Source organism: Janthinobacterium sp. CG3 (assembly GCF_000344615.1).
Lineage (GTDB): Bacteria > Pseudomonadota > Gammaproteobacteria > Burkholderiales > Burkholderiaceae_D > Janthinobacterium.
This window is the reverse complement of record NZ_KB467824.1, coordinates 1,528,201-1,852,582: the sequence shown is the minus strand read 5'-3', so window position 1 is coordinate 1,852,582 and position 324,382 is coordinate 1,528,201. Positions and strand designations below refer to the sequence as shown.

General features: G+C 67.1%; 268 protein-coding genes, 2 tRNA genes and 5 pseudogenes (1 of these 275 cut by a window edge). 156 read left to right on the top strand and 119 right to left on the bottom strand.

Translation table 11 applies throughout. The features are described from left to right. The first annotated feature begins 773 nt into the window (after window positions 1-773). Both JANGC3_RS0107905 and JANGC3_RS0107900 read left to right on the top strand, forming a co-directional pair. Window positions 774-1,064 (top strand): nucleotidyltransferase family protein, encoded by a 291-nt coding sequence (locus tag JANGC3_RS0107905; RefSeq protein ID WP_026132703.1) that lies wholly within the window; start codon window positions 774-776, stop codon window positions 1,062-1,064. Further along, the gene (locus tag JANGC3_RS0107900; protein WP_017875945.1) at window positions 1,061-1,426 is read left to right on the top strand and encodes a HepT-like ribonuclease domain-containing protein; all 366 of its coding nucleotides are present in this window, start codon (window positions 1,061-1,063) and stop codon (window positions 1,424-1,426) included. Before JANGC3_RS0107905 ends, JANGC3_RS0107900 begins: the two co-directional genes overlap by 4 nt. Window positions 1,427-1,607: 181 nt before the next feature. Here the strand turns inward: JANGC3_RS0107900 and JANGC3_RS28755 are convergent. The 3 genes and pseudogenes from JANGC3_RS28755 to JANGC3_RS34070 all read right to left on the bottom strand — a co-directional run. After that, window positions 1,608-1,967, bottom strand: a pseudogene (locus tag JANGC3_RS28755) (LysR substrate-binding domain-containing protein); the annotation flags it as partial. Window positions 1,968-1,975: 8 nt separating this feature from the next. Next, window positions 1,976-2,302: pseudogene (locus JANGC3_RS31330) on the bottom strand (IS3 family transposase); the annotation flags it as partial. Continuing rightward, window positions 2,299-2,601 (bottom strand): transposase, encoded by a 303-nt coding sequence (locus JANGC3_RS34070; RefSeq protein WP_269746237.1) that lies wholly within the window; start codon window positions 2,599-2,601, stop codon window positions 2,299-2,301. The pseudogene JANGC3_RS31330 and the gene JANGC3_RS34070, both read right to left, overlap by 4 nt. A gap of 273 nt (window positions 2,602-2,874) precedes the next feature. On the opposite strand from JANGC3_RS34070, the pseudogene JANGC3_RS34295 reads away from it, so the two are divergent. The 3 genes and pseudogenes from JANGC3_RS34295 to JANGC3_RS0107865 form a co-directional block, all read left to right on the top strand. Then, window positions 2,875-3,049, top strand: a pseudogene (locus JANGC3_RS34295) (transposase domain-containing protein); the annotation flags it as partial. 255 nt (window positions 3,050-3,304) lie between these two features. Then, on the top strand, window positions 3,305-4,720 hold the full coding sequence (locus JANGC3_RS28740) for an MFS transporter (RefSeq protein ID WP_017875940.1): 1,416 nt from the start codon (window positions 3,305-3,307) through the stop codon (window positions 4,718-4,720). 140 nt (window positions 4,721-4,860) lie between these two features. Next, the gene (locus JANGC3_RS0107865) at window positions 4,861-5,697 is read left to right on the top strand and encodes a helix-turn-helix transcriptional regulator (protein WP_017875939.1); all 837 of its coding nucleotides are present in this window, start codon (window positions 4,861-4,863) and stop codon (window positions 5,695-5,697) included. Between the two features lie 8 nt (window positions 5,698-5,705). Here the strand turns inward: JANGC3_RS0107865 and JANGC3_RS32455 are convergent, their stop codons facing one another. After that, complete coding sequence (locus JANGC3_RS32455; protein ID WP_157406517.1) at window positions 5,706-5,858, bottom strand: hypothetical protein; 153 nt, start codon at window positions 5,856-5,858, stop codon at window positions 5,706-5,708. Between the two features lie 28 nt (window positions 5,859-5,886). Beyond that, complete coding sequence (locus JANGC3_RS0107860; protein WP_026132702.1) at window positions 5,887-8,118, bottom strand: NADP-dependent isocitrate dehydrogenase; 2,232 nt, start codon at window positions 8,116-8,118, stop codon at window positions 5,887-5,889. Between the two features lie 407 nt (window positions 8,119-8,525). Here JANGC3_RS0107860 and JANGC3_RS0107855 point away from each other — a divergent pair, with 407 nt between their 5' ends. Further along, window positions 8,526-11,111, top strand: a complete 2,586-nt coding sequence (locus JANGC3_RS0107855; RefSeq protein ID WP_017875937.1) for a bifunctional aconitate hydratase 2/2-methylisocitrate dehydratase — start codon at window positions 8,526-8,528, stop codon at window positions 11,109-11,111. A gap of 200 nt (window positions 11,112-11,311) precedes the next feature. Here the strand turns inward: JANGC3_RS0107855 and JANGC3_RS0107850 are convergent, their stop codons facing one another. Further along, window positions 11,312-15,676, bottom strand: coding sequence for a DEAD/DEAH box helicase (locus tag JANGC3_RS0107850; RefSeq protein ID WP_017875936.1), 4,365 nt, complete (start codon window positions 15,674-15,676; stop codon window positions 11,312-11,314). A 261-nt stretch (window positions 15,677-15,937) separates the two neighbouring features. Here JANGC3_RS0107850 and JANGC3_RS32450 point away from each other — a divergent pair, with 261 nt between their 5' ends. From JANGC3_RS32450 to JANGC3_RS0107815, 6 genes and pseudogenes are all read left to right on the top strand, one after another. After that, entirely contained in the window at window positions 15,938-16,237 is a 300-nt protein-coding gene (locus tag JANGC3_RS32450; protein ID WP_157406515.1) for a hypothetical protein, read from the top strand. Window positions 16,238-16,356: 119 nt separating this feature from the next. Beyond that, window positions 16,357-16,860: an SRPBCC family protein gene (locus tag JANGC3_RS0107840; protein WP_017875934.1), complete on the top strand. Its 504-nt coding sequence runs from the start codon at window positions 16,357-16,359 to the stop codon at window positions 16,858-16,860. Window positions 16,861-17,145: 285 nt separating this feature from the next. Further along, entirely contained in the window at window positions 17,146-18,309 is a 1,164-nt protein-coding gene (gene ltrA, locus JANGC3_RS28735; RefSeq protein ID WP_017875933.1) for a group II intron reverse transcriptase/maturase, read from the top strand. 206 nt (window positions 18,310-18,515) lie between these two features. Further along, window positions 18,516-19,851: pseudogene (locus JANGC3_RS32440) on the top strand (IS3 family transposase); the annotation flags it as partial. Window positions 19,852-20,070: 219 nt separating this feature from the next. Then, on the top strand, window positions 20,071-20,835 hold the full coding sequence (locus JANGC3_RS0107820; RefSeq protein ID WP_017875930.1) for a histidine phosphatase family protein: 765 nt from the start codon (window positions 20,071-20,073) through the stop codon (window positions 20,833-20,835). Between the two features lie 7 nt (window positions 20,836-20,842). Beyond that, window positions 20,843-21,787 carry an NAD(P)H-hydrate dehydratase gene (locus tag JANGC3_RS0107815; protein WP_017875929.1) on the top strand — a complete coding sequence of 315 codons (945 nt, stop codon included), beginning with the start codon at window positions 20,843-20,845 and terminating at the stop codon, window positions 21,785-21,787. A gap of 105 nt (window positions 21,788-21,892) precedes the next feature. Here JANGC3_RS0107815 and JANGC3_RS0107810 read toward each other — a convergent pair whose 3' ends face one another. The 5 genes from JANGC3_RS0107810 to JANGC3_RS32435 all read right to left on the bottom strand — a co-directional run bounded on the left by JANGC3_RS0107810 (window position 21,893) and on the right by JANGC3_RS32435 (window position 32,552). After that, window positions 21,893-24,160 carry an InlB B-repeat-containing protein gene (locus JANGC3_RS0107810; RefSeq protein ID WP_157406511.1) on the bottom strand — a complete coding sequence of 756 codons (2,268 nt, stop codon included), beginning with the start codon at window positions 24,158-24,160 and terminating at the stop codon, window positions 21,893-21,895. A gap of 679 nt (window positions 24,161-24,839) precedes the next feature. Then, window positions 24,840-25,772 carry an alpha/beta fold hydrolase gene (locus tag JANGC3_RS30695; protein WP_017875927.1) on the bottom strand — a complete coding sequence of 311 codons (933 nt, stop codon included), beginning with the start codon at window positions 25,770-25,772 and terminating at the stop codon, window positions 24,840-24,842. Continuing rightward, window positions 25,769-26,581: a serine aminopeptidase domain-containing protein gene (locus tag JANGC3_RS28725; RefSeq protein ID WP_017875926.1), complete on the bottom strand. Its 813-nt coding sequence runs from the start codon at window positions 26,579-26,581 to the stop codon at window positions 25,769-25,771. Before JANGC3_RS28725 ends, JANGC3_RS30695 begins: the two co-directional genes overlap by 4 nt. 37 nt (window positions 26,582-26,618) lie before the next feature. Beyond that, the gene (locus tag JANGC3_RS28720) at window positions 26,619-30,653 is read right to left on the bottom strand and encodes a non-ribosomal peptide synthetase (RefSeq protein ID WP_017875925.1); all 4,035 of its coding nucleotides are present in this window, start codon (window positions 30,651-30,653) and stop codon (window positions 26,619-26,621) included. Between the two features lie 150 nt (window positions 30,654-30,803). Next, window positions 30,804-32,552 (bottom strand): right-handed parallel beta-helix repeat-containing protein, encoded by a 1,749-nt coding sequence (locus JANGC3_RS32435; RefSeq protein ID WP_017875924.1) that lies wholly within the window; start codon window positions 32,550-32,552, stop codon window positions 30,804-30,806. A 216-nt stretch (window positions 32,553-32,768) separates the two neighbouring features. Between JANGC3_RS32435 and JANGC3_RS32430 the strand changes: the two genes are divergently transcribed. From JANGC3_RS32430 to JANGC3_RS0107740, 10 genes are all read left to right on the top strand, one after another. Next, a complete protein-coding gene (locus tag JANGC3_RS32430) occupies window positions 32,769-34,250 on the top strand; it encodes a lipopolysaccharide biosynthesis protein (protein ID WP_157406507.1) in 1,482 nt (493 codons plus the stop codon). Between the two features lie 6 nt (window positions 34,251-34,256). Further along, the gene (locus tag JANGC3_RS0107780; RefSeq protein ID WP_017875922.1) at window positions 34,257-35,399 is read left to right on the top strand and encodes a glycosyltransferase; all 1,143 of its coding nucleotides are present in this window, start codon (window positions 34,257-34,259) and stop codon (window positions 35,397-35,399) included. Then, window positions 35,383-36,372, top strand: a complete 990-nt coding sequence (locus tag JANGC3_RS0107775; RefSeq protein ID WP_017875921.1) for a polysaccharide deacetylase family protein — start codon at window positions 35,383-35,385, stop codon at window positions 36,370-36,372. Before JANGC3_RS0107780 ends, JANGC3_RS0107775 begins: the two co-directional genes overlap by 17 nt. A gap of 28 nt (window positions 36,373-36,400) precedes the next feature. Beyond that, window positions 36,401-37,609 (top strand): O-antigen ligase family protein, encoded by a 1,209-nt coding sequence (locus JANGC3_RS0107770; protein ID WP_017875920.1) that lies wholly within the window; start codon window positions 36,401-36,403, stop codon window positions 37,607-37,609. Window positions 37,610-37,619: 10 nt separating this feature from the next. Then, window positions 37,620-38,354 (top strand): class I SAM-dependent methyltransferase, encoded by a 735-nt coding sequence (locus tag JANGC3_RS30690; protein ID WP_017875919.1) that lies wholly within the window; start codon window positions 37,620-37,622, stop codon window positions 38,352-38,354. A 14-nt stretch (window positions 38,355-38,368) separates the two neighbouring features. Next, a complete protein-coding gene (locus JANGC3_RS28705; protein ID WP_017875918.1) occupies window positions 38,369-39,568 on the top strand; it encodes a glycosyltransferase in 1,200 nt (399 codons plus the stop codon). After that, window positions 39,552-40,211 carry a polysaccharide deacetylase family protein gene (locus tag JANGC3_RS28700; RefSeq protein WP_017875917.1) on the top strand — a complete coding sequence of 220 codons (660 nt, stop codon included), beginning with the start codon at window positions 39,552-39,554 and terminating at the stop codon, window positions 40,209-40,211. The genes JANGC3_RS28705 and JANGC3_RS28700 overlap by 17 nt, the downstream gene beginning before the upstream one ends. 137 nt (window positions 40,212-40,348) lie before the next feature. After that, window positions 40,349-41,926: an XrtA system polysaccharide chain length determinant gene (locus JANGC3_RS0107750; protein ID WP_035787560.1), complete on the top strand. Its 1,578-nt coding sequence runs from the start codon at window positions 40,349-40,351 to the stop codon at window positions 41,924-41,926. A 10-nt stretch (window positions 41,927-41,936) separates the two neighbouring features. Next, entirely contained in the window at window positions 41,937-42,812 is an 876-nt protein-coding gene (locus JANGC3_RS0107745; RefSeq protein ID WP_017875915.1) for an XrtA-associated tyrosine autokinase, read from the top strand. 111 nt (window positions 42,813-42,923) lie between these two features. Next, window positions 42,924-43,961, top strand: coding sequence for an XrtA/PEP-CTERM system-associated ATPase (locus JANGC3_RS0107740; protein WP_017875914.1), 1,038 nt, complete (start codon window positions 42,924-42,926; stop codon window positions 43,959-43,961). A gap of 6 nt (window positions 43,962-43,967) precedes the next feature. Here JANGC3_RS0107740 and JANGC3_RS0107735 read toward each other — a convergent pair whose 3' ends face one another. From JANGC3_RS0107735 to JANGC3_RS30685, 5 genes are all read right to left on the bottom strand, one after another. Beyond that, window positions 43,968-45,107, bottom strand: a complete 1,140-nt coding sequence (locus JANGC3_RS0107735; RefSeq protein WP_017875913.1) for a glycosyltransferase family 2 protein — start codon at window positions 45,105-45,107, stop codon at window positions 43,968-43,970. 390 nt (window positions 45,108-45,497) lie between these two features. After that, the gene (locus JANGC3_RS28695) at window positions 45,498-46,910 is read right to left on the bottom strand and encodes a hypothetical protein (RefSeq protein ID WP_017875912.1); all 1,413 of its coding nucleotides are present in this window, start codon (window positions 46,908-46,910) and stop codon (window positions 45,498-45,500) included. Further along, entirely contained in the window at window positions 46,904-48,091 is a 1,188-nt protein-coding gene (locus tag JANGC3_RS28690; RefSeq protein WP_017875911.1) for a glycosyltransferase family 4 protein, read from the bottom strand. The genes JANGC3_RS28695 and JANGC3_RS28690 overlap by 7 nt, the downstream gene beginning before the upstream one ends. A 62-nt stretch (window positions 48,092-48,153) precedes the next feature. Further along, window positions 48,154-49,302: an acyltransferase family protein gene (locus tag JANGC3_RS0107720; protein ID WP_017875910.1), complete on the bottom strand. Its 1,149-nt coding sequence runs from the start codon at window positions 49,300-49,302 to the stop codon at window positions 48,154-48,156. Then, window positions 49,299-50,426, bottom strand: a complete 1,128-nt coding sequence (locus tag JANGC3_RS30685; RefSeq protein WP_051068245.1) for a glycosyltransferase family 4 protein — start codon at window positions 50,424-50,426, stop codon at window positions 49,299-49,301. Before JANGC3_RS30685 ends, JANGC3_RS0107720 begins: the two co-directional genes overlap by 4 nt. A 307-nt stretch (window positions 50,427-50,733) precedes the next feature. On the opposite strand from JANGC3_RS30685, the gene JANGC3_RS0107710 reads away from it, so the two are divergent. Further along, window positions 50,734-51,678, top strand: coding sequence for an MBL fold metallo-hydrolase (locus JANGC3_RS0107710; RefSeq protein ID WP_017875909.1), 945 nt, complete (start codon window positions 50,734-50,736; stop codon window positions 51,676-51,678). 203 nt (window positions 51,679-51,881) lie between these two features. Here the strand turns inward: JANGC3_RS0107710 and JANGC3_RS0107705 are convergent, their stop codons facing one another. Continuing rightward, window positions 51,882-53,309 carry a pyridoxal phosphate-dependent decarboxylase family protein gene (locus JANGC3_RS0107705; protein ID WP_026132698.1) on the bottom strand — a complete coding sequence of 476 codons (1,428 nt, stop codon included), beginning with the start codon at window positions 53,307-53,309 and terminating at the stop codon, window positions 51,882-51,884. A gap of 140 nt (window positions 53,310-53,449) precedes the next feature. Here JANGC3_RS0107705 and gcvA point away from each other — a divergent pair, with 140 nt between their 5' ends. Continuing rightward, window positions 53,450-54,322, top strand: a complete 873-nt coding sequence (gene gcvA, locus JANGC3_RS0107700; RefSeq protein ID WP_035787559.1) for a transcriptional regulator GcvA — start codon at window positions 53,450-53,452, stop codon at window positions 54,320-54,322. Window positions 54,323-54,399: 77 nt separating this feature from the next. On the opposite strand, the gene JANGC3_RS0107695 is transcribed toward gcvA, so the two are convergent. The 3 genes from JANGC3_RS0107695 to JANGC3_RS0107685 form a co-directional block, all read right to left on the bottom strand. After that, window positions 54,400-54,753: a hypothetical protein gene (locus JANGC3_RS0107695; protein WP_017875906.1), complete on the bottom strand. Its 354-nt coding sequence runs from the start codon at window positions 54,751-54,753 to the stop codon at window positions 54,400-54,402. Window positions 54,754-54,904: 151 nt separating this feature from the next. Then, window positions 54,905-55,321 carry a hypothetical protein gene (locus JANGC3_RS0107690; RefSeq protein WP_017875905.1) on the bottom strand — a complete coding sequence of 139 codons (417 nt, stop codon included), beginning with the start codon at window positions 55,319-55,321 and terminating at the stop codon, window positions 54,905-54,907. Window positions 55,322-55,472: 151 nt separating this feature from the next. Beyond that, a complete protein-coding gene (locus JANGC3_RS0107685; RefSeq protein ID WP_017875904.1) occupies window positions 55,473-55,835 on the bottom strand; it encodes a hypothetical protein in 363 nt (120 codons plus the stop codon). Between the two features lie 267 nt (window positions 55,836-56,102). On the opposite strand from JANGC3_RS0107685, the gene ligD reads away from it, so the two are divergent. Next, window positions 56,103-58,622: a DNA ligase D gene (ligD, locus tag JANGC3_RS0107680; protein WP_017875903.1), complete on the top strand. Its 2,520-nt coding sequence runs from the start codon at window positions 56,103-56,105 to the stop codon at window positions 58,620-58,622. A gap of 133 nt (window positions 58,623-58,755) precedes the next feature. Here ligD and JANGC3_RS0107675 read toward each other — a convergent pair whose 3' ends face one another. From JANGC3_RS0107675 to JANGC3_RS0107665, 3 genes are all read right to left on the bottom strand, one after another. Continuing rightward, window positions 58,756-58,950 (bottom strand): YqaE/Pmp3 family membrane protein, encoded by a 195-nt coding sequence (locus tag JANGC3_RS0107675; protein WP_017875902.1) that lies wholly within the window; start codon window positions 58,948-58,950, stop codon window positions 58,756-58,758. A gap of 283 nt (window positions 58,951-59,233) precedes the next feature. After that, a complete protein-coding gene (gene ku, locus JANGC3_RS0107670) occupies window positions 59,234-60,058 on the bottom strand; it encodes a non-homologous end joining protein Ku (protein WP_017875901.1) in 825 nt (274 codons plus the stop codon). A 3-nt stretch (window positions 60,059-60,061) separates the two neighbouring features. Beyond that, entirely contained in the window at window positions 60,062-61,066 is a 1,005-nt protein-coding gene (locus JANGC3_RS0107665) for an SDR family oxidoreductase (RefSeq protein WP_017875900.1), read from the bottom strand. Between the two features lie 159 nt (window positions 61,067-61,225). Here JANGC3_RS0107665 and JANGC3_RS0107660 point away from each other — a divergent pair, with 159 nt between their 5' ends. From JANGC3_RS0107660 to JANGC3_RS0107540, 26 genes are all read left to right on the top strand, one after another. Further along, window positions 61,226-62,704 carry a GGDEF domain-containing protein gene (locus tag JANGC3_RS0107660; protein WP_026132695.1) on the top strand — a complete coding sequence of 493 codons (1,479 nt, stop codon included), beginning with the start codon at window positions 61,226-61,228 and terminating at the stop codon, window positions 62,702-62,704. Between the two features lie 183 nt (window positions 62,705-62,887). Further along, window positions 62,888-63,541 carry a MarR family winged helix-turn-helix transcriptional regulator gene (locus JANGC3_RS0107655; RefSeq protein WP_017875899.1) on the top strand — a complete coding sequence of 218 codons (654 nt, stop codon included), beginning with the start codon at window positions 62,888-62,890 and terminating at the stop codon, window positions 63,539-63,541. Window positions 63,542-63,635: 94 nt separating this feature from the next. After that, window positions 63,636-63,929, top strand: a complete 294-nt coding sequence (locus JANGC3_RS0107650; protein WP_017875898.1) for a hypothetical protein — start codon at window positions 63,636-63,638, stop codon at window positions 63,927-63,929. Then, complete coding sequence (locus JANGC3_RS0107645) at window positions 63,926-64,441, top strand: peroxiredoxin family protein (protein WP_017875897.1); 516 nt, start codon at window positions 63,926-63,928, stop codon at window positions 64,439-64,441. Before JANGC3_RS0107650 ends, JANGC3_RS0107645 begins: the two co-directional genes overlap by 4 nt. Before the next feature lie 30 nt (window positions 64,442-64,471). Then, window positions 64,472-65,215, top strand: a complete 744-nt coding sequence (locus JANGC3_RS0107640; protein ID WP_017875896.1) for a hypothetical protein — start codon at window positions 64,472-64,474, stop codon at window positions 65,213-65,215. Between the two features lie 91 nt (window positions 65,216-65,306). After that, window positions 65,307-66,947, top strand: coding sequence for a SulP family inorganic anion transporter (locus JANGC3_RS0107635; protein WP_017875895.1), 1,641 nt, complete (start codon window positions 65,307-65,309; stop codon window positions 66,945-66,947). A 247-nt stretch (window positions 66,948-67,194) separates the two neighbouring features. Further along, entirely contained in the window at window positions 67,195-69,762 is a 2,568-nt protein-coding gene (locus JANGC3_RS0107630) for a response regulator (protein WP_017875894.1), read from the top strand. Between the two features lie 145 nt (window positions 69,763-69,907). Beyond that, window positions 69,908-70,312, top strand: a complete 405-nt coding sequence (locus tag JANGC3_RS33590; protein ID WP_017875893.1) for a response regulator — start codon at window positions 69,908-69,910, stop codon at window positions 70,310-70,312. A gap of 45 nt (window positions 70,313-70,357) precedes the next feature. Then, window positions 70,358-72,112 carry a putative bifunctional diguanylate cyclase/phosphodiesterase gene (locus JANGC3_RS28680; RefSeq protein WP_017875892.1) on the top strand — a complete coding sequence of 585 codons (1,755 nt, stop codon included), beginning with the start codon at window positions 70,358-70,360 and terminating at the stop codon, window positions 72,110-72,112. A 137-nt stretch (window positions 72,113-72,249) separates the two neighbouring features. Beyond that, entirely contained in the window at window positions 72,250-72,699 is a 450-nt protein-coding gene (locus JANGC3_RS0107620; RefSeq protein WP_017875891.1) for a Crp/Fnr family transcriptional regulator, read from the top strand. A gap of 322 nt (window positions 72,700-73,021) precedes the next feature. After that, window positions 73,022-76,150 (top strand): alpha-1,6-glucosidase domain-containing protein, encoded by a 3,129-nt coding sequence (locus tag JANGC3_RS0107615; RefSeq protein ID WP_017875890.1) that lies wholly within the window; start codon window positions 73,022-73,024, stop codon window positions 76,148-76,150. Window positions 76,151-76,410: 260 nt separating this feature from the next. After that, complete coding sequence (locus JANGC3_RS0107610; RefSeq protein ID WP_017875889.1) at window positions 76,411-77,271, top strand: urease accessory protein UreD; 861 nt, start codon at window positions 76,411-76,413, stop codon at window positions 77,269-77,271. A 25-nt stretch (window positions 77,272-77,296) separates the two neighbouring features. Next, a complete protein-coding gene (locus tag JANGC3_RS0107605) occupies window positions 77,297-77,599 on the top strand; it encodes an urease subunit gamma (RefSeq protein WP_017875888.1) in 303 nt (100 codons plus the stop codon). A gap of 10 nt (window positions 77,600-77,609) precedes the next feature. After that, window positions 77,610-77,987, top strand: a complete 378-nt coding sequence (locus JANGC3_RS28675) for an urease subunit beta (RefSeq protein ID WP_017875887.1) — start codon at window positions 77,610-77,612, stop codon at window positions 77,985-77,987. 1 nt (window position 77,988) lies between these two features. Continuing rightward, window positions 77,989-79,689, top strand: a complete 1,701-nt coding sequence (gene ureC / locus JANGC3_RS0107595; RefSeq protein WP_017875886.1) for an urease subunit alpha — start codon at window positions 77,989-77,991, stop codon at window positions 79,687-79,689. Window positions 79,690-79,701: 12 nt separating this feature from the next. Beyond that, a complete protein-coding gene (gene ureE, locus JANGC3_RS0107590) occupies window positions 79,702-80,220 on the top strand; it encodes an urease accessory protein UreE (RefSeq protein WP_017875885.1) in 519 nt (172 codons plus the stop codon). 2 nt (window positions 80,221-80,222) lie between these two features. After that, entirely contained in the window at window positions 80,223-80,903 is a 681-nt protein-coding gene (locus tag JANGC3_RS0107585; protein WP_026132693.1) for an urease accessory protein UreF, read from the top strand. 18 nt (window positions 80,904-80,921) lie between these two features. Beyond that, window positions 80,922-81,572, top strand: a complete 651-nt coding sequence (gene ureG / locus JANGC3_RS0107580) for an urease accessory protein UreG (protein ID WP_017875883.1) — start codon at window positions 80,922-80,924, stop codon at window positions 81,570-81,572. Between the two features lie 316 nt (window positions 81,573-81,888). Further along, the gene (locus JANGC3_RS0107575; protein ID WP_017875882.1) at window positions 81,889-83,217 is read left to right on the top strand and encodes a sigma-54 dependent transcriptional regulator; all 1,329 of its coding nucleotides are present in this window, start codon (window positions 81,889-81,891) and stop codon (window positions 83,215-83,217) included. Window positions 83,218-83,608: 391 nt separating this feature from the next. Next, window positions 83,609-85,096 (top strand): hypothetical protein, encoded by a 1,488-nt coding sequence (locus JANGC3_RS0107570; protein ID WP_026132692.1) that lies wholly within the window; start codon window positions 83,609-83,611, stop codon window positions 85,094-85,096. Window positions 85,097-85,229: 133 nt separating this feature from the next. Then, window positions 85,230-85,745, top strand: a complete 516-nt coding sequence (locus tag JANGC3_RS28670) for a hypothetical protein (protein ID WP_232429674.1) — start codon at window positions 85,230-85,232, stop codon at window positions 85,743-85,745. 2 nt (window positions 85,746-85,747) lie between these two features. Further along, window positions 85,748-86,440 (top strand): cysteine peptidase family C39 domain-containing protein, encoded by a 693-nt coding sequence (locus tag JANGC3_RS0107560; protein WP_017875879.1) that lies wholly within the window; start codon window positions 85,748-85,750, stop codon window positions 86,438-86,440. 18 nt (window positions 86,441-86,458) lie between these two features. After that, a complete protein-coding gene (locus JANGC3_RS0107555) occupies window positions 86,459-86,956 on the top strand; it encodes a hypothetical protein (protein WP_157406505.1) in 498 nt (165 codons plus the stop codon). Between the two features lie 80 nt (window positions 86,957-87,036). Next, a complete protein-coding gene (locus JANGC3_RS0107550) occupies window positions 87,037-88,392 on the top strand; it encodes an acetate kinase (RefSeq protein WP_026132691.1) in 1,356 nt (451 codons plus the stop codon). 27 nt (window positions 88,393-88,419) lie between these two features. Further along, complete coding sequence (locus JANGC3_RS0107545; RefSeq protein WP_017875876.1) at window positions 88,420-88,650, top strand: hypothetical protein; 231 nt, start codon at window positions 88,420-88,422, stop codon at window positions 88,648-88,650. A gap of 127 nt (window positions 88,651-88,777) precedes the next feature. Then, window positions 88,778-89,758, top strand: coding sequence for an MBL fold metallo-hydrolase (locus JANGC3_RS0107540; protein ID WP_017875875.1), 981 nt, complete (start codon window positions 88,778-88,780; stop codon window positions 89,756-89,758). Window positions 89,759-89,839: 81 nt separating this feature from the next. Here JANGC3_RS0107540 and JANGC3_RS0107535 read toward each other — a convergent pair whose 3' ends face one another. After that, window positions 89,840-90,895 carry an alkene reductase gene (locus JANGC3_RS0107535; RefSeq protein ID WP_017875874.1) on the bottom strand — a complete coding sequence of 352 codons (1,056 nt, stop codon included), beginning with the start codon at window positions 90,893-90,895 and terminating at the stop codon, window positions 89,840-89,842. Window positions 90,896-90,940: 45 nt separating this feature from the next. Then, window positions 90,941-91,237: an ArsR/SmtB family transcription factor gene (locus JANGC3_RS0107530; protein WP_017875873.1), complete on the bottom strand. Its 297-nt coding sequence runs from the start codon at window positions 91,235-91,237 to the stop codon at window positions 90,941-90,943. A 391-nt stretch (window positions 91,238-91,628) separates the two neighbouring features. Between JANGC3_RS0107530 and JANGC3_RS0107525 the strand changes: the two genes are divergently transcribed. Then, window positions 91,629-91,949 carry a DMT family transporter gene (locus JANGC3_RS0107525; protein ID WP_026132689.1) on the top strand — a complete coding sequence of 107 codons (321 nt, stop codon included), beginning with the start codon at window positions 91,629-91,631 and terminating at the stop codon, window positions 91,947-91,949. A 160-nt stretch (window positions 91,950-92,109) separates the two neighbouring features. Here JANGC3_RS0107525 and JANGC3_RS0107520 read toward each other — a convergent pair whose 3' ends face one another. After that, a complete protein-coding gene (locus tag JANGC3_RS0107520; RefSeq protein WP_157406504.1) occupies window positions 92,110-92,880 on the bottom strand; it encodes a substrate-binding periplasmic protein in 771 nt (256 codons plus the stop codon). A gap of 124 nt (window positions 92,881-93,004) precedes the next feature. On the opposite strand from JANGC3_RS0107520, the gene JANGC3_RS0107515 reads away from it, so the two are divergent. The 3 genes from JANGC3_RS0107515 to JANGC3_RS0107505 are packed head-to-tail and all read left to right on the top strand — an operon-like array spanning window position 93,005 to window position 94,607. Continuing rightward, window positions 93,005-93,595, top strand: a complete 591-nt coding sequence (locus JANGC3_RS0107515; protein WP_017875870.1) for a TetR/AcrR family transcriptional regulator — start codon at window positions 93,005-93,007, stop codon at window positions 93,593-93,595. Further along, window positions 93,592-93,945, top strand: coding sequence for a DMT family transporter (locus JANGC3_RS0107510; protein WP_017875869.1), 354 nt, complete (start codon window positions 93,592-93,594; stop codon window positions 93,943-93,945). Before JANGC3_RS0107515 ends, JANGC3_RS0107510 begins: the two co-directional genes overlap by 4 nt. A gap of 35 nt (window positions 93,946-93,980) precedes the next feature. After that, entirely contained in the window at window positions 93,981-94,607 is a 627-nt protein-coding gene (locus tag JANGC3_RS0107505) for a flavin reductase family protein (RefSeq protein WP_017875868.1), read from the top strand. Between the two features lie 34 nt (window positions 94,608-94,641). Here the strand turns inward: JANGC3_RS0107505 and JANGC3_RS0107500 are convergent, their stop codons facing one another. Next, window positions 94,642-95,601 (bottom strand): succinylglutamate desuccinylase/aspartoacylase domain-containing protein, encoded by a 960-nt coding sequence (locus tag JANGC3_RS0107500; protein WP_017875867.1) that lies wholly within the window; start codon window positions 95,599-95,601, stop codon window positions 94,642-94,644. A 160-nt stretch (window positions 95,602-95,761) separates the two neighbouring features. Between JANGC3_RS0107500 and JANGC3_RS0107495 the strand changes: the two genes are divergently transcribed. Then, window positions 95,762-96,883: an acyltransferase family protein gene (locus JANGC3_RS0107495; protein ID WP_017875866.1), complete on the top strand. Its 1,122-nt coding sequence runs from the start codon at window positions 95,762-95,764 to the stop codon at window positions 96,881-96,883. Here JANGC3_RS0107495 and JANGC3_RS0107490 read toward each other — a convergent pair. From JANGC3_RS0107490 to JANGC3_RS0107480, 3 genes are read right to left on the bottom strand one after another with little or no spacing between them, the layout of a single operon-like run. Then, on the bottom strand, window positions 96,880-97,362 hold the full coding sequence (locus tag JANGC3_RS0107490; protein WP_026132686.1) for a hypothetical protein: 483 nt from the start codon (window positions 97,360-97,362) through the stop codon (window positions 96,880-96,882). The genes JANGC3_RS0107495 and JANGC3_RS0107490 overlap by 4 nt on opposite strands. A 43-nt stretch (window positions 97,363-97,405) precedes the next feature. Further along, complete coding sequence (locus JANGC3_RS0107485) at window positions 97,406-98,281, bottom strand: pirin family protein (RefSeq protein ID WP_026132685.1); 876 nt, start codon at window positions 98,279-98,281, stop codon at window positions 97,406-97,408. A 47-nt stretch (window positions 98,282-98,328) separates the two neighbouring features. Further along, window positions 98,329-98,928: an FMN-dependent NADH-azoreductase gene (locus JANGC3_RS0107480; RefSeq protein WP_017875863.1), complete on the bottom strand. Its 600-nt coding sequence runs from the start codon at window positions 98,926-98,928 to the stop codon at window positions 98,329-98,331. 112 nt (window positions 98,929-99,040) lie between these two features. Between JANGC3_RS0107480 and JANGC3_RS0107475 the strand changes: the two genes are divergently transcribed. Further along, on the top strand, window positions 99,041-99,946 hold the full coding sequence (locus JANGC3_RS0107475; RefSeq protein WP_017875862.1) for a LysR family transcriptional regulator: 906 nt from the start codon (window positions 99,041-99,043) through the stop codon (window positions 99,944-99,946). A gap of 45 nt (window positions 99,947-99,991) precedes the next feature. Here the strand turns inward: JANGC3_RS0107475 and asd are convergent, their stop codons facing one another. Then, window positions 99,992-100,834 carry an archaetidylserine decarboxylase gene (asd, locus tag JANGC3_RS0107470; RefSeq protein ID WP_035787558.1) on the bottom strand — a complete coding sequence of 281 codons (843 nt, stop codon included), beginning with the start codon at window positions 100,832-100,834 and terminating at the stop codon, window positions 99,992-99,994. A gap of 194 nt (window positions 100,835-101,028) precedes the next feature. On the opposite strand from asd, the gene JANGC3_RS28665 reads away from it, so the two are divergent. After that, a complete protein-coding gene (locus JANGC3_RS28665; protein ID WP_017875860.1) occupies window positions 101,029-103,206 on the top strand; it encodes a TonB-dependent receptor plug domain-containing protein in 2,178 nt (725 codons plus the stop codon). 23 nt (window positions 103,207-103,229) lie between these two features. Here the strand turns inward: JANGC3_RS28665 and JANGC3_RS0107460 are convergent, their stop codons facing one another. Then, window positions 103,230-104,888, bottom strand: a complete 1,659-nt coding sequence (locus JANGC3_RS0107460; protein WP_017875859.1) for a GMC family oxidoreductase — start codon at window positions 104,886-104,888, stop codon at window positions 103,230-103,232. A 273-nt stretch (window positions 104,889-105,161) separates the two neighbouring features. Here JANGC3_RS0107460 and JANGC3_RS28660 point away from each other — a divergent pair, with 273 nt between their 5' ends. The 4 genes from JANGC3_RS28660 to JANGC3_RS0107440 all read left to right on the top strand — a co-directional run bounded on the left by JANGC3_RS28660 (window position 105,162) and on the right by JANGC3_RS0107440 (window position 109,294). Next, entirely contained in the window at window positions 105,162-106,400 is a 1,239-nt protein-coding gene (locus JANGC3_RS28660; RefSeq protein WP_017875858.1) for a DEAD/DEAH box helicase, read from the top strand. Window positions 106,401-106,513: 113 nt separating this feature from the next. Then, on the top strand, window positions 106,514-107,131 hold the full coding sequence (locus JANGC3_RS0107450; RefSeq protein WP_017875857.1) for an LON peptidase substrate-binding domain-containing protein: 618 nt from the start codon (window positions 106,514-106,516) through the stop codon (window positions 107,129-107,131). A gap of 36 nt (window positions 107,132-107,167) precedes the next feature. Beyond that, a complete protein-coding gene (locus JANGC3_RS0107445) occupies window positions 107,168-108,400 on the top strand; it encodes a DUF445 domain-containing protein (protein WP_017875856.1) in 1,233 nt (410 codons plus the stop codon). A gap of 138 nt (window positions 108,401-108,538) precedes the next feature. Then, window positions 108,539-109,294, top strand: coding sequence for a DNA-binding protein (locus JANGC3_RS0107440; RefSeq protein ID WP_017875855.1), 756 nt, complete (start codon window positions 108,539-108,541; stop codon window positions 109,292-109,294). Window positions 109,295-109,402: 108 nt separating this feature from the next. On the opposite strand, the gene JANGC3_RS28655 is transcribed toward JANGC3_RS0107440, so the two are convergent. The 7 genes from JANGC3_RS28655 to JANGC3_RS0107405 all read right to left on the bottom strand — a co-directional run bounded on the left by JANGC3_RS28655 (window position 109,403) and on the right by JANGC3_RS0107405 (window position 116,403). After that, the gene (locus JANGC3_RS28655) at window positions 109,403-109,708 is read right to left on the bottom strand and encodes a DUF1294 domain-containing protein (RefSeq protein ID WP_017875854.1); all 306 of its coding nucleotides are present in this window, start codon (window positions 109,706-109,708) and stop codon (window positions 109,403-109,405) included. A 2-nt stretch (window positions 109,709-109,710) separates the two neighbouring features. Beyond that, complete coding sequence (gene ycaO / locus JANGC3_RS0107430) at window positions 109,711-111,426, bottom strand: 30S ribosomal protein S12 methylthiotransferase accessory factor YcaO (protein WP_017875853.1); 1,716 nt, start codon at window positions 111,424-111,426, stop codon at window positions 109,711-109,713. 205 nt (window positions 111,427-111,631) lie between these two features. Further along, window positions 111,632-112,654 (bottom strand): tryptophan--tRNA ligase, encoded by a 1,023-nt coding sequence (gene trpS, locus JANGC3_RS0107425; protein ID WP_017875852.1) that lies wholly within the window; start codon window positions 112,652-112,654, stop codon window positions 111,632-111,634. 364 nt (window positions 112,655-113,018) lie between these two features. Next, complete coding sequence (locus JANGC3_RS0107420; RefSeq protein WP_017875851.1) at window positions 113,019-113,861, bottom strand: EamA family transporter; 843 nt, start codon at window positions 113,859-113,861, stop codon at window positions 113,019-113,021. Window positions 113,862-113,864: 3 nt separating this feature from the next. Next, window positions 113,865-114,296, bottom strand: coding sequence for a hypothetical protein (locus JANGC3_RS28650; RefSeq protein WP_157406502.1), 432 nt, complete (start codon window positions 114,294-114,296; stop codon window positions 113,865-113,867). A 96-nt stretch (window positions 114,297-114,392) separates the two neighbouring features. Continuing rightward, window positions 114,393-115,694, bottom strand: coding sequence for an MFS transporter (locus tag JANGC3_RS0107410; RefSeq protein WP_017875849.1), 1,302 nt, complete (start codon window positions 115,692-115,694; stop codon window positions 114,393-114,395). 49 nt (window positions 115,695-115,743) lie between these two features. After that, window positions 115,744-116,403 carry an HD domain-containing protein gene (locus JANGC3_RS0107405; RefSeq protein ID WP_017875848.1) on the bottom strand — a complete coding sequence of 220 codons (660 nt, stop codon included), beginning with the start codon at window positions 116,401-116,403 and terminating at the stop codon, window positions 115,744-115,746. A 211-nt stretch (window positions 116,404-116,614) separates the two neighbouring features. Between JANGC3_RS0107405 and JANGC3_RS0107400 the strand changes: the two genes are divergently transcribed. Both JANGC3_RS0107400 and JANGC3_RS0107395 read left to right on the top strand, forming a co-directional pair. Further along, window positions 116,615-117,124, top strand: a complete 510-nt coding sequence (locus JANGC3_RS0107400; RefSeq protein ID WP_157406500.1) for a hypothetical protein — start codon at window positions 116,615-116,617, stop codon at window positions 117,122-117,124. Between the two features lie 217 nt (window positions 117,125-117,341). Beyond that, on the top strand, window positions 117,342-117,860 hold the full coding sequence (locus JANGC3_RS0107395; RefSeq protein ID WP_035788371.1) for a chemotaxis protein CheW: 519 nt from the start codon (window positions 117,342-117,344) through the stop codon (window positions 117,858-117,860). Window positions 117,861-117,872: 12 nt separating this feature from the next. Here JANGC3_RS0107395 and JANGC3_RS0107390 read toward each other — a convergent pair whose 3' ends face one another. The 8 genes from JANGC3_RS0107390 to JANGC3_RS0107355 form a co-directional block, all read right to left on the bottom strand. Beyond that, window positions 117,873-118,565, bottom strand: coding sequence for a ribonuclease HI family protein (locus tag JANGC3_RS0107390; RefSeq protein WP_035788369.1), 693 nt, complete (start codon window positions 118,563-118,565; stop codon window positions 117,873-117,875). 8 nt (window positions 118,566-118,573) lie between these two features. Further along, the gene (locus tag JANGC3_RS0107385; RefSeq protein WP_017875844.1) at window positions 118,574-119,317 is read right to left on the bottom strand and encodes a hypothetical protein; all 744 of its coding nucleotides are present in this window, start codon (window positions 119,315-119,317) and stop codon (window positions 118,574-118,576) included. 211 nt (window positions 119,318-119,528) lie between these two features. Continuing rightward, entirely contained in the window at window positions 119,529-120,215 is a 687-nt protein-coding gene (locus JANGC3_RS0107380; RefSeq protein ID WP_026132682.1) for a type 1 glutamine amidotransferase domain-containing protein, read from the bottom strand. Between the two features lie 120 nt (window positions 120,216-120,335). After that, window positions 120,336-121,493, bottom strand: coding sequence for an iron-containing alcohol dehydrogenase (locus JANGC3_RS0107375; RefSeq protein ID WP_017875842.1), 1,158 nt, complete (start codon window positions 121,491-121,493; stop codon window positions 120,336-120,338). Between the two features lie 163 nt (window positions 121,494-121,656). Beyond that, window positions 121,657-122,265, bottom strand: a complete 609-nt coding sequence (locus JANGC3_RS0107370; RefSeq protein ID WP_017875841.1) for a TetR/AcrR family transcriptional regulator — start codon at window positions 122,263-122,265, stop codon at window positions 121,657-121,659. 81 nt (window positions 122,266-122,346) lie between these two features. Continuing rightward, entirely contained in the window at window positions 122,347-123,372 is a 1,026-nt protein-coding gene (locus tag JANGC3_RS0107365) for a CorA family divalent cation transporter (protein ID WP_017875840.1), read from the bottom strand. A gap of 125 nt (window positions 123,373-123,497) precedes the next feature. After that, window positions 123,498-124,286, bottom strand: a complete 789-nt coding sequence (locus JANGC3_RS34215; RefSeq protein ID WP_081611789.1) for a YXWGXW repeat-containing protein — start codon at window positions 124,284-124,286, stop codon at window positions 123,498-123,500. Between the two features lie 192 nt (window positions 124,287-124,478). Next, window positions 124,479-124,748, bottom strand: a complete 270-nt coding sequence (locus tag JANGC3_RS0107355) for a hypothetical protein (RefSeq protein ID WP_081611788.1) — start codon at window positions 124,746-124,748, stop codon at window positions 124,479-124,481. Window positions 124,749-125,015: 267 nt separating this feature from the next. Here JANGC3_RS0107355 and JANGC3_RS0107350 point away from each other — a divergent pair, with 267 nt between their 5' ends. After that, window positions 125,016-128,294: a penicillin-binding transpeptidase domain-containing protein gene (locus tag JANGC3_RS0107350; protein WP_017875838.1), complete on the top strand. Its 3,279-nt coding sequence runs from the start codon at window positions 125,016-125,018 to the stop codon at window positions 128,292-128,294. A 131-nt stretch (window positions 128,295-128,425) separates the two neighbouring features. On the opposite strand, the gene JANGC3_RS0107345 is transcribed toward JANGC3_RS0107350, so the two are convergent. Further along, window positions 128,426-128,980, bottom strand: coding sequence for a GNAT family N-acetyltransferase (locus JANGC3_RS0107345; protein WP_026132680.1), 555 nt, complete (start codon window positions 128,978-128,980; stop codon window positions 128,426-128,428). 193 nt (window positions 128,981-129,173) lie between these two features. Here JANGC3_RS0107345 and JANGC3_RS0107340 point away from each other — a divergent pair, with 193 nt between their 5' ends. The 6 genes from JANGC3_RS0107340 (at window position 129,174) to JANGC3_RS0107315 (ending at window position 137,896) form a co-directional block, all read left to right on the top strand. Then, window positions 129,174-130,484, top strand: coding sequence for a hypothetical protein (locus JANGC3_RS0107340; RefSeq protein ID WP_017875836.1), 1,311 nt, complete (start codon window positions 129,174-129,176; stop codon window positions 130,482-130,484). Continuing rightward, window positions 130,481-131,071, top strand: a complete 591-nt coding sequence (locus tag JANGC3_RS0107335; RefSeq protein ID WP_017875835.1) for a hypothetical protein — start codon at window positions 130,481-130,483, stop codon at window positions 131,069-131,071. Before JANGC3_RS0107340 ends, JANGC3_RS0107335 begins: the two co-directional genes overlap by 4 nt. Window position 131,072: 1 nt before the next feature. Beyond that, window positions 131,073-132,146, top strand: coding sequence for a hypothetical protein (locus JANGC3_RS0107330; protein ID WP_017875834.1), 1,074 nt, complete (start codon window positions 131,073-131,075; stop codon window positions 132,144-132,146). Further along, on the top strand, window positions 132,143-133,210 hold the full coding sequence (locus tag JANGC3_RS0107325) for a hypothetical protein (protein WP_017875833.1): 1,068 nt from the start codon (window positions 132,143-132,145) through the stop codon (window positions 133,208-133,210). Before JANGC3_RS0107330 ends, JANGC3_RS0107325 begins: the two co-directional genes overlap by 4 nt. Window positions 133,211-133,316: 106 nt before the next feature. Beyond that, complete coding sequence (locus JANGC3_RS0107320) at window positions 133,317-135,614, top strand: SPFH domain-containing protein (RefSeq protein WP_020480968.1); 2,298 nt, start codon at window positions 133,317-133,319, stop codon at window positions 135,612-135,614. Between the two features lie 26 nt (window positions 135,615-135,640). Beyond that, window positions 135,641-137,896, top strand: a complete 2,256-nt coding sequence (locus JANGC3_RS0107315) for a bifunctional serine/threonine-protein kinase/formylglycine-generating enzyme family protein (RefSeq protein ID WP_035788359.1) — start codon at window positions 135,641-135,643, stop codon at window positions 137,894-137,896. A 63-nt stretch (window positions 137,897-137,959) separates the two neighbouring features. On the opposite strand, the gene JANGC3_RS0107310 is transcribed toward JANGC3_RS0107315, so the two are convergent. Continuing rightward, window positions 137,960-138,907 (bottom strand): 5'-nucleotidase, encoded by a 948-nt coding sequence (locus JANGC3_RS0107310; protein WP_017875831.1) that lies wholly within the window; start codon window positions 138,905-138,907, stop codon window positions 137,960-137,962. Between the two features lie 258 nt (window positions 138,908-139,165). Here JANGC3_RS0107310 and JANGC3_RS0107305 point away from each other — a divergent pair, with 258 nt between their 5' ends. After that, on the top strand, window positions 139,166-140,899 hold the full coding sequence (locus JANGC3_RS0107305; protein ID WP_035788356.1) for a methyl-accepting chemotaxis protein: 1,734 nt from the start codon (window positions 139,166-139,168) through the stop codon (window positions 140,897-140,899). A gap of 98 nt (window positions 140,900-140,997) precedes the next feature. On the opposite strand, the gene JANGC3_RS0107300 is transcribed toward JANGC3_RS0107305, so the two are convergent. Then, window positions 140,998-141,939: a lipase secretion chaperone gene (locus JANGC3_RS0107300; RefSeq protein WP_017875829.1), complete on the bottom strand. Its 942-nt coding sequence runs from the start codon at window positions 141,937-141,939 to the stop codon at window positions 140,998-141,000. A 10-nt stretch (window positions 141,940-141,949) separates the two neighbouring features. After that, window positions 141,950-142,864 (bottom strand): lipase family alpha/beta hydrolase, encoded by a 915-nt coding sequence (locus JANGC3_RS0107295; RefSeq protein ID WP_017875828.1) that lies wholly within the window; start codon window positions 142,862-142,864, stop codon window positions 141,950-141,952. A gap of 284 nt (window positions 142,865-143,148) precedes the next feature. On the opposite strand from JANGC3_RS0107295, the gene JANGC3_RS0107290 reads away from it, so the two are divergent. Continuing rightward, complete coding sequence (locus tag JANGC3_RS0107290; protein WP_017875827.1) at window positions 143,149-143,853, top strand: TetR/AcrR family transcriptional regulator; 705 nt, start codon at window positions 143,149-143,151, stop codon at window positions 143,851-143,853. A gap of 105 nt (window positions 143,854-143,958) precedes the next feature. Here JANGC3_RS0107290 and JANGC3_RS0107285 read toward each other — a convergent pair whose 3' ends face one another. Further along, on the bottom strand, window positions 143,959-146,280 hold the full coding sequence (locus JANGC3_RS0107285; RefSeq protein ID WP_017875826.1) for a penicillin-binding protein 1A: 2,322 nt from the start codon (window positions 146,278-146,280) through the stop codon (window positions 143,959-143,961). A 201-nt stretch (window positions 146,281-146,481) separates the two neighbouring features. Between JANGC3_RS0107285 and JANGC3_RS0107280 the strand changes: the two genes are divergently transcribed. Continuing rightward, complete coding sequence (locus JANGC3_RS0107280; RefSeq protein ID WP_026132679.1) at window positions 146,482-148,737, top strand: OPT family oligopeptide transporter; 2,256 nt, start codon at window positions 146,482-146,484, stop codon at window positions 148,735-148,737. Window positions 148,738-149,027: 290 nt separating this feature from the next. Here JANGC3_RS0107280 and JANGC3_RS0107275 read toward each other — a convergent pair whose 3' ends face one another. After that, a complete protein-coding gene (locus JANGC3_RS0107275) occupies window positions 149,028-150,533 on the bottom strand; it encodes a peptide MFS transporter (protein ID WP_026132678.1) in 1,506 nt (501 codons plus the stop codon). 339 nt (window positions 150,534-150,872) lie between these two features. Between JANGC3_RS0107275 and ppnN the strand changes: the two genes are divergently transcribed. Further along, window positions 150,873-152,243: a nucleotide 5'-monophosphate nucleosidase PpnN gene (gene ppnN / locus JANGC3_RS0107270; protein WP_017875823.1), complete on the top strand. Its 1,371-nt coding sequence runs from the start codon at window positions 150,873-150,875 to the stop codon at window positions 152,241-152,243. 122 nt (window positions 152,244-152,365) lie between these two features. Here the strand turns inward: ppnN and lysS are convergent, their stop codons facing one another. The 6 genes from lysS to JANGC3_RS0107235 all read right to left on the bottom strand — a co-directional run bounded on the left by lysS (window position 152,366) and on the right by JANGC3_RS0107235 (window position 157,370). Then, window positions 152,366-153,895, bottom strand: a complete 1,530-nt coding sequence (lysS, locus tag JANGC3_RS0107265) for a lysine--tRNA ligase (RefSeq protein ID WP_017875822.1) — start codon at window positions 153,893-153,895, stop codon at window positions 152,366-152,368. Between the two features lie 23 nt (window positions 153,896-153,918). Then, entirely contained in the window at window positions 153,919-154,605 is a 687-nt protein-coding gene (locus JANGC3_RS0107260; RefSeq protein WP_017875821.1) for an HAD family hydrolase, read from the bottom strand. A gap of 3 nt (window positions 154,606-154,608) precedes the next feature. Further along, window positions 154,609-155,713 (bottom strand): peptide chain release factor 2 gene (gene prfB, locus JANGC3_RS0107255; protein WP_157406499.1). Its coding sequence is split into 2 segments (ribosomal slippage): window positions 154,609-155,631 and window positions 155,633-155,713, totalling 1,104 coding nucleotides; the frame shifts between segments, so codons are not numbered across the junction. Window positions 155,714-155,880: 167 nt separating this feature from the next. Continuing rightward, complete coding sequence (locus tag JANGC3_RS0107245) at window positions 155,881-156,201, bottom strand: DUF2288 domain-containing protein (RefSeq protein ID WP_017875819.1); 321 nt, start codon at window positions 156,199-156,201, stop codon at window positions 155,881-155,883. A gap of 39 nt (window positions 156,202-156,240) precedes the next feature. Next, a complete protein-coding gene (locus tag JANGC3_RS0107240) occupies window positions 156,241-156,936 on the bottom strand; it encodes an RES family NAD+ phosphorylase (RefSeq protein WP_442789073.1) in 696 nt (231 codons plus the stop codon). Beyond that, window positions 156,933-157,370: an antitoxin Xre-like helix-turn-helix domain-containing protein gene (locus tag JANGC3_RS0107235; protein WP_017875817.1), complete on the bottom strand. Its 438-nt coding sequence runs from the start codon at window positions 157,368-157,370 to the stop codon at window positions 156,933-156,935. Before JANGC3_RS0107235 ends, JANGC3_RS0107240 begins: the two co-directional genes overlap by 4 nt. Window positions 157,371-157,481: 111 nt before the next feature. On the opposite strand from JANGC3_RS0107235, the gene JANGC3_RS0107230 reads away from it, so the two are divergent. Together JANGC3_RS0107230 and JANGC3_RS0107225 are read left to right on the top strand one after the other, a co-directional pair. Further along, the gene (locus JANGC3_RS0107230) at window positions 157,482-158,840 is read left to right on the top strand and encodes a type VI secretion system baseplate subunit TssF (RefSeq protein WP_081611786.1); all 1,359 of its coding nucleotides are present in this window, start codon (window positions 157,482-157,484) and stop codon (window positions 158,838-158,840) included. 203 nt (window positions 158,841-159,043) lie between these two features. After that, complete coding sequence (locus JANGC3_RS0107225) at window positions 159,044-161,074, top strand: hypothetical protein (protein WP_157406498.1); 2,031 nt, start codon at window positions 159,044-159,046, stop codon at window positions 161,072-161,074. A 40-nt stretch (window positions 161,075-161,114) separates the two neighbouring features. Here the strand turns inward: JANGC3_RS0107225 and recJ are convergent, their stop codons facing one another. Both recJ and JANGC3_RS0107215 read right to left on the bottom strand, forming a co-directional pair. Further along, window positions 161,115-162,815, bottom strand: a complete 1,701-nt coding sequence (gene recJ, locus JANGC3_RS0107220; RefSeq protein ID WP_017875814.1) for a single-stranded-DNA-specific exonuclease RecJ — start codon at window positions 162,813-162,815, stop codon at window positions 161,115-161,117. Continuing rightward, window positions 162,812-163,858 carry a hypothetical protein gene (locus JANGC3_RS0107215; protein WP_026132674.1) on the bottom strand — a complete coding sequence of 349 codons (1,047 nt, stop codon included), beginning with the start codon at window positions 163,856-163,858 and terminating at the stop codon, window positions 162,812-162,814. Before JANGC3_RS0107215 ends, recJ begins: the two co-directional genes overlap by 4 nt. 341 nt (window positions 163,859-164,199) lie before the next feature. Here JANGC3_RS0107215 and JANGC3_RS28630 point away from each other — a divergent pair, with 341 nt between their 5' ends. From JANGC3_RS28630 to JANGC3_RS28625, 11 genes are all read left to right on the top strand, one after another. Then, the gene (locus JANGC3_RS28630) at window positions 164,200-169,083 is read left to right on the top strand and encodes an SdrD B-like domain-containing protein (protein ID WP_051068243.1); all 4,884 of its coding nucleotides are present in this window, start codon (window positions 164,200-164,202) and stop codon (window positions 169,081-169,083) included. Between the two features lie 103 nt (window positions 169,084-169,186). Further along, window positions 169,187-169,846 (top strand): PEP-CTERM sorting domain-containing protein, encoded by a 660-nt coding sequence (locus JANGC3_RS33170; RefSeq protein ID WP_198292003.1) that lies wholly within the window; start codon window positions 169,187-169,189, stop codon window positions 169,844-169,846. Between the two features lie 232 nt (window positions 169,847-170,078). Beyond that, entirely contained in the window at window positions 170,079-172,232 is a 2,154-nt protein-coding gene (locus JANGC3_RS0107200; RefSeq protein WP_017875811.1) for a type I secretion system permease/ATPase, read from the top strand. Further along, window positions 172,229-173,545 carry an HlyD family type I secretion periplasmic adaptor subunit gene (locus JANGC3_RS0107195; protein ID WP_017875810.1) on the top strand — a complete coding sequence of 439 codons (1,317 nt, stop codon included), beginning with the start codon at window positions 172,229-172,231 and terminating at the stop codon, window positions 173,543-173,545. Before JANGC3_RS0107200 ends, JANGC3_RS0107195 begins: the two co-directional genes overlap by 4 nt. Then, window positions 173,545-174,873 (top strand): TolC family protein, encoded by a 1,329-nt coding sequence (locus JANGC3_RS0107190; RefSeq protein ID WP_017875809.1) that lies wholly within the window; start codon window positions 173,545-173,547, stop codon window positions 174,871-174,873. Before JANGC3_RS0107195 ends, JANGC3_RS0107190 begins: the two co-directional genes overlap by 1 nt. Before the next feature lie 75 nt (window positions 174,874-174,948). Further along, on the top strand, window positions 174,949-175,878 hold the full coding sequence (locus JANGC3_RS0107185) for a DUF4351 domain-containing protein (RefSeq protein ID WP_017875808.1): 930 nt from the start codon (window positions 174,949-174,951) through the stop codon (window positions 175,876-175,878). 128 nt (window positions 175,879-176,006) lie between these two features. Beyond that, on the top strand, window positions 176,007-177,272 hold the full coding sequence (locus JANGC3_RS0107180) for a lipoprotein-releasing ABC transporter permease subunit (protein ID WP_017875807.1): 1,266 nt from the start codon (window positions 176,007-176,009) through the stop codon (window positions 177,270-177,272). Between the two features lie 114 nt (window positions 177,273-177,386). Continuing rightward, window positions 177,387-178,652 (top strand): lipoprotein-releasing ABC transporter permease subunit, encoded by a 1,266-nt coding sequence (locus tag JANGC3_RS0107175; RefSeq protein WP_017875806.1) that lies wholly within the window; start codon window positions 177,387-177,389, stop codon window positions 178,650-178,652. Continuing rightward, window positions 178,645-179,355, top strand: coding sequence for a lipoprotein-releasing ABC transporter ATP-binding protein LolD (lolD, locus tag JANGC3_RS0107170; protein ID WP_017875805.1), 711 nt, complete (start codon window positions 178,645-178,647; stop codon window positions 179,353-179,355). Before JANGC3_RS0107175 ends, lolD begins: the two co-directional genes overlap by 8 nt. A gap of 2 nt (window positions 179,356-179,357) precedes the next feature. Then, window positions 179,358-180,164 (top strand): TatD family hydrolase, encoded by an 807-nt coding sequence (locus tag JANGC3_RS0107165; protein ID WP_017875804.1) that lies wholly within the window; start codon window positions 179,358-179,360, stop codon window positions 180,162-180,164. Next, entirely contained in the window at window positions 180,161-180,901 is a 741-nt protein-coding gene (locus JANGC3_RS28625) for a PQQ-dependent sugar dehydrogenase (RefSeq protein WP_017875803.1), read from the top strand. Before JANGC3_RS0107165 ends, JANGC3_RS28625 begins: the two co-directional genes overlap by 4 nt. Before the next feature lie 102 nt (window positions 180,902-181,003). Here JANGC3_RS28625 and JANGC3_RS28620 read toward each other — a convergent pair whose 3' ends face one another. After that, window positions 181,004-183,019, bottom strand: a complete 2,016-nt coding sequence (locus JANGC3_RS28620) for a helicase-related protein (RefSeq protein ID WP_051068241.1) — start codon at window positions 183,017-183,019, stop codon at window positions 181,004-181,006. A 547-nt stretch (window positions 183,020-183,566) separates the two neighbouring features. Here JANGC3_RS28620 and JANGC3_RS0107150 point away from each other — a divergent pair. Beyond that, window positions 183,567-185,981 carry a DNA internalization-related competence protein ComEC/Rec2 gene (locus JANGC3_RS0107150; protein WP_017875801.1) on the top strand — a complete coding sequence of 805 codons (2,415 nt, stop codon included), beginning with the start codon at window positions 183,567-183,569 and terminating at the stop codon, window positions 185,979-185,981. A gap of 66 nt (window positions 185,982-186,047) precedes the next feature. Here JANGC3_RS0107150 and JANGC3_RS0107145 read toward each other — a convergent pair whose 3' ends face one another. The 4 genes from JANGC3_RS0107145 to JANGC3_RS0107130 form a co-directional block, all read right to left on the bottom strand. After that, window positions 186,048-186,740, bottom strand: a complete 693-nt coding sequence (locus JANGC3_RS0107145; RefSeq protein WP_017875800.1) for a nitroreductase family protein — start codon at window positions 186,738-186,740, stop codon at window positions 186,048-186,050. A 75-nt stretch (window positions 186,741-186,815) separates the two neighbouring features. Beyond that, entirely contained in the window at window positions 186,816-187,475 is a 660-nt protein-coding gene (locus JANGC3_RS0107140; RefSeq protein WP_157406497.1) for an HAD family hydrolase, read from the bottom strand. 209 nt (window positions 187,476-187,684) lie between these two features. Further along, entirely contained in the window at window positions 187,685-189,037 is a 1,353-nt protein-coding gene (locus JANGC3_RS0107135) for an esterase/lipase family protein (protein ID WP_017875798.1), read from the bottom strand. A 207-nt stretch (window positions 189,038-189,244) separates the two neighbouring features. Further along, on the bottom strand, window positions 189,245-190,168 hold the full coding sequence (locus JANGC3_RS0107130; protein WP_017875797.1) for a LysR family transcriptional regulator: 924 nt from the start codon (window positions 190,166-190,168) through the stop codon (window positions 189,245-189,247). Between the two features lie 141 nt (window positions 190,169-190,309). Here JANGC3_RS0107130 and JANGC3_RS0107125 point away from each other — a divergent pair, with 141 nt between their 5' ends. The 4 genes from JANGC3_RS0107125 (at window position 190,310) to dcd (ending at window position 193,405) form a co-directional block, all read left to right on the top strand. Next, window positions 190,310-191,074, top strand: coding sequence for a sulfite exporter TauE/SafE family protein (locus tag JANGC3_RS0107125; protein WP_017875796.1), 765 nt, complete (start codon window positions 190,310-190,312; stop codon window positions 191,072-191,074). 17 nt (window positions 191,075-191,091) lie between these two features. Further along, window positions 191,092-191,748, top strand: coding sequence for an HAD family hydrolase (locus JANGC3_RS0107120; RefSeq protein WP_017875795.1), 657 nt, complete (start codon window positions 191,092-191,094; stop codon window positions 191,746-191,748). A 119-nt stretch (window positions 191,749-191,867) separates the two neighbouring features. Then, on the top strand, window positions 191,868-192,671 hold the full coding sequence (locus JANGC3_RS0107115) for an alpha/beta fold hydrolase (protein WP_017875794.1): 804 nt from the start codon (window positions 191,868-191,870) through the stop codon (window positions 192,669-192,671). A 167-nt stretch (window positions 192,672-192,838) separates the two neighbouring features. Continuing rightward, a complete protein-coding gene (gene dcd / locus JANGC3_RS0107110; RefSeq protein WP_026132672.1) occupies window positions 192,839-193,405 on the top strand; it encodes a dCTP deaminase in 567 nt (188 codons plus the stop codon). 500 nt (window positions 193,406-193,905) lie between these two features. On the opposite strand, the gene JANGC3_RS0107100 is transcribed toward dcd, so the two are convergent. After that, window positions 193,906-194,415 (bottom strand): hypothetical protein, encoded by a 510-nt coding sequence (locus JANGC3_RS0107100; protein WP_017875791.1) that lies wholly within the window; start codon window positions 194,413-194,415, stop codon window positions 193,906-193,908. Between the two features lie 573 nt (window positions 194,416-194,988). Here JANGC3_RS0107100 and JANGC3_RS30680 point away from each other — a divergent pair. From JANGC3_RS30680 to JANGC3_RS30675, 7 genes are read left to right on the top strand one after another with little or no spacing between them, the layout of a single operon-like run. Then, window positions 194,989-195,615 (top strand): hypothetical protein, encoded by a 627-nt coding sequence (locus JANGC3_RS30680; RefSeq protein ID WP_157406496.1) that lies wholly within the window; start codon window positions 194,989-194,991, stop codon window positions 195,613-195,615. A gap of 56 nt (window positions 195,616-195,671) precedes the next feature. Continuing rightward, complete coding sequence (locus JANGC3_RS28610) at window positions 195,672-196,457, top strand: hypothetical protein (protein ID WP_017875789.1); 786 nt, start codon at window positions 195,672-195,674, stop codon at window positions 196,455-196,457. A 5-nt stretch (window positions 196,458-196,462) separates the two neighbouring features. Further along, complete coding sequence (locus JANGC3_RS0107085; protein WP_035788348.1) at window positions 196,463-197,770, top strand: hypothetical protein; 1,308 nt, start codon at window positions 196,463-196,465, stop codon at window positions 197,768-197,770. 37 nt (window positions 197,771-197,807) lie between these two features. Continuing rightward, on the top strand, window positions 197,808-199,955 hold the full coding sequence (locus JANGC3_RS28605; protein WP_017875787.1) for a carboxypeptidase-like regulatory domain-containing protein: 2,148 nt from the start codon (window positions 197,808-197,810) through the stop codon (window positions 199,953-199,955). 11 nt (window positions 199,956-199,966) lie between these two features. Next, a complete protein-coding gene (locus tag JANGC3_RS0107075; RefSeq protein ID WP_017875786.1) occupies window positions 199,967-200,986 on the top strand; it encodes a hypothetical protein in 1,020 nt (339 codons plus the stop codon). Next, complete coding sequence (locus tag JANGC3_RS32100) at window positions 200,983-201,795, top strand: GIY-YIG nuclease family protein (protein WP_026132671.1); 813 nt, start codon at window positions 200,983-200,985, stop codon at window positions 201,793-201,795. The genes JANGC3_RS0107075 and JANGC3_RS32100 overlap by 4 nt, the downstream gene beginning before the upstream one ends. 60 nt (window positions 201,796-201,855) lie before the next feature. Then, window positions 201,856-202,527 carry a hypothetical protein gene (locus JANGC3_RS30675; RefSeq protein ID WP_017875785.1) on the top strand — a complete coding sequence of 224 codons (672 nt, stop codon included), beginning with the start codon at window positions 201,856-201,858 and terminating at the stop codon, window positions 202,525-202,527. Window positions 202,528-202,538: 11 nt separating this feature from the next. Here JANGC3_RS30675 and JANGC3_RS0107060 read toward each other — a convergent pair whose 3' ends face one another. From JANGC3_RS0107060 to JANGC3_RS0107050, 3 genes are all read right to left on the bottom strand, one after another. Beyond that, the gene (locus JANGC3_RS0107060; RefSeq protein ID WP_157406495.1) at window positions 202,539-203,888 is read right to left on the bottom strand and encodes a sigma-54-dependent transcriptional regulator; all 1,350 of its coding nucleotides are present in this window, start codon (window positions 203,886-203,888) and stop codon (window positions 202,539-202,541) included. A 231-nt stretch (window positions 203,889-204,119) separates the two neighbouring features. Continuing rightward, on the bottom strand, window positions 204,120-206,372 hold the full coding sequence (locus tag JANGC3_RS0107055) for an arginine/lysine/ornithine decarboxylase (protein WP_017875783.1): 2,253 nt from the start codon (window positions 206,370-206,372) through the stop codon (window positions 204,120-204,122). Between the two features lie 147 nt (window positions 206,373-206,519). Continuing rightward, window positions 206,520-207,020 (bottom strand): dihydrofolate reductase, encoded by a 501-nt coding sequence (locus tag JANGC3_RS0107050; protein ID WP_017875782.1) that lies wholly within the window; start codon window positions 207,018-207,020, stop codon window positions 206,520-206,522. Window positions 207,021-207,284: 264 nt separating this feature from the next. Between JANGC3_RS0107050 and JANGC3_RS0107045 the strand changes: the two genes are divergently transcribed. Continuing rightward, window positions 207,285-208,628, top strand: a complete 1,344-nt coding sequence (locus tag JANGC3_RS0107045; RefSeq protein WP_017875781.1) for a VWA domain-containing protein — start codon at window positions 207,285-207,287, stop codon at window positions 208,626-208,628. A 172-nt stretch (window positions 208,629-208,800) separates the two neighbouring features. Here the strand turns inward: JANGC3_RS0107045 and JANGC3_RS28595 are convergent, their stop codons facing one another. Then, window positions 208,801-209,310: a hypothetical protein gene (locus tag JANGC3_RS28595; protein ID WP_157406494.1), complete on the bottom strand. Its 510-nt coding sequence runs from the start codon at window positions 209,308-209,310 to the stop codon at window positions 208,801-208,803. Between the two features lie 339 nt (window positions 209,311-209,649). Here JANGC3_RS28595 and JANGC3_RS0107035 point away from each other — a divergent pair, with 339 nt between their 5' ends. Further along, window positions 209,650-210,726, top strand: a complete 1,077-nt coding sequence (locus tag JANGC3_RS0107035; RefSeq protein WP_035787555.1) for a M35 family metallo-endopeptidase — start codon at window positions 209,650-209,652, stop codon at window positions 210,724-210,726. 186 nt (window positions 210,727-210,912) lie between these two features. On the opposite strand, the gene JANGC3_RS0107030 is transcribed toward JANGC3_RS0107035, so the two are convergent. After that, window positions 210,913-211,887, bottom strand: coding sequence for a thymidylate synthase (locus JANGC3_RS0107030; protein WP_017875778.1), 975 nt, complete (start codon window positions 211,885-211,887; stop codon window positions 210,913-210,915). Between the two features lie 161 nt (window positions 211,888-212,048). Between JANGC3_RS0107030 and JANGC3_RS0107025 the strand changes: the two genes are divergently transcribed. The 3 genes from JANGC3_RS0107025 (at window position 212,049) to JANGC3_RS0107015 (ending at window position 218,023) form a co-directional block, all read left to right on the top strand. Beyond that, window positions 212,049-213,374 (top strand): IS1182 family transposase, encoded by a 1,326-nt coding sequence (locus tag JANGC3_RS0107025; RefSeq protein ID WP_017875777.1) that lies wholly within the window; start codon window positions 212,049-212,051, stop codon window positions 213,372-213,374. Between the two features lie 332 nt (window positions 213,375-213,706). Continuing rightward, a complete protein-coding gene (locus JANGC3_RS0107020) occupies window positions 213,707-216,403 on the top strand; it encodes a bifunctional diguanylate cyclase/phosphodiesterase (RefSeq protein WP_017875776.1) in 2,697 nt (898 codons plus the stop codon). A gap of 162 nt (window positions 216,404-216,565) precedes the next feature. Further along, on the top strand, window positions 216,566-218,023 hold the full coding sequence (locus JANGC3_RS0107015) for an OmpP1/FadL family transporter (RefSeq protein WP_017875775.1): 1,458 nt from the start codon (window positions 216,566-216,568) through the stop codon (window positions 218,021-218,023). Between the two features lie 163 nt (window positions 218,024-218,186). Here JANGC3_RS0107015 and JANGC3_RS0107010 read toward each other — a convergent pair whose 3' ends face one another. The 3 genes from JANGC3_RS0107010 to JANGC3_RS33580 form a co-directional block, all read right to left on the bottom strand. Next, a complete protein-coding gene (locus tag JANGC3_RS0107010) occupies window positions 218,187-219,266 on the bottom strand; it encodes a threonine aldolase family protein (RefSeq protein ID WP_017875774.1) in 1,080 nt (359 codons plus the stop codon). Between the two features lie 19 nt (window positions 219,267-219,285). After that, complete coding sequence (gene leuE / locus JANGC3_RS0107005; RefSeq protein WP_017875773.1) at window positions 219,286-219,951, bottom strand: leucine efflux protein LeuE; 666 nt, start codon at window positions 219,949-219,951, stop codon at window positions 219,286-219,288. A gap of 95 nt (window positions 219,952-220,046) precedes the next feature. Further along, window positions 220,047-220,637: a PEP-CTERM sorting domain-containing protein gene (locus JANGC3_RS33580; protein ID WP_017875772.1), complete on the bottom strand. Its 591-nt coding sequence runs from the start codon at window positions 220,635-220,637 to the stop codon at window positions 220,047-220,049. Window positions 220,638-220,741: 104 nt separating this feature from the next. Between JANGC3_RS33580 and JANGC3_RS0106995 the strand changes: the two genes are divergently transcribed. Beyond that, complete coding sequence (locus JANGC3_RS0106995) at window positions 220,742-221,032, top strand: hypothetical protein (RefSeq protein WP_198292002.1); 291 nt, start codon at window positions 220,742-220,744, stop codon at window positions 221,030-221,032. Window positions 221,033-221,045: 13 nt separating this feature from the next. Here JANGC3_RS0106995 and JANGC3_RS0106990 read toward each other — a convergent pair whose 3' ends face one another. Together JANGC3_RS0106990 and JANGC3_RS0106985 are read right to left on the bottom strand one after the other, a co-directional pair. Continuing rightward, on the bottom strand, window positions 221,046-221,813 hold the full coding sequence (locus JANGC3_RS0106990; protein WP_017875770.1) for a ParA family protein: 768 nt from the start codon (window positions 221,811-221,813) through the stop codon (window positions 221,046-221,048). Window positions 221,814-221,920: 107 nt separating this feature from the next. Further along, window positions 221,921-222,766 (bottom strand): class I SAM-dependent methyltransferase, encoded by an 846-nt coding sequence (locus JANGC3_RS0106985; protein ID WP_017875769.1) that lies wholly within the window; start codon window positions 222,764-222,766, stop codon window positions 221,921-221,923. A 276-nt stretch (window positions 222,767-223,042) separates the two neighbouring features. Here JANGC3_RS0106985 and JANGC3_RS34065 point away from each other — a divergent pair, with 276 nt between their 5' ends. Further along, on the top strand, window positions 223,043-224,605 hold the full coding sequence (locus JANGC3_RS34065; RefSeq protein WP_035788337.1) for a methyl-accepting chemotaxis protein: 1,563 nt from the start codon (window positions 223,043-223,045) through the stop codon (window positions 224,603-224,605). 101 nt (window positions 224,606-224,706) lie between these two features. On the opposite strand, the gene JANGC3_RS0106975 is transcribed toward JANGC3_RS34065, so the two are convergent. The 7 genes from JANGC3_RS0106975 to wrbA are packed head-to-tail and all read right to left on the bottom strand — an operon-like array spanning window position 224,707 to window position 233,091. Further along, on the bottom strand, window positions 224,707-226,569 hold the full coding sequence (locus tag JANGC3_RS0106975; RefSeq protein ID WP_026132670.1) for an ABC transporter transmembrane domain-containing protein: 1,863 nt from the start codon (window positions 226,567-226,569) through the stop codon (window positions 224,707-224,709). Between the two features lie 29 nt (window positions 226,570-226,598). Further along, window positions 226,599-227,678, bottom strand: coding sequence for a lipocalin-like domain-containing protein (locus JANGC3_RS0106970; RefSeq protein WP_017875766.1), 1,080 nt, complete (start codon window positions 227,676-227,678; stop codon window positions 226,599-226,601). Continuing rightward, window positions 227,675-230,236 (bottom strand): FtsX-like permease family protein, encoded by a 2,562-nt coding sequence (locus tag JANGC3_RS0106965; protein ID WP_017875765.1) that lies wholly within the window; start codon window positions 230,234-230,236, stop codon window positions 227,675-227,677. Before JANGC3_RS0106965 ends, JANGC3_RS0106970 begins: the two co-directional genes overlap by 4 nt. After that, entirely contained in the window at window positions 230,233-230,670 is a 438-nt protein-coding gene (locus JANGC3_RS32090; RefSeq protein WP_017875764.1) for a DUF4124 domain-containing protein, read from the bottom strand. Before JANGC3_RS32090 ends, JANGC3_RS0106965 begins: the two co-directional genes overlap by 4 nt. Then, on the bottom strand, window positions 230,667-232,085 hold the full coding sequence (locus JANGC3_RS0106955) for an FAD-binding oxidoreductase (RefSeq protein WP_017875763.1): 1,419 nt from the start codon (window positions 232,083-232,085) through the stop codon (window positions 230,667-230,669). Before JANGC3_RS0106955 ends, JANGC3_RS32090 begins: the two co-directional genes overlap by 4 nt. Beyond that, complete coding sequence (locus tag JANGC3_RS0106950; RefSeq protein WP_017875762.1) at window positions 232,082-232,483, bottom strand: DUF2069 domain-containing protein; 402 nt, start codon at window positions 232,481-232,483, stop codon at window positions 232,082-232,084. The genes JANGC3_RS0106955 and JANGC3_RS0106950 overlap by 4 nt, the downstream gene beginning before the upstream one ends. Next, window positions 232,483-233,091 carry an NAD(P)H:quinone oxidoreductase gene (gene wrbA, locus JANGC3_RS0106945; RefSeq protein WP_026132668.1) on the bottom strand — a complete coding sequence of 203 codons (609 nt, stop codon included), beginning with the start codon at window positions 233,089-233,091 and terminating at the stop codon, window positions 232,483-232,485. Before wrbA ends, JANGC3_RS0106950 begins: the two co-directional genes overlap by 1 nt. Window positions 233,092-233,159: 68 nt before the next feature. Here wrbA and JANGC3_RS0106940 point away from each other — a divergent pair, with 68 nt between their 5' ends. Next, complete coding sequence (locus JANGC3_RS0106940; RefSeq protein WP_017875760.1) at window positions 233,160-234,530, top strand: YihY family inner membrane protein; 1,371 nt, start codon at window positions 233,160-233,162, stop codon at window positions 234,528-234,530. Between the two features lie 108 nt (window positions 234,531-234,638). On the opposite strand, the gene JANGC3_RS0106935 is transcribed toward JANGC3_RS0106940, so the two are convergent. Both JANGC3_RS0106935 and JANGC3_RS0106930 read right to left on the bottom strand, forming a co-directional pair. Then, on the bottom strand, window positions 234,639-235,454 hold the full coding sequence (locus JANGC3_RS0106935; protein WP_017875759.1) for an alpha/beta fold hydrolase: 816 nt from the start codon (window positions 235,452-235,454) through the stop codon (window positions 234,639-234,641). Between the two features lies 1 nt (window position 235,455). Continuing rightward, window positions 235,456-236,766 (bottom strand): O-acetylhomoserine aminocarboxypropyltransferase, encoded by a 1,311-nt coding sequence (locus tag JANGC3_RS0106930; protein WP_017875758.1) that lies wholly within the window; start codon window positions 236,764-236,766, stop codon window positions 235,456-235,458. Window positions 236,767-236,950: 184 nt separating this feature from the next. Here JANGC3_RS0106930 and JANGC3_RS0106925 point away from each other — a divergent pair, with 184 nt between their 5' ends. Then, on the top strand, window positions 236,951-237,397 hold the full coding sequence (locus JANGC3_RS0106925) for a CBS domain-containing protein (RefSeq protein WP_026132667.1): 447 nt from the start codon (window positions 236,951-236,953) through the stop codon (window positions 237,395-237,397). Between the two features lie 151 nt (window positions 237,398-237,548). Here JANGC3_RS0106925 and JANGC3_RS0106920 read toward each other — a convergent pair whose 3' ends face one another. Genes JANGC3_RS0106920 through JANGC3_RS28590 form a run of 3 tightly spaced genes read right to left on the bottom strand, consistent with a single transcriptional unit; the run spans window position 237,549 to window position 238,869 of the window. Next, entirely contained in the window at window positions 237,549-238,139 is a 591-nt protein-coding gene (locus tag JANGC3_RS0106920; protein ID WP_017875756.1) for a DUF4865 family protein, read from the bottom strand. Next, entirely contained in the window at window positions 238,136-238,537 is a 402-nt protein-coding gene (locus JANGC3_RS0106915) for a tautomerase family protein (RefSeq protein ID WP_026132666.1), read from the bottom strand. The genes JANGC3_RS0106920 and JANGC3_RS0106915 overlap by 4 nt, the downstream gene beginning before the upstream one ends. Then, window positions 238,528-238,869, bottom strand: a complete 342-nt coding sequence (locus tag JANGC3_RS28590; protein ID WP_017875754.1) for a carboxymuconolactone decarboxylase family protein — start codon at window positions 238,867-238,869, stop codon at window positions 238,528-238,530. Before JANGC3_RS28590 ends, JANGC3_RS0106915 begins: the two co-directional genes overlap by 10 nt. 133 nt (window positions 238,870-239,002) lie before the next feature. Between JANGC3_RS28590 and JANGC3_RS0106905 the strand changes: the two genes are divergently transcribed. Then, on the top strand, window positions 239,003-239,866 hold the full coding sequence (locus tag JANGC3_RS0106905) for a LysR substrate-binding domain-containing protein (protein ID WP_017875753.1): 864 nt from the start codon (window positions 239,003-239,005) through the stop codon (window positions 239,864-239,866). Between the two features lie 44 nt (window positions 239,867-239,910). Here JANGC3_RS0106905 and JANGC3_RS0106900 read toward each other — a convergent pair whose 3' ends face one another. Further along, window positions 239,911-242,172 (bottom strand): putative bifunctional diguanylate cyclase/phosphodiesterase, encoded by a 2,262-nt coding sequence (locus JANGC3_RS0106900; RefSeq protein WP_017875752.1) that lies wholly within the window; start codon window positions 242,170-242,172, stop codon window positions 239,911-239,913. A gap of 304 nt (window positions 242,173-242,476) precedes the next feature. Here JANGC3_RS0106900 and aroC point away from each other — a divergent pair, with 304 nt between their 5' ends. Further along, on the top strand, window positions 242,477-243,571 hold the full coding sequence (gene aroC / locus JANGC3_RS0106895) for a chorismate synthase (protein ID WP_017875751.1): 1,095 nt from the start codon (window positions 242,477-242,479) through the stop codon (window positions 243,569-243,571). A 74-nt stretch (window positions 243,572-243,645) separates the two neighbouring features. Here aroC and JANGC3_RS0106890 read toward each other — a convergent pair whose 3' ends face one another. The 4 genes and pseudogenes from JANGC3_RS0106890 to JANGC3_RS33565 all read right to left on the bottom strand — a co-directional run. Beyond that, window positions 243,646-245,139 carry an HDOD domain-containing protein gene (locus tag JANGC3_RS0106890; RefSeq protein WP_017875750.1) on the bottom strand — a complete coding sequence of 498 codons (1,494 nt, stop codon included), beginning with the start codon at window positions 245,137-245,139 and terminating at the stop codon, window positions 243,646-243,648. Beyond that, a complete protein-coding gene (locus JANGC3_RS0106885) occupies window positions 245,136-246,860 on the bottom strand; it encodes a putative bifunctional diguanylate cyclase/phosphodiesterase (protein WP_017875749.1) in 1,725 nt (574 codons plus the stop codon). The genes JANGC3_RS0106890 and JANGC3_RS0106885 overlap by 4 nt, the downstream gene beginning before the upstream one ends. 173 nt (window positions 246,861-247,033) lie before the next feature. After that, window positions 247,034-248,155, bottom strand: a complete 1,122-nt coding sequence (locus JANGC3_RS0106880) for an ISAs1 family transposase (protein ID WP_017875748.1) — start codon at window positions 248,153-248,155, stop codon at window positions 247,034-247,036. Window positions 248,156-248,530: 375 nt separating this feature from the next. Beyond that, window positions 248,531-248,626 (bottom strand): annotated as a pseudogene (locus tag JANGC3_RS33565) (hypothetical protein); the annotation flags it as partial. 351 nt (window positions 248,627-248,977) lie between these two features. Between JANGC3_RS33565 and JANGC3_RS0106870 the strand changes: the two are divergent. From JANGC3_RS0106870 to JANGC3_RS0106850, 5 genes are all read left to right on the top strand, one after another. Then, window positions 248,978-250,654, top strand: a complete 1,677-nt coding sequence (locus tag JANGC3_RS0106870; protein ID WP_026132664.1) for an isovaleryl-CoA dehydrogenase — start codon at window positions 248,978-248,980, stop codon at window positions 250,652-250,654. Beyond that, window positions 250,655-251,269 (top strand): TetR/AcrR family transcriptional regulator, encoded by a 615-nt coding sequence (locus JANGC3_RS0106865; protein WP_017875745.1) that lies wholly within the window; start codon window positions 250,655-250,657, stop codon window positions 251,267-251,269. 127 nt (window positions 251,270-251,396) lie between these two features. Then, window positions 251,397-252,047 carry a uracil phosphoribosyltransferase gene (gene upp, locus JANGC3_RS0106860; RefSeq protein WP_017875744.1) on the top strand — a complete coding sequence of 217 codons (651 nt, stop codon included), beginning with the start codon at window positions 251,397-251,399 and terminating at the stop codon, window positions 252,045-252,047. A 16-nt stretch (window positions 252,048-252,063) separates the two neighbouring features. Further along, entirely contained in the window at window positions 252,064-252,423 is a 360-nt protein-coding gene (locus tag JANGC3_RS0106855; RefSeq protein ID WP_017875743.1) for an Hpt domain-containing protein, read from the top strand. A gap of 285 nt (window positions 252,424-252,708) precedes the next feature. Next, window positions 252,709-252,912 carry a cold-shock protein gene (locus JANGC3_RS0106850; RefSeq protein ID WP_010398811.1) on the top strand — a complete coding sequence of 68 codons (204 nt, stop codon included), beginning with the start codon at window positions 252,709-252,711 and terminating at the stop codon, window positions 252,910-252,912. Between the two features lie 156 nt (window positions 252,913-253,068). Here the strand turns inward: JANGC3_RS0106850 and JANGC3_RS0106845 are convergent, their stop codons facing one another. Beyond that, a complete protein-coding gene (locus JANGC3_RS0106845; RefSeq protein WP_017875742.1) occupies window positions 253,069-253,980 on the bottom strand; it encodes a LysR family transcriptional regulator in 912 nt (303 codons plus the stop codon). A 215-nt stretch (window positions 253,981-254,195) separates the two neighbouring features. Between JANGC3_RS0106845 and aceB the strand changes: the two genes are divergently transcribed. Beyond that, on the top strand, window positions 254,196-255,794 hold the full coding sequence (aceB, locus tag JANGC3_RS0106840) for a malate synthase A (RefSeq protein ID WP_026132663.1): 1,599 nt from the start codon (window positions 254,196-254,198) through the stop codon (window positions 255,792-255,794). Between the two features lie 85 nt (window positions 255,795-255,879). On the opposite strand, the gene gloB is transcribed toward aceB, so the two are convergent. Further along, on the bottom strand, window positions 255,880-256,683 hold the full coding sequence (gene gloB / locus JANGC3_RS0106835) for a hydroxyacylglutathione hydrolase (protein WP_017875740.1): 804 nt from the start codon (window positions 256,681-256,683) through the stop codon (window positions 255,880-255,882). A 19-nt stretch (window positions 256,684-256,702) separates the two neighbouring features. Between gloB and JANGC3_RS0106830 the strand changes: the two genes are divergently transcribed. Both JANGC3_RS0106830 and rnhA read left to right on the top strand, forming a co-directional pair. Beyond that, window positions 256,703-257,485, top strand: a complete 783-nt coding sequence (locus JANGC3_RS0106830; protein ID WP_026132662.1) for a class I SAM-dependent methyltransferase — start codon at window positions 256,703-256,705, stop codon at window positions 257,483-257,485. Beyond that, entirely contained in the window at window positions 257,478-257,921 is a 444-nt protein-coding gene (gene rnhA / locus JANGC3_RS0106825; RefSeq protein WP_017875738.1) for a ribonuclease HI, read from the top strand. Before JANGC3_RS0106830 ends, rnhA begins: the two co-directional genes overlap by 8 nt. A gap of 66 nt (window positions 257,922-257,987) precedes the next feature. Here the strand turns inward: rnhA and JANGC3_RS0106820 are convergent, their stop codons facing one another. Beyond that, window positions 257,988-259,127 carry an IS4 family transposase gene (locus tag JANGC3_RS0106820; protein WP_017875737.1) on the bottom strand — a complete coding sequence of 380 codons (1,140 nt, stop codon included), beginning with the start codon at window positions 259,125-259,127 and terminating at the stop codon, window positions 257,988-257,990. On the opposite strand from JANGC3_RS0106820, the gene JANGC3_RS33560 reads away from it, so the two are divergent. Together JANGC3_RS33560 and dnaQ are read left to right on the top strand one after the other, a co-directional pair. After that, a complete protein-coding gene (locus JANGC3_RS33560) occupies window positions 259,077-259,256 on the top strand; it encodes a hypothetical protein (protein WP_232429812.1) in 180 nt (59 codons plus the stop codon). The two genes, JANGC3_RS0106820 and JANGC3_RS33560, sit on opposite strands and share 51 nt — an antisense overlap. Window positions 259,257-259,476: 220 nt before the next feature. Then, window positions 259,477-260,184 carry a DNA polymerase III subunit epsilon gene (dnaQ, locus tag JANGC3_RS0106810; protein ID WP_026132660.1) on the top strand — a complete coding sequence of 236 codons (708 nt, stop codon included), beginning with the start codon at window positions 259,477-259,479 and terminating at the stop codon, window positions 260,182-260,184. Between the two features lie 10 nt (window positions 260,185-260,194). On the opposite strand, the gene JANGC3_RS0106805 is transcribed toward dnaQ, so the two are convergent. Beyond that, window positions 260,195-260,953 carry a substrate-binding periplasmic protein gene (locus tag JANGC3_RS0106805; protein WP_017875735.1) on the bottom strand — a complete coding sequence of 253 codons (759 nt, stop codon included), beginning with the start codon at window positions 260,951-260,953 and terminating at the stop codon, window positions 260,195-260,197. A gap of 152 nt (window positions 260,954-261,105) precedes the next feature. Here JANGC3_RS0106805 and JANGC3_RS0106800 point away from each other — a divergent pair. Next, window positions 261,106-261,180 (top strand) — tRNA-Val (locus JANGC3_RS0106800). A 221-nt stretch (window positions 261,181-261,401) separates the two neighbouring features. Next, window positions 261,402-262,502: a catalase family protein gene (locus JANGC3_RS0106795; RefSeq protein ID WP_026132658.1), complete on the top strand. Its 1,101-nt coding sequence runs from the start codon at window positions 261,402-261,404 to the stop codon at window positions 262,500-262,502. On the opposite strand, the gene JANGC3_RS32415 is transcribed toward JANGC3_RS0106795, so the two are convergent. The 4 genes from JANGC3_RS32415 to JANGC3_RS0106775 all read right to left on the bottom strand — a co-directional run bounded on the left by JANGC3_RS32415 (window position 262,474) and on the right by JANGC3_RS0106775 (window position 264,706). After that, entirely contained in the window at window positions 262,474-262,644 is a 171-nt protein-coding gene (locus JANGC3_RS32415; protein WP_157406492.1) for a hypothetical protein, read from the bottom strand. The genes JANGC3_RS0106795 and JANGC3_RS32415 overlap by 29 nt on opposite strands. 98 nt (window positions 262,645-262,742) lie before the next feature. Beyond that, the gene (locus JANGC3_RS0106785; protein ID WP_017875733.1) at window positions 262,743-263,270 is read right to left on the bottom strand and encodes a hypothetical protein; all 528 of its coding nucleotides are present in this window, start codon (window positions 263,268-263,270) and stop codon (window positions 262,743-262,745) included. Window positions 263,271-263,285: 15 nt separating this feature from the next. Continuing rightward, on the bottom strand, window positions 263,286-263,612 hold the full coding sequence (locus JANGC3_RS0106780) for a BON domain-containing protein (RefSeq protein ID WP_017875732.1): 327 nt from the start codon (window positions 263,610-263,612) through the stop codon (window positions 263,286-263,288). A 182-nt stretch (window positions 263,613-263,794) separates the two neighbouring features. Beyond that, window positions 263,795-264,706, bottom strand: coding sequence for a LysR family transcriptional regulator (locus JANGC3_RS0106775; RefSeq protein ID WP_017875731.1), 912 nt, complete (start codon window positions 264,704-264,706; stop codon window positions 263,795-263,797). Between the two features lie 424 nt (window positions 264,707-265,130). Here JANGC3_RS0106775 and JANGC3_RS28585 point away from each other — a divergent pair, with 424 nt between their 5' ends. The 13 genes from JANGC3_RS28585 to JANGC3_RS0106705 all read left to right on the top strand — a co-directional run bounded on the left by JANGC3_RS28585 (window position 265,131) and on the right by JANGC3_RS0106705 (window position 279,790). Continuing rightward, window positions 265,131-266,516, top strand: a complete 1,386-nt coding sequence (locus tag JANGC3_RS28585; RefSeq protein ID WP_051068237.1) for a nucleobase:cation symporter-2 family protein — start codon at window positions 265,131-265,133, stop codon at window positions 266,514-266,516. 28 nt (window positions 266,517-266,544) lie between these two features. Beyond that, window positions 266,545-267,564 (top strand): XdhC family protein, encoded by a 1,020-nt coding sequence (locus JANGC3_RS0106760; protein WP_017875728.1) that lies wholly within the window; start codon window positions 266,545-266,547, stop codon window positions 267,562-267,564. Next, complete coding sequence (locus tag JANGC3_RS0106755) at window positions 267,561-268,202, top strand: UbiX family flavin prenyltransferase (protein ID WP_017875727.1); 642 nt, start codon at window positions 267,561-267,563, stop codon at window positions 268,200-268,202. The genes JANGC3_RS0106760 and JANGC3_RS0106755 overlap by 4 nt, the downstream gene beginning before the upstream one ends. A gap of 167 nt (window positions 268,203-268,369) precedes the next feature. After that, the gene (locus tag JANGC3_RS32410; protein WP_157406491.1) at window positions 268,370-268,576 is read left to right on the top strand and encodes a hypothetical protein; all 207 of its coding nucleotides are present in this window, start codon (window positions 268,370-268,372) and stop codon (window positions 268,574-268,576) included. Further along, complete coding sequence (locus JANGC3_RS0106745) at window positions 268,573-269,790, top strand: CobW family GTP-binding protein (RefSeq protein WP_017875725.1); 1,218 nt, start codon at window positions 268,573-268,575, stop codon at window positions 269,788-269,790. Before JANGC3_RS32410 ends, JANGC3_RS0106745 begins: the two co-directional genes overlap by 4 nt. Further along, window positions 269,787-271,361 (top strand): ABC transporter ATP-binding protein, encoded by a 1,575-nt coding sequence (locus JANGC3_RS0106740; protein ID WP_017875724.1) that lies wholly within the window; start codon window positions 269,787-269,789, stop codon window positions 271,359-271,361. Before JANGC3_RS0106745 ends, JANGC3_RS0106740 begins: the two co-directional genes overlap by 4 nt. After that, window positions 271,351-272,445, top strand: a complete 1,095-nt coding sequence (locus tag JANGC3_RS0106735) for an ABC transporter permease (RefSeq protein WP_198292001.1) — start codon at window positions 271,351-271,353, stop codon at window positions 272,443-272,445. The genes JANGC3_RS0106740 and JANGC3_RS0106735 overlap by 11 nt, the downstream gene beginning before the upstream one ends. After that, a complete protein-coding gene (locus JANGC3_RS0106730) occupies window positions 272,430-273,362 on the top strand; it encodes an ABC transporter permease (protein WP_017875722.1) in 933 nt (310 codons plus the stop codon). The genes JANGC3_RS0106735 and JANGC3_RS0106730 overlap by 16 nt, the downstream gene beginning before the upstream one ends. A gap of 91 nt (window positions 273,363-273,453) precedes the next feature. After that, entirely contained in the window at window positions 273,454-274,563 is a 1,110-nt protein-coding gene (locus tag JANGC3_RS0106725; RefSeq protein WP_026132656.1) for a BMP family ABC transporter substrate-binding protein, read from the top strand. A gap of 89 nt (window positions 274,564-274,652) precedes the next feature. Beyond that, entirely contained in the window at window positions 274,653-276,071 is a 1,419-nt protein-coding gene (locus JANGC3_RS0106720; protein WP_017875720.1) for an amidohydrolase family protein, read from the top strand. Window positions 276,072-276,437: 366 nt separating this feature from the next. Beyond that, window positions 276,438-277,352, top strand: coding sequence for an amidohydrolase family protein (locus JANGC3_RS0106715; protein WP_017875719.1), 915 nt, complete (start codon window positions 276,438-276,440; stop codon window positions 277,350-277,352). A 46-nt stretch (window positions 277,353-277,398) separates the two neighbouring features. Beyond that, window positions 277,399-278,313 carry an amidohydrolase family protein gene (locus tag JANGC3_RS0106710; RefSeq protein WP_017875718.1) on the top strand — a complete coding sequence of 305 codons (915 nt, stop codon included), beginning with the start codon at window positions 277,399-277,401 and terminating at the stop codon, window positions 278,311-278,313. 94 nt (window positions 278,314-278,407) lie between these two features. Continuing rightward, complete coding sequence (locus JANGC3_RS0106705; RefSeq protein WP_017875717.1) at window positions 278,408-279,790, top strand: UbiD family decarboxylase; 1,383 nt, start codon at window positions 278,408-278,410, stop codon at window positions 279,788-279,790. A 248-nt stretch (window positions 279,791-280,038) separates the two neighbouring features. Here the strand turns inward: JANGC3_RS0106705 and JANGC3_RS0106700 are convergent, their stop codons facing one another. From JANGC3_RS0106700 to JANGC3_RS0106690, 3 genes are read right to left on the bottom strand one after another with little or no spacing between them, the layout of a single operon-like run. Then, window positions 280,039-282,321 (bottom strand): xanthine dehydrogenase family protein molybdopterin-binding subunit, encoded by a 2,283-nt coding sequence (locus JANGC3_RS0106700; protein WP_017875716.1) that lies wholly within the window; start codon window positions 282,319-282,321, stop codon window positions 280,039-280,041. Beyond that, on the bottom strand, window positions 282,318-282,797 hold the full coding sequence (locus JANGC3_RS0106695; protein ID WP_017875715.1) for a 2Fe-2S iron-sulfur cluster-binding protein: 480 nt from the start codon (window positions 282,795-282,797) through the stop codon (window positions 282,318-282,320). Before JANGC3_RS0106695 ends, JANGC3_RS0106700 begins: the two co-directional genes overlap by 4 nt. Window positions 282,798-282,802: 5 nt before the next feature. Then, window positions 282,803-283,678: an FAD binding domain-containing protein gene (locus JANGC3_RS0106690; protein ID WP_017875714.1), complete on the bottom strand. Its 876-nt coding sequence runs from the start codon at window positions 283,676-283,678 to the stop codon at window positions 282,803-282,805. Window positions 283,679-283,834: 156 nt separating this feature from the next. Here JANGC3_RS0106690 and JANGC3_RS0106685 point away from each other — a divergent pair, with 156 nt between their 5' ends. Further along, entirely contained in the window at window positions 283,835-284,731 is an 897-nt protein-coding gene (locus tag JANGC3_RS0106685; protein WP_017875713.1) for a LysR family transcriptional regulator, read from the top strand. 222 nt (window positions 284,732-284,953) lie between these two features. Next, window positions 284,954-285,028, top strand: a tRNA-Val gene (locus JANGC3_RS0106680). 83 nt (window positions 285,029-285,111) lie between these two features. On the opposite strand, the gene JANGC3_RS28580 is transcribed toward JANGC3_RS0106680, so the two are convergent. The 5 genes from JANGC3_RS28580 to JANGC3_RS0106655 form a co-directional block, all read right to left on the bottom strand. Beyond that, window positions 285,112-287,238 carry a peptidase domain-containing ABC transporter gene (locus tag JANGC3_RS28580; RefSeq protein WP_017875712.1) on the bottom strand — a complete coding sequence of 709 codons (2,127 nt, stop codon included), beginning with the start codon at window positions 287,236-287,238 and terminating at the stop codon, window positions 285,112-285,114. Then, window positions 287,235-287,750, bottom strand: coding sequence for a hypothetical protein (locus JANGC3_RS0106670; RefSeq protein WP_157406489.1), 516 nt, complete (start codon window positions 287,748-287,750; stop codon window positions 287,235-287,237). The genes JANGC3_RS28580 and JANGC3_RS0106670 overlap by 4 nt, the downstream gene beginning before the upstream one ends. 410 nt (window positions 287,751-288,160) lie before the next feature. Beyond that, window positions 288,161-289,387: a lanthionine synthetase LanC family protein gene (locus JANGC3_RS0106665; protein ID WP_157406488.1), complete on the bottom strand. Its 1,227-nt coding sequence runs from the start codon at window positions 289,385-289,387 to the stop codon at window positions 288,161-288,163. Beyond that, the gene (locus tag JANGC3_RS34290; protein WP_017875709.1) at window positions 289,384-289,518 is read right to left on the bottom strand and encodes a hypothetical protein; all 135 of its coding nucleotides are present in this window, start codon (window positions 289,516-289,518) and stop codon (window positions 289,384-289,386) included. Before JANGC3_RS34290 ends, JANGC3_RS0106665 begins: the two co-directional genes overlap by 4 nt. 74 nt (window positions 289,519-289,592) lie before the next feature. After that, window positions 289,593-292,565, bottom strand: coding sequence for a lantibiotic dehydratase (locus JANGC3_RS0106655; RefSeq protein WP_198292000.1), 2,973 nt, complete (start codon window positions 292,563-292,565; stop codon window positions 289,593-289,595). 495 nt (window positions 292,566-293,060) lie between these two features. On the opposite strand from JANGC3_RS0106655, the gene JANGC3_RS0106650 reads away from it, so the two are divergent. Beyond that, window positions 293,061-293,993 (top strand): SDR family oxidoreductase, encoded by a 933-nt coding sequence (locus JANGC3_RS0106650; protein WP_017875707.1) that lies wholly within the window; start codon window positions 293,061-293,063, stop codon window positions 293,991-293,993. 28 nt (window positions 293,994-294,021) lie between these two features. Here JANGC3_RS0106650 and JANGC3_RS0106645 read toward each other — a convergent pair whose 3' ends face one another. Continuing rightward, on the bottom strand, window positions 294,022-294,522 hold the full coding sequence (locus JANGC3_RS0106645; protein ID WP_017875706.1) for an MgtC/SapB family protein: 501 nt from the start codon (window positions 294,520-294,522) through the stop codon (window positions 294,022-294,024). Window positions 294,523-294,916: 394 nt separating this feature from the next. On the opposite strand from JANGC3_RS0106645, the gene JANGC3_RS0106640 reads away from it, so the two are divergent. Together JANGC3_RS0106640 and JANGC3_RS0106635 are read left to right on the top strand one after the other, a co-directional pair. Beyond that, complete coding sequence (locus JANGC3_RS0106640; RefSeq protein WP_232429670.1) at window positions 294,917-295,726, top strand: TorF family putative porin; 810 nt, start codon at window positions 294,917-294,919, stop codon at window positions 295,724-295,726. Between the two features lie 87 nt (window positions 295,727-295,813). Beyond that, complete coding sequence (locus tag JANGC3_RS0106635) at window positions 295,814-297,778, top strand: methyl-accepting chemotaxis protein (RefSeq protein WP_157406487.1); 1,965 nt, start codon at window positions 295,814-295,816, stop codon at window positions 297,776-297,778. Window positions 297,779-297,879: 101 nt separating this feature from the next. Here the strand turns inward: JANGC3_RS0106635 and JANGC3_RS0106630 are convergent, their stop codons facing one another. From JANGC3_RS0106630 to ligA, 3 genes are read right to left on the bottom strand one after another with little or no spacing between them, the layout of a single operon-like run. Beyond that, the gene (locus tag JANGC3_RS0106630) at window positions 297,880-298,701 is read right to left on the bottom strand and encodes a TlpA family protein disulfide reductase (protein WP_017875703.1); all 822 of its coding nucleotides are present in this window, start codon (window positions 298,699-298,701) and stop codon (window positions 297,880-297,882) included. A gap of 52 nt (window positions 298,702-298,753) precedes the next feature. Continuing rightward, the gene (locus tag JANGC3_RS0106625; RefSeq protein WP_232429669.1) at window positions 298,754-299,296 is read right to left on the bottom strand and encodes a GNAT family N-acetyltransferase; all 543 of its coding nucleotides are present in this window, start codon (window positions 299,294-299,296) and stop codon (window positions 298,754-298,756) included. A 24-nt stretch (window positions 299,297-299,320) separates the two neighbouring features. Next, entirely contained in the window at window positions 299,321-300,310 is a 990-nt protein-coding gene (gene ligA / locus JANGC3_RS28575) for an NAD-dependent DNA ligase LigA (RefSeq protein WP_017875701.1), read from the bottom strand. Window positions 300,311-300,342: 32 nt separating this feature from the next. On the opposite strand from ligA, the gene JANGC3_RS34210 reads away from it, so the two are divergent. Continuing rightward, window positions 300,343-301,020, top strand: coding sequence for a YidB family protein (locus tag JANGC3_RS34210; RefSeq protein WP_332307808.1), 678 nt, complete (start codon window positions 300,343-300,345; stop codon window positions 301,018-301,020). A 69-nt stretch (window positions 301,021-301,089) separates the two neighbouring features. On the opposite strand, the gene JANGC3_RS28570 is transcribed toward JANGC3_RS34210, so the two are convergent. Beyond that, window positions 301,090-303,123 (bottom strand): Ig-like domain-containing protein, encoded by a 2,034-nt coding sequence (locus JANGC3_RS28570; protein WP_157406486.1) that lies wholly within the window; start codon window positions 303,121-303,123, stop codon window positions 301,090-301,092. 198 nt (window positions 303,124-303,321) lie between these two features. On the opposite strand from JANGC3_RS28570, the gene JANGC3_RS0106605 reads away from it, so the two are divergent. The 7 genes from JANGC3_RS0106605 (at window position 303,322) to JANGC3_RS34055 (ending at window position 310,615) form a co-directional block, all read left to right on the top strand. Next, window positions 303,322-304,572: an Hsp70 family protein gene (locus JANGC3_RS0106605; protein ID WP_026132651.1), complete on the top strand. Its 1,251-nt coding sequence runs from the start codon at window positions 303,322-303,324 to the stop codon at window positions 304,570-304,572. A 70-nt stretch (window positions 304,573-304,642) separates the two neighbouring features. Further along, window positions 304,643-305,278 carry a 3'-5' exonuclease gene (locus JANGC3_RS0106600; protein WP_017875697.1) on the top strand — a complete coding sequence of 212 codons (636 nt, stop codon included), beginning with the start codon at window positions 304,643-304,645 and terminating at the stop codon, window positions 305,276-305,278. Between the two features lie 223 nt (window positions 305,279-305,501). Next, window positions 305,502-305,813, top strand: coding sequence for a hypothetical protein (locus JANGC3_RS0106595; RefSeq protein ID WP_017875696.1), 312 nt, complete (start codon window positions 305,502-305,504; stop codon window positions 305,811-305,813). Window positions 305,814-305,893: 80 nt separating this feature from the next. Beyond that, window positions 305,894-307,243: a hypothetical protein gene (locus tag JANGC3_RS0106590; RefSeq protein ID WP_017875695.1), complete on the top strand. Its 1,350-nt coding sequence runs from the start codon at window positions 305,894-305,896 to the stop codon at window positions 307,241-307,243. A gap of 10 nt (window positions 307,244-307,253) precedes the next feature. Next, window positions 307,254-308,171, top strand: coding sequence for a metal ABC transporter substrate-binding protein (locus tag JANGC3_RS0106585; RefSeq protein ID WP_017875694.1), 918 nt, complete (start codon window positions 307,254-307,256; stop codon window positions 308,169-308,171). Continuing rightward, window positions 308,171-308,935: a metal ABC transporter permease gene (locus JANGC3_RS0106580; protein WP_232429668.1), complete on the top strand. Its 765-nt coding sequence runs from the start codon at window positions 308,171-308,173 to the stop codon at window positions 308,933-308,935. Before JANGC3_RS0106585 ends, JANGC3_RS0106580 begins: the two co-directional genes overlap by 1 nt. Before the next feature lie 309 nt (window positions 308,936-309,244). Further along, on the top strand, window positions 309,245-310,615 hold the full coding sequence (locus JANGC3_RS34055) for a tetratricopeptide repeat protein (protein ID WP_017875692.1): 1,371 nt from the start codon (window positions 309,245-309,247) through the stop codon (window positions 310,613-310,615). 25 nt (window positions 310,616-310,640) lie between these two features. Here JANGC3_RS34055 and JANGC3_RS0106570 read toward each other — a convergent pair whose 3' ends face one another. Continuing rightward, entirely contained in the window at window positions 310,641-312,422 is a 1,782-nt protein-coding gene (locus JANGC3_RS0106570) for a GGDEF domain-containing protein (RefSeq protein ID WP_035788306.1), read from the bottom strand. A gap of 365 nt (window positions 312,423-312,787) precedes the next feature. Between JANGC3_RS0106570 and JANGC3_RS0106565 the strand changes: the two genes are divergently transcribed. The 3 genes from JANGC3_RS0106565 to JANGC3_RS0106555 all read left to right on the top strand — a co-directional run bounded on the left by JANGC3_RS0106565 (window position 312,788) and on the right by JANGC3_RS0106555 (window position 318,336). Further along, window positions 312,788-313,435 (top strand): methylamine utilization protein, encoded by a 648-nt coding sequence (locus tag JANGC3_RS0106565; RefSeq protein WP_051068235.1) that lies wholly within the window; start codon window positions 312,788-312,790, stop codon window positions 313,433-313,435. Between the two features lie 8 nt (window positions 313,436-313,443). Next, window positions 313,444-315,876, top strand: coding sequence for a putative bifunctional diguanylate cyclase/phosphodiesterase (locus JANGC3_RS0106560; RefSeq protein WP_017875689.1), 2,433 nt, complete (start codon window positions 313,444-313,446; stop codon window positions 315,874-315,876). 276 nt (window positions 315,877-316,152) lie between these two features. After that, entirely contained in the window at window positions 316,153-318,336 is a 2,184-nt protein-coding gene (locus JANGC3_RS0106555) for a prolyl oligopeptidase family serine peptidase (protein WP_026132648.1), read from the top strand. Here the strand turns inward: JANGC3_RS0106555 and JANGC3_RS34050 are convergent. Together JANGC3_RS34050 and JANGC3_RS30670 are read right to left on the bottom strand one after the other, a co-directional pair. Next, window positions 318,278-318,508 (bottom strand): amidase family protein, encoded by a 231-nt coding sequence (locus tag JANGC3_RS34050; RefSeq protein ID WP_442789072.1) that lies wholly within the window; start codon window positions 318,506-318,508, stop codon window positions 318,278-318,280. The genes JANGC3_RS0106555 and JANGC3_RS34050 overlap by 59 nt on opposite strands. A gap of 154 nt (window positions 318,509-318,662) precedes the next feature. Next, entirely contained in the window at window positions 318,663-318,953 is a 291-nt protein-coding gene (locus tag JANGC3_RS30670; protein WP_081611782.1) for an antibiotic biosynthesis monooxygenase family protein, read from the bottom strand. A 197-nt stretch (window positions 318,954-319,150) separates the two neighbouring features. Here JANGC3_RS30670 and JANGC3_RS28560 point away from each other — a divergent pair, with 197 nt between their 5' ends. Together JANGC3_RS28560 and JANGC3_RS0106540 are read left to right on the top strand one after the other, a co-directional pair. Beyond that, window positions 319,151-319,714 (top strand): TetR/AcrR family transcriptional regulator, encoded by a 564-nt coding sequence (locus tag JANGC3_RS28560; protein WP_017875686.1) that lies wholly within the window; start codon window positions 319,151-319,153, stop codon window positions 319,712-319,714. Window positions 319,715-319,821: 107 nt separating this feature from the next. Continuing rightward, complete coding sequence (locus tag JANGC3_RS0106540) at window positions 319,822-321,711, top strand: SAM-dependent methyltransferase (RefSeq protein WP_026132647.1); 1,890 nt, start codon at window positions 319,822-319,824, stop codon at window positions 321,709-321,711. A gap of 56 nt (window positions 321,712-321,767) precedes the next feature. Here JANGC3_RS0106540 and JANGC3_RS0106535 read toward each other — a convergent pair whose 3' ends face one another. Then, window positions 321,768-322,343 carry a helix-turn-helix domain-containing protein gene (locus tag JANGC3_RS0106535; RefSeq protein ID WP_017875684.1) on the bottom strand — a complete coding sequence of 192 codons (576 nt, stop codon included), beginning with the start codon at window positions 322,341-322,343 and terminating at the stop codon, window positions 321,768-321,770. Between the two features lie 194 nt (window positions 322,344-322,537). Between JANGC3_RS0106535 and kbl the strand changes: the two genes are divergently transcribed. Together kbl and JANGC3_RS0106520 are read left to right on the top strand one after the other, a co-directional pair. After that, on the top strand, window positions 322,538-323,752 hold the full coding sequence (gene kbl, locus JANGC3_RS0106525; protein WP_017875682.1) for a glycine C-acetyltransferase: 1,215 nt from the start codon (window positions 322,538-322,540) through the stop codon (window positions 323,750-323,752). Window positions 323,753-323,774: 22 nt separating this feature from the next. Then, window positions 323,775-324,382, top strand: partial view of an NAD-dependent epimerase/dehydratase family protein gene (locus JANGC3_RS0106520; protein WP_017875681.1) — the 5' portion only. The gene runs 367 nt beyond the window's last position; only the first 608 of its 975 coding nucleotides appear in the window; it begins with the start codon at window positions 323,775-323,777; the stop codon falls past the right edge of the window.

The window sequence follows — 324,382 nt, the reverse complement described above, 5'->3', positions numbered from 1 at the left end:
GCGCAGATCGCGGCCAGCAGCAATTCGTCCAGTTGATATGCGCACTCGCGCGCGCGCGGATCGCGTAATTCATCGAATGCTTCCAGCAGCGACATCGGTCCGATTGTCATTTTTCTCGCCCAAATATCGAGAGTAAACGCCTTTTTCAAAGAGTTTACAAGCGATACCTACAAGCTGTGCTCATCGCCTCGGCTCCGCCTTCATGCAATCGCCCTGCGAATTCGTCTGGAAGACCATCCAGGCGGACCTTCCCATGCTGCATGTCCAGGTGTGAAATGTCGTTGCTGACCTGGCGTGAGTATGAACCCGAGCTGTTTGTGTATATGCCGGGCGCGTATTTTTTGTTGATGGCATTTTTGCTGGTGCCATCGATCGCAGGTCGGAAAATACGTAATAAAATCAGAGCCTTGGATCGCTCCTTGGTAATCGAATGGGAGTGATTTTCCCGAAGGAAACTTATTCCCTCCGATGTGAAATCGGATGAGTCGAGGCTAGCCGATGAATGTATCGGCTGCCTTGATCGAGCGTAAATGGCGGTTTTTTTCGGCAAGGACAAGGGGGGCTTTGGCCAAGCGTCCTTGCGCTGCTGCATAACTTGTTGAGCGCACGGCGGCGGTGCGTGATTGTCCCAGCAACGGGCAGGGGGGGGGGCTCTGAAAGTCAATTGGAACTGAATAAGCCGGCAGGTGGGTCGGGTCTGCGAATATACATATGACCTGATGGTACAATCGCCCTTGTCCCACATGGTTTGGAATGACTCCTCCTCGCTCGCTATGAAACCATCCACCGCACTGCAAGCACATCGGGAAGCGATTCGTCGCATAGTAGAGGGACATCGCGGGCTGAATCCCCGCGTCTTCGGTTCGGTCGCGCATGGCAGTGACACGGAGGATAGCGACCTGGATATTCTGATTGATCCAACGCCGGAGACGACGCTGTTCGACATCGGCGCCATCCGTCATGAGTTGCTGCAACTATTAGGCGTGCCGGTCGACGTCCTGACCCCGAAGGGATTGCCGGAGAAATTCCGGGCTAGCGTGTTGGCTGAAGCCGTCGCGATATGAGCAAAGACCAGCGGCGCCTGGCTGACTACCTGGCGCATATACTGCAGGCGATAGAGCGGATCGGTCGTTACACCGAGGAATTGGATGAAGTCGGTTTTCTGCAAAACGAGCTGGTGCAGGATGCCGTAATCCGCAACCTCGAGATCCTTGGCGAAGCCAGCAATAACATCCAAAAACACTACCCGGAGTTCGCCGCGAAGCATCCGCAATTGCCGCTGGCATTCGCTTATCAGATGCGCAATGCGGTGGCCCATGGCTACTTCAAAGTCGATTACGAAATCGTCTGGAAGACCATCCAGGCGGACCTTCCCATGCTGCATGTTCAGGTGCGGAATGTCGTTGTTGGCTTGGCGCGAGTATGAACCCGAACTGTTTCTGATATGCGAGCACAAATATCGAAGCCCCGTTTTCAGAGGGCTCAGACTGCTGAAAAACCGCACAAGCCCTTGCCATTGGTGAGGGCTTTTGCGTATTGGAATGGCTTGCTCCGGCTGCGATGCGGGTGCTTTGAGCGTAGCGCGTACATCACGTCAGTTCGCCGCGTCACCGCGCCGGCTGGAGACCCTGGACCTGGCCTGCGATCAGTTGCAGCAGCATGCGCGCGGGGCCGCTCCGGCTGGCCAGCGACCGGTGCACCAGCCCGATGTCCCGATGAAAAGTGCGTTGTCCCAGGTCGACTGCGCGTACCGCAGCCGGCCGGCGCCGCTGCGCCGCCGTTTGCGGTACCGATGCCACGCCCACCCGGTTGGCCACCAGCTTGACGATGGCGTCCAGTTCGTCGATTTCGCATATTTCCCGTAGCGGGAGATGCATTTTCCGCAGGAAGCGGTCAACCTCGCGCCCGCCGAACGAAGCGCGGTCGTAGCGCACGAACGGCTGTTGCGACAGCGACGCGACCCAGTCTGCGGTGGTCAAGTAATTTCGGACACAACAATAGGGGCGTTTTTTGCCATTTCCCGCTCGTAGGCGGCGGGCGGCAGATTGCCCAGTACTGAATTCAATCGCTTGCAGTTGTAGAACCCGACGATGTCGTCCGTGATGTCGGCCTTGGCCTCGGCATGGTTGGCATATTGGCGCTGCCAGACGCGCTCCATCTTGAGATTCAAGAAGAAGCGTTCGGCGACGGCGTTGTCTCAGCAATTGCTTTTATGGCTCATGACCTTGCGTGCGAACAGGTCAAGCACGGTGGCCAGATACAGCCAGCCGGCGCCTGTGCGGATGTACGTGATGTCGGTCACCTACGCCATGGTAAGCGTTCAGCACTACCATCTTCCAACGTTAACTCAGGCCGGTTTGACGCGCCCTGCACATCGATCCGGGCCTCCAGTTCGGCCAGATCCGACTCCCACGTTTCCTGGGTCAGGTCGCGCTGCTCGACCGAGAGCGCCTCGGCCTTGGCGCCGAAACGCATGCGCCGATGATGCGCCAGCTCCAATGTCAACGCCTGGACCTTGATATAAGCCGTGTGCAGTTCGGCGTTCAAGCGGGCCGTATTTGCGCCTCCCTGACCAGGCGATCGGCCAACTCCAAGATCCACTTCGGCAGTGTTGAATCAGTGCTCAATCGGGCCAGGTCGCCGCTTAATTCCATTCTTCAATCCAAGTCCGCGCCGGCTGCGGGGGACCGTCTCGACGCTGACGGGAATGTTCGTCAGGGGCTTGGCGGGCGCGCTCCGATGGCGCCTGAGCCGGTACAGGAACAAGTTCACCTTCAAGCCGTGCTGGCGACAATATTGAGCTCGCGCGAGCTTGCTGTCAAACGCGACGAGATTTGCTTCATGCATTCGCCAGGCCGCGCCGGCCAGCATGTGCGCCTGCACGATGTCGATCCATACGAGCCACCTGGTCGACGTGTTGCAGCGCGTGGGCCAACACCCCGCGTCGTTGGTCGAACAACTCACGCCGCGCGTGTGGAAGACGATGTTCGCCAAGAATCCACTGCGCTCCGACCTTTACCAACGCAACGAACGCCAGTCAAGTCAATAACGCCGTCGGCTTACCGCTTACGACAGTGGGGCATGAAGTTTCGGGCCACGGGTATGAGATTGCTCAATTTGATTGCCGGTCCCGTGCGCCTTGGCACCGATATACAAGCCTGCGGCGGCCGTCGCTGGAATACTCATCCCAATTCGCGCGGACAGACTTTTGGCTGCCCCACGCCGCATGGCGCGGGGTCGCGTCGCGCTCTCTTTGACAGAGCGTCCGCCCGTTTCACCGCATCAACCACCAGGGAGAAAATTCATGTCGTCAAGTAAGCAGTCCACCACCCTCTCCGAGGCCTCCAGTCCCCCCAACACCCGGGTCGCGTTCGCCATCCTCGCGGTTCTGTTCCTGGCCGCCACCGATACGACCATTATCGGCACCCTGTTGCCCGTGATCGCCGAGTCGATCGGCGGACACGATTTGTTTCCATGGCTGATGTCGGGCTTCATGGTGACCATGGCCCTGTTCGGGCCGCTGACCGGCGCGCTCGCCGACCGCTATGGCGTGCAATCGATCCTCACCTGGGCGATCTTGGTCTTCCTGGCCGGGTCCGGCGCGGCCGCGCTGGCGCCGAACATGCTCATGCTGGTCGGCGCGCGTCTGGTGCAGGGCGCCGGCGCCGGCATGATCATCGTCCTTTCGTACGCGTCGCTGGCGATACTCTTCGGAGCGGAAAAGCGCGGCAAGGTACAAAGCATGGTCAGCATCGTCTGGGGCGTGGCCGCCATCGTCGGCCCGCTGGCCGGCTTGTTGTTCACGCATGCGTTCGGCTGGCGGGCGGCCTTCCTGATCAATATGCCGGTCGGCCTGGTGTGCCTGCTGGTGTTGCGTTCCAAAGCGCTCAGCGTGCATGTGCGCCGCGGCGTGCCGGTCGATTACGTCGCTCAATTCTACTTCGCCGTCGTCGTGCTCGGCGTCATGGTGGCCCTGTCGGCGGCGCAGGTCGACCTGCGCCGCGCCACGTTCTGGTCCATGCTGGCGCTGTCCCTGCTCGGGATGCTGGCGCTGGCGCTGCGGATCCGCTCGCGGCCCGCGTCCAGTCCGATTCCGCCGGATTTCTTCCGCGACCGCGCCCTGAGCGCGGCGATGGTCATCGTCGTGTGCGGCAGTATCGCCCTGTATGCGTCGATCACGCTGGTGCCGATTGCGCTGCATGCCAGCCACGCCATCAGCGGCGCGCAAACCGGTGTCATCGTGCTGCTGGCCGCGCTCGGCTTCGTGGTCAGCTCGGCCGTGTGCGGCATGCGGATCCAAAGCGTCGGCTATCGCGCCCTGGTATTCGCCGGCGCCATCGGGCTGGGCATAGGCGCGTTCACCTTGTCCCTGGGCAGCACGGTGTTGCCGTGGCAGGCGATCGCCGTGGCCGAACTGTTCATCGGTCTTGGCATGGGCTGCGTCGCGGTCGGCGCCGTGGTGCTGGCGCAAAACAAGGCTCCGGCCGAGGCCGTGGCCAGCTATACCTCGACCATCCAACTGCTGCGCAACGTCGGCGCGGCGCTGGGGATCAACGCGCTGGCCGCCGTGCAGTTCGCGCTGGAAACGGAGAGCAAGGCCCACGATACGCTGCGCAACGTCTTTTCCGTCCTGGGGCCGGTGTTCATCGTCTGCGCCATCCTAACCCTGTTCTTGCCCAGCGACTACTCGATCGCCGCGGTCCCGGCCAAGGCCCGTTGAGCCGCACCCGACGTCACCGAGGCCGGCCCGATCAGCGCTGCGGTAGAATTGGCGCTGCGCGACTTCGATCGCATTGGACTGGCTGGGGCCGGCCCGTGTCGAGGTAATCGGCTTGAAATGAACGGATATTCAGGAGAATCATGCTTAGCTATCACCTGCTGACGCAAGCGCTGAAGCCTGTCGACGCGTCGCCGGGGCGCTTATTTTCGTATGCGGTGATGAGCGCCGTCAACGGTTTCGTCCATCATGATGAGTACGTGCGCAGGGCGGTCGACGCGGAACAGTCGCCGCCCGGGGACCGCGAATTGTCGGAGCACGTCAAGTCGCTGTTGGCGTGTGACGTCAATCCCTTGTCGGAATTGATCCAGACATCGAAGGGCGCCGATCAATTCGCCACGCGCTGGAACGGTATCAATCGGCGGGTGTCGCTGGGCGTCAAGACCATGATAGCCGCACCCGGAATCGATACCAAGCGGTATGCCCAACAAGGTGCCGACAGTCAGTTGCGGCAACGCGTGATGCTCACCTTCATCGAGCATTTGCGCAAGGCCGCCGGCGCCGCCGCACGGCCCGCCGGCGAACGACGATTGCTCGTGATCGCCTGCCGCATCGGTCTGGAGGGAAGCTCGCTGGCCGACGTGACCGAGGCCCTGTACCAAGCGCCGGAAGCGGATCTGACCGAATGCGCCGAGCGCCTCGGCTGCTCGCGGCGTACACTGCAACGGCAACTCCACAGCGATGGCATCACTTTCGGCCGGATTAAGCAGGCGGTGCGTGTTTGTTTGTCAGCCGACATGCTCAGGAACACCCACACTTCGCTGATCGAGGTGGCGCTGGCCGCCGGGTTCTACGATTCCGCGCATTTCAGCCACGCGATGAAAGTCGCGTCGAGCCTGAGCCCGAGCGACTATCGGAGCTTGTCCGCTCAGTCGGAGCCGTGCCCGACGCAAATTCTATCTTTCAATGTTATCAAATGATGACATTATTATCGAGTAGACAACATATCGTTGGCAATGTATAAAAAAGCCTCGAATTTATCGAGGCTTTTTTTGGGGCCGGGCACCGCATGAGCGATAAACGCCCACAGCCGCGCGGCAATGGCGGCGGCGCGGCGCTGGCGGGCATCCTTGCCCGCCATGCCGGCCGCGCCGTTTATCGCGTCGTCTTTACACGGTCGCCAACACCGCGTTGAAGCTGGCGCTAGGACGCATCACCGCCTCGGTTTTGGCCGCGTCGAGCAGGTAGTAGCCGCCGATGTCCATCGGCTTGCCCTGCACGTCCTTCAACTCGTCGACGATCTTCGTCTCGTTTTCCGCCAGCGCTTGCGCCAACGGCGTGAAATGCGCCTTCAGTTCCGCGTCGTCGGTCTGCGCGGCCAATGCCTGCGCCCAGTACAGCGACAGGTAGAAATGGCTGCCGCGGTTGTCGAGTTCGCCGGTGCGTGGCGACGGCGACTTGTTGTTGTCGAGCAGCTTGCCGGTGGCTTGATCCAGCGTCTTGGCGAGGATTATGGCCTTGGCGTTGCCGGTCTTGATGCCCAGGTCTTCCAGCGACACCGCCAGGGCCAGGAACTCGCCCAGCGAATCCCAGCGCAGGTGATTCTCTTCCACCAGTTGCTTGACATGCTTCGGCGCCGAGCCGCCGGCGCCGGTTTCGTACATGCCGCCACCGGCCATCAGCGGCACGATGGAGAGCATCTTGGCGCTGGTGCCCAGTTCCATGATCGGGAACAGGTCGGTCAGATAGTCGCGCAGGATGTTGCCGGTGACCGAAATGGTGTCGAGGCCGCGCATGGCGCGCTCCAGCGTGTAGCGCATCGCCCGCACCTGCGACATGATCTGGATGTCCAGGCCCTGCGTGTCGTGGTCCTTCAGGTAGGCTTCGACCTTCTGGATCACTTCGTTTTCATGCGGGCGGTAGGAGTCGAGCCAGAACACGGCCGGCATGCCGGAGTTGCGGGCGCGGTTGACGGCCAGCTTGACCCAGTCGCGGATCGGCGCGTCCTTGACCTGGCACATGCGCCAGATGTCGCCCTCTTCGACGTTTTGCGTCAGCAGCACTTCGCCTGTGGCCAGGTCGGTGATGTTGGCAATGCCGGCTTCGGGTACTTCGAAGGTCTTGTCGTGCGAGCCGTATTCCTCGGCTTGCTGCGCCATCAGGCCGACGTTCGGCACGGTACCCATGGTGCGCGGGTCGAAGTTGCCGTTCCATTTGCAGAAATTGATCATTTCCTGGTAGATGCGGGCGAACGTGCTCTCCGGCATGACCGCCTTGACGTCCTTCGGACGGCCGTCGGCGCCCCACATCTTGCCGCCCAAACGTATCATCGCCGGCATCGACGCGTCGACGATGATGTCGTTTGGCGAGTGGAAATTGGTGATGCCCTTGGCCGAATCGACCATCGCCAATTCCGGGCGGTGCTCGAGGCAGGCGTGCAGGTCGTGCAGCACCTCTTCGCGTTGCGAGGTCGGCAGCGTGGCGACCTTGTCGAGCAGGTTGCTCATGCCGTTGTTGACGTTGACGCCCAGTTCATCGAACAGCGCGGCGTGCTTGGCGAACGCGTCCTTGTAGAAAATGCGCACGCAGTGGCCGAAGACGATGGGGTGCGACACCTTCATCATGGTGGCCTTGACGTGCAGCGAGAACATGACGCCGGTCTTGCGCGCGTCTTCCAGTTCCTTCTCGTAGAACTCGAGCAAGGCCTTCTTGCTCATGAACATGCTGTCGATGATTTCGCCGGCTTGCAGCGACACCTTCGGTTTCAGCACGACGGTCTTGCCCGAGGCCGTGATCAGTTCCATCTTGACGTCGCGCGGGCGCTCCAGCGTCAGCGATTTTTCACCGTGGTAGAAGTCGCCGTGGTGCATGTGCGAGACGTGGGTGCGCGATGCCTGGCTCCACTCGCCCATCGAATGGGGGTGCTTGCGCGCGAATTCCTTGACGGCCTTCGGCGCGCGGCGGTCGGAGTTGCCTTCACGCAGTACCGGGTTGACCGAGCTGCCGATGCATTTGCCGTAGCGGGCCTTGAGCGCCTTCTCGGCGTCGGTCTTGGCGTCTTCCGGATAGGCCGGCAGATTGTAGCCGCGCGCTTGCAGTTCGCGCACGCAGGTCATCAGTTGGCCCACCGAGGCGCTGATGTTCGGCAGCTTGATGATGTTGGTGTCGGGGTTTTGCGTCAGCGCGCCCAGTTCGGCCAGGGTGTTCGGGACTTTTTGCTCGTCGCTCAGGTATTCCGGGAATTCGGCCAGCACGCGCGCCGCCACCGAAATGTCGCTGACGACGACATCGACGCCGGCCTGCTCGGTGAACTTCTTGATGATGGGCAGCAGGGAATAGGTCGCCAGCAGCGGCGCCTCGTCAGTCAATGTATAGATGATTTTTGATTTCTGTGTTGCCATGGTTATTCCCTTGTATGCGGTCGGTGCCCGGTAATTGAATTACCCGTTTCAGGCACATGGAGGTCGTTCTTGTTCTGGGCGGCGACTGTGTTGGCGTTGAGGCCATTCCGGCCCAAGTGCTTATTTTAGACGGTTCCCACTAAAATTTGGCGTAAACCCTGCCATGACATGGCACGGCATGGTTTTTGAGATGTTGCTCGCCGTCAAGGTTTGTCGGTATACTCTTATGTCATATAGAAGAGTTGCCGGGAACAATGGTATAATTTTACAGTCGCATCGACTTCTGGTGGGCTGCCGGTCTTTTTTTGCTGAAAAATTCAGGCATCCAGCAGGGTAGGGTTGCAGCAGGCAACGGCCCTGGCAGGAGTGCGCGCCGAATCTTAAACCAACAACATGTGAGACTATCCATGCTCCAAGAATATCGCCAACACGTCGCCGAACGCGCAGCCCTCGGTATCCCCGCGCTGCCCCTGTCCGCCAAGCAAACCGAAGAACTGGTGGCCCTGCTGCAGAACCCGCCACAAGGCGAACAGCAGTTCCTGGTCGACCTGCTGACCCACCGCGTTCCCGCCGGTGTCGACGACGCCGCCAAGATCAAGGCCACGTTCCTGGACCTGGTCGCCAAGGGCAAGCTGGCTTGCGCGCTGGTCTCGCGCGCCACCGCCACCCATTTGCTGGGCACGATGTTGGGCGGCTTCAACGTCAAGCCGATGATCGATTTGCTCGGTGACGCCGAAGTCGGCGCCGTCGCCGCCGAAGGCTTGAAGAAGACGCTGCTGGTATTCGATTTCTTCCATGACGTTAAGGAACTTGCCGACAAGGGCAACGCGAACGCCCAGGGCGTGCTGCAATCGTGGGCCGACGCCGAGTGGTTCACCTCGCGTCCGGAAGTGCCGCAAAGCCAGACCTTGACCGTCTTCAAGGTCACCGGCGAAACCAACACCGACGATTTGTCGCCGGCGCCGGACGCCACCACCCGTCCGGACATTCCTTTGCACGCGCTGGCGATGCTGAAGAACCCGCGTCCGGGCATTGAAGCTGACCTGCCGGGCAAGATCGGCCCGCTCAGGCAACTCGACGCCCTCAAGGCCAAGGGCCACCTGATCGCCTACGTCGGCGACGTCGTCGGCACCGGTTCGTCGCGCAAGTCGGCCACCAACTCCGTGTTGTGGTTCACCGGCGAAGACATTCCCTTCATCCCGAACAAGCGTTTCGGCGGTTTCTGCCTGGGCACCAAGATCGCCCCGATCTTCTACAACACGATGGAAGACGCCGGCGCGCTGCCGATCGAACTCGACGTGACGCAGATGGACATGGGCGACGTCATCGAGTTGCGCCCATATGAAGGCAAGGCGCTCAAGAACGGCGCCGTCATCGCCGAATTCACCGTCAAGTCGGACGTGATCTTCGACGAAGTGCGCGCCGGCGGCCGCATTCCACTGATTATCGGCCGCGGCTTGACGGCCAAGGCGCGCGAAGCGCTCGGCCTGCCTGCCTCCACGCTGTTCCGCCTGCCGCAAAACGTGGCCGCGTCGACCAAGGGCTTTACGCTGGCGCAGAAAATGGTCGGCCGCGCCTGCGGCCTGGCGGAAGGGCAGGGCGTTCGCCCAGGTACGTACTGCGAACCAAAGATGACCACCGTCGGTTCGCAAGACACCACCGGGCCGATGACGCGCGACGAACTGAAAGACCTGGCTTGCCTGGGTTTTTCGGCCGACATGGTGATGCAGTCGTTCTGCCACACCGCGGCCTATCCGCAAAAGGTCGACGTCGTCACCCACCAGACCTTGCCGCGCTTCATCTCGACCCGTGGCGGCGTGTCGCTGCGTCCGGGCGACGGCGTGATCCACTCCTGGCTGAACCGCCTGTTGTTGCCTGACACCGTGGGCACCGGCGGCGATTCGCACACCCGTTTCCCCATCGGCATTTCCTTCCCGGCCGGGTCCGGTCTGGTCGCGTTCGCCGCGGCCACCGGCGTCATGCCGCTGGACATGCCGGAATCGATACTGGTGCGTTTCAAGGGCACCATGCAGCCCGGCGTCACGCTGCGCGACCTGGTCAACGCGATTCCGCTGTACGCGATCCGCCAGGGTTTGCTGACGGTCGAGAAGCAAGGCAAGAAAAACGTTTTCTCCGGCCGTATCCTGGAGATTGAAGGCTTGCCGCAACTCAAAGTTGAACAGGCGTTCGAGTTGTCGGACGCGTCGGCCGAGCGTTCCGCCGCCGGTTGCACCGTGCATTTGGATAAAGAGCCGATCATCGAATACATGAATTCGAACATCACCTTGATGAAGTGGATGATTGCCAACGGCTACGAAGACAAGCGCACGCTGGCGCGCCGCATCGTCGCCATGCAAGCCTGGCTGGCCAACCCGCAATTGCTGGCGCCGGACGCCGACGCCGAATACGCCACCGTCATCGAAATCGACCTGGCCGATATCCATGAGCCTATCGTCGCCTGCCCGAACGATCCGGACGACGTGAAAATGCTCTCCGATGTGGCCGGCGCCAAGATCGACGAAGTGTTTGTCGGCTCGTGCATGACCAACATCGGCCACTTCCGCGCCGCGTCGACGCTGCTCGAAGGCAAGACCGACATTCCGGTGCGCCTGTGGATCGCGCCGCCGACCAAGATGGACCAGCAGCAACTGATGGCCGAAGGCCATTACGGTACGCTGGGCCGCACCGGCGCGCGCATGGAATTGCCGGGTTGCTCGCTGTGCATGGGTAACCAGGCGCAAGTGCGCAAGGGCTCGACCGCGATGTCGACTTCGACCCGCAACTTCCCCAACCGCCTCGGTCTGGATACGCAGGTCTACCTCGGCTCGGCCGAGTTGGCCGCCGTCTGCGCGATTCTGGGCAGAATCCCGACCAAGGCGGAGTACATGGCGAACATCGGCGCGTTGGACAAGAACGCCGTGGATATCTACCGTTACATGAATTTCGACAAGATCAAGGAATTCAGCGACGTTGCCGATACCGTCGCGATGTAAATGAAGGCGCCGGCGCCGTCGCGCCGCCGCGCTCTGCCCGACTCCCCGCCGCGTTCACGACGCCGCGGGGAGTTTTTATGTGCGCTCGCGAATGTGATCATCCGGTGTCCCGCGCTATCCTTGCCAAGGAGATGGCCTGACTAGTTCCGGCTGGATAGCAAACTCTTGGTCGTCGGCGCGCGGCCGGCGGCGATGCGCCTTCAGCGCCGGCCGACCAGGCGCGCGTGCAGCCGTTCGCGCTCGCCCGCCGGGTCGCACAGGTAGCCGATTTTTCCGGCAATGATAGTCGCCACGGCGAGGCCGTCGCGAAACAGGACGCGGTTGCCGGACAGGGCCGGGACCTTCTCGCCTGCCAGCAGCGTGCCGCACAGGTTGAGCGGGTCGACGCCGGAGATGCACACCAGGTCGCCGTCGCAGGGCCGGCGTCGCACGGCGCGCAGCAGCGGGATGGCCTCGGGCAGCGCGAATTGCTCGCCCGAGAAGCCCGCCACGAAACGCCCGCCGCGGATCTCGCCGCGCGCCTCCAGGCGGTGGTACACGGGCAGCAACTCGCGCCACGGCGGCAACCACGCCGCTTCCCGCTCCAGTAGGCGCCAGAACATGACGCCGTAGCGGCGCAGCAAGGTCAGCGCCACGTGCTCCAGCGTTTCGGCGGCGAGGCGCGGCTTGCGCGGCGCTGTCCGCGCGGTGTCCGGCGCGTTGGCGGCGGCGTCGGCGCCGCCGCGGCGCACCAGCGCCCAGCGTCCGGCTTCGTCCATCGTCGGACCGGCGCCGCGGCGGCGCCGCTTGTCGTTGCCGGCGCGCTTGCCGGCCGGTTGCAGCATGGCGCGCATGCCGGCGAAGCTGTCGGCGTTGACCAGGCCGGTGGACACCAGCTCGCCGAGCGCGTTTTCCAGCTCCAGCGGCAGCATGATGCGGGCGTCGTGCTGCAATTCGTCGAAGAACATCGCGCCGTCGCGCTGCAAGGCCGCCAGCACGGCGGCGGCGCGCGGCGACATGTCGGCTTGCCCGGGCGGGCCGGGCAGTGCGTGCCACAAGGCGTTCTGGCGGCGCGGCAGCAGCACGATGGGCGTGCCGCGCACCGGGCCGCCGACCGCCGAGAGCGGCGCGCCGACGCGGCTCCAGACCACTTTGCCGGCGCGGCACAACTGGTCCAGCCACAGGCTTGAATAGTCGCGCAGCCGCAGCGCCAGCAAGTCGCTTTCCCATGCGCCCGCGGCCGCCTCGTAGCCCTCCAATTGCGCCAGCACTTGCGCCAGCGCGTCCTCACCCTGCAGTTGGGTCTGGGCCGACAGGTGCTGCCAGTCGAACAGGAAGCGCATGAAATCGCGTTGTTCGACGGGTTCGATTTCGCGCCGCAGTTGTTTGATCGTGTAGCGGTGGATGCGCGCCAGCAGATGGCGCTCGCACCATTCCTCGGCGACGCCGCCGGGGGTGAAGTGGCCGCGCATGACGTAACCCTGGCTTTCCAGACTGGCCAGCGCGATGCCGGCGGCGCCTTCGGGCAGCGCCAGCGCCGCGGCGATGGCGGCCAGCGGCTGCGGGCCGAAGCCGGACAGGCGGGCGCGCACGATCTCGACCAGGGCGCTGTCGCGCGTCCAGTCCGCGTCGCCGTCGCCGCGGTGGCTGTCGGGTATGGCGAGCGCGGGACTGGCGCGCGCGCTCGGGTAGGCGGCCTGCACGCAGGCCAGCCGTTCCAGCGCAACCCAAAAATCGGCGCCGTCGTCGTCGCGCAGGCGGGTGGCGCGGCCGCTCTCGGCCAAGGCCTCCAGCCAGGCCGGCCAGCCTTCCTGCGCTAACGCTTCGGCGCGCGTCAGGCAGGCCAGCGCGACCAGCGCTTCCTGCACCTCGTCGCCGTTGCGCGCGCGCGGCCAGGCCTCCTGCGCCACGGCGGCGATGGCGCCGGCGTCCAGCGCCCCCAAGTCGTCGCCGCAGGCGGGGTCGCTCCAGCGCCGCCGCTGCACTGCCTGCGTGCGGCGTTCCTCCAGCGGCGCGTCGTCGAGGAATGCGTAGGGACGGGCGTTGAGGATTTCCATGGCCAGCGCGGAGGGCGCCGGCAGGTCGCGCGACAGCAGGCGCACTTCGCCCGCCTCCATGCGGCGTAACAGGGCCAGCCAGCCTTCGCAGTCCATGGCCTCGTGCAGGCAGTCGTCGAGGGTCTGCTGCACCAGCGGATGGTTGGGCAGTTCGCGTTCGCCGACGAGGTTTTCCAGGCAGGCCGCCTGGTCGGGGAAGACCGCCGCCAGCAGGTCGTCGCTTTTCATGCGTTGCAACTGGGGCGCGACCTTGCGTCCGCCGCTAAAGCGCGGCAGGGCCAGCGCCGTGGTGGCGTTCCAGCGCCAACGCACATTGAACAGCGGCGCCTCGAGCAGGGCCTGCACCAGTATCTGTTCGGCGCTGCCCGAACGCAGGTAGCGCCACACTTCGTCGAGCGGGAAGCTGTGGCTGTCCGGCAGCGACAGGATGATGGCGTCCTCGGTGGCGGCCGCCTGCAATTCAACATTGAAGCTGCGGCAGAAGCGCTTGCGCAGCGCCAGCCCCCAGGCGCGGTTGACGCGGCTGCCGAACGGCGCGTGCAACACCAGCTGCGTGCCGCCGCTTTCGTCGAAGAAGCGCTCCATTACCAACGTGTCCTGGGTCGGCAGGGCGCCCAGGGCGGCGCGCGAGCGGGCCAGGTAGTCGACGATCTGCCGCGCCGCGTTGTCGTCCAGGCCGAGGCTCTCTTGCAGCCAGGCGACGGCGCTTTCCAGCGCCGCGCCGGCGCCGCCCGGCGTGGCCGCTTGGCCCAGCAGATGGTCGAGCTGCGCGCGCAGGCGCGCCACGCCGGCCGATAGCTCGTCGCTGCGGCCCGGCGCCTCGCCCAGCCAGAACGGGATGTTGGGCGCGGCGCCGCGGGCGTCCTCGACGCGTACCTTGCCCGTGTCGACTTTCAGGATGCGGTAGGAGGTGTTCCCGAGCTGGAAAACATCACCGGCGATGCTCTCGACGGCGAAGTCCTCGTTCACGGTACCGACGGATTGGCCCTGCGGTTCCAGCAGCACGGTGTAGTCGGCGTTGTCGGGGATGGTGCCGCCGGAGGTGACGGCGGTGAGCTTGCCGCCGCGCCGTCCGCGCAGCGTGCCGCTGGCGGCGTCGCGGTGCAGGTAGGCGCCGCGCACGCCGTTGCGCGTGGCGTAGCCTTCGGCGAGCATGCGCAGAACCGCGTCGAAGCGGCTGCGCTGCAGTTGCGCGTAGGGCTGCGCGCGGCGCAGCATGTCGAACAACTGGTCCTCGGCCCATTCGCGGCAGGCCACCTCGGCGACGATTTGTTGCGCCAGCACGTCCAGCGGCGCCGCCGGGATGCGCAGGGCGTCGAGTTCGCCGCGCCGCACGCAGTCCAGCAGCGCAGCGCATTCGACCAGGTCGTCGCGCGAGGTGGGGAAGAGGCGGCCTTTGGGCATGCCGCCGACCTGGTGGCCCGAGCGCCCCACGCGCTGCAGCAGCGCGGCGATATTGCGCGGCGAGCCCACCTGGCACACCAGGTCGACGGCGCCGATGTCGATGCCCAGCTCCAGCGACGCCGTGGCGACCAGTACCCGCAACTCGCCGCCCTTGAGGCGCTGTTCGGCGGCCAACCGGTATTCCTTGGCCAGGCTGCCGTGGTGCGCCGCCACGTGCTGCGCGCCGAGGCGCTCGCCAAGGTGGCGCGCCACGCGCTCGGCCATGCGCCGCGTGTTGACGAAGATGAGCGTGGTCCGGTGCAGCACCACCAGTTCGGCCATGCGGTCGTAGACGCGCTCCCACACCTCGTTCGGCATGACCGCCTCCAGCGGCACCGGCGGCAGTTCCAGCGCCAGGTCGCGCGCGCGCACATGGCCGACGTCGACCACGGCGCACTCGCCGCCGGCGCGCCCCACCAGGAAGTCGGCCACGGCGGCCAGGGGCTTTTGGGTGGCCGACAAGCCCACCCGCACCGGCCGCCGCGCGCACAGCGCGTCCAGCCGCTCCAGGCTGAGCGCCAGGTGGCTGCCGCGTTTGCCGCCCGCCACGGCGTGGATCTCGTCGACGATCACGGTGCGCACGCCGGCGAGCATGGCGCGGCCGCTGTCCGACCCGAGCAGGACGTACAGCGATTCCGGCGTGGTGACGAGGATGTGCGGCGGGCGTTTGCGCATCGCGTTGCGCTCCGGCGTGGTGGTGTCGCCGGTGCGCACGGCGCTGCGGATGCCGTGCCCGGGCAGGCCCAGCGCGTGGAGTTGCCGGTCGATGCCCTCCAGCGGCCCCTGCAGGTTGACGCGGATGTCGTTCGATAGCGCCTTCAGCGGCGACACATACAGCACCTGCGTGGCGTCCGGCAGCGGGGCGGCGCGGCCCTCGCGCACCAGCGCGTCGATGGCGGCCAGGAAGGCGGTCAGCGTCTTGCCAGAGCCGGTGGGGGCGGCCACCAGAGTCGGGCGCCCGGCCTGGATCAGCGGCCAGGCGCGCCGCTGCGCCTCGGTCGCGGCCGCAAAGGTCGAGTGGAACCACGCGGCAACCGCCGGATGGAATCCCTGCCACATGTCGTCGATGGGTACGCGCTTGTCCATGCGGTCGCAGATGGGGACGACGGCGCCGATGGCAAGCGCGGGGAGCGCGTTTGCGCCGTCAATGCCGCTGGCTGTCGCCGCAGTGGGCGCGGTGCGCTTTCCCCGGCGCGGCGGCCAAGATGCCCTATCTGCTGGATGTGAAGGGCGGCTGCCTGTTCCGCGGTCAGACTGGAAGGCATGGCAATACCTACTATGTCCAGAGCGGTCGTGCGCAAACGGTGTCCTTGTATACAGGCATGGGGTGGCTCACCGCGCCGGACTATGCCTGGTGCAAGCGCGCGGCGGACGCGATCGCCAGTTTTCCTGCGGACGGGCCTTGCGCCCCGCCCGTTTTTCGCTGCTTATACTCTAGGCATCGTCGACGACAACCAGCGCATCTGCGAGGCCATCTGCGGCTCCGTCCGCTCGCACGCTTGCCGGGTGCTGGCGTTCGATTCGGCGAAGGCCGCCATGCGCCAGCGCGCCTTCGTTAGCGGCGCCAGCTGTTTCCTGTTCAAAGCCTGCCCGGCCGGCAAACTGATCAAACGCACCGCGGTCGCGCTGGGCCTTGCCGGCCGGTAAGAAGGCGCGTCTTGACGCGTGGGCGCGCGGGAATTATATTCGCATATGGCGATAGAGCTTCGACCGGCTCGGCGTTTTCTTACAATCAACCCAATTAGCACCGATGAAAGGAAAGAAAAATGCCTGAAAATAATGGCAATGCCGCGTTCGTCATCAGCCGCCACTTCAAGCTGCCCCGCGACGTCGTATGGCAAGCCTGGAGCGACTCCGCTCAGCTGCAACAGTGGTGGGGGCCGAATGGCTGCGCAATCGAGGTCCTGCGCTTCGAGTTCCAGCCGGGGGGATTTTTTCATTACGCCATGAATTTCGACGGCGCGCTGACGTGGTGGGGGCGCTTCAACTATCGCCAGATCGTCGAGCGGGAAAGCATCGTGTGGCTAAATTCCTTTGCCAACGAAAGTGGCGGCATTGCCCGGGCGCCGTTTAGCGAAGATTGCCCGCTCGAAATCCAAAACTCCGTGACCTTCACCGAGCAGGACGGCCAGACCACCGTCACCTTGCATGCGCAGCCGTTCGGCGCGCTCGACGTCGAGCGCCAATTTTTCGAAGATTCGCGTCCGTCGCTGGAGCAGGGGTACGGCGGCACGTTCGATCAGCTTGCCGATTACTTGGCGCGTGCCTGAGCAGGGCGGGGGGGGCGGGGTGTTATTCAGCCCGGTGATACATCTCATTACAATTAAAAATTGGCAAAATATGTGGCGGCGCAGCATAATTGATCTGTCTCCTCCAACTCCTCCAAGAATTGGATTCAGCCCGCCTCATCGGCGGGTTTTTTTTGTGCGCCCAGCATGGGCGCACTCTTGCGGGTGCAAGTCCCGTCGCGAGCTGACCACAGGGAGCGAAGTGAAGCGCAACTGCGGAAGGGCGACCGACCGTGGAGAGGAAGCGTGGATCGAAACTGCGAGCCGATGTACAAGAATCGGATAGAAGGCGCTGCCGAGCAGGACGAGCGCTATTTGGTGAGCGCGTTGCCGAACATCAGGAGAGAATTGATGGCAGGCACGTACCGGCCCAGTCCGGTACGTCGCGTCGGCATTCCCAAGCCAGACGGCAGCGAACGGGAGTTGGGGATACCCACCGTAGTCGACCGGCTGATTCAACAGGCTGTTCTGCAAGTGCTGCAACCGCTGCTCGATCCTACTTTTAGTGAACACAGCCATGGCTTTCGTCCGGGGCGTCGCGCCCGCGACGCCGTGCTCGCTGCACAGCAGCATGTGCAACTAGGCTATCGGGTGGTGGTGGATGTCGACTTGGAGAAATTCTTTGATCGCGTCAACCACGATGTGCTGATGGACCGGCTGGGCAAGCGCATCGGTGACGCCGGCATGTTGCGGCTGATCCGTGCCTACCTCAACGCCGGCATCATGCATCAGGGCGTGGTGGATGAACGCGAGCGGGGCACGCCGCAAGGCGGGCCACTGTCACCGCTGCTGGCCAATGTGTTGCTGGACGAAGTGGACCGGGAACTGGAACGGCGGGGCCATCGCTTCGAACGCTACGCCGACGACTGCAACGTGTATGTGCGCAGCCGGAAAGCGGGCGAACGGGTGATGGCGTTGCTCGGGCGCCTGTACGATAAACTGCGCCTGACGATCAATGCATCGAAAAGCGCGGTGGCCAGCGCGTTTGGCCGCAAGTTTCTGGGCTACAGCCTGTGGGCGGCTCCGAAAGGCGAGGTAAAACGTGTGGTGTCGTTGAAGGCGCTGGAAACGTTCAAGCAGCGGATCAGGCAACTGACCCGGCGCTCCTGTGGGCGCAGCATGCCCGAAGTGATCGAACCGTTACGACGCTACCTGCTGGGCTGGAAAGCCTATTTCGGCTTGGCGCAAACACCAAAAGTCTGGCGTAGACTGGACGAATGGTTGCGTCATCGACTGCGAGCGATTCACCTCAAGCAATGGAAGCGCGGCACGACGATGTATCGGGAACTGCTGGCCTTGGGAGCGTCTCCGAAAGTGGCGTTGCTGGTGGCGAAGAACAGTCGCTGCTGGTGGCGCAACAGTCGCATGGCACTCAATAGTGTGCTGACGATCACCTACTTTGACCGTCTTGGTGTGCCTCGGCTCTCATAACCTCAACTACTCGAGCCCCCCCTGTGTCAAACTGTTGTGAGACAACTTCATCGCTCTAATTAAGGAAGTTGACGCACATGGATTCCCAAATGACAATAGTAGTTGAACAGCCAGATGTCGGCCCAAATGGTTTTTCTGACGGGGCCTCGCAGGGAGCCCGGAGGGCGAGCGCAGAGGCCCCGTCAGAAAAACCGGCAACCGGGTCGGAGGTTGTCGCCGTGGCGCGCCGCCGCAAGTTCACCGCCAGCTACATGCAGCGCATCGTGCGCGAGGCGGACGCCTGCACCGCGCCCGGCGCCGTCGGCGCGCTGCTGCGCCGCGAGGGGCTGTACAGCTCGCATTTGAGCAAGTGGCGTCTGCAGGTCGCGGCCAGCGACGCAGCAGCCGCGCCGAACAAGGCGCGCGGCCCCAAACCGGACGCGGCCAAGGCGGTCGACCGGCGCGTCGCCAGCCTTGAATTGGCCAACGAAAAACTGCGCAAGAAGCTCGACCGGGCCGAGCAGATCATCGACGTCCAAAAAAAACTTTGCGAACTTCTGGGCTTGCCCACGGCCGGGGAAGCGCCGTGATGAGCGCCGCCGCCGGCCTCGTGGCGCTGGGTTGCCCCGCGCCAGCTACTACCGCGCGCAGCAGCCGCGCCCGCCGCTACACACGGTGCGCCGGCCGCGCCGCTCGCCGCTGGCCCTGAGCGCGCTCGAACGCCAGGGCGTACTTGACGTGCTGCACTCGCCCGAGTACGCCGACGTGGCGCCGCGCACGGCGTACGCGATGCTGCTCGACGCCGGCACATACTTGGCGTCCGCCTCGACCTTCTACCGCATCTTGCGCGCCCACAGCGGCACGCGGGGGCGGCGCGACGAACTGGCGCATCCGGCCTATGCGCGCCCGGAGTTGCTGGCGACGCGGGCGTGCGAGGTGTGGTCGTGGGATATCACCAAGTTGAAGGGGCCGGTCAAGTCCGCGCATTTCCACCTCTACGTCATCCTCGACATTTTTAGCCGCTACGTGGTCGGCTGGATGATCGCCGACTGCGAATCGGACGCGCTCGCCGAGGCGCTCATTGGCCACACCTGCGACAAGGAGGGCATCGTGGGCGGGCAGTTGACCCTGCACGCCGACCGCGGCGCGGCCATGCGCTCCAAGCTGGTGGCGGACCTGCTGGTCGACCTGGGCGTCGTCAAGAGCCACAGCCGGCCCTACACCTCCGACGACAACCCGTACTCGGAGGCGCAGTTCAAGACGATGAAGTACCGGCCCGACTTCCCGCAGCGGTTCCAGTCGCTGGTCGACGCGCGCGTCTTCTGCCAGACGTTCTTCGCCTGGTACAACTACGAGCACCGGCACTGCGGCATCGGCTATATGACGCCTGCGGCCATGCACACCGGCGTCGCGCCCATCATCCACAAACAACGCGACCTGACCTTGCAAAACGCCTTCTCGCAGCATCCGAATCGATTCAAAAACCGCCGCCCCCAGCCGCCGGCGCTGCCGGCCGAAGCCGGAATTAATATGCCAAAACCGGGTTCTTTGGAGGATAAATAAGCCAAAATTGCTCCCTAAACTATCTGCAAAAATGGTCTCAAATAGTTTGACACGTTCCGGCCGCCCGGTGCGGACCCGCATGCCGGGTGGTATGGCAGGGGACCGGCCAGTAATTGGCCGCCCCTATGCCGATACCCGGAACATGGGCTTGCGCTGGCGGGCGCCACCGTCGCCGGTTTTGTTCTACGATTGTCCCATCGGCTTCTCGGATGAACGACGATGGAACAAAAATGGCCCCAACAGATCTGGCTGGTGCGGCACGGTCAGAGCGCCGGCAACGTCGCGCGCGACGCCGCCGAAGCAGCCTCCCACCTGCATATCGACATTGCCGACCGCGATGTCGACGTGCCGCTGTCGGAGTTGGGCCAGCGCCAGGCGCAGGCGCTGAGCGGCTGGTTCGCCGGCTTGCCGGAGCCGCAGCAGCCGACGGTGGTGCTGGCATCGCCTTATCTGCGCGCGCGCGACACGGCGCAGGCGGTGGCCGCCCGCCTGTCGCGCGAGCAGCTGCTGACGGTGATGGCCGATGAGCGGCTGCGCGAGAAGGAGTTCGGCATCCTCGACCGACTGACGCCGTTGGGCATCCTCGGCAAATTCCCCGAGCTGGCGCAGCAGCGCAAGCATGTCGGCAAATTCTATTTCCGTCCACCCGGCGGCGAAAGCTGGTGCGACGTGATCCTGCGCCTGAGAAGCGTGCTCGACACCATCACGCGCGAATACCGCGGCGAGCGGGTGCTGATCGTCGGCCACCAGGTGATTGTCAATTGCTTTCGCTATTTGTTTGAGCGCCTCGACGAAAACGCGATCCTGGCGATCGACCGCGCCGCCGACGTGCCCAACTGCGGCGTGACCTCGTATCGCTTCGATCCGGCCGCCGGCAAGCACGGCAAACTGATGCTGGAGATGGCCAACTTCGTGGCGCCGCTGAAAAGCTGCGGCACCCCCGTCACCGTCGCGCCGGACCGTCCGGCCGCGCCCAAAGCCTGAGGCGTCCATGCCGAATCGCGCCACCACCGCTACCACCGCCACCACCGCCAGTACCGACGTGAGCGCGCGCTTGTTGCGCGATTGGCCTTTGCCGATGCCCTCGTTCGACGCCGACAAGGAGGTGCGCGGGCACCTGTTGATCGTCGGCGGCGCGCGCGAGATGCCCGGCGCGGTCCTGCTGGCCGCCAACGCCGCCTTGCGCGCCGGCGCCGGCAAGCTGAGCGTTGCCACCGCCGCCAGCGTGGCGACGCCGCTGGCGCTCGCCATTCCGGAGGCGCGCGTGCTGGGCCTGGCCGAAACGGCCGGCGGCGGCCTGTTGCTGGACGGCGCCGGCGAATTGGCCAGACTGGCCGGCCAGGTCAGCGCCGTTCTGATCGGCCCGGGCATGCAGGACGAGGCGGCGAGCGCTGCGCTGGTGCGCGCGCTGTTGCCGCATTGCCGGCAGGCGCCGCTGCTGCTGGACGCCGCCGCCATGTCGGTGACGCTTGCGTGGCCGTCGCCGGACGGGTCCGGGACGGCGGCCCCGTTGCGCTTCGACAGCCCGGTGTTGCTGACGCCGCACGCCGGCGAAATGGCGCATTTGAGCGGCGCCGGCAAGCCGGCAGTTGCCGCCGAGCCGGAGCGGACGGCGCGCCAAGCGGCGTTGCGCTGGAACGCCATTGTCGTGTTGAAGGGCGCGCTGACCTGCATCGCCGCGCCGGGCGGCCAAGCCTGGCTGCACCAGGGCGGCAACACCGGCTTGGCGATTTCCGGCTCCGGCGACACGCTGGCCGGCATCATCGCCGGCTTGGCGGCGCGCGGCGCGCCGCTGGAACAGGCCGCGGCGTGGGGCGTGGCGCTGCACGCGATGGCCGGCGAGCAACTGGCGCTGCGGCACGGCCCGCTCGGCTACCTGGCCCGTGAACTCAGTGCTGAACTGCCTGCCTTGTTGCGCTCGCTGGCGGCGGACTAGGCGCGCCGGGGGCCGCGGCGCCAACCAGGCGCGCGGACAAAAAAAGGGCGGGAGCTGGCTCCCGCCCTTCGGCGATCAGTTACCTGACCCTTTCCCTCTTATCGCTTACTTGACCGTCTCATAGGCGCCGATGTCGTTGGCTACGCCTTGCGGCCGCGCCACCACGGCGCTGAGGTCGTCGCCGATGGCGAACGGCGCCGCCTGCGTGCCCTTGTCGATCGCCGGGCTGCCGGCGCCGAGGGTGAGCTTGCCGCTGCTGGCCGCGGTGAACAGCGGGTTGCCGTAGAGGCCCAGCGTGTCGCGCGCCAACGCCGACCAGCCATACCCGTTGTCCCAATACAGGTTGCGCTTGAAGTCGAGGTAATTGTCGTCGTCGCCGACGTTCTTGTAGAAGGTCGACGAGCGCACCGTGGACGGGCCGGCCGCGAACAGGTTGTCGTAGATGCGGACGGCGCCGGTCGGGTTGTAATTGCCCCATGTGTTGAGCACCTGGGCATTGCCCGAACCGCTGTCTTGGCGGTCGTTGTCGTAGAAGGTGTTATGCGCGATCGTCAGGTCCATATCCTTGGAGATGGTGTCGACGCGCAGCCCGGCGTACATGGAACGGGTGACGACGTTGTTCCAGAAGGCGCCGGAAACGATGGACGTCGCCAAATTCAGGCCGTATTTGCCCGAGCCGTCCAGCCAGTTGTGGTGCACCTTCATGCCGGTGAAACCGCGCCAGTCGCTGGGGAAGCCGCTATAGTTGTTGCCGGCCAGGCCGACGTTGTCGAAGAACTGGATCAAATTGCCGCCGGTGATGTTTTCCACCCAGTTATAGCCGATTTCCCAGTTGCTGGCGCCGGAGTCCAGATAGATGCCGTGGTTCTCCAGCGCGCCGACGCAAGCCATGCCGAAGATGTGGTTGCCGAACACCTTGACGTTGTTGCCGTGTCCGGATACGCCGGCGCCCTTGGCGTTGTTGGGCGCGGCAATCGTCGACGGCCAGGGACCGAGTACGTTGTTCACCACGCGCCACGGTCCGGCGCCGTATTGCAGGTTGATCGGCGCGGCGTCGGAGGTGGCTTGGGCGTGCACGTCCATGCGCAGGTTGGAGATCGAGACCCAGTCGCCGGTGGTGCCGAAGTAGGCCGAGTTGGGGCCGTGGATGCCGCCCTTCACGCCGGCCGGGGTCGAGTAGTGGACATCTTCGACGCCGTTGCCGTTCACCGGACCGGGGTAGGCGGTGATGTGGATCCAGCCGGTGCCGGCCGCGCCGGTGGGCGCCGAGCCTTGTTGCGCGGTATCGCGGAAGCGCAGCCAGGCGCCGTCGAAGCCGGTGTCGCTCCAGTTGCCGCCGCGGATGACGACGTGGTCGCCGGCCCGCAGGCTGGCATAGGCGCCGCCGCGCGCGCTGGTTTGCAGGTAGCGCCAGGGTTTGCCGATGTCGCCGGCGAGCGCGGTGGCGTCGTTGCCGTTTTGGGCGACGAACAGCACGCGGCCCGGGTTGGGCGTGAAGGTGCTGCCGACGTTGCTCTTGACGCCATTGACGACGACGCTGACCGGCAGCGCCACGCCTTGCGCCGCGCCGCCCAGAGATCCGACCTGGACCGTAATTTGCTGCAAGCCGAGCTTGGCGCCAACCTTGGCCGAGCCGAGGTAGCGGTAGTTGGCCACTTCGGCGCCGCCGATGTAGACCTTGGTGCTGGTACCCATGCCGCTGCTGCCGAAACGGCTGCCGAAGATGGACAGGTAGGCGCCGTTATTGCCTTCGCCGCCGCTGGTCGGGCCGGACACCGCGTCGGTGTAGCTGACGACGGGTGCGCCGGCGACCGGTTGCGGCGCTGGCGGTGGCGGCGGTGACGCCGGAGGCGGAGGCGGCGGCGCGGCGATCGCGGCGAAGCTGGCGCTCACAGTTAAATTGTTGCCGAGTGTGACGCTGCAGGTGCTGGCCCTGCCGGCGCATGCGCCGCCCCATTGGCTGAAGGTGTAGCCGGAAATGGGCTGGGCGGTCAGCGTCAGGCCCGTACGGTTGGGGAACGTGGCGCCGCAGGTCGAGCCGCAGGAAATGCCGGCCGGTTGCGACGTCACTTTGCCGCCGGCGCCGGACGTCACCGTCAGCGTGCGCCGGCTCCAAAAGCCGAGCCAGGCCGCCGTATCTGCCGGGCTGGCTGGCGACACCACGGTCTCGCTGGCGAGGACGTCGCCGCCGCCATTGCCGTCGCCGCCGCCACCGCCGCCGCCACAGCCGGTAATCAACAATGCCGAAAACAGGGTAAGGGCGGTGCGCCTGGCCCATGGCGCGCGCAGATAGGGCGTGCGAAGGGACGCGTTGGCGGGGGTGCGAGGTTGCTTGTGCGTGTGGCTGTTCATCAGCGGCTCCGTTTTAATCATCAATAGTTCCTTAGGTTTTGAGGGTCTTGCTTTGTGTTTGATGTGCATCAAATGCCTAAGTTCAATTTTTTTTAAGAAATATTTCAGTATGAAAATAACAACCGCTGTGGCTGGTAGCCGGGATCGGCCGCGGGCGCCCGCGTTGAATAGGGCATCATTCGTCCTGATGGGGGCATATCCTGCTTGTCGTTACCGCAAGCCGGTGGTCTTGGAATATTTTTTTAGGGGCGCGATATGGCGACGCATCCGACTAACCCGGCCGGTGCGCAACGCAGCAGGTCGCCGCAAGTGGCCGCCGGAATAGCGACAGGGGGACGGCTTGGTTTGAGCGGCGCCAGCGCGGCGGCAGGCAAACCGGTGGCGACGGGCCAGGCCGGCGTCTTCGATTTCCTGTCGGGGAATTGAAAAATCCAGAACAGGCAACTGAAGAGCCAGCAGTGGGATGAGTTCGACGGCGAGGCGGGCGTCGTAGGCGCTCTTGGGGGCGGCGCGAGTGTGGAAGATGGGATTCCGACGACGTCGAGGAGGGCAAACCGATGCTGCTACGCGGCGTATGGGATCAGATCAGCGCCAATTCGTCGCGCTGGTATCAGGCGCTAGCGCGCGACGCCGGCTTCACTTGGCGGTAACATCGGCTCACGCGCCGGCACAGGGCCAAGCCCCGTTGACGCCGGCGCCCTTACGCCGCCGGGTCCGCCGCCGCGCTTTTTGCCGTTGCCGGGGCGGACGCAACGGCCGTCCGCGGCGCCGGCGCCAGCCCGGCGACCATCGCCGACCAAGGCAGGACATGCTCGATCAACGCCCGCTGGGCGGCGCTGCCCGTCACCACATGGTCGATATCGGGCAGGAAGGTGGCCTTGACCCGTTCGGTGATGCCGAAACGCTTGAAGGCGTCGCGAAATTGCGCTTCGTAATTGTAGAATTCGAAGCCGTCACCGGCGTAAATCAAGCCGACGTCGACCTGGCGCTCCAGCAGGACGCGCAAGCCTTGCGCGAACGCCGCCTTGGCTGGCGAGTCGGCGGTGTAACCGACGCCCAAGGCCCGCGCCAGCGGCTCGGCGCTATCGGCGGCGGGGCGCCGGCCGGCCATGCGGCGCAGCAGCGCGGCGCCCAGGCGCGCAATGGTCGGCGCTACGCCGTGTTGGCGCAAGCGCATGGAGAGGCGGATCAGCTTGGTTTTCAAGGTGGCGTAGCGATAGGCTTCGAACAGCAGGATGCCGGCGACGCGCTCATCGCGTTGCGCCGCGTTATAGCTGTGGAAACCGCCGGAGCAAAAGCCGAACAGGCCGAAGCGCCGCAAGCCGGTGGCCTGGCCCAGGGCCGTCATGGCCGCGCGCAGGTCGGCCACCGCTTGCGCTTCGAAGCCGACGCTGCCGTCGGCGCGGCGGCTGTCGCCGAGGCCGGCCAGGTCGAAGCGGATCGAGGCGATGCCGCGGCCCGCCAGCGCGCGCGCCAGCCGCACGTTCAGGCGGTGCGGGCCGATGCGGTGCACGATGCCGGCGTTGAACAGGATGATGCCGGCCGTGGCGCCGTGCCCGGCGCCCCCGGCCGTGACCGGCAGGCAGAGGGTGCCGACCAGGCCGTCGCCGAAGCCGAGCGACACCTCGATCACGCCGCCTCCAGCAGCGCAACGACGCTTGTCACTATCTCGCCGGGGGCGATGGACGCGCCCATGGTTTCGTTGGCCAGCCAGTTGGTGTGGGTCTGGAGCGAACGCAGCGCCGGCGTGTTGCCCAGCGCGCCCAGTCGTTGTTGCAGATCGGCCAGCGCGGCCGAGCCGGGTGCGGCGAGCAGGCTGATGCGGTCGGCCCGCGTCTGCGCCAGCCCGCGCGCCGACAGGCGTTCGAGTTGCCTGCGCAGCAGGGCGGGCAGGGCGAAGCCGAGCGCTTCCGTTTGCGCTTCGCCCAGCGCCATGTCGCGCAGCCTGGCGTCGATAGCCCAGCGCGCCCCGAACGAGTCGCGGCAGGCGGCGACGTGGGCGTCGAGCAAGGCGGCCAGATAGGCCGTGCCGTCGACCACCGGGTCCCACAGCAGGATTTGCTCGACGGCGCGGGCGCCGCTTTGCGAGGCCAGCGCGGCGATACTCGCGCCCAACCTGAGGCCGACCCAGGAGACGCGTTCGCAGGCGCTGCGGCGGCGCAGTTCGGCGTCGGCCGCCAGCACGTCGCGGCACCAGCCTTCCAGTTCGCCTTCGCCGTCCTCGCCGCCGGCGTCGCCGGTGCCGAAGTAATCGAAGCGCATGACGTCGAAGCCGTGCCGCGTCAATTGCTCGGCCAACAGGCGGAACAGGCGGTGGCTGCGGATCGCTTCCTGGCCGAAGGGGTTGCACAGGAGGACGCATTGGCGCCGCCGTTCGCCCTCGGCGGGGTGGTGGACGGCGAACAGTTGCCGCGCGCCCGGGCCGAAGCGCAGCGGCGTCACGGCCGCCGCCAGCCGGGCCGGGCCGGGTTCGCCAAGCTCATCGCGCTGCCTTGCCGAGCAGGCCGGATACCAGCCGGTTCAGCATGCCCGGTTTAACGGCGTCGGGCGCCGCCTCGTCGTAGGCGCGGGCGATCTGGCGCAGGTTCTCGAAGATGAAGCGGCGCGGGTTCAGGCGCTTGCCGGTGCGCGTCTCCATCGCCAGGATGGCTTGCATGGCCAACAGCGAGTGGCCGCCGGCGTCGAAGAAATTGTCGTCGGCGCCGATGCCGGTGCTGCCCAGCAACTCGCTCCAGATCGACGCCAGCAGCTGTTCCGTCGCGCTGTGCGGCGCCGCGCCGCGCGCCGCCGGCGCCGCGGCACTTGTCGGCGGCGGCAGGGCCTTGCGGTCGATTTTTCCGTTGGGCAGCAGCGGCAAGCGTTCGAGCGCGACGAAATGCTGCGGCAGCATGTAGTTCGGCAGCAGGGCGCGCACATGCGCGCGCAGGGCGGCGTCGTCCGGCGCGTCGCCGCGCGCGGCGAAATAGGCGACCAGCCTGACGTCGCCGGGTACGTCCTCGCGCGCCAGGGCGACGCTGTGGGCCACGCCGGGGTGGGCGTCGAGCGCCGCCTCGATTTCGCCCAGTTCGATGCGAAAGCCGCGCACTTTGACCTGGAAATCGTTGCGCCCGAGGTGTTCCAGCAGGCCGTCGGCGCGCCAGCGGCCGCGGTCGCCGGTGCCGTACAGCCGACCGCCCGGCGCGCCGGCGCCGATAAACGGGTCGGTGATGAAGCGCTCGGCGCTCAGGGCGGGGCGGTGCAGGTAGCCCAGCGCGACGCCGTCGCCGCCGATCCAGATTTCGCCGGGAACGCCGAGCGGGCAGGGGCGGCGTTGCTCGTCGAGTATCCGGATTACCGTGTTGGCGATCGGCCGGCCGATGCTGATGGCCGGCGCGTCCGGCGTGACGCGCCAGCAGCTCGACCAGACCGTGGTTTCGGTGGGGCCGTACATATTCCACAGCTGCGCGCCGCCCGCCAGCAGGCGCGCCGCCAAGTCGGGCGGCAGGGCCTCGCCGCCGATCAGGGCCTTGAAGCCGGGCGCGCCGCGCCAGCCGGAGTCGAGCAGCATGCGCCAGGTGCCCGGGGTCGCCTGCAGCATGGTGGCGCCGCTGCGCGCCAGTAGTTGCGCCAGCGCGCCGGCGTCGAGCGCCTGCTCGCGGCTGGCCAGGACGATTTCGGCGCCCACGCACAGGGGCAGCAGCAGTTCCAGCACGGCGATGTCGAACGACAGCGTGGTGACGGCCAGCAGGCGGTCGCCGGCAAGCATGCCGGGCGTGTCGCGCATGCTGGTGAGGAAATTGACGACGGCGCGCTGCGGCACCTGTACCCCCTTCGGCTTGCCGGTCGAGCCGGAGGTGTAGATAACGTAGGCGACGCTGTCGGCGTCGGCCGCCAGCGCGTCGTCGGGCGGCGGGGTGTCCGGCGCGGCGGCGATGGCCTCGGCGTCGGCGTCGAGCAGCACGCTGCAGGCGCGCGGCCAGGCCAGCAAGGCGCCCAGCGCCGCTTCGCTGACCAGCGCGGCCAGGCCGGCGTCGCGGGCCATGAAGCGCAGCCGCTCGACCGGATAGGCGGGATCGAAGGGGACGTAGGCGGCGCCGCTCTTGAGCACCGCCAGTTGCGCCACCACCATGGCGGGGCCGCGCTCGACGCATAGGCCGACCCGCTGGCCGCGGCCGATGCCGCGCGCGCGCAGCAGATTGGCGAGGCGGTTGGCGCGCTGGTCCAGTTCTCGGTAGCTGAGGCTGGCGTCGCCGAAGCTGAGCGCGGTGCGCTGCGGCCCGTCGCGCACCTGCGGGGCGATCAGCGCGTCGATGGTGGCGTCGCGCGGATAGGCCGTGGCGGTGGCGTTGTAGTCGGCCAGCCGGCGCAGCTCGTGCGCGGCGAGCGGCAGTTGCGCCAGCGGCGCCTGCGGTTGCTCCAGCACGGCGCCGACCAGGTGCTCGAAGCGCCGCGCCAGCAATTCGCCGCTGGCCGCCTCGAGCAGATCGCTACTGTAGTTGAGCGCGCCGACCAGGCCGTCCGGCCGCTCGACCAGGCACAGTCCGAGGTCCTGTTCGAGGCCCGGTTGCGCGACCTCGATCGGCGTGTGCTCGAGGTTGCCCCAGCGTGGCGCGAGGGCACGCGCATCCTGGAACGAAAAGCTCGCCTGGTAGAGCGGAAAGCGGCTGGCGTCGCGCGGCGCGCCGAGTGCGCGCGCCAGTTCGTCGAAGGGCACGTCGGCATGCGCGAGCGCGTCGCCGACGGCGTCGCGCACCGTGCCCAGCAGGTGCATGAAGCTCTGTTGCGGATCGATCGACAGTCGCAGCGGCAGGACATGGGCGAACATGCCCATCAGCGTGTCGGCGGCGTCGTCGTGGCGCGCGCGCACCGGCACGCCGATGCTCACCGCGGCTTGCCCGCTCAGTTGGTGCAGACTCAGCGCATAGGTCGCCAGCATCGCCGTGGACAGGCTGGCGCCAGCCTGGCCGGCGAGCGCGCGCGCCGCCTCGACCTGGGCGGCGGCGACAGCGACGCGGCAGGCGGCGGCGCGGCCCGACAGTTCGGCCGGACGGGGCCGGTCGGTCGGGACGGCCAGCGGTTCGAGCGTGCCGTCCAGGCGCGGGCGCCAGTGCGCCAGCCGGGCCGCCAGTGCCTCGCCCTTCATGCGCGCGCGCGGCGGGGCGGGCGGCGGCTCGCGCAGCGCGCAGGGCGTGTTGCTGCGGCGCGCCTGGTATAGCGCCGCCATTTCGGCCTCGAGGATGGCGTCGCAGCAGCCGTCCCAGATGATGTGGTGCGGCGCGAAATAAAATACGTGTTCCTCGTCCCCGGTGCGCCACAGGCGCGCGCGGAACAGCGGCGCCTCGCCCAGTTCGAGTGGCTGGGCGGCGAGCGCCTCGATGCGCGCGCGCAGCGCTTCCACGCGGGCGTCGGCGTCGGCGCCGCCGCCTACGTCGCCGCGCAGGTCTTCCAGCGGCAGCGCGTCGGCTCGCGGCGCCGCTGCAATGCACTGCACCGGCGTGGCGTCGACGACCGCGACGCCGGTGCGCAGCGCGTCCTGGCGCCGTAGCATGTCGGCGAAGGCGAGCTGGAAGGCGGCCTCGTCGAGCTTGCCGCGCAGGCGGTGCGCCGACGGCATGTTGTAGGTCGGGCGGCCGGGGGCCATGTGTTCGCGGTACCACAGCCGCTCCTGCATCGGCGACAGCGGCGCGGTCGCCGCGGCGCCGCGCGTGCTGGACGGGGGCGCGCCGGCGCCGGCGGGTCCGGCCGGCGGGGCCGGCGGAGCTGGCGGTTCGGCGCCGGCGGCGTCGAACATGACGCGCAGCGGGGTGTCGGGGGCGCGCTCCAAGGCGTCAAGTAATTGTTCCAGCGCCGTCAGCATGTAGGCGACTAGCCGTTCGGCCGGCAAGGGCGCGCTCACTTGCGTCGTCAAGACAAATTCCCCGTCCCGTTCGTGCACCTCCAACAGCAGCGGGCACGGCGGCGGGGCGAACGGCGCGGCGCCCGGCGCCGCCGCGGCCGTGGTGGCGGCGTCGTCCGGCGTCGGCGACGTGCGGCGGTAGCTCAGCAGCGCGGAGAACAACGGCAGCGCCGCCGCCAGCGCGCTGCAGCGCCGCACCAGCGCCGCCGGCGCGTGCGCGTGCTGGTGCAGGCGCCGCAGTTGCGCGTCCATTTGCCGCACGCTGTCCGCCGCGCTTTGCCCGTCGCCGTCGACGCGCACCGGCAGCGTGTTGACCGGCTCGCCGACCGAATGCGCCGTGGCGGGGCCGAATAGCACCGTGCCGAACAGCACGTCGCGGCGCGCCGAGACCTGCGCCAGCACTTGCGCCCAGGCCAGGTGGACCAGGCTGGCGGCGCGTACGCCCAGCGCGCCGGCGCGCTCGCGCAGGCGGCGCGCCAATCGCGCCTCCAGCGCCAGCGTGGCGCAGTTGGGGACGGCCTCGGCTGCCCCGACCAGGCCGAACGGCGCGGTCGGTTCGGTGACGCCCGCCAGCAGATGGCGGAAAAAGGCCTCGTGGTCCTGCTCGCTGACAGTGCTTGCGGTGTGGTTCGCCGTCATGGCGCATAGTCCTTGTAAAACGAAAACGGTTGGCGGGGGCGGGAAGCGCTGGCCGGGTTCGCCGGCGCCTTGATACAGCGTAGGGGAACCAAGGGCGGGCATCTTGGCCGGTATCAATCGATGGTCGAAGAGATAATAGAAGCGGCGGCGTCAGCGCGCCAGCTCGTAGGCGCCAATGTCAAAGCCCAGCCCTTGCGGGCGCGGCGTGCTGATGTCGTAGTCGTTGGTGACCAGCCCGGCCACCGCCGCCGAGCCGGCGTCGACGGCCCAGCTGTCCGGGCGCAGGTGGAAGTCGCGGCCGGCGGCGGCGAAGCCGTGCGCGCCGGTCTGCGGATAGGCGTCCAGCCCGGTGTCGCCCTTGCCGCCGAACCAGAAATTGCGGTTGACCACGCCGGCCGAGAGGGCGAAGCCGACGCTGCCGCCGGTGTAGTCGGTGCCCGGCGACGGTACGACGAGGTTGTTTTGCAGGTCGATGGCGTGCGCCGGCAGGTGCCAATCGTTCATGATCGCGGCGTAGCCCGCCTTGCCCTCGGTGTTGGTGTGGTAGAAGGTGTTGTTGTAGATGCGCGCCTGGCGCAACTGGGTCGAATTGAAACGCAGGCCGGCGTAGCGGGTATCGGCGACGATGTTGTTGAAAATGTTGATGCGCTCCCTGCTGCCGTCGGCGAGGTTGATGCCGTGCTTGCCGACGCCGCGGATCAGATTGTGGTGGAAGTTGATGTTGCCGGTCGTGTCGGAGCCGTTGCTGCCGTTGGCATAGGTCTGGAAGCCGCTGCCGCCGGGGATGTTTTCAATGACGTTGTAGGCGATTTCGTAGTCGCCGTCGCCGTCGATATAGATGCCGTGATTTTGCAGCGGGCCGCGGTTTGCCGGCCCGCAATAGACATCGTGGATATGGTTGCCGAGCCAGACCTGGCCGAAGCCGTTGCCGACGATGCCGCCGGCCTTGGCGTCGCTGTTGCCCACGGCGGTGGCGGCGCTCAGCTCGTTGTTGACGATGCGCCAGTGGCTGCCGAGGATTTGCAGGTTGATGGCGCCGGCCGGGCCGCCGGCCTCGATGCGCAGGTTGGACACGCTGAGCCACTGGCCCAGGCCGGGGTACTCCTGGGCGTTGATCGCCGAGATGGCGCCTTTCGGCGGATTGTTGCGGGCGTCGGCCTGATACGCCTGGTAGATGTAGACGTCCTCGCCCGGGTAGCCCATCAGTCCGATCGGCCCGCTGCGCGGTGCCCCGGTCGGTGCCGTGCCGGACTTGTCGCGCACGCGCAGGAAATAGCCGTCGTGGCCGCGGTCGGTCCACGCCGTGCCGGTGCCGCGCAGGACAATGAAATCGCCGGCGCCGGCCTGGCCCCACGCGGCTTGGTCCAGGCGCGCCGTCTGGACGTGGCGGAACGGGCGCCGGATGTCGCCGGCTACGGCCGTCATGTCCTTGCCGTTGACGTTGTCGACGAACAGGATGCGGCCGGGATTGACGGTAAACGTCAGGTTGTCGTTCGACGCCACGCCGTTGAGCACCACCTTCAGCGGCAGCGCGGCGCCCGGCCTGGGTTTACCGAGCGCGCCAATTTGCACCGTCAGCTGCTGGATGTCGGGACGGCCGCGGGCGCGCCCCAGGCTGCGGTAATTGTCCACCTCGACGCCGCCGATGAACACCTTCAAGGCGCTGCCCAGGCCGACGTTGCCCCAGTTTTTGCCGAACAGCGAGAGATAGATGCCCTTGTTGTTTTCGCCGCCGTCATTCGGGCCCGAGACGATGTCGGTATACACCAGCAATGGCGGCGCTTGCCGCGCGCCCGCGTGGGCGTGGCTGGCAACGGCGCCGCCACCGCCGCACAGCGCCGCCAGCGCACAGCGCAGCAGGACGCGCCCCGGGAAATGCTGGGCCTCATTGGCTTTCATGGACAAATCCTTTCGACGGCGAACGACGGTGGCAGGCGATTATGTGCCGCGCCCATCCGGGCGTGGCAAGGCAGTGCCCAAGTCTTGAGCATAATCAAAAAAAACCGGCGCAAATTGACGCAAAATTGTCATTGTTTTAATTCGGCGTCGCGGCTGCCCATCGATCGCGTCCTTCCCCTGTTGCTGACCATTTGGGATTTTCCTGAGCCGCATATCGTGCTGACCTCACTTTCCGACCGGGCTGGCTTTCTGGTAGCCGCCAATCTCATCAAATACGCCGTCGGCTTCATCATGCCGATGGTCCTGGTGCGCCTGCTGAGTCAGAGCGAGTACGGCAGCTACCAGCAGATGATACTGATCGGCGGCGCCGCGATCGGCGTGCTGACGCTCGGCCTGCCGACCTCGGTCTACTACTTTTATCACCACGTCGAGCGGCAGCGGGTGGCCGCGCTGGTCGCGCAAACGACGCTGCTGTTGTGCGTGGCCGGCCTGCTGGCGAGCTTGCTGGTGTTTTCCGGCGCGCGCCACTTCGCGGCGTCGCTGAACAATCCCGCGCTGGCGACGCTGCTGCCGCTGTACGCGGTCGGCCTGGCGCTGACGATCGGCAGCGAGCATTGCCTGCACGTCATGATCAGCCAAGACCGCTACGGCCTGGCGGTGCTGTTCGAGATCATTGAAACCGTGGTCCGGGTGCTGACCTTGTTGCTGCCCTTGTGGCTGGGCTACGGCTTGACCGGCCTGGTGGCGGGGGTGGTGTTGTATGCGGCCTTGCGCTTCCTCGTGCGCAACGGCTATCTGTTGCGCCGCGGCGGCCTCGATTTCGCCGGCTGGCGCGGGCGCGCATTTGCGCGGCGGCAACTCGCTTACTGCCTGCCGGTGGCGCTGGTCAGCCTGTCGACGCTGGTCGGCGCCACTTTCAACCGCGCCATCCTGGCGATGTCCTTCTCACCGGCGCAATATGCGGTCTACGCGGTGGGCGCGCTGGAAATCCCGCTCGACGTCATTTTCCAGGCCTCGGTGGCGAATGTGCTGCGCGCGTCGCTGCCGCCGCTGGTGCGCGACGGCAATCTCGTGGAAGTGGTGCGCATCTTGCGCGAGGCCACGCGCAAGCTGTCGATCATTGTCCTGCCCAGCTTTGTGTTCCTGTTTTGCCATTCCGCGCAGTTCATCCAGGTGTTGTTTACCTCCAGTTACGAGGACAGCGTGCATGTCTTTCGCCTTTACCTGTGGCTGATGCCGCTGCACATGCTGGTATTGAGCACGGTTCCGCACGTGTTCGGCATGCCCAAGCTCAATCTCTACATTGCGCTGGCAACGATGACGCTGTTGCTGGTGCTGGGGTACGCGCTGCTCAAGACGGTCGGCTTTTACGGTCCGGCCATCGCCATGCTGCTGGCCGAATACGTGCAGACGGCGCTGTACCTGCTGGTCGTGACGCGCCTGACCAAGGCCAGCCTGGCGCGCTTGCTGCCGCTGCGGCACATCGCCCTGGTTGGCCTGGCGGCGCTGCTGGCGGCGCTGGTATCGACCCGGGCCGGCCACTTGACGCCGTCGGCGTTGCTGAACCTGGTGCTGGCGGGCGCCGTGTTCAGCGTCACCTTTTTCCTGGCGGCCATACCCCTGGGCGTGTTTTCGCGCGACGACGTGCGCCTGATCCGCCGCTGGGCGGCGAAGGTCTTGCCGATTGCCCCTGGTTGAAACGGCATGCAAGCGACCATCCACATCCAACATGTATTGCTCAGCCTGGAACCGGGCGGGCTGGAGAACGGCGTCGTCAACGTCGTCAACCGACTCTCGGGGGACGCTTTCCGCTCGTCGATCTGCTGCCTGCAGCGCGCCGGCGACTTCGCGCCGCGGGTGCGCGCCGGCGTACCCATCCGCGAAATGGGCTGGCGCGGCGGCAACGACCTGCGCCTGGCGTGGCGTCTGGCGCGGCTGTTTCGCGAAACCCGCCCCGACGTCGTCCACACGCGCAACGCCGAAGCGTTTTTCTACGGCTTCCTCGGCGCCAAACTGGCCGGCGTCAACTGCATCGTCCACAGCGAACACGGGCGCGCGTTCACCGACCGGGCCATCCGTTTCCATCTGCAACGCTGGTGGACGGCGCATATCCAGGCCGTGTTCGCCGTGTCGGCGCAGTTGAAGCGCGAGCTCGTCGCGCATATCGGCATGCCGGCGCAACGCATACAGGTACTGCGCAACGGCGTCGACCTGGAGCGTTTTTGCGCCGGTGCCGGGGCGGGCGGCAGGGCGGCGCTGCGCCGCCAGCTGGGCCTGGGCGACGCCGACTTGCTGGTCGGCAGCGTCGGCCGGCTGGTGGCGGTGAAGAACCACGCCTTGCTGTTGACCGCGCTCGCCGCCCTGGCGCGGCGCGACTGGGTCGCCGTGCTGGTGGGCGAGGGGCCGGCCCGCGCGGCGCTTGAAGAACTGGCCCGTTCCTTGGGCATCGCCGGGCGGGTGCGCTTCGCCGGCCAGCGCGACGACGTCGCCGCCTGGCTGGCGGCGATGGACGTCTACGTGTTGTCGTCGACCAATGAAGGCGTCTCCAACACCTTGCTCGAAGCGATGGCCAGCGGCCTCGCCTGCGTCGCCAGCGACATCGGCGGCAACCCGGAGCTGATCGCCGACGCGCGCCACGGCTGCCTGTTCGCCAGCGGCGACGCGGCGGCGCTGGCCGGCCATGTGCGGCGCCTGTGCGACGACGCCGGCCTGCGGCGCCGGCTGGGCGCGGCGGCGCGCGCGCGCGCGGTGCAGGAATTTTCCCTCCAGACCATGATCGCCCGTTACGAGCAGTTGTACCGGGCCAGCGTTTCCTCCGCGGGGCGGCATCGTGGCGCGCATCGCTAGCCTGCTCATCGACGCCGCCGCCGCCAGCGGGGCGCTGGCGCTGGCGCTGGCGCTCAAGCGCAGCGTGCCGCTGATCCTGATGTACCACGGCGTGTCGGCGCGCCGCGGCGCGCCCGACGGCCTGCGCAATTACGACGGTAAACAGCTCGCGCTGGCGTTTTTCATCAAGCATCTGCGCCTGTTGCGCCGGTCGCGCCGGGTGATCCCGCTCAGCGAACTGGTTGCCGGGCTGGAGCAGCGGCAAGACATGAGCAACGCCGTCGTCATCACCTTCGACGACGGCTATGAAAACAATGCCCTCGTCGCGGCGCCGGCGCTGGCCGATTTCAACATGCCGGCGGCGTTTTTCCTCACCACCGGCTTGGTCGGCACCGAGTCGTGCATCTGGACCGACCGGCTGGAGATCGCCTTGGACCGGACCGACGCGGTCAGCCTGGAATTGCCGGGCGGCGCGACCCTGCCGACCCGCTCGCTGGCCGACAAGCGCCGCGCCCTGATCAGCGTCAAGGCCATGCTCAAGCTCCGGGCCAGCCAACGGGTCGAGGAAATCGCCAAGGAGATCAGCCGCCGGCTTGGCGTCGCCGACATCTGCGCCGAAGGCGATTATCGCTTCATGTGCTGGGACCAGGCGCGCGCGTTGGTGCGTACCGGCTTCGAGGTGGGGGCGCACACGGTGACCCATCCGATCCTGTCGAACCTGCCCTTCGACGAGGCGGTGTTGGAAATGCTGGGCAGCAAGGACAGTATAGAACGGGAAACAGGGCAGTGCAGTTCGACGTTTTGTTTCCCCAATGGTAAACGAAGCGACTTCAGCGTCGAGTTGATCGAGGTGTGCCGGCGCCATTTCAAGGCGGCCTTGTCGAGCGAGCGCGGCGCCGCCACCGTCGAGGACCTGTTCGAATTGAAGCGGCTGTCGCCGGCCGGGCCGGGCCGCGGCGAAACGCTGGAGTGGCTGCTGTTGAGGACGCGCTAGCGGGCGCGGCGGGACCAATCGAGGAGCGATGATGAGCTTTTTGCTGCCCTTCATGAATTTTTTCCAGCCCGGCATTTTCTGGCCGGCACTGGCGCCGTACATGCCGATGCTGGTGCTGTCCCTGCTCGGCCTGGCGCTCGGCCTGAGCAGGGCGTCGGACTATTCCCGCCGCGCGGCCCTGGCCCACCCGGTGTTCGGCTGGCTGCTGGTGTTTTTGCTGGTCCAGCCGCTCTCCCAGCTCTACAGCGGGGTCGCCAGCGCCCTGGTCGGCCTGCACTTCTGGGGCATGTACCTGCTGTTCGTGCTGGTGTCGATCATCCTGATGCCGAACCCGCCGGCGTTGCTGCGCTATGTCTACGGCATGATGGCGGGAAGCATGGTCATCGTCGTCTTCGGCATTTGCGCGGTGCTGTTTTCCTGGACCGAGGCGCTGGGCGGCCGGGCCGGCGCCTACGGCATGTACGAGAACCACAACGACTACTCGTTCATCATCATCCAGATCGTGCCCTTCCTGTACCTGTTCCGCCGGCTCGCCAACGGCGCCGTCGTGCGCCTGCTGCTGGGCGCGGCGCTGCTGGCCTGCGTCGCCGGCATCGCGCTGTCGCTGTCGCGCGGCGGCATGCTGGCGCTGGTCTTGGAGGCGGGCCTGCTGGTGCTGATCGGCATGCAGGGGCGCAAGCGCCTGCTGTGGTTGCCGGTGCTGGCCATCGTCGGCGCCGCGGCGGTCGGCTACCAGTGGACCAAGCGCGCCGAAAACCAGAGCCGCTACACCGCCGCCGACGCGGAGAATTCGCGCTTCGAGCTGTGGCGCGCCGCCGCCAAGCTGGTGCGCGACAAACCGCTGCTGGGCGTGGGCAGCCTGCGCTTCGCCGAATACGCCAGCTTCTACGGCGAGATCAGTTACGACAACCGCGGCAAAAACACCCACAACACCTATCTCGAAGTGCTCACCGGCACCGGACTGCTGGGCTTTGCCAGCTTCCTGGCGTTGCTCGCCAGCCTGTTGCGCGCCTTGCACCGCGCGCCGCCGCCACACGGCCCGCCACTGCTCGACGCCGCCCGGCGCGCCACGCTGGTCGCGCTCTACGCGATCCTGTTTCGCGCCATGTTGGACGCCAAGCCGCACGACTGGAGCTTTTACGTCCTGTGTTCGATCGGCCTGAGTTGCGTCCTGTTGCAGCGCCGCGGCGCGGCCGACGCGCTGGCCGCCAGTCAACTGAAACCGGGCCTGGCCTGAAGGAGCGAATATGGACGACAAGCAATACGGCACCCGCGCCTGGATCGAATCGCGTTACGCGGCCAGCGCGGACGACCCCTGGGGCCTGGATTGGCGGCCCTCGCAACGCTACCGCTACGCGCGCATGCTGGCCGCGCTGGAGACGGCGCTGGCCGGCGCGGCGCGGCCGCTGGCCATCGTCGACGTCGGCTGCGCCACCGGCACCTTCACGGCGCTGTTGGCCGGACTCAACGGCGGCGCCGCCGGCGCCAGCCTGGTCGGGGTCGACATTGCGGCGGCGGCGGTGGCGCGCGCCGCCGCGCGCCACCCGCATCTGCGCTTCGAGCGCCTGGCGCTGGACGACTGCGCCCGCGCATACGCCGGCGCCGCCGACCTGGTCACTTGCATGGAAGTGCTGTATTACCTGCCGGCCCGGCAAAGGCTGGCGGCGCTGCGCCAGTTGAAGGGCATGCTGCGCCCCGGCGGTTGCCTGTTGGTATCGTCGATGATCGCCGCGCCGCCGTATTTTTCGGCCGAGCAACTGGGCGCCCTGGTGGGCGGCGAACTGGCGCTGGTCGACAGCGGGGTGCTGTATCTGAAACCGCTGGCGCTGTGGGAGAAACTGCAAATGAAACTGCGCCGCGGCGGCACCCCCGGCGCGGCGGGCTACGAGTATGCCGCGGTGGAGCGCTGGGGCCGCTACGCGGCGCGCCTGCTGCCCGGCTTCGCCCGTTCCCACGCCTACGTCATCGCGCGCGCCGCGTGACGGAAAGGACCGCCATGCGCGTGCTGACGATCACCACCTACTTCCCCAACGCGGCCGACCGGCAGCGCGCCGTGTTCGTGCAAAACCTGGTGCGCGCCATGCGGCTGCGTTGCCAGGTGCAGATGATCGCCCCGGTGGCCTACGTGCCGGCGCTGGCGCGCAAGCCGGAATGGCGCGCGCAACGCGCCATTCCGGCTTGCGACAGCGTCGACGGCATGGCGGTCGAGCATCCGCGCTTCCTGGTCGTGCCCAAACTCGGCTGCGTGTCCGGCTTCAGCTATTTCCTCAGCATCCTGCGCCTGCTGCGGCGCGGCGCCCGCGCCGGCGGCGACGCCGTCGTGCACGCGCACTGCGCCTATCCGGACGGCGTCGGCGTGGCCCTGGCGGCGAGCTTGCTGGGGCTGCCGTTCGTGGTCACCGCGCACGGCAGCGATATCAACGTCTACGCCGAGCGGCGCCTGTTGCGCTGGCAGATACGCTGGGCGTTGCGGCGCGCCGCCGGCGTGATCGCCGTCAGCGCCGCGCTGGAGGCGAAGATCGCCTGCCTGCTCGGCGCCGGCGCCACCGGCCTGGCGCGCATCCCCTGCGCCGCCTTCGATCCGCGCCTGTTCTTTCCGCGCCCGCGCGGTCCGGCGCGCGCCGCGCTGGACTTGCCGGCGCCGGCCCGCGTCGTCGTCTGCGTCGGCCAACTGGTGCCGGTCAAGGGACTCGGCTTCGTCGTCGAGGCCTGGGCCGAGCTGGCCAGGCGCGGCCGGCTCGGTCCGCACGACCGGCTGGTGTTGCTGGGCGACGGCCCCTGCCGCGCCGCGCTGGAGCGGCAGGCGGCGGCCGGGCCGGCCGGCGGCGTCCACTTCGCCGGCGCGGTGTGCCAGGCCGACGTGGCGCGCTGGATCGCCGCGGCCGACCTGCTATGCCTGCCGAGCTTGAACGAAGGCACGCCCAACGTCGTCGTCGAGGCGCTGGCCAGCGGCGTGCCGGTGGTCGCCAGCGGCGTCGGCGGGGTGCCCGAGCTGGTGCGCGACGGCGTCAACGGCCTGCTGGTGGCGCCGGCCGACAGCGCGGCGCTGGCCGACGCCCTGGAACGGGGCTTGGCGCGCGACTGGGACGCGGCGGCGGTGGCCGCCTCGGTGGCGGCGCTGACCTGGCAGGCCATCGCCGAGCGCAATTGCGTCTTCCTGCAAACGATACTGGACCAGCATGACGCTCGCCATTAGGGACGCCGGCAAGGCCTTGCTGCAGCGCTGCTATTCGCCGCGGCGCTTCCTGTGGCGCCTGCCGGCCGGGCACGGCGCCATGGCGCTGACCTTCGACGACGGCCCCGACCCGCTGCACACGCCGGCGCTGCTCGACCTGCTGGCGGCGCACGGCGTCAAGGCCAGCTTCTTTGTCATCGGCGACAAGGTAAGCGGGCAGGCCGCGCTGATGCGGCGCATCGCCGCCGAGGGCCACGCCATCGGCGGCCACACCTGGAGCCACCGCGACATCGTCGGGCGCTCGCGGCCCGAACTGGGCGCCGACTTGCAGCGCTGCCGGTTGGCCATCGGCGCCGCCTGCGGCGTCGATACGGCCTTGTTCCGGCCGCCCCGCGGCCGGGTCGACCTGGCGGCGATCCACCATGTCGCCATGCTCGGGTATTGCATGGTGCACTGGAGCAAAACCTACGGCGACTACCGGCGCGACGGCGCCGAGCGCCTGCTGGCGCGGGTGCGCGCGACTCCGCCCGGCGCCGGGGATATTGCCTTGTTCCACGACCACAACGAACACACGCTCGCCGTGTTGCGCGCCCTGATACCCGAATGGCTGGCCGGCGGCCTGGGCTTCGCGGCGATTCCCGGTGGCGCGGCGGCGCCGCGCTGAACGGTGGCGCGCGCAAATTTGACGCAAGCCAATACGCGCGGGGAAGTTTGCCCTATCTTGGACGGGTGCCAGGCGCATGGGTCGCCGGCAAACGAACAGCGCACCCCGGCGGCGGTCGAACTCAACGGACGGTCCTGATGGATAAGATAATCACAGGGGTCTTGTGGCACCTGCGGGCAATGTGGCGCTACCGCGGGCTCGGGCTGTTCACGGCCTGGGCCGTGGCGATGGGCAGCGCCATGCTGGTGTTTTCAATTCCCAAAAAATACGAGGCGTCGGCGCGCTTGTTCGTCAATACCGACTCGATCCTGAAGCCGCTGATGGAAGGGGTGACCGTGCCGCCGGACAACGGCCAGCGCGTCGCCATGCTCAGCCGCCTGATGATCAGCCGGCCCAACGTCACGCAATTGATTGACGAGGTCGGTTTAGACGTGCGGCACATGAGCGCCGAGCAACGCGAGCGCCTGATCGACGAGGTCGGCGACGTGCTGGCGATCGAAGCGGCCGGCGAGAAAAGCAATACCTATATCCTGCGCTACCGCGATACCCAGCCGCAGCGCGCGAAACGCATGGTGGAATTGTTGGTGACCAAGTTCATCGACTCCAGCAAGGGCGGACGCGCCACCGACAACGATGCGGCCAGGCGATTCCTCGACCAGCAGGCCAACGCCTATGAAGAAAAGTTGCAGGAAGCCGACGCGCGTCTGCGCGAGTTCAAGGCCCAGCACATGGCCGGGGCCGGCGCGGTGACGGAGGAGGGCAGCGGCTACCAGGTCCAGCTCGCGGCGGTGAAGGAGCAACTCGGCGCCGCCGAACTGCAACTGCGCGAGGCCGAGAACAGCCGCGACGCCTACCGGCGCAGCCTGGCGCTGGAGAACGGCGCCGCGGCGGCGGCGGCCGGCGGCGGCCGTGCGGGCGTGGCGGCGGCCGACCTCGACGCCCGCATCGAGGCCGGCCAGCTGGCGCTGGACGGCTTGCTGCAAAAGTACACGGAAAGGCATCCCGACGTCGGCGACGCGCGCCGCGCCCTGGCCGGTCTCAAGGAGCAACGCCGGCAACTGCCGCCGGCCGATCCCGCCAGGCCCAGGCCGCTCGCCAGGGCCCAGGCCGCGGCGGGGGACGCGCGCGCCGCCGCCGACCCGTTGCGGGTGGCGCTGGCGCAGGCCGACGCCGCGGTGGCGTCGCTGCAGACCCGGGTCGCGCAGTACGCCGCGCGCCACCAGGCGTTGCTCGAACTGGGGCGGCGCATGCCGGAATACGAGGTGCACCTGGCCCAGCTCAACCGCGACTACCAGATCAACAAGAAAAACTATGACGAACTGGCCAAACGGCGCGAGTCCGCCAGCATCGCCGGGGACATGCAATCGGTCGCCGGGGTTGGCGACTTCCGCCTGATCGACCCGCCGCGGGTGGCGCCGGCGTCGTCGACGTCGCGCCTTCTGGCGCTGGCCGCCGGCCTGGTCGGCGCGCTGCTGGCCGGGCTCGGCGCGATGTTTTTGGCCAAGGAATTGCGCGCGCGCTTCTATGACCGGTCCCAGGTGGCCGAGCTGACCGGATTACGCGTACTGGGCGTGATTTCCGTGGTGCCCAGCGCCGCCGCCACGGACGAGCAGCAGTTGCGCCTGGCGCGCTTCGCGCTGACCGGCGCCGTTTTGTTCGCCGTCTACATCGGCGTCGTCATCGCGGGTGCGCTGCTGAGCAGATCCCAGGCGTGAAGGAAATACTATGAGTCTCATCGAAAAAGCCGCCGCCTACCTCAAGCTGCCCGGCCGGGAGCGGCCCGATGGCAGGCCGGAGGCGCCGCCGCGGGGCGCCGCCCGCGGCGCCGGCGGCGATCCCGCCGGCGCCGGGCCGGCCATGGCGCCGCGGGTGGACATCGACCTGGCCGGGCTGGCCGCCGCCGGCTTCATCATGCCCGGCCAACCGAGTTCGCTGCTGGCCGAGGAGTTGCGCGTGATTAAACGCCCGCTGCTGGCCAACGCGCGCGCCGGCAGCGCCGTGCGCCACGCCAACTTGATCATGGTGACGAGCGCGCTGGCGGGGGAGGGTAAGAGTTTCACCGCGCTCAACCTGGCGCTGAGTATCGCCATGGAACTCGAGCGCACCGTGTTGCTGGTGGACGCAGACGTGGCCCGGCCCTCGCTGCCGTCCATGCTGGGCGTGCCGGCGCAAAGCGGTTTGCTTGACATGCTGCACAACAGATCCTTGCCATTGGGCGAGGTACTGTTGCGCACCAACGTAGAAAAACTCAATCTGCTGATGGCCGGCACCCGCGCCGCCCAGGCAACGGAAATGCTGGCCAGCGAGGCGATGGCGCGCCTGTTGGACGAAATGGCCAACCGCTACGCCGACCGTATCATCGTCTTCGACTCGCCGCCCCTGCTGATGACCACGGAAGCGCAGGTGCTGGCGACCCACATGGGGCAGATCGTGTTCGTGCTGCAGGCGGAGGAAAGCCTGCACAGCGCCACCCGCGACGCCTTGGCCACGATTGCCTCTTGCCCGGTCAAGTTGCTGGTGTTGAACCGGGCGCGTCCGCTTGGCCGCCTTGCCCACGGCTATCAGTACGGCCCCGCTTACGGCTACGGTTATGCGCGCTAGCGTCCCGGCTGGCGGTGCGCGTTCGCGCGCCTTCGCGCGCTTGGGCGCGCGCGCTCCGCGAGCGGGCGGTTGCCGCTATCCGACACAGCGTCCCTGGAGCCTGGACAAATCATGTACGAACAATTCTACGGCTTTACCGGCAAGCCCTTCCAGACCAATCCCGATCCCGCGTTTTATTTCGGCAGCCTGCAGCACCGGCGCGCCATGGATTACCTGGTCTACGGCATGCACCGCAACGAGGGCTTCATCGTCATCACCGGTGAGGTCGGTGCCGGCAAGACCACGCTGGTGCGCAACGTGTTCGGCAAGCTGGATCCCGAAAAATACCTGTGCGCCCACCTGGTGAGCACGCAACTGGGGGCGGACGACGCGCTACGCCTGGTCGGCACGGCCTTCGGCCTGCCGGTGGTGCGGGCCAGCAAGGCCGAATTGTTGATCGCGCTCGAGGCCTTCTTCGGCAGCGCCTACCGGGCCGGCAAGCGCTGCATGCTGGTGGTGGACGAGGCCCAGAACTTGAGCATGCAGGCGGTCGAGGAGTTGCGCATGCTATCGAATTTCCAGCTCAACACCCATGCCTTGCTGCAAAGCTTCCTGATCGGCCAACCGGAGTTCCGCCACACGCTGCAGAGCGCGCAGATGACCCAATTGCGCCAGCGCGTGATTGCCGCCTGCCACATCGGCCCGCTCGACGGCGCGGAAACCCGGCGCTACATCGAACACCGGCTGCGCCACGTCGGCTGGGACAATGCGCCGCTGTTCGCGGAACAGGCCTTCGCGGCCATCCATGCGGCCAGCGCCGGCATTCCGCGGCGCATCAACGCCCTCTGCGACCGCTTGCTGCTGATGGGCTTTCTTGCCAATAGCCGCGCCATCGGCGGCGACGACGTGCTGGAGCTGGCGTCGGAAATGGCCGCCGAGACGGCCGCGCCGGCCCGCCCCGACGCCGCTGGCCCCGCGCCGCCGGAGCGGCAGGGCGGCCCCGGACAGCAGGGCGCGGCGGCGGCGCCGGCCGAACTGGAGGCGCGGATGGCGCGCCTGGAGGCGGCCTTGGACGGCCTGTCGCGCAACAACGCCAGCGCGCTGAGCCTGCTCGGCCGCCTGGTCGCGGCGATCCAGCAAGCTGCCGGCGACGACGCGCAGCGACCCTGACGGCGCTCAACCTGCGCGCGGTTGCCAGACGGCCAGCGTGTCGCCGCGCAGAAAACGGTAGGCCGCGACGGCGAACGCGGCGTTGGAGAGCGCAAAGTAACTGGGCACGGTGGTGATTTTCCTCAGCCAGCCGGGTAAATTGTGCATCAGGCCGAGGGCCGCGAGGCAATACACGCCGAGCTGTAGCACCAGCAAGACCCGGTACAGCGCCTGCGTGGGGGCCAGCGCTATATTGCTGGCCAGGGCTGCCGGCATGAACACAAAGCCGAGATAACGCAGCACCTTGTGGGAAAACAGGCTGAACGACACCAGCGGGTAGTGCAGCGGGTTGAGCAGTTTGCGCATATAGGTGAGTCCTTGCAGCGCGCGCAAGGCGACCCGCACGCGCATCCTGAATTCGCAGGAAACGTCGGTGTTGGGCGTCTCGAACGCGTCGATCTGCGGGTCGAAGATCACGCGGTGTCCGCCGGCGATCACCGACAGCGGCAGGATGAGGTCGGTAATCAGCGCCGGCGGGGTGTCGACGTACAGCCGGCGGCGGATCGCGTCGACGCCGCCGTTGACGCCGATGATGGAGCCGGCCGCGGTTTCGATGCCGCGCACCAGGTTTTCGTAGCGCATATACGCCCGCGCGCCGGCGCCGCTGGCATTGCCGCCGTCGGTGACGAATTGCAGCGATCCGGTCAGGTAGCCGATTTCCGGGTCGGCGAAGTTGGCCGCGATCCGCTGCAAGGCGTTGGCGCCGAACAGGGTGTTGGCGTCGCTGAAGATGATGATGTCGCCGCTTGCCAGGCGCACCGCCTCGTTGAGCGCCGCGGCCTTGCCCTCGCGCCGCTCGCGCCGCAGCAGCTTCACGGCGTGCCGGCCGAAGCCTTTCACCACGTCGTCGGTGCCGTCGGCGGAACCGTCGGAGATGACGATGATTTGCAGCCTGTCAGCGGGGTAGCCTTGGTCGAGCTTGTTTTGGATCGTCGCGCCGATCATGGCCACTTCGTTGTAGGCGGGGATCAGAATCGTCATCGTCGGCAGGCAGGGGGCGCGCGCGACCTTGCGCGGGCGCATTTTCCCTATCGCTAACATGACGAGGGGATAGACCAGGTAGGGATACACGATCAAGAAAAGGGAGGTCCAAAAAACGGTTTTCATGGCAATTGGGTCCGTGGCCGTTCACACTCCGGGCGCCGGCGTGCGGATGGCAAGTAATGGGTGCGCGCCGCCTTGGACGAACGGTACGGGCGACGGCGGCCGCTTGCCCGCCGCGCGACCGGCGTGCCACCCGCCGCCGCGATGGTACACCGTGTTGCCCCCTGTGTCGTCTGACCTGTCGCCGTTCGGTATAGCCGTTTGCGGCGGCGCTCTTTTGCCGGGCTTGCACGGCGCCGGTCAACCGCGGCGTTGCGTGCAAATCGCGTGCGCTGCTGGCGTTACACAACGCGGCACGACATGGTTATGATGACGTATTGATAAGATCGCGCATTGTGGCATGTCAAAATGTCGCCGCGGCGTGGACCGGTGCGGGCGCCGTCCGGGTGTGCCTCAGCGATAACCGAGGACGCAGTAGCGCTCGACCTCCAGGTGCCGCACCGGGCCGTTCCCGAGGACGGCGCCGGCGCCCTCGACGACCTCGGCGCTGGCGTCGCCGCGCAACCAGAGTTCCACCGTGCCGTTCGCTTCGATACGCACGCGGCGCTGGCGCGCGTCGACCTCGTAGGCGCCGATCGGACCGTTCAGGCTGGCGAAGGGGCCGATGCGGCTGCGGATCTGCACCAGCCTGCCGGCTTCGAACGCGCCGATGCTGAGTCGCTCGGCGCTGCAATGCCCGAGCACGTGGCGGGCGTTGGCGGTGTAATGGGCGGTGGCCGGTTCGGCGATGTGGAAATCGAGGTAATCGGCCGGATCGCCGCTGTGGCCGTGCTCGGCCGCCTTGGCGATATTGTAGGCTTGGCGCGCCGTCACATAGTGCAGGCGGTAGCGCCGGCCGTCGTTGTAGTGCTCGTTAAGGGTGCGGTGCATGCGCATGGCCCGCTCGCCGAACAGGGCGTCGAGGTCGCGCTCGACGGCGCCGTGGGTGTGCAGTTTGACGAACAGCCACTCGGGCCGGCCGGCGACGTGCACGTTGCAGTCGATCCATTTGCGGATGCGGTCGGGCCGGCCCCAGTTTTCGCTGGTCAGGCTGGCGTTTTCAATCCGCGGATAGGACGGCGCGCCCCAGTTGATGCCCAGCGGCCCCTGGATCAACATCAGGCCCTCGGCGGCGCGCTGGCCGACGCGCGCGTCCGGCCCCCAGTTGTGCGCCTTGGCGCGGTGCGGGTCGCCCTTGCCGTAGTAGACGGAATTGATCTTGCGCGTCTGGTATTTTTCGCCCGAGGGCATGGTCAGGTCGGCCCAGCAACCGAGCTTTTGTAAAATGCTCAGCTCGTCGTTGACGCCGCAAAAGCGGCCGCCGCCGGAATTGCCCAGGGCCCAGTCGCCGTGGACGAAGCCGAATGCCGTGCGCGGCGCCGCCCCCGATTCGAGCAGCAGGCCCCAGCGGTTGTATTCGGCCAGCACGGCGCGCAGGTCGCGCTCCAGCGTGGCGTCGGTGTCGCCGTCGTGGTGGTAGTGCAATTCCACTTCGCCCAGGCCGGCGTGGGCCATCGCCGCCAAGCTGGCCAGCGCCTCCACGCCGTGGTGGGGCGGATAGAACCAGGTGTGCAGCGGCGCCGTGCCGAAGGCGCTGCGGCAGCGCTGCTGGAAACTGGCGTAGCCCGCGTGCCAGGCCTGCACCAGACGCACCGCCTGCTCGGCGCTGACGGGATGCGGCGACTCGCTGTGCTTCGGCTCGAAATGGTCGCACACCAGGAACAGGATGTGGGTGGTGCGCCCGGCCCGCGCGATGCGCTGGTAGGCCCGTTGCGGCGCCGACGCGATATACGAGGGCAGCCAGAGGTCGAGGCGTCTTTTCAGCATGGGTCCGCCGCGTTGCCGGCCCGTGGCGGCGCCAGGATGGCGGCGTAGATCGCTTCGATGCGCAGCGCGTTCTGGCGCCAGGTGTGGTGGTTGGTGACGTACTGCCGGCCGGCTTCGCCGAGGCGCAGGCGCAAGGCCGGGTCGTTGACCAGGCGGACGATCTGCTCGGCCATCTGGGCGGCGTCGCCGGCGTCGATCAGCAGCCCGGTCTGGCCATCGCGCAGCACCTCCATGACCGGGCCGACGCGCGGCGCAATGATGGCTTTGGCCATCCCCATGTATTCGAATATTTTCATCGGCGACCCGTAGGCGTTTGAATCAAGCAATACCGCGATATCCATCAAGGCCAGCAGCGGCGGGATCTCCGCGTGCGGCTTGCGCCCGGTAAACACGACGCGCCCCGCGTAGCCCTCGGCGCGGCAAAAATCCTCGATGGCACGGCGGAATTCGCCGTCGCCGACGAACAGGAAGCTGACCTCGGCGCAGCGGGCGAAGACGGCGCGCAACACGGCGGTAAACGCCGGCATGCCCTGCCAGCGGTTCATGGTGCCGACGAAGCCGACCACCGTGGCGGCCAGGCCCAACGCGGCGGCCAGTTGCGGCCGGCGCTGGCGCTGCGGGTCGAACCAGTCCGGGTCGATGGCGTTGTGGCAGACGCTGATGGCGTGGGCGGCGACGCCTTCGCGCACCAGCATGTCGCGCTGCGCCTCGGTGACGGTGATGATATGCGTGGCCGCCGACCAGGTGCGCCGCTCCAGCCAGCGCGCCAGCCGCTTCAGGCGCAGGCCGAAATACGTCGCCCAGGCCTGGGCGTAGGGCGTATTGACTTCGAGGATCAGCGGGATGCCGCGCTGCCTGGCGCGGCGTACCCCGGCGTAGTTGAACAAGGCGTAGCGTTCGTACACCAGGTCGGGCTGGAATTCCTCGATCGCCCTGGCGATGCGCCGGTCGACGACCAGGTTGTAGGCCAGTTGCAGCAGTTCAAACAGCAGGCCGGGCGCGGCGCGCTTGATTCTGCCCAGCACGGAGGGCCGCCGCGGCAGCGTCGCGTGCGGCCGCGCCGCGGCGGGGCCGACCACGCGCACCTCGTGGCCGAGCGCGCGCAAGGCCTCGACAATGGCCGCGATGTGGATCGACTCGGGCTCTTCGCCCTGGGTTCGGTGGTGGTAGAGGACGCGCATGGGGCTGGGGTCGGTTGATGGCAGGTTCGGGGCAGTGCGGCGGGTCCGGCCGCGCCGGCCGCTCATTCGCCACGCGGGGGCGCCGGCAGCGCGCGCCGGCGCGCCAGCCGCAGGGTGCCGGCGGCCGTGCTCAAGCGCATGCTCAGGCGCTCGAGCGGCATCAGCAAGGCGGCCGACAGCAGACAGGCGCAGAAGGCCAGGACCACCGTTGCGTGCGTGGCCGGCTGCACCGCTACGCCGCCGTTGAGCAGTGCCAGGTAGAGTTCGCCGGCGGCGCCAATCAGCGGCACGTGGATCAGGTAAAGCGGAAACGAGATGCGGCCCAACCAGGCCGACACCGGGCTCGCCAGGAAGCGCCGCGCCACCGGCCAGAACAGCGCCGCCATGACGATGCCAACGGCCAGCAGGGCGCCGCTGCTGTCGTGCCGTCGGCCGGCCCAGGCCGCGACCGCGGCGGCTGCCGCCGCCAGCGCCGGCGGCGCCCAGCGCAGCCATGTGCGCGCGGCGGGCGCGGCGTGCGCCAGTTCGGCCAGCACGTAACCGGCCGCGAAGCAGGCGCCGAATTGCTTTTGCATCAAAAGGAAGGCGAAGGCGAGCGCGCCCGCCAGCGCCATCCGGTGCCGCCGCGTGAGGCCGTGCGCCCGCGAAAACAGGAACAACAACGTAAAAATGAGCAGCGAGCCGAGCAGCTCGATGTGCATGGTCCACAGGCTCCAGTTAAAGGTGCTGCCTTCGTCGTAGTCGAAAAACACCGAATAGAAGGAGAACGCCAAGGCGTCCGCCAGCGTGGTGTCCTGGCCGTGCCGGGCGCCGAGGAAGATCGCCGAGTTGCCGGCGCGGGCCGCGTCGGCGCTGCCGGCCAGGCGCAACGCGATCAACAGATAGACCAGCAGCGTGGTGGCGAGGACCGGCACCATCAGCCGCACGTAGCGCGCGGCGACCAGCCCGACCAGGGAGACGCGCTGCGGCCGCCGCACAAAACGCAGGCTCAGCGCGACGCCGGAGAGCACGAAAAAGATCAGCACGGCAAGGTGGCCGTCGGAGACCAGGCGCAGCAGCGGTTGGTCGTAGAACGGCGCGAGGTGCCTGGCGAACTGGCCCCAGAGGTGCGACAGCACCACCATGACGGCGGCCCAGCCGCGCAAGCCGTCGAGGCAGACCAGGCGGGCGCCGCGCGCCGCCGCGGCGCCGTCGCCGGCCCGCGCGCTCATGCCAGCGCCTCGCGCATTTCGCGCTGGATCACCTGCCATACGCTGTGCCAGTTGTAGCGTTCCTGGAAGCGGCGCCTTCCGCGCTCGCCCAGCGCGCGGGCGAGGCGCTGGTTGGTGAGCAGCTTGAATAGCGCCGCCGCCAGCGCGTCGACGTCGTTGCAGGGGGCGATGATGCCGGCGTCGCCGAGCATGCCGGGCATGGCGCCATAGTCCGAGGCGACGCAGGGGGTCGCCGCCGCCATCGCATCAAGCAGGCTGATGGGATTGCGGTCGACCAGCGATGGCAGCGCGAACACGTGCGCCGCGCGCATCAAGGCGACCAGGCGCTCGCGCTCGCGCACGAAGCCGTGGTTGACGACCCCGGCGGCGGCCGGCAGGCGTTCCTGGCCGACGATATGCAACTGCGTCCGCGGCAACTCCCTGCGCACCTTGGCGAAGGCCTCCAGCAGCACGACGCCGCCCTTTTTCTCGAAGTCGCCCTTGCCGATGTAGAGGATGGTTTTTCCGTCGAACACCTTTTCATAGGCTTCGCCAAAGGCGTTGCCGGCGCCAAAGCCGGACGTCACCGCCTGCCCCGGCGCCACGTCATAATGCGCCAGCAAGGCGTCGCGCACGAAATCGCTGCCGACGAAAATCCGCGCCGCCGAGCGGTACACCTCGCCCTCCAGCGCCAGCCATTCGGCCTCGTCGCGGTGGTCGCGGAAATGCGAGATGTCGTCATGGGCGTTGCGCGAGGACAGCCAGCGGCACGAATCGGAGAAGACAAACAGGTGCTTGCCCGGGCAGGCGCCCGGCGAGTGCATGGCGCCGAAAAACAGCACGACGTCGTAGCGGCCTTCCAGCGCGTCGAGTTGGCGGGCGCAGTCGCGGCTCAGCCTGCGAAACGCGGCCGGCGTCTTTTCGAGGCGGTAGCGCCATTGCCGATACCAGGCTTGGCGCGGCCAGCGCGCCGACGCCAGCCGGTGCCACCAGGCGTACCAGGGCGGCAGGCGCGGGTGCAGCGCGGCGACAATGTCGAATTCGTCGCGGAAAAGCTGCATCAGCGGCGGAAAGATGCCGATGCCGTCGCCGCACACGACGGCGCGCCGCTTGCGGCCCGGCCCCGGCGTATCCGCCGGCGTCATGGGATGCCCGGTGATGGCGGCGGACGCATCGATTGCACCGCGCCGGGGACCGCTGCGACTGTTTTCAGACCGATCATTGCTGCGTCTCCTGAAGGAGGGGCCATCAAAGGGTGCCGGGCGGGTGGGGCGCTAGCGACGCGCAAGGGAGCTGCGGCCGCCGTGCCTAAGCCGCCAGTGTGTATTTTGCGGCAAGCGGCGCCGGCTTTAGTTGATACCCCTCAATTTCGCTGTAATATCAGCGCAGCATGCCCGGAGCGCATCGCCCGGGCTGGCGGTGCATCGATTGATTCACGACAGGAGGTTGCGGGTGTACGACTGGAGAGATTACGGCAACGGCATTACCGCGTTCGATTCCGGCTATGTGCGGCCGCTGCTGGCGGCCATCCACCTGCTGGTCGAGGACGGCCGCGCCGCCTTCATCGACACCGGCACCAACGCATCGCTGCCGACCGCGCTGGCTGCCCTGGCCAGGGTCGGGCTGGACGCCGCCGCGGTGGATTACGTCATCCTGACGCATATCCATCTGGACCACGCCGGCGGGGCCGGCGCCATGATGCGCGCCTTTCCCAACGCCACGCTGGTGGTGCATCCGCGCGGCGCCCGGCACATGGCCGAGCCGTCCAAGCTGGTCGCCGGCGTGTCGGCGGTGTACGGCGCCGACTATGTCCAGCGGGTCTACGGCGAAATCGTGCCGGTGCCGCCGCAGCGCATCGTCGAGGCGGCCGACGGCCACGCGCTGTCCCTGGCCGGGCGCCGGCTGAGCTGCCTCGACACGCCGGGCCACGCGCGCCACCACATCTGCATCGTCGACGAGCGCACCGGTGCCATCTTTACCGGCGACATGTTCGGCCTGTCGTATCGCCAGCTCGACGTCGACGGCCGCCAGTTCATTTTTCCGACCACCACGCCGAGCCAGTTTGAGCCGGGGCCGATGCGCGCCTCGATTTCCCGCCTGCTGAGCCTGGCGCCGCCGGCGCTGTACCTGACCCATTACGGCCAATTGACGGGCGTTGCGCAAGCCGGCGCCGACCTGCGCCGCCGCCTTGACGTCCTGGTCGCGCTGGCGCTGGCCGAGCAAGGGGCGGGCGCCGCCCGGCACGCGCGGATCAAGGCGGCCATGGCCGGCTATCTGTTGGACGAGACGCGCGCGCACGGCTGCGCGCTGGCCGACATGGCCATGCTGGCGTTCTGGGAGACCGATCTGGAGTTGAACACGCAGGGGCTGGTGCATTGGCTCGACACTGGGAAGTAAGACAAGGTGTTGCGCGGGCGCACGCTTCGCTTGCCGGTTGCCGGACCACGGGTATCGCATCGGTCGTGGTGCCAACAACATGCGCGGCGCGCCAGGGCGTCGTCCGGCCGGTTGGAGCCAAAGAGCACCTCTGTCGAGCGGCTCGACGACCTCTACGTCGCCCGCGGCGCCTACAAGGCGGCCTGGCAGGCGCCGCGGGCAGGCTAGCCCGCCTGGCGCATTGCCGCCAGAACCCGCGCCACCGCGCGCACGGTGCGTTCGACGTCGGCCGCGCCGGTGCGCCAGTTGCACACCGACACGCGCATGCAGCGCCTGCCGCGCCAGGTGGTGCCGCCGAAAAACGCCTCGCCGCCGTCGGTGATCGCCGCGACGACGGCGTCGGTGAAGCGGTCGTGGTCGTCCTCGCCGGCGCCGGCGCGACTGTCGAGAAAGCGTACCAGCCCCTGGTTGACCTGCGAACTCCACACCACCTGCGCGCCGGCGAGCGCGCCGATGCCGGCCACCAGCGCCCGGGCGTGGCGGCAGGTGCGCTCGATCAAATCGGCGACGCCGCTTTGGCCCAGCTGGCGCAGCGCCGCGTAGGTGGCGACGCCGCGCCCGCGCCGCGACCATTCCAGACTCCAGTCGATCTGGTCGCGCGCGCCCTCGACGTCGATCATATAGCTTTCGCGGTGCGAGGTGGCGCCGAAGTGCGCCGCGCTGTCGGCAACGAACACGTAACCGCAGTCGTAGGGCACGTTCAGCCACTTGTGGCCGTCGGTGACCCAGGAATCGGCTTGCTCCAGGCCCGCCGTCAGGTGCCGCAACGACGCGCTGGACGCCGCCCACAAGCCAAACGCGCCATCGATATGCACCCAGGCGCCGCGCGAACGCGCCAGCGGAATCAGCGTCGCGAAGTCGTCGAAGGCGCCGGTGTTCAGGTCGCCCGCCTGCAGCGCCACGATGGTCGCGGTGGCTGGCTCGCGCTCCAGCGCGGCCAGCAGCGCCGGCGCCGCCAGCTTGCCGTCGGCGTCCGACGCCAGCACGGTAATGGCGGCGGTGCCGAAACCCAGTAGCCGGGCGCTGCGCGCGATCGAGCCGTGGTGCTGGTCGCTGGTGATAATGCGGATGCGCGGCGCGCCGTGCAGGCCCAGCGCCTCGACGTCCCAGCCGCGGCGAGCCAACAGGGCGTGGCGCGCCGCCGCCAGCGCAGTCGTGTGGGCCATCTGCGAGCCGGTGGTCAAGGCGAAGCTGGCCTGCGCCGGCAGGCCCAACAGCTCCTTGAGCCAGGCGCCGCAAACCTCCTCGATGACCGCCTCGGCCGGACTGCAGGCGTGGATGGCGGCGTTCTGGTCCCAGGTCGACGTCAGCCAGTCGGCCGCCAGCGCCGCCGGCAGCGTGCCGCCGATGACCCAGGCGAAGAAACGTCCGCCGCCGCTGCCGACCAGGCCGTCGGCGGTGTCGCTGACCAACTGGTCGATCACCGCGGCGGGGTCGGAGGCGTGGCGCGGCAGCGGCGTGTGCAGGCGGGCGCGCAGTTGCTCCAGCGAAGCCGTCGCGGCGACCCGCGAATCGGCCAGGCCGTGCAGATAAGTCTGCGCGTGCGCCATCGTGCGGCGCAATAAATCGTCGGATTGCTGATGTTCGGACATATATTTTTCCTATACGATAAGGGACTTGGCCGCGGCATGGAGCGAAGCGCCGCGCGCCGGGATGTTCGATGGCAGTGTAACGCCGCCCCGATACCGTGGACACCGATTTATTCACTCGCCCAGGTTTAGTAAAACTCAACATGAAATTGCCACTACCTCCGTTGCACAGCCTGCGCGCCTTCGAGGCGGCGGCGCGCCACCTGAACCTGTCGGCGGCGGCCGACGAGCTGCACGTGACGAAAGGCGCCGTCAGCTTGCAGTTGAAGCGGCTGGAGGAAAGCGTCGGCGTCGCGCTGTTCGAGCGCGGCGCCCGCCGTCTGGCGTTGAGCGCGCAGGGCGAGGCCTATTTCGCCGCCGTGCAGCGGGCCTTGCATGGTATTGCGCAGGCAACGGCGCAATTGCGCGGCGGGCCGGCGGGTTTACCACTGACGATCAGCTGCACGCCCGGCTTCGCGGCGCAATGGCTGGTGCCGCGGCTGGCGCGGTTCGAGGCGATCTCGCCGCACGTCGACGTGCGCATCAAGGCGTCGAACCGGGTGTCCGACCTGGCCCGCGAGCGCATCGACTTCGCGGTGCGGCACGGGGTGGGCGAGTATCCCGAACTGCGCGTGCACAAGTTGTTTGACGACGACTTGGTGGTGGTGGCCGCGGCGGCGCAGGCGCCGCCGCGCAACGCCGAACAGATGGGGGCGTGCGTGCTGCTGCACGACGAGCACCGCGGCGACTGGCGCGTATGGCTGGCGGAGGCCGGTTTTGCGCCGGCGCTGGCGGCGCGCGGACCGGTGTTCGTCGAGTCGAACGCGGTGCTGGAGGCGGCGCGCGCCGGCGCCGGCCTGGCGCTGGCGCCGCTGGCGCTGGTAAGCGCCGATCTGGCGGCGAACAGGCTGGTCCAGGTATTCCCAGCGGCGATGAAAGGCCGGCTCGGCTACTACCTGGCCTACCCCGAGCGCTCGCTGGCGCGCCCGGAGGCGCTGCAACTGCGCGATTGGATGCTTGACGAGGCCGCTTCGTAAGCGGCGGCGCAAGCAAGCGCCCGCGCCAATGGAAAAAGACAGGCGAACCTGTCTTTTTCCATTCACCTACCGAAGAATTACTTCGCTGGCACCGCTGGCACCGCCGGCACCGCTTCCGCTTTCACTTCGTCGGTGTGCGCTTTGGCTTTGGCCTTGGTTTTGGCCGCCTTGCGATGGGCTTTGGCTTTGCTGACCTTGGTGTCGCTTTTGGCGCTGGCAACGTCCTCTTTCGCACCGGCCACGGCCGCCGCTTCTTTGGCGTCAGCCTTGACTACCGCCTTGGTTTCTTTGGCGTCGGCCTTGGCCACTTCCTTGGCTTGTTTCGCTTCGGCTTTGACGACCGGCACGGCAGGCGTCGATGCGGCCGGGGTGGTGGCGAACGCCGCGGTTGCGAACAGGGAGGCGATCAGGGTAGCGATTACTTTTTTCATGGCGTAGTCCTTTAGTGGGATAGGGTTGTGCTGTGTGTTCGATTCGGTGCTGCTCAGCCTAAAACGTTCGGCCGGCGCTGCGCGTTGACATCAATTACGTCCCGTTTGCAATTCATTTTGCCGGCCATGGCGTCGTGGCTGAAGGTGCGAGTTACTTGGCCGGGGTCGCCGCGGTTGCGTCGACTTTCGCTGCGACATGCGCGTCGGCCTTGACTTCTTTGGCGTCGGCTTTGGCGACGTCGGCGGCGGCTTTTGTTTTCGTGTCGGCTGCCTTGTGATGCGCCTTGGCCTTGCTTACCTTGGCGTCGGCTTTGGCGGCGACGACTTCTTCTTTTGCGCCGGCGACAGCTACCGCTTCTTTGGCGTCGGCCTTGACGACCGCCTTGGTTTCCTTGGCGTCGGCCTTGGCCGCTTCCTTGGCTTGTTTCGCTTCGGCTTTGAGCAGAGGAACGCCAGGCGCGGAGACGGCGGCGGAGACTGCAACAGGCGCCGCGGCAGGCGCTGGCGTGACGGCGAACGCTGCGGTTGCGAACAGGGAGGCGATCAAGGTGGCGATTACTTTATGCATGGTGTAGTCCTTTGGCGGTAAGTGAGTTGTTGTGCAATTCGGTGCTGCTGAGCTAAAAACGTTTGGCCGGCGCGGCGGGTTGACCTGTATTACATCCGCTTACAATCGTTGACTGCGCCGGCCCGTGTATCGGTGCTGCGAAAGCCCGGGCTTACTGCGCAGGCGCGGCTTCCTTGGCTTCGACTTTCGCCGCATCGGCGTGGGCTTTTGCCTTTGCTTTCGATGCCTTGCGGTGGGCCTTGGCCTTGCTGACTTTGGCGTCGGCCTTGGCGCCGGCGACGTCCGCTGTCGCGCCGGCCACGGCTACCGCTTCTTTGGCGTCTGCCTTGACGACAGCCTTGGTTTCCTTGGCGTCCGCCTTGGCCACTTCCTTGGCTTGTTTGGCGTCGGCCTTGACGACGGCAACGGCCGGGGCGGAGGCGACGGCGACAGGCGCCGCAGCCGGTGCCGGCGTCGTGGCAAACGCGGCGGTTGCGAACAGTGCGGCGATCAGGGTAGCGATTACTTTTTTCATGTTGCAGGCCTCAAGTGGTGGTGTTCATCAAGCGGGTCAATTCCCGTCTCATGAGCAAAGAACGCGGGCCGAGTCCGCCGCGTTGACGGCTATTACATCCGCTTACAATCGGCGCCGGAGAAGGTGGACGCGCGATTGTCGGCCACGCTCGCCCGAAGCCGCGCACTCCGTCGCGCGCTTAATCCGCCGCACCGCTCTGTTAGCTGGCGTACCGTGCGCCCCGGCGCCGCGCCGTAGACTGGAATCGTCGCCAACCACGGGCCAGCTATGACGGACGCACTGAAAACCTATAAAGCCAAGCGCAACTTCGACGTCACGCCCGAGCCGGCCGACGGCGGCGAGCAGGGCGCCAGCTTGTCGTTCGTGATTCAAAAGCACTGGGCCAGCCGTCTGCACTATGATTTCCGCCTGGAACTGGACGGCACCATGAAGAGCTGGGCGGTGCCCAAGGGACCGAGCTACGACACCAAGGATAAGCGGATGGCGGTACACGTCGAGGATCATCCGATTTCCTACTCCAGTTTCGAGGGCACGATCCCCGAGCATCAATATGGCGCCGGCAAGGTGGTCATCTGGGACAAGGGCACCTGGCAGCCGCTGGAGGAACCGCACCAGGCTTACGCCGCCGGCAATCTGAAGTTCGAGCTGCACGGACACAAGATGCACGGCAAATGGGTGTTGGTGCGCATGAAGGGCAAGGGCGAAAAACAGCAACCCTGGTTGCTGATCAAAGAGAAGGACGGTTTCGCCCGCCCGGCGGCCGAGTTCAGCGTGGTCGATGAAATGCCCGACAGCGTCAAGGCGCTGCCGCCGCCGACGCGCGCCCAAGCGGCCGGCCCGGCCGCGGCTCGGCAGGGCGCCGCCGCGCCGCCGGCGGAGCTGGAACCGGTGGCGTTGCCGGCCACGCTGGCGCCGCAGTTGGCGACGCTGGTGGACGCTGCGCCGACGTCGGCCGAGGACTGGCTGTTCGAACTGAAATTCGACGGCTACCGCATCCTCAGCCGCATCGACGGCGAGCGCGTGCAATTATTCACCCGCAACGGCCACGACTGGAGCCGCAAGCTCGAACCCTTGCGCGCGGCGCTGGCGCGGATGGGGCTGCCGTGCGGCTGGTACGACGGCGAAATCGTCGTCCACGACGAGCAGGGGCGGCCCGACTTCGGCTTGCTGCAGCAAGCCTTCGACGACGAGTCCACCGCCGAGATCGTGTATTTTTTGTTCGACGCGCCCTTCCTCGACGGCCGCGACCTGCGCCCGCTGCCGTTGGAGACGCGCCGCGCCTTGCTGCAGGGCGCGCTGGAACGGGCGCCGCAACAGCCGGCGGTGCGCTTCAGCGTCCAGCTCGACGCCGCGCCGCAGGACATCGTCGCCGCCGCCTGCAAGCTGGGGCTGGAGGGCGTGATCGGCAAGCGCCGCGGTTCGCCCTACGTGACGCGGCGCTCGGCGGACTGGATCAAGCTCAAATGCGGCCAGCGCCAGGAGTTCGTCATCGGCGGCTACACCGATCCGCAGGGCGGACGCACCGGCATCGGCTCTTTGCTGCTGGGCACGTACGACGAGCGCGGCCGGCTGCGCTACGCCGGCAACGTCGGCAGCGGCTTCAACGAGGCCGCGCTGCGCGACTTGAAGCGGCGCCTGGCGCGGCTCGACAGCGAGCAATGCCCGTTCGAAGCCTGTGCCGAGATCGCCAGGAAATCGCACTGGGTCAAGCCGCAATTGCTGGCCGAGGTCAGCTTTTCCGAGTGGACCCGGGGCGGCTCGCTGCGCCACGCGGTATTCCATGGCCTGCGCGCCGACAAGAAGCCGAGCGCGATCACCCGCGAAATTCCCTTGCATATGGAGGATGGCATGGACAGTGTCGACCGGCCGGGCGTCAAGGGCAGTTTGCCGCCCGGCCTGAAGGTGAGCAACCCCGAGCGCCTTATCGACGCCGACAGCGGCACCACCAAGATCGGCCTGGTGCGCTACTACGCGCTGGTCGGCCAACTGATGCTGGCGCATTTGAAGGCGCGCCCGGTGTCGCTGGTGCGGGCGCCGTCGGGCGTCGGCGGCGAGCTGTTTTTCCAGAAGCACGCCGACAGCGGCAAGCTGCCCGGCGTCACGCAGCTCGACGCGGCGCTCGACCCGGAACACGCGCAGATGCTGGAGGTGGCGACGCTGCAGGGCCTGCTCGGCGCGGCGCAGTGGAACGTGGTCGAGTTCCACACCCAGAACGCCTTCGCCGCGCGCTACGAGACGCCGAACCGCATCGTCTTCGACCTCGACCCCGGCAAGGACGTCGAGTGGAAGGCGATCCAGGAGGGCGCGCGGCTGATGCGGGCGATGCTCGACGAACTGGGCTTGCAGTCGTTCCTGAAAACCAGCGGCGGCAAGGGCTTGCACGTGGTGGTGCCGATCAAACCGTTTTACGGCTGGGACGTGGTGAAGGCGTTTTCGCAAGCGGTCGTGGCGCACATGGCGCAGACCATACCGGAGCGTTTCGTGCTGAAAAGCGGCCCGTCCAACCGGGTCGGCAAAATTTTTATCGACTATCTGCGCAACGGCCGCGGCGCGACCACGGTGTGCGCCTGGTCGGCGCGGGCCCGGCCGGGGTTGGGCATTTCGGTGCCGCTGGACTGGGACGAGCTGGCCGCCGTCAAACGGGGCGACCAGTGGACGGTGGCCACCGTGCATACCCGCCTGGACCGCGGCAACGAGCCGTGGGCCGCCTACGCCAAGAGCGCGCGCAGTCTGACGGCAGCGATGAAAAGGCTGGGTTTCGATCCGCGCCAACACAAGGGCGATTAAGCCGGTATTGAGCTGGCCGAACGGGGCCTTGGCACCCCACTGCGGCCTAGAGCGTATAGGGAATTGTGAAAAGAGCAACGTATCATTCCAAATAACGGGGTGCTGGCGTTGCGGCCGCTACGCCGCAGTGGCCTTAGCTGCGCTGTTGCAGCGCCTCGGCGATCTTCTTGTCGGTGTTGTACTGGCTCAGCGCGTAGACCGACCAGATCGCCGCTGGAATCCAGCCGATCAGGGTGATCTGCAAAATCAGGCAGATGATGCCGGCTATCGGACGGCCGATGGTGAAGAAGGTCAGCCACGGAAAAATCAGGGAAATGAGGAGGCGCATGTAGTCGTAGTCTTTATGTAATTGTCATGTGGGCGGCGCCGCGTGCGGCGCCGCATGCGCCCGATTGTAATCATAATATAGTTTCTGTTGTTGTAATTCGACGCGCGGTCCGCGCGATGGGTCTGTCGATTTCATTCGCACTGCTTGTCGTTGTTTCAATTGACGTCGCCGGCCTTACCCGGTTTTACGGCTTGCGGTGCGCGGTTTTGCCGCGGGCGTCTTGGCCGCGGCCTTCCTCGCGGCCGGCTTTTTGACTTTGACCGGCGCGGCGTCGCCATCGGCGTCACCATCGCCGCGCGCGCGCCGCGCCCGCCTTCTTGCCCAGGCTTTGCTGCAGCAGCGCGACCAGGTCGATAACGTTGCCGGAGCCGGCCTGGCGTTTCGCCGGCGCCGCCGCCGTGATCGTTTTGGTTTGTTTGGCCGCGATCTTGCGCTCCACCAGCGCCAGAATGTCTTCCCGGTAAGTGTCGCGATATTGCTCCGGCTGCCAGGCCTCGGTCATGCCGTCCACCAGCGACAGCGCCATCTGCAGCTCCTTGTCGGAAATGCCGGCCGCCTTCGACGTCGCCGCCGGCAGCTTCAGCTCGTCGGCGGCGCGGATCTCGTCATGGTAGCGCAGCGTGTTGAGGACGATCGCCTCGCCGATGCACACCAGCGCGCACAGGTGCTGTTTGGTGCGCATGACAACGTTGGCGATGCCGATCTTGCCGCCCCGGCGCAGCGTCTCGCGCAGCAGCGCATACACCTTGTCGCCGCCGCGCGACGGCGCCAGGTAGTACGGATGCTCGTAGTAAATCAGCGGCACCTCCTCGGCGTGGACGAAGGCCAGGATGTCGATGGTCTGGGTGGCCTCGATGTTGGCGCGCTTCAAATCCTCGTCCGACAGCACGACGAATTCGCCCTCGCTATACTCGTAACCTTTGACGATGTTGTCCCAGCCGACCTCCTGGCCGCTCTGCTTGTTATAGCGCTTGAAGCCGACCGGGGCGAAGTCGCGCCGGTCCAGCATCGTCAGGTCGAGTTCGTTCTCCTTGACGGCCGAGTACAGCTCGACCGGGATGTGTACCAGGCCGAAGCTGATCGCGCCCTTCCACAGCGTGCGGGCCACGCGCTACTCCCCGATGCTGCCGGTAATCGGCAGCACGATGCCGGTGATATAGCTGGAACAGGCCGCCGAGGCCAGAAAAACGTAGGCCGGCGACAGCTCCTCCGGCTGGGCCGGACGGTGCATGCTGGTGTCCTGGCCGAACTTGGCGATCTTCTCGGCGCTCTGGTCGGCCGGATTCAGCGGCGTCCACACCGGCCCCGGCGCGATGGCGTTGACGCGGATGCCCTGGTCGATCAGGTTGGCCGCCAGCGACATCGTGAACGCGTGGATCGCCCCCTTCGTCGTCGAATAGTCGAGCAGCTTCTTCGACCCCTTCAGCCCCGTCACCGAGCCGGTGTTGATGATGGCCGCGCCGCGCTTGAGGTGCGGCAGCACCGCCTTGGCCATGTGGAAGTAGCCGTAGACGTTGGTCTTCATGGTCAGGTCGAAGCGCTCCTCGCTCAGTTCCAGCAGCGACTCGGCGTGCTCCTGGAAGGCGGCGTTGTTGACCAGGATGTCGATGCGCCCGAACGTCGCGGCCGCCTGGGCGCAGGCGTTGTGGCAAAACTGCGGATCGCGCACGTCGCCGGCGAGCAACAGGCAGCTTTGGCCCTCGGCCTCCACGTAGCGCTTGGTCTCGTTGGCGTCCTCGTGCTCGTTGAGGTAGATGATGGCGACGTCGGCGCCCTCGCGCGCGTACAGTACCGCCACCGCGCGGCCGATGCCGGAGTCGCCGCCGGTGATCACCGCCACCTGGCCGGTCAGCTTGCCGCTGCCGCAGTAGTCGGGCGCCAGGAACTGCGGCCGCAGCTGCATCTGCGCCTCGATGCCGGGTTTGTCGAGGTGCTGCGCCGGCAGCGGCCCGGTCGGGTAGTCGCGCACGCCGGTTTGCACCGGCGCCCTGGCGCGCTCGCGTCCGCCCTGGCGCGTCTGCGCTTGGGCCTGGGCGTCGCGGCTGTCCTGTTCGTGCTGCACCGCGCGCTGCTTGTTGGCGGCCGCGTCGGGCGTCTTGTTCTCCGATGTGCTCATCTCGTTCTCCTTGGACTGAGGGGTCCAGTATTGGCCTAGAGCGCCGAACGGACGGTGCGCTTCCTCACAAAGCGCAAATAATGACGCGCTAGAGCCTTGTTTTTTTTGTACTTATGGCACACTACGGGCATGGCGGTAAAACATTGATAGGGAGGCATCATGGCGCAGTGGCAGCCGAAAAACGTGGCGATGTTTGTGCACCCCGACGGCGCGCGTCGCGCCGAGTTCCAGCGCGAGTGCGGCGAGCTGTTCGAACGCCTGTGCCTGTGCGACAGCGCCGGCGAGGGCGCGGCCGAGCTGGTACGGCGCCGCGTCGACCTGCTGGTGGTCGACGTCGGCCAGCTCGACCGCGCGGCCGACCTGGCCGGCGTCGGCGAGCTGGTGCGTAGTCGCGGCGGCGCGCCGACCCTGTTGCTGTGCCCGTTCGCGGGCGCCGCCTGGATCCCGGAGCTGATGGCCTACGGGCCGCTGCAATACCTGATCACGCCGGCCAACGGCAGCGAATTGCAACAGTGCGTGCGGCAGGCGCTGCAGCAAATCGAGCGCGCGCCGGGGCCGGAACTGATCCAGTTCCAGTTGCAGACCAAGGAAAAAGAGCTGCGCGAGCTGCTGGCGATCCAGCGCAGCGTGCAGCGCGTGCTGGCCGACGCGGCCGACCCGTCGCGGGTGGCCGAACAGATCTGCCTGGCGCTGTGCGCCTTCCCCGGCGTGCGCCACAGCGCGTTGTTCCAGCTGCGCGCGCGCGGCGACCTGCAACTGCTGGCGCAGGAGTCGCGCAACCACCTCGACCTGCGCCGCCTGCTGCAGCGCGGCGACCGCTTGCTGCAGTCGCCGCTGCGCGAGCTCTTCCCGCCGTTGCTGGCGGCCGCCAACGGCGCGCTGGCGCTGCTGGACGCGCCGGAAAAGTGCGGCGACCCGGAGCTGGCGGTGAGCCTGTACGACAAGGACGTGCAGATGGTGCTGGGGCTGCCGCTGGCGCCCGACGCCGGCGCCGCCGCGCAGGGCGCGCTGTGCCTGATGTTCGACCGGCGCATGCCGTTTTCGCGCGAGCAGTTCGCCTGCTTCGCCAGCCTGGCGCAGTTGATCAACTTTGGGCTGGCGATGGGCGAGCTGAAACGCCGCAACGACGAGTTGCACGGGCAATTGGAGCAAGCCAGTGGTACCGATCCGCTGACCGGCGCGGGCAACGCGCGCCAGGGCGAGTTTTGGCTGGCGCGGGAGATCGGCCGGGCGCGCCGCTACGTCGTGCCGCTGAGCCTGATCAGCTTCGAACTCGACGGCTTCGACGACATTACCGCGCGCCACGGCCGCCCGCACGCCGAGCTGGCGCTGAAGGCGCTGGCCGAAGCGACCCAGGCGACGCTGCGCGGCGCCGACGCGCTGGCCCGCGTCGGCGCGGCCACCTTCCTGGTCCTGGCGCCGCACACCGAGGCGCCCGGCGCGGCCGCCATGGCCGAAAAAATCCGCGCCGCCGCGACGGCGGCGCAGATGCCGGGCGGCGAGGGCGCTACCATTAGCGTCGGCGTGGCCGAATTGCGCGGCGAGGAGGACGGCGGGGCCTTGCTGGCGCGCCTGGCCGGGGCGCTGGAGCAGGCCAGAAACGGCGGCCGCAACCGCGTGCAACTGGCCGCGCCGTAAGCGTCGCCGGCGGCGGCATGGTACGGGCACCACAGCGCCTGCTGGTGCGCGGCCATTGGCACCGCCAACGCGACGGTGGCAGCCTGAGGCATGCCGTTCTCGCGCGAATAGGCCAGATGCCGTTGATGCGATAAAATTACGTAGGACTCTTGATTAATTGCTCGGCCGTGCTATGATGCGGCCATGGACATCAAACCTGAAACCCCTTGGGACGGCACGCCGGACATTTCGGCCCGCATCATTGCCGCGATTAGCCGCGTCTCCAGTGTGTTGCGGGCGGGAATGTGGGAATTTGCGACCGCCGAGAATCTCAATCCGGCCCAAGCCGAAATTTTGCAACTGTTGAATGGGCGCACGCAGGGCGTGCGTCTTTCCTGGCTTGCCGCCCAGTTATCCGTTTCCGCCGCTAGCGCCAGCGATTCCGTCGCCGCGTTGGAGAAGAAAGGATTGGTGAGGAAGGCCCGCGCCGAAGACGACGGTCGTGCAAGTGCGCTCTGGCTGACCGAGCAGGGGAAAGGTCTGGTCGAGAGAATGACGACGGCCGTCAGTTTTGCGGACGATGCCGCCGCCGCACTGGATGCCGAAGTGCAGGGCCAACTGCTGGTGGGGCTGTTCAAGTTGATTGCGCAGTTACAAAAGAGTGAACGCTTTCCCGCATTGCGCGCTTGCCTGTCGTGCCGTTACTTTGAGCCTAACGTCTATCCAGGCGCCCCGGCGCCGCATCACTGCGCCCTCGTCAAGGCGCCGTTGCCCATCGCGTTTTTAAGAATTGATTGCGCGGAGCATCTACCCACGGATGCGGCGGCTGAGCGCCGCAATTGGGACGTGTTCGCCTGATTTTTTTTTGCGCTATATAGTTAGGACTCCTATTTTATGGGGCGACGTGGCCGCTCTCCTCATTTTGTCTCCGGCCATTTAAAAAGGAAAAATTATGTCCCGCATTGAACTTCTGACCCAGGACGGCGCACGCGCCGAAGCGCGTCCATTGCTTGAGCAAGTCCACGCCGCGTTCGGCGCGACGCCGAACATGTTCCGGGCCGTTGCCAATTCCCCCGCGGCGCGGATCCAGGGCGCCGACGTCGAGTCGCTTCGCAACGTCGGTTTCACGGATGGCGACGTCATGGAAATGATGGGACATATCGCGCTGAACCTGTTCACCAACTATGTGAACGTCGCCTTCGCCGTTCCGCTCGACTTTCCACACGTGACGCTGCGCGCCAAATGATCCCGCTCAGCGTGAACGCCGCGCCGGAATTCGAGGTGGCGGCCTGGCTCAACGCCCACGGCCCGGTCAGCCTTGCCGCCTTGCGCGGCAAGGTCGTGGCGGTGTATGCGTTCCAGATGTTGTGCCCGGCTTGTGTGTCGCACGGTATTCCCCAGGCCAAGAAGGTACGGGAAACCTTTGCGCGGGACGACGTCGAAGTGTTGGGTCTGCATACCGTTTTCGAACATCATGCCGTGATGACCCCTGCGGCACTGGGGGTGTTCATCCACGAATACCGGATCGATTTTCCGATCGGTATAGACCGGCCGTCGGATAAGGGGCCGGTGCCGCAGACGATGGACAGGTATCAGTTGCGCGGCACGCCGACGCTGCTCCTGTTTGATCGAAGCGGCGTGCTGCGCCAGAAGATCTTCGGCATCGCCGACGACATGCGGATCGGCGCCCTCGTCGCTCAACTAGTCGCCGAGACGGCCGATGGCCCTCACTGCGACGATGGCGCTTGCCGGCTTTAATCACATCAAACCCACCGAATAGGAGAATACATGACATTTTTCACACCCGTAATCGCCGCAACGCTGTTCCTTTGCGTCTGCACCGCCCAAGCCCACCAGGGCCACGCGGGCGGCATTCAAACCGCTTCCGCCAAAGGTGTCAACGCCTCGTTCGACATCGTCCATACGCGGATCGCCAAGGAAGGAAACACGGCGGTTTTTCATATTGCGGTATCGGGCAAAGCCGGCAAGTCGCATCCCACCAAGGTTGGGAAATTGGCCGGCAGCAGCGTTTTTTCGTATGTTTGGCCAACTACCATGGATCCGTCGGTCGTCGGGTTCGACAAGGGCGCGGGTATACTTGCCTTTGCCGTGACCTCGCACCCGGATTTTGACGATACCCCACTGTACGATGAAAATGGCGACGGCGACCTGGCTAACGACGGCGATCTGTGGCACTCGCATTGGGTGGTGCTCCAAACGGATGATGCCTGCGGCAAGGGGGCTCTCAAAGTCATCGACATTCCTGAAGGGGCGAAGCCGGCGCTGCCGAAGACCTGGCCCGGGCTTCCTCTGCTTATCGATAGCCCGGGCTACAGTCCCGTATTCAAAGGCAATACGCTTGAAGTCCGGGTGCCGTTCGACGATATCGGTGTCGTTGCCGAATCCGCTTTCGATGGCGTGGCAGCGGCGCTTCGGGTCAACGCGAGCGTGCATAGCCCCTTGCTGTGCGTCGTCGACGTCTTCAAGGTCGCGTCCGGCACGCTGACGTTGCCCGGCAAGGTCGGCAAATAAGGGATAGGCGTTTGCCGCTTAGCCCCGGCCGGGGCTGTCGCCGTGGCGCGCCGCGTGGTAGGCTTGCGCCTTTCAAAAACGGAACACGACCATGCTGCTATGGCTCAGGCAATACCGGCGCGCGCTGCTTGCCGGCGACCTCACGGCCGGTGTCGTGGTGGCGATGATGATGATCCCGCAGGGCATGGCCTACGCGCTGGTGGCGGGCTTGCCGCCGGTGGCCGGGATTTACGCCAGCATCCTGCCGCCGGTGTTGTACGCGCTGTTCGGCAGCAGCATGACGCAGTCGGTCGGACCGATGGCGATCGTCTCGCTGATGACGGCCGCCGCGCTGGCGCCGATGGCCGACCCGGGCTCGGCGCTGTACCTCACGCTGGCGGCGCAACTGGCGCTGATCAGCGGCGCGCTGCTGCTGCTGTGCGGCGTGCTGCGGCTGGGCTTTCTAGCCAGCTTCCTGTCGCGCCCGGTGATCTCGGGCTTTAGCAACGGCGCCGCCATCGTCATCGTCGTCGGCCAAGTGCCGGCGCTGCTGGGCGCCAGCCTGCCGCGCTGGCACGGCCCCAGCGCGCTGCTCGGCCTGGGCAGCCTGCTGCTGCTGTGGCTGGCCAAGCGCTACGGCGCCGCGCTGCTGCGCCGCGGCGGTTGCGGCGCGGCCGCCGCCGACACCGGCGCGCGCATGGCGCCGATGCTGCTGGTGATCGGCGCCACCGCGCTGGTGGCCGCGTTCGACCTGGCCGGCGCCGGCGTGCGCACCACCGGCCACGTGCCGTCCGGCCTGCCCACGCTGGGCCTGGCGGCCTCGCCGGCGCACTGGCGCACGCTGCTGTCGCCGGCGCTGCTGATCGCCTTCATCGTCTTCCTCATGAGCATGTCGGCGGCGCAAACGCTGGCGCAAAAACGCGGCGAGAAGCTGCTGACCAACCGCGAACTGCTGGGACTGGGCGCGGCCAACCTGGCCAGCGCCGTCTCGGGCGGCTTCCCGGTCACCGGCAGCATGTCGCGCTCGGCGGTGAACTTCTCGGCCGGCGCCCACACACCGCTGGCCAGCATCGTCACGGCGGCGCTGCTGGCGCTGGCGCTGGTGGCGCCGACCGGCTGGCTGGCGCTGCTGCCGCTGCCGGTGCTGGCGGCCACCATCATCTTCGCCGTCGCCGGCATGCTCGACGCGGCCACGCTGCGCGACGCCTGGCGCTACGACCGCAGCGACGCGCTGGCGCTGCTGGCGACTAGCGCCGGCGTGCTGCTGCTGGGCGTCGAGGCCGGCGTCGTCATCGGCGTGCTGCTGTCGATGGGCGCGCTGATCTGGCGCGCCAGCCGGCCGCACATCGCGGTGCTCGGGCGCATCCCCGGCAGCGAACACTACCGTAACATCGAGCGCCACGCCGCCGTGACGCTGCCGCATATCCTGGTGCTGCGCATCGACGCCGGCCTGTTCTTCGGCAACGTCGACGCCGTCTGCGTGCGCGTCGAAGAAGAGCTGCGCGCGCGCCCGGCCAGCCGCGACCTGGTACTGGTGCTGTCGGCGGTGAACCAGATCGACAGCACCGCGCTGTTCGGCCTGGCCGAGCTGAACCGGGCGCTGGCGGCGCGCGGCGTGGCGCTGCACCTGGCCGAGGTGAAGGGGCCGGTGATGGACCGGCTCAAGCACAGCACCTTGTTGCAGGAACTGCGCGGCCCGGTCTACCTAAGCACCGCGCTGGCCTGCCAGGACCTCGACAAGGACGGCGCGTAAACCGCGCAACAAGCCCGGGGCGCCCTGGAAATGATGCCCGCAGGCATGGACGGCCAGGGCGCGCGGCGCTATCATGTTCCAGACACAGCCGCGGCCGGACCGGCCGCCGCGCGTCAAGCGGGCCGATACGAGCGAAGGCGGAGATGAGCACTGATGACAAGGCGACAGGCGCGGCGCGGGCGCGCCAGGGCGCGCGCGCGGGCCGGCGCCGGCCCGTAGAGCGCGGCTGCCATGAGGCGATCCCCCTATGCTAGAGCGCAAGCGCAAGCGCCGCCGCGAGCACGGCCGCACCGTCTCCATCGCGCTCGTCGTCAGCGTCGCGCTGGCGGCCGTCGTCACGCTGGTGCTGGTGGCCTTCGCGACCTTCTTTTACCAGTCCGAGCGCGACCAGCGCTGGGCCCAGTTGCACAAGGCGCTGGCGGTCAGCGCCGACGAGCTGGCGGTGGCCGTCGAGCTGCCGGTGTGGAATTTCGACGAGAGCCAGATCCGCGCCATCATGAAGAGCAGCTTGAACAACCACGACCTGTACGCCAGCGTCGTCGCGCCGGCCTCGGGCAAGCGCCGCTACGTGCTCAGCCGCGACGCCGGCGGCGCCTTCGACGGCACGCTGCCGAACCAGCCCGGCCTGCTGCTCGAGCAGCGCACCATCTCGGCCGCCGGCCAGGTCATCGGCAGCGTCAGCGTGTACGCCTCGCCGGCGCAGTTGCACGGCGAACTGCGCCAGCGCCTGCTGGCCATCGTCGGCGTCATCGTCGTGCTCGACCTGACGCTGGTGCTGTGCGTCTACCTGCTGCTCTGGTTCCTGATCCTCAAGCCGCTGACGGCGGTGGGCCAGTACGCCGCCGCCGTCATGGCCGGCAGCGGCGTCGACGCGGCGGCGCCGCCGCGGGTCTGGTTCGTCGGCGAGCTGCGCGCGCTGAACCGGGCCATCCGCGCCATGACGGCGCTGCTCGACAGCCGCTACCGGGCGATGCACCGCAGCGAGGAGCGGCTGCAGATGGCGACGCTGGCCGGCGGCATCGGCACCTGGGACTGGGACGTTGTCAGCAACGCCCTCAGCGGCGACGAGCAGATGCAGCGCCTGTACCACGCCGAGAACGGGCGCGACTGGCTGGCCACCTGGACCGGCGCGCTGCTCGAGGCCGACCGCCTCGCCACCCAGCGCGCGCTCGGCGCGGCGCTGCGCGGCGAGGCCGAGTTCGACGTCGAGTTCCGCATCCGCTGGCCGGACGGCACGGTGCGCCACATCAAGGCCGACGCGGTGATCTTCCGCGACGCCGGCGGCCGGCCGCTGCGCATGGTCGGCACCAACTACGACATCACCGAGCACAAGGAGGCCGAGCAGGAGCTGCTGCGCCACCGCCACCACCTGGAGGAACTGGTCGAGGAGCGCACCGGCGCGCTGTCGGTCGCGGTCGAGCAGGCCGAGGCGGCCAACCGCGCCAAGAGCGTGTTCCTGGCGAATATGAGCCACGAGCTGCGCACGCCGCTCAACTCGGTCATCGGCTTCTCGCGCCTGATGGCCGATTCGACCCACATGCTGGACGAGGAAAAGCGCAACCTGGCGATCATCCACCGCTCCGGCAACCACCTGCTGACCTTGATCAACGACATCCTCGAACTGTCCAAGATCGAGGCCGGGCGCCTGACGGCGCAGACCGAGGTGGCGGCACTGGACGGCCTGCTGCAGGAGGTGATGGACATGCTCAGCGTGCGCGCCGCGCAAAGCGGCATCGCGCTGCGCCTGGACGCGGCCGGGCTGCCGCCGACGGCGCGGCTGGACGCCACCAAGCTGCGCCAGGTGCTGCTGAACCTGATGTCGAACGCCGTCAAGTTCGGCCTGCGCGGCGCCGTCACGCTGGGCGCGCGCGCGCAGGCGCTGGGCGGCGAGCGCTGGCAGCTGAGCTTTGCCGTCAGCGACCAGGGCATCGGCATCGCGCCGGCCGACCAGCAGCGCATCTTCGAGCCCTTCATCCAGGCCGACGGCGACGGCGCCAAGGAGGGCACCGGCCTGGGCCTGACGATTTCGCGCGAGTTCGTGCGCCTGCTCGGCGGCGAACTCGCACTCGAGTCGGCGCCCGGGCGCGGCTCGGTGTTCCGCTTCGCCATTCCGGTGCAGGCGGCGCTGGCCGCGCCGGCCGCGCCGCCCAGCGAGGTGGCGGCGCTGGCGGCGGCCCAGCGCGGCAAGCGCATCCTCGTGGTCGACGACAACGCCGACGGCCGCGCGCTGCTGCACAAGCTGCTCGCGCCGCTCGGCTTCCAGGTCGAGCAGGCCGAGGACGGCGCCGCCGCGCTGGCGGCCATCGCCGCCTGGCGCCCCGAGCTGGTGTTCATGGATTGGCGCATGCCGGGCCTGGACGGGCTGGAGGTGACGCGCCGGGTGCGCGCCCAGGGCGCGCTGGCGCAGCCGCGCATCGTCATGCTGACCGCCTCGGCCTTCGAGGGGGAGCGCCTGGCGGCGCTGGCGGCCGGCGCCGACGAGTTCCTGCGCAAGCCGGTCGAGCAGGACCGCTTGTACCGCATCCTCGAACGCCAGTTGCAACTGCAGTTCGAGCGCCGCGCCGCCATCGCGCCGCCGCCGCCGCGCGCGCCGCTGGCGGGCGCCGACCTGGCGGCGCTGCCGCCGGCGCAGCGCGCCACGCTGCGCGCCGCGCTACAGGAGCTGAACCTGGCGCGCGCCGGCGCCGTGCTGGCCGAGTTGGGGCCGGAGTTCGCCGGCGTCGTCGGCGGTATCGAGGACATGCTGGCGGCCTACCAGTATCCGCAGCTGTGCGCGCTGCTCGACGCGGCCGGCGCGGCGCCGGCGTCGGCGTGAGCCTGCGCGGCGGCGGCCCGCACTTGCGCAAGCGCGACAGCGGCGCCGCGCAAGCGCTAAAGGCGCGACACCGGCGCCGAAATGCCGCATAATTTGCAGTACGGCATTAAAATGTATTCATTGACAAAGCTAAGAGAGCGGCTCCATGTATCGCGACTTGTCGGAACCCCATACCAAAGGCGAGGTGCTGATCGTCGAAGACACGCCGGCCTCGCTGAAGTTGCTGAGCGACTTGCTGACGGCGGCCGGCTACGCGGTGCGCCAGGCGCCCAACGGCGAACTGGCGCTGTGGACCGCGCAGGCCCGCCCGCCGGAGCTGATCCTGCTCGACGTGCGCATGCCCGGCATCGACGGCTTCGAGGTGTGCCGCCGCCTGAAGGAGCTGCCCGCGCTGCGCGGCGTGCCGGTGATCTTCCTGTCGGCCCAGCACGACACCGACGACAAGGTGCGCGGCTTCGCGCTGGGCGCGGTCGACTTCATCGCCAAGCCCTTCCAGGCCGAGGAGATCCTGGCGCGCACCGACGCCCACGTCCGGCTGGGGCGGGCGTAGCAGGCGCTGGCGGCCGAGCGGGCCAACCTGGAGCGGCGCGTCAACTTGCGCACCGCCGAACTCGAACAACTCGCCCGCACGCTCGAGGACGAGGTGCGGGTGCGCCGCGCCAACGAGGAATTCCTGCGCCTGTCCGGGCAGGTCTTCGAGGCCACGCTGGACGCCATCATGATCACCGACGCCGACGGCTACATCGTCACCACCAACCCGGCCTTCAGCCGCATCACCGGCTACGCGCCGCAGGAGGTGGCGGGCTGGCACGTGGTGCGCCTGGCCGCCACGCCGGCCGACCAGGCGCTGCTGACGGCGATGGCGCAGGTGCTGCGCGAGAGCGGCCACTGGTCGGGCGAGGTGCTGAGCCGGCGCAAGAGCGGCGACACCTATCCGGGCCTGCTGAGCGTGTCGACGGTGCACGGGCCGGACGGCGCGGTGATCAACTACGTCGGCGTGTTCCTCGACATCAGCGAGCGCAAGGCCGAGCAGCACCTGATCGCCTTCCTGTCGCACCACGACGCCCTGACCGGGCTGCCCAACCGGGTGCTGGCGCGCGAGCGCTTCGAGCTGGCGCGCGCGCTGGCCGGGCGCGACGGCCAGCGCGTGGTCGTCATGTGCCTCGACCTGGACCGCTTCAAGAACATCAACGACTCGTTCGGCCCGCCGGTCGGCGACAAGGCGCTGCAGGCGGTGGCGAGCTTCCTGGGCGGCTGCCTGCGCGAGGGCGACACGGCCTCGCGCCAGGGCGGCGACGAGTTCCAGATCATCCTCGGGGACGACGCCGCGCTGGGGGCGACGCTGGCGACGGTGCAAACCATCCTGCTCGGGCTGCGCGACGACCTGCGCGTGGACGGCGGCCACCTGACCTTGACCACCAGCATCGGCATCGCCGTCTACCCGAGCGACGGCGACAGCTTCGACGAACTGGTGCGCAACGCCGACACGGCGCTGTTCCGCGCCAAGGAGACCGGGCGCGACAACTACGCCTTCTTCACCGAGCGCATGGACGTCGACGTGCGCGCCCGCCTGGCGGTCCAAAACCAGCTGCGCGGCGCCATCGTCCGCGGCGAGTTCGCGGTCCACTACCAGCCGCAGATGTGCCTGCGCAGCGGCGCCATGCTGGGCGCCGAGGCGCTGCTGCGCTGGCACAACCCGACCCTGGGCACGGTCGCGCCCAGCCTGTTCATCCCGCTGGCCGAGGAATACGGCCTGATCACCGCCATCGGCGAGTGGGTGCTGGACACCGTGTGCGCGCAGATCCAACGCTGGCAGGGCGCCGGGCTGGGCGCGATCAAGGTCGCGGTCAACCTGTCGGGCAACCAGTTCGCCCAGGACCGCACCGTCGAATTCGTCGAGGCGACGCTGCGCAAGTACCGCATCAAGGCGGTCTGCCTGGGCATCGAAATCACCGAAAGCACCGTCATGGGCGACCCGGACAAGGCGGTCGCCGCGCTCAAGCGGCTCAAGGACATCGGCGTCGGCATTTCGCTCGACGACTTCGGCACCGGCTATTCCAGCCTGGGCTACCTGAAGCGCTTTCCGATCGACGTGCTGAAGATCGACAAATCCTTCGTCGACGACGTTGCCACCAGCACCAACGACGCCGCCATCGCGCTGTCGGTGATCTCGCTGGCGCACAACCTGAACATGCGCGTCATCGCCGAGGGCGTCGAGACGCGCGAGCAGGTGGCGTTCTTGCGCGAGCACGGCTGCGACGAGATGCAGGGCTACTTCTTCAGCCGGCCGATCGACGCCGAGGCGTTTACGGTCTTGCTGGGCGAGAAGAAAAACCTGAGCGCGATTTGATTGCGCACGGAAATTGCGGGGCCGCCGGCGCGCTCTGGTGTATGCTATTTAACCATGGCCTGTTTGATAATGCCTGAATTCACCAAGGCCGCCGGCGCAGCGCCGGCCGGCTGTCCACCCACGCACGGAGCCCTAGTATGAAGATTGCCGACATCCTTAACGAACTCGACCTGTTCCAGGACTTCCCCTACGCCGACCTGGAAACGATTGCGCGCTATTTGAACCTGGAGCAGGTGGCCAAGGGCGAGGTGATCTTCCGCGAGGGCGACGCCGGCGACTACATGCTGGTCCTGATCGAAGGGCGCATCGCCATCCTGAAGGGCGGCGAGCACGGCGACCAGATGCTGGCGCACGAAGGGCGCGGGCGCATCGTCGGCGAAATGGCGCTGATCGACCAGGAACCGCGTTCGGCCACCTGCGTCGCCGAAAGCGGCTGCGATTACCTGACGCTGACCAGTGAAAACCTGAAAAAGCTGTCGAACGAGCACGCGGCGGTGGCTTACAGTTTCATGCTGTGCCTGGCGCGCCTGATGTCGCGCCGGCTGCGCCGCGCCTCCGGCATCATGGCCGACCTGCTCGGCAACTAAGAAGCGCCCATCGCCGGCTAATGGCGTCAAGTTGGCGCGCCGGTAACGCTAAACATCCATCCGAGGCACGGGCCGGGGCCGGACCTTCAGGTCCGCCCCGGAGGGTTGCGCCCTTGGTTTTGATGAGTTCAACATCGCTACGCGTATTCCCCCCCCCAGCATTTCCGCCATATCTCCTCAACAATGTTTTTTCAAAAACATTTGTGTAGTAAAATTACAATCGAAGGGTATCAATCATTATCATCCTGTCGCGTGAATCCGCCAAGTGTGACACAAGAACGCGGGCGCGCAATGGGTTTACCCCATGCTCAAGGAGACAAGCATGCAATTGATTCGTAGTTTTATTTCACACCTGGGCGCGGCAACGGCCGCGGCCGGACTGGCGCTGTTGGCCGGATGCGGCGGCGGCGACGGCGCCGGCGCGGTGCCGGCGCCGCAGTACCACGCCAGCAGCGTCGCTGCGCCGCGGGCCGCCGCGCAGGCGGCCGCGACGATACGCGTCCACTACCACCGCGCCCAGGGCGATGCCGCCCGGTGGGGCGTGTACGCGTGGGAAGGCCCGCAAGTGCCCAGTTCGACCTGGATCAGCGACCGCTTCATGTTCGCCGGCGCCGACGCGTTCGGTGGTTTCGTCGACATTCCGGTCAACCTGGACCGCAGCGCGATGTCCTTCGTCGTCACCGACGGCGCCGGCAATAAGAACTGCGGCGCCGACCAGTCGGCCGCGTTCGCCGCCAACGTCGCCAGCGCGGGCCAGCAAATCTGGCTGCTCGAAGGCGACTGCAAGGTCTACGACGCGGCGCCCGCCGTCAGCGTGGGCAACCTTGGCAACGCCTCGGCGCACTGGCTGAACGCCGCGACCATCGCCTGGCCCGGCGTGCCGGCCAGCGGCAAGTACACCTTGTTTTACGCCGCCGACGGTGGACTCGGCGCGGACGGCGACGGCGTCACCGGCGCCAGCGCCAGCATCGACCTGGCCGTGGCGGGCGCGCTGCCGCCGGCGCTGAAGGCGCAGTATCCGCACCTCGCCGGCGCCACGGCGCTGGCCTTGTCGGCGCCCGACGCGGCGGCCGTCGCCGCCAAAATCAGCGGCCAGTTCGCGCTGGCGCAATACGACGCGGCGGGCAAGCTGCTGCAACTGACGTCGCTGCAATCGGCCGGCATGCTCGATTCGCTCTACGCGGCGGCGGCCGCCGATAGCAAGCTCGGCGTCACCATCGGGGCGGGCGGGGCGCCGACCTTCCGCGTCTGGGCGCCAACGGCCAAGTCGGTGGCGCTCGACCTGTATCCCGACGCCGACGGCGCCAGCAGCGTCCACGTGGCCATGACCAGGGCGGCGGCCAGCGGCGTCTGGCAGTACACCGCGCGCGACGCCGGCTGGGTCAACCGCTACTACTACACCTATACGGTGAAGGTACTGTCGCGCTGGGCCGACAACGCGCTGGTCAGCAACGTCGTCACCGACCCGTATTCGCTGAGCCTGAGCGCGAACGGGCGGCGCAGCTTCGTCGCCGATCTCGACAGCGAAGCGCTGAAGCCGCACGGCTGGGACCGCCAGTCGATTCCGCCGCTGGCGCACCCCAGCGATATCGCCTTGTACGAGCTGCACGTGCGCGACTTCAGCGCCAGCGACGCCACCGTCCCTGGCGCGCACCGCGGCAAGTTCCTGGCCTTCACCGACGCCGGCTCGAACGGCATGCGCCATCTGTCGGGCTTGCAGCGCGCGGGCCTGACGCACATCCACCTGCTGCCCAGTTTTGACATCGCCAGCGTGGCCGAAAGCGGCTGCGGCACGCCGAAGGTGCCGCGGGCGGCGCCCGATTCGAGCGCGCAGCAGGCCGCCGTCGCGGCGGGCGCGCAGGGCGACTGCTTCAACTGGGGCTACGATCCGGTCCACTACACGGCGCCGGACGGCGCCTTCGCCAGCGACGCCAACGACGGCGCGGTGCGCGTGCGCGAATTCCGCCAGATGGTCCAGGCGCTGCACGGCCAGGGCCTGCGCGTGGCGATGGACGTGGTCTACAACCATACCAGCGACGCGCGCCAGGGGCCGTTGTCGGTGCTCGACAAGATCGTGCCGACCTATTATTACCGGCTCAACGCCAGCGGCGCCATCACCACCGACTCCTGCTGCTCCGACACCGCCGCCGAAAACGCCATGATGGCCAAGCTGATGATCGACTCGGTGGCGACCTGGGCGCGCCAGTACAAGGTGGACAGCTTCCGCTTCGACCTGATGGGCTTTGCCCCGCTGGCGCTGATGACCCGCCTGCGCGACACCGTCAACCGCGCCGCCGGCCGCGAACTTTACTACTATGGCGAGGCGTGGAATTTCGGCAGCGTCGCCAACGACGCCCGCTTTGTGATCGCGCGCCAGGCGAATATGTTCGGCAGCGGCATCGGCTCGTTCAACGACCGCCTGCGCGACGCGGTGCGCGGCGGCGGTTGCTGCGACGGCGGCAACGCGCTGATCAGCCAGCAGGGCTTCATCAATGGCGCCTATTACGACCCCAACGCGCTGTCGACGCAAACCCTGGACGATCTGCTGCGGCTGGGCGACCTGGTCAAGGTCGGCTTGTCGGGCACCTTGCGCGACTACCAGTTCACCGACCGCAACGGCGTCCTGCGCAAGAACTCGCAGATCGACTACGCCGGCCAGCAGGCCGGCTTCACCGCCGATCCGGCCGAAAGCGTCAATTATGTCGAGGCGCACGACAACCAGACCCTGTTCGACCTGAACGCCTTCAAGCTGCCGGTGTCGACCAGCCCGGCCGACCGGGTGCGGGTGCACAACCTCGGCACGGCCATCACCGTGCTGTCGCAGGGCATTCCATTCATCCACGCCGGGCAGGAGTTGCTGCGCTCGAAATCGCTGGACCGCGACAGTTACAACGCCGGCGACTGGTTCAACCTGCTCGACTACAGCTATCAGAGCAACAACTTCGGCGTTGGCTTGCCGATGGCCGAGCGCAACCAGGAGAACTGGCCGCTGATGGCGCCTATCCTGCGCAATCCGCTGATCAAGCCCGATTCGACGGCGATCCGCGGCGCGCGCGACTACTTTGCCGAGATGCTGGCGATCCGCAACGACAGCTCGCTGTTCCGCCTGCGCACCGCGCAGGACGTCAGCGAGCGCCTGAGGTTCCACAACGTCGGCCCGCAGCAGGTGCCCGGCGTGATCGCCATGACCGTCGACGGCCAGCACCCGCGTCCTTATCCCGGCGCCAGGTACAAGAGCGTGGCGCTGTTGATCAACGTCGACAAGGTGGCCAAGTCGCTTACGGTCGCGGAGTTGCGCGGCAGGTCGTTCAAGCTGCAGACTTTGCATCGGGCCAACGGCGACGTGCGCGCGCGGGAAGCGCGCTTCGACGCCGCGACGGGGGCGTTCAGCATCCCGGCGCGCACGGCGGTGGTGTTTGTCGAGCCCGCGGCGCGCGCAATGGCCGACTAGCGGCAAGCGCGGGCGAGCCGCGCGGGTAGCGTAAAAAATGCCCGGCATGCACCATGCCGGGCATTTTTTTATGCGGCGGCGGGGTTGGCTTCGGCCGGTGGCTGGCGCGAGATTGAGCTGGCGTGGCGTGCCTACGCACCAAGGCGGTGCAAAATGCATAGCCTGGTGCGGATTGGACAGGCCGACGCAGTGCCTGCCTGGCCCTCGCGCTGGCACAAAATATGCTTAGTAGGCAGGTAATCTTTGGAAGAATGCCAGCCATGCCCGATAGCGCTACCACCGACCACCCGAGCACGAACGACAGCGCCTGGCACGCCCGCCTGACGCTGGGCTTTGCCGACGACGCCGGCACCACCCGGCTGGTCGAGCGCAGCCACGCCGGCCCCTTGCGCGTGCAAAAGCCGCTGTATCCGGAGGGCGGGGCGGTGTGCCACGCGATTGTCGTGCATCCGCCCGGCGGCGTGGTCGGCGGCGACCAGCTGTCGATCAGCGCGCGGGTCGGCCCGGCCGCGCACGCCTTGCTGACATCGCCCGGCGCCGCCAAGTGGTACAAGGCCAACGGCAAGGTGTCGCGCCAGCAGGTGTATTTGCAGGCGCAGGCCGGCGCCAGCGTCGAGTGGCTGCCGCAGGAGAGCATCTTCTTCGACCAGGCCCGCGTGGCGCTGGAGCAAACCGTGGTACTCGAAGCCGACGCCAGTTACATCGGCTGCGAGATCCTGTGCCTGGGCCGGCGCGCCTCGGGCGAAACCTTCAATAGCGGGAAAATCGCGCAGCGCACGCAAATCCACCGCGACGGCAAGCTGGTCTGGTGGGAGCAGGGCGCGCTGGCCGGCGGCGGCGAGATGCTGCGCAGCCCGCTCGGGCTGGACGGCCACAGCGTCTGCGCCACCTTGCTGGCGGTCGGCAAAGTGCTGCCGGCGGCGGCGCTGGCGAGCCTGCGCGAGGCCGGCCTGGACGGCGCCGGCAAGTTCGGCGTAACGCAGATGAAGGGCGTGCTGTCGGCGCGCTATCTGGGCGACGACAGCGAGCAGGCGCGCCGCGTGATGCTGGCCGTTTGGCAGCGCCTGCGCCCCTTTTTGCTTGAGCGCGCGGCCCCGGCGCTGCGCATCTGGAACACTTGAAACCTAGCCGTACAGGATAAACACGATGGATTTGACCCCCAGAGAAAAAGACAAGCTGCTCATTTTCACGGCCGGCTTGGTGGCCGAACGGCGCCTGGCGCGCGGCCTGAAACTGAACTACCCGGAAGCCGTGGCCCTGATCAGCGCCGCCATCATGGAGGGCGCGCGCGACGGCCGTTCGGTGGCCGAGCTGATGTCGGACGGCGCCAAGATCCTCAGCCGGGCCGACGTCATGGACGGCATCGCCGAGATGATCCCGGACATCCAGGTCGAAGCCACTTTCCCCGACGGCAGCAAGCTAGTTACCGTCCACAACCCGATTCCTTAAGGAGCGCGTCATGATCCCCGGTGAATACAAGCTGGAAGAGGGCGAATTGAGCCTGAACACGGGCCGCCCAACCGCCACGGTGGTGGTGGCCAACCGCGGCGACCGGCCGATCCAGGTCGGCTCGCATTTCCATTTTTTCGAGGTCAACCCGGCGCTGTCGTTCGAGCGCTGGCGCGCCTACGGCATGCGCCTGAATATCGCCGCCGGCACCGCCGTGCGCTTCGAACCGGGCCAGCAGCGCACCGTGGAACTGGTGGCGCTGGCCGGCGATCGCGTGGTGTACGGCTTCAACGGCGCCGTCATGGGCAAGCTGGCGGACGTGGCGCCGGGCGCGCCGGCCGGTGCGCCGGCGGCGGCGGACGCCGCCGCGCCGCGGGGGAAGGGATAACATGGCCACTATCGCGCGCGGCGCCTACGCCGAAATGTTCGGCCCCACCAAGGGCGACCGCATCCGCCTGGCCGACACCGAGCTGTTCATCGAGATCGAGCATGACTACGCGATCTACGGCGAGGAGGTCAAGTTCGGCGGCGGCAAGGTGATCCGCGACGGCATGGGCCAGTCGCAGCGCAACGCCGCCGACGTCATGGACACCGTCATCACCAACGCCGTCATCCTCGACCATTGGGGCGTCGTCAAGGCCGACATTGGCTTGAAAAACGGCCGCATCGCCGCCATCGGCAAGGCCGGCAACCCGGACATCCAGTCGAACGTGACGATGGCCATCGGCGGCGCCACCGAGATCATCGCCGGCGAGGGCATGATCGTCACCGCCGGCGGGGTCGACACGCACATCCATTTCATCTGCCCGCAGCAGATCGAGGAGGCGTTGATGAGCGGCGTGACGACGATGATCGGCGGCGGCACCGGGCCGGCCGTCGGCACCGCCGCCACCACCTGCACGCCGGGGCCGTGGCACCTGCATTCGATGCTGGGCGCGGCCGACGCCTTCCCGATGAACCTGGGCTTCCTCGGCAAGGGCAACGTCAGCCTGCCAAGGCCGCTGGAGGAGCAGGTGCTGGCCGGCGCCATCGGCCTCAAGCTACACGAGGACTGGGGCACGACGCCGGCGGCGATCGACAACTGCCTGTCGGTGGCCGACCGGATGGACGTGCAGGTGGCGATCCATAGCGATACCTTGAACGAGGGCGGCTTCCTGGAGCACACGCTGGCGGCGTTCAAGGACCGCACCATCCACACCTTCCACACCGAGGGCGCCGGCGGCGGCCACGCGCCCGACATCATCGCCGCGGTCGGGCAGGGCAACGTGCTGCCGTCGTCGACCAACCCGACCCGGCCCTACACCGTCAACACGCTCGACGAGCACCTCGACATGCTGATGGTGTGCCACCACCTCGACCCGGCCATCGCCGAGGACGTGGCCTTCGCCGAGTCGCGCATCCGCCGCGAGACCATCGCCGCCGAGGACATCCTGCACGACATCGGCGCCATTTCGATGATGTCGTCGGACTCGCAGGCGATGGGCCGGGTCGGCGAGGTCATCATGCGCACTTGGCAGACCGCCCACAAGATGAAGGTGCAGCGCGGCGCGCTGGCGCCCGACTGCGGCCGCAACGACAACTTCCGCGCCAAGCGCTACATCGCCAAGTACACCATCAACCCGGCCATCACGCATGGTATTTCCCACGTCGTCGGTTCGCTCGAGGAGGGCAAGATCGCCGACATCGTGCTGTGGAAGCCGGCCTTCTTCGGCGTCAAGCCGTCGATGATCCTGAAGGGCGGCATGATCGCGGCGGCGCAGATGGGCGACCCGAACGCCTCGATCCCGACGCCGCAGCCGGTGCATTACCGGATGATGTTCGGCGCCTTCGGCGGCGGCCTGAAAAAATCCTTCACCTTCGTCTCGCAGGCGGCCTACGACGCCGACATCGGCCACCAGCTCAAGCTGAACAAGTCGCTGATCGCGGTCAAGAACATGCGCCACCTGCGCAAGCGCGACATGATCCACAACGGCGCCACGCCGCGCATGGAAGTCGATCCCGAAACCTACGAAGTGCGCGCCGACGGCCAATTGCTGGTCTGCGAGGCGGCCAAGGTGCTGCCGATGGCGCAGCGCTATTTCTTATTCTAAAAGGAGTGTTCGATGCTGACCCTGCATAGCAAAATCACGGGCGCCGAGGCGGTCGAGGCGGAGCTGGTGCTGCCCTACGAGCTGCGCGAGAAATGCCGCCTGCGCGCCACCCTGTCGAGCGGCGAGGAGGTCGCCGTGTTCACCGTGCGCGGCACCGTGCTGCGCGACGGCGACCTGTTGACCGGCGAATCGGGCCGGGTGGTGCGCATCGTCGCGGCCAGGGAGCCGACCTACCTGGTGCGCTGCGCCGACGCGCACACGCTGCTGCGCTGCGCCTTCCACCTTGGCAACCGGCATACCCAGGCGCACGTCGGCGACGGCTTCCTGCGCATCCGCCGCGACCCGGTGCTCAAGGAAATGCTGGAGGGGCTGCGGGCCAGCGTCACCGAGGAAAGCGCGCCGTTCGAGCCGGAGGCGGGCGCCTACGGCGGCGGCCACGGCCACGCCGACGACGGCGGCCACGGCGGCCACAATCCGCTGGCGCCGATCCCGCTGCGGCAGAAAATCCACCGTCCGCACGACCCGGCATGACGATGCAGGCGTCCGCGCTGCTGCACCTGCTGCAGTTCGCCAGCCCGGCGCTGCCGATCGGCGCCTACAGCTATTCGCAGGGGCTGGAGGCGGCGCTCGAGCGCGGCGCGGTGCGCGACGCCGCCGGCGCGCGCGACTGGATCGTGCGGCACCTGCACGAGGTGGTGGCGCCGTGGGAGGCGGCCGTGTGCTGGCGCCTGATGCGCGCCTTCCAGGTGCGCGACGTGGCGGCGGTGCAGCGCTGGAGCGAGCGCTTCGTCGCCTCGCGCGACAGCGCCGAGTTCCGCGCCGAGACCATCCAGATGGGCTATTCGCTGACCAAGCTGCTGGCCGGGCTGGGCGTGGCCGACGGCGCGCTGATCGAGACGCTGCAGGGCCAGCCCGAGGTGGCGCTGCCGACCGCCTACGCCTGCGCGGTGGTGGCGCTGGCGATCCCGCACGACGCCGCGCTGCTGGCGATGCTGTTCGCCTGGGCCGAAAACCAGGTGCTGGTGTGCGTCAAATCGGTGCCGCTGGGGCAGGTGGCGGGGCAGCGCCTGCTGCTGTCGCTGCGCGCCGAGCTGGAGGCGGCGGCGCGCTACGCGCAAGAGGTGCCGGACGACGACATGTGCAACTGGGCGCCCGGGCTGGCGCTGCTGTCGATGCAGCACGAAGTGCAGTACAGCCGGCTCTACCGTTCTTAACATCATGAGGAGACAACTATGACAAGCCACACATCCAACCCGCTGCGCGTGGGCATCGGCGGCCCGGTCGGTTCGGGCAAGACCGCGCTGTGCGAAATGCTCTGCAAAGGCATGCGCGAACACTACGACATGGCCGTCATCACCAACGACATCTACACCAAGGAGGACATGGAAATCCTGCTGCGCGCCGGCGCCCTGCCGGCCGAGCGCCTGATGGGCGTTGAAACCGGCGGCTGCCCGCACACGGCGATCCGCGAGGACGCCTCGATCAACCTGGAGGCGATCGCGCGCATGCAGGCCGACTTCCCCAACCTCGACCTGATCCTGGTCGAATCCGGCGGCGACAACCTGGCCGCCACCTTCAGCCCGGAGCTGTCGGACCTGACCATCTACGTCATCGACGTGGCCGGCGGCGAAAAAATACCGCGCAAGGGCGGCCCCGGCATCACCCGCTCGGATCTGCTGATCATCAACAAGACCGACCTGGCGCCCTACGTCGGCGCCAACCTCGACGTCATGGCGCAGGACGCCAAGCGCATGCGCGGCGAGCGGCCGGTCGTGTTCACCAACCTGCGCAGCGGCGCCGGCGTGGAGACGGTGATCAAGTTCATCCGCGAGCAGGGCCTGCTGGACCAACACCACCATTTCACCCCGGGGGAAACGGCATGACCCACATCGCCAAGCGCGGCGGCGCCATGCTGGGCTTGCGCTAAGCTGCCGCATCGCGTGAAAAAAACCACCGGCTCAAGCGCCGGCGGTGTCGGACCCCAGCCCTTGCCCTTGGTTCGCTCCCCCCCCAACATGCCCGCGCGTATCGATTTGCAGTTTTTCGCAGCCCAAGGCATGATAGATGCGCGCTGACCGGGGCGCCGCCGGCGGCGCGGCCCCGCCGGATTCGTCCGCGCTATTTTTTTGCGCTTAATATTGTATTTTAATCATTATTACTTATATGTAAATCAATCCGATTCACCTTGGAGGCAGGGACATGCTCAAAAAGCAACTGCTGTACGTCACGCTGGACGGTCCGCCGCCGCTGTCCGAGGCGGCGCCGGCATGGGCGGATGACTGGGTCATCCACCGCGTTGCCGGCCTGCGCGAGGCGGCCCGCGTGTTGCGCGAACAGCCGTGTCTGGTCGGGTTGCTGCTCGGCACGGCGCGCGCCGACGCGCTCGACGACATCGACAGTTTCCTGCGCCAGCACTGGGGCGTCCAGTGGGTCGGGGTGTTCCATCCGAGCACGCTGCAGTTGCCGGACTGGCGCCGCCTGGTGGCCGAGCATTGCTGCGATTTCCATACCCTGCCGATCGACCCGCTGCGGCTGGGCCACACGCTGGGCCACGCGCACGGCTACGCGACGCTGCGCGAGGCGCCGGCGTTGGCATCCCAGCGCGGGACGGCGTTGAAGGGCCACGGCGGCGCCATCAGCCGCCTGCGCCGGCAAATCAGCCGGGTTGCCTCGGCCAGCGCGCCGGTATTGATCTGGGGCGAGAGCGGCAGCGGCAAGGAACTCACCGCGCAGGCCATCCACGCGCAGTCGGCGCGCGCCGGGGGGCCCTTCGTGCCGATCAATTGCGGCGCGATTCCGGCCAGCCTGATCCAGTCCGAGCTGTTCGGCCACGAGCGCGGCGCGTTCACCGGCGCGGCGCGCGAGAAGCGCGGTCTGATCGAGTCGGCCGCCGGCGGCACGGTCTTCCTCGACGAGATCGGCGACTTGCCGATGGAGTTGCAATCGAATTTGTTGCGCTTCCTGCAGGAAAAGACCATCTACCGGCTCGGCTCGACCCAGAGCATCGAACTCGACGTGCGCGTGATCGCCGCCTCCCATATGAATCTGCAAAAGGCGGTGGCGAAGGGCGCCTTCCGCGAAGACCTGTACTACCGCCTGAACGTGCTGGCGCTGGACGTGCCGCCTTTGCGCGAGCGCAAGGACGACCTGGCTTTGCTGGCAAACCATTTCTTCGCGCAGTTCGCGGCCGAACGGGCGCCGCGCGTCAAGGGGTTCAGCGGCAAGGCGCTGGAGGCGGTCAAGGCGCACGACTGGCCCGGCAATGTGCGCGAGCTGATCAACCGGGTGCGGCGCGCCATGGTGATGGCCGAAGGGCGCCTGATTTCGCCGCAGGACCTGGGGCTGGAGGCGCCGCTGCGGCGCAGCAACGGCGACGCGCTCGACGGCATCCGCCTGCGCGCCGAGCGCGACGCCATCGACGCCAGCCTGGACCGGGCCGGCAAGAACATCAGCCAGGCCGCGCGCGACCTGGGCGTCTCGCGCATGACCCTGTACCGCCTGCTGGCCAAGCACGGCATCCACTGCTGACGCGCCGGCACCGCCGCGTGCGCCTGTCGCGGCTGTCACAGCCTGGGCGGCCCCGGTCACAACCTTGATACACCTTTCGCGCGCGCAAAAGCCAATGCGCCGCCCGCTTAAGTGATTGATTTTACGCGATATTTCCTGACCCGTTCGAACGCCCGGCAGACGCCGGCCGGCCTCGCCGTCACAGCGGTGTGACAGGCGCAGCCGATTTGCCGGCCGCGCTGTCGCGCCGAGTGCGCCGGCGGCACCCGGTATTGTTATAAAAATCCTTAATATTCAAAAGCTTAGCGATATTTTGTTGGGGCTGGCACTGAGTTTGCATTGACAGTCTGTGCTTAGCGGAGTCCGCCAAGCCAGATTTATCCTCGGCTAACTTTTTCAATAAGGAACTGCAATGAAAAAAACTCTTCTAGCGGCAGCTATCGCCCTCGCCTTCAGCCTGACTGCACAGGCACAGAACGGGGCGGTGAACGCGGCCAACGACACACCGGGCAGCAACACCCAAACTGCGAGCAACACCACCACGCAGGGCGGCGCCGGTCCGTCGGCGTACGACAATTCGTACGCCACGCAAGACAACTACTCGGATCAGAACAACGACAAGAGCACCGGGCAAAACAACAGTTCCGGCGAGGCCGCCGCAATGGGCTCCGGCGCTTCCGCCGCCAACAACGGCGGCGTATCGACGGCGAACTTCACCAACTCGTTTAACACCTCGAGCGCCACCGCCGTCAGCAGCCTCTCCGGCACGGTGACGGGTAACATGGTGAGCAATATCGGCAACTACGCGACCAACCTCGGCAACGCCAACGGCGGCGCCGGCGCCGGCGGCACCGGCGGCCACGGCCTGGGCGGCTTGGCGGTCGGCGTCGGCGCCCGCGGCGGCGACGCCAGCGGCGCCGCCGGCGCCAGCGGCGCGCGCGGCGGCGACGCCGCTGGCGGCGCCGGCACCGGCGGCAGCGCGGCGGTCGGCGACAGCCTCGCCGGACGCGGCGGTGACGGCGGCGCGGCGCGCGACGCCAACACCGGCGCCGGCGGCATGGGCGGCATGGGCGGCGCCGGCAGCCGCGGTGCCAACGGCGGCGCCGCGACGGGCGGTGCCGGCGGCAACGGCGGCAGCGCCGGCGACAGCTACGGCGGTCACGGCGGCGCCGGCGACGGCGCCGGCGGCAACGGCGCCCGCGGTGGCTGGGCCGGGGGCAACCCCGGCGGCGCGGGCGGCACCAGCGGCGGCGCCACTGGCGGCGCCGGCGGCAGCGCCGGCATGCCTCCTGACGGCGGCGCTGGCGGCGCCTCTACCGACACGGCCGGCGCGGGCGGCGCCGGCGGCACCAGCACCAGCGGCGCCGGCGGCGCCGGCGCGGCCGTCACCGGCACCGGTGGCGCGGGCGCTTCCGGCACCGGCGGCGCCGGCGGCGCGGCGGGCGCGGGCGCGACGGCCACCAGTACCGGCGGCGCTGGCGCCGCGGGCGGGGCAGGCGGGGCAGGCGCCGCCAGCGGCAACGCCAGTAACACGGCCGGTAGCGGCGCAGCTGGCGGCGCCTCCACCAACGGCAGCGCCACCAGCGGCGCGGCCACCGGCGGCAGCGGCACCGCGGGCGCCGGCGGCGCCGGCGGCGCGGGCGGCACCAACACCGCGGGCGCGGGCGGCGCGGGCGGCACCAATACCGGCGGCGCCGGTAGCGGTGGCGCGGCCGCGGGCGGCACCGGCGGCGCCGGTGGTAGCAACAGCGTGAACGCGGGCAGTTTCAATATGGCGAACACCATGACGGGTACGGCGCAGTCGGCGGCCGGGCTGCTGGTCATTAGCCAGAACAGCGGCCTGTCGTCGTTGATCCAGCAAAGCGTGACGGTCCAGGCGAACTTGTCGCTGGGACGGTAATGGCCGCCGCCGCGCCCCTCCCGCCAGGGTAGGGCGCGGCGTGAATGCCGCGCCGAACGAAGCGAGCCGCCCGGCGGCGGCACCCGCGACCCGGGTGCCGCCGCCGGGTGGTGTAACAGGACAAGGAGGCAATATGGGATGGATACGATGCATGGGCGCCGGCGTGCTGGCGCTGGCGGCGGCGGTGCCGGCCCGGGGCGACGAACTCGCGTCGGCGTGGCTGGACGGCGCTGCCGAGCAGCCTGCCGCGCCAGCGGACTGGGGATGGACCCCGCCGGCGCTCGCCGACGGCAGAATGCGCAATTTAGCCGGGCCCATCGCCGAGCCGATGCCGGCGTCGGTGGCGGCGCTGATGGCGATCGCGCCGCCGCCCGTTCAAGTGCGCTTGGGCGGCGGTGCGGACGGCTTTAGCGTGGCGGTAGCGCTGGAGCAACTCGAGCAGTCGCGCGGCGGCGCCGACACCGTCAGCAACGAGGCCAGGCTGAGCGGCGTGGTCAGCGGCAACGCGGCCGTCAACGTCAGTACCGGCAACAACATCGTCAACGGCGCCGCGTTCAGCAACGCCGCCGGCATACCGGTGGTGATCCAGAATTCGGGGGCGAACGTGCTGATCCAGAACGCCACCGTCGTTAATTTGCAGCTGCGCTGACCATGGGCACGCTGTCGACAACCCTGCTGGCCGCGGCGCTGCTCGCCGACGGCGCCGCCGCCACGGCGATGGAGTTCGGTAGTCTGGGCGGGGCGCGTTTCCAGGTTCCGGTGACGAGCCTGAAGGAGGCGCGTTTCCTCACCACGCTGCGCCAGCAATACGATTTCAGCTGCGGCTCGGCGGCGGTGGCGACCCTGCTCAGCCACCACTACGCCTACCCCGTCAGCGAACAATTTGTGTTTGAGCAAATGTACTTGCTCGGCGACCAGACGAAGATCAAGAAAGAAGGCTTTTCTTTGCTCGACATCAAACGCTTTCTTGCGGCGCACGGCTTCGTCGCGGACGGCTTTCAATTACCGTTGCACAAGCTGCTTGACGCCGGTTTCCCCGCCATCGTGCTGTTGTCGGATCACGGCTACCACCATTTCGTTGTCGTCAAGGGCTTGAGCGAAAGCCGGGTGCTGGTGGGCGACCCGGCCGGGGGCACCCGGGCGATGGCCCGCGACAGCTTCGAGGCTATGTGGCGCAGTAAACTGTTGTTTGTCATACATGGCGTGCCGGCGCGCGCCGGGCCGGCGCGTTTCAACGCCGCAGCCGACTGGCGCGTGGCGCCGACGGCGCCGCTGGCCACGGCGGTCAACCGCAACGGCCTCGACACGGTGACGATCCCCAGGCACGGCCAGGGGGAATTTTAAGCGGGAGGTGGTATGCGAATGAATCAAGGGTGTATGCCGGCTTGCCTGCTGTGGCTGGCCGGCCTGGGCGCGCCGGCGCTGGCCGCCGGCGTCGCCGACGACTGGACCCCGGTGTCCGAGGCGGTGCTCGACGAGGCGCGCGGCGGTTACGACCTGGGCGGCGGCCTGGTGATGTCGCTCGGCATCGAGCGCATGGCCAGCGTCAACGGTACCGTCGTCTCCAGCAGCTCGTTCAGCATTGCCGACGTGTCCAGGCTGGGCCAGCGCGAGGCGGCGCTGGTCGGCGAGGCGGCCGCCGCGCTGAACCTGCTGCAAAACGGCGCCGGCAATACCTTTATTGCGGGGCCGATGACGCAGACGGCGGCCGGCACGGTGATACAGAACAGCCTGAACGACCAGGTGCTGCGCACCCATACCGTGATCAACACCAGCGTCAACAGCCTGGAGTTATTAAAAATGATCAATTTTGAAGACGGCCTGCGCAACGCGCTTAGCAACGCCATCGGCGCGCGCTGAGCGTCGCGGGCCGGTCCCGGTTGCGCCGGCGCTGGCCGGCGCTCGTAATTGGTTTTCGCACTCATTCTCGAGGAGAAATAATGCAACGAAAAAAAATGGTACGTTTCGGTGTCGCTGGCGTGTCGGCGCTGCTCCTGAGCGCGGCCGCGCACGGCCAGCAATTCAACGGTAGCCGCGCCGAACTGGTGGATCAGCTTGAAACGATGAAAAAACAGCTCGCCGAGCAAAAACAATTGCTCGAAACACTGCGCCATTCGGTCGGCGAGCAAAACCGCAGTATCGCCGAGCTGCGCCGCAGTGCCGGCGGCGTCGGCAGCGAGGTGTTGGCCGGCCAGCGCGGCACCGGACCGGGCGGTACCGGCGCCGACCCGGTTGCGCCCGGGCCGGCGGCGCCAAGCCAGGGGCAGGAGCCCGGGCAAGGACTGGGGCTGGCGCAAAACCCCGGCGCGGTCGGGCGCCCGCCGGTGCGCAGCGGCCGTCCGCCCGAGGTCGCGCCGCTGTTCGAGCAACCGGGCGTGCTCACGCCCAGGGGGAAATTTGTGCTGGAACCGTCGCTGCAGTTCGGTTATGCGTCGAGCAACCGGGTTGCGCTGGTCGGCTACACCGTCATCCCGGCGCTGCTGATCGGCCTGATCGACGTGCGCGAGGTCAAACGCAACACCTTCACGGCGGCGCTGACCGGGCGTGCCGGCATCAGCAACCGTGTCGAGGTGGAGGCCAAGCTGCCCTATGTGTACCGCTCCGACGCCACCGTCAGCCGGGAAATCTTTACCGGCACCGCCGTCGAACGGGTCTTCGACACCAGCGGCAAGGCCCTTGGCGACGTCGAACTGGCGGCGCGCTACCAACTCAACGACGGCGGCGCCGACAAACCGTATTACGTCGCCGGCCTGCGCTTCAAGTCGCGCACGGGGCGCGACCCGTTCGAGGTCGTCACCGACTGCCAGCAGCGCTGCATCGGCCTGAACGCCACCGGCACCGGGCTGCCGCTGGACCTGCCCACCGGCTCCGGGTTCTACTCGCTGCAGCCCAGCCTTACCTGGTTGTTCCCGTCCGACCCCGCGGTGTTTTTCGGCAGCGTCAGCTATCTGCACAACTTCAAGCGCAAGGACGTCAGCCGCAGGGTGCTGAACGGCGGCACCGAAGCGCTGGGCACGGTGGAACCGGGCGCGGTGCTGGGCTTTAACTTCGGCATCGGCCTGGCGCTGAATGAAAAAGCCTCGCTCAGCCTGGGTTACGACCACAACACGGTAGGGCGCACGCGCCAGAACGGCGCGGTCGTGCCCGGTTCGGTGCGCACGCAGCTGGGCACCCTGCTGGTCGGCTACTCCTACCGCCTGAACGCCAACAAGTCATTGAATGTCGCGCTCGGCGCCGGCTTGACCCGGGACACCCCCGACGTGTCGCTGACGGTGCGCGTGCCGATGACCTTTTAACAGAGATAAACCTATGGAGTGTCAACCATGCACAGTTACAGCGAGCCGGACCCCTTTGTCGGCAGCAACGCCAGGACCGATGCCGCCACCGCCGAACTGGTCGAGCGCGGCGTCGAATTCAACAAGACGCTGGGCAAGACCGTCGCCACCGCGTATTTCAAGGAAAACCGCGTGCCAGAGCCGGTCATTCAACGCATCCTGAGCACGTCGCGCGCACGCCGGGCCGCCAAAACCGGCGCGCCGGCGCCGCGCCATTGAGGCGCTGGCGGGCGCCGCCGCCGGCCCGGCTTCCTTGTCCCTTTCCACGCACAGCATGGCGGCGCCGCGTTGCCGCGCATTCAGCGATATAGTGTGGAATTGTCCAGTAATTTTGATAAGGAAAACAATGAACGAACCCCTGTACCGGTCGGCGCGCACCGCCGCCTTTTTTGCCGCCGCCGTGGCCACCACGGCCACCATGGCCGCGGCGCCGGCGTACGCCGCCGCGCCGATGGCCAAGACCTCGGCGCCCGGCTATTTCCGCATAATGCTGGGCGACTTCGAAGTCACCGCGCTCAGCGACGGCACCGTCGAACTGCCGGTCAACAAGTTGCTGACCCGTACCACGCCGGCGAAGGTCGACCAGGCGCTGGCGCAGGCGTTCCTGAGCAGCCCGCTGGAAACCTCGGTCAACGCCTATCTGGTCAACACCGGCAGCAAGCTGGTGCTCATCGACGGCGGCGCCGGCGGCCTGTTCGGCCCGACGCTGGGCAAGTTGCTGGCCAATTTGAAGGCGTCCGGCTACCAGCCCGAGCAAGTCGACGAAATCTACCTCACCCATATGCATCCCGACCATGTCGGCGGCTTGGCCGCCGGCGAACAACTGGCGTTTCCAAACGCCGTCGTGCGCGCCGACAAGCACGAGTCCGACTACTGGCTCAGCCCGGAGAATCTGTCCAAGGCCGGCGCCGATACCAAAAGCTACTTCGTCGGCGCGCAGGCGTCGGTCGGACCCTACGTCAAGGCCGGCAAGTACCAATCCTTCGAAGGCAATGTCGAGCTGGCTCCTGGCGTGCGCTCGTATGCCAGCAAGGGCCACACCGCCGGGCACACTAGTTACGTGGTTGAAAGCAAAGGCCGGAAGTTGCTGTTGATCGGCGACCTGATCCACGTGGGCGCGGTGCAGTTCGACCACCCCGAGGTCACCATCGCCTTCGACGGCGACGGCAAGGCCGCCGGGGCCGAGCGCAAGAAAGCCTTCGCCGACGCGGCCAAGGCGGGCTTTCTGCTGGGGGCCAGCCACCTGCCGTTCCCTGGCATGGGGCATGTGCGCGCGCAGGGCCAGGCCTACCGCTGGGTGCCGGTCAACTATACCCAGCTGCGCTGATCGGGGCGGTCAAGGCGCCGCCAGGCAGCGTAAAAAAGGCCGCATGACGCGGCCTTGTTAATACCTTACTGCGACAGGCGCTTACGCCAGCGCCGGGTAGTCGGTGTAGCCCTCGGCGCTCGCATGGTAAAACGTGGCCGGATTCGGCTGGTTCAACGGCGCGTCCGTTTCCAGCCGGCGCGGCAGGTCCGGATTGGCGATGAACAACTGGCCGAACGCCACCGCGTCCGCCTCGCCGGCCGCCAGCACCTGCTGGGCGGTGCGCTTGTCCATCTTTTCATTCGCGATGTAGACGCCGCCGAACTCCCTCTTCAGCAAGGGGCCGAGGCGGTTCTCTCCTACCGCTTCGCGCGCGCAGATGAAGGCGATGCCGCGCTTGCCCAGCTCGCGCGCCACGTAGCCGAAGGTGGCCAGCGGGTCGGAGTCGCCCATGTCGTGCGCGTCGCGCCGGGGCGCCAGGTGCATGCCCACGCGCGCGGCGCCCCACACGTCGACGCAGGCGTCGGTCACTTCGAGCATCAGGCGCGCCCGATTTTCAATCGAGCCGCCGTAGGCGTCCTCGCGCCGGTTGGTGCTGTCCTGCAGGAACTGGTCGAGCAGGTAGCCGTTGGCGCCGTGCACCTCAACGCCGTCGAAACCGGCTTTCTTGGCGTTCTCCGCGCCCTTGCGGTAGGCCGCGACAATGCCCGGCAGCTCGTCCGTCGCCAGCGCGCGCGGGGTCACGTATTCGCGCTGCGGACGCACCAGGCTGACGTGGCCGCGCGGGCCGATCGCGCTGGGCGCCACCGGCAGGGCGCCGTCGAGGAAGACCGGATCGGAGACGCGGCCGACGTGCCAGAGTTGCAGGAAAATGCGGCCGCCCTCGGCGTGCACCGCCTCGGTCACCAGTTTCCAGCCTTCGACCTGTTCATCGGACCAGATGCCCGGCGTGTCGGCGTAGCCGACGCCCTGCGGCGTGACCGAGGTCGCTTCGCTCAGGATCAGGCCGGCGGAGGCGCGCTGGCGGTAATATTGCGCCATCAGCGCGTTGGGCACGCGGGCGCCGCCGGTGGCGCGGGAACGGGTCAGTGGCGCCATAATGATGCGGTTTCTTAATTGCAGGTCGCCGACGGTGATCGGATCGAATAAGTTTGCCATTGTGCTTCCTTGTGAGATGCGCCACGGTGGACGCTGTGAGACTGCTTATAGCCCGTTGTTCATGTGTTCGAGAAAGGCCTGGATGGTCTCCTCGTTGCGTTTGAAAAAACTCCATTGCCCGACCTTGCGCGATGTCACCAAGCCGGCCTTTTGCAAGGTCGCCAGATGCGCCGACACGGTCGATTGCGACAAACCGACGCGCTTGTCGAGCAGGCCGGCACACACACCGAACTCCAGCGGATGCTCCTGCTCGGCAAAATTCAGCTCCGGCTCCTTGAGCCATTGCAGGATGTTGCGCCGCACCGGATTGGCCAGGGCTTTGTGAATTGCATCGATTTCCATCTTGTACTCCGCTGTGTGACGGTCTTACTTCGTCGTTCGACGATGTGTATATCGGGTGTTTCGAATTTCAATATCGCCATATTACGATATAAATCAAAAGCCTGCTGGCGGGTGTAAAAAACGCGGGGAGGGCGGGGCGGCCGCGCGGCCGCCCGTGGCTGGACGGGCCGTCAGTCCAGGCGGTGCAATGCCAGCGCGAGGTATCGATGCCCTGATGAAAATAAGTGCGAGCGTGCCAATGATCGCCTACGGTGGGCGTTGGCAAGAAGCCCCGGTGCCGGCGGCAATGTATTGCCAATGATATACTAGGGTTTCTTTTGCTCCTGTGGGGACGACCCCGCTTGATTCGGGAGCCGGGTAGGGACGACCTTGCCGCAACGGGGGGAATCCTATGACCTGGGGAATACTTTTTTTAGCCGGACTGTTGGAAATCGGCTGGGCCATCGGCCTGAAATACACTGTCGGTTTTACGCGACTGTGGCCGTCGGTGCTGACCGTCATCTCCATGGGGGGGAGCGTCGGCATGTTGGGGCTGGCGCTGCGCACCTTGCCTCTGGGCACGGCCTACGCGATCTGGACCGGCATCGGCACCGTCGGCACCGCCATCTTCGGCTTCATGGTGCTGGGCGAGCCGGCCGGTGCGATGCGCCTGGTGTGCATCGCCGCCATCATCGCTGGCATCGTCGGCCTGAAAATACTCTCGCCGCATTAACTGCAAGCGGGCCGATGCGCTGAAAAATTTACGAGCGGGTATGCGCTAATACCCTTCCGACACGAAACGTTTCACGGTAACTTAGCGGTATCAGCGGGCTGACCCCGGCTCTTTGCCTGCGGTTTGCCGTGAGCGTTCCCGGCCCCTTTATATAGGAAGTTCAGCGGCCGTCCGCCCAGCGCTTGTAGATCCGCGCCATCTCGCCGTTCGCATGCAACCGGTCAATCGCGCGCTCGACGATGGCCGCCGCCGCCGGATCGGCCTTCTTGCTGATCCAGAAATAGATCGGCTCTTCCTTCAGTACCCCTGGCAACATGCGCACCTTGCCGCGCACCTCGTCCGACTGCAGCAGCCAGCCCATGGTCAGCTCGTTCATGTAGAAAAAGCGGCCGTGGCCAGCGGCGACCTTCTTCAAGTTCACCATATTGTCGCCGGTGCTGTCGTCCACCGCCAGCCCCATCACGCGCAGCTGCTCGGAGTAGCTGGCGCCGCGCGGCGTGGCGATCAGCGGCTTGAGCTTGATCAGCTCGTCGAAATTGCGCGGCATGGCCGTCTCGGCGCTGGCTGCGGCCAGACGGTGCCGCACCGAATACAGCGGCTGGCCGACGATGCGCGCGATCTGCTGGCGCCGCGGCGTGTCGAGCAGCGCGCAGGCGGCACCGACGGCGCCGCTGCTGAGCGATTGCTCGATGACCGGCAGCGAGCGGTAGTCGGCGTAGCCCGAGAAACGCACGCGCGGCTCGATCTTTTCAATCGCCGCCAGGATGTCGGGACACAGGCCGTCCATGCGCCCGCCGCGTATCACCCATTTCGGCGGAATGCTTTCCTGCGCCAGCACGCGCAGCTGTATCGGTCCTTGCTCGGCGGCGGCCGGGCAGGGCTGGACCACCAGCGCCGCCGACCCCAACATTAGTTTCCCCAAGTTATTCATGTTGTCTCCTGAGAACGAATTGTAGCCCTCGCGGGCGTGTCGCGCCAGTCGCCAATGGGGGGGGCGGCAACGGTCCCCGGCAAACACCGCTTTGAAACAATCCGTCTGTATGGTATCTTTACGCATGACCGACGCCCACCGCCGCAAAAAACAACCCGACCTGTTGCGCCAGCAGTTGCTGCGGGCCGCCGCCCACCTGGCGCTTGAACACGGCGCCCAGGGCGTCAGCATGGACGGCGTCGCGGCGCTGGCCGGCGTCAGCAAAGGCGGCCTGCAACACCATTTCCGCAGTAAACAGGCCTTGCTGGACGCGCTGTTCGAGCAGTCCCAGCAACATGTGCAAGAGGTCATGGCCGCCGAGATGGCCGCCGAGGCCGACGCTGGCGCGTCGGCATACGGCCGCGTCACCCGCGCCTACCTGCGCGCCACGGCGCACATGGCGGACCACGACGGACAGTCGTCGTGGCGGGCGCTGACGATCCTCATGCTGGCCGACCCGGCGCTGCGGGCGCGTTGGAGCAGCGCCATCCAGGAAGCGCTACCGGAGGAGCGGGCCGACAGCGAGCAGGAACGCGCGACGCTGCTGCTGTGCCGGCTCGCCGCCGACGGCTTGTGGCTCAACGACGTACTGGGCTGCCACGCCATCGCCGCGGCGCGGCGCGCCGAACTCCTGCGACAACTCGAACGCATGACCCATAGAAAGGACGCGGTATGACCCCCACCTTGACCCCCACCCTGAGCTACCTCTACCTGGCCATCGCCATCGTCGGTGAAATCATCGCCACCAGCGCGCTCAAGGCAAGCGACGGCTTCAGCCGCCTGCTGCCAAGTGTGCTTACCATTGTCGGTTACGCGGTGGCGTTCTGGTGCCTCTCGTTGACGATACGCGTGTTGCCGGTCGGCATGGTGTACGCGATCTGGTCCGGCGCCGGCATCGTCCTGATCTCGGCGGTGGGCTGGATCTGGTTCAAGCAGGCGCTCGACCTGCCGACCATGCTCGGGATGGGCCTGATCATCGCCGGCGTCGTCGTCATCAACCTGTTCTCGCCATCCGCCGGGCACTGAGTCCACCGCCATTTTTCCAGCACCAGGGAGCCAGCGTGACAGACGATTCACATTTCTACGAACCGGCCAAGGGCCACGGCCTACCGCACGACCCGTTCAACGCCATCGTCGGGCCGCGGCCGATCGGCTGGATCTCCTCGCGCGCGGCGGACGGCGTGCTCAACCTGGCGCCGTACAGCTTCTTCAACGCCTTCAACTACACGCCGCCCATTGTCGGATTCTGCAGCCTGGGCCGCAAGGACAGCCTGCGCAACGTCGAACAGAGCGGCGAATTCGTCTGGAACTTGGCGACCCGGCCGCTGGCCGAGGCGATGAACCTCAGCAGCGCGCCGGCGCCGGCCGACGTCGACGAATTCGCGCTGGCCGGCCTGACCCCGGCCGCCAGCCGCATCGTCCAGGCGCCGCGGGTGGCGCACAGCCCGGTGTCGTTCGAATGCCGCTGCAGCCAGATCGTGCGCCTGAAAGACGCCGCCGGCGCCGAACTGGGCGCCTGGCTGGTGCTGGGCGAGGTGGTCGGCGTCCACATCGACCGCGCGCTGCTCAGGGACGGCGTCTACGACACCGCGAACGCCGGCCACATCCTGCGCGGCGGCGGCCCGGCCGACTATTTCGAAGTGCTGCCGGAGTCGCTGTTCAGGATGACGCGGCCGCCGTATCCCTGAGGCGGCGCGCCGCAATCGACCCGCGCCGGCGCGGCTAAAACGCCGGATTGGCGCGGGCGAAGTAAAACCACTCGGCGCCGGGCGCCGCTGCGCCGTCGGGAAACAGCATCATGCCGTCGGCCTCGGCCAGCACGGGCGCGCCGTCGGCGCGCCGGCCGATCGGCTCGCCCCGGCGCAGCCGGTCGAAGCTGCGCCAGTCGCGGCAAAACGCATCGGCGGCGTCAACCTTGTCGTACACCGCGACGATACTCAGCGCCTCCAACGCGGCGGCGCCGACCGGCTCCGGCGCGGGCGCCTCAATCAGGCCGAGGAAGGCGAGGGCGTTGACGATCGCCCGGTAAGCCACCTGCGGCGCGGCCGGATCGGCGTGCTGGCCGCACTCCAGCGTGATCGCGTAGCCGCCGCTCGACCGCATGTACTCGGTGGTGCCGACGCCGTAGCGCAGCGCCAGCGCGACGTCGACGCCGGCGCCCGAACGGCGCCGCACGCCCATGGCGTAGGTGGCCAGCCAGCCGTCGACGAAGCGGCGCACGCCGAGCCGGCGCGCCAGCGTGCGTTCGGCCGCCTGCTGCGCGAACGGCTCCAACGGCCCGCCGTTGTCGCGCGGCCCGACCAGCGCGAACGCCTCGCCGGGCGCCTGGAACGAATGCAAATCGAGCAGCACGTCATGCCGCGCCAGCAAAGGGCACAGCCAGTTGGCGACGCGGTCCTCGAAATCGGCCGGCGCGTCGTGGGGGAAGAGATGGCGGTTCAGATCGCGTTCGCCGGCGCGCTCGCCCCTGGCGTACGCCAAGGGATTGGCGACCGGTACCAGGGTCAGGCTGCCGGCGGCGACGCGCAGCGCGCCGCCGTCGAGCTGCGCCATCAGCCGGCCGATGGCCCGGGTGCCGCAAGTCTCGTTGCCGTGCACGGCGCCGAGAACGATCAGGCGCGGCCCGGCGCGCTGGCCGGTATAGTTAAACGACGTAAAATGCGCTGGGCTGCTCGCCGGCATACTGGTCTGGCTCCGAAACGATGGGGGACAAGGTCACGCCCCCATTCTAGCGGGATTGCGCCCGGCGCATGAAAAATCTGGCCAAGGCCGCGCAGTCGTGGCATCATCGGCCTGCGTCGAGCGGGCGCCCGGTCCCGCTGGCGCCAACGCCCCGTTCAACATGACACCTGCCACCGGCACCGCCCGCAACCACGGCCTCGACACGCTGCGCGCGCTGGCCATCGTCCTGGTCTTCATGAACCACTACCTGCTGTTCGTCAGCGACGGCGGCGCCTTCGGCTTCCTCGGCGAGGCCGGCTGGATCGGCGTCGACCTGTTCTTCGGCCTGAGCGGCTACCTGATCGGCAACCAGATCGTCGCCGCGCTGCGCAGCGGCCGGCCCTTCTCGCTGAAAAACTTCTACGCGCGGCGCCTGCTGCGCACCCTGCCCAACTTCTACGTCGTGCTGGCGTTGTACGCCTGCTGGCCGGCGTGGCGCGGCAACGCCGCCATGCTGCCGCTGTGGAAATACCTGAGCTTCACCCAGAACATCAACCTGACCCCCGGCACCGTGTTCTCGCACGCCTGGTCGCTCTGCGTCGAGGAACAGTTCTACCTGCTGCTGCCGGCGCTGGCGCTGCTGATCGCCGCGCGGCGCCGCTCGCTGGCGTGGGCCTGGGGCGCGCTCGCGGCCGGCATCGCCGCCGGCATGCTGCTGCGCGCCTACATCTGGGACGACTATGTCGGCCACGCGCGCGGCGGCCTGGCCTACTACAAATACATCTACTACTCGTCGCTGTGCCGCTGCGACGAACTGCTGGCCGGCGTCGCGCTGGCGCTGCTCAAAAACCACCATCCGCGGGCGTGGGCGCGCGCCACCGCGCACGGCAACCGCAGCCTGCTGGCGGGGCTGGGCTGCGCCGCGCTGAGCATCTACCTGTTCCTCGGCGACCGCTACGGTTACGCCGTCAGCGTGTTCGGCTACCCGCTGCTGGCGGCCAGCGTCGCGCTGCTGATCCTCTCCGCGCTCAGCCCGGCCTCGCTGCTGCGGCGCACCCGCGTGCCCGGCGCGGCCAGCCTGGCGCTGTGGTCGTACGCGCTCTACCTGACGCACAAACAACTGTGCATCCTGCTCAAACCGGTATGCATGGCATGGGGCATGGGGCCGGACACGGCGCCGGCCATGCTGGCGATGGCCGCGGCCAGCGTCGCCGCCGGCTGGCTGCTATACCGGCTGGTCGAAACGCCGTTCATGCGGCTGCGCCAGCGCCACGTGCCGAGCAACTTCGCCTGGCCGGCCTAGCGCGGCGCGGCAATCGCCGGCAGCGACTCGATCACGTCGAAGGGCGACTGCATCTGCGCCAGGAACGCCAGCAGGCTGCGCACCCGCTCGCCGGCCTCGTCGTGCCGCGTGCCGTGGATGGCGGCGCGCAGGCCGGGCAGCGCCTCCTGCGTATGCGCGCTGCGGAAGGCGGCGATCAGCAACAGCGCCAACTCGCCGGCGTTGCCGTTGCGGCGCATGCGCTCTTCGAGTACGCCAAACAAGGCGCGCTGCATGCGCGGGGTCGGATTGACGATATACGCGAACACCGTGGGCGTATTCGAAATGGCCGCGCACAGGCGGCGCTCCACCTCGTCGGGCTTGACGTCCGAGGCGATATCAAAATAAGCGGCGTTCCAGCGCGTGCGCGCATACGGATGACCGGGCGGAAACGAGTCGGCGGTATCGAAACCGCAGACCCGGCTCAAATACTTGAGCCATGCAATAAAAGTAGAAGCCATGCAGCGATTCTAGCCGCAAACGCCGAAGCGCACCGGCGCGCGTTCACTCGCCGAGGCGGCCGGCGCGGAAGTCGTCGATCGCTTCGGCAAGCTGGGCCTGGGTGTTCATGACGAACGGGCCGTGCTGGGCGATCGGCTCGTTCAGCGGGCGCCCGGCGATGAGGATGACGCGGCTCGCTTCGCTGGCGTGGATCCGCACGCCGTCGGCGCCGGCGCCGTTGGCCAAAATCGCCATGCGCGCGCTCGCCACCGCCTTTTCGCCGACGCTGACGGCGCCGCGGAAGGTGTAGAAAAAGGCGTTGTGGCCCTGCGGCAGCAACTGGCTGTAGTCGGCGCCGGCCGGCAGCGCGATGTCGAGGTAGAGCGGCTCGGTGACGTCGCGCTGCACCGCGCCGGCGACGCCGTGGCTGCTGCCGGCGATCACTTGCACGGTCACGCCGGCCGCCGTGGTGAAGCGCGGGATGTCCTGGCTGGCGAAATCGCGGTACCAGGGTTGGCGCATCTTGTCGGCCGCCGGCAGGTTCAGCCATAGCTGGAAGCCTTCCATCACGCCTTCTTCCTGCTCCGGCATTTCCGAGTGGATCACGCCGCGCCCCGCCGTCATCCATTGCACGCCGCCACTGCTCAGCAGGCCCTCGTGGCCGGCGCTGTCCTTATGGCGCATGCGCCCGGCGACCATGTAGGAGACGGTTTCAAAGCCGCGGTGCGGATGCTCGGGAAAGCCGGCCAGGTAGTCGTTCGGCTTGTCGCTGGCGAAGGCGTCGAGCATCAGGAAGGGGTCCAGGCGGCGCTGCAAGGTTTGCGTCAGCACCCGGTTGATTTTGACGCCGGCGCCGTCCATCACGGCCTGGCCGGCGACGACGCGCTCGATGCCGCGGCCGTGTTGCACTCGTTCCGGTGTCACTATCGCTTGTGTCATGTCATTCTCCAGTTGCTAAAATCGCGTGGCCCGTTCCCCGCCGGTATTTACACCAGCACGGCGTTGATGTCGGCGTCCGCTTGCGCCTGCGCCTTGGCCACCGCGTCGGGACCCATGCCCAGGCCTTCGGCGTAGATGAATTGCACGTCGCTCAGGCCGATTAAGTTGAGGAAGGCTTTCAGGTGCGGCACCTGGGTGTCGCTGCCGGCGTCGCGGTGCATGCCGCCGCGGGCCAGCGCGACGTAGACCTTCTTGCCCGACAGCAGGCCGACCGGTCCGGTTTCGCCGTATTTGAAGGTGACGTTGGCGCGGGCGATCGCGTCGAACCAGCTTTTCAGTTGCACGGTGATGCCGAAGTTGTACATCGGCGAGCCGATCACGATGACGTCGGCCGCCTGCACCTGGGCGATCAGGGCGTCGTCCAGCGCCACGCGGGCCGCCTGCTCGGCGTTGCGCTCGGACGGCGGCGTGAACAGCGCCTGCAGCGTCGCTTCGTCGATGACCGGGTGCGGTTGCGCGGCCAGGTCGCGCCGGCTCACGCTGGCGCCGGCGTTGGCGGCCTTGACGCGGGCGACGATGGCATCGGCCAGGCGGGTCGATTCGGAACCGCTGCTGCGGGCGCTGGAATTGATTTGCAGGATGTTCATGTGTGGTCTCCGTCGGTGGGGTTGGTGTTTCGATGGAAGAACTTTAACAGTTCCAAAACCAGTGCGGAAGCCATTAGAATGGATAACATTAAACCGATAATGGAACAATGCCATGGATTTAGACCCGAGCGACTTGCTGCTGTTCGCCCGCATCGTCGAGTGCGGCAGCTTCAGCCGCGCCGCCGAGCGCGTCGGCTTGCCGAAATCGACCGTGTCGCGCCGCATCGCGTTGCTGGAAGCCAGGCTGGGCGAGCGGCTGCTGCAACGCACCACGCGCAAGCTGGTGCTTACCGAGTTCGGCGCCAGCCTGCTGGAGCACGCCCGCAAGGTTGCCGAGGAAACCGAGGCGGCGGCCGCGCTGGTGCAGCACCGGCAATTGGCGCCCAGCGGGCGGCTGCGCATGTCGATGCCGGCCGACGTCGCCAACCTGACGATGGGGCAACTGCTGGCCGCCTTCATCAAGCGCTATCCGGACATTTCGCTGGAGCTGGACTTGTCGCCGCGGCGGGTCGATCTGCTGGCGGAGAATTTCGATTTGGCGATCCGCATGGGCGACTTGCCGGACGACGCCAGCCTGGCGGCGCGGCGCGTGGGCTTCAGCACGCTGGCCTTGTACGCGGCGCCGGCCTACACCAGCCTGCGCGGCCTGCCCGAGCAGCCGGACGACTTGTTCCAGCATGACTTGTTGAGTCTGCCGCCGACGGTCAACGGCCTGTCGCGCTGGACCCTGTTGCGCGGCAAAACGCGCTGGACCCGCGACCTGCCGACGCGCCTGCTGGCCAATTCACCCGAATTGCTGGTGCGCATGGCGTGCACCGGCATCGGCATCGCCGCCAGCACCGAGCGCTTCGCCGCGCCGTATCTGGCCAGCGGCGAACTGGTACGGGTGCTGCCGGAGTGGAGTTTCCCGACCGTGACGGGGTGGGTGGTGTTTCCGGGCCGGCGCCTGATGCCGGCCAAGACCCGCGTTTTTCTGGACATGATGGAGCAGATGTACGACGCCTCCGGCCCCACCTGAGTCGGCGGCGGCCCCCAAACCAAGGGCGCGGCGCCGGCAGGCCGACTACAGCGTCGCCATCGCCTCGCCGAGGCGCACCGGGCCGGCCGGCTGCCAGCTTGGATTGAAATGCAGCGTGTCTTTCGGGAACAGCATGACGACGGTCGAGCCCAGCAGGAAGCGGCCCATTTCCTCGCCTTTTTTCAAGCGGATGTCGCGCTCTTCGTAACTCCAGCTGCGAATCGACGGCGCCCGCGGCGGATTGACGACGCCGTGCCAGACCGTGGCCATGCTGCCGACGATGGTGGCGCCGACCAGGGTCATGACGAACGGGCCCTGGGCCGTGTCGAACACGCAGACCACGCGCTCGTTGCGGGCGAACAGGCCGGGAATGCCGCGCGCGGTGGTCGGGTTGACCGAGAACAACTCGCCCGGGACGTAGATCATGCGCGTCAGGCGCCCGTCGCACGGCATATGGATGCGGTGGTAGTCGCGCGGACTCAGGTACAGGTTGGCGAAGCTGCCGTGCTGGAACTTGGCGGCCAGTTCGCTGTCGCCGCCGACCAGCGCGGTGGTGCTGAAATTGTGTCCCTTGGCCTGGAAGATCTGGTCGTCCCGGATCGGGCCGAACTGGCTGATACGCCCGTCCACCGGGCAAATGTAGTCGGCCGCCGCCAGCGGGCGCGCGTCCGGGCGCAGCGCGCGCGTGAAGAATTCGTTGAAACTGGCGTAGTTGGCGATCTGCGGATCGAGCGCCTCGTCCATGTTGACGTCGTAGCGGCCGACGAACCAGCGGATCAGCCGGGTCGTCATCGCGCCCCCCCTGGCGCCGGCGACGCGGCCGGCGAAATTGGTCAAGGCCCCCTTGGGGAGCAGGTACTGCGGCAAAACGGCAAGACGATCGGACACGATAGGGCCTCTGACAAAGACGAAGTCGAATTATAACGGCGCGGCGCGGGGCTGGGAGCAATCCGGCGGGGCGTCCGTGCATATCTAAAGAAATATTTCCTTTAACTTAATGCAAGCGGATCAAACTGACGGACAATACCGCATTTTCTTCACCGCTATTGTTATTTATGCCCAGCCGCCACTTATCCGCCCGCTTGACGATCGCCGCCGCCGCGCTGGCCGCGTGCGGCGCCCACGCCGAGCAGGCCCCGGCCGGCGCCGAGGCGCACGCGCAGCCGCCCCAGCCCGCGACGAAGGCGGCGACGAAGCCGGCCGCCGCGCCGGCGCCGCAACGGGTCGAAATCAACGGCGCCCGCTACGACCCGCGCCGCGACGACACCGCCAGCAAGACCGTCGTTGGCAGCGAGGAAATCCTGCGCTACGGCGACACCTCGGTGCTCGACGTGCTCAAGCGCGTGCCGGGCGTCACCGTCATTGGCGGCGGCGTGCGCATGCGCGGCCTGGGCGCGGGCTATACCCAGGTCCTGCTCAACGGCGAGCGCGCGCCGGCCGGCTTCTCCATCGACGCGCTGGCGCCCGAGCTCATCGAGCGCATCGAGGTCATGCGCGCGGCCAGCGCCGAATTCAGCACCCAGGCGATCGCCGGTACGATTAACATCGTACTGCGCAAAACCATCAAGGACGCCCAGCGCGAGGCGAAAATCGCCTACGCCGGCGGCGGCACCCAACGCAGCGGGACCGGCAACCTGCAGCTGTCCGACCGCGCCGGCGCAATGTCGTATTCGCTGACCGGGGCGCTGCACCGCAACTTCTTCGACCAGCGCGGCGACACCGTGGAGAGCGGCGCCGGGGCCGACGGCACGCCGACCCTGTTGCGGCGTATCAGCGGCCAGGGCGTCGGGCGCAACGACAACCTGAACCTGGCGCCGCGCCTGAACTGGACGCTGGCCAACGGCGACACGCTGAGCTCGCAAAGTTTTGTCAACGCCAACCGCAACAGCGGCCGCGGGCGGGGCGTCCGGACCACCGAGCTGGGGCGCCCGCCGGCCTTCGAGCGCGACGAGCAGCTAGGCAGCCGGCGCGGCAATTTCGTCCGCAGCGACCTGGGCTGGACGCACACGCTGGCCGACGGCGCCAAGCTCGACCTCAAAATCGGCGCCAACGCCGGCCACAACAGCAACGCCACGCGCAGCACCGGCAGCAACGGCGGCGTGTTGGCGCGCGACAGCAGCGTGCTGGCCGTCTCGACCGAACGCGGTTTCAGCGCCACCGGCAAGTACGCCACGCCGCTGCGCGAGCGCCACGCGTTGTCGGCCGGCTGGGACGCCGGCGCCAGCCGCCGCGACGACAGCCGGCGCCAGCGCGAGCGCGACCTGCCGGGCAGCGCGCCGGTCAACAGCGACGAGGACTTCAGCGCCACGGTCGGTCGGCTGGCGCTGTACGGCCAGGACGAATGGAACGTCACGCCGCGCTGGTCGGTGTATGCCGGGCTGCGCTGGGAGGGCCAGGCCACCCGCAGCGCAAGCGCGCTCTACGACACGGTGCGCCAGCGCAACGGCGTCTGGAGTCCCTTGCTGCACACGCTGTGGAAGCTACCCAACAGCAAAGACCAGCTGCGCCTGGCGTTGACGCGCACCTACAAGGCGCCGACGACCGCCAGCTTGATCCCGCGCCGCTTCACCTCGCTCAACAACAGCCAGACCGAACCCGACCGGCGCGGCAACCCGCGGCTGCAGCCGGAACTGGCGCTGGGCCTGGACGGCTCCTACGAACACTACTGGGCCGACGGCGCGCTGCTGAGCGCGAGCGCGTCGCTGCGGCGCATCGACGGCTACACCCGCCAGGGCCTGCTGTTGGAAGGCGGCCGCTGGCTGTCGACGCCGGTCAACGACGGCCGCGCCGTCACCCGCGGCATCGAACTGGAGGCCAAACTGCCGCTGCGCGCGGTGCTCGCCGGCGCGCCGGCGATCGACCTGCGCGCCAGCGTCAGCCGCAACTGGTCGCGCGTCGACGCGGTGCCGGGGCCGGACAACCGGCTCGACCAGCAAACCCCGCTGAGCGCGGTGGCCGGCATCGACTACAAGACGGCGGGCGGGGCGTTCAGCGCCGGCGCCAGCTTCGCCTTCCGCAACGGCGGGGCGGTGCGCATCTCCGAACAGCAGCGCGCCTACGCGGCGGTGCGGCGCGACGTCGACCTGTACCTGCTGTGGAAAATCACGCCGCAACACCGGCTGCGGCTGGCGCTGGCCAACCTGCTGGGCCAGGACGACTTCAGCGCCAGCAGTTACACCGACGCCGACGGCAGCCTGGCGCGCAGCGGCACCGCCGCCAGCCCGATGGTCGCGCGCGCCACGCTGGAAATCAAGTTCTAGCGGGCCGGGCCGGGCGCCGGCGCTCAGGCGCTGTTACTCAGGCCGGCCGTCTGGCGCGGCGCCGCTTCGCCGGCCCGCGCCCGGGCGATCAGGTCGGCGGCTTTTTCGGCGATCATCACGGTCGGCGCGTTGGTGTTGCCGCCAATGAGAGTCGGCATGATCGAGGCGTCGACCACCCGCAGTCCGTCAATGCCGTGCACCCGCAGTTCGGCGTCGACCACGGCCATGGCGTCGTGGCCCATTTTGCAGGTGCCGACCGGGTGGTAGATGGTGCCGGCCTTGGCGCGGATGAAGGCGCGCAGCGCCGCGTCGCTTTGCGCCTCGGCGCCGGGGAACAGTTCCTCGCCGCGGAAGCGGTCGAAGGCCCTGGCGCCAAGTATCGCGCGGGCCGCCTTGACGCCGCGCAGCAGCGTTTCCATATCGTCCGGATGGGACAGATAGTTCGGTTCGATGCGGGCGTCGGCGTCCGGCTCGGCGCTGCTCAGGCCGATATGACCGCGGCTTTTCGGCCGCAAGTCGCACACGTGCAGCGAATAGCCGTGGCCGAACAGTGTATAGGCGGCGCGCGAGAGGTTGCGGCCGTGGTCGTCCAGGTGGGCCGGCGTGAAGTGCAATTGCAGGTCGGGGATCGGCTGCGCGGCGTCGCTTTTGATGAAACCGCCGCCCTCGGCGCCGTTGGTGGTCAGGGGGCCGTGGCGAAACAGCAGGTAGTTGAGCAGGTGCTTGCCCTGCGCCAGCACGTTGCGCAGCGAGATGCCCAGCGACACCGGTTGCACGCAGCGGTGTACCACCAGCACGTCCAGGTGGTCTTGCAGGTTCTGGCCGACGCCGGGCAACGCGTGCAGCGGCGCGATGCCATGGCGCAGCAGTTCCTGCCGCGGCCCTATGCCCGAGAGCATCAGCAATTGCGGCGAGTTGATGGCGCCGCCGCACAGGATCACTTCGCGGCGGGCGCCGATGTCGCCGCGCTGGCCGCGCTGGACGTAGGCCACGCCGCAGGCGCGCTTGCCTTCGAGCAGCACCTTGCCGGCGCGCGCGCCGGTCAGCACCGTCAGGTTGGCGCGCCCGCGCACCGGGTGCAGGTAGGCGCGCGCGACGCTCCAGCGCTCGCCGTTTTTCTGCGTCAACTGGTACAGGCCGACGCCTTCCTGGCTGGCGCCGCTAAAGTCGCCGTTGCGGACGTGGCCGGCCTCGACCGCGGCGCTCAGATAGACCGCCGACAGCAGGTTCGGCGAGCGCTGGTCGGCGACGTTGAGCGGGCCGCCGACGCCGTGGTAGTCGTTGCCGCCGCGCTCGTGGTGTTCGGCGCGCTTGAACAGCGGCAGCACGTCGGCGTAGCTCCAGCCCGGGTTGCCCAGCGCCGCCCAGTGGTCGTAGTCGTGCGCGTGGCCGCGCGTGTAGACCATGGCGTTGCTGGAACTGCTGCCGCCCAGCGTCTTGCCGCGCGGCCAGTACAGGCGCCGCTGGTTCAGCTGCGCCTGCGGCTCGGTGTAGTAGCGCCAGTTCAGCACCTTGCTGAGCATCATGAACACGATGCCGATCGGCAGGCGGATGCAGGGGTGCGTGTCGGCCGGGCCGGCCTCGAGCAGGCAGACCGACACCGCCGGGTCGGCCGACAAGCGGTTCGCCAGCACGCAGCCGGCCGAGCCGCCGCCGACAATAATATAGTCATAAGTTGCCATGCCGTTTCCTCGCTACCGTGGTTGTGCGCCGCGCCTTGTATTGGATCGTGTTGCTTTCGATAATACAAGCATTCTGCGCAGACTGCGGCCGATAGGCGCCGTTTGGCTCGCCGGGTCATGCCGGCGCGGCGCGGCGGGGCAGGCGTGCGGCCGGCAGGTCGGCGTCGAACCCGGCGGGCCGGCCATGCCCTATAATCTTGCTTTGGGCGCCGCAGCCCCCCCCTGCGCGCCAGCTCCCACACCGTAATATTTGTTTTCAAGGTTGTAAATTCAATGACGTTCCTCTCCCTCGGCCTTATCGATCCCCTGCTGCGCACACTTGACGAACTCGGCTACCAGAAGCCGACGCCGGTGCAGGCCAAGGCCATTCCGGCCGTGCTGGCCGGGCGCGACCTGATGGCCGCGGCGCAGACCGGCACCGGTAAAACCGCCGGCTTCGCGCTGCCGTTGTTGCAGCGCCTGACCATGGAAGGGCAGGTGGCGCCGCAGTCGGTGCGCACGCTGGTGCTGGTGCCGACGCGCGAACTGGCCGAGCAAGTCTACGAAAGCTTCCGCACCTACGGCGGCAACCTGCCGCTGCGCTGCTTCGTCGCCTACGGCGGCGTCGCCATCGAACCGCAGCTGAGCAAATTGCGCAAAGGGTTGGACGTGCTGGTGGCCACGCCGGGCCGCCTGCTCGACCTGTACGGCCAGAACGCCATCAAATTCGAGCAATTGCAAACGCTGGTGCTGGACGAGGCCGACCGCATGCTCGACCTGGGTTTTTCGCGCGAACTGGAGCAGATTTTCGCGGCGCTGCCGAAGCAGCGCCAGACCCTGCTGTTCTCGGCCACCTTCTCGGAGCCGATCCGCGCCATGGCCGGCAAACTGCTGCGCGACCCGCTCAGCATTGAAGTGAGTCCGCGCAACAGCACGGTCAAAAGCGTCAAGCAGTGGATGATTCCGTGCGACAAAAAGCGCAAACCCGAATTGTTTTGCCACCTGCTCAAGAAAAAGCGCTGGGGCCAGGTGTTGGTATTCGTGAAAACCCGCAAGGGCGTCGAGCAACTGGTCGGCCACCTGTTGGCGCAGGGCATCAGCGCCGACGCCATCCACGGCGACAAGACCCAGCCCAACCGGCTGCGCGCGCTGGCCCGCTTCAAGGCGGCCGACGTGCAGGTGCTGGTGGCAACCGACGTCGCCGCGCGCGGCCTCGACATCGACGATCTGCCGCATGTGGTCAACTTCGACCTGCCGACCGTGGCGGAAGACTACATCCACCGCATCGGCCGCACCGGCCGCGCCGGCGCCAGCGGCGAGGCGGTTTCGCTGGTGTGCGCCGACGAGGTCGAGCTGCTGGCGGCGGTCGAAGCGCTGACCCGGCAAACCCTGCGCCGCATCGACGAGCCGGACTTCGAGGCGGAGCACCGGGTGCCGGCGACGGCGCCCGGCGGCACCGTGGTCAAGAAAGTACTCAAGGACATGGCGCCGAAAGCGGCCGAGCGCGCCGGCAAGCGCCGCTTCTACCGCTAAACGCCCAAGCGCCGCTGACCCAGGGGTGACGCCCCTGGTTTGCGGTCGGCGCCGGCGTCGCGCTCGCCCAACAGCCGGCGCGCACGAAATGTCCATTCGTGCCATCATGGGCAATGGCATCGATTCCCTTGTTCCCGCTCAATACGGTCCTGTTTCCCGACGGCCACTTGCCCTTGCAGGTGTTCGAGGTGCGCTATCTGGACATGGTCAGTAAATGCATCGCCGCCGACCAGCCCTTCGGCGTCGTCGCCCTGCTCGCCGGGGCCGAGGTGCGCAAGCCCGACCAGTTGGAGACGCTCAGCGAGGTCGGTACGCTGGCCCGGGTGGTCGACTGGGACGCGCCGCTGGCCGGCCTGCTGCACGTGCGGTGCGTTGGCGCCGAGCGTTTCCGCCTGCGCGCCAGCGAGCGCCTGAAGAACGGCCTGTGGATGGCCGAGGTGCGGATGCTGGCGCCGGACAAGGTCGTGGCCATTCCGCCCGAGCTGCAAAACGTCGCCAACGCCCTCGGCGCGCTGATCCGTTCATTGCAGCAACGTCAGATTGCCGCGGCGAAGATGCCGCTGGCGCCGCCGTTCAAACTCGACGAGTGCGGCTGGGTTGCCAATCGCTGGTGCGACTTGCTGTCGCTCGACGTCGGCCAGAAGCAGCGCCTGCTGGTGCAGGAAAATCCGGTGTTGCGGCTGGAACTGGTCCAGGACTTGCTCTCGGAAAACGGCTTGCTGCTGGAATAGCCGGAACGAAGCGGCGCCGCCGACGGAAGGCAGATCATGCAAGAACGCCAGCAGCTGGCCCAACTGAACAGGATGCGCGGCATCGCCACCGGCTTGCTGGTGCTGATGGCGGTATTGTTCGTCGTTTCGCGCCTGCTGCGGGCGCGCCACCCGGCCTTCGTCATCGTCGGCGCTTTCGCCGAGGCGGCGATGGTGGGCGCGCTGGCCGACTGGTTCGCCGTCACGGCGCTGTTCCGCCATCCGCTCGGCTTGCCGATTCCGCACACCGCCATCATTCCACGCAACAAGGAGCGCATCGGCGAGAGCATCGCCAGTTTCCTTGAACACAATTTTCTCACGCGCGAGGTGGTCGGCGAGGAGTTGGCGCGGGTCGACTTCGCCGGCGCGGCGGCGCGCTGGCTGGCGCGCGACGGCAACGCCCGCGCCATCGCCGGCCAGGTGGCGGCGGCGCTGCCGGCACTGCTGCGCCTGGTCGAGGACGAGCAGGCGGCCCGCTTCATGCGCAGCGCGCTGTCCGGCGCGATGAAGGATGTCAAGTTTGCGCCGCTGCTGGCGCAGGTGCTGGCGGTGCTGGTGGCCGGCGGCCAGCACCACGTGCTGCTTGAACGGATCCTCGGCATCGTCGCGCGGGCGCTGGAGGAGAACCGCCCGTACATCCGCCAAAAAGTCCATGAAAACAGTCCGCGTTGGCTGCCCAAGGCGGTCGACGAAAAATTCTTCGAGCGCCTGATGGAGGGCGTGCAGGCGATCCTGGGTGAAATCCAGGGCGCGGACAGCGAGTGGCGCGCGCGCTTCCACAGCGCCACCGAGGAGTTGATCGCCAACCTGGCCACCTCGCCCGAGTACGAAGAGAAGTTGCAAGGCTTGGTCGGCCACAGCCTCGGCCATCCGCTGTTTCGCGGCTACGCCGGCCAGGTTTGGCGGGATGTCAAGCAGCGCCTGCTGGCCGACGCGACGGCGGCCGATTCGCGCCTGGCCGGCGGCGCCGAGCAGGCGCTGCGGGTGTTCAGCCGGGCGCTGAGCGACGACGCGGCGATCCGCCGCAAGCTCAACGTGTGGATTCGGGCGGTGCTGGTCGACACCGTCGTCGAGCGGCGCGACGTGATCGTGGCGGTGGTCCGGCGCGCCATCGGCAACTGGGACGCCGACACGGTGGCGCGCAAGTTCGAACTGCACGTCGGCAAGGACCTGCAGTATATCCGCATCAACGGCACCCTGGTCGGCGGCCTGGTCGGCCTGGCGCTGCACGCCGTTTCCCGCTTCCTGTAGTTTTTTCGGCCGGCGCGCCGCATGTTGCCGGCCGGCGCGCTTTCTTGTTGCGATATGGTAATAATCACCGAGAATAACTTTACGCCTTTTGACGCCGTATATAAGATAGCAAACATTAACCAACTCGATGAGCACATTATGATCGGACGCGAAGTAAAAATTACCGCCGAGCAAGTCGGCGCCGCCGCCGAGGCGCTCCAGGCCAATGGCGTCAAGGTGACTTCGCGGGCGCTGCGCGAACAGATGGGCAATATTGGATGCCTGGGAACGATCAGCAAGCTGTGGCAGCGCAAGAAATCGGCCACGCAGCGCCAAGTGGCGGCGGTGGCCGACCTGTCGCCGGTGTTGCGGCGGGCGATACTCGATTTCGTCGGCCAAGAGGTGGCCGCGAGCAGCGCCGTGCTGGAGGGGGAGATGGCCGAGCACATGCAGGAGGCGTCCGACCTGGCGACGGAGAACGAGCGCCAGTTGGAGTTGATCGACACCCAGAGCGGCGAGCTGGAGGCCTTGAAGGAAGAGCTGGAGCGCGAACGCGTGGTGGCGGGGCAGGCGCGCACCGATCTGGCGAAGGCGCAGTTGCGCCTGGAAAGCCTGCCGCGGCTGGAGGCGGCGGCCGAGCAGGCGCGCATGGACCTGGCCAAGGCGCAGTTCAAGTTGGAGGATATTCCCCGGCTGGAAGAGGCGGCCGAGCTGGCGCGCGCCGAGTTGATCGAAGCGCAACTGCGGCTGGAGGGGATGGGCCGCGTCGAAGCCGAGCTGGCCGCCACCAAAGTCTTGCTGGAAGCGGAGCGCGACGAACTGGGCGAAGTGAAGGCCGAGCTGGACGAGGAGCGCGACTTGCGCATCAAGGCGCAGCAATTCATCGTCGACCCGATTTTCAAGAAGCAAGCCTAGCCGGCCTCGACGTCGAGCCGATGAAAAGCAAGGGCGTCAGCCCGGGGGCGGACCTTCAGGTCCGACCCCGGCTCTTTGCCCTGGGTAGGTATGCCGCCAGCGGCCCGTTCAACGGGCCGGCACCGCATAGCCGACGGCCGCCAACGCGGCCACGTTCAGCGCCACCGTCCCCCAAAACTTCCAGCGAAACGAGGCCTTGCTCGACTTGTGCCGCAGCCACTGCTGCGCCAGCACGGCGCCGGGCCAGCCGCAGGCCAGGCCGAGCAGCAGCAGCGTGCGCTCCGGCGTGCGGCGGCGCTTCGCCTTGGCGGCGGACTTGTCGACGGCGTAGGCGATGAAGCACAGCGCGCTGGCGAACAGGTAGGTCGCCGCCACCCAGTAGGGCAGGCCCCAGCCCGGCGCCGCGTCGCCCACGCTTAGCGGTCGGCCGCGAACAGCTTGTCGTAGGCCGCCAGCAGCGTCTGGTGCATCGCGCTGCCTTCGAAATCCACGCCCAGGGTTTCCAGGCCGAAGAAACGCTCGCTGCGCTCCAGCAGCGCTTCGGCCTGGCGCACGGTTTCCGCGCCGTACAGCATGACCAGCGAACGGCGGTAGTTGTCCACGTCCCCGACGTTGAGGATGCTTTCGATGCAGCGGTACACCAGGCGGCGCGCCGGCGCCAGATCCTTGAAGTGGTGGATCCAGTCGCAACCTTCGAGGATCGCTTCCTTGTCGCCGACCGCCAAGGCCAGCAGCGTCTTCAGTTCGCCGATGCGCAACTGTTTCCACGGCGTGCCCAGCGGAACGGCCAGGCCCAGCACTTCCCACAGCGGCCGCTCGTCGTTCAGGTTCGACGTTTGCAAGTCGGCCAGCAATGCCTCGGCCTCGTCCTCGCTCAAGTCGTGCAGGCGCACCAGTTGCGAACGCATGCCGTTGCCGATGCTGTTGTTTTCCCATTCCAGGTCTTCGACCGGATAGATTTCGGACATGCCCGGCACCAGGATGCGGCAGCTATACGCGCCTTGCTCGCTGAAGTCGGCGACGTAGATATCCTTGCCTTCGCCGTGGATGCAGTCGACCAGCCACTGGTAGTCTTCGGCCGTGGTGTTGCTGAAGTTCCAGTCGGCGAACGGGAAGTCCGGCGTGTCGCCCATGAAGTTCCAGCTGATCACGCCGCTCGAATCGACGAAGTGGATTTCCAGGTTGGCGACGGCGTTGATCTCGTCCATGTCGAAGCCCGGCTCCGGGAAGCCTTCCAGCGAGTCGAGCGCGCGGCCCTGCAGCAATTCGGTCATGGCGCGCTCCAGCGCGATTTCAAAGCGCGGGTGCGCGCCATAGCTGGAGAACACGCCCTGGTCCTTCGGATGCACCAGCGTCACGTTCATCACCGGGTACTTGCCGCCCAGCGAGGCGTCCTTGACCAGGATGCCGAAGCCGGCCTTGCGCAAACCGGCGATGCCGGCCTGGATGCTCGGGAAGCGGGCGATGACCTCGTCCGGCACTTCCGGCAGGCACAGGCCTTCGGCGATGATGCGGTATTTGATGGCGCGCTCGAAAATTTCCGACAGCGCCTGGGTGCGCGCCTCCATCAGCGTGTTGCCGGCGGCCATGCCGTTGCTGACGTACAAGTTGCCGATGATGTTGACCGGGATCAGGGCTTGGCTGTCGTCGCGCAGGCGGGTGTACGGCAGCGCGCAGATGCCGCGCTCGACGTTGCCCGAGTTCAGGTCGACCAGCACGTCGTCGCCGATGTCGCCTTCGGGGTTGTAGAAGGCGTGCAGGTCGGCGTTGAGGATCCCGGCCGGCCACTTGCCGTCTTCGGTCGGGGCGAACCAGCGCTCTTGCGGATAATGCACGAACGGCCGCTTGGCGCGCGTTTCACCGAGGTAGAAGTGGGTCCAGAAATAGTGCGTGCCGAGGCGTTCGAAGAATTCGCCATAGGCGCTGGCGCGGGCCGCTAGCTCGGTCGCGCCCTTGCCGTTGGAGAACAGCATCGGGCAGTCGTTGTCCTTCATATGGGTCGACCAGATGCCGTCGACTTCGTGCAGCAGCGACGACTCGTTGAGTTTGAAGCCGCGCGCCGCCAGCTTCTTCTGCATGGTGTCGATGGTCGATTCGAGGGCGGCGTCTTTGCCGATAATAAAGGTTTGCATGCGGATTCTCACTGAATGGGGACGGGCGGACGAACGAGCCGGGTATTTTACCTTACTGCGGGGAATTGCCGGGGAGTTAAGCAAAACCGCTGGCGTCGATCGGAGGTCGGATTAGCGGCAGCGTAAGCCGACGCGGAGCCGCCGCCGACGCCGGAAAACCAAGCTTGCGCCGCGCCTGTTAGTGAGGCGCGCGGCGGGCGAAAAATCAGAAGTAGCTCAAACCCAGCGCGGCCTTGACTTCGTCGGCGGTCTTGGCCGCCACTTCGCGCGCCTTGTAGGTGCCCTCCTTGAGGATTTGCAGGATGTAGCCGCGGTCCTTGGCCAGCTCTTCACGGCGGGCGCGGATCGGCGCCAGCAGTTCCTGCAGGCACGCTTCCAGGCGGGCCTTGACGACGGTGTCGCCCAGGCCGCCGCGCTGGTAGTGCGCCTTCATCTCGGCCAGGCCGGCCGGGTCCAGGTCGAAGGCGTCGAGGTAGGTGAAGGCGACGTTGCCCTCGACGTGGCCGGGGTCTTGCACGCGCAGGTGCAGCGGGTCGGTGTAGACCTTCTTGACGGCGGCGCGGATCTCGTCGGCGCTGGCGCCCAGGTTGATGGTGTTGCCGAGCGACTTGCTCATCTTGGCCTTGCCGTCGATGCCGGGCAGGCGGCCGATTTCCGGCACCAGCGCCTTGCACTCGACCAGCACTTCGCGGTCGGCGACGCGGTTGAAGCGGCGCACGATTTCATTGGTCTGCTCGATCATCGGGATCTGGTCCTCGCCGACCGGCACCAGCGACGCCTTGAAGGCGGTGATGTCGGCCGCCTGGCTGGCCGGATACGTCAGGAAGCCGGCCGGGATGTCGCGCTCGAAGCCGCGCAGGCGGATCTCTTCCTTGACCGTCGGGTTGCGTTCGAGGCGGGCGACGGTGACGATGTTCAGGTAATAAAAGGTCAGCTCGGCCAGTTCCGGAATCTGCGACTGGATCAGGATGGTCGACTTGGCCGGGTCGATGCCGACGGCCAGGTAGTCCAGCGCCACCTCGACGACGTTGCGGTGCACCTTGCCGGTGTCGTCCATGTTGTCGGTCAGCGCCTGGGCGTCGGCCAGCATGATGTATTGCCGGTAGTCGTGCTGGTAGGCGACGCGGTTGCGCAGGCTGCCGACGAAGTGGCCCAGGTGGAGCGGACCGGTCGGGCGGTCGCCGGTCAGGATGACGGACGGGGAAGTAGGCTGGGTTGGCAAGCTCATCGGGGTTCCTTTCGGTCGCCCCCATCAAGCCGCGCGAAACAACAACGCCACCTGATCGAGGCGGCGTTGATAAAAAATCACATCACAATGAAGTGGCCGCGCGCTGAGAGCGGGACCACCAATTCAAGCAAGCGCGATGTGATTCAAATGATTTCATGGCGGTATGGTTGCAGTTTGCCGCCGGTCTGTCAAGCGCTTGCGCCGGATCATTGCCGATGCGGGACCGCAAACGCCGGCTGCTCCCCGTCCCGTGCAATGCCAAACTTGTGGTTCTGGTGTTCGTGCTGGAAGCAGAGCGAGGTTTAGCCGGCGCGGTGTCGCATTGCTTGCCGTACGCGACGTCGGGCGTCGCTTTCCGGCAAGCTCATGCCAGCCGCATCGCCGCCGCGCCGCAGGCGACCAGGCCGATGGCCACGTAGCGGCGCGGGCTGATTGTCTCGCGCAGGAAAACGCCAGCGATGGCGAGGGCGAACAGGATCGCCGTTTCGCGCAGCGCCGCGATGCTCGCCACCGGCGCCTGCGTCATCGCCCACAGCGCCAGGCCGTAGGAGGCCAGCGTGCCGGCGCCGCCGAGCGCACCTAGGCGCCAGTTGCCGCGCGCATAGTCCAACAGCGCGGCGCGGCGGGTCGCCAGGGTCCAGCCCAGCAGCGCGCCGCCGGTCAGCAGGAAAATCCACATCGTGTAGGCGGCCGGTGCGCCGGAGCGGCGCACGCCGACGCCGTCGATCAGCGTGTAGGCGGCGATCACGCCGGCGTTCAGCAGCGCGTACGCGCTGCCGCGGCGCGCCGCCGCGCCCTTCGCGGCGCCACCGACATACAGGCCGAGAATGCCGGCGCAGATGCAGGCGACGGCCAGCGCCTGCCGGGCCGACAGGTGCTCGCCGATCAGCGGGCCGCTGGCCAGCGCCACCAGCAACGGCGCGCTGCCGCGCATCAGGGGGTAGGCCTGGCTCATGTCGGCGCCGCGGTAGGCCGCCGCCAGCAGCGCGTAGTAGGCCAGTTGCGCCAACGCCGAGGCCGCCAGGAAGGGCCAGCTGGCCGGCGCCGGCGGCGCCAGCATCGGCAAGCCCAGCGCCGCGATCATGGCGGCCCCGGCGGCCACCAGCACGGTCGTCAGGAAGGTGTCCTTGCCGGCCTTGACGATGGCGTTCCAGCTGGCGTGTAGCAGGGCCGCGAAGAGGACGATGGCGACGACGTGGCTGGGCATTGTTCAGCGCGGCCGGATGTTGCCGAACAAAATCTCCGCACGGTAGTCCTGCACGCTGTGGATCGGCGCGCGCGCGCTGTGCACCGAGATCAGCGGCGGCCGGTTGCCGAGCAGCGGCACGAACCGGCCGTGCTGGTCGCGCCGCGGCGTGCCGCTGGCCGGAATCAGCACTTCGGCCGAGCCGATCTCGTACATCACTTCGAGGCGGGCGCGCGACGCCGCCGAGAAGACGACGTTGCAAGCGGCCTTGGCGCCGAGGCCGCGCAGCAGCTGCGGATAGATGCCGCCGATGGCGTTCGGGCTGACGACGACGCTCAGGCCGATCGGCGCGACCGGCACGATGATGTCGCGCGAGCAATCGGCCCAGCCCAGCGGGGGCGCCGCCAGGCCGAATAAGGCCAGCGCGCGGCGCAAAGGGGAGGAAGAGTGTGCCATAGCTGTGCATCCATGCGGTGACGCGGAATCGGGACTGCGCTGTGCTCTGTGTATCGTTGTCGATTTGTTGTTAAATCGCACGATCTTGGCGCGCCGTCACGGCGCCAGTTCGCGCGCCGCCCGGCGCGCGTCGAAATAGCGCCAAGCCACGACGATGGCCAGCGCCTGCATCGCCGAGCAGACGAAAAAGCTGCTGCCGATGCGCCAGTCGTTGGCCGGCAGGTGGCTCACCTCGCCCAGGATCACGCTGCCCACCAGCGGCATGACGACGACGCCGAGGCTGCTGATCGATTGCAGCGAGCCCATCAACTCGCCCTGTTCGTGCGCCTCGGCCGACTTCGAAATCAGGCCCTGCAGCGCGGGTGCGGCGGCGAACGCCAGCAGGTTACACAGGATGAATACGTACATCATCCAGCCCTCGGTCGCCAGGCCGTACAGCAGGAAGGTGATGCAGCCGGAGCTCATGCCCAGCAGCGCCAGGCGGACTTCGCCGAAGCGCTTGATCAGCGGCCCCAGCAGCGCGGCCTGCACCACCGCCGCGCACAGGCCGACGCAAAACAGGGCGATGCCGTTTTCGCGCGGACTCCAGTCGAAGCGGAAGTGGGTGTACAGCACCCAGGTCGACTGCAACATCATCTGGGCGAAGGTCATGATGCCGAAGGCCACCACCAGGCCGCGGATTTCGGTGCGCCGGCCCAGCTTGGCCAGCGCCGCGAACGGGTTGACGGCCGTCAGCTTGAACGGCGCGCGCTGCGCCGGCGCCAGCGATTCCGGCACGTACAGATAGCCGTACAACAGGTTGCCGGCCGACAGCGCGGCGGCGACGAAAAACGGCAGTTGCAGGTTGACCGAGCCGAGCAGGCCGCCCAGCATCGGCCCGCATATGAAGCCCAGGCCGAAGGCGGCGCCGACCTTGCCGAAGCTCTTGGCGCGGTTCTCGCGCGTCGAGATGTCGGAGGCGTAGGCCGAGGCGACCGACATGCTGGCCGACGAGATGCCGCCGATGACGCGGCCGATGAACAGGCAGGCCAGGTTCGGCGCCAAGCCGGTGGCCAGGAAGTTCAGGCACATGCCGGCCATCGAGTACATCAGCACCGGGCGCCGCCCGACGCGGTCGCTGATGGCGCCCAGCATCGGCATGAAGACGAATTGCAGCAAGCCGAAGACGGCCGCCAGCACGCCGAACCAGAGCGCCTGGGCGTCGCGGCCGGCGACGAACTCGCCCACCAGAATCGGCAGCACCGGCACCACCAGGCCGATGCCGAGCATGTCGATGAAGACGCAGACCAGGACGAAATTGAGGTTGCCGGCCGATGCGGGCGCGGCCGCGGCGCTGGCGTCGTCGCGCGTATGGCTGGTGCCGTTGGTGCCGCTGGTGCCGCTGGTGTCAGGTGTCATAAGGTCGAAGTAGTGGTTCGGGGGGCGGCGCGGCGCAGGCGGCCGCGCCTCAGGGCGTGGCCGGGCTGGTGGCCCACTCGTTGATGAAGTCGTCGCGGAAGGCCGTCAACAGGGCGAGCCGGGCCTGCGCCAAGCGCCGCCCTGCGCCGGTTTGCATCTTGCCCGGCAGCGTGGCCAGCTTGGTCTCAATATGGTCGAGCGAAAAGGCGCGGTCGTCGAGCTCGCGGTGCAGCGCCATCGGGTCGTCGGCGTGCGCCAGCGCGCAACCCATGCGTCCGGCCGTGTAGAACATGCGCGCCAAGCCGACGGCGCCGAGCGCGTCGATGCGGTCGGCGTCCTGGACGATCTTCGCCTCGATCGTCTCCGGCGTCAGCGCGGCGGAAAAACTGTGGGTCTCGATGGCGTGGGCGACGCCGGCCAGCTTGTCGACCGGAAAGCCGAGCGCGCTCAGGCGCGTCTGCGCCAGCCGGGCCGCCTGGCGCGACGCCAAATGGCGCTGCGGATGGTTTTTCGGTAAATTGACCAGGTCGTGCAAATAGCAGGCCGCCAGCACGATCAGGGCGTCGGCGCCGCGATGCTCCTCGAGCAAGATGGCGGCGTTGCGCCAGACCCGGTGCAGATGGTTGAGGTCGTGCGCGCCGTCCTCGCCAACGGCGCCGCCGGCCAGCGCGGTCAGGCGCGGGTGCCAATTGCTTAGCTGTGTATCCATGTTTTTTGTCTGCTCGCGTGAATGATTGTGCGGCGTAATTGTGGCATGAAACGGCGCAACTCAATGGCCGTCCGGCACGCTATTTGCGTCTTTTTTATGTGCGCGGCGACATGCGCGCCGACCACGGATACATTATAAATTTGCAAATTCCACTAATATTAAGCAAAATGTAACTATTGCTGATGTACGTTAATATCCCAAGGAAATGAACATGCGAATTTTCGCCTGTGTTGCGGCCGCGCTTGTTCTGTGTTGCCAGCATGCGAAGGGCATCGACGACACGCCCGCCCAGTTCACGCTGCGCGACGGCGAAGCCCGCACCGGGCCGTATATACGGCGCGACGCGGCGGCCGGCGGGGTGGCGCCGAAGCGCCGCTACACCGACTTGAGCGTCGAGGACAAGCGCGCCCGGCGCGCCGCCTACCACGGCATGGCGGCCGACGACGAGCCGCCGTTCCCCGCCAACGGCATGGCGCGCCTGCAAAACAGCATCCGCGCGGCCCAGCGGCGCTTGCCGGAGCGGGGGCCGCTGCGGATGGTGGTCAGGGTCGACAGCAGGGGCGACGCCAGCGCGGTCGAGATCCTGCGTTCGCCCGGCGACAAAACCAGCAAACTGGCGGCCACGGTGCTGATGGCGGAAAAATACAAGCCGGGCCTGTGCCGCGGCGTCCCCTGCGCCATGGAGTTCGCCTATTCGGCCGAATTCCCGCACCTGCGCTAAGCGCGGCGCCGGTCGGCGGCCTGGCTTGGCGCGTGTCGGGCCGGCCGCCGGCCCAGCGTGCAATTGCTGGGAGGAATTATTTCGCTAGGAAAGCCTTTCCATTTGCGGTAACATTGCCGATCGGCAATTAACCGGCCCGGTTTTGTACCGCGCACCGCCTGCCGCCGCCATTCCCGCCACCGCGTGGCGCGGCGGCGACCTATTCAAGGAATCGACAATGAGCAACACTTCCCGCGACGCCCATCAAGGCCGCGTCGCCGCCAACGCCGACGCCGCGTGCGCCAAAGCCGCCGAGTACCTGGCGTTCACGCTGGGCCAGGAAGAGTACGGCATCGACATTCAAAAAGTGAGCGAGATTCGTAGCTACGAGGCGCCGACGCGCATCGCCAACGCGCCCGCGTTCGTCAAGGGCGTGGTCAATTTGCGCGGCATCATCGTGCCGATCGTCGACATGCGCATCAAGTTCAACCTGGGCGCGCCCAGCTACGACCAGTTTACCGTCGTCATCATCCTCAACATCGGCCACCGCGTCGTCGGCATGGTGGTCGATCGCGTCTCCGACGTGACGACGCTGCTGCCCGGGCAAATCAAGGAGGCGCCGGACATGGGCCAGGCCCTCGACACCGATTATGTGATCGGCCTGGGCACGCTGGACGAGCGCATGCTGATCCTGATCGACATCGACCAATTGATGTCGAGCCCGGAAATGGGACTGGTCGAACGCCTCGCCGCGTAAGCGTTGCGGGCTTCACGGGGCCGCGTCGCCGGCCCAGTCGGCGTCGCCGCTGTCGGCCATGCCGACGCCTTGCTGCGACAAGCGGTCGGCCGCGGCGTTCCTGTGCCGCGGAATCCATTGCAGCGTCACCCGGCGCAATTGCGCGATCAAGGCGTCGGCGCGGCCGCGCTGCGGCGCCAGCGTCGCCGCGCCCGCCGTCACGCGGTTAACATCGTCGATGACGACGCGGCTGTCGCCGTACACCACCAGTTCGGCCGGTTGCGCCAGCACGGCCGCCTCCAGCAAGGCGAGCAGGGCGCTGTATTCGGCTTCGCCGCTATTGCCGTGGCCGGCGCGCCGGCTGATTTCAACGCGTTCGCCGGCCGGGCCGGCCAGCAGCGCGCCGATGCCGATGCGCCCCGGGTTCGGGTGGGCCGAGCCGTCGAACCAGGCTTGCCAGGCCGTCGCCGGCGCCGCGTTGCCGGCTTGTTTCGAGGCCAGCTTGTCGGCCTGTTGCCGGCGCTTCGCGGCGCGCCGTCCGGCGTCGGCCTCGCGCGCCTGTGCGCGCGCGGCCAGCAGCGCGGGCAAACCCGGCGCGCCGGCCACCTGTTCCAGGGTCCGCCTGAGCGCCTGCGCTTCGGGGATGGCGGCGCTCTTGGCCAGCCGGCGCGCGCGCACGCGTTCGCCGTGGTGCGCGGCGGCGCTCAGTTGCTCGAATGCTGTCATGGCGGTGGTCAACGGGACGGCGTGCCCTTGGCGCCGGGATAGGCTTGCTCGATATCATTGATGATGAGTTTGCCTAGCGCTGCGTAGGCTTGATAGCTGTCATAGCGCTGGTTCAGTTGCGCCATGCGCGCAAGCAGGCGCCGGCCCTTGGCCGCGGTGAGCAGCCTCAGGCGCGTATCGGCGCCGGCGGCGGCGGCGTCGACGCCGTCGTCCATATAGTCGAGGAAATGGCGTTCAACCGTGTTCCAGCCTCCTTCGGCGGACTGGATCTGCGGTAGCTTGTGCTGGTACAGGGCGAGGATTCTTTCCAGCAGCGCCTCGTTGTCGATATTCATCAGCTTGCCGCTTGACTTGAAGCCCTCGTAGCGGCCCAACTGGGGCGAAAACGCGATATCGCCGGCCGTCAGCGCCATGGCGGCGTCCAGCCTGGCCTTGGCGGGCGTGTCGTTGGCGTCAAGCGCGGCCAGATATTGGTAGTTGGCGTCGACGGCGCGCTTGCCGGCGATGACTTCGTTGAGCCGGACCAGATCGCCTTGCAGGTCGCTTTTCAAACCGAGCAGAAAGCTTTGCACCTGTTGTTGCTCCTGACGGTGCGCGGCGATGCTGTACAGCCAGATGCTGGCGCTGACCGCGACCACGATGATCAGTATTTCCTGGCCGATTTCGCGCGCCTTGTGCCACAAGGTGCGTTCCTTGGGGGTGAACAGGTTGTAGACGTTTTTGGTGGGTTTCGCGATTTCGTGATCTGCCATTTTTCCGGTCCCCGAGGCTGCGCCAATGTTCAAATCGGTAAGTTGTTTTTATTATAGCCAAGCAAGGGGGACGGCGGGAAGAATGCTAGCTCGCAACTTGATCTGGGGCGCGCGGGCCGGCAACGCTGAAACCAATCCAGGGCCGGAGCCGGGGTCGAGGCGAGAAGGTCGGACCTCCAGCTCCGGCCCCGGGGTGACGCCGTTGGTTTGATTATCTAGACTGGGCCAGCAGCTTGAGCAGCGCCTCGGCGGCGGCCTCGGACGAGGCCGGGTTCTGGCCGGTGATCAAGATGCCGTCGGTGAGCACGTACGAGGCCCAGTCGGCGCCTTTGGAATAGATGCCGCCGTTCTCCTTGAGCACGTCTTCGACCAGGAAGGGGACGACCTTGCTCAAGCCGACCGCGTCTTCCTCGGTGTTGGTGAAGCCGGTGACCTGTTTGCCCTTGACCAGCGGCGCGCCGTCGACGCCCTTGACGTGGCGCAGCACGCCGGGCGCGTGGCACACCGCCGCGACCGGTTTGCCGGCCGCCTGCATCGCCTCGATCAGCGCGATTGAGGCCTTGTCTTCGGCCAAGTCCCACAGCGGGCCGTGGCCGCCCGGGTAGAACACGGCGTCGTAGCCGGCCGCGGAGATTGTGCCCAGCGCTAGCGTGGCGGCCAACTCGCGCTGCGCCGCCGGGTCGTCCTTGAAGCGGCGCGTGGCGTCGGTTTGCGCGTCGGCTTCGTCGCTTTTCGGGTCCAGCGGCGGCTGGCCGCCCAGCGGCGAGGCCAGCGTGACCGTCGCGCCGGCATCCTTCAGCACATAATAGGGCGCGGCGAACTCTTCCAGCCAGAAGCCGGTTTTGCGGCCGGTGTCGCCGAGCTGGTCGTGCGAAGTCAAAACCATTAATACATTCATCTTGTTACTCCTTGGGTGGGGTTGACATGGGACATGGTAGCGAATTTTTTAAGGCGATGCGGTTCGCGAGCGCGCCTCGGCCGTGTAGCCGAGGCGGGAAGCGGACGTGGTCCGGTGGGCTTACAGCGAAGCGGTCAGGATGGCCCGGCTGGCGGCCAGGTCGATGTTCTTGTGCTCGCCGAGCGCGCTCATGCCGTGCGCCTCCAGTTGCGCGACGACGGCGTCGACCGCTTCCCGGCCCAGGCCGTAGTCGGACAGGCGCGTACCGATGCCCATGCCCTCGAAGAAGGCGCGGGTGGCGTGGATGGCGGCGTCGATGCGCTCATCCTCGCTGCCGGCGTCGATGCCCCAGACCCGTGCGCCGTATTGCAGCAGCTTGGCGCGCTTGTGTTCGCGCTGCGACTGCAACACCGACGGCAGCACGATGGCCAGCGTGCGCGCGTGGTCGATGTTGTACAGCGCCGTCAGCTCGTGGCCGATCAGGTGGGTGGCCCAGTCCTGCGGCACGCCGGCGCCGATCAGGCCGTTCAGGGCGAGCGCGGCGACCCACATCAGGTTGCCGCGCACCTCGTAGTCGTCCGGCTTGGCCAGCGCCTGCGGCGCGATCTCGACCAGCGTTTGCAGCAAGCCCTCGGCGAAGCGGTCCTGCGCCATGCCGCCGGCCGGGTAGGTCAGGTACTGCTCGACGATGTGGACGAAGGCGTCGGCCACGCCGTTTGCCACTTGCTTGGTGGGCAGGGTGAAGGTCTTGCTCGGGTCCAGCACCGAAAAGCGCGGGAACACGTGGCTGCTGTGGAAGGGCAGCTTGGTGTGCTTGGACTTGCGCGTGATGACGGCGCCGTTGTTCATTTCCGAGCCGGTCGCCGGCAGCGTCAGCACGCTGCCGAAGGGCAGGGCTGCCTTGACCACGGCGCCGCCGCTTTGCAGGATGTCCCACGGCTCGCCGCCGTAGCTGGCCGCCGCGGCGACGAACTTGGTGCCGTCGATTACCGAGCCGCCGCCCACCGCCAGCAGGAAGTCGAGCTTCTCTTCGCGCACCTGGGCCAGCGCGCGCAGCATCGTTTCGTAACTCGGGTTCGGTTCGATGCCGCCGAATTCGCGCACCACGCGCTGGCCGAGCGCGGCGCGCACCTCGGCAAGCGTGCCGGTCTTTTCGGCGCTTGCGCCGCCGTACAACATCAGTACGCGGGCGTCCTCGGGCACCAGCTTCGCGAGTGTGGCGATGGTGTTGGCGCCGAAGACGATTTTGGTCGGATTGTAAAATTCAAAATTCTGCATGCTTGCTCCTAAATTAGACTGGTCGTCTAGTCTGCGGTGAAAAAATACCGGGGCGGGCCCGGGGGGTGTCGTAGGCGGATCGCGTCATCCGACGCCGAGCCGCTGCCGACGCCAGTCGGCTTACGCCGTTCCGGCTAACCCGACCTGCGAAAATCATGCTAATTCAGTCGGCGTGGTTGCCTGGGTCCAGCTTCAACAAGCCCAGTGTGGCGACCATCGCCGTTTCCAGCGCGCTGCGGTCGCGCCTGAGTTTGGTCAGCAGCGACGCCCCCAGCCACATCTGGTACAGCGTCAGCGCGGTGCGATCGGCGTCGAACGGACCCCGCAGCGAGCCGTCGGCGACGCCGTCGACGATGCAGGCGGCCAGGCGGCGGCAAATCATCGTGGTGCCGCGCAACAGCGCCATGCGCATCGCCTCGGACATATCGGACACCTCGCCGGCCAGCTTGACGACCAGGCACTTGCCTTCGGCGCAGGCGGTGTCCTGGGTGTCGAGCCAGCCGGCCCAGTACGCCATCAAGCGTTGCGCCGCCGGGCTGCCGTCCGGGCGCAGCGCCTGGTCGAGTTGGGTCAGATAGCCGGCCACATAGCTGTCCAGCAGGGCCTCGCCGAACGCCTCCTTCGACTTAAAATAATGATAGAAGGAGCCCTTCGGCACATTCGCGCTCGACAAGATCTCGTTCAGGCCCACGGCGGCGAAGCCCTTGCCGCTGATAATGGCGATGCCGGTGTCGAGGATATGCTGGCGCACGTCTTTGTTTTCTGAACTCATGCAGACATGGTACAGCATAATTAGACCGGTCGTCTAGTTGGCGCGCGCCGGCTGTTTTTTCAGGCCTGGCCGGTCGCGCCGTCAGCGGTTTTTTTGCACCCGCAGCACCAGCAGACCGGCGGCGACGGTGAAGGTGAGGACGACCACGGCGACGATCAGGAAGCCGTGCGGATGCCCGGCCAGCGGAATGCCGCCGACGTTCATGCCCAGCATGCCAGCGAAGATGTTGATCGGCAGCGCCAGCACGGTGACGATGGTCAGCACGTACAGGCTGCGGTTGTTTTGCTCGCTGACGCGGGCGGCGATTTCCTCCTGCAGCAACTTGATGCGTTCCTGCAGCGAGGACATATCGCTGAGCACGACCGAAAACTCCTCGGTCGACTGGCGCAATTCCTGCGTGTCGAGTTCGGCCACCCAGCCGGGCGGGCGCATCAGCAGGCGGAACAACGCCGACGGCTCCGGCGCCAGCAGGCGCTGCAGCCGCACCAGCACGCGCCGCAGCGCGCCCAGGTCTTCGCGCTTGTGCAAGGCGCGCCCGTCGAGCAGTTTGTCCTCGATGTCGTCGACGCGGGCGACGGCGACGCGCACGATGTTGACGAGCACGTCGGCCTGGTCGCGCAGCAGGTGGATCAGCAGCTCGGCCGCCGAGCGGATCGACTCGCCGGCGGTGACCGCCTGGCGCAGCCGCTCGATCGAGCTGAGCGGCGCGCGCCGGGCGCTGATGACGACGCGTTCGGTGACGCTGAGCCAGAGCGTCGAAATGTCGGACGCCTCGAAGGAAAAATTATGCAGCACGTCGTTGATGACGGCGATCATGCTGTTATCGGCCAGTTCGATGCGGGTCGAGCGCGAACCCTCGTGCAGGGTTTCGTAGAACTCGTCGGCCAGCACGACGTGGTTTTTCAGCCAGTTTTCACTGGCGGCGTTGGCCAGGTTGAAGTGCAGCCAGATGAATTCGGCCGGCGCCTGTTGGGCGGGCTGGCTGAGCCACTCAAGCGCGGCGGCGGAGTCGAGCGCCCGCACCTGCGCGCCGCGGCCGAACAGGAAGCCCCACACCAGGCCGGAGGGGTCGGACCCGTAGTTCAAATCTGCAACCTCCATGTCCATCCCTGCTGAGCTATCAATCGTGCCGGGATTGTAATACAGAAGAGCTGGGCTGGACCGAAGCTGCGGACGTAAAAACGGGGTCGGACCTTGCGGTTCGACCCCGGGCGCCCGCCATGCGCCATCTATTAGTTGCGGCGCGGATTATCCGGCCGGCTGTCGTAGCGGTTCGGCACGCCGTCATTGTCGCGGTCCGGGTCGCGGTGGTTCGGCACGCCGTCGTTGTCGCGGTCGTGGTCGCGGCTGTCGGGCACGCCGTCGCGGTCGCGGTCGTGCTCGCGCTCGTATCGCACCGGTACATTATTGTTGTCGCGGTCGTAGCGGTTCGGGATGCCGTCGCGGTCGCTATCGCCGCGTCCGCCGTGCTGCGACCAGCGGCCCTGTTCCATGTACCAGCGGCCGTCGCGCTGGGCCCAGGCGGGGTTGCGGTAGACGTAGCCGCGGCGTTCGGCGATCCAGTTGCCGGCCACCCAGGCGTGGCGCCGGCCGCGCCATTCCCAATGGCCCGGCGACCAGACATAGCCGTGGCGCGCGCGCGGTGTGCGTTCATAGCGTGGCGGCGGCGGCGCCACTTGCACGTAGTCGACGGCCACCGGATGGGCTTGCAGCGCGACCCAGCCACCCTGGTTCAGGCGCCAGCCGTCGTTCTCGCGCACCCACTGGGCGGGGCGGTACTGGCTGCCCTGGCGCTCCGGCTGCCACTGGCCGGCGGCCCACACGTGGCGGCGGCCGTCCCAGTTCCAGTATCCGGGCGCCCACGCGTAGCCGCGGCGCGCTTGTGGCGCACTTTCGAATCTGGGCGGGGGCGGCGCATCGCTGATGGCAATGTTGACGTCGATTTGGGCCATCGCTTGTGTCGGCAGGAAGGCGGCCGAGCTGATGGCGAGCATTGCTGCTGCGTAGAAATTGGGTTTCATCCGTGTCTCCATTTCGTTATTACTTGAAATGGACTATAGCGGGGTGTTGGGCGCGCTGGCGCAACCGATGCAACTCTTTACATTTGACACACTATTTGCACAAGCTCATGTTCAATGGCGAACAGACGGCCGCGCGCTCGGCGCGCCTGCCTGGGGTTCCGCCCGGGCCGGCGTCCGGGCCGGGTGGGGCGATCACGCCTTGTTCTCATTTAGGGCCAGCATGGCTTCCTTGCGTTCTTCCTGCAGCGACTGGATTTTTTCTTGCGCGGTCATGCGTTTGCCGCGGATGACCACCACTTGAATCGGCGTGGCGGCATTGGCGTTGGCGGCCGGGGCGGCCAGGGCGGCGATGGCGCCGGCCGGCGCTTGCTGCCGCGGCTGGCTGACGCTGACGTACGCGGCGGCGCAGGCAAGAGCGGCGGCAACGGTGAAGACGATTTCCATGTTTTTGAGAACTTTCATGATATTTCCTTTCAGGGGGGAGTGGGTATGGGTGAACTTTAACGGCGCGCCGGGTCCGCCGCCACGGGATTGCGACAGGGGGCGCTTTTTGCGGGATAAACTGCAAATAACGGCCGCCGGATTGTGTTTGGCGGTCGGGCGCCGAATTTCATGCGGCGCAGGCCACGGCGCGCGCCGGCGCGGCCGATTTGCCCGGCCCTCCGCTATAGGCTGGTGAGACCGCCGGCGCCGCGCCGGGCGCGCTCACTTCACGCTCAAGAGGGGCCGATGGCACGCTTCATCCACACCGTATTGCAAGGGCTGGCCGAGCGTCGGCGGGCGCGCCGCCGCGCCGCCAATGTGCGCGCCGGTGCGGTCGCGCCGGCGCGCACATTGGCGGCGCGGCTGCCGGGCGCGCGCGCGGGCGCCGGCGGCCCGGCGCCGGCATTCTGGCTCGGCCTGGTCGGCGCGCTGGCGGGCGTGGCGGGCGCCGCGCTGATCGTCGGCCACGCCCGCCATCTGGGCGCGCTGGCGCCGGGCGCGGCGGACGACGCGCGCGCGCTGCAGGCCTACCAGGCGGTGCTGCCGGGCGCCGCCTTCAGCGTGCCGACCCGGGCCGCGCTGACGCTGCAGCTGAAAGCCGGCGGCGTCCTGCTGATCGCCGCCGGCGTGCGCGCCGCCGCGCCGGTGCGGGTCGACCTGTGCAGCCAGTTGCTGGACCCGGCCAAGCCGCGCCTGGCGCCGCTGCGCCTGGGTTACCGCTTCGACGACGTGCGGCGTTGGGTGGCGCGCAACGACGGCGTCGGCGCCGCCGCCGTGACCCTGCGCAACGTGCTGCTGGTGGCCGACGGCGCCGACGCGCGCGGCAACACCGGCGCCGCCATGCCCGAGGTGCAGATCAGCGGCCTGGCGCTGGCCGATTTCGCCGATGCCGATGGCCAGCCGCTGCAACTGAGCTGGCGCAGCGGGCAGGGCGTGGCGCGCTGGGTCAGCGACGCCAGCCTGGGCCAGATCGTCGAAGGCGCCAGCGCCCAGGTGGCGCTGCGCCAGCACGGCTGGTTGTTGTGGGGCGCCGACACGGCGCTGCGTCTTGAACGCCGCGCCAGCGCGGCCTGCCCGCGGGCCGGTGAATTGCTGGTGCAGTTATACCGTGCCGTGGCGGACGGCGTACCGGCGAAGGCGCTGGTGACGGCCTTCCCGGCGCGCGGCAAGCCGGTCAGCGCGCGCCTCGCGCCCGGCTCCTACCTGGTGCCGGCGGCGCCATCGACGGCGCTGGAGGACCAGGCCCTGTTCCTCGACTTGCAGGCGCGCGGCATGCTGCGCCTGTCCGCCGCCGGGCGGGTCGAGCTGGTGCCGCGCGACCTGGCGCTGTGGGCCGCGGCGGACGCCTCGGCGCGCGCCGCCGAGCTGGCCGGCTGGGGCGGCGTGCGGCTCGACGCCGCCGGCGTCAAACTGATCAAGCGGCTCTACCAGCACGCCGACGGCGCCTACCTGCGCCAGCAGGTCGACATCTTCAACGGCGAACTGCGCCTGCTGGCGTGGCGCGCCAAGGCCGGCGCCGCGCCGGACCTGTGGCAAGCGCGCGCCGGCGCCGCCGGCGTGCCGACCAGCGAACACATGCCGGCGGTGGCGGCGCGCCTGTTCGCCGAACTGCCGCGGGGCTGGGCGCCGTGGCAGCGCGCGGCGCAGTGGCCGTCGGCGGGCGGCTCGGCCGCGCCCGGCCCGACATTGACCTTGACGCTGGCGCTGGCGCGCCCGGCCAGCGGCGCCGAGGCGTTTGAACTGCTGCTGGCCGGGCGCCTGGCCGGCGTCGACGGCGCGCGCGCCCACGTCCGGCCGGCTTGCAGCGGGCGCGCCTGCCCGGCGCCCGACGCGGTCCAGCACCTGACGCTGACGCCGTTGGCCGGCGCGCGCGCGCTGCGCCTCGAGGTGCGCCCGCTCGACGTGTCCACGCTTGGCGGCCAGAAGGACCAGCAATACCGCCACCTGCGCGTGGCGGCCGGCAAACTGCTGTGGCAGCCGCTCGACGGCGGCGCCTTGGCGCCGGTGCGCGGCGCGGCGCGCGTCGCCGCGCCGGTGCTGCTGCGCGACCGCGACGGCGTCCTGTTGTGGGCCGACGGCGCGCCGACCGCGGCGGCGACGGCGGCCGGCCTGGCGCCGCTGCTGGGGCTGAATCCGCAGCACGACAACAGCGTGGCCGGCATGCTCGGGCGCCTGTCCGCGCCGGCCGAGGCGACGCTGTCGCTCGAGCTGGCGCTGCAAACGCTGAGCCAGGGCGCGCTTGACTGCGTCGGCATGCGCCGCGGCCGCTGGAACGGCAAGGTCTGCGCCGGCGGCCAGGCGCCGCCGCCGGGGCGGCGCGCCGGCCTGGTCTTCCTCGACGCCGAAAGCGGCGACGTGCTGGCGGCGGCGGGCGCCGGCGCGGCCGCCGTCGGCGCCGACAACTGGGCCGAGGTGCGCGACTTCGACCGGGTCAATCCGGCCGGCAGCCCCTTGCGCCTGCCGGCGCTGCAGCACGACGGCGGCGCCCACCAGAGTCCCGGTTCGACCTTCAAGGTAATCAGCGCGCTGGGCCTGGAAATGGCCGCCGGCAGCGACCCGGCCATCGAGGCGCTGCTGGCCGGGCCGGCGCTGCCGGCCATCAACCGGGCGGCGCGCCAGCGCGGCTTCGGCTTCCAGACCGACGCCGCCACCTATCCGCTCGACGCGCGCCGGGCGCACATCACCAACTACCGCGAGCAAAGCCTGGACCGGCGCGCCCAGGACGGCCGGCTCGGCCTGGCGCAGGCGCTGACCTACAGCCTGAACACCTGGTTCGCCTGGACCGGCGAATTGAGCGACCGCAGCCTGTTCGGCCGCCCCGACGGCGGCGCGCCCGACTTGCAGGCCTTGGAGCCGGCCGCGCTGGACGCGGTGCGGCCCATCGTCGCCGCCGCGCACCGGCTCGGCTTCGAGCAGGCGCTGCGCCTCGACGGCGGCCTGCTGCCGGCCGACTTCAACTGGTCGAGCTGGGACGCCTTGCAGGCCACGCCGTCGCACATCGACACCATCCACACCCGCCACGAGCTGCGCCAGATGGCGATCGGCCTGCGCATGCAAACGACGCCGCTGCAAATGGCGCTGGCCTCGGCCGCCATCGGCCAGGGGCGGGTGGTGGCGCCGCGCCTGCTGCTGGCGTTGGACGGCGTCGGCGCCAAGGCCGCCGCGGCGGCGCCGCTGGAGGTTCGGCTCGACCGCATCCGCGCCGGCATGAAAGGCGTGGTCGACATCGGCACCGCCGCCGGCGCGTTCGGCGCGCCGGCGCTGGCGCCGCTGCGGCGCGGCCTGTACGGCAAGACCGGCACGGCGCCCTCCAGCGTCGTGCTGCCCGATGGCACGCGGCGCGAACTGGCCACGGTCTGGTTCACCGGCTGGCTGGAACCGGGCAGCCTGCCGGGCCGGCGCCAGCGCATCGCCGTGGCGGCCTTCGTCAGCCACTCCGACGGCAGCGGCGGCGAACACGCGGCGCCGGTGGTGGCGGCGGTGCTGTCGGCGCTGCTGGCGCGCAATCCGCCCGCCGCCAAGTAAAGCCCGGGCCGCTCGACGGTCGATTTTCGCGGGTCGGCTTAGCGCGCAAAGCGCGCGTAACCCGACAACGTCGACACCGGGCCAGCCACGCTCGCCGCATCCACCTTAAGCGAACGCCGCCGGCGAGCGCCTCAGCGGTTTTCCCAGCCGCTGCGCAGCAGCCCGTAAAAAACGGTATCGCCGACTTCGCCGTTGACGATCCAGCGTTGCGGCATGTAACCCTCCTTCTGAAAGCCCATGCGTTGCAGCAGCTTCTCGGAGGCGCTGTTGCGCGGATCGACGTCGGCTTCGACGCGGTTCAGGTTCAGTTCGCCGAAGCCATGCGCCAGCATCGTCGCCACCGCCTCCCCCAAATAGCCCTTGCCCCAGTGCGCCTGGGCCAGCGCGTAGCCCAAACCGCAGCGGCGGCTCTCGTGGTGGATGGAGTACAGCGTGACAACGCCGACCATCTCGCCGGTGGTGCGCAAGACAACCCCCAGGCACAGGGTAGAGCCGTCGGCGTAGGCGTCCAGTGTCCGCTGGACTTCGGCGTGGGCCTGGGCCATGTCGGTCCAGGCGACGCTGCTCCAATAGCGCATCACCGCGGGATCGGAAAAAATGGCGAAATGGGCGTCGGCGTCGCTCTTTTCGATGGAGCGCAACGTCAGGCGCTCGGTTGTCAGGGTGACGGGGGAAAATGCGGGCATGATGTTACCTTGGTAATATCCAGAGGCTTGTGAGTATATCAGCAAGGTTGCCGTAACCGGAAGCCGGCGCCGCCCGGAGCGCCGAACAGAAGCCGAATTCGCCCTGTAACCGGGGCAATGGCCGGGTTCGGCGTATGGCATGATTTTGACGCGTCCGTCGAAGTCCTTCGGCGCGCTTTCACGACAGGGAAATATGCGTTTGCCAGGGACCAGATACCAGGAACACGGCTGGGAGCAGGTGCGCAAGCTGCTCGGCCAGTGCTCGTTGCAGGCGTTCAAACAGGCCGACGCCGGCCCGGTGCCGCTGTTGGACTGGTATACCGACGCGGTGGCGGCGGGCTTGCGCCGCGGCGCCAGGGGCGCGCGCGCCGACGCCGCCGGCAACAGCTACGGCGAGAGCGTGTTCGAGCTGGCCCTGAGCCTGGTCTATGAATTGCAGGCGCAGCCCGGCTACTGGGACGGCTTCGTCGCCGCCCTGGCGCGCGACGCCGGCGGCGCCGTCGGCGGCGACGCCATGTTGCGCAAAAAGGTCAACGATATGTACGCCGGCCTGCGCGACAAGGTCGACTCCGACGGCTACCAGGTGGCGCTGGGGCGGGCCTGCTCGCCGAACAAAATGTACACCTACCGCATGCTCGACACCGCCTACCACGAGATTGCGGCGCTGTTCGCCGGCTGGCGCCAGCACGCCGCCCAGGTCGCGGCGATCCTGGGGCGCGCGCAAGACGGCGTTCCGATCGAGACCAGGCAAATGAAGTCGATCGCCGGCTGCCAGGCCGACTGGATCATCCGCTGGAGCGAAACGCTGGAGCGCTTCGGCGCCGCCCCCGGTCCGCTGCATACCAAATCGAAGCGCTTCGCCAGCCTGAAGAACAACCCGGCGACCATCGCGGCGATGCTGGCGGAGATTGGCGACTATGAAGAGCTGTCGTCGAACAGGGATAGCGCCGAAGACTGGCACGGCGACGCCGGCGAGGCCGCGCTGTGGCTGGAGGATTACTGGCGCGTGATGGCCGAGCCGGAGCCGGCCGGCGGCGTCGACCAGATCCTCGCCGCGGCGGCCGATGAGTTCGAGGACGGCCCGCGGGAAGAGGGGGAGGACGCGGCGCCGCCGCCGGCCGCCGCGGCGTTACCGGCGCAGGCCGCGCGCGACGAGGCCGCCGCCGACGGCGTTTCCCTGCCCCCCCGCTATATTGAACAGGCCAGTGCGGCGCAGGACGGCGGCAGTTGGACGCTGCAATTGCTGAAGGGGGAATCGCTGCCGATCCGGCTGGCGGTTTACCAAAAGCTGCTGGGCAGCGCGGACGACAGCTATCCCGACGCCTGGCGCGATCCCGCCACCGGCGAATTGCCGACCTTGCAGCAATTGGCGGGATTGGACCGGATTTCAATGCCGACCCTACGCAAACGGCGCAACGAGGCGATAAGCAGATTACAAGCGGCCAGCGCGGCGGCGGCGACGGGATTGGCAAACGGGGCGATGACACCGAGGAGAACGATGTGAATGCGAAAAACCAGCCTGGCCAGCGGGCCGTGGACGGCAAACTACAAGAGCGCCTGCTATTGGCGCGCGCGGTGGACGGCGATCGCCTGATGCTGGCCGACGCCACCATGCTGGCCGCGCTCGACGGCACGCGCGCGCTGACGCTGAACGAGCGGCGCGCGCTGGCGCAGTCGCCGCTGACGCTGGGCCGCTTCCGCCATTTGACGCACGAGCGGCGCCACTGCCAGGGCGCCGCGGCGGCCAACGAGCCGGTGTGGCACGGCAGCCGCGGCATGCTGCGGGCCGCCTCCAGCGGCGCCGCGCTGGCACAACTGAGCACCGACGACGGCTGCTGGACCCTGCATTTCCTGGCGCAGGGGCCGCTCTGGCACATCATCCTGAAGCTGGCGGCCGAGGCGCCGTTCGCCGCACGCCTGATACGCGAGCAGCCGCTGTTGCGGGTAGTGGACGGCGGCGGCGCGGTGCTGTTGCGCGGACGCCTGGACGGCGACGGCGAATGCGAACGCGTCTGGCCATTCGACCGCGCGCCGGCGCCGCACTTCCAACTGCATGGCGCCACCTTCGGCGTCGAGCCGGTGCCGGCCTGACATGGCGCTGTTCCACTGGCCGGCGCGCCGCGCCGCCGTCGATGCCGCCGCGCTGGGCGCGCACGCCGGCGATATCGCCGTGCGCCTGGCCGACGGCGACAGTGTGCCGGACGGCGCCGTGGTGGTAATTTTCGACGCCGGCAACCGCGCCCGCCGCGGCGGCGCCGCGCGGGTGGCGCTGGCGCGCGGCGAAAGCGCCTGGTGCTACCATCCCGGGCCATACGGCGTCGACCTGACGCCGTACGCGCAAGCGCCGGAACTGGGCCTGCGGCTGCAATTTGCGATCGACGCGGCCGACCCGCTGGCCGCCTCGCCACGCTTCGAACTCTATCTCCTCAGCGAGGCGCCGGCGCAACCGCGCCTGGCCGTGGCGCGCTTCGGCGCGGCGCTGCAGGCGGCGCTGCAGCTAGAGCTGGCCCAGGGCAACCTGGAGCTGCCGCCCTGCACCTCGCTGGACGAGTGGCACGCCTTCCGCGCCGGCCTGAACCAGTTGTGCTACACCCGCTTCGGCGTGACCGTCGACGACTGCGTGCCGGTCGACTTGGGCGAGAGCGTCGATTTCGCCGCCATATTGCAGGCGCGCGCGCAAGCGGCGCCGTTGCCGCCGGCCGCCGCCGCCGCGCCGGCGGCCGTGTCGGCAACGCCGCAGCCCCCCGCCAGCGACGCCGGGTCGCTGCGCCGGCTGTTCCTCGAACTGCCGGCCGCCGCCAGCGCGCTGCGCCTGCTCGCGCTGCCGCCCGGGCAGGCGCTGTTCCAGGCCCACGGCCGGCTGTTGCAAAGGCTCGACCTGGCCAGCCTGAACGTGGCGACCATGCCGTCGCTGGAGTGGGCCGCGCCCGACCAGGCGCTGGCCGCCGTCCAGCAAAGCCGGCGCCGGCGCGACAGCGGCGCCGCCGCGCGCGCGCTGGACGAGGCCTGGGCGCTGCTGGCGCGCCTGCAACTGGCGGCGCCGGCGCACCTGCCGGCGCTGCTGGACGAGGCCGACCGCATACTGTCCAACCTTGAACACAGCCTGGAGCTGCGCCGCGCGCCGTTCGCGCCGCCGCCGCAGGACCAACCCCGGGAGCCCGCATGATCAATTTGCCGAGCAGCGCCGAATGCCGCAGCGTGCTGGCCGACGGCCGCGTGCTGACCATCACCGCGACGCGGCGCCCGCGCGCCAACCGGGCCGACGTCAAGTGCGCGCTGGCCGGCGCGCCGGCGCTGTGCGAGCGCGTGCAGGAAGTGGTGCGGCTGGCGCGCCATACCGAGGCGCGCCTCGACAGCCGCGACCAGGTGGTGCTGAGCATGGATCTGACGCCGCCGCCGGGCGAGCGCGACTGGGAGTTGGCGGCGGTATTGGCCGACCGCATGGTGCGCGGCGAATACCTGGCCGGGCCGGCGCCAGCGCCTGTGTCTGTGTCTGTACCTGCGCCGGTGTATGCGCTGGGCTGGTCGGACGCCTGGCACCTGGGCCAGGTGACGGGCCGGCCGCTAGCGAGCATGGCGGGCCTGCCGCAGCCGGCCACGCTGATCCTCGGCGGCGCCGGCCAACTTGACAACCATCTATACCTAACCCATCTGGGCGGCTTGAGCGGGCGCAGCGACCCGTCGGCCTGCGTCTCCAGCGCGCGCGCCTGGTTTCCCCTGCACAGCGGCGGCGTCAACGACAGCCTGTGCTGGGTCGAGGTCAGCGTGCATCCGCTGGCGCAGGCCGGCGGCGACGAGGACGACAGCATCGCCGCGCCCGGCCTGGATGTGAGCGCGCAACTGGCGGTACGCCAGGTTCTGGCCGGCGCGCGCCACTTCGACGGCCGCGCCCTGGGGCGTTGGCGCACCGTCGTGCGTTTCGGCCAGAAGCGCTTCCAGGGCGATTCCTATGAGCTGGCGCTGGTGCTGGCCGATCGCCTGGCGCGCGGGCGCGAGTTCGTGCCGCGCGGGCGGGTGATCGCCAGCGGCTGCTCGGCGGCCTGGCACGCCGGCCGGGTCGACAGCGTCGATGGGCGCGCGCCCAAGCTGGCGCTGATCCTGGAGCGGGCGCTGGCCGGCGACCGGGTGCTGCTGCCGGCGCCGTGGCGCGACGGCGGCGACGCCTTTGCCGCCGGCCTGGCGGCCAGGGGCGCCTCGCTGGCCTGGATCGAGCGCATCGGCGTCATCTGAAGCGTGCGCATTAGTGAATCGGGTGTGCCCCTGCTAAAATCGCTTTAACGCAATGTTGCTCTTAATGGACAGGCGCGGCGGCAAATGAATTGATGAGGAGTGTGACATGTTCCAAATGTTTGGTTTTGGTGGCGCCAAATGCCCGCGGTGCGAGCATAAGAACGACGACGCGTCGGGCTACTGCGCCGCCTGCGGCCTGACCTTGGGCGCGCCGCACAGCGAGCCGGTGCTGCGCGAGAACCGCTGGGTGCCGGCCGCCGACGAGCTGGCGGTGTTTTTCGGCGTGCGCGAACTGTCGGGCGTGTTCAACAAGACGCTGCGGGTGCCTGCCGCCAGCCGCGCCTATATTTTGCAGGGCAACAAGAGCACCGAAGTGCCGCAGGGCGAGTACGAGCTCGAAGGCTTTTTCACGCGCCTGAACCACCTGCTGCGCGACCAGCACGCCGAAATCCTGATCACGCGCATGGCCGCGCTGCCGGTCGAATTCGTCTTCGACGGGCTGGCCACCACCGAACACCTGCGGGTGGCGGCGCGCTTTACCGTCAGCGTCAAGGTCGACCAGGTGGCGGCGTTCGCCCAGCACTTCATGAGCGCGCCCGGCACCGTCACCACCCAGCACCTGCACGACTTGCTGGCGCCCTCGGTACGCCAGCTGGCCGGCGAATTCGTCGGCGGGCGTTCGCTGCGCGACATGGCCGGCAACGCCGACCTGCGCGCCCAGCTCGACGAGCGCCTGCAGGGCGCGCTCAAACTTCGCCTAGCGCAATACGGCCTGGCGGTGGTGCAGGTCGAGACGCTGGCGCTGCGGCACGACAAATTCGACGCCAACCGCGCCCGCGTCGGCACGCTGTGGCTGGTGGCCGACGAGCGCCACGCCCAGCTGGAGCACGTCAAGCAGCTCGACCAGCTGTACGACGAGCAGGAATGGCAGGGCATCTGGCGCCAGGAACAGAACATGCGGGTGGAGTACCGCCGCGCCGAACTACGCCAGGACGCCGGCGTCGAAAAGGCCGAGCTGACGCAGCAGGAGGCCGAGCGGGTCCAGGCGATCCGCGCGCGCCAGGTCGACCTGTACGGCCGCATCCTCGAATCGACGTCGCGCAAGCAGGCCTTCGAGCGCGGCGCCGGCACCGCGCTGGCCGAGCTGGAGCACGAGCTGGCGCAACGCAACGCCGCGCGCGCCGACGAGGCCGCCGGCTGGGAGCACCTGCGCGCGCTGGCCGGCATCAAGATGCGCACCGAGCTTGAACTGAGCCAGCAGACCGGGCGCGAGCAAATGCAGCTGGCGCAGCAGCGCTTCGCCCACCAGTTGCACCTGCAACAGATCGACAACCAGATCGGCCAGGCGCTGGCGATCGAGGACGAGGCCTACCGCCGCGCCCAGTTGATGCGGCTGCGCCAGAGCCAGGCCGAGGCGGCCCAGCGCGAGGCGCAGATGGCGCTCGAGCAGCACAAGGCGCTGTGGCAGGGCGCGGCGCTGGAAAACGCCGCGCGCAAGCGCGAGGCCGAGCGGGTGCAGGAATGGCAAGACCAGCTGCACCTGGGCCAGCAGCGCGAGCTGCTGCGCGCCGACGCCGCCAACGACGCGGCGGCGCAGGTGCACGCCGCCGAGGTGAACCAGAAGATCGAGGCGCTCAAGCGCGCCGGCGCGCAGTCCGACGCCGCCGCCCAGCATGAAAAGCTGCTGCGCACCATCGAGGCCGACAGCGCCCACGCCCGGCAAATCCAACAACACCACCACCGCGGCCAGCTCGACCAGCTCGACGTCGACGAGCAGCGGCAGATGTTGGCGCAGCAGGAGCACGAGGCGCAGTGGCAGCGCCAATTGCAGCTGCTGGCGCACGCCCGCGACCAGGACTACGCGCGCTGGAAGGGCGAGTACGAAACGCTGGTGGCGCGGCAGGCCCACGCCGCCGAGCTGGCGCGCATCGCCATCACGCGCATTGACACCATCGGCCAACTGAGCGACACCGGCAAGGTGGCGCTGGCCGACGCGCCGAACGCGGCGGCGCTGGCGCAGATCTTGAAAACCCAGGTGCAGGCCGGCATGAGCGCCGAGCAGATCCACGCGCTGGCGGCGGTGGCGGCCGCCGAGAACAGCATCGCGCCGCTGGAGGCGATGCGCATGGCGCACGAGCGCGCGCTGGAGGAGCGCGCCCACATGGAGGCGCAGGCCGACAAGGACCGGCGCCACCAGCTCGACCTGATCAACCTGCAAAACGCCGCCCACGGCCACGCCCTGTCGGCGCAGGCGCAACTGGGCGTGGGCGTGGCGCAGGCCAACGCGCCGCAACACCAGCACGTGCACCACCACGCCGCGGCGGCGCCGCGCTGCGTCAACGGCCACCCGGCCGGCGCGGCGGATAAATTCTGCGCCACCTGCGGCGCGCCGTTGCAGCCTTGATGGAAGCGAGCCGCGATCCCCACATAATGCAAAGCGCCAGAGACAAGATCCGCGCCCTGCGCGCCCTGCACGACGACGGGCTGCTCAGCCTGGAGGAATTCGACCACCGCAAGAACGCCATCCTCGACGCCGAGTACGCGCCGCCGGCGCCGGCGCAGCGCCAGGGCACCGAACTGGGCCTGATGGCCGGCCAGGAAATCGGTCCGCAAAACCGCCGCTACCGGTTGGAACGCCTGATCGCCCACGGCGGCATGGGCCAGGTCTGGCAAGCCACCGACCTGGCCACCCACGCCGAACTGGGCAACAGCGAAATGGTGGCGCTGAAAATCCTGCCGCCGCAACTGACCCAGAGCGCCACCCACGCCAAGCTGTTGATCGAAGAGGCGACCCAGGCGCGCAAACTGGCGCACGAACACATCGTCCGGGTCTACGAATGGGCGCAGGACCCGGCCACGTCGAGCTACTTCATCATCATGGAATGCCTGGAGGGGGCCGATCTCGAGCACTACCTGGGCCAGCACGGCGCGCTGCCGCTCGACACCGTGCGGCGCTTGCTGTTGCCGGTGGCCGACGCGCTGGCCTACGCCTGGGACAAGCACAAACTGGTGCACCGCGACATCAAACCCGGCAACGTGTTCCTGACGCAGAAGGGCGACATCAAGCTGCTCGACTTCGGCATCGCCTCGCGCGTGCGCAACGCCGGCAGCAGCCTGGGCCTGCAAACGCCGAACGCCGGCACCACCGGCTACCGCGCGCCGGAGGCCGGCACGCACCAGCGCCAACCGAGTCCGACACTGGACGTGTACGCCGTCGCGGTGATGGTCTACCAAATGTTGGAGGGTAAAATGCCGTTCGACGAGACGCGCGGCGCCGGCCACCTGCCGTCGCCCCCGGCCGGGCTGAATCCGGCCCAGTGGCAGGTGCTGCAAAACGGCTTCTCGATAACGCCGGAGGCGCGTCCGGCGTCGGTGCAGGCGCTGCTCGACAAGCTCGAACGCGCCGCCGGGCCGTCCGAGGAGGAGCTGGCGGCGTTGGCCGAGCAGGCCCGGTTGCGCGAGGAGCGGCGCCGGGAGGAGGTGGCGGCGCTGGCCGCGCAGGCCCGGCTGATCGAGCAAAAGCGCCAGCGGGAACTGGCGCTCAAGCGCAAGGCCGAGGCCGAGGCGGCCGCCGCCGAGAAGCTGCGGCTGGATCAGTTGCGCAAAACGCAGGACGCGCAGCGCCATATCGAAGCCGAGGCGGCCCGCAAGGCGCGCAAGGAAACCCTGCGCGAGCAGTTGCGCGTGCGCCGCGAGACCGACGCCGCCGCGGCGATGGCCGAACAGCAGGAACAACAGCGCAAGCTGCTGGCGGCGAAGGCCGAACTGGCCTACCGGGTCGAACAGGAGCGCGCCCGCAAACAACTGGCCAGCCGCGCCGCCGCCGAGCTGGCGCAGCAACTGCCGACGGCGACCAGCCCGGTGGCCGACGCCAACGGCGTGCTGCGCGACCGCTTTCTCGACGGCACCGGCGAAGGGCCGGAGCTGGTACTGATCCCGACCGGGCGCTTCCAGATGGGCTCGCCCGAGCACGAGCGCAAGATCGCCATGGCGGCCGGCTCGCAAAAAAGCTGGCTCGAACGGGAAACGCCGCAGCACTGGGTCGGCATCGACTACTCGTTCGCGTTGGGCCGGCACCCGGTCAGCGTGGGCGAGTGGCGCCAGTTCGCCCGCGTCACCGGCTGGGTGTCGCAGTCCGAGACCGACTGGGACAACCCCGGCTTCGCCCAGGGCGAGCGGCACCCGGTGGTCGGCGTCAGCTGGCACGACGCGCAACTGTATTTGCAATGGCTGATCGAGCAGACCGGCCAGTTCTACCGGCTGCCGTCGGAGGCCGAGTGGGAGTACGCCTGCCGCGCCGGCAGCAAGAGCGCGTTCAGCTTCGGCGACGAGATCAGCACCGAGCACGCCAACTACGACGGCCACTACACCTACAACGGCAGCTTCCGCGGCCAGTACCGCGGCGGCACCAGCGCCGCCGGCGACTTCGCGCCCAACCCCTGGGGCCTGTACGACATGCACGGCAACGTCTGGGAATGGGTGCAGGACGCGGTGCACGACAACTACGAGCGCGCGCCGGCCGACGGCAGCGCGTGGGAAGAGGGCGGCGACGCCAGCCGGCGCATCCTGCGCGGCGGCTCGTGGTTGTACAACCCGCGCTACCTGCGCTCGGCGCTGCGCAACGGCTTCTCGTCGGCGCTCAGCAACGACATCGTCGGCTTCCGCGTTGCCCGCAACCTGGCCTGAGCGCCGGCGAGTGCAACAAAACCAGCGGCACAGAGCCGAATAGCCTCGGCAACCCAGCGGAACTTATTCATCCACCGCCGGCGCCAGCACGTTGGCGATGCCAAACGGCACATGCACCATCGGTATGGTGCCGCCGGCCGACTTCAGGTGGCTCAGCTGGTCGTCGAAGAAAATATGCGGCTTGAAGATGGCCAGCACGCGCGACTTGTCCATGCCGCCGAGGAAAAACGTTTCGTTGGCCGACACGCCCCAGCTTTTCAACGTCGTCACGACGCGCTCGTGCGAGGGCGCGTTGCGCGCCGTGATGATGGCGATGCGCAGGATCTTCTTGTAGGCCGGGTCGCGCCGCTGCGCCCTTTCCTCCAGGCGCTGCATCACCGCCAGCTTGCGAAACAGGTCGGCAAGCGGCCCCGGCTGGTGCGGCGTGGCCATGTTCTTGGTTTCGTGGGCGTGGAACTCGTCGACGTCGTTGTTGCGCTTGAACACGGTCTCGGCCTCGTCGTCGGCCAGCACGCCGTCGAAGTCGAAGGCGATGCGCAGCTCGCTGTCGCTTTCGTCGTCCTCGGTGCGCGAGGGCAGCACCAGCCCGGCCGGATATTGCTTGGCCAGCGCGTTGCGCACGTCCTCCTCATTGGCGCTTAAAAACAGCGAGGCGTTAAACGCCGGCAAATAAGAATACGGCGACTGCCCGGTGACGAAGGCCGCGCGCGATATGTCCAGTCCGTAATGGGCGATCGAGCGCAACACGCGCAAACCGGTTTCCGGGGAATTGCGCGAGAATAAAACGACCTCGACCGGCGCCTGGCGCGCAAAATGTTTATTGATGTTCAAGAAGCGCCGGATAAACGGGAACGCGACGCCGCGACTGAGTATCACATCGATATGCTGTTCCTGGTATTTTCGATATTCCTCGGCGCCGCTGTCAAGGTAGATCTGGTGCGATTCGGTCAGGTCGAACAAGGCGCTTGAGGCGATGCCGATGACAAGTTTATGTTCGATTTGATAGGGCATCTAGGCTCGCACGGTGTGGTTTTCTTGCACGCTATCTTATCCGAAATGGCGCGCCGGGGCGCGGTCGTTTGCGGACGCCCGCAAGCCGAAATGCCGGAGTAGAAATAGGTTGACGCCCATCAACTAAAGGACGATATTCTTAAGTGCGCCAATTATCACCAATTCTCACAAAATATCACACGGCGTTTAAATGTCGACGGAGATAAGCCCGTATCGCGCTTGTCTTTATCGACGAATATTATAAGAAGGGTCTGCATGATGTTTAAAAACCTATTAATCAAGTGGAAGCTCGCGACGCTGGTGGCCATTATGATGGTCGCGCTCATCGTGGTCGGCGCCTGCGGCTACACCGGTATCGCCGCGGTCGGCGACGCCGTCAACGAAATCGGTGTGGTGCGCCTGCCGTCGATCCAGGGCCTGCTGACGATGAGCGAGGGCCAGACCGCGGTCTCCGCGGCGACGCTGACGACGGCCATTTACGAAAACAACTACCAGTCGCAGGCCAAATTCTCCGCCGCCATCGAGCAGCGCCAGAAGGCCTGGGCGAATATCGAGCGCGGCTGGAAGCTCTACGAGCCGCTGCCGCAAACGCCGGAGGAAACCGTGATGTGGAAGCAGTTCCTCGGCGAGTGGGCAGCCTGGAAGGGCGCCGACGAGAAACTGGCCGCCACCATGGCCGCGCTGGCGCAGAACCAGGACGAGCAAAAGCAGAAAGACTTGTTCGTCGAGTTCTACCGCCAGTTCGAGCAGGCCCGCCCGCTGTTCCTGATGGTCGAAGGGAGCCTGAATAAAATCAGCGAGTTAAACGAGGCGATCGCCCACACCAGCGTCAAGGACGGCGCCGCGGCGATCGTCAGCTCCGAGCGCTGGATGGTCGCCGCGGCGTTGGCCTCGGCCGCCATCGCCGCCGCCTGCGCGATGATGATCGCGCGCGCCATCACGACGCCGATCAACCAGGCGGTGAAGGTGGCGCAGACGGTGGCGGCGGGCGACCTGACTAGCCTGATCGAGGTCCACACGACCGAGGAAACCGGCCAGTTGCTGCAGGCGCTGAAGGACATGAACGACAGCCTGGTCAAGATCGTCGGCGAGGTGCGCGGCGGCACCGACACCATCGCCACCGCGTCGAGCCAGATCGCCAGCGGCAACCAGGACCTGTCCTCGCGCACCGAGGAGCAGGCCAGCTCGCTCGAGGAAACCGCCTCGTCGATGGAGGAATTGACCTCGACCGTGCGGCAAAACGCCGACAACGCCCAGCAGGCCAACCAGCTGGCGGCGTCCGCCTCGGGCATGGCGAAAAAGGGCGGCGCCGTCGTCGCCAAGGTGGTCGAGACGATGGAGTCGATCAACGAGTCGTCGAAGAAGATCGTCGACATCATCAGCGTCATCGACGGCATCGCCTTTCAAACCAATATCCTGGCGCTGAACGCGGCGGTCGAGGCGGCCCGGGCGGGCGAGCAGGGCCGCGGTTTCGCGGTGGTCGCCTCCGAGGTGCGCAACCTGGCGCAGCGTTCGGCCGCCGCCGCCAAGGAGGTCAAGGTGCTGATCGGCGATTCGGTCGCCAAGGTCGGCGTCGGCAGCAAACTGGTGAGCGAGGCCGGCAGCACCATGGGCGAGGTGGTCGCCAGCGTGCAGCGCGTCACCGATATCATGGTCGAGATCAGCCTGGCGACGCAGGAACAGAGTTCCGGTATCGACCAGATCAACATCGCCATCAGCCAGATGGACCAGGTGACGCAGCAGAATTCGGCACTGGTGGAGGAGGCCGCGGCGGCGGCGGAGTCGCTGCAGGACCAGGCCGTCAAGCTGGCCCACGCGGTCAGCGTCTTCAAGCTCGACGCCGCGTATGCGGCGCCGGCGCAGCGCCGCATCAGCCTGGCGGTGGCGCCGCCGCCAGCGCCGGCGCGCGGCAATCACGCCAAGCCGGCCTTGCGCATGGTCTCGCCGGCCAGGCAGAGCGCCGCCAAGGAAGAGGATTGGGAAGTGTTTTGATGTTGTAAAGGCGCCGCCGGCAGGGATAGAAACCCGCGGCGGCAATCCGCGGCCAGTCCCTTGGGGCCTGGCCCCGGGTTCACGCCGCCGGTTTTTTTTCACTCATAGGCGCCCAGCCTGAGCTGCTCGTCCGGTTTGAACTGGGCGTCGCGCAGCTGCCGCAGCGCCGTCGCGCGCGCGCCGGCGTCCAGCGCCGCGCCCGCCATCAACGCGCCGCGCTGCGCCAGATACGTGTCGATGCGGCTTTTCCAGGCCGCTTCGTCGCGGTCCAGGTCGGCCAGCCGCGCCGCCGCCTCCGGCGACAACTCGGTGGCGCGCATGCGGTAAATCTCGTTGTCGCCGGCGCCTTGCGCGCGCATTTTCTGCACCGCCTGCTCGACGTTGACGATGCGCGTCGGCGCCTCGCGCTCTTCGCGCAGCGCGCGCGGCATGCCTTGCTCCAGCGCCGCCAGCTTCTCGCGTTTCCGCTCGGCGCTCAAGCTCTTGTCCTGGCCAATCTCCAGGCGGGCGACGGCGTCGAGGTCGCGCGCGTCGCCGGCGCCGAACAGGCCGGCCGCCTCCGCCGCGCTGAAATAATTCAGCCGCAGTTGCTGCATCGCGTCCAGGCGCGCGCGCGCCGCCTGCGCCAGGTCGGCGCTTTTCGGCAGGCCCTGCTCGACGTCGACCAGCGCCCGTTTGTAGTTGAGGTAATTGGCCAGCAGCCGCTTGGCCGCCGCCGCCGGCAGCGGCTTCAGGCGCCGCTCCAGCTCGCGTTCGATCTCGGCGCGGATCGCCTCCAGGCTCTGTTCGCCCAGCCCGGCCAGATAATAGTCGAACAGGTGGCCCAGTTCGGCGTCCACCACCAGCCGGTCGGCGGCGTCGAGCTTGATGTCGCCGTCCGGCCTGGTGCCTTGCATCGACGGCACAAACGCAAAATGGTTCGGTTCCGGGCGCGCCGCCGGCGCCGGCGGTGCCGCCTCCGGTTTCGCCAGGGTGAAGTAGAGGATGCCGACGGCGCCGGCGAGCGCCCCGAAGCGTACCAGCTTGACGTTTGTGTTCATCGTCGCGCCCTTACAGTCCGAGGCCTTGCAGGCGGTTCGCCTGTTGGCGGAACACCGTCACCGGGCTGGTCTCGAACAGGTTGACGATGCCGATCATCTGGTTGATCTCGTCGACATGGCTCATGCCGTAGTCGTCGCGGATCACTTTGCCCAGATGGCTCGAGCAGGCGCTGACGAGGCCGTCGTTCTTGGCGCCGAAGAAGGCCAGCGAGGTTAGCGCCAGCACCGGGTCGGCCGGGTCGAAGACGTTGGTGTAGGGCTGGGTGCCGCTCCATGAAAAGTACTGCACGCCGCGGACTTGGTAGGCGCCTTCGCCGCAGGTGCTGGTCGGCACGCCGGCCGGATGGCGGCTGTTGAAGGCGGCTGTGCCGGCCGTGCTCAGCGAGGTGAACGAGGCCTGGGCGTTTTGCGGCAGGCCGGAGCCGCCCGACAGGAAGGTGATCAGGCCGGCGACGGCGTTGCCGATGGCGGCCGAGACGTTGGGCAGCGCACCGACCAGCACGTCGGCCACGGCCGAGCCCTTGTTGACGCCGCCCACGCTGCTGACCGAGGCCACCAGGTCGGGCCGCACCGAGGCGACGTAGCGCGCCGTCGGGCCGCCGTGGCTGTGGCCGATCAGGTTGACCTTGGTGGCGCCGGTGGCCGCGAGGATCTGCTTGACCTGGCTCAGCAACTGCTCGCCGCGCACTTCGGTGCTGTTGGCGGCCGACACCGTGGTGATGTGGACGCTGGCGCCGCCGCTGCGCAGCGCCGCCGGAATGCCGTAGAAGTATTCGACCGGACCCAGGTTGTCAAAGCCGAACAGGCCGTGCACCAGGACGATCGGGTGCTTGGTCTGGGTGTAGCCGAGCGCCCACGACGGCGAGGGCAGGACGGCCGAGGCGAGCAGGGCGACCGACAGGCATTTCCAAAAACGTTGTTTCATGTTGTCTCCATAAAGGTGCATGAATGCTGCTGAAAACCCGGGCTTGGCGCGGCCGCGGCCGCGCCAAGCCCGGGTGCCGGCGCCGCCTTATCCTTCCCGCTCTGATGGCGGAAATAAATAGAGCGAGCGCTCGGTTTATTTAATGTAGCACCACTTGACAGAAATAGCATGACGCACCGCAATATAAAACCACCTTATTTTCTTGATAACCTGATCAGTTGTTTTCCTGAGCTATAATCATTCCGTATAACAAGATCCTTCGTCGTTTCACCACGTTTTTGGGAATGCACTTGTCGACCCATTTCAACTTCGCGCAATTCCAGACCATGACGCCGCTCAACGGCGACAATATTTGGAGCTATATCCTGGACCGGCACGCCGAGCGCATCGGCGTCAAGCGGCGCAAGCCGGCGCTGGAGAACCTGGAGCGCATCTTCGGCGCCACCTTCCGCCTGGCCAACGACGTCGGTTTCCGCGCCATGAGCTTGCGCGACCTGTGCCGCGAAACCGGCCTGTCGATGGGCGGCTTGTACGGCTACATCAGCGGCAAGGACCAGCTGGCCGAGATGATCGAGGACGTGGTCTGCCACGCGACGCGGGAAATGCCGCCGGTGTTCGGCAACGTGGAGGTGCCGCTGGACCGGCTTGAGGCGCTGGTGCGCGCCTCGATCTACCTGTCGGAGATCTTGCAGCCGTGGTTTTACTTCGTGTATATGGATTCGCGCGTGTTGCAGGTCGAGCAACGCAGCATGGCGAAAAATTCCGAAATGTACGTGCAGAACCTGATCGCCGGCATCATCGACGAGATCGAGCCGCGTCCGGCCGGCAATTCGACCTTGCTGGCGGCGCATTGCCTGTCGCTGTTCCAGGATTGGTATGTGAAGCGCTGGAAATACCGCGCGGGGAAGGTGCATGTCGACGACTTCGCCGACAGCGTGGTGTTGGTGGTGCGCAGTTATTTGGGGCGGGGCGGGGCGGCTTCGGCCTGATATGGCGGCGCCGCGCACGCTTACGGGCGGGCGCGGGGCCAACGTTGTCGGCTTACGCCCTTGCGGGCTAAGCCGGCTTACATATGGCGCGTCGTTTGCTCGGCGTCAGTTGGTTTCCAGCGGAAACGCCGCCGGCGGCGCCGGCATGTCGTCCGGCGCGACGTCGAGCGCGCGCACCTCGCCGTTGTTGATGAACTCGTCGTACACCCAGTCGCCGTCGACCCGGCTCAAACCGGCCGGCACCGCCCGTTCCGCCTGCGGCCGCCTGGCCAGCGCCACCTTCATGTAGTCGATCCAGATCGGCAGGGCGGCGGTGGCGCCGAACTCGCGCCCGCCCAGCGACTTCGGTTCGTCAAAGCCCATCCACGCCACGCCGACGATGCCGCCGCCGTAGCCGGCGAACCAGCCGTCGAAGGCGTCGCTGGTGGTGCCGGTCTTGCCGGCGATGTCGCCGCGGCCCAGGCGCTGGGTCGCCGCCGCGCCGGTGCCCGAGCGCACCACGTCGCGCAGCATGTTGTCGACCATGTAGGCGTTGCGGGCGTCCAGCCCGCGCGCCGTTTCCAGCCCCGCCTCGGGCGCCTGGGTTGCCGAGACGACGGCGCCCTGGGCGTCGGTGACTTTGCCGATCAGGTAGGGCTGCACCTGGAAGCCGCCGTTGGCGAACAGCGCGTAGGCGCCCGCCAGCTGGCCCGGCGTCACCGCGCCGGTGCCCAGCGCCATCGTCAGGTTGTTCGGCTGCTTGGCCGGGTCGAAGCCGAACTTCTCCAGGAAGGTGTGGGCGAACGGCACCGTGACGGCGCGCAGGATGCGCACCGAGGCGACGTTCTTCGACTGCGCCAGCGCGAAGCGCATGCTGATCGGACCTTCGAACTTGCCGTCGTCGTTTTGCGGCTGCCAGTTCTGGCCGCCGGCCTCGGCGCCGCTCATTTCCAGCGGCGCGTCGCTAATCAGGGTGGCCGGGGAAAAACCCTTCTCCAGCGCCGCCGAGTAGACGAAGGGCTTGAAGGCCGAGCCGGGCTGGCGCCAGGCCTGCGTGACGTGGTTGAACTGCTGCAGCCGGTAGTCGAAGCCGCCGACCATGGCGTGGTAGGCGCCGGTGTTGGCGTCGATCGCCACGAACGCCGCCGCCACCTGCGGCACTTGCACGATGCTCCAGGCCTTCTTGCCGTCCTGGCTGATGCGCACCAGCGCGCCGGGCACCAGCCTGACGCCCGCCTTGGCGTTGGCGCCCAACGCCGCCGCGGCGAAGCGCAGGCCCTCGCCGCGGATCTCGATTTCCTCGTCGGCGCCGGCGTCGACCGTCACCTTCTTCGGCGACACCGAGGTGACGACGGCGGCGATCAGGCGGTCGCTCAGAGGACGCTTCTGCAGCGCCTCGTCGATGGCCTCTTCGCGCTCCTCCGGCGTGGCCGGCAGGTCGATGAAGCCTTCCGGGCCGCGGTAGCCGTGGCGCTGGTCGTAGGCCAGCACGTTGCGCCGCACCGCCTCGTAGGCGGCGTCCTGGTCGGCCTTGAGGATGGTCGTGTAGACCTTCAAACCCTTGGTGTAGGCCTCCTCCTTGAACTCGGCGAAGACCGCCTGGCGCGCCAGTTCGGCGACGTATTCGGCGTGGGTGTCGAACTGCTGGCCGCGCGGTTGCACCCGCAGCGGCTCCTTGAGCGCCTGCTCGTACTGCGCCGCGCTGATGTATTCAAGCTCGCGCAGGCGCTTGAGCACCAGGCGTTGGCGCTGGGCCGCGCGTTTCGGATTGACGGCCGGGTTGTGGCGCGCCGGGTTTTGCGGCAGGCCCGCCAGCATCGCCATTTCGGCCAACGACAGCTGTTGCAGCGGCTTGCCGAAATAGGTCTGGGCGGCGCTGCCGAAGCCGTAGGAGCGCTGGCCCAGGTAGATCTGGTTCATATACAGCTCCAGGATCTGGTCCTTGCTCAGCGCCGCCTCGATTTTATAGGCGAGCATGACTTCGTTGACCTTGCGCGAATATACCTTGTCGCGCGTCAGGAAGAAGTTGCGCGCCACCTGCATCGTGATGGTCGAGCCGCCCTGGCGCGTACCGCCGCCCAGGTTGGCCTTGGCGGCGCCCAGCGCGCGCACGTAGTTGATGCCGCCGTGCTCGTAGAACTCGGTGTCCTCGATCGCCAGCAAGGCCTTCTTCATCATCTCCGGCACGTCCTTGATGGCGACGAAATCGCGGTGCTCCTCGCCGAATTCGCCGATCAACACCTGGTCGGCGGTGTAGACGCGCAGCGGGATCTTGGGGCGGTAGTCGGTGATGACGTCGAGCGCCGGCAGCTTGGGCGCGATGAACAGGAACAGGTAGGCGGCCAGCAGGGCGGCGCCCAGCAGCGCGGCGGCGCCGGCGCCGATCAGCACGCGCAGCGCGAGGCGGCGGGTCAGCCAGGTGGGGAGGGCGTTACGGGAAGCGGTCAAAGTGGAATTCTCACAGAAGCGTGCGTCGCACGGTGGACCAATTATAGACCATCGAATCGGCCGTTCCGCACGGCGCCGGGAGGGCCGCAAAAACGCTTTCAATCAATTCAAGCTTGTGCGATAGTCACGGTTGCACGAAACCGTCCGTGCCGCGGGCGCTGCCGGTTTCGACCTAAAAAATATATAACAAGGATTGATTCAATGCCAAAAGACGTAACACAGCCGGCCGTGCGGCCGTATATCCCGGCCGAGGCGCAACTACCGGAGATGACATTGCGCGCCCTGGTCATGGGGGTGATTCTGGGGATGGTGTTCGGCGCCTCGTCGCTGTACCTGGTGCTCAAGGTCGGTTTGACGGTGAGCGCGTCGATCCCCGTGGCCGTCATCGCCATCACCCTGTTCGGCCTGGCCAAGAAGGTCGGCGGCAAGGATTCCTCGATTCTCGAGAACAGCATCACCCAAACCGCCGGCTCGGCCGGCGAATCGATCGCCTTCGGCCTGGGCGTGACCATGCCGGCCATCCTGATCCTCGGCTTCGACCTGGAAATCTCGCGCGTGATGCTGGTCGGCGTGCTCGGCGGCCTGCTCGGCATCCTGATGATGATCCCGATGCGCCGCACCTTGATCGTCGACCAGCACAAGGAATTAAAATTCCCCGAAGGCACGGCCTGCGCCGAGGTGCTGAAGGCGGCCGCCACCGACAGCTCGCGCATCGCCGCCGGCGAAAGCATCCAGAAGGACTCGCTGGCCGCGCTGGACGCGAAACGGCGCGCCAAGATCATCTTCGGCGGCTTCGGCGTCGGCCTGTTGTATAAAGTGTTCAACGTCTCCTTCAAAGGCTGGAAGGACACCACCGGCGTGGTCTTCGACGCGCCGCTGAAGGCCGGCTCGATCGGCGCCGAAATCTCGCCCGAGCTGCTCGGCGTCGGCTACATCATCGGCCCGCGCATCGCCGCGACGATGGCCGCCGGCGGCGTGCTGTCCTATCTGCTGTTGATCCCGATGATCAAGTTCTTCGGCGACCAGATGGGCGTAATCCTGTCGCCGGGCACCAAACTGATCAGCGCAATGGGGCCGAACGAGGTGCGCAGCGCCTACGTGCTGTACATCGGCGCCGGCGCGGTCGCCACCGGCGGCCTGATCAGCCTGGTGCGTTCGCTGCCGATGATTTGGAGCAGCCTGTCCGCCGGCCTGGCCAGCATGGGCAAGGGCAGCAAGCCGGCCTCGACGCTGCGCACCGAGCAGGACATCCCGCTGAAATGGGTCATCATCGGCTGCCTGGGCATCCTGGCCGTGATCACCGTCGCCACGCCGCTGCATATGAACCTGCTGGGCGCGCTGCTGATCCTGGTGTTCGGCTTCCTGTTCGCCACCGTGTCCTCGCGCCTGACCGGCGAAATCGGCTCCTCGTCGAACCCGATCTCCGGCATGGCCGTGGCGACGCTGCTGTTCACCTGCCTGATTTTCCTGATCATGGGTTGGACCGGCGGCCAGTACTACGTCACCGCGCTGTCGGTCGGCGCCATCGTCTGCATCGCCGCCAGCAACGCCGGCACCACCTCGCAAGACTTGAAGACCGGCTTCCTGGTCGGCGCCACGCCGCGCCTGCAGCAGTACGCGATCCTCGCCGGCGCGCTGTCGTCGGCGCTGATCCTCGGGCCTATCCTGCTGAAACTGAACGACGCCAGCACCGTCTACGTGCCGGCGGCGCAGGTGGCGCCCGGCGTCACCACCGACGCCTCGAAACTGACTGTCACCGCGGCGCTGCAGGGCCCGCAGGCAGCCGACGACGCCAAGACCTATAAAGTCTGGCAAAAGCCCGACACCGTCGGCGGCCCGGCCGGCAAATACCTGGTGCACGACGACGGCAGGCTGGCCTACCTGGTCGATCCGGGCATCAACGGCGTCTACAAGACCCGTCCGGACGGATCGGAAGTGAAGAAATACGACGCGCCGAAGGCGGTGCTGATGTCCTACATCATCAAGGGCATCCTCGACCAGAAACTGCCGTGGACCCTGGTGCTGTTCGGCGTGATGATCGCGGTGGTGCTGGAAATGGCCGGCGTGGCCTCGCTGGCGTTCTCGGTCGGCGTCTACCTGCCGCTGTCGTCGACCCTGCCGATCTTCATCGGCGGCGGCATCCGCTGGCTGGTGGACCGCCGCAACAACAAGCTGGCGCACAACGTCGGCCTAACGGCGGAAGAGAAGCAATCTGCGGGCGACCGCAGCTCGGGCGTGTTGCTGGCGTCCGGTTACATCGCCGGCGGCGCGCTGGCCGGCATCATCATCGCGATTACGGCCGGCCTGCTGACCAACTTCGACAAGGCCGTGACGAACTGGGCCGAGCACAGCAACCCGTTCTACGAAGGCATCAACGCCGACGCGCTGTCGCTGCTGCCGTACGCCGCCCTGATCGTACTGCTGTACATCGTCGCGCGCGAGAAGAAAGCCGCGTAAGCTAGCCGCTTCAGTCCGCCACAAATGCCGCTCCGCCCAGGCCGAGCGGCATTTTTTTGGCAGGCGTTCGCAGCGCCGACGCCAATGGCGTTACGTCGGCCGGTTGCGTCGGTCGGGTTGGCCGGAACGGCGCAAGCCGACAAGCTTGGCCTGGAGCGGCGCGGCTCGCTTCGGCCAACATGGTCGGATTACGCGTCCCGCTAATCCGACCTACGACACGCTAACGCTTCACCCATAAAAAACGGCGGCCCGCGGGCCGCCGTGTTCATTGACGCTTTACAGCGCGGCGTTTATTTGACGCCGTGCATCAGCTTGTTGATCAGCGGTGCGATCAGGAACAGCACCACGCCGGCGCCCAGCAGCGACCAGAAGCCGAAGGAGTAGCCGTCCAGCGCCGACGCCACCGACAGGCCGCTTTCGCCGCTGACGTGGCTGGCGAAGATGCCCGACAGGTTGTTGCCGATACCGGTGGAGAGGAACCAGCCGCCCATGCCCAGGCCGACCAGGCGCACCGGCGCCAGCTTGGTGACCATCGACAGGCCGATCGGCGACAGGCACAGTTCGCCCACCGATTGGATCACGTAGACCATGAACAGGGTCCAGAACGGGATTTTGCCGTTGCCGTCGACTAGGCTCGACAGTGCGTAGATCAGCAGGCCGAAGGCGATGGCGTTGCCGATCAGGCCCAGGCCGAATTTGCGCGGGATCGACGGATTGGCGTCGCGCCGGCCCAGCAAGATCCAGGCGAAGGCGACGATCGGCGCGAAGGCGATGATGGCGATCGAATTGACGCTCTGGAACCAGGCGGTCGGGAAGACGAAGCCGCCCAGTTGGCGGTCGACGATGTTTTCAGCGAGGAAGGTAAACGAGCTGCCGGCCTGTTCGAAGAACATCCAGAACAAAATGTTGAAGGCGAAGATGAGCAACATGGCGATGACCTTGTCGCGCGCGACCTTGCCGTTTTTGATGCCTTCGATCATCAACATGATGCTCAGGCCGACGAACAGCACCGACAACACGTATTGCAGGTTGGTGGCGCCGACGGCCAGCAGGAAGTATACCAGCGGAATCACCACCAGCGCGCCGATGGTCACGTAGACCATGCGCAGGCGGCTTTGCGCCTCCGGCTCCGGCGCGCCGATGCCTTTCAGCGACTTGCGGCCGATGGCGAACCAGACCAGGCTGACCAGCATGCCGATGCCGGCCGCGATGAAGACGATTTTGTAGGCGGGCATGGCGTCGGTGCCGAAGACTTTTTGCGCCAGTACCTGGGTGAAGATGGGGGCGAAGAAGGCGCCCATGTTGATACCCATGTAAAAGATCGTGAAGCCGCTGTCGCGGCGGGTGTCGGCGACGCTGTAGAGCTTGCCGACCATGGTCGAAATGTTCGGCTTGAACATGCCGTTGCCGACGATGATGGTGGCCAAGCCCAGTTTGAAGACGTCCGGGTTGGGGATCGAAATCATGAACAGGCCGGCGGCCATGAAGCAGGCGCCGATCAGGATCGAACGCTGGTAGCCGATGACGCGGTCGGCGACGTAGCCGCCGAACAGGGCGCCGGCGTACACCAGCGCGAGGTAGGAACCGTAGGTCAGGTTGGCAACGGCCTGGCCGGAGGCGTCGCCGCCGTGGAATTGGGCGACGATGTAGAGCACCAGGGCCCAGCGAATGCCGTAGAACGCGAAGCGTTCCCAGAATTCGGTCATAAATAACATCCACAGTGGGCTCGGGTGGCCCATGATCTGCTTAAACTCGGGAAGGGTGGCTTCCTTGTTCAACGTAGTAGCACCGCTCATGCGGTTTCTCCTGAAAAATTTTTATAATGGATAAAAAATATGGAGCCACCCGGTTCCGCTGGCGCCCGGGTAGGGCGCCGTAATGTCCGGGGAATTCCAATAGGGAGGCATTCTAATCTACAAATTGCCGCAAGCGAACAGTTCGATTTGCATAAACAAGTATGTCTTATTCATATCAACCCGAATAGCCTTGCGGCGGCGCGCAGCCGTTGGTTTTTTGCGAATTTGGCGGCCACAAACTTGTCGACTTGTCGTATATTGGCATTGCAAGCTCATCACTCGGAGGGCGGTGCCGCATGGCGCCCTCCCGGCACCGTATTTTTAAAGGATTTTCGCATCATGGAACATGACGTTGTCGATACCCTGGTTTCGCCGGAGGGCCGTTTGGACGTGCTCTCCAAAACGGAAGTCAACAAGCTGCTCGACACCAGTCAGGGCGGCCTTTACAACACCTTCCGCAATTGCGCGCTCGCAGTCCTGAACTGCGGCAGCACCATCGACGATGGCAAGGAACTGCTGGAACGTTACGAATCGTTCGACATCAGTATCATCCAGCGCGAGCGCGGCATCAAGCTGGACATCAAGGGTGCGCCGGCGATCGCCTTCGTCGACGGTAAAATGATCAAAGGCATCCACGAGCACCTGTTCGCGGTGCTGCGCGACATTATCTTCGTCAGCGACGAGGTGACCGGCAACCCGAAATTCGACCTCAACAGCACCGAGGGCGTCACCGACGCCGTGTTCCACATCCTGCGCAACGCCAACGTGTTGCAGACCCAGCTCAATCCGAACCTGGTGGTGTGCTGGGGCGGCCACTCGATCAACCGCGCCGAATACAATTACTCGAAGGAAGTGGGCTACCAGATGGGCTTGCGCGGCCTCGACATCTGCACCGGCTGCGGCCCGGGCGCGATGAAGGGTCCGATGAAGGGCGCCACCATCGGCCACGCCAAGCAGCGCCTGCACGCCGGGCGCTACCTGGGCATCACCGAGCCGGGCATCATCGCCGCCGAATCGCCGAACCCGATCGTCAACGACCTGGTGATCATGCCGGACATCGAAAAGCGCCTGGAGGCGTTCGTGCGCGCCGGCCACGGCATCGTCGTGTTCCCGGGCGGCGCCGGCACGGCCGAGGAGATCCTCTACATCCTCGGCATCCTGCTGCATCCGGACAACGCCGGCATGCCGTTCCCGCTGGTGTTTACCGGGCCGGAGGCGTCGCGCGACTACTTCGTGCAAATCAACCAGTTCATCAGCGACACGCTGGGGCCGGAGGCGCAACTGCGCTATAAAATCATCATCGACGACCCGGAACTGGTGGCGCGCGAAATGTTGGACGGCATCAAACAGGTGCGCGAATTCCGCAAGGCCCACAGCGACGCCTATTACTTCAACTGGCTGCTGAAGATCGACCGCGAATTCCAGAAGCCGTTCTCGCCGACGCACGAGAACATGCGCAACCTGAGCCTGCACAAGAACCAGGAAACGCATCTGCTGGCGGCCAACCTGCGGCGGGCGTTTTCGGGCGTGGTGGCGGGCAACGTCAAGGACGAGGGTATCCGCGCGATCGAGAAATACGGCCACTTCGAGATCCATGGCGACGCCGCCGTGATGGGACCGATGGACGCGCTGCTGGCCTCGTTCGTGGCGCAGCACCGCATGAAGCTGGCCGGCAAGTCGTACACGCCGTGCTACCGCGTGATCCAGTAGGGGACGCGTGGCGCCGGCGCGCCCTTGGTTTTAATCGACGTCGCCGGCGCCTTCGCCGCGCGCGCCAGCCATAAAAAAAGCCGCCCGGTTCGCGCCGGGCGGCTTTTTTGCTGGCGTCGCGATTAGTCTTCGCGGCGCAGGTGCGGGAACAGCAGCACGTCGCGGATGTTCGGCGAGTCGGTGATGATCATGATCAGGCGATCGATGCCGATACCGCAACCGCCGGCCGGCGGCATGCCGTATTCCAGCGCGCGGATGTAGTCGGCGTCGTAGTACATCGCCTCTTCGTCGCCGGCGTCCTTGGCCGCCACCTGCGCCAGGAAGCGGGCCGACTGGTCTTCGGCGTCGTTCAACTCGGAGAAGCCGTTGGCGATCTCGCGCCCGACCATGAACAGCTCGAAGCGCTCGGTGATGCCGGCCACCGTGTCGGAGGCGCGCGCCAGCGGCGACACTTCCACCGGATAGTCGATGATGTAGGTCGGTTCCCACAGCTGCGCCTCGGCGGTTTCCTCGAACAGCGCCAGTTGCAGCGCGCCCAGGCCGGAGTGGGCGTGCGGCTTGACGCCGAACTTCAGCAATTCGGCCTTGATGTACCCGGCGTCGTGCAACTGCTCGTTGCTGTAGTGCGGCGCGTACTTGTTGATCGCGCCGACGATGGTCAGGCGGTGGAACGGCTTGGCCAGGTCCAGCTCGCGGCCGCCGTAGGTCAGCGTGGCGGTGCCGTGGGCGTCGACGGCGGCCTGGCGGATCACCGCCTCGGTGAAGTCCATCAGCCACTTGTAGTCGGTGTAGGCGGCGTAGAACTCCATCATGGTGAACTCGGGATTGTGACGGATCGACACGCCCTCGTTGCGGAAGTTGCGGTTGATCTCGAAGACGCGGTCGAAACCGCCCACCACCAGGCGTTTCAGGTACAGCTCGGGCGCGATGCGCAGGAACATCTGCATGTCGAGCGCGTTGTGGTGGGTGGTGAACGGCTTGGCCGCGGCGCCGCCCGGGATGGTGTGCAGCATCGGCGTTTCCACCTCCATGAACTCGTTCTTCTCCATGAAGCGGCGGATCGACGAGATCGCGGCGGTGCGCGCCTTGAAGGTGCGGCGCGTGTCCTCGTTCATGATCAGGTCGACGTAGCGCTGGCGGTATTTGGTTTCCTGATCGGCCAGGCCGTGGAACTTGTCCGGCAGCGGACGCAGCGACTTGGTGATCAGGCGCAGTTCGGTGGCCTTGATGGTCAGCTCGTCGGTCTTGGTCTTGAACAGCGTGCCGGTCACGCCCAGGATATCGCCCAGGTCGTAGTGGTGCAGCGCGGCCATGGCCGCTTCGCCGGTCAGGTCGAGCGTGGCGTAGATCTGGATGCGGCCATCGGCCTTGGCGCCGGAGGCGTCCTGCAGCGTGGCGAAGGCGGCTTTCTTGCCGGCTTCGCGTTTCAACATCATGCGCCCGGCCAGTACCACGGTGACCGGCTCGGCTTCCAGCTCTTCGCGGGTCTTGGCGCCGTATTGCAGATGCAGGTCGGCGGCCTTGTGCAGGGGGCGGAAGTCGTTCGGGAAGGCGACGCCCTGGGTGCGCAGCGCGGCCAGCTTGGCGCGGCGTTCGGCGATGATCTTGTTTTCGTCCGGTGCTGCGGCTTGTTCTTGGATATCCGTCGTCATAGTGTTTTGTCTTGTCTGTCTAATTAAATGATGGGTGCGGCCGGGCTGCTGGCGAACAGCGCCTCGACCGACAGCTCGCGGAAATCGCGGGCGACGCAGATGACGTTGTCGAACTGCGCGAAAGCCTCGGCCGGCAGGGTGGTGCTCAGGACCACCGCGCGCATGCCGGCGCGGCGCGCCGCCTCCACGCCCAGCGGCGCGTCCTCGAACACGATGCAGTTCTCGGGCAGCGCGCCGGCGCGCTCGGCCGCCATCAGGAACACGTCCGGATGGGGCTTGCCGCGCTGGACGTCGGCGGCGCCGACGACGGCGTCGAAATGGCGCCGCAGGTCGAGCCCGTCGAGCGTGAAGACGATGTTCTCGTTCGGCGCGGCGGTGCCGACCACCAGCGCGACGCCGTCGCCGCGGGCGGCCTTGACCAGCGCGTCGAAACCGGCCACGGTGGCTAGGTGCGGCGCGTACAGCTCGCGGTAAACCGACTCCTTCTCAGCCATCAGCGCGACGTGCTCGGCCGGGCTGAAAACGTCGCCCAGGTAGGAGCGGATAATCTCGTGTCCCTGGCGCCCGGCCGTGCTGAGGAAAAAATCGTCGGCGTCGAGCACATGGCCGCGGCGCTGGAAAAACGTCATCCAGGACTCGGTGTGGAAGGCCATGTTGTCGACGATCGTGCCGTCCATGTCGAAGATGAACGCGCGCTGGGGAGAAGTCATCGTTTATACGCCTTGCTTGAGTGAAGCCGAAATGAACTCGTCGATATCGCCGTCCAGCACGCCCTTGGTGTTGCCGGTTTCGAAACCGGTGCGCAAATCCTTGATGCGCGACTGGTCCAGCACGTAGGAGCGGATCTGGTGGCCCCAGCCGACGTCGGTCTTCGAGTCTTCCAGCTTCTGCTGCTCGCTCATGCGCTTGCGCAGCTCATGCTCGTACAGGCGCGACTTCAGCATCTCCATCGCCTCGGCGCGGTTGCGGTGCTGGCTGCGGTCGTTCTGGCACTGCACCACGATACCGGTGGGCGCGTGCGTCATACGGACCGCGGAGTCGGTTTTGTTAATGTGCTGACCGCCGGCGCCGGACGCGCGGTAGGTGTCGACGCGGATATCGGCGGGGTTGACGTCGATCTCGATCGAATCATCGACTTCCGGATACACGAACAGGCTGGTAAACGAGGTGTGGCGGCCGTTGGCGGAATCGAAGGGCGACTTGCGCACCAGGCGATGGACCCCGGTTTCCGTGCGCAGGAAGCCATAGGCGTGGTCGCCCTCGACCTTCAGCGTGGCGGTCTTGATACCGGCGACCTCGCCGTCGGACTGCTCCAGGATCTCGACCGTGAAGCCCTTGCGTTCGCAATAGCGTAGATACTGGCGCAACAGCATCGAGGCCCAATCCTGCGCCTCGGTGCCGCCGGCGCCGGCCTGGATATCGATAAAGCAGTTGTTCGGGTCCATCGGATTGTTGAACATGCGGCGGAACTCCATGCCCTCGATGATCAACTTGATGGCGTCGACGTCGGCGATGACCGCCTCGAGCGTCTCGTCGTCCTGCTCCTCGCGCGCCATGGCGAACAGATCGTTCGTATCGCGCAGATCGGCGTCGGCCTTGGTCAGCGTAAAGACGATGGACTCCAGCGCCTTCTTCTCCTTGCCGAGGTCCTGGGCGCGCTTCGGATCGTTCCAGACGGTCGGATCCTCTAATTCTTCATTGACTTGCTCTAGCTTCTCTGACTTCGTATCGAAGTCAAAGATACCTCCGAAGTTCGGCTTCGCGGATCGTCAGATCGGCGAGCAGGGCGGAGAGGGAGTTGATGCGTTCGGCTTCCATGATGGTGTCTTCTTATAGTGAAAATCAAACCTTGGATTATACCCGAGCGCGCGGCCGAACCCCGCGCCAATCGACAACAACGCCAGGTAAACCTTGGTGTTATGCTGCCGACTCCCTTTATCCTGGATTCGACTTGCCGCCGCGCGCGCGCCGTGAATGGCGACTGCTTAATGCACGGCCGGCTTTTCCTCTTGTACCAGAATAAACGGGCTGACCACCACCGCCCACAGCGCGGCGTCGGCCTGCTGCCAGCTTTGCGCCTGCTGGTCCGACGCCTTCATCACCTTGCGCTCGGCCATCCATTGAACGATGGTGGCCTTGTCGTCGTGCGAAATGCGCACCGCCACCTCGACCAGGTCGAGATCGCTGGTGACGAACACCACGTTGCCTTGTGCGAAATGCTTCTCCAGCTCACTCCATGGCAGCCGCGCGGTTTCTCGGTTGACTTTGATGCGCAGGTCGGTATCGTTCTCGGGTTTGGTTTGCATGTTGGTACTCGTTCGATGTCATAGGGGAGTCCGGCGCGCTCAGACGATGTCGATGCGCGGCGTCGGCGTACCCTCCCATGTTAACCGATAGACGTCGCCTTTGCGAACATTGCCCACCAGCGCAGGCCGGAAGCAGGCCAGGTTGGTGCCGCCGTCGCGCCGCACGCTGGGGAAAATCAGGCCCAGCGAACCGGCGTCGAGCAGGCGCGCCGCCAGTTGTTGCGAGTCGAGGTAGCTGGCCGGGGCCAGGCAGGCGCGGAACGCCTCCAGGCCGCGCAGGTCGTGGAACTCGGCGCTGAAGTCGGCCAGCATCAACTGGTAGCTGACGCTGTCGTCGAAACGCTGAATTTCCTGGTATTCGACGCTCTTGTGGAAGGTGATTTCGGCCAGGGCCGTGGCGGCGTCGAAGGCGCAGTACCAGGCGCCGCGCTCGCTGTCGTTGAAGCGGCTGCCTTCCGGCCTGGCGTAGGTAAAGGCGGCGTTGACGATGCGGAAGTTGGGTACGCGGGACACCAGTTCGTCGACGCCGATGCCGGCCGCGCCGCCCGATTCGGCGATCAGACGGGCGTTGGTGGCGTTGTCGAGGTCGAACAGGTCGCGTAGATGGCCGGTGTCGTCGGCCAGCGGCGCCAGCACCGAGTCCTCGACGTCGGCGAAGCGCGACTGGATCAGGCGGCAGGTGTCGAACTGGCGCAGCAACGACAGCGGGGGTAGCGCGGATATGGCCAAGGTCACAGGCCTCCACGGCGGGCGTCGAGCAGTTTGCGCACCGTCTGCATCGCCAACAGGCCGCCGCGCAGCATGTGCGCCAGCGGGGTGCGCCCGGCGAAGATCTGGTTGCTGTTCGGCAGCGTCACCCATTCGTCGGCGAGCTTGTCGCCGTACAGGATGTGCAGCGCCTTGTAGATGCCCAGCAGGTAGGAAACGCGCGTGATGCGGTCCACGTCGAGCACCCGGTCGGGGTTCTTTTTCCATTCATAGTAGGCGCTGCTGGAGAGGCCGCCAAGCAGTTCGCGGGCGTCGTCGTCGCGCAGCTTCCACGCCGCGGCAAGCTTGAAGAAGCCCTTCAGCGCGGACTTGGACAGGCGTTCGCGCTCGCTCTTGGCGGTCAAATCCACCAACACGGTCGGTTCGAAGTGGCTTTTTGGGTAGGCGTAGGCTAGGCTCATGATTGGCTCCGGTAATGGATAATTTATACTCCGTTATAGGATGGATTGCAAGCCACGCGCGCCACGCACCCTTGTTGCCGCTCAAGGAAGGCGACGAAGTTTCCTGCCAGTATGAAGAGCGTGCTGAACGCGCCAGATGGGGAGGGGACGATGGAGCAGTTGCTGCCGTATGCCGAGCGGGCGCTGGACCAACTGCGCGGCGCCTGCCGCGAATTTCTCGTGCGCGCCAACACCAGCGCGGAGACCGGCATGCGGTCTGGCGCGACGGCGCCGCCCGCATGGCTGCAGCAGGGTGGTGGGCGCCCGCTTCGCGCCTGCGCGATCGCCCACATCGATGGCAACGGCGACGCGGCGCGCCGGTGCGGCGGCGCCACCACCGTCGCCCGCGGCAGCGTATTGACGCCGCTGTCCGGCTCGTTCGAGGCAAGCGGCTGGCGCACCGCCTACGACGTCACGCTGGCGCCCGTGCTGCTGTCGCAGGCCCGCTTCGCCATGTTGGCGCCGGCCGCCGCGCCGGGCCTGCCGTCCGGCGTGTCCGCGTGCATCAGCCTGGTCATTGAAAGCTGCGCCGAGGCGCCGGCGCTGGACCGGCTCGGCTTGCCGGCGCTGCGCGTCTATCTCGATGGCGAACCCGAGTTCTGCGCCGCGCTGCGCGACGCCTTGTTCGCGCACACCGTTTGCGCCTACGTCGAGATCAGCGGCAGCGGCCATTGGAGTCTGCTCGACCGCATTCCGCTGGGCCCGGTGGGCTTCGCCGCCGCCGACGCGCTGCTGCCGGCCGCATCCGGCCGCCTGCTGGCGGAATACCTTGCCTTTCCCGAAAAATTCAACTTCGTCGACATCGACGTCGCGGCGCTGCGCAAATATCTGCCCCCCGGCGGCCGCGTTCTGACCCTGCATCTGGCGTTGACGCGCGTGCCGGCCGACTCCGACATGGCGCGCCGACTGGCTCGCCTGTCGAGCAAGAATCTGCTGTTGGGTTGCACGCCGGTTTTCGCGCTGGCCGCGCCCGCCGGCGTCTGCCAGCTCCAATGTTCGACCGAGCGCGGGGCGCCGGCGTTCGCCCAGATGCTGACCTTGTATGACATGGCGCAGCCGACGCTGCGTCAATGGGTGATTTCCGCCATCGCGCGGCTGGTGCATCGGCCGGCGGAGGCATGGCTGCGCGGCCGCGACGGCGTGGCCCTGGTACGCGGCGTCGGCGTGCGCATGACGCTCGATGCCCCGGGCTTCGCCGGCCACGGGCTGCACGCCTTCGCCGAGGCGATGGCGGCGTTTCTCGGCGAGCATGTCGACCCCGCCGGCTTTATCGAATTGCGGCTGGTTTGCGAACGCAGCGGTGAGGAGGTGTTGCGCTGCGCGCCGTGCAATAGTGGCGCGAACCTGGTGCGCGCCAACGCCGACCGGCTCAATTGGCACGCCGTCACGGCGCCGCGAAAAAAACCGACCCTTGCCGGCCTCAGCCTTTAATGGGCGGCGTGGCCTTTCCAACTTCCGCTGTCGGAAAAAATGACGCCGCGTCCATGCACGCTCCCGCAGCGCCCCGGACGCTTGCCGCAAGTGCTTGATTTAACGGCTTTTCCCAACCCTTTCCAGCGCTTGGCGCGAGTCTTGCGTGCGCTTCGTCGCGCCGGCAATGACGTGTTGTTGCGGCCGGACCACTGGAGATGCGCATGTATACGATCGCCCCCTTGGCCGGAGTGCCGGCCGCCGCCGCGCTGCTTCTGACTATATTCCTCAACCCGCTGGTTGCGGTGGCAAGCGAGCCGGCGCCGCCCGCCGCCCGTGTCGCCGGCGCGGCCGCCGCCAATTTTATCGGTGGCCCGCCGCCGAGGACTGCGCCGCCACCCTCGACGCAGGCGCCCGACACCGACATGGTGTTCATCACGGCGTCGTCGGCGCTGAGCGACGCCGTTGCCGCTTCCTGCGACCGCGCTCGCCTGGCCCGTTATTTGTGCCACACCCTGGTCGGGGCCCGGGCCGCCCTTCCCGCCGTGCACGCGGTACTGGAAGCACCGAACATCCTGGCCGTCGGCGTGGTGGGCGTCGGCAACGCGTCGCCGGTCCAAGTGCACGGCGGGGCGCTGGACACGCCGTATTTCCAGCGCCTTCCCGCCGGGGCGCTCGAACACAAGGTGGTTTTCTTCACTACCCGGGTCGATGCCGCCATGCCGGCCGCCGTCATGGCGGCGGGCGCGCGCACCTTCATCCGGGCCGGCTTGCCGACGCCAAGCGCCAAGTCGCAAGCGGTGTTCAGTTGCTTCTGGGAGCGGGTCTTGCTGGACACGCAGGCCATGGCCGCCGCGCTGTCGGTCTGCGCCAGCGCCGAGGGGGTCGAGGGACACTTCGCGCTGTCGGGCGACCCCGGCCGCTTCATCGACAGCCTGGTTGGCGACCGCGACGACTTCCATCCGGGCGACGCGGCCGACGTGGTCTCCCTGTCGCCGCTGGCGCGCAGCTTCGTCGAGTATCTACAGGCGGCGCCGGGACAGGGGCCGGTACGCAATCTGGATGTGCCGGCGCACCACAATCCGGTTGCAGTCAGCCATTTCATGGCGGTGCCGCGCGGCTATCCGATCGAAGCGGCCAATGTCGACGTGCGTATCCGCATGAGCGGCGAGGTGGCCGGCAACGACTTCATCTTAAACAATTTAACCCTGCCGCCATATGGCTCGGACCGGCGTTTCCACAGTGTCATTGCGCTGGTTGACCTGCTGCGCGAGGTGCCCGTCGCGGGTAAAACCTACACCCTGAAGCTGGACGTGCAGAGTTATCCCACGCGCGACTTCAGCGCCGACAGTTATTCCGGCGTGCCGGACAATTATCGCAATATGTTGCCCCACGCGGTGAGCCGCCGGCGCCTCGACCTGGTGTTCACCGACGACACCATGGTCGACTATTCCAGCTTGGTCCTGAAGCAATTCGACGTGGACACATGGATGCGCCAGCTGATCGGCGACCAGGACAATTTCCACGCCGGCGACGCGGCCGACGCCGCGCCGAAATCGGCGCATGTGGCCGACCTGATCGCCTACTTCGCCGGCGAGGCCGGCGCGCCGGCCGTCGACATGGACGTCGTCGCGCCCCGCAACACGGTCGGCCTGACGCACGAGATTACCTGGCTGCAGGGTGCGCCGCTGATTACCTCGGCCACGCTTAAGGCCCGGGTACGCGTGACCGGGGCCGCCGCCGGCGCTCAGTTCATCCTGTATAACGAGAGCGCGCTGCCAACCGTCGCCGAGCCGTATTCCAGCAACGTGATCGCGCTGGGCGACTTGCTGGGCGCGCCGCCGCAGCCCGGCCAGACCTATAATCTCAGCGTGAACCTGGCCAAAGTGCCGCTGCGGGCGCGCTTGGCCGCCGCCTATCTCGGCCGCCCCGATGGCGTGCGCGACCTGTTGCCGATGCTGCGTGCGCAGAACCGCCTGGACCTGCTGTTCGGCGACGGCACGGCGCTCGATTATTCGGAATTGACGCTGACGTACACCGTGGCGCGGGCGCCTGCGGGCGACCTGAACGGCGACATGGCGGTCAACCGCTGGGACCTCGGCATCATCATGGCGTCGCTCAACACCGACGCGTACGGCGCCGAGGACCCGCGCGACCTCGACCACGACGGCCGCATCACCATTGCCGACGCGCGCGAACTGGTGGGCCGTTGCGACCACGCGTGGTGCGCGTATGCCGAGCAAGACCTGCCTTGAGCGGTGTAGCGGCGCGGGCGCGCGCCCGCGCCCGCGCCGCCTACGCCGCTTCGGCGTGCTCGACCAGTAATTGCACTTTGGTGACGCCGTTGTATTCGTTGGCGTCGAGGCGGAAGGCGACCCGCGCCCGCTCGCCGACCGCGTCGGTGTGGCCGAACCAGATGGCGTCGAAGCGCGCGCCGTTCTTTTCCAGCAGCAGCTTCAGGTGGCGCTCTTTGAGGATGCGCTGGCTGACCACGCGGAACTCGTCGCAGAACACCGGCGGCGCGAAGCCCTGGCCCCACACCTGGCCGTCCATCAACTCGATGAACTGGGTGGTGTAGTAGGCGTCCTCCAGCGGGCCGTCGGTTTCGATGACGCGTTCGAGCTGCTGCTTGCTCAGCCAGGCTTGGCCGACCGCCTCGAAAGCCGCCGAGAACGCGTCGAAGGCGTCGGCGCGGATGGTCAGGCCGGCCGCCATCGCGTGGCCGCCGAACTTGTCGATCAGGCTGGGCGCGCGCTTTGACACCAGGTCGAGCGCGTCGCGCAGGTGGAAGCCGGGAATCGAGCGCCCGGAGCCCTTGATCCAGCCGTCCGCGCCGGGCGCGAAGGTGATGGTCGGGCGGAAGAACTTTTCCTTCAGACGCGAGGCGACGATACCGATCACGCCCTGGTGCCAGCCGGCGTCGAACACGCTGATGGTGCTGCTGTTGGCCGGCTCGAACTCGTCGAGGTGCAGCAGCGCGGTGTCCTGCATCTCGGCCTCGATCTCGCGCCGTTTCAGGTTGATGTCGTTGAGCTGCTGGGCCAGCGCCCAGGCCCGCCCCTCGTCGTCGGTGATCAGGCATTCGATCCCCAGCGACATGTCCTGCAGGCGCCCGGCGGCGTTCAGGCGCGGCCCCAGCGCGAAGCCGAGGTCGAACGGGCTGGCGCTGCGCGCCTCGCGCCCGGCCACGCGGAACAGCGCCGCCACGCCGGCGTGCATGCGGCCGGCGCGCATGCGCTTCAGGCCCTGCGCCACCAAAATCCGGTTGTTCGAATCGAGCCGCACCACGTCGGCCACCGTGCCCAGCGCCACCAGGTCGAGCAGGTGGTCGAGCTTGGGCTGGCTCTGGGCGTCGAACACGCCGCGCCGGCGCAGCTCCGCGCGCAGCGCCAGCAGCACGTAAAACACCACGCCGACGCCGGCCAGGTGCTTGCTGGGGAAGCCGCACTCGGGCTGGTTCGGGTTGACGATCACGCGCGCCGCCGGCAGGGTGTCGCCGGGCAGATGGTGGTCGGTGACGACCACTTCGATGCCGCGGCGGTTGGCCTCGGCCACGCCGTCGACGCTGGCGATGCCGTTGTCGACGGTGATGATGATGTCGGGCGCCTTTTCGCGCGCGGTCAGCTCGACGATCTCCGGCGTCAGGCCGTAGCCGTACTCGAAGCGGTTCGGCACGATGAAGTCGACGTGCGCGCCCATCGCGCGCAGGCCGCGCAGCGCCGTGGCGCAGGCGGTGGCGCCGTCGCAGTCGTAGTCGGCGACGATGACCATGCGCTTGCCGGCGCCGATGGCGTCGGCCAGGAACACGGCGGCGGCGCCGATGTGCAGCAGGCCGGCCGGCGGCATCAAGGCGGCCAGTTCGCTCGACAGTTCGCTGGCCTGGGTCAGGCCGCGCGCCGCGTACAGGCGCGCCAGCACCGGGTGGATGCCGCCCTGGCGCAACATTTCGGATTCCCGGTAGGGGCAGGGGCGGGTGGCGATGCGGGTCAGTGTCATGTGGAGAGCTTGTTCAAGGTGATTTTGCGCCAGAATTTGCGCTGGGCCTGTTTGCTGCCGCTAAATTCGGCATAGGCGTCGCGGTTGCTCAGCATCAGCGTCAACTGGCCGAGGCTGCCGTTTTTCAGCGCCGCCAGCAGCGGCGCGAACCATTCCTGTTCCAGGCGCTGCATCTGCAGCAGCCAGTGGGACCAGTCGGCGCCCAGGCCGGCGCCGACCAGGCCGCCAAGCGCGACCAGGGTCCGCTCGTCGGCCCGTCCGAGCACGGCCGCCAGCTCGGCGGGGCGCCGCGGCGGCGCCGCCAGCGCCGCCAGCCAGGGCGGACAATCGGCGCTGAGCAAGAGCGGCGCCGGCGCCGCGGCCGGGGCCGCGTCGGCGCCGCCCCACAGCCAGAAGGAGTTCACCGGCGCCAGGCCGCGGGCTTGCCGCGCCACGTTCACCGGGTGCTCGTGCCACAGCATTTGCACTTCGTTTTGCAGTTTGCGCGAGGCGCGCGCCTGCTCGCCTTCGGGCATCCAAGCCGTCAGGTTCTGGCCGGTGGCCGCGTCCGGCGAGGCCGTGCGCAGGCCGCCCCAGTCGTCGGCGCGCACGAACCAGGTGTGCGCGTCGCCGTACAGGAGCGGCTTGCCGATCTCGTCGAAATAGGGGCGGGCGGCGTCGAACAGCGCGCGCGCGTCGGCCTCGTCCAGCGGCAGCTGGCGCTGGTCGCTCATCAGCAGGTGGTTGCGGGCGATTTGCACGTGCACCGGGTGCACCAGCAGCCAGTAGCCGGCGGCGGGCGCCTGGCCGAAGCCGCGCATGACCGCCGGCGCCAGCGGCACGCCGGCGGCCGGGCCGTCCGGCGCGCCCGCCAGGCCGAGCGCGTGCGCCAGCCAGGCTTCGTGCGGCAACACCCGGGTGCTGTTGTCGAAGGCGGTAAGCCGGTGTTCGTGGGTGCGCGACAGCAGGGCCGCCAGCGCCGGCGCCTGCATCGCCCTTTGCAAGTCGGCGGCCAGTTCGGCGGGGGGCAGGGCGAACGGTAAAGCGAGGGTAAGTTGTTTCATGCCGAGATTGTAGGGCATTGCGCCTGCCGAAGAGAAATTCGACGCCGTGGCAAAATTTCCACGCGAATAAGCCAATTATTGAAACAACATCTTGATAGTAAAAAAAATAACTACCGCAAAGAAATCTTCCGTATAATATGGATAACTTTGATGCATCGTAAGAAATGCCCATATTCTGGGATTTCTGCCTCGCGCGCCCTGTGTATCCCTTAACTCCGCGTACACAGCGTCTGCTTTACGTTCCCGTCATGGTATTCCCAAGTTTGTAGTACCCATTTCCATATTCGGCGGTTCGCGTCTGCGCGGGCCTATCCATCACTTTTTTTGTATTCGGAGTCCGCATGTCAACCATTAACCTTTCCAGTGTCATTCACGTCTGCGAAGACACCGAAAAGAACGTCGACATCCGCGATATCCTGGCCCAGGCCGGCTACACGGTCGCCGGCGCACTGAACATCAGCGCGATCACCGTGCTGCAGCCGGACGATGAAGAAGCCACCGGCAACATCCCGCTGTTCGGCCGCCTCGACAACGACACGCTGTACGTGCGTCCCGGCGCCTGGGCGGCCAACTACAACGGCAGTTTTGAAACCATCGAAGTGGTCGTCAACAACGGCGACGGCAATACCATTTCGTTGTTCCTGCAAGTGATCGTCGATCCGGTCAACGACGCCCCCGAAGGCGCCGACAAGTCGTTCGACCTGCTCAACGGCAACGCCGTGGTCTTGGGCGAAGCCGACTTCGGCTTCCACGACGTCGTCGAGAGCAACGGCTTCCAGTCGGTGCTGATCACCACCATGCCGGTCGCCGGCACCTTGCTGCTGAACGGCGCCGCCGTCGCCGCCGGCGCCGAAATCGGCATCGCCGACATCCGCGCCGGCCATTTGGTGTTTGTGCCGTCGCCGGACCGGGCCGGCAGCTTCGCGCTGGGCTTCCAGGTGCGCGACGACGGCGGCACCGTCGGCTGCAACGCCAGCGACCTGAGCGCCACCCCCAACCACCTGGTTTTCAACGTGCCGATGGCGCACCTGGGCGACTTCGTCTGGAACGACGCCAACGCCAATGGCGTGCAGGACGCCGGCGAAGCCGGTATTGCCGGCGTGGTCGTGCAATTGAAGGATGCCGGCGGTAACGTTGTCGGCAGCACCACCACCGACGCCGCCGGCGCCTACCATTTCGACGTCAATCCGGGTACCTACTCGGTGGCGATCGTGACGCCGGCCGGCTACGCCATCAGTGCCCAGGGCCAGGGCGGCGACGCCGCCACCGATAGCGACGTCGACGCCGGCGGCAACAGCGCGCAGGTGACGCTGGCGCCCGGCGAAACCAACCCGCGCCTCGACGCCGGCCTGTATCAAACCGCCGAACTGGGCGACCGCGTCTGGCTCGACCTGAACAAGAACGGCGTGCAGGACGCCGGCGAAGCCGGTGTCGCCGGCGTCAAGGTGACGCTGCTCGACGCCCACGGCGTGGCCGTTGGCAGCCCCTTGCGCACCGACGCCAACGGCAACTACCTGTTTACCAACCTGGCGCCGGGCAGTTATAGCGTGCAGTTCGACAAGGCCAGCCTGCCGGCCGGCTACGTCTTCACCGGCCGCGACGCCGGCGCCAACGACGCCGCCGACTCCGACGCCAGCGTCGTCGACGGCGGCACCGCGCAAGTGGTGTTGCTGGCCGGCGAGAGCAACCATAGCCTGGACGCCGGCATCGTCGCCACCCCCGCCACGCTGGGCGACCGGGTGTGGGAAGACAAGAACGCCAACGGCGTGCAGGACGCGGGCGAAGCCGGCATCGGCGGCGTCACCGTGCAATTGAAGGACGCCGCCGGCGCCGTGGTCGGCAGCACCGTCACCGACGCCAACGGCAACTACGGCTTCAGCGTCGATCCGGGCACCTACTCGGTGGCCGTGCTGGCGCCGGCCGGTTATGTCACCACCGCCCTGAACGCCGGCGGCAACGCCGCCGCCGACAGCGATATCGACGCCAGCGGCAACAGCGCCCAGGTAACGCTGGCCGCCGGCCAGAACCATCCCGACCTGGACGCCGGCCTGTATAAAACGGCCGAACTGGGCGACCGCGTCTGGCTCGACCTGAACAAGAACGGCGTGCAGGACGCCGGCGAAGCCGGCGTGGCCGGCGTCAAGGTGACGCTGCTCGACGCCCATGGCGTGGCCGTCGGCAGCCCGTTGACCACCGACGCCAACGGCAACTACCTGTTCACCAACCTGGCGCCGGGCAGCTATAGCGTGCAATTCGACAAGGCCAGCCTGCCGGCCGGCTACGTTATCACCGGCCGCGACGTCGGCGCCGACGACGGCGCCGACTCCGACGCCAGCGTCGTCGACGGCGGCACCGCGCAAGTGGTGTTGCTGGCCGGCGAGAGCAACCATAGCCTGGACGCCGGCATCGTCGCCACCCCCGCCACGCTGGGCGACCGGGTGTGGGAAGACAAGAACGCCAACGGCGTGCAGGACGCGGGCGAAGCCGGCATCGGCGGCGTCACCGTGCAATTGAAGGACGCCGCCGGCGCCGTGGTCGGCAGCACCGTCACCGACGCCAACGGCAACTACGGCTTCAGCGTCGATCCTGGCACCTATTCGGTGGCCGTGCTGGCGCCGGCCGGTTATGTCACCACCGCCCTGAACGCCGGCGGCAACGCCGCCGCCGACAGCGATATCGACGCCAGCGGCAACAGCGCCCAGGTAACGCTGGCCGCCGGCCAGAACCATCCCGACCTGGACGCCGGCCTGTATAAAACGGCCGAGCTGGGCGACCGCGTCTGGCTCGACCTGAACAAGAACGGCGTGCAGGACGCCGGCGAGGCCGGCGTGGCCGGCGTCAAGGTGACGCTGCTCGACGCCTATGGCGTGGCCGTCGGCAGCCCGTTGACCACCGACGCCAACGGCAACTACCTGTTTACCAACCTGGTGCCGGGCAGCTATAGCGTGCAATTCGACAAGGCCAGCCTGCCGGCCGGCTACGTCATCACCGGCCGCGACGTCGGCGCCGACGACGGCGCCGACTCCGACGCCAACCAGGCCGACGGCCGCACCGCCCAGACGGTGCTCGAATCGGGCGAAAGCGAGCGCAGCTTGGACATGGGCGTGCAGGCGCCCGACGCCCACATCGGCGACCGCGTCTGGCTCGACGCCAACGCCAACGGCGTGCAGGACGCCGGCGAGGCCGGTATTGCCGGCGTCACCGTGCAACTGAAAAACGCGCTCGGCGGCGTGGTCGGCAGCACCACCACCGACGCCACCGGCAATTACCACTTCGACGTCGCGGCGGGCACCTATTCGGTGGCCGTCAAAGCGCCGTCGGGCTACTTCACGTCGCCGCGCGACGCCGGCGCCAACGACGCCGCCGACAGCGATATCGACGGCGCCGGCAACACCGCGCAGTTCGCCGTCGCCGCCGGCGAGACCAACAACACGCTCGACGCCGGCCTGTATCAAAAAGCGCAGATCGGCGACCGGGTCTGGGGCGACTGCAACGGCAACGGCGTGCAGGACACCGGCGAGTCCGGCGTCGCTTGCGTCACCGTCAACCTGCTCAACAGCGCCGGCGCGGTCGTCGCCAGCGCCACCACCGATAGCTATGGCAAGTATCTGTTCACCAACCTGACCCCGGGCGTCTACTCGGTGGCCTTCGTGGCCCCGGCCGGCTACAAGTTCACGGCGCAGGACGTCGGCTCGGACAGCGCCGACTCGGACGCCAACGCGCTGGGCAAAACCATCCAGACCGAACTGAGCTCGGGTGAAATCGACCGTAGTTGGGACGCCGGCCTGGTCAGGCAAACCGCCAGCATCGGCGACAAGGTGTGGGAAGACAAGAACTTCAACGGCGTGCAGGACGCCGGCGAGAGCGGCATCGGCGGCGTCACCGTCAAGCTGCTCAACGCCTACAACCAGGTGCTGGGCACGACCACCACGAACGCCAGCGGCAACTACCTGTTTAGCGGCTTGAACGCGGGCGACTACAAGGTCGAAGTGGTCAAGCCGTCCGGCTACTACTACACCAGGGGCAACGTCGGTTCCGACGCCATCGACTCCGACGTCGATACCAGCAGCGGCCGCAGCGCGCTGACCAACCTCGGCTACGGCGAAAACGACATGAGCTGGGACGCCGGCCTGTACCGCAAGGCCAGCATCGGCGACAAGGTCTGGCGCGACCGCGACCATGACGGCGTGCAGGACAGCAACGAAGAGGGCATCGCCTGCATCAAGGTTATGCTGTACAACAACGCCAACCAGTTGCTGGCAACGACCTACACGAATAGCAACGGAAACTACAATTTCGGCAACCTGGACCCGGGTTCGTTCTACCTGAAATTCGACAAGTCCGGCGTCAAGTTCGCCGGCTACGACATGGAAACCTGGAAGTGGGGCGTGAAAAACGTCGGCTCCAACGACCAGATCGATTCGGACGTGAACGGCGACGGCGTCTCCAAGGCCAACGTCACCTACACCGATAGGACCTTCCTGGAGTCGGGCGAGAACGACATGAGCTGGGACGCGAGCATCACGCCGATCGTCATCGATCTGGGCGGCGACGGCATCCAAACCATCGCCCGCGCCGACTTCCACGGCAGCTTCGACCTGCTGGGCGACGGCCAGGCGATCCAGTCCGGCTGGGTCTCGGGCAACGACGGCTTCCTGGCGGTCGACGCCAACGGCAACGGCAGCATCGACGGCATCGGCGAATTGTTCGGCGGCGCCAGCAAGGGTTCGGGCTTCGCCAAGCTGGCCAGCTTCGACTCCAACAGCGACGGCGTGGTCGACGTCAACGACGACAAGTTCGCCGAACTGCGCATCTGGCGCGACGCCAACAGCAACGGCCACACCGACGCCGGCGAATTGTTGTCGCTGCACGACGCCGGCGTCAGCAGCCTGACGGTCAGCTTCACCGAATTGCCGTTCCTGGACGCCAACAACAACTTGCATCTGGAGCGCAGCAGCGCGACGCTGGCCAGCGGCAAGTCGGTCGACATGACGGACGTGTATTTCAACGTCGACGCCAAGGACGCGGCCAAGGCCGGCGTGGCCTTGCCGAACATGGCCGACCTGCTGCGCGACGACAACGCGCTCGACCAGGTGGTCGGCCAGGGCGTGGCGCCGGCGCCGGCGCCGCTGGCCGCGCCGGCCGACGCCTGTGTCCAGTGCGACGTCGCCGAGACCTTGCGCCGGGTGCTGGCACATGCCGCGGCGCCGGAAATGGCAGCGTAAAGAAGTTTGCGTTTGCAGTGCGGGTACGGCGCCGCGCCAGTGCGGCCGGCGCCGGAACCGTGGCAGTATTTTTCACTATAACTATTTAAAGAAGACAATCATCATGAAAACAGCAATGACCGCTATCCTGCGCGCCGGCGTCGCCGCCGCCGTCCTGACCCTGGCCAGCGCCGGCGCCAGCGCCGCCGGCAGCAACCTGACCGCCACCTTGCACGGCGCCGGCATGTTCACCGCCAGCGGCGGCGCCTTCGGTCCGGGCAACTCGGTCACCCCGGGCGTGTGGGAAGCCACCTACGACAGCAACACCTTCCTGGCGTTCTGCCTGCAGCCAACCGTGGCGCTGAACGCTTCGAACAACCACTACGGCTCGGCCGCGTTCGCCGCGTCCGATTCGATCAAGCGCCTGTACGAGGGTTACTACACCAGCTCGGTGGCAAACTTGGCAACCAGCTACGCGGCGGCCCAGGCGTTCCAGTTGGCGCTGTGGGAATTGAACAACGACAATGGCAACCTGCTGGGCGGCGCCTTGAAGTTCAAGAACTTGAACAACGCCATCGTGCTCAACGCCAACACCATGTTGGGCACCGCCCTCGGTTCGGGCGCGATCCACAACACCTTCAACTACACCAGCCTGAGCAGCGCCGGCGTCGGCAGCGTCTCGCAAAACCTGCTGAGCGTGTCGGCCGTGCCTGAGGCACAAACCTGGGCCATGTTGGTGGCCGGCCTGGGCCTGCTGGGCTTCATGCGTCGCCGCCAGGCTTAATCGTCGCACAGGGGCGCGGCCGGTTCCCGGCGCGCGCCCCGCCGGCCGCGGCCGCCGCGCCTTGCGCCGCGGCCGTTGCCATTTCTCCCTGGCACGTCCGTGCCGCCCGCGTCGCGCGCCGATTTTTGCCGCCGCGACCCATATTACTGTGGCACAATATTAATCCCCGTTCCTTGTCGGCCGGGGATGCGCGCCGTCGCCTTTACCGTATTCGTCTTCACCTGGAACCGCCATGATGCCATCCCCCCAGCCGGCCAGCGCCGCCGGCGCCGTCGCCGTGTGCGAAGCCGTGGTGTTCCTGTCGCGCTTTTTCGGCGCCGCCGTCCAGCACGAGCGCCTGCGCGCCAGCCTGGCGGCGTTCGACGCCGCCGGCGCCGACGGCGCGCTCGACGAGGCGCTGGCGCACGCCGGCCTGGTCGGCACCGCGCTGGCGACCGGCGCCGCGCGCCGTCCGACCGAGATGCCGGCGCTGCTGCTCAACGACGCCGGCCAGGCGCTGGTGGTGCTGGCCATCGACGCCGGCAAATACCAGTGCCACGTCCCCGGCATCGACGGCAGTTGCTGGCTCGACGCGGCGGCGCTGGCCGGCGAGGTGCCGGCCGGGCGCTGGGTGGCGGTGCGCCCGCTGATGTATTTCGACCAGCGCAGCCTGCTCTACAGTCTGCCCGTCAACGGCCGCTGGTTCTGGGACGTCTTCAACCGCAACCGCTGGGTCTTCCGCTGGGCCTTGCTGGGCACCCTGGTGCTCAACGTGATCGGCGCGCTGGTGCCGTTTTACGCGATGGCCGTGTACGACCGCGTCATCCCCAACAACGCCACGGCCAGCCTGGCGGTCCTGACGGTGGCGGCCGTCGCGCTGACCGGCTTCGAGCTGGCCATGCGCCTGCTGCGCGGCGAACTGGTGGAGACGGCCTCGCGGCGCATCGACGTGGCGCTGTCGGCGAGCATTTTCGCCCAGTGCCTGCGCCTGCGCGCGGCCAGCCGGCCGGCCTCCGGCGGGGCGCTCGCCAACACCGTGCGCGACTTCGAGTCGGTGCGCGAATTTTTCGCCTCCAGCACCCTGACCGCGCTCGGCGACGTGCCCTTCCTGCTGCTGTTCCTGGGCGTCATCGCGCTGGTCGGCGGCTGGCTGGCGCTGGTGCCGCTGGCGGCGATCCCAATTTTGCTGCTGGTGGCGCTGGCGGCCAAGCGCCCGCTGGCGCGGCACGTGGCGGCCTCGATGCAGGAGAGCGGCCAGCGCACCGCCCACCTGTTTGAAAGCATGAACGGGCTCGACACCATCAAGGCGCTCGGCGCCGAAGCCTGGAGCCGGCGCAAGTGGGAGGGCCTGACCGTGGCCATCGCCGCCAACAGCGTCGAGACGCGCGAGATCGTCAGCCGCGTCAACTACATCAACACCGCCGTGCTGGCGCTGGCCGGCACCGCCGTGGTGGCGGTCGGCGCGCTGCTGATGGGCGAGAAGCTGCTGACGCTGGGCCAGGTGATCGCCGTCAGCATGCTGACCGGGCGGGCGCTGGCGCCGGTCAGCCAGATCGCCGGCCTGATCATGCGCTGGGAGCAGACCAAGCTGTCGTACGAGGCGCTCAACAAGATCATGCAGGCGCCCACCGACGACGACGGCGCCAGCCTGCAGGCGCCGCCGCTGAGCGGGCGCATCGAATTTCGCGACGTCGGCTTCGCCTATCCGCAATCGGCGCCGCTGCTGGAGAAGTTGAATTTGACGATAGCCCCGGGCCAGCGCGTCGGCGTCATCGGCAAACTCGGTTCGGGCAAGAGCACCTTGCTGCGCCTGTTGCTGAACCAGTACGGCCCGAGCAGCGGCGGCGTGCTGTTCGACGACCTCGCCAGCACCCAGCTTGATCCGCTCAGCCTGCGCCGGCAGATCGGCTACGTGCCGCAAGACGTTACGCTGTTCCACGGCACGCTGCGCGAAAACATCGAACTGGGACGCAGCCAGGCCGACGACGCCGGCCTGCTCGAGGCGATCCGCCTGGCCTGCCTGGACGACATCGTCAGCCAGCTGCCGCAGGGCGTCGCCACCGAGGTCGGCGAGCGCGGCGAGCGTCTCTCCGGCGGCCAGCGCCAGGCCGTCGCGATGGCGCGCGCGCTGTTGGCCAAGCCGCCCATCCTGCTGCTGGACGAACCGAGCAGCATGTTCGACCCGGCCACCGAGCAGCGCCTGATCGGGCGCCTGCGCAGCCTGCGCGACACCACCATCGTGCTGGTGACGCACCGCATGGCGATGCTGGCGCTGGTCGACCGCCTGATCGTCTTCGACCGCGGCCGCATCGTCGCCGACGGCCCGCGCGACGAGATCCTGCGCGTGCTGGCGGCCCAGCCGGGCGCCGCGGCGGCGCCCGCCATCAGCCCGGAGGTATCCGCATGAGCAAGCCGAACCAGGCGCGCCCGCTGCCTGCCAGCCACCCGGACCCGGAGCGCGAACCGAAGCGCATCATCGTCAACATGATCGCGCTGGTCGCGCTCATCATCGTGCTGGCCCTGGCCTGGGCCACCTTCGCCGAACTCGACGTCGCCGTCAACGGCCGCGGCAGCATTACGCCGCCGAGCCGCCTGCAGGAGGTGCAGAGCCTGGAGGGCGGCATCGTGCGCGAGATGCTGGCGCGCCCCGGCCAATCGGTACGCCGCGGCCAGCTGCTGGTGCGCCTGGACACGGCGCAGTACGACGCCAACCTGGGCGCGAGCCGGCAGAACCGCTTGGCGGCGCTGGCCGGGCGGGCCCGCCTGGACGCGCTGCTGGCCGGCGTCGCGCCGCGGTTCGACGAGGCCTGGCGGCGCGAGGCGCCCGAGCTGATCGACAAGGAAACCCAGTTGTGGCGCGACGGCCAACGCGAACACGCGGCGGCCGGCGCGGCCGGGCGCGAGGGCGTGTTGCGCCGGCGCGGCGAACTGGCCGAGGCGCAGGGCCGCATCGCCCAGCTCGAAGCCGGCGTCAAGCTGGGCGCCGACAGCCTGTCGATCGAGGAGCGCCTGTATAAAGAGGGCGCCGGCTCGCGCGGCGACTACCTGAGCGCGCAGCAGCGGCTGCTGCAGCAGCGCACCGAACTGGAGGCGCTGCGCAACTCGCTGGCGCGCCTGAACGCCACCCTGGCCGAAGCGCAGGCCACCGCCAGCGAGGCCGACGCGCGCATGCGCGCGCAGTGGGGCGCCCAGCGCAGCGAATACGAAACCAAGGCCGGCGCGCTGGCCAGCACCGTCAAGGGCCAGCAGGACCAGGTCACGCGGCGCGATATCAGCGCGCCGGTGGACGGCGTGGTCAACCGCGTGCTGGTGCCCGGTGTCGGCGGCGTGGCGCCGCCCGGCAAGGCGATCCTGGAAATCGTGCCGGCCGACAGCGAAGTGGTCATTTCGGTGCGCGTCAAACCGGCCGATATCGGCTTCATCCACGTCGGCCAGAGCGCCTCGGCCAGCGTGCTGGCGTACGACGCGACCACCTACGGCCGCCTGAAGGCGCAGGTAACGCGGGTCGGCGCCGACGCCATTCCGGACGAGCGCAACGAGCCGTACTTCGAAGTCCAGCTGAGCACCGACCGCAGCCAGCTGACGGCGCACGGCCGGGTGCTGCCGATCACGCCCGGCATGCCGGTCGACGTCGGCATCCTGACCGGCAAGCGCTCGGTCATGCAATACGTGTTCAAACCGGTGCTGCGCGGCTTGCAATCGTCGCTGCAGGAGCGCTGATGCGGCGCGCCCTGCATACCTCAGCCGCCGTGGCGCTGGCGCTGGCCCTGGCCGGCGGCGCCTGCCTGGCCGGCGCCGACAGCGGCGCCGCCGCCTACGCCGGCCCGGCCGACACCACGCCTATGCCATCCGCGCAGCCGGCGCGCGGCTTGCCGGCCCTGCTGGCGCGCGCCTTGGGGCGCGACCCGCAGGTGCGCGCCGCCCATGCCGCGCTGGCCGGCGCGCAGGCGCGCTACCGGCAGGCCCGTTCGCGGCTGCTGCCGAACGCCGGCATCCAGGCCAGCCGCGGCCGCAGCAACGACCTCGACGGCGCGATGGACGTCGAGCGGCGTACCCAGCAAGTCGAAGCGAGCCTGCGCTGGAACGTCTACAACGGCGGCGCCGACCGCGCCGAAATGGCCGCCGCCGGGCACGAGGTGGCAGCCGCCGAGGCGGAGCTGCGGCGCGCCCGTGAAGAGGGCGCCGAACGCCTGGCCGAGGCGTATTTCGACGTGCAACGGCTGGACCGCACGCTGCTGCGTTCGGCGGCGCGGCTGGTCGAGGTGGCGCAACTGGTGGCCCAGGTTGGCCGCCAGACCGAGCTGGGCAAGGCTTCCGAGTTGGACGCGCAACTGGCGCAAAGCTCGCAGTTGGACGCCGAACTGACCCAGGACGGCTTGCTGAGCGACCGCCTGACGGCGCAGATCAAGTTGGCCGCGCTGGCGTCCGAAGCGGTCGGCGAGTTCATCGATTTCGACTTCGGCGCGCCGGCGCCGGCCGGCGACACCGCCGGCCACGCGCCGCTGCTGGCGGCGCGCGAGCGCGCCGCCGCCGCCCGCCTGCGGGTGCGCAACCTGGCCGCGACGCTGGCGCCCAAGGTCGACCTGGACTTGCGCCGGTTGGTCAACAACCACACCACGCCGCCGCCGTCGACGATCCAGCGGCGCGGCTGGTCGATCGGCGTCAGCTGGGACTTCCCGCTGGGCGGCGAGGGCCTGGCGCGGCGCGACGAGGGCGTCAGCCGGGCCGAGGCGGCCGACGCCGACCTCGCGCGCGCCGAGCAGGCCGCCGGCGCCGACCTGGCCGGGCTGGGGCCGCGCATCGCCAACGCCGAGCGTTCGCTGGCCTTGCTGGCCGAGCAGGAGAAGAAGATGGCGCTGCTGGTGCGCGGCGGGGCGATCCAGTTCGAGGCCGGGCGGCGCAACCTGCAACAGATCATCCAGACCCGCGACAGCTATTTCGTCGTGCAGCAGCGCCGCATCGACCAGTCGCACCGGCTGATCCTGGCGCGGATGCGGCAACTGGCCCTGTCCGGCCGCCTGCTGCCGGCCTTCGGCCTGGCGCCGTAACGCCACGCCGGCGCCGGCCGGCGCGACCTTTGATTCAAACGGCAATGCGTCGCCGCCGCGCCGCTACACTGGGCCATGGCCACGCCACACGACGATTACGACACGCCCTGGAAGGATGCCGTCACGCGCTATTTCTCGGCGTTTATGGCTTTCTATTTCCCGTCCGCGCACGCGCAGATCGACTGGTCGCGCGAGCCGGAATTCCTGGAGCAGGAACTGGCGCAGGTAGCGCGCGACGCCGAGCTGGGCAAGCGCCTGGCCGACAAACTGGTCAAGGTCACCTTGCACGGCGGCGCCGAGCGCTGGGTGCTGGTACATCTGGAAGTGCAGGGGCGGCGCGAGGGTCGCTTCGCCGAGCGCATGTTCGCCTGCAACTACCGCATCTACGACCACTACCGGCGGCCCGTCTCCAGCCTGGCACTGCTGGCCGACGGCAGCGCGTCTTGGAAGCCGGACACCTTCGGCTATCGCCTGTTCGGCTGCGAGATGCGGTTCAGCTTTCCGGTGGTGAAACTGATCGATTACGCCGGCCAAATCGAGCAATTGTTGCAGGACGAAAACCCGTTCGCGCTGGTGACGGCGGCGCACCTGCTGACGCGCCAGACCAAGGGCGACATGGCGCGCCGGGCGGCGGCGAAGCGCCGTCTTTTTGCGCTGCTATTCCAGCGGAATTGGGACAAACAACGTATCATCGACTTCCTCAACGTCATAGACTGGATGATGCAATTGCCCGCCGAGTTGGACAATGAATTGTGGGCCGACATCCCTGCGATGGAAAGGAGCAATGCGATGCCTTACATGAGTTATTTTGAGCGTAAGTTCCGCGGCGAAGGCATGCGCAAGGGGCAGCAGAGCCTGCTTGCGATGCAACTGGAAGAACGTTTCGGCGCGCTGCCGGACGAAGCCCGGGAAAGGCTGGCCTCGGCCAGCGACACGCAACTGCTGGCCTGGGCCAAAGCCTTGTTGCGTGCGCAAAGCGTGGACGAGGTGTTTTCTTCCCGCTGAGCGGAAAACTGAGCGCTAACGAGCAGCGGATTCGGCGCGTTGCGCGCGGCGCGCGTCGAAGGGGGCCGCATCGCCTGTTGATTCTATGGCACACTGCGCACTTGAACGTCTTTTGATCGTCCCAGCGCATGAGCATTTTCCAGAAATTACCGTTTGAATGGCAGGTCGGCCTGCGTTATACCCGCGCCGGAAAACGCAGCGGGCGCAACAGCTTCATCTCCTTTATCTCGCTGATCTCGGTTGCCGGCATCGGCCTCGGCGTGGCCGCGTTGATCGTCGTGTTGTCGGTAATGAACGGCTTCCAGAAGGAGGTCACCGACCGCTTGATGTCGGTGCTGGCGCATGTCGAGGTGTTTGACATCCGCGGCGCCATGCCGGACTGGCGCGAGCAGGCCCAGGCCGCTTTCAAAAACCCGCAGGTGCGCGCCGCCGCGCCCTTCGTCGAAACCCAGGGCATGTTGCTGCGCGACGAGGCCATGCGTCCCGTCATCGTGCGCGGCGTGCTGCCGCAAGAGGAACGCAAGGTCTCCAACGTCGCCGCCCAGGTCAAGCGAGGCGACTTCAACGACCTGCGAGCCGGTTCCTTCAAGATCGTCCTCGGCGTCGAACTGGCGCGCGCGCTGGGCGCCGAGATGGGCCAGAACGTCACGCTGATGCTCGAACGCGAGCCGGTCGGCAAGGCCGGCGTGCTGCCGCGCATGCGCGCCTTCACCGTTGCCGGCATCTTCGACGCCGGCCACAACGAACTCGACTCCGGACTGGCTTTCATCCATATCGACGACGCCCAGGGCCTGCAGAACCTGGCCGGCCCGTCCGGGCTGCGCCTGCGCCTGGCCGACATGGACCGCGCGCCGCAGGTGGTGCGCGAGCTGAAGGCGTCGATGAGCGGCGAGCTGTGGATGCGCGACTGGTCCAAGGTCAGCGCCAGCTGGTACGCGCTGGTGCAGAGCCAGAAGAACATGATGTTCATCATCCTCAGCATGATTATCGCGGTGGCCGCCTTCAACCTGGTCTCGACGCTGGTGATGACGGTGACCGACAAGCAGGCCGACATCGCCATCCTGCGTACGCTGGGCGCCTCGCCGGCGTCGATCATGAAGATCTTCATGATCCAGGGCGCGGTGGTGGGCCTGCTCGGCGCCGCCCTCGGCGTGCTCAGCGGCGCCGTGCTGGCGTTGAATATCGGCGTCATCGTGCCGGTGATCGAGCGCCTGTTCGGCATGCATTTCCTGTCCAAGGAAATCTACAAGATCAGCGCGGTGCCGTCCGACCTGCACTGGGCCGACGTTAGCACCATCGGCCTGATCGCCTTCGGGCTGGCGCTGCTGGCGACGCTGTACCCGAGCTGGTGGGCGGCGCGCGTCAAGCCTGCCGAGGCGCTGCGCTACGAATAGGCACAAGCCACGCCCGCGAGCAAGCCCGGCCGGAGCCTTGCGCGTGGTGTTTCAGCCCGACAAGCCATTTGTATGGCACACTGCGGGCTCAACAGTATTAGAACGCCGGAACTCATGAGTATTATCCAGAATTTGCCTTTCGAATGGCTGGTCGGCTTGCGCTACACGCGCGCCGGCAAGCGCAGTGGCCGCAACAGCTTCATCTCGTTTATCTCGCTCATCTCGATGGCCGGCATCGGCCTGGGCGTGGCCGCCCTGATCATCGTCCTGTCGGTGATGAACGGCTTCCAGAAGGAGGTCACCGACCGCATGCTGTCGGTGCTGGCGCACGTCGAGGTGTTCGACCCGCGCGGCGCCATGCCCGACTGGCAGGGCGCCGCGCGCGAGGCGTTCAAGAACCCGCAAGTGAAGGGCGCCGCGCCTTTCGTCGAAACCCAGGGCATGCTGCTGCGCGACGAGGCGCTGCGCCCGGCCATCATCCGCGGCGTGCTGCCGGAGGAGGAGCCGAAGGTCTCCGACGTGGCCGCGCAGGTCAAACAGGGCAGCTTCAACGCGCTCAAACCGGGCGCCTTCAACATCGTGCTCGGCGTCGAGCTGGCGCGCGCGCTGCGCGTGAACCTGGGCGAAAAAGTCACGCTGATGCTGGCCCAGGGCCAAGTCACCCCGGCCGGCGTGCTGCCGCGCATGCGCAGCTTCACCGTGACCGGCATCTTCGAGGCCGGCCACAACGAATTCGACTCCGGCCTGGCCTTCGTCCACATCGGCGACGCCGAGCGGCTGCTGCGCCTGGAAGGCCCGTCCGGCCTGCGCCTGCGCCTGGGCGACATGAACCGCGCGCCGCAGGTGGCGCTGGAGCTGAAGAAAAGCATGCCGGGCGAGCTGTGGATGCGCGACTGGTCGCAGCTCAACGCCAACTGGTTCGCCGCCGTGCAAACCGAAAAACGCATGATGTTCATCATCCTCACATTGATCATCGCGGTGGCCGCCTTCAACCTGGTCTCGACCCTGGTGATGACGGTGACCGACAAGCAGGCCGACATCGCCATCCTGCGCACGCTGGGCGCCGCGCCCGGCTCGATCATGAAGATCTTCATGATCCAGGGCGCGCTGGTGGGCATACTCGGCACCATGCTGGGCGTGGCCGGCGGCGTGCTGGTGGCCCTCAACGTCGACGTCATCGTCCCGTTTATCGAACATTTATTAGGAGTGCAGTTCTTGTCGAAGGATATCTACTTCATCAGCACCGTGCCGTCCGACCTGCGCTGGGCCGACGTCTCGAAAATCGGCGTGCTGGCCGTGGTCCTGGCCTTCCTGGCCACGATCTACCCAAGCTTGTGGGCCGCCCGCGTGAAACCTGCGGAGGCGCTGCGTTATGAATAACACCATTGACAACAACAACGGCGCGGCCGTGCTGTCGTGCCGCGGCCTGGGCAAAACCTTCGTCCAGGGCGACTACCAGGTCAAGGTTTTGGCCGGCATCGACATCGACGTCCACCGCGGCGAGCGGGTCGCCATCGTCGGCGCCTCGGGCTCGGGCAAATCGACCCTGCTGCACCTGCTGGGCGGGCTTGACACGCCGACCAGCGGCAGCGTCACCTTGCTCGGCAAGGACTTCGCCAGCCTCAACGAGAAAGCCCGCGGCGACCTGCGCAACGCCTCGCTCGGCTTCGTCTACCAGTTCCACCACCTGCTGCCGGAGTTCTCGGCGCTCGACAACGTCGCCATGCCGCTGATGATACGGCGCATGAAGCGCGTCGAGGCGCAGGGCCTGGCGCTGCAGATCCTGACCCGGGTCAACCTGGCCAAGCGCGTCATCCACACGCCGGGCGAATTGTCCGGCGGCGAACGCCAGCGCGTGGCCCTGGCGCGCGCGCTGGTGACGCAGCCGGCCTGCGTGCTGGCCGACGAGCCAACCGGCAACCTCGACCACGCCACCGCCGAGCAGATCTTCGACCTGATGCTGGAGCTGTCGCGCACCTTGGGCACCGCCTTCATCATCGTCACCCACGACATCGAGCTGGCCAAGCGCTGCGATCGCGTGCTGCGCCTGACCGACGAGGGACTGCAACCGTACTTGGACTAGCCATGTGGATCGACACGCACTGCCACCTGGACGCGCATGAATTTGGCAGCGAGTCGCAGCAGGTGGCCGCGCGCGCCGCCGCCCAGGGCGTGTCGATGATCGTGATACCGGCCGTCGAACGGGCCAACTTCGCCGTCGTGGCGCAGCTGGCCGCCGGCGTCGGCAACGCCAGCTACGCGCTCGGCATCCACCCGATCTACGTGCCGCAGGCCGACGAGGCCGACCTGCTGGCGCTGCGCGCAGCGGTCGAGGCGGCGCTGCACGAGCGCCGCTTCGTCGCCATCGGCGAGATCGGCCTGGACTTCTTTATTCCAACGCTGGCGGAGCCGGCCATGCGCGCCAAGCAAGAGCACTTCCTGCGCGAGCAGCTGAAAATCGCCCGCGACTTCGCGCTGCCGGTGCTGCTGCACGTGCGCCGCTCGCAGGACGTGGTGCTGAAACACGCGCGCCAGATCCGCCCGGCCGGTGGCATCGCCCACGCCTTCAACGGCAGCTTCCAGCAGGCGCGGGGCTACATCGACCTCGGCTTCAAGCTCGGCTTCGGCGGCGCCATGACGTTTACGCGCGCGCTGCAAATCCGCCGCATGGCCAGCGAACTGCCGCTGTCCTCCATCGTGCTGGAGACGGACGCGCCGGACATCTCGCCGAGCTGGCTGCATCCGGCCCGCAACAGCCCGGAACAACTGCCGCGCATCGGCCAGGTGTTGGCCGAGCTGCGCGGCGTCGACGTGGCCGCCATCGCCGCGGCGACCAGCGCCAACGCCCGCTCCGCGCTGCCGCGCATGGCGGCCAACGGAGCGGCGGCATGACGCGCCAGGGCCGCATCGGCGTGGCCGCCGCCTTGCTGTGCGCCGCGCCGGCGCACGCCGCGGTCCCCACAGCGGCCTCCGGCGCGCGCTGCGACGGTCTGCCGCGCCTGTCGGTGACGACGCCGGACGGCTTCTGCGTCGCCGTCCTCGCTACCGGTTTGGCCTTACCGAACGGTGACATCCTGGTGGCCGACATGGGCGGCTGGGAGCCGAACCAGGGCGGCGTCTGGCTACTCAAGCGCGGCGCGATCCAGGTCGCGATGCCGGCGCTGAAAAACGACAACGAGCTACCCCACGACGAACTGAAGTTGATCCAGCCCGGCCAATTCTACCGCTGGCCATACTGCTACGACGACAACCGGCCCAGCCCCGAATATCCGACGCTGGGCTGCAGCGCCTATCGCGCACCGGCGCGGCTGCTGCCGCCGCACGCCGCGCCGCTGGGCATGATGTTCTACACGGCCGGCGGCTTCCCGGCCTTGTACCGCAACAGCCTGATCGTCGGCTACCACGGCTACCGCCAGCACGGCCACCGGCTGGTGGCGCTGCTGCCCGACAAGGCCGGCGCGCCACTGGGCAAATCGGTCGAGTTGATCGGCGGCTGGACCCGCAAAGGCAAGCAGGGCATGGGCGCCCCGGTCGACGTCAAGCAGGGCCAGGACGGCCACGTCTACATCGCCGACGACCGCAACGGCATGGTTCTGCGGCTGCAATACGTCGGCGCCGCCGCGCGCTGATTTTCGTGGGTCGGGTTAGCGCACAGCGCGTAACCCGACTGGCGTCGGCGGCGGCCCGGCGTCGGATTACGCTGCCGCTAATCCGACCTACGATGCCTCAACTTACCGCATCGATCTACGCCCTGGTTTTTTCTTGGCGCCGCCCACCGGCCCCAGTTCCTGGCGCTTGCGCGCCGCCGAATTTTGCGCGTGCAGAATCGAGTCGACCCGGTCCGACGCCTCGCGCGCCAGCTCGCGCGCCAGCTCGACGTCGGGAAAATACTCGGGCAAGCGGTAGGCCAGCCAGGCGTAGGCCGAGTACAGCCGGCAGGTGTCTTCGACCTGCTGCAGGTTTTGCCACGACAGGTCGGCCACGTGCCGCTGCAGCCGTGTGGGGTGCTGGCGCGACAGCGCCTTAGCCCAGTGCTCCCAGGCGTTCTGCAACGACGGCACCTTGGCCGATACCGGCACCAACGACAGCGTGAACTTGTCGGCGACCGACAGCGGCAGGGTGTCGAGCCAGAGCGCGCGTTCCGACTGCTCCTCGGTGATGCGCGGATAGAAAAAGCCGTCCGGCACGTCGATATTGTGGGTGAAGCGCTTCAGCAGCTTGCCCAGCGAGGTCTCGCCGGTGGCGGCGGAGATGCGGTGCAAATGCTCCAGCGACGGCGCCACCGGAAAACCGCTGGCGTTCAGCGCCGGCAGCTTTTCCTTCAGCAGCGAACGCATCACCTCGTGCGTCTGCTCGTCGTATCCGGCCACCAGCCCCTCCTCGTGGACGCCGAAACGCCCGGCGCGCCCGGCGATCTGCCGGGCCAGCGCCGCCGAAATCTCCTCTTCCTCGACGCCGTTGAACTTGACCGTCGTCGTCATCACAATCCGCGCGATCGGCATGTTCAAGCCCATCGCCAGCGCGTCGGTGCCGACCACCACATCGGCCAGGCCGTCGCGGAAGCGCTGCGCCTGCGCCCGCCGCACCTCCGGGGACAGGTTGCCGTAGACGGTGGCGACCGACAGGCCGACCTCGGTGATCATGTCGCGCCACATCAGCACGTCGCGGCGCGAGAAGGCGATCACCGCGTCGCCGCGACGCAAACCGCGCAGCTTGCGCACGGCGCCCGGCTCCATCGACAGCGGCGCCTTGCGCTTGAGCAGATGCACCTCCAGCGGGCATTCGAGTCGGTCGGCGAGCGCCTCGATGGCGCGCCGCGCCTCCGGCGCACCGACCAGGTAGACCACGCTGGCGGGCGCGCCGCAGACGGCGGCGGTCCAGGCGGCGCCGCGGTCGCGGTCGGCCAGCATCTGGATCTCGTCGATCACCGCGACCTCGACGGCGGTGCGGGTGTCGAGCATTTCGACCGTGCTGGCGACGTGGGTGGCACCCTCGACGAGGCGGCGCTCCTCGCCGGTGACGAGGCTGACCGCCAGCGGCTTCCCATGCGGCTCGGCCGCCTGCAGGCGCTCGAAGTTTTCCAGCGCGAGCAGGCGCAGCGGCGCCAGGTAAATGCCGCTTTGCGCCTTCGCCAGCGCTTCGATGGCGCGGTGGGTCTTGCCGGAATTGGTCGGCCCGAGCAGGGCGATGAACTTGCGCGGCATGCGCCGCGCCAGCTCGAACGAGGCCGGATACTCGGCCAGGTTGATGCTCTGCTTGGTGCGCGCGGCGTGGCGCTCCTCCTGGTGGCGCTCGACCGCGTGGACCATGCGCTGGCGGATGCGGTCGAAGATCACACCTGCCGGCTCCGAGGTCTGCAGGTCCGCCAGCGTCTGCAGCAGGGGCGCGGGATCGAGGCCGCTGTCTTCGCACTGCTCGACGACGTCCCGCGCAAAGTCGGCGACGTGCTGGCGCAGCTCGTCGAGCGCGGCCTCGGTGGCGCGCTCCTGCACCAGCTGGCGCCGGGCGTCGCGCGCCATGTTGCGCCATTTGGTCGGCCGCGCCAGCACGCCCTGCGCCGGCACCAGTTGGTAGGGCACCTGCAAGCCCGCCGCATCGACCGTGCCGGCAAAGCGCAGGAACACCCGGCCCTCCATTTTGACCAGGTGAACGCCTTGGGCATGCAGATTCAGTTCACGATTCAGGAAGTCGTCGTCGCCCTCGTCGTTGTCCTGCGGCTGGGATCGGGAAGAGGGGGCAGCAGTCATTTTTTTACCTGGGCGTTAATGTGGTATCGATGCCGATTATATCCCGCCGCCCGGGAATGGACGGTTCGGCCGCCTCTCGCTGAGGCGGCTCAAAAACAAGACGTTTCAACGGGGCCGCGCCTTGTGCCGCCTTGTCCTCCTATCCGACTTTGGCGTCGGCAATTTACTTAAAGCACGCCCATTGAATGTGGTGGCGATTGCGCATTCTGCTTCGACGTCAGGAAATCGCGCAGGCATGGTCAAATGTAGGATGGAAATTGAGTGCGTCGGTCGCATCGAACTGTATCTTTAATGGCGCGTAGCGATCGTCCAGTTGCTTATATATTGCGTCCACTGAGAGTCAATATCGAACAGTTACCGTCACGAGTGGCGGGGCAGGTGAAAACAGACTTGGAGGAAGCTGATCGCTGCGCACAATTCAACGACAACGCGCCTGACAACTGCGCAGTCTCAACACAATGCGATCAAAGCATATCCGGCCCGGGAATGCTGGGTAATATCGATAACGGTTGCCCCAAAAGTGATGAACCCGATCCGAAGGTAAGCAATGCGCATGGGTATCCTCGGCTTTGTCGGCGGTGCGGCCTGCTTGCAGACGCGCGCCTCCTTGCCCGCGTATCCGGCGCTGTCGCTTGCCGCCGCTATTCTCGTTGGCGGTTTCCTCGTCTTCATCGCGCGCGGACGCCAGCCGCCGCTGCGCGCCGGCTTGGCGCTGTTGCTCGGCCTTGCCTGCGGCTTTTTCTGGGCCGCGCTGCTGGCGCAAACGGCGCTGGCGCCGCAACTGGCCAAGGCCGACGAGGGCCGCGACGTCACGCTGGTGGGCACCATCGACAGCCTGCCGTACCGTTTCGAGCAGGGCGTGCGCTTCAGTTTCGCGGTGGAGGAAGTGCGCGGCGCCGCCGTCAAGGTGCCGCCGCGCGTGGCGCTGTCGTGGTACTCGGGCTATCGCGACGAGGTGGCCGCCGTCGGCGACGTCCAGCCCGGCGAGCGCTGGCAATTGACGGTGCGCTTGCAACGCCCGCACGGCAACGCCAACCCCCACGGTTTTGATTACGAGGTGTGGCTGCTGGAGCAGGGCTTACGCGCCACCGGCTACGTGCGCCCCGACAAGGGCGCGGCGCTAAAGAACCAGCGCATCGACAGCTTCGTGTTCGGCCTGGGCAACCTGGTCGAGCGCAGCCGGGCCACCTTGCGCAAACGCATAGTGCGCGCCCTGGCGGGCAGGGAGTACGCCGGCGTGATCGTCGCGCTGGTGGTCGGCGACCAGCGCGCCATCGACCAGTCGGACTGGCAGGTGTTCAATCGCACCGGCGTCAGCCACCTCATTTCCATTTCCGGCCTGCACATTACGATGATCGCCAGCCTATTCGCGCTGGTGGCGTCGGGCCTGTGGCGCCATTCCTTCTTCACCGGCATGCAATTGCCCTTGCTGCTGCCGGCGCAGAAGGTCGCGGCCTTGACCGGCGCCGCCGTGGCGCTGCTGTATGTGCTGTTGGCCGGCTTCGGCGTGCCGGCCCAGCGCACCCTGTATATGCTGGTCGTGGTGGCGGCGGCCGTGTGGCTGGGCCGCATCACCAGCGTCTCGCATGTGCTGTGCACGGCGCTCGGCGTGGTCGTGCTGCTCGACCCGTGGGCGGTGCTGTGGCCGGGATTCTGGCTGTCGTTCGGCGCCGTCGCAGTGATCCTGTACGCCACCGTCGGGCGCACGGCGGCGCGGCGCGACCCCGAGCGCGGCCGCCGCCAGCGTCTGCGCGAAGCGCTGCAACTGGGCGCGCACACGCAGTACGTCGTCACGCTCGGCCTGGTGCCGCTGACCATGCTGCTGTTCGCGCAGGTGTCGCTGGTCAGCCCGCTGGCGAACGCGTTGGCGATTCCGCTCGTCGGCCTGGTCGTGACGCCGCTGGCGCTGGCCGGCAGCCTGCTGCCGGCGCCGCTGTCAACGCCGCTGCTGGTGGTCGCGCATGGCGTCGTGGAAGCGCTGGCCCAGGTGTTGCAATGGCTGAGCGCGCAGCCGCTCGCGGTGTGGAGCGCGCCCGCGCCGCCGCCGTGGATGTTCTGTTGGGCGATGCTGGGTACGCTGTGGATGCTGGCGCCGCGCGGTTGGCCGCACCGCTGGCTTGGCGCCGTCAGCTGGATACCGTTGCTGACCTTGCTTCCCAGCCGTCCGCCCGACGGCCAGATGTGGGTCACGGCGTTCGATGTCGGGCAGGGCATGGCGCTGTTGATCGAGACCGGCGGCCACCGCCTGCTGTACGACACCGGGCCGTTTTACGCGCCCGGTTCGAACGGCGCCAACCGCGTCATCCTGCCGTACCTGAAGGCGCGCGGCATCGACGCGCTCGACGGCGTGATCGTCACGCACAGCGACGCCGACCACTCAGGCGGGGCGCTGTCGCTGCTGGAGGGCGTGCGGGTGGGCTGGTTGTCCTCGTCGATGTGGCCGGAGCACCCCATCGTCAAGGCGGCGCCGCGGCACCGGCGTTGCGCGGCCGGGCAGGGCTGGACTTGGGACGGCGTGCGCTTCGAGATGCTGCACCCGCCGGCGGCCAGCTACGACGACGTGGCGCTGAAGCCGAACGCGCGCGGCTGCACCTTGCGCGTCAGCTCCGGCGGCAGGGCGATTCTGCTGGCGGCCGACATCGAGGCGGCGCAGGAGGCGCAGCTGGTGGCCAATTCGCCCGAGCGGCTGCGTGCCGACGTGCTGCTGGCGCCGCACCATGGCAGCGGCACCTCGTCCACGGCGGTTTTTTTGACGGCGGTGAAACCCGCGCTGGCGCTGTTTCAGCTTGGATATCGAAACCGCTACCACCACCCCAAGGCCGAGGTGTACGAGCGTTATCGGCAGATGGACATCGAACGCCTGCGCACCGACGAATCGGGCGCGCTGACCTTGCGCTTCGGGGCGCAGTTAACTGTGGAGCAGTACCGCTTGGGCCACGCGCGGTATTGGTACGGGCGCTGAGCTGCGCGAGCGTCCTGAATCACAGTTTGCCCGACGACGCCGTTTCGAAAATTTTCATGTGGATGATCAAAGGAAAGTGGCGATCTCGTTCAGCGGCTTCTTGCGGATGTTTGGCACCATGCAGTGCTGGGCCGGGTAGCCGACCACCAGCAGGATGTAGGGTTTTTCGTTGTCGGGCCGGCCGGCGAGCTGGTTCAGGAAGCCCATCGGGCTGGGCGTGTGCGTCAGCGTCGCCAGGCCGGCGTGGTGCAGGGCGGCGATCAAAAAACCGGTGGCGATCGAGACCGATTCCGGCACATAGTAATTCTTGACGACGGCGCCATCGTCCATGACGGTGTTCTTTTGCCCGAAGATGACGATCAGGTGGGGCGCGTCTTCCAGGAACGGCTTGCTGGAGTCGGTCCCCAGCGGCGCCAGCGCGTCCTTCCATTCCTGCGGCGCGCGGCGCTCGTAGAATTCGCGTTCCTCGATTTCGGCTTCGATGCGGATTTGCCGCTTCAGCGCCGGATCGGACACCACGGCGAAATGCCAGGGTTGGTGGTTGGCACCGGAGGGCGCGGTGCCGGCCGTCAGCAGGCATTGTTCGATAACCGAGCGCGGCACCGGCTCGCTGGAGAACTCGCGGATGGTTTTACGGCGCGCCATGTCCTGGTAGAACTGCAGGGCGCGCCGCTCCATCTCTTCTTGCGGATAGGCGCGGTAGCTTGTCAGGGGGATGAATTGCGGGTCGCCTTGGTTGAACGCTAGTTTGCTGGTCATGGCTTTCCTGATAGTAAATTTGGCTGCTGGTCGGATAGGGGGGGGCGGCTACGAGCCAGGCGCGGGCGGATGTGTTTAGAACAACTGTTGGCGTAGTGCGCGCCAGGAGTCCGGTTGCAACGGCGACACGCTGTAATCGGCCAGCGCGGCCAGTTCGGCGCTGTCCGACACCGCGACGACCCGCAGGCCGGCCGCCTTGGCCGCCGTGATGCCGGTGCGGCTGTCTTCGAACGCCAAGCCGGCGTCGGCGCTCATGCCGTGCAGCGCCAGCGCGCGCAGGTAGACGTCGGGCGCCGGCTTGCCCAGCGCGACCTCGTCGCCGCTGCACAGGTGGGCGAAGTGTTCGCGTATGCCGAGGTGGCGCACAGAGGCCTCGATGACGCGCGGGTGCGAATTGGACACCAGCGATTGCGCCAGCCCGCGCCCGGTGAACCAGGCGCAGCACTCCAGCGCGCCGGCGACCGGCCGGGTGCCGCCCAGATGCGCGACGACATGCTCGATCGCCGCGTCGTACCAGCGCGTGTACTGCGGCGGCAGCGCCTGCGCCGGCGCCAACCCGAACAAATGCCGGTACGTGCCCGGCGCGTCCATGCCCGGCGGCAGGCCCAATTCGGCGTCGAGCACCTTGCCGAGGCCAAGGCAGGCGCGCCGAATCGACTCCAGGTGCAGCGGCTCGCTATCGATCAGGGTGCCGTCCAGGTCCCACAGTATTAATTGCGGCGTTGTTGTCTGCATGCTCATATCTGGTCGCCCAGCCTTCGACTTAAGTTTTCAGCAACTTTACATGGCGAAAAATAGGCTGTCAATGGGTATTGAAGTGGTATTGTTCCTCATCATCGATACGTACGGCAAGTACTTGACTACATGGGGGATTGCTTGCAGGGAAGGCCAAGTGGTAGGGTACCGGCGCGGCGGCCAAGGCGGCCGCGCCGGCACCGGTCGCACTACAGGCCGTAGATGATAGTGCTGACGTCGTCGTACAGCGGATACACGGCGCTGGACGGATTGAGCCAGCCGATCACGTCAAAGTGGTCGTAGCCGCGGTAGTAGCCCAGATAGTTCCATGCGCCGCGCACCGAGCTGCCGTCGTAGTTGCGCTGCGGCTGTCCGGACGGCGCCTTCATGCTGACAGTGTTGACCACGCCGTCGTTGGGGAACCAGCTGCTGTCGATCAGCACCCGCCCGCTGCCCGACTGGGTGTACGAACCCATGCCTGGTTGCAGGATGGACGGCACCACCCATTCGCCGGCGGTGGGTTTGCTGAAGAAAATCATGTCGTTGCGCGCGTAGCGATAAGCGGCGCTCTGGAAAGGCGCGATGACCCGGTCGGTATTGTTGCAGCATGGCGCGCCCGGTTCGGTGGCGTCGCCGCCGACTGAATAGTAATAGACGTTGGGCGAGGTCTTGACCCAGCCGTTGAGTTCCTTGGCGCCGTCCGGCCCCAGTTCCCATTGCGCCGAGTTGTGGTTGGCCAGCGCCCAGAACGGCGCGCCCTTGATGCGCTCAAGGAAGTCGCGGAACGATTCGGCCGGGCCTTGCGCCAGGCCGAATTGTTCCAGTCGGAACTTGTAGATCGGATTGTTGCTGCCGCCAAGGCCGGCGACCTCGACGATTTGGCCGGCCAGCTCCGAGACCTTCGGCACGTAGTCGACAATGACATCGCGCAAGGTGGTGCCGTTGTGCGGCGTGGAAATGGTGGTGGCGCTCTTGACCCAGCCGGTCTTGCCGCCGGCGTACAGCGCGCCGTCGCCCTCGCTGCCGTTGGGCGGGCCGTTTTCCAGCAACTGGATCAGCGTGCGGACGGTCTGGCCGCCCTGGCTGTGCGCCACCAAGTGGATCGGATGGCTGGCGTCCCAGGCGGGGTAGAGCGCCAGCGGGTAATGGTTCGGATTGTTGGCCGGGTCGGCCGCCCAGCATTTGCCGGCCGGCTTTTGCAGCGCGCCGAACGCGGCCGAGCTGGCGGTGTGGCGCACGCCGTAGTCGGCGCAACCGCCCTTGACCTGGTAGAACAGCTCCACCGCGCGGTCCCAGTTGGAACTGACCGGGCCGACCGCCGCCGCGAACACCTGGTGGTTGCCGTTGAAGCTACGCATATGCGCGGCGACGTCGTTGTTGCCGCCCCAGTAGCGGAAGCCGCTGCCCTGCAATTCGTCGGGTCCGAAGCCGAGGAAGCCGTGGACCAGCACCACCGGGTAATTGTTGGCAGCCAGCGCTTGTGGCGCCGACGCCAGCGCCGATGCGCCAATTGCGATGCCTGCCAGCAGCTTTACCGTCCGTGCCAATGCGAATGTCATCATTTTTGTCTCCTCAGAAGGTTACGCGCGATCAAATTTGATCAGCGAGTAATCAGAGTTCAACATAAACGAAAAAAGTTAACTGCAATTCATCATTGCCTTGCAAGCCAACCTACGGACCGCGCGAGCCACGCCCGGGCGTTGGTCGCGCGGCGCGATGTTCGTTTGGATTCGTGTATAAAACCACAGGCGGGCGGCGCGGCAACGCCGTCATGCAACGCGCTCGTCGGGGATTTCCAGCCCCTGTTTGCGGATTTCCTCAAGGAATAGGCGTGCGCCCTTGCTCAGCCGGGGCGAGCCGTACACCGCGTGCATGCTCGGGTCTACCGCCTTCGACGAGGCCAGCCGGTACGCTGCGCACACCTTGACCAGCTTGCCCGCGGCCAGCGCCGGCTCGGCCAGCCAGCTGGCCAGCCGGGCGATGCCGGCGGCCTCCGTCGCCGCCTGGAAGGTGGCGATGCCGGAGGTGAAGCGGTGGCGCGGCTTGATGGTGTTGCTCAGGCTGCGTTCGGCGGAAACGAAATGCCAGTCGCGCAGGATGCGCGGGGCGGTGTGCATGATAACGTCGTGGCCGGCCAGTTCTTCCGGCTCGCGCGGCGTGCCCCTGCGCGCCAGGTAGTCCGGGGCGGCGTACAGATAGCGCCGGTAGTTCCACAGCGGGTAGCCGATCAGCTCGCTCGACTTGGGGAAGGCGCCGCGGATCGCGAAGTCGAGCTTTTCCTCGATCGGATCGATGCTCTTGTCGGAGAAACGGATGTCGATCTGCACGTTTGGGTAGGCCCGGGAAAAGCGCGCCACCGTTTTTGGCAAGAATCCCAGCGCCAAGATCTCCGGCGCCGAAATGCGCACCCAGCCCTGCGGGGTGCTGCCCAGCTCGGCCAACTGGTCCTGCGCCTCGGCCTGGGTCTCCAGCAGGTGCTTGGCGAAGGCGTAGTAGCAGTCGCCGGCGGCGGTCAAGGTCAGCTGCTTCTGGGTACGCAGGATCAGCTCGGCGCCAATGGCCTCTTCCAGGTGCTGGATCGCGCGCGTCACCGCGCTTGGCGAACAGCCCAGCGCGCGCGCCGCGTGGACGAAGCTGCCCTTGTCGACGACCGTGCAAAAGGTCCCGATTTCCCACATCAGTTTGATCGACATGCCGCCGCGGCTCCGCTGTTTGGTTTCAAGACGCAATTGTACAAGTTTAGACGCTTGCGTTTTCCGCAACGTGGCGTTGCATCCAGATTCAATGGCGGCGCCCTATACTCGTTTCGTTGCCCCACATCACTTCAGGAAACCATGGTCACCATTTCGCTGCTATGCCTGTTCGCGTTTTTCGCCGGCTTGATCGACGCGGCCGTCGGCGGCGGCGGCCTGATCCAGATGCCGGCGCTGTTCAACCTGATGCCGTCGATGGCGTCGGCCCCCTTGATGGGCACGAATAAATTCGCCGCCTGCTGGGGCACGATATTCGCGGCCAAGTCCTATGTCGGCCGGGTGCGGGTGCCGTGGAAGTTAGTGTTGCCGGCGGCGGCGGCGGCCTTCGCCATGTCCTTCCTGGGCGCGATGGCGGTGTCGGCGGTGCCGCAGCACGTGGTGCGCCCGGTGGTGCTGGTGTTGCTGGTGGTGATGGCGGTCTACACCTTCATCAAGAAGGACTTCGGCAGCGTCCAGGTCGAGCGCGCCTTCGGCCGGCGCGAACGCGTGCTGACGGTGCTGATCGGCGGCGTCATCGGCTTTTACGACGGCCTGTTCGGTCCCGGCACCGGCAGTTTCCTAATTTTCCTGTTCATTCGCTTTTTCGCCTTTGACTTCCTGCTGGCGTCGGCCTGCGCGAAAGTCGTCAACATCGCCACCAACGTCGCCGCGCTGGCCTTCTTCATCCCCGCCGGCAATGTCATGTACGCCGTTGCCGTGCCCATGGCCGTCTGCAATATCCTGGGCGCGCTGACCGGCACCTGGATCGCCGTGCGGCGCGGCTCCGCCTTCGTGCGCGTGCTGTTCCTGTTTTTGCTGGTCACGCTGATCGTCAAGCTCGGCTACGACGTCCTCACCGGCCATTGATTGGATTTTCCTCGACCATGAAAAAGATTAAGGGTGTGCTGTGGGACAACGACGGCGTTCTGGTCAATACCGAACAGCTGTTCTATGAAACCAACCGGGAAGTGCTGCTCGAGCACGGCATTGCGTTGACGCGGAAACAGTTTTTCGACTGGTTTTTGTGTTACAGCTACGGCGCTTGGCATTTGCTGCAGCAAAAGGGGTATAGCGAACAGCGCATCGAGGCGCTGCGGCGGGAACGCAACCGGCGTTTCGGCGAGAAGTTGGCGCAGGCGGACAATCTGATCAACTCCAGCGTCGACGCCGTCCTGTCCGACCTGTGGCGGCGCGTGCCGATGGGCGTCGTCACCGGCAGCTTCCGCGAACACTTCGAACAAAGCCACCGCGACAGCAGGCTGGCCGGCTATTTCGACTTCGTCGTCTGGCGCGAAATGTATATCAACGAAAAGCCCGAGCCGGATAGCTATTTGATGGGGCTGGAGCGCCTGGGCTTGCCGGCGCACGCATGCCTGGCGGTGGAGGATTCGCCGCGCGGACTGCGCGCGGCCAACGCGGCGGGGCTCGAATGCATCGTCTTGCGCACCGACTTGACCCGAGGCCACGCCTTCGACGGCGCCTTTTGCGTGGTCGACTCGATGGACGAGCTGCGCACGGTGCTGGCGTCCTTCGTCGCCTGAGCGGACGCGGCAATCTAGAGGGCTTCCTCTGATTTGTGGCCGCCGCCGCCCCTTACAATTGGGCCAACCTTGCCACACATCGGAGACGGCGGCCCGCGATCCGGGCGCCCACTATAAAAATGACGAAACCGCAATTGCACTTTGCCCACGCCAACAGCTACCCGGCCGGCACCTATCGCCGCTTTTTCGACCTGCTGGGTCGGGACTTCCACATCCAGGCGCTCGACATGCACGCCCACAACCCGGAGTATCCGGTCGAGACCGGCTGGGGCGCGCTGGTGCAGGAGTACATCGACGAGCTGGAGTTGCGCTACCAGCAGCCGGTGATTTTGCTGGGCCACTCGCTGGGCGGCATGCTCAGCCTGATGGTGGCGAAGGCGCGGCCCGACCTGGTGCGCTGCGTGGTGCTGCTCGACTCGCCGGTGGTGGCGGGCTGGCGCGCGATGGTGCTGCGGCTGCTGCGCAACAGCGCGCTGGGCGAGCGCTACTCGCCGGCGCGTTTTTCGGTGCGCCGGCGCAAGCTGTGGCCGGACGCTGAGGCCGCCTACCAGCACTTCGCGTCCAAGCAGATGTTCGCGGCCTGGGCGCCGCAGGTGCTGCGCGACTATATCGACAGCGGCCTGGCGCCGCATCCGCAGGGCATGCAGCTACGCTTCACGCGCGAAATCGAAACCGACGTCTACCGCAGTCTGCCGCACCACATCGGTAGCCTGGTGACGGGCAAGTACCCGGTGCCGATCGGCTTCATCGGCGGCACCGAGTCGGTCGAATGCCGCCAGGCGGGACTGGGGCCGACGCGCAAGCTGGTCGGGCGCTTCTTCCGCCAGATACCGGGCGGCCACCTGTTCCCGATGGAGTCGCCGGAGCGCGCCGCCAAGGAGACGCGCGAGATGATCGGGGCGTTGTTGGCGTCGAAGCGGTAATTGCGCAGCGAAAAGCGCCGGGGGGCAGGGCGGTACCGCGAAAAATGTGTCCAGCGGGCCATAAGCGCGGCCTTTTTCGCGTAAAATCGCGGTATTCGGGCCGGATGCCGCCATGGCGCCCGCCGCCCCCGCCTCTCCCTTGAAATTCTTAAGAAAATGCCTGTGCGATGACGATTAAAAGCGATAAATGGATACGCCGTATGGCGGCAGAAACCGGCATGATCTCGCCGTTCGAACCGAACCAGGTGCGCGCGGTCGACGGCAGAAAAGTCATCTCCTACGGCACCTCCTCGTACGGTTACGACATCCGCTGCGCCGACGAGTTCAAGATCTTCACGAACATCAACAGCACCATCGTCGATCCGAAAAACTTCGACTCGAACTCCTTCGTCGACGTCAAGAGCGACGTCTGCATCATCCCGCCGAACTCGTTCGCGCTGGCCCGCACCATTGAATTCTTCCGCATTCCGCGCAGCGTGCTGACGATCTGCCTGGGCAAATCGACCTACGCGCGCTGCGGCATCATCGTCAACGTGACGCCGTTCGAGCCGGAGTGGGAAGGCTACGTGACGCTGGAATTCTCCAACACCACGCCGCTGCCGGCCAAGATCTACGCCGGCGAAGGCTGCGCCCAGGTGCTGTTCTTTGAAAGCGACGAAGTGTGCGAAACCTCGTACAAAGACCGCGACGGCAAATACCAGGGCCAGAGCGGCGTCACGCTGCCGAAGGCGTAAGTTGCCCGAAAAACCGCCGGCATCCCCTGCCGGCGCTGCTTACCGCACATAGTCCGGTTGCCACAATACTCCTGGAGTGACGAGGCCGCTGGCTTCGTCCAAGGCGGCGTAAATCCGCACGCGTAGATCTAATGGCGCGAAATCGCCCCATACTATCGGCTCGGAGAAGTGCGCAGAACGTAAACCAAGCAGCTTCGCCTGGAAGTTTTGTTCGTTCAATGCAAGCGAAACCGATGTGGGCACGGCCAATCCCTTCAGCATTGCCGGTGTAAAAGGCAAACCGTCAAAGCAGGTGATGACCTCGTCTGATTCGAACGTGGCGGTTGCCTCGACGCGTGTGCGGATGGAGTAGGCACGGCATTACCTCACCACGGTTTGGCATCGGACCTTGAAGCGCTGTTGACGACTGCAGCCGGCGCAGCGCCGGATCAGTTGCGCCATCCACGCCAGCAGCAGCGAGACGGCGCCGGCCACGCCCAAGGGCGGGCGGCTGGCCGGCGTCAGGAGACTTCGCGCGCCAGGCTCGCCGTCGGGCGCTGTTCGGCGGCCTGCTGCTGCGCCAGCCGGTCGCGTAGCGCGCTCAGGTCGGCCTCCAAGTGCGGGATGGTTTCCAGGCGCTGGTGGGCGCGCGCCAGCGCCGCGCCCAGCAATTCGCTGGCGCGCCGCTCGCGCGCCTTGTCATGGCTGACCAGCGCCAACCGGTCTTCGAGGCGGGCGGCGGCGCCGGCCGTGGCGGCCTGCGCCGCCGCCATCGCCTGCAGGCGGCCGGCCTGGGCGCCAATGGTGTCGAGCTGGCGCAGCGTGATGCGCGCCAGTTCGGCGTTCTTGCGCTGCTGCTCGGCCAGTGCCGCCTCCAGCGCGGCGCGCGGCACGGCCGCCGCGGCGGCGTCGGCGCTGGCGCCGCGCTCGCGACGCAGCGCGTGCCACAGGGTACGCAAGCGGGCCGCAAGGCTGCTGCCGGGGAGGTTGGCGTTAACGGTGGCGCTGTTGCGTGCGGTGGTGGCGGTCATGGCATGGCTCCTTCGGTCCGTTGGCGCGCACACACTTGCGCGCGGCATTGCCCAGGGTGGTCGGCGCGGCGCCGGCCGGGTTCTGTGCATGTTGGGAACATCTGCTGCGCGGCGGATTGGGGCCGAAGGGGTAACACGGTTGCCGCGCGGGGAGGGCGGCGGAACGGGCTGGGTAACACGGGTCTCGGCAACGGGGCGGGGGGCGAGACCGACAGGCCGGCGCGGGCGCCACATTGCTTGTCATAGTCGAAGCATAGCGATGAAATTCCTTTTGCGCAACTAATTTTCGTCGCAGTGTGGCGCTGCCGCGCTATATCGATATGCAAAACCCCGTATGCCATGTCCGGCAGGGTGAAACGCGTATCGATAGCGTGCCGGGCGGGGCCGCCGAAGGCGTTTTCGGCGGCCCCGCCCGGCGCCGCGGCCAATCCGAAGCGCGCTTCGCCGGCGCTGGCCGGGCCGGGCGCGGCGCGCCCGCGGCGGCCGCTGGCACGGCGCTTGCAATACCGAGTGCTATCGGCAGCAATGCGCGGCAACGCGCCGCCTGCCCCCATTTTCCGAGCGGAGCCGCACATGGAGCGTCGTTTGCTGGACTATATTCCCGACCTTGAAATCGCCGCCGCCGCCGCGGCGCCGGCGCCGACGCGCCCGCCGAAAGGCGACGAGGACACCGAAATGGCCTTCGGCGCCGCCTTGCTGGAGGTGGCCGGCAGCGCCGAACTGGACGCCTTCCTGGGGGCGCTGGTGGCGCGGGTCGGCGGCGCCGGGCTGCTGAACACGCCGCTGGGCGGCGCGCTGGTGGCGGCGCTGCGGCCGGCGGCGCGGGTGCTGCTGCCGATTCGCAGCCCGGGCGCTGTCGGCCGCAACGGCGCGGTTGCCGGCGCGGACGGGCGCGGCGACCTGAAGGCGCGCGCCGCGCGCATCTTCGGCATGGAACTGGAGGGGCTCAGCCCGGAAGACAAGGAATTCGACGTGGCGCGGCTGTTCGTGCGCTTCGCCGCCGACGCCGCCGATGCCGTCGCCAAGGGGGCCGGGGCGGCCGGCGCCGGCAACGCCGATCCGCGGGTCCAGGTTCAGGCGGCGCTGACGCGCTCGGCCAGGCGCCACGCGCCCGGCCTGCTGCGCAGCGCCGCCGACACGCCGGCGCGCAGCGGGCGCTGGCAGCGGCAGGGCAATCGCATCATTGTCCTGAATGGTTGACCGGGGCGGGCGGTCCGCCCCGGCATTGTTTGGTTCACCTACAAGGGGAGTTCATCATGCATGACATCGATCGTACGACGCTGGAATACGGCCAGGAGATGGGCGGCTACGAGGCCGAGCAGCAGTTCGAGTTCGGCCAGGGCGAGTGGAGCGGCGAAAGCGGCCAGCAGGGCATGTTTTCGGAATCGGAGGAGATGGAGATGGCCAACGAGTTGCTGTCGGTCAGCAACGAGGCCGAGCTTGACCAATTCCTCGGCAACTTCCTGCGCAAGGCCGCCTCGTTCGCCGGCAACGTCATCAAGTCGCCGGTCGGCCAGGCCATCGGCGGCGTGCTCAAGGGCGTGGCGAAGAAGGCGCTGCCGCTGGCCGGCACCGCCGTCGGCGGCTTCTTCGGCGGTCCGCTGGGCGCCAAGATCGGTAGCGGCCTGGCCTCGGCGGCCAGCGGCGCGCTCGGGCTGGAGGCCGAGATGTCCGGCGAGGACCGCGAATACGAGGGCGCGCGCCAGTTCGTGCGGCTGGCCGCCGACACCGTCAACCGGGCCGCCTCGGCGCGTGGCGGCGACCCGCGCGCGGTGGCGCAGTCGGCCGCGGCGGCGGCGGCGCGCCAGTTCGCGCCCGGCTTGCTGGGCAAGATCGGCGGCCAGATGGTCGGCGCCCAGGCGGGCGGGCAGGGGCTGGGCGGCCAGATGGGCGGCCAGATGGCCGGGCAGATGGTCGGGCAGGGCGGCGCCATGGCCGGGCGCAGCCAGGTCGGCGCCTCCGCCTACGGCGGCGTCGGCGCGCGCGGCAATAGCGGGCGCTGGGTCCGCCAGGGCCATAAAATCGTCCTGTACGGCGCTTGACGGCCATGGCCATCGGCTCCTACGCCTCGTGGATGCTGGCGCAAGAGGCGCGCGCGCTGCGCGCCCGGCTGGCGCTGGTGCGCCCGTTCGCGCTGATCGAGCCGACCGTGGCGGCCGCCGCGCTGCAGCCGGACGCCCAGTCGGCCATCGAGCGCCATCTGGTGCTGGGGCGGCGCGAATTGCAGGCGCTGGTGACGGCCTTCCTGCTGTGGCTGGACGGGCCGCAGGCGCGCAGCGCCACGGCGGCCGAGGCGCAGCGGCGCTTCACCTTCCTGCGCCTGAAGTTCAACGCCACGCTGACCCAGTTCGACCTGTTCAACGACGTCATCACCCAGCGCAGCGAGAGCGAGAACGGGGTCTGGCTGGCCGGCCTGGACGTGGTCTCGGCCGACGCGCTGGCGCTGCCGGGCGGCTACTTCCAGGCGCCGCCGGTGATCTGCTACCTCGACCGCGGCCCCGGCGCGGCGATCCGCCGCGCCCGCACCCGCCTGCCGGGGGGCGGCGACAACCCGGTCGCCATCATCCGCGTGCCACGCGAGCGCATGATCGGCGGCGCCATCGCCTCCTCGCTGATCCACGAGGTCGGGCACCAGGGCGCGGCCCTGCTCGACCTGGTCAATTCGCTGCGCCCGGTGCTACAGGCGCTGGCGCGCGGCGGTCCCGGGCAGGCGCGCCCGTGGCGCCTGTGGGAGCGCTGGATCAGCGAAATCGTCGCCGACTTCTGGTCGCTGGCGCGGGTCGGCGTGGTCGCCACGCTGGGCCTGATCGGCGTGGTCAGCCTGCCGCGCGTGTTCGTCTTCCGCCTCAACGAGGACGACCCGCACCCGGCGCCGTGGATACGCGTGCGCCTGAGCTGCGCGATGGGGCGGGCGCTGTATCCGCACCCGCAATGGGACCGCATCGAGCGCATGTGGCTGGCGTTCTACCCGCCGCAGGGACTGGAGCCGGGGCAACTGGCGTTGCTGGCGCAATTGCAGGCGAGCATGCCGGCGCTGGTCGGGGTGCTGACCAACCACCGCCCGCCGGCGCTGCGCGGCGCCTCGCTGGTCGAGGTGATGGGGGTGCGTGCGCGCCAGCCGGCCCGGCTCGAACGCCTGTTCCACGCCTGGAACCGGGCGCCGCAACAGATGTACCGCGCCGCGCCGTCGCTGGTGTTCGCGGTGCTGGGCCAGGCCCGCGCCGGCGGCCAGCTTAACCCGGAAGACGAGGGCACGCTGCTGGCGCGCCTGCTGACCCACTGGGCGCTGCGCAGCGCGCTCGACATCTCGCTGATCTGCAGCGCCACGGCCGGGCGCCGGCGCCGCGCCTTCTAGCTTGAACACCGTATGACTTTCCATTGAGGAGATTGACATGAGCAGCAAGAACACGGGGGCAAAGAAAATCCGGCCCGGCGCGGTGCAGGTGTGCGTGCAGGAGAGCGCCAGCGGGGCGGCCATCGTCAACGCCGCCGTCAGCCTGTACGGCTGCGGGCTGCAGGACTACCGCACGTTCGACGCGGCGGCCTGGGCGCCGGCGGCGGGCGAACGGCTGGGCATCCACTGGACCGACAGCAGCGGCAACGCCGAGTTTCCCAATCTGACGCCGGGCAACTACGTGCTGGTGTACGAGAACTTCCCGCGCACCGACGCCCAGTGCGCCGAGGTGCGCGCCGGTTGCAGCGCGCTGGTGTGCTTCGAGCCGGAAATCGCGCCGAAGGTGACGCTGCGCTTCGAGACGGCCGACTGCCAGCCCAGCCACTGCCGCACCGGCCGCGTCAGCGACCGGGTCTTCGCCACCATCGGTTTCACCGGCGACCAGAGCGTCGACGGGCGCGACCTGGTCGAACTGGTCGCGGCGGCGCCGTGGAAGCCGGTGCACGGCGAGGAGCGCACCTTCGGCAGCGCCGTGCGGCGGCCCGGGCGCCACCTGTTCGCCGCCCAGCTGATGCTGGCGCGCCGGCCCGAGCTGATCGCCGGCCTGGCCGGCCTGCCAGACGGCCCGGACGGCACCGGTCCGCGCGCGCTGCTGGCGGTGGGCGCCGACTTCGAGGCCGAGGAGCGCGTGCCGCAGCCGATCTCGGGCAACGTGGGCGTCTCGCTGACGCGCACCGAGACCGAGCCGACCGAGGATTTGCCGCTGTGGACCTTGATCCGCAACAGCACCGAGGCGATGTCGTTTACCAACTACCTGCATTTCATGGACAGCCTGTTTTGCCCCGACCAGGCCGGCACCAACCTGCGCGGCTTCGAGCTGGAGCGCTTCGGCAAGAAGGTCGAGGCGTTCCAGCAGCTCAAGCAGCGGCGCGTGCTGCCGTTCACCGACTCGGACGCCTACCGCGTCTTAAAGGTGGCCACCGAGGCCTTCGTGATGGTCAACTGCGGCGTGCTGAACCAGCCGCTGGCGTTCAATCCGGCCGAGGACAACGCCTACCTCGACCGGCGCGACATCCCCCCCGGGCGCGACCTGGAAACGGTGCTGCGCAACGACTACCTCGAGAGCATCGACGGCGGCGTTAAGACCTTGCCCTACCTGGCGGTGATCCGCCGCAAGCTGCCCGACATTCCCATCAGCATCCCGCGCGGCCAGGAGGGCGAGGTCGACCTGTGCTTCGGCATCATCCAGGAAAAGCTGGCCAACCCCTGCCTGCTCGAGCTGATCTGGTCGTACTGGCACGAGGAGGGCATGCTGGTGCAAACCATGAACGCCATCACCCAGCGCTTCCAGAACCTGCGCGCGCCCGGCCCGTCGAACGACCCGCTGGCGAACACCGAGATCGACATGCTGCGCCCGCTCAACAACCTGTTGTGGGGCTACACCCAGGACGAGCAGCACCGCCTCACCGTGGTGCGCCGCAACTACGAGTACGACCACCACTACGGCGTGCGCCTGGACGGCAAGGCGGTGCGCAACTTCCGCCCGGCCGACAGCCGCTCGAAGTTCCTGGAAGCCTTCCACCACCTGCTGCGCCTGCTCACCTCGTTCTACCGGCAGGACGACGACACCACCGTCAAGGCCGACGCCTTCCCGGTGCTGAACGCCCTCAAGGAGGTGCACCTGATCCTGTCGCAGGGGGCGCACAACCAGTTCGGCGACCTGCCGTCGACGGCGCGCATCGAAATGCTGATGCAGCAGTGGCTGCTGGCGCGGCCCGAGTTCCGCGAATTCCTGCCCACCCGCGTCATGGTGGCCTACCCGGAGCCGTGGATGGACCGGGTCGACGCGATGAAAAAGCTGCAGGGCTGGACCGACACCAGCGTGATGCACTTCCGCAGCCTGGCGATGTTCGGCGAGCAGTTGCTGCTGTCCGTGCGCTATGGCAACTGGAGCGACATCTACGAGCCGACCCAGGCGTTCAACTGGGCGCGCTTCTGGCGCCCGCAGGTGCAGGGCTACATCCACGGCTACCGCGCCGCCACCGGGGTCGACCTGTCGGTCGACGCGGTCGACCCGAGCATCGAGGCGACGCTGCCGTCGGTGCTGTTGCGCCAGCGCCTGGCGCAACAGGTCCGCAGCCTGTAGGGCGGCGCCGCATGGCCGACTTCACCAGCGCGCTGTACCTGGGGCTGCGCCATCCCGGCGCCGCGCTGGGCGACTGGGACGCGCTCACGCTGGGCAAGCCGGCCGCGCTGCAAGAGCCGCCCGGCGGCGTGGCGCTGGCGGCTGGGCTGGCGGCGCTGCAGGGTTGCCAGGCGGCGAGCCTGCTGCCGTCGACGCTGCACCTGTTCTGGGATTTGTTCGGCCTGCTGGCGCAGGAGCGGCTGGCGCTGCTGGTTGACGCCGGCGCGTACCCGATTGCGCGCTGGGGCGCCGAGCGCGCCGCGGCGCTGGGCCTGCCGATGCAGCTGTTCGGGCGCGGCGACGCGCCGGCGGCCGGGCGCTTGGCGCGGCGCTGGCGCGACGCCGGCCGGCGGCCGCTGATCCTGGCCGACGGCTATTGCCCCGGCGCCGAGCGGGCGCCGCCGCTGGCGCAGTACGCCGCGATCGCCAGCGCAGGCGGCGGCTACCTGGTGCTCGACGACACCCAGGTGCTGGGCCTGCTCGGCCCGGGCGGCGGCGGCTCGGTGCCGCTGCACCGGCTGGCCGGCCCCGGCGTGGTCGTCGGCGCCTCGCTGGCGAAGGGCTTCGGCGCGCCGCTGGCGGTGCTGGCCGGCAGCGCGGCGCTGCTGCGGCGCTTCGAGGCGCACAGCGGCACGCGCGTGCACACCAGCCCGCCGTCGACGGCGGCGATCCGCGCCGGCGCGCGCGCGCTGCGGCTGAACCGGCAGTGCGGCGACGCGCTGCGCGCGTTGCTGCGCCAGCGCGTGGCGCAGTGGCGCGGCGCGCTGGCGCGGCTTGGCGTGGCCAGCCGCGGCGGCGCGTTTCCGGTGCAGAGCGTGCCGCTCGAGCGCGCCGTCGACGCCGCCGCGCTGCACGCCGGGCTGCGCCGCAGCGGCGTCGACAGCGTGCTGGGCAGCGGCGCGCTGACCTTCCTGCTGCGGGCCGACCACACGCCGGCCGACATCGACGGCGCCGTGGCGGCGCTTCAATATCATCTACTGGAGGCGACATGAACGAGCAATTCGAAACCTTGCCCTTCGCGGCTGAAAGCGGGCTGCATACGGAGTGCGAAGCGGAATGCGAAACGCAGTGGGAATGGCAAATGGACGGCGAAATGGAGAGCGAGACGCAGTTCGAACGCGCTTGGCGCGGCCCGCGCGCCATGCCGCGGTCGCGGCCGAAGTCGCGCCCGCAGCCGCTGGCGCGTTCGAAGTCGCCGCCACCGCTGCAACCGCAGCGCCATGGCTGGCCACGCCGGCCCCGGCCCGGCTTCGGCCCCTACTACGGCGCCGGCTGGCCGTACGCGGTGCCGGTGGCAGCGTATCCGCAAGCCTATCCGGAGCCGTTTCCGTATCCCGAACCGCAGCCGCAAGCGGACGACGCCGACAGCGGCGACGCTGACGCGCCCGACGAGCAGGGCGAGGCGCCGCCGAGCATCGCCCCGGCGCTGGCGCGCCTGCCGGCGCACCAGCGCCCGCCGTACCAGGCGCTGGGCGCCATCGGCGGCGCGCTTCGCAACCCCGCCGCCAGCGGACCGGGCCTGTACCTGATCGAGTTTAGCGTCGACAACCAGCCGCGCGCCTACAGCGGCCAGACCAGGGACCTGCGCCAGCGCCTGCAGCAGCACCTGCTGTGCGCGCGGATGATGGGGCTGTCGCTGGCCAAGCACAAGGTCTACGTGGCGCAAATGCCGACCCTCAGCGATCCGCAACGGCGCGCGCTGGAACGGCGCATCCACACCGACATGTTCGCTAACAACGCCAACGTGCTGACCAACCAGCGCCGCGAAATGGAGCAGGAAATCCTCGGCTACGAATGGTAGGGCCGGGCGGCCCTGGCATCTGGCTTGGTTCGAATCAACACCACAACAGGGAGTAGCACCATGCATAAGAGTGACTGCACATGCGGCGCGTGCCGCGAAACCGGCGCCTTTGAAGTGCTGGAGTTCGGCCGGCAAAGCTGGGGCTTCCTCGAAGTCGCCGACGAAAGCCCGTTCAGCGAAGCCGAGGAAATGGAACTGGCGATGGAGTTGCTGTCGGTGGCGAGCGAGGCTGAACTCGACCAATTCCTCGGAAAAATGTTCAAGGGCATCTGGAAGGGCGTCAAAAAAGTCGGCTCCTTCGTCGGCAAGGTCGCCAAGCCGCTGGGCGGCGCCCTGAAGGCCATCGCCAAGCAAGCGCTGCCCCTGGTCGGCGGCGCGCTCGGCAGCATGATCCCGATACCCGGCGTCGGCACGGCGCTGGGCAGCGCACTGGGCAGCGCCGTCAGCCAGGCCCTGGAAGTCGAACTCGAAGGCATGGACTACGAGCAGCGGGAGATGGAAATGGCGCGCCGTTTCGTGCGCATCGCCGGCAGCGCGGCGCGCCTGGCGGCCGACGGCGACGGCAGCCCGAGTGCGCTGCGGGACGCGCTGGCGCAGGCGGTGCGCCGGCACGTGCCCGACGCCGCGGCGGCGCACATGCAAACCGGGGGCGAGCAAGAGGGCGAAGACGAGACGCAGAGCGGGCGCTGGCGCCGGCGCGGCAACAACATCGTCGTCATGGGCGACTGGTGACGCCGGCGGTATCACGGCTTCGCCACAAGCGCCCTGGCCTTGCGGCGGATCTGCAAGGCGCGGTCGGTCACGCCCAGACGCAGCGCGGCGCGCTGGTTGTTGTCGCCTTCCTGCTGTAGCACCAGTTGTATCGCCATCTCGGCGGCGGTCTGGCTGATGCGCGACAGGCCGATGCCCAGGTCGATAGCGTGGCCGATCGCCGCTTCGAAATAGCGGTCCGGCCACGCCGCCGCGGCCTGCCGCTCGTCCGGCGGCAAGTCGCCGATGGTGATCGGGCCGGGGCCGCTGTGGCGCTGCCAGACCCGGGTGACGGCCTGGCGCAGGTCGCGCACATTGCCGGGATAGTCGCGGGTGAGGAAATACTCGCGCACGGCCGGATCGAGCTCGCAAGCCTGGCCCTGGGCCGACAGTTGCGCCAGGAAATGCGCGACCAGCGGCAGGATGTCGCCGGGGCGTTCGCGCAGCGGCGGCGGCCGGCAGCGCCAGCCGGCGATACGGTAATACAAGTCGGCGCGGAAACCGCCGGCCGCCACCTCCGCCTCCAGGTCGCGGTTGGTGGCGCAGACCAGGCGGAACTGGCTCGGTTGCCAGGTGTTGCTGCCGACCCGTTTGTACTTGCGTTCCTGTATCGCGCGCAGCAACTGCGCCTGCATCGCCAACGGCAATTCGCCTACCTCGTCGAGAAACAGCACGCCGCCGTCGGCCATGGCGAAGGCGCCGTCGCGCGGGTTGGCCGCGCCGGTAAAGGCGCCGCGCTCGTGGCCGAACAGTTCGCTGCCGGCCAGTTCCGGCGACAGCGTGGTGCAGTCGAGTACCGTCAGCTCGCCCTTGTAGTCGCCCAGCGCATGGATCAGCTGCGCGATCACATCCTTGCCGGTGCCGGTCTCGCCGGTGATCAGCACCGACGCCTGGGTGAAGGCCGCCGCCTCGACCACGCTGCGCACCAGCGCGCGCCACGGCGCGCTGGCGCCGACCAGGCGGCCGCGCACCTGGCTCGAATCGGCCAGCCGCTGCACCGCGTCCCAGCGGCTCAGGCGCGCCAGCACCTGCTCGGCGCAGACCGAGCCGGGCGGCCACAGCAGCAAATCGGCGGCGCCGGCGTCCAGCACGGCGCGCATATCGGACACCGGCAGCGCTTGCGCCGAGGTTGAAATGGCCAGCACTGTTGCTTGGGCGCAGCGCTGGCGCAGCGCCTCGAGCAGCGCCGCGTCGGGCTGGTCGAACAACACCACGCCGTAGCCGGAGGGGCAGGGCGGCATTGCCTGGATAATTACCTGAGCCTGCTTCAAGGCCGAGGCCAGCGTGCTGCCGTTGCCGGCCTGCGTCTGCTGCGGGGTATCCAGCCAAACCGAGAGCGCCATGAAACGTCCATCCAAGCTGAGCGAGTCTTCTGATACTGATTAATACTGCTGCGGTGGTGAGGGACTATAGAGGCGGGCCGGGCGCGCGCGTTTGATATGCGCCAATCGCGCGCAGCGAGGGGGCTAGGGGGGCGAACGAGCCGGCGCCGTCGCTCGCACCAAGGGCGTCGCCCCGGGCCCGGACCTGTGCCTTGGCTCGAGCTTGAGCGTGAGCGTTACCGGCCGGCGAAGTTACAGGCGCACGCAGTCGACAAAGTAGCCGCGCTTGCCGTCCACTTCGCGTTTGACCAGGCCGTGCACGTCGGTCTCGAAGCCGGGGAAGCGCTCGTTGAAGTCGCGCGCAAAGCGCAGGTAGTCGACGATGGTCTTGTTGAAGCGCTCGCCCGGGATCAACAGCGGAATGCCCGGCGGATACGGCGTCAGCAGGATCGAGGTGATGCGCCCTTCCAGTTCGTCGATTGGCACGCGGTCGATTTCGCGGTGCGCCATTTTGGCGAACGCGTCCGACGGCTTCATCGCCGGGATCATGTCCGACAGGTACATTTCCGTGGTCAGGCGGGCGACGTCGTAGGCCTTGTAGAAATCGTGGATCTGCTGGCACAGGTCGCGCAGGCCCATTTTTTCGTAGCGCGGGTTGGCCGCCGCGAACTCCGGCAGGATGCGCCACATCGGCTGGTTCTTGTCGTAGTCGTCCTTGAACTGTTGCAGCGCGGTCAGCAGGGTGTTCCAGCGGCCCTTGGTGATACCGATCGTAAACATGATGAAGAACGAGTACAGGCCGCACTTCTCGATGATGACGCCGTGCTCGGCCAGGTACTTGGTGACGATCGAGGCCGGAATGCCGGTGTCGCCGAACTTGCCGTCCAGCGACAGGCCCGGGTTGACGATGGTCGCCTTGATCGGGTCGAGCATGTTGAAACCCTTGGCCAGGTTGCCAAAGCCGTGCCAGTCGTCCTCGGCGCGGATCATCCAGTCGTCGCGCTCGCCGATGCCTTCCTCGGCGAAGGTGTCCGGACCCCAGACCTGGAACCACCAGTCCTTGCCCCACTCCTGGTCGATTTTCTTCATCGCGCGGCGGAAGTCGAGCGCCTCGATGATCGATTCCTCGACCAGCGCGGTGCCGCCCGGCGCCTCCATCATCGCCGCGGCGACGTCGCACGAGGCAATGATCGAGTATTGCGGCGAGGTCGAGGTGTGCATCAGGTAGGCTTCATTGAAGGCGTCCTGGTCGAGCTTGACCGACTCCGATTCGCGCACCAGGATTTGCGAGGCCTGCGACAGGCCGGCGAGCAACTTATGCGTCGACTGGGTCGAGAAGATCATCGATTCCTTGGCGCGCGGGCGGTCCTTGCCGATCGCGTGCATGTCCTTGTAGAAGTCGTGGAAGGTCGCGTGCGGCAGCCACGCCTCGTCGAAGTGCAGCGTGTCGATTTTGCCGTCCAACATTTCGCGCAAGGTCTCGACGTTGTAGATCACGCCGTCGTAGGTCGACTGGGTGATGGTCAGGATGCGCGGTTTTTTGTTGGCCGCTTCGCGGGCGAACGGGTTCGCCTCGATCTTGCGGGCGATGCTTTCCGGCGTGAACTCTTCCAGCGGGATCGGGCCGATGATGCCCAGGTGGTTGCGGGTCGGCATCAGGAACACCGGAATCGCCCCGCACATGATGATCGAGTGCAAAATCGACTTGTGGCAGTTGCGGTCGACGACGACGATGTCGCCCGGCGCCACCGTCGAGTGCCAGACCATCTTGTTCGAGGTCGAGGTGCCGTTGGTGACGAAATAGCAATGGTCGGCGTTGAAGATGCGCGCGGCGTTGCGCTCGGACGCGGCCACCGGGCCGGTGTGGTCGAGCAACTGGCCGAGTTCCTCGACGGCATTGCAGACGTCGGCGCGCAGCATGTTTTCACCGAAGAACTGGTGGAACATCTGGCCGATCGGCGACTTCAGGAAGGCCACGCCGCCGGAATGGCCGGGGCAGTGCCACGAGTAGGAGCCGTCGTTGGCATAGTGCACCAGCGCGCGGAAGAACGGCGGCGACAAGCCGTCCAGGTAGGACTTCGCTTCGCGGATGATGTGGCGGGCGACGAATTCCGGGGTGTCCTCGAACATGTGGATGAAACCGTGCAGCTCGCGCAAGATATCGTTGGGGATATGCCGCGAGGTGCGGGTTTCGCCGTACAGGTAGATCGGAATGTCGGCGTTCTTGTAGCGGATTTCCTCGACGAAGGCGCGCAGCGACTTGAGCGCGTGGTCGGTTTCCTCGATGGAACCGGCGCCGAACTCCTCGTCGTCAATCGACAGCACGAACGCCGAGGCGCGCGACTGCTGCTGGGCGAACTGCGACAGGTCGCCGTAGCTGGTCACGCCGAGCACTTCCATGCCTTCTTTTTCCATCGCGGCGGCGAGGGCGCGAATGCCCAGGCCGGACGTGTTTTCTGAACGGAAATCCTCGTCGATGATGACGATAGGGAAACGAAATTTCATGGAAGTCTCCAAAGGGAAAAGCCAGTCCAATGGCATCGGCCGGGACTGGCGGCTCGCCGCAAAAATGCGCCGAAAAAATAAAAACCGGATTCTCGCAGAAATGACGGCAATCCGGTGAAAAAATTAGCAACTACGGGTAAAACGCCGCTAAGCGGCGAGATAATTTCCAACCCGGCGCAGCGTGACGAAAGCGTAATCCAATCCCGCCTTCTCGGAATGGTGCTGGGCGCGCGCGGTTTCCTGCCACAGCGCGGCGTCGGGCTGCGGAAAAAACGCGTCGCAGTCGAAACGTTGGCCAATTTCCGTGATGACCAAGGTGTCGGCGAATTCCAGCGCCTGCGCGTAGATCTGCGCGCCGCCAATGACGAAGGCGGGCGCCTGGCCGACGAGCGCGAGCGCCTCGGGCAACGACGCGACCGCCTCGACGCCGTCCTGGCGCCACTGCGCGTTGCGCGTGATCACGATATTGCGCCGGTTCGGCAGCGCTTTGCCGATCGAATCGAAAGTCTTGCGGCCCATGATGACGGGATGGCCCGTCGTCAGCGCCTTGAAATGCGCCATATCCTCCGGCAAACGCCAGGGCATGCCGTTGTTGATGCCAATGCCGCCCTGGGTGTCGGTGGCAACAATGATAGTGATCTGTGTCATATCGATTATATATAGAGTGAAACGGAGAGCCGCGTGCGGGGGGCACGATGGCCGGCTGGTCTGCGAGCGGTATTATCGGTCATTTTGATGCGCATGCCATGTTAATCCTCCCGGACGGCGCGCAGCGGAGTTTTCGATCCGCATCAATGCGCTTGCTATGCGGTAAAGCGGATACCGCCGCGCCGATGTACCATACGCGGCAGCGTGCCGTAGCGATGGCGCGCCCATGGATACAATTAACCCAGACAAACCACCGGAGCCAACATGCAAACCCTGTCAAAAGGCCAGCGCCTGAGCATCGCCGAGGCGGCACCCAGCGGCGCATTGCACCTCGGCCTTGCCGGACACGGACTCGCGCTCGACTTCGCCTGCTTCGGGCTGGACGCCGCCGGTAAGTTGTCCGACGAGCGCTACATGACCTTCTTCAACCAGCCGCTCACGCCGTGCGGCGGGGTGCAGCTGGAAACGCTGCCGGGCGACGACGCCGGCTTCGGGTTCCAGCTGGCGCGGCTGCCGGCGGGCGTCGAACGCATCGTCGTCGCCGCCACCATCGACGGCGAAGGCAGCATGGCGCACCTCGACACCGGCTACCTGCGCCTGCTCGACGGGCGCCGCGAAACGGCCCGCTTCGCCTTCCGTGGCGCCGACTTCGCGCAGGAGCGGGCGGTCATGCTGGGCGAGCTGTACCGTAAAGACGGACAATGGCGCTTCATGGCCGTCGGCCAGGGCTTCAACGGCGGCATGGACGCCCTGGTGCGGCACTTTGGCGGCGCCGTGGCCGAGCCGAGCGCCGCCGCGGCCGTCCCGGTTGCCGCTGCGGCCGCGGCCCCGGCCGCCCGGATTTCGTTGGAGAAGCGGGTCGAACGCGAGGCGCCGCAACTGGTCAACCTGGTTAAACAGGCCGGGGTGTCGCTGCAAAAAGCCGGCCTGGGCCAGCACCGCGCCAAAGTCTGCCTGTGCCTGGACATCTCCGGCTCGATGGGCAAACTGTACCGCGACGGGCTGGTGCAACGGTTCGCCGAACGCATCCTGGCGCTGGGCTGCCAATTCGACGACGACGGCGACATCGACGTCTTCCTGTTTGGCCGCGACGTGCACCGGCCCGCGCCTATGAGCTTGAGCAACTGCACCAGCTACGTCAAACACGCCATCGAGCACCATCCGCTGGAAGGCGACACCCGCTACGGCCGCGCGATGCAAGCGATCCGCGCCCATTACTTCCCGGACGCGGCCGGGGGCGAGCGCAGCAAGCCGGTGGCCGCGGCGTTGCCGGTCTACGTCATGTTCCTGACCGACGGCGGCACCAGCGACCAGCCGCTGACCGAAAAGCAACTGCGTTGGGGGAGTAACGAGGCGATATTCTGGCAATTCATGGGAATCGGCAAAGGGCGCAAATCGAAGAGCAAAAAACTCTCGGCCTTCAGCGCCAGCGACTTCCCCTTCCTCGAAAAGCTCGACGACCTCAGCGGTCGCCTGATCGACAACGCCGACTACTTCTCCGTCAGCTCGCCGGACGAACACAGCGACGCCGAACTCTACGACCTGCTGATGACCGAATACCCGGGCTGGCTGGCGCTGGCGCGCCGCAACGGCCTGCTCCCCCAATAACGTGGGCAATGAAACCGTTGTTAATTCGGAAAAGATGTGTCTTTTTAATGAAATCGCCGTTTACTCCGGGTCATGAACCTGGGACGATGTCTTGATGCGCCGTTGTATAGGATGTTGCGGCAACAAGAGCAGGTGCGGGGTGGCCGTCTGGCTGGGCGGCGACCCCGCTTTTTTATTCGCCGCTGTGCGTGAAGGTCGCCGGGGGAACCGCAACCGGCGTCTGCGCCGCCACGCCCTGGGCTAGCTCCTTCAAGTCTTTCAGATAATACCCGTCATACCTCAGCTGGTAGGTATGCGTCCCCTGTTTGAAGGCGTAGCTGTCGGTGATGTCGATGGTATTGCGGCGCGTCGCCTTCGGCTTCAGCGTCAAATAGTCGTCTGCCGTCAGCGCGCCGCGTTTGACCATCCTGCCCTGGTAGTCGGCCGGCTCGCCGGTGACGGTGTCGCGGATCTCCAACAAGCGCCCGAGCAATTGCTTTTCGCTTGCGATGGCGCGCGGCACATACACCGTCTGTCCGCTGCGATTGTCGAGCAGGACGTTCACCAGTACCCGTCCTTGGCTCGACGTTACCGTCAGCGTTTCGGTAAATCCAGTCATGCCGTTTCCTCGTGCTAGCGCGGCCATCGGGGCGAGCAGCAAGCACACCGCGCCGACCAGCGTTGCGATTATCAATTGGTTCAAGTCATCCTCCTGTCGCGATTGGGGCATACGCTGCATTGTGCCACACGAAACGCCGCCGCCGCGCCAGGATGACGCCGCAAGAAGCCCCGCTGGAAAAGTCTAAATATGGACATTGCCGCGCATTTTGTCCATATCTTTATATTATCTTCAGTCATGTCGCCACGGCGTTGTCCGCAAGCGATAAAAGCGTTGAGAATTCGAAAAAAGTGCCACTTTTCAATTTAATCTATGTTTACTTTAAGTTAATTAATGTGTGAGGATGTATGCATGAGCCGGCCTAATGCAAGTTGCCGACGGGCTGGTTCATTTTTAGAAATCACACACTTCAGGGAGACACGGATGAATTGGAATCATGTGGTCAAGTTTGGTGGTTCGGTCGTTGCGGCGGCGGTTTGCTTTAGTGCCAGCGCAGCCTCGAACGGCGTGGTGGCAAGCATCAGCATGGACAAGCAATCGCTGGGCAATACCGACGACGTGGTGGTGCGGGTGACAATGACCAACACCTCGGCGGCGCCGCAGTACGTGCTGAAGTGGCACACGCCGTTTGCCGCCATCGAGGAATCGCTGTTCGACGTGACCCGCGACGGCGTCCAGGTGCCCTACGAGGGCAAGCACGTGAAACGTGCGGCGCCGACCTCGGCCGACTACTTCGTGCTCCAGCCAGGCAAGTCCCACACGGCGACGGTTGAATTGTCCTCTCTGTACAACATGAGCGTCACCGGCAACTATTCGATCCGCTTCGCGACCAAGTCGTACAGTCTGTTCAGCAAGGGCGAGGCGCGCGAACGCGCCGGCGACGACAAGCAGGCCGACACGCTGCAATCGGAGCCGCTGGCGGTGTGGGTCGAAGGCAACCTGCCGCGCGGCACCTCGACGCAGAAGGCGGCCCCAAGCTACGAGCTGGCCGGCAGCCTGTCGTTCAGCCAGTGCACCACGTCGCAGCAGACCACCGTCAGCTCGGCCATCGCCGCCGCCAAAACCATGGCCAGCGCCGGCGACGCCTACATGGCGGCCGGCAACACGGGCACGCGCTACACCAAGTGGTTCGGCGTGAACAATTCGACGCGCTACACAACCGTGAAATCGCACTTTGCGGCTATCAAGGACGCGCTCAACAACAAGGCGGTGACGGTCGATTGCGGCTGCAAGGAATCCTACTTCGCCTATGTGTACCCGACCCAGCCGTACAAAATCTACGTCTGCAACGCGTTCTGGGGCGCGCCGATGAGCGGCACCGATTCCAAGGGTGGCACGCTGGTGCATGAAATGAGCCATTTCAACGTCGTCGCCGCCACCGACGATTGGGCCTACGGCCAATCGGCCGCGGCCAGTCTGGCCATCAGCGACCCCGCCAAGGCTACCGACAACGCCGACTCCCACGAGTATTTCGGCGAGAACACGCCAGCGCTGCCATAAACGGGCAAGGCCCGCGGCGTGTTTGGCGCGGCGGGCCTGGCGAGAATTGCGGGGTGGCGAGCACAATGAATAAATTGAGACGGAGGACGCGCCGGACTTGGGTCTATCGAAGGTCAATAGACTCGCCTGGATGGGCGGCCACTCCGCGCGCAGTGTGCGCGCCCCTTGCCGCCCGCGCCGCCGCGGCTACACCGCCATCGGCGCCGTGATCGGCGCGTGGTGCTGGTAGCCTTCCAGCGTAAAGTCGCCCGGCTCGATCTTTTCCAGCCACTCCGGCTCGTACTTGCCGGTCTTGGCGTAGTCCGGCACCCGGTCGGAGATGACGAAGCGCGGCGCCGGGTAGGGCGTGCGCGTCATTTGCTCCTGCACCATGTCGATGTGGTTTTCGTAGATGTGGGCGTCGCCGATGAAGTAGGTGAACCAGCGCGGCGTGTAGCCGGTCAGCCGCGCCACCAAGTGCAGCAACGCGGCGCCCTCGGCCAGGTTGAACGGCGTGCCAAGGCCGATGTCGTTGCTGCGCACGTACAGGCATAGCGAGATTTCGCGCGTGCTGGCGTTGGGAATGAACTGGTACAGCAAATGGCAGGCCGGCAGGGCGACCGCGTCCAGGTCGGCCGGATTCCAACCGTGGAACAGGATGCGCCGGCTGCCCGGGTCGTTAACGATGGTGTCCAGGCATTCGCGCAACTGGTCGACCGCCTTGTACAACAGTACCTTGGTCACGCCCGCCTCTTGCACCGGGGCCACCACGCGGAAACCCTTGCTTTCGGCGTCGGCGATTTGCAGCGGCTTGGCGGCGTCGATCAGCTTGTAGGCCGGCCAGCCGCGCCATTGCACGCCGTACACCGGGCCGAGGTCGTCCTCGCCCTCGCGGTAGGGGTTGGCCAGCCATTGCGCGTTTTCGTTGGCGTTCTGGTCCCATACCTTGCAGCCCAGCGCGCGGAACTCGGCGGCGTTGCGCGAGCCGCGCAAAAACGCCACCAGTTCGCCGATGACGGACTTGAACGCCAGTTTCTTGGTCGTCACGGCGGGGAAGCCGTCGTTTTTCAGGTCGAAGCGCATCATCGCGCCCGGCACGCTGAGGGTGCGGATGCCGGTGCGGTTGTGTTGCCAACTGCCGGTGTCGAGCACCGTCTTGATCAATTCTTTGTATTGCTGCATGTATTCTCCAACGGACTGTCAGCGCGTCGTCGGTCGGCTCACGCCGTTCCGGCTAACCCGACCGACGAAAATCGGCACTACCACCAAACCGAGATTGTAACCTAGGAGTCTGCGCGGCAGAAACTGATGCAATCGGAATGGGGACGAGGTAAACTTGTCGAATGACGACGAGCTACCTCCCCTACAATCAGCATCAACAGATGCTGCTTCCCCATGCTTTGCAAGATTGGCTCCCTGAGGGGCACCTGGCCTACTTCGTTAGCGACACTGTCGACTCGCTCGACCTGTCCGCCTTTCACGCGCGGTATGCAGGGGGCGGGTCCCGCAACCAGCCATTTAATCCGGCGATGATGGTCAAAATACTTGTGTACGGGTATGCAACCGGTGTGTTCTCATCACGCAAGCTGGCCCGAAAGCTGTACGAGGACGTGGCGTTGCGTATGCTCGCCGCTGACAACTATCCGGCGCACCGAACAATTTGCGATTTCCGCGCGATCCACTTGAAGGAACTGTCGGACCTGTTCGTACAGGTAGTGAAGATGGCGAAAGAGTGCGGCTTGGTCAAGCTTGGCACGATCGGTGTCGATGGCACCAAGATCAAGGCCAACGCATCGCGCCACAAAGCGATGAGCTACGACCGGATGCAAAAGGCCGAGCGTGAGCTCAAGGATCAAATCGACGCGTTGCTGGCCAGGGCCAGAGCGGCGGATGCCGCCGAAAAAAACGAGCCGGAACTCGATATCCCGGCGGAGATCGCAAGGCGCGAGGACCGCCTTGCCGTCATCCGCGCTGCCCGTGCGCGTCTTGAAGATCGCCAACGCCAGGCCGATATCGCGCGCGGCCGTAGCGATGACGAAGATGTGCCGCCCGAGGACTCTGGCAAGCCAAAGAAGAAGTCGCGTTTTAAATACAAGTTCGGCGAACCCAAGCCCGACGCCCAAGAGAATTTTACCGANCCGGAAAGCCGTATCATGAAGNGCGCCGGCGGCGGCTTCGACTATGCGTACAACGCCCAAGCTGCAGTCGACGAGAGCGCCCACATCATCGTGGCGGCCGAACTCGTCAATAGTGCGGCTGACAGTGGGCAACTGGCGTCGGTGCTCGCAGCGGTAAAGCGCAACGTCGGTGACGATGCCGAGCTGGTGCTCGCCGATGCAGGCTATCGCTCGGAAGCCATGTTCGAGCAACTACGCGCTCACCCGTCCGAACTGATTGTGGCACTCGGACGCATCGGCAAGCAGGAAGCGGTAATTGATCCGAAAAAGCGGCCTTTGTGTGCCGCCATGGCAGACAAGTTCAGATCCGCGACGATCCAGGCGGCTTACCGAAAACGCAAGTGGATCTCGGAACCGCCCAACGCTTGGGTGAAAAGCGTACTCGGGTTCCGGCAATTTAGCATGCGAGGACTGGCGAAGGCTCAGGCCGAGTGGAAACTCGTCTGCACCGCGCTGAACCTGCGGCGCATGGCGAAAATGCTGTCCGCGTAAGACCTGAAAGGGCGAAAGTCCGTCCAATCCCCACTCTCAGGCTCCTATTTCATTCCACTTTCGAGTGCGAAAGTGAATCGCCATCGACGCAGGCAAGAAGCGCGTCACATGGTCAGCGCAAGAATTGTCTGCCGCGCAGACTCCTAGCCCGCCGGGTCTGGCGGGCGGCGTATTTTGCTGTTTTGTTGGATAATATGACAATGTTGTTACAACTGGATATCAGTTCGTGATAGTTTGCGTGTCATGGCGGCAATATAGGCAAAAATGCACTCACCTCCCGCTTCGCCGTTTCAACGTGAGCAACGTGAACGGCAGGCAAAACCATAATCGAAATGAATAAAATTACATTTGTAAGGGGCAATCTGCGCCTGATCCTGGTGTGGCCGCTGGTCGGACTGTTGTTGTTGTCGTCGCTGTGGGCCGCCACCTTGCTGCAATTGCAGGCGGAAAAAAAATTGGCGCAAAAGCACGCGCTGGCCAGCGCCGCGTCGCTGTCGAAGGCCTACGCCCACACCCTGGGCCGCACCCTCGAACAGATGGACCAGATGACGCTGGAGCTGAAATACGACTGGGAGCATGCGAAGGGCGCGCTGCGGCTGGAGGACGCGCGCAAGAACGGCCTGTACGCGGCGCCGCAGTATGTCGCCGTCGCCATCCTCGACGCCGCCGGCCGGCCGCTGACGGCCACGGTGCCGTTCGCCCGTCTGCGCGCGCTCGACAACGCCGAATACCTGCTCAAGCACCTGCGCGACAGCGGCAACGAGGTGCGCATCGGCATGGGCGGCCAGGGCGGTGTGGCGGGCGCGCCTTTGATTCATTTCACCCGCCGGCTGGAGGACGCCAACGGCGCCTTCAGCGGCGTGGTCGTGGTGGCGGTCGATCCGGGCTATCTGTCGCAGTTCTATGACAGCTTCAACTTCGGCCGGCACGGTTTGTCGGCCATGGTCAGCGGCGACGGCGCGCTGTTTAGCGCCCGCGTTGGCAACGCCGCGGTGGCGCTGAACCGCGCGCCGTTTTTCGACACCGCCTTCCTCGACAGCGACAGCGGCGCGATCCTGTCGGCAGGCCGGGTCGCCTTCGCCGACAAGCAAAGCCGCTTTCTCGGCTGGCAGGCGCTGCAGACCTATCCATTCACCGCCGTCATCGGACTGGCCGCGTCCGAGGTGCTGCGCCCGTACCTGGAAACCCGCGGTATCTATATTGGTATCGCCGGCGCCGTCAGCGGCCTGCTGCTGGTGTTTACCGCGATCGCCAGCGTGCTGTCGGTGCGCCTGGCCTGGCGCCAGCAGCAGTCCAAGGACATGCGCAACGCCTACCGCATGGCAACCGAGGGCACCAGCGACGGCTTCTACATCGTCGGCGCGATCCGCGACGCCAGCGGCGCCATCTGCGACTTCGAGTTGCTCGACTGCAACGAGCCGGGCGCGCTGTTCTTCGGCGTCAGCCGCGAGCGCTTGTTGGGCATGCGCCTGCAGGCGCGCGCGGGCGAGCCGTACTTCCGCGACCTGATCGCCGCCTACCGCGAGGCGATGGCGTCGGGTTTTTCCGACCGCGAAGTGGAGCTGCCGGAGAGCAATCCCTTCAATTTGCGCTGGATACGCCGGCGCCTGGTGCGCAGCGGCGACCGCCTGGCCGTGACCTTGCAGGACATCAGCGGCAGCAAGTCGCACGAGGCCGAACTGCAACGGCTGGCCAACGAGGACGGCCTGACCGGCCTGCCGAACCGCCACTGGCTGAGCCAGTTCCTGCCGGCTGCGCTGGCGCGCGCCGGCGCCGGCGGCAACATGTTGGCGCTGCTGTTCATCGACCTGGACGGTTTTAAATGCGTCAACGACAGCATGGGCCACGCCGAGGGCGACCAGGTGCTGCGGGCGGCGGCGCGGCGCCTGCAGTCGGTGCTGCGGCCGAGCGACCGGGTGGTGCGCCTGGGCGGCGACGAGTTCGTCGTGCTGCTCGACCCGGTCGACGACGAGGCGCGCGTGGCGCGCGTGGCCGAGCGCATCGCCGCCGCCGTCGAGGAGCCGTTCCTGGCCGGCGACGAGCGCCACAAGCTGGGCGCCTCGATCGGCATCAGCGTGTACCCGCGCGACGGCGCCGATCCCGAGACGCTGCTCAAGAACGCCGACATCGCGATGTATGCGGTGAAGCAGGCCGGCAAGGGCCACCACCGCTTTTACCAGCCGGCGCTGTACGAGGTGATCCGCAGCCGCCGCGACATTGAACAACACTTGCTGGCGGCGCTGGAGCAAGACCAATTCGTCGTGTATTACCAGCCGCGCGTGGACGCCCTCACCGGCGAGTTGTGCAGCATGGAGGCGCTGGTGCGCTGGAACCATCCGCAGCAGGGCCTGGTGGGGCCGCTGGAATTCATCGCGGTGGCCGAGAGCAGCGGCCTGATCGCGCAATTGGGCGCCTGCGTGATCGACAAGGTTTGCCTGCAGCAGGCGCGCTGGAAGACCCTGGGCCAAGAACTGGTGCCGGTGTCGATCAACGTCTCGGCGCACCAGTTCGGCCGCGGCGACGTCGACCGGGTGCTGGCGGTGGCGCTGGCGCGCTACGGCATCGAGCCGCGCCTGATCGAGGTCGAGATCACCGAATCGGCCATGATGGGCGAGCAGGGCGGGGCGCTGGCGCAACTGGCGGCGATCCGCGCCCACGGCGTGCGCCTGCTGGTCGACGATTTCGGCACCGGCTACTCGTCGCTGTCGCAGCTGCAAAAATTCGCCATGGACGGTTTGAAGATCGACCGCGCCTTCACCCTGGAGCTGGGCAAGTCGAAGCAGGGCGAGGTGTTCATCCGCGCCATCGTATCGATGGCGCACGCGCTCGGCATGGGCGTGGTGGCCGAAGGCGTGGAAACCCAGCAGCAATTGGAGATCTTGCGCGCGCTGCAATGCAACGAGGTCCAGGGCTACCTGATTTCCAGGCCGGTGGCGGCCGACGCGATGCTGGAATTAATGCAAAAACGATTCTTGATAGAATCTCTGTTGCCGCTAGGCACGTCTTATCGCGCGGTTGCAGAAGCGTAATTCTACATCTTGGTAAAAAGAACGAGCGCTCGCTCGTTTCTTGGGAATGTTGTATGCTTGAGCCTTCCAGGGTCCCAATGTGTTCCGCGTACGAATTCACTGCGGTTCTGGCCATTGAAATGACCGGCGTATTTAAGCCACTACAACAAAGAGAGACTCATTTTGAAATACAAGTACCTGCCATTGATTATTGCCAGCGCGCTGGGCGCGATGTCCGCCACCGCCCACGCCTCCGGTTACCGTTTCGGTTCGCAAAGCGTGGCCAGCCAAGGCACGGCCGACGCCAACGCCGCCGAAGCCAACGACGCCTCGACCGTGTTTTACAACCCTGCCGGTCTGAGCCGCCTGGAAGGTAGCCAGTTCTCCGGCGGCGCCACCGTCGTCGTGCCGCACTCGACCTTTACCGATACCGGTTCGAGCCGCTTCAACGTACCGGCCGTCAACTACACCGGCGCTTCCACCGGCGGCACCGCCGCCAAGGATTACACGCCCGAGGTGGTGGTGGCGCCGTCGATCTACGCCAGCAAGAAGATCAACGAGCAATGGTCGGTCGGCGCCGGCCTGTTCGTGCCTTACGGCGCCAAGCTGGACTACGGCAACACCTGGACCGGCCGCTACGCGCTGACCAGCATCAAGCTTGAATCGATCGCGCTGAACCCGTCGCTTGCCTTCAAGCTCGACCAGCACCATTCGTTCGGCTTCGGCGTGAGCGCCGAACACATGAAGGCCGAACTGGCCCAGGCCGTCGACGTGCCGGGCGGCGTGCGCTTCCTCGGCCAATTCGCGCCGGCCGGCTCGACGGCGTTCCTGCGCGGCATCGCCCAGCGCGAAGGCTTGGCCGCGGCCGGCGCCGCCGGCCTGGCGCTGCGCAACGCCGGCGACGGCCACGCCTCGATGGACGGCGACGACTGGGGCTTCGGCTACAACCTCGGCTACCTGTACCAGGCGAACCAGTCGACCCGCTTCGGCGTGGCGTACCGCTCGTCGGTCAAACACAAGCTGACCGGCAAAACCATTTGGGATTTCTCCAACGCTAGCAACAACGCCGCGGTCAACCAATTCCTGTCGGCCAATTCGGGCAAGGTCAACTCCGAAGTGCTGGTTGAATTGCGCACGCCGGAAACGCTGTCGGTCAACGTGTTCCACCAGATCGACGCGCAATGGGCCGCCATGGCGGACCTGACCTGGACCCGCAATTCGCGCCTGCAGAACCTCGACATCCAGTTTCCGCCGACCGCCCAGGGCGCCGAGCGCATCCGCCAGGAGTGGAACGACACCTACCGGCTTGCGTTGGGCGGCAACTACCGCTACAGCGACAAGCTGCTGCTGCGCGGCGGTTTCGCCTACGACCAGGCGCCGACCCGCAGCCCGGAGCTGACCCACCCAGCGCTGCCGGACAGCGACCGCTACCAATTCTCGCTGGGCGCTAACTGGAAGTTGAGCGCCAACTCCTCGATCGACGCGGCCTACAGCTTCCTGCAGTTCAAGGACGCCAACATGAACTACACCAACGCCTGCTCGCCGATCAACCCCGCTTGCACCGGCAACGGTGAAACCACCCGCGGCCAATACCAGACCCGTCTGCAATTGCTTGGCGTGGCTTACAACTACAAGTTTTAAGTCGCTGCAACGCCGGCAACGCGCCGGCGTTTGACCAGGCGGGCCGGCCGGACTGAACTCCGCCTGCCCAATGAAAAGGACACCCCTCGGGGTGTCCTTTTTACTTGTGCCGCCGCTAACCTGGTGGGCCAACAACGCTAAAAATCAAGCCCCGGCTGTTTGTCTACAACGCGTCGGAAAACCACTGCAATATCTCGCGCACGCGCACGTCCGGCATCGCCAGCAGGTTGTCGCCGACGTACCATTCAATCACGCTGTGCTCCGGCAGGGCGGCGTTGGCCGCACGGCCGAACAGCCAGACGCCATGGCGCTCGGCGATCTGGTTGCGCACCAGCGTGGCGCGTTCGCGGCTGACCGGCAGGTGCAGGTGCAACATATTCGCCTGCGGCCGCGCCGGGTTCGGCCGCAGCCGCGGGTAGTCGCGAAGCGCCTCGTACAGCCATTCGGTGCGGCGGAAATAGGCCGGCATCGCCGCCAGGCGGGCGTCGAATTGCATCGCCGCGGCCGCCACGTACGGCGTGCGGTGCAGCACGTTGCCGCCCTGGCGGCGGAACCACTCGGCCGCCAGCGCGACGAACTCCTCGCCGCCGGCCAGCATCGCGCCACCCATCCCGCCTATGCCCTTGTACAGCGACACGTAGACCGAATCGAAGCCGGCGACGATGGCGTCGAGCGGTTGCGCGAAGCTGGCCGCCGCCTCCCACAGGCGCGCGCCGTCCATGTGCAGGTGGATGCCGCGCTCGCGACAGTGGCGCTTGATCTCGCCCAGCTCTTCCCAGCTGGGACACTGGCCGCCAATTTCGCGCATCGGCAATTCCAGGGCTACGGCGCCGAGCCGGTCGGGAATGGCGCGCAGCTCGCCGGCCGTCCAGGGCCGGTGCGGGTCGCCCGTTTGCAGCGCCTGGAAATGGTCGAGCAATTGGTGGTTGCCGCGCTCGTGGCGCAGGATGTGCGCGGTCGGGTGCAGGGCCACCAGGCGGCTGCCGCGTTGCTGGCAGGCCAGGCGCAGCGCCGTCACCTGCGCCATGGTGCCGCTGACGCAAAACACCGCCGCCGGCAGGCCCAACAGCTCGGCCACCTTGGCCTCGAACGCCTGGATCAGCGCGCCGTCGCCGTAGTTGTCGTGCTCGACCTGGTTGGCCTCGCACCAGGCGGCCATGGCGGCGAAGCTGGCGGCGGGCGTCGGCACGCGGTGGCCCGCCAGCACGGTGTGGCAGCGTTGGCGCAGTTCGGCCTCGGTCATGCGCTGCTCCTCGATCGATTTACAGGGTGGCGCTGGCCAGTTTCGCGCCGAAGCCGATGAACATGGTGCCGACCCCGCCGGACATGCCGGCCGACAGGCGGCGCCGGCGCCGGAACGCCGCCGACAGGCGCACGCCGATGAAGATGATGGCGGTCAGGTAGGCGAAGCTGATGATTTCGCAGACGATGCCGAGCAGGCCGAACGACAGCAAGGGCTTGCCGAATTGCGGGTCGACGAACTGGATGAAGAAGGAGATGAAGAACAGGATCGCCTTCGGGTTCATCAGGCTGATCACCAGCGCCTTGCGGAAGGGGTTGCTGGCGCGCGGCAGCGGCGCCTCGCTCGATGCGAGCGCCGGTCCGGTGCGCAGCGCGCGCCAGCAACCCAGCAGCATTTGCAAGCCTATCCAGCACAGGTAGGCGGCGCCGACGTACTTGACCAAGTGGAACAGGGTGGGGCTGGCTTTGAGCAGCGAGGCCACGCCGCAGGCCGACAGCACCATCAGCACAAAGTCGCCGGCGAAGACGCCGCAGGCGCCGCGATAGCCCTCGCGCACGCCGCGCTGCGCCGCCACGCTGAGCACATACATCGAATTCGGACCCGGCAGCAGGACGATAAAAATGGTACCGAATAAGAAGGTCCAAAAATCGGTGATACCGAAATGGCTGTACATCAGCGCGTTCATGGGCGGACTTTAATATGGATGGGCGAAGCGCCATCATACCAGCAGACGGCAAAGCGGTTTGCCGGCGCCGGTTTACCCGCCGGCCGGGCGCCGCTTCACGCCGCGCGGCGGCGCGCGCAAGCGAGCAAACCGAGGCCGGCCAGCAGCATAACCCAGCTTCCCGGTTCCGGCACGGCCGAGGTGAGCGTCATGTTGTCGATGACGAACTGGTAGCCGTTGCCGTTGCTGCCGGACATGGCGCCGCCGGAGGAGGCGAACACCACCGAGGTGACATTGCCCCATTGAAACGACACGACGGTGGGCGCCAGCGTGCCGACCGTGAAGTCTTTGACGTAGGTCCGCACGCCATCGCTGGCCACCGCGTGGATTTCCAGCCCTTCGCGCCAGGCCGCCGTAAAGTAGGCTTGTCCCAGCGTGAAACCCTGCGCGCCGCGGATGCTTGCGGGGTCGCCGGCGCCGTTAAATAGGACGTTCGCGCCCGACACCGTGCCGGCCCGAAATCCGCTAGCGTTGGTTTCTTCGCCAAACGTCAGCGGGTCGAATGTCAAAAAATTATCCCAGTTCAAACCATGGTAGCCGTTCTGCACATAGGTCGCGTCCGCGCCGGCATCGTCGAAGGTAATCGTTTCAGCGCACGCGGCGGCGCTGAGCAGGCTGGCGGCCAGAACAAAAGAGTATTTATTCAACGGGATTTCCCAAAACGTTATTTAATAATTTATATTGTACGTGACATTATCTATTTATTAATATTACGTTGGGAAAGCGCGCTACAGTGGCGACAGGATTAATCATGGAATACCAGTCCAAGCTTGCGCAGCGGAAATTTCGGCGCATAATGGCGGTCAGCATCCATGAAGGGAACCTCATGTTGAAATTTGATTTTTCGGTGCAGACGCGCTACGGGCAAAAGATCGACAGTATATTAATCGCCGGGCGCGACCAGCCCGACGCCGAGCGCAAGCTGATGCAAATGTACCGGCTTTGCACGGTGTTGCGCTGCGTGACGAAAAATACCGAAGAGAAGATATGGCAGGCCACCTCGATCGAGGACATCCTGACCTTGATTTCAAAAGACAGTTAAGACGGCGATCCGCTCAAACGATAAAACCGTCGGCCAGCAATTCGTCGAGCAGGGCGTCGTAGTCTTGCGCGCCGCGGCTGCTGGGCGCGTGCTGGAACACCGTCATATTATGCGCCGGGCTTTCCGCCAGGCTGACGTTTTCCGAAATCCGCGTGCGGCACACCTCGCTGCCGAATTTCTCCTCCAGCATCTGCTGCACCTCCCACGCCATGCGCCGGCGGCTGTCGAAGCGCGTCATCAGATAGCGCCGCGGCACCCGGCGCTTCAGCACCACCTCCAGCGCCTTCAGGGTTTTCTCGGTTTGCAGCGCGGCCCGCGCCGACAGGTGGTCGGCAGACACCGGGATGATCACGCCCTGGCAGGCGAAAATGGCGTTCAGCGCCATTACCCCGATCAGCGGGCTGCAATCGATTAACACCGGATAGGGCTCGTCGATGAAATGCTCGGCGCGCAGCGCGGCGTTGAGCCGGTTGACCACGTTATAGCCCTTGCCGAACAGGGTGTCGACCTTGGACAGTTCGAGGTGCGCCGGGATAATGCTGCCGCCGTTGTTGCTCGTGACGATCAGCTCGCGCAGCGGGCGGTTGCGCTGGAACAGGGCCAGCACCGTGGCGTCGCCGTCGCACGCGCGCACGCCGCTGATGGCGCTGAATTGGGCCTGCGGGTCGAGGTCGATGCAGTAGGGATTGCGCGCGCGCCGCGCCAGCGCGGCGGTCAGGTTGACGGCGGTGGTGGTTTTGCCCACGCCGCCCTTTTGATTGAAAATCGTGACAATGCTCAAGCTTGCCCCCCTCCAAAGCCGCGGCTGCGTCCTTGGCACTAATGTATCACGCGGAGCAATGCTATTGGCAATTCACGCTCGCGGCGGCAGCGGCGTTGCCGGCATCCTTACCGCTTGGTCGCGCCGATACAGAAAGCGCTCGACTTAATCGACAGTGTGCCGCTCGCGGTTTCAAACTCCTTTACCCGCATGCCAAGCTTCTGCCAGAGCGCCTCGACGGTCGCGGCATCACAAGCTTCGGCGATAATTTTATTGATCGACGCGGGAATCAAGGCGCGCGCAAAATCCAGGTACTGGGCGACCGACTCGAATATGAACGGCGCCTCGACCGCCCGCACCTCGATATCCTTGAACCCCAGCGCGGCAAGTTGGATGCCGACCAGGTCGGTATTGGCCATGCAAAACGGATTGGGCAAATCCTTTGGCGGCGGTGGCAGATTTAATTCGCGGAAAAAGAAGCCGACCGCCATGCTGATCGTCAGGGCTTGGTCCGGCGTGTCCCACACGGAAAAGGCGAGCACGCCGCCGCTCTTGAGGGCGGCGTAACTGGTCTTGAACACTTCCTGATAATCCGGCATGAACATGAAGCCGAACCGGCTCAATATCGCGTCGCAGGAAACGCCGATGTCATAGGCGGCGGCGTCGATAGCCAGGAATTGCACATTGGCGCTTGCCGATCCGCGCATTTTTGCCTGCGCGATCATATCCTCGGCAATGTCGATACCGACCACTTTGCCCTTGGCGCCGACGATTTTCCCGGCGCTCAGCGCGGGTTCGCCGATGCCACAGGCGATATCGAGAACCTGGTCGCCCGGCTTCAAACCGGCCATGTCGAACAGCGCCTTGCTCACCGGCGCTGCGCCGAGTTCGAACACGTCGCCCCATTCGCCCCAGGCATTCGCCAAACCATTCCAGTTCTTGCGCTGTTCTTGCTTGGTGACTATCGAATCCATACATCTCCCGTTGTGGTGGCCGGCTCAACCGCTTGAAGTGCCCGAAGTTTTTCATGCGATAACATTTATGTCAATATTTTTGTTGTTGTAACTCATGGTGTCGCGGCGCGCAAGCGGCAGGACATGAGATATCGAAATTGATATTGCTACCCGTCAATATTTAATTGGATAGATATCGGCATCGGTTCTAACATGGGCCACCGCGCGGCCGGGTGCGCGCGCGCCCGGGAAATGGCATGTGGATGGCAAAAAAATAGAATGGAGATGGCGAAAAAAATGAACTTCAATAACCTGAAAATCGGCCGGCGCCTTGCTTTGAGCTTCGGCGCGATCCTTGCGCTGCTGCTGATGCTGGCCGGCGTGGCCTACAGCCGGGTCAGTGCGCTGGGCGACGAGATCCGTCTGATGAACGAGGACAGCTATCCGAAAACCGTGCTGCTGCACGCCATCAAGGACGAGGTCAACGAAACCATGATGGATATGCGCAACATTTTCGTGACGGTGGAGGCCGACCTGATCAAGCAGGCCTTCGCCAATATCGACGCCAGCGGGCGCCGCAGCGCCGCCTTGATCGCCAAGCTGGAGCGGATGCCGGCGTCGGCGGCCGGACGCGAGCGCATCGGCCAGCTCAAGACCGCGCGCGCGCAATTCGACGGCGCCAAGCAAGGGGTCATCGCGTTGGTCGGCGGCGAGCGCAAATACGAGGCGAAAGTGATGTTGTTCAAGGAGTTGCTGCCGCGCCAGCGCGCCTATTTCGCCGCGCTCGAGCAGTTGATCAACTACCAGACCGGCCTGATGGAGTCGTCCGGCAAGGCGTCGGCGGCGCAGGCGGACCAGACCCGGCGCATCGTGTTGTTGCTGTCGGCGGCGGCGGCGCTGGGCGGCGCGGCGCTGGCCTTGCACGCCAGCGGCAGCATCACGCGGCCGCTGCGCCAGGCGCTGGGCGTGGCGCGCCAGGTGGCCAACGGCGACCTGCGCTGCGCCGCGGCGGGCGGCAGCCGCGACGAGACCGGCCAGTTGCTGCAGGCCTTGAACACGATGAGCGGCAGCCTGCAGGAAATCGTCGGCCAGGTGCGCGGCGGCACCGACACCATCGCCGAGGCCACGCGCCGCATCGCCAGCGGCAACGCCGACCTGTCCGCCCGCACCGAGCGGCAGGCCGGCGCGTTGCGCGACACCGTGCGCTCGATGGCGCAACTGACCGGCACCGTCAAACAAAACGCCGACCACGCGCGCCAGGCCAATCAGATGGCCGCGTCGGCGTCGGCGGTGGCGGTACAGGGCGGCGCTGTGGTGGCGCAGGTGGTGGGGACGATGGGCGCGATCAATGCCTCGTCGCGCAAGATCGTCGACATTATCGGCGTCATCGACGGCATCGCCTTCCAAACCAACATCCTGGCGCTGAACGCCGCCGTCGAGGCGGCGCGCGCGGGCGAGCAGGGCCGCGGCTTCGCGGTGGTGGCCAGTGAAGTGCGCAACCTGGCGCAGCGCTCGGCCGGCGCCGCGCGCGAAGTCAAGGCCTTGATCGACGACTCGGTCGCGCAGGTGGATGCCGGCAGCAAACTGGTGGGCCAGGCCGGCGCGACGATGGACCAGATCGTCGCCAGCGTGCAGCGGGTGACCGGCATCATGGGCGACATCAGCTCGGCCAGCCGCGCGCAGGAGAGCGGCATCGAGGAGATCAACGCGGCGCTGGCGGAGATGGACAAGGTAACGCGGCAGAACGCGGCGCTGGTGGAGCAGGCCGCGGTCGGCGCCGAGTCGCTGCAGGAGCAGGCGGCGGGATTGGCGCAAGTGGTCAGCCGATTCAAGCTCGAAGGCGCCGTGGCGCTGAGCTGAGCGCGCACCCCCGGGGTCAGTCCCCCGGCGCCAAGGCGAGAAGCTCTGACCCCGGCTACTTGCCGCTGCTTGATTTGCGGCCTTGCCGGCCCGCTGGTGTTTTATGCGCTGACCGGCGCGGCGTGCGTCACGTGCACGCTGTGGAACTGCAGCGCCGCCAGGTTGGCGTAGATGCCGCCCAGCGCCACCAGCGACGAGTGGGTGCCGGTTTCGACGATCCGGCCGTCTTCCATCACGATGATGCGGTCGGCGCGCTGCACCGTCGCCAGGCGGTGCGCGATGATGACGGTGGTGCGGCCGACCATCGCCGCCTCCAGCGCCGTTTGCACCAGGCGCTCCGATTCGGCGTCCAGCGCGCTGGTCGCTTCGTCGAGCAGCAGCAGCGGCGGGTTCTTCAGCAAGGCGCGGGCAATCGCGATGCGTTGCCGCTGGCCGCCCGACAGGCGCACGCCGCGCTCGCCGAGGAAGGACTTGTAACCCTGCGGCAGTTTCTCGATAAATTCGTGGGCGGCGGCCAGCTTGGCGGCGTGGATCACTTCCTCGTCGCTGGCGCCGGCGCGGCCGTAGCGGATGTTTTCCATCGCGTCGGCCGAGAAGATCACGGTATCCTGCGGCACGATGCCGATGGCGTCGCGCAGCGTGTGCAATTCCAGCTGTGTGATGTCGACGCCGTCGAGTTTGATGGAGCCGTGCTGCGGATCGTAGAAGCGCAGGAACAGCTGGAACAGCGTGGTCTTGCCGGCGCCCGACGGGCCCACCACGGCGATCGTTTCACCGGCCTTGATGTCCAGGTTCAGGTGCGCCAGCGCGGCCGTGTCCGGGCGCGACGGGTAGGAGAAGGAGATGTCCGACAGGCTCAGCGCGGCGCCGTTGGCGGCCCGTGGCGGCAGCGCCAGCGGCTGCGCCGGCGACTGGATTTCCGACTTCACGCTGATCAGTTCCAGCAGGCGCTCGGTGGCGCCGGCGGCGCGCTGCGCTTCGCCCATCACTTCCGACAGCGCGCCGATGGCGCCGGCGACGATCGAGGCGTACAGGATGAACTGGCCGAGGTCGCCGCCCGTCATGCTGCCTTCGATAACCGCGTGCGCACCCAGCCACAGCACGAACACGATGGTGCCGAACACCAGCAGGATGGCGATGACGGTCAGCAGCGCGCGCGCGCGGATGCGCCGCATCGCGGTCTGGAACGCGCCCTCGACCGAGGCGCCGAAGCGCGCCGATTCGATTTTTTCGTGCGTGAACGCCTGCACCGTCGGCATCGCGTTGAGGATTTCGCCGGCCATCGCCGAGGCGTCGGCGATGCGGTCCTGCGAGTCGCGCGAGAGTTTGCGCACGCGCCGCCCGAACACCACGATCGGCACCACCACCAGCACCAGCAGGCCGATGATGATGGACGACAGTTTCGGGCTGGTGACGAACAGCATCGCCAGGCCGCCGATGAACAGCAGCACGTTACGCAGCGCCATCGAGATGCTGGTGCCGACGACGGCCTGGATCAGGGTGGTGTCGGTGGTGATGCGCGACAGCACCTCGCCGGTTTGCGTGGTCTCGAAAAACTCCGGGCTTTGCGTGACGACGTGGCTGTAGACGGCGCTGCGGATGTCGGCGGTGACGCGCTCGCCAAGCCAGGACACCGTGTAGAAGCGCGCCGCCGTCGCCAGCGCCAGCACCGAGGCGACGCCGAACAGCGCCAGGAACACCAGGTCGACGTGTTCGATGCTCTTGCCGCCGGACGGGCCGCCGAAGCCCAGGTCGATCATCTGCTTGAACGCCGCCGGGATCGCCAGCGTCGAGGCGGCCGCCACCACCAGCGCAACGCCGGCCAGGGCGAACTGCTTGCGGTACGGGCGCAGGAAGGGCAGCAGGCCCTTGAACGCGGCCAGGCTGCCTTTTTTCAGTTCCCTGGTGTCGCCGGGGGCGGCCGCGGACGGCGTCATTGTAGTGCTGGCGGTGCTATTGGTCATTGTGTTGGCAGTGTTATTAGTAAGCGTATTCATAGTTTCATCGGCCGGTCGTAACCGGTCATTTCCAAATAGGCGCGTCCGGCCGGCGCGCCGTCGCGGCTGATCGTCACCGCGCCTTCCCAGTACACGGCGCCGGTCGAGCGCCGCGAATCGAGTTCCTGATCATCCTGTAAGGGTGTGATCTGCCAGGTCGTGCCGCCGGTGGTGAGCTGGGTGGCGACCGGGTACTGGGCGTTCGTGCGCGGCGAACGCCATAGCCTTCGCGGGGCGAAACTAACCTGCTCCGGCGCGAACTGCGTCATCTTACCGGATGCGTCGCGCAAAGTCGCGTGGGCCCACAGTTTAGCACCTGTGCGGCTGCGTATCTGGAACGCCATCAGGGCGCCGCCGCCGTCGAGGTTGGCGCCGACCCAGTCCCAACCGCTGGCGTCCGGGTCGAGCGCCTGGCTGGACCATTCGTGGTCGAGCCAGGTAACGCCGCTGACGGCCTGCGGCGCGGCGCCGGCGCGCGTGACGCTGCCGCTGGTGCGCAGCTGCGGCTCGCTGTAGTAATAGCTGGCCTGGGCCGCGTGCGGCCCCTTGCGCGAGTAGCCGCGCTGGCCCTGCGGCAGCACCGGCTGGCTGGGCGCCAGCCGCAGTTGCAGGCTGAATTCGCGCGCCGCCACCGTGATCTGGTAACTGCCGTCGGCGGCCCGCGCCATGCGCCAGCCGTCCAGCTTGACGTCGGTGTCGCCGACCTTGGCGTAGGCCAGGCCGAAGCCTTCGCGCGCACTTTTCTGGTCGTGCAAGAGCTTGCCGACGGCCGGATCGGACAGCGCGACGTGGCCAATAATCAGCTGCTGGGGCGCGAAGGCGCTGGGGTTGGCGCGGTCGTGTTCGGTCGCGCTGCGGAAAAACGTCACCTGGTAGCCGAGCTGCTTGCCGGCCGCCGTCGTCAGCCAGCCGGTGGCGTACCACCATTCGGTCTTGTAGTCGGGGTGGGCGCCGAAGTCGGCCGGCAGGCGCAGCGACTGGCCGGGCGCCAGCGGCGTCACCGGCGCGAACGCCGGCGCCGCCGCCAGCGCCAGCTGGGCGAGCAACAGCAACAAGGCCAGCAGCGCGCGCGTCACCAGTCCTCCCGCACGGCGCGGATCGGCCCGCCCGACAGCGCGTAGCGGCCGGCCAGCAGCGCCGTCAGCGTGGCGGCGGCCAGCAGCGCGGCGGCGACGGCGGCCAGCAGCCCCCACGGCAGGTGCAACTGCATGGTCCAGTGGAAGGACTGCGGGTTGACGATGAAGACCAGGACCAGGCTGATGACCAGGCCCAGCGCGAAGCCGGTGAGGATGCCGAGCGCGGTCAGGCCGCCGCCCTCCAGCGCCAGGATCGCCAGGATCTGCCGGCGCGTCACGCCGATGTGGCGCAGCATGCCAAATTCCTTGGCGCGCGCCAGCGTCTGCGCCGAGAACGTCGCGGCCACGCCGAACAGGCCGATCAGGATGGCGATCGCCTCCAGCACGTAGGTGACGGCGAAACTGCGGTCGAATATTTGCATGCTCAATTCCCTCAAGTCGGACGGCGCGGCGAATTCCAGCAGCGCGCCGAACGGCAGTTGCTTGATGCGCCCTTGCAGCTGGGCGGCGCTGGTGCCCGGCGCCAGCCAGATGGCGGCGTCGTTGGCGTCGCGGTCGCCGGTGAGCGCGCGGTAGTCGGCCAGTTGGATCTGGATCGCGCCGAACTGGCGCGCGTAGTCGCGCCACACGCCGGCGATGAAGAAGGTGTGCAGCCGGCCGTTCAGCGGCAGCGCGACGCTGTCGCCGGGGGCGTGGCCGTACAGGTCGGCGGCGGCCTCCGAGACCCAGGCCGGGCGCGCCCCCGCCGGCACCGGCAGCGAGGCGCCGACCAGGGCCAGGCTCTTGCCCGGATCGGCGGCGTCGATGTCGCGCGCCAGCAGCGCCACGCCGGGGCGCTCCGGCGCCAGCGTCACCGGGCGCACGCGCTGGAACGCGATGTTGGCGACGCCGGGCAGGGCGGCGATGGCGGCCTGCTCCGGCGGCTTCAGCAGCGCCGTGCTGCCGTTCGAGGCAGTGCGCGCGTACAGGTCGGCCGGCAGGATTTGTACCAGCCAGTCGTCGACCGAGACGCGGAAGCTCGACACCATGATCGCCATCGCCACCATCAGGCTAAAGCTCGACAGCACGCCGCCCAGCGCGATGCCGGCTTGGCCGGAGGCGTTCGCCAGGCGCGCCAGCGTCAGCGTCGGCAGCGCCGCGTTGGCGTGGCGCCCGGCCAGCCAGGCCCGGTTGGCCAGGCGGAACACGGCCGACGCCAGTTGCGGCATCAGGCTGATGGCGCCCACCAGCAGCAGCGCGATGGACAGGTAGCCGAACAGCGGCAATTCGAACACTGGCGGCGCGCGCGTGGCCAGCGCCGCCGCCAGCAGGCAGGCCAGCGCCGGCCAGGTCTTCGCCAGCGGCGCCAGCGCGCCTTCCTCGGCGCCGGACTTGAGCGCGGCGGCCGGGGCGGCGCGGGCCGCCTCGTAGGCCGGTCCGGCGCAACCCAGCAGCGCCACGCCGACGCCGAGGCCGAAGTACACCAGCGCGGCCAGCGGCGCGAATTGCGCCTGCGGACGCACGCCGGAAAAGTAGCCGGCGCCGAGGTCGCCGCCAAAGAAGTGCAGGGCGGTCGCCGCCAGCGCGTAGCCGCCGGCGATGCCCAGCAGCGAGCCGGCCACGCCCAGCGCCGCGCCTTCGAGCAGGATCTGGCGCAGCAGTTGGCCGCGCGCCATGCCGAGCACGCGCAGCAGCGCGAACTGGCTGCGCCGGCGTATCACCGACAGCGCCTGGGTCGAAAACACCAGGAAGGCGCCGGTAAACAGCGCCACCAGCGCCAGCACCGTCAGGTTGACGCGGTAGGCCCGGCTCATATTGTCGTTGCGGCTGTTCTGGTTCTCGTCGTTTGGCTGGCTGACCAGGAAGCGGCCCGGGAAGTCGCGTTCCAGTTGCTCCGCCAGCGCCGCCTGGAAGGCGTCGCGGTTGACGCCTTCGACCAGCTTCAGGTCGACCCGCGACAACTGGCCGAGCTTGTTGAAGCGCCACTGCGCCGCGCCCAGGTCCATGACGCCGATGCGCTGGCCGACCCGCGCCCGTTGCAGCGAACCGGCCACGCGCAGCGCGACCGCGCGGGTGCCTTCCTGCAGCGCCAGCGTGGCGCCGGCGTCGAGCTTGAGCCAGGCCAGCGCCGCCGGCGACAGGAACAGCGCGTCGTCGGCCAGCGTGTCGAATACCTTGTCCGCCGCCGGCGCGCCGATCAGGTCGGGCGAGATAAAGCCGGCGCGCATGGCGTCGAGGCCGATGATTTTCAGCGAAGCGCGTTGCCGCGGCATGCTGGCGTCGAACTCCAGCACCGGCGAGGCCAGCGCCACGCCGGGGCGTTGCGCCAGGCGCGGGTAGATGGCCTCGTCGAACCAGGGTTCGCGCCCGGCCACCTGCACGTCGGCTTGGCCGGACAGGTTGCGCACCGCCGACGAGAATTCATTGAAGGCGGCGGCGTTGATCAGGTGGATCGCAAAACCCAGCGCGATACCGATGGCGATGGCGGTGACGGCGACGACGGCGCGCACCGGATGCGCACGCCACTCGCCCAGCAGCAGCCAGCCGTATAAACGGCTCAGCGCCGGGTCGCGCGTCAAAGCGGGCACTCGACTGCCAGTTTCTCGTCGGCCCGGCGCGCCTTCAGCCTGGCCTTGTCGGCGTTCTGGTGGGCCGCGGCGCGGACGTCTTCGGCGGCCCACTTGCGCTCCATCTGCAGTCCGGTGCACTTTTTGCGGTGCGCCGCGCCGGCTTGGGCGGTGCGGGCCCGCGCGCGCTCGTCGCCGGCTTCGCGGCGCAGCCGGTCGCGCTCCATCTCGTCGGCGCCGCGCCGCTGGCGCGCCAGGTTGGCGGCGTCGGCGGCCGACTGCGCCGGCGCCGGCGGCACGCTCAGCTCCACCGACTGGCCGCTCGCGCAGGGCGTTTGCTGGTAGCTGGTGTGACCGTCGGCGCTGCATTTGTACAGCGTTTGCGCGGCGGCCGCGGCGCTCCACGCGGCGGCGGCCAGCAGCGCGGCGCCCAGCAGGGTCTTCACAGTACCTTCCCGGGATTCATGATGCCGAGCGGGTCGAGCGCGGCTTTGACTGCGCGCATCAGCTGCAATTCCAGCGGCGACTTGTAGCGCGCCAGTTCGTCGCGCTTGAGCGCGCCGATGCCGTGTTCGGCCGAGATCGAGCCGCCGTAGCTGTCGACGCTGTCGTGGACGATGCGGTTGATGGCGTCCTGGTGGGCCAGGAATTGCCGCTCGCCGGCGCCGGCCGGCGGCGCCACGTTGTAGTGCAGGTTGCCGTCGCCGAGGTGGCCGAAGCACACCAGTTGCGCGCCGGGGAAGGCCCGCTCCAGGCTTGCCGCGGTGCCGGCGATGAAGTCGGCGATGGCGGAAATGGGCAGCGAGACGTCGTGCTTGATGTTTTTGCCGGCCGCCGCCTGGGCCAGCGGGATATGCTCGCGCAACTGCCACAGGCCCTGCGATTGCGCCACCGACGTCGCCACCACGGCGTCCTCGATGACGTCGGCCTCGAGCGCGGCGGCGACGCTCGTTTCCAGCAGGGCGACCGCGTGCGCCTCCGATTCGCTGCTCGACAGTTCCAGTAGGACGTACTGCGCGTGGGCGCCGGCGAAGGGCCGCGGCAGTTGCGGGAAGTGCGCGGCGACCAGCTCCAGGCAGAAGCGCGACATCAGCTCGAAGCCGGTCAGGCTGGCGCCGCAATGGTCTTGCATCACACCCAGCAGGCGCAGCGCGTGCGCCGGCGAGGCCAGCGCCGCCAGCGCGGTGACGCGGGCCTTCGGCTGCGGATACAGCTTCAGCACGGCGCCGGTGATGACGCCCAGCGTGCCCTCGGCGCCGATGTACAAGTCGCGCAGGTCGTAGCCGGTGTTGTCCTTGCGCAGGCCGCGCAAGCCGCTCCACAGCTCGCCCTGCGGCGTTACCACCTCCAGGCCCAGGCACAGCTCGCGCGTGTTGCCGTAGCGTAGAACGGCGGTGCCGCCGGCGTTGGTCGACAGGTTGCCGCCGATGGTGCAACTGCCCTCGGCCGCCAGCGACAGCGGGAACAGGCAGCCGGCTTGCGCGGCGGCCTCCTGCACGTGCTGCAAAATGCAGCCGGCGTCGACCGTGATGGTGCGGTTGACCGGATCGACCGCGCGGATGCGGTTCAGCCGCGCCAGCGACAGCACCACGGCGGCGCCGCTGGCGTCGGGCACGCTGCCCAGCACCAGGCCGGTGTTGCCGCCTTGCGGCACCAGTGCCACGCGCCAGCGCGCGCAGGCGCGCACCAGCGCCGCCACCTGCGCCACCGTGGCCGGGCGCAATACCGCCTGCGCGCTGCCGGTGAAGCGGCCGCGCCAGTCGGCCAGGAAGGGCGCCATGGCGGCGGCCTCGGTCAGCACGTGGGCCTGGCCCAGCAGCTCGCGGCAATGGGCCAGGAAGGCCGGGTCGGCGTGGCTCATTTGACGGGATTGACCTTGTCCAGCAATTCCTTGGCGATGCGCTTGGCGGCCTTCTTATACGGCCGCAGGTACAGCACCGCGCAGACGAAATAGACGCAAACGATGAACGCCTCGCCCCAGGCCATGAACTGCGACAGCGCCAGTTTGTCACTGTAGCCGCGCACCACGCCCTCGGTGAAGTACAGCAGGATCACCATCGACGACCATTGCAGCGTGTAGACGTCGCGCCGCAGCACGCCGGCCAGCGGAATCAGCAGCGGCAGCGCCTTCAGCGCCAGCCACGAGCCGCCCGGGTGCAGCGGCGCGACCAGCATTTCCCACAGCAGGCACCAGACGATCAGCGTCATCAGGCTGCCGATCGCGCCCCAGTGGAAGTACTTGTGCATTGGCGTTTCCATCATGCCCCCCGCAATTTGCAGGCCGTGTCGGCCAGGCGCCGGCCGAGCGCGACGGCCAGGCGTTTCTCGTCGTCGGTGATGGCCTTGTCGCCGTCGACGCCGGACCAGTGGCTGGCGCCGTAGGGCGTGCCGCCGCTGGACGTGGTCATCAGCTCCGCGTTGGTGTAGGGAAGGCCGAGCACCACCAGGCCGTGGTGGAACAGCGGGATCATCATCGACAGCAGCGTCGATTCCTGGCCGCCGTGCAGGCTGCCGGTCGAGGTGAAGACGCAGGCCGGCTTGCCGGCCAGGGTGCCGCCGAGCCACTCGCTGGCGGTGCCGTCCCAGAAATACTTCATCGCCGCGGCCATGTTGCCGAAGCGGGTGGGCGAACCCAGCGCCAGGCCGGCGCAGTCGGCCAGGTCGGCCGCCTCGACGTAGGGCGCGCCCTCGGCGGCCAGCGCCGGCGCGGTGGCCTCGGCCACGCTGGAGACGGCCGGCACGGTGCGCAGGCGGGCGTCGCAACCGGGCACGCTCTCGACTCCCTGGGCGATCAGTTCGGCTAATTTGCGCGTCGCGCCATGGCGCGAGTAAAACAATACAAGAATAATCAGATTAGGTCGGTTCATGGTTGGTATTATAGGGCGCTTTGCGGGCTCGCATCGGCGCGAAACCGCCGCTTTCACCTATAGGTCACATGTTTTTAAAATATATACAGCCGTTTTTCCATTCCCTGTTCCACACCTGCCGCGGCGGCGTCGCCGTCGTGCAAGGCCTGTCCTGGTCCGAAGTGCGCGACCTGGGCCTGTTCGCGCGCCGCCGCCTGCGCGAGGAAAGCCTGCCGCAAGTGGCCGGCAGCTTGACCTTCGCCACCGTGTTCGCGCTGGTGCCGCTGCTGACCCTGGCGCTGGCGATCTTCACCACTTTCCCGCTGTTTAACACCTTCCGCGCCGCGCTGGAGCAGTACTTCGTCCAGAGTGTGATGCCGAAGGCGATTTCCAACACCATCCTGGGCTACCTGACGACGTTCTCGGCCAAGGCGACGCGCCTGTCGGCCTTCGGCGCGGTGGCCCTGATCCTGACGTCGATCGGCATGATGGGCTTGATCGAGCGCGTCTTCAACCGCATCTGGCGCGTCAAGCGCGAGCGCCGCTGGAGCAAGCGCCTGCTGGTGTACTGGGCCATCGTCACGCTCGGCCCGCTGCTGGTGGGCATCTCGCTGACGGTGACGTCGCAGGTGTTCATGGCCACCAGCGGCCTGGTGGGCGCCGTGCCCTTCCTCGGCGCGCTGTTCTACACGCTGGTGTCGGTGCTGCTGACCATGGGCGCGTTCACGCTGCTGTACCTCGCCGTGCCGAACCGCGACGTCGACTGGCGCGACGCCGCCTGGGGCGGGTTGGTGGCGGCGCTGGCGTTCGAAGTGGCCAAGCGCGGCTTCGGCGCCTTCATCCAGCAGTTCCCGACCTATTCGCGCATCTACGGCGCGCTGGCGGCGCTGCCGCTGTTCCTGGTGTGGATCTACCTGAGCTGGATGATCACGCTGGTCGGCGCGCTGCTGGTGGCGGCGCTGCCGGTGGTGAAATACGAGCGCTGGTGGCACGAGGCGGCGCCGGGCGGCGAGTTCGTCGACGCGATGGCGATCCTGAAGGTGCTGCACACGGCCTGCCACAGCGGCGACACGGCGCTGGTCAGCGCCGGCGCCATCCGCGCCGGCACCCGGCTCGGTTTCGACGAGATGGAAACGCTGCTCGAACGGATGCTGGGGCAGGGCTGGGTTGGCCGCGTCAACGTCGAGGCCTCGGTGCGGGTGCAGTGGGGCAAGCACATCAGCGACGGCGCCGACCACTGGGTCTTGCTGGCCAATTTGAACCGGCTCTCGCTGGCCGACGTGTACCGGCTGTTCGTCTTCGGCGGCATGGCCGTCAACGCCGGCTACCCGGGGTTGACCAGCGAAGAGGGCGACCAGCAGGCCGCGCACGACGCCGCCGTGCTGGCGCGCCAGGTCGAGACGGCGGTGGAGGAGGGCTTGAACCAGCCGCTGGCGGAGTATTTCGGCAAGAGCCGCTGACGCCGACGAAGCACGTTGGCGCCAACCGTTGGATTACGACAAATCACGTTGGCGCAAATCGTAGGTCGGGTTAGCGCAGCGTAACCCGACGTCACGCGGCGCGTCCGGCTACGCCGCCGGGGCAGCGCTGGCGAAGGCGAACAACGCGTCCAGCACGGCGTCCGGCTGCTCGGCCATCAACTCGTGGCCGGCGTCGACCTGCACCACCTTGCCGTGGGCGATGGCGGTGGTCAGCAGCCTGGTCGATTTCGCCGGCGTCATCATGTCGCGCAGGCCGAAGATGAACAGCGTTGGGCAGCGCACCGAAGCGGCCGCCACTGCGCCGTTGGCGTAGCCGTTGCAAGCCGAAAAATCGGTATACAACACCCGCTCTGGATTGATCTGCGAGATGCGCTGCTTGAGCCGGCGCGCGCCGCCCATGGCATAAAAACCCGGCCCGGGAAACGACGGCTTTTGCGCGATCGACGAATGCGACCAGATGTTGACCATGTCGATGGCGCTCTGCTCGTCGCTGCGCGCCGCCTCCAGCAGCGCCTCCGACACCTTCATCGGGTAGGTCGAGCCGAGCAGCGCCAATTGGCTGACGCGGTCCGGCGCCGCGTGCGCGGTTTCCAGCGCGACCAGCGAGCCCATGCTGTGGCCGACCAGCAGCGCCCGCGCCACCCCGGCCGCGTCCAGCAGTTCCAGCAACCACTGCGACAGCGCCTCGACGCTGGCCTTGGCCGCGCCCTTGCTGCGGCCGTGCCCTGGTAGGTCGAGCGCCAGCACGTTGAAGCCGTGGTGGGCGAGATAGCGCGTCTGCAAAGCCCACACCGAATGGTCGTTTTGCGCGCCGTGGATGAACACGGCGGTCGGGCGGGCGGCGTCGAAGGCCTTGCCGCCGGTGTAGCAATAGGCGTCCACGCCCTGTACTTGTAGCAGCATCTCAGGCTCCCTTTTGTGACAGTTTCAGGCCGCGCGCCAAATCCTCGATCAAGTCGTCGGCGTCTTCCAGGCCGACCGACAGGCGCATCGTGCCCTCGGTGATGCCGGACGCGGCCAACTGCTCGGCCGGCACGCGGAAGTGCGTCGTCGACGCCGGGTGTATCGCCAGCGACTTGGCGTCGCCGACGTTGGCCAGGTGCGAGAAGATTTTCAGCGCGTCGACGAAGCGGCGCCCGGCGGCGCGGTCGCCCTTGATGTTGAAGGTGAAGACGGCGCCGCAACCCTTCGGCAGCAGCGTCTTGGCCAGCGCGTAGTCGGGATGCGACTCCAGCTCCGGATACGAGACCGATTCAACGGCCGGATTCGATAGCAGGAACTCGACCACTTTGCGGGTGTTGGCGACGTGGCGGTCCATGCGCAGGCCCAGCGTTTCAATGCCCTGCAGGACGGCGAAGGCGTTGTGCGGGCTCATTACCGCGCCGAAGTCGCGCAAACCCTCGCGGCGCGCGCGCAGCGCGAACGCGGCCACGCTCGACTCCTCGGCGAAGACCATGCCGTGGAAGCCGTCGTACGGCTCGCACAGCTCGCCGAAGCGACCGCTCTGGTCGTAGGCGGCCTGCCAGTCGAAGGTGCCGCCGTCGACCAGCAGGCCGCCGATGGCGGTGCCGTGCCCGCACAGGAACTTGGTGGCCGAGTGGAACACCAGGTCGGCGCCGTGCTCGAACGGGCGCAGCAGATAGGGCGTGGTGAAGGTCGAGTCCAGCATCAGCGGCAGGTGGTTGTCGTGCGCCAGCGCCGCCACCGCTTCGATGTCGAGCACGTCCAGGCCGGGATTGCCCAGCGTTTCGGCGAACAGCACCTTGGTGTTGGGGCGGATCGCCGCGCGCCACGCGTCGAGGTCGCGCGGGTTGACGAAGGTGGTCTCGATGCCGAAGCGCTTGAGCGTGTAGGCCAGCAGGTTGTGCGAGCCGCCGTACAGCGCGCGCGAGGCGACGATGTGCGAACCGGCGCCGGCGATGGTGGCCAGGGCCAGGTGCATGGCGGCCTGGCCGCTGGCGGTGGCGATGCCGGCCACGCCGCCTTCGAGCGCGGCGATGCGCTCTTCCAGCACCGCGTTGGTCGGGTTCGAGATGCGCGAATAGACGTGGCCGGCGCGCTCCATATTGAACAGCGAGGCGGCGTGGTCGGAGTCCTTGAAGGCGAACGAGGAGGTGAAATAAACCGGGGTGGCGCGGGCGCCGGTGGCCGGGTCGGGCGCCGCGCCGGCGTGCAGCGACAAGGTGTCAAAGCCAAGGTACTTCGGAGCGCTCATGGATGTCTCCAGCAAAAGTTGGAATGGCACGGATCGTACTCCGTTTTTGGCTTTTATATAAGTATTTTGCCGTGGCAGGCGCTTTGATAATACGCAATACTGGATTTTTCTCGGGGCATACGCTACATTCGTCAGGAAGGCTTACAATAACTAAAACCTTATTCACAGTGGACAGGCGGCCCAAATGAAAGTATCCGAAATTCTCCAAGTTAAAGGTAATATCCTTTACACAGTCACACCCGACCATCCCCTGCTGGACGCGGCCAACACGATGGCCGAAAAAGATATCGGTTCGCTCGTCGTCATGGAGTTCGGCGACCTGGTCGGCATGCTGACCTTCCGCGAAGTGCTCAAGGCGCTGCACCAAAACAAGGGCACCATCGGCGGCGGCACCGTGCGCAAGCACATGGACGACCACCCGATCACCGTCACGCCGGACACCGAAGTAAACGAAGTGCGCCGCATCATGCTGGAAAAGCACGCGCGCTATTTGCCGGTGATGAACGCGAAAACCCTGCTCGGCGTGATCTCCTTCTACGACGTCGCGCGGGCGATGCTGGAAGCGCAAAACTTCGAGAACAAAATGCTCAAGGCCTACATCCGCGATTGGCCGGAAGAGACCACCGACTGATTCGCGCGCCAGCGCAGCCAACGCAAAACGCCACCCGCCCAGGTGGCGTTTTGCATTGGCCCGCAGTTGGCCAAGATAAAATCCGCGGCGTCAAAAACGCGGCCGGACCCTCGGGTCCGACCCCAGCCCTTGCCCGTGGTTTGTCCGGAGGTCAGACCCCAGGGTGCTGTGTCGCGCCTGCGTTGTTTGGCAGTGAAACGTGGCCGACCGCGTAGCGCTGCACGCGGTCGCCGCCGGCGCCGCCGTCCGGTTCGCGCCACAGGCTAAAGCGCACCAGCGTCCACGTTCTCGGCTCGAAGCCGACCGCCACGGCCAGCGCGCCGTCCCGCTCGAAAGATAGGCGCGCCGCCGCCGTTTCATCGGCGCGCAGGCGCTCCAGCGCGGTGTGCGACGCAATCGCCAGCGTTTCGCGGGTGGCGTAGCGGGCCCGCGCCACGTCCGCGGCCTGCTCGGCGTGCCACACCGACCAGGTTTGCACCGCGGGCCAGCCGAACGCCTGCGACACGGCGACGAATCCGGGTCCGCACAGGAAGGCGCTCATCGCCTCGTTGTCGCGCCACAGGTAGAAGGGCGCGTACAGGTTGTCGGTTGGGCCGCCGCCGCGCTTGTTGGCGCTGAGGTAGGCTTTCAGCAGCAGGCCGGGGAACCCGTCGAGCAGGTGGCCCTTGCCGGCGATGCGCCGTTCGATCACGGCCATGTCGTAGTCGGCCGGCAGCACGAAGCGGTACTGCATGGCGATCATCGCGGCGCTCCCGGTGGCGCCAGTATGCCGGCGTTGCCACCGCCGAGCGACCATTCGTTCGACTCGCTGGTGGTGATGCTGACCATCACGTCCTCCGGCCGCATGCCGGGCGCCTCGGCCAGCAGTTCGACCAGCCGGCGGAAGAAGGCCGCCCGGGTGGCGTCGGAGCGCGGCCGTCCGGCCGAGATGGCGAACACGGTGAAGTCGTCCGAGCGCGGCCCGCCCAGGTAGTGGCGGTCGAAGATCAGTTCGTTCGCTTCGTGCTGGTGGATGAGCTGGAAGCGGTCGTTGGGCGGTACCTCGAAGGCTTCCACCAATGCGCGGTCCAGGCTGTCCGAGAGAGCCTGCAGGTACGCCGGCGGCTTGCCCTTCAGGAGGGAGATGCGGGTCATTGGCATGATGCCGCTCCCGTGTCCGCCGCGCCGGCGTCGAGTTGCCGCAGCGCCGACACCGCCGACGCCGCCGTCGGCCAGCCGGAATAGAAGGCCAGATGGGTGACCAGTTCGCCGAGTTCGTCGCGCGTGACGCCGTTTTCCAGCGCCCGGCCCAAGTGGAAGGGCAGTTGCGCGCCGCGGTTCATGGCGACCAGGGCGGCGACGGTGACGACGCTGCGGTCGCGCTTGGACAGTCCGGGGCGCTCCCAGACGTCGCCGAAAAGGACGTCGTCGGTCAGCGCCGCCAGCTTGGGGGCGGTGTCGCCCATGCTCTGTTGCCCGATACCTGTGCTCATGTGTGCTCTCCTTGTGCTTGCGGTCGGAATTGACACTTGCAGCATAGCGGCGTATCGTTATTCTGAAAATCGGGAATATATGAAGTATTGGTCCAAAAAAACGGGATGGTATATGCGGCGAATATCGTTTGACATGGATGTGCTGCGCAGTTTCGTCACCGGCGTGGAGCTGGCCAGCTTTGCCAAGGCGGCGCAGCGGCTCGGGCGGTCCACGTCGGCCGTTAGCGCGCAGATGCAAAAGCTGGAGGAGCAGGTCGGCGCCCCGATCCTGCGCAAGGTCGGGCGCGGCATGCTGCCGACGGCCACCGGCGAGGCGCTGCTGGCCTACGCGCGCCGTTTGCTGGAGCTGAACGACGAGGCGGCCAGCGCCGTGCGCGGGGTAGAACTGGCCGGCAGCGTACGGCTGGGGATGCAGGAGGATTTTGGAGAGCGTATCCTGACCGATGTGCTGGGGCGTTTTGCGCGCGCCCATCCGAAGGTGCGGATAGAGGCGATGGTGGCGCGCAACACCGCCCTGCTCGAGCGCATGGCGGCCGGCCAGCTCGACCTGGCGTTGGCGTGGGATAGCGGCGTCGCCATGCCGCACTCGCAGCTGCTGGGGCGCGTGCCGATGCGCTGGATCGCCGCGGCCTCGGCCGAGCCGGTGGCGGGCGTCGATGGCGAGCCGCTGCCGCTGGTGTTGTTCGAGTCGCCGTGCCTGATGCGCACGGCCGCTATCGAGGCGCTCGAGCGCGCCGGCATGCCGTGGCGGGTCGCCTTCAGCAGCCCGAGCCTGGGCGGCGTGTGGGCGGCCGTCGCGGCCGGGCTGGGCGTGACGGTGCGCACCGAAATCGGTCTGCCGCCGGGCTTGCGCGCGCTCGGCCACGCGGCGGCGGGGCTGCCGCCGCTGCCGCGGGTCGACTTGGTTCTGCACCGCGCCGCGGCGCTGCCCGATCCGACCACGCAGCGCTTGCGCGACAGCGTGCTGCACGCCGTCGCGCCGTTGATACCCGTTTGATTGTCTCCGGGGTCATATTGCGACCTGACCCCAGGGGTGTTGCGTCAGGCGGCGCCTTCGAGGACGTCGTTGTTGAGCCAGCCGATCAGGGCCGCCGCCGTCATCGGCCGGGCGAACAGGAAGCCTTGCGCCAGCGGGCAGCCCAGCGCCTGCAGGATCTGCGCCTGGCGCTCGTCTTCGACGCCCTCGGCGATGACCGCCAGGCCGAGGTTGCGCCCCAGTTGGATGACCATTTCGGCGATGCTGCTGCCGCGCGCCGAGCCGGTGATTTCGGTGACGAAGGCGCGGTCGATCTTGAGCCGGTCCACTTGCAGGCGCTGCAGGTAGGACAGCGACGAGAAGCCGGTGCCGAAGTCGTCGATGGCGATGCTGACGCCGGTCTGCTTGACTTGCCACAGCATTTTGATGAGCAGGTCCGGCTCTTCCATCGCCATCGATTCGGTGATTTCCAGTTCGATGTATTCGGGTGGCGCCTGGGTGTCTTCCAGCGCCTGGCTGAGCATTTCGAGGAAGCGCGGGTGGCGGAATTGCACCTGCGAGACGTTCACCGACATCATGAAGTCGCGGTGGCCCTGTTCGCGCAGCAGCACCAGTTCGCGGCAGGCGGTGCGCAGCACCCATTCACCCAGTTCGATGATCAGGCCCGAGTATTCGGCGATGGGAATGAAGCGGTCCGGCGAGATGAATTTGCCGTCCGGCGTCTGCCAGCGCAGCAGCGCCTCGGCGCCGACCGGGCGCCGGGTGGTCAGGTCGATCTGCGGCTGGTACACGACGAACAGCTGGTTCTGGCCGAACCCGGTGCGCAGCGCGTGCATCATGCGTACGCGTTCGCGGATTTCCACGCCCATGCTGCGCGAGAAGTAGAAGTGGCCGGCGCGCTGCTGGGTCTTGGCGCGCTTCAGGGCGATGTCGGCGTCCTTGAGGGCGTCGGCGCCGCAGCCGTCGTGCTCGCCCAGGCGCACCAGGCCCAGCGTGGCCGACAGTTGCACGTCCTGGCCGTCAATGCTGAACGGGGTCTGGAACAGCGCCAGGATCATCGCCGGGTTGACCTGGGCGGCGTCGCCGAGCACGCAGAAGATGTCGCCGCCCAGGCGCGCCACCGTCAGTTGCTGGCCCAGCCGCGATTGCAGCCGGCCGGCCACCGCCAGCAGCAGCAGGTCGCCGAACTGGTGGCCGAGCGCGTCGTTGGTTTCGGCGAAGTGGTCGAGGTCGACCAGCGACAGCGTGGCGTCGTCGCGCGCCGGCCCGGCCAGCGTGGCGTCGAGGATTTCCACCAGGCGGGTGCGGTTGGGCAGTTTCGACAGCTGGTCGTAGAAGGCGGCGTTGTGCAGGTGCGTGACCAGCTCGACGTTGTCGAGGCCGACCGCGACGTTGCTGCAAAATACTTCCAGCAGGCGCTCGTCGATGTCGGTGATCGGCCGCGGCAGTTGCAGGAAGGCGACGAAGTCGCGGCTGGCCTTGCCGGCGAAGTACAAGGTGACGAAGTCGTGGCTGTAGATGTTGCGGCGCTGTTCCAGCGTGCGCTCCATCGCGCCGACCGCGCGCTCGTCGTCGGCCGCCGTGATCTGGCCGTGCGGCAGCCGGCTGTAGATGCCGGCGGCGGCGCTGACCATCAGTTCGCGGCATCGGCCGTCCGGGCATTCCTGCGCGCACAGCAGGCCGTCGGCCTTGACGCTGAGCAGGTCGGCGATCTGCGTCAGCACGCCGGCGGCGAAGTTTTGCACGCCGTGCAGCGCCATCAACTGGGTGCTGGCGTGGACGATCTGGTTCAGGCCGCGCCGGCTGGCGCTGATCGAGCGGATCTGCTCGTACGAGCGGATCGCCGCCGTCACGGTGGTAAACAGTTTGATGCGGGTCAGCTCGGACTTGGTCTTGTAGTCGTTGATGTCGAAGTCGCGGATGGCGTCGATTTCCGGCGCGTAGCCGGGTTGGCCGGTGCGCAGGATGATGCGCACGTCGGCCAGTTTCAGCGTTTCGCGGATGTAGCGCACCAGGTGCAGGCCGGCGTCGTCCTGCTCCATGACGACGTCGAGCAGGATGACGGCGATTTCCTGTTCGTGCTTGAGCAGGTCGCGCGCCTGCGCGGCCGAGTAGGCGTGGACGAATTCGAGCGGCCGGTGCTGCATGTCGAGGTTGCCGAGCGCGAAGGTCGTGGTCGAATGGACGTCCTCGTCATCGTCGATGATCATCACCCGCCAGACGTTGCGCGTGGCCGGCGCCGATGTCGGCGTCGGATGTTCTTCTAAGAATACCAGATCGTCGTGATCGTCCTTGTTGTGCTCAAGGGGGGTGATCGGTGCGGGCATGTGTCGCTTCTCCAAGATGTCTCGGTGTTCTTGTGAATAAGTATATAGCGAAATGATATGCGGAACGACTGTTTAGGCGTATTCAGCGACGCAATACGCGGCAGGATAGAAGAATTCGGCGTATTTCGCTAGATTTAATCAAAAACAATATATATTTCTTAACAATCTGTTGCGGCGCCGGCTTGCGCGCGGCGCGCCGTTTCGCCGCCGGGCCGGCATCAAAGTGGCCGATTGCGCGCGATAGCGCCGCCCGAGCCGCCGCGGGCTGGTAGAATTGACCGTTTCAGCCTTTCGCGTCCCTACTATGTCCGGCAACTCATTTGGCAAGCTGTTTACTGTTACCACCTTCGGCGAATCGCACGGCCCGGCCATCGGCTGCGTCATCGACGGCTGTCCGCCCGGCCTGGTCCTGTCGGAAGCCGACATCCAGCCCGAGCTGGACCGCCGCAAGCCAGGCACCTCGCGCCACGTCACCCAGCGCCAGGAATCGGACACCGTGGAAATCCTCTCCGGCGTCTACCAGGGCGTCACCACCGGCACGCCGATCGCGCTGCTGATCCGCAACGAGGACCAGCGCAGCAAGGACTACGGCAACATCGCCGAGAGTTTCCGCCCCGGCCATGCAGATTACACCTATTGGCACAAATATGGCGTGCGCGATCCGCGCGGCGGCGGCCGTTCGTCGGCGCGCCTGACGGCGCCGGTGGTGGGCGCCGCGGCGATCGCCAAGAAGTGGCTGTTGCAGCAATACGGCACCGTCTTCATGGGTTGCATGAGCCAGCTGGGCGACATCGAGGTGCCGTTCCAGTCGTGGCGGCACGTCGCCGACAACCCCTTCTTTGCCGCCAGCGGCGACGCCGCGCTGATCGCCCGCATGGAGGAGGCGATGGACCAGTTGCGCCGCGACGGCGATTCGATCGGCGCGCGCATCGACGTGGTGGCGCACAACGTCCCGGTCGGCCTGGGCCAGCCGATTTACGACAAGCTCGACGCCGACATCGCCTACGCGATGATGGGCATCAACGCGGTCAAGGGCATCGAGATCGGCGCCGGCTTCAAGTCGGTGGCGCAGAAGGGTTCCGAGCACGGCGACGAGTTGACGCCGGAGGGCTTCGTCGGCAACAACGCCGGCGGCATGCTGGGCGGCATTTCAACCGGCCAGGACATCACGGTGTCGATCGCCATCAAACCGACCTCGTCGATCCGCACGCCGCGCCGCTCCATCGACAAGGAGGGCAAACCGGTGATGGTCGAAACCTTCGGCCGCCACGACCCCTGCGTCGGCATCCGCGCCACACCGATCGCCGAGGCCATGCTGGCGCTGGTGCTGATGGACCATGCGTTGATGCACCGCGCCCAGTGCGGCGACGTCAGCGTCGCCACGCCGAAGCTGGCCTGACGGGCAAGCCAAGGGCGTGACCCCGGCTCCGCGCCGGTGCTTGTGATGTTGCCGCGCGCCTGTTGACGGCGCGGTTAAGCGACTTTGTTGGCGATGATTTCGCGCTGGCGGCGCATCTCGACCGATTTCACCAGCATCGCGCGGATCTCGTTGATGAGTTCGAATTCGGCCTGGTTCAGCTGGATCGCCGGGAAGCTGTCGTCCCAGTCGCCGTAGATGAAGCCGGTTGGCTGGCCGTTCGACGACAGCGGCAGGATGACGAAGCAGCGCGCGTCCGGCAGCGTGGCCTTCCACCACGCCGGCAGCTTGGCGGCGAATTTCGGGTCGCGGGCGTTTTCAATGAAGATCACCCGGTCGCTGCTGAGCGCGGCGTGGAACACGTTCGGCTCGTAGGCGTCGGAAAACGCCATCTGCGCCTGCAAATCCTTGATGTTTTGCCCCAGGCTGATGCGCGCCACGTATTTCTTTTCCTTGTGGTTGCGCACGAAGGCCACCGCGCGCGAAAAATCGAAACCCTGGTACAGCGTCTCCAAGCCCATCGACACCATCTGGCCCGGGCTGGCGCTGCCGAGCGCGTCGCGCATGTCGGCCAGGCCGCTGACCAGCAGACGGTTGCCCTCGGCGCGCATGCGCGTCGACGCCAACGCCCGCGCGCGCCGCTCGGCCGGCTTCGACAGCGGCGCGATCGACAGGTCGAGCGCCGCCATCGCCTTGGCTTTTTCAATCGCCTCGACCAGGTTGTCGGGCGCCACGCCGAGCATCTCGGTGTACTGCCCGATCAGCAGTTGCACCTGGGCGGCACCGGCGTCGTCGTCGTGCCACAGCGAGTCGGCGCAACGCGCCGACATGGTGCACAGCCCGGCCATCCAGTCGGCCCGGCTGATCTCGGCGCCGGCTTCGGCCGGCTCCATCGGCCGCATACCGCTGATCAGGTGCGGCGGTAGGCCCCAGTGCGCCGCCGTCGCGTAGCCGACTTCCTCCAGGGTCAAGCCGAGGATGTCCGGGGCCGCCGCGCTTTCGTTGCCGGGGCCGCCGTGCGCCTGCAGCTTGGCCCAGAAGTCGGTCATGTAGAACGTCACCATCATGCGCCCGAGCGTGTGCAGCATCGAGCACACCACGGCCTGCTCGGCGTTCTGGCTGGCCGCGCTGCTGGCGACCTGCTGCGCCACCATGCCGGCCAGCACCGCTTTTTCCATTTCAATATGGGCGCTCACCGAGTCCGGCGTCGCGTGCGACAGTTCCTCGATCAACTTCAGGCCCAGCGCCAGGTGGCCGATGGCGTCGATACCCAGCACCAGCACCGCCTTCGACACCGTGTTGACGCTCTGGCCGAACGCCGAGTACATGCCGCTGTTGGCCAGGCGCAGCACCTTCTGCGTCAGCACCGGGTCCGACAGCACCGTTTGCGTCATGTTGAAGCCGTGCTCGTCCTCGCCGCGCATGGCCCCCAGGATCGCGCTGACGGCCTTGGCGAAGCCGGGCATGTCGCCCTGCTGGCGGGTGCGCGCCCACAGCAGTTCCAGGGTATTCTTGCCGAGCTGGCTGGCGGGGATGAAGGCGGCGCTCATTGGACGCCCAGGCGCAGCTCCGACGGCAGCAGCGCGGCATGGGTCTTTTCCTTCAGCGCGGCCAGCGCGACGTGGGCCGGCATCGGCTTGCCGGTCAGGTAGCCCTGAATGTACTGGCAGCCGCGCGACTCGAGAAACAGCATCTGCGCCTCGGTCTCGACGCCCTCGGCCACCACCGACAGCGACAGGTGCTTGGCCAGGTCGAGCACGGCGTTGCAGATGGCGCCGTCTTTCTCGGCGTCCGGCAGGTCCTTGACGAAGGCGCGGTCGATTTTCAACACGGAAATGGGGAAACGCTTCAGGTAGGCCAGTGAGGAATAGCCGGTGCCGAAGTCGTCGATGGCGATGCGCGCCTTGCGTTCCGCCATTTTCGTCAGGATGGTTTCGGCGTGCACCGGGTCGATCATCAGTGTGCCTTCTGTAATTTCTAGTACCAATTGCTCACCGCGCAGTCCCGAAAACGCAATCGCATCGTCAAGAATATCAAGAAACTTGTCGTTGCGAAATTGCCGTGGACTAATATTAACAGAGATATATAGATGCCGCTTGGCAACTTCTTCGAATTGCCGCAACTGCACGCAGGCGGCCTTCAGCGCCCAGGCGCCCAGCAGGTTGATCAGGCCGTTGCTTTCGGCGATCGGGATGAAGCGCGACGGCGGCACCATGCCCAAGCTCGGGTGCTTCCAGCGCATCAGCGTCTCGAAGCCCTGGATCTGCCGGGTGCGGGCGTCGACGATGGGCTGGTAGTACAGCAGGAACTCGCCCTCGCGCACCGCCTGGAACATCGCCGCCTCCAGCGAGATGTCGTGCTCCGGCGGCCCGGACAGGCCGGGGTGGTAGACCAGGCAGCGGCCCTTGCCGGTGGACTTGGCGTGCGACATGGCGGCGTCGGCCAGCGCCACCAGGCGCACCTCGTCCTCGGCGTGCTGCGGATAGACCGACACGCCGACCGAGGCACCGACGTAGATCGTGTGGCCGTCGATTTCAAAGGGCGACTGCAGCGTGGCGATCAGGCGCCCGGTGACGAGCTTGATCTGGGGGTCGCTGGCGGTGCCGGGCAGCACCGCGACGAATTCGTCGCCGCCCACGCGCGCCAGCGTGTCGCTGTCGCGCAGCGTCTTGCGCAGGCGCGCCGCGGCCATGCGCAGCAGCGCGTCGCCGACCGGGTGGCCGAGGCCGTCGTTGACCTTCTTGAAGCCGTCCAGGCCGACGGTGGCCACGGCGAAGCCCTGGCCGGAGCGACTGGCCTGGGCGATGACCATGCGGATGCGGTCCGACAGCAGCGAGCGGTTCGGTAGTTCCGTGAGGGCGTCGTGGGTGGCCATGTGGCGCAGGTGCGCCTCGGTGGCGTGTTGGGCGTCGGTGTTGTGGCCGACCACCAGCAGTTCGCGCAGGCCGCCCTGGCCGAGATAAGCCGACACGCGCAGCGCGAACCAGATGTTGCCTTGCGGGGTTTTCAGGCGCGCGTTGGCATGCCGCGGCGCGGCGGCGTCTTGCAGCGCCAGCGCCAAGGCGCTTTGGCCCTCGTCGCAAAAAAGTCCGGTGAAGGGTAAGCCGAGCGGCGCGTCGGCCGCGCCAATGAGCGCCGCGGCGCGTTCACTGGCAAACAGGACCCGTCCCTCCAGGTCGAGCCGGAACACGACGTCGCCGGCCTCTTCCAGAAGGTTGTCTAGCGTGTCGCGCAGGGCGCGCTCGGCTATCGCGGGTGAACTGGAGAGCATCGTCTGTTTCTAAACTTTCTTTTATTGCATGTCAGAATTCCTACTAAATTCGTAGGCCGGCAGAAACTTCACATTGCCCCGGGCAAAATGAAGCCGCATCAAGACGAAATGTATCACCGAACAGGCGAAAATTACATGGAAAATAGCAATATCCAGGGCGATTGCATGAAGGATCAGATGGCCAGGCCCAACACCTTGCCAAGGTAGTCGGCGTTCCAGCCCGCCTTTAGGCGCTTGGAGGCGACGCCGAGCTTCGTCGTTTTCTCGTTCTTCAGCAGGTTGAGGGCAATGCGGCGCAGGATGGCGAAATTTTGCGCCGCGTCGCCAACGCGCACGCGGCAGCCGTCCTCGCGAAATGCGACGTCCAGCACCCAATGCATGCTGTTTTCAATGCCCCAGTGCGCCCGTACTGTTTTGCCCAACATTGCAGCCTTGGCCGGCAAGCTGCTGATGTAATAGCGGCGTTCAACGCTGGCTGTTCCGGTGCTGTTTCGCCCGATGATTTNGCGCGTCGACTCGATCATGATGAGNCTTTGCAGCCCGCTCCAATGCTGTTTTTGCTGAACGAGCCAAGCGATGTCGTTGGTGACAAGGCAGCGCCGGGTTTCGATCCGTCCGTGATCTTTTTCGGTCTGGATGTGCTCCCAGAATGGACGATCCATCTTGCCTGCGTCGGCGGCGTCGAACCACAGCTTGACGGCTTCGGCCAAGACGGGCTGGTTGTCCTTCACACCCAGAACATAGTCGGCGCCGCTGGCAACGATCTTGGCGGCGATGTCGCGCTGGCACCCCATCGCGTCGATTGTGATGATGGCGCCTTTGACGTCCAGGGTATCCAATAATTCCGGTATCGCGGTGATCTCGTTGCTCTTGTCGGCGGTCCGAACCTGCCCAAGTGTGACGCCGCTCGCGCTGCTCCACGCCGACACCAGATGAATGGCGCTCTGTTTGCCATCGTGTGAACCACGCACGCATTTGCCATCGATGGCAATGTGCTGCCCTTCAAGCGACGGACACAGTGCGCCCATCCAGCGTACAAAACACGATTCGAACTGCTTCGCGTCAAGCAGGGAAAAAACGCGTCCGAAGGTGTCGTGCGAGGCGATGCCATTGGCGAACGGCCGGTACTGACGCAGCCACTCGAGCTTCATTTCGCTCCATTCCACAACCGTGGTCCAGCTTTCCGCTCCACTGATGACGGCGCAGATCGCGGCCAGCAGCAATTCGTCCAGTTGATATGCGCACTCGCGCGCGCGCGGATCGCGTAATTCATCGAATGCTTCCAGCAGCGACATAGGTCCGATTGTCATTTTTCTCGCCCAAATATCGAGAGTAAACGCCTTTTTCAAAGAGTTTACAAGCGATACCTACAAGCTGTGCTCATCGCCTCGGCTCCGCCTTCATGCAATCGCCCTGTAGCAATATCCAGCCATGAATACAGAATAGCCATTGATGGAAGTAAAGAAAACAGTCTTTAAATTGCTGACTACATAAATTGGAGTGGCGCTTGCGGCGGCGCGAAACGGTTGCCGTAGCGTTCGGCCAGCGCCGCCGCGCGTGGTAGCTCGCCAGCGTGGCCATGCGGTCGCCGGCCTGGGCCGGCGTCAGCGCGAGCAGGTGTTCCAGCTCGTGCTCGGCGGCCGGCGCGGCGCCAGCGCCTCCAGCCGCGCCAGCGCCTCGCCCAGCGCGATGGCGCCGCCGTTGACGTTGACCTTTTCCTCGGGCACGTCGAGTTCGCGCATGAAGCGCAGCACCACCGAGGCGAAGCGGCCGGCGGCGCGTGCGGCGGCGGCCTTTTGCTGCGAGCGCGGCGCGTAGGCGTCGACGGTCTGCGGAATCCAGTTGAGCGCCATGGTAGTGCCAATTTACCCGCAAAGCAACTGCTTGCTTCGCTTGGCCGATTGCGCTAATGTCAAATCTGCGCGGTGCGACCGGCCCTGCCAGCCCGCGCCATACCACCGGGAGCGCCGCGTTCCACAGCCACGAACACCAGCAATTGCAGGCGACCTTGACGCGCTTCATCGACGCCGAAATCAGCCCCCACGTCGACGAGTGGAAGCAGAAATTAGGCTGTCGCTCATCCGCCCCGGCACCCATCCACCATGGAGAGCAAACACATGAACCAGTTCGACACGCACGAAGTATTCAACCAAGCCCCGCCGTTCGAAAACGTCAACCTGTTCGACTGCGACCCGGCGCTGCGCGAGGCGCTGCAGCGCGAGGGCGGTGGCGCCTCGGCGGCGGCGCTGAGCGCGCTCGGCGAGCGCCTCGGCCGCGCCGAGACCTTGGACCTGGCGCGCCAGGCCAACGTCAACGCGCCGCGGCTGCACAACTTCGACCGCGCCGGCAAGCGCATCGACGAGGTCGAATTCCACCCCGCCTGGCACCAACTGATGGCGCTGCTGATCGAATCGGGCGCGCACTGCTCGGCGTGGGACGGCAGCCAAACCCAGGTGGCGCGGGCGGCCCAATATATGCTGTTCGGCCAGCTTGAAAACGGCTCGCAGTGTCCGGTAACGATGACCTACGCGTCGGTGCCGGCGCTGCGGCAGGCGCCGCACATCGGCGCGCGCTGGCTGCCGAAAATCCTGTCGCGCGAGTACGACCCGCGCTCGCTGCCGATCGCCCAAAAACGCGGCGCCCTGATTGGCATGGGCATGACCGAAAAACAGGGCGGCACCGACGTGCGCAGCAACGCCACGCGCGCCACCAAAGTCGAGCTGGACGAGGCCGCGGCCGTGGTCGGCCTGGACGACGCCGAGGGCCTGTACCGCGTCGTCGGTCATAAATGGTTTTTCTCGGCGCCGCAAAGCGACGCCCACTTGATATTGGCGCAGAGCGGGGACGCCGGCGGCGCCGGCCTGAGCTGCTTCTTGCTGCCGCGCTACCTGCCCGACGGCAGCCGCAACCAGATCCGCGTGCAGCGCTTGAAGGACAAGCTGGGCAACCGCTCGAACGCCTCGTCCGAAGTTGAATTCACCGGCGCCTACGCCTGGCTGGTGGGCCAGCCGGGGCGCGGCGTTCCGACCATCATCGAGATGGCCGGCCACACCCGCCTCGACTGCGTGCTCGGCAGCGCCGCCATCATGCGCGCGGCGCTGACGCACGCGCTGCACCACGCCCGCGCGCGCGCCGCGTTCGGCAAGCCGCTGGCGCAGCAGCCCTTGATGCAAAACGTGCTGGCCGACCTGGCGTTGGAGTCGGAGGCGGCGACCGCGTTCGCGCTGCGCCTGGCGCGCTGCTTCGACGAGGGCGCCGACCCGGCCCAGGCGCTGCTGGGGCGCTTGCTGACGCCGGCCGGCAAATACTGGATCTGCAAGCGCGGCCCGGGTTTCGGCGCCGAGGCGATGGAGGTGATGGGCGGCGGCGGCTACGTCGAAGACGGGCCGCTGGCGCGGCTGTACCGCGAGTTCCCGGTCAACTCGATCTGGGAAGGTTCGGGCAACGTGATGTGCCTGGACCTGCTGCGCGCGCTCGGCAAGAACTGCGCCGCGCGCGAGGCGCTGGCGGCCGAACTGGCGCTGGCCGGCACGGCCGACCCGGACTTCCACGCCTTCGCCGCGCGCCTGCTGGACGAGCTGGCGCGGTCGCAGACGGACGAGTACGGCGCGCGCGTGCTGGCCGAGCGCGTGGTGCTGGCGGTGCAGGGCGCGTTGCTGCTGCGGCACGCGCCGCCGTTCGTCGCGTCGGCCTTCGTCGCCTCGCGGCTGGCGCGCGAAGTGGGCGGCGCCTACGGGCGCCTGCCGGCCGGCGTCGATTGCGCGGCGATTCTCGCTCGTGCTTTAATAGCGTAAATGACGACCAATACAATTCCCCAGGCACCTAGCCCGGCCGCCCCCGCGGCGGCCGTTTCCGACGGCAACCGCCGCGCCGACCTGATCCGCGTGTCGGCGCGCCTGTTCCGCGACCGCGGCTACGACGGCACCACCATCCGCGACATCGCCGACGCCGTCGGCATGCGCTCCGGCAGCCCCTTTTACCACTTCAAGAGCAAGCAGGAGATCCTGGCGGCGGTGATGGAGGAGGGCTTGCTGTCGTGCCTGCCGGCGGTCGAACTGATCGTCGGCGGGGCGCTGCCGCCGCGCCAGAAGTTCCACGCGCTGGTGCGCGCCCACCTGGAAACCGTGCTGGGCGACGGCCACGACTTCATCCCGGTGCTGCTGTACGACTGGCGCTCGCTCAGCCCCGAGCTGCGCGAGGGCATCGTCGCCTTGCGCGACCGCTACGACCGCGTCTGGCAAAGCGCGCTCAGCGAGTTGAAGCGGGCCGGCCAGGTCAAGAGCGACAGCAAGGTCGCCCGCCTGCTGCTGCTGGGGGCGATCAACTTCAGCGTGCAGTGGTATCAGCCCGGCAAGGGTTGCACGCTGGACCAGCTGGCCGACGAGGCGGTGGACATGTTTTTGCTCTAAATTTCACGAAATTCGATACGTGGCGCGGCATTGGCTGTGATAATGCGTATACAACCATAGTAAATAAAAAGCAACTTGCGCGGTGGCCTCAGGCCGCGGGCGCTTCTCCAGAAAAGAGCAAAACAATATGAAACAAGATCCGCGTTTTCCCAACCTGTTCATCACCGACCACCCGCTGATCCAGCACAAACTGAGCCACATGCGCGAGCACGACACGTCGACGCGCACCTTCCGCGAGTTGCTCAAGGAAATTACTCTGCTGATGGGCTACGAAATCACCCGCGACCTGCCGCTGACGACGCGCCCGGTCCAGACCCCCCTGATGATGATCGACGCGCCCGTCATCGCCGGAAAAAAGCTGGCGATCGTGCCGATCCTGCGCGCCGGCATCGGCATGAGCGACGGCCTGCTGAATCTGGTGCCGTCGGCCCGCGTCGGCCACATCGGCGTCTACCGCGACCCCGACACCAAGCAGCCGGTGGAATACCTGGTGCGCCTGCCGGACCTGGTCGAGCGCACCTTCATCCTGTGCGACCCGATGGTGGCGACCGGCAATTCGGCGGTGCACGCGGTCGACGTGCTGAAAAAGCGCGGCGTCAGCGACGAGCAGATCATTTTCCTGGCGCTGGTGGCCGCGCCGGAGGGCGTGACGGTGTTCCAGAACGCCCATCCGAACGTCAAGATGTACGCCGCGGCGCTCGACTCGCACCTCGACGAGCACGCTTACATCGTGCCGGGCCTGGGCGACGCCGGCGACCGCATCTTCGGCACCAAGTAAGCGGCGCCGCGCACGCATGGCGACGCTGATCGACCCCGACTTCCGCGCCCGCCTGGATGCGTTGCGCGATAAATACGCGGCCGGCGTGCCGGGCCTGCTGGCGGGTATCGGCCAGGCGTTGGCGCGCTGCCGGGCGGAGCGGTGGAGCGCGCCGGCGTCGGCCGAGCTGCACACGGCGCTGCACACGGTGGCCGGTTCTGGCGCCACCTTCGGCTTCGCCGTGCTGGGGCAAGAGTGCCGCCAGCTGGAGCAGGCGCTGCGTTCGCTGGTCGACGGCGGCGGCGCCGACGCGCCCGGCTGGGCGGCGCTGGGCGCTGGCGTGGAGCGTTTGCTGACTTGGGCCGCGAACGACCCCAAGGGCGGGCCGCCGGCCTGACAGGCGTTTGCACGTTTGATCTAGCGCAAAGTACGGGGCGGGGCGCTTGGCTATAGTGACTTCTAAGCTGAAACAGCGCACTGCACCACAGGGTTGAGGGAAATTTGAAGCCGTCAATGCAGTGTCCGCAAGTTTTTTTTGCGTAAAAACGTGTTTTTTCTGTTTTAGTGGGTATAATAGGCAATCGTTGGATTCGAGGTAGTAGTGCAGTTTGTCTGTCATTCCTTTCTTGCTTCAAACGATATAACGGGAGCAATCCCAACTTAACTGAAATAGGAAATTGTAATGGCAACTGGCATCGTAAAATGGTTCAATGATTCGAAGGGTTTTGGCTTTATCACTCCTGATGAAGGCGGCGAAGATCTGTTCGCTCACTTCTCGGCGATTCAGTCGAACGGCTTCAAGTCCCTGCAAGAGAACCAACGTGTTTCTTTTGAAGTGACTGCTGGTCCTAAGGGCAAGCAAGCTTCGAACATTCAGCCAATCTAATACGCTGAATCAAACGAAATAAAGAAATCCTCGGTCTCCGGGGATTTTTTTTCGCCTGTACGCCGCGGTTTTTGTCGGTCGGCCTGGCGCGCCGGCGCGTAACGCGGCTGGCGTCGCCGGCGGCCCAGCGTCGGATGACGCTATCGCTCATCCGACCTACAAGACCGGCGCGCGCCAGTAGTCCGACTGCGCATAGCTGTGGCGCAAAAAATCCACGAACGCGCGTATCCGCAGCGGCAGGTGGCGGCGCTGCGCGAACACCGCGTAGATGTCGTTGCCCGGCGCGGCGTACTGGTCGAGCACGGTCACCAACTTCCCCGATTCGATCTCCGCGCCGACTTCCCACATCGAGCGCCACGCCAGCCCCTTGCCGGTCAGCGCCCAGTCGTGTAGCACCTCGCCGTCGTTACAGCCCATATTGCCCGACACCTTCAACGTCACGTTCTTGCCGTGTTCGCGGAAGGTCCAGCCGCGCTGGCTGCCCTCGCTGCTGATCGCCAGGCAATTGTGCTTGGCCAGGTCGGCCAGCGTCTGCGGCGTGCCGAACCGTTTCAAATACGCCGGCGAGCCGACCAGCACGCGCATATTGTCGGCCAGCTTGGCGCTGACCAGGTTCGAGTCGGACAGGCTGGCGATGCGGATGGCCACGTCGACGCCTTCGCCGATCAGGTCGACGATGCGGTCGTTCAAATTCAGCGCGACGGTGACGTCGCGGTGTTCGGCGACGAAGGAGGGCAGCAGCGGCGCCACGTGCTGGCGCCCGAAGCCGGCCGGCGCGGAGATCAGCAGGTGGCCGCTGGCCTTGACGCTGCGCTCCGCCACGGCCGCTTCGGCGTCTTCCAGTTCGCCCAGAATGCGCTGGCAATCCTCCAGGAAGGCGGCGCCCTCGTTGGTCAGCGCCAGCTTGCGCGTGGTCCGTTGTAATAATTTAACGCCCAAGCGCTGTTCCAACGCGTCCAGGCGGCGGCCGATCATTGCCGGTGCAATGCCCTCGGCGCGGGCGGCGGCCGACAGGCTGCCCTTGGCCACGACGTCGACGAAGGTGGAGATTTGTCTGAATTGTCCCATGGTCTCACTTGTGACAAAAATGCATAGATGAAGTGATTTATAGTCTCGTTTGAATACTTTATAGTGAATATACTGTAATACATATAAAACACCAAGTCGCCTATACTGGCGGAGTGCTGGACCGGCTAGCCCGGGCCGCCCGTTTCGGCTTGTAAAACGTATTTGCTGTACTTATTGTTTGTTGTATTTATTACCTTTTTTATGCGGAGATTTTCATGACACAGTCCACCATCGCTATGCCGGCAGGAATGCAAATCACGGGCCAGATCAAGCCCGGCTACGAGCAAGTGTTGACCCCGGAAGCGCTGGCCCTGGTTGCCAAGCTGACCCGCGCGTTCGAACCGCGCCGTCAGGAATTGCTGGCAGTGCGCGTCGCGCGCGCCAAGCGCCTCGACGCCGGCGAGCGTCCGGACTTCCTGGCTGAAACCGCGCACATCCGCGCCGGCGACTGGAAAATCGCGCCGATTCCGGCCGCGCTCGAATGCCGCCGCGTCGAAATCACCGGTCCGGTCGAGCGCAAGATGGTCATCAACGCGCTGAACTCGGGCGCCGACAGCTACATGACCGACTTCGAAGATTCGAACACGCCGAACTGGGACAACCAGATTTCCGGCCAGGTCAATATGATGGACGCCGTGCGCAAGACCATTGCGTTGGAACAGAATGGCAAATCCTACAAGCTTAACGACAAGGTCGCGACCCTGGTGGTGCGTCCGCGCGGCTGGCATCTGGACGAAAAGCATGTGTTGGTCGACGGCCAGCGCATCTCCGGCGGCATTTTCGACTTCGCGCTGTTCATGTTCCACAACGCCAAAGAACAATTGGCGCGCGGCGCCGGCCCGTATTTTTACCTGCCGAAGATGGAATCGCACCTGGAAGCGCGCCTGTGGAACGACATCTTCGTGATGACGCAAACCGAACTGGGCTTGCCGCAGGGCACGATCAAAGCCACCGTCTTGATCGAAACCATCCTGGCCGCGTTTGAGATGGACGAAATCCTGTACGAACTGAAAGAGCACAGCTCGGGCCTGAACGCCGGCCGTTGGGACTACATCTTCTCGTGCATCAAGAAATTCAAGCTCGACAAGGATTTCTGCCTGGCCGACCGCGCCAAGGTGACGATGACCGCGCCGTTCATGCGCGGCTACGCCTTGCTGCTGCTGCAAACCTGCCACAAGCGCAACGCGCCGGCGATCGGCGGCATGGCCGCGCTGATCCCGATCAAGAATGATCCGGAAAAGAACGACATCGCCATGGCCGCCGTGCGCGCCGACAAGGCCCGCGACGCCACCGACGGCTACGACGGCGGCTGGGTTGCCCATCCCGGCCTGGTCGAACTGGCCATGACGGAATTCAAAAAAGTGCTGGGCGAGAAGCCGAACCAAATCGACAAGCAACGCCCCGACGTCGCAACGACCCAGGCCGACCTGCTGAACTTCCAGCCGGAAGCGCCGATCACCGAAGCCGGCCTGCGTTACAACATCAACGTCGGTATCCATTACCTTGGCAGCTGGTTGGCCGGCAACGGTTGCGTGCCTATCCATAACCTGATGGAAGACGCCGCCACCGCCGAAATCAGCCGCTCGCAAGTGTGGCAATGGATTCGTTCGACCAAGGGCGTGCTGGAAGATGGCCGCAAAGTTAGCGCCGACATGGTGCGCGCGATGATTCCGGAAGAGTTGCTCAAGGTTAAGCAAGTTGCGCCCAACGGCGACAACCCGACGTATGCCCGCGCCGCAGTGATTTTCGAGGAAATGTCGACGTCCGAATCGTTCGCCGAATTCCTGACCCTGCCGCTGTACGAAGAAATCTAAGCCATCTCAAACCAGGGGCGTAACCCCGGGGGTGGACCAGAAGGTCCGGCCCCGGCGTTGCGCCCTTTGCGTTGCCTGAGCGATCTTAAAAGCTATTTTTCCACTGCCTCAGCGCGGCGAACGCCGCCACCGGCGAGGCGCCCGGCGCCAGCCTGCCGGCCTCGACCAGCGATTCGACAATTTCCTGCTCGCTGTAGCGCAGGAAGGGATTGGTGGCCTTTTCCACGCCGATGCTGGTCGGCACGGTCGGCACGCCGTCCTCGCGCTTGGCCGCTTCAATGCGTACCCGCGCCATCAAGGCCAGGTTGTTCGGCTCGATGGCGGCGGCGAAGCGCAGGTTCGACAGCGTGTATTCGTGCGCGCAAAACACCTGGGTGTCGTCGGGCAGCGCGGCCAGCTTGCTCAGCGATGCCACCATCTGCTCCGGCGTGCCCTCGAACAGGCGCCCGCATCCGCCCGCAAACAAGGTATCGCCGCAAAACAGCCAGCGCTCGGCCGCGCCGTCGCGCCGCACGTAGGCGATGTGGCCCCGGGTGTGGCCCGGCACGTCCAGCACGGCGAACTCGACGTCGAGCCGCGGCAGGCTCACCAAGTCGCCCTCCACCAACGGCCGCGTGACGGCGGCGATGGCATCATTGCGTGGGCCGAACACGGGTACGGCATAATGCTGCAACAATTCAGGAACGCCACCGATATGGTCAGCATGGTGGTGGGTGAGTAAAATGGCAGTCAGGGTAAGCCGATGCTGGTTCAGGGCGGCGAGGATCGGTGCCGCGTCGCCCGGGTCGACGACAACGGCGTGGACGCCATCGTGGATCAGCCACAGGTAGTTGTCGGCGAAGGCCGGGACGGTGAGTACGGTGGCGGCGTGCTTGGCAGTGGAAGTCATTATGTGGGGGTAGGCTGACATGGACAGTGCGACATCCGAGAAATCCATTATAGCGCTTGATGGCTGGTTGCAAACGCCGGCCGGCGTGTATGTGCGGGCGTGGGAGCAGGCGCGCCTGGACGAGTTGACGGCCGACATTTTCGGCTACAACGCGGTGCAGATCGGCATGCCGCAACTCGACGCGCTGGCGGCCAACCGCATGCCCAATCAATGGCTGGCAGAGACCCGCCTGGCCGGCCCGGCGCCGCAGGCGCAACCGCGCCGCACCAAGGTGGTCCTGAATTTCGACGAATTGCCGTTCGCCTCGCAAAGCCTCGACCTGGTAGTGCTGCCGCATGTGTTAGAGTTCGCCGCCGAACCGCACCAGGTATTGCGCGAAGTCGAGCGGGTTCTCATTCCCGAGGGGCAATTGATCGTGTGCGGCTTCAATCCCGCCAGCCTATGGGGCTTGCGCCAGATGGCCGGCAGGATGACCGGCTCGCACTATCTGCCGCGGGCGGGCGAATTCATCTCTATGCCGCGCATGAAAGACTGGTTAAAATTATTGAATATGGGCGTCACCCAGAGCCATTTCGGCTGTTACGCCCCGGCATGCAGGACGGAAAAGTGGTTGCACCGGTACGCCTTCATGGACCAGGCCGGCGCGCGCTGGTGGCCGTACCTGGGCGCCGTATATATCGTGCAGGCGATCAAGCGCGTCAAAGGGATGCGGCTGATCGGTCCGGCGTGGATCAAAAAACCGGTAGCGGCCTCCGCGGGCGTGCCGGTCACTAATAAAAGGCGGGAACATCAAGATGGATAAAGTGGAAATTTACGCCGACGGCGCCTGCAAGGGTAACCCGGGCACCGGCGGCTGGGGTGCCTTAATGGTGGCCGACGGCGCGGAAAAGGAAATTTTTGGCGGCGAGCTGAACACGACGAACAACCGCATGGAATTGCTGGCCGTAATCCAGGCGCTGAACACCCTCAAGCGGCCCTGTGAAGTGGTGCTGTACACCGATAGCCAGTACGTGCAAAAAGGCATCAGCGAGTGGATCCACGGCTGGAAGGCGCGCGGCTGGAAGACGGCGGCCAAGGCGCCGGTGAAGAACGTCGACCTGTGGCAGGCGCTCGACACGGCGCAGGCGGTGCACCAGGTCGAATGGCGCTGGGTGCGCGGCCACTCCGGCCACGCCGGCAACGAGCGCGCCGACCAACTGGCCAACCGCGGCGTCGAAACCGTGCGCGTGGCGCGTTAAATCGGGGGGGGGGCAGACCCGCGCGGTCCGACCCCAATCCACCCAAGTTAGGGATTTTCCAACCTTTTAACATGGTTTTTGGATCATGTGCTTGTGCGGCTTCGGCCTGGTTTTGCGTGTTTTGGATAGATTTTCCCGATGGATGTGTGTCCGTTTCGCAATCAGGCGCAGCACCTCGCGCAGTAACTTCGCCACCTTTTTTCCGAGCAGAAGGGCCGGCAACAATGGTTTGAGGGCGGTATGCGCATAGGCGTGGTTGATGCGCTCGGCTGCGCGCAGGTCGGCGCTGTCGTGGGCTGTCAAGGCCGCCAGGGTTTGCAAGTTATCGCACATGATTTTGGCGGCGACGTCCTGCACCACGGCTTGCTGGGACAGGCCNGACACATGCTCCAAATTGAGCCGATGCTTGAGCCGCTTGAAGGCTTCCTCGATACGCCAGCGCTTGTGGTAGAGGTCGCCGAAGCCGTCGGCGGGAAAGCGCGCGCTGTCGAACAAATTGGTCATCAACACCCGCACCTTGCCGTTCGGCGCGACATGGCGGACGAGGCGCNCCTGCTGGGGTTCTCGGGGGCATTCATAATCGTCGGCGTCGCGCCGGTCGGGCGCGCGCAGCATGACGAGCTGCTCGCTCAGACCGGAGCGCAGGAAGTCGCGCACGCAGGGAAAGCCGCCGTTGCCGGCCTTCTCGACGCGCATGCAGAACGCAATGTGGCGATGTTTGAGCAGCGATACCAGCCATCGGGACGGGTAGCCCCGGTCGAGCAGCAGAAGATCGGTGCCGGAAAGTCGGTCCAGGTGTTCGACCAGCATTTGCCGCTCGCCGCAGTCCTCGATGCCGTGCAGCGAGGCCGCAAGCATCAATTCCGCGCCGGGAAGGAACAGGCCGAACAGGATTTGATCGGCCAGCGCGGCGCGCTTGACGTGGCTGGCGCGCAAGCCGAATCGCATGGTCGAAGCATCAGCGGCGACCAAACGCAGGCCGCGCCAGCGCGGCACAAATCCGTGGTGCTCGGCGCGTGCGACCAGCCAGTCGTTGAGCAGGGGAATGGCCGTCAGAGACAGCTTGGCGCGCGCCTGGGCGAACGCCTGCTCAGACACCTTGCGCACCAATTGCGCACGTTGCTGCAGATGGGCGAAGAATACGTCGAGCTCGGCTTGGACGCTCATGCGCATACCGGTAAGCATCAACGCGACCAGCGCCGGCAACGGCAATTTTCGCTGGCGGGAAAATGCGGCGGGGTGTTCAATATGTCGGGCCGTCAGAAGGAATTCGACGGACTGCAAATGCGCGGCAAGATCGTTGAACAGTGCGGCAAGGGACATAGCGGCCAATGAGGTAAAAAATCTCACTGACCGCGCCCTACCTCACTGGCATGTCAAGCTTTTTATTGTATTTCGCTCTACTTTTAAAGAAAAATTCTTAACTTGGGTGGATTGGGTCCGACCCCAGCCCCACGCCCTTGGTGTATATGTCCGCGGCGCCGCCAAGACACTGCCCGCCGCCGCGCTTTGCTATACTGCCCGGCTTGCTTTCGATTCAACCTACTGACTCCCCATGCGCCAAATTGTTCTAGATACTGAAACCACCGGCTTGAACCCCCGCACCGGCGACCGCGTCATCGAAATCGGTTGCGTCGAGATGCACAACCGTATGTTAACGGGCAATAACTTCCACCGCTACATCAACCCGGAGCGCGACTCGGAAGAGGGCGCGCTGGCGGTCCACGGCCTGACTACCGAATTTCTCAGCGACAAGCCGAAGTTCGCCGAGATCATCGAGGAGCTGCGCGAATACATCGCCGGCGCCGAAGTCATCATCCACAACGCGCCGTTCGACCTGGGCTTCCTGAACGCCGAGTTCAAGCGCCTGAACGTGCCCAGCTTCAGCGAGCACATCGGCAACGTCATCGACACCCTGGTGCAGGCCAAGGAAATGCATCCGGGCAAGCGCAACTCGCTCGACGCGCTGTGCGACCGCTACGGCGTGTCGAACGCGCACCGCAAGCTGCACGGCGCCTTGCTCGACGCCGAGCTGCTGGCCGACGTCTACCTGTCGATGACGCGCGGCCAGAACAGCCTGGTCATGGAGGAGGAGGTCGAGGTGAGCGCCGACGGCGACGCGCTCGACAACGTGGCGCTGGCCGACATCATTTTCCTGCCGGCGGCGCCGGACGAGCTGGCCGAACACGAAGCGACGCTGGCGGGACTGGACAAGGCCGTCAAGGGCGCCTGCATCTGGCGCGTGCTGACCACGCCGGCTTAACGCAGGCGGCTTACTTGGCGCTCGCTTCGAGTTGCGCCATGTAGGCGCTTTCGACCTTGGCGATATCCACCTTTTTCAGCCCGGCGTCGAAGGCCTCCTGCATCGCCTTGCCCGCCGGCGTGCGCTGGAAGCAGATGTGCATGGGCCGCTCGTTAAAGGTTTTTTCGTGGAACACGATGCTGTCTTTGGCCTGCGATTTCAGCGTCATATAATGCAGCACCTGTTTGTCGACCACGATTGCCGGCAATTTTTTCGTCACCAGTTTGCGGATGTTGTTAGTGTCGCTGGTGCTCACCTCGACCGGCTGCTTACCCTGTTTCACGGCGGCGTCGAAGGCGTCGCCGTTGGCGTAACCATCGACGATGCCGATTTTCAGGGTGGCCAGGTCGGCCTGGGTTTTCCACTGCACCGGCGCATCCTTGTGGTAGCCGATGCCGGTGACGGCCTTGCCGATCGGCGCCGAAAAATAGCATTTCTTAGTTCTCTCCTCGGTGTAAAACACCGGGAAATAGCCAATGAAGGAGGGGTCGGCTTCGCCTTTTTCCACCGCTTCCTTCCACGTGAAGTAGTCGACCTTGACGCTGCCGCCGATCTGCTTGGCCGCTGCCGTGACAATCGCCCCGGAGAGTCCGTCGTTGGGTAGCGAACTGCCGGAAAACGGTAGCCAGTCCAGGCTTGCCAGATGCAGCGTTTTGGGCGCGTCGGCGGCGAGCGCCGGCAGCATTGCGGACAACAACAGGGTGACGCCACAGGTATGCACGAGCTTCATTGCGGACTCCTTGATCGACGCGACAGGGTGCCAACGTTACCCGCCAAGCTTACTCCTGTTGGAATCGGGAAATAAAGGAAAATCTTGTTGTGGAATTTCCCCTCCGTCGTCTTGCTAAATTCGAACGGGGATGTCATAATTCGCCCCGCTTCGGGAGGTTAGCTCAGGGGTAGAGCACTGCATTCACACTGCAGGGGTCGCAAGTTCGAAACTTGCACTTCCCACCAAGAATTTTGTATCGCATCGATGGCCTGGCTCTTTTTGAGTCGGGCCATTTTTGTTTCGGGCGCCGCCTTCTGCACCGGGCATCGGTCCAGTGGTCCCAGCTGGACCCGGCGAGTGCGGCGGGCGTTTAGAAAGTTTAGAGGGCGGCCCCTAACGAACTGCCGTTGCGTCTGTTTAGACTGGACACTTCGAATGCGGCCCTGCGGGGCGACGGAGGCGCCAGATGTCAGTTACCCAACAGTTTGTCCGCTATCACGATGGCTTGGAGCAAAAACAGGAAAACGAGGACGCGCTGATCGAGGACATCGTCGCGTCGATGGCGCGGGTCAACCGCAAAACCTTCGACAAGCTGCGCCATGCCGTGCGCGACGCCCACGCCAAAAGCCACGGCATTCTCAAAGGCCAGATCAGCGTCTACGACAACTTGCCGGAACCGCTGCGGCAAGGCGTGTTTTCCCGGCCGGCATCGTATCCGGCGGTGCTGCGCCTGTCGACGGCGGCCGGCGATATCCATAGCGACCGTACCTCGATGCCGCGCGGCATGGCCATCAAAATGCTGGGCGTCGACGGCCGCCAGTTGTTGCCCGGTCGCGAACTGGCCACCACCCAGGATTTGCTGCTGGTAAACCACCCGGTGATTGCGTTCGGCCACGTCGCGGCGTACGCGACAATTCAGCCGTTTGTCGAGAAGCACGTCGACGCGCCGGAAGTGTCGCGGCACATCGCCGCCGCGCTGGCGCGGGGCGGCAGCAAAGCCCTGCACGCGTTCGGCGTGGAAAACGCCGCCATCGATACGCTGGGCGCGCCCAATAGCCACATTCTCGGCGAAACCTTCTACAGCATGGCCGCCATCCGCTACGGCGACTATGTCGCCAAGGTGTGCGTGGCGCCGTTGTCCTACGGCGTGCGGCAACTGACCGGGCAATTGCTGCGCGACGGCGCCGACCCGTCGGAGTTGCGCGACCTGGTGGTCGCCTACTTTGAAAAGCAGGGCGCCGAGTACGAGGTGCGGGTGCAACTATGCACCGATACCGGGCGCATGCCGATCGAAGACGCGTCCGTGCCCTGGCCCGAACAGGAGTCGCCATATGTCCCGGTCGCCAGGCTGAGCATACCGGCGCAGCAGGCTTACAGCCCGGCGCGCAGGGTCTTCGCCGACGACGTGCTGTCGTTCAATCCATGGCACGGTATCGACGCGCATCGGCCGCTCGGCTCCATCATGCGCGTGCGCATCAAGGCGTATGAGATGTCGTCGGCCTACCGCCACCAGATGAACGCGCAGCCGCGCCTTGAAATTAGCCGCATCGAGGAAGTTCCAGATTAACGGCGCGGGGACGCGGCGCCGGCGCGGCGGCCTGCTGGAACGTCTTGTCGAGCACTACATGGTAGGCGGGGTTGCTGGCGGTGACGCCGAGCTCGTCGAACGTTTCCAGCGCCGCCAGCAGGATCGCTTGTTGAACGTCCATGTACTTGCCATAGGATGCAGGCGATAAGAACAACAAAAGCCGCCCAAGGGCGGCTTTCGATGACCCACCGGGGCAAACGCCCCGGCAACCCACTGGCGTCAGGCCGAGGCCGGCGCATGCGCCTCGGAGGTCGACTTGATGTCTTCGGCGTTGGCCCGCTCGAAAATCTCCTTGGCAACCTTGATCTGGTCGCCATTTTCCGCGTGGACCGAGATCAATACGTTACCGTTGCGCACTTTGTTGTCGTACTGCTTGGCCTCCAACTCGGGTATGCCCATGCCGACCAGCCCGCCGATAATGCCGCCGGTGGCGCCGCCGAGCGCGGCGCCACCGAGCGCCGCCATGATCGGGCCGGCGGCGATGAACGGACCGACGCCCGGAATGGCCAGCGAGCCGATGCCGGCCAGCCAGCCGAGGATCGCGCCGGCGCCCATGCCGGCGACACCGCCGCTGGCGGCGCCCTCAGGCATTTTGGTGTTCTGTTCGTGGGCGAAGTCGCGCGTGCCGGACTTGTCCGGGAACAGGACCGAAATGTCGTTGCTGGAGAAGCCGGCGCTCTTCAAATTGTTAACGATAATCTCGGCGTGCGGATGGTCCTGGGCGATGCAATAGACGGCGTTGTGCATGGTGTGCTCCTAAAATTAATGGGTTTTAATATCGAGGCTGTTATTGACGCTGGAGACGCCGGCGACCTGCTTCGCCAGCGCTTCGATCTTGCTTTTCTCGGTGTCGCTGTTGACGGGGCCGCGCAGCGTGACGACGCCGTTGGCGACCAGGATCTTGACGTTGTGCGCGCTGGTCGACAGCGACTTGTCGTCGACCACGGTGCGGCGCACCGCCGCCAGCAGCTTGCGGTCCGACTCGGCGTTCGATTGGGCTTGCGGCGTGGCGGTGGCGGCGGTCTTATCGCGCGCGTTCAGCAGCGTATTGTCGGCTACCGGCGAAGCCTGGCCGTGTGCGGCCGGCATGGTGGCCTTTGGCGCGCTGCTCTGGTCCGTGGCCAGGGCGGCGCCACAAGATAAGACGAGAGACAGTCCGATAAATGTTGCTGCGTGTCGCATGGCGTACTCCCTTCGGTGAATTGGCGTGCTCAGTGCCGGAGTAGCCAGAATAAACAAGGCAAGCGTGCTGGTCTGTTAAACACCCAACCTTAGGGCAATGAAAGCGCGGGCGGGATGGCTTTCTGCTCGGCCAACCCGCGCATGATGGCCAGGAACACCTGCAGCACCGGCGACGGGTCTTGTTTGCGGTAGGTCGCGTACAGCGTGGTGCTGGGCGCCGGCTCCACCAGCTTGCGGTAGGACACGCCGGCGTGGGGGAACATCACCGTCGAGGCCGGCAGCAGGCCGATTCCCAGGCCTTCCCTGACCAGGCTAAGCAAGGTCTGCACTTCGACGACTTGCTGGTAGATGCGCGGCGTAAAGCCCGCTTCGATGCAGCTTTGGTACAGGTAGGCGGCAAATTGCGACTGGTCGAGCTTGAACGAAATGAAGGGCTGCTCGGCCAGGTCCGCCAGGCGCAGGCGCGCCCGCTTGGCCAGCGGGTGCTGCTGCGGCAGCACGACGGCGATCGCCTCGCTGGCAAGCGCCTCGCTGACCAGTTGCGGGTCTTGCTGCGCGGTGCGGAACAGGCACAGGTCGAGCCGGCGCTCCTTCAAGGCCACCAGTTGCGCCGCCGGCATCATCTCGTGCAAGGTCCATTTGACGTCGGGATGGCGGTCCTGGAACAGCCGCAGCGCGCGCGGCAGCACGCCGACCATCACCGAACTGATCATTCCAATTTCCAACGTGCCCAGGTGGCCGCGCCCCGCCTGGCGGGTCAGGTCGACGGCGCGCGCCATTTGCGCGAAGACCAGCGCGGCCTGGCTTTTCAGCGCCACGCCGGCCGCCGTCAGCTCGACGCGGCGTTGGGTGCGCAGGAACAGCGGCGTGCCCAGCTCGCCTTCGAGCAGGCGGATTTGCTGGCTTAGCGGCGGTTGCGACATGTTCAGCCGGGTCGCCGCGCGGCCGAAATGGAGCTCTTCCGCAAGCACGGAAAAGTAGCGTAGAAGGCGCAGATCCATATTCTGTCGATATCAATGATGGCTGAAGAATACATTGTACAAATAAATAGCCCCTCGCCATACTTTCAGCCACGTCATCACGAAACAATCCAGTCCGGCGTGTCGACACCGCAACAGTTGATTGCAGCGCTCGCGCCGGCGATCCAGGAGAGCTGAACATGATCCACCCGAACGTCTACGGTAAATCCTCTCCGGTCCGGGCCGCGGCCGAGACCCCGGCCCTGTGGGTGCTGCGCGGGCATCTGGCGCTGACCGGCGCCGCCGCCGAGTAAAGGATGGCCATAGGCCGGGTGAGCGCATTGGCGCCGCCGGCCACGTGGCAGCTTGATTTTCGCAGCACCGATGTTTGCGCATCGCCGCAAGGCCACGAGCAGGAAACTGCGCGGCACTGGAACGCGACTGGCGCCCACCGATTGGGGACCGCATGACTAGCTCAGCGCAATTGCATTCCGTCGATGAAGTGTTGCCCCGGGCCACGCTGTGCGTGCTGGGCCTGCAGCATGTGTTGGTGATGTACGCGGGCGCCATCGCCGTGCCGCTGATTGTCGGCGGCGCCTTGCGCCTGCCCAAGGAGGAGTTGGCGTTCCTGATCAGCGCCGACCTGTTCTGTTGCGGCCTCGTCACCATGTTGCAGTGCATAGGCGTGTGGAATATCGGCATCCGCCTGCCCGTGATGATGGGCGTCGCCTTCACGGCGGTCGCGCCGATCATCGCCATCGGCCTCGGTCCCGGGCTCGGCATGCCGGCGGTGTTCGGCGCGGTGATTGCCTCCGGCGTCTTCACCTACGTGGCGGCGCCGTACATGAGCGGCCTGGCGCGCTGGTTCCCCCCGGTCGTCACCGGCACGGTGGTGCTGGTAATCGGCATCTCGCTGCTGCGGGTCGGCATCAATTGGGTCGCCGGCGGCCAGCCGACGCTGCCGGGGCCCCACGGGCCGGTCGCCAATCCCCTGTACGGCGTGCCGCTCAACCTGGGCATCGCCGCCAGCGTGCTGGCGACGGTGTTGCTGGTCAGCGCAACGCTGCGCGGTTTCCTTGCCAACATCTCGGTCTTGCTCGGCATCGCGGTGGGTTGCGCCATTGCCGTCGTCTTCGGCAAGGTCAGCTTCGCCGGCATCGGCGCCGCCGCATGGTTCAACCTGGTCACGCCGTTCCATTTCGGCCCGCCCAGCTTTGACCCGATGGCCATCGCCACGCTCAGCGTCGTCATGGTCGTCATCATGATCGAGTCGACCGGCCTGTTCATGGCGCTGGGCGAGATCACCGAGCGGCCGGTGAGCGAACGGGACCTGGCGCGCGGACTGCGCGCCGACGGCGTCGGCAACATCATCGGTGGCGTCTTCGGCACCTTCAGCTACACCTCGTATTCGCAAAATATCGGCCTGGTCCAGATCACCGGCGTGCGCAGCCGCTGGGTCTGCGCGGTCGCCGGCGCCATGCTGGTGGTGCTCGGCTGCGTGCCGAAACTGGCTTTCCTGGCGGCCTCGATTCCGCCGTACGTGCTGGGCGGCGCGGCCATGGTGATGTTCGGCATGGTGGCCGCCAGCGGCGTCAAGATCCTGTCGCGCGCCGATTTCCACGGCAACGGCAAGAACCTGTATGTGGTCGCCGTCAGCGTTGCGCTCGGCATGATCCCGTTGGTGGCCGAGCATTTCTTCGCGCAGTTGCCCGAGTTGGCGGCCAAGTTCTTGCATAACGGCATTTTACTGGGATCGTTCTCGGCCGTGCTGCTGAACCTGCTTTTCAACCGTCCGGGCAGGGCCGCCCGGACGCCGTTCGGCGCCCGCGACGAACCGCGCAACGTGGCTTGAACCGTTTTCTACGACATGGCGAACAATTATGGATAGCATCAACCTGGAAGTATTAAGCGCCTGCGCGGCGTGGATAGCCGAGGGGCGCCGCTGCGAACTGGTGACGGTCGTCAAGACCTGGGGTTCCAGCCCGCGCCCGGAAGGCGCCATGCTGGCCCTGTGCGAGGACGGCGCGGTGGTCGGTTCGGTGTCCGGCGGCTGTATCGAGGACGATTTGATCGAACGGGTGGGCAAGCGCGGCATCGGCGCCGGCTTGCCGCGGATCGTACGCTACGGCATCGGCGCCGACGAGGCGCACCGCTTCGGGCTACCGTGCGGCGGCGCCATCGAACTGGCGATCGAGCCGCTCGGCGCCGCCAGCCAGATCGCGGCGCTGCTGCGGCGCCTGGCGCGGCATGAACTGGTGGCGCGCCGGCTCGACCTGGCCACCGGCGCGGTGACGCTGGGGCCGGCCGGCGGCGCCATCGGCTTGCGGCTGTCGGCCACGGCGCTGACCACCTTTCACGGGCCGCGCTGGCGCCTGCTGATCATTGGCGCCGGGCAATTGTCGCGCTTCCTGGCGCAGATCGCCGTTGGCATGGATTACCACGTGACGGTGTGCGATCCGCGCGAAGAGTACCGCGCCGGCTGGCAGGTGGCCGGCGTCGACCTGGTGCACGCCATGCCGGACGACCTGGCCGTCGCCATGCGCCTCGACGGCCATAGCGCCGTCGTTGCGCTCACGCACGATCCGAAACTCGACGACCTGGCGTTGATGGAGGCGCTGCGCAGCGACGCGTTCTATGTCGGCGCGATCGGTTCGCGCCACAACAACGCCCGGCGGCGCGAGCGGCTGATGCTGTTCGACGTCAGCGAGGCGCAACTGGAGAGGTTGCACGGCCCGATCGGCTTGTACATCGGCAGCACGACACCGGCCGAGATCGCCATCGCCATCCTCGCCGAGATGACGGCGGTAAAGAATGGCGTGCCCCTGCTGGCCGAGGCGCGCATCGAAAACGCCAAGCTGGCGCTGCGGCGGGCCGATTCCGACGCGGCGTGCCAGTTATGAAAAAACGCCTGGTCATCGCCATCACCGGCGCCAGCGGCGCGGTCTACGGCGTGCGGATGCTGCAGGTGCTGGCCCGGCTCGACGAATGGGAGAGCCATCTGGTGATGTCGGCCTCGGGCGCGCTGACCGCCACGCACGAGCTGGGCATGCGCAAGTCGCAGATCGAGGCGCTGGCCGACGTGGTGTACAACGTGCGCGACATCGGCGCCAGCGTCGCCAGCGGCTCGTTCCGGTGCGACGGCATGGTTATCGCGCCGTGTTCGATGCGCACGCTGGCCGCCGTCGCGCACGGGCTGGCCGACAACCTGGTCACGCGCGCGGCCGACGTTATGCTCAAGGAACGGCGCCGGCTGGTCTTGCTGGCGCGCGAGACGCCGCTGAATCTGGCGCATCTGCGCAACATGACGGCGGTCACGGAACTGGGCGCGATTGTCTGCCCGCCGGTGCCGGCTTTCTATACCCGGCCGCAGAGCATCGACGAGATCGTCGACCACACGGTCGGCCGCGCGCTCGACCTGTTCGACGTCGCGCACGCCGGCCTGGTGCGGCGCTGGCAGGGCATCCAAGCGGGCGCCGGGCCTGATGTATCCATCGGCGAACACAATGGGCGCGGCTCCGGCGCCGCGAAGGAGGGGTGATCGACAGCTGATTAACATGAAAACTTAAGCCATATCGAGTGGGTAGAAGCGATCAGCTCTTCGTTTCCGGGCGCCATGCCGGGATGCGAGCGGGAAATTGCTCACTGTTACAGCCGTCGTCCGCGGACGCGGACGGCCCGACAGTGACCCTTCTACCAGAGAGCCGCATGCATCACTTGCCTTTTCGCCTTGTTGCGCCGTGCACCTTGCAGGCCGACCCCTTCCGCGCCGATCCCGTGCCGCCGCGCCTGCCGCGCTATACCCTGGCGCGCGGCGTCGGTGCGGCCGCTGTTGCGGCCATCGGCGTGAACACCGCCGCGCCCGCCCGCCGGCATTTCCCCAGCCCTGCCACCAACCATTTGGAGACGACATGAACCAGCCCAACAACCAGACCCCGGACCAGCCGCGCAATGCGCACGGCAGCGGCGAGCGCAACGAGCAGAAACAGGTTCCGGTGACGATACTGACCGGTTTTTTGGGCTCGGGCAAGACCACGCTGCTCAACTACATCCTGACCGAGAAGCATGGCCTGCGCATCGCCGTGATTGAAAACGAGTTCGGCGAAATCGACGTCGACTCGGATCTGGTGCTGACGTCCGAGGAAGAGATCTTCCAGATGACCAACGGCTGCATCTGCTGCGTGGTCGACGTGCGTACCGACCTGGTGCGCATCCTGCAAACGCTGCTGGCGCGCAGCGACAAGTTCGACCACATCCTGGTCGAAACCAGCGGCCTGGCCGATCCGACGCCGGTGGCCGCGACCTTTTTCATGGACAACGAGGTGGCGCGCCAAGTCTGCCTCGACGGCGTGGTGACGCTGGTCGACGCGCTGCACATCGACAGCCACCTCAGCGATCCGGCGCTGGCGGGCATGGACAACCAGGCCGTCGACCAGATTGTCGCGGCCGACCGCATCATCATCAACAAGACCGACCTGGTCGACGACGCCGCGCTGCAGCTGCTGGAAAGGCGCATTCGCGGCATCAACCAGGGCGCGCAGATCATGCGCTCCAGCCACGCCCAGGTCGACCTGGGCAAGATCCTGGGCATCGGCGGCTTCGCATCGTCGTCGGTGCTGGCCTGCGATCCGCACTTCATGGATGAGCACGAGCACGTGTGCGACGACGTTTGCGCGCACGAGCACGGCCATGAACACGGGCGCGCCGACGCCGGCGCGCACGGCGCGCGCCGCGACCACGGCCACGCGCACGATCCGTCGGTGCTGTCGGTTTCCTTCACCTTCGGCGCGCCGTTCAACAAGCAAGGCCTCGACGCCTACCTGGCGCAACTGCTGGCCGAACGCGGTGACGACCTGTTCCGCCTGAAGGGCATTTTGTCCATCGCCGGGGAAGGGCGGCGCTACGTGTTGCAGGCGGTTCACCGGGTGCTGGAGTTGCGCGCCGCCGACGCCTGGGACGGCGCCGCCGCGCGCTCCAGCAAGCTGGTGTTCATCGGCCGCAACCTCGACAGGGCCGGCCTGGACGCCGGCTTGCGCGCCTGTATCGAGACCCCGGCGCCGCGCGCCATCCTGGGCTTGCCGGGCGCCGCGCGCGCAACCGCCGCCGTGGCGACGGAGGCCGGCGCATGAACGACATCAACAATACGCCGCGGCTGGCGCTGCGCGGCATCCGCAAGGTCTATCCGTCGGTGGTGGCCAACGACGGCATCGACCTGCGCGTGATGCCGGGCGAAATCCACGCGGTGCTGGGCGAGAACGGCGCCGGCAAATCAACGCTGATGAAAATCATCTACGGCGTCACCCGGCAGAGCTCCGGCGAGATGATCTGGGAAGACCGACCGGTGCAGGTGAGCAGCCCGGCGCATGCGCGCAGCCTGGGCATTGGCATGGTGTTCCAGCATTTTTCGCTGTTCGACACCTTGACGGTGGTGGAAAACGTCGCGCTGTCGCTGCCGGGCCGGCCCGACCTGGCCGACCTGGCGCGGCGGGTCGAGACGGTGTCGGCGCGCTACGGCCTGCCGGTCGACCCGCGCCGGCTCGCGCACGGCCTGTCGGTCGGCGAGCGCCAGCGGGTCGAGATTATTCGTTGCCTGCTGCAAAACCCGAAGCTGCTGATCATGGACGAGCCGACCTCGGTACTGACGCCGCAGGCGGTGCGCAAGCTGTTCGACACGCTGCGCCAGCTCGCCGCCGAAGGTTGCAGCATCCTCTACATCAGCCACAAGCTCGATGAAATCAAGGAACTGTGCCACAAGGCCACGGTACTGCGCGCCGGCAAGGTCAGCGGCGCCTGCGTGCCGGCGCAGGAAACGCTGCGCTCGATGGCGCGCTTGATGATCGGCAAGGACCTGCCGCAATGCAACCGCGGCGCGGCCGCCGCCACCGGCCAGGCGCGCCTGTGCGTGGACGCCTTGTCGCTGGCGTCGCTCGAACCGTTCGGCGTCGACCTGCGGGAGATCGGCCTGCAGGTGCGGGCCGGCGAAATCGTCGGCATCGCCGGCGTCTCCGGCAACGGCCAGCAGGAGCTGTTGTGCGCGCTGTCGGGCGAAACCCCGCTGCTGCGGGACACGGCGGCGCAGGTGTGCGGCGTGGCCGCCGGGCGCATGACGCCGGACCGGCGCCGCCTGCTGGGCCTGTGCTTCGTGCCGGAAGAACGGCTCGGCCGCGGCGCCGTGCCGCGCATGTCGCTGGCGCAGAACGCGCTGCTGACGGCGCACGGCAGCGGCCTGCTGCGCCACGGGCTGATCCGCTTCAAGGCGACGCGCGACTTCGCCGAACGCTGCATCGCCCGCTTCAACGTCAAGTGCGGCGGCGCCGACGCGCAGGCCCGCTCGCTGTCGGGCGGCAACCTGCAAAAGTTCATCGTCGGGCGCGAAATCATGCAGCAGCCCAAGCTGTTGATCATCGCCCAGCCGACCTGGGGCGTGGACGTCGGCGCCGCCGCCTTCATCCGCCAGTCGCTGCTGGACCTGCGCAACGCCGGCGCGGCGGTGCTGGTGATCTCGGAGGAACTCGACGAGTTGTTTGAAATCTGCGACCGCATCGCCGTCATCGCCGGCGGACGGCTGTCGCCGGCCACGCCGACGCATCTGACCAACGCCGAGGAAGTCGGGCTGCGCATGAGCGGCGTGTGGGACGGCGCGAGCGCGGGCGGCGCCGACAAGGGCGCTTGCGCCAGGGGGAGTGAATATGTTGCTTAAACTTGAAGCGCGGCCGGCGGCGTCGCCGCGCATGCGCGCGCTGTCGCCGTTGATCGCGGTGGCGCTGACGCTGCTGGCCAGCCTGTTCCTGTTCGCCGCCCTCGGCAAGGACCCGGTCCTGGGGTTCAAGGTGTTCTTCATCAATCCGCTGCGCGACCTGTATGCGCTGTCCGAATTGTTGTTGAAGGCGACGCCGCTGATGCTGATCGGCATCGGCCTGGCAGTCGGTTACCGCGCCAACGTGTGGAACATCGGCGCCGAGGGCCAGTTCATCCTCGGCGCGATTGCCGCCACCGGCGTCGCGCTGTATTTCCGGCAGGCCGGCGGCGCCTGGCTGCTGGCGGCGATGGTGTTGGCGGGCGCGCTGGGCGGCGCCGCGTGGGCGGCGATCCCGGCGCTGCTGCGCAACCGTTTCCGCGCCAACGAAATCCTGGTGACGCTGATGCTGGTGTATATCGCCCAGTTGCTGGCCTCGTGGCTGGTGCACGGACCGTGGAAAAACCCCGAGGGCTTCAATTTTCCGCAAACCCGGCTGTTCCCCGACGCGGCCATGTTGCCGCTGCTCATAGAGGGCAGCCGCCTGAACGCGGCGTTCCTGATGGCGCTGGCCGCGCTCGGGGTCGGCTACATCTTCCTCGAACGCAGCTTCCACGGTTACCAGATGCGGGTTGCCGGCGAGGCCGACGCGGCGGCGCGCTACGCCGGCTATTCGAGCCGGCGCACCGTCTGGATCGGCATGCTGGCCGGCGGCGCCGCGGCCGGCGTCGCCGGCATGGCGGAGGTGGCCGGGCCGATGGGCCAGCTGACCGAGTCCATCTCCAGCGGCTACGGCTTCGCGGCGATCATCGTCGCCTTCGTCGGGCGCCTGCATCCGCTCGGCATCTGCCTGGCCAGCCTGCTGATGGCGCTGCTGTTCCTCGGCGGCGAACAGGCCCAGCAGTTCATCAACCTGCCGTCGTCGATCTCCAAGGTATTCCAGGGCATGTTGCTGTTCTTCCTGCTCGGGGCCGACTTGTTCATCGGCTACCGTCTGCGTCTCGATCGCAACGCCACACTTGGAAAGTTGATATGGAAAACCACCTGATCACCTCGATGTTGGCCGCCGCCATCGTCGCCGGCACGCCCCTGATCCTGGTCGCCATGGGCGAACTCGTCACCGAAAAGGCCGGCGTGCTGAACCTGGGCGCCGAGGGCATGATGTCGATCGGCGCGGTAGCGGCGTTCGCGGCCGCCTTCGCCGGCGCCAGCCCGCCGCTGGCGGTGCTGGCCGGCGTCGCGGCGGCCAGCGCGCTGTCGCTGCTGTTCGGTTTCCTGACCTTGACGATGCTGGCCAACCAGGTCGCCTCCGGCCTGGCGCTGGCGATCTTCGGCGTCGGCCTGGCCGCCTTCATCGGCAAGCCCTACGAGTCGGCGCCGTTGCCGCTGGTGGCGCCGCTGCGCATTCCCATCCTGGCCGATATTCCGGTACTGGGGGCGGCGTGCTTCAACCAGCAATCGATGGTGTATGTTTCCTGGCTGCTGGTGGCGGCGGTGCTGTGGTTCCTGTACCGCAGCCGCTGGGGCCTGGTGCTGCGCGCGGTCGGCGAATCGCCGGCGTCGGCCCACGCGGTCGGCTACCGGGTGATCGCGCTGCGCTACGCCGCCGTCGCCTTCGGCGGCGCCACGGCCGGCATGGGCGGCGCCTTCATGTCGGTGTATTACACGCCGTTGTGGGCCGAGGGCATGGTGGCCGGCCGCGGCTGGATCGCGCTGGCGCTGGTGGTGTTCGCCACCTGGCGCCCGCTGCGGGTGGTCCTGGGCGCCTACCTGTTCGGCGGCGTGATGATCGCCCAGCTATTCGTGCAAGGCTCCGGCCTGAAGCTCGACGTGCCGTCGCAACTGCTGTCGGCGCTGCCCTATATCGCCACCATCGTCGTGCTGGTGCTGATTTCGCGCAACGCCCACACCATCCGGCTGCATTCGCCGGCGTCGCTGGGCCAGCCGTTCCGGCCGGACGCCTGAGGTCCGCCCGCGGACCCCTCGCTTGCTGTGTTTCCCGCTTCACCCCGCGTCATCCGTTGGTTGTTCAACTATCAAAAATAGGAGTCTCAACATGTCACACGATTTTCGCCGTACGCACCTGAACAAGACCGCACGCTTGCTGGCCGGCCTGGCCGCGCTGCTGGGCTTTGCCATGGCCGGCAAGGGCCAGGCGGCCGAGCCGCTCAAGACGTGCTTCCTGTACTCGAATCCGATCGGCGAGAGCGGCTGGACTTACCAGCACGAGCTGGCGCGGCGCGAACTGGCGGCGGCCTACGGCGACAAGATCAGCACCAAATACGTCGAGAACGTGGCCGAGGGGCCGGACGCCGAGCGGGTCATCCGCAATTTCGTCCAGGAAGGCTGCAAGCTGATCTTTACTCCGTCGTTCGGCTTCATGGAGCCGACCCTGAAGGTGGCGCGCCAGGCGCCGCGGGTGATTTTCATGAACGCCAGCGGCTATAAGACCGCGCCCAACGTCGGCGCCTACAACGGCCGCTATTACGAAGGGCGCTATCTGGAGGGGGTGCTGGCGGGCCATGTCAGCAAGAAAGGCGTGGTTGGCTATGTCGGCGCCTTCCCGATCCCCGAGGTGTTGCAGGGCTTGAACGCGTTTACCCTGGGCCTGCGCAGCGTCAATCCGAACGCCCAGGTCAAGCTGATCTGGGTCAACGCCTGGTACGACCCGGGCAAGGAACGCGACGCCGCCAACACCCTCGCCACGCTCGGCGTCGACGTGCTGGCCTACGCCACCTCCGGCGTCGCGGTGGTGACCGCGGCCGAGGAAAAGGGCATCCCCACGCTGGGCTATTACTCGGACATGTCGAAGTTCGGCCCGAAGACCAGCCAGACTTCGGTGCTGCAAACCTGGGGCGGTTATTACATCAAGGTGGTCGACGACGTGTTGGCCGGGCGCTGGAAGTCGGCCAGCGTGGTGGGCGGATTGCGCGAGGGGATGATCAAGATGGCGCCGTTGAACGGCGCGCTGGCGCCCGAGTTGCGGGAGAAGTTCGCCGCCGTCGAGCGCGACATCGTCGAGGGACGGCTGTTTCCGTTTGCCGGACCGATCTACGACCAGAGCGGCAAGCAGCGCGTGGCCGCCGGCAAGGTGATGGGCAACGCCGATTTGGACAACATGAATTACCTGGTCACCGGCATCGACGGCAGTGTGCCGAAGCGATGACGGCTGCGCTGCGGGGCCGGCGCGCGCGGCCACTGGCGCGCGCCGGCGGCGCCCGCAATCCGATTGAATTTGTATAGGGTAACTAGGACATGGCAAACAATATCTTGATCAAGAACGCCCACAGCGTCCTGACCGGCTTGCGCGGCGACGCCGCGCGCAGCCCGGCAAGCGATGTGCGCGTCGCCGACGGCGTCATCACGCAGATGGGCAAGGCCTTGCCGGCGTTGCCGGGCGAACGCGTGCTCGACGCGCGCGATTGCGTGATCTACCCGGGCTGGGTGAACACGCACCACCATTTGTTCCAATCGTTGTTGAAAGGCGTGCCGGCCGGTATCAACCTGACGCTCAGCCCGTGGTTGCAGGCGGTGCCGTTCAGCTACCGGCGCATGTTCAACGAGGAACGGCTGCGGCTGGCGGCGCGCATCGGCATTGTCGAGCTGATGCTGTCGGGCTGCACCACGATCGCCGACCACCACTATCTGTATTACCCGGGCATGTCTTACGACGCCTCGGCGGCGCTGTTTGACGAGGCCGACAAGCTTGGCGCGCGTTTCATGCTGCAACGCGGCGGCGCCACCGTCGCGCGCAAGCTCGAGGCGAACGACAGGCATTCGCTGGAGCCGGAAACGCTGGACGGCATGCTGGCGGGCGTCGAACGCACCGCGGCGCGCTTCCACCAGCGCGGGCCGCGGCCGCGCACGCGGGTATCGATGGCGCCGACCACCGCCAACGTCTCGGTGCGCCGGGAGGAGCTGACCTTGATCGCCCGCGCCGCCCGCGGCATGGACATTCCCCTGCACACGCACATGTCGGAGAGCGTCGCCGTCATTGAACATTGCCGCTCCGCCTACGGCTGCCTGCCGATCGAGTATTTGGCCGAGCACGAATGGCTAGGCCCGGACGTCTCGCTGGCCCACCTGACCCACCTGAGCGACGGCGAGCTGCGACTGCTGGGCAGCTCCGGCACCGGCATGGCGCACTGTCCGCAAAGCAACGCGCGCCTGGCCGACGGCGTGGCGCGCGCGCCGGACCTCGACTTGCTGGGAGGGGCGGTCTCGATCGGGGTCGACGGCGCCGCCTCGAACGAGGCCGCCGACATGCTCAGCGAGGTGCATTTCTGCTGGCTGATGCACCGCGCCCACGCCGGCGCCGCGACCCGCCCCAAGCTTGAAGGCGGGGGCGAGGCCGGCGCCGACCGGGTCTCGGTCGAGCAAGTGGTGCGCTGGGCCACGGCCGGGGGCGCGCGCGTGCTCGGCTTCGACGGCGTTGGCACGCTCGAGGTCGGCCAGGCCGCCGACCTGGCGGTGTACGACCTCGACACGCCGCGCTACTTCGGCCTGCACGACATGGCCATCGGCCCGGTGGTCTGCGCCGGCCGGCCGCGCCTGCGCTGGCTGCTGGTGGACGGGCGCGTGGTGGTCGAGGAAGACGCCATACCGGGCCTGGACATGGCGCGCTTGCGGGCCGAGGCCAACGCCGACGTGCTGCGCCTGATGCGCGCGGCGTGAGGCGGTCCGGCGCGGCGCCTCGGCGACGCCGGGCCATTCATTGCGATTCCGATATATTGATTTCCTTGTTTATTGCCGATTGACACGGTGATTCGCCAGTCGGTATAAATAGCGGTAGCAGTAGCAGTAGCAGTAGCAGTAGCAGTAGCAGTAGCAGTAGCAGTGTTAAGTGGGTAGAAGCGTTCAGTTGATACGCGGCCGCGCAAGCGCCACGGTTCGACAGGAGATTGCTCACTGGCGGAGGGTTCGTCAGTGGCAGCTCGTCTGTTTTTCAGAGCGCCCCTGACAGTCCTTCGGAAAGTAGAGCGTGCATCTCGGTTTGAGGCGCGCGTCATCCCAACCTGAAGTATTGTGAGGAGCACCCCCATGATTGTCGACACCAGTTGTTATCCCACCAACCTGGTCGATCTCGCTTGGCGCCACGACGGCGAACCGTTCACCGGCGAACGCCTGATCCAGATGATGGACGGCCCGTACATGGTCAACGGCAAGCCGCGCCGGATCGACAAGGCCTTCATCCAGCCGCCGCAAGGTAACACCATCTACACCTGGACCGACGGCGAGCTGACCGGGCGCGAGTCGATCGACGCCTACATGGCCTACACCGTCGAGATGGTGAAGACCTACCCGGACCGCCTGATCGGCTGCTTCGTCTACAATCCGCGCTGCGGCGTGGAGAACGGCGTCGAGGCGATCGAGTATTACGCCAAGGAACTCGGCTTCAAGATGGTCCAGTTCCAGGCCAATATGCACGCCTACCGGCCCGACCGGGCGCTCGACTGGCTGCGTCCGGCGTTGAAAAAATGCGCCGAGCTGGGCCTGCTGGTCAAGCTGCACACCGGCGACGGCCCGTACAGTATTCCGACCGAATGGGTGCCGATGATCAAGGAATTCCCTTCCGTCAATTTCATCATGGCCCACTTCGGCGTGCAGACCGGCGGCGTGTATTGCTTCGAGCCGTTCCAGATGGCGATGGACTTGCCCAACGTGTATTGCGAGTCGAGCTGGTGCCTGCAGTCGCGCATCGTCGAATTTTCCAAGGTCCTGCCGACGCACAAGATCCTGTTCGGTTCCGACACGCCGCCGAACGAGCCGGGCATGTGGTTGCGCCTGCTCGAAGTGCTGTGCTTCGAACCGCCGCAGGGCCTGAACCTGGACGAGGACACGCTGGAGGATTACCTGGGCAACAACCTGGCCCGGATGGTCGGCCTGACGCCGAGCCCGCCGCCGCGCTCGCTCGACGAGGCCCGGGCGCGCCTGGGCGAGAGCAACCGGCGCTAGCGCGCCGCCTATTCCTTGATTTGATCCATCCGATTTGGAGTTTCACATGATTATCGATACCCATCTGCACCCAACCAACCTGGTCGACGAAGCGTGGCGCCACACCGGCGAACCGTTCAACGGCGAGCGCATGCTCAAAATGATGGACGGCCCCTACATGATCAACGGCAAACCGCGCCGCATCGACATGGGCTTCATCCAGCCGCCACCGGGCAACACCGGCTACCGCGACGGCAACCGCCGCGGCCGCGACGGCATCCGCGACTATATGGCCTACATCGCCGAGCTGTGCCAGAAATATCCCGACCGCTTCATCGGCAACTTCACCTTCAACCCGCGCTGGGGCCCGGAGGAGGGCGCGCTGGAACTCGAATTCCACATCAAGGAATACGGTTTCAAGATGCTCAAGCTGCACGCCAACATGCACGGCTACCGGCCGGACCGCGCGCTGGACTGGCTGCGCCCGGCGATGAAGGTTTGCGCCAAGTACAACATCGTCGTGCTGATCCACACCGGCGACGGCCCGTACACGATCCCGACGCAGTTCTACCCGATCATCCGCGAGTTTCCGATGGTGAACTTCATCATCGGCCACTTCGGCATCCAGACCGGCGGCAACTACTCGTTCGAAGCGTTCTGGATGGCGATGGACACGCCGAACGTGGTATGCGAGTCGGGTTGGTGCTTCCAGTCGCGCATCGTCGAGTTTGCCAAGCAACTGCCGCGCAGCAAGATCGTTTTCGGCACCGATACGCCGCCGAACGAGCCGGGCATGTGGTTGCGCGAACTCGAAGTGCTGTGCTCGCCCGCGCCGCAGGGCATGGGCCTCGACGAGGACGGCCTGGAAGACTATATGGGCAACAATATCGCGCGCCTGGTGGGCATCAAGACCACGCCGCCGCCGCGCGACCTGGAGGACGCGCAGGCCCGCCTGAGCGACACCTACGCGGGTGTGAAGTAGGGCGGCGCAAGCGTCGTAGAGCAAGAGCGGCGGCGCGCGGGCTGGTCCCGGGCGCCGCCGCACCCCAGCGGAAAGAACCCGAAAGAGAGCCGACATGACTTCGATCCAGGCGCCAGCCCAGCAAGACTTTCACGAATTTTTAGCCAGCTACCGCGACCGCTACCCGGACGACGTGCTGACGGTGCGCGAGGAAATCAGCGCCAACCAGGACGCCACCGCGCTGGTGTGGCAGCTGGCCGCGGGCGGCCGCCATCCGATGCTGGTGTGCGAGCGGGTGCGCGACCTCGGCGCCAAGCTGGTCACCAACGTGTTCGCCTCGCGCCAACGGGTCGCGCGCATGCTCGGCGTCGAGCCGGCGCAGATCCACGCCGAATACCAGGCGCGCGCGCGCCGCCTGCTGCCGCCGCGGCAGGTCGCCAGCGGCGCGCTGCTCGACCGCGTCGAGGACAGCGGCATCGACCTGCGCACGCTGCCGATCATCCAGCACTTCGGCTCGGATCGCGGGCCGTACATTACCAACGCCATCATCGTCGCCGAACACCCGGACAGCGGCGCCGGCAATATGAGTTACCACCGCTCGATGCTGCACTCGTCGACCGAGATCGCCACCAGCCTGCATTCGCGCGGGCATTTGTGGCGCCTGCTGCAGATCGCCATCGAGCGGCGCCGGCCGATGCCGGTGGCGATGGTGATCGGCGCCCATCCGCTGTTCATGCTGGCCGGCGCGGCGCGGCTGCCGTTCGGCGTCGACGAGCGCCACGTCGCCGGCGGCCTGTTCGGCGCGCCGCTGGAGGTGGTGCGCACGCCGAAATACGGCATCGCGGTGCCGGCCTCGGCCGAGTTCGTGCTGGAGGGCGTGATCGACCCCGAGGCGCGAGTCGAGGAGGGGCCGTTCGGCGAGTTCACCGGCTATTCGTCCGACCGCTCCACCAACAACCTGCTGCGGGTGGAGTCGGTGCTGCGCCGGCGCGACGCGATCCTGGTCGACGTCGTTGGCGGCAATTCGGCCGAGCACTTGAACCTGGGCCGGATTCCGCGCGAGTCCGAAATGGTCGAAAAACTGCGCGAGCGCTTCCCCGGCGTGACGGCGGTGCATTATCCGAGTTCGGGCACGCACTTCCACGCCTACGTCGCGGTGCGGCAAACGCGCGCCGGCGAGGCGCGCCAGATCATGCTCGGCCTGCTGGGCTGGGACCCGTACCTGAAAACGGTGGTGGCGGTCGACGCCGACGTCGACATCACGCGCGACGAGGAAGTGCTGTGGGCGCTGGCGACGCATTTGCAACCGCACCGCGACGTCGTCATCGTCGACGGCTTGCCGGGCAGCGCGCTGGACCCGTCGGCGTCGGGGGTCGGCACCACCTCGCGCATGGGCCTGGACGCCACGCGCGGCCCCGACTTCGACGGCGTGCGCGCGACGCTGGACCACGACGCCATGGCGCGCGCCGCGCAAATCCTGGCGCGCGTGCACGCCTAGCCAGGCGGCGCCGACCGCCCTTGCTCCCCGGCCAGGTCGACGGTCAGCGCCAACAGTTGACGTTTTCAAGACGGCTCAGGTACCTGGCTTTTGTAGCCGTTGCGGGCGAAATCCGCTTCCGCATGTTGTACGATAAGCGGAATATGAGGTCGCTGTACGTAACAACGGCTCACTCGGGCGCTATCAGGGCGTTAACCGGACGGCAACGCGTGCCGTCTGGTCCGCAAAAAATTTTCCCGGCAACGCCGCTAGACCGTCGGCGTACCGGCTTGCCGCGCCAGCGCCTGCAACACCTGCTCCGGTTTGATCGGATAGTGGCGAAAGCGCACGCCGATGGCGTCGTACACGGCGTTGGCGATGGCCGGCCCGATGGCCACGATCGGGTCTTCACCGACGCCCTTGGCGCCGAACGGCCCGCCCGGATCGGGCGCGGTTTCCAGAATCACCGTGTGGATAGGCGGCATGTCCATCGACAGCGGCATCTTGTAGTCGACAAAGTTGGCGTTGAGCGAGCGCCCGGTGCGCAGGTCGATCTGGTAATCCTCGTACAGCGTGTGGCCGATGCCTTGCTGAATGCCGCCCTCGATCTGGCCGGCGGCGCCGACCGGATGGATCACCTTGCCGATTTCATGCACCGGAATGACCTGGCTGACGGTGATGTAACCGGTTTCAATGTCGACCTGGACCTCGACGTAGTGGGCCGCGAACGAATACGACTTGGTCGGGTGGTAGGTGGCGGTGCCGACCAGCTGCGCGGCCGGAACGCCCTTGCGCGCCATCACCGCCTGGCACACCGTCATGCCGCGCATGCCGTCGCCGCGCACGGTGATGGCGCCCTGGCCCAGTTCCAGTTCCTCCGGCGCGACGTCGAGCTGCCGCGCCGCGCGCGCCAGCAGTTGCCGCTTGACCTCGGTCGCCGCCATCTGCGCGGCGCGCCCGCCCATATAGGTGGTGTGGCTGGCGAACGCGCCTATGTCCCACGGCACCACGTCGGTGTCGCCGTGCACCACCGAGACGTCGTCGAACGCCACGCCCAGCTCCTCGGCGACGATCTGCGCCAGCGCCGTGTGGGCGCCGGTGCCCAGGCCGGCGGTGCCGGTGAGCAGCACCACGGTGCCGTCCTCGTTCATTTTGACGATGGCGTTGCCTTGCTCCTGGATGCCGGGATAGGCGCTGCTGCCGTGCATTTCGCAGCCCAAGCCCCAGCCGCTGCGCAGCGCTCCGGTTGGCGGGCGCGCCTGTCGGCGTCGCGCGTCCCAGCCGCTGAGCTCGCGGCCCCGCTTGATGCAGTCCTCCAGCCCGTGGCCGATCAGCGCGTGGTTGGACGGCGCGATATCGCCCTCGCGCACCGCGTTCTTCAGTTTCAGCTCGACCGGGTCGATGCCCAGCCTGGCGGCCGCCTCGTCCATCTGGATGTCGAGCGCGTAGTAGGTTTGCACCACGCCGTAGCCGCGGAAGGCGCCGGCGATCGGGCTGTTGGTGTAGACGCAGCGCCCCTCCAGCTGGATGTGCTCGCAGCGGTACAGCGACAGCAGCGCCGAGGTGCCGACGATGGTCACGCCCGGCCCGTGCGAGCCGTACGCGCCGGAGTTGAACACCACGCGGGCCTGGCGCGCCGTCAGCGTGCCGTCCTTGCGGAAACCTTGCTTGAGCCAAATCTTGGCCGGGTGGCGCGAGCGGCCGCCGACGAAGGTTTCCTCGCGGCTGTATTCCATGCGCACCGGCCGCCGGGTTTCCCTGGCCAGCAGCGCGCACAGGAATTCGTGCTGGAACAGGTCCTGTTTGGCGCCGAAGCCGCCACCCATATGGTCGACCAGCACCCGCACCTTGTGCAGCGGCAGCCCCAGCACCTCGGCCATGATGCCGCGCACCATGAAGGCGGTCTGGGTCGAGATCCACACCGTCAGGTTGCCGTTGCCGTCCCAGCGGCAGGCGCAGACGTTCGGTTCCATATAGGCCGGCGTCGGCCGCCCACCCTCGTACTCGCCCTCGATGATGAGGTCGGCCTCGGCGAAGCCGCGCGCGACGTCGCCGCGGCTGAACGCGACCGGGGCCAGCACCAGGTTGCCGCCGGGGCCGGTTTGGTGGATAGTCGGCGCGTCGGGCAGTTGCGCCGCCTCGACCGTGAACACGGCGGGCAGCTCCTCGTAGTCGACCTCGATCAGCGCCAGCGCCAACTCGGCGATCTCCTCCGTCACGGCGGCCACGGCCGCGATGCCTTCGCCCCAGTAACGCACCTTGTCGTCGAGGATGTACTGGTCGCAGGTGACGGACGCCGAGCGCGGATGCGGTGAGCCGGCGTGCAACACGCGCGGCACGTTGGCATGCGTGAGCACCGCCTTCACGCCGGGCAGCGCCAGCGCTTTGCTGGTGTCGATGCGCTTGATGTTGGCGTGCGCCACCGTGCTGCGCTTGATCTTGCCGTATAGCAGGCCGGGCAGGTCGATGTCGCCGGCGTAGCGCGCCTCGCCGGTGACCTTGCCCAGCAAATCGGTGCGTGTGACACTCTTGCCGATGATGGCGTGGTTCATGCGTTCTCCCGCTGCAGGATTTGTTGCGCCGCCGTCAGGGCGATCGCCTCGATGATCTTGGTGTAGCCGGTGCAGCGGCAGATGTTGCCGGCGATGGCGAAACGGATCTCCGCCACGCTCGGCGCCGGATTGTCGTCGAGCAGCGCCTTGGCCATGACGATGATGCCGGGCGTGCAAAAGCCGCACTGGGCCGCGCCGCACTGCATGAAGTTCTCTTGCAGCCGGTGCAATTGCTGGTGCGAGCTTTGGATGCCCTCGATGGTGACGACGTCGCAGCCGTCGACCTCGGCGGCCAATACCAGGCAGGCGTTGACCGGCTTGCCGTCGAGGAGGACGGTGCAGGAGCCGCACTCGCCGACGTCGCAGCCTTTCTTGGTGCCGGTCAGGCCGGCTTCGGTACGCAGCGCGTCGAGCAGGCTGCGGTGGGTCTCGACGGCGAGCTCGCGCGCCTCGCCGTTGACGGTGACGGCAATCATGCGTTTCATTGGGTGTTCTCCCGTGCTTGTTGGAGTGCTTGTTCCAGGGCGCGGCGGGTCAGCACGCCGACCATCTGGCGGCGGTAGTCGGCGCTGGCGCGCACGTCGCTGATCGGGCGCGCCGCCGCCATCGCCTGCGCGGCCGCCGCGGCGACCAGGGCGGCGTCGACGCGCTGGCCGAGCAGCAAGGTTTCCGCCCGCCTGGCGCGCAGCGGCGTGGCCGCGACCGCGCCCAGCACGATGCGCACCGCGCTGCAGACGCCGCCTTCCAGCGTCAGCGTCACCGCCACGCCGACGGTGGCCAATTCCATCGCGATACGCCGGCCGTGTTTGATATACACCTTGCCGGTGTGCGGCGGCGGCGCCGGGACCGTAACGTGGGTGGCGATTTCATCGAATCCCAGCACGGTCTTGCCGGCGCCGGTGAAGAAATCCTCCAGCGCCACCGTGCGCGCGCCGTCCGGTCCGTGGATGCCCAGGACGGCGGCGTCGGCGATCAGCGGCGGCAGCGTGTCCGCCGACGGCGAGGCGCGGCAGACGTTGCCGACCACGGTGGCGCGGTTGCGCACCTGGACCGAGGCGAAGTCGGTGCTGGCGCGGCACAGGCCGGCGTAGTGACGGCGCGCCACGGCCGAGGTCTCGACGGCGCGCGTGGTGACCAGCGCGCCGATGCGCAGCCCGTCCGGCGCGGCGTATTCCAGCCCGTGCATGGCGGCGATCTTTTTGATGTTGATCACCTGCGCCGGATGCCGCAAATGCTCCTTCATCTGCACCAGCAAGTCGGTGCCGCCGGCCAGCACGCTGGCGCTGCCTTGGTTACTGCGCAGCAAGGCGACGGCCTCGTCGAGCGTGGTCGGCTCAAAATAGTCAAAATTTCTCATCGTTCTTCCTTGTCGAAACGGCGGACGGCAGCGGGGCTGTCGGGGCGGCCCGGCATCCATCGCCGCGGCAAGGTGATAATGTCGCTTTCCCAACCATCAGTAAATGACTACAATCATATTTATTGATCGTAAAAGGCGATGAATCCGATGGCTAATATGAACGTCTCGCTGCGCCAGTTGCGCGCCTTTATCGCCGTCGCCACCGAGCAGCATTTCACGCGCGCGGCCGACAAGCTTGAGTTGTCGCAGTCGTCGGTGAGCACGCTGGTCAACGAGTTGGAGGCCAACCTGGGCCTGCGCCTGTTCGACCGCCACACGCGCTTGCTGCGCATCACGCAGGCCGGCGCCGACCTCTTGCCACTGATAAAAAAGGCGGTGTCCGACATCGACAGCGTGATCTTCAATTCAAGTGAATTGAAGGCGCTGGGGCGGGGCAGGGTGTCGATCGCGGCGTCGTCGGTGCAGGCGGCGTTGATGTTGCCGCGCTTCATCAAGCAGTTTTCCATCGAGTACCCGGGCGTGACGGTGGAGTTGCACGACGTCGCCGAGCACGAGGTGGCCAAGATGGTGCGCTCCGGCGAGGTCGACTTCGGCATCGGCACCGAGGCCGACAGCAAGCTCGACCTGTCGGCGCACCTGCTGTCGGCCGACCCCTTCGTCGTCGTCATGCGCGCCGACCACGCGCTGGCCGAACGGCGCCAAGTGCGCTGGCGCGACGTCGCCGACCTGCCCTTGATCGGTCCGCGCCAGGGCAACCCGATCCGGGAGCGGCTCGACAGCGCGCTGGCCGGCGAGGGCATCGTGTTGACCCGGCTGCACGAGGTATACCTGCCGCTAACGATGGTCGGCATGGTCGAGGCCGGCTTGGGCGTCGCGATCATGAGTACCGCTGTGACGCGGCTGGCGACGGCGCTGGGCCTGGTCACGCGGGCGTTGAGCGAACCGGTGATCAAGCGCGAGGTGTCGCTGCTGTGCCACGCCGACCGCTCGCTGTCGCCGACCGCCCAGCGTTTCCGCGACGCGCTGGTGCGCAAGCGCTTCGACATGGAGTGATCACGCACTCGTGCGTTATCGGTCGCGGTCAATCGACTGCGCCGCGTATACCATCCGAGCCTAGCGCCCGCCGCGGCCGCTGCTGTTCGTTTTGCCCAGCGCGCTGGCGGCGGCGCTGGTGTCGCGTTATGTGGCCGAGCCGGCCAATCTGGCGCTGCGGAATTATTTCTTCGCCGGCGGGGGTGACGTTTCCGCCGCGATGTGTCATAATGCGGCCGCTTCGGGAGGTTAGCTCAGGGGTAGAGCACTGCATTCACACTGCAGGGGTCGCAAGTTCGAAACTTGCACTTCCCACCAAAGAATACCTAGTTGGACTAGTACGAAAAAAATACGCCGACCACTCAGATGGTCGGTTTTTTTTCGCCCGTGTAGTTTCCCCTTCAAACAGTTTCCGGCATGTTTTCCAGTGCGCCCGGCCGCGCCGCGCCATTCGCCGCCAGGGTGATGACCCGCCCGGCCATGCGAATGGTGTCGGGGCGGTGGGCGATCACCACCTTGGTCAGCTTCAGCGCCGACACCGATTCGTTGACCAGCCGTTCGCAGCCGACGTCGAGGTGGCTGGTCGCCTCGTCGAGGAACAGGATGTCGGGCCGCTTGTAGAGCGCGCGCGCCAGCAATAGGCGCTGCTTCTGGCCGCCCGACAGCGCCGCGCCCATGTCGCCGATCAGGGTTTGCCACGCCATCGGCATGGCCAGCACGTCCGCCTCGACGGCGGCCATGCGGGCGCAGGCGCCGACCCGCTCCAGGTCCGGCGGTGAGGAAAAGAAGGCGATGTTGTCGGCGATGGTGCCGGCCAGCAGTTGGTCGTCCTGCATCACGGCGCCCAGCCTGGCGCGCCACGCCTGCAGGCCCACCGCGGCCAGCGGCCGCCCCATGACGAGCACCTCGCCCTCGGTCGGCGTGAGCAGGCCGAGCATCAGCTTGAGCAGCGTGGTCTTGCCGCAGCCGGAGGGGCCGACGATGGCCACCGATTCGCCCGCTTCGATGCGCAGGTTCAGGCCGTCGAACAACCACGGTTCGGTGCTGGCGTAGCGGAAGCGCACGCCGCGCAGTTCCAGGTCGGGGATGCCGGCCCGCGGCAGGCCGTTGCCGCCGCGCGGCTCCGCCTCGCTCAGCACGATGTCGGCCAGACGCTCGCGCTGGATGCGCAGCAGGCGCACCTGGAAGTACAAGTCCACCAGCGCGCTGATGCGGGCCGAGAATTGCAGCTTGAAGGCGGCGTAGGCGAACGTCATGCCGATCGACATCTCGTTGCGCATGATCAGCAGCGCGCCCAGGTAGATCACCAGGATGTTTTCTACGCCGAACACCAGCGTGTTGGCGCCCTGGAACAGCGTGCTCAGGCGCTGCGCCGCCAGTTCGCGGTTGGTGGTGTGCACCAGCAGGTTGATCCAGGCGTGGCGGCGCTGGTCTTCGTGGTTGAACAGTTTGATCGACTGCATCGCCCGCACGCTTTCCAGCAGGTGGCTGTCCTGCCGGGCCGCGTGGCCGATGCGCGCCTCGGTGGCCAACTGGAACGGCCGGTTCGACAGCAGGCGCACCGCCAGGTAGACGGCCAGCGCGGCCAGCGTCACGCTGGCCAGCCTGGGACTGTAGGCCCACATCATGGCGAAGGCGACGGCCGCCATCAGACCGTCGAGGGCGGCGCTCAGCGCGGCCGTGGTCAGCGTCTGGCGGATCGCCTGCACGGCGCCGAAGCGCGAGATGACGTCGCCCAGGTGGCGTTTGATGAAGTAGTCCATCGGCAGGCGCAGCAGGCGCGTCAGGACGCCGCTGGACCATTGCAGGTTGATCTGGGTGGAAAAATAGATCACCAGCCAGGTGCGCAGCGTCGACAGCGCCAGTTGCAGCACCAGCAGCATCAGGAAGCCCAACGCCAGCACGCCCAGCAAGTCGGTATCGTTGTGCAGCACCACCGCGTCCAGTACCCATTGCTGGAAGAACGGCGCGAGCACCGCCACCAGCTCCAGCGCCAGCGACACCATCAGCACCTGCGTCAACGCGCGCTTCATGCCGGTGACGCCACCGACCAAGGCCCCCAGGCTGACGCTGCGGCGGTGGTCGGCCGGCTCGAAGTCGGCCATCGGCGACAGTTCCAGCGCGACGCCGGTGAAGTGGCGCGACGCCTCCTGCCAGCCGATTTTGCGCACGCCAGTGGCCGGGTCGTGCAGCGTGATGCCGCGCCGGCCGGCTTTCTTCAGTACGACGAAATGGTTCAGGTCCCAGTGCAGGATGCACGGCGTTTGCAACTGGTCGAGGTCGTCCAGCTCCAGCCGCAACGCGCGCCCGGCCAGGCCGAGCTGGCCCGCATAGCCGACCAGGTCCTTGACCGACGCGCCCTTGGCCGACGTATGCAAGGTGGCGCGCAAGCCGATCAGGTCGTGCTGCTGGCCGTGGTAGGCGCCTATCATCGCTAGACAGGCGACGCCGCATTCGGACGTTTCGGTTTGCAGCAGCATCGGCAAGCGTTTGCCAAAGCCAAATACCAGCTCGGAAACGGGGTTCATCGTTGCTCCTGTTGCGCCGGCTTGGCGTGAATGATCCAGTCGATCAGCCGCACTTGCGGCAGCGCGATATTGGACTCGATCGCCATGCCTGCTTGCAGCGGCTCTTGCAGCGCCAGTGTTTCGGGCGCGAGCAGCACGCTAAAGCGCGGCTGGGCGCCAGCGTCGGCCTGCGGCTGCGGCGCGCGGGATACCGAACTGATGCTGGCGTAACCGTGCCGGCCCGCGTCCGCCGGCAGCGCCGGATAGCGTAGCGCGATGCGCTGGCCGCGCCGCAGCAAGGGCAGGGCGCTGGCGGGGACCAGCAATTGGGCCGTTGGCGTGGTGCCGCGTGGCGCCGCCGCGTCGGCCAGCAGGCGACCGCCGACCCGCAACTGCGGCGTGTAGTGGGCGCTCGACAGCAGCAGCGCGATGCCGGCGGCGGCGAGCAGGGCGGCGCCGCAACAGCCCCACAGAATGCGCGGGCTGCGCAGCAGAATGCTGCCTTCGGTCGGGTCTTGCTGGGAGTGGCTCAAGGCCTGGGCGCGAAAAAGCATGGGCAGGGGGAATGGGGGTGGCACACCGAACCGGCGGCTGCCGGTTCGGTGACGGGGCCTGCTGCCTACCCGCGCGGTCTTGGAAACGGACGTGGCGCGGGTATCTGGCCGGGACTTAGCGCTCTGGCACGCCGGTAGGGCAGCCGGACATGGCGTTCAGCGTGATGCAAGGGATATTCGTTGGGCATTGGCCGCAAGCGACCCACGAATGGGATACTTGTGCCTGTCCGCCGGCTGCGGCACCCATTTCGCTGTCGCTCAGATTGCGCAAGGACGTCGTGTTCAGCTTGAGTTTGCTATTTGTAGACATTGACTGCTTTCAAAAAAGGACCATTTTTCAACCTGCTGGTCCGCTAACAGGTATTGCAAACAGGCTTGCAATGCTTTCCTCATCGAGGATGAATAGGGGGGGCGAGGGCGTTGCGTCCGGCCAGCAGCGGCAGCGACCAGTGCAGCGCGGGCGGCCTGCCGTCGACGTGCGCGCAAGCCAGCGCGACGCCGGCCATGCCTTCGAGCAGGCTTAACTGCGGCGCCTGTTCGAGGCGCGCGACGACGCCGCCGGCGTCCTCGTGCAGGTGCAGCGCGTCGCAGGCGGCGGCCATGTCGGCCAGGTCGGCGCTATCGCCGCCGAGCTGGCGCAGCAGCCAGCCGGCGCCGGCGCTGCCGTGGCACAACCACGGGTCGACGAAGCCGAGTTCGCCGAGCGGGCGCCGGCGCATGCTGTGCAGCAGCCGGTCGGCCCAGTCGTCCAGCGCCGGCGCGGCCAACGCCGCGGCGGCCAGGCGCAGCGCGCCCGCCATGCCCAGGTCGCCGTAGCACCAGGCGCAGCGCGCCGCGTCGGCGTCGCCGGCGACGACGCCGAAGTGCGACTTTTGGCCCGTGTGTTCGTGATGGCGCAGGAAGGCCAGAGCTTCGGTCAGCAGCGCGCGTGCGCCGGCGTGCGGCGCCGGCATGCCGGCGAGCGCGTAGCCGAGCGTGGCCAGCACGCCGGCCTGGCCGTGGGCGACGCCCATGTCGACGCAGCCGAGCGGGTAGGCTTGCCCCATCGGCAGGCCATGCACCCAGGCCGGCGGCGTGAACCAGCTGGCGCCGCGCTCGTCGCGGCTGGCCATGGCGCCCAGCCGGTCGAGCGCCGCGTGCAGCGCGGCCGGGTCGGCGCCCTGCCTGGCGCGGTAGCCGGCGTAGACGGCCAGCCCGCTGATGCCGCTAATGAGGTCGAAGCGATACGGCAGGTCGCGCTCGTGGCGTAGGCAGTCGTGCAGATAGTCGTCGAAGTCGCAGGCGGCGTCTTGCGCCAGGCCGAAGCCGAAGTGGCGGTCCAGCTCCAGCGCGGCGTACATCACGCCCTCGGCGCCCTGGTACAGGCCGTGCTCCAGTTGCGGTATGGCGCCGAGCAGGCGCTGCACGCAGTCTTCCATCAGCGCGACGTCGAGCCGGGCGTGCGGGCAGCGTTCGGCCAGCACGGCCATGGCCAGCAGGTGGCCGGCCGCGCCACTGGCGTAGGACGGGTTGTCCCAGGCGCCGGCGACGCTGGCGGCCAGCCGCGCCAGTACGCTGCGCATGAGGTGCTGGCGCAGCGCTTGCGGCGGCCGTGGCATCGGCATCGGCAGAGTCACGCGCTCGCTCCGGCGGCCGCCGCCGCGCCGCGGCGCTGGGCCTGGCGCGCGCGCTCAAGGCGGCGGGCGAAGTCGTACAGCACCACTTCGTGGCGTCGCGGTTCGCTCGGCGCCAGGCGGTTGCAGTGCATGTGCAGCAGGCTGTGCCAGACGTCTTCGTGGCGCGCCTGCCGTTCCCGCGCCAGCTGCGCGCGCAGGGCGCCGATCAGCGTGTCGCGCTCGGCCGCGCGGCTGTGCAGGTGCGCCTGCCAGCGCGCCAGCGCGCCAGCGGGCCGCTGTCGTGGCGCAGGCTGTCGAGCTCCTTGCGCATGTCGCGGAAGCGCCCGCCGAGGGCCACCAGCGCCTGCGAGCGGGCCGCGCCGGGCGCCTGCTCGTTGAGGAAATCGCCGGCCAGGGTGTCGAGCATGCGTTCGCGTTCGGCGTGCTCGGGACACAGGCGCAGCGCGTAGGCGTCGAGCGAGGCGAGCGCGAACAACCAGCGCGGCGGCGCGTCCGCGGCGGCGCTGTCGGCCAGCGCCGACTCGATATCGAGCAGCACGCGCATGTCGTCGGAGTCGATACGGAACAGCTGTTCGCACAGCGCCATCGCCGGCGCGCCGCCATAGCGCTGCGTTTCCGGCACATAGTGGTCGCCGACGACGCGCCACAGCAAGCCGTCGGCGCGCGCGCGTTCCAAGTCCCGGTGCAGCCCCGCCAGGGTGTGTAGCAGGGCGTCGTGGCGGCGGCCGTGAAAGCGCAGGCGCAGGTGCTCGAAGCGGTCCTGGTAGCGGACGAAAAACCAGCGTTCGATGGCGCCGGCCGCCACAGCGGCCTGCATGGCCGGCATGACGACGTCGCGCAGCACCCGGTCGGCATGGCCGCTACCGGTATAGATGCGCAGGTAGGCCCAGTCGTCCAGCGCGGCGCAGACCTGGCCTTCGCGTTGCAGTTGCCGTGGCGGGCGGGCGGCGGGCGCCGCGGCCGGCGTGCGCGCCGGCGGGTCGGCGCGCGCCAGGTTCAGCGGCAACACCCATTCCTGGTTATGCAGCGACATGCCGGCGTGCTCCAGCGCCAGGTTCAGGGCCAGGCATTCCTGCACCGTCGCGCTGGGCAGCTTGATGATTTCGTCGAGCAGCATGTAGGCCGAGGCTGGATTGTCCAGGTCGATCGGCAGGCGGTTGTCGCCCTGGTCGATGGTGACGAAGCGCGGCAGGCGGCGCGCGTTGCGCCAGTGCGCCAGCGTGTGGCCGACCAGCGCCCGGTTGAGCGCCTCGATGTCGTCCTTTTTCAAGGTCCATTGGGCGCGCGCGACGATCAGGCCGGCCACTTCGACGCGCGGCAGGCGCGGCAGGTGGCGCGTGGCGTGCGGCCAGTGGAAGCCGATCCAGGCCGCGTCGTCGTCCTGCAGTTGGCACAGGAACTGGTAGGTGCCGAGCTGGCGCGCGCTGTAGTTGTGGGCGCTGGTCAGGCGCGCGATGACCTGGCGGCCGCTGTCGCGCTCGCGCAGCACGAAGCGCTCGCCGACCAGTTGCACGGTGAGGTCTTCCATCCACAGCTGCCGATCGCGCGGCAGCTCGCTGGCGCCGGCGAAGACGATGTCGTGCGTGCCCAGACGCGGGCGGCGCAGGATGTTGAGCAGGCGGTCTTGCGGGTGGTGGATGATTTCGGCGTAGATTGCCGCGTCGTCGCGCGCGCCGCTGTCGCTGTACTGGCGCGCGGCGGCGCCCAGCTGGTCGCTCAGGTGGCAGAAGCGGCCCAGCATTTCCAGGCCGTTGCGGCCGTCGACGCCGTGCAACTGGATCGGCGGCGGCGCGCCGTCGGCGCCCGGCAGCACGCTGACATGCGCGTACAAACCCTCGGCCAGCAGATGCGGCGAGGGCGTCGGCGCCGGCAGTGCGGCCAGGTCGGCGGCGCTGATGACGATGCTCGACTGGCCGCTGGCGGCCGCCTCGAACAAGCGCTCGACGAGCAGTTTGTCGAAGGCGTTCAGCAGTGGCGCGGCGCTCTCCGGCGGCGCCTCCGGCGCCAGTCTCAAGCCGTCGAGCAGGGGCGAGCCCAGCGCGCCCTTGGCGGGGAAGGGGATGCCCAGCTCGGAATGCAGGGCGTAGGCCAGGTTCACTTCGCGCTCCTCGAAGCGTTCGCGGAACAGGCGCTTGTAGTCGTCCAGCGCGCCGCGCCGGCGCGCCGTGTGGCGCGCCAGCAGTTGCGCCGCCACGGCGATTCGTTCGGCGACGGCCGGCTCGATGCTGGCGTTGGCGTCGTCGATCGAGTCGACCTGGACGACGCCATGTTTGAGGTGGGCGGCGTCGACCTGGGTTTCGACGGTGGCCTGCAAGGCTTGGTAGTGGGGTACCAGCGCGGCCGGGCTGGCGGCATGGGCGCGCAGTGCGTGCAGTTGGCGCTGCACCGCGCGCAGCGTGGCGGTGGCGGGATGCGGCGCGCCAGCGGACAGCAACCGGTCCAGCGAGCAGCAGCTGGCCGCCGTCGCCGCCAGCTGCGGTAGCAGCAGGCGCCGGTCGATGCTCTGGTGCAGGAACTGGCGCGCCTCGTCGGCGTCCACTTCCAGCTCGCCGACCAGCGCTGCGCACAGTTGCTCGAATGGCTGCGGCTCCTGGCAGCGTTGCTTGAGCAGCGCCAGGCCCTCGTTCATGGCCAGCTCGATGGCGCGGTAGTTGCGCTGTCCGTTGTCCTGGTAAATCCAGTCGACATAGGCCAGGTGGGCGCCGACGACGTGCGCGGTGCTGCTGATTTGCCAGCACAGGGTGGCGCGCCAGTCGTGGTCCTTCAGGGCCGCTTCGAGCAGACGCGCTTCGACCCCGGCGTCGAGGTGGATGCCGCGGCGGATGGCGCGCGGGGACGCCGGCGCCGCGGCCGCGTCAACGCGGGCGTACTGGACCTGGGCGAACAGACCGAACGGGGTGCAGCGGAATGCCGCGCGGCTGAGGAATTTGCTCAGGCTGACGAGCGCGCTCCTGCGCTCCGTGCCCTCCAGGGCGGCGCCGCTTCCGCGCAATTGCAGCAGCCGCCCATGCAAGGCGGCGCTGGCGATGTACAGGGCCTCCTCCAGCAGCGGGTCAAGGTATTGGTCGATGACGAACTGCTCGGCGCCGGCGCTGGCGTGCCAGTCGGTGAACGTTGCCATCGGCAGCAAAGGGCGCCGGATGAGGGCAAAAGTTGCGCTACCGATCGTCTTCGTCATGAATACATCCGTCCGTTGGGACGTGCCACCGCACGCCGCCATGTTGGCAAACGGCCGCAAGCGCGGCCGGTCGATTCCCATCGCGCGCCCAAGCACCTGAGGCGCGGTTTGATGAGCAGCAAGTGTCGGCGCGCGCCAGTGTAGCGTCTAGTGGTTTCGGCAATATTATTGAAAACAATACCGGCGGAGACGGGCGCGGTCGGTCACGCCCCTGTGGATGCTGGACCTAGCCATACCAATTAAAATTGGCTTTGAAGTGGTATTGGGCTGCGCGCCTGGCGTCGCGGTGGCGGGACTGAGCCGGTAGAAATGCCAGGGCCGCGGCGCGTCCGGCACTGTGTGTCATCGCCCGCCGGCTTTGAGCCTCGCTAGGAGTGCGTCCGCCACGCCCGGCGCGAAGCCGGATTTTGCCCGGCGATCAATAACAGTTGCCACTATACTTATGCCTGCGGGGCAGATAAACGACCTGGCTGGCAATTCATTTGTTATTGAAAAATGGGAATGGCGCGGCAATTCGACCACATGGGCGACGTGGCCGATCAGGGCGCGGGGATATGCCAGACCTATCGGTTCGTCGTCGACGCGCGTCTGCGCGACGGAACGTTAATTGAAGTGCCACCAAGTAGTGGCCGCACCAAGCAGTACCGGGAGGAACATATGGACGAGTACGTGGCTAAGACAGAAAGTAGGGACCGGGCGCTCATCACCGGGCACAGCCGGGGATTGGGCGCGGCGATTGCCGAACGCTTGCTGGAGCGGGGCTTTGCCGTGTTGGCGATTGCGCGAGACGGCAATCGGGATTTGGCGCGCCGTTACCCCGGCCTGACCGAGGTGGCGATGGATTTGGCCGACAGCCCGGCGTTGGCCCGCTGGCTGGACGAGGGTCAACTCGGGCGCTTCGCGGCCGGCGCGGCGCGGGTGTTGTTGGTGAACAACGCCGGGCAACTTGCGCCGATGGGCGCGCCGGGGCGGCAGGGCGCGGACGCCATCCGCTACGCGGTGGCGATCAATGTCACCGCGCCGTTGATGCTGACCGACGGCTTCGTCGCCGCGACGGCTGCTTGTGGCGAACGCCGCGTCGCGCATGTGTCCAGCGGCGCCGGGCGCAGCGCCTATGCTGGCTGGAGTGTATACGGGGCCGGCAAGGCCGCGCTCGACCACCATGCGCGGGCGCTGCAGCTCGACGCGGTGCCGGGCTTGAGCGTTGCGAGCATTGCGCCGGGCGTCATCGACACCGCGATGCAGGCCGAAATCCGCGACGCCAGCATCGAGGCGTTCCCCAACCGGCCCCGCTTCGAGGCGATGAAGGCGAACCGGGAGCTGGCCAGCCCCGCCGAGGCGGCACGGCAGTTTGTCGACTATGTGCTGTCGGCGCGCTTTGGCGACGAGGCGTGCGTGGACCTGCGCAAACTTCCGCCTGCCGCGTAAATGCAGCGCGGCAGCGCCGCCGGCGCGCTCATTCGTCGCCCTTGGATATTTCGTCGCGCTCTTCGCTGCTTTTGCTGAGCCACATTGTGTGCAGCATTTTTTCCAGTGGCCGGCCGACGAAAAACAGCAGTAGCACCATGCCCATGGCAATGGCGGCGATTTGCCAGGAGCCGATGCCGCACACGATGCCGAGGGCGGCGGTGACCCAGATCGACGCGGCCGTCGTCAGGCCGCGGATATGCTCGGTGTTGCGGTCGTGCACAATCACGCCCGCGCCGAGGAAACCGATGCCTGTAATCACGCCTTGGATGGTGCGGCTGACGGCGTCGGCGCTGTGGCCGCCATGCGTCAGGGAAAAATCCATGCTGGCCATCGTCACCAACGAGGCGCCCAGCGACACCAGGCCCATGGTCTTCATACCGGTCGGCTTGCCGTGCAGATTGCGGTCGAGACCGACAATGCAGCCGATCAACAAGGCTGAAAACAGCCGGAAGACGACTTCGCTGTAGCTGCCCAGTGGGCCGTTCATGGCCCGGTCCGGCGCAGGACGGTTGCCGGCGGCCCTGCCATTCGATTCATCTTCATCGTATCCTTTCGCGGCGCGCCTTGCGGCGGAGGGTTTCAGCTTGCGCCAAAAGAGGCGACTTGACAACATTTCAAGTGTCAACCTGGCGCGCCCCGCCGGCGCACGCCGGACATCGTTGCGTATATTGACGCATTCGGTTGACAGCGTTTGACTTTTCCCGCCGATCTGGCCTACCATGAATTGACAATGTTGCCCTGAGGTTATTTTCTCGGCAACGAAGTTGATAAGAAATGCTTTCCACGGCCACGACCCCGCCGGCAAATTGTTTTCATTCGAACGCGCTCGACCTGGCGTCGTAGAGCTGTTTGTTACAGTTTTTAAAATTGGAGGGGTGAACGTGAACTATTTTTCAAGTCAGTGTTGGGTGCCGTTCTGCTTTAGCCTGTGCGCCGTCGCCGCGCAGGCCCAAACGGTGGACGCGGACGGCAAAGCGGCGCCCGCCGCCGCGCCCGCGCCATCCTTTACCGCGAACGTCACCGTGGCGTCGCAGTACGTGTCGCGGGGCTTCCGCCAGACCTGGGGCAAGCCAGCGCTGCAAGGCGGTCTCGACTATGCCCACCCAAGCGGCTGGTCGCTCGGCACCTGGTTGTCCACCGTCAGCAATCGCTTTGCCGAAAACGCCACGTTGGAATGGGACGTGTATGGCGGCTACGCCGGTACGCTCGGCGATGTCGGCTACAGCGGCATGCTGTACTACTACAATTATCCCGGCGCCGAATACCGCGCGACGGCGACGAAATACGACTACGGCGAGTTTGCCCTCGGCCTGAGCTACCGCTTTTTGTACGCCAAGTACTACTACACCGTCACCCAGGATTTCTTCGGCATCAAGCATGCGCGCGGCACCGGCTATCTGGACGCGGGCGCCAACGTCGACCTCGGTTCCGGCTATACCCTGATTCTGCATGCGGGCAACGGCCGCGTCGCCGGCGCCGGCAACGACATCTGGAATTGGCGTGACGTCAAGGTCGGCCTCAGCAAGGCTTTCGATGGCGGCTGGACCGCTACCGCCGCGTATACCCGGGCGAAAGGGGCGAGCGACGCCTACGACGCCTATACGCTCGGGATTGCGAATTCCGCCGGGGTGATCGAGACGTCGAATCCCGCCAGCGGCACGCTGGTCGTTTCCTTGACCAAAACGTTTTAAATTCGCCGGCGGCGGATGCGCGCCGGCAGTGACAATACACTCAGCGACGTTGACCGCAACGCCCGCATGCACAAAGGAACGCCGACCATGAATAATTCCATCAAACGCCTGCCCGGTACGCCGGCCTTCGCTGGCCTGCCGCTTTCGCTCAAGAGCAAGATTTGTGTGGCGGCCACCGCGCTGGTTGTGTTGAGCCTGGCGATGACGGCGGTGGTGATCGGCATCAAGAGCAGCAGCGCCGCCGAGGCGGCGGCGATGGAACTGGCGCGCACCTCGGCGCGCGAGGTGGCCGGGGCCTTGCAAAGCCGGATCGGCTCGAACCTGGCGGCGGTGATCAATCTGGCCGGCGCGATGCGCGCGACCAAGGCCGGCAACCAGACGCTGCAACGCGAGCAGATCAACGAAATGGTCAAGGCGACGCTGGCCGGCTCCGACGACCTGGTCGGCGCGGCCGTGACGTGGGAAGCCAACGCCCTGGACGGCAAGGACGCCGAGTTCGCCGGCCAGAAGCCCTTGTACGACGCCAGCGGCCGCTTCATGCCGTACTGGACGCGCAGCAGCACCGGCGCGATGCAGGTCGAGCCGATCGTCTTCGATCCGGCGCCAGGGGCCAACGACTGGTACGACGTACCCAAGCGCACCGGCAAGGTGTTCTTCACGGAACCGTATGCGTATCCGGTCGACGGCAAGAGCGTGCTGATGGCCTCGCTGGTGGCCCCCATCATGATCAACGGCGAGTTCAAGGGCACCGGCAGCGCCGATTTCATGCTCACGCGTCTGGGCAAGATTTTGACGGGGCTGAAGGTGATCGAGGGCGGCAAACTGAGCCTGATCTCGAACGGCGGCCTGTACGCCAGCCACCCGGCGGCCGAGCTGCTTGGGAAGAAGGCCGACGACGTGCCGGCGGCCGGCCTGGAGCGGGTGCGCCAGGGCCAGAGCTATGAATACGAGGACGCCCAGGGTGTGATCCACTTGCTGCAACCGTTGATGGTGTATCCGGATATCGCGCCGTGGAGCGTGCGGCTAAGCTTTCCGAAAAGCGTGGCGACGGCGTCCTCGCGCGAATTGTTGCTGTACACGCTGGCGGTGGCCCTGATCTGCGCGGCGGCGACGGCCTTGATCCTGATCGCGGTGGTGTCGCGCCTGATGCGCCCCCTGCGTACCCTGGGGGAGGCGATGACCGGCCTGGCCAGCGGCGACGCCGACCTGAGCGCCAAGCTGGCGGTGCGCGGCAGCGACGAGCTGGCCGTCATCGGCAACGGCTTCAACCATTTCGTCGAGAAAATCCACGCGGTTTTGCTGGAGGTGCGCGCCAGCGCGGACAACGTCGCCAGGGCCAGTGCGGAAATTTCGCAGGGCAATAACGACCTGTCCGCGCGCACCGAGCAGCAGGCCAGCTCGCTGGAGGAGACCGCCGCTTCGATCGAGGAACTGACCAGCACGGTGCGCGAGAACGCCGACAACGCGCGCCAGGCCAACGAGATGGCGGCGTCGGCCTCGGCGGTGGCGCAGCAGAGCGGCGCGGCGGTGCACCAGGTGGTGCAGACGATGGCCTCGATCAACGATTCGTCGAAGAAAATCGTCGACATCATCAGCGTCATCGACGGCATCGCCTTCCAGACCAACATCCTGGCGTTGAACGCGGCGGTGGAGGCGGCGCGCGCCGGCGAGCAGGGACGCGGCTTTGCCGTGGTGGCGTCCGAGGTGCGCAACCTGGCGCACCGCAGCGCCGCCGCGGCGAAGGAAATCAAGACGCTGATCGGCGACTCGGTCGACAAGGTCGCCGCCGGCAGCAAGCTGGTCGACCACGCCGGCAACACGATGGACGAGGTCGTCGCCAGCGTGCGCCGGGTCACCGAAATCATGGGCGAGATCACCGTCGCGACGGCCGAGCAGAGCGACGGCATTGCCCAGGTCAACCAGGCGATCGTGCAAATGGACGGCGTGACGCAGCAGAACGCGGCGCTGGTGGAGCAGGCCGCCGCCGCCGCCGAAAGCCTGCAGGACCAGGCCGGCAAGCTGGCGCGCGCCGTCAGCGTCTTCAAGCTGTAAAATTTGCCGTTCAGTTGGCCTGATTTTCGTAGGTCGGGCTAGCCCATCGGGCGTAACCCGACAACCCTGTCGCGGAGCGGCGCGTCCCGGCCCACATGCGCCTATTTCGGACGCTGCGCGCGCAGGCGCTGCAGACGGCTGGCCAACGTTGCCTCCGACAGCGTGCCCAGATGCAGGTCGACCAGCTTTCCGCCGGCGTCGTAGAACAGGGTGGTCGGCAGCGCGCTCGACCCGACGCTCTTGCCGAGTTGCGCGCGCGGATCGAGCAACACGTTCGACAGCGTCGGCTGCAGTTGGCCCAGGTAGGGCGCGGCGGCGCCGGCGTCCTCGCCCTGGTTGACGAAGATGTAGGCGATATCGGCGTCGCGCGCCTGGGCCGCTGCCAATACCGGCATTTCGTGACGACAGGGGCCGCACCAACTGGCCCACAGGTTCACCACCGCCGGTTTGCCAAGCGCCAAACCGGGTAGCGTCGCCGGTAGCCCGCTCAGCGTACGCAGGGCGATGGCCGGCATCAACGGCTGCCTGGCGGCGGCCAGCATGGTGTTGGCACCGGAAAAGAACCATGCCAGCAAGCCGGCCCCGACCGCGGCCACCAGGGGCTGGCGCAAGGCCGGCTGGCGGTAGCAGTGCCACACGCCGACGGCCAAGGCGCCGGCCAGGGCGGCCCACGGCGTCAGGCCGCCGTCGCGGACGTCGAAGGCGCTCCACGGCTGGCGCCGGTACAGCTCGAACCACAGCGCCACAAAGACCACGCGGCCGAGCAGCAGCGCGGCCAGCACCATGTCGGTCAGCGCGCCGCCAATGTTCAGCTTGGCGCCGCGGGCGACCAGCTTGCCGACGACGACCGCGACCAGCAGCGCGGCCAGCATCAGCAGGTGCGCGACCTGCACGTTGAAGGGGCCGATATTGAGGTTTAGCATGCTTGCCTAGCAAATAAAATTGCCATTGTCGCCCATGCCACTTAAAACTGAATTAACGGCGCTTGCCGCGCAGGTAGAAAACATCGTTCCCCTCGGTTCGCTCGCGGGTCCACCCTTGGGAGGCGTAAAAGCGCTCTGCCCTGGTTCCCGAACCGGTGCTCAAGCGGACGACGTCGTGACCCCGCTCAAAAAGCCAGTCCACGGCCATATTGAGCAGTTGCTTCCCCAGTCCGCGCCCCTCGCGGCTTGGCTCGATGAACAGCGCCCAAATCGATGCATCCGCGTTGCTGGCGTAGCAAAAACCGGCGACTATCCCATCCACCTCCGCCACCCAACCTCGTCCGAGCAGTTCCAGATAATCTTCATACATTTTCTCGGTAATACGACCGGGGCTGGACAGAACATTTTCGCTGACGGCTAGCCGGATCTTTGACATCGCGGGAATGTCACGCGAGTTCGCTCGGCGGAAATGGGGCAGTTGCTTGCAAGTCATGAGCAGTTTTTGGATAGGCGTGTGGCAGCATGGCCGGTAGCGCTTGGCGAACACCGGGACGACGACGCTCAGGATAGCATCCTGCCTGGTTGAAAGGTTCACGTTTGTCGTGATGGGCGCACGTCCCTAACCGAGGGGAGCCGGACCGGCGGTCGGCGCCGCGAACTTGTAGGCGACGGCCCAGCGCGGCGCGCGCGCCGTGAAACCGAGCCGCTCGCGCTGGCGCAGCGCGTCGACCTTGTAGACCACGCCATTGACCTCGTAGCCGAGGCGCTGGCGCAGGGCGGCGATGCGGCGGTGGTAGTCGAGGCAGCCGCGGGCGCCGCGCACGGTGTCGAACAGCGCGCTGGTGCGAAAGCCCCATTGGCGCAGGTGCAGCGTGACCTCGGAATAGGTCTGGGCGATCTCGGCAGACGCCTGGCCCAGGCCCCACGGCGAAAACGCCAGCGCGCGGGCGGCGGTGACGCGGGCGTCGAGCTGGCGCAGCGAGCCGGCGGCGGCGTTGCGGGCGTTGGCGAAGGGCGTGCCGCCGGCCCCGGCCTGGGCCGCGTTGAGCCGCTCGAAGTCGGTCTTTTGTATGTATACCTCGCCGCGCACTTCGAGCACGTCGGGCCAGTCTTTGCCTTGCAGCCGCAGCGGTACGCTGTTGATGGTGCGCACGTTGGCGGTAACGTCCTCGCCCGTGGCGCCGTCGCCGCGGGTGCCGGCCAGCGTCAGCTTGCCGCCCTCGTAACGCAGGCTGACCGAGGCGCCGTCGAACTTCGGCTCGGCCGTATAGGAAATGTCGCCGTGCGCGCCCAGATGCTGGCACACGTGCCGGTCCCAAGCCTCGATCTCGGCCGCGGTGTAGGCGCTGGCGATCGACGCCATCGGCACGTGGTGCCGCACTTCGCCGAAACTGGGCCGCGGCGGCGCGCCGACGCGCTGGGTCGGCGAGTCCGACGTCAGCAGCTCGGGGTGGCCCAGCTCGATGGTCTGCAGGTCGCGAAACAGCTGGTCGTATTGCGCGTCCGAAATCACCGGGTGGTCGAGCACGTAATAGCGATAGTTGTGATGGTCGATTTCGCGGCGCAGCTTGTCGAGGTGGCGTACCAGCGCACTGGCCTCATCGCTCATCGACGCCTTCCATCCTTTTTCCCCTGCCTGCCATGCCTGCCTCCCATGTGCGCCGCGGCGCGGTGGATCAAAACGCACTCCAGTGTGCGCCCGCCGGAACGGGCCGGATTGAGGCAGCTCAATCGGGCCGGCGTTGCGCTGGCCGCAGCGCCCGGATGCGGTTGGCAGGCAGAGAAATGGCCCGGTTAGAGGACGAGCGGGCTATATTGATGACTATCAAACATCGAAAATGCCGCGCCTGCAGTACAATCGATGCGACGCGGTATCCGATGAAGCATCACCAAGGAGCTATGATGGGTTTGCTAGATCAACTTGCAGGACAGGTATTGGGGGCGTCGGGCGCGCAGCAGCAAGACTCGATGCCGCGATCGGCGCTGCTCACCGGCGTGATGGGTTTGATCGACAGCGCCGGCGGCTTACCCGGGCTGTTGCGGAAACTCCAGGAAAGCGGCTTGGGCGACCAAGTCGCATCATGGGTCGGGGTGGGCGCCAACCAGAGCGTGTCGGGCGAGCAGATCAAGGATGCGCTGGGGGCGGACGCGGTCGGCCAGATCGCCCGGCAGGCCGGAATCGAACCCGAGCACGCCTCCACGGGCCTGGCCCAATTGCTGCCGCAGATCATCGACAAGCTGACGCCGCACGGGGAGGTGCCCGACAACGATTTGTTGCAGCAGGGGCTGAGCCTGCTGAAAGGCAAGCTGTTCGGCTGACCGGCCAGCCCGGCCCGCGCCGCCGCAGCGGCGCGGCGCGGGCCGGCCCCGGCATACCTGGCGTTAGCGCTAGAACGCGCTGGCGCAGGCGCCGCTGCCATACGGACTGGTCGCGCCTGGCGGCGCAACACGGCGGTCGTCGTAGTCCGACGCCAGCGCGGGCAGCCACAGCGCCGACCTTGCCAGTGCCTCGGTGCCGGCCACGCTGCCGCGCACCGTCAGTTCCACCCTCACCCAATGGCCGCGGTCGCGCGGATAGTTCAGCGCGATCTTGGTCAGCCCCAGCGCGTCGGTCTTGCCGCTGCTGCCGACGGTAATCGGAATGCCCGGGTCGAGCACGCCGTTGTTGTTCTGGTCATAGGCCGGCTCGTAGATGCCCTTGCGCAGGATGTCCTCGTTGGCGCAGGTGTAGAACGTCGGCGCCATCTGCCATTGGCCCTTGTCGAGGTCGACGGCGCCGCCCGCGGTCGTGGGCGGGTCCGTCACAAACTGGTGGTAGCCCTTGCGGTAGTGGGTCGGCCAAGCCGCCACGCTGATGTCGACGCCGGCTACGCCGTTGCCGGCGCCGTCCGACACCAGCACCGAAAACTCCTGCTGCAGCAGCGACGGCGAATAGTCGAGTACGGTGTTACCGGTGCCGAACTGGATTGACAGCGCCTTCCTGGCCACCGTCAACCTGCTCAGCGCGCCGCTGACGGCCGTACCCATGCCCTGGATCTGCGCCTGGATCAGCACGCCGTCCGTGCCGCTGTCGGACGGGCCGGCCACGTACGTCGCGCGCGCCACGCCGTCGCTGCCGGTGGTGACGCTGAACGGCTGCGCCAGCGCGCCGCCGCTGGGGTCGGCCAGGATGGAGAACACCACGGTGGCACCCTTGACCAAGTTGTTGGCGGCGCTGCCGTCGCGCACCACCGCGGTTAGCGCGCTGCGTTCGGTTTGGGCGGCGCCGGCGTTGCTGCCGATCACGGCCGGTTCGGCCTGCACGGTGAGGGTGCTGGCCTGCGACAGCGGGGCGACGAATTCAACCCGGCTGAGCGCGGTGGGGCCGTTGCCGGCGACCGCGCTGAGGCTGGCGACGCCGGCGTTGGGTGACGCCACATAGCTGCGCTGCGCGTCGCCGTTGACCAGCGTTAGCGCGCCCGACAGCGGGCGCAGACAGGTGTTGTCCGTGTACAGCCGGCCGCGCGAGGTGCTCAGGGTGACGCTGCCGGCCTGGCCGACGTTGTTCTTTTCGTAGCGTATGTCGACCGGCTGGCAGGCGCCGGTGGCGACTTCCTTGAGTAGTTCGGCGCCGCCGGCGTCGCTGCCGACGGCCGGTGTGATGCGCAGCTCGGTGCCCTCGACGCTCAGCGCCTTCGAGACGCTGGCGCCCAGGCCGGACACCGACACCGCCTCCGCGCCCAGCTGCGTGCCCTTCAGGCTGAGCAGCACTTGCCCGAGCGCGTTGGTGACGGCTGGCGCGCCGCCCTTGACCGCCAGCGCGTTGCCGTTCTTGGCGCTCAGCGTCAGCGTGGCGCCGCTGATGGCGCGCTCGGCCGAGTCGCGCAGGGTGGCGGTGAAGTCGGCGCTGGCGCCCTGGCTGATGACGACCGGACCGCCCAGCGCCAGCGTGGTGCCGACCACCTCGACGGTGCCGGCGCCGTTCTGCGCACCGACCTTGGCCAGCACGGTGATGCGGCGGTTGGCGTTCGAGCCGCCGATACCCAGCTTGACCTTGGCCTGGCCGTTCTTGTCGGTGACGGCGTCGGCCGCCGTCAGGATCCCCGAATCGGCGCTGAAGGCGATGCTGGCGCCGGGCAGCGCCGTGTTGGCGGCGTTCTTGACCAGCGCTGTGACGGTGACTTCGGTACCGGCGGCGCCGGCCGACTTCAATTCGGTGCTGCTAAACAGCAGGCCGACCGAGGCCGCCTGGGTGGCCGGGTCGGCCGGCGCCGGCGGCACGGGCGGCGTCACCGGCACGGTCGGCGGGTTGCCGCCGCAGCCGGACGGGTTGGTCAGCGAGCAGGTGCTCGTTTGCGGGTCGGCGGCGCCGCCGCCGCAGCCGGCCAGGACCAGCGCCGTCATCGCCGCCGCGGCCCAGGCCGCCATTGCTGTACTGTTCAAGATGATCCCCCGGTTCAAAGTGGAGCGCCCGACCTCCGCGGTCAGGCAGTTTCCATAGGGTATCTTTGGCGGCGGCGGCCGATTTTGATCGGGAGCAAGCTTTTCTGCATCGTTGCGGCCCGGCACAAGCGCGCAATTTCTTCATTTTCAGAAATTTTTCTGTTAATATAACGCCCCTTTATTACGTGAAGGGTCGACATGGCCAATGCTTGCGGCGTCGATTTTGGCACGTCAAATTCCACAGTGGGTTGGGTACGACCGGGACAGCCAACCATGCTCGCTCTCGAAGACGGTAAAACGACCTTGCCGTCGGTGGTATTCTTCAACGCAGAGGACGAAGAAGTCAGCTTCGGACGTGCCGCACTGGCCGGTTATCTGGCCGGTTACGAGGGGCGTTTGATGCGCTCGCTCAAAAGTTTGCTGGGCACCAGCCTGATCGACGGCCAGACCGAGGTCGGCGGCCGCGCGCTGCCGTTCCGCCTGTTGCTGTCGCAATTCATCGGCGAGCTCAAGCGGCGCGCCGAACAGTCGGCGGGGCGCGAATTGCATTCGGCCGTCTTCGGCCGCCCGGTCTTCTTCATCGACGACAACCCGGCGGCCGACCAGTTGGCCCAGGACACGCTGGCCGAGGTGGCCCACTCGGTTGGCTTCAAGAACGTCGCCTTCCAGTTCGAGCCGATCGCCGCGGCGTTCGACTACGAGTCGCAGATCGCCGGCGAGGAACTGGTGTTGATCGCCGACATCGGCGGTGGCACCTCGGACTTTTCGCTGGTGCGCCTGTCGCCCGAGCGCGCCAAAAAAGCCGAGCGTCGCGACGACATCCTCGCCACCGGCGGCGTGCACATCGGCGGCACCGACTTCGATAAATACCTGAGCCTGTCGTCGGTGATGCCGCTGCTCGGCTATGGCAGCAAGCTCAACAACAACAGCGAAGTGCCGTCCAGTTATTACTTCAACCTGGCCACCTGGCACACCATCAACCTAGCCTACACCAAGAAGATCTGGGTGCAATTGGCCGACGTCTGCCGCGATGCGCGCGAGCAGGACAAGATGGGGCGCCTGCAAAAGTTGATCGACCAGCGCGCCGGCCACTGGCTGGCAATGAAGGTGGAGGAGGGCAAGATCGCCCTGTCCGACGCCGCCGAGGTCCAACTGGAACTCGACCGCCTGTCGCCGGCGCACACGCTGACCTTGCGGCGCGGCCAGTTCAACGACGCCATCGGCCACCTGTGCACCTCGGTCGAGCAGACCGTGCTGAACCTGTTGCGCGACGCCGGCGTGGCGCCGCAGGCGGTCGACACCGTCTTCTTCACCGGCGGATCGAGCGGCGTGCGCCTGCTGCGCGAGCAGATCGCCGCGCTGGTGCCGTCGGCGCGGCGCGTCGAGGGCGACCTGTTCGGCAGCATCGGCGCCGGCCTGGCGCTCGACGCCGTGCGCAAATTCGGCTAGGCTGCCAGCTCGTCACCATCCCCACCATCCCCCACCATCGTCACCACCCACAGCGAAAGCGGAAACGCCCATGAACGTGTTTGAAAAACCGATCGTCATGATCGACTTTGAAACGACCGGCCTGTCGCCCGACATGGGCGACCGCGTCACCGAAGTGGCGGCGCTGCGCATCGTCGGCGGCCAGGTGGTCGACCGCTACGTCTCGCTGATCAACTGCAGCGCCCGCATCCCCTCGTTCATCACCGGCCTGACCGGCATCACCCAGGCGATGGTGGACGGCGCGCCGCCGGTGGCGCAGGTGTTGCCGCGCCTACTGGAGTTCATCGGCGGGGACGCCCTGTCGGCGCACAACGCCAGCTTCGATGAAAAATTCCTGCAAGCCGAAAGCGGCCGGCTCGGCCTGACGCCGGCGCACCGCGGGCTGGTGTGCTCGCTGAAACTGTCGCGCCGGGTCTTTCCCGGCTTGGCCAGCTACAAGCTGGGCCTGCTGTCGGGCCAGCTCGGCATCCGCTTCAACAGCGCCGCCCACAGGGCCGAGTCGGACGCGGAAGTGGCGGCGCAGGTGCTGATCCACATCGGCCGCCACCTCGGCCAGGAATACGGCATCGCCGGCGTCGACCCGGAGCTGCTGGTGTCGGTGAACCGGCTGAGCGCGGCCAAGGTGCCGCAATTCCTGCAAAAGCAGGCGCTGGCGCGCCGGCAGTAGCCGGTCTTTTGCAAACAGGCCGCTAACGTCCCGCTCAAGCAAGGGCAACGAGCCGGAGTCGGACCCTGAGGGTCTGGCACCCAGGGTTGCGCCCTTGGTTTGACGCGCGTTAGCGGCCGCGCACAAATATCCGCCGCAATTCCGCCGCCGGCATTACAATGCTGCCATCGATGCAACCCCGATCCGATCCGCCGTGAGATTACGCCGCTCCCTTGCCTATGCCTTGTTGTCGCTTCTGCTGGTACTTTCCCAGCAGATGGGGCTGTCGCACGGCATGTCGCATTGGACCGACGCCCGCCGCGTCGAGCAGGGCGGCGCACAGCACCAGCGCGCCGCCGCCAAGTCGCTGGCGCCCGACCAGAGCTGCGCCCAGTGCCTGGCCTTCGCCCAGATCGGCTCCGCGCTCGGCACGCCGGCGCACGCCGTTGCCGCCAGCCATGCCGCCGCCGCGGCCGACATCGCCTACGCCACGCCGACCACTTGCCTGCGCACCGTGTGCGTGTTCCAGTCCCGCGCGCCACCCGTCCTCGCCTGATTGTCAGTTATTGCCGCAGCCTGGTGCGCGCTTTGCCGCGCGCGGGCTTGCCATATCTATCCCATTTAGGCAGGATTTTCATGTTCAAATACACCGTACTCGCGGCCGCCCTGGCCGTGTCGTTTTCCACGCCGGGCGTCGCCGCCGCCGCCAGCGATACAGAGCTGGGCGAGATCCGCGACCAGATTCGCGTCATGAAGGAATCCTACGAGGCGCGCCTGCAAGCGCTGGAGCTGCGCCTGCAGCAGGCCCAGGCCGTCGCCGCCAACGCCGTGGGCCCGGCCGCCGCCCCGGCGCCGGTCGACGCGCGCGCCGCCAACCCGGCCGCCGCCAGCAACATCTTCAATCCGAACGTCGCGCTGGTTCTGGGCGGCACGATGTCACGCCTGTCGCACAGCCCGGACGATTTCCGCCTGCAAGGCTTCCTGCCGTCCGGCGGCGAGGTCGGCCCCGGCAAGCGCGGCTTCAGCCTGGGCGAGTCGGAACTGACGCTGTCGGCGAATATCGATCCGCGCTTCGCCGGCCAGCTGACGTTCGCCCTCAGCGGCGAGAACGAGGCCGCAGTCGAGGAAGCCTTCGTCCAGACCCGCGCGCTGGCGAACGGCGTGAACGTGCGCGCCGGCCGCTTCCTGTCCTCGGTCGGCTACCTGAACTCACAACACGCCCATACCTGGGACTTCGTCGACGCGCCGCTGGCCTACCAAGCCTTCTTCGGCGGCCAGTACAAGGCCGACGGCGTGCAGGCGAAGTGGCTGGCGCCGACCGACCAATTCGTCGAACTGGGCATGGAAGTGTCCGCCGGCGGCGGTTTCCCCGGCAACGAGCGCAACAAGAACGGCGTTGGCGCCACCTCGCTGTTCGCCCACGTCGGCGACGACATCGGCGCCTCGTCGAGCTACCGCGCCGGCGTCTCCTATCTGCACACCGGCGCGACCGAACGCGCCATCGACGACTTGTCCAGCTTCAGCGGCAAGTCGTCCATGTGGATCGCCGACGCCATCTATAAATGGGCGCCGAACGGCAATTCGACCGTGAGCAACTTCAAGCTGCAGGGCGAGTACTTCCGCAACAAGGAAAGCGGCAGCCTGGACGTCGCCGACGCCGGCGCCGCCGCCTACCGCAGCGCCCAGTCCGGCTGGTATCTGCAGGGCGTCTACCAGTTCATGCCGAACTGGCGCACCGGCCTGCGCTACGACCGCCTGTCGTCCGGCCGCCGCGACCTCGATGGCGAGCTGACGCTGGCCAACGTGCCGATCCTCGACGCGTACGCGCCGTCGCGCGCCAGCCTGATGTTCGACTACAGCCCGTCCGAGTTTTCGCGCCTGCGCCTGCAATTGGCGCGCGACAAGACGCGTCCGGGTGTCGTCGATAAGCAGATTTTCCTTCAGTACATCATGAGCCTGGGCACGCACGCGGCCCACGCTTTCTAAGGAGTTGGCAATGCATACGACATTCAACAAAACCTGGCTGGCCGCCGCGCTGGCCGGCGCCGCGCTGGCGCCGCTGTCGGCGCACGCCGCCATCAACGTGCTGGCCTGCGAGCCGGAGTGGGAGGCGCTGAGCAAGGAACTGGGCGGCGACAAGGTGAAAGTGGGCAGCGCCACCACCGCCCTGCAAGACCCGCACCGGGTCGAAGCGCGCCCCAGCCTGATCGCCCGCACCCGCAACGCCGACTTGCTGGTGTGCACCGGCCTGGAGCTGGAGGTGGGCTGGTTGCCGGTGCTGCTGCAGCAATCGGGCAACGCCAAGATCGCCCCCGGCCAGCCCGGCAACTTCGAGGCCGGCGCCGTGGTGCCGCGGCTCGACATACCCGGCAAGGTCGACCGCAGCGAGGGCGACGTGCACGCGGCCGGCAACCCGCACATCCAGCAAAACCCGCACAACATCGCGCTGGTCGCCGCCGCGCTGGGCAAGCGCCTGGCCGAGGTGGATCCGGCCAACGCCGCCGAGTACCAGTCGCGCCTGAAGGACTTTTCGGCGCGCTGGAGCGCCGCCACGCTGAAATGGGAAAAGCAGGCCGCGCCGTTGAAGTCGCTGGCCGTCGTCGAACACCATAAAAACATGGAGTACCTGATGGGCTGGCTCGGCCTGCGCCAGGTCGGCACGCTGGAACCCAAGCCGGGCGTCGAACCGAGCGCGGCGCACCTGTCGGCGCTGCTGGCGCAGTTGCAGCGCCAACCGGCCAAGATGGTGTTGCGCGCCGCCTACCAGGACGGCCGCGCCTCGCAATGGCTGTCCGAGCGGGCCGGCATTCCGGCCGTGGTGTTGCCGTTCACCGTGGGCGCCGACGACAGGAGCAAGGACTTGTTCGGCTTCTTCGACAGCACCGTGCAACGCCTGCTGGAGGCGGCCAAGTGATGCTGGGCCAGATCGATCTGATGATCATCTTGCCGGCCTTCCTGGCCGGCCTGCTGGTGCTCGCGACGCATATTCCACTGGGCGCGCAAGTGCTCAAGCGCGGCATCGTCTTCATCGATCTGGCGATCGCCCAGATCGCCGCGCTGGGCGTCATCATCGCCGGCTCGGGCGACCTCGATCCGCAAGGCTGGGCGGTGCAGGCGGCGGCCGGCATCGCCGCCGTGCTGGGCGCCTTGTTGCTGACCTGGACCGAAAAACGCTGGCCCGAGGTGCAGGAGGCGCAGATCGGCGTGCTGTTCATCCTGGCGGCGACCGGCGGCCTGCTGCTGGTGGCGCACAATCCGCACGGCGGCGAGCACCTGCAGGACTTGCTCGCCGGCCAGATCCTGTGGGTGCGCTACCAACAACTGCTGGCGCCGCTGTTCGGCACGGTGCTGGTCGGCGCGGTGTTGTACTTCTACAACGAGCGCCTGAGCCGGCTGGGGTTCTACCTGATCTTCGCGCTGGCGGTCACGGCCTCGGTGCAATTGGTCGGCGTGTATCTGGTGTTTACGAGTTTGATCGTGCCCAGCCTGGCGGTGCGGCATTATCCGACCGGCCAGCGCCTGCCGCTGGCCTACGGCGTCGGCGCCGCCGGCTACCTGAGCGGGCTGGTGCTGTCGACCGTGCTGGACCTGCCGTCCGGCGCGCTGATCGTCTGGTGCCTGACGCTGCTGGCCACGCTGGTGTACGCCTTCGGCCCGAAACCGGCGCGTCCGCGCTGAAGCGAAGCTAGGGCCGTTGCTGTAGCCGGTTTGCCCGGCGCCGGCGCATCACAGAGAACCCGCGGCGAGCGATCGCCGCGGGTTTTTTCGCATTTAAATCCAACGGGAAATATCTGTTGGCGAACTCAACCATAAAATGACATTTTGTCATCAACATTGAGTCGTGTCAAACGCCCCCGCCGAACCAAGTTTTATAATTTGAACAACATATTCAGGTATGACCAAATTCGCCGGCCGGGGCTGTTCCAGGTGCCGGTGAAGGCCCGGCATTGGTCCGGTTCAACGCTGATTTGAGTGCCGGGGACGAGCATGAACAATCGACAGACCGCCAAGGAAAACTACCAGGCTTACGTCTGGTTTCGGACGGCGGCCGAGCAGGGTAACGCTTACGCGCAATTCAACCTTGGTTTGATGTACAAAAAGGGCGAGGGTATCGCCCGCGACGACGAGCGCGCCTTCATCTGGCTGCGCCTGGCGGCCCTGCAAGGCCTGGCCTTCGCGCAGAACCACCTTGGCGCCATGTATTACAACGGCCGCGGCGTGGCCCAGAGCGACAAGGAAGCGGTCTTCTGGTTCCGCCGCGCGGCCCGGCAAGGCGACGCGTCGGCCCAGCAAAACCTCGGCCAGATGTATAAAAAGGGCCGCGGCGTGCCGCAAAGCGACTCGCTGGCGCTGGCCTGGTTCTACCGCGCCTCCGAACAGGGCATCGCCAGCGCCCAGTCGCTGCTGGGCGAGGCCTACGCGCGCGGGCTGGGCGCCAAGCAAAACACCGCCCTGGCGCTGGCCTGGTTCCGCAAGGCCGCGCTGCAAGGCGACGCCACCGCCCAGCTCAACCTGGGGCTGGTCTACAAGCACGGACAAGGCGTGGCGCAGAGCGACGAACAGGCGCTGGCGTGGTTCCGCCAAGCCGCCGCCCAGGGCGCCGCCGTCGCGCAGCGCCAGGTCGGCGTCGCCTACGCCGAGGGCCTGGGCGTGGCGCCGGACCAGTTGCGCGCCTATGCGTGGTTGTCGCGCGCCGCCGAGCAGGGCGACGCCGATGCCCAGTTCAACCTGGGTGTCATGCTGTCCAAGGGGCAGGGCGTCGACAAGGACGAGGTCAAGGCGTTCTCGTGGTACAGCCGGGCCGCCGTGCACGGCCACGTGCTGGCGCAATACAATCTCGGCGGCATGTACGCGGCCGGCCGCGGCGTCGAGCGCGATCTGCAACAGGCGCTGACGTGGTATCGCAAGGCGGCCGAGCAGGGCGCGCCGAACGCGCAGTTCAACCTCGGCGTCATTTACGCCAACGGCCAGGGCGTTGACAAGGACGACGAGCGCGCGGTGCACTGGTATCGGATCGCCGCCGACCAGGGCGACGCCAGCGCGCAAAACAACCTCGGCGTGATGTACGCCAACGGCCACGGCGTGCCCCAGGACGACGCGCTGGCGGTGCGCTGGTACTGCCGCGCCGCCGAGCAGGGCCATGCGCTGGCCCAGTACAATCTGGGCGGCATGTACAACAGCGGCCGCGGCGTCGAGCGCGATCCGGTGCGCTCCTATATGTGGATTTCGCTGGCGGCGGAGGCCGGCGACGAGACGGCCAACAGCAACCGCGGCGTGCTCGCCGGCAGAATGACGGCGGCGGAAATCGGTTCGGCGCTGGATTTGACGCGGCAGTGGCGCCAGGCGCACCGGGGCTGACGGCCGCCACCCCGGTTAGCCGCGATCAGACCGGCCGGCGCGGCTGCCCCTGCGGCTCCTGGCGGCGGTCGAGGAACAGGCTGTTGCCGTGGATTTTCTTGGCCTGCTTCTTGGCCTCGGCGGCGGCCGTGGCGATCTGGTGGTGGGTGTGGTACTGGCGCGGTTCGACCTTGATGACGCCCAGCGACAAGCCGATCAGCGAGCAAAACACCTTCATGCCCTGGCGGTCTTCGCTGAGGTAGCCGCCGCGTTCGCGGTCGTCGATGCTATAGAAGTCGTCGATGGCGGCGCCGAACTGCGCCAGCATGGCGTGGCAGCGCGCCTCCCAATCCTCGCTCTGGAACAGGATCATGAAGTCGTCGCCGCCGATGTGGCCGATGAAGTCGCGGTTGGCGTCGCAGTGCCGGCTGAGGATGTCGCCGCACAGCTGGATCACGTCGTCGCCGCGGCGGTAGCCGTAGACGTCGTTGAAGGGCTTGAAGTGGTCGAGGTCGCAATAGCAGACCCAGAAGCGGCTGTCGCTTTCCAGCAAGCGCTCGATATGCTCGTTGATCGGCACGTTGCCCGGCAACTGCGTCAGCGGATTGGCGTAGCGCGCCGCGTGGATCTGCATCTGCGTGATCTCGCGCATCAGGTCGTGGCCGCGGCCCATGCCCAGGTAGCGGCCGTGCTCGGTGATGATGAAGCCGTTGAACAGGTGGTGGGCGTCGCCCTGGACCATGCTGAAGCTCAGGTCCTGCAGGCTGGTGTCCTTGTCGGCGATCAAGGAGTTGGCGTCCATGAACAGCGTACACGGCTTCTTGCCGTACAGCTCGCGCTGGTAGGGCCGGGCGAAATGGTCGATCATGTCGAAGCGGCTGATCAGCCCCAGCGGCACGCCGGCGTCGACCACCGGGATGATCAACAGCTTGGGTTCGCGCAGGAACAACTCGTAGACCTCGTTGTTGCTGAGCGCCGGCGACACCGCCGGCACCTGTTGTAACAGTTTAAAAATAGTCACGGCGTTCTTCTCGATTCCGCTGCGTTGCGGGTACACCGCCACGCCGTTGCCGCCCAGCGCCTTGCGCACCGCGGCCGGTACGGCGCTGGCCGGCGCCGCGTGCGGCCGCCCCAGGTGGTAGCCCTGGCCGAAGGCGACGCCAAGGTCGCGCAGCACCAGCAACTCGGCCTGCGTTTCGATGCCCTCGGCGATCACCAGCGTGTCCGACTGTTCGGCGATTTCCTGGATCGAGCGCACGAACTGCAGCTTGACCGGGTCGTGGTTGATGCCCTGGATGAAATGCATGTCGATCTTGACGTACTCGGGGCGCAGCTCGGACCACAGGCGCAGGCTGGAAAAGCCCTCGCCGAGGTCGTCGATGGCGATCTGGAAGCCCATCTTGCGGTAGTGCAATACCGCCTCGCGCATCAACTCGTAATCGTAGGTCGGCTGGTTTTCGGTCAGCTCGATGATCACGCGCGCCGGGTTGATGCCGATGCGGGCGATGTAATCGAGCGTGTGGCCGTGGCGGTCGTGGCGCAGCAGCAGGCACTCCGGGCTGACGTTGAGAAATAGCTTGCCCGGCAGATCCAGTTCGGCGAAGCGCTCCAGCACCACCTGGCGGCACAGGTGCTCCACTTCCAGCGTCAAGCCGTTGGCGCGCGCCACCTTGAACAGCTTCATCGGCGCGTGCAGCGGGCTGTCGGACGGCCCGCGTATCAAGCCCTCGTAACCGATGACGTCGCCGCTTTGCATCTGGATGATGGGCTGGAACAAGGCGCTCAGATGGCGCGTCGCAATAATGTCGAGTAGTTGTTCACGCAACATGTCGTCCTCCGAAGTCGGTTCCGCGAGCGCCGGCGGCGCCGGCACCGCCCGCAAATGCACGGCCTTCGAAGGTGGCGCCGGCGCGGCGGGCAGGTGGGCGAAGAGGGCGAGCGGCAAGGTAGAGTTCACGGCGGCGGTCTGGTGGCGGTGCTGGGCGGTCGGCACGGCCCTGGGGCCATGGTCATATTGCCAATTCTAATGCCGGTATGTGACATCTTAATGAAATGCAGTTATTTTTTCTCAAAGGAAATACTGCCCGGCACCTAAATCTTCTTTGGGGAAGATTTCGCAGGGGCTACAATAGGCCCACCGGCAAGGTCGTCTTCGCCGCGCCGCCCGACTATCCCACTCGCCAGGATTACAGCATGACTATCTCCGCAACGCTTCGTCGCACGACCGTGTTGGCCGCCCTGCTGGCGGCCGCCTCCGCCTCCGCCTCCGCTGCCGGGATCGCGGTGCAGGTGAGGGACGGCGCCGGCCTGCCGCTGGCCGACGTGGTGGTGTACGCCGAGGCCGACGGCGCCGCGGCCAGGCCGCCGCGGCCGGCTTCGATCGAGCAAAAGGGCTTGAAATTCGCGCCGTTGGTGAGCGTGGTGCAAACCGGCAGCAGCGTCAGCTTCCCGAATAACGACAAGGTGCGCCACCACATTTATTCCTTTTCGCCGGCCAAGAAATTCGACCAGAAATTGTATTCGGGTGTGGCGGCCAGCCCGCAGGTGTTCGACAAGGCCGGCACCGTCGTGCTCGGTTGTAATATCCACGACAAGATGCTCGCCTACATCAAGGTCGTCGACACGCCGTACTTCGCCAAGACCGACGCCGCCGGCGCGGCCGTGATCGAGCTGCCGGCGGCCGGCAAATACGTGCTCAAGGCTTGGCATTACCACGCCGTCGGCGGCGCCACGGCCGAGCAGGCCGTCGCCGTCAAGGCCGACGGCGTCACCGCCGCTGCCTTCAAGCTCGCGCTCAAGCCGGCCGGCGCCGCCGACGCCGACGCCAACGCCAGTTACTAGGCGCGACCATGCGTTTTCGCAGTCTCGAAAGCCGGATCGTCACGCTGTTCCTGGTGTTGATCGTGGTGGTCCAGGTGCTCGGCCTGCTGGTGATCCAGCAGGGCATCGCCAGCAACGCGCGCAGCGCCATCAGCGCCGAGCTGGGCACCGGCGCCAAGGTGTTCCGCCGCCTGCTCGAACAGAACGCGCAAAAGCTGCGCTTCGGCGCCAGCGTGCTGGCGCGCGACACCGCCTTCGTGCAGGCCATCGGCAACGACGACGAGAGCGACCGCGCCACCATCGAATCGGCGCTGGCCAACAGCGGGCGGCGCATCAAGGCCTCGCTGACGATGCTGGTCGGCGCCGAGCGCACCATCAAGGCCTCGACCAACGCGGCCCAGTCGGCCGGCCTGGAGCAACTCGTCGTCAGCATGCTCGACAAGGCCGAGCAGTATGACGGCGCCAGCGGCATCGCCATCGTCGAGCGGCGCCCCTACCAGATCGTGGTGGTGCCGGTGCGCGCGCCGATTATCATCGGCTACGTCGTCATGGCATTCCCGATCGACCGCCAGTTGGCCAACGACATGCGCGACATCTCCTCGCTGCAGGTGGCGGTCCTGACGCGCGACGAGGGCGGCGACTGGCTCGCCACCGCCACCACGCTGCCGGTGACGTCGGTGGGCCCGGCGCTGGCGCGCATCCAGGCGCTGCCGGCGGCGCCGTTGTCGGCCCAGCTCGACAGCGACGCCGTCGTCGACCTTGAGTTGGACGTCGAGGGCAGCCACTACAGCGCGCGCCTGCTGCCGATCGGCCAGGACGGCGCGCGCGTCGCCAGCGTCGTGCTGGCGCGTTCGATCGACGAGGCGATGGCCGAATACACCAGCCTGCGGCGCCTGTTGCTGGCGCTCAGCGTGGCCGGCATCGGCGTCGCCGCGCTCGCCAGCGTGCTCACCGCCAAGCGCATCGCCCAGCCGCTGAGCGCGCTGGCGGCCACCGCCAAGCGGCTCGAACAGGGCGACTACAAGGGCCAGCTCGACATCAAGCGCGACGACCAGATCGGCGCGCTGGCGCAGGCCTTCGAGAGCATGCGCGACGGGATCGCCAAGCGCGAACAGGAAATCCGCCGGTTGGCGTACTGGGACTCGCTGACCGGCCTGCCGAACCGCGCCCAGTTCGTGCTGCTGCTGGACGACTCGATCGAGCAGGCCGGCCGCCGCGACGAGCAAGTGTTCGTGCTGATGATGGACCTGGACCGCTTCAAGCACGTCAACGACGTCATGGGCCACAGCTTCGGCGACGCGCTGCTGCGCCAGGTGGCCGAGCGCCTGCAACTGCAACTGGCGCAGGACCGGCACGGCGCCGCCCAGGTGGCGCGCCTGGGCGGCGACGAGTTCGCCATCCTGTTGCCCAACGCCAGCCTGGAGCAGGCCCGCCTGACGGCGGCGCAGGTGCTGGCCGCGCTGGAAAGCCCGCTGTCGCTGGAGGACCAGATGGTCGACATCGGCGCCGGCCTGGGCATCGCCGGCTACCCGTCGCACGCCGACACCGGCGAAGCCTTGCTGAGCATGGCCGAGGTGGCGATGTACGCGGCCAAGCAGCGCAACGACGGCGCCGTGGTGTACCAGGCCGGCCTGGACAAGGCGAGCGAGCAAAGCCTGTCGCTGCTGACCGAACTGCGCAACGCCATCGAGGGCGAGCAGTTCCGCCTGCACGTGCAACCGAAGATCATGCTCGGCAGCGGCGACGTGGTCGGCGTCGAGGCGCTGGTGCGCTGGCAGCACCCCGAGCGCGGCAACGTCTTCCCCGACGACTTCATCCCGTTCGCCGAGCAGAGCGGCTTCATCCGCGTGCTGACCCGCTGGGTGCTGGAGAAATCGGCGGCGCTGTGCCAGCAACTGGCGGCCGAGGGCGTGCACTTGAAAGTGTCGGTGAACCTGTCGACGCGCGACCTGCTGGACCAGAACCTGCCGGTGAAATTCGCCGAGATCCTTGCGCGTTATCGCTTGCAGCCGTCCTCGTTCTGTCTGGAAATCACCGAGAGCGCGATCATGGACGACCCGGTGCGCGCCCAGCTGACGCTGGAGCGCCTGCACGCGATGGGCGTCGACCTGTCGATCGACGACTTCGGCACCGGCTACTCCTCGCTGGCCTACCTGAAACGGCTGCCGGTGGACGAACTGAAAATCGACAAATCCTTCGTGCTCAACATGGAGCACGACGAGGGCGACACCAAGATCGTGCGCTCGACCATCGACCTGGGCCACAACATGGGCTTGCGCGTCGTCGCCGAGGGCATCGAAAGCGAAGCGGTCTGGCGCCTGCTGGCCGAAATGGGCTGCGACCAGGGCCAGGGCTACTTCATGAGCCGGCCGATGCCCGGCGAGCAGTTGCTGGCCTGGCTGGCCACATGGCGGGCGCGCGCGCCGGCGACGACGACGCCACAGCGCCGCAGCTCGGATTAGCCCGGCGTCATCGGACGCCGAGGCGCTGTCGACGCCAGTCGGGTCGCCCACGCCGTGCAACGGACTTGGGCTAACCCGGCCTGCAAAACCGCGGCGGGCGGCCAAATAAAATATGGCGGGGCGGCGCGATTAGTGTGCTTTAAAAGCCACATTTCGCGCTATGATTTCATCGGCGAAAGAAGCGGTCGGATTTTCCTCCCACCCCATCCTGTCCTGCAACGGCGGCGCCGGCCCGGCGCCGCCATCCACTTTGCTCTTCGATGATACGGATCACCCATGCATGTACGTAGCGCCACCCTGATATTCAGTTTGATCGCCAGCCTCGGCGGCAACGCCGGCGCGCAGAGCTGCCCGGCCTCGGCCTTCGGCGCCGGCGCGGCCCCCGGCTACCCGAACAGCAAGACCGGCGACCAGCAAGACAACTACCACGGCACCCAGGTCGCCGATCCCTACCGCTGGCTGGAGGACGCCAACAGCGCCGAGACCCACGACTGGGTCGAGTCGCAAAACCAGCTGACCCAATCCTACCTGGGCCAAATCGCCGGGCGCGACGGCATCAAGCAGCGCCTGACCAAGCTGTGGAACTACGAGCGCTTCAGCGTGCCGTTCAAAGAGGGCGGGCGCTACTTCTACAGCCGCAACGACGGCCTGCAGAACCAGGCCGTGCTGTACACGCTGGCGTCGCTGGACGACACGCCGCGCCTGCTGCTCGACCCGAACACCCTGGCCGCCGACGGCACCGTGGCGCTGGCCGGCACCTCGGTCAGCCCGAACGGCAAATACCTGGCCTACGGCACGGCCGCCTCCGGCTCCGACTGGAACGTCTGGAAGGTGCGCGACATCGACACCGGCAAGGACCTCGACGACGAGCTGAAGTGGGTCAAATTTTCCGGCGCCTCATGGACCAAGGATGGCGGCGGCTTCTTCTACAGCCGCTACGACGCGCCACAGGAGGCCACCAAGCTGGCCGACATCAACTACTTCCAGAAATTGTACTTCCATCAGGTCGGCACGCCGCAAAGCAGCGACGTGCTGGTCTATGACCGCCCGGACCAGAAGGAATGGGGTTTCGGCGGCAAAGTCAGCGACGACGGCAACTACCTGGTGATCACCGCCACCCAGGGCACGGCGCACAAGAACCGCGTCTTCTACAAGGACTTGCGGCGCAAGGACGGCAAGGTCGCCACCCTGCTCGACGGCTTCGACGCGTCCTATGAATTCATCGACAACGACGGCCCGGTGTTCTGGTTCATGACCGACAACAAGGCGCCGACATCGCGCGTGGTCGCCATCGACACGCGCCGCCCGCAAGCGGCCAACTGGAAGGAGATCGTGCCGCAGGCGGCCCAGACGCTGACCAACGCCGGCATCGTCAACCGCCAACTGGTGCTGGAGTACCTGAGCGACGCGCGCAGCCAGGTCAAGGTGGTCGACCTGAAAGGCAAGCCGGTGCGCGAGGTGGCGCTGCCGGGCATTGGTTCGGCCAGCGGCTTCGGCGGCAAGCGCGGCGACACCGAAACCTTCTACTCGTACACCAGCTTCACGACGCCGACGACGATCTACCGCTACGACATGAAAACCGGCAAGAGCAGCGTCTACCGCCAGCCAAAGGTCGACTTTGACCCGAGCGATTTCGACACGCGGCAGCAGTTCTTCACCAGCCGCGACGGCACCAAGGTGCCGATGTTCATCGTCTCGAAAAAGGGCATCAAGCTCGACGGTTCGAACCCGACCTACCTGTACGGCTACGGCGGCTTCAACGTCTCGCTCACGCCCGCCTTCTCGGTGGCCAACCTGGCCTGGCTTGAAATGGGCGGCGTCTACGTGATGGCCAACCTGCGCGGCGGCGGCGAATACGGCGAGGCCTGGCACACCGCCGGCACCAAGCTGCACAAGCAAAACGTGTTCGACGACTTCATCGGCGCGGCCGAGTGGCTGGTCGATAACAAGGTCAGCTCGCCGGCCAAGCTGGCCATCGGCGGCGGCAGCAACGGCGGCCTGCTGGTCGGCGCGGCAATGACCCAGCGTCCCGAGTTGTTCGCCGCGGCGATCCCGCAGGTGGGCGTGCTCGACATGCTGCGCTTCCACAAGTTCACCATCGGCTGGGCCTGGACATCGGACTACGGCTCGTCCGACAACGCCGACGAGTTCAAGGCGCTGATGGCCTACTCGCCGCTGCACAACGTGAAAAAGGGCCGCTGCTACCCGGCCACGATGATCACCACCGCCGACCACGACGACCGCGTCGTGCCGGCGCACAGCTTCAAGTTCGCCGCCGCCGCGCAGGCGGCGCAGGGCGGCCCGGCGCCGATCCTGATCCGCATCGACCGCAAGGCCGGCCACGGCGCCGGCAAGCCGACCGCCAAGCAGATCGAGGAAGTGGCCGACCGCTGGGGCTTCCTCAGCCGCGCGCTGCGGATGAACGAGGCGGGCGAACCGGCCAAGGTCGCCGCGCAGTAAGCGCCACGGCGCCGGGATAGGCGGGCGCAACGGGGCGGGCGGCGGCGTCGCCCGCCTTTGGCTTTGCGCGGCGCCGGCCATGAAATCCACACACGCCGCAAAAGTGGGCCGGAATGCGGATCGAACCGCCGACATCGCCGCCCAGTTCCAGCGCGCTAAATCCCGCCGCCAGCGCCGCCGCCGCACGTCAATCCGTGCCGGATAGGTAGCGAGCAAACCGCGACTGTTGATCGCACCTTGCTTCAAGCCCGGCAGCAGCGGTGCAGCGCTCTGGTATAGCCATGTCGTATGCACGGATACGCCCTGTGCGCTGCCACAGAATAGCCTTATGCCAAAGCGGCGACGAAAATCTCCGGCACCGGCGGCGCGGCCAGCAAGGGCATGACTTTGAGCACCTGTTCCAGCAGCACGGCATTGCTGTCGCCAGCCTGCAGATCCGCTTCCGATTCCCATATCGTAATTGACATGCCTTTCCCGGTGGCCGGGTCGGTCAGCAGCAAGCTGCTCTTAAATCCTTGCTGCTGCTTCAAGAGCGGCATGACGGAATCCTGAAATAGTGCGACGATTTCATCGAGTTTTTCGGGTTTTGATTGAACATGGGTCACTCTTGCGAACATGGTTTTCTCCAGCGTTAATAAATCGGCGGCGGCGTACCGGCAGTCGGCGGCGAATCGGCCTGCCGACCGTCAGTACAGTATGTATGGTAAGACTATACCGCGCCGTTGCCAATATTGCAATCTTAACCTGGTAGGATATGATTTGCCCGCGTCGCGCCACAACCGCCCCCGTTGTTTGAATTTTTTTAGGAGTCGTAATGATCCAACCGCCGGCCGCCCCGAAGCAGCGCCTGTCACGCGAAGATTGGCTTGATTTTGGTTTGACCGTGCTGCGCGACGAGGGGGCGCAGGCGCTGAAAGCAGAGCCGCTGTGCAAACGCCTGGGCGTCACCCGCGGCAGTTTTTACTGGCACTTTGAGAGTGCGGGCAGTTTCATGCTGGCGGTGGTGGAGCGCTGGGAAGCCCGGGCCACCGAGCAGGTGATGGCGCTGGTCGAGCGCCAGCAGGGCAGCGCCATTGAAAAACTGCGTTTTCTGCTGCGCAAGGTGGGTCGGATGGATATCCAGTTTTACGAGGCCATCAACCACCTGGGCGGGCAAAACCCGGAATTGGCTGCCGTGCTGCGTCGCGTGCACGACAGGCGCGTGCATTTTTTGGCCAAGTTGCTGGGGGAGCTGGGCCTGGAGGCGGGCGAGGCGCAAGTGCGGGCGCACATCATCTATGCCTGGGCCATGGGCGAGTTGCTGACCCGCGAGCGCGGGCTAGCCGCCTACACCGAGGCGCAAATCGGCGCCTTGGAACGTTTGCTGATGACGTGTTAGGCATCGGCCGCCCCCAGCCGCCCATTCCATATTTGTGTCAAAACGATTTTTCCCTTGATCCTGACCTTACGTCAGGTTCTACGATGGTTTGCATGGAGGAAGCGGCGATGCCCTTGAAAATTGGTGAACTCGCAAAGCGGGCCGGTCTGACCGTACGCACTTTGCACCACTACGACAGCATCGGTCTGCTTTCCCCGTCGGCGCGCTCGAACAGCGGCTTCAGGCTGTACAACCAGGACGACGTGGTGCGCCTGCACCGCATCCACGCCCTGAAGCAACTTGGCTGTTCGCTGGCCGACATCGGCGCGCTGCTGGACGGCACCGGTATCTCGCCGGTCGACGTCATCACGCACCAGATCGCCGCTGTGGACGATCAGGTCCAGCGTGGACAGCGACTCGGACAGCGCCTTCGGCTGATGCTCAGGGAACTCAGCGACGGCCGCGATACCAGCGTCGACGAGTGGCTCACCCTCATGGAGAAAATGACAATGTACGAAAAATACTTTTCAAAAGCGGAATTGGGCGCGCTGCGCGCGCGCCAGGAGCAGGCCGGCCCGGCCGCCGACAGCGCCTGGAAGGCGTTGATCGCGCAGGTGCAAAACGCGCTCGACCAGGCGCTGCCGGCAAGCGGCGAACTGGCGCGCTCGCTGGCGCAGCGCTGGATGCGCCTGCTCGACCAGGGCACCGGCAGCGACATCGGCCTGGCCATCAAGCTGCAAACCATGCAGGAAAGCGAGAGCAGGGCGCAGCAGATCACCGGCATCACGCCGGCGATGATCGAATGGATACTGGCGGCCTTCGCCTGCGCCCGCGCCAGCCTGTTCGAACGCCATCTGACGCCGGCCGAGTTCGAGCAGGTGCGCCGGCGCATGGTTGCGCACGCCCCGCAATGGCATCCGCTGATCGAGCAGCTGCGCCGGCAGATGGACGCCGGCGCCGGCCTCGACGAACCGGCCGTGCAGGCGCTGGCGCGCCGTTGGGAGGCGCTGTTCCGGCTATCCTACGCCGGCGACGACGCCGCCCTGGAGTTGAAGGTGCGCGCCGCCTTCCACGCCGAACCGGACCTGTCGAGCGGCGTCGGCGTCGACGCCCGCCTGATCGCCTTCGTGCAACAAGCCATCATGCAGCTGCACCGGCCGCCGGACGAGGCGGTGGCCGGGCCGAAGCCGAGCGCCTACATGGTGGCGGTGCTGCGCGCCGCGCACCAGTTGCTGGACGCGCCGCTGGTGTTCGACGATCCGCTGGCGCTGACCATTTTGGGGCCGGTGGAGGAGGCCGCCGTGCGCGCCAGCATCGGCCGCTACACCGACCCGATGTCGACGGCGCTGCGCGCCACGCTGGCGGTGCGCAGCCGGCTCGCCGAGGACGCCTGGGCCGTCGCGCAGCGCGACGGCGCGCGCCAGTACGTGGTGCTGGGCGCCGGCCTCGATACCTACGCCTTCCGCGGCGCGGCGCTGGCGGACAGCCGCATCTTCGAGGTCGACCTGGCGGCGACGCAGCGGTGGAAGCGCGAGCGCCTGGCCGCGGCCGGCATCGCCGAACCCGCCGCGCTGAGCTACGTGCCGCTCGATTTCAAACGCTCGACGCTGGCCGCCGGCCTGGCCGAAGCCGGCTTCCGCTCCGACCAGCCGGCGTTCTTCTCGTGGCTGGGCGTGACGATGTACCTGGAGCAGGAGGAAGTGTACGAGACGCTGCGCTACATCGCCTCCTGCGCGGCGGGTAGCGGCGTGGTGTTCGATTACGGCGCCGACCCGGAGCTGCTCGCGCCGGCCGAACGCACCGCGCTGCAAATGATGTCGGCGAAAGCGGCCGAACGCGGCGAACCGTGGAACAGCTATTTCGACCCGGCGCAGCTGGCGGACATGCTGGGGAAGATCGGCTTTGCCGATGTGGAGGCGTTCAGCGCGCCGCAGTTGAGCGAACGCTACCTGTCCGGGCGCCAGGATGGCTTGCGGCTGGGCGGCGTCACGCGCCTGATGCGGGCGACGCTGCGCTAAGCCGCCGCCGGCGCCAGTCGGGTTACGCCCGTTGGGCTAACCCGAGCTACCACGCCTTAACGGTGAATCACCACCAACAGCGCCTTGCCCTCGGTCTTGCCGGTGTTGCGGATGGCGTGCTGCTGGTCGGCCGGGTAGCGCGCGGTGCCGCCGATCTTGACCCTGCGCTTGGCCGCGCCGACTTCGATCTCCATCGAACCGTGCAGCAGCGTCAAATGCTCGGTGGTGCCCGGATCGTGCGGCTGCGACACCAGTTCGCCGCCGGGCGCCAGCGTCAACTCGTACCACTCGTACTTCCCGGCCAATTCCATCGGCCCGAGAATGCGCAGCACATAGCCGGCGTGGTCGCCCGGCAGCGTCGGCGTCTCGTGCGCGTCGAGCACGCGGATGGTCTCGACACTTTTTACCGTGCTCGACAGCAGCTCGCCGATCGCCACCCCCAGCGCGTTCGCCAGGCGCCAGGTGATGGCGATGGTGGGGTTGGCCTTCTCCCGCTCGATCTGCGACAGCATCGACTTCGACACCCCCGCGATGCGCGACAAATCCTCCAGTGTCAGGCCGCGCGCGAGGCGCAGTTTTTGCAGCGTGGCGCCGACTTCGGGCGGAGAATTGGTCGAAACGGGTGTTTTCATCTGGGAGAGGCTTGCAAAGTTCAATAGGCTTGGGTAATATCCATTATATTGAATTTGAGTTCGACATAACGGAATTCGAGGGTGCTGTTGGAAAAGAGTGTAAACTCTGAAAACATCTCCAGGCGCAGGTACGGTACAACATAGTGCGACAATCGGTCAAGCGGCCGCCACACCAATACACAAAGGGACAAAACATGAGCGAGCAAACCAAGAGCGTTTTCTTCAGCGGCCTGCAGCAAAGCCTGGACCAGTTGCGCGAGCAGGGCTTGTACAAGCCGGAGCGCGTGATCGCCTCGCGCCAGGGCGCCGAAGTGGTGTGTGACGACGGCCGTACCCTGATCAATATGTGCGCCAACAACTACCTGGGCCTGTCCGGCGACCTGCAAACCCAGCAGGCGTCGATCGCGGCGACCGAACAATACGGCTACGGCCTGTCGTCGGTGCGCTTCATCTGCGGCACCCAGACCGTCCACAAACAACTCGAACAAGCCATCTCCAGCTTCCTCGGCACCGAAGACACGATCCTGTACGCCGCCGCCTTCGACGCCAACGGCGGCCTGTTCGAGCCGCTCTTCGACGAACAGGACGCGATCATCTCCGACGCCCTGAACCACGCCTCGATCATCGACGGCATCCGCCTGTGCAAGGCCGGCCGCTATCGCTACCTGCACAACGACATGGCCGACCTGGAAGTGCAGCTGCAGGCCGCCGTCGCCGCCGGCAAGCGCCACAAGGTCATCGTCACCGACGGCGTGTTCTCGATGGACGGCACCATCGCCCAGCTCGACAAGATCTGCGACCTGGCCGACCAGTACGACGCCCTGGTGATGATCGACGAATGCCACGCCTCCGGCTTTATGGGCGCCACCGGCCGCGGCACCCACGAGCACCACAACGTGCTGGGCCGCATCGACATCATCACCGGCACGCTCGGCAAGGCGCTGGGCGGGGCGATGGGCGGCTTCACCTCGGCGCGCAAGGAAGTGATCGACATGCTGCGCCAGAAGTCGCGTCCCTACCTGTTCTCGAACACGCTGGCGCCGTCGATCGCCGGCGCCTCGCTGTCGGTGCTCGAACGCCTGTCGAAGTCGACCGAGCTGCGCGACCGCCTGCACGAGAACACCGCCTTCTTCCGCGCAGAAATCGAGCGTATCGGCTTCATCATCAAGCCGGGCACCCACCCGGTGGTGCCGGTGATGTTGTTCGACGCGCCGGTTGCGCAAAAATTCGCCGCCCGAATGTACGAACTCGGCGTGCTGCTCACCGGTTTCTTCTACCCGGTGGTGCCGATGGGCCAGGCGCGCGTGCGCGTGCAGCTGTCGGCCGCCCACAGCCGCGAGCAACTGGTCACCGTGCTGGCCGCATTCGAACAGGCGGGGCGTGAGCTCGGCCTGCTGAAGACCCAATAAAATCAAATCAGGAAAAATAAAAATGGAACGCATCTTAGTCATCGGCGCCAACGGTCAAATCGGCAGCGAACTGGTGGGCGCGCTGGCCGCGCAGCACGGCGCGCAGAACGTCATCGCGGGCGACATCGGCGCCGCCAACGTCTACAACGCGGCGCGCTACACCCGCCTCGACGTGCTGGACCGGGCCGGCCTGGCCGCGCTGGTCGAGCGGGAGGGCATCACCCAGGTCTACCAGCTGGCGGCGCTGCTGTCGGCCACCGGCGAACAGGCGCCGCTGAAGGCATGGACGCTGAACATGGACGGCTTGCTCAACATCCTCGAAGTGGCGCGCGAACGCGGCGAGGCGGGCAAGCCGCTGCGCATCTTCTGGCCGTCGTCGATCGCCGCCTTCGGCCCGAACACGCCGCCGGTGAACACGCCGCAAATGACGGTGATGGACCCGACCACGATTTACGGCATCAGCAAACTGGCCGGCGAGCGCCTGTGCGAATACTACTTCAGCAAATACGGCGTCGACGTGCGCAGCATCCGCTACCCCGGCATCATCAGCTACAAATCGCCACCGGGCGGCGGCACCACCGACTACGCCATCGCGATATTCCACGCGGCGCTGCGCGGCGAACGCTACGA

What these genes read in the sequence shown, in the direction of transcription:
- JANGC3_RS0107815 (WP_017875929.1), top strand. Translation starts at nt 20,843, where the DNA reads ATGCCGAATCGCGCCACCACCGCTACCACCGCCACCACCGCCAGTACC.
- JANGC3_RS0107540 (WP_017875875.1), top strand. Translation starts at nt 88,778, where the DNA reads ATGAACGAACCCCTGTACCGGTCGGCGCGCACCGCCGCCTTTTTTGCC.
- ppnN (WP_017875823.1), top strand. Translation starts at nt 150,873, where the DNA reads ATGGAACATGACGTTGTCGATACCCTGGTTTCGCCGGAGGGCCGTTTG.
- JANGC3_RS0106900 (WP_017875752.1), bottom strand. Translation starts at nt 242,172, where the DNA reads ATGCCCGCACCGATCACCCCCCTTGAGCACAACAAGGACGATCACGAC.
- JANGC3_RS30675 (WP_017875785.1), top strand. Translation starts at nt 201,856, where the DNA reads ATGCATAAGAGTGACTGCACATGCGGCGCGTGCCGCGAAACCGGCGCC.
- JANGC3_RS0106730 (WP_017875722.1), top strand. Translation starts at nt 272,430, where the DNA reads ATGGAAAACCACCTGATCACCTCGATGTTGGCCGCCGCCATCGTCGCC.
- ureG (WP_017875883.1), top strand. Translation starts at nt 80,922, where the DNA reads ATGACAAGCCACACATCCAACCCGCTGCGCGTGGGCATCGGCGGCCCG.
- JANGC3_RS0106955 (WP_017875763.1), bottom strand. Translation starts at nt 232,085, where the DNA reads ATGAGCCACGCCGACCCGGCCTTCCTGGCCCATTGCCGCGAGCTGCTG.
- JANGC3_RS0106940 (WP_017875760.1), top strand. Translation starts at nt 233,160, where the DNA reads ATGTTTTTAAAATATATACAGCCGTTTTTCCATTCCCTGTTCCACACC.
- rnhA (WP_017875738.1), top strand. Translation starts at nt 257,478, where the DNA reads ATGGATAAAGTGGAAATTTACGCCGACGGCGCCTGCAAGGGTAACCCG.
- JANGC3_RS32410 (WP_157406491.1), top strand. Translation starts at nt 268,370, where the DNA reads ATGCATCACTTGCCTTTTCGCCTTGTTGCGCCGTGCACCTTGCAGGCC.
- JANGC3_RS0107315 (WP_035788359.1), top strand. Translation starts at nt 135,641, where the DNA reads ATGCAAAGCGCCAGAGACAAGATCCGCGCCCTGCGCGCCCTGCACGAC.
- JANGC3_RS0107560 (WP_017875879.1), top strand. Translation starts at nt 85,748, where the DNA reads ATGGGCACGCTGTCGACAACCCTGCTGGCCGCGGCGCTGCTCGCCGAC.
- JANGC3_RS34065 (WP_035788337.1), top strand. Translation starts at nt 223,043, where the DNA reads ATGAACTTCAATAACCTGAAAATCGGCCGGCGCCTTGCTTTGAGCTTC.
- JANGC3_RS0107200 (WP_017875811.1), top strand. Translation starts at nt 170,079, where the DNA reads ATGATGCCATCCCCCCAGCCGGCCAGCGCCGCCGGCGCCGTCGCCGTG.
- JANGC3_RS0107780 (WP_017875922.1), top strand. Translation starts at nt 34,257, where the DNA reads ATGCAAGCGACCATCCACATCCAACATGTATTGCTCAGCCTGGAACCG.
- JANGC3_RS0107115 (WP_017875794.1), top strand. Translation starts at nt 191,868, where the DNA reads ATGACGAAACCGCAATTGCACTTTGCCCACGCCAACAGCTACCCGGCC.
- JANGC3_RS0106760 (WP_017875728.1), top strand. Translation starts at nt 266,545, where the DNA reads ATGGATAGCATCAACCTGGAAGTATTAAGCGCCTGCGCGGCGTGGATA.
- JANGC3_RS0107860 (WP_026132702.1), bottom strand. Translation starts at nt 8,118, where the DNA reads ATGGCAACACAGAAATCAAAAATCATCTATACATTGACTGACGAGGCG.
- JANGC3_RS0107865 (WP_017875939.1), top strand. Translation starts at nt 4,861, where the DNA reads ATGCTTAGCTATCACCTGCTGACGCAAGCGCTGAAGCCTGTCGACGCG.
- JANGC3_RS0107450 (WP_017875857.1), top strand. Translation starts at nt 106,514, where the DNA reads ATGGCATCGATTCCCTTGTTCCCGCTCAATACGGTCCTGTTTCCCGAC.
- JANGC3_RS0106705 (WP_017875717.1), top strand. Translation starts at nt 278,408, where the DNA reads ATGACTTCGATCCAGGCGCCAGCCCAGCAAGACTTTCACGAATTTTTA.
- JANGC3_RS0107520 (WP_157406504.1), bottom strand. Translation starts at nt 92,880, where the DNA reads ATGAATAACTTGGGGAAACTAATGTTGGGGTCGGCGGCGCTGGTGGTC.
- JANGC3_RS0107355 (WP_081611788.1), bottom strand. Translation starts at nt 124,748, where the DNA reads ATGAAAGTTCTCAAAAACATGGAAATCGTCTTCACCGTTGCCGCCGCT.
- JANGC3_RS0107175 (WP_017875806.1), top strand. Translation starts at nt 177,387, where the DNA reads ATGAGTATTATCCAGAATTTGCCTTTCGAATGGCTGGTCGGCTTGCGC.
- JANGC3_RS0106570 (WP_035788306.1), bottom strand. Translation starts at nt 312,422, where the DNA reads ATGTTGCGTGAACAACTACTCGACATTATTGCGACGCGCCATCTGAGC.
- JANGC3_RS32415 (WP_157406492.1), bottom strand. Translation starts at nt 262,644, where the DNA reads ATGGACGTTCAACAAGCGATCCTGCTGGCGGCGCTGGAAACGTTCGAC.
- JANGC3_RS32100 (WP_026132671.1), top strand. Translation starts at nt 200,983, where the DNA reads ATGAACGAGCAATTCGAAACCTTGCCCTTCGCGGCTGAAAGCGGGCTG.
- JANGC3_RS0107690 (WP_017875905.1), bottom strand. Translation starts at nt 55,321, where the DNA reads ATGCATAAAGTAATCGCCACCTTGATCGCCTCCCTGTTCGCAACCGCA.
- JANGC3_RS0106715 (WP_017875719.1), top strand. Translation starts at nt 276,438, where the DNA reads ATGATTGTCGACACCAGTTGTTATCCCACCAACCTGGTCGATCTCGCT.
- JANGC3_RS32450 (WP_157406515.1), top strand. Translation starts at nt 15,938, where the DNA reads ATGCCTGGTGCAAGCGCGCGGCGGACGCGATCGCCAGTTTTCCTGCGG.
- ligA (WP_017875701.1), bottom strand. Translation starts at nt 300,310, where the DNA reads ATGAGCGATGAGGCCAGTGCGCTGGTACGCCACCTCGACAAGCTGCGC.
- gcvA (WP_035787559.1), top strand. Translation starts at nt 53,450, where the DNA reads ATGAAATTGCCACTACCTCCGTTGCACAGCCTGCGCGCCTTCGAGGCG.
- JANGC3_RS28605 (WP_017875787.1), top strand. Translation starts at nt 197,808, where the DNA reads ATGAGCAGCAAGAACACGGGGGCAAAGAAAATCCGGCCCGGCGCGGTG.
- JANGC3_RS0107295 (WP_017875828.1), bottom strand. Translation starts at nt 142,864, where the DNA reads ATGAAACAACGTTTTTGGAAATGCCTGTCGGTCGCCCTGCTCGCCTCG.
- JANGC3_RS0106655 (WP_198292000.1), bottom strand. Translation starts at nt 292,565, where the DNA reads ATGACGAAGACGATCGGTAGCGCAACTTTTGCCCTCATCCGGCGCCCT.
- JANGC3_RS0107180 (WP_017875807.1), top strand. Translation starts at nt 176,007, where the DNA reads ATGAGCATTTTCCAGAAATTACCGTTTGAATGGCAGGTCGGCCTGCGT.
- JANGC3_RS0107770 (WP_017875920.1), top strand. Translation starts at nt 36,401, where the DNA reads ATGATGAGCTTTTTGCTGCCCTTCATGAATTTTTTCCAGCCCGGCATT.
- leuE (WP_017875773.1), bottom strand. Translation starts at nt 219,951, where the DNA reads ATGAACGCGCTGATGTACAGCCATTTCGGTATCACCGATTTTTGGACC.
- JANGC3_RS28620 (WP_051068241.1), bottom strand. Translation starts at nt 183,019, where the DNA reads ATGACTGCTGCCCCCTCTTCCCGATCCCAGCCGCAGGACAACGACGAG.
- JANGC3_RS28625 (WP_017875803.1), top strand. Translation starts at nt 180,161, where the DNA reads ATGACGCGCCAGGGCCGCATCGGCGTGGCCGCCGCCTTGCTGTGCGCC.
- JANGC3_RS0107380 (WP_026132682.1), bottom strand. Translation starts at nt 120,215, where the DNA reads ATGAATGTATTAATGGTTTTGACTTCGCACGACCAGCTCGGCGACACC.
- JANGC3_RS0106855 (WP_017875743.1), top strand. Translation starts at nt 252,064, where the DNA reads ATGGCGACGCTGATCGACCCCGACTTCCGCGCCCGCCTGGATGCGTTG.
- JANGC3_RS28675 (WP_017875887.1), top strand. Translation starts at nt 77,610, where the DNA reads ATGATCCCCGGTGAATACAAGCTGGAAGAGGGCGAATTGAGCCTGAAC.
- JANGC3_RS0107045 (WP_017875781.1), top strand. Translation starts at nt 207,285, where the DNA reads ATGCAAACCCTGTCAAAAGGCCAGCGCCTGAGCATCGCCGAGGCGGCA.
- JANGC3_RS0107195 (WP_017875810.1), top strand. Translation starts at nt 172,229, where the DNA reads ATGAGCAAGCCGAACCAGGCGCGCCCGCTGCCTGCCAGCCACCCGGAC.
- JANGC3_RS0107745 (WP_017875915.1), top strand. Translation starts at nt 41,937, where the DNA reads ATGAGTCTCATCGAAAAAGCCGCCGCCTACCTCAAGCTGCCCGGCCGG.
- aceB (WP_026132663.1), top strand. Translation starts at nt 254,196, where the DNA reads ATGACACAGTCCACCATCGCTATGCCGGCAGGAATGCAAATCACGGGC.
- JANGC3_RS0107675 (WP_017875902.1), bottom strand. Translation starts at nt 58,950, where the DNA reads ATGCGCCTCCTCATTTCCCTGATTTTTCCGTGGCTGACCTTCTTCACC.
- JANGC3_RS0106565 (WP_051068235.1), top strand. Translation starts at nt 312,788, where the DNA reads ATGACTATCTCCGCAACGCTTCGTCGCACGACCGTGTTGGCCGCCCTG.
- JANGC3_RS0107190 (WP_017875809.1), top strand. Translation starts at nt 173,545, where the DNA reads ATGCGGCGCGCCCTGCATACCTCAGCCGCCGTGGCGCTGGCGCTGGCC.
- ligD (WP_017875903.1), top strand. Translation starts at nt 56,103, where the DNA reads ATGACGGACGCACTGAAAACCTATAAAGCCAAGCGCAACTTCGACGTC.
- JANGC3_RS0107665 (WP_017875900.1), bottom strand. Translation starts at nt 61,066, where the DNA reads ATGAGCACATCGGAGAACAAGACGCCCGACGCGGCCGCCAACAAGCAG.
- recJ (WP_017875814.1), bottom strand. Translation starts at nt 162,815, where the DNA reads ATGACACTGACCCGCATCGCCACCCGCCCCTGCCCCTACCGGGAATCC.
- JANGC3_RS0107445 (WP_017875856.1), top strand. Translation starts at nt 107,168, where the DNA reads ATGCAAGAACGCCAGCAGCTGGCCCAACTGAACAGGATGCGCGGCATC.
- JANGC3_RS0107340 (WP_017875836.1), top strand. Translation starts at nt 129,174, where the DNA reads ATGCGTTTGCCAGGGACCAGATACCAGGAACACGGCTGGGAGCAGGTG.
- JANGC3_RS28630 (WP_051068243.1), top strand. Translation starts at nt 164,200, where the DNA reads ATGTCAACCATTAACCTTTCCAGTGTCATTCACGTCTGCGAAGACACC.
- JANGC3_RS28690 (WP_017875911.1), bottom strand. Translation starts at nt 48,091, where the DNA reads ATGCGCGTCCTCTACCACCACCGAACCCAGGGCGAAGAGCCCGAGTCG.
- JANGC3_RS28660 (WP_017875858.1), top strand. Translation starts at nt 105,162, where the DNA reads ATGACGTTCCTCTCCCTCGGCCTTATCGATCCCCTGCTGCGCACACTT.
- JANGC3_RS33170 (WP_198292003.1), top strand. Translation starts at nt 169,187, where the DNA reads ATGAAAACAGCAATGACCGCTATCCTGCGCGCCGGCGTCGCCGCCGCC.
- JANGC3_RS0107490 (WP_026132686.1), bottom strand. Translation starts at nt 97,362, where the DNA reads ATGGCTTCTACTTTTATTGCATGGCTCAAGTATTTGAGCCGGGTCTGC.
- JANGC3_RS28560 (WP_017875686.1), top strand. Translation starts at nt 319,151, where the DNA reads ATGATCCAACCGCCGGCCGCCCCGAAGCAGCGCCTGTCACGCGAAGAT.
- JANGC3_RS0107375 (WP_017875842.1), bottom strand. Translation starts at nt 121,493, where the DNA reads ATGCAGAATTTTGAATTTTACAATCCGACCAAAATCGTCTTCGGCGCC.
- JANGC3_RS0107245 (WP_017875819.1), bottom strand. Translation starts at nt 156,201, where the DNA reads ATGCAAACCAAACCCGAGAACGATACCGACCTGCGCATCAAAGTCAAC.
- JANGC3_RS0106985 (WP_017875769.1), bottom strand. Translation starts at nt 222,766, where the DNA reads ATGGATTCGATAGTCACCAAGCAAGAACAGCGCAAGAACTGGAATGGT.
- JANGC3_RS0107645 (WP_017875897.1), top strand. Translation starts at nt 63,926, where the DNA reads ATGATCCCGCTCAGCGTGAACGCCGCGCCGGAATTCGAGGTGGCGGCC.
- JANGC3_RS32455 (WP_157406517.1), bottom strand. Translation starts at nt 5,858, where the DNA reads ATGGCGGGCAAGGATGCCCGCCAGCGCCGCGCCGCCGCCATTGCCGCG.
- JANGC3_RS0106865 (WP_017875745.1), top strand. Translation starts at nt 250,655, where the DNA reads ATGACGACCAATACAATTCCCCAGGCACCTAGCCCGGCCGCCCCCGCG.
- JANGC3_RS0107010 (WP_017875774.1), bottom strand. Translation starts at nt 219,266, where the DNA reads ATGACCGAGGCCGAACTGCGCCAACGCTGCCACACCGTGCTGGCGGGC.
- JANGC3_RS0107495 (WP_017875866.1), top strand. Translation starts at nt 95,762, where the DNA reads ATGACACCTGCCACCGGCACCGCCCGCAACCACGGCCTCGACACGCTG.
- JANGC3_RS0106690 (WP_017875714.1), bottom strand. Translation starts at nt 283,678, where the DNA reads ATGAGAAATTTTGACTATTTTGAGCCGACCACGCTCGACGAGGCCGTC.
- JANGC3_RS0107225 (WP_157406498.1), top strand. Translation starts at nt 159,044, where the DNA reads ATGTATACGATCGCCCCCTTGGCCGGAGTGCCGGCCGCCGCCGCGCTG.
- JANGC3_RS0107100 (WP_017875791.1), bottom strand. Translation starts at nt 194,415, where the DNA reads ATGACCGCCACCACCGCACGCAACAGCGCCACCGTTAACGCCAACCTC.
- JANGC3_RS0107525 (WP_026132689.1), top strand. Translation starts at nt 91,629, where the DNA reads ATGACCTGGGGAATACTTTTTTTAGCCGGACTGTTGGAAATCGGCTGG.
- JANGC3_RS28740 (WP_017875940.1), top strand. Translation starts at nt 3,305, where the DNA reads ATGTCGTCAAGTAAGCAGTCCACCACCCTCTCCGAGGCCTCCAGTCCC.
- JANGC3_RS0107140 (WP_157406497.1), bottom strand. Translation starts at nt 187,475, where the DNA reads ATGCAGACAACAACGCCGCAATTAATACTGTGGGACCTGGACGGCACC.
- JANGC3_RS0107605 (WP_017875888.1), top strand. Translation starts at nt 77,297, where the DNA reads ATGGATTTGACCCCCAGAGAAAAAGACAAGCTGCTCATTTTCACGGCC.
- JANGC3_RS0106590 (WP_017875695.1), top strand. Translation starts at nt 305,894, where the DNA reads ATGTTCAAATACACCGTACTCGCGGCCGCCCTGGCCGTGTCGTTTTCC.
- JANGC3_RS0106635 (WP_157406487.1), top strand. Translation starts at nt 295,814, where the DNA reads ATGAATAATTCCATCAAACGCCTGCCCGGTACGCCGGCCTTCGCTGGC.
- ycaO (WP_017875853.1), bottom strand. Translation starts at nt 111,426, where the DNA reads ATGCAAACCTTTATTATCGGCAAAGACGCCGCCCTCGAATCGACCATC.
- JANGC3_RS0107485 (WP_026132685.1), bottom strand. Translation starts at nt 98,281, where the DNA reads ATGACACAAGCGATAGTGACACCGGAACGAGTGCAACACGGCCGCGGC.
- JANGC3_RS0107165 (WP_017875804.1), top strand. Translation starts at nt 179,358, where the DNA reads ATGTGGATCGACACGCACTGCCACCTGGACGCGCATGAATTTGGCAGC.
- JANGC3_RS0107385 (WP_017875844.1), bottom strand. Translation starts at nt 119,317, where the DNA reads ATGGCAGATCACGAAATCGCGAAACCCACCAAAAACGTCTACAACCTG.
- JANGC3_RS0106720 (WP_017875720.1), top strand. Translation starts at nt 274,653, where the DNA reads ATGGCAAACAATATCTTGATCAAGAACGCCCACAGCGTCCTGACCGGC.
- JANGC3_RS0107480 (WP_017875863.1), bottom strand. Translation starts at nt 98,928, where the DNA reads ATGAACATCCTGCAAATCAATTCCAGCGCCCGCAGCAGCGGTTCCGAA.
- JANGC3_RS0107585 (WP_026132693.1), top strand. Translation starts at nt 80,223, where the DNA reads ATGCAGGCGTCCGCGCTGCTGCACCTGCTGCAGTTCGCCAGCCCGGCG.
- JANGC3_RS30685 (WP_051068245.1), bottom strand. Translation starts at nt 50,426, where the DNA reads ATGACGCCGGCGGATACGCCGGGGCCGGGCCGCAAGCGGCGCGCCGTC.
- JANGC3_RS28695 (WP_017875912.1), bottom strand. Translation starts at nt 46,910, where the DNA reads ATGCTGAAAAGACGCCTCGACCTCTGGCTGCCCTCGTATATCGCGTCG.
- JANGC3_RS0106780 (WP_017875732.1), bottom strand. Translation starts at nt 263,612, where the DNA reads ATGCCGGCCGCACACGGCCAGGCTTCGCCGGTAGCCGACAATACGCTG.
- JANGC3_RS30680 (WP_157406496.1), top strand. Translation starts at nt 194,989, where the DNA reads ATGGAGCGTCGTTTGCTGGACTATATTCCCGACCTTGAAATCGCCGCC.
- JANGC3_RS0106580 (WP_232429668.1), top strand. Translation starts at nt 308,171, where the DNA reads ATGCTGGGCCAGATCGATCTGATGATCATCTTGCCGGCCTTCCTGGCC.
- JANGC3_RS0106695 (WP_017875715.1), bottom strand. Translation starts at nt 282,797, where the DNA reads ATGATTGCCGTCACCGTCAACGGCGAGGCGCGCGAGCTCGCCGTCGAG.
- JANGC3_RS0107235 (WP_017875817.1), bottom strand. Translation starts at nt 157,370, where the DNA reads ATGAGCCTAGCCTACGCCTACCCAAAAAGCCACTTCGAACCGACCGTG.
- JANGC3_RS0106685 (WP_017875713.1), top strand. Translation starts at nt 283,835, where the DNA reads ATGAACGTCTCGCTGCGCCAGTTGCGCGCCTTTATCGCCGTCGCCACC.
- JANGC3_RS0107810 (WP_157406511.1), bottom strand. Translation starts at nt 24,160, where the DNA reads ATGATTAAAACGGAGCCGCTGATGAACAGCCACACGCACAAGCAACCT.
- aroC (WP_017875751.1), top strand. Translation starts at nt 242,477, where the DNA reads ATGTCCGGCAACTCATTTGGCAAGCTGTTTACTGTTACCACCTTCGGC.
- JANGC3_RS0107820 (WP_017875930.1), top strand. Translation starts at nt 20,071, where the DNA reads ATGGAACAAAAATGGCCCCAACAGATCTGGCTGGTGCGGCACGGTCAG.
- JANGC3_RS28610 (WP_017875789.1), top strand. Translation starts at nt 195,672, where the DNA reads ATGCATGACATCGATCGTACGACGCTGGAATACGGCCAGGAGATGGGC.
- dcd (WP_026132672.1), top strand. Translation starts at nt 192,839, where the DNA reads ATGACGATTAAAAGCGATAAATGGATACGCCGTATGGCGGCAGAAACC.
- JANGC3_RS0107085 (WP_035788348.1), top strand. Translation starts at nt 196,463, where the DNA reads ATGGCCATCGGCTCCTACGCCTCGTGGATGCTGGCGCAAGAGGCGCGC.
- JANGC3_RS0107515 (WP_017875870.1), top strand. Translation starts at nt 93,005, where the DNA reads ATGACCGACGCCCACCGCCGCAAAAAACAACCCGACCTGTTGCGCCAG.
- JANGC3_RS0107535 (WP_017875874.1), bottom strand. Translation starts at nt 90,895, where the DNA reads ATGGCAAACTTATTCGATCCGATCACCGTCGGCGACCTGCAATTAAGA.
- JANGC3_RS0107395 (WP_035788371.1), top strand. Translation starts at nt 117,342, where the DNA reads ATGAGCAACACTTCCCGCGACGCCCATCAAGGCCGCGTCGCCGCCAAC.
- JANGC3_RS28700 (WP_017875917.1), top strand. Translation starts at nt 39,552, where the DNA reads ATGACGCTCGCCATTAGGGACGCCGGCAAGGCCTTGCTGCAGCGCTGC.
- JANGC3_RS0107460 (WP_017875859.1), bottom strand. Translation starts at nt 104,888, where the DNA reads ATGGCAACTTATGACTATATTATTGTCGGCGGCGGCTCGGCCGGCTGC.
- JANGC3_RS0106605 (WP_026132651.1), top strand. Translation starts at nt 303,322, where the DNA reads ATGGCCAATGCTTGCGGCGTCGATTTTGGCACGTCAAATTCCACAGTG.
- JANGC3_RS0106555 (WP_026132648.1), top strand. Translation starts at nt 316,153, where the DNA reads ATGCATGTACGTAGCGCCACCCTGATATTCAGTTTGATCGCCAGCCTC.
- JANGC3_RS0107230 (WP_081611786.1), top strand. Translation starts at nt 157,482, where the DNA reads ATGAAGAGCGTGCTGAACGCGCCAGATGGGGAGGGGACGATGGAGCAG.
- JANGC3_RS0107630 (WP_017875894.1), top strand. Translation starts at nt 67,195, where the DNA reads ATGCTAGAGCGCAAGCGCAAGCGCCGCCGCGAGCACGGCCGCACCGTC.
- JANGC3_RS28585 (WP_051068237.1), top strand. Translation starts at nt 265,131, where the DNA reads ATGACTAGCTCAGCGCAATTGCATTCCGTCGATGAAGTGTTGCCCCGG.
- JANGC3_RS0107215 (WP_026132674.1), bottom strand. Translation starts at nt 163,858, where the DNA reads ATGAAACAACTTACCCTCGCTTTACCGTTCGCCCTGCCCCCCGCCGAA.
- JANGC3_RS0107635 (WP_017875895.1), top strand. Translation starts at nt 65,307, where the DNA reads ATGCTGCTATGGCTCAGGCAATACCGGCGCGCGCTGCTTGCCGGCGAC.
- JANGC3_RS0106885 (WP_017875749.1), bottom strand. Translation starts at nt 246,860, where the DNA reads ATGCTCTCCAGTTCACCCGCGATAGCCGAGCGCGCCCTGCGCGACACG.
- JANGC3_RS0106795 (WP_026132658.1), top strand. Translation starts at nt 261,402, where the DNA reads ATGTCAGTTACCCAACAGTTTGTCCGCTATCACGATGGCTTGGAGCAA.
- JANGC3_RS0106995 (WP_198292002.1), top strand. Translation starts at nt 220,742, where the DNA reads ATGGAATACCAGTCCAAGCTTGCGCAGCGGAAATTTCGGCGCATAATG.
- JANGC3_RS0107750 (WP_035787560.1), top strand. Translation starts at nt 40,349, where the DNA reads ATGGATAAGATAATCACAGGGGTCTTGTGGCACCTGCGGGCAATGTGG.
- gloB (WP_017875740.1), bottom strand. Translation starts at nt 256,683, where the DNA reads ATGACTTCCACTGCCAAGCACGCCGCCACCGTACTCACCGTCCCGGCC.
- JANGC3_RS0106755 (WP_017875727.1), top strand. Translation starts at nt 267,561, where the DNA reads ATGAAAAAACGCCTGGTCATCGCCATCACCGGCGCCAGCGGCGCGGTC.
- upp (WP_017875744.1), top strand. Translation starts at nt 251,397, where the DNA reads ATGAAACAAGATCCGCGTTTTCCCAACCTGTTCATCACCGACCACCCG.
- JANGC3_RS0107550 (WP_026132691.1), top strand. Translation starts at nt 87,037, where the DNA reads ATGCAACGAAAAAAAATGGTACGTTTCGGTGTCGCTGGCGTGTCGGCG.
- JANGC3_RS0106710 (WP_017875718.1), top strand. Translation starts at nt 277,399, where the DNA reads ATGATTATCGATACCCATCTGCACCCAACCAACCTGGTCGACGAAGCG.
- JANGC3_RS0107660 (WP_026132695.1), top strand. Translation starts at nt 61,226, where the DNA reads ATGGCGCAGTGGCAGCCGAAAAACGTGGCGATGTTTGTGCACCCCGAC.
- JANGC3_RS0107300 (WP_017875829.1), bottom strand. Translation starts at nt 141,939, where the DNA reads ATGAACACAAACGTCAAGCTGGTACGCTTCGGGGCGCTCGCCGGCGCC.
- JANGC3_RS0106785 (WP_017875733.1), bottom strand. Translation starts at nt 263,270, where the DNA reads ATGCACAACGCCGTCTATTGCATCGCCCAGGACCATCCGCACGCCGAG.
- JANGC3_RS0106700 (WP_017875716.1), bottom strand. Translation starts at nt 282,321, where the DNA reads ATGAACCACGCCATCATCGGCAAGAGTGTCACACGCACCGATTTGCTG.
- JANGC3_RS0106540 (WP_026132647.1), top strand. Translation starts at nt 319,822, where the DNA reads ATGCCCTTGAAAATTGGTGAACTCGCAAAGCGGGCCGGTCTGACCGTA.
- JANGC3_RS0106735 (WP_198292001.1), top strand. Translation starts at nt 271,351, where the DNA reads ATGTTGCTTAAACTTGAAGCGCGGCCGGCGGCGTCGCCGCGCATGCGC.
- JANGC3_RS0107610 (WP_017875889.1), top strand. Translation starts at nt 76,411, where the DNA reads ATGCCCGATAGCGCTACCACCGACCACCCGAGCACGAACGACAGCGCC.
- JANGC3_RS0107655 (WP_017875899.1), top strand. Translation starts at nt 62,888, where the DNA reads ATGGACATCAAACCTGAAACCCCTTGGGACGGCACGCCGGACATTTCG.
- JANGC3_RS0107545 (WP_017875876.1), top strand. Translation starts at nt 88,420, where the DNA reads ATGCACAGTTACAGCGAGCCGGACCCCTTTGTCGGCAGCAACGCCAGG.
- JANGC3_RS0107345 (WP_026132680.1), bottom strand. Translation starts at nt 128,980, where the DNA reads ATGCCCGCATTTTCCCCCGTCACCCTGACAACCGAGCGCCTGACGTTG.
- JANGC3_RS0107475 (WP_017875862.1), top strand. Translation starts at nt 99,041, where the DNA reads ATGGATTTAGACCCGAGCGACTTGCTGCTGTTCGCCCGCATCGTCGAG.
- JANGC3_RS0106930 (WP_017875758.1), bottom strand. Translation starts at nt 236,766, where the DNA reads ATGAGCGCTCCGAAGTACCTTGGCTTTGACACCTTGTCGCTGCACGCC.
- JANGC3_RS0107420 (WP_017875851.1), bottom strand. Translation starts at nt 113,861, where the DNA reads ATGCCCAGCCACGTCGTCGCCATCGTCCTCTTCGCGGCCCTGCTACAC.
- JANGC3_RS0106585 (WP_017875694.1), top strand. Translation starts at nt 307,254, where the DNA reads ATGCATACGACATTCAACAAAACCTGGCTGGCCGCCGCGCTGGCCGGC.
- JANGC3_RS0107290 (WP_017875827.1), top strand. Translation starts at nt 143,149, where the DNA reads ATGCACTTGTCGACCCATTTCAACTTCGCGCAATTCCAGACCATGACG.
- JANGC3_RS0106630 (WP_017875703.1), bottom strand. Translation starts at nt 298,701, where the DNA reads ATGCTAAACCTCAATATCGGCCCCTTCAACGTGCAGGTCGCGCACCTG.
- JANGC3_RS0107390 (WP_035788369.1), bottom strand. Translation starts at nt 118,565, where the DNA reads ATGACAGCATTCGAGCAACTGAGCGCCGCCGCGCACCACGGCGAACGC.
- JANGC3_RS0107720 (WP_017875910.1), bottom strand. Translation starts at nt 49,302, where the DNA reads ATGAGCGCGCGGGCCGGCGACGGCGCCGCGGCGGCGCGCGGCGCCCGC.
- JANGC3_RS28720 (WP_017875925.1), bottom strand. Translation starts at nt 30,653, where the DNA reads ATGACGGCGAACCACACCGCAAGCACTGTCAGCGAGCAGGACCACGAG.
- JANGC3_RS0107410 (WP_017875849.1), bottom strand. Translation starts at nt 115,694, where the DNA reads ATGACACCTGACACCAGCGGCACCAGCGGCACCAACGGCACCAGCCAT.
- JANGC3_RS0107060 (WP_157406495.1), bottom strand. Translation starts at nt 203,888, where the DNA reads ATGGCGCTCTCGGTTTGGCTGGATACCCCGCAGCAGACGCAGGCCGGC.
- JANGC3_RS0107365 (WP_017875840.1), bottom strand. Translation starts at nt 123,372, where the DNA reads ATGGACATGGAGGTTGCAGATTTGAACTACGGGTCCGACCCCTCCGGC.
- JANGC3_RS0106650 (WP_017875707.1), top strand. Translation starts at nt 293,061, where the DNA reads ATGGGAATGGCGCGGCAATTCGACCACATGGGCGACGTGGCCGATCAG.
- JANGC3_RS0107120 (WP_017875795.1), top strand. Translation starts at nt 191,092, where the DNA reads ATGAAAAAGATTAAGGGTGTGCTGTGGGACAACGACGGCGTTCTGGTC.
- JANGC3_RS0107280 (WP_026132679.1), top strand. Translation starts at nt 146,482, where the DNA reads ATGCCAAAAGACGTAACACAGCCGGCCGTGCGGCCGTATATCCCGGCC.
- JANGC3_RS0107050 (WP_017875782.1), bottom strand. Translation starts at nt 207,020, where the DNA reads ATGACACAGATCACTATCATTGTTGCCACCGACACCCAGGGCGGCATT.
- JANGC3_RS34290 (WP_017875709.1), bottom strand. Translation starts at nt 289,518, where the DNA reads ATGCACTGCAACCGCCTGGCGCCGAGCGAACCGCGACGCCACGAAGTG.
- JANGC3_RS0106725 (WP_026132656.1), top strand. Translation starts at nt 273,454, where the DNA reads ATGTCACACGATTTTCGCCGTACGCACCTGAACAAGACCGCACGCTTG.
- JANGC3_RS0107905 (WP_026132703.1), top strand. Translation starts at nt 774, where the DNA reads ATGAAACCATCCACCGCACTGCAAGCACATCGGGAAGCGATTCGTCGC.
- JANGC3_RS0107370 (WP_017875841.1), bottom strand. Translation starts at nt 122,265, where the DNA reads ATGAGTTCAGAAAACAAAGACGTGCGCCAGCATATCCTCGACACCGGC.
- JANGC3_RS0106905 (WP_017875753.1), top strand. Translation starts at nt 239,003, where the DNA reads ATGGATGTGCTGCGCAGTTTCGTCACCGGCGTGGAGCTGGCCAGCTTT.
- JANGC3_RS0106775 (WP_017875731.1), bottom strand. Translation starts at nt 264,706, where the DNA reads ATGGATCTGCGCCTTCTACGCTACTTTTCCGTGCTTGCGGAAGAGCTC.
- JANGC3_RS34055 (WP_017875692.1), top strand. Translation starts at nt 309,245, where the DNA reads ATGAACAATCGACAGACCGCCAAGGAAAACTACCAGGCTTACGTCTGG.
- JANGC3_RS34210 (WP_332307808.1), top strand. Translation starts at nt 300,343, where the DNA reads ATGCCTGCCTCCCATGTGCGCCGCGGCGCGGTGGATCAAAACGCACTC.
- JANGC3_RS0107850 (WP_017875936.1), bottom strand. Translation starts at nt 15,676, where the DNA reads ATGGACAAGCGCGTACCCATCGACGACATGTGGCAGGGATTCCATCCG.
- JANGC3_RS0107185 (WP_017875808.1), top strand. Translation starts at nt 174,949, where the DNA reads ATGGCCACGCCACACGACGATTACGACACGCCCTGGAAGGATGCCGTC.
- JANGC3_RS0106745 (WP_017875725.1), top strand. Translation starts at nt 268,573, where the DNA reads ATGAACCAGCCCAACAACCAGACCCCGGACCAGCCGCGCAATGCGCAC.
- lolD (WP_017875805.1), top strand. Translation starts at nt 178,645, where the DNA reads ATGAATAACACCATTGACAACAACAACGGCGCGGCCGTGCTGTCGTGC.
- JANGC3_RS0107055 (WP_017875783.1), bottom strand. Translation starts at nt 206,372, where the DNA reads ATGAAATTTCGTTTCCCTATCGTCATCATCGACGAGGATTTCCGTTCA.
- JANGC3_RS32435 (WP_017875924.1), bottom strand. Translation starts at nt 32,552, where the DNA reads ATGAAAGCCAATGAGGCCCAGCATTTCCCGGGGCGCGTCCTGCTGCGC.
- JANGC3_RS0107150 (WP_017875801.1), top strand. Translation starts at nt 183,567, where the DNA reads ATGCGCATGGGTATCCTCGGCTTTGTCGGCGGTGCGGCCTGCTTGCAG.
- JANGC3_RS0106845 (WP_017875742.1), bottom strand. Translation starts at nt 253,980, where the DNA reads ATGGGACAATTCAGACAAATCTCCACCTTCGTCGACGTCGTGGCCAAG.
- JANGC3_RS0107030 (WP_017875778.1), bottom strand. Translation starts at nt 211,887, where the DNA reads ATGCAGCAATACAAAGAATTGATCAAGACGGTGCTCGACACCGGCAGT.
- JANGC3_RS0106870 (WP_026132664.1), top strand. Translation starts at nt 248,978, where the DNA reads ATGAACCAGTTCGACACGCACGAAGTATTCAACCAAGCCCCGCCGTTC.
- JANGC3_RS0106645 (WP_017875706.1), bottom strand. Translation starts at nt 294,522, where the DNA reads ATGAACGGCCCACTGGGCAGCTACAGCGAAGTCGTCTTCCGGCTGTTT.
- JANGC3_RS0106975 (WP_026132670.1), bottom strand. Translation starts at nt 226,569, where the DNA reads ATGACCAATAGCACCGCCAGCACTACAATGACGCCGTCCGCGGCCGCC.
- JANGC3_RS0107330 (WP_017875834.1), top strand. Translation starts at nt 131,073, where the DNA reads ATGGCGCTGTTCCACTGGCCGGCGCGCCGCGCCGCCGTCGATGCCGCC.
- ltrA (WP_017875933.1), top strand. Translation starts at nt 17,146, where the DNA reads ATGTACAAGAATCGGATAGAAGGCGCTGCCGAGCAGGACGAGCGCTAT.
- JANGC3_RS0107740 (WP_017875914.1), top strand. Translation starts at nt 42,924, where the DNA reads ATGTACGAACAATTCTACGGCTTTACCGGCAAGCCCTTCCAGACCAAT.
- JANGC3_RS0107500 (WP_017875867.1), bottom strand. Translation starts at nt 95,601, where the DNA reads ATGCCGGCGAGCAGCCCAGCGCATTTTACGTCGTTTAACTATACCGGC.
- JANGC3_RS0107650 (WP_017875898.1), top strand. Translation starts at nt 63,636, where the DNA reads ATGTCCCGCATTGAACTTCTGACCCAGGACGGCGCACGCGCCGAAGCG.
- JANGC3_RS34215 (WP_081611789.1), bottom strand. Translation starts at nt 124,286, where the DNA reads ATGAAACCCAATTTCTACGCAGCAGCAATGCTCGCCATCAGCTCGGCC.
- JANGC3_RS28650 (WP_157406502.1), bottom strand. Translation starts at nt 114,296, where the DNA reads ATGGCACACTCTTCCTCCCCTTTGCGCCGCGCGCTGGCCTTATTCGGC.
- JANGC3_RS0107350 (WP_017875838.1), top strand. Translation starts at nt 125,016, where the DNA reads ATGGCACGCTTCATCCACACCGTATTGCAAGGGCTGGCCGAGCGTCGG.
- kbl (WP_017875682.1), top strand. Translation starts at nt 322,538, where the DNA reads ATGAGCGAGCAAACCAAGAGCGTTTTCTTCAGCGGCCTGCAGCAAAGC.
- JANGC3_RS0107320 (WP_020480968.1), top strand. Translation starts at nt 133,317, where the DNA reads ATGTTCCAAATGTTTGGTTTTGGTGGCGCCAAATGCCCGCGGTGCGAG.
- JANGC3_RS0107310 (WP_017875831.1), bottom strand. Translation starts at nt 138,907, where the DNA reads ATGCCCTATCAAATCGAACATAAACTTGTCATCGGCATCGCCTCAAGC.
- JANGC3_RS0107705 (WP_026132698.1), bottom strand. Translation starts at nt 53,309, where the DNA reads ATGTCCGAACATCAGCAATCCGACGATTTATTGCGCCGCACGATGGCG.
- JANGC3_RS0107640 (WP_017875896.1), top strand. Translation starts at nt 64,472, where the DNA reads ATGACATTTTTCACACCCGTAATCGCCGCAACGCTGTTCCTTTGCGTC.
- JANGC3_RS0107135 (WP_017875798.1), bottom strand. Translation starts at nt 189,037, where the DNA reads ATGATGACATTCGCATTGGCACGGACGGTAAAGCTGCTGGCAGGCATC.
- JANGC3_RS0107530 (WP_017875873.1), bottom strand. Translation starts at nt 91,237, where the DNA reads ATGGAAATCGATGCAATTCACAAAGCCCTGGCCAATCCGGTGCGGCGC.
- JANGC3_RS0106560 (WP_017875689.1), top strand. Translation starts at nt 313,444, where the DNA reads ATGCGTTTTCGCAGTCTCGAAAGCCGGATCGTCACGCTGTTCCTGGTG.
- JANGC3_RS0107575 (WP_017875882.1), top strand. Translation starts at nt 81,889, where the DNA reads ATGCTCAAAAAGCAACTGCTGTACGTCACGCTGGACGGTCCGCCGCCG.
- JANGC3_RS0106925 (WP_026132667.1), top strand. Translation starts at nt 236,951, where the DNA reads ATGAAAGTATCCGAAATTCTCCAAGTTAAAGGTAATATCCTTTACACA.
- JANGC3_RS0106850 (WP_010398811.1), top strand. Translation starts at nt 252,709, where the DNA reads ATGGCAACTGGCATCGTAAAATGGTTCAATGATTCGAAGGGTTTTGGC.
- JANGC3_RS0106600 (WP_017875697.1), top strand. Translation starts at nt 304,643, where the DNA reads ATGAACGTGTTTGAAAAACCGATCGTCATGATCGACTTTGAAACGACC.
- JANGC3_RS0107075 (WP_017875786.1), top strand. Translation starts at nt 199,967, where the DNA reads ATGGCCGACTTCACCAGCGCGCTGTACCTGGGGCTGCGCCATCCCGGC.
- ureE (WP_017875885.1), top strand. Translation starts at nt 79,702, where the DNA reads ATGCTGACCCTGCATAGCAAAATCACGGGCGCCGAGGCGGTCGAGGCG.
- wrbA (WP_026132668.1), bottom strand. Translation starts at nt 233,091, where the DNA reads ATGAACCGACCTAATCTGATTATTCTTGTATTGTTTTACTCGCGCCAT.
- lysS (WP_017875822.1), bottom strand. Translation starts at nt 153,895, where the DNA reads ATGACGACGGATATCCAAGAACAAGCCGCAGCACCGGACGAAAACAAG.
- JANGC3_RS0107035 (WP_035787555.1), top strand. Translation starts at nt 209,650, where the DNA reads ATGAATTGGAATCATGTGGTCAAGTTTGGTGGTTCGGTCGTTGCGGCG.
- JANGC3_RS0107685 (WP_017875904.1), bottom strand. Translation starts at nt 55,835, where the DNA reads ATGAAAAAAGTAATCGCTACCCTGATCGCCGCACTGTTCGCAACCGCC.
- JANGC3_RS0107325 (WP_017875833.1), top strand. Translation starts at nt 132,143, where the DNA reads ATGATCAATTTGCCGAGCAGCGCCGAATGCCGCAGCGTGCTGGCCGAC.
- JANGC3_RS0107900 (WP_017875945.1), top strand. Translation starts at nt 1,061, where the DNA reads ATGAGCAAAGACCAGCGGCGCCTGGCTGACTACCTGGCGCATATACTG.
- JANGC3_RS0107145 (WP_017875800.1), bottom strand. Translation starts at nt 186,740, where the DNA reads ATGACCAGCAAACTAGCGTTCAACCAAGGCGACCCGCAATTCATCCCC.
- JANGC3_RS30670 (WP_081611782.1), bottom strand. Translation starts at nt 318,953, where the DNA reads ATGTTCGCAAGAGTGACCCATGTTCAATCAAAACCCGAAAAACTCGAT.
- JANGC3_RS0107840 (WP_017875934.1), top strand. Translation starts at nt 16,357, where the DNA reads ATGCCTGAAAATAATGGCAATGCCGCGTTCGTCATCAGCCGCCACTTC.
- JANGC3_RS0107620 (WP_017875891.1), top strand. Translation starts at nt 72,250, where the DNA reads ATGAAGATTGCCGACATCCTTAACGAACTCGACCTGTTCCAGGACTTC.
- JANGC3_RS0106915 (WP_026132666.1), bottom strand. Translation starts at nt 238,537, where the DNA reads ATGCCAATGACCCGCATCTCCCTCCTGAAGGGCAAGCCGCCGGCGTAC.
- JANGC3_RS28580 (WP_017875712.1), bottom strand. Translation starts at nt 287,238, where the DNA reads ATGAACCCCGTTTCCGAGCTGGTATTTGGCTTTGGCAAACGCTTGCCG.
- ureC (WP_017875886.1), top strand. Translation starts at nt 77,989, where the DNA reads ATGGCCACTATCGCGCGCGGCGCCTACGCCGAAATGTTCGGCCCCACC.
- JANGC3_RS0107615 (WP_017875890.1), top strand. Translation starts at nt 73,022, where the DNA reads ATGCAATTGATTCGTAGTTTTATTTCACACCTGGGCGCGGCAACGGCC.
- JANGC3_RS0107570 (WP_026132692.1), top strand. Translation starts at nt 83,609, where the DNA reads ATGAAAAAAACTCTTCTAGCGGCAGCTATCGCCCTCGCCTTCAGCCTG.
- dnaQ (WP_026132660.1), top strand. Translation starts at nt 259,477, where the DNA reads ATGCGCCAAATTGTTCTAGATACTGAAACCACCGGCTTGAACCCCCGC.
- JANGC3_RS0107130 (WP_017875797.1), bottom strand. Translation starts at nt 190,168, where the DNA reads ATGTCGATCAAACTGATGTGGGAAATCGGGACCTTTTGCACGGTCGTC.
- JANGC3_RS28670 (WP_232429674.1), top strand. Translation starts at nt 85,230, where the DNA reads ATGGGATGGATACGATGCATGGGCGCCGGCGTGCTGGCGCTGGCGGCG.
- JANGC3_RS28705 (WP_017875918.1), top strand. Translation starts at nt 38,369, where the DNA reads ATGCGCGTGCTGACGATCACCACCTACTTCCCCAACGCGGCCGACCGG.
- JANGC3_RS0107405 (WP_017875848.1), bottom strand. Translation starts at nt 116,403, where the DNA reads ATGGATACACAGCTAAGCAATTGGCACCCGCGCCTGACCGCGCTGGCC.
- JANGC3_RS0106535 (WP_017875684.1), bottom strand. Translation starts at nt 322,343, where the DNA reads ATGAAAACACCCGTTTCGACCAATTCTCCGCCCGAAGTCGGCGCCACG.
- JANGC3_RS0107400 (WP_157406500.1), top strand. Translation starts at nt 116,615, where the DNA reads ATGCGAATTTTCGCCTGTGTTGCGGCCGCGCTTGTTCTGTGTTGCCAG.
- trpS (WP_017875852.1), bottom strand. Translation starts at nt 112,654, where the DNA reads ATGAGCTTGCCAACCCAGCCTACTTCCCCGTCCGTCATCCTGACCGGC.
- JANGC3_RS0107735 (WP_017875913.1), bottom strand. Translation starts at nt 45,107, where the DNA reads ATGAAAACCGTTTTTTGGACCTCCCTTTTCTTGATCGTGTATCCCTAC.
- JANGC3_RS0107440 (WP_017875855.1), top strand. Translation starts at nt 108,539, where the DNA reads ATGATCGGACGCGAAGTAAAAATTACCGCCGAGCAAGTCGGCGCCGCC.
- JANGC3_RS0106740 (WP_017875724.1), top strand. Translation starts at nt 269,787, where the DNA reads ATGAACGACATCAACAATACGCCGCGGCTGGCGCTGCGCGGCATCCGC.
- JANGC3_RS0107125 (WP_017875796.1), top strand. Translation starts at nt 190,310, where the DNA reads ATGGTCACCATTTCGCTGCTATGCCTGTTCGCGTTTTTCGCCGGCTTG.
- JANGC3_RS0106935 (WP_017875759.1), bottom strand. Translation starts at nt 235,454, where the DNA reads ATGCTGCTACAAGTACAGGGCGTGGACGCCTATTGCTACACCGGCGGC.
- JANGC3_RS0106890 (WP_017875750.1), bottom strand. Translation starts at nt 245,139, where the DNA reads ATGAGCGCCGCCTTCATCCCCGCCAGCCAGCTCGGCAAGAATACCCTG.
- JANGC3_RS0106950 (WP_017875762.1), bottom strand. Translation starts at nt 232,483, where the DNA reads ATGGAAACGCCAATGCACAAGTACTTCCACTGGGGCGCGATCGGCAGC.
- JANGC3_RS0107510 (WP_017875869.1), top strand. Translation starts at nt 93,592, where the DNA reads ATGACCCCCACCTTGACCCCCACCCTGAGCTACCTCTACCTGGCCATC.
- JANGC3_RS0107855 (WP_017875937.1), top strand. Translation starts at nt 8,526, where the DNA reads ATGCTCCAAGAATATCGCCAACACGTCGCCGAACGCGCAGCCCTCGGT.
- JANGC3_RS0107555 (WP_157406505.1), top strand. Translation starts at nt 86,459, where the DNA reads ATGAATCAAGGGTGTATGCCGGCTTGCCTGCTGTGGCTGGCCGGCCTG.
- JANGC3_RS0107020 (WP_017875776.1), top strand. Translation starts at nt 213,707, where the DNA reads ATGAATAAAATTACATTTGTAAGGGGCAATCTGCGCCTGATCCTGGTG.
- JANGC3_RS0106830 (WP_026132662.1), top strand. Translation starts at nt 256,703, where the DNA reads ATGGACAGTGCGACATCCGAGAAATCCATTATAGCGCTTGATGGCTGG.
- JANGC3_RS0107695 (WP_017875906.1), bottom strand. Translation starts at nt 54,753, where the DNA reads ATGAAAAAAGTAATCGCTACCCTGATCGCCTCCCTGTTCGCAACCGCG.
- JANGC3_RS28590 (WP_017875754.1), bottom strand. Translation starts at nt 238,869, where the DNA reads ATGAGCACAGGTATCGGGCAACAGAGCATGGGCGACACCGCCCCCAAG.
- JANGC3_RS0107305 (WP_035788356.1), top strand. Translation starts at nt 139,166, where the DNA reads ATGTTTAAAAACCTATTAATCAAGTGGAAGCTCGCGACGCTGGTGGCC.
- JANGC3_RS0107260 (WP_017875821.1), bottom strand. Translation starts at nt 154,605, where the DNA reads ATGACTTCTCCCCAGCGCGCGTTCATCTTCGACATGGACGGCACGATC.
- JANGC3_RS30690 (WP_017875919.1), top strand. Translation starts at nt 37,620, where the DNA reads ATGGACGACAAGCAATACGGCACCCGCGCCTGGATCGAATCGCGTTAC.
- JANGC3_RS0107275 (WP_026132678.1), bottom strand. Translation starts at nt 150,533, where the DNA reads ATGAGCGGTGCTACTACGTTGAACAAGGAAGCCACCCTTCCCGAGTTT.
- JANGC3_RS33590 (WP_017875893.1), top strand. Translation starts at nt 69,908, where the DNA reads ATGTATCGCGACTTGTCGGAACCCCATACCAAAGGCGAGGTGCTGATC.
- JANGC3_RS0106920 (WP_017875756.1), bottom strand. Translation starts at nt 238,139, where the DNA reads ATGATCGCCATGCAGTACCGCTTCGTGCTGCCGGCCGACTACGACATG.
- JANGC3_RS0106805 (WP_017875735.1), bottom strand. Translation starts at nt 260,953, where the DNA reads ATGAAGCTCGTGCATACCTGTGGCGTCACCCTGTTGTTGTCCGCAATG.